At 68.9% G+C, this 447,770-nt stretch carries 457 protein-coding genes, 3 tRNA genes and 1 pseudogene (2 of these 461 only partly in view); 245 read left to right on the plus strand and 216 right to left on the minus strand.

What is annotated here, in order from left to right:
* Nucleotides 1-468: the 3' portion of a DUF664 domain-containing protein gene (locus tag AB0M51_RS16010; protein WP_344188730.1), read on the plus strand. It extends 99 nt beyond the left edge of the window; the window shows 468 of its 567 coding nt (coding positions 100-567); its start codon lies off the left edge, out of view; its stop codon occupies nt 466-468.
* A gap of 1 nt (nt 469) precedes the next feature.
* On the opposite strand, the gene AB0M51_RS16015 is transcribed toward AB0M51_RS16010, so the two are convergent.
* Entirely contained in the window at nt 470-817 is a 348-nt protein-coding gene (locus AB0M51_RS16015) for a nucleoside triphosphate pyrophosphohydrolase family protein (protein ID WP_344188729.1), read from the minus strand.
* 46 nt (nt 818-863) lie between these two features.
* Here AB0M51_RS16015 and AB0M51_RS16020 point away from each other — a divergent pair, with 46 nt between their 5' ends.
* Nucleotides 864-1,517, plus strand: a complete 654-nt coding sequence (locus AB0M51_RS16020; RefSeq protein WP_344188728.1) for an alpha/beta hydrolase-fold protein — start codon at nt 864-866, stop codon at nt 1,515-1,517.
* A gap of 106 nt (nt 1,518-1,623) precedes the next feature.
* Nucleotides 1,624-1,875, plus strand: a complete 252-nt coding sequence (locus AB0M51_RS16025; RefSeq protein ID WP_344188727.1) for a hypothetical protein — start codon at nt 1,624-1,626, stop codon at nt 1,873-1,875.
* A gap of 9 nt (nt 1,876-1,884) precedes the next feature.
* Here the strand turns inward: AB0M51_RS16025 and AB0M51_RS16030 are convergent, their stop codons facing one another.
* Genes AB0M51_RS16030 through AB0M51_RS16040 form a run of 3 tightly spaced genes read right to left on the minus strand, consistent with a single transcriptional unit; the run spans nt 1,885 to nt 3,293 of the window.
* Nucleotides 1,885-2,226: a cupin domain-containing protein gene (locus AB0M51_RS16030; RefSeq protein WP_344188726.1), complete on the minus strand. Its 342-nt coding sequence runs from the start codon at nt 2,224-2,226 to the stop codon at nt 1,885-1,887.
* A gap of 52 nt (nt 2,227-2,278) precedes the next feature.
* A complete protein-coding gene (locus tag AB0M51_RS16035; RefSeq protein ID WP_344188725.1) occupies nt 2,279-2,779 on the minus strand; it encodes a DinB family protein in 501 nt (166 codons plus the stop codon).
* A 13-nt stretch (nt 2,780-2,792) separates the two neighbouring features.
* Entirely contained in the window at nt 2,793-3,293 is a 501-nt protein-coding gene (locus AB0M51_RS16040) for a DinB family protein (protein WP_344188724.1), read from the minus strand.
* A gap of 68 nt (nt 3,294-3,361) precedes the next feature.
* On the opposite strand from AB0M51_RS16040, the gene AB0M51_RS16045 reads away from it, so the two are divergent.
* Nucleotides 3,362-3,766: a DUF4279 domain-containing protein gene (locus AB0M51_RS16045; protein WP_344188723.1), complete on the plus strand. Its 405-nt coding sequence runs from the start codon at nt 3,362-3,364 to the stop codon at nt 3,764-3,766.
* Between the two features lie 9 nt (nt 3,767-3,775).
* Here the strand turns inward: AB0M51_RS16045 and AB0M51_RS16050 are convergent, their stop codons facing one another.
* Nucleotides 3,776-4,498 carry a tyrosine-protein phosphatase gene (locus AB0M51_RS16050; RefSeq protein WP_344188722.1) on the minus strand — a complete coding sequence of 241 codons (723 nt, stop codon included), beginning with the start codon at nt 4,496-4,498 and terminating at the stop codon, nt 3,776-3,778.
* A gap of 461 nt (nt 4,499-4,959) precedes the next feature.
* Between AB0M51_RS16050 and AB0M51_RS16055 the strand changes: the two genes are divergently transcribed.
* Together AB0M51_RS16055 and AB0M51_RS16060 are read left to right on the plus strand one after the other, a co-directional pair.
* A complete protein-coding gene (locus tag AB0M51_RS16055) occupies nt 4,960-5,433 on the plus strand; it encodes a hypothetical protein (protein ID WP_344188721.1) in 474 nt (157 codons plus the stop codon).
* A gap of 367 nt (nt 5,434-5,800) precedes the next feature.
* Complete coding sequence (locus AB0M51_RS16060; protein WP_363749507.1) at nt 5,801-6,277, plus strand: hypothetical protein; 477 nt, start codon at nt 5,801-5,803, stop codon at nt 6,275-6,277.
* Nucleotides 6,278-6,700: 423 nt separating this feature from the next.
* On the opposite strand, the gene AB0M51_RS16065 is transcribed toward AB0M51_RS16060, so the two are convergent.
* From AB0M51_RS16065 to gyrB, 6 genes are all read right to left on the minus strand, one after another.
* Nucleotides 6,701-6,776: transfer RNA gene (locus AB0M51_RS16065), tRNA-Ala, on the minus strand.
* Nucleotides 6,777-6,785: 9 nt separating this feature from the next.
* Nucleotides 6,786-6,917 carry a DLW-39 family protein gene (locus tag AB0M51_RS16070; protein WP_209696738.1) on the minus strand — a complete coding sequence of 44 codons (132 nt, stop codon included), beginning with the start codon at nt 6,915-6,917 and terminating at the stop codon, nt 6,786-6,788.
* Nucleotides 6,918-6,952: 35 nt separating this feature from the next.
* Nucleotides 6,953-7,029: transfer RNA gene (locus AB0M51_RS16075), tRNA-Ile, on the minus strand.
* Nucleotides 7,030-7,126: 97 nt separating this feature from the next.
* On the minus strand, nt 7,127-8,032 hold the full coding sequence (locus AB0M51_RS16080) for a DUF3566 domain-containing protein (RefSeq protein ID WP_344188719.1): 906 nt from the start codon (nt 8,030-8,032) through the stop codon (nt 7,127-7,129).
* Nucleotides 8,032-10,689, minus strand: a complete 2,658-nt coding sequence (gyrA, locus tag AB0M51_RS16085; protein ID WP_363749508.1) for a DNA gyrase subunit A — start codon at nt 10,687-10,689, stop codon at nt 8,032-8,034. Before gyrA ends, AB0M51_RS16080 begins: the two co-directional genes overlap by 1 nt.
* Nucleotides 10,690-10,734: 45 nt before the next feature.
* Nucleotides 10,735-12,711, minus strand: a complete 1,977-nt coding sequence (gene gyrB / locus AB0M51_RS16090; RefSeq protein ID WP_344189588.1) for a DNA topoisomerase (ATP-hydrolyzing) subunit B — start codon at nt 12,709-12,711, stop codon at nt 10,735-10,737.
* A gap of 448 nt (nt 12,712-13,159) precedes the next feature.
* Here gyrB and AB0M51_RS16095 point away from each other — a divergent pair, with 448 nt between their 5' ends.
* Genes AB0M51_RS16095 through AB0M51_RS16105 form a run of 3 tightly spaced genes read left to right on the plus strand, consistent with a single transcriptional unit; the run spans nt 13,160 to nt 14,957 of the window.
* Entirely contained in the window at nt 13,160-13,798 is a 639-nt protein-coding gene (locus AB0M51_RS16095; RefSeq protein ID WP_344188717.1) for a hypothetical protein, read from the plus strand.
* Nucleotides 13,795-14,403 carry a hypothetical protein gene (locus tag AB0M51_RS16100; RefSeq protein WP_344188716.1) on the plus strand — a complete coding sequence of 203 codons (609 nt, stop codon included), beginning with the start codon at nt 13,795-13,797 and terminating at the stop codon, nt 14,401-14,403. Before AB0M51_RS16095 ends, AB0M51_RS16100 begins: the two co-directional genes overlap by 4 nt.
* Nucleotides 14,400-14,957, plus strand: coding sequence for a hypothetical protein (locus AB0M51_RS16105; protein ID WP_344188715.1), 558 nt, complete (start codon nt 14,400-14,402; stop codon nt 14,955-14,957). The genes AB0M51_RS16100 and AB0M51_RS16105 overlap by 4 nt, the downstream gene beginning before the upstream one ends.
* A 14-nt stretch (nt 14,958-14,971) precedes the next feature.
* On the opposite strand, the gene AB0M51_RS16110 is transcribed toward AB0M51_RS16105, so the two are convergent.
* The 6 genes from AB0M51_RS16110 to dnaA all read right to left on the minus strand — a co-directional run bounded on the left by AB0M51_RS16110 (nt 14,972) and on the right by dnaA (nt 22,284).
* The gene (locus tag AB0M51_RS16110) at nt 14,972-16,312 is read right to left on the minus strand and encodes a hypothetical protein (RefSeq protein WP_344188714.1); all 1,341 of its coding nucleotides are present in this window, start codon (nt 16,310-16,312) and stop codon (nt 14,972-14,974) included.
* A 48-nt stretch (nt 16,313-16,360) separates the two neighbouring features.
* Nucleotides 16,361-16,912 carry a DciA family protein gene (locus AB0M51_RS16115; RefSeq protein WP_344188713.1) on the minus strand — a complete coding sequence of 184 codons (552 nt, stop codon included), beginning with the start codon at nt 16,910-16,912 and terminating at the stop codon, nt 16,361-16,363.
* A complete protein-coding gene (gene recF / locus AB0M51_RS16120) occupies nt 16,905-18,044 on the minus strand; it encodes a DNA replication/repair protein RecF (RefSeq protein ID WP_344188712.1) in 1,140 nt (379 codons plus the stop codon). Before recF ends, AB0M51_RS16115 begins: the two co-directional genes overlap by 8 nt.
* A 1-nt stretch (nt 18,045) precedes the next feature.
* Nucleotides 18,046-18,966, minus strand: coding sequence for a phosphogluconate dehydrogenase (NAD(+)-dependent, decarboxylating) (gene gnd / locus AB0M51_RS16125; RefSeq protein WP_344188710.1), 921 nt, complete (start codon nt 18,964-18,966; stop codon nt 18,046-18,048).
* A gap of 26 nt (nt 18,967-18,992) precedes the next feature.
* On the minus strand, nt 18,993-20,138 hold the full coding sequence (gene dnaN, locus AB0M51_RS16130) for a DNA polymerase III subunit beta (protein WP_344188709.1): 1,146 nt from the start codon (nt 20,136-20,138) through the stop codon (nt 18,993-18,995).
* Nucleotides 20,139-20,583: 445 nt separating this feature from the next.
* The gene (gene dnaA / locus AB0M51_RS16135; RefSeq protein ID WP_344189586.1) at nt 20,584-22,284 is read right to left on the minus strand and encodes a chromosomal replication initiator protein DnaA; all 1,701 of its coding nucleotides are present in this window, start codon (nt 22,282-22,284) and stop codon (nt 20,584-20,586) included.
* Nucleotides 22,285-22,290: 6 nt separating this feature from the next.
* Here dnaA and AB0M51_RS16140 point away from each other — a divergent pair, with 6 nt between their 5' ends.
* The 9 genes and pseudogenes from AB0M51_RS16140 (at nt 22,291) to AB0M51_RS16180 (ending at nt 31,369) form a co-directional block, all read left to right on the plus strand.
* Entirely contained in the window at nt 22,291-23,082 is a 792-nt protein-coding gene (locus tag AB0M51_RS16140; protein ID WP_363749509.1) for a hypothetical protein, read from the plus strand.
* 1,209 nt (nt 23,083-24,291) lie between these two features.
* Nucleotides 24,292-24,429 (plus strand): 50S ribosomal protein L34, encoded by a 138-nt coding sequence (gene rpmH, locus AB0M51_RS16145; RefSeq protein WP_130386492.1) that lies wholly within the window; start codon nt 24,292-24,294, stop codon nt 24,427-24,429.
* Nucleotides 24,430-24,455: 26 nt separating this feature from the next.
* Nucleotides 24,456-24,797 (plus strand): ribonuclease P protein component, encoded by a 342-nt coding sequence (gene rnpA, locus AB0M51_RS16150; protein ID WP_344188707.1) that lies wholly within the window; start codon nt 24,456-24,458, stop codon nt 24,795-24,797.
* A complete protein-coding gene (gene yidD / locus AB0M51_RS16155; RefSeq protein WP_344189582.1) occupies nt 24,797-25,108 on the plus strand; it encodes a membrane protein insertion efficiency factor YidD in 312 nt (103 codons plus the stop codon). Before rnpA ends, yidD begins: the two co-directional genes overlap by 1 nt.
* A 9-nt stretch (nt 25,109-25,117) precedes the next feature.
* Nucleotides 25,118-26,098, plus strand: a pseudogene (gene yidC, locus AB0M51_RS16160) (membrane protein insertase YidC); the annotation flags it as partial.
* Between the two features lie 317 nt (nt 26,099-26,415).
* Nucleotides 26,416-26,928: a R3H domain-containing nucleic acid-binding protein gene (locus AB0M51_RS16165; protein WP_344189580.1), complete on the plus strand. Its 513-nt coding sequence runs from the start codon at nt 26,416-26,418 to the stop codon at nt 26,926-26,928.
* Nucleotides 26,929-27,120: 192 nt separating this feature from the next.
* Nucleotides 27,121-27,792 carry a 16S rRNA (guanine(527)-N(7))-methyltransferase RsmG gene (rsmG, locus tag AB0M51_RS16170; protein ID WP_344188706.1) on the plus strand — a complete coding sequence of 224 codons (672 nt, stop codon included), beginning with the start codon at nt 27,121-27,123 and terminating at the stop codon, nt 27,790-27,792.
* Nucleotides 27,793-29,267: 1,475 nt separating this feature from the next.
* A complete protein-coding gene (locus AB0M51_RS16175; RefSeq protein WP_363749510.1) occupies nt 29,268-30,203 on the plus strand; it encodes an AAA family ATPase in 936 nt (311 codons plus the stop codon).
* A gap of 188 nt (nt 30,204-30,391) precedes the next feature.
* The gene (locus AB0M51_RS16180) at nt 30,392-31,369 is read left to right on the plus strand and encodes a ParB/RepB/Spo0J family partition protein (protein ID WP_344193540.1); all 978 of its coding nucleotides are present in this window, start codon (nt 30,392-30,394) and stop codon (nt 31,367-31,369) included.
* A gap of 161 nt (nt 31,370-31,530) precedes the next feature.
* Here AB0M51_RS16180 and AB0M51_RS16185 read toward each other — a convergent pair whose 3' ends face one another.
* From AB0M51_RS16185 to AB0M51_RS16205, 5 genes are all read right to left on the minus strand, one after another.
* Entirely contained in the window at nt 31,531-32,328 is a 798-nt protein-coding gene (locus tag AB0M51_RS16185) for a class I SAM-dependent methyltransferase (protein WP_344193542.1), read from the minus strand.
* A 43-nt stretch (nt 32,329-32,371) separates the two neighbouring features.
* Nucleotides 32,372-32,722 (minus strand): DUF3817 domain-containing protein, encoded by a 351-nt coding sequence (locus AB0M51_RS16190; RefSeq protein WP_344193544.1) that lies wholly within the window; start codon nt 32,720-32,722, stop codon nt 32,372-32,374.
* Complete coding sequence (locus AB0M51_RS16195; protein WP_344193546.1) at nt 32,719-33,477, minus strand: SURF1 family protein; 759 nt, start codon at nt 33,475-33,477, stop codon at nt 32,719-32,721. Before AB0M51_RS16195 ends, AB0M51_RS16190 begins: the two co-directional genes overlap by 4 nt.
* A 66-nt stretch (nt 33,478-33,543) precedes the next feature.
* Nucleotides 33,544-34,491: a D-alanine--D-alanine ligase gene (locus tag AB0M51_RS16200; protein WP_344193548.1), complete on the minus strand. Its 948-nt coding sequence runs from the start codon at nt 34,489-34,491 to the stop codon at nt 33,544-33,546.
* A 297-nt stretch (nt 34,492-34,788) separates the two neighbouring features.
* The gene (locus AB0M51_RS16205) at nt 34,789-36,099 is read right to left on the minus strand and encodes a PLP-dependent aminotransferase family protein (protein ID WP_344193550.1); all 1,311 of its coding nucleotides are present in this window, start codon (nt 36,097-36,099) and stop codon (nt 34,789-34,791) included.
* A 179-nt stretch (nt 36,100-36,278) separates the two neighbouring features.
* On the opposite strand from AB0M51_RS16205, the gene AB0M51_RS16210 reads away from it, so the two are divergent.
* Genes AB0M51_RS16210 through AB0M51_RS16225 form a run of 4 tightly spaced genes read left to right on the plus strand, consistent with a single transcriptional unit; the run spans nt 36,279 to nt 38,256 of the window.
* Nucleotides 36,279-36,476 carry a hypothetical protein gene (locus AB0M51_RS16210; RefSeq protein WP_344193552.1) on the plus strand — a complete coding sequence of 66 codons (198 nt, stop codon included), beginning with the start codon at nt 36,279-36,281 and terminating at the stop codon, nt 36,474-36,476.
* 47 nt (nt 36,477-36,523) lie between these two features.
* Nucleotides 36,524-37,177, plus strand: coding sequence for a GNAT family N-acetyltransferase (locus AB0M51_RS16215; RefSeq protein WP_344193554.1), 654 nt, complete (start codon nt 36,524-36,526; stop codon nt 37,175-37,177).
* A gap of 3 nt (nt 37,178-37,180) precedes the next feature.
* A complete protein-coding gene (locus tag AB0M51_RS16220) occupies nt 37,181-37,573 on the plus strand; it encodes a DUF2784 domain-containing protein (RefSeq protein WP_344193556.1) in 393 nt (130 codons plus the stop codon).
* Between the two features lie 29 nt (nt 37,574-37,602).
* Complete coding sequence (locus AB0M51_RS16225) at nt 37,603-38,256, plus strand: permease prefix domain 1-containing protein (RefSeq protein ID WP_344193558.1); 654 nt, start codon at nt 37,603-37,605, stop codon at nt 38,254-38,256.
* Here AB0M51_RS16225 and AB0M51_RS16230 read toward each other — a convergent pair.
* Complete coding sequence (locus tag AB0M51_RS16230) at nt 38,236-38,562, minus strand: helix-turn-helix transcriptional regulator (RefSeq protein WP_344193560.1); 327 nt, start codon at nt 38,560-38,562, stop codon at nt 38,236-38,238. The genes AB0M51_RS16225 and AB0M51_RS16230 overlap by 21 nt on opposite strands.
* Before the next feature lie 73 nt (nt 38,563-38,635).
* Here AB0M51_RS16230 and AB0M51_RS16235 point away from each other — a divergent pair, with 73 nt between their 5' ends.
* A complete protein-coding gene (locus AB0M51_RS16235) occupies nt 38,636-40,744 on the plus strand; it encodes an MMPL family transporter (protein ID WP_363749511.1) in 2,109 nt (702 codons plus the stop codon).
* Between the two features lie 11 nt (nt 40,745-40,755).
* Here AB0M51_RS16235 and AB0M51_RS16240 read toward each other — a convergent pair whose 3' ends face one another.
* From AB0M51_RS16240 to AB0M51_RS16275, 8 genes are all read right to left on the minus strand, one after another.
* Nucleotides 40,756-41,880: an N-acetylmuramoyl-L-alanine amidase gene (locus AB0M51_RS16240; RefSeq protein WP_325036867.1), complete on the minus strand. Its 1,125-nt coding sequence runs from the start codon at nt 41,878-41,880 to the stop codon at nt 40,756-40,758.
* Nucleotides 41,881-41,916: 36 nt separating this feature from the next.
* Complete coding sequence (gene trxA / locus AB0M51_RS16245; RefSeq protein WP_363749853.1) at nt 41,917-42,234, minus strand: thioredoxin; 318 nt, start codon at nt 42,232-42,234, stop codon at nt 41,917-41,919.
* Between the two features lie 44 nt (nt 42,235-42,278).
* Nucleotides 42,279-43,268, minus strand: a complete 990-nt coding sequence (trxB, locus tag AB0M51_RS16250) for a thioredoxin-disulfide reductase (protein WP_344193572.1) — start codon at nt 43,266-43,268, stop codon at nt 42,279-42,281.
* A 108-nt stretch (nt 43,269-43,376) separates the two neighbouring features.
* Nucleotides 43,377-44,138, minus strand: coding sequence for a hypothetical protein (locus AB0M51_RS16255; RefSeq protein ID WP_344193574.1), 762 nt, complete (start codon nt 44,136-44,138; stop codon nt 43,377-43,379).
* A gap of 115 nt (nt 44,139-44,253) precedes the next feature.
* Nucleotides 44,254-44,970: an RNA polymerase sigma factor SigM gene (gene sigM, locus AB0M51_RS16260; protein WP_344193576.1), complete on the minus strand. Its 717-nt coding sequence runs from the start codon at nt 44,968-44,970 to the stop codon at nt 44,254-44,256.
* Nucleotides 44,967-46,619, minus strand: a complete 1,653-nt coding sequence (locus tag AB0M51_RS16265) for a protein kinase family protein (protein WP_344193579.1) — start codon at nt 46,617-46,619, stop codon at nt 44,967-44,969. The genes sigM and AB0M51_RS16265 overlap by 4 nt, the downstream gene beginning before the upstream one ends.
* 103 nt (nt 46,620-46,722) lie before the next feature.
* Nucleotides 46,723-48,369, minus strand: a complete 1,647-nt coding sequence (gene murJ / locus AB0M51_RS16270) for a murein biosynthesis integral membrane protein MurJ (RefSeq protein WP_344193581.1) — start codon at nt 48,367-48,369, stop codon at nt 46,723-46,725.
* Nucleotides 48,362-50,659, minus strand: a complete 2,298-nt coding sequence (locus AB0M51_RS16275; RefSeq protein ID WP_344193583.1) for a hypothetical protein — start codon at nt 50,657-50,659, stop codon at nt 48,362-48,364. Before AB0M51_RS16275 ends, murJ begins: the two co-directional genes overlap by 8 nt.
* Nucleotides 50,660-50,722: 63 nt before the next feature.
* Here AB0M51_RS16275 and AB0M51_RS16280 point away from each other — a divergent pair, with 63 nt between their 5' ends.
* Nucleotides 50,723-52,144 carry a CCA tRNA nucleotidyltransferase gene (locus AB0M51_RS16280; RefSeq protein WP_344194567.1) on the plus strand — a complete coding sequence of 474 codons (1,422 nt, stop codon included), beginning with the start codon at nt 50,723-50,725 and terminating at the stop codon, nt 52,142-52,144.
* On the opposite strand, the gene AB0M51_RS16285 is transcribed toward AB0M51_RS16280, so the two are convergent.
* Entirely contained in the window at nt 52,141-52,902 is a 762-nt protein-coding gene (locus tag AB0M51_RS16285) for an aminotransferase class IV (RefSeq protein ID WP_344193585.1), read from the minus strand. The genes AB0M51_RS16280 and AB0M51_RS16285 overlap by 4 nt on opposite strands.
* 18 nt (nt 52,903-52,920) lie before the next feature.
* On the opposite strand from AB0M51_RS16285, the gene AB0M51_RS16290 reads away from it, so the two are divergent.
* Complete coding sequence (locus AB0M51_RS16290) at nt 52,921-53,532, plus strand: hypothetical protein (RefSeq protein WP_344193587.1); 612 nt, start codon at nt 52,921-52,923, stop codon at nt 53,530-53,532.
* On the opposite strand, the gene AB0M51_RS16295 is transcribed toward AB0M51_RS16290, so the two are convergent.
* Both AB0M51_RS16295 and AB0M51_RS16300 read right to left on the minus strand, forming a co-directional pair.
* Nucleotides 53,529-53,978 (minus strand): GNAT family N-acetyltransferase, encoded by a 450-nt coding sequence (locus tag AB0M51_RS16295; protein ID WP_344193589.1) that lies wholly within the window; start codon nt 53,976-53,978, stop codon nt 53,529-53,531. The genes AB0M51_RS16290 and AB0M51_RS16295 overlap by 4 nt on opposite strands.
* A 75-nt stretch (nt 53,979-54,053) precedes the next feature.
* Nucleotides 54,054-54,737, minus strand: a complete 684-nt coding sequence (locus AB0M51_RS16300) for a Type 1 glutamine amidotransferase-like domain-containing protein (protein ID WP_344193591.1) — start codon at nt 54,735-54,737, stop codon at nt 54,054-54,056.
* Nucleotides 54,738-54,799: 62 nt separating this feature from the next.
* Here AB0M51_RS16300 and AB0M51_RS16305 point away from each other — a divergent pair, with 62 nt between their 5' ends.
* A complete protein-coding gene (locus AB0M51_RS16305) occupies nt 54,800-56,035 on the plus strand; it encodes an amidase (protein ID WP_344193593.1) in 1,236 nt (411 codons plus the stop codon).
* On the opposite strand, the gene AB0M51_RS16310 is transcribed toward AB0M51_RS16305, so the two are convergent.
* The gene (locus AB0M51_RS16310) at nt 56,026-57,921 is read right to left on the minus strand and encodes a discoidin domain-containing protein (protein ID WP_344193595.1); all 1,896 of its coding nucleotides are present in this window, start codon (nt 57,919-57,921) and stop codon (nt 56,026-56,028) included. The two genes, AB0M51_RS16305 and AB0M51_RS16310, sit on opposite strands and share 10 nt — an antisense overlap.
* 114 nt (nt 57,922-58,035) lie before the next feature.
* On the opposite strand from AB0M51_RS16310, the gene AB0M51_RS16315 reads away from it, so the two are divergent.
* The 3 genes from AB0M51_RS16315 to AB0M51_RS16325 all read left to right on the plus strand — a co-directional run bounded on the left by AB0M51_RS16315 (nt 58,036) and on the right by AB0M51_RS16325 (nt 63,036).
* Nucleotides 58,036-59,058 (plus strand): substrate-binding domain-containing protein, encoded by a 1,023-nt coding sequence (locus AB0M51_RS16315; RefSeq protein WP_344193597.1) that lies wholly within the window; start codon nt 58,036-58,038, stop codon nt 59,056-59,058.
* Between the two features lie 42 nt (nt 59,059-59,100).
* Nucleotides 59,101-60,558: a M81 family metallopeptidase gene (locus AB0M51_RS16320; protein WP_344193599.1), complete on the plus strand. Its 1,458-nt coding sequence runs from the start codon at nt 59,101-59,103 to the stop codon at nt 60,556-60,558.
* A gap of 357 nt (nt 60,559-60,915) precedes the next feature.
* On the plus strand, nt 60,916-63,036 hold the full coding sequence (locus AB0M51_RS16325) for a hypothetical protein (protein ID WP_363749512.1): 2,121 nt from the start codon (nt 60,916-60,918) through the stop codon (nt 63,034-63,036).
* A 39-nt stretch (nt 63,037-63,075) separates the two neighbouring features.
* Here the strand turns inward: AB0M51_RS16325 and AB0M51_RS16330 are convergent, their stop codons facing one another.
* Nucleotides 63,076-63,663, minus strand: coding sequence for a TetR/AcrR family transcriptional regulator (locus AB0M51_RS16330; protein ID WP_363749513.1), 588 nt, complete (start codon nt 63,661-63,663; stop codon nt 63,076-63,078).
* A gap of 56 nt (nt 63,664-63,719) precedes the next feature.
* On the opposite strand from AB0M51_RS16330, the gene AB0M51_RS16335 reads away from it, so the two are divergent.
* From AB0M51_RS16335 to AB0M51_RS16360, 6 genes are read left to right on the plus strand one after another with little or no spacing between them, the layout of a single operon-like run.
* Nucleotides 63,720-64,961, plus strand: coding sequence for an acyl-CoA dehydrogenase family protein (locus tag AB0M51_RS16335; RefSeq protein WP_344193605.1), 1,242 nt, complete (start codon nt 63,720-63,722; stop codon nt 64,959-64,961).
* Nucleotides 64,958-65,731: an SDR family NAD(P)-dependent oxidoreductase gene (locus AB0M51_RS16340; RefSeq protein WP_344193607.1), complete on the plus strand. Its 774-nt coding sequence runs from the start codon at nt 64,958-64,960 to the stop codon at nt 65,729-65,731. Before AB0M51_RS16335 ends, AB0M51_RS16340 begins: the two co-directional genes overlap by 4 nt.
* Nucleotides 65,728-66,786: a phosphotransferase family protein gene (locus AB0M51_RS16345; protein ID WP_344193609.1), complete on the plus strand. Its 1,059-nt coding sequence runs from the start codon at nt 65,728-65,730 to the stop codon at nt 66,784-66,786. Before AB0M51_RS16340 ends, AB0M51_RS16345 begins: the two co-directional genes overlap by 4 nt.
* Before the next feature lie 3 nt (nt 66,787-66,789).
* Entirely contained in the window at nt 66,790-67,443 is a 654-nt protein-coding gene (locus AB0M51_RS16350; RefSeq protein WP_344193611.1) for a histidine phosphatase family protein, read from the plus strand.
* An 11-nt stretch (nt 67,444-67,454) separates the two neighbouring features.
* Nucleotides 67,455-68,198, plus strand: coding sequence for an SDR family oxidoreductase (locus AB0M51_RS16355; RefSeq protein ID WP_344193613.1), 744 nt, complete (start codon nt 67,455-67,457; stop codon nt 68,196-68,198).
* On the plus strand, nt 68,199-69,155 hold the full coding sequence (locus AB0M51_RS16360) for an LLM class F420-dependent oxidoreductase (RefSeq protein WP_344193615.1): 957 nt from the start codon (nt 68,199-68,201) through the stop codon (nt 69,153-69,155). It abuts the gene before it with no gap.
* A 70-nt stretch (nt 69,156-69,225) separates the two neighbouring features.
* On the opposite strand, the gene AB0M51_RS16365 is transcribed toward AB0M51_RS16360, so the two are convergent.
* The 4 genes from AB0M51_RS16365 to AB0M51_RS16380 are packed head-to-tail and all read right to left on the minus strand — an operon-like array spanning nt 69,226 to nt 72,968.
* A complete protein-coding gene (locus tag AB0M51_RS16365; RefSeq protein ID WP_344193617.1) occupies nt 69,226-69,654 on the minus strand; it encodes an MmcQ/YjbR family DNA-binding protein in 429 nt (142 codons plus the stop codon).
* 11 nt (nt 69,655-69,665) lie between these two features.
* Nucleotides 69,666-70,415, minus strand: coding sequence for a hypothetical protein (locus AB0M51_RS16370; RefSeq protein WP_344193619.1), 750 nt, complete (start codon nt 70,413-70,415; stop codon nt 69,666-69,668).
* Entirely contained in the window at nt 70,412-72,274 is a 1,863-nt protein-coding gene (locus AB0M51_RS16375) for a HAMP domain-containing sensor histidine kinase (protein WP_344193622.1), read from the minus strand. Before AB0M51_RS16375 ends, AB0M51_RS16370 begins: the two co-directional genes overlap by 4 nt.
* Complete coding sequence (locus AB0M51_RS16380; protein WP_344193624.1) at nt 72,264-72,968, minus strand: response regulator transcription factor; 705 nt, start codon at nt 72,966-72,968, stop codon at nt 72,264-72,266. Before AB0M51_RS16380 ends, AB0M51_RS16375 begins: the two co-directional genes overlap by 11 nt.
* Before the next feature lie 277 nt (nt 72,969-73,245).
* Between AB0M51_RS16380 and AB0M51_RS16385 the strand changes: the two genes are divergently transcribed.
* The 4 genes from AB0M51_RS16385 (at nt 73,246) to AB0M51_RS16400 (ending at nt 77,664) form a co-directional block, all read left to right on the plus strand.
* Nucleotides 73,246-74,298 (plus strand): hypothetical protein, encoded by a 1,053-nt coding sequence (locus tag AB0M51_RS16385; protein WP_344193626.1) that lies wholly within the window; start codon nt 73,246-73,248, stop codon nt 74,296-74,298.
* Nucleotides 74,295-75,590: a peptidoglycan-binding protein gene (locus tag AB0M51_RS16390; RefSeq protein ID WP_344193628.1), complete on the plus strand. Its 1,296-nt coding sequence runs from the start codon at nt 74,295-74,297 to the stop codon at nt 75,588-75,590. The genes AB0M51_RS16385 and AB0M51_RS16390 overlap by 4 nt, the downstream gene beginning before the upstream one ends.
* A 35-nt stretch (nt 75,591-75,625) precedes the next feature.
* Complete coding sequence (locus AB0M51_RS16395) at nt 75,626-76,276, plus strand: ABC transporter ATP-binding protein (RefSeq protein WP_344194569.1); 651 nt, start codon at nt 75,626-75,628, stop codon at nt 76,274-76,276.
* A gap of 200 nt (nt 76,277-76,476) precedes the next feature.
* Nucleotides 76,477-77,664 (plus strand): ABC transporter permease, encoded by a 1,188-nt coding sequence (locus tag AB0M51_RS16400; RefSeq protein WP_344193630.1) that lies wholly within the window; start codon nt 76,477-76,479, stop codon nt 77,662-77,664.
* On the opposite strand, the gene AB0M51_RS16405 is transcribed toward AB0M51_RS16400, so the two are convergent.
* Nucleotides 77,566-78,903, minus strand: coding sequence for an MFS transporter (locus AB0M51_RS16405; RefSeq protein ID WP_344193632.1), 1,338 nt, complete (start codon nt 78,901-78,903; stop codon nt 77,566-77,568). The genes AB0M51_RS16400 and AB0M51_RS16405 overlap by 99 nt on opposite strands.
* 195 nt (nt 78,904-79,098) lie before the next feature.
* Between AB0M51_RS16405 and AB0M51_RS16410 the strand changes: the two genes are divergently transcribed.
* Genes AB0M51_RS16410 through AB0M51_RS16420 form a run of 3 tightly spaced genes read left to right on the plus strand, consistent with a single transcriptional unit; the run spans nt 79,099 to nt 81,486 of the window.
* Nucleotides 79,099-79,947, plus strand: a complete 849-nt coding sequence (locus tag AB0M51_RS16410) for an SAM-dependent methyltransferase (RefSeq protein ID WP_344193634.1) — start codon at nt 79,099-79,101, stop codon at nt 79,945-79,947.
* Between the two features lie 7 nt (nt 79,948-79,954).
* Nucleotides 79,955-80,371, plus strand: a complete 417-nt coding sequence (locus AB0M51_RS16415; protein ID WP_344193636.1) for a thioesterase family protein — start codon at nt 79,955-79,957, stop codon at nt 80,369-80,371.
* Nucleotides 80,368-81,486, plus strand: coding sequence for a zinc-dependent alcohol dehydrogenase family protein (locus tag AB0M51_RS16420; protein ID WP_363749514.1), 1,119 nt, complete (start codon nt 80,368-80,370; stop codon nt 81,484-81,486). Before AB0M51_RS16415 ends, AB0M51_RS16420 begins: the two co-directional genes overlap by 4 nt.
* Here AB0M51_RS16420 and AB0M51_RS16425 read toward each other — a convergent pair.
* Nucleotides 81,468-81,929, minus strand: a complete 462-nt coding sequence (locus AB0M51_RS16425; RefSeq protein ID WP_344193642.1) for a YciI family protein — start codon at nt 81,927-81,929, stop codon at nt 81,468-81,470. The two genes, AB0M51_RS16420 and AB0M51_RS16425, sit on opposite strands and share 19 nt — an antisense overlap.
* 149 nt (nt 81,930-82,078) lie before the next feature.
* Here AB0M51_RS16425 and AB0M51_RS16430 point away from each other — a divergent pair, with 149 nt between their 5' ends.
* Together AB0M51_RS16430 and AB0M51_RS16435 are read left to right on the plus strand one after the other, a co-directional pair.
* Entirely contained in the window at nt 82,079-83,557 is a 1,479-nt protein-coding gene (locus AB0M51_RS16430) for a M12 family metallo-peptidase (RefSeq protein WP_344193644.1), read from the plus strand.
* Nucleotides 83,558-83,650: 93 nt separating this feature from the next.
* Nucleotides 83,651-85,081 (plus strand): M12 family metallo-peptidase, encoded by a 1,431-nt coding sequence (locus AB0M51_RS16435; protein ID WP_344193646.1) that lies wholly within the window; start codon nt 83,651-83,653, stop codon nt 85,079-85,081.
* Between the two features lie 68 nt (nt 85,082-85,149).
* Here the strand turns inward: AB0M51_RS16435 and AB0M51_RS16440 are convergent, their stop codons facing one another.
* Entirely contained in the window at nt 85,150-85,572 is a 423-nt protein-coding gene (locus AB0M51_RS16440) for a nuclear transport factor 2 family protein (RefSeq protein ID WP_363749515.1), read from the minus strand.
* A gap of 95 nt (nt 85,573-85,667) precedes the next feature.
* On the opposite strand from AB0M51_RS16440, the gene AB0M51_RS16445 reads away from it, so the two are divergent.
* The gene (locus tag AB0M51_RS16445) at nt 85,668-86,144 is read left to right on the plus strand and encodes a MarR family winged helix-turn-helix transcriptional regulator (RefSeq protein WP_344193651.1); all 477 of its coding nucleotides are present in this window, start codon (nt 85,668-85,670) and stop codon (nt 86,142-86,144) included.
* A 10-nt stretch (nt 86,145-86,154) separates the two neighbouring features.
* Here the strand turns inward: AB0M51_RS16445 and AB0M51_RS16450 are convergent, their stop codons facing one another.
* The 9 genes from AB0M51_RS16450 to AB0M51_RS16490 form a co-directional block, all read right to left on the minus strand.
* Nucleotides 86,155-87,342 carry a M20 family metallopeptidase gene (locus tag AB0M51_RS16450; RefSeq protein WP_363749516.1) on the minus strand — a complete coding sequence of 396 codons (1,188 nt, stop codon included), beginning with the start codon at nt 87,340-87,342 and terminating at the stop codon, nt 86,155-86,157.
* Nucleotides 87,326-87,679, minus strand: a complete 354-nt coding sequence (locus AB0M51_RS16455) for a hypothetical protein (RefSeq protein WP_363749517.1) — start codon at nt 87,677-87,679, stop codon at nt 87,326-87,328. Before AB0M51_RS16455 ends, AB0M51_RS16450 begins: the two co-directional genes overlap by 17 nt.
* Before the next feature lie 40 nt (nt 87,680-87,719).
* On the minus strand, nt 87,720-88,139 hold the full coding sequence (locus AB0M51_RS16460; protein WP_363749518.1) for a hypothetical protein: 420 nt from the start codon (nt 88,137-88,139) through the stop codon (nt 87,720-87,722).
* An 83-nt stretch (nt 88,140-88,222) separates the two neighbouring features.
* Entirely contained in the window at nt 88,223-89,152 is a 930-nt protein-coding gene (locus tag AB0M51_RS16465; RefSeq protein WP_363749519.1) for a hypothetical protein, read from the minus strand.
* A complete protein-coding gene (locus tag AB0M51_RS16470) occupies nt 89,149-89,331 on the minus strand; it encodes a hypothetical protein (protein WP_344193661.1) in 183 nt (60 codons plus the stop codon). The genes AB0M51_RS16465 and AB0M51_RS16470 overlap by 4 nt, the downstream gene beginning before the upstream one ends.
* Nucleotides 89,332-89,416: 85 nt before the next feature.
* The gene (locus AB0M51_RS16475) at nt 89,417-90,247 is read right to left on the minus strand and encodes a DUF72 domain-containing protein (protein WP_363749520.1); all 831 of its coding nucleotides are present in this window, start codon (nt 90,245-90,247) and stop codon (nt 89,417-89,419) included.
* 2 nt (nt 90,248-90,249) lie between these two features.
* Complete coding sequence (locus AB0M51_RS16480) at nt 90,250-90,786, minus strand: N-acetyltransferase (protein WP_344193665.1); 537 nt, start codon at nt 90,784-90,786, stop codon at nt 90,250-90,252.
* Nucleotides 90,787-90,844: 58 nt separating this feature from the next.
* Nucleotides 90,845-91,924 carry an inositol-3-phosphate synthase gene (locus AB0M51_RS16485; RefSeq protein ID WP_363749521.1) on the minus strand — a complete coding sequence of 360 codons (1,080 nt, stop codon included), beginning with the start codon at nt 91,922-91,924 and terminating at the stop codon, nt 90,845-90,847.
* The gene (locus tag AB0M51_RS16490) at nt 91,921-92,505 is read right to left on the minus strand and encodes a PadR family transcriptional regulator (RefSeq protein ID WP_131284360.1); all 585 of its coding nucleotides are present in this window, start codon (nt 92,503-92,505) and stop codon (nt 91,921-91,923) included. Before AB0M51_RS16490 ends, AB0M51_RS16485 begins: the two co-directional genes overlap by 4 nt.
* Before the next feature lie 214 nt (nt 92,506-92,719).
* On the opposite strand from AB0M51_RS16490, the gene AB0M51_RS16495 reads away from it, so the two are divergent.
* Nucleotides 92,720-94,201, plus strand: coding sequence for a TIGR00366 family protein (locus tag AB0M51_RS16495; protein WP_344193671.1), 1,482 nt, complete (start codon nt 92,720-92,722; stop codon nt 94,199-94,201).
* On the opposite strand, the gene AB0M51_RS16500 is transcribed toward AB0M51_RS16495, so the two are convergent.
* Nucleotides 94,191-96,275, minus strand: coding sequence for a family 43 glycosylhydrolase (locus AB0M51_RS16500; RefSeq protein ID WP_344193673.1), 2,085 nt, complete (start codon nt 96,273-96,275; stop codon nt 94,191-94,193). The genes AB0M51_RS16495 and AB0M51_RS16500 overlap by 11 nt on opposite strands.
* A 176-nt stretch (nt 96,276-96,451) precedes the next feature.
* Between AB0M51_RS16500 and AB0M51_RS16505 the strand changes: the two genes are divergently transcribed.
* Entirely contained in the window at nt 96,452-98,701 is a 2,250-nt protein-coding gene (locus AB0M51_RS16505) for a transglycosylase domain-containing protein (protein ID WP_363749522.1), read from the plus strand.
* A gap of 87 nt (nt 98,702-98,788) precedes the next feature.
* Nucleotides 98,789-99,982 (plus strand): mannosyltransferase family protein, encoded by a 1,194-nt coding sequence (locus tag AB0M51_RS16510; protein ID WP_344193678.1) that lies wholly within the window; start codon nt 98,789-98,791, stop codon nt 99,980-99,982.
* Nucleotides 99,983-100,185: 203 nt separating this feature from the next.
* Here AB0M51_RS16510 and AB0M51_RS16515 read toward each other — a convergent pair whose 3' ends face one another.
* Nucleotides 100,186-104,130 carry a GH92 family glycosyl hydrolase gene (locus AB0M51_RS16515; RefSeq protein WP_344193680.1) on the minus strand — a complete coding sequence of 1,315 codons (3,945 nt, stop codon included), beginning with the start codon at nt 104,128-104,130 and terminating at the stop codon, nt 100,186-100,188.
* A 333-nt stretch (nt 104,131-104,463) separates the two neighbouring features.
* Between AB0M51_RS16515 and AB0M51_RS16520 the strand changes: the two genes are divergently transcribed.
* The 9 genes from AB0M51_RS16520 to AB0M51_RS16560 all read left to right on the plus strand — a co-directional run bounded on the left by AB0M51_RS16520 (nt 104,464) and on the right by AB0M51_RS16560 (nt 115,996).
* Nucleotides 104,464-105,078 carry a hypothetical protein gene (locus tag AB0M51_RS16520; RefSeq protein ID WP_344193682.1) on the plus strand — a complete coding sequence of 205 codons (615 nt, stop codon included), beginning with the start codon at nt 104,464-104,466 and terminating at the stop codon, nt 105,076-105,078.
* A complete protein-coding gene (locus tag AB0M51_RS16525; RefSeq protein WP_344193684.1) occupies nt 105,071-106,885 on the plus strand; it encodes a hypothetical protein in 1,815 nt (604 codons plus the stop codon). Before AB0M51_RS16520 ends, AB0M51_RS16525 begins: the two co-directional genes overlap by 8 nt.
* Nucleotides 106,882-109,557: an ATP-binding protein gene (locus AB0M51_RS16530; protein WP_363749523.1), complete on the plus strand. Its 2,676-nt coding sequence runs from the start codon at nt 106,882-106,884 to the stop codon at nt 109,555-109,557. The genes AB0M51_RS16525 and AB0M51_RS16530 overlap by 4 nt, the downstream gene beginning before the upstream one ends.
* 530 nt (nt 109,558-110,087) lie before the next feature.
* Nucleotides 110,088-111,041 carry a hypothetical protein gene (locus AB0M51_RS16535; protein ID WP_363749524.1) on the plus strand — a complete coding sequence of 318 codons (954 nt, stop codon included), beginning with the start codon at nt 110,088-110,090 and terminating at the stop codon, nt 111,039-111,041.
* 14 nt (nt 111,042-111,055) lie between these two features.
* Nucleotides 111,056-111,388 carry a hypothetical protein gene (locus AB0M51_RS16540; protein WP_363749525.1) on the plus strand — a complete coding sequence of 111 codons (333 nt, stop codon included), beginning with the start codon at nt 111,056-111,058 and terminating at the stop codon, nt 111,386-111,388.
* Nucleotides 111,389-111,461: 73 nt separating this feature from the next.
* Nucleotides 111,462-111,791, plus strand: coding sequence for a hypothetical protein (locus AB0M51_RS16545; protein WP_363749526.1), 330 nt, complete (start codon nt 111,462-111,464; stop codon nt 111,789-111,791).
* Nucleotides 111,739-112,800: an HD domain-containing protein gene (locus AB0M51_RS16550; RefSeq protein ID WP_363749527.1), complete on the plus strand. Its 1,062-nt coding sequence runs from the start codon at nt 111,739-111,741 to the stop codon at nt 112,798-112,800. The genes AB0M51_RS16545 and AB0M51_RS16550 overlap by 53 nt, the downstream gene beginning before the upstream one ends.
* Nucleotides 112,801-112,853: 53 nt before the next feature.
* On the plus strand, nt 112,854-113,753 hold the full coding sequence (locus tag AB0M51_RS16555) for an NAD-dependent epimerase/dehydratase family protein (RefSeq protein WP_344193696.1): 900 nt from the start codon (nt 112,854-112,856) through the stop codon (nt 113,751-113,753).
* Nucleotides 113,750-115,996, plus strand: a complete 2,247-nt coding sequence (locus tag AB0M51_RS16560; RefSeq protein WP_344193698.1) for a glycosyltransferase family 2 protein — start codon at nt 113,750-113,752, stop codon at nt 115,994-115,996. Before AB0M51_RS16555 ends, AB0M51_RS16560 begins: the two co-directional genes overlap by 4 nt.
* Here AB0M51_RS16560 and AB0M51_RS16565 read toward each other — a convergent pair.
* On the minus strand, nt 115,908-116,369 hold the full coding sequence (locus AB0M51_RS16565; RefSeq protein ID WP_344193700.1) for a GtrA family protein: 462 nt from the start codon (nt 116,367-116,369) through the stop codon (nt 115,908-115,910). The two genes, AB0M51_RS16560 and AB0M51_RS16565, sit on opposite strands and share 89 nt — an antisense overlap.
* Nucleotides 116,370-116,481: 112 nt before the next feature.
* On the opposite strand from AB0M51_RS16565, the gene AB0M51_RS16570 reads away from it, so the two are divergent.
* The gene (locus tag AB0M51_RS16570) at nt 116,482-117,681 is read left to right on the plus strand and encodes an NAD-dependent epimerase/dehydratase family protein (RefSeq protein WP_363749528.1); all 1,200 of its coding nucleotides are present in this window, start codon (nt 116,482-116,484) and stop codon (nt 117,679-117,681) included.
* Between the two features lie 23 nt (nt 117,682-117,704).
* On the opposite strand, the gene AB0M51_RS16575 is transcribed toward AB0M51_RS16570, so the two are convergent.
* Genes AB0M51_RS16575 through AB0M51_RS16595 form a run of 5 tightly spaced genes read right to left on the minus strand, consistent with a single transcriptional unit; the run spans nt 117,705 to nt 121,946 of the window.
* Nucleotides 117,705-118,076: a VOC family protein gene (locus AB0M51_RS16575; protein ID WP_344193704.1), complete on the minus strand. Its 372-nt coding sequence runs from the start codon at nt 118,074-118,076 to the stop codon at nt 117,705-117,707.
* 10 nt (nt 118,077-118,086) lie between these two features.
* Complete coding sequence (locus AB0M51_RS16580; RefSeq protein ID WP_344193706.1) at nt 118,087-118,809, minus strand: methyltransferase domain-containing protein; 723 nt, start codon at nt 118,807-118,809, stop codon at nt 118,087-118,089.
* Nucleotides 118,810-118,843: 34 nt separating this feature from the next.
* The gene (locus AB0M51_RS16585) at nt 118,844-119,845 is read right to left on the minus strand and encodes an alanine racemase (protein WP_344193708.1); all 1,002 of its coding nucleotides are present in this window, start codon (nt 119,843-119,845) and stop codon (nt 118,844-118,846) included.
* A gap of 4 nt (nt 119,846-119,849) precedes the next feature.
* Entirely contained in the window at nt 119,850-120,980 is a 1,131-nt protein-coding gene (locus AB0M51_RS16590) for a peptidoglycan bridge formation glycyltransferase FemA/FemB family protein (protein WP_344193710.1), read from the minus strand.
* A 54-nt stretch (nt 120,981-121,034) separates the two neighbouring features.
* The gene (locus AB0M51_RS16595; RefSeq protein ID WP_363749529.1) at nt 121,035-121,946 is read right to left on the minus strand and encodes an SDR family NAD(P)-dependent oxidoreductase; all 912 of its coding nucleotides are present in this window, start codon (nt 121,944-121,946) and stop codon (nt 121,035-121,037) included.
* Nucleotides 121,947-122,057: 111 nt separating this feature from the next.
* On the opposite strand from AB0M51_RS16595, the gene AB0M51_RS16600 reads away from it, so the two are divergent.
* From AB0M51_RS16600 to AB0M51_RS16610, 3 genes are read left to right on the plus strand one after another with little or no spacing between them, the layout of a single operon-like run.
* On the plus strand, nt 122,058-122,624 hold the full coding sequence (locus AB0M51_RS16600; protein ID WP_344193714.1) for a TetR/AcrR family transcriptional regulator: 567 nt from the start codon (nt 122,058-122,060) through the stop codon (nt 122,622-122,624).
* Nucleotides 122,621-123,334, plus strand: coding sequence for an SDR family oxidoreductase (locus AB0M51_RS16605; RefSeq protein WP_363749530.1), 714 nt, complete (start codon nt 122,621-122,623; stop codon nt 123,332-123,334). Before AB0M51_RS16600 ends, AB0M51_RS16605 begins: the two co-directional genes overlap by 4 nt.
* 31 nt (nt 123,335-123,365) lie before the next feature.
* Entirely contained in the window at nt 123,366-124,574 is a 1,209-nt protein-coding gene (locus tag AB0M51_RS16610; RefSeq protein WP_344193718.1) for an MFS transporter, read from the plus strand.
* Here AB0M51_RS16610 and AB0M51_RS16615 read toward each other — a convergent pair.
* Nucleotides 124,543-125,073 (minus strand): NUDIX domain-containing protein, encoded by a 531-nt coding sequence (locus tag AB0M51_RS16615; RefSeq protein ID WP_363749531.1) that lies wholly within the window; start codon nt 125,071-125,073, stop codon nt 124,543-124,545. The two genes, AB0M51_RS16610 and AB0M51_RS16615, sit on opposite strands and share 32 nt — an antisense overlap.
* A 28-nt stretch (nt 125,074-125,101) precedes the next feature.
* Here AB0M51_RS16615 and AB0M51_RS16620 point away from each other — a divergent pair, with 28 nt between their 5' ends.
* On the plus strand, nt 125,102-125,668 hold the full coding sequence (locus AB0M51_RS16620; RefSeq protein WP_363749532.1) for a hypothetical protein: 567 nt from the start codon (nt 125,102-125,104) through the stop codon (nt 125,666-125,668).
* On the opposite strand, the gene AB0M51_RS16625 is transcribed toward AB0M51_RS16620, so the two are convergent.
* Nucleotides 125,661-126,464, minus strand: coding sequence for a deoxyribonuclease IV (locus AB0M51_RS16625; RefSeq protein WP_344193724.1), 804 nt, complete (start codon nt 126,462-126,464; stop codon nt 125,661-125,663). The genes AB0M51_RS16620 and AB0M51_RS16625 overlap by 8 nt on opposite strands.
* A gap of 30 nt (nt 126,465-126,494) precedes the next feature.
* On the minus strand, nt 126,495-126,995 hold the full coding sequence (locus AB0M51_RS16630; RefSeq protein WP_344193726.1) for an Lrp/AsnC family transcriptional regulator: 501 nt from the start codon (nt 126,993-126,995) through the stop codon (nt 126,495-126,497).
* Between the two features lie 94 nt (nt 126,996-127,089).
* Between AB0M51_RS16630 and AB0M51_RS16635 the strand changes: the two genes are divergently transcribed.
* Nucleotides 127,090-128,208 (plus strand): MFS transporter, encoded by a 1,119-nt coding sequence (locus tag AB0M51_RS16635; protein WP_363749533.1) that lies wholly within the window; start codon nt 127,090-127,092, stop codon nt 128,206-128,208.
* Here the strand turns inward: AB0M51_RS16635 and AB0M51_RS16640 are convergent, their stop codons facing one another.
* The gene (locus AB0M51_RS16640; protein ID WP_363749534.1) at nt 128,209-128,865 is read right to left on the minus strand and encodes a hypothetical protein; all 657 of its coding nucleotides are present in this window, start codon (nt 128,863-128,865) and stop codon (nt 128,209-128,211) included.
* Nucleotides 128,866-129,126: 261 nt separating this feature from the next.
* On the opposite strand from AB0M51_RS16640, the gene rpsF reads away from it, so the two are divergent.
* The 4 genes from rpsF to rplI all read left to right on the plus strand — a co-directional run bounded on the left by rpsF (nt 129,127) and on the right by rplI (nt 130,871).
* Entirely contained in the window at nt 129,127-129,417 is a 291-nt protein-coding gene (gene rpsF / locus AB0M51_RS16645) for a 30S ribosomal protein S6 (RefSeq protein ID WP_130386399.1), read from the plus strand.
* Nucleotides 129,418-129,509: 92 nt separating this feature from the next.
* On the plus strand, nt 129,510-130,100 hold the full coding sequence (locus AB0M51_RS16650) for a single-stranded DNA-binding protein (RefSeq protein ID WP_363749535.1): 591 nt from the start codon (nt 129,510-129,512) through the stop codon (nt 130,098-130,100).
* Between the two features lie 76 nt (nt 130,101-130,176).
* Nucleotides 130,177-130,410, plus strand: a complete 234-nt coding sequence (gene rpsR / locus AB0M51_RS16655; protein WP_132320771.1) for a 30S ribosomal protein S18 — start codon at nt 130,177-130,179, stop codon at nt 130,408-130,410.
* Nucleotides 130,411-130,424: 14 nt separating this feature from the next.
* Entirely contained in the window at nt 130,425-130,871 is a 447-nt protein-coding gene (gene rplI / locus AB0M51_RS16660; RefSeq protein WP_344193736.1) for a 50S ribosomal protein L9, read from the plus strand.
* A 59-nt stretch (nt 130,872-130,930) separates the two neighbouring features.
* On the opposite strand, the gene AB0M51_RS16665 is transcribed toward rplI, so the two are convergent.
* A complete protein-coding gene (locus AB0M51_RS16665; protein ID WP_344193738.1) occupies nt 130,931-131,131 on the minus strand; it encodes a hypothetical protein in 201 nt (66 codons plus the stop codon).
* On the minus strand, nt 131,128-132,543 hold the full coding sequence (locus AB0M51_RS16670) for a hypothetical protein (RefSeq protein WP_344193740.1): 1,416 nt from the start codon (nt 132,541-132,543) through the stop codon (nt 131,128-131,130). The genes AB0M51_RS16665 and AB0M51_RS16670 overlap by 4 nt, the downstream gene beginning before the upstream one ends.
* Before the next feature lie 392 nt (nt 132,544-132,935).
* Between AB0M51_RS16670 and AB0M51_RS16675 the strand changes: the two genes are divergently transcribed.
* The 10 genes from AB0M51_RS16675 to AB0M51_RS16720 are packed head-to-tail and all read left to right on the plus strand — an operon-like array spanning nt 132,936 to nt 142,854.
* Nucleotides 132,936-133,415 carry a DUF6668 family protein gene (locus tag AB0M51_RS16675; RefSeq protein ID WP_325042293.1) on the plus strand — a complete coding sequence of 160 codons (480 nt, stop codon included), beginning with the start codon at nt 132,936-132,938 and terminating at the stop codon, nt 133,413-133,415.
* Nucleotides 133,416-133,432: 17 nt separating this feature from the next.
* A complete protein-coding gene (locus tag AB0M51_RS16680) occupies nt 133,433-133,708 on the plus strand; it encodes a TrbC/VirB2 family protein (protein WP_344193744.1) in 276 nt (91 codons plus the stop codon).
* Between the two features lie 38 nt (nt 133,709-133,746).
* Nucleotides 133,747-134,625 carry a hypothetical protein gene (locus AB0M51_RS16685; RefSeq protein ID WP_344193746.1) on the plus strand — a complete coding sequence of 293 codons (879 nt, stop codon included), beginning with the start codon at nt 133,747-133,749 and terminating at the stop codon, nt 134,623-134,625.
* Nucleotides 134,622-135,551 (plus strand): hypothetical protein, encoded by a 930-nt coding sequence (locus AB0M51_RS16690; RefSeq protein WP_363749536.1) that lies wholly within the window; start codon nt 134,622-134,624, stop codon nt 135,549-135,551. The genes AB0M51_RS16685 and AB0M51_RS16690 overlap by 4 nt, the downstream gene beginning before the upstream one ends.
* 1 nt (nt 135,552) lies before the next feature.
* The gene (locus AB0M51_RS16695) at nt 135,553-137,172 is read left to right on the plus strand and encodes a hypothetical protein (RefSeq protein WP_363749537.1); all 1,620 of its coding nucleotides are present in this window, start codon (nt 135,553-135,555) and stop codon (nt 137,170-137,172) included.
* Entirely contained in the window at nt 137,159-138,667 is a 1,509-nt protein-coding gene (locus AB0M51_RS16700; RefSeq protein WP_344193752.1) for an SCO6880 family protein, read from the plus strand. Before AB0M51_RS16695 ends, AB0M51_RS16700 begins: the two co-directional genes overlap by 14 nt.
* Before the next feature lie 34 nt (nt 138,668-138,701).
* The gene (locus AB0M51_RS16705; protein WP_344193754.1) at nt 138,702-140,321 is read left to right on the plus strand and encodes an ATP/GTP-binding protein; all 1,620 of its coding nucleotides are present in this window, start codon (nt 138,702-138,704) and stop codon (nt 140,319-140,321) included.
* Nucleotides 140,321-142,153, plus strand: a complete 1,833-nt coding sequence (locus AB0M51_RS16710; RefSeq protein ID WP_363749538.1) for a TraM recognition domain-containing protein — start codon at nt 140,321-140,323, stop codon at nt 142,151-142,153. The genes AB0M51_RS16705 and AB0M51_RS16710 overlap by 1 nt, the downstream gene beginning before the upstream one ends.
* Nucleotides 142,143-142,520, plus strand: a complete 378-nt coding sequence (locus AB0M51_RS16715) for a DUF4913 domain-containing protein (RefSeq protein WP_141856453.1) — start codon at nt 142,143-142,145, stop codon at nt 142,518-142,520. Before AB0M51_RS16710 ends, AB0M51_RS16715 begins: the two co-directional genes overlap by 11 nt.
* A gap of 1 nt (nt 142,521) precedes the next feature.
* The gene (locus AB0M51_RS16720; RefSeq protein ID WP_363749539.1) at nt 142,522-142,854 is read left to right on the plus strand and encodes a YrdB family protein; all 333 of its coding nucleotides are present in this window, start codon (nt 142,522-142,524) and stop codon (nt 142,852-142,854) included.
* On the opposite strand, the gene AB0M51_RS16725 is transcribed toward AB0M51_RS16720, so the two are convergent.
* Both AB0M51_RS16725 and AB0M51_RS16730 read right to left on the minus strand, forming a co-directional pair.
* On the minus strand, nt 142,851-143,633 hold the full coding sequence (locus tag AB0M51_RS16725) for a hypothetical protein (RefSeq protein WP_344193761.1): 783 nt from the start codon (nt 143,631-143,633) through the stop codon (nt 142,851-142,853). The two genes, AB0M51_RS16720 and AB0M51_RS16725, sit on opposite strands and share 4 nt — an antisense overlap.
* 41 nt (nt 143,634-143,674) lie before the next feature.
* Nucleotides 143,675-144,994: an MATE family efflux transporter gene (locus AB0M51_RS16730; protein ID WP_363749540.1), complete on the minus strand. Its 1,320-nt coding sequence runs from the start codon at nt 144,992-144,994 to the stop codon at nt 143,675-143,677.
* Nucleotides 144,995-145,451: 457 nt separating this feature from the next.
* On the opposite strand from AB0M51_RS16730, the gene AB0M51_RS16735 reads away from it, so the two are divergent.
* Nucleotides 145,452-148,526 (plus strand): replicative DNA helicase, encoded by a 3,075-nt coding sequence (locus AB0M51_RS16735; protein ID WP_344194571.1) that lies wholly within the window; start codon nt 145,452-145,454, stop codon nt 148,524-148,526.
* Here AB0M51_RS16735 and AB0M51_RS16740 read toward each other — a convergent pair.
* From AB0M51_RS16740 to AB0M51_RS16755, 4 genes are read right to left on the minus strand one after another with little or no spacing between them, the layout of a single operon-like run.
* On the minus strand, nt 148,523-148,900 hold the full coding sequence (locus AB0M51_RS16740) for a VOC family protein (protein WP_363749541.1): 378 nt from the start codon (nt 148,898-148,900) through the stop codon (nt 148,523-148,525). The genes AB0M51_RS16735 and AB0M51_RS16740 overlap by 4 nt on opposite strands.
* Nucleotides 148,900-149,424 (minus strand): SRPBCC domain-containing protein, encoded by a 525-nt coding sequence (locus AB0M51_RS16745; RefSeq protein ID WP_344193767.1) that lies wholly within the window; start codon nt 149,422-149,424, stop codon nt 148,900-148,902. The genes AB0M51_RS16740 and AB0M51_RS16745 overlap by 1 nt, the downstream gene beginning before the upstream one ends.
* Nucleotides 149,421-149,738, minus strand: a complete 318-nt coding sequence (locus AB0M51_RS16750; protein WP_344193769.1) for a metalloregulator ArsR/SmtB family transcription factor — start codon at nt 149,736-149,738, stop codon at nt 149,421-149,423. Before AB0M51_RS16750 ends, AB0M51_RS16745 begins: the two co-directional genes overlap by 4 nt.
* Before the next feature lie 57 nt (nt 149,739-149,795).
* Nucleotides 149,796-150,428 carry a MerR family transcriptional regulator gene (locus AB0M51_RS16755; protein ID WP_363749542.1) on the minus strand — a complete coding sequence of 211 codons (633 nt, stop codon included), beginning with the start codon at nt 150,426-150,428 and terminating at the stop codon, nt 149,796-149,798.
* 81 nt (nt 150,429-150,509) lie between these two features.
* Between AB0M51_RS16755 and AB0M51_RS16760 the strand changes: the two genes are divergently transcribed.
* Both AB0M51_RS16760 and AB0M51_RS16765 read left to right on the plus strand, forming a co-directional pair.
* Nucleotides 150,510-151,007, plus strand: coding sequence for a hypothetical protein (locus AB0M51_RS16760; RefSeq protein WP_344193774.1), 498 nt, complete (start codon nt 150,510-150,512; stop codon nt 151,005-151,007).
* Nucleotides 151,004-151,405: a hypothetical protein gene (locus AB0M51_RS16765; RefSeq protein ID WP_363749543.1), complete on the plus strand. Its 402-nt coding sequence runs from the start codon at nt 151,004-151,006 to the stop codon at nt 151,403-151,405. Before AB0M51_RS16760 ends, AB0M51_RS16765 begins: the two co-directional genes overlap by 4 nt.
* Here the strand turns inward: AB0M51_RS16765 and AB0M51_RS16770 are convergent.
* Nucleotides 151,355-152,362, minus strand: coding sequence for a WYL domain-containing protein (locus tag AB0M51_RS16770; RefSeq protein ID WP_363749544.1), 1,008 nt, complete (start codon nt 152,360-152,362; stop codon nt 151,355-151,357). The genes AB0M51_RS16765 and AB0M51_RS16770 overlap by 51 nt on opposite strands.
* Nucleotides 152,363-152,419: 57 nt before the next feature.
* On the opposite strand from AB0M51_RS16770, the gene AB0M51_RS16775 reads away from it, so the two are divergent.
* Entirely contained in the window at nt 152,420-153,676 is a 1,257-nt protein-coding gene (locus AB0M51_RS16775; RefSeq protein WP_363749545.1) for an FAD-binding oxidoreductase, read from the plus strand.
* On the opposite strand, the gene AB0M51_RS16780 is transcribed toward AB0M51_RS16775, so the two are convergent.
* From AB0M51_RS16780 to AB0M51_RS16800, 5 genes are all read right to left on the minus strand, one after another.
* Nucleotides 153,624-154,166 carry a GrpB family protein gene (locus AB0M51_RS16780; RefSeq protein WP_344193782.1) on the minus strand — a complete coding sequence of 181 codons (543 nt, stop codon included), beginning with the start codon at nt 154,164-154,166 and terminating at the stop codon, nt 153,624-153,626. The genes AB0M51_RS16775 and AB0M51_RS16780 overlap by 53 nt on opposite strands.
* A complete protein-coding gene (locus AB0M51_RS16785; protein ID WP_344193785.1) occupies nt 154,163-154,558 on the minus strand; it encodes a RidA family protein in 396 nt (131 codons plus the stop codon). The genes AB0M51_RS16780 and AB0M51_RS16785 overlap by 4 nt, the downstream gene beginning before the upstream one ends.
* A 21-nt stretch (nt 154,559-154,579) precedes the next feature.
* The gene (locus tag AB0M51_RS16790; protein WP_344193787.1) at nt 154,580-155,014 is read right to left on the minus strand and encodes a protein-tyrosine phosphatase family protein; all 435 of its coding nucleotides are present in this window, start codon (nt 155,012-155,014) and stop codon (nt 154,580-154,582) included.
* 40 nt (nt 155,015-155,054) lie between these two features.
* Entirely contained in the window at nt 155,055-156,131 is a 1,077-nt protein-coding gene (ugpC, locus tag AB0M51_RS16795; RefSeq protein WP_344193789.1) for a sn-glycerol-3-phosphate ABC transporter ATP-binding protein UgpC, read from the minus strand.
* Between the two features lie 122 nt (nt 156,132-156,253).
* The gene (locus AB0M51_RS16800) at nt 156,254-157,144 is read right to left on the minus strand and encodes a LysR family transcriptional regulator (protein ID WP_363749546.1); all 891 of its coding nucleotides are present in this window, start codon (nt 157,142-157,144) and stop codon (nt 156,254-156,256) included.
* A 91-nt stretch (nt 157,145-157,235) separates the two neighbouring features.
* Between AB0M51_RS16800 and AB0M51_RS16805 the strand changes: the two genes are divergently transcribed.
* On the plus strand, nt 157,236-158,450 hold the full coding sequence (locus AB0M51_RS16805) for an MFS transporter (protein ID WP_344193795.1): 1,215 nt from the start codon (nt 157,236-157,238) through the stop codon (nt 158,448-158,450).
* Between the two features lie 12 nt (nt 158,451-158,462).
* Nucleotides 158,463-159,287: a phosphotransferase gene (locus AB0M51_RS16810; RefSeq protein ID WP_363749547.1), complete on the plus strand. Its 825-nt coding sequence runs from the start codon at nt 158,463-158,465 to the stop codon at nt 159,285-159,287.
* Here AB0M51_RS16810 and AB0M51_RS16815 read toward each other — a convergent pair.
* Nucleotides 159,268-159,729, minus strand: a complete 462-nt coding sequence (locus AB0M51_RS16815; RefSeq protein WP_344193799.1) for a helix-turn-helix domain-containing protein — start codon at nt 159,727-159,729, stop codon at nt 159,268-159,270. The genes AB0M51_RS16810 and AB0M51_RS16815 overlap by 20 nt on opposite strands.
* A gap of 86 nt (nt 159,730-159,815) precedes the next feature.
* Between AB0M51_RS16815 and AB0M51_RS16820 the strand changes: the two genes are divergently transcribed.
* From AB0M51_RS16820 to AB0M51_RS16835, 4 genes are all read left to right on the plus strand, one after another.
* Nucleotides 159,816-160,406 carry a dihydrofolate reductase family protein gene (locus tag AB0M51_RS16820; protein ID WP_363749548.1) on the plus strand — a complete coding sequence of 197 codons (591 nt, stop codon included), beginning with the start codon at nt 159,816-159,818 and terminating at the stop codon, nt 160,404-160,406.
* Between the two features lie 11 nt (nt 160,407-160,417).
* Entirely contained in the window at nt 160,418-160,798 is a 381-nt protein-coding gene (locus AB0M51_RS16825; RefSeq protein ID WP_363749549.1) for a TIGR03618 family F420-dependent PPOX class oxidoreductase, read from the plus strand.
* 109 nt (nt 160,799-160,907) lie between these two features.
* Nucleotides 160,908-162,851 (plus strand): hypothetical protein, encoded by a 1,944-nt coding sequence (locus tag AB0M51_RS16830; RefSeq protein ID WP_363749550.1) that lies wholly within the window; start codon nt 160,908-160,910, stop codon nt 162,849-162,851.
* A 15-nt stretch (nt 162,852-162,866) separates the two neighbouring features.
* A complete protein-coding gene (locus AB0M51_RS16835) occupies nt 162,867-163,556 on the plus strand; it encodes a dienelactone hydrolase family protein (protein ID WP_363749551.1) in 690 nt (229 codons plus the stop codon).
* Nucleotides 163,557-163,613: 57 nt separating this feature from the next.
* Here AB0M51_RS16835 and AB0M51_RS16840 read toward each other — a convergent pair whose 3' ends face one another.
* From AB0M51_RS16840 to AB0M51_RS16850, 3 genes are all read right to left on the minus strand, one after another.
* Nucleotides 163,614-164,546, minus strand: coding sequence for an AraC family transcriptional regulator (locus AB0M51_RS16840; protein WP_363749552.1), 933 nt, complete (start codon nt 164,544-164,546; stop codon nt 163,614-163,616).
* Nucleotides 164,547-164,555: 9 nt separating this feature from the next.
* Nucleotides 164,556-164,852: a hypothetical protein gene (locus AB0M51_RS16845; protein ID WP_363749553.1), complete on the minus strand. Its 297-nt coding sequence runs from the start codon at nt 164,850-164,852 to the stop codon at nt 164,556-164,558.
* Nucleotides 164,853-165,088: 236 nt separating this feature from the next.
* The gene (locus tag AB0M51_RS16850) at nt 165,089-166,228 is read right to left on the minus strand and encodes a zinc-dependent metalloprotease family protein (RefSeq protein ID WP_363749554.1); all 1,140 of its coding nucleotides are present in this window, start codon (nt 166,226-166,228) and stop codon (nt 165,089-165,091) included.
* 146 nt (nt 166,229-166,374) lie between these two features.
* Between AB0M51_RS16850 and AB0M51_RS16855 the strand changes: the two genes are divergently transcribed.
* Together AB0M51_RS16855 and AB0M51_RS16860 are read left to right on the plus strand one after the other, a co-directional pair.
* On the plus strand, nt 166,375-167,340 hold the full coding sequence (locus AB0M51_RS16855) for a WYL domain-containing protein (RefSeq protein ID WP_344193814.1): 966 nt from the start codon (nt 166,375-166,377) through the stop codon (nt 167,338-167,340).
* A complete protein-coding gene (locus AB0M51_RS16860; protein WP_344193817.1) occupies nt 167,337-167,921 on the plus strand; it encodes a YdeI/OmpD-associated family protein in 585 nt (194 codons plus the stop codon). Before AB0M51_RS16855 ends, AB0M51_RS16860 begins: the two co-directional genes overlap by 4 nt.
* Here AB0M51_RS16860 and AB0M51_RS16865 read toward each other — a convergent pair.
* The 6 genes from AB0M51_RS16865 to AB0M51_RS16890 all read right to left on the minus strand — a co-directional run bounded on the left by AB0M51_RS16865 (nt 167,918) and on the right by AB0M51_RS16890 (nt 173,487).
* Nucleotides 167,918-168,253, minus strand: a complete 336-nt coding sequence (locus tag AB0M51_RS16865; protein ID WP_363749555.1) for a cupin domain-containing protein — start codon at nt 168,251-168,253, stop codon at nt 167,918-167,920. The two genes, AB0M51_RS16860 and AB0M51_RS16865, sit on opposite strands and share 4 nt — an antisense overlap.
* Before the next feature lie 26 nt (nt 168,254-168,279).
* On the minus strand, nt 168,280-169,089 hold the full coding sequence (locus AB0M51_RS16870) for a phytanoyl-CoA dioxygenase family protein (protein WP_363749556.1): 810 nt from the start codon (nt 169,087-169,089) through the stop codon (nt 168,280-168,282).
* An 87-nt stretch (nt 169,090-169,176) separates the two neighbouring features.
* Entirely contained in the window at nt 169,177-170,130 is a 954-nt protein-coding gene (gene pip / locus AB0M51_RS16875; RefSeq protein ID WP_363749557.1) for a prolyl aminopeptidase, read from the minus strand.
* 2 nt (nt 170,131-170,132) lie between these two features.
* The gene (locus AB0M51_RS16880; protein ID WP_344193825.1) at nt 170,133-171,035 is read right to left on the minus strand and encodes a UbiA family prenyltransferase; all 903 of its coding nucleotides are present in this window, start codon (nt 171,033-171,035) and stop codon (nt 170,133-170,135) included.
* A 57-nt stretch (nt 171,036-171,092) separates the two neighbouring features.
* Entirely contained in the window at nt 171,093-171,926 is an 834-nt protein-coding gene (locus tag AB0M51_RS16885; protein WP_363749558.1) for a virginiamycin B lyase, read from the minus strand.
* Nucleotides 171,913-173,487, minus strand: coding sequence for an ABC-F family ATP-binding cassette domain-containing protein (locus AB0M51_RS16890; protein ID WP_363749559.1), 1,575 nt, complete (start codon nt 173,485-173,487; stop codon nt 171,913-171,915). Before AB0M51_RS16890 ends, AB0M51_RS16885 begins: the two co-directional genes overlap by 14 nt.
* 103 nt (nt 173,488-173,590) lie before the next feature.
* Between AB0M51_RS16890 and AB0M51_RS16895 the strand changes: the two genes are divergently transcribed.
* The 3 genes from AB0M51_RS16895 to AB0M51_RS16905 are packed head-to-tail and all read left to right on the plus strand — an operon-like array spanning nt 173,591 to nt 175,724.
* On the plus strand, nt 173,591-174,193 hold the full coding sequence (locus AB0M51_RS16895; protein ID WP_344193831.1) for a TetR/AcrR family transcriptional regulator: 603 nt from the start codon (nt 173,591-173,593) through the stop codon (nt 174,191-174,193).
* A 4-nt stretch (nt 174,194-174,197) separates the two neighbouring features.
* Entirely contained in the window at nt 174,198-174,905 is a 708-nt protein-coding gene (locus AB0M51_RS16900; RefSeq protein ID WP_363749560.1) for a VOC family protein, read from the plus strand.
* Nucleotides 174,906-174,956: 51 nt separating this feature from the next.
* Nucleotides 174,957-175,724, plus strand: a complete 768-nt coding sequence (locus AB0M51_RS16905; RefSeq protein ID WP_344193835.1) for a glucose 1-dehydrogenase — start codon at nt 174,957-174,959, stop codon at nt 175,722-175,724.
* A gap of 10 nt (nt 175,725-175,734) precedes the next feature.
* Here the strand turns inward: AB0M51_RS16905 and AB0M51_RS16910 are convergent, their stop codons facing one another.
* Nucleotides 175,735-177,249, minus strand: coding sequence for an LCP family protein (locus AB0M51_RS16910; RefSeq protein ID WP_344193837.1), 1,515 nt, complete (start codon nt 177,247-177,249; stop codon nt 175,735-175,737).
* 48 nt (nt 177,250-177,297) lie between these two features.
* Between AB0M51_RS16910 and AB0M51_RS16915 the strand changes: the two genes are divergently transcribed.
* Complete coding sequence (locus AB0M51_RS16915) at nt 177,298-177,798, plus strand: GNAT family N-acetyltransferase (protein WP_344193839.1); 501 nt, start codon at nt 177,298-177,300, stop codon at nt 177,796-177,798.
* Here AB0M51_RS16915 and AB0M51_RS16920 read toward each other — a convergent pair.
* The 3 genes from AB0M51_RS16920 to AB0M51_RS16930 all read right to left on the minus strand — a co-directional run bounded on the left by AB0M51_RS16920 (nt 177,749) and on the right by AB0M51_RS16930 (nt 180,691).
* A complete protein-coding gene (locus AB0M51_RS16920) occupies nt 177,749-179,533 on the minus strand; it encodes a protein-arginine deiminase family protein (RefSeq protein ID WP_344193841.1) in 1,785 nt (594 codons plus the stop codon). The two genes, AB0M51_RS16915 and AB0M51_RS16920, sit on opposite strands and share 50 nt — an antisense overlap.
* Before the next feature lie 107 nt (nt 179,534-179,640).
* Complete coding sequence (locus AB0M51_RS16925) at nt 179,641-180,009, minus strand: VOC family protein (RefSeq protein ID WP_344193843.1); 369 nt, start codon at nt 180,007-180,009, stop codon at nt 179,641-179,643.
* A 64-nt stretch (nt 180,010-180,073) separates the two neighbouring features.
* Nucleotides 180,074-180,691: a MarR family transcriptional regulator gene (locus AB0M51_RS16930; RefSeq protein WP_344193845.1), complete on the minus strand. Its 618-nt coding sequence runs from the start codon at nt 180,689-180,691 to the stop codon at nt 180,074-180,076.
* A 94-nt stretch (nt 180,692-180,785) separates the two neighbouring features.
* Between AB0M51_RS16930 and AB0M51_RS16935 the strand changes: the two genes are divergently transcribed.
* On the plus strand, nt 180,786-181,550 hold the full coding sequence (locus AB0M51_RS16935; protein WP_344193847.1) for an SDR family oxidoreductase: 765 nt from the start codon (nt 180,786-180,788) through the stop codon (nt 181,548-181,550).
* A 24-nt stretch (nt 181,551-181,574) separates the two neighbouring features.
* On the opposite strand, the gene AB0M51_RS16940 is transcribed toward AB0M51_RS16935, so the two are convergent.
* On the minus strand, nt 181,575-182,162 hold the full coding sequence (locus AB0M51_RS16940) for a TetR/AcrR family transcriptional regulator (RefSeq protein ID WP_344193849.1): 588 nt from the start codon (nt 182,160-182,162) through the stop codon (nt 181,575-181,577).
* A gap of 114 nt (nt 182,163-182,276) precedes the next feature.
* On the opposite strand from AB0M51_RS16940, the gene AB0M51_RS16945 reads away from it, so the two are divergent.
* Entirely contained in the window at nt 182,277-183,011 is a 735-nt protein-coding gene (locus tag AB0M51_RS16945) for an SDR family oxidoreductase (protein ID WP_344193851.1), read from the plus strand.
* A 167-nt stretch (nt 183,012-183,178) separates the two neighbouring features.
* Entirely contained in the window at nt 183,179-183,409 is a 231-nt protein-coding gene (locus AB0M51_RS16950; RefSeq protein ID WP_141856379.1) for a hypothetical protein, read from the plus strand.
* 222 nt (nt 183,410-183,631) lie between these two features.
* Here AB0M51_RS16950 and AB0M51_RS16955 read toward each other — a convergent pair whose 3' ends face one another.
* Nucleotides 183,632-183,988 (minus strand): VOC family protein, encoded by a 357-nt coding sequence (locus AB0M51_RS16955; protein ID WP_344193853.1) that lies wholly within the window; start codon nt 183,986-183,988, stop codon nt 183,632-183,634.
* Nucleotides 183,989-184,075: 87 nt separating this feature from the next.
* Here AB0M51_RS16955 and AB0M51_RS16960 point away from each other — a divergent pair, with 87 nt between their 5' ends.
* The 5 genes from AB0M51_RS16960 (at nt 184,076) to AB0M51_RS16980 (ending at nt 187,110) form a co-directional block, all read left to right on the plus strand.
* A complete protein-coding gene (locus AB0M51_RS16960) occupies nt 184,076-184,525 on the plus strand; it encodes a YdeI/OmpD-associated family protein (RefSeq protein ID WP_344193855.1) in 450 nt (149 codons plus the stop codon).
* Nucleotides 184,526-184,632: 107 nt separating this feature from the next.
* Nucleotides 184,633-186,369: a PHP domain-containing protein gene (locus AB0M51_RS16965; RefSeq protein ID WP_344193857.1), complete on the plus strand. Its 1,737-nt coding sequence runs from the start codon at nt 184,633-184,635 to the stop codon at nt 186,367-186,369.
* A 13-nt stretch (nt 186,370-186,382) separates the two neighbouring features.
* Entirely contained in the window at nt 186,383-186,766 is a 384-nt protein-coding gene (locus AB0M51_RS16970; RefSeq protein ID WP_363749561.1) for a hypothetical protein, read from the plus strand.
* On the plus strand, nt 186,742-186,897 hold the full coding sequence (locus tag AB0M51_RS16975; protein WP_363749562.1) for a hypothetical protein: 156 nt from the start codon (nt 186,742-186,744) through the stop codon (nt 186,895-186,897). The genes AB0M51_RS16970 and AB0M51_RS16975 overlap by 25 nt, the downstream gene beginning before the upstream one ends.
* A gap of 18 nt (nt 186,898-186,915) precedes the next feature.
* Complete coding sequence (locus AB0M51_RS16980) at nt 186,916-187,110, plus strand: DUF5808 domain-containing protein (protein WP_344193861.1); 195 nt, start codon at nt 186,916-186,918, stop codon at nt 187,108-187,110.
* On the opposite strand, the gene AB0M51_RS16985 is transcribed toward AB0M51_RS16980, so the two are convergent.
* Nucleotides 187,093-189,330: a helicase gene (locus AB0M51_RS16985; protein WP_344193863.1), complete on the minus strand. Its 2,238-nt coding sequence runs from the start codon at nt 189,328-189,330 to the stop codon at nt 187,093-187,095. The genes AB0M51_RS16980 and AB0M51_RS16985 overlap by 18 nt on opposite strands.
* Before the next feature lie 115 nt (nt 189,331-189,445).
* On the opposite strand from AB0M51_RS16985, the gene AB0M51_RS16990 reads away from it, so the two are divergent.
* From AB0M51_RS16990 to AB0M51_RS17000, 3 genes are read left to right on the plus strand one after another with little or no spacing between them, the layout of a single operon-like run.
* Nucleotides 189,446-190,552: a M4 family metallopeptidase gene (locus tag AB0M51_RS16990; protein WP_363749563.1), complete on the plus strand. Its 1,107-nt coding sequence runs from the start codon at nt 189,446-189,448 to the stop codon at nt 190,550-190,552.
* A 44-nt stretch (nt 190,553-190,596) separates the two neighbouring features.
* Nucleotides 190,597-191,121 carry an NAD(P)H-dependent oxidoreductase gene (locus AB0M51_RS16995; RefSeq protein WP_344193867.1) on the plus strand — a complete coding sequence of 175 codons (525 nt, stop codon included), beginning with the start codon at nt 190,597-190,599 and terminating at the stop codon, nt 191,119-191,121.
* 60 nt (nt 191,122-191,181) lie between these two features.
* Nucleotides 191,182-192,201, plus strand: a complete 1,020-nt coding sequence (locus AB0M51_RS17000; RefSeq protein ID WP_363749564.1) for an LLM class flavin-dependent oxidoreductase — start codon at nt 191,182-191,184, stop codon at nt 192,199-192,201.
* A gap of 61 nt (nt 192,202-192,262) precedes the next feature.
* Here AB0M51_RS17000 and AB0M51_RS17005 read toward each other — a convergent pair whose 3' ends face one another.
* Nucleotides 192,263-192,808, minus strand: coding sequence for an Lrp/AsnC family transcriptional regulator (locus tag AB0M51_RS17005; RefSeq protein WP_344193871.1), 546 nt, complete (start codon nt 192,806-192,808; stop codon nt 192,263-192,265).
* 137 nt (nt 192,809-192,945) lie between these two features.
* On the opposite strand from AB0M51_RS17005, the gene AB0M51_RS17010 reads away from it, so the two are divergent.
* The 4 genes from AB0M51_RS17010 to AB0M51_RS17025 all read left to right on the plus strand — a co-directional run bounded on the left by AB0M51_RS17010 (nt 192,946) and on the right by AB0M51_RS17025 (nt 195,823).
* Nucleotides 192,946-194,100, plus strand: coding sequence for a PLP-dependent aspartate aminotransferase family protein (locus tag AB0M51_RS17010; RefSeq protein ID WP_363749565.1), 1,155 nt, complete (start codon nt 192,946-192,948; stop codon nt 194,098-194,100).
* Nucleotides 194,101-194,272: 172 nt separating this feature from the next.
* Nucleotides 194,273-194,626, plus strand: a complete 354-nt coding sequence (locus tag AB0M51_RS17015; RefSeq protein WP_344193875.1) for a helix-turn-helix transcriptional regulator — start codon at nt 194,273-194,275, stop codon at nt 194,624-194,626.
* Nucleotides 194,627-194,684: 58 nt separating this feature from the next.
* On the plus strand, nt 194,685-195,434 hold the full coding sequence (locus AB0M51_RS17020; RefSeq protein ID WP_344193877.1) for a phosphotransferase: 750 nt from the start codon (nt 194,685-194,687) through the stop codon (nt 195,432-195,434).
* Nucleotides 195,431-195,823: a GNAT family N-acetyltransferase gene (locus AB0M51_RS17025; RefSeq protein ID WP_363749566.1), complete on the plus strand. Its 393-nt coding sequence runs from the start codon at nt 195,431-195,433 to the stop codon at nt 195,821-195,823. The genes AB0M51_RS17020 and AB0M51_RS17025 overlap by 4 nt, the downstream gene beginning before the upstream one ends.
* Here AB0M51_RS17025 and AB0M51_RS17030 read toward each other — a convergent pair.
* On the minus strand, nt 195,810-196,685 hold the full coding sequence (locus tag AB0M51_RS17030; protein ID WP_344193881.1) for a hypothetical protein: 876 nt from the start codon (nt 196,683-196,685) through the stop codon (nt 195,810-195,812). The two genes, AB0M51_RS17025 and AB0M51_RS17030, sit on opposite strands and share 14 nt — an antisense overlap.
* 153 nt (nt 196,686-196,838) lie before the next feature.
* Between AB0M51_RS17030 and AB0M51_RS17035 the strand changes: the two genes are divergently transcribed.
* Nucleotides 196,839-197,954, plus strand: a complete 1,116-nt coding sequence (locus AB0M51_RS17035) for an MFS transporter (protein ID WP_363749856.1) — start codon at nt 196,839-196,841, stop codon at nt 197,952-197,954.
* A gap of 36 nt (nt 197,955-197,990) precedes the next feature.
* Nucleotides 197,991-198,896 carry a DMT family transporter gene (locus AB0M51_RS17040; protein ID WP_363749567.1) on the plus strand — a complete coding sequence of 302 codons (906 nt, stop codon included), beginning with the start codon at nt 197,991-197,993 and terminating at the stop codon, nt 198,894-198,896.
* On the opposite strand, the gene AB0M51_RS17045 is transcribed toward AB0M51_RS17040, so the two are convergent.
* The gene (locus tag AB0M51_RS17045) at nt 198,833-199,510 is read right to left on the minus strand and encodes a TetR/AcrR family transcriptional regulator C-terminal domain-containing protein (RefSeq protein WP_344193885.1); all 678 of its coding nucleotides are present in this window, start codon (nt 199,508-199,510) and stop codon (nt 198,833-198,835) included. The two genes, AB0M51_RS17040 and AB0M51_RS17045, sit on opposite strands and share 64 nt — an antisense overlap.
* A gap of 46 nt (nt 199,511-199,556) precedes the next feature.
* Here AB0M51_RS17045 and AB0M51_RS17050 point away from each other — a divergent pair, with 46 nt between their 5' ends.
* Complete coding sequence (locus tag AB0M51_RS17050; RefSeq protein WP_363749568.1) at nt 199,557-200,510, plus strand: SDR family oxidoreductase; 954 nt, start codon at nt 199,557-199,559, stop codon at nt 200,508-200,510.
* Here AB0M51_RS17050 and AB0M51_RS17055 read toward each other — a convergent pair.
* The 3 genes from AB0M51_RS17055 to AB0M51_RS17065 all read right to left on the minus strand — a co-directional run bounded on the left by AB0M51_RS17055 (nt 200,507) and on the right by AB0M51_RS17065 (nt 202,944).
* The gene (locus AB0M51_RS17055) at nt 200,507-201,259 is read right to left on the minus strand and encodes an MBL fold metallo-hydrolase (RefSeq protein ID WP_363749569.1); all 753 of its coding nucleotides are present in this window, start codon (nt 201,257-201,259) and stop codon (nt 200,507-200,509) included. The genes AB0M51_RS17050 and AB0M51_RS17055 overlap by 4 nt on opposite strands.
* Entirely contained in the window at nt 201,259-202,227 is a 969-nt protein-coding gene (locus AB0M51_RS17060) for an Abi family protein (RefSeq protein WP_344193891.1), read from the minus strand. Before AB0M51_RS17060 ends, AB0M51_RS17055 begins: the two co-directional genes overlap by 1 nt.
* Nucleotides 202,228-202,347: 120 nt before the next feature.
* Nucleotides 202,348-202,944 carry a LysE/ArgO family amino acid transporter gene (locus AB0M51_RS17065; RefSeq protein ID WP_344193893.1) on the minus strand — a complete coding sequence of 199 codons (597 nt, stop codon included), beginning with the start codon at nt 202,942-202,944 and terminating at the stop codon, nt 202,348-202,350.
* 73 nt (nt 202,945-203,017) lie between these two features.
* Between AB0M51_RS17065 and AB0M51_RS17070 the strand changes: the two genes are divergently transcribed.
* The gene (locus AB0M51_RS17070; protein ID WP_363749570.1) at nt 203,018-203,929 is read left to right on the plus strand and encodes a LysR family transcriptional regulator ArgP; all 912 of its coding nucleotides are present in this window, start codon (nt 203,018-203,020) and stop codon (nt 203,927-203,929) included.
* On the opposite strand, the gene AB0M51_RS17075 is transcribed toward AB0M51_RS17070, so the two are convergent.
* Entirely contained in the window at nt 203,856-205,061 is a 1,206-nt protein-coding gene (locus AB0M51_RS17075; RefSeq protein ID WP_363749571.1) for an FAD-dependent monooxygenase, read from the minus strand. The genes AB0M51_RS17070 and AB0M51_RS17075 overlap by 74 nt on opposite strands.
* A gap of 101 nt (nt 205,062-205,162) precedes the next feature.
* Between AB0M51_RS17075 and AB0M51_RS17080 the strand changes: the two genes are divergently transcribed.
* Nucleotides 205,163-205,774 carry a helix-turn-helix domain-containing protein gene (locus AB0M51_RS17080; protein ID WP_363749572.1) on the plus strand — a complete coding sequence of 204 codons (612 nt, stop codon included), beginning with the start codon at nt 205,163-205,165 and terminating at the stop codon, nt 205,772-205,774.
* Here the strand turns inward: AB0M51_RS17080 and AB0M51_RS17085 are convergent.
* Both AB0M51_RS17085 and AB0M51_RS17090 read right to left on the minus strand, forming a co-directional pair.
* Entirely contained in the window at nt 205,758-206,597 is an 840-nt protein-coding gene (locus AB0M51_RS17085; RefSeq protein WP_363749573.1) for a hypothetical protein, read from the minus strand. The genes AB0M51_RS17080 and AB0M51_RS17085 overlap by 17 nt on opposite strands.
* Nucleotides 206,598-206,694: 97 nt before the next feature.
* Nucleotides 206,695-207,201 carry a GNAT family N-acetyltransferase gene (locus AB0M51_RS17090; RefSeq protein ID WP_363749574.1) on the minus strand — a complete coding sequence of 169 codons (507 nt, stop codon included), beginning with the start codon at nt 207,199-207,201 and terminating at the stop codon, nt 206,695-206,697.
* A gap of 64 nt (nt 207,202-207,265) precedes the next feature.
* Between AB0M51_RS17090 and AB0M51_RS17095 the strand changes: the two genes are divergently transcribed.
* A complete protein-coding gene (locus tag AB0M51_RS17095) occupies nt 207,266-208,369 on the plus strand; it encodes an ionic transporter y4hA (RefSeq protein ID WP_363749575.1) in 1,104 nt (367 codons plus the stop codon).
* Here AB0M51_RS17095 and AB0M51_RS17100 read toward each other — a convergent pair.
* From AB0M51_RS17100 to AB0M51_RS17110, 3 genes are all read right to left on the minus strand, one after another.
* On the minus strand, nt 208,335-209,768 hold the full coding sequence (locus tag AB0M51_RS17100) for an ankyrin repeat domain-containing protein (RefSeq protein ID WP_363749576.1): 1,434 nt from the start codon (nt 209,766-209,768) through the stop codon (nt 208,335-208,337). The genes AB0M51_RS17095 and AB0M51_RS17100 overlap by 35 nt on opposite strands.
* A 141-nt stretch (nt 209,769-209,909) precedes the next feature.
* Nucleotides 209,910-210,269, minus strand: a complete 360-nt coding sequence (locus AB0M51_RS17105) for a nuclear transport factor 2 family protein (RefSeq protein ID WP_363749577.1) — start codon at nt 210,267-210,269, stop codon at nt 209,910-209,912.
* Nucleotides 210,266-211,321 (minus strand): amidohydrolase family protein, encoded by a 1,056-nt coding sequence (locus tag AB0M51_RS17110; protein WP_363749858.1) that lies wholly within the window; start codon nt 211,319-211,321, stop codon nt 210,266-210,268. Before AB0M51_RS17110 ends, AB0M51_RS17105 begins: the two co-directional genes overlap by 4 nt.
* A gap of 98 nt (nt 211,322-211,419) precedes the next feature.
* On the opposite strand from AB0M51_RS17110, the gene AB0M51_RS17115 reads away from it, so the two are divergent.
* The 3 genes from AB0M51_RS17115 to AB0M51_RS17125 are packed head-to-tail and all read left to right on the plus strand — an operon-like array spanning nt 211,420 to nt 212,909.
* Complete coding sequence (locus AB0M51_RS17115; RefSeq protein WP_344193913.1) at nt 211,420-211,845, plus strand: hypothetical protein; 426 nt, start codon at nt 211,420-211,422, stop codon at nt 211,843-211,845.
* Nucleotides 211,846-211,858: 13 nt separating this feature from the next.
* Nucleotides 211,859-212,281: a DCC1-like thiol-disulfide oxidoreductase family protein gene (locus AB0M51_RS17120; protein ID WP_363749578.1), complete on the plus strand. Its 423-nt coding sequence runs from the start codon at nt 211,859-211,861 to the stop codon at nt 212,279-212,281.
* Nucleotides 212,241-212,909, plus strand: a complete 669-nt coding sequence (locus tag AB0M51_RS17125) for a TetR family transcriptional regulator (RefSeq protein ID WP_344193918.1) — start codon at nt 212,241-212,243, stop codon at nt 212,907-212,909. The genes AB0M51_RS17120 and AB0M51_RS17125 overlap by 41 nt, the downstream gene beginning before the upstream one ends.
* A gap of 2 nt (nt 212,910-212,911) precedes the next feature.
* Here the strand turns inward: AB0M51_RS17125 and AB0M51_RS17130 are convergent, their stop codons facing one another.
* Nucleotides 212,912-213,418: a DinB family protein gene (locus AB0M51_RS17130; protein WP_363749579.1), complete on the minus strand. Its 507-nt coding sequence runs from the start codon at nt 213,416-213,418 to the stop codon at nt 212,912-212,914.
* Between the two features lie 192 nt (nt 213,419-213,610).
* Between AB0M51_RS17130 and AB0M51_RS17135 the strand changes: the two genes are divergently transcribed.
* The 4 genes from AB0M51_RS17135 to AB0M51_RS17150 are packed head-to-tail and all read left to right on the plus strand — an operon-like array spanning nt 213,611 to nt 217,970.
* Nucleotides 213,611-215,251: a DEAD/DEAH box helicase gene (locus AB0M51_RS17135; RefSeq protein ID WP_363749580.1), complete on the plus strand. Its 1,641-nt coding sequence runs from the start codon at nt 213,611-213,613 to the stop codon at nt 215,249-215,251.
* Between the two features lie 26 nt (nt 215,252-215,277).
* Nucleotides 215,278-216,195 carry a hypothetical protein gene (locus AB0M51_RS17140; protein WP_344193924.1) on the plus strand — a complete coding sequence of 306 codons (918 nt, stop codon included), beginning with the start codon at nt 215,278-215,280 and terminating at the stop codon, nt 216,193-216,195.
* A gap of 15 nt (nt 216,196-216,210) precedes the next feature.
* Nucleotides 216,211-216,576 (plus strand): DUF1304 domain-containing protein, encoded by a 366-nt coding sequence (locus AB0M51_RS17145; RefSeq protein ID WP_363749581.1) that lies wholly within the window; start codon nt 216,211-216,213, stop codon nt 216,574-216,576.
* 38 nt (nt 216,577-216,614) lie between these two features.
* Nucleotides 216,615-217,970: an MFS transporter gene (locus AB0M51_RS17150; RefSeq protein ID WP_344193928.1), complete on the plus strand. Its 1,356-nt coding sequence runs from the start codon at nt 216,615-216,617 to the stop codon at nt 217,968-217,970.
* On the opposite strand, the gene AB0M51_RS17155 is transcribed toward AB0M51_RS17150, so the two are convergent.
* A complete protein-coding gene (locus AB0M51_RS17155) occupies nt 217,967-218,608 on the minus strand; it encodes a LysE family translocator (protein WP_344193930.1) in 642 nt (213 codons plus the stop codon). The genes AB0M51_RS17150 and AB0M51_RS17155 overlap by 4 nt on opposite strands.
* Before the next feature lie 137 nt (nt 218,609-218,745).
* Between AB0M51_RS17155 and AB0M51_RS17160 the strand changes: the two genes are divergently transcribed.
* Both AB0M51_RS17160 and AB0M51_RS17165 read left to right on the plus strand, forming a co-directional pair.
* Nucleotides 218,746-219,945, plus strand: coding sequence for an alpha/beta hydrolase (locus tag AB0M51_RS17160; RefSeq protein WP_344193932.1), 1,200 nt, complete (start codon nt 218,746-218,748; stop codon nt 219,943-219,945).
* The gene (locus AB0M51_RS17165) at nt 219,942-220,319 is read left to right on the plus strand and encodes a hypothetical protein (protein ID WP_344193934.1); all 378 of its coding nucleotides are present in this window, start codon (nt 219,942-219,944) and stop codon (nt 220,317-220,319) included. Before AB0M51_RS17160 ends, AB0M51_RS17165 begins: the two co-directional genes overlap by 4 nt.
* A gap of 15 nt (nt 220,320-220,334) precedes the next feature.
* Here AB0M51_RS17165 and AB0M51_RS17170 read toward each other — a convergent pair whose 3' ends face one another.
* From AB0M51_RS17170 to AB0M51_RS17185, 4 genes are read right to left on the minus strand one after another with little or no spacing between them, the layout of a single operon-like run.
* Nucleotides 220,335-220,712, minus strand: a complete 378-nt coding sequence (locus AB0M51_RS17170) for a VOC family protein (protein WP_344193936.1) — start codon at nt 220,710-220,712, stop codon at nt 220,335-220,337.
* 9 nt (nt 220,713-220,721) lie between these two features.
* Nucleotides 220,722-221,321, minus strand: a complete 600-nt coding sequence (locus AB0M51_RS17175; protein WP_344193938.1) for a class I SAM-dependent methyltransferase — start codon at nt 221,319-221,321, stop codon at nt 220,722-220,724.
* Nucleotides 221,322-221,357: 36 nt separating this feature from the next.
* Nucleotides 221,358-222,209, minus strand: a complete 852-nt coding sequence (locus tag AB0M51_RS17180) for a fumarylacetoacetate hydrolase family protein (RefSeq protein ID WP_344193940.1) — start codon at nt 222,207-222,209, stop codon at nt 221,358-221,360.
* Between the two features lie 25 nt (nt 222,210-222,234).
* Nucleotides 222,235-222,930, minus strand: coding sequence for a GntR family transcriptional regulator (locus AB0M51_RS17185; RefSeq protein ID WP_344193943.1), 696 nt, complete (start codon nt 222,928-222,930; stop codon nt 222,235-222,237).
* A 99-nt stretch (nt 222,931-223,029) separates the two neighbouring features.
* Between AB0M51_RS17185 and AB0M51_RS17190 the strand changes: the two genes are divergently transcribed.
* From AB0M51_RS17190 to AB0M51_RS17200, 3 genes are read left to right on the plus strand one after another with little or no spacing between them, the layout of a single operon-like run.
* On the plus strand, nt 223,030-224,121 hold the full coding sequence (locus AB0M51_RS17190) for a mandelate racemase/muconate lactonizing enzyme family protein (RefSeq protein ID WP_344193945.1): 1,092 nt from the start codon (nt 223,030-223,032) through the stop codon (nt 224,119-224,121).
* Between the two features lie 13 nt (nt 224,122-224,134).
* Nucleotides 224,135-224,977: an amidohydrolase family protein gene (locus AB0M51_RS17195; protein WP_344193947.1), complete on the plus strand. Its 843-nt coding sequence runs from the start codon at nt 224,135-224,137 to the stop codon at nt 224,975-224,977.
* 4 nt (nt 224,978-224,981) lie between these two features.
* Nucleotides 224,982-226,001, plus strand: a complete 1,020-nt coding sequence (locus AB0M51_RS17200; protein ID WP_344193949.1) for an aminoglycoside phosphotransferase family protein — start codon at nt 224,982-224,984, stop codon at nt 225,999-226,001.
* Here the strand turns inward: AB0M51_RS17200 and AB0M51_RS17205 are convergent.
* The 6 genes from AB0M51_RS17205 to AB0M51_RS17230 all read right to left on the minus strand — a co-directional run bounded on the left by AB0M51_RS17205 (nt 225,955) and on the right by AB0M51_RS17230 (nt 231,950).
* On the minus strand, nt 225,955-227,145 hold the full coding sequence (locus tag AB0M51_RS17205) for a Fic family protein (RefSeq protein WP_344193952.1): 1,191 nt from the start codon (nt 227,143-227,145) through the stop codon (nt 225,955-225,957). The two genes, AB0M51_RS17200 and AB0M51_RS17205, sit on opposite strands and share 47 nt — an antisense overlap.
* Before the next feature lie 43 nt (nt 227,146-227,188).
* Complete coding sequence (locus tag AB0M51_RS17210) at nt 227,189-228,232, minus strand: DNA polymerase IV (RefSeq protein WP_344193954.1); 1,044 nt, start codon at nt 228,230-228,232, stop codon at nt 227,189-227,191.
* A gap of 18 nt (nt 228,233-228,250) precedes the next feature.
* Complete coding sequence (locus tag AB0M51_RS17215) at nt 228,251-229,045, minus strand: ABC-2 family transporter protein (RefSeq protein WP_344193956.1); 795 nt, start codon at nt 229,043-229,045, stop codon at nt 228,251-228,253.
* On the minus strand, nt 229,042-229,854 hold the full coding sequence (locus tag AB0M51_RS17220; protein ID WP_344193958.1) for an ABC-2 family transporter protein: 813 nt from the start codon (nt 229,852-229,854) through the stop codon (nt 229,042-229,044). Before AB0M51_RS17220 ends, AB0M51_RS17215 begins: the two co-directional genes overlap by 4 nt.
* Nucleotides 229,851-230,840 (minus strand): ATP-binding cassette domain-containing protein, encoded by a 990-nt coding sequence (locus AB0M51_RS17225; protein ID WP_344193960.1) that lies wholly within the window; start codon nt 230,838-230,840, stop codon nt 229,851-229,853. The genes AB0M51_RS17220 and AB0M51_RS17225 overlap by 4 nt, the downstream gene beginning before the upstream one ends.
* Nucleotides 230,841-231,107: 267 nt before the next feature.
* Complete coding sequence (locus AB0M51_RS17230) at nt 231,108-231,950, minus strand: NAD(P)H-binding protein (protein ID WP_363749582.1); 843 nt, start codon at nt 231,948-231,950, stop codon at nt 231,108-231,110.
* A gap of 61 nt (nt 231,951-232,011) precedes the next feature.
* On the opposite strand from AB0M51_RS17230, the gene AB0M51_RS17235 reads away from it, so the two are divergent.
* Nucleotides 232,012-232,833, plus strand: coding sequence for an alpha/beta hydrolase (locus tag AB0M51_RS17235; protein WP_344193964.1), 822 nt, complete (start codon nt 232,012-232,014; stop codon nt 232,831-232,833).
* On the opposite strand, the gene AB0M51_RS17240 is transcribed toward AB0M51_RS17235, so the two are convergent.
* Nucleotides 232,830-233,294 carry a GNAT family N-acetyltransferase gene (locus AB0M51_RS17240; protein WP_344193966.1) on the minus strand — a complete coding sequence of 155 codons (465 nt, stop codon included), beginning with the start codon at nt 233,292-233,294 and terminating at the stop codon, nt 232,830-232,832. The two genes, AB0M51_RS17235 and AB0M51_RS17240, sit on opposite strands and share 4 nt — an antisense overlap.
* Before the next feature lie 23 nt (nt 233,295-233,317).
* Here AB0M51_RS17240 and AB0M51_RS17245 point away from each other — a divergent pair, with 23 nt between their 5' ends.
* Nucleotides 233,318-233,728 (plus strand): PaaI family thioesterase, encoded by a 411-nt coding sequence (locus AB0M51_RS17245; RefSeq protein ID WP_344193968.1) that lies wholly within the window; start codon nt 233,318-233,320, stop codon nt 233,726-233,728.
* A 3-nt stretch (nt 233,729-233,731) separates the two neighbouring features.
* On the opposite strand, the gene AB0M51_RS17250 is transcribed toward AB0M51_RS17245, so the two are convergent.
* Nucleotides 233,732-233,998, minus strand: a complete 267-nt coding sequence (locus tag AB0M51_RS17250; protein ID WP_344193970.1) for a zf-TFIIB domain-containing protein — start codon at nt 233,996-233,998, stop codon at nt 233,732-233,734.
* Nucleotides 233,999-234,061: 63 nt separating this feature from the next.
* Complete coding sequence (locus AB0M51_RS17255) at nt 234,062-235,963, minus strand: penicillin-binding transpeptidase domain-containing protein (protein ID WP_344193972.1); 1,902 nt, start codon at nt 235,961-235,963, stop codon at nt 234,062-234,064.
* A gap of 221 nt (nt 235,964-236,184) precedes the next feature.
* Between AB0M51_RS17255 and AB0M51_RS17260 the strand changes: the two genes are divergently transcribed.
* The 3 genes from AB0M51_RS17260 (at nt 236,185) to AB0M51_RS17270 (ending at nt 238,691) form a co-directional block, all read left to right on the plus strand.
* Complete coding sequence (locus tag AB0M51_RS17260; RefSeq protein WP_344193974.1) at nt 236,185-236,514, plus strand: L-rhamnose mutarotase; 330 nt, start codon at nt 236,185-236,187, stop codon at nt 236,512-236,514.
* A 105-nt stretch (nt 236,515-236,619) separates the two neighbouring features.
* Complete coding sequence (locus AB0M51_RS17265; protein ID WP_363749583.1) at nt 236,620-237,177, plus strand: hypothetical protein; 558 nt, start codon at nt 236,620-236,622, stop codon at nt 237,175-237,177.
* Nucleotides 237,075-238,691, plus strand: a complete 1,617-nt coding sequence (locus tag AB0M51_RS17270; protein WP_363749860.1) for an FAD-dependent monooxygenase — start codon at nt 237,075-237,077, stop codon at nt 238,689-238,691. Before AB0M51_RS17265 ends, AB0M51_RS17270 begins: the two co-directional genes overlap by 103 nt.
* A 109-nt stretch (nt 238,692-238,800) precedes the next feature.
* On the opposite strand, the gene AB0M51_RS17275 is transcribed toward AB0M51_RS17270, so the two are convergent.
* From AB0M51_RS17275 to AB0M51_RS17300, 6 genes are all read right to left on the minus strand, one after another.
* Nucleotides 238,801-239,502 carry a pirin family protein gene (locus AB0M51_RS17275; protein ID WP_363749584.1) on the minus strand — a complete coding sequence of 234 codons (702 nt, stop codon included), beginning with the start codon at nt 239,500-239,502 and terminating at the stop codon, nt 238,801-238,803.
* 5 nt (nt 239,503-239,507) lie between these two features.
* A complete protein-coding gene (locus AB0M51_RS17280) occupies nt 239,508-240,014 on the minus strand; it encodes a DinB family protein (protein WP_363749585.1) in 507 nt (168 codons plus the stop codon).
* Nucleotides 240,015-240,044: 30 nt separating this feature from the next.
* Nucleotides 240,045-240,914 carry a hypothetical protein gene (locus AB0M51_RS17285; protein ID WP_363749586.1) on the minus strand — a complete coding sequence of 290 codons (870 nt, stop codon included), beginning with the start codon at nt 240,912-240,914 and terminating at the stop codon, nt 240,045-240,047.
* Between the two features lie 79 nt (nt 240,915-240,993).
* Entirely contained in the window at nt 240,994-242,394 is a 1,401-nt protein-coding gene (locus AB0M51_RS17290) for a trypsin-like peptidase domain-containing protein (protein WP_344193984.1), read from the minus strand.
* A 101-nt stretch (nt 242,395-242,495) separates the two neighbouring features.
* A complete protein-coding gene (locus AB0M51_RS17295; RefSeq protein WP_344193986.1) occupies nt 242,496-244,124 on the minus strand; it encodes a HAMP domain-containing sensor histidine kinase in 1,629 nt (542 codons plus the stop codon).
* Nucleotides 244,121-244,813, minus strand: coding sequence for a response regulator transcription factor (locus tag AB0M51_RS17300; protein WP_344193988.1), 693 nt, complete (start codon nt 244,811-244,813; stop codon nt 244,121-244,123). Before AB0M51_RS17300 ends, AB0M51_RS17295 begins: the two co-directional genes overlap by 4 nt.
* A gap of 105 nt (nt 244,814-244,918) precedes the next feature.
* Here AB0M51_RS17300 and AB0M51_RS17305 point away from each other — a divergent pair, with 105 nt between their 5' ends.
* Both AB0M51_RS17305 and AB0M51_RS17310 read left to right on the plus strand, forming a co-directional pair.
* Nucleotides 244,919-245,914 (plus strand): acetamidase/formamidase family protein, encoded by a 996-nt coding sequence (locus AB0M51_RS17305; protein ID WP_344193990.1) that lies wholly within the window; start codon nt 244,919-244,921, stop codon nt 245,912-245,914.
* 99 nt (nt 245,915-246,013) lie between these two features.
* Nucleotides 246,014-247,213: a pyrophosphate--fructose-6-phosphate 1-phosphotransferase gene (locus AB0M51_RS17310; protein WP_344193992.1), complete on the plus strand. Its 1,200-nt coding sequence runs from the start codon at nt 246,014-246,016 to the stop codon at nt 247,211-247,213.
* Here the strand turns inward: AB0M51_RS17310 and AB0M51_RS17315 are convergent.
* Nucleotides 247,204-247,629: a low molecular weight protein-tyrosine-phosphatase gene (locus tag AB0M51_RS17315; RefSeq protein WP_344193994.1), complete on the minus strand. Its 426-nt coding sequence runs from the start codon at nt 247,627-247,629 to the stop codon at nt 247,204-247,206. The genes AB0M51_RS17310 and AB0M51_RS17315 overlap by 10 nt on opposite strands.
* Before the next feature lie 2 nt (nt 247,630-247,631).
* Nucleotides 247,632-248,018, minus strand: a complete 387-nt coding sequence (locus AB0M51_RS17320) for a phage holin family protein (RefSeq protein WP_344193996.1) — start codon at nt 248,016-248,018, stop codon at nt 247,632-247,634.
* A gap of 103 nt (nt 248,019-248,121) precedes the next feature.
* Between AB0M51_RS17320 and AB0M51_RS17325 the strand changes: the two genes are divergently transcribed.
* Genes AB0M51_RS17325 through AB0M51_RS17360 form a run of 8 tightly spaced genes read left to right on the plus strand, consistent with a single transcriptional unit; the run spans nt 248,122 to nt 256,943 of the window.
* The gene (locus AB0M51_RS17325; RefSeq protein ID WP_344193998.1) at nt 248,122-249,228 is read left to right on the plus strand and encodes a DUF4185 domain-containing protein; all 1,107 of its coding nucleotides are present in this window, start codon (nt 248,122-248,124) and stop codon (nt 249,226-249,228) included.
* On the plus strand, nt 249,225-249,932 hold the full coding sequence (locus tag AB0M51_RS17330; RefSeq protein ID WP_344194000.1) for an FCD domain-containing protein: 708 nt from the start codon (nt 249,225-249,227) through the stop codon (nt 249,930-249,932). The genes AB0M51_RS17325 and AB0M51_RS17330 overlap by 4 nt, the downstream gene beginning before the upstream one ends.
* 16 nt (nt 249,933-249,948) lie before the next feature.
* On the plus strand, nt 249,949-251,226 hold the full coding sequence (locus AB0M51_RS17335; RefSeq protein WP_344194002.1) for an extracellular solute-binding protein: 1,278 nt from the start codon (nt 249,949-249,951) through the stop codon (nt 251,224-251,226).
* Nucleotides 251,223-252,098, plus strand: a complete 876-nt coding sequence (locus tag AB0M51_RS17340) for a sugar ABC transporter permease (protein WP_344194005.1) — start codon at nt 251,223-251,225, stop codon at nt 252,096-252,098. The genes AB0M51_RS17335 and AB0M51_RS17340 overlap by 4 nt, the downstream gene beginning before the upstream one ends.
* Nucleotides 252,085-252,894, plus strand: coding sequence for a carbohydrate ABC transporter permease (locus AB0M51_RS17345; RefSeq protein ID WP_344194007.1), 810 nt, complete (start codon nt 252,085-252,087; stop codon nt 252,892-252,894). Before AB0M51_RS17340 ends, AB0M51_RS17345 begins: the two co-directional genes overlap by 14 nt.
* 13 nt (nt 252,895-252,907) lie before the next feature.
* Nucleotides 252,908-253,702 carry an SDR family oxidoreductase gene (locus AB0M51_RS17350; RefSeq protein ID WP_344194009.1) on the plus strand — a complete coding sequence of 265 codons (795 nt, stop codon included), beginning with the start codon at nt 252,908-252,910 and terminating at the stop codon, nt 253,700-253,702.
* Nucleotides 253,699-254,913 carry an enolase C-terminal domain-like protein gene (locus tag AB0M51_RS17355; RefSeq protein ID WP_344194011.1) on the plus strand — a complete coding sequence of 405 codons (1,215 nt, stop codon included), beginning with the start codon at nt 253,699-253,701 and terminating at the stop codon, nt 254,911-254,913. Before AB0M51_RS17350 ends, AB0M51_RS17355 begins: the two co-directional genes overlap by 4 nt.
* A complete protein-coding gene (locus tag AB0M51_RS17360) occupies nt 254,910-256,943 on the plus strand; it encodes a hypothetical protein (RefSeq protein WP_344194013.1) in 2,034 nt (677 codons plus the stop codon). The genes AB0M51_RS17355 and AB0M51_RS17360 overlap by 4 nt, the downstream gene beginning before the upstream one ends.
* A gap of 9 nt (nt 256,944-256,952) precedes the next feature.
* Here AB0M51_RS17360 and AB0M51_RS17365 read toward each other — a convergent pair whose 3' ends face one another.
* Complete coding sequence (locus AB0M51_RS17365; protein WP_344194015.1) at nt 256,953-257,621, minus strand: GntR family transcriptional regulator; 669 nt, start codon at nt 257,619-257,621, stop codon at nt 256,953-256,955.
* A gap of 172 nt (nt 257,622-257,793) precedes the next feature.
* On the opposite strand from AB0M51_RS17365, the gene AB0M51_RS17370 reads away from it, so the two are divergent.
* Nucleotides 257,794-259,419, plus strand: coding sequence for a phage tail tip lysozyme (locus AB0M51_RS17370; RefSeq protein WP_363749587.1), 1,626 nt, complete (start codon nt 257,794-257,796; stop codon nt 259,417-259,419).
* Between the two features lie 5 nt (nt 259,420-259,424).
* Nucleotides 259,425-260,027 carry a PEGA domain-containing protein gene (locus AB0M51_RS17375; RefSeq protein WP_363749588.1) on the plus strand — a complete coding sequence of 201 codons (603 nt, stop codon included), beginning with the start codon at nt 259,425-259,427 and terminating at the stop codon, nt 260,025-260,027.
* 9 nt (nt 260,028-260,036) lie between these two features.
* Here the strand turns inward: AB0M51_RS17375 and AB0M51_RS17380 are convergent, their stop codons facing one another.
* The gene (locus AB0M51_RS17380; protein WP_344194021.1) at nt 260,037-260,909 is read right to left on the minus strand and encodes an arginine deiminase-related protein; all 873 of its coding nucleotides are present in this window, start codon (nt 260,907-260,909) and stop codon (nt 260,037-260,039) included.
* A gap of 144 nt (nt 260,910-261,053) precedes the next feature.
* Between AB0M51_RS17380 and hisC the strand changes: the two genes are divergently transcribed.
* The gene (gene hisC, locus AB0M51_RS17385; RefSeq protein ID WP_344194023.1) at nt 261,054-262,133 is read left to right on the plus strand and encodes a histidinol-phosphate transaminase; all 1,080 of its coding nucleotides are present in this window, start codon (nt 261,054-261,056) and stop codon (nt 262,131-262,133) included.
* Nucleotides 262,130-262,888 carry an SDR family NAD(P)-dependent oxidoreductase gene (locus tag AB0M51_RS17390; protein WP_344194025.1) on the plus strand — a complete coding sequence of 253 codons (759 nt, stop codon included), beginning with the start codon at nt 262,130-262,132 and terminating at the stop codon, nt 262,886-262,888. The genes hisC and AB0M51_RS17390 overlap by 4 nt, the downstream gene beginning before the upstream one ends.
* A 198-nt stretch (nt 262,889-263,086) precedes the next feature.
* Here the strand turns inward: AB0M51_RS17390 and AB0M51_RS17395 are convergent, their stop codons facing one another.
* Entirely contained in the window at nt 263,087-263,689 is a 603-nt protein-coding gene (locus tag AB0M51_RS17395; RefSeq protein WP_344194028.1) for a hypothetical protein, read from the minus strand.
* Between the two features lie 391 nt (nt 263,690-264,080).
* Nucleotides 264,081-265,016, minus strand: a complete 936-nt coding sequence (locus tag AB0M51_RS17400) for an EamA family transporter (RefSeq protein WP_344194030.1) — start codon at nt 265,014-265,016, stop codon at nt 264,081-264,083.
* Nucleotides 265,017-265,578: 562 nt separating this feature from the next.
* Here AB0M51_RS17400 and pdhA point away from each other — a divergent pair.
* The 6 genes from pdhA to AB0M51_RS17430 all read left to right on the plus strand — a co-directional run bounded on the left by pdhA (nt 265,579) and on the right by AB0M51_RS17430 (nt 271,462).
* Nucleotides 265,579-266,640 carry a pyruvate dehydrogenase (acetyl-transferring) E1 component subunit alpha gene (pdhA, locus tag AB0M51_RS17405; RefSeq protein ID WP_344194577.1) on the plus strand — a complete coding sequence of 354 codons (1,062 nt, stop codon included), beginning with the start codon at nt 265,579-265,581 and terminating at the stop codon, nt 266,638-266,640.
* A 3-nt stretch (nt 266,641-266,643) separates the two neighbouring features.
* Nucleotides 266,644-267,621, plus strand: a complete 978-nt coding sequence (locus AB0M51_RS17410; RefSeq protein WP_344194032.1) for an alpha-ketoacid dehydrogenase subunit beta — start codon at nt 266,644-266,646, stop codon at nt 267,619-267,621.
* Nucleotides 267,621-269,129, plus strand: a complete 1,509-nt coding sequence (locus AB0M51_RS17415; protein ID WP_344194034.1) for a dihydrolipoamide acetyltransferase family protein — start codon at nt 267,621-267,623, stop codon at nt 269,127-269,129. Before AB0M51_RS17410 ends, AB0M51_RS17415 begins: the two co-directional genes overlap by 1 nt.
* Nucleotides 269,130-269,205: 76 nt before the next feature.
* Complete coding sequence (locus AB0M51_RS17420; RefSeq protein ID WP_344194036.1) at nt 269,206-269,643, plus strand: MerR family transcriptional regulator; 438 nt, start codon at nt 269,206-269,208, stop codon at nt 269,641-269,643.
* On the plus strand, nt 269,640-270,590 hold the full coding sequence (locus AB0M51_RS17425) for an NAD-dependent epimerase/dehydratase family protein (protein ID WP_344194038.1): 951 nt from the start codon (nt 269,640-269,642) through the stop codon (nt 270,588-270,590). The genes AB0M51_RS17420 and AB0M51_RS17425 overlap by 4 nt, the downstream gene beginning before the upstream one ends.
* Nucleotides 270,591-270,637: 47 nt before the next feature.
* Nucleotides 270,638-271,462 carry a DMT family transporter gene (locus AB0M51_RS17430; protein ID WP_344194040.1) on the plus strand — a complete coding sequence of 275 codons (825 nt, stop codon included), beginning with the start codon at nt 270,638-270,640 and terminating at the stop codon, nt 271,460-271,462.
* A gap of 44 nt (nt 271,463-271,506) precedes the next feature.
* Here AB0M51_RS17430 and AB0M51_RS17435 read toward each other — a convergent pair whose 3' ends face one another.
* Complete coding sequence (locus tag AB0M51_RS17435) at nt 271,507-272,256, minus strand: MBL fold metallo-hydrolase (RefSeq protein WP_344194042.1); 750 nt, start codon at nt 272,254-272,256, stop codon at nt 271,507-271,509.
* Between the two features lie 87 nt (nt 272,257-272,343).
* Here AB0M51_RS17435 and AB0M51_RS17440 point away from each other — a divergent pair, with 87 nt between their 5' ends.
* On the plus strand, nt 272,344-272,883 hold the full coding sequence (locus AB0M51_RS17440) for a hypothetical protein (RefSeq protein WP_344194044.1): 540 nt from the start codon (nt 272,344-272,346) through the stop codon (nt 272,881-272,883).
* Between the two features lie 57 nt (nt 272,884-272,940).
* A complete protein-coding gene (locus AB0M51_RS17445; protein ID WP_344194046.1) occupies nt 272,941-273,609 on the plus strand; it encodes a hypothetical protein in 669 nt (222 codons plus the stop codon).
* A 23-nt stretch (nt 273,610-273,632) separates the two neighbouring features.
* On the opposite strand, the gene AB0M51_RS17450 is transcribed toward AB0M51_RS17445, so the two are convergent.
* Together AB0M51_RS17450 and AB0M51_RS17455 are read right to left on the minus strand one after the other, a co-directional pair.
* On the minus strand, nt 273,633-273,794 hold the full coding sequence (locus AB0M51_RS17450) for a hypothetical protein (protein WP_344194048.1): 162 nt from the start codon (nt 273,792-273,794) through the stop codon (nt 273,633-273,635).
* 63 nt (nt 273,795-273,857) lie between these two features.
* Nucleotides 273,858-275,249 carry a S8 family serine peptidase gene (locus AB0M51_RS17455; protein ID WP_344194050.1) on the minus strand — a complete coding sequence of 464 codons (1,392 nt, stop codon included), beginning with the start codon at nt 275,247-275,249 and terminating at the stop codon, nt 273,858-273,860.
* 236 nt (nt 275,250-275,485) lie between these two features.
* Here AB0M51_RS17455 and AB0M51_RS17460 point away from each other — a divergent pair, with 236 nt between their 5' ends.
* The 5 genes from AB0M51_RS17460 to AB0M51_RS17480 all read left to right on the plus strand — a co-directional run bounded on the left by AB0M51_RS17460 (nt 275,486) and on the right by AB0M51_RS17480 (nt 279,849).
* Entirely contained in the window at nt 275,486-276,211 is a 726-nt protein-coding gene (locus AB0M51_RS17460) for a GntR family transcriptional regulator (RefSeq protein WP_344194053.1), read from the plus strand.
* Nucleotides 276,208-277,524, plus strand: coding sequence for an MFS transporter (locus AB0M51_RS17465; protein ID WP_344194055.1), 1,317 nt, complete (start codon nt 276,208-276,210; stop codon nt 277,522-277,524). Before AB0M51_RS17460 ends, AB0M51_RS17465 begins: the two co-directional genes overlap by 4 nt.
* 75 nt (nt 277,525-277,599) lie before the next feature.
* Complete coding sequence (locus AB0M51_RS17470) at nt 277,600-278,580, plus strand: ATP-binding cassette domain-containing protein (RefSeq protein ID WP_344194057.1); 981 nt, start codon at nt 277,600-277,602, stop codon at nt 278,578-278,580.
* A complete protein-coding gene (locus AB0M51_RS17475) occupies nt 278,577-279,377 on the plus strand; it encodes an ABC transporter permease (RefSeq protein WP_344194059.1) in 801 nt (266 codons plus the stop codon). Before AB0M51_RS17470 ends, AB0M51_RS17475 begins: the two co-directional genes overlap by 4 nt.
* A 34-nt stretch (nt 279,378-279,411) precedes the next feature.
* Nucleotides 279,412-279,849, plus strand: coding sequence for a VOC family protein (locus AB0M51_RS17480; RefSeq protein ID WP_325041202.1), 438 nt, complete (start codon nt 279,412-279,414; stop codon nt 279,847-279,849).
* Here the strand turns inward: AB0M51_RS17480 and AB0M51_RS17485 are convergent.
* On the minus strand, nt 279,846-281,198 hold the full coding sequence (locus AB0M51_RS17485) for a serine hydrolase domain-containing protein (protein WP_344194063.1): 1,353 nt from the start codon (nt 281,196-281,198) through the stop codon (nt 279,846-279,848). The two genes, AB0M51_RS17480 and AB0M51_RS17485, sit on opposite strands and share 4 nt — an antisense overlap.
* A 74-nt stretch (nt 281,199-281,272) precedes the next feature.
* On the opposite strand from AB0M51_RS17485, the gene AB0M51_RS17490 reads away from it, so the two are divergent.
* Nucleotides 281,273-284,518 carry a BTAD domain-containing putative transcriptional regulator gene (locus AB0M51_RS17490; protein ID WP_344194066.1) on the plus strand — a complete coding sequence of 1,082 codons (3,246 nt, stop codon included), beginning with the start codon at nt 281,273-281,275 and terminating at the stop codon, nt 284,516-284,518.
* A gap of 161 nt (nt 284,519-284,679) precedes the next feature.
* Here AB0M51_RS17490 and AB0M51_RS17495 read toward each other — a convergent pair whose 3' ends face one another.
* Nucleotides 284,680-285,306 (minus strand): TetR/AcrR family transcriptional regulator, encoded by a 627-nt coding sequence (locus AB0M51_RS17495; RefSeq protein WP_363749589.1) that lies wholly within the window; start codon nt 285,304-285,306, stop codon nt 284,680-284,682.
* Nucleotides 285,307-285,377: 71 nt separating this feature from the next.
* Nucleotides 285,378-285,899, minus strand: coding sequence for a DinB family protein (locus AB0M51_RS17500; protein WP_363749590.1), 522 nt, complete (start codon nt 285,897-285,899; stop codon nt 285,378-285,380).
* Between the two features lie 217 nt (nt 285,900-286,116).
* Between AB0M51_RS17500 and AB0M51_RS17505 the strand changes: the two genes are divergently transcribed.
* Nucleotides 286,117-286,491, plus strand: a complete 375-nt coding sequence (locus tag AB0M51_RS17505; RefSeq protein WP_363749591.1) for a hypothetical protein — start codon at nt 286,117-286,119, stop codon at nt 286,489-286,491.
* On the plus strand, nt 286,479-286,646 hold the full coding sequence (locus tag AB0M51_RS17510; protein ID WP_363749592.1) for a hypothetical protein: 168 nt from the start codon (nt 286,479-286,481) through the stop codon (nt 286,644-286,646). The genes AB0M51_RS17505 and AB0M51_RS17510 overlap by 13 nt, the downstream gene beginning before the upstream one ends.
* 133 nt (nt 286,647-286,779) lie before the next feature.
* Here AB0M51_RS17510 and paaK read toward each other — a convergent pair whose 3' ends face one another.
* Genes paaK through paaI form a run of 3 tightly spaced genes read right to left on the minus strand, consistent with a single transcriptional unit; the run spans nt 286,780 to nt 289,709 of the window.
* The gene (paaK, locus tag AB0M51_RS17515) at nt 286,780-288,081 is read right to left on the minus strand and encodes a phenylacetate--CoA ligase PaaK (RefSeq protein WP_363749593.1); all 1,302 of its coding nucleotides are present in this window, start codon (nt 288,079-288,081) and stop codon (nt 286,780-286,782) included.
* Nucleotides 288,082-288,090: 9 nt separating this feature from the next.
* Nucleotides 288,091-289,290: a 3-oxoadipyl-CoA thiolase gene (pcaF, locus tag AB0M51_RS17520; RefSeq protein ID WP_344194077.1), complete on the minus strand. Its 1,200-nt coding sequence runs from the start codon at nt 289,288-289,290 to the stop codon at nt 288,091-288,093.
* Nucleotides 289,287-289,709 (minus strand): hydroxyphenylacetyl-CoA thioesterase PaaI, encoded by a 423-nt coding sequence (gene paaI, locus AB0M51_RS17525; protein ID WP_344194080.1) that lies wholly within the window; start codon nt 289,707-289,709, stop codon nt 289,287-289,289. The genes pcaF and paaI overlap by 4 nt, the downstream gene beginning before the upstream one ends.
* Before the next feature lie 70 nt (nt 289,710-289,779).
* On the opposite strand from paaI, the gene paaN reads away from it, so the two are divergent.
* The 3 genes from paaN (at nt 289,780) to AB0M51_RS17540 (ending at nt 293,462) form a co-directional block, all read left to right on the plus strand.
* Entirely contained in the window at nt 289,780-291,450 is a 1,671-nt protein-coding gene (gene paaN, locus AB0M51_RS17530; RefSeq protein WP_344194083.1) for a phenylacetic acid degradation protein PaaN, read from the plus strand.
* Nucleotides 291,443-292,828, plus strand: coding sequence for a serine hydrolase domain-containing protein (locus tag AB0M51_RS17535; protein WP_344194086.1), 1,386 nt, complete (start codon nt 291,443-291,445; stop codon nt 292,826-292,828). The genes paaN and AB0M51_RS17535 overlap by 8 nt, the downstream gene beginning before the upstream one ends.
* A 115-nt stretch (nt 292,829-292,943) precedes the next feature.
* Nucleotides 292,944-293,462 (plus strand): flavin reductase family protein, encoded by a 519-nt coding sequence (locus AB0M51_RS17540; RefSeq protein WP_344194089.1) that lies wholly within the window; start codon nt 292,944-292,946, stop codon nt 293,460-293,462.
* Here AB0M51_RS17540 and AB0M51_RS17545 read toward each other — a convergent pair.
* Nucleotides 293,455-293,916, minus strand: a complete 462-nt coding sequence (locus AB0M51_RS17545) for a MarR family transcriptional regulator (protein ID WP_344194092.1) — start codon at nt 293,914-293,916, stop codon at nt 293,455-293,457. The genes AB0M51_RS17540 and AB0M51_RS17545 overlap by 8 nt on opposite strands.
* Before the next feature lie 57 nt (nt 293,917-293,973).
* Between AB0M51_RS17545 and AB0M51_RS17550 the strand changes: the two genes are divergently transcribed.
* The 8 genes from AB0M51_RS17550 (at nt 293,974) to AB0M51_RS17585 (ending at nt 302,667) form a co-directional block, all read left to right on the plus strand.
* Entirely contained in the window at nt 293,974-294,417 is a 444-nt protein-coding gene (locus AB0M51_RS17550; protein ID WP_344194095.1) for a deazaflavin-dependent nitroreductase, read from the plus strand.
* 15 nt (nt 294,418-294,432) lie between these two features.
* Nucleotides 294,433-295,464, plus strand: coding sequence for a zinc-dependent alcohol dehydrogenase family protein (locus AB0M51_RS17555; RefSeq protein WP_344194098.1), 1,032 nt, complete (start codon nt 294,433-294,435; stop codon nt 295,462-295,464).
* A gap of 189 nt (nt 295,465-295,653) precedes the next feature.
* Entirely contained in the window at nt 295,654-296,934 is a 1,281-nt protein-coding gene (locus tag AB0M51_RS17560; RefSeq protein ID WP_344194101.1) for an extracellular solute-binding protein, read from the plus strand.
* Nucleotides 296,935-296,974: 40 nt separating this feature from the next.
* Entirely contained in the window at nt 296,975-297,874 is a 900-nt protein-coding gene (locus AB0M51_RS17565; protein ID WP_344194104.1) for a sugar ABC transporter permease, read from the plus strand.
* A complete protein-coding gene (locus tag AB0M51_RS17570) occupies nt 297,871-298,785 on the plus strand; it encodes a carbohydrate ABC transporter permease (RefSeq protein WP_344194107.1) in 915 nt (304 codons plus the stop codon). Before AB0M51_RS17565 ends, AB0M51_RS17570 begins: the two co-directional genes overlap by 4 nt.
* Before the next feature lie 119 nt (nt 298,786-298,904).
* Entirely contained in the window at nt 298,905-300,539 is a 1,635-nt protein-coding gene (locus AB0M51_RS17575; protein WP_363749594.1) for a hypothetical protein, read from the plus strand.
* A gap of 34 nt (nt 300,540-300,573) precedes the next feature.
* Nucleotides 300,574-302,352: an NHL domain-containing thioredoxin family protein gene (locus tag AB0M51_RS17580; protein WP_363749595.1), complete on the plus strand. Its 1,779-nt coding sequence runs from the start codon at nt 300,574-300,576 to the stop codon at nt 302,350-302,352.
* Between the two features lie 66 nt (nt 302,353-302,418).
* Nucleotides 302,419-302,667, plus strand: a complete 249-nt coding sequence (locus tag AB0M51_RS17585) for a DUF6458 family protein (RefSeq protein ID WP_344194119.1) — start codon at nt 302,419-302,421, stop codon at nt 302,665-302,667.
* Nucleotides 302,668-302,671: 4 nt separating this feature from the next.
* Here the strand turns inward: AB0M51_RS17585 and AB0M51_RS17590 are convergent, their stop codons facing one another.
* The 5 genes from AB0M51_RS17590 to AB0M51_RS17610 all read right to left on the minus strand — a co-directional run bounded on the left by AB0M51_RS17590 (nt 302,672) and on the right by AB0M51_RS17610 (nt 308,802).
* A complete protein-coding gene (locus AB0M51_RS17590) occupies nt 302,672-303,442 on the minus strand; it encodes a DUF4097 family beta strand repeat-containing protein (protein ID WP_344194121.1) in 771 nt (256 codons plus the stop codon).
* A gap of 111 nt (nt 303,443-303,553) precedes the next feature.
* On the minus strand, nt 303,554-304,795 hold the full coding sequence (locus tag AB0M51_RS17595) for a hypothetical protein (protein WP_344194124.1): 1,242 nt from the start codon (nt 304,793-304,795) through the stop codon (nt 303,554-303,556).
* Nucleotides 304,792-305,445, minus strand: coding sequence for a hypothetical protein (locus AB0M51_RS17600; protein WP_344194127.1), 654 nt, complete (start codon nt 305,443-305,445; stop codon nt 304,792-304,794). Before AB0M51_RS17600 ends, AB0M51_RS17595 begins: the two co-directional genes overlap by 4 nt.
* Nucleotides 305,442-306,680 carry a hypothetical protein gene (locus AB0M51_RS17605; protein WP_344194130.1) on the minus strand — a complete coding sequence of 413 codons (1,239 nt, stop codon included), beginning with the start codon at nt 306,678-306,680 and terminating at the stop codon, nt 305,442-305,444. Before AB0M51_RS17605 ends, AB0M51_RS17600 begins: the two co-directional genes overlap by 4 nt.
* Before the next feature lie 262 nt (nt 306,681-306,942).
* The gene (locus tag AB0M51_RS17610; RefSeq protein ID WP_344194132.1) at nt 306,943-308,802 is read right to left on the minus strand and encodes an acyl-CoA dehydrogenase; all 1,860 of its coding nucleotides are present in this window, start codon (nt 308,800-308,802) and stop codon (nt 306,943-306,945) included.
* 194 nt (nt 308,803-308,996) lie between these two features.
* Between AB0M51_RS17610 and AB0M51_RS17615 the strand changes: the two genes are divergently transcribed.
* On the plus strand, nt 308,997-309,515 hold the full coding sequence (locus AB0M51_RS17615; protein WP_363749596.1) for a histidine phosphatase family protein: 519 nt from the start codon (nt 308,997-308,999) through the stop codon (nt 309,513-309,515).
* Here the strand turns inward: AB0M51_RS17615 and AB0M51_RS17620 are convergent.
* Nucleotides 309,503-310,402 (minus strand): endo-beta-N-acetylglucosaminidase H, encoded by a 900-nt coding sequence (locus AB0M51_RS17620; protein ID WP_344194139.1) that lies wholly within the window; start codon nt 310,400-310,402, stop codon nt 309,503-309,505. The genes AB0M51_RS17615 and AB0M51_RS17620 overlap by 13 nt on opposite strands.
* Nucleotides 310,403-310,602: 200 nt before the next feature.
* Between AB0M51_RS17620 and AB0M51_RS17625 the strand changes: the two genes are divergently transcribed.
* The 6 genes from AB0M51_RS17625 to AB0M51_RS17650 are packed head-to-tail and all read left to right on the plus strand — an operon-like array spanning nt 310,603 to nt 315,634.
* Nucleotides 310,603-311,754: an anhydro-N-acetylmuramic acid kinase gene (locus AB0M51_RS17625; RefSeq protein ID WP_344194141.1), complete on the plus strand. Its 1,152-nt coding sequence runs from the start codon at nt 310,603-310,605 to the stop codon at nt 311,752-311,754.
* A gap of 15 nt (nt 311,755-311,769) precedes the next feature.
* Complete coding sequence (locus AB0M51_RS17630) at nt 311,770-312,288, plus strand: AAA family ATPase (protein ID WP_344194144.1); 519 nt, start codon at nt 311,770-311,772, stop codon at nt 312,286-312,288.
* Between the two features lie 34 nt (nt 312,289-312,322).
* The gene (locus AB0M51_RS17635; RefSeq protein ID WP_344194147.1) at nt 312,323-313,348 is read left to right on the plus strand and encodes a MerR family transcriptional regulator; all 1,026 of its coding nucleotides are present in this window, start codon (nt 312,323-312,325) and stop codon (nt 313,346-313,348) included.
* Entirely contained in the window at nt 313,345-314,490 is a 1,146-nt protein-coding gene (locus AB0M51_RS17640; RefSeq protein ID WP_363749597.1) for an MFS transporter, read from the plus strand. Before AB0M51_RS17635 ends, AB0M51_RS17640 begins: the two co-directional genes overlap by 4 nt.
* 59 nt (nt 314,491-314,549) lie before the next feature.
* Nucleotides 314,550-315,149, plus strand: coding sequence for a DJ-1/PfpI family protein (locus AB0M51_RS17645; RefSeq protein WP_344194156.1), 600 nt, complete (start codon nt 314,550-314,552; stop codon nt 315,147-315,149).
* Complete coding sequence (locus tag AB0M51_RS17650; protein WP_344194158.1) at nt 315,146-315,634, plus strand: MarR family transcriptional regulator; 489 nt, start codon at nt 315,146-315,148, stop codon at nt 315,632-315,634. Before AB0M51_RS17645 ends, AB0M51_RS17650 begins: the two co-directional genes overlap by 4 nt.
* Here the strand turns inward: AB0M51_RS17650 and AB0M51_RS17655 are convergent.
* The 3 genes from AB0M51_RS17655 to AB0M51_RS17665 form a co-directional block, all read right to left on the minus strand.
* Nucleotides 315,612-318,053, minus strand: a complete 2,442-nt coding sequence (locus AB0M51_RS17655) for a polysaccharide lyase family 8 super-sandwich domain-containing protein (RefSeq protein ID WP_344194160.1) — start codon at nt 318,051-318,053, stop codon at nt 315,612-315,614. The two genes, AB0M51_RS17650 and AB0M51_RS17655, sit on opposite strands and share 23 nt — an antisense overlap.
* Nucleotides 318,054-318,140: 87 nt before the next feature.
* Nucleotides 318,141-320,606, minus strand: a complete 2,466-nt coding sequence (locus AB0M51_RS17660; RefSeq protein WP_344194162.1) for a hypothetical protein — start codon at nt 320,604-320,606, stop codon at nt 318,141-318,143.
* Nucleotides 320,607-320,779: 173 nt separating this feature from the next.
* Nucleotides 320,780-321,574: an SDR family oxidoreductase gene (locus AB0M51_RS17665; RefSeq protein WP_344194164.1), complete on the minus strand. Its 795-nt coding sequence runs from the start codon at nt 321,572-321,574 to the stop codon at nt 320,780-320,782.
* A gap of 88 nt (nt 321,575-321,662) precedes the next feature.
* Between AB0M51_RS17665 and AB0M51_RS17670 the strand changes: the two genes are divergently transcribed.
* From AB0M51_RS17670 to AB0M51_RS17690, 5 genes are all read left to right on the plus strand, one after another.
* Nucleotides 321,663-322,430 (plus strand): hypothetical protein, encoded by a 768-nt coding sequence (locus AB0M51_RS17670; protein WP_344194166.1) that lies wholly within the window; start codon nt 321,663-321,665, stop codon nt 322,428-322,430.
* Entirely contained in the window at nt 322,427-323,263 is an 837-nt protein-coding gene (locus AB0M51_RS17675; protein ID WP_344194168.1) for a DUF4097 family beta strand repeat-containing protein, read from the plus strand. Before AB0M51_RS17670 ends, AB0M51_RS17675 begins: the two co-directional genes overlap by 4 nt.
* Before the next feature lie 99 nt (nt 323,264-323,362).
* Nucleotides 323,363-323,608, plus strand: coding sequence for a hypothetical protein (locus tag AB0M51_RS17680; RefSeq protein WP_344194170.1), 246 nt, complete (start codon nt 323,363-323,365; stop codon nt 323,606-323,608).
* Entirely contained in the window at nt 323,605-323,793 is a 189-nt protein-coding gene (locus AB0M51_RS17685; protein WP_344194172.1) for a hypothetical protein, read from the plus strand. Before AB0M51_RS17680 ends, AB0M51_RS17685 begins: the two co-directional genes overlap by 4 nt.
* A gap of 125 nt (nt 323,794-323,918) precedes the next feature.
* Complete coding sequence (locus AB0M51_RS17690) at nt 323,919-325,388, plus strand: hypothetical protein (protein WP_344194173.1); 1,470 nt, start codon at nt 323,919-323,921, stop codon at nt 325,386-325,388.
* Between the two features lie 48 nt (nt 325,389-325,436).
* On the opposite strand, the gene dcd is transcribed toward AB0M51_RS17690, so the two are convergent.
* Complete coding sequence (gene dcd, locus AB0M51_RS17695; RefSeq protein WP_344194175.1) at nt 325,437-326,012, minus strand: dCTP deaminase; 576 nt, start codon at nt 326,010-326,012, stop codon at nt 325,437-325,439.
* Between the two features lie 126 nt (nt 326,013-326,138).
* Complete coding sequence (locus AB0M51_RS17700; protein WP_344194177.1) at nt 326,139-326,579, minus strand: MarR family transcriptional regulator; 441 nt, start codon at nt 326,577-326,579, stop codon at nt 326,139-326,141.
* Between the two features lie 374 nt (nt 326,580-326,953).
* Between AB0M51_RS17700 and AB0M51_RS17705 the strand changes: the two genes are divergently transcribed.
* Nucleotides 326,954-327,027, plus strand: a tRNA-Gly gene (locus AB0M51_RS17705).
* A 79-nt stretch (nt 327,028-327,106) separates the two neighbouring features.
* Here AB0M51_RS17705 and AB0M51_RS17710 read toward each other — a convergent pair.
* The 12 genes from AB0M51_RS17710 to AB0M51_RS17765 all read right to left on the minus strand — a co-directional run bounded on the left by AB0M51_RS17710 (nt 327,107) and on the right by AB0M51_RS17765 (nt 336,176).
* Nucleotides 327,107-328,273: a site-specific integrase gene (locus tag AB0M51_RS17710; protein WP_363749598.1), complete on the minus strand. Its 1,167-nt coding sequence runs from the start codon at nt 328,271-328,273 to the stop codon at nt 327,107-327,109.
* Nucleotides 328,273-328,539: a helix-turn-helix domain-containing protein gene (locus AB0M51_RS17715; protein WP_363749599.1), complete on the minus strand. Its 267-nt coding sequence runs from the start codon at nt 328,537-328,539 to the stop codon at nt 328,273-328,275. Before AB0M51_RS17715 ends, AB0M51_RS17710 begins: the two co-directional genes overlap by 1 nt.
* On the minus strand, nt 328,536-329,858 hold the full coding sequence (locus AB0M51_RS17720) for a DUF3631 domain-containing protein (protein ID WP_363749600.1): 1,323 nt from the start codon (nt 329,856-329,858) through the stop codon (nt 328,536-328,538). Before AB0M51_RS17720 ends, AB0M51_RS17715 begins: the two co-directional genes overlap by 4 nt.
* On the minus strand, nt 329,855-330,736 hold the full coding sequence (locus AB0M51_RS17725; protein WP_363749601.1) for a bifunctional DNA primase/polymerase: 882 nt from the start codon (nt 330,734-330,736) through the stop codon (nt 329,855-329,857). The genes AB0M51_RS17720 and AB0M51_RS17725 overlap by 4 nt, the downstream gene beginning before the upstream one ends.
* A 23-nt stretch (nt 330,737-330,759) precedes the next feature.
* Nucleotides 330,760-331,182 (minus strand): RRQRL motif-containing zinc-binding protein, encoded by a 423-nt coding sequence (locus tag AB0M51_RS17730; RefSeq protein WP_363749602.1) that lies wholly within the window; start codon nt 331,180-331,182, stop codon nt 330,760-330,762.
* Entirely contained in the window at nt 331,182-331,538 is a 357-nt protein-coding gene (locus AB0M51_RS17735; RefSeq protein ID WP_363749603.1) for a hypothetical protein, read from the minus strand. The genes AB0M51_RS17730 and AB0M51_RS17735 overlap by 1 nt, the downstream gene beginning before the upstream one ends.
* Before the next feature lie 185 nt (nt 331,539-331,723).
* Nucleotides 331,724-333,955 (minus strand): cell division protein FtsK, encoded by a 2,232-nt coding sequence (locus tag AB0M51_RS17740; RefSeq protein ID WP_363749604.1) that lies wholly within the window; start codon nt 333,953-333,955, stop codon nt 331,724-331,726.
* Nucleotides 333,956-333,957: 2 nt separating this feature from the next.
* A complete protein-coding gene (locus tag AB0M51_RS17745; protein ID WP_363749605.1) occupies nt 333,958-334,839 on the minus strand; it encodes an ABC transporter permease in 882 nt (293 codons plus the stop codon).
* A complete protein-coding gene (locus AB0M51_RS17750) occupies nt 334,839-335,207 on the minus strand; it encodes a hypothetical protein (protein ID WP_363749606.1) in 369 nt (122 codons plus the stop codon). The genes AB0M51_RS17745 and AB0M51_RS17750 overlap by 1 nt, the downstream gene beginning before the upstream one ends.
* Nucleotides 335,204-335,452: a hypothetical protein gene (locus tag AB0M51_RS17755; RefSeq protein WP_363749607.1), complete on the minus strand. Its 249-nt coding sequence runs from the start codon at nt 335,450-335,452 to the stop codon at nt 335,204-335,206. Before AB0M51_RS17755 ends, AB0M51_RS17750 begins: the two co-directional genes overlap by 4 nt.
* Nucleotides 335,449-335,931 (minus strand): DUF3307 domain-containing protein, encoded by a 483-nt coding sequence (locus AB0M51_RS17760; protein WP_363749608.1) that lies wholly within the window; start codon nt 335,929-335,931, stop codon nt 335,449-335,451. The genes AB0M51_RS17755 and AB0M51_RS17760 overlap by 4 nt, the downstream gene beginning before the upstream one ends.
* Nucleotides 335,928-336,176 carry a DUF6284 family protein gene (locus tag AB0M51_RS17765; RefSeq protein WP_363749609.1) on the minus strand — a complete coding sequence of 83 codons (249 nt, stop codon included), beginning with the start codon at nt 336,174-336,176 and terminating at the stop codon, nt 335,928-335,930. Before AB0M51_RS17765 ends, AB0M51_RS17760 begins: the two co-directional genes overlap by 4 nt.
* A gap of 552 nt (nt 336,177-336,728) precedes the next feature.
* Between AB0M51_RS17765 and AB0M51_RS17770 the strand changes: the two genes are divergently transcribed.
* From AB0M51_RS17770 to AB0M51_RS17780, 3 genes are all read left to right on the plus strand, one after another.
* Nucleotides 336,729-337,610 carry a DUF5919 domain-containing protein gene (locus tag AB0M51_RS17770; RefSeq protein ID WP_363749610.1) on the plus strand — a complete coding sequence of 294 codons (882 nt, stop codon included), beginning with the start codon at nt 336,729-336,731 and terminating at the stop codon, nt 337,608-337,610.
* Nucleotides 337,607-338,398, plus strand: coding sequence for an inositol monophosphatase family protein (locus tag AB0M51_RS17775; protein WP_363749611.1), 792 nt, complete (start codon nt 337,607-337,609; stop codon nt 338,396-338,398). Before AB0M51_RS17770 ends, AB0M51_RS17775 begins: the two co-directional genes overlap by 4 nt.
* Before the next feature lie 301 nt (nt 338,399-338,699).
* Complete coding sequence (locus AB0M51_RS17780; RefSeq protein ID WP_344194183.1) at nt 338,700-339,140, plus strand: hypothetical protein; 441 nt, start codon at nt 338,700-338,702, stop codon at nt 339,138-339,140.
* A 42-nt stretch (nt 339,141-339,182) separates the two neighbouring features.
* Here the strand turns inward: AB0M51_RS17780 and AB0M51_RS17785 are convergent, their stop codons facing one another.
* The 4 genes from AB0M51_RS17785 to AB0M51_RS17800 form a co-directional block, all read right to left on the minus strand.
* The gene (locus tag AB0M51_RS17785; protein ID WP_344194185.1) at nt 339,183-339,602 is read right to left on the minus strand and encodes a DUF3224 domain-containing protein; all 420 of its coding nucleotides are present in this window, start codon (nt 339,600-339,602) and stop codon (nt 339,183-339,185) included.
* A 36-nt stretch (nt 339,603-339,638) separates the two neighbouring features.
* Nucleotides 339,639-340,490: a hypothetical protein gene (locus tag AB0M51_RS17790; RefSeq protein ID WP_344194187.1), complete on the minus strand. Its 852-nt coding sequence runs from the start codon at nt 340,488-340,490 to the stop codon at nt 339,639-339,641.
* Nucleotides 340,487-342,058: an alkaline phosphatase D family protein gene (locus AB0M51_RS17795; RefSeq protein WP_363749612.1), complete on the minus strand. Its 1,572-nt coding sequence runs from the start codon at nt 342,056-342,058 to the stop codon at nt 340,487-340,489. The genes AB0M51_RS17790 and AB0M51_RS17795 overlap by 4 nt, the downstream gene beginning before the upstream one ends.
* Before the next feature lie 322 nt (nt 342,059-342,380).
* The gene (locus AB0M51_RS17800; RefSeq protein ID WP_363749613.1) at nt 342,381-344,537 is read right to left on the minus strand and encodes a (Fe-S)-binding protein; all 2,157 of its coding nucleotides are present in this window, start codon (nt 344,535-344,537) and stop codon (nt 342,381-342,383) included.
* Between the two features lie 388 nt (nt 344,538-344,925).
* On the opposite strand from AB0M51_RS17800, the gene AB0M51_RS17805 reads away from it, so the two are divergent.
* Nucleotides 344,926-345,279, plus strand: a complete 354-nt coding sequence (locus tag AB0M51_RS17805; RefSeq protein WP_344194195.1) for a hypothetical protein — start codon at nt 344,926-344,928, stop codon at nt 345,277-345,279.
* A 1-nt stretch (nt 345,280) separates the two neighbouring features.
* Here the strand turns inward: AB0M51_RS17805 and AB0M51_RS17810 are convergent, their stop codons facing one another.
* Nucleotides 345,281-346,732 carry a GAF domain-containing protein gene (locus AB0M51_RS17810; protein WP_344194197.1) on the minus strand — a complete coding sequence of 484 codons (1,452 nt, stop codon included), beginning with the start codon at nt 346,730-346,732 and terminating at the stop codon, nt 345,281-345,283.
* Between the two features lie 246 nt (nt 346,733-346,978).
* Between AB0M51_RS17810 and adh the strand changes: the two genes are divergently transcribed.
* Nucleotides 346,979-348,502 carry an aldehyde dehydrogenase gene (gene adh, locus AB0M51_RS17815; RefSeq protein WP_344194199.1) on the plus strand — a complete coding sequence of 508 codons (1,524 nt, stop codon included), beginning with the start codon at nt 346,979-346,981 and terminating at the stop codon, nt 348,500-348,502.
* Entirely contained in the window at nt 348,503-348,880 is a 378-nt protein-coding gene (locus AB0M51_RS17820; protein WP_344194201.1) for a DUF779 domain-containing protein, read from the plus strand.
* A 58-nt stretch (nt 348,881-348,938) separates the two neighbouring features.
* Here AB0M51_RS17820 and AB0M51_RS17825 read toward each other — a convergent pair whose 3' ends face one another.
* Nucleotides 348,939-349,346 carry a MerR family transcriptional regulator gene (locus AB0M51_RS17825; protein WP_344194203.1) on the minus strand — a complete coding sequence of 136 codons (408 nt, stop codon included), beginning with the start codon at nt 349,344-349,346 and terminating at the stop codon, nt 348,939-348,941.
* 124 nt (nt 349,347-349,470) lie between these two features.
* On the opposite strand from AB0M51_RS17825, the gene AB0M51_RS17830 reads away from it, so the two are divergent.
* Both AB0M51_RS17830 and AB0M51_RS17835 read left to right on the plus strand, forming a co-directional pair.
* Nucleotides 349,471-351,000, plus strand: a complete 1,530-nt coding sequence (locus AB0M51_RS17830; protein ID WP_344194205.1) for a SulP family inorganic anion transporter — start codon at nt 349,471-349,473, stop codon at nt 350,998-351,000.
* Between the two features lie 78 nt (nt 351,001-351,078).
* Complete coding sequence (locus AB0M51_RS17835) at nt 351,079-354,483, plus strand: alpha-N-acetylglucosaminidase TIM-barrel domain-containing protein (protein WP_344194207.1); 3,405 nt, start codon at nt 351,079-351,081, stop codon at nt 354,481-354,483.
* On the opposite strand, the gene AB0M51_RS17840 is transcribed toward AB0M51_RS17835, so the two are convergent.
* The 5 genes from AB0M51_RS17840 to AB0M51_RS17860 form a co-directional block, all read right to left on the minus strand.
* Nucleotides 354,472-356,934, minus strand: coding sequence for a GH116 family glycosyl-hydrolase (locus AB0M51_RS17840; RefSeq protein ID WP_344194209.1), 2,463 nt, complete (start codon nt 356,932-356,934; stop codon nt 354,472-354,474). The genes AB0M51_RS17835 and AB0M51_RS17840 overlap by 12 nt on opposite strands.
* Entirely contained in the window at nt 356,918-357,547 is a 630-nt protein-coding gene (locus AB0M51_RS17845; RefSeq protein ID WP_363749614.1) for a hypothetical protein, read from the minus strand. The genes AB0M51_RS17840 and AB0M51_RS17845 overlap by 17 nt, the downstream gene beginning before the upstream one ends.
* Nucleotides 357,544-358,356 carry a carbohydrate ABC transporter permease gene (locus AB0M51_RS17850; protein ID WP_344194213.1) on the minus strand — a complete coding sequence of 271 codons (813 nt, stop codon included), beginning with the start codon at nt 358,354-358,356 and terminating at the stop codon, nt 357,544-357,546. The genes AB0M51_RS17845 and AB0M51_RS17850 overlap by 4 nt, the downstream gene beginning before the upstream one ends.
* Entirely contained in the window at nt 358,353-359,018 is a 666-nt protein-coding gene (locus tag AB0M51_RS17855; protein WP_363749615.1) for a sugar ABC transporter permease, read from the minus strand. Before AB0M51_RS17855 ends, AB0M51_RS17850 begins: the two co-directional genes overlap by 4 nt.
* A 197-nt stretch (nt 359,019-359,215) precedes the next feature.
* Entirely contained in the window at nt 359,216-360,511 is a 1,296-nt protein-coding gene (locus AB0M51_RS17860) for a sugar ABC transporter substrate-binding protein (protein WP_344194217.1), read from the minus strand.
* Between the two features lie 323 nt (nt 360,512-360,834).
* On the opposite strand from AB0M51_RS17860, the gene AB0M51_RS17865 reads away from it, so the two are divergent.
* Both AB0M51_RS17865 and AB0M51_RS17870 read left to right on the plus strand, forming a co-directional pair.
* On the plus strand, nt 360,835-362,049 hold the full coding sequence (locus AB0M51_RS17865; RefSeq protein ID WP_344194219.1) for a hypothetical protein: 1,215 nt from the start codon (nt 360,835-360,837) through the stop codon (nt 362,047-362,049).
* Nucleotides 362,050-362,261: 212 nt separating this feature from the next.
* Complete coding sequence (locus tag AB0M51_RS17870; protein WP_344194221.1) at nt 362,262-365,192, plus strand: M36 family metallopeptidase; 2,931 nt, start codon at nt 362,262-362,264, stop codon at nt 365,190-365,192.
* A gap of 106 nt (nt 365,193-365,298) precedes the next feature.
* Here the strand turns inward: AB0M51_RS17870 and AB0M51_RS17875 are convergent, their stop codons facing one another.
* The gene (locus tag AB0M51_RS17875) at nt 365,299-365,850 is read right to left on the minus strand and encodes a PadR family transcriptional regulator (protein WP_344194223.1); all 552 of its coding nucleotides are present in this window, start codon (nt 365,848-365,850) and stop codon (nt 365,299-365,301) included.
* 109 nt (nt 365,851-365,959) lie between these two features.
* On the opposite strand from AB0M51_RS17875, the gene AB0M51_RS17880 reads away from it, so the two are divergent.
* Nucleotides 365,960-366,805, plus strand: coding sequence for an SDR family NAD(P)-dependent oxidoreductase (locus AB0M51_RS17880; RefSeq protein ID WP_344194225.1), 846 nt, complete (start codon nt 365,960-365,962; stop codon nt 366,803-366,805).
* A gap of 85 nt (nt 366,806-366,890) precedes the next feature.
* The gene (locus tag AB0M51_RS17885; protein ID WP_344194227.1) at nt 366,891-367,706 is read left to right on the plus strand and encodes an SDR family NAD(P)-dependent oxidoreductase; all 816 of its coding nucleotides are present in this window, start codon (nt 366,891-366,893) and stop codon (nt 367,704-367,706) included.
* Between the two features lie 49 nt (nt 367,707-367,755).
* On the opposite strand, the gene AB0M51_RS17890 is transcribed toward AB0M51_RS17885, so the two are convergent.
* On the minus strand, nt 367,756-368,763 hold the full coding sequence (locus AB0M51_RS17890; protein WP_363749616.1) for a LacI family DNA-binding transcriptional regulator: 1,008 nt from the start codon (nt 368,761-368,763) through the stop codon (nt 367,756-367,758).
* Nucleotides 368,764-368,876: 113 nt separating this feature from the next.
* Between AB0M51_RS17890 and AB0M51_RS17895 the strand changes: the two genes are divergently transcribed.
* Nucleotides 368,877-369,776, plus strand: a complete 900-nt coding sequence (locus tag AB0M51_RS17895) for an amidohydrolase (protein WP_344194231.1) — start codon at nt 368,877-368,879, stop codon at nt 369,774-369,776.
* Nucleotides 369,773-370,333, plus strand: coding sequence for a cysteine dioxygenase family protein (locus AB0M51_RS17900; RefSeq protein ID WP_344194233.1), 561 nt, complete (start codon nt 369,773-369,775; stop codon nt 370,331-370,333). Before AB0M51_RS17895 ends, AB0M51_RS17900 begins: the two co-directional genes overlap by 4 nt.
* Before the next feature lie 38 nt (nt 370,334-370,371).
* On the opposite strand, the gene AB0M51_RS17905 is transcribed toward AB0M51_RS17900, so the two are convergent.
* A complete protein-coding gene (locus AB0M51_RS17905; RefSeq protein ID WP_344194235.1) occupies nt 370,372-370,983 on the minus strand; it encodes a TetR/AcrR family transcriptional regulator in 612 nt (203 codons plus the stop codon).
* A 78-nt stretch (nt 370,984-371,061) separates the two neighbouring features.
* Between AB0M51_RS17905 and AB0M51_RS17910 the strand changes: the two genes are divergently transcribed.
* The gene (locus AB0M51_RS17910; protein ID WP_344194237.1) at nt 371,062-371,856 is read left to right on the plus strand and encodes a hypothetical protein; all 795 of its coding nucleotides are present in this window, start codon (nt 371,062-371,064) and stop codon (nt 371,854-371,856) included.
* Nucleotides 371,853-372,638, plus strand: a complete 786-nt coding sequence (locus AB0M51_RS17915; protein WP_344194238.1) for a class I SAM-dependent methyltransferase — start codon at nt 371,853-371,855, stop codon at nt 372,636-372,638. Before AB0M51_RS17910 ends, AB0M51_RS17915 begins: the two co-directional genes overlap by 4 nt.
* A gap of 17 nt (nt 372,639-372,655) precedes the next feature.
* On the opposite strand, the gene AB0M51_RS17920 is transcribed toward AB0M51_RS17915, so the two are convergent.
* A complete protein-coding gene (locus AB0M51_RS17920; protein WP_344194239.1) occupies nt 372,656-373,732 on the minus strand; it encodes a TIGR03118 family protein in 1,077 nt (358 codons plus the stop codon).
* Between the two features lie 123 nt (nt 373,733-373,855).
* On the opposite strand from AB0M51_RS17920, the gene AB0M51_RS17925 reads away from it, so the two are divergent.
* The gene (locus tag AB0M51_RS17925) at nt 373,856-374,662 is read left to right on the plus strand and encodes a PhzF family phenazine biosynthesis protein (protein WP_344194240.1); all 807 of its coding nucleotides are present in this window, start codon (nt 373,856-373,858) and stop codon (nt 374,660-374,662) included.
* A gap of 736 nt (nt 374,663-375,398) precedes the next feature.
* Here the strand turns inward: AB0M51_RS17925 and AB0M51_RS17930 are convergent.
* Nucleotides 375,399-376,022 (minus strand): hypothetical protein, encoded by a 624-nt coding sequence (locus AB0M51_RS17930; protein WP_344194242.1) that lies wholly within the window; start codon nt 376,020-376,022, stop codon nt 375,399-375,401.
* Nucleotides 376,023-376,237: 215 nt separating this feature from the next.
* On the opposite strand from AB0M51_RS17930, the gene AB0M51_RS17935 reads away from it, so the two are divergent.
* The 3 genes from AB0M51_RS17935 to AB0M51_RS17945 are packed head-to-tail and all read left to right on the plus strand — an operon-like array spanning nt 376,238 to nt 380,363.
* Nucleotides 376,238-378,796 carry a DUF4118 domain-containing protein gene (locus AB0M51_RS17935; protein WP_344194244.1) on the plus strand — a complete coding sequence of 853 codons (2,559 nt, stop codon included), beginning with the start codon at nt 376,238-376,240 and terminating at the stop codon, nt 378,794-378,796.
* Entirely contained in the window at nt 378,793-379,470 is a 678-nt protein-coding gene (locus tag AB0M51_RS17940) for a response regulator (RefSeq protein ID WP_344194247.1), read from the plus strand. Before AB0M51_RS17935 ends, AB0M51_RS17940 begins: the two co-directional genes overlap by 4 nt.
* A gap of 50 nt (nt 379,471-379,520) precedes the next feature.
* The gene (locus tag AB0M51_RS17945; RefSeq protein WP_344194249.1) at nt 379,521-380,363 is read left to right on the plus strand and encodes a hypothetical protein; all 843 of its coding nucleotides are present in this window, start codon (nt 379,521-379,523) and stop codon (nt 380,361-380,363) included.
* 4 nt (nt 380,364-380,367) lie between these two features.
* Here the strand turns inward: AB0M51_RS17945 and AB0M51_RS17950 are convergent, their stop codons facing one another.
* The 3 genes from AB0M51_RS17950 to AB0M51_RS17960 all read right to left on the minus strand — a co-directional run bounded on the left by AB0M51_RS17950 (nt 380,368) and on the right by AB0M51_RS17960 (nt 383,244).
* On the minus strand, nt 380,368-381,789 hold the full coding sequence (locus AB0M51_RS17950) for an aromatic amino acid lyase (protein ID WP_344194251.1): 1,422 nt from the start codon (nt 381,787-381,789) through the stop codon (nt 380,368-380,370).
* Nucleotides 381,790-381,928: 139 nt separating this feature from the next.
* On the minus strand, nt 381,929-382,174 hold the full coding sequence (locus AB0M51_RS17955) for a type B 50S ribosomal protein L31 (protein ID WP_344194253.1): 246 nt from the start codon (nt 382,172-382,174) through the stop codon (nt 381,929-381,931).
* Complete coding sequence (locus AB0M51_RS17960; RefSeq protein ID WP_344194255.1) at nt 382,171-383,244, minus strand: GTP-binding protein; 1,074 nt, start codon at nt 383,242-383,244, stop codon at nt 382,171-382,173. The genes AB0M51_RS17955 and AB0M51_RS17960 overlap by 4 nt, the downstream gene beginning before the upstream one ends.
* Nucleotides 383,245-383,298: 54 nt before the next feature.
* Between AB0M51_RS17960 and rpmG the strand changes: the two genes are divergently transcribed.
* The gene (gene rpmG, locus AB0M51_RS17965) at nt 383,299-383,466 is read left to right on the plus strand and encodes a 50S ribosomal protein L33 (protein WP_344194257.1); all 168 of its coding nucleotides are present in this window, start codon (nt 383,299-383,301) and stop codon (nt 383,464-383,466) included.
* Nucleotides 383,467-383,528: 62 nt separating this feature from the next.
* On the opposite strand, the gene AB0M51_RS17970 is transcribed toward rpmG, so the two are convergent.
* Genes AB0M51_RS17970 through AB0M51_RS17980 form a run of 3 tightly spaced genes read right to left on the minus strand, consistent with a single transcriptional unit; the run spans nt 383,529 to nt 385,383 of the window.
* A complete protein-coding gene (locus AB0M51_RS17970; RefSeq protein ID WP_344194259.1) occupies nt 383,529-384,287 on the minus strand; it encodes an IclR family transcriptional regulator in 759 nt (252 codons plus the stop codon).
* Nucleotides 384,288-384,304: 17 nt separating this feature from the next.
* Nucleotides 384,305-384,496 (minus strand): hypothetical protein, encoded by a 192-nt coding sequence (locus tag AB0M51_RS17975; protein WP_344194261.1) that lies wholly within the window; start codon nt 384,494-384,496, stop codon nt 384,305-384,307.
* Nucleotides 384,493-385,383 (minus strand): GNAT family N-acetyltransferase, encoded by an 891-nt coding sequence (locus AB0M51_RS17980; protein ID WP_344194263.1) that lies wholly within the window; start codon nt 385,381-385,383, stop codon nt 384,493-384,495. The genes AB0M51_RS17975 and AB0M51_RS17980 overlap by 4 nt, the downstream gene beginning before the upstream one ends.
* A gap of 107 nt (nt 385,384-385,490) precedes the next feature.
* Here AB0M51_RS17980 and hutH point away from each other — a divergent pair, with 107 nt between their 5' ends.
* From hutH to hutI, 9 genes are all read left to right on the plus strand, one after another.
* Nucleotides 385,491-387,032, plus strand: a complete 1,542-nt coding sequence (hutH, locus tag AB0M51_RS17985) for a histidine ammonia-lyase (protein ID WP_344194265.1) — start codon at nt 385,491-385,493, stop codon at nt 387,030-387,032.
* Between the two features lie 16 nt (nt 387,033-387,048).
* The gene (hutU, locus tag AB0M51_RS17990) at nt 387,049-388,704 is read left to right on the plus strand and encodes a urocanate hydratase (protein WP_344194267.1); all 1,656 of its coding nucleotides are present in this window, start codon (nt 387,049-387,051) and stop codon (nt 388,702-388,704) included.
* 136 nt (nt 388,705-388,840) lie between these two features.
* The gene (locus AB0M51_RS17995; RefSeq protein WP_344194269.1) at nt 388,841-389,839 is read left to right on the plus strand and encodes an ABC transporter ATP-binding protein; all 999 of its coding nucleotides are present in this window, start codon (nt 388,841-388,843) and stop codon (nt 389,837-389,839) included.
* The gene (locus tag AB0M51_RS18000) at nt 389,836-390,492 is read left to right on the plus strand and encodes an ABC transporter permease (protein WP_344194271.1); all 657 of its coding nucleotides are present in this window, start codon (nt 389,836-389,838) and stop codon (nt 390,490-390,492) included. The genes AB0M51_RS17995 and AB0M51_RS18000 overlap by 4 nt, the downstream gene beginning before the upstream one ends.
* 1 nt (nt 390,493) lies before the next feature.
* Nucleotides 390,494-391,144, plus strand: a complete 651-nt coding sequence (locus AB0M51_RS18005) for an ABC transporter permease (protein ID WP_344194273.1) — start codon at nt 390,494-390,496, stop codon at nt 391,142-391,144.
* A 79-nt stretch (nt 391,145-391,223) separates the two neighbouring features.
* Complete coding sequence (locus tag AB0M51_RS18010; RefSeq protein WP_344194275.1) at nt 391,224-392,147, plus strand: ABC transporter substrate-binding protein; 924 nt, start codon at nt 391,224-391,226, stop codon at nt 392,145-392,147.
* A complete protein-coding gene (locus tag AB0M51_RS18015) occupies nt 392,144-393,343 on the plus strand; it encodes an allantoate amidohydrolase (protein WP_344194277.1) in 1,200 nt (399 codons plus the stop codon). Before AB0M51_RS18010 ends, AB0M51_RS18015 begins: the two co-directional genes overlap by 4 nt.
* Nucleotides 393,340-394,650: a formimidoylglutamate deiminase gene (locus tag AB0M51_RS18020; RefSeq protein ID WP_344194279.1), complete on the plus strand. Its 1,311-nt coding sequence runs from the start codon at nt 393,340-393,342 to the stop codon at nt 394,648-394,650. The genes AB0M51_RS18015 and AB0M51_RS18020 overlap by 4 nt, the downstream gene beginning before the upstream one ends.
* Entirely contained in the window at nt 394,647-395,804 is a 1,158-nt protein-coding gene (gene hutI, locus AB0M51_RS18025; protein ID WP_344194281.1) for an imidazolonepropionase, read from the plus strand. The genes AB0M51_RS18020 and hutI overlap by 4 nt, the downstream gene beginning before the upstream one ends.
* Before the next feature lie 60 nt (nt 395,805-395,864).
* Here the strand turns inward: hutI and AB0M51_RS18030 are convergent, their stop codons facing one another.
* Nucleotides 395,865-396,740, minus strand: a complete 876-nt coding sequence (locus AB0M51_RS18030; RefSeq protein WP_344194283.1) for a type IV toxin-antitoxin system AbiEi family antitoxin domain-containing protein — start codon at nt 396,738-396,740, stop codon at nt 395,865-395,867.
* Between the two features lie 334 nt (nt 396,741-397,074).
* Between AB0M51_RS18030 and AB0M51_RS18035 the strand changes: the two genes are divergently transcribed.
* Nucleotides 397,075-397,476, plus strand: a complete 402-nt coding sequence (locus AB0M51_RS18035) for a phosphoribosyltransferase family protein (protein ID WP_344194581.1) — start codon at nt 397,075-397,077, stop codon at nt 397,474-397,476.
* Nucleotides 397,477-397,501: 25 nt separating this feature from the next.
* On the opposite strand, the gene AB0M51_RS18040 is transcribed toward AB0M51_RS18035, so the two are convergent.
* From AB0M51_RS18040 to AB0M51_RS18050, 3 genes are read right to left on the minus strand one after another with little or no spacing between them, the layout of a single operon-like run.
* Nucleotides 397,502-397,897, minus strand: a complete 396-nt coding sequence (locus AB0M51_RS18040) for a hypothetical protein (protein ID WP_344194285.1) — start codon at nt 397,895-397,897, stop codon at nt 397,502-397,504.
* Nucleotides 397,861-398,043 carry a hypothetical protein gene (locus AB0M51_RS18045; RefSeq protein ID WP_344194287.1) on the minus strand — a complete coding sequence of 61 codons (183 nt, stop codon included), beginning with the start codon at nt 398,041-398,043 and terminating at the stop codon, nt 397,861-397,863. The genes AB0M51_RS18040 and AB0M51_RS18045 overlap by 37 nt, the downstream gene beginning before the upstream one ends.
* 18 nt (nt 398,044-398,061) lie before the next feature.
* Entirely contained in the window at nt 398,062-398,523 is a 462-nt protein-coding gene (locus AB0M51_RS18050) for a GNAT family N-acetyltransferase (RefSeq protein ID WP_344194289.1), read from the minus strand.
* Nucleotides 398,524-398,756: 233 nt separating this feature from the next.
* Between AB0M51_RS18050 and dnaK the strand changes: the two genes are divergently transcribed.
* The 6 genes from dnaK to clpB all read left to right on the plus strand — a co-directional run bounded on the left by dnaK (nt 398,757) and on the right by clpB (nt 406,422).
* Nucleotides 398,757-400,622, plus strand: a complete 1,866-nt coding sequence (gene dnaK, locus AB0M51_RS18055; RefSeq protein WP_363749617.1) for a molecular chaperone DnaK — start codon at nt 398,757-398,759, stop codon at nt 400,620-400,622.
* Nucleotides 400,619-401,305 carry a nucleotide exchange factor GrpE gene (grpE, locus tag AB0M51_RS18060; RefSeq protein WP_344194293.1) on the plus strand — a complete coding sequence of 229 codons (687 nt, stop codon included), beginning with the start codon at nt 400,619-400,621 and terminating at the stop codon, nt 401,303-401,305. The genes dnaK and grpE overlap by 4 nt, the downstream gene beginning before the upstream one ends.
* Nucleotides 401,306-401,335: 30 nt before the next feature.
* The gene (gene dnaJ, locus AB0M51_RS18065; protein WP_344194295.1) at nt 401,336-402,508 is read left to right on the plus strand and encodes a molecular chaperone DnaJ; all 1,173 of its coding nucleotides are present in this window, start codon (nt 401,336-401,338) and stop codon (nt 402,506-402,508) included.
* The gene (locus tag AB0M51_RS18070; RefSeq protein WP_325035598.1) at nt 402,508-402,963 is read left to right on the plus strand and encodes a helix-turn-helix transcriptional regulator; all 456 of its coding nucleotides are present in this window, start codon (nt 402,508-402,510) and stop codon (nt 402,961-402,963) included. Before dnaJ ends, AB0M51_RS18070 begins: the two co-directional genes overlap by 1 nt.
* A gap of 235 nt (nt 402,964-403,198) precedes the next feature.
* Nucleotides 403,199-403,726, plus strand: coding sequence for a GNAT family N-acetyltransferase (locus tag AB0M51_RS18075; RefSeq protein ID WP_344194583.1), 528 nt, complete (start codon nt 403,199-403,201; stop codon nt 403,724-403,726).
* A 110-nt stretch (nt 403,727-403,836) separates the two neighbouring features.
* Nucleotides 403,837-406,422: an ATP-dependent chaperone ClpB gene (gene clpB, locus AB0M51_RS18080; protein WP_344194298.1), complete on the plus strand. Its 2,586-nt coding sequence runs from the start codon at nt 403,837-403,839 to the stop codon at nt 406,420-406,422.
* A 33-nt stretch (nt 406,423-406,455) separates the two neighbouring features.
* Here the strand turns inward: clpB and AB0M51_RS18085 are convergent, their stop codons facing one another.
* Nucleotides 406,456-407,007 carry a dihydrofolate reductase family protein gene (locus tag AB0M51_RS18085; protein WP_344194300.1) on the minus strand — a complete coding sequence of 184 codons (552 nt, stop codon included), beginning with the start codon at nt 407,005-407,007 and terminating at the stop codon, nt 406,456-406,458.
* 65 nt (nt 407,008-407,072) lie between these two features.
* Between AB0M51_RS18085 and AB0M51_RS18090 the strand changes: the two genes are divergently transcribed.
* Genes AB0M51_RS18090 through AB0M51_RS18100 form a run of 3 tightly spaced genes read left to right on the plus strand, consistent with a single transcriptional unit; the run spans nt 407,073 to nt 408,522 of the window.
* Nucleotides 407,073-407,657 (plus strand): hypothetical protein, encoded by a 585-nt coding sequence (locus tag AB0M51_RS18090; protein ID WP_344194302.1) that lies wholly within the window; start codon nt 407,073-407,075, stop codon nt 407,655-407,657.
* Nucleotides 407,658-407,701: 44 nt separating this feature from the next.
* A complete protein-coding gene (locus AB0M51_RS18095; protein ID WP_344194304.1) occupies nt 407,702-408,154 on the plus strand; it encodes a hypothetical protein in 453 nt (150 codons plus the stop codon).
* Between the two features lie 17 nt (nt 408,155-408,171).
* Nucleotides 408,172-408,522, plus strand: a complete 351-nt coding sequence (locus tag AB0M51_RS18100) for an ArsC/Spx/MgsR family protein (protein WP_344194306.1) — start codon at nt 408,172-408,174, stop codon at nt 408,520-408,522.
* On the opposite strand, the gene AB0M51_RS18105 is transcribed toward AB0M51_RS18100, so the two are convergent.
* Both AB0M51_RS18105 and AB0M51_RS18110 read right to left on the minus strand, forming a co-directional pair.
* Nucleotides 408,519-409,667 (minus strand): pyridoxal phosphate-dependent aminotransferase, encoded by a 1,149-nt coding sequence (locus AB0M51_RS18105; RefSeq protein WP_344194308.1) that lies wholly within the window; start codon nt 409,665-409,667, stop codon nt 408,519-408,521. The genes AB0M51_RS18100 and AB0M51_RS18105 overlap by 4 nt on opposite strands.
* 3 nt (nt 409,668-409,670) lie before the next feature.
* Nucleotides 409,671-410,102 carry a MarR family transcriptional regulator gene (locus AB0M51_RS18110; protein ID WP_344194310.1) on the minus strand — a complete coding sequence of 144 codons (432 nt, stop codon included), beginning with the start codon at nt 410,100-410,102 and terminating at the stop codon, nt 409,671-409,673.
* 94 nt (nt 410,103-410,196) lie between these two features.
* Between AB0M51_RS18110 and AB0M51_RS18115 the strand changes: the two genes are divergently transcribed.
* Entirely contained in the window at nt 410,197-411,756 is a 1,560-nt protein-coding gene (locus AB0M51_RS18115; protein ID WP_344194312.1) for an MFS transporter, read from the plus strand.
* Here AB0M51_RS18115 and AB0M51_RS18120 read toward each other — a convergent pair.
* The 3 genes from AB0M51_RS18120 to AB0M51_RS18130 form a co-directional block, all read right to left on the minus strand.
* Nucleotides 411,703-412,191 (minus strand): GNAT family N-acetyltransferase, encoded by a 489-nt coding sequence (locus AB0M51_RS18120; RefSeq protein ID WP_344194314.1) that lies wholly within the window; start codon nt 412,189-412,191, stop codon nt 411,703-411,705. The two genes, AB0M51_RS18115 and AB0M51_RS18120, sit on opposite strands and share 54 nt — an antisense overlap.
* A 31-nt stretch (nt 412,192-412,222) precedes the next feature.
* Nucleotides 412,223-412,915: an FCD domain-containing protein gene (locus tag AB0M51_RS18125; RefSeq protein WP_344194316.1), complete on the minus strand. Its 693-nt coding sequence runs from the start codon at nt 412,913-412,915 to the stop codon at nt 412,223-412,225.
* Nucleotides 412,916-413,009: 94 nt separating this feature from the next.
* The gene (locus tag AB0M51_RS18130; RefSeq protein WP_344194318.1) at nt 413,010-413,648 is read right to left on the minus strand and encodes a pyrimidine 5'-nucleotidase; all 639 of its coding nucleotides are present in this window, start codon (nt 413,646-413,648) and stop codon (nt 413,010-413,012) included.
* Between the two features lie 51 nt (nt 413,649-413,699).
* Between AB0M51_RS18130 and AB0M51_RS18135 the strand changes: the two genes are divergently transcribed.
* Entirely contained in the window at nt 413,700-414,467 is a 768-nt protein-coding gene (locus AB0M51_RS18135) for an SDR family oxidoreductase (protein ID WP_344194320.1), read from the plus strand.
* On the opposite strand, the gene AB0M51_RS18140 is transcribed toward AB0M51_RS18135, so the two are convergent.
* A complete protein-coding gene (locus AB0M51_RS18140; protein WP_344194322.1) occupies nt 414,432-415,046 on the minus strand; it encodes a TetR/AcrR family transcriptional regulator in 615 nt (204 codons plus the stop codon). The genes AB0M51_RS18135 and AB0M51_RS18140 overlap by 36 nt on opposite strands.
* 79 nt (nt 415,047-415,125) lie before the next feature.
* On the opposite strand from AB0M51_RS18140, the gene AB0M51_RS18145 reads away from it, so the two are divergent.
* Together AB0M51_RS18145 and AB0M51_RS18150 are read left to right on the plus strand one after the other, a co-directional pair.
* Complete coding sequence (locus tag AB0M51_RS18145) at nt 415,126-415,797, plus strand: NAD(P)H-binding protein (protein ID WP_363749863.1); 672 nt, start codon at nt 415,126-415,128, stop codon at nt 415,795-415,797.
* A gap of 156 nt (nt 415,798-415,953) precedes the next feature.
* Complete coding sequence (locus tag AB0M51_RS18150) at nt 415,954-418,242, plus strand: N,N-dimethylformamidase beta subunit family domain-containing protein (RefSeq protein WP_363749618.1); 2,289 nt, start codon at nt 415,954-415,956, stop codon at nt 418,240-418,242.
* Between the two features lie 16 nt (nt 418,243-418,258).
* On the opposite strand, the gene AB0M51_RS18155 is transcribed toward AB0M51_RS18150, so the two are convergent.
* The gene (locus AB0M51_RS18155) at nt 418,259-419,179 is read right to left on the minus strand and encodes a LysR family transcriptional regulator (RefSeq protein ID WP_363749619.1); all 921 of its coding nucleotides are present in this window, start codon (nt 419,177-419,179) and stop codon (nt 418,259-418,261) included.
* Nucleotides 419,136-419,369: a hypothetical protein gene (locus tag AB0M51_RS18160; RefSeq protein ID WP_344194328.1), complete on the minus strand. Its 234-nt coding sequence runs from the start codon at nt 419,367-419,369 to the stop codon at nt 419,136-419,138. Before AB0M51_RS18160 ends, AB0M51_RS18155 begins: the two co-directional genes overlap by 44 nt.
* Before the next feature lie 84 nt (nt 419,370-419,453).
* Between AB0M51_RS18160 and AB0M51_RS18165 the strand changes: the two genes are divergently transcribed.
* Entirely contained in the window at nt 419,454-420,347 is an 894-nt protein-coding gene (locus tag AB0M51_RS18165) for a LysR substrate-binding domain-containing protein (protein ID WP_363749620.1), read from the plus strand.
* Here the strand turns inward: AB0M51_RS18165 and AB0M51_RS18170 are convergent.
* Together AB0M51_RS18170 and AB0M51_RS18175 are read right to left on the minus strand one after the other, a co-directional pair.
* Complete coding sequence (locus AB0M51_RS18170; protein ID WP_344194332.1) at nt 420,344-421,168, minus strand: aldo/keto reductase; 825 nt, start codon at nt 421,166-421,168, stop codon at nt 420,344-420,346. The genes AB0M51_RS18165 and AB0M51_RS18170 overlap by 4 nt on opposite strands.
* A gap of 62 nt (nt 421,169-421,230) precedes the next feature.
* Nucleotides 421,231-422,316: a winged helix DNA-binding domain-containing protein gene (locus tag AB0M51_RS18175; protein WP_363749621.1), complete on the minus strand. Its 1,086-nt coding sequence runs from the start codon at nt 422,314-422,316 to the stop codon at nt 421,231-421,233.
* Between the two features lie 70 nt (nt 422,317-422,386).
* Here AB0M51_RS18175 and AB0M51_RS18180 point away from each other — a divergent pair, with 70 nt between their 5' ends.
* The gene (locus AB0M51_RS18180; protein WP_344194336.1) at nt 422,387-423,334 is read left to right on the plus strand and encodes a hypothetical protein; all 948 of its coding nucleotides are present in this window, start codon (nt 422,387-422,389) and stop codon (nt 423,332-423,334) included.
* 234 nt (nt 423,335-423,568) lie between these two features.
* Here AB0M51_RS18180 and AB0M51_RS18185 read toward each other — a convergent pair whose 3' ends face one another.
* Genes AB0M51_RS18185 through tdh form a run of 3 tightly spaced genes read right to left on the minus strand, consistent with a single transcriptional unit; the run spans nt 423,569 to nt 426,420 of the window.
* Nucleotides 423,569-424,147: a hypothetical protein gene (locus tag AB0M51_RS18185; protein WP_363749622.1), complete on the minus strand. Its 579-nt coding sequence runs from the start codon at nt 424,145-424,147 to the stop codon at nt 423,569-423,571.
* Nucleotides 424,148-424,180: 33 nt separating this feature from the next.
* The gene (locus tag AB0M51_RS18190; RefSeq protein ID WP_363749623.1) at nt 424,181-425,371 is read right to left on the minus strand and encodes a glycine C-acetyltransferase; all 1,191 of its coding nucleotides are present in this window, start codon (nt 425,369-425,371) and stop codon (nt 424,181-424,183) included.
* Complete coding sequence (tdh, locus tag AB0M51_RS18195) at nt 425,371-426,420, minus strand: L-threonine 3-dehydrogenase (RefSeq protein WP_363749624.1); 1,050 nt, start codon at nt 426,418-426,420, stop codon at nt 425,371-425,373. Before tdh ends, AB0M51_RS18190 begins: the two co-directional genes overlap by 1 nt.
* 109 nt (nt 426,421-426,529) lie before the next feature.
* On the opposite strand from tdh, the gene pyrE reads away from it, so the two are divergent.
* From pyrE to AB0M51_RS18220, 5 genes are all read left to right on the plus strand, one after another.
* Nucleotides 426,530-427,075, plus strand: a complete 546-nt coding sequence (gene pyrE / locus AB0M51_RS18200; RefSeq protein WP_344194343.1) for an orotate phosphoribosyltransferase — start codon at nt 426,530-426,532, stop codon at nt 427,073-427,075.
* Nucleotides 427,075-427,788: a hypothetical protein gene (locus tag AB0M51_RS18205; RefSeq protein ID WP_344194344.1), complete on the plus strand. Its 714-nt coding sequence runs from the start codon at nt 427,075-427,077 to the stop codon at nt 427,786-427,788. The genes pyrE and AB0M51_RS18205 overlap by 1 nt, the downstream gene beginning before the upstream one ends.
* Nucleotides 427,789-427,844: 56 nt before the next feature.
* Nucleotides 427,845-428,726, plus strand: a complete 882-nt coding sequence (locus tag AB0M51_RS18210; RefSeq protein ID WP_363749625.1) for a LemA family protein — start codon at nt 427,845-427,847, stop codon at nt 428,724-428,726.
* 216 nt (nt 428,727-428,942) lie between these two features.
* Nucleotides 428,943-431,924 (plus strand): BTAD domain-containing putative transcriptional regulator, encoded by a 2,982-nt coding sequence (locus tag AB0M51_RS18215; protein WP_363749626.1) that lies wholly within the window; start codon nt 428,943-428,945, stop codon nt 431,922-431,924.
* Between the two features lie 87 nt (nt 431,925-432,011).
* Complete coding sequence (locus AB0M51_RS18220) at nt 432,012-432,422, plus strand: hypothetical protein (RefSeq protein ID WP_344194350.1); 411 nt, start codon at nt 432,012-432,014, stop codon at nt 432,420-432,422.
* Between the two features lie 20 nt (nt 432,423-432,442).
* On the opposite strand, the gene AB0M51_RS18225 is transcribed toward AB0M51_RS18220, so the two are convergent.
* A complete protein-coding gene (locus AB0M51_RS18225; protein WP_363749627.1) occupies nt 432,443-433,126 on the minus strand; it encodes a DedA family protein in 684 nt (227 codons plus the stop codon).
* A 60-nt stretch (nt 433,127-433,186) separates the two neighbouring features.
* Here AB0M51_RS18225 and AB0M51_RS18230 point away from each other — a divergent pair, with 60 nt between their 5' ends.
* From AB0M51_RS18230 to AB0M51_RS18240, 3 genes are all read left to right on the plus strand, one after another.
* Nucleotides 433,187-433,816, plus strand: a complete 630-nt coding sequence (locus AB0M51_RS18230) for a TrmH family RNA methyltransferase (RefSeq protein ID WP_344194354.1) — start codon at nt 433,187-433,189, stop codon at nt 433,814-433,816.
* 15 nt (nt 433,817-433,831) lie between these two features.
* Nucleotides 433,832-435,001, plus strand: coding sequence for an alpha-amylase family protein (locus AB0M51_RS18235; RefSeq protein WP_363749628.1), 1,170 nt, complete (start codon nt 433,832-433,834; stop codon nt 434,999-435,001).
* A 92-nt stretch (nt 435,002-435,093) separates the two neighbouring features.
* Nucleotides 435,094-435,282, plus strand: coding sequence for a hypothetical protein (locus AB0M51_RS18240; RefSeq protein WP_344194358.1), 189 nt, complete (start codon nt 435,094-435,096; stop codon nt 435,280-435,282).
* A 147-nt stretch (nt 435,283-435,429) separates the two neighbouring features.
* On the opposite strand, the gene AB0M51_RS18245 is transcribed toward AB0M51_RS18240, so the two are convergent.
* Genes AB0M51_RS18245 through AB0M51_RS18255 form a run of 3 tightly spaced genes read right to left on the minus strand, consistent with a single transcriptional unit; the run spans nt 435,430 to nt 439,088 of the window.
* Complete coding sequence (locus AB0M51_RS18245) at nt 435,430-437,166, minus strand: FAD-dependent monooxygenase (RefSeq protein ID WP_363749629.1); 1,737 nt, start codon at nt 437,164-437,166, stop codon at nt 435,430-435,432.
* Nucleotides 437,163-438,008 carry an intradiol ring-cleavage dioxygenase gene (locus AB0M51_RS18250; protein WP_344194362.1) on the minus strand — a complete coding sequence of 282 codons (846 nt, stop codon included), beginning with the start codon at nt 438,006-438,008 and terminating at the stop codon, nt 437,163-437,165. Before AB0M51_RS18250 ends, AB0M51_RS18245 begins: the two co-directional genes overlap by 4 nt.
* A gap of 9 nt (nt 438,009-438,017) precedes the next feature.
* A complete protein-coding gene (locus tag AB0M51_RS18255; RefSeq protein WP_363749630.1) occupies nt 438,018-439,088 on the minus strand; it encodes a maleylacetate reductase in 1,071 nt (356 codons plus the stop codon).
* A 64-nt stretch (nt 439,089-439,152) separates the two neighbouring features.
* On the opposite strand from AB0M51_RS18255, the gene AB0M51_RS18260 reads away from it, so the two are divergent.
* Together AB0M51_RS18260 and AB0M51_RS18265 are read left to right on the plus strand one after the other, a co-directional pair.
* Nucleotides 439,153-439,935 (plus strand): IclR family transcriptional regulator C-terminal domain-containing protein, encoded by a 783-nt coding sequence (locus tag AB0M51_RS18260; protein WP_363749631.1) that lies wholly within the window; start codon nt 439,153-439,155, stop codon nt 439,933-439,935.
* Between the two features lie 47 nt (nt 439,936-439,982).
* On the plus strand, nt 439,983-441,122 hold the full coding sequence (locus AB0M51_RS18265) for a DUF1905 domain-containing protein (RefSeq protein ID WP_363749632.1): 1,140 nt from the start codon (nt 439,983-439,985) through the stop codon (nt 441,120-441,122).
* Here AB0M51_RS18265 and AB0M51_RS18270 read toward each other — a convergent pair.
* Together AB0M51_RS18270 and AB0M51_RS18275 are read right to left on the minus strand one after the other, a co-directional pair.
* Nucleotides 441,103-441,528 (minus strand): VOC family protein, encoded by a 426-nt coding sequence (locus tag AB0M51_RS18270; RefSeq protein WP_363749633.1) that lies wholly within the window; start codon nt 441,526-441,528, stop codon nt 441,103-441,105. The genes AB0M51_RS18265 and AB0M51_RS18270 overlap by 20 nt on opposite strands.
* Before the next feature lie 80 nt (nt 441,529-441,608).
* Complete coding sequence (locus tag AB0M51_RS18275) at nt 441,609-442,628, minus strand: SIS domain-containing protein (protein ID WP_344194372.1); 1,020 nt, start codon at nt 442,626-442,628, stop codon at nt 441,609-441,611.
* 139 nt (nt 442,629-442,767) lie between these two features.
* On the opposite strand from AB0M51_RS18275, the gene AB0M51_RS18280 reads away from it, so the two are divergent.
* Together AB0M51_RS18280 and fbaA are read left to right on the plus strand one after the other, a co-directional pair.
* Nucleotides 442,768-443,487, plus strand: a complete 720-nt coding sequence (locus tag AB0M51_RS18280) for a GntR family transcriptional regulator (RefSeq protein WP_130388014.1) — start codon at nt 442,768-442,770, stop codon at nt 443,485-443,487.
* Between the two features lie 207 nt (nt 443,488-443,694).
* Entirely contained in the window at nt 443,695-444,720 is a 1,026-nt protein-coding gene (gene fbaA / locus AB0M51_RS18285) for a class II fructose-bisphosphate aldolase (protein WP_344194374.1), read from the plus strand.
* Between the two features lie 117 nt (nt 444,721-444,837).
* On the opposite strand, the gene AB0M51_RS18290 is transcribed toward fbaA, so the two are convergent.
* From AB0M51_RS18290 to AB0M51_RS18300, 3 genes are read right to left on the minus strand one after another with little or no spacing between them, the layout of a single operon-like run.
* On the minus strand, nt 444,838-445,800 hold the full coding sequence (locus AB0M51_RS18290) for a type IV toxin-antitoxin system AbiEi family antitoxin domain-containing protein (protein ID WP_363749634.1): 963 nt from the start codon (nt 445,798-445,800) through the stop codon (nt 444,838-444,840).
* Nucleotides 445,801-445,845: 45 nt separating this feature from the next.
* The gene (locus AB0M51_RS18295; protein ID WP_363749635.1) at nt 445,846-446,610 is read right to left on the minus strand and encodes a GNAT family N-acetyltransferase; all 765 of its coding nucleotides are present in this window, start codon (nt 446,608-446,610) and stop codon (nt 445,846-445,848) included.
* Nucleotides 446,611-446,622: 12 nt separating this feature from the next.
* Nucleotides 446,623-447,072 carry an HNH endonuclease gene (locus tag AB0M51_RS18300; RefSeq protein WP_344194380.1) on the minus strand — a complete coding sequence of 150 codons (450 nt, stop codon included), beginning with the start codon at nt 447,070-447,072 and terminating at the stop codon, nt 446,623-446,625.
* 145 nt (nt 447,073-447,217) lie between these two features.
* Here AB0M51_RS18300 and AB0M51_RS18305 point away from each other — a divergent pair, with 145 nt between their 5' ends.
* Together AB0M51_RS18305 and AB0M51_RS18310 are read left to right on the plus strand one after the other, a co-directional pair.
* On the plus strand, nt 447,218-447,625 hold the full coding sequence (locus AB0M51_RS18305; RefSeq protein WP_363749636.1) for a DUF3151 domain-containing protein: 408 nt from the start codon (nt 447,218-447,220) through the stop codon (nt 447,623-447,625).
* A gap of 43 nt (nt 447,626-447,668) precedes the next feature.
* Nucleotides 447,669-447,770, plus strand: the 5' end (the start) of a protein-coding gene (locus AB0M51_RS18310; RefSeq protein ID WP_363749637.1) for a 2-phosphosulfolactate phosphatase. The gene runs 651 nt beyond the window's last position; 102 of the gene's 753 nt are visible here — the first part of the coding sequence; it begins with the start codon at nt 447,669-447,671; its stop codon lies off the right edge, out of view.

Consider the following 447,770-nt stretch of genomic DNA (forward strand, 5'->3'; position numbering starts at 1 on the left):
CTGGTGCCGACCGGGACCAATCTGCTCGGGTTGGTGAAGCACCTGGCGGGATTGGAGCACGGGTATCTCGGTGAGGCCGTCGGGCGAGTGCCTGTGGTGCGGCCGTCGTGGTTTCGGGAGGACGTGTCGACCGAGATCGACATGTGGGCGACGCCCGACGAGTCGAGTGAGTACGTCGTCGGCATGTACCGCCGGCTCGCGGCGCACTCCGACCGGAGCGTCGCGGACCTCGAGCTCGACAGTCCGGCGTACGTCGCGCACTGGTCGGACGGGCACCGCGACACGACCCTGGGCGTACTGCTGATCCGGATGCTCGCCGAGACCAGCCAGCACACCGGCCATGCCGACATCCTCCGCGAACAACTCGACGGCGGTCTCGGCGGCGGCACCACGGTCGCCGACGACGAGGCGTTCTGGAGCGACCGGCGGGCACAGGTGCAGGCTGCCGCCGACCACTTCCGCCCGTGAGTCAGCGGTGGTCGCCGTCGCCCTGGAGAACGCCGCGCGACGCCCGGTCCGCGAGCTTCGCAAGGTTGCGCTTGGCAACGTCCTCGAGCCGGATGCCGAGTCTTGTGGACAACTCGGACAGGTACCAGAGCACGTCGCCCAGCTCCAGCGTCAGCGCCTCCCGATCCGCGTCGGTGATCACGCCCGCCCGGTCCCGGAAGATCTTCTTCACCTTGCCGGCGACCTCGCCCGCCTCGTTCACGAGACCCAGAGTCGGGTACACAATCGGGTGATCGGTCGCGACCAGACCGCCGGTCCGCGCCGCTGCCTCCTGGTAACCACTGAAGTCGAACGCCCTCTGCTCGGTCATCGCGCAAGTCTGCCAGCCCGAACCGACTACCTCGACGGAGAGATCGATGGACAGCACCGGTGAGTTCGTCACCGAGACCTTCGCGTACGACGGCGCCCGCCAGGTCACCGTCTACGTACCACCGGCCGCACCGGAGGCGGTCGTGTACGCCGGCGACGGCCAGCTGATCTCGAGGTGGGGCCCGGACCTCGTCCGTGCCGACGTACCTCCGACGCTGGTGGTCGGCGTACACCGGACGGACGATCCGGACGAGATGGTGCGGATCCGCGAGTACTCGCCCTCCATCGAGCCGGACCAGTTCGCGGCGCACGAGACCTTCTTCGTCGACGAGGTGCGCGAGTGGGTGCGTCAGCGATTCGGCGTCGCGCTCCCGGCCGAACGGACCGCGGTTTTCGGCGTCTCGGCCAGTGCGGAACTCGCACTGGCGATGGGCGTCCGGCACCCCGACATCTACGGCTCGGTCTTCGCCGCATCGCCCGGCGGCGGCTATCACCCGCCCGAGGTGCTACCGGAGCGGCTGCCGCGGACGTACCTCGTCGCCGGCACCGAGGAGCCCTGGTTCCTCGAGAACGCTGCCCGCTGGTACGACGCGCTGCGCGCCGCCGACGCGGAAGTGATCATGACCGAACGCCCCGGAAACCACGGCGATCCGTTCTGGCAAGCCGAGTTCCCGCTGATGGCGAGCTGGGCGTTCGGCTAGTCCGACTCGACGGCGTAGGACCGTTCAACAGCGCTCGAAAGGGTGGCCTGCGTACGGGCGGTTGGGTTTGCTGATGCAACCAGACAGCCGAGAGACAGGTACCTATATGAAGAACCGAAGACTGTTCACCGCCGCAGCCGTGCTGCTCGCCACCGCCGGCACCTCGATCGGGGTCACGACCTCGGCGTACGCCGCCGGCCCTCCCCAATCCGGCGGCTACTACTCGACGCTCGAGCACTGCCTTGGCCAGGGCAGATGGCAACTCGCAACCCGCCCCAACGACTGGTCCGACTACTACTGCAAGGGCACGGGCCCCGGCGCGAACGACCCGTGGCAGCTGTGGCTCGTCCCCAGGTAGCTCCTTGAGCTAGTCCGCCGACTCGACGACGTCGACGGAGATCTCCACCGCGGGCACCGTGCCCCGGTTCTCCAGCCAGTGCACGGTGTTCCGGTCCTCGGGCCAGCCGAGCCCCGGGCCGTACTCCGTCGTCGTACCGTCGCGGTGGTCGGTGATCGTGCCCTCGAGGACGTACACCGTCCCGGGCCGGCCGACGTGATCGTGCACCGGGCCGAAGACCCCGCCCGGCTCGATCGTCACCATCCGCATCCGCAGCCGGCGCCCGTCCATCCCCGGGATCTCGGCGCCGAGATCGATCGATGCCAGCAACTCCACGGAGACCCCTCGGGGCTCCGCCTGTTCAGCGCTCATGTCTGTTCCTCCCCGCTAAGGGGATTGTGCACGCGTTGGACGGGAACGGCTACTACTCGCCGGTGACACCGTCGATGCACTCACGAAGAAGATCCGCGTGGCCGTTGTGCCGGGCGTACTCCTCGATCATGTGCAGGTAGATCCACCGGAGCGTGTAGTCCTCACCCGGACTGCGCTCGTCCAGGTCGACCCCGGCGACAGCAGCCCGCGACCGGGCGACGCTGGCCTGGTAGCTGGCCAGGTCGTCGGCGGCCCGGGCGGGGTCGAGGTCCTCGAACCCGGTGGTTGTGCCGTAGTTCCAGAAGTACAGGTGATCCGGCTGCCCGTCGTACTCGTGGAACCAGGCCTCGACGGCGGACAGATGCCGCACCAGCCCCAACAGCGACAACCTCGACGGCGGCACGGCCCGCAGTACCAACTGCTCTGGCGCCAGCCCACCGCATTTCATCAACAAGGTGGTCCGCTGGAACTCCAGCCGTCCCACCAACGCAGCCAACTCGTCCACCGGATCAACCGGTGGCTCGACCCGCTCAGGCACCTCCCAGACCGACATCCCCGAAACCTACTCACTGCCCGGTGGTGCCGTCGATGCTCTCCCGAATGATGTCCGCATGCCCGTTGTGCCGCGCCGTCTCCTGCACCATGTGGATCAGAATCGCCCGCAGATTGGCCTCCGCTCCCGACGGAGTCGTCACCAGGTCGTCCAACTCGCCGGCCGCCACCACCTCGCGAGCCCGCTCACAGACCCGCAGATACTGCCCGACCAGAACCTCGGCCGTCTCACCGTCCCCGACCCGAAAGTCGTCGTCCGCCGGCCACAGCTCCGGCTCGTCCACACCCGCATAGATCTTGAGGAACCACCCGTGCTCGGTCGCCGTCAGGTGCTTCACCAACCCCAGCAAACTCACCCCCGAAGCCGTCATCGGCCGCCGCAACGCCTCATCCTCAAGCCCGTCCAACTTCCCCACCAACGTAGCCCGCTGAAACTCCAACTGCTGCCCCAACGCCTCCCGCTCCCCAACCACCCGCCCCGGCAAAACCCTCTCCACCCGCGCCCTGAACCCCATCCCCCGACCATACGACCAAAGCACTTATGCCGATGCGCATCGGCGAAACGGCTGTCAGCCTGTGTGCTGTGGCAGTAGAGACAACCTATGCAGGCCTCAGGATCTTCAAGTTCGACGACGGCCCGGCGAGTGACGTCACCGCTCGACTCGGAATCCTGCCCACCAGCTCACACGACGCCGGCGACCTCATCACCCACACTTCGCCGCACCGCTGGCGACATTCCCTGTGGTCACTCTCCACCAAGAACGTGAGCACCGGCTCCCTCCAGGAGCACCTGGTATGGCTCCTCGACCGGGTCGAGCCCAAAGACCAGGTGCTCCACGCCCTGTCCGCGGAGGGTTGCGACCTCGACTGGTTCTGCTTCGTGTCGCTCGACGAGACCGGCCAAGGTGGTGTCGCGCTCGACCCCGGCATCCTCCGCCGCCTTGCCGTACTACCAATTCACCTGACGTTGGACCTCTACGGCAACTGACCGCACATGTCAGGTCCGTGGATCGATGAGGCGGGTTCTCAGCGCGGTGACCTGGTTGTCGGTCAGACCTCCGTGACGGAGGTACGGCTCGACTCCGCCGTACCTGTCTTCGAGGTGCCTCAGTGCCGCGAGCATCGTCTCCGGCCGGGCGGTAAAGGACTCAGCCAGCTGGCTCCGCTCGGTGGGGTCGTCGATGAGGAGGAGCTGTTCGTCGAGGTGTTCGCGCATGCGGTCGTCCAGGACGGCGTAGTCGGCGGCGACGCTTTCAGCCGGCACGCCGGCGAGGCTCAGGGCCAATGCGACCACCGTCCCAGAACGGTCCTTTCCGGCATGGCAATGGACGACCACTCCGCCGGTCGGCGCATCCGCGATCGCCCCGACCGCGGCGGCGAACAGCTCGGGGTGGAGGTCGAGCATCGCCACGTACTGCTGGTCGATGGTCTGCGTCGGATCGTAAGGATCGTCGTCGTTGTAGAGCGGCATGTTGCGGTAGACAGGATCGGATGCGAACGGCGACGGGTCGCCTTCGCACTCCGGGGCAGTCCGTACGTCGATGATGCGACTCACCGAAGCCTCCCGTACCGCTTCCACGCCGGCCTCGGTCAACCGCGAAAGGTTGTCGGAACGAATCAACACGCCAGCGCCGATCTCACGACCATCACTCGTAGGCAGACCACCAAGGTCGCGGACATTGAGACAGTTGGGCCATGTCAGACGCATGAGTTCGGCCACAGGATTTGAACCTCTTCCTCCCGCCAGCCGATCGCGGAGTTGTCGGCTGCGCGGACACGAGTCTGCGTCACTCGCCGCCAAAACATAAGCCTTGAAGTTGCGGCCCAAAGCTGCGAAAAATGGATTGGGAAGAAGCCCGCCGTTTCTGCTTGCTCACCACAGGACCGGCACCTCGACACCAGGTGTTGGCGTGCCGCACTGAACCGCCTCCTCGACGCAGTGGCCCAGTTCCGCTGAGACCTCGGCGGATGCGCTCAGGACTTCGTGCGAACTGGTGATCGCCAGAGCGCGCAGTCCCGGCTACGAAAGGCTCGACCCCAGGCCGAAGGCGGTTGTGCCGCTCCCGCTGGCCTGCGCGTCGGATCGCTGAGCGTGGGCCTGGCCAGTTCAACCCAAGAGGTGACCGGTAGGGCCCTTTGGCGCACTCCCGTTAGGGCACGTGATCCCGGTACGGTTGGAGCGTGGACATCCGGCTCCGGATCGACGTGAGCCCTCTGTATGCACAGGTCGCCATCCTCGATGCCACCTGGCAGGACTATCCGGAGTGGGACGACGGGCAGGAGTGGGTCGCGTTCCGCGCGGAATCACTGATCGACCCCGACAACCCTCCATATCCGGGCATCGCCGTGGCCACTCGAGGCGACATCGGCACCGATGGACCGTGCCAGGTACGGGTGGAGGTGTGGTCTGGAGGCACACCGGATGGGTTGCGACGCATCCACAAAACCGTCTTGAGCATCGGCATCCATGGAGTACTGGTTGGCAACGACCAGAGCAATGACATGACCGAGCTGGTACTCCCGGAGGGCAACTACCCACTTGAGATCTGGGTCGACGCCGAAACCCCAGATCTCGTGTCGAGGGTCGTCTTTCTCCTGGGCTCGCCTAGCAGCAGATCCTCCGGCACGACATCCACACCTGCCCCGTCCCCCTGATTGCTGCCAACCAACGTCAGCGTGGCGCGGGTCAAGAGCCGGCTTGCCGATCCCGTAGGGACGCCGTAGGCGCTCTAATGGGTCGGTGGGCGCGGTTCGCGCGCCGGTTTGGGTGATCACTGTGGCGCTGCTTGAGCCGCCGGCGGGATGACCACACCATCCGGATAGCCGCCAAGCCACGGGGCGCAGCGGCAGTGTCAAGGGCTGCCGCCAGGCAGACGCGCAGCGTCGCGAAGCGCCCCCGACGCTCCCGCGAAGACCCGCACAATCACCGGCGTCGGAAGGTGGCGCCACTCCACACGCGCTGACCAAGCGAAGCGGTCGTTGTCACCGCTACGCTTATCGATCCATGAGACGAGTTCGGGCTGTGACCGGCTGGCTCATCATCGGCGGGGTCGGGGCACTCGTTGTCTGCATTATCGCCCTCACGCTGGCTTCCCCATTTCCCGAGCGAGCACCCAACGTCGCTGATAGGCGCGCTTGCCCAGACAGCAACGTCGAACTCCAAGACATCACCGCAGCCTTCGACGTCGAACCGCCGCCCGATGCGGCAGAACTACGCTTCAGCTCGGATGCGCACCCGATGTTCGACGAGCACACGCTGCGAATCTCGTTCCGGACCACGCCCAAAGGCCTGCGAACGTTCCTTGCCGCAAGCCGATTCGCCACGCCACGAACCGTCGCCCAGCAGGAACTACCAGCGGCGGATACATGCCCAGGGCCCGAGTCGTTCCGACGGCCACTGATGACCGAGGACCAGACACCGGCCGGCAGCAGCCGAACCCTGGTCGTGGACACGTTCGATCCCGCTCATCCCCTCGTCTACATCCACGCAGTCGACTGATAAGCAGCCGAACCTGCACACTGCCACGAACCGACCAGATTGCTCGGCCGTCGCAACTTGCGATCCGACCACCGTGGGGTGTCTTGATACGTGACGTGCTGGCCGTACGATGCGCGAACTCCAATTGGCGGATCTCCCCGGCGATCACCTTTGTGTCGCCAAGCTCCTACCTACGGTTCCGGGCCGAACAACCCAACGCCGCGCGACACCGGCCACCGCCTACCAAGCCCGCCCAAAGCACAACCCGGCACCGACCGCACCACCGACACCCACTACCGCGTGCTCGACGACATCGCCCGACCCAGCCGGCAAACTCACCCTCGACTACCAGCCCCTCGGCCGACCCTCAGGTCCAACCCCAAATACAGAAAACCGGACCCCACTCAGGGGTCCGGTCCGTCCGGGATCTCTTGAGAGATCACATGGTGGAGACGAGGGGACTTGAACCCCTAACCCCTGCCTTGCAAAGGCAGTGCTCTGCCAGTTGAGCTACGCCCCCGTGGGGTGGTCAGTGGCCCGGGGTTACCGGGTCGGCGACCTCGGCCCAGAGGTCCTTTTCGGCGCGGGACTGCTGGGTCTTCTTGTAGACGAAGTATCCACCGACGCCGGCCAGCAGCACCAGCAGGAACTTTCTGAGCACTGGGACTCCTCGGATCAGGACTTCGAACTACGTGATGGTGGGCCTAACTGGACTTGAACCAGTGACCTCTGCCTTATCAGGGCAGCGCTCTAACCGTCTGAGCTATAGGCCCGCGTACTGCGGTGTCGAACCCGGGAGAGATTACCGCACCAAGGGCCGTACTCCCAAACCGGTTACGGCCGGGCCTCGACGGGCCCGGCCGGGACCTGTCAGTCCTCCGACGCCAGCGTGACTTCGAGGCCGCCGAGGAGTGCGGCGGCGATGTTGTAGAGGAAGGATCCGAGGGTCGCGAGCGCGGTGATGATCAGCACATCGGCGCAGGCGAGCAGGGTGGTGAAGCCCATCACCTTGCCTGTGTTGATGTAGTTCTCCACCCGGAACGGCTCGCCCGTCGGCGTGCCCAGGACCTCGCGGACCGTCGAGTTGATGTTGTCGAACACGCCGGCCGCGCCAATCGCGGACCAGATGATGAAAACCGCCACCCAGGTGACGATGCCAAATGCGATCGCCAGCAGGAACGCCGTCTTCATCACCGACCACGGGTCGATCCGGGACATCCGCAGCCGGGCCTTCCGGGTCTGCGGGCGACCCGACGCCTTGGTCTCCTTCTCGGCGCGGCGGGTCTGCTTGGCCTCGGCCCGGTCGGCGCGCTCCGCCGACTTGTCCGGCTTCGCGGCCTTCACCGCGGCGGCCTTGTCCAGGACGGCCTGCCGCGCCGCGCTCATCCGGTCACCGAACGACTCGGTCTTGGCGTCCGGCTGCTCGCCGTACGCCGCCCCGTTCGCCGCGGCACCGTTCGACGCGGCGTCGCCCGCCGCCGGGCCGGGTGCCCAGGGCTCCGGGCGGCCCGGCGTACTCGGGGCCGGCTGCTGTGGACGCACCGGCGCCGGTCCGGCACTCGGCGTACCCGGGCGGGGTTGCGGACGGTACTCCGACGGCCGCTGACCGTTCGGAGCGGTTGCTCGCTGGCCGTTGGCGCCAGGGACGCCGTTGGAACGACCGTTGGAGGCCGGATTGCCCGGGGCGGCGGTCGGCTGCCCACCCGGCGCGGCGCGCTGGGACTTGGAGCCGTCGGCCGCACCCTCAGGCCAGTTCGGCCTCGCGCGGTTGGTCATCAGTCACCCTCCTGGCCGGCTTCGTCGCTTTCGACGGTAGCCGCGCCGTCAACCTCCGTCGAACGCTCGTCACCATTCTGGACGCTCTCAGAGGGGGATTCGGTTGTCGATCCGTCCACATTTTGAGCACCTTCAGCGACAGTACCCGCGTCGGACTCCTCTGATTCGTCCCCGATGACCGTGAGATCGGTGTTCCGCGCGATCGCGACCACGGCGTCGGACTCGCCGACCCCGGCGAACCGGACGCCCATCGTGTCCCGGCCCTTGACCGGCACGCTGTCCACCCGGCTGCGGACGACCTGGCCGCTGGCCTTGATCGCCAGCACCTGGTCCTCCGCGACCACGATGATCGCGCCGACCAGCGAGCCGCGCTCGTCGTTCAGCTTGACCGCCTTGATGCCGAGGCCGCCACGACCCTGCTGGCGGTACTCCGCGACCTTGGACCGCTTGGCGTACCCGGCGTCGGTCACGGTGAACACGAACTGCGTGTCCTCGTCGGCGCCGGCCCGGATCACCGACATCGACAGCAGTTCGTCGCCGGACCGGAACTTCATGCCGGTCACACCGGACGTCGCCCGGCCCATCGGTCGCAACTGGTCGTCACTCGCGGTGAAGCGGATCGACTGGCCCTTGCGGGACACCAGCAGCAGGTCGTCCTCCGCGCTGGCCAGGTCGGCACCGATCAGCTCGTCGTCCTCCTCGCGGAAGTTCACCGCGATGATGCCGCTCTGCCGCGCGGAGTCGTAGTCCCGCAGCGCCGTCTTCTTGACCAGGCCCTTCTTGGTCGCGAGCAGCAGGTAGTCCGCCTGCTCGTAGTCACGCAGTGTCAGCACCTGCGCGATCTCCTCGTCCGGCTGGAAGGACAGCAGGCCGGCGACGTGCGAGCCCTTGGCGTCGCGGGCGGATTCCGGCAGCTGCCACACCTTCGCCCGGTAGACCCGGCCCTTGGTGGTGAAGAACAGCATCCAGTGATGGTTCGTGGTGGCGAAGAAGTGGCTGACCTCGTCCTCGGCCCGCAACTGCGCACCCCGGACGCCCTTGCCGCCGCGGTTCTGCGTCCGGTACAGGTCGGTCTTGGTGCGCTTCGCGTAGCCGCCGCGGGTGATCGTGACGACCACCTCCTCGTCCGGCACCAGGTCCTGCACCGACAGGTCGCCGTCGGCGGCGATGATCTCGGTACGGCGCTCGTCGCCGTACTTCTCCACGATCTCGCCGAGCTCGTCCTTGACGATCGTGCGCTGCCGCACAGGGCTCGCGAGGATGTCCTCGAGGTCGGCGATGATCGCCTCGAGCTCCTGCAACCTGGCGACCGTCTTCTGCCGCTCCAGTGCGGCGAGCCGGCGCAGCTGCATCTCGAGGATCGCGTTCGCCTGGATCTCGTCGATGTCCAGCAACTCCATCAGGCCGGTACGCGCCTCTTCGACGTCCGGGCTGCGCCGGATCAGCGCGATCACCTCGTCGAGAGCGTCCAGCGCCTTCACGTAACCGCGGAAGATGTGAGCGTTCCGCTCGGCCTCACGCAGCCGGTACCGCGTCCGCCGCTGGATGACCTCGATCTGGTGATCGATCCAGTGGCTGATGAACAGATCCACGCTGAGCGTGCGCGGTACGCCGTCGACCAGGGCCAGCATGTTGCAGCCGAAGGTGTCCTGCAGCGGCGTGTGCTTGTAGAGGTTGTTCAGTACGACGCGGGGCTGGGCGTCGCGCTTCAGCACGATCACGAGGCGCTGACCGGTCCGGGACGAGCTGTCGTCGCGAATGTCGGCGATCCCGCTGATCTTGCCGGTGTTGACGAGCTCGGCGATCTTCAGCGCCAGGTTGTCCGGGTTCACCATGTACGGCAGCTCGGTGATGACCAGGCTGGTCCGCCCCTTGGCGTCCTCTTCGATGTCGACCACCGCGCGCATCGTGACCGAACCACGACCGGTGCGGTACGCGTCGTCGATGCCCTTGTAGCCGACGATCAGCGCGCCGTTCGGGAAGTCGGGGCCCTTGATGTGCTGCAGGCAGGCCTCGAGCAGCTCTTCCCGGCTCGCGTCCGGGTGCTCCAGCGCCCAGTCGACCGCGGCCGCGACCTCGCGCAGGTTGTGCGGCGGAATCTGGGTCGCCATCCCGACCGCGATCCCGGACGAGCCGTTCACCAGCAGGTTCGGGAAGCGGGCCGGCAGGATCACCGGCTCCTGCGACTTGCCGTCGTAGTTCGGCCGGAAGTCGACCGTCTCCTGGTCGATGTCGCGGACCATCTCCATCGCCAGCGGCGCCATCCGGCACTCGGTGTACCGCATCGCGGCCGCCGGGTCGTTACCGGGCGATCCGAAGTTGCCCTGGCCCTGGATCAGCGGCGCGCGCATCACCCACGGCTGCGCCAGCCGGACCAGGGTGTCGTAGATCGCCGAGTCACCGTGCGGGTGGTACTGACCCATGACGTCACCGACGACGCGGGAGCACTTGTTGAAACCGCGGTCCGGCCGGTAACCGCCGTCGTACATCGCGTAGAGGATGCGTCGGTGCACGGGCTTGAGGCCGTCGCGGACCTCGGGCAGCGCGCGGCCGACGATGACGGCCATCGCGTAGTCGAGGTACGACTGCTGCATCTCGGTCTGCAGGTCGAGCGGCTCGACCCGGTCGTGGCCCGGAGAGGTGGGGGTCTCGGTCATGAAAAAGTCCCGTTCAGATCAGTACGTCGGTGAGCAGCAGCGCGATCAGATGTCGAGGAAGCGGACGTCCTTGGCGTTGCGCTGGATGAAGTTGCGCCGCGCCTCGATGTCGTCGCCCATCAGGGTCTGGAACGTCTCGTCGGCGCGGATCGCGTCGTCCAGCGTGATCTGCAGCAGCACCCGGTTGGCCGGGTCCATCGTGGTGTCCCACAGCTCGTTCGCGTTCATCTCGCCCAGACCCTTGTAGCGCTGGATCGGGTTCTCCTTGGGCAGCTTCTTGCCGGCCTCGGCGCCGGCCTCGAGCAGCCCGTCGCGCTCGCGGTCGGTGTAGGCCAGCTCGTGCGGCTGGTTGCTCCAGCGGATCTTGTACAGCGGCGGCTGCGCGGCGTACACGTGACCGCGCTCGATCAGCGGGCGCATGAACCGGAACAGCAGCGTCAGCAGCAGCGTCCGGATGTGCTGGCCGTCGACGTCGGCGTCGGCCATGATCACGATCTTGTGGTACCGGAGCTTGTCCTCGTCGAAGTCCTCGTGGATGCCGGTGCCGAGCGCCGAGATGATCGCCTGGACCTCGTTGTTCTGCAGGACCTTGTCGATCCGGGCCTTCTCGACGTTCAGGATCTTGCCGCGGATCGGCAGGATGGCCTGGAACTTCGGGTCCCGGCCGCCCTTCGCGGAGCCGCCCGCCGAGTCACCCTCGACGATGTAGACCTCGCACTCCTCCGGGTTCGTCGACTGGCAGTCGGCGAGCTTGCCGGGGAGACCGCCGCCGCCGAGCAGGCCCTTGCGGTTCCGGGCCAGGTCGCGGGCCTTGCGGGCCGCGATCCGGGCGCTCGCCGCGGCGCTCGCCTTGCGGATGATCTCGCGGCCCTCGGCCGGGTTCTGCTCGAACCAGGCGCCGAGCTTGTCGTTCACGACCCGCTGGACGAAGCCCTTGACCTCGGTGTTGCCGAGCTTGGTCTTGGTCTGGCCCTCGAACTGCGGCTCGGCCAGCTTGACCGAGATGATCGCGGTCAGGCCCTCGCGGATGTCGTCACCGGTGAGCCTGTCCTCCTTCTTCTTGATCATCCCCTGGTCCTCGCCGAAGCCGTTGACCAGCGAGGTGAGCGCGGCCCGGAAGCCCTCTTCGTGGGTGCCGCCCTCGTGGGTGTTGATCGCGTTCGCGAAGGTGTGCACGGACTCCTGGAAGGAGCCGCTCCACTGCAGCGCGACCTCCAGGCTCATCGTGTCGTCGGCGGCCGCCGCCTCGAACGAGATCACGTCGCGGTGCACGGTCTCGCGGATCCCGGTCAGGTACTTCACGTAGTCGACCAGGCCGTCGTCGTAGCGGAACGACTGCTCGAGCGGCTTGCCGTCCTCGTCGAGGTGGTCGGGCCGCTCGTCGCGGATCACCAACTCGAGGCCCTTGTTCAGGAACGCGTACTCGCGGAAGCGGGTCGCCAGCGTCTCGTACGAGTACGTCGTGGTCTCGAAGACGTCCGGGCTGGCCCAGAAGGTGATCGTCGTACCGTTCGCGTCCGAGGTACCGATCTCGGCGAGGTCCGCGTCCGGGACACCGTTCGTGAAGGACTGCGTGTACAGCTTGCCGTTCTTCTTCACGTCGACCTGGAGCCGGGTGGACAGCGCGTTCACCACGGAGACACCGACGCCGTGCAGACCGCCGGAGACCTTGTAACCGCCGCCGCCGAACTTGCCGCCGGCGTGCAGCACGGTCAGCACGACCGTGACGGCCGGCTTGCCCTCGGACTCGACGATGTCGACCGGGATGCCGCGGCCGTTGTCGTCGACCCGCACACCGCCGTCGGCGAGCAGCGTCACGACGATGCGATCGCCGTACCCCGCCATCGCCTCGTCGACCGCGTTGTCGACAACCTCGGTGACCAGGTGGTGCAGACCGCGCTCACCGGTGGACCCGATGTACATACCGGGGCGCTTGCGGACCGCGTCCAGACCTTCCAGGACCTGGATCGCGCTGGCGTCGTACTCCCGCTCGACGACGTTCGACGGGATCGCGTCGAGCATCTCGGGGAGCTGACTGGCGTCGGGTACCGCGCTGTCACTGGGGCCGATGGGGTCGGCGGACTGGTTGGCGTCGATCTCGATCGGCTCGTCGGTCACCGGTGGTTGTCCTCCTCGGACCCCGCGTTCGCGAGGCATCGCGGCACAGTAGAGCCGCCCTCTACGGTGATGGCAAAGGCGCGGCTCGCTCTACGCCGCCCATTCTACCCGTCGACCGAAGCAGAACCTGCCATCAGGCGCCTGAAACTCACCTCAGGGCGTCTTTTCTCCCTCGTCACCATGTCCCCTCTCGCGGGTGGGGGGCCAGAAAGCGCTCACGGGCACTCAGTGGCCTTCGGGTGTTCGGCGCCCGACGATTCGGGGGATCACCGGTCCAGACCACTCGCCGGTCCTGGGCGGCTGTGGACGACAGGTGCCCGGCGCGCACCCACCGCCCCTTAGGATCGCAGCCGTGGAGAGTCTCGACGAGGTCATCGATGCGATGATCGCCGACCGGGTGATTCACCGGCACCGCCGAGTCTGGCTGCTGGTGATCGCCCTCCTTGTCGCGGCGATCCTGGTGGTCCTGGCGACCGGCGGCTGGAAAGAGAAGAAGGGCCGCACGGTCCCGACCCTCGACGCCCCGGCCACGGTCACGGCCGGCCGGTTCGAGTACACGTTCACCAAGGCGGAGATCGTCCGGAAACCGAAGACCGAGTACAGCAAGGCCGAGGCCAGCCTGAGGGTCTACTTCACCGCGAAGAACATCGACACCGAAGAACAGAAGAGCGAGTCCATCAGCGGAGAGCTGCTGCGGTTCGTTCCACCCGGCCACGCGGATCTTGTCGAGTCGAACGGCGACTCGTGCAAGGGCGACAACCTGAACTGGGTGCTGGTCTACGGTCTCCCGCCGGAGGAGTGCAGCACCAAGTTCGACGTCGGCCCGAACTTCACCGCCGACGTCGTCGAGATCGGCGTACTCCAGGAGCACTACGAGGGTGACAACTCCGCGCTCGGCGCGAACCCGAAGCCGTACTGGCACAACCCCGACGCGGCCGCGGTCGTCCGGCTGAAGCCGACCGTTCGCATCGACGACGGGAAGTCCGAATGAAGCTGTACCGCCCTGCGACCGTCCTGGTCGGTCTGCTCTTCGTGCTGCTCGGCGGCGTGATCCGGCTGGCCGGGTCGGACAACGTGTACCACGACACCCCGAACCTGGCGATCGTCAGCGGCCAGATCGGTCAGCCGCTCGAGTACGCCGGCACCGGGACGATGTTCAAGGTGACCCGGATGAAGTTCGCGCAGAAGATCATCAACGCCAAGGCGAGCGACGACGACAAGCCGATCGAGACCAACGGCGTCTTCGTCGCGGTCGAGTGGGACGCGGTCCGCGGCGTCGAGAAGCCCGACGCGTTCACCCCGACCCTCACCACGGACGGTGGCAGCGTGTACCAGGAGGTCAGTGACCCGTCCAGCAGCGGGATCGACCTCCCGGACGCCGGCTTCGCGCGGACCGGGGCGATCGTCTTCGAGGCCAACCCAGCCGACCTGAAGGGCCTCACGCTGCGGCTGAAGCCCAACTTGTTCTTCAACGTGAACAGCAGTGAGATCCGGGTCGACCTCGGGGTCCCGACCGAGGCGATCGCCCAGCAGTTGGTCGACAGCGCGGAGGAACAGTACGTCGTGAACGACGCCGTCACCCGGGTGGCATCGTGAAGGTCGGTGGCCGGGCGACCCGGCTGGCCGCGCAAGGCCTGGCACTGATCTCCCTGTTGTCCGTCGGGACGTTCGCCACGCTCCGCCCGTACCTCAACAGCGACGAGGACGCCTACAAGGAAGGCCGGATCGACCAGGTCGTCAGCCAGGGGCCGGTGACCGTCGCGGACGTCGAGTGGAAGCTGGACTCGCTGAAGGTCTACACCCAACTCCTCAACGAGGACGGCGAGCCGATCGAGCTCGACGGTCCGGCCGGCACCGTGGTCGTGCTCGCCAGCATCACCGTGACCCCGAAGCCCGGCCTCTACCTCAAGGACCACCAGTTCACCTGCGACGCGGTACTGCGGGACAGCAAGGGCAACACCTGGGACGACCAGCAGGCGTACGGCTACCCCTTGCCGACGTACTGCGGTGACGACGACCACCCGTTCACGATGGGCAAGCCGGCCAAGATCGCCAAGGTCTTCGTGGTGCCGAAGAACGCCGTACCGGACCTGGTCGGCATCACCACCGAGGACTTCTACCTGCACAAGCGCGTCCTGATCACTCCCTGATCAGGACGGAGCCGTCAGGCGCCGGCCGGAGCGGGCTGAGCCGCCTTCGGCGCCTTGACCTCGGCGATCGCCTTCGCCTCGACCCGGCGCTCGCTGCCGACCGAGATACACAGGTCGAACGCGGCTGCCAGCAAGGCGATCCGCAGCGGCTCGAAGATCAGGTCCTGGATCATGCCGGCGATCTCCATGTCCATCAGGCCCCAGTGCTGCCCGTGGATCCCGATCAGCCGCTCCAGCAGGACGAACGCCCAGTCGTCGGCAAGCACCCAGAACGTGTAGACGAGGCACACGACACCGAGGAAGACCGGCCCGACCCGGACCAGCAGCCGGAACGCGTTGATCGCCGGATAGAACTTCTCCCGCAGACCGCCGAGCACCAGGTCCGGAGCCTTGTAGGTCAGACTCACCAGCCGGCCTCGCTGCGACTCTTCCTGCTGCGCGCCCTGGGCTCCGAGCCGGCGCTCGATCCGCGTCCCCCGGAAGACCCCGCCGCTCGAAAGCACCCGGTGACCGAAGACCACTGTGGTGATCGCCAGCCAGGTCAGCGGCTCGGCGACGCCGTCCTTGAACAGCGGCCAGAGCGAGTCCCAGAAGAAGCCCCACAGGAACTCGATACCCGCAGGGATCGGGATGTGGATCTTCTCGAAGATGTTCTTGAAGCCGTCCCACCAGTCCAGTGACCAGTACCAGAAGCTCCGGTCCTTGAACCACTCCTTGCCCTCGGCGACCGCGAACGGCGTGATCACGAAGGTGAGCAGCACGAAGAACGACTCCGCCCAGACCTGGGCGAACTTCACCGGCCGGCTCGGCCAGCGGTCGTCGACGCTCTGCAGCACCCGGCGGAGGACCAGCAGGATGATCAGGGCCGGCAGGTAGTTGTGCCAGCTGTGGATCCCGACCTTGAAGAATCCCTGGTCCTGGGTGCCGATCTGGACCAGGAACGACGCGCTCAGCTGGCTGACCTGCTTGTCGAAGAAGCCCCAGGCGGACCACACCGCGACCAGCGGCAGCAGTGTCACGGCCAGCAACTCGAGCAACCCGCGCTGTGTCGGGTCCGCGGTCTCCTCGGCTTCGCTGCTCGCCGCGTCCCGCCAGCGGTACAGCGACATCGCGCAGGTGCGGATCATGCCGACGGTCGCGGCGATCTGCAGCAGGACACCGACAGCGAACAAGCCGGTGCCCAGACTCGAGTGCAGGTGCTTGGCCAGCCAGATCGCACCTTGCGAGCAGATCGTGAAGCCGAGATACCCGGCCGCCCACCAGGTGCTCATGGGCAGCAGGTTCTTCCACCAGAGCCGGAACGTATCCCCGATCAGGTGGACCATCTCGCGAAAGCCGTCGACGAGCGTGCGCATCGCGCCTGATCCTAGGGGAGGCGTGGGTCCTCCCGGCAACCCAGCCCGTTATCCGTAGGTGTCACGCGGGCCGCGGCCGCCGCGGACCGTGCGGGTGCCCTTGCGCCAGGTGTAGGTGTTGGGGCCCAGGACCTTGACCTGGGTGACGGTGCCTTCGCCCAGTTCGGCGTTCAGGCGGAAGAGGAGTTGGGGGACGAGGAGGTCGAGTTGGACCTTCCAGGCGGTGGACGACGTACGGACCGTGAGCACGGTGTCGTCGTACGACTCCGGTTTGCAGTGTTCGGCCATCTCGGGGCCGACGATCGTCTGCCAGCGGGCCATCACGCCGTGGACGGCGACGTCCACCTCCCAGCCCTGGTCACGCATCAGGCGGCCGAGAGTGTTGGTCAGTTTCTGAGGGTCGCGGTCGTCGGGGCGGGCGCTGCTGATCTGGGCGCCGTCGATCCGTGGGCGACGGCGGCGTTTGACCGGCTTGAAGCCGCCCTTGGCCGCCTGTTGCTTGAGGCGGCCGGCGAGCGACTTCGCCAGGTCGAGGCCCTGCTTGTCGTGCTCTTCTTCGTTCTCAGGGACGCTCTCGGAGGAATCCGGGGGCTCAGCCACGCCGAACCACCCCCTCACCCACCTCGAAGCGCGCTCCGCTGAGCTCAGCGGGCACGTCAGCGCCGACCGCCGCGGTCACCAGCACCTGCTCGGCCGGGGCGACCAGCTCGGCCAGCCGGTCCCGGCGCTGCGAGTCCAGCTCGGCGAACACATCGTCCAGGATCAGCACCGGTTCACCCCCGTCCGCGCGCAGCAGTTCGTACGACGCCAGCCGCAGCGCGAGCGCGAACGACCAGGACTCACCGTGACTCGCGTACCCCTTCGCAGGCAAGTCGCCGAGCCCGAGTACGACGTCGTCGCGGTGCGGGCCGACCAGCGACACCCCGCGCTCCAGCTCGGCCTGACGCTTCTCCCGGACCGCCGCGAGCAGGACCTCCTCGAGCTGTTCGCGGGAGGCCACCCCGGGCTCGAGCAGCACCGACGACTTGTACTCCAGCCGCGCATCACCCTTGCCGCGGGCAACGGCGTCGTACGCGCTGGAGACCAGCGGGCGCAGTGCCTCCAGTAGTTCGAGCCGGGTCGCGAGCAGCTCGGCGCCGGTGCGGGCGAGGTTCGAATCCCAGACCTCGAGTGTGCGCAGCTGGCCCTCGGCGGCACTCGAACGGTTCTGCCGGCGGGCCTGTGAGGCGCTCCGCAGTAACGAGTTCCGTTGCTTGAGCACCCGTTCGTAGTCCTGCCGTACGCCGGCCATCCGCGGCGCGCGCAACGTCAGCAGCTCGTCGAGGAACCGGCGCCGTTCGGACGGGTCGCCCTTCACCAGGGCGAGGTCCTCGGGCGCGAACAGCACGGTCCGCAGCAGGCCGAGTACCTCGCGCGGCCGCGGCACCGGCGAACGGTTGATCCGGGCCCGGTTCGCCTTGCCCGGGTTGATCTCGATCTCGACGACCACGTCCCGGTCGTACTGGCTGCGGATCTCGGTGCGCACGATCGCCCGGGTGGCACCGGCCCGCACCAGCGGTGCGTCGTTGGCCACCCGGTGCGAGCCGAGTGTCGCGGTGTAGTGGATCGCCTCGACCAGGTTGGTCTTGCCGTGGCCGTTCGGACCGACGAAGGCCGTCACACCCTGCGTGAGCTGGACCTCCGCCTGCTGGTAGGACCGGAAGTCGAGCAGACCCAGGGCGGTGACGTACACCTCAGTGCGTGGGCGGGGTGGCGTACGACGGGTCGGCGGCCTCGGCGCCCTTCACCGCGTGACCACCGAACTGGTTGCGCATCGCCGCGATCGCCTTCATCGCCGGCGAGTCCTCCTGCCGGGACGCGAACCGGGCGAACAGCGCCGCCGAGATGGCCGGGACCGGTACGGCGAGGTCGATCGCGGCCTCGACGGTCCAGCGGCCCTCACCGGAGTCGTCGGCGTACCCGCGGATCTTCTCCAGGTGGTTGTCCTCGTCGAGCGCGTTCACGAGCAGGTCCAGCAGCCAGGACCGGATCACGGTGCCCTCGCGCCAGGACTGGAACGCTTCCGGCACGTTCTCCACGATGTCGGAGGCCTCGAGCAGCTCGTAGCCCTCGGCGTACGCCTGCATGATGCCGTACTCGATGCCGTTGTGGACCATCTTCGAGAAGTGCCCGGCGCCGACCTTGCCGGCGTGCACGAAGCCGAACTCACCCTCGGGCTTCAGCGCCTCGAAGATCGGCATCACGACGTCGACGGTGGCCTTGTCGCCGCCGCACATCAGCGCGTAGCCGTTCTCCAGGCCCCAGACGCCGCCGGAGACGCCGCAGTCGACGAAGCGGATGTCCTTCTCGGCCAGCTGGGCGGCGCGGCGGGTGTCGTCGGTCCAGCGGCTGTTGCCGCCGTCGATCACGATGTCACCGGGGGAGAGCAGCTCGGCCAGCTCGGTGACGACCGGGTCGATGGCCTGCACCGGCACCATCACCCAGACCACCTTCGGCTGGCCGGTGGCGGTCAGCTTGCCGACCATGTCGGCAAGGTCGGTGGAGTCGGAGATGTCCTGGTTGTTGTCGAATCCGACCACGGTGTGGCCCGCGTTGCGGATCCGCTGGCGCATGTTGCCGCCCATCTTGCCGAGACCGACAAGGCCGAGCTCCATCTGAATCCCCTTGTTCTGTTGGCTTTTCAGCTGTTCAGGCGGACCGGCATCAGCACGTACCGGAACTCACTGATCGGTTCGCCGTCGAAGTCCCGCACGCCGGTCAGTTCGGCCGGCTTCGTCGCCTGCGTGAAGGCCAGGTGCGCGACCGGTGTACCGATCGCACCGAGACCGTCGAGCAGGTACGTCGGATTGAAGCCTACGGTCACCGGGTCGCCGACCACGCGCGCCTCCAGCGACTCCGACGCCTGCGCCTCGTCGCCGCTGCCGGCGTCCAGCGTGACGCTGTCCTCGTCGAAGGTCAGCCGGACCGGGGCGTTCCGCTCCGCGACCAGCGCGACCCGCTTGACCGCTTCGACCAGGGTCGCGGTGTCGATCCGGACCCGGGTCGCGATCGACGCGTCGTTCGGGATGATGCCGCGGACCTTCGGGAACTCGCCGTCCAGCAGCCGCGTGGTGGCGCGGCGGTTGCCACCGGACACCTGGCCCTCGAAGCCGACGATGCCGTCACCGGTGCCAGGCGCGGCCAGCGAGACGGTCACGTCCGAGCCGGTCATCGCCTTCGCGGTCTCGGACAGCACGCGCGCCGGGACCAACGCGGCCGCCGACGCGTCGGGGGACTCCGGGTTCCACTCGAGCTCGCGGATTGCCAGCCGGTAACGGTCGGTGGCCAGCAGGGAGATCGTGGAGCCCTCGATCTCGACCCGGACACCGGTCAGCACCGGCAGCGTGTCCTCGCGCCCGGCGGCGGTGACGACCTGTGAGACGGCCTGGGCGAAGACGTCGGCCTTCACCGTGCCGCTGGCCGCCGGAAGCGACGGGAGGGCCGGGTATTCCTCGGTGGGAAGCGTCTGGAGCGTGAAGCGCGAACTGCCACAGGTGACCTGTGCCTTCGCGCCGTCGACCGCGACGTCCACGGGCTGGTTCGGAAGACTCTTGGAGATGTCGGCGACCAGCCGGCCGGAGATCAGGCACTTGCCGGCATCCGCGACCTGCGCGGGCACGGTGACCCGGACCGAGGTCTCGTAGTCGAAACCGGACAGGGTGATCTGCCCGTCCTCGGCCTCGACCAGAAGGCCGGCAAGGATCGGGACGCTGGGTCGACTGGGCAAACTGCGCGCGGCCCAGGCCACCGACTCGGCCAGTACGTCGCGCTCGACGCGAAACTTCACCGCTGGGTGCCTCCTGTTTCGGCTGTGTGCCAGGCAGATCCTGCCACGGACAAGTGTGCTGTGCGCCATTCGGGCCGGACGTGGCGCTTCGGGCGGGTCGCGTCGGCGTCGTACCGATCGTGCTTCTGCTGCCTTCGGGAACAGCCTGACAGGTCCCGCAAGCCGGCGCGAGATCGGGGTTTTCCCCAGATCGGGCCGCTCGATCGTTTTGTGGCCTTCGAGCTCTCTATAGATTCCATAGTGTTCTTAGCACCGGTGGATAGTGTGGAAAAGCCGCGACTTCGCAGGTCAGACCACGAATTGCCATGTGGACGGCGTGTGGACAGTCTCCGCTTCGGTTGAGGACGGCCGTGGACGGAGATTTCTGTCCCCACAGCGAATCCACAACCACAACGAGGGTTTCCCACAGTTTTCCACAGCTGCGTCCCCAACCTGTGCGTCCTGACTACTGCTGCTTCGCCTGGTGCTTGATGCGGTTCGTCAGCTCGGTCACCTGGTTGAAAACACTGCGTCGCTCGGACATCAACTGCCGGATCTTCCGCTCCGCGTGCATCACCGTCGTGTGGTCGCGGCCGCCGAACTGCTGGCCGATCTTCGGCAGCGAGAGATCGGTCAGCTCGCGGCACAGGTACATGGCGATCTGCCGGGCAGTCACGAGGACCCGGCTGCGGCTCGATCCGCACAGGTCGTCGATCGAGAGCCCGAAGTACGACGCGGTCTGGCCCATGATCATGCTGGCCGTCACCTCGGGCTTGCTGCCTTCGGGGATGAGGTCCTTGAGCACGATCTCGGCGAGGCTCAGGTCGACCGGCTGCCGGTTGAGGCTGGCGAACGCGGTGACGCGGATCAGCGCGCCCTCGAGCTCCCGGATGTTCGTCTGCACCTTGGACGCGATGAACTCCAGCACCTCCGGCGGCGCGGTCAGCCGCTCGGTGGCCGCCTTCTTCCGGAGGATCGCGATCCGGGTCTCCAGGTCGGGCGGCTGGATGTCGGTGATCAGACCCCACTCGAAGCGGTTCCGCAGCCGGTCCTCCAACGCCTCCAGGCGCTTCGGCGCCCGGTCGGAGCTGATCACGATCTGCTTGTTCGCGTTGTGCAGCGTGTTGAAGGTGTGGAAGAACTCTTCCTGGGTCTGGATCTTGCCTTCCAGGAACTGGATGTCGTCGATCAGCAGTACGTCGACGTCGCGGTACCGGCGCTGGAACTGGGACGCCTTGTCGTCGCGGATCGCGTTGATGAAGTCGTTGGTGAACTCTTCACTGGAGACGTACCGGACCCGCGCGCCGGTGTAGAGGCTGCGCACGTAGTGGCCGATCGCGTGCAGCAGGTGGGTCTTGCCCAGACCGGAGTCGCCGTAGATGAGCTGTGGGTTGTACGCCTTACCCGGTGCCTCGGCGACCGCGACGGCCGCAGCGTGCGCGAACCGGTTCGAGCTGCCGATGACGAAGGTCTCGAAGGTGTACTTCGGGTTCAGCCGCGCCTCCCCCTGCGCCTCCGTCGCCGGCTGGCTGGAACCGTTCGGCGGCGGGGCGACCGAGCCGAGCGGCTGGCCGAACGGGGAGTGCTGCTGCTGGGATTGTTGCTCGTACTGCGGCTGCGCGGGCGGTTGGTTGTACTGCGGGCCGTTGTCCGGGTCGGTCAGCGCGGACTGGATGGTCGGCTGATACGCGCCGTCGGTGCGGAGCGGCTCGCGGATGGCGGGGGGCTGTTGCGCGGGCCGCTGGACCGGCTGTTGCTGGTACTGCTGCTGCGGTGCTTGTGGCTGTTGTAGGGGGTTCTGTTGCAGGGGGTTCTGCTGCAGCGGGTGCTGTTGTTGCTGAGGCTGCTGGCGTTGCGGCTGTTGGTGCTGGGGGGCCTGCTGCTGCTCGGGATCGAGCGACGGATCGACGGTGACGGCGATCCGGATGTCGCGGCCGAAGCTCTCGGTGAGGATGCGCTCGAGGTCGGGACGCAGGCGAGTCTCCAGTTGGCCGCGGGTGAAGTCGTCGGGAACCGCGACGATCGCCGTGCTCTCGTGGAGGGTGACAGGGCGCGAGTTGGTCAGCCAGGCGCGCTGGTTCGGCGGCAGGCCGGCGAGCACACGCGCCCAGGCTTCCCCCAGGTCCGTCGCCGCTGGAGCCACCTCGGTGACGCGCGCCTGCTGCATGTGCGGTTGCTGCTGCATCTGCGGCTGCTGCGGAGCCGGCTGGTGCTGGCCCACTTGCTGCTGGGCGGGCTGGTGCTGGGCGGGCTGGTGCTGGGCGGGCTGGTGCTGGGCGGGCTGGTGCTGGGCCGCCTGCTGTTCAGCCGCTTGCTGCTGGGCCATCTGCTGCTGGACCGTTTGGTGCTCGGCCATCTGGTGCTGGACCGGAGGCTGCTGCGCGTGCTGTTGCGTGCTGGGCTGTTGCGCCTGCTGGTGATTGCCGGGCTGCTCCGCGTGTTGCTGGCCCGCGTGTTGCTGGCCCGCGTGTTGCTGGCCCCCGTGTTGCTGGCCCCCGTGTTGCTGGGCAGGGGGCTGCTGGGCGTGCTGTTGCATGCTGGGTTGCTGCGCCTGCTGCTGATTGCCGGGCAGGAATTGCTGCTGAGGAGCCTGCTGCTGTGGCGTGGGCTGCTGTTGGCGCTCCTGCTCGTGGCGCTCCTGCTCGTGGCGCTCCTGCTCGTGGTGCTGCTGCTGGTGGTGCGCGGTTTGTTGCGGCTGTTGGTGCAGCTGTTGTGCGACGTGCTGCTGCTCTGGAGCCTGCTGCTGCGCGACCTGGTGCTCTGGGGCTTGCTGCAGAGGCTGGTACTGCTCGGGTGTGGTCGGCTGTTGCTGGGCGTGCGACTCCGGTGCGGTGTGCTCCTGCGGCGCCTGCTGGTGCGGCTCGCTGTGCACCTCATCCCGCGGCTCGGTCGCTCGCTCCGCCTGGTCCGGAGTGCCGGTCTGATCGGCCGCGGGCGGGTGCTGCGTGGGGTTGTCGTCAGGTGACCACTGGTTGGTGGATGCGTTGTCCACACGTGCCTCGCCCTCGTTGGGTACCGAGCCAGCTGCGTTGACGCTGCCGGTACCCCAATCCGCCGTTCCCCAGGCAGTGCCGGTATCGGGGTGGCGGTAGTTGCCGACGGCTGGGGCCGCACCGAAATACGTCGTACCTGCGGTGGGCATGGGTGGGCCGGCCGGGAGATCGGTGGCCGCGCGTTCGAGCTCGGAGCGATAGCCGTACGGCGCCGGCGGCGGCGCGGGACGGTACCCGAAGGCCGACGGCTCGGGCATCGGGATCGGGAGTGACGGGCTCAGGTAGTCACCCGGGTCCATCCGCGGTGCGGCCTCCGGCATCGGGATCGGGAGCGTCTCCGCCTGCGGTGCCGGCTCGGGACGACGCCGCGGTTCAACCCGACCTACCGGCCCCGAACCGGCCGCAGGCTCCACTCGCGGCTCGGGCTCCGGAGCGGGTGGGAGCTCGGTGCGGAAGTTGGCTTCGGGTTCGGGGCGAATGTCCGCGTCGGGCTCGGGCCGCAGATCCTGCCGGCCGTTGGCGCCGAAGTCCGTCCGGTACTCGCTTCCGGTGAATTCCGCCGGTGTGAATTCCGCACTGGCGGAATGGTCCTCGACCACGCGTTGCTCCCCGAATCCATCGCTGCGGTGGCCGGCGCGATCCGGAGGAATCCGGGCTGCGCGACCGTTCGACCCGACACCGTGCTGCCGCACTGTCCACACGGTTGTCCACAGTTGTGAACGACCGCCGGGACGGGTTGGTTACCGATTGCGGGGTGTGGGACCTCTGGTGTGAAGGAGTGACGCTAACAAGTCCGGCCAGCCACCTTCAAGCCGTCATCCACAGGCTATGAACAGGAAATTGGGGGCAACCTGCGGCGTGTCGGGTAGACGCCGGAGCGTAGTCGTGGTTGGCGATTGCTCTCTGTCGTCGCCCGGTCCGGACAGTGACGACCGGTCCGGCACCCAGTTACCCACTACGCTGTCCACAAGGCTGTGGAAAACTCTGGGGATACCTGGTTTGACCTGTCCACAGCGAGGCACGTACCGTGGATCGGTCGGTGTTGAGCCGGCCCTTTCGTGCTGCGCTCCCTGCGGGACCCTCCTCTGGTTCTCCGACGGCGTGCAGGACAAGCACCCGGGCAGATCCAATCAGTGGATTTGTCGACAAATTTGTGATCTCGAGTAACCGGAGTCATTCCAGTGAGCAAGCGGACGTTCCAGCCGAACAACCGTCGCCGGCACAAGAAGCACGGCTTCCGTCTTCGGATGCGCACCCGTGCGGGTCGCGCGATCATCGCCGCCCGTCGTGGCAAGGGTCGTCAGCGCCTCGCGGCCTGAGCGACCCGTCTGACGGTGACCACCTCGTGTTGCCCGCGTCGAACCGGTTGGTCCGGTCCGACGACTTCCGTCGCGCCGTCCGGTCCGGTCGGCGTGCGGCGCGACGCGCGGTGGTCCTGCATGTGTTGTCGGAGGCCGGTCACACCGGCCCCCCGCGCGTCGGATTCGTTGTGAACAAGGCGGTGGGCAACGCGGTTCTGCGGAACCGGGTCCACCGCCGTCTGCGTGCTGTCCTGGCAGCGCGGATCGCGGACCTGCCGGACGGCAGCCTGACTGTCGTCCGCGCGCTGCCGTCGTCCGCGGCGGCGTCGTACGACGAGCTCGTCGCGGACGTCGACGGTGCGTTCCGCCGATTGTCGAAGTCATGATGCGGTTCAATCCCGTGCGCAGCGGGATCATCGGTTTCCTGAAGCTGTACCGCCTGCTGATCAGCCCGCTGTACGGGCAGGTCTGCAGGTTCTACCCGAGTTGTTCGGCGTACGCCCTGGAGGCGGTCGAGCGCCACGGTGCGGTGCGCGGTAGCTGGCTGGCGGTGAGGCGACTTCTCCGCTGCCACCCGTGGAACCCCGGAGGCTACGACCCCGTTCCACCCAAAGATGTCGACCAGCGCGGAGAGTCTGTCTCCGCCAACCAGCCCGGGCCGTCAGCCGACGCCGGGCCTGTGCAGCGAGGTGTGTGAGTGACTCTTCTGGCCATCCCCGGGCTCGCGGTGTGGGACGGGATCGTAGACCTGTTCAACACGGTCATGACGCCGCTGTACTGGGCCGTATCGGCGCTGCTGGTCGGGTGGCACTGGCTCCTCAGCCAGGCGCTCGACCCGAACAGCGGCTGGGCGTGGGCGCTGTCCATCGTCGGTCTGACCATCACCATCCGGACCCTGCTGATCCCGCTGTTCGTGCGGCAGATCCGCTCCAGCCGGAACATGCAGTTGCTGCAGCCGAAGATGAAGGAGCTGCAGAAGAAGTACGGCCATGACCGGGAGAAGCTCGGTCAGGAAATGATGAAGCTGTACAAGGAGACCGGGACCAATCCGTTCTCCTCGTGCCTGCCGCTGCTGCTCCAGTCGCCGATCTTCCTGGCGCTGTTCCGGGTGCTCGACTACGCGGCCAAGGGCCAGTGGCACAGCGAGATCATGAAGCCGTACGTCAACTCGCTGCAGCACGCCAAGATCTTCGGTGCGGAGATCTCGCAGACCTTCCTGAAGGCCAACGGCAGCGGCGCCGGCAACGTCAAGGTCGTCGCGATCGTCCTGATCATCCTGATGACGGCGACCATGTTCACCACGCAGCTGCAGCTGATGCGGAAGAACATGCCGAAGGAGGCCCTCGAGGGCCAGGCCGCCCAGATGCAGAAGATCATGCTGTACGTCTTCCCGATCTTCTTCCTGATCGGTGGCTTCAACTTCCCGATCGGTGTGCTGGTCTACTGGTTCATCTCGAACCTGTGGACGATGGGCCAGCAGTTCTACGTGATCCGCCGCAACCCGGCTCCGGGCACCGCGGCGTACGACGCGATGCAGGCCCGCAAGCGCGAGCACAACCTGCGCCATGGCCGCCCGGCCGACGAGAACGTCCCGGGGACCGCCGGTGCCGTGACCGACACCGAGACGACCGACCGGCGTCCGGCGCAGCGGCAGCAGCCGAAGCGGCAGTCGCGCAGTGACCGGAAGAGCGGTCCGGCCGCCAACGCGTCGAGCAACGGTCAGACGTCCGCAGAGGCGGATGCTGCGGCGGCACAGGACGCGACGCCGAAGCAGGACGCGCCCAAGAAGACTCAGGCCGGTGCTGCCAAGAAGCAGCCGGCCGGCAAGAAGGGGTCCGGAGCCAAGCGCCAGCCCGCGGCGAAGTCGGCCGCGCAGAAGAAGGCGGCGCAGAAGCGCTCCGGCGGATCGCGCTGACGCTGCGCACCGCAATCCCTTTCTTTGACGATCCCGGGTCCCCGTGGGGCGGATCTTGACACTATGAAGGAGTGGCCGTGACCGACGGCATGCAGAACATCGAGGCGGCGGACGAGTCCACCGGCCCGAAGAGCTCCGCATCGGAGCGACTGAAGGCACTCGAGGCGGAGAGCGACATCGCGGCCGACTACCTCGAGGAGCTTCTCGACATCGCCGATCTGGACGGCGACATCGATATGGACATCGACGGTGACCGGGCCGCGGTCTCGATCGTCGGCGCCGAGCTGAACAACCTGGTCGGCGAGAACGGCAAGGTTCTGGAGGCGCTCCAGGAGCTGACCCGGCTGGCCGTGTACCGGGAGACCGGCGAGCGTTCGCGCCTGATGCTGGACGTCTCGAACTACCGCGCCAACCGGAAGGCCGAGCTCGAAGAGGTCGGCCGCAAGGCTGTCGAGGAGGCCAAGGCCACCGGTACGCCGGTGCGTCTGGACCCGATGACGCCGTTCGAGCGCAAGGTCGTCCACGACGTCGTTGCGGCGGCCGGCCTGTCGTCGGAGTCCGAGGGCGAGGAGCCGCGCCGGCGCGTGGTGGTCCAGCCGTGACGACCGCATGACCCTGCACAGGTCGAGCCTCGTGCGCTGCGGGTTGTCGGGCTGTTGTTCCCGACCTTCCCTCGACGCCCAGGTCGCTGTGCTGAACGCCGCGACTCCGTCCTGGCAGATCGAAGGGCTCGACTTTCCGGCCTTCGGTCGTCGCTCCGCCGCCGGCTTCCTGCGTCAGTGCCGGGAGGGCGCATGACCGAGGACGTTTCACGTGAAACCCCGCCGCTCGTGGACAAGCTGTTCCCACGGGCGGCGGTCCGGCTTTCGGAGTACGCCGAGTTGCTGGCCACCGAAGGCACGCTGCGAGGACTGATCGGACCGCGGGAGGTACCGCGACTCTGGGACCGGCACCTGCTCAACTGCGCGGTCGTCGAACGACTGATCCCGGAGGAGTCGTCGGTCGCCGATGTCGGCACTGGCGCGGGACTTCCGGGGATCGTGCTCGCGATCGTCCGGCCGGATCTCCAGGTCGACCTGGTGGAGCCGCTGCTGCGTCGGACGACGTTCCTCCAGGAGGCCGTCGACGTACTGGCGCTCGACAACGCGCGCGTGGTCCGGGCACGGGCCGAGGATCTGCCGCCGGCGTCGTACGACGTGGTCACCTCGCGGGCGGTCGCTCCGCTGGCCAAACTGGCGCGTTGGTGTCTGCCGCTCTGTGTCGAGGGCGGACTGATGCTGGCGATGAAAGGGGCGTCCGCGGAGGAGGAACTGGACGGCTCAGAACGCGAATTGATGAAGCTTGGTGCAGAGGTTTGTCATATTCACCAACTCGGCGGCGATGAACTGGCCCTCCCCACGACTGTGGTGAGTATTGTGGCCGGACGTGCTGCAGGGGGATCCCGGCACGGACGACACGGGAGGTGAGCGGGTTGGTGAGTCGTGCCCTCGGATGGCCCGAGAAGAGCACCGGTGAGCCGAGGTCATCACAGGGCATCGGCTGGCCGACCGAGGTGGACCCCGCCGTCCGCGTGGTGACTCCGGAACCCGCTCCCGACACGTCCCCAGCACCCGCGCCACCCATCACCACAGCCCAGCCCCCCACAGCCCAGCCCGCCACTGGACAGCGACCCACGACGCCTCCCGCCGCCGCCTCACCCGCACCAGCCACGACCGCATCGCCGTCAACCGAGCCCACCGCTGCTGCCGGGACCACCGCTGCTGCCGGGACCACCGAAGCAGCCGAACCTATCGAGGCCGCCCAGCCAGCCGGGGCGACCACGTCCGCCGGGGGCACCGCTTCCGCAGGAGCCACCGAGCCTGCCGGGGTGGCCGCCCCCGCAGAGGCCGCGGGGGCCACCGAGCCTGACGAGGTCGCCGAACCTACTACCGAGGCTGCAGGGATCACCGCACCGACCGAGGTTGCACCGACCGAGGCTGCGGAGACCGAGGCTGCGGAGACCGCCGAACCTACGGAGTCCGGCCCGTTCGCCGAGTACGGCGTGGTCGGCGAACCTGCCGAGCCTGTGGGACCGGCCGAGGCCGGCGATGCTACCGCGCCCACCGCGCCCACCGCGCCCACCGCGCCCACCGCGCCCACCGGGCCTGGCGGAGCCACCGCGCCAGCGGAGGCCGCCGCGCCAGCGGCAGGCCCCGGAGCGGACGGGCCCCCGATGCCGGCCCGGCCTGCTGAGGGCGTCGGGCTTGCGGAGGGCACCGGGCCTGAGGAGGGCACCGGGTCTGCCGAGGGCACCGGGTCTGCCGAGGCCGCGGCGTTGGCGGAGAGCCCCGGAGCGGCTGGACTCCCGACGCCCGCCGGACCTGGCGAGGCTGCGGGAGCTGCTGGGGTCGCGGGCGCTGGCGAGGCCCCGGGAGCTGCTGAGGTCGCCGGAGCCGCTGAGGCCGCCGGACATGCTGAGGCCGCGCGAGTTGCTGAGGCCGCGGGCGCTGCCGGAGCATCCGGAGCGGCCGGAGGCGTGGGAACTGCCGGGGGCGTGGGAGCTGCCGGGGGCGTGGGAGCTGCCGGGGCTGCGGGAACTGCTGGGGGTGGCAGTGGGGTGGGCGTTGAGCGGTCGGTGGTGGTGCCTCCGGTTGATACTTCGGGGCTGCGGGCTGCCGCTGCGGCGGGTTTGGGTGGGCCAACTGGTGATGACACCCGCGCTGTTTCACGTGAAACGCCGGAGATGCGAGATGATGGTTCAGGGTCTGATTCGGTGCCACTGGTGGACGCCGAGGCGGACCTTTCGGAGTCTCCACCGCCTGTGGATGACGACCGCATGAAACTGCCTCTGCACACGGGAATTCGTCCACAGAAGCCTGTGGACGGAGCTGGGGGTAGACCTGCCCCGACCCCTACAGACATCCTCTTCGGGCCGAGTCCCGCACCTATTGGAATGGGCGCTATGACTGCCGCACAGATCGCCGCGCGGGCCACGACGGACGAGCTTCAGCGACGACTCCTCGAGACTCCGATCGCCGCCGCGACCGAACGGACCCTGCTGGTGAATGAAGGACGCACAATGGGCCGCGAGTTCCCGCTGCCCGCCCAGACCCGAGTGTTCGTCGTCGCCAACCAGAAGGGCGGCGTCGGCAAGACCACCACGACGGTGAACGTGGCGGCCGGCCTCGCGCTGTACGGCGCGAAGATCCTCGTCATCGACCTCGACCCGCAGGGCAACGCGTCGACGGCGCTCGGCATCGAGCACGCCGAAGGTACGCCGGGCGTGTACGAGGCGATCATCGAGGGCGAGCCGCTGAGCAAGCTGATCCAGCCCTGCGCCGAGCATCCCGGTATCCAGGTCATCCCGGCGACGATCGACCTGGCCGGTGCCGAGATCGAGCTCGTGAGCCTGGTCGCCCGGGAGAGCCGGCTGAAGAGTGTGCTGGAGGCCTTCCTCGCCGAGACCGAGGCCGCGGGGGAGAAGTACGACTACGTCTTCATCGACTGCCCGCCGTCGCTCGGGCTGCTGACCGTGAACGCGCTGACTGCCGCGCGTGAGGTCCTGGTCCCGATCCAGAGCGAGTACTACGCGCTCGAGGGTCTCTCGCAGCTGCTCCGCCACATCGACATGGTGAAGTCCCACCTGAACCCCGGGCTCGACGTGTCGACGATCCTGCTGACTATGTACGACGCTCGGACGAAGCTGGCCGGTGAGGTCGCTGCCGAAGTACGGGGTCACTTCAAGGACGCCGTACTGCGGACCGCCGTGCCGCGCTCGGTTCGTATCTCGGAGGCCCCGAGCCACGGGCAGACCGTGCTCGCGTACGACCCGGCCTCGGCCGGCGCACTGTCGTACCTGGAGGCGTCCCGCGAGATCGCCATGCGGAACAACGCGTGAGATCAAACCCTCGGACGCCCTCTGAGGATCAGCCGTGACACGCGGCCGTTCCACGTGAAACGGTTGCGTCGTGTGGTCCCGTTCCACGTGAAACGGGATACGGGGGCCGGTGTAGGAATTGCGGCACCCGTTCGGCGTTGTGATAGTCCAGCAGTAGCTCAGCAGGATGTCGAACTCGAGGGAGCGCGATGAACACCCGACTCGGACGCGGACTTGGTGCGCTGATCCCCAGCTCGCCGGCCCCTGGTACCACGACCACCCTCGGCAGCAAGTCGAACTCGATCCCGGGCGCGCCCCCGGTGGCGACACCGACGGAGTCGGAGGCGTCGAAGGAGCCGGAGCTCGCCGCGGTCCCCGGTGCGTCGTTCGCCGAGATCGAGGTCGAGAAGATCACGCCGAACCCGAAGCAGCCGCGATCGGTCTTCGACGAGGACGCGATGGACGAGCTGATCCACTCGGTCAAGGAGATCGGGCTGCTGCAGCCGATCGTCGTTCGGCGGCTCGAGGACGACAAGTTCGAGCTGGTGATGGGCGAGCGCCGGTGGCGCGCCACCCAGGCCGCCGGGCTGACCACGATCCCCGCGATCGTCCGCGAGACGTCCGACGACGCGATGCTGCGCGACGCGTTGCTGGAGAATCTGCACCGGAGCCAGCTGAACCCGCTCGAAGAGGCGGCGGCGTACCAACAGATGCTGGACGACTTCGGGTGCACCCAGGAAGTGCTGGCGAACCGGATCGGCCGGTCCCGGCCGCAGATCTCGAACACGCTGCGCCTGCTGAAGCTGCCGGCTTCGGTCCAACGTCGCGTTGCGGCCGGCGTGCTGTCGGCCGGTCACGCGCGGGCGCTGCTCGGTCTCCCGAGCGGTGACGCTATCGAGCGGCTGGCACAGCGCATCGTCGCCGAGGGGTTGTCGGTCCGTACGGTCGAGGAGATCGTGGCGCTCGGCGACATGAACGCCGACGACAACACCGCGCCGCGGCGACGCAACAAGCCGGTCGCGCCGCGACTCGTCGATCTCGCCGACCGGCTGTCGGACCGGTTCGAGACCCGGGTGAAGGTCGACCTCGGCAAGACCAAGGGCAAGATCACCGTCGAGTTCGCGTCCTTGGACGACCTGGAGCGGATCGTCACGCTGATGGATCCGAACAAGCAGAACGAGTCCTGACAAGTCGACACGCCGGAGCAGATCCGGTGATTCTGCGGCGAGTAGGCCAGGAATCACAGGGATGTAAGTCAGCTGAGGCGGCTTACGATCCCGCTCAGCGAGGTAGTTCGAAGTACGAAGTACAGGGTTATCTCGGCATGGAGATTTGTCGACAAAGTCACCTACAGACTTCCGGGCAATGTTTCATGTGAAACATTGCGCGTCGCCCGGATCAGGTAGGTGGCGGGGAGTGCGGAAGCAGTCGTCCCGAGACCGGGGTAGCTCTCGGGGTCCGGAGCTTCCTCGAACCTGGTGAGGGTGAGGCCGGCCTTCAGGAGAGCGGTGATGACATCGCTCGGTGGCCAGATGAAGGCCTGGAACGTGGGGGCGTCCGGATTGTCCCGGGCGCCGGTCGGCCGCTTCGAGTTCTCGACCGCGGCCAGCGGTACGGTCCGGCCGAAGTAGTCGGCGGTGACTTCGAGTCGGTGTGGTCCGCGAACGGCCAAGGTCTCCCAGACGGGATGATGCTCGGCGATCAGGACCGACCCGCCGGGGACGAGTCGGGTGGCGACCGAGGTGGCGAAGACATCGAGGTCCGGCAGCCAGCAGACGGCGCCCCAGCTCAGATAGATGAGGTCGAAGCCGGTCAGTGGTGAAGCGGGCAGCGCCAGCATGTCGGCGCGGACGAAGTCGGCCGGGATCCCGGCCGCCGCGGACTTCTCGATCGCCATCTCGAGGGCGACTTCGGAGATGTCGACACCGGTGGCCGAGGCACCGAGCTGGGCCCAGGAGAGGACCTCGTCCCCGCACGAGCAGGCCAGGTGGAGAACCCGGCGGTCACGAACATCGCCCGCCGCGGCGAGCTCCGCTGCGGTGAGAGTGGAGCCGCCCGCGACGAAGAACGACGCTGGCTCGCCGGGGCGGGCGTGGTGGATCTGGTTCCAGCTGGCGCGGTTCGACGCCGTGATGTCGTGCAGCATGCGCGCGACGCTAGGGCCGCGCGTAGGACCCGCACAACGGGATTTAGCGACGACCCAGGAGTTCGTGCGACGTCTTGCGCTCGGCGTAGAACGAGAGGAACGGGATCGTGCCGGCCAGCGCCATCAGGACCAGCCGCGGGAACGACCAACGCACCCGGCGGAACAGGTCGAAGGTCAGCAGCAGGTACACGACGTACAGGAAGCCGTGCAGCGGGCCGATGACGTTCATGGCGCCGGGGTTGTCGCCGAAGTACTTCAGCGGCATCGCGAGGAACACCAGCAGGAGCAGCATCACGCCGACCACGTACGCGATCACGCGGTACCGGGTCAGCGCGCCGCGCACGGCCGGGGAGATCGGCTTCGCGGAAGTGGCGGGGTCGGCAGAGGAAGTCACGCTGAAACGGTACCGCTTGACTCCACAGGCTCCCCGACCTGGTCGCCCTGCTCCGCATCCGGAGCCTGATCGTCGTCGGGGGAGCGGTGCGCGTCCAGCACCATCCGGCCCCACATCCACAGCGTGAAGGCCGCGAAGATCCACCACTGGAAGGCGTACGCCACGTTCCGCAGACCGGCGTGATCGGTCGGCGGCGGAGGCGGTACGACGGCAGCCGGCGCGGGCGACGTACCGGCCGGCGAGGTCTGTACGACGAACGCGTCGTACACCCGGTACTTCACCAGGTGCACGATCGTCGGGATCCGCAGCGTCGACAGCACCCGTCCCTTCGCGGCATCGGCCGACGAGTCCTCGGCCTCCGACGCAACGACCGCCCCGGTCAACGACACCGGCCCACTCAGAGCTTTCGCTGCCGGATCCGTCACCGACGCGACCCAGCCGCGCACGACCATCACCGCGTCGGTGCCGGACAGCTTCAGCGGCGACACCACCCAGTACCCGCGGCGCCCGTCCTGCTGCCGATCCGCGATGAACACCTGGTCCGCCGTGGGACCCCAGGTGCCGGAGATCGTCACCTGCCGCCCGACCGCCTTGGCGGGCAGACCCTCGTCGATCGAGAACAGCGACTGCAGCGGAACCGGCGCAGCCGCCGCGTGTTCTGCTGTCGCCTTGGCTGTCTTCGACTTGTAGACGCCGAGTTGCCAGACTCCCATCGCCGTCATCACCGCAGCGATCGCGAGCGCGAGAGTCAGCATCCCCAGCCAGCGTGGCTGAACAGCAGTCCGCCAGATCGGTCGGGGCGAGGCGTCGGACATGATGTGTCAGCGGGCGGCGGCAGTAGCGAGCAGATCGCGGCAGAGCACACCGAGCTCGATCCCGGCGGCCTCCGCGGCGAGCGGGACGAGCGACGTCTCCGTCATCCCCGGCGCCACGTTGACCTCCAGGAACCACGGAACGCCCGCTGCGTCGACGACGAGGTCGGTCCGCGACAAGTCCCGCAGCCCCAGCGCCTGATGCGCCTGGACGGCCGCTGCAGCGCACGCGCCAGCAGCCTCGGGCTCCAGCCGGGCGGGTACGACGAACTGCGTCGCGCCGGCCGTGTACCGCGCCTCGTAGTCGTAGAACCCGGAGTCCGGGCGGATCTCCACCGCAGGCAGCGCCCGCGGTCCGTCGCCCGTGTCGACGACCGTCACGGCCACCTCGGTGCCGTCGACGTACTGCTCGATCAACGCGACCGGACCGTACGAGTAGGAGTTCACCATCGCCGCGGGCAGTTCGTCCGCGGACCGCACGATCGACGCGCCCAGCGCCGAACCACCGCGGGCCGGCTTCACCACGAGCGGCAGCCCGATCTGGGACACCACGGCCTCCATCAGCGCGGCGGCGCCCAGCTCGCGGAACGTGTCGTGCCCGAGCACGACCGACGCCGGCGTGTGCAGCCCCGCGTTGCCGACGACCGTCGACGCCACAGGCTTGTCGAACGCCGTACGGCACGCGGCCGCGTCGGCTCCGACGTACGGGACGCCATACAGGTCGAGGACCTGGCGGAGTGCGCCGTCCTCGCCGGTGACGCCGTGCAGGACGGGGAAGACCGCGTCCGGTGGATCCTCGCGCAATCGATCGACGAGGGAGGCATCGACGTCCCGCTGCTCGACCTCGACACCGACGCTGCGCAGAGCGTCCGCCACGCGGCGGCCGGATCGCAGCGAGACGTCACGCTCGTGCGACAGACCACCGGCCAGAACCAGCACTCGACCCAGATCACTCATCACAAATATCCCGATCACTCGTGGGCGTCTCCGGCGCGGTCGCCGGCCCCGAGGCCCACTGGAACGGTACCCCTACCGCAACATGGACCCCCGGCCACCCGTTGGTCCCTTGCGCAACCTTTGCAAGCGGACCTGGGGCGCGGCTCCCAATCCCACGCCTACTGCGGGGCACTCGGCACGGCACCTCGCCGCACGGGTGCAAAGGGAACGATGCTCCGCATCGACCCCTTCGCCCCCGCGCGCCGATGCACCGCACCGAGCACCTCCTCGCTACGACGTGGGATTGGGAGACGCGCCCTAGCTGAGCTCCGGTCCTGGAGCGTCGTAGTCCCGGCCGGGGCCGGGTGGCAGCGGGCCGAAGGTCTGCCGGAGCTCGAGTTCCTCGTTGATCACCGCGGCCAGCCTGCCGACACCGTCGGTGATCCGCTCCGGCGTCGGATGACAGTACGACAACCGCATGCACTGGGAGCCGAAACCGTCGGCGAAGAAGGCGGTTCCGGGCACGTACGCGACGCGTGCCGTGACCGCCCGCGGGAGCATCGCCTTCGCGTCCAGCCCTTCCGGCAGGGTCAACCAGACGTAGAAGCCGCCCCGCGGCCGCGTCCAGGTCGTTGCCGCCGGCATCTTCTCTGTCAACGCCGCGAGCATCGCGTCCCGGCGCTCGCGGTACATCTCACGGAACTGCTTCACCTGCCCCATCCAGTCGTGCCGGATCAGGTACGACGAGATCGCGAGCTGGCTGAACGTCGGCGGGCAGAGGGTCGCGGACTCCTGCGCCAGCACGAGCTTCTCCCGGACCGCGTGCGGCGCGACCGCCCACCCGACCCGGAACCCCGGTGCGAACGTCTTCGAGAACGAGCCGAGGTAGATGACGCCTTCGCGATCGTCCGCACGCAGCGCGCGCTGCGGCTCACCCTCGAAGCCGAGCAAGCCGTACGGGTTGTCCTCCAGGATCAGCAGCTCGGCGCGCTGGCAGATCTCCAGCACCCGCGCGCGCCGCTCGTCGGACAGCGAGACCCCGGCCGGGTTGTGGAAGTTCGGGATCGTGTAGAAGAACTTGATCCGCTTGCCGGCCGCCCGCACCGAGGCGATCGCCTGCTCGAGCGCTTCCGGTACGACGCCGTCGTCATCCATCGCGACGTGTACGACCTCGCACTGGTACGCCCGGAAGACGCCCAGCGCACCGACGTACGACGGCGCCTCGCAGATCACCACGTCACCCGGGTCGCAGAACACCCGGGTCACCAGGTCGACGGCCTGCTGGCTGCCGACCGTGACCACGACGTCGTCGGGGTGCGCCTCGATGCCCTCGAGCCGCATGATGTCGCAGATCTGGTCGCGCAGCGTCGGATCGCCCTGGCCGGAGCCGTACTGCATCGCGACCGCGCCGTTGTCGATCACCAGGTCGCGGACCGCGCCGCCCACCACGTCCAGCGGCAGGCCGCCGATGTTCGGCATCCCGCCGGCCAGCGAGACCACCTCGGGCCGGCTCGCGACCGAGAACAGCGCGCGGATCTCAGATGCGGTCATGCCCTTCGTCCGGGCTGCGTACGCCTCGACATAGTTGTCGAGACGGGTCTGCCGGACATCGGGCACGTCAGCACTCACGAGGGCCACTCCAACGGTGATCGAGGGGGAAGTCACCAGGTTACGTCGAGACACCTCAGTGCGGGCTGGGGATCGGCGTGACCTCTCACTACCATGCCTTATAGGGGCAGGTTCGACCATGCCGGAATCTGGCTGTTGAGACAGCCGGTGGTCCGGTGCGGCCTGAGAGGTGGAACGGAATGAGCGTGGGCAAGACAGCCGGGTGGACGCTCGGTGGCCTGTTGCTGGGTGTGCTGGCGGGGTTCGCCGCGGAGTTGTTCCGGCGGCAACCGGTCAAGGTGCAGCAGCGGTACGTCGCTCCGCAGGCGACCCGTACTCCGGACGTGCGGCCGCCGGCCGACGTCCCGCGGCCGGTGGCCGAACCGGCCGCCCGATGACAGATCGTGACGAACCTAACAGCCTGTATCGCTGATCGGATGCGCTGATGGCCCGCCGGCTCGAACCGCTGACCCTCGACAACCTCGACGGGCTACCGGTGCCGTGCCGGGACTGCGTGTTCTGGGAGCTCGACCCGGTCGCCGCACGGCATGCGATCCGGAACGGTGACACCGCGCTCGAGAAGGAGGCGTGGTTGTCCCAGTTGCTGCTCGACTGGGGGACCGCCGGGATCGTGCTGTACGTCGACGACGAGCCGGCCGGGTTCGCCGTGTACGCGCCGGCGAAGTACCTGCCCCGGATCCAGGCGTTCCCGACCGCGCCCGTCAGCCCGGACGCCGTCGTACTGGCGACCGGGCGGATTCTGCCCCGCTACCTGGGGCTCGGGCTCGGGAAGGTCCTGGTGCAGGCGGTCGCGAAGGACGTCATGAAGCGGGGATTCCGGGCCGTGGAGGCGTTCGGGGACTCGCGCTGGGACGGGCCGAGCTGTGTGTGGCCGACCGAGTTCCTCCGGGCGGTCGGGTTCGGTGTGGTGCGGGAGCATCCGCGCAATCCGCGGCTGCGGCTGGACCTGCGCTCCACGATCACCTGGCGCAGCGAGATGGAGGCAGCGGTGGAGCGGCTGATGGGCGCGATCCGGCCGGAGCAGTCGCCGGCCGCGCCGGTGACCGTTCGGGATGCGCTGCGATCAGGCCCGGAGTAGACAGTGGTCTGGCGTGCGCTGGCCGACCTGGTGGCGGTCGTGCACGGCGCGCTGCTGGTGTTCTTCCTCGTGGGTGGCTTCCTCGCCTGGCGGTGGCCGCGGGTGATCTGGTTCCACCTCGCCATCGTCGTGTGGAACGTCGTCATCACGCTGGTGAGCTTCACCTGCCCGGTGACGTGGACCGAGCAGTACTTCCGGAGCCGGGTCGGCGAGCCCCGGTACCGAGGCGGCTTCATCCGCCACTACTTCGAAGGCCGCCTGTGGCCGGTGGGCGACACTCCCGTGGTCACCTGGGTCGGTTTCGTCATCGTCGTGATCGCCTACGTCGGGTTCTTCGTCGTACTGGTCCGGCGAAGGTCGAAGACCAGGGGCGACTCAGTGGGACCCCGGACGTGAGCCGGAAGCGGGCCTCCCATACTGGAGGGGTGTCCAGAACCAGTACTCCGGTCGACGACTACCTGGCCGCCTTGCGCCGGGAGTTACGAGGGCCGCGGCGCCGGAAGGCGGATCTGCTGGCGGAGGCCCGGGACCACCTGACCGACGCGACCGAGGCGTTCGAGGCGGACGGACACGAGCGGTACGACGCGGAGCGCGAGGCGGTTGCCGACTTCGGTGAGCTGTCGGACGTGGTGCCGGGGTACCGCGCCGAGCTGGCGATCAGCCAGAGCCGGCGGACCGCGATGATGCTGCTGTTCGCGCTGATGATCCAGCCGATCGTGTGGCAGAGCGGCGCCTGGATCTGGACGCAGCAGCCGGAGTCGGCGAGCGCCTTCAACGACATGCTGCAGACGGTTGTCCGCGCGATCGGCAGTGTGGTGATCGCCGGCGCGGTGCTCGCCGTACTGGCGACCGGGATCGGCGTCCGCTATCCCGTGGTGCGGGAGCACCTGAGCCGGGTGACAGCGCTCTTCGCGCTGGTCGGATCCGCGCTGGTCGCCGGGATCGGCCTCCTGATGGCGGCAACCAGCCACCATGCCCCGGGCCTGCCGGCGTTCGGCGTGGTCGGGACGTTCGTGGTGCTGCCGCTGGCGCTGGTCAGCGTGCAGGCCGCGCGCGGTCTACGCCTGGCTCGGGCGTAGCACCCCTTCCACCACGGCCCGGAACGTCAACCAGTCCTGCTTCCCGGACGCGAGCATCTTCGCGCCGGAACTGGTCAGCTGGTACGTACGCCGCTTCCGCCCGCTGACCGTACTCCACTCGCTGGCCAGGTAACCCGCCCGCTCCAGGCGCCGCAGCGCCGGGTAGAGCGTGCCGGTCGGCAGGTCCAGCTCGCCGCCGCTGCGCTCCAGTAGCGCCTCCATGATCGCGTAGCCGTGCAGCGGTTCGGCCTCGACGACCGCCAGGATCATCGGGTCCAGGTGTCCACGCAACGCATCCGCCTTCACGTAGCCAGTCTACTCATATACCTGCTAATGTCGAGAGGCAACATGTAGCTGACCTACTTATCAAGGACTTCCGATGACCGTGGACACCCCGATCCGACAAGCGACCCGACCCGGCGTGCTGCACCGGGTGTCGGGCTGGGCGATGCGACATGCGGGCCTGGCGCTCGTCTTGTGGGTCGCGGTCCTGGCCGCCGTCATCGGTACCGCGACGGCGGTCGGTGCCGACTACCGGAGCGACAACTCGCTGCCCGGCACCGACTCCCAGCGGGTGACTGACATCTTCACGGCGCACCAGCCGAAGGGTGACACCGCGTCCGTGCAGATCGTCGTCCGCGCCGACGGCGGCCTGGATGCGGAGAAGCCCCGGGTCGAGTCGATGCTGGCCGCGGTCCGGGTGCTCCCGCACGTCTCCGCGGTCGCCGACCCGTTCGGTGGACAGGGCGATTTGTCGACAGATCGACGTACGGCGTACGCGACCGTGAGCCTCGACGCCGCGACCGCGGACATGCCGGTGGACGGAGTCCGGACGATCATCCACCGGGCGCAGGACTTCGCCCGGCCGGGATTCCAGGTGGAGGTCGGGGGAGACCTGGCGCGGAAGGCGGCCGACAGTTCGGGCGGTGCCGCCGAGGGCGCCGGAATCCTTGCCGCGCTGGTGATTCTGGTGTTCCTCTTCGGATCGTTGCTCGCGGCAACACTCCCGCTGTTGACCGCGGTCTTCGCGGTCGGCAGTACGGTCGGCCTGCTGATGCTCGCGTCGCACCTGTTCAAGGTTCCGGAGTACACGACGCCGGTGATGATGCTCGTCGGGCTCGGTGTCGGCATCGACTACGCGTTGCTGATCTTCTCCCGGTACCGCCACGAGCTGGTGAACGGCACGGCCGACCCGAAGATCGTTGCCCTGGACACCGCGGGGCGGTCGGTGATGTTCGCCGGTTGCACGGTGGTGATCGCGCTGCTCGGTCTGCTGGCGTTGGGACTCGGCTCGTTGCAGGGCATCGCACTCGGCGTGACGATGACGGTACTGATGACGATGCTCGCAGCGGTGACGTTGCTGCCGTCGTTGCTGACCCTGTTCGGCCAACGGATCGAGCGCAGTGTCCGGAAGCATGCCGCGAAGCAGCGACGTACCCCTGGCGACGGGTGGCGGCGACTGGCCGGCGCCGTCCAGCGTGGGCCGTGGGTGCCGCTCGTACTCGGTGTCGTCGCACTGGCGGCGTTGTCGTTGCCGGCGTTGGGGATGCGGCTCGGGTTCGCGGATGCGGGAACCGACGATCCGGCGAAGACGAGCCGGAAGGCGTACGACCTGTTGGCGGAAGGCTTCGGGCCAGGGTTCAACGGTCCGCTCGTCGTGGTGTCGGAGGGTGACGCGCAGCTCCTCGGGCAGACGCTCGCGAAGGACCCCGACATCGCCGCGGTGACCCCGCCGCAGGTGACGCCGGACGGGAAGATCACGACGGTACTGGCGTTCCCGAAGTCGGCGCCGCAGGACGCGGCCACGAGCGACCTCGTCCAGCGGCTTCGTAAGGACACGCTGCCGAAGCTGGAAGGGACCTACCTGGTCGGCGGATCGACGGCCGCCGCGGACGACTTCGCGGCGGCCGTGAGCAACCGGCTGCCGATCTTCGTGCTCGTGGTGGTCGGGCTGTCGGCGGTGTTGCTGATGGCGGTGTTCCGCTCGGTACTGATTCCGTTGAAGGCCGCCGTTCTCAACCTGCTCAGCATCGGCGCCTCGCTCGGCGTGATCACGCTGGTGTTCCAGCACGGCTGGTTCGGTGCGCAGGCGGGGCCGATCGAGGCGTTCGTCCCGGTGATGATCTTCGCGATCGTCTTCGGGTTGTCGATGGACTACGAGGTGTTCCTGGTGTCCCGCATCCACGAGGAGTGGCGGCGTACGAAGGACGCGACGGCCGCCGTCCGGGAAGGGCTCGCGACCACCGGCAGTGTGATCACCGCGGCCGCAGCGATCATGATCGTGGTGTTCGGTGCGTTCCTGCTCAGCCCGGACCGGATGCTGAAGCAGTTCGGACTGGGGCTCGCCACCGCGGTACTGCTGGACGCGCTGCTGATCCGGTGCGTCATCGTGCCGGCGGTACTGCGGCTGTTCGGCGAGCGGGCGTGGTGGCTACCGCGCGCCCTGGACCGGATCTTGCCGAAGATCAAGCTCGAGGATCACTCGTAGCTCGGGATCAGCTACACCGTCAGTTGGCCGAGGCGGAGCATGCCGGTGGCGGCGTCCTGCTCCGGCGGCAGGTACACGCGCTGGATCGCGACCACGATCGACTCCGCGATCACGTCCCGGAACGCCGGGTCCGCGAGCCGTGCCGAGTCGTGCGGATTCGTCACGTACCCGATCTCAAGGCGGACCGCCGGCATCTTCGTGCGGCGCAGCAGGTCCCAGGTCTTCGCGTGCGTACGGCAGTCGAGCAGATCGGTCCGGGCAACGATCTCGCGCTGCACCAGACCGGCGAACTGCTCCCCGACGCTCGACGAGGCGCCGTGCAGGTCATTGCCGTAGTAGTACGTCGCGACGCCCTGCGCATCCGGGTTCATCGAACCGTCCGTGTGCAGCGAGACGCACAGGTTCGCGTCGGTCTCGTTCGCGAACGCGGCCCGGGCCAGCTCGTCCGGACCCTGGTCGCGACCACGCGAGAGGTACGCCCGAACACCGGTGGCGCCGAGCCGGCCCTCGATCCGGGAGGCCAGGTCGTACGCGATGTCTGACTCGCGCAGCCCGTAGCCCTCCCAGCCGTAGTCGAAGCCGCCGTGGCCCGCGTCGATCACGACCGTCTTGCCGGACAGCCGCGGCCCGGCGGCGCGGACGGCTTCCCGCGCGCGCAGCGCGTCCGGCCGGCCGCCGGTCGCCATCGGACGGATCCGCTGCAGCGCCTTGAACGTCGACGGTCCGCAGGTCCCGTCCGCCGGGAGGCCCATGTTCCGCTGGAACTCGGTCACCGCGCGCTGCGTGTCGGCACCGAAGATCCCGTCGATCCGGGCGACCGCGAACCCGAGCTCCTGCAGCTTCGCCTGCAGGCTCAGTACGTCGTCACCGCTCAGCGGATGCGTCGGGACGAACGTCAGCAGCCGGTCGCCCAGCCGCCAGCGGGCGTCGTCGATCGCGCGGTAAGTCTGCGGGCCGACGATCCCGTCGATCATCAGCCCGCGTTGCTGCTGGAACCCCCGGACAGCGTGCGCGGTCGCTTCGTCGTAGACGTCGTGACCGCCGGTCAGCAGCCCGAGTCTCTGCAGCTTGCCGACGATCTCGGCGACCGCCTCACCGCTGTCGCCGATCCGGTACACGCCGTGCGGGGATTCCATCAGGGTCCAACTCCTTGCCGGTGTGGCGGGGGTAACTCAGGCGGTGAAGTCGGACAGCTCCTTCAGCAGCGCCGCCTTCGGCTTGGCGCCGACGATGGACTTCGCCAGCTCACCGTTCACGTAGACGTTGATAGTAGGGATACCGGTGACCTTGTAGTTGCTCGGGGTGACCGGGTTCTCGTCGACGTTCATCTTCAGGAACGTGATCTTGTCGCCGTGGTCCTGGTTCAGCTCCTCCAGGATCGGCGATACCTGCCGGCACGGGCCACACCACTCGGCCCAGAAGTCCACCAGCACCGGCTTGTCGCTCTTCAGCACGGTCTGGTCGAACTCGGCGTCGGTGACGGCGTTCATCTTCTCGCCCACGGGCGTATCTCCTTCAGAGTGATGTGTGAGGTTCAGACAGAGACGGGCTGGGTCTTGGCTGCCGCGGTGGTCGCCGCGGAGGCGTCCTCCAGCGCGGCCAGGTAGCGCTCGGCGTCCAGGGCGGCAGCACAGCCAGTGCCGGCCGCCGTGATCGCCTGCCGGTAGGTGTGGTCCACCAGGTCGCCGGCCGCGAACACCCCGGGCAGGTTGGTCGCCGTGCTGTCCGGCTTGACCAGCACGTACCCCTCCGCGTCCAGGTCGACCTGGCCCTTGACCAGCTCCGATCGCGGGTCGTGGCCGATCGCGATGAACAGTCCGGTGGCGGGCAGCTCACGCGTCTCGCCGGTGACGGTGTCCTTCAGCGTCAGGTGGGTGAGCTTGTCCTCGCCGTGGATCTTGTCGACCGCGGAGTTCCACTGGAACTCGAGCTTGTCGTTGGCGAACGCGCGGTCGGCCATGATCTTCGAGGCACGCAGCTCGTCGCGGCGGTGCACCAGGTGCACCTTCTTCGCGAACTTGGTCAGGAACGTGGCCTCCTCGACGGCGGAGTCGCCACCGCCGACGACCGCGATCTCCTGGTCGCGGAAGAAGAAGCCGTCACAGGTCGCACACCAGGAGACGCCGTGCCCGGACATCCGGTCCTCGTCGGCCAGGCCGAGCTTGCGGTAGCCGGAGCCCATCGCCAGGATGACGGCCTTCGCGCGGTGCTCGGTGCCGGCCGAGTCGGTGACGACCTTGATGTCGCCGGTCAGGTCGACCTTGATCACGTCGTCCGGCACCAGTTCGGCGCCGAACCGCTCGGCCTGGGTGCGCATCTCGTCCATCAGCGCCGGGCCCATGATGCCTTGCGAGAAGCCGGGGAAGTTCTCCACCTCGGTGGTGTTCATCAGCGCGCCGCCGGCGGTGACGGAGCCCTCGAACACCAGCGGCTCCAGCGCCGCGCGGGCGGCGTACACGGCGGCGGTGTATCCGGCCGGGCCGGAGCCGACGATGATGACGTTGCGGACCATGGACTCGCTCATGCAGGCGTTCCTCGTGTCGTCGAGACAGTGACGTCGTACTCAACGGATCCTAGAGGCCGACCATTCCCACGGTACCCACCGACAGTCCGCTGTGCCGCATCGGACGATTCAGCGGTTGCGGAGCGTCACTGTCGTGTCGTAGAACGACGTACCCTCGCCCCCCGGGGAGCTACATCCGGTGACCGCGAAGATCTGGATCTGGCTCACCGACGCGCCCTGCAACCCGATGATCGTGGCTCGCTTGCCGTCCACCTTGGCGGGCTGGACGAGCCGGACGTTCGGGTTCGAGCGCCCGGCCGCGAACGCACGCGCACAGGCCTGCTCGTCGTTCGAACCGTGCAGGATCGGGTTCGGCGTGTGATCCAGCCAGCGCTGGGTCGCGGAGCTGAGGTCCTTGCTGGCAATCGTCACGGTGTCGGCCGGCGGCGTGTTCGCATCGGTGGCGGCGGCGCCCTCGTTCGCCTGGTCCTTGGTGGCGAACACGACCCCGACGCCGAGCGCGGCGATCAGCACCACACCGGCGGCGGCACCGACCAGCTTCGGCAGGTGCCGGCGCGGCTCCTCGCGGATCTGGGCCAGCGAGTGCACCCCGACGGTGGACGCGCGCAGCACCGACTCGGACACGATCACCGCGTCCAGGTGCTCGGCGACGTCGGCCGGCATCGGGATGTCGCTGCGGCCCTCCTCGGCGAGGTCCTCGGTCAGCTGCAGCAGGGCGTCGTACGTCTGCTGGCACTCCGGGCATGCCTTCACATGCTCACGAGCGCTGTGTGCCTCGGGGGCAGGCAGCAGGTTCTCGATCAGGTCGGCGATCGTGTCCGTGTCCAGGTGCTCGAGGTGCTCACTGGTCGGCAGACCGGGATCGGTCATCGGGGGCTCGCCTCCTCACGGGAGGTGCGCGGCGTGTTCATCAAAAGACTCCGGTCGAAGGCGTCAGGCTTTCGGTCGCCAGAGGCAGGCGACTTCGCTTCGACGGTGTACCCGCTCATTCGGTTCCCACTGCTTCCGCGGCGGACTTTTCTTTCGAGGTCTGCCAGTGCCGGAGCAACGGGAGCAGCTTCGCGCGACCGCGGGCGCACCGGGACTTGACCGTTCCGGGCGCGCAGTCCAGGATCGCCGCCGCCTCCTCGATCGAGTACCCCTCCATGTCGACCAGGACCAGCGCCGCGCGCTGGTCCTCGTTGATCTGCTTCAGGGCGTTGAGTACGTCGAGCCGGCGCTCCCGGACCTCGGCCGGGTCGTCCTCGGCCGGGCCGGCCAGCTCGGCCGCACGGTCCTCGTCCTCCGGCAGCGGGTCCGCGGCCCGCACCTGGCGACGGCGGATCCGGTCCAGACAGGCGTTCACCACGATCCGGTGCAGCCAGGTGGTCACCTTCGCGTCGCCGCGGAACGAGTCCGCCCGGCGGAACGCCGAGATGAACGCCTCCTGGAGTGCGTCGGCGGCCTCCTCGGGCTCGCCGAGGGTACGGATCGCCACCGCCCACATCCGGTCCCGGTGCCGCTTGACCAGGAACCCGAACGAGTCCGGGTTGCCGGCCACGTGCATCCGGAGCAGCTCGTGGTCGTCCAGCTCGTCGTAGCTGGTCGGCCCGCTCGGCCGGGCAGGCTGCGCCACACCCTGGGCGACCGGGTCGTCCGCGCCGATGCGCGGGACCTCCGGACGACGGGGCGGCGGATTGCCCGAGTCGACATGCGCGGTCATTTCTGGATCGTGACCTCCGAGATGGTGCCCTGGTAACCGTCCGACACCTTCGGCAGCTTGGTCAGCCAGACCAGTACGTACCGCGTCTCGGTCGACGCCGAGGGGGTCAGGGTCACCGTACCTTCGGGCTGGTCCTCCTTGGTCGCGACCGGCGTCCAACCGCTGATCGACGTCGGCGACGTGCTGGTGTCGCCCTTCGGGACCATCAGCTGGATGCTCGTGCCGTCACCCTGCAGGGCGACCGCGACGCTCGACACCGGGGTCTTCGTGCCGAGGTCGTAGATGATGCCGACGCCGCTCTTGATGCCGCCGAGGTTCGGCTTGTTCTTGTACGACTGCGTCTTCCAGGTCGTGCTCGGGTCGGCGTCGTACGTGTTCGGGACGTCCTTGTGGTGCTCCTCGCCGTTGCCCGGCGGCGGGTCGAAGTCCTGGGCGCCGGCGATCGTCGCCTTCCCGCCGGTCGTCGACGGGGTGGTGCTGGTCTTCGGCGGGGCACTGGTCGTGGTGCCGCCGGTGCCGCCGTTGGCGCTGCCGTTGTCCTTGTTCATCGCGCCCTTGAGCAGGAACTGCGCGAGCAGGATCACCGACAGCAGGGCGAGGATCGCGAGCAGGATCAGGATCCGGCCGCCCCACGAGCCCTTCTGCTTCGGCTCGTCCCGGCGGCGGCCGTTCCCGTTCGGCGGCGCGGGCTGACGGCGGACCGGGCGGGTGTCGGTCGAGGGCTCGTACGCCGGTTGCGGCGGACGGTACCCGTTCGGCTCCGAGGTGTACGCCGGGTCGAGCGCCGGCGGCGGGGCCTGCGGCACCACCTGGGTGGCGTCGTCGACGCTGCCGTTCTGGCTCGCGACCTGGACGGTCTCGTCCATCTGGTTCGGCGGCTCGTGCGAGCTGCCGACGACACCGGACAACGCGGCGGACAGACCGGCCGCGCTGGTGATCGGCGGAGCGTGGTGCCGCGGCGGGTCGCCGAGCAGCCGGTCGCTGATGTCGTCCAGCGATCGCGGTACGCCGGCCCGCACCTGGCGCGGGCTCAGCAGCCGGCCGTGCTCGACCGGAGCAGGCTGGAGACCCCAGGCGGGCGCCGGGCCGGGCCAGCGGCCGGTCAGCGACGCGAAGAGCAGTTGGCCGAGCGAGTGCACGTCCTCCTCGGGCGAACCCGCGCCGGACGACCGCAGCGCCGCCTCGGTGGCGACGCCGACGACCTTGATCGCGCCGGCGTCCGTGACCACCACCGTCGCCGGGCTGATCGCGCCGTGCGCGTAGCCGGTGCGGTGCAGGTTCTCGAGGGCCTCGGACACCTCACGGGCCAGCCAGCCCGCCTGCTGCCCGGTGAGCGGGCCGCTGCCGAGCATCCGCTCCAGGGTCCGGCCGCCGGCCCATTCGCGGACGCAGTACGTCACGCCGTCGTGCATGTCGCAGTCGAGCACCCGGAGGAACCGCGGGTCGTTCGCCGCGGCGGCCCGGCGGGCGGCGTCGAAGAGCAGGTTGGTCCGCGGGTCCCCGACCGGCAGCACGTCGACCACGACCGCGCGGCTGAGGACCTCGTCGACGGCGCGCCACACCCGGGCACCGTCGATCTCCGCGAGCAATTCGGCGATCCGGTACCGCCCGGCCAGCAGAGCACCAGGACTCACGGTCTGGTTCGACACGGTGTCTCTCGCCCTCCTAGAAGCGCCAGCGGCCTGATCGCAGGCCCCATGTTAGTGCCCCACTGACCCGACAGGTGGTGCACTAATGCACAAGCGGTTCGGATCAACGCCCGATCGGCAGCTTCGATGTGACCATGGACACCACATCATTCACCTCGTGGATACGCAGTACCCGGGACACTCCGGCGTACACCGGCAGCATCACGACGGCCGCCACCGCGAGCTCGAGGATCGCGCCGAGCGGCCCGGACCAGTCGATCGCCAGGCTCAGCACCCACAGCACGATCTTGCCCGCGCCGGCGCCGGCCACCGCCGCGATCACCATCGCGAGCAGCGGAAGCCCGATCCCGGCGCCCGGCACCCGCGGCACCTTCCGCCGCAGGACCGGCCGGGAGAGCAGTACGGCGACCAGGTACGCGAGCGCGTACGCCGCGCCGAGCACCACGCCGCTGAACCGCAGGTGTGCCTCATCGAGCAGCACCCGGACGCCGATCAGCGCGGCCGCGATGTTCGTCGCCGCGATCACGCACTGCAGGAAGAACGGCGTACGGGTGTCCTCGAAGGCGTAGAAGGTGCGCAGCTGGAAGTACTGGATGGTGAACGGGACGACGCCGAGCGCGAGCGTCATCAGCGTGTACGACATCAGCGTCAGGTTGTTCCGGCCGGAGCCGTAGCCGGCGATCAGCGTCACGATCGGGTACGCGAAGGCGATCATCGCGGCCGCCGCCGGGACCACGATCGCCAGCGTCTGCCGGATCGAGCGGGACGACATCCGGGCCACCTCGGCGGTGTCTCCGTCGGCCGCCAGCGCGGACATCTGCGGCAGCGCCGCGGTGGCGAGCGAGACCGTGACGATGCCGTGCGGCACCAGGATGATCAGCATCGCGGTGCTGTACGCGAACAGACCGGCCTTCGCCCCCGGGTCGTCGGAGGCGCTACCGGCGATCGCCAGCTGGGTGACGACAACCAGCGTCACCTGGTTGACCGCCACGAACAGAACGGTCCAGGTGCCCAGTCGGGCGGTGTGTCCCAGACCGGTACCGCGGAGACCGAACTTCGGTTTGTAGATGTGACCGCTGGCTCTCAGATACGGCAGCAGAACCAGCAGCTGTACCGCGATCCCGATTGTGTGCCCGAGCCCGAGCAGCAGCTCCTCGCCGTGGCTGTACGTCGGCGGGTTGTCGCCGACCCGGTAGATCAGCAGGAACACGATGATCGACGCGCAGGCGACGATGTTGTTCGCGATCGGCGCCCACATCATCGGGCCGAACCGGCGGCGCGCGTTCAGCACCTGGCCGACCAGGACGAACGCGCCGTAGAAGAAGATCTGCGGTAGGCAGAGCCGGACGAACATCACCATCGACGCCCGCTCGGACGCCCGCTCCGCCTCGTGCAGCTCCGGCGGCAGGTACAGCTCAGCGATCGCCGGTGCCAGCAGGACACAGCCCACCGTGACGATCGCCAGTACGACGAAGCCGAAGGTCAGCACCCGGTTGGTGAAGTCCTGGCCGCCGTCGTCGTGGTTCTTGATCGCGCGCACCAACTGCGGGACCAGCACGGTGTTGAACACACCGCCGGCCAGCAGGATGTAGAGGCTGTTCGGGATGGTGTTCGCGGCCGTGAAGATGTCGCCGCGCAGGGCGGTGCCGATGGCCGCCGCGAGCAGGGCGATCCGGATGAATCCGAGCAGGCGGGACAGCACGGTTCCGGCTGCCATCACCCCCGCGGATCGCAGGGTGCGGTCAGCCATCCTTCGAACCGACTCCTTCTTTCAGGGACGCTCCCGGGGTCTGGTCGGGAACGCCGTTCGCCGCATGGCGGCCGTGGGCGGGGTCAGGGGTTTCGTCGCCGGGTTCCTCGGACTCGGCGGACTCGGCCGGGTCGGTGGTCGTGGTGACCGCGGCCGGGTTGCGGCGCTCGATCCGGACCCGTCGATAGATCCGGACGAACGACGTACCGAACAGCAGGGCGCAGGCCGCGCCGACCAGGATCCAGCCGACGCTGCCGTACTGGCTGGCCTGGATCAGCAGCTCCTGGGACTTGCCGACCGGCTCCCCGGCCGCGTTCGTGACCTGGGCGTTCGCGCGGATCAGGCCGTTCTGCTCGGCGCTCGCGTTGATCCGCGGGGTCCACTTCTGGCCCGGTCCGAGAACGACGGTCTGCGGGGTCTTGATCTTCAGGTCGGTCCGGTTCACCGGGGTGACGACGATGCCGACCCGGACCGACCAGTCGGTCTCGTTGGTGATCGTCAGCGGGAACGTGCCCTTGCTGCCGGCCAGGTTGACCTTGATCTCCTTGCGCAGACCGCGGTCCACGCTCGCGTTCACCAGGTGCACCTTGCCGAGTTGCTGCTTCGCGGAGCCGAGCTCGATCGAGGTGAAGTACTGCGCCTCCTCCGGGTACCCCTTCCAGCCGGACGAGGTGGACCGCAGCAGCGCCTGCGTCATCACCTCGGGCAGCTGGCTCCCGTCGACGAGCAGGTTCTGCATCGTGGTGGTCGCGGCGTCGAGCTGCGAGACGCTCTGCAGCTGGGCCTCGGACAGTACGCCGTTGGTCCGCGGTGCGGTCGGCGCCTTGGTGGGCTGTGGCTTCGGGGTGGTCGCCACGATCGTGCTGAGGTCAGCGGTCTTGATCCAGGGCAGCGACAGGCTGCCCGCGAGCGCCGCGGTCGCGGTGCCGTTCGGGTCCCAGCCGCGGGGCGGTACGGCGACTACCGATGCGGTGCTGCTTCCGGCGGCCGCGATCAGTGCGGTCACCGCAGCGAACCGCTGCCGTACCTGGAGCGGATCGTCGGTGGTCTCCGGGTCGGGGCCGCCCTCGGTCAGTGCGGAGTCCGCGATCACGGTCCGGACCGCGTGGTCGGGGCTTTCCGGGGTGAGCACGTCGTACACCGGAGTGCTGGTCAGGACCGGGCGGGTGGCAGCCGTCCAGGACGAACTGTTGACCAGGTTCAGGTCGTCGGAGGTGGAGCCGGCGAAGCCGCCGGACGCCGTGCCCAGGTACCGGCTCGCGGCCGCGCCGCCCTCGAGCCAGAGGCCGTTGGTGAAGGTACGGGTCAGCTCGCCGCCGGAGTGCTCGGTCTTCGTCCGGGCCTGCCCGACGAGGTCCTTCAGCGGGGCACCGGAGTCCAGCAGCCCCGCGACGTCCGGATCGCCGTACGGCAGCAGGACGACCTGATTGCCCCTCGCGGCCGACGCCTCGAACTCTTTCAGCCACCCGGCCGCGGTGGCCTGGCCGGTGCCGAGAGTGGTCTGGCCGTTCTGGCCGAGGATCACGTACCCCTTCGACATCTGCTTGATCTCGTCGAGCATCGCCGGGTCGGCCAGCCAGGTGACCTTGCGCTGGTTGCCCAGCGCCAGCAGCCGGCCGAGCGAGCCGGTCGGGGCGAGGGCCTTGGCGAGGGAGTCGTTCGCGAAGTTGCGGCCGCCGAGCTGCGTCGGGCGGAAGCGCAGCGGTACGACGAGGGCGGTGTTCACGGTGCGCCGGAGCGGCTGCTTGCCGATCACCGGCATCAGCAGCCGTGCCCGGCCGGCCATCACCCGGCCGCCGTCCGGCGTCTCACCGCGGAACGTGACGCCGACGACGTACACGCCGGTGTCGCCGTCGATCCGCCATTCCTTCCACGGCACCGTCAAGGAGAAGTTGACAGTCTGCTTCGGCGCCAGCGGCTGGTCGAACCTCTGGAAGGTCAGGCTGTCGTTGGTCAGGTTGCTGCAGCTGTCCCGTTTGTCCATCGGGACGTTCTGCTCGGTCGGGATCGCCTCCAGCGCGGACGTGCTGGCCAGCCGGGTGCGGTCGATACAGGCGAGCGCCTGCGGGGCGTCGAAGGTCACCGAGCTGGTGTTGGTCACCCGGCCCTTGATCACGACCTGCTGACCGGCCTTCGGCGCGACCGGGCCGAACGTGTCGATACTGACCTGGACGACCGGGTCGTCGTCGGCCGGGTGCGCATCGGCCGGAGCACTGAGAGTCGCTGCCGAAGCAGCAACCAACAGGCAGGCACCCAGCACCGCGGGGAGCCTCAGTCGCCGTCTGAACACGCCGTCACCGTAACCTAGTTCCCCGTGTCACCCTTTGCCGACCAGTCAGCCTCCGCCGGATCGTTGTCCGGCGTCCAGCGGCGCGCCGTCCAGGCGCTGCTGGAACTCGCTCCCGTCGTCGACGAACTGGGCTCCCGGTTCGCGGACGCCGGCCACGAGATCGCCCTGGTCGGCGGTCCTGTCAGGGACATTCTCCTCGGTCGGGGGAGCAAGGATCTCGACTTCACCACGTCAGCACACCCCGATGTGATCGAGCGGTTGCTGTCCGGCTGGGCGGACCACGTGTGGGACATCGGCAAGGCGTTCGGCACCATCGGCTGTCGCAAGGGGGATTGGGTCCTCGAGGTCACGACGTACAGGTCGGAGACCTACGATCCCACCTCGCGCAAACCGGAGGTGGCCTACGGCGACAGCCTGGAGGGCGACCTGGCCCGCCGGGACTTCGCGATGAACGCGATGGCGGTGCGGCTGCCGTCGCGGCAGTTCGTCGACCCGTACGGCGGGATCGAGGACGTCGCGCACCAGCGGATCCGGACTCCCGGTAGGCCGGAGGACTCGTTCAGTGACGACCCGCTGCGGATGATGCGGGCGGCCCGGTTCGCGGCCCAGCTCGGTTTCACGCCGGACCCGGCCGTCGTGACCGCGATGCGGGCGATGGCCGACCGGATCACGATCGTGTCCGCGGAGCGGGTCCGCGACGAGTTGGAGAAGCTGATCTGCGCCGACCACCCGCGGATCGGGCTCGACCTGCTGGTCTCCAGCGGGCTGGCCAAGCACGTGCTGCCCGAGCTGCCGGCGCTGCTGGAGACGGCCGACGAGCACCAGCGGCACAAGGATGTCTACCAGCATTCGCTCACCGTCCTCGATCAGGCCATCGATCTGGAGCCCCGCCTATCTGTTCCGACGCCGGATTTCGTCGTTCGGTTCGCCGCGTTGATCCACGACATCGGGAAACCGAAGACCCGGCGCTTCGAGGACGGCGGAAAGGTGACGTTCCACCACCACGACGTCAAGGGCGCGAAGATGGCCCGGAAGCGGATGAAGGCGCTGCGGTTCAGCAACGAGCAGATCGACCAGGTCAGCAAGCTGATCGAGCTGCACCTGCGTTTCCACGGGTACGGCGAGGGCGAGTGGACCGACTCCGCCGTCCGCCGGTACGTCCGCGACGCCGGTGACCAGCTCGAGCGCCTGCACGTGCTGACCCGCGCCGACTGCACCACCCGCAACCGCCGGAAGGCCGAGTCCCTGCGGGCCGCGTACGACGACCTCGAGGCGCGGATCGACCGTCTCAAGGAGCAGGAGGAGCTCGACGCGCTCCGCCCGGACCTCGACGGCAACCAGATCATGCAGATCCTCGGCATCCCCCCGGGCCGCGAGGTCGGCGAGGCGTACAAGTTCCTGATGGACCTGCGCCTCGACGAGGGCCCGCTCGGCGAGGACCGCGCTCGCGAAGAACTCCTCCGCTGGTGGTCCGGGCGCTCCTAGATCACCTGCGACGGCTGGGTGGCGTAGGCCTTGGTGATGACGTCCGCCGACGTTGGGTGGGGCTCGAACGTCACGTCGTCGATCGAGGCGACCGGTAGGGCCGGGTCGACGGAGTTCGTGAGGTAGGCCGCGTCGTAGGTGGCGAGGTCGTCGAGCGGGATCGGCTCGGTGGCGTAGGTCGGCAGGACTCGTTGGAGCGTTTGCTGGCGGATGCCGGCCAGGAGCGGGGCTGCCGGGAAGGTCAGGTGCGGGCCGCGGGCGAAGCAGATGTTCCAGATGGACGCTTCGGAGACGTGGCCGGCGGGATCGTGGAAGAGCGCGTCGTCGTAGCCCTCGGTCCTTGCCTTGCGGGCGTAGTAGGTGAGGTCGAAGCTGCCGGTGTGCTTGAGGTGCGGGACGGCGCGCTGGTGCTGGTAGGTGCGGAGGCGGACCGGCTGCGTCGCCGGCTCGACGGGTGGGCCGACCCGAGTCAGCAGGTGGACGTCGTCGACGGCGAAGACATTGACGCGGATCGAGAGGTCGCCGGCACCGGCCGCGTCGAGAGCCGCGCGGAGGTCGTCGCGGACGCGGCCGGCGGGGAGCGGCCGGTCGAAGATTTCGCGGGTACTGCGGTCCAGCCGTTCGAAGTGCAGGTCGAGGCCGTCGACCTGGCCGTCGCGGACCTGCATCGAGGTGAAGTGCCCGTAACTCGTTGCGCGCAGCAACATCGGGTCGACCGTCGGCAACCGGGCGCCGTCCAGCAGCAGGAACTCGTTCACGCGCACTAGTCTCGCGCTGTGGATACGTGGAGTGTCATCGGGTGGGGCGGGTCGGCGCTCGTCGTGCTGTCGTTGGTGCAGACCCGGATCCTGCGGCTGCGGGTGCTGAACCTGATCGGCTGCGTGATCCTGGTCGCGTTCAACGCGGTGGTCGGCGTGTGGCCGATGGTCGGGATGAACGCCGTTCTCGCGATCATCAACGTCGTGCACCTGTGGCGGCTGCTGCGGCACCGGCACGACGAGGCGGCGTACCAGGTGCTGCAGGTGAACGAGGGAGACGCCTATCTCGGGTTCGTCCTCGAGCGGCACCAGAAGGACATCAGCCGGTTCAACCCGGGATTCACCGTCGGGTCGAGCCCGTACGCGTTCCTGGTGCAGCACGGCGACCGGACCGTCGGCGTGGTCCTCGCGCACGACGCCGGCGCCGGGCGCGCGCAGATCGACCTCGACTACGTGGTGCCGAAGTACCGCGACTTCACACCGGGCGAGTTCGTGTACCGGCGCAGCGACGTGTTCACCGAGCACGGGTTCCGCCAGGTGATCGCACCCCCGCGGATGCGCGACTCCACGACGTACCTGAAGAACCTCGGCTTCCGCCGCGACGGCGACGACCTCGTGCTGAATCTCTAGAGATCCTTCGCGAAGCAGGCGGACGCGACGGAGTTCTCGAAGGGCGGGTACGGCGGCGTCGGGCGGTACCCGTGGTTCGTGTAGAGCGCGATCGCCTCGACCTGCAGGTGCCCGGTCTCCAGGCGCAGCGTGGTGAGACCGCCGGACCTGGCTTCCGACTCGACCGCGTCCAGCAGCACCCGCGACAGTCGCAACCCGCGGGCGGCCGGGGCGACGTACATGCGTTTGATCGCCCCGAGTCCCGCTGCGACCGGTTGCAGGCCGACGCAGCCGGCCGCGGTCCCGTCCAGCGTCAGCACGGTGAAGCTGATGTCAGGGTGCAGTCCGACCGGCGGCTGGTCCTCGCCGTACAGGCCGGCCAACTCGGCCTGCTGGGCGGCGGTGAGCGCCAGTACGTCGGGATCCGTCGGCGCGGCCGCGCGCAGTTCCACTCCCTCGATCACCATGCCGCTGGACGGTAGCAACCTGGCATGACGCTGCTGTTTCCGTTTTCTCTCCGGTCTGCCGGACAGGCGTGAGCCTCAGGCGCCGAAGAGTTTCCAGTCGCCTTCGCTGATCACCTCGACCGCACCGTCGACGACCTTGATCGCGGTGTCGTCGTCGATCGCGTACGTCGGGACCGGGATGCCGGACGCCCACTTCCCGATGTTCTCCGGGGTGGTGTCCTCCATGTCCGGGTGCCCGAGGTGCGGATACAGCGTGAAGTCGACCAGCCCGAGCGCCCGTTCGGCGTCCTTCCCCAGGTCGCTGCCGGGCGGCACGAACTCCTGGTCGAACTCGGCGTCGCAGTTGTACGGCGTGACGGCGATGCTCCCCGCGCTGACCCCGACGTACACGGAATCCAGCGTCGGCAGCAGGTCCGCGAGGCCGGACTGCCGCATCCAGTACGTCAGGTACAGGACGTCGCCGCCCCACACGAGCAGTGCGTCGGCCTCCCGCACGGCGGGGACCCAGCTGTCTTCGCGGATGGTCGGCAGGGCAGTGAGCTCCAGCACGCCCAAGGACTTCCAGCCCAGTTCGCACATCGGACCCCGAGCGTTGCCGGAGATCGCCTTCCAGGCCTGGGTGCCGCCGCCGGGGAACGGGTAGAGCGCGGTCGGGACGAAGAGGGCACTGGACTCCGAGATCGGCTTGCCCAGCAGTTCGACGAGTGCGTCGGAGATACTCCGGTTGCGGATGCCGGAAGAGGTGAGCAGGAACTTCATGGCGACCGACGGTATCCCCAGAACCGGTGATAGCAACAGGCCTGCTGTGGTCTGATGCCGGTGTGAGGACTCTGGAGGAAATGGCCGCCGGGGTACGGGCGGGATCCGTCGACCCGGTGGACCTGGTCGACGAGGCGTTGGCGCGGGCCACCGAAGTCGCCGCCCTGAACGCCGTCGTACACCTGGACGTCGACGGCGCACGGAAGGCCGCGGCCGGGCACGACCGGCGCGGGGCGCTGGCGGGTGTGCCGGTGCTCGTGAAGGAGATCATCGAGGTCGAGGGCCTGCCGTACCGCTGCGGCTCGGCGTCGATGGAGGAGCTCGGCCGGCAGGACGCGGACGTCGTACGGCGGTTGCGCGCGGCCGGGGCGATCGTGATCGGGCTGTCGCACACGCACGAGTTCGCGTACGGCTGCACGGGTACGTCGAACCGCGTCGGCCCGTGCCGGAACCCGCACGACCCGGCGCGGATGACGGGCGGATCGAGTTCGGGTTCGGCGGCGGCGGTCGCGGCCGGGGTCGTACCGCTGGCGATCGGCACGGACACGGCCGGCTCGGTCCGTATCCCTGCGGCGCTGTGCGGTGTCGTCGGCTTCAAACCGGCGTACGGCACACTTCCGACGGACCGCGTCTTCCCGCTTTCCCAATCCCTCGACCACGTAGGTGTCCTCACCCGGACCGCAGCCGACGCAACCTATGCCTTGGCGGCCTTGGGGATGCAGACCGCTTCGTTCACCCCTCGATTGGGTGTGGTCACGAACTCCGAGTACCTCCAACTCAGCCCCGCGGCGAGTAGCGCATGGTCAGCCGCACTACGGACCATCGACGCCGTTGAAGTGTGGTTACCGGACTGGGAGCACAGCTTCACCACAGCGGCCAACCTGCAAGGGCCCGAAGCCACCGCGAACCACGCCGGCCGCTCGCACGTCCTCTATCAACCCGACGTGCAGCAACGGCTCCGCGAAGCTGCGCAGGTACGGGCAGCGGACCACGAACGGGCCAAAGCAGAGGCGGTTGCCATCACCGCGGAGTTGGACGCCGTCCTCCAGCAGGTCGACGCCGTGCTCACTCCGACCGTCCTCACCACGGCACCCCTGATCACCGAAGCCGACACCGCGGACGGTGGCCTGACCGTACGCAAGCAGCTCCTCAACAACACCCGTCTGGCGAACCTCACCCGGCACGCGGCCGTCAGCCTCCCACTGCCGACTGACGGCCTCCCCGTCGGACTTCAGGTAATTGCGTCAAGCAACGAAAAGGCAGCCGCGGCCGCCCGCTGGCTCGAGGCTCAGCTGTAGACCCGCAGATCCGCCAGACTCCACCAGTTGCCCGCGCTCCCGGTCTGCGTGACCCGGATGTACCGCGCATGCGTCGCCCGGAACGTCACGGTCGTCAGCTGACCGCTCGACGCTCCACTCGAGACCACCCGCCACCCGACTCCATCGTTGCTCACGGCAACGTCGTACCCATGTGTGTAGTCGCCGGTGTTCCCGCCACTGTCCAACGCGACCTGACGGAACGTCTGCGCCTTGCCGAGATCCACCTGCACCCACTGCCCGGGCGTCTGCGCGCTCTTGCTCTGCCAGACCGTCGATCCGTCATGATCGACCAGCCGCCCCGCATCGGCAGCGTTGTCGCTCGCCGTGGCACCCGCCGCCGTCAACTCCCGCGGCAATTCCGTCGCCGGCTGACCCCACGTGTACGTCGCGACCGCCCCGCCGGGCAGCTCGTACTCGAACGACTGACCACCCACCGCGACCGCGAACGCCCGCGGATCGTCGTTCTCGTTGTGCACGACGAGCGCCGTCGTACCGTCCGGGTTGCGGAACGCCGCGGACATCAGCTGCCCGTTCCACCCCGTCGTCCCGTACGACGTGCTCCCGATCCGTACCGCGCCCGGCCGCACGAACTTCGACAGGTGACCGATCGTGTAGTACTCCGCGTCGGTCGTGACCGTCCCGTCCGGCTGCAACGTGACCAGTCCGGTGCAGGTGTCGCAGCCGCCGAGGTGCGGGCCGCCGGTCGAGTCGAGCGCGATGTTCCAGTTGACGACCGACTTCGCCCAGTTGCGTGTGGTCCCGAGCATCAGCGTCCGGGCGTGCCAGGTGAGGGTGCCGCGGAAGATCTGTGGCGGTGTGTCGTTCGGCCCGTGCGACCCGGAGCACTCGGTGAACCAGATCCCCTTCGCCGGGAACGCGTTGTGCAGGTCGGTCTGCTTCGACGGATCGCCGGAGTAGCAGTGGTACGCCGTACCCGCGATCCACTTGGCCGCCGGCGTCTCCAGCAGCTTGTACGGGTAGTCGGTCTCCGGGTCCTCGCCTGGCGGAGTGGAGGCGATGTCACCCGGGTGGGTCGTCCAGTTGTGGTCGTAGCCGAGGATCTTGGTCCGCGGGCTGACCTTCTGCAGCATCGGCCCGAGCGCGCTGATCACCGCGGCCTCCTGGCGGACCGGCATGTCGGTGCCGGGGTAGCCGCTGGGCTTGCGGTTCTGCGGCTCGTTCTGGATCGAGAGGAAGTCGACCGGTATGCCGGCCTTCGCGTACGCCTGCACGAACTTCACCAGGTAGCGCGCGTACGCGTCGTACACCTTCGGGTCGTCCTGCAGCCGGCCGCCGACGAGCGAGTCGCCGGCCTTCATCCAGGCCGGCGGGCTCCACGGCGTCGCCATCACCTTGAGCTGTGGATTGAGCTGCTTGGCGCGCCGGAGCAGCGGCAGCACCTGCTGCTCGTCGTGCGCGACGCTGAAGTGCCGCAGCGGGAAGTCGGTCTGCCCGGCCGGTACGTCGTCGTACGTGTAGTGCTCGCTCGCGGCCGTGAAGTCGGACGAGCCGACGGGCTGCCGCAGGAAGCTGACGCCGATGCCCTGCTGAGGGTCGAACAGCTTCCGCATCGTCTGCTCGCGGTCGGCCGGGCTCAGCCGGTACAACACGGCCGCGGCCGAGTCGGTCAGCGCGGCGCCGAAGCCGTCCATGGTCTGGTAGGTCGTCCGCGGGTCGACCGTGATCGTGGTCCGGTCGCTCGCGCCGTCGTGGAACGCGACCGGCGCGCGCTGGTGGAGCAGCTCGGCGCGGTCCGGGGTGGTGACCCAGACGCTGACCTGGGTCGTCGGGGGATGGGCCTGGGCAGGAACGGCGAGTGACGCCACCGCGAGAGCAAGGGCGACGCCGAAGGCGGATGTTCTCATCGCACTCCTCGGGGAATGTAACAAACGGCCTCAGGAAACGACTGCAGCTGACCACTGTCAACCTGTGGGAGCGGTGCTCTACAGTGCTGAGCGTGAAACAAGGGGATGTAACAAATGCCTCGCGCTAGAGCGACGATGCGCGACGTCGCGGCGGCGGCGGGTGTGTCGCTCGCGACCGTGTCCCGGGTGGTCAACCAGATCGGTGGCGTGACCCCGGAGACCCGGCGGTTGGTCGAGCGGGCGATCGAGGAGCTCGGGCTGCCCGCACCTGTGCCTCGAGGCGGTACGCCGAAACCGGTCGAGGGCGCCGTCTACGTGCGGTGCCCGTACGTGCTCACCGACTACTTCGGCCTGATCGTGTCGTCGATCGCCGAGACGCTCGAGCAACACGGCCGCCAGGTGGTCCTCAACGCGGGCGAGTCCGTCGCGCACGATCCCGTCCTGACCCGGCTCGCCTCCCGCCGGGACGTCGGCGGAGCCATCCTGATCCTCCCGCCCGAGCCGAGCGAGGACTTGGTCCGGCTGAGCTCTCGCCGCTTCCCGTTCGTGGTGGTCGACCCGCGCACGGCGCTCCCGCGCGACATCCCGTCCGTCTCCGCCGCGCACCACTCCGGCGCCCGCCAACTGACGGCTCACCTGACCGCCCTCGGCCACACCCGCATCGGTGTCATCGCCGGCCCTCGCGAATGGCTGGCCGCCGACGCCCGCCTGAGCGGCCACTCCGCCGCGCTGGCCGACGCCGGCATCCTCCCCGACCCGGCACTCGTCCGGCACGACCAACCCACCACGCTCCACGGCTACCGAGCTGCCCGCGAACTCCTGGCTCTCGACCCGCGCCCGACTGCACTCGTCGCCTTCAACGACAAGGCCGCCGTCGGCGCCCTGCAGGCCGCCGCCGAACTGAGCCTCTCCGTCCCCGGCGATCTGTCCGTCACCGGCTTCGACGACCTGGACCTGAGCCGGGCGACCACGCCCGCGCTGACCACCGTCCGCCAGCCGCTGCAGGAAATGGGCCGGATGGCGGTCAGCCTGCTCACCCGCCTGCTCGACCGCCACGAACTGGAGGCCCGGCACGTGGAGCTGGCCGTCGATCTGGTCGTCCGAGGCTCCACGGGTCCTTTGTCCAGATTTGACTGAGCCGGAGTGCGCGAAACGGCTCGGTTGTGGCAAGTTTTGGGCATGAACCTTCGGATCGGCATTGCCGGGATCGCCATCGAATCCAGCACGTTCTCGCCGCACCGGGCCGGGCTCGCGGACTTCGACGTACGGCGCGGAGACCACCTGCTCGAGCGGTACACCGACTTCCTCGGGAAGGACTGGGCGCAGGGGATCGAGTGGGTGCCGCTGGTGCACGCACGCTCACTGCCGGGCGGCGCGGTGCTGCCGGAGGTGTACGACGACCTGTCGGCGGAGATCATCACCCGGCTGAAGGACGCCGGCCGGCTGGACGGGTTCTTCTTCGACATCCACGGCGCGATGAGCGTCGTCGGACGGCAGGACGCGGAGGCCGACCTCGCCACCCGGATCCGCGACGTGCTCGGTCCCGACGTACTCGTCTCGGCCTCGATGGACCTGCACGGCAACGTCTCGCGCGAACTCGGTACGGCAGTCGATCTGATCACCTGCTACCGGATGGCGCCGCACGAGGACGCGATGGAGAGTCGCGAGCGCGCACTGCGGAACCTCGTCGAGCGGCTGCGTTCCGGCGGTGGCAAGCCGGGGAAGGCGTGGATCCAGGTTCCGGTCCTGCTGCCGGGCGAGAAGACGTCCACGCGGCTCGAGCCCGCGAAGTCGATCTACCACCGGGTCGCCGAGATCGCGGACGAGCCCGGCGTACTGGATGCGGCCGTCTGGGTCGGGTACGCCTGGGCGGACGAGCCGCGTTGCCGGGCCGCCGTCGTGGTCACCGGCGACGACACCGAGCTGATCACCGCGCGGGCGACCGAGTTGGCGAAGGCCTACTGGGACGCCCGGGACGGGTTCGCGTTCGTGGCGCCGACCGGAACTCTCGACGAATGCGTCACGGCCGGCCTCGCCAGCAGCGCACGCCCGTTCCTGATCAGCGACTCCGGCGACAACCCGACCGCGGGCGGCGCGGGTGACGTCTCCTGGACGCTCGGCGAACTGCTCGAGGTCGAGGACCTGACGTCCGGCAAGGCAACCGCCATCCACGCCAGCATCACCGACCCGGACGCGGTCGCGGCCTGTGTGGCGGCCGGTGTTGGCAACCCGGTCGAGGTCACCGCGGGCGGCAAGGTCGACCCCGGCCCGTCCGGACCGGTCGCGCTCTCCGGGACCGTGTTCTCGATCTCGGAGGACCCGGTCGGCGGCACCGTCGCGGTCGTCAAGGCCGGCGGCCTGCACTCGATCCTCACGAGCCGCCGCAAGCCGTACCACCACCTCGCGGACTTCACCCTGCTCGGCCTGGACCCGGCGACCACCGATCTGGTCATCGTCAAGATCGGCTACCTGGAGCCGGAGCTCTACAACCTCGCGGCCGACTGGCTGCTCGCGCTCACCCCGGGCGGCGTCGACCAGGACCTCCTCCGCCTCGGCCACCACGGCGTACTGCGCCCGCTGTTCCCCTTCGACCCGGAGATGGCCGACCCCGACCTGACGCCGGAGTTGTTGCCCTGAGCACTGGCTGGAACCGCAGCGCGGGTGTAGCTTCGTAACGCCTCGTGGTCGTGGTGCTGGGGGATGCGCTTACGTGGGCGACGTAGATCGTGACGGAGCGTCGCCGGGGGTGGGGACCCGATGCCGGCGGCGTTCCAGGCGGGGGGACCCCATGGCTCGTCGACGGCTGCACGTGGTGGCGCGTGGTCCGCCGGGTGACGGCGTACCACCGGCGATCCCGGCCCTCGGGCCTGCCCAGGATTCGCCTGCCGACGTCCTCGATGACCTCAGGACGATGCCGCGTCCCACGCTGGTGGGGCAGCCCTTGGACACGGCCGCATCACGCATCTTCGTGCTCCACAGCGGAAGGGCACAACCGTGACTTCGCGAAGCAAGTCGCAGACGCTCCGGCGTCTCCGGCGACCCCTGATATTCGCGTCCACTGCGGCGTTGCTGCTGGCTATGACGCCGGCGGCCGACGCCAACCTGGCGGGCAGCACCTTCGAAGGAAACGACGGCAACATGGTCGTCAACACGTCCGGGAACACCGACTGGATCAACGCCCCGAACCGGGTCCGCGGCGACGACCTGGCCAGCGGCTCGACCGACAACGCGTTCGGCCAGGGCACCAAGGAGGACGACCCGAACGTCTCGGTCGTCACCGGGTCGATCCCGCCGCAGAAGAGCGACCTGACCCGGTTCTACGTCGGCAGCGAGACGGCCGGCGGCAACGTCTACCTGTATCTGGCCTGGGAGCGGTCGAACGTTCTCGGTTCGGCCAACATGGACTTCGAGATCAACCAGAAGGCCCAGCCGAACCTGACCACCACGGGCGCGAAGACGCTCAACCGGACCGCGGGCGACATCCTGATCACGTTCGACTTCACCAACGGCGGCGGCAACCCGGTACTCGGTCTGCTCCGCTGGGTGACCACGGGTTCGAGCAGCCAGTGCTTCTCCGCGAGCTCCGTACCGTGCTGGGGTAACCGGAAGGACCTCAGCGCCGCCGGCTTCGCAGAGGGCGCTGTCAACACCGGAACGATCTCCGAGCCGATTGCCGGCGGCACGCTCGCCGGGCTGGAGTTCGGCGAGGCCGCGATCAACATGACCGGTGCGGGCATCTTCTCGTCCAACGTCTGCACCGCGTTCGGCAGTGCGTTCCTGAAGAGCCGTTCGTCGGCGTCGTTCCCGGCCGAGGTGAAGGACTTCGTCGCACCGCAGCCGGTCAACATCGCGAACTGCGGCAAGATCGTCATCCACAAGGTCACCGAGAACGGTGACGCCACGTTCGGTTACACGACGACCGGTGGCCTCACGCCGTCGACGTTCAACCTGTCCAACGGCGGTACGCAGACGTACAGCGACACGACACAGGTCCAAGCGGGCAACTACAGCGTCACCGAGGCGACCGTGCCGGCCGGCTGGACCTTGAAGAGTCTCGTCTGTACGGCGACCGGCAGCGGGACGAGCTACTCGGTCAGTGGTCCCACCACGAGCATCACGATGGCACCTGAAGGTGTGGTCGACTGCACGTACACCAACCACATCAACGCACATCCGTCGATAGCCACGACGCTGTCCGCAAGCACCATCGTCGTCGGCGGGTCCGTCCATGACTCGGCGACCTTGTCGAACGCGACGGCGACCGCCGGTGGAACGGTGACCTACACCGTGTACACCAACTCCGCGTGCTCGCTCGGTGCCCAGAGCGCGGGAACCGTGACAGTGACGAACGGCGTCGTTCCGGACTCGAACGCGATCACCTTCAACTCGGCTGGTGACTTCTACTGGCAGGCTTCGTACAGCGGTGACGCCAACAACAACTCGGCGCTGAGCACCTGCACGGACGAGCACCTGGTCGTGGCGAAGAAGTCGCCGACGATCGCGACCACCCTGTCCGACACGACGGTCGGGGTCGGCGGGACCGTGCACGACTCGGCGACCTTGTCGAACGCAACCGCCAACGCCGGCGGAACGGTGACCTACACCGTCTACACCGACACGGCATGCTCGGCCGGTGCGCAGGATGCCGGGACGGTCAGCGTGACGAACGGGGCCGTACCTGATTCCAACCCGATCGTGTTCAACACGGCGGGCGACTTCTACTGGCAGGCCGTGTACAGCGGTGACGCCAACAACAACGGGGCGACGAGCCTGTGCACGAGTGAGCACCTCGTCGTCGCCAAGGCCAACCCGGCGATCGCGACCGCTCCCAACGTGATCCCGAACGACGACGCCACGATCAGTGCCGCATCCAGCCCGACCGGCACCGTCACGTTCAAGCTGTTCGCTCCTGCCGACACCACGTGCTCTGGTTCGGCCGCGTTCTCGCAGACCGTGGCCGTGAACGGCAACGGTACGTACAGCACGTCCAACACGTCGTTCGTCGCCGGCACGCTCGGTACCTGGCGCTGGCTCGTCACCTACTCCGGTGACGCGAACAACAACTCCACCACGTCCGCCTGCGGCGTCGAGCGGTTCACGCTCGCCAACGGCTGACCCGAGGGATCGGGGCCGGCCAGGAGGACCGGCCCCGGTCTACAGCTTCCGCAGTAGGTGCAGGGCCTCGATCGCGTGGTCGATCAGGCGTCCGGCGCCGTACGGCCGTTCGGGCTCCGCGAGGCCGGACCACTCGATGGCCAGGTCCTCGGTGTACGACAGCCAGGCGTGGATGCGGAGGTAGTCCGCGGACGCGGGGTCGTCGGCGATCTCCGGCGTACCCAGGTACGTGAGGATCCGCTTGGTCAGGCTCGCCCGTGTCGCGTCGTACACCTCAACGGCGAAGTCGTCACCGCCCGCGGCGCCGCGGACGAACGAGATGTAGGCCGCCCGGCGGCGCTCGATGAACGCGACGAACTGGGTCAGCATCTCGCGGAGCTGCTGCTCCGGGGCGAGGGAGTCGTCGGGCTTGGTGACCCGGAGCAGCCGCCGGCCGGCCGCGGAGATGACCGCGACGTAGTAGTCGCGCTTGCTCGGGAAGTAGTGGAACAGCAGCCCGCGGGAGATCCCCGCGGCGCTCGCGATCTCGTCGATCGACAGCTCGTGGATCGGCTTGGTGCGAAGCATCATCAGGCCGATCTTGACCAGTTGCTTCTTGCGGTCGTCCGCTGTCAGACGGTGCTCCATCTATTGAGCATTGCTTAGACGCTGAGCTACGGTCAAGCTGAGGGAGAGGAGTCTTGATGGGGTTCGAACCTTCGGACCGGGCTCAGGACCTGATCGGGCGCGTGGAGTCCTTCCTGCGCACCGAGATCGAGCCGGCCGAGGCAGAGCTGCACAGCGCGATCCGCGCCGCCGGAGACCCCTGGCAGCCGCAGCCGATCATGAAGGAGCTCCAGACGAAGGCCCGCGCGGCCGGCCTCTGGAACCTGTTCCTGCCGCCCGCCGAGCCTGGCAACGAGAAGTACGGCGAGGGTCTGAGCAACCTCGACTACGCCCCGATCGCGGAGCTCACCGGCCGTTCGTTCATCGCGCCGTACGTCTTCAACTGCAACGCGCCGGACACCGGCAACATGGAAGTGCTCCTCCGGTACGGCGACGCCGAACAGCGGAAGCGCTGGCTGGAACCGTTGCTGGACGGCGCGATCCGGTCCGCGTTCTGCATGACCGAGCCGGACGTAGCCTCCTCCGACGCCACCAACATGGAGGCGACCGCGGTCGTCGACGGCGACGAGGTCGTGCTGAACGGCCGCAAGTGGTGGAGCACCGGTGTCGGTCACCCCGACTGCCAACTGCTGATCTTCATGGGCCTTACCGACCCGGAGGCGCACCGGTACGCGCGGCACACCATGGTGCTCGTCCCGCGGGACACGCCGGGGGTGAAGGTCGAGCGCCTGCTGCCGACGATGAGCAGGTACGACGAACCGTACGGCCACGGCGAGGTCTCGTTCAGCGAGGTGCGGGTGCCGGCCGCGAACATCCTGGTCGGCCCGGGCAAGGCGTTCGAGATCGCCCAGGGCCGCCTCGGTCCGGGACGGGTGCACCACTGCATGCGGCTGATCGGCCTGGCGGAGAAGGCACTCGAGCTGGCCTTGCAGCGCGGCACCAGCAGGACCGCGTTCGGCAAGCCGCTCGTCAACCTGGGCGGCAACCGCGAGCGGATCGCCGAGGCCCGGATCGCGATCAACCAGGCGCGGCTGTTGGTGCTGCAGACGGCGTACCTGCTGGACACCCAGGGCTTGGCCGGGGCGTTGAGCGAGGTCAGTCAGATCAAGGTCGCGGTGCCGCGGATGGCCCAGGAGGTCGTCGACATGGCGATCCAGTTGCACGGCGGCGGCGGGCTGTCCGACGACTTCCCGCTCGCGGCCGCGTGGACGAGTGCCCGCGCGTTGCGGCTGGCCGACGGGCCGGACGAGGTGCATCGTGGGGTGATCGCCAGGATCGAACTGGCGTCGTACCTCTCGGCCGTTCAGGAGGCCAAGTGAGTCGTGTCCTCGTCACCGGCGCCGCGAGCGGCCTCGGCGCGGCGCTGGTCGCCCGTTTTGTTGCTGACGGCCACCAAGTCCTCAGCACCGACGTCGGCGCGGACGGCTCTGCGCCGTACCTGAAGCTCGACGTGCGGAACCCGGCGGACTGGGACGCCGCGGTCGCCTGGTGCCAGGACAACTGGGGCGGCCTGGACCTCCTGGTGAACAACGCCGGGATCGCGACCGGCGGCCGGATCGAGGTCGAGACGCTCGACGAGTGGGACCGGGTCGTCGACATCAACCTGATGGGTGTGGTCCGCGGGTGCCGGGCGTTCGTCCCGCTGTTCAAGCGGCAGCGGTCCGGATACATCGTGAACACCGCGTCCGCGGCCGGGCTCGTGCATCCGCCGATGATGAGCTCGTACAACACCGTGAAGGCGGGCGTGGTCGCGCTGTCCGAGACGCTGTCGCACGAGCTGCGTCCGTATGGCATCGACGTGTCGGTCGTGTGCCCGTCGTTCTTCCGGACCAATCTCGCGGACTCGATCCGCGGTGCGGACAGTGCGATGGCCGCGACCGCGCGGCAGCTGATCGAGAAGTCGCCCCGGTCGGCGGACGACATCGCGTCCGTCGTGGCGGCCGGGATCAAGAAGAAGCAGCACCTGATCATCCCGGACCAGCCGGCTCGGATCGCGTTCTGGACGAAGCGCCTCGCCCGACCGCTGTACGACCGGCAGATGCGCAAGATCGCGGCTCGCGCCCACCAGCGCGCAACGGACGGGCGGTGACCGGAGTGCCGGAAGGCGCCCGGGCGGTGCGGGACGAGGACGCGTTCGACGTACCGGCGGTCGACGCCTGGCTCCGGAAGCAGACCGCGGTACCGGACGGTCTGCCCGAGGTGAAGCAGTTCTCGGGTGGGGCGTCGAACCTGACCTATCTGCTGAGCTATCCCGGGCACGACCTGATCCTGCGGCGACCGCCGGCCGGTACGAAGGCCAGGGGCGCGCACGACATGGGCCGCGAGTTCCGGATCCAGAAAGGGCTCAAGCCGGTCTACCGGTACGTCCCGGAGATGATTGCCCACTGCAACGACGAGTCGGTGATCGGCTCCGAGTTCTACGTGATGGAGCGGGTCGCCGGCACGATCCCCGGGCATCACCGGCTGGGCGTCGACCTGACGCCTGCACAGACGCGTCAGCTCGGATTCACGTTGATCGACACGCTGGTCGAGCTGCATGCCGTCGATCCGGAAGCTGCCGGTCTGGCGGATCTCGGCCGCGGCGCCGGGTACGTCGAGCGACAGGTCAGCGGCTGGACCGAGCGCTACCGCAAGGCCAAGACGTGGAACGTGCCGAGTTACGAACGCGTGATGGCCTGGCTCGCGGAGAACCAGCCTGTGGATATCCGGACCTGCGTTATCCACAACGACTTCCGGCTGGACAACGTCGTCCTGGCGCCGGACGACCCGCTGCGGGTGGCCGGCGTACTGGACTGGGAACTCGCCACACTCGGCGATCCGTTGATGGATCTCGGCAGCGCGCTCGCGTACTGGGTCCAGGCCGACGACGACTGGGCTTTCCGCCGGTTCAGGCTGCAGCCGTCGGACGTGCCCGGGATGCTGACCCGCGCCGAGATCGTGGACTACTACGTGGAGCGGTCGGGGTTGCCTGTGGACAACTGGGCGTTCTACGAGGTGTTCGGCCTGTTCCGGCTGGCGGTGATCGCGCAGCAGATCTACTACCGCTACCACCACAAGCAGACCCGGAACCCGCGGTTCAAGAACTTCTGGCTGCCGGTCAACCTGCTCGAGCGGCGCTGCCGCCGGATCATCCGGCAGGCCTAGGCCATGGCGGTCGTCTACCTGATCCGGCATGCGCAGGCGTCGTTCGGCGCCCGCGACTACGACAAGCTGTCGCCGCTCGGCGAGCAACAGGCTGTGCGGCTGGGCGAGGTCCTGGCGGACGTGCGGCCGGACGTGGTGATGTCGGGTTCGATGCGCCGGCACCAGCAGACGGCGACGCTCGCCGGGTTCACCGCGGAGGTCGACCCGGGGTACGACGAGTTCGATCATCAGGAGCTGATCGTCGCCCACAAGCCGGCGTACAAGCGGCACACCGTGATGGTGGCCGACCTGGCACGCAGCGGGCACCCGAAGCGGGCGTTCCAGGAGATGTTCACGGCCGCCACCCAGCGCTGGATCGACGGCGGCGACGGGTACTCCGAGTCGTTCCACGCCTTCTGCGAGCGGTCGGAGGCGGCGGTACGGCGTACTGCCGGGCGGCTCGGCAAGGGCGGGACGGCGCTCGTCTTCACGTCGGGCGGGCCGATCGCGGCCGTGGTCAGCCGGCTGCTGTCCGGCGGTGACGGGCTGTGGACAAAGCTGAACCCGGTGACGATCAACACCGCGATCACGAAGGTCGTGTCCGGGCGCGGCGGGCTGACCGTGGTGAGCTACAACGAGCATGTCCACCTCGGTGCGGACCTGCTCACCTACAGATAGGACCTTCCTCGATGCGACGGAACATCCTGATCACCGGCGCCAGTTCCGGCCTCGGTGCGGAGATGGCGCGGCAGTTCGCCGCGAAGGGCCACGACCTGGCGCTGACCGCCCGGCGTACCGAGCGGCTGGAAGCGCTCCGGGACGAGTTGACCACAAGTTATCCACAGGTAAAGGTGGTTATCCACAGCTTGGATGTGACTGACCACGCGCAGGTGTTCGAGGTGTTCCGCGCGGTCGACGCCGAGCTGCCGCTGGACCGAATCGTGGTGAACGCCGGCCTCGGCAAGGGCGCGCCGCTCGGCACCGGGCGGTTCGACGCGAACCGGGAGACCGCGCTCACCAACTTCGTCGGCGCCCTCGCCCAGGCGGAGGCGGCGCTCGAGCTGTTCCGGGCGCGGAACGCCGGGCACCTGGTCCTGATCGCCTCGATCTCCGCGCTGCGCGGCTTCCCGAAGACGGTCACGACGTACGCCGCGACGAAGGCCGGGCTCGCCTCGCTGGGGGAAGGGTTGCGGCTGGAGCTGCTCGGCAAGCCGATCAAGGTCAGCACGATCTACCCCGGGTACATCCGGTCCGAGATGAACGACCGGGTCAAACACACGCCGTTCATCGTGGACACCGAGCCGGGCGTACGGGCGATGGTGGCCGCGATCGAGGCGGAGAAGGCGAAGGCTTACGTACCGGCGCGGCCGTGGTGGCCGCTGGCCCAGGTGATGCGGGTGGCGCCGCTGCCGTTGCTGAAGAGGCTGATCTGAATGCGGTGGGGACTGACCGTTCCGCTGACCGGCGTACCGCTGCGGGAACATCGTTCGTTGATCTCCGAGTTGTCCTCGGTGGGGTACACCGATCTCTGGTCGGCGGAGGTGGCGGGCGCGGACGCGTTCACGCCGCTGGTGCTCGCGTCCGAGTGGGACTCGTCGCTGCGGCTGGGAACGGCCGTCGTACCGGTGCACACGCGCGGACCGGCGGCGCTCGCGATGAGCGCCGCGGCGCTGGCAGACCTCGCGCCCGGGCGGTTCGTGCTCGGGATCGGGGCGTCGTCGGAGACGATCGTGACCGGGTGGAACGGGATCGCCTACGACCCGCCGCTGGCGCGTACCCGCGACGTACTGCGGTTCCTGCGGCAGGCGTTCGCCGGAGGTCGCGTGGACGGGAAGTTCGACAGCTTCACCATCGAGCGCTTCCGGCTGGAGAAGGCGCCCGACGTGCCGCCGGCGATCATGCTCGCCGCGCTCCGTCCGCAGATGCTCCGGCTCGCGGCCCGGGAAGCCGACGGCGCGATCACCAACTGGCTGTCGGCGGACGACGTACGCCGGGTCCGCGCGGAACTCGGCCCGGACAAGGAACTCGCCGCGCGGATCTTCGTCTGCGTCACCGAGGACGCCGACATGGCCCGCAACATCGGTCGCTACCTGATCGCGACCTACCTCACCGTCCCCGGCTACGCCGCCTTCCACGACTGGCTCGGCCGCGCCGACGTCATGCGGCCGATGCGCGAAGCCTGGTCCGCCGGCGACCGCAACGCCGCCATGGCCGCCATCCCCGAATCCCTCGTCGACGCCCTGATAGTCCACGGCACCCCCGCCGAATGCCGCACCCACATCAACCGCTACCTCGAGAACGGCCTGGACACCCCCATCATCGCCACCCTCCCCACCGGCACCAGCCTCCTCGAAACCGCCCGCTCCCTGGCCCCGACCACGCAAGCCTGAGGCCGCGTCTTTGTGCACCAGATCCGTACGCCGGGCGCCGCGCGGTACGGATCTCGTGCACAAGGTCGGATCAGGGAGTATCCAGGCGGTGGGCTTCGAGCCAGGTTCTGGCTCTGCGGGGGGAGGCTCGGGAGAGCCAGGCGTCCTGGATGACCTCGGTGAGTTCTTGTTTGGTGAGGGCGCCCAGGTCGCGGGCCCGGACGAGGACCGACGGGTGGCCGTCGAAGTGCGGGGTGGTGAAGAACGGGTTGGTGTCGTCGGAGAGCAGCGCGAGCTTCTCGGACTCGGATTCGACCCAGATCATGATCACGTCGTCGTACTTCTCGCCGGTGAGCGGGTCGACTGCGTCGGGGCGGGGTGTGCGGAAGAAGACGAAGGACTTGCCGCCGACCTGGTAGACCGGGCGGTCGGTGCCGTCGCCGCGTTCCCATTTGGTGACGTGCGGCATCCCGGACGCGATCTCGTGGACGTCGGCCAGGCGGGCCTTTCGCGATGCCACCGGCGGGCCGATCAGCGGAACGTCGTGAGCCGCACGCAGAGCGGCGCCGACGGTTGGTCCATGATGTCGACGGTACCGGTTCGCGGGACCGGGCCCTTGGTGGTGCCGGAGTACGGGACCGAGATCTTGCGGTAGTAGGTCACCGTCGCGACGGGCGGCCCGTTGACGGTGAGCTTGGTCGGCGGATCGATCATGAAGACCAGCAGACCGGCGAGGATCTGCCTGCTGTCCGCGCAACCGAGAGCCAGCGCGTGCTTCCGGTCACTGGCGTTGACGTAGGCGAGGAACTTGGTCGCGAGAGCTGTGGCCTCGGTGAGGCGCGGTGCGGACGTCGACGGTGTGGTCGACGATGTCGGCTCGGAACTCGGCTCTGAACCGGGCTCCGAGGAGGTGGCCGCAGGGGGCGGGGCAGTGGCCGGTTGGGTCGGGCCGCTGCTGTCGTCGTCACGCCCGGTGAGCGTCACGACGAGCGCGCCGACGCCACCGAGCAGCAGTACGACGACCACCGCGATCAGAACGTACAACGACGTCCGCCGCGGCCGCCCACCACCGTACCCCGGCCCGCCGGGTCCGTATCCCGGTCCACCTGCTCCGTACCCCAGTCCGCCGTACGGCGGTTGGCCCGGGCCTGGGCCGTACGGACCCGGGCCGCCTGGTCCTGGGCCGCCTGGTCCCGGGCCGAAAGCCGGGCCGCCGGGCTGTTGCTGCCGGCCACCGTTCTGGTGGCCGTAGGGCGCGGGCGAGTTCGGTGGCTGGCTCACTCGGTCAGTGTGGCATTCGAGGGGAGCCAGATGATGAACGTCGACCCGGCCCCCAGCCGACTCGTGACCTCGATCTTGCCCTGATGTGCCTCCGTCAGGTGTTTCGCGATCGCCAGTCCGAGGCCGCTGCCGCCGGTGGTGCGGGTGCGGGAGACGTCGGCACGGTAGAAGCGGTCGAAGAGGTGCGGGAGATGTTCGGCGGCGATCCCTGTCCCGTTGTCCGTCACGCTGAGGTTGTATCCGTTGTCCACAGGCCGTACGCCGACCACCACGTGGCCTCCGGACGGGGTGTACCTGATCGCGTTCGACACCAGGTTGCCGAGCGCCTGACGAATGCGGGCACCGTCGACGACAGCTGGTGCGGGCTCAGAGGCCGTGCACGAGAGGCTGACCGAAGCGGCTTCGGCGGCCGGCCGGTGGGCTGACACGACCTGTTGCGCGAGTTCGGTCAGGTCGCGCGCAGTGGGGTGCAGTCGGAGCATGCCGGCGTCGGCGAGGGCCAGGTCCTGGAGGTCGGCGACCAGGTGTTCGAGGAGTGCGGTCTCCTCGAGGAGGGACGTGACGAGCGCGCCGTCGAGCGGTACGACGCCGTCCTCGGACGCGACCAGGTAACCCTTGATGTTCGCGAGCGGTGTCCGCAGTTCGTGGGCGACGTCGCTGACCATCGCCTTGCGCTGGAAGTCGTGCCGCTGGATCGCCTCGGCCATGTCGTTGAACGCGTGACCCAGCCGCGCCACCTCGTCCTTGCCGCTGACCGGGACCCGCGCCGCGTGGTCGCCGTTCCGCATCCGCTGCGTCGCGCCGGTCAGCGCGACGATGGGGCGCACCAACCGTCGGCCCGCGAACAGCATCACCAGCGCCGCGACCAGCAGTACACCGAGCGCCGTCGTCCCGGTCCGCAGCAGGCCCTCGGCGGAGAACACGTTGAACGTGCTCTTCGCGCCGAGGTACAGCTTCGCCGGTGGAGCGACGTACGGCGTCAACGCCTGCACGCGGGCCTGGGTGACGCAGTTCGCGAACGTCGCGTCGACCGCGTCGTCCAGGACCGGATCGACGGATCGCAGGCCGTCGTAGTCGTTGATCTTGTACTTGATGCCGGCCGCGTCCAGGCACGCCGTGGACCGTCGCACCTCGTCGTCGTTGACGATTTTCGCCTTCGCGCTGGGCGCGTACAGGCCAGGCGGCAGGCACTCGTCCTTGCTGGTGGTGGTGGAGTTCACCGGGACGCCGGCGACCGACTGCTTCGACTGGATCATCACCTGCGGCACGGATCCGTCGCTGCGCGCGACGCTCGCCGACTTTCCCTTCGTGCCGAGGCAGTTCACGGCCTGCTTCGCGAGCTGGTTCCGCTGCTTGAGTTCCTCGTCCGTCAGGCCCCAGTCCGAGGCGGGCATGAACCCGGGACCGAACGCCGCGGTCGCCGCGAACCCGCTCGCGACTGCTACCGGCTTGCGCATCTGGTACACGGTCATCGTCGCGCCGAGCTTGCCCATCCCGCCGCCACGCGCGTCGATGGTTGCCGCTGGCACCGAAGGAAGCTCGGGCGCGGCGCCGAGCATCCGGGCCGAGTCCGCGATCACCGACCCGTCCTCGGTGGTGACCGCGACCCGCCGTCCGAGCCGGCCGGCCAGGTCGTGCACGACCTTGTCCACACCCGACCAGGTCGGATGGTCGGAGGCGTACTTCGACAGCTCGGCGTAGACCTCGCCGTCGACCTGCAACTGGCCGGTGTTCGCGGCGATCTCGCCCTGGAGCTTCTCCGAGGTGCTGTACGTCGCGATCAGCGCGGTGGCGATCACCGCCCCGAGCGCGACGGCGAGCGACAGTCCGAGGAATCGGACCAGCACGCTACGACGCATCGGAGGCCTCCGCGAGTTTGTAGCCCACGCCGTACACGGTGCGCAGGTACGTCGGAGCGCCCGGCGACGGCTCGATCTTCTTCCGCAGGTTCATCACGTGGACGTCGACAGTGCGGTCGAACACGTAGTGGTCGAAGCCGAACGCGTGCTCGAGCAGTTGCTGCCGGGAGAACGCCCGCCCTGGGGAGGCGGCCAGGCAGGCGAGAATCTTGAACTCCGCCGGCGTCAGCTCGATCAGCTTGCCGGCCAGCCGGACCTCGTGCCGGGACGGATCGATCTCCAGGTCGCCGACCCGGTACACCTCGCCCTCGGAGCGGATCCGGGTACGCCGCAGCACCGTCCGGACCCGGGCGACCAGCTCGCGCGGGTTGTACGGCTTGGTCAGGTAGTCGTCCGCGCCCAGGTCGAGACCCAGCAGCAGGTCGTCGTCGGTGGAACGCGCCGTCAGCATGATGATCGGCACCCCTGAGTTGCCTGGGCCGTCGGCCCGCAGCACCCGGCAGACGTCCAGGCCGTCGACCTTCGGCATCATCACGTCGAGCACCAGCAGGTCCGGGCTGCGCCGGCGGGCCTCGTCGATGGCTTCCCGTCCGTCGTGCACGACAACGGTCAGATGCCCCTCGCGTTCGAGGTACCGCCGGATCAGCTCGGCCTGCTTGAGGTCGTCTTCAGCGACCAGGATCCGCGCTGGCATTTAGTGCCCCGAGCCGGGTGATGGTCGGCACTGGAGGCGCCCAGGCGAGCACCTCGCCGCGTTGGAAGAGCGGACACGATAGAACCACATCGAGTCAGCTCTTCCGCCTTGCGATGCACTCACCTGGACACCTCCAGCACTCGACCATCACCCGGCTCGGGGCACTAGCTCAATGTCCCTGAACATGATGAGAATCCGATGAAGATCGGCTGAGAGCATCGGGTGCAAACCGGTCCTTCACAGGTTCTTCACGACCCGGGCGGCACGCTCGACCGCCATGAAGAGCAAAACAGCACTCGCCCTGGTGGCGGTCCTCGCGTTGGCTGCCTGCGGCAACGACAAGGCGCCGGTCGCGTCCGATCAGAAGAGCGACAAGAGTCCGCTCGCGGAGTACATGGGCGACGGCTTCGTGAGCTCGTCCGGTGGCAGCGGCTCGTTCCGGATCGCGACCCGGGCCGGCGGTGCGCAGCAGCCGAGCGACGAGGATCTCGCCAAGCAGCGGAAGGTCGAGGACGCCACCGTCGCGTGCATGAAGGACGCCGGCTTCGAGTACGTCGCCGTACCGCCGGAGCAGCAGGCGAAGGGGAAGTTCAGCGACGCGTTCAACCTGCCGCCGGACAAGTTCGCCCAGCAGTACGGGTACGGGATCAGCACGATCGACTGGTCGAAGGCCGCGGACGACGACAGCAATCCGAACACGAAGATTCGCAAAGGCCTCTCACCGACCGCGCAGAAGGCGTACGACAAGGCGCTGAACGGACCGAACGCCAGCGGGAACGGCGCGGTCGTGATCCAGGGCGGCGGCGACGGGCCGAACTCGAGCGGCGAGCAGGACCTCGGCTGCCGCGGCAAGGCGGTGAAACAGGTGTACGGCGAGAACAAGGGCGCCATCGACTTCAAGAAGTTCGACAGCCTGTTCAAGGACATCCAGGCGCTGCAGAAGCGGATCGACTCCGATCAGCGCGTCGTGGACGCGACCACCGCATGGTCGGACTGCATGGCCGACGCCGGGCACTCCGGGTACAAGAAGGTCTCGGATCCGCGGGACGAGGTACAGCACAAGCTCGACGCGCTGACCGGCAACCAGCCGCCGGCGAAGGGCGGGCCGGCGAAGACGATCACCGGTCCGCCGTCGTTCGACAAGGTCGACTCGGCGAAGCTGTCCGACCTCCGCAAGCTGGAGATCGAGCTCGCGGTCGCGGACCAGAAGTGCAAAGCCAAGGGGTACGACGACGCCTACAAGAAGGTCCAGTACGAGCAGGAGAAGGAGTTCGTCGACCAGCACAAGTCCGAACTCGAGGCGTACCGCGACGAGACGGCGAACCGGTGACCGCTACGCCCAAGTCCCGCCGCCGGGTCCTGGTCGGGGTGGCCGGTGTGGCCGTGGTCTCGCTCGGGATCGGGGTGGCGGCGGGCAGCCGGATCAGCTCGCCGGAGGACGCGGCCGCGAAGACCGCACCACCGGCCGCGTCCCAGATCACCGTGCCGGTGGCGCGGAAACTGCTGTCGAGCAAGGTGGTCGGGCGGGGTGACGCGTCGTTCGACGGCGCGGTGAACATCCGGGTGGAGACCGCCGGCCTGACCACGCCGCCGATCGTGACGGGCAAGGTCCCGACGGTCGGGTCGACGATCACCGAGGGCAAGGCGCTGCTGGAGATCACCGGACGGCCGGTGATCGGGCTGGCCGGCGTACTGCCGATGTACCGGACGCTGTCGCCGGGGAGCAAGGGGCCGGACGTGCTGCAACTGGAGCAGACGCTGGACCGGCTCGGGTACGACCCGGGGACGGTCGACGACGAGTACACGCTGTCCACGTCGGCCGCGGTGGAGAAGCTGTACGAGAACGCCGGGTACGACGCTCCCGCGCCGGAGGAGCGCCTCACGCAGGCGGTCGACCAGGCGAAGAAGCAGGTCGACGCTGCGAAGAAGCAGCTCCGGCAGGCACAGTCACAGCTGAAGGCGGCGAAGGATGCCAAGGCGAAAGACCTATCCGTACAACAAGGTGCGGTCGACGACGCCCAGCAGAACCTGTCGGACGCCGAGCAGGCGCGCACCGATGCCGAGTTCAAGGCCGGTACGCCGTTGCCGGTGTCGGAGGTGGTCTACGTGAAGACGCTGCCGCGCCGGGTCGACGACGTGAAGGTGGAGCGCGGCGGGACCGTCAACGGCGTGGTGATGTCGGCGAGCGGTGCGTCGCTGGTCGTCACGCTCAAGGTCGACGCGGAGACCGCGCAGCGGCTGAAGGCGGGGATGGCGGCGGCGCTCGAGCTCAGCGACGGTACGTCGGTGGCGTCGAAGGTCCGGCGCGTGACGAAGAACGGGAGCCAGTACGACGTGGTGGTCGCGCCGAACGCGCTGACCGGCAGCCAGCTTGCGCTGCTCCGGGACGCGAACGTGCGGGTGACGATCCCGGTGAAGAGCACGAGCGGCAAGGTGCTCGCCGTACCGGTGGCCGCGTTGTCGTCCGGGTCCGACGGGGCGTCGCGCGTCGAGGTACTGCGGAACGGGCAGGTCGAGCTGGTTCCGGTCACGGTCGGACTGTCCGCGGACGGGTTCGCCCAGGTGACACCGAAGGGCGACGCGAAACTGAGTGAGGGCGATCAAGTGGTGGTGGGGAAGTGAGCACTGCGGTGGCGCTGCCGGCGCCGGTGGTGGAGATGATCGGGGTACGGCGGTTCTTCCCGGGGCCGCCCGAGGTCCGCGCGATCGAGGGGATCGACCTGACCGTCAGGGAGGGGGAGTACCTGTCGATCGTAGGGCCGTCCGGGTCAGGGAAGTCGACGTTGCTGCATCTGCTCGGGTTGTTGGACAACCCAACGGATGGGGTGTACCGGCTGGACGGGGTGGACACGATGAGCCTGCGTGAACGGCGGCGGGCGGTGTTGCGCGGGCAGCGGATCGGGTTCGTCTTCCAGTCGTTCCATCTGCTCGATCATCGGACCGTGCTGGAGAACGTCGCGCTCTCGATGGTGTACGTCGGGGTCCCCCGGCGGGAGCGGCTCGCGCGCGCCCGGGTCGCGCTGGAACGGGTGGGGCTGGCGCACCGGATGGAGTTCGCGCCGACGACGCTCTCGGGCGGTGAACGGCAACGGGTGGCGATCGCCCGGGCGCTGGTCGCGGAGCCGAGCCTGCTGCTGGCGGACGAGCCGACCGGAAACCTGGACAGCAAGAACGCGGAGGCGATCCTGCAGGTGTTCGACGAACTGCATTCCGAGGGCATGACGCTGGCCGTCATCACCCACGACGACCACGTCAGCCGCCGCGCCCAACGCCAGGTCCGCATCGTCGACGGAACCCTCCAGTGGTAACCCAAGCAGGCCCCCCGGACCCGACCGGCGGGCCGTCCACTTCACCGGTCCCCGGCGGGCCGGGCGGGGGAGCGGCCGCGGGGCGGCGGCGGGCGCGACCGCGGGTAGCGCTCGCGCGGCTCATCCGGCGGACGTCCGGCGCCGACGCCCATCCGCCACGGCCTGGCGCCCTCCGTCCGCGGCGCAGGTCTCGTCCCGCGGTGCGGGACCTCCTGGACGAAGCGCTGGCCGGTGTTGCCGCCCGACCTACGCGGTTGATCCTCACGACCCTCGGCACCGTGCTTGGGGTTGCGGCGTTGGTGGGGACGGTCGGGCTGGGACAGACGGCGGCGGGGCAGATCACCCAGCGGTTCGATCTGGCGGCGGCTACACGAGTGGTGGTGTCTCCGGACGACAAGGGCGGACAGCAGGGGGAGGCCGCGACGCAGCTTCCGTGGGACGCGCCCGAGCGGATCCAACGGTTGAACGGCGTCGACGCGGTCGGCACGGTCTCCAACCTGGAGATCGGCGACGACCTCGTACAGAACGTCACCGGCCTCGACAGCGGTGCCGGCAAGGCGCTCCCGGTGATGGCCGGATCCGCCGGCCTCTGGGACGCCGTACGCGCGGTGCTCAGGACCGGCAGGTTCTTCGACGACGGCCACGACCAGCGCGCCGACAAGGTAGTTGTCCTCGGCAAACATGCCGCCGAACGCCTCGGCATCAACCGGGTCGACGCGCAACCGGCCGTGTTCATCGGCGACGAGCCGTACACCGTGATCGGCATCCTCGAGTCGGTCACCGGTCGCGCCGAACTGAACGACGCGGTGATCATGCCGAACGGCACCGCCCGCGAGGCCTACAACCTGGAGTCACCCGACGCGGTGGAGATCCGCACCGCCGTCGGCGCCGCCCAGTTGATCGCGGAACAGGCCCCGATCGCGATCCAGCCGAACGACCCGAGCACCTTGACCGTCGACGCCCCGCCCAAACAGGGCGCCGTACGGAAAGGCGTCGAGTCCGACCTGAACGCCCTGTTCCTGCTGCTCGGCGCAGTAGCGCTCCTCGTCGGCGGGCTGGGCATCGCGAACGTCACGCTGCTGTCCGTGCTGGAACGCATCTCCGAGATCGGACTGCGCAGGGCTCTTGGAGCGGCGCGAAGACACATCGCCGTGCAGTTCCTGGTGGAGAGCGTGATCGTCGGCTTCCTCGGTGGACTGCTCGGTACGGCGGTCGGGGTGATCCTGACCGTCAGCGTGTCCTGGATCCGCGACTGGACACCGATCCTCGACAACCGGCTGGCGTTCGGTTCACCCCTGCTGGGTGCGTTCATCGGTCTGGTCGCCGGTACCTACCCCGCCTGGAAGGCCTCCGCCATCCAGCCGATCACCGCGCTGCGAGGCACGTGAGTACAGCAGGGCGGTGATGGCATACCCGGCCACGACGAGCGCGAGTACTGGGTACGACTTGCCGCTGGCGGGCAGGATCGCCGCGCCGAGTGCGGCCGCGGAGACCTGCCCGACGTTGTAGATCATGTCGTACAGCGCGAACACCCGCCCGCGGTACACATCGTCGACACCCGTCTGGACGAGGGTGTCGACGCTGATCTTCACGCCCTGCGAGCAGAACCCGGTGAGGAACCCGCCGATCACCAGGGCGGGCTGCGTGTAGAACCCGATCGGTACGGCGCTCACGACCGCGGCGCCGACGAACAGCCAGCTGATCCACCGGCGCAGCGACAGCACCCGGGTGCCCCACGGCGTGATCAGCGCGGCCACGAACACCCCGGCGCCGACCGCGCCGGTCGCGATCGCCAACCCGCCGAACGCCCGGTCGAGTTGCCCGGGTCCATAGAAGTAGTTGCGGTACAGCAGGATCATCGCGACCGTCATCAGCCCGAAGAAGAACCGCAGCGAGCCGATCGCGGCGAGCCCGAGCGCGGCCTGCCGGCGTTCGCGGAGGTGCCGGCCGCCGTCGACCAGACCGGCCGCGATCGTCCGGAGCGCTTCCAGGATGCCGGGCTCGTCGCCGTTCAGGTCCGGGCCGAGCTGGTCGCGGCGCAGCCGGAGGGCGAGCAGCGCGGCGGCGGTGTAGACGACCACGGTCAGCCCGAGGACGGTGAGGTCGGAGTCGGCGAGCAGTTTCACCCCGGCGCCGATCCCGCCGCCGACCAGGAAGGCCGCCGTACCGGAGGTAGGGGTGACCGCGTTGGCCATCACCAGTTCGTCGCGTTCGACGACGTGCGGGAGGCCGGCGGAGAGGCCGGAGAGCAGGAAGCGGTTGACGCCGAGCGTCAGGAGTACGGCGAGGTAGAACGGAACGCCCGCATTGCCGACCGCGACGAGCGCGCCGACGCCGATCACGAGCACCGCGCGGGTCAGGTTCGCGCCGAACAGGATCTGGCGGCGCGACCAGCGGTCCAGCAGTACGCCGGTGAACGGCCCGAGGATCGAGTACGGCAGCAGCGACACCGCGAACAGTCCCGCGATCGCGGCCGCGTCCGGCGCTCGCTCCGGCGAGAACAGTACGTATGACGCCAGCGCGACCTGGAACACCCCGTCCCCGCACTGCGACGTCAGCCGAACCGCGAACAACCGCCGGAAATCCCGCCGTTGCAGCAACGTCCACAGATCCCGGATGAACCGCACGCCTGCACTGTAACCGTCGGCCATGCCGACAACGCCCGCCCCGGATCAAGCCTCCGTTAAGGACTTGGCCGGACGCGCCGCGAGCTGATGGCAGTGACGCCCTACGGGAGTAGTGTTTTTGTGCCGGTGTCACGGTCAGTTGCCTACCGGTTACGATGGCTGTCAGTTCTGAGCCGCAGCGCGGATGGGATGTTCATGGCTGAATCGCAGGACGCCGAAGTCGACCCAGGGGTCTTTGAGCAGCTGCGGCTCGACCGCCCGCACGCGGCGCGGGTCTACGACTATTTCCTCGGTGGCAAGGACAACTTCGCCATCGACCGGCAGGCTGCCGAGCACCTGCTGAAGGCGTTCCCGGGCTGCCGCGTCACCGCCCAGTCGAACCGGATGTGGATGCACCGCGCCGCGCGGTACGCGGCCGAGCAGGGCATCACGCAGTTCCTCGACGTCGGCACCGGCATCCCGACCAGCCCGAACCTGCACGAGATCGTCCAGAAGGTCGTCCCCGAGGCACACGTCGTGTACGTCGACAACGACCCGATCGTGCTCACCCACGCGCGCGCGCTGCTCGCCAGCGGGCCGCTGGGCAGGACGGCGTACCTCGACGCGGACATCACCGAGCCGGGATCGGTGCTGCGGGCCAAGGAGTTCACGGACCTGATCGACCTCGGCAAGCCGGTCGCGCTCAGCCTGGTCGGCGTGCTGCACTCGCTCGCGGACGACCTGAAGCCGTACGACATCGTCCGCGACCTGCTCGAGCCGCTGGCGCCAGGATCGCTGCTGATCATCTCGCACGCGACGCAGGACTTCGCGCCGGAGATGTGGGACCGCGCGGTGCAGGGGTACAAGTCCGACGGCGGCGGCAACGCGCAGGTGCGCAACAAGGCGGACGTCACCCGCTTCTTCGCGGGCACCGAGCTGATCGAGCCGGGGGTGGTGTCGCCGATCAAGTGGTTCCCGGACGACGAGACCACCCGGCGGGTCGACTCGGGGGAGTTCACCGAGATCATGTGCAGCCTGTACTGCGGAGTCGGACGCAAGCCGTAGCCGGCCGATGGAACGCGCCGCGTATCCGCACCACCTGGCGATCACGCTGCGGTGGAAGGACAACGACGTCTACGGGCACGTCAACAACGTCGAGTACTACAGCTTCTTCGACACCGTCATCAACGATTTCCTGATCCGCTCGGGCGGACTCGACATCCACGGCGGCGACGTGATCGGGCTGTGCGTGGACTCGCAGTGCACGTTCAAGCAGCCGCTCGAGTTCCCCGGGGTGGTCGACGCCGGGCTGCGCTGCGCCCAGCTCGGCAACTCGAGTGTGCGGTACGAGATCGGGCTGTTCCGCGAGGACTCCACCCACCCCGCCGCCACCGGCCGCTTCGTCCACGTCTTCGTCGACCGTACGAACCGCCGCCCGGTCCCCGTGCCCGCACTCATCCGCACCGCCCTCGAGGGAATCGCCCCATGATCGTGCGCGGCGCGGTGTTGCGGGAGATGGGGCTGGCGGCGCCGTACGCCGAATCGCGGCCGCTGCGGGTGGAAGAGGTCGAGCTCGCGCCGCCGGGACCGGGGGAGTTGCTGGTCCGGATCCGGGCCGCCGGCCTGTGCCACTCGGACCTCTCGGTGATCGACGGTTCGCGCCCGCGGGTGATGCCGATGCTGCTCGGCCACGAGGCCACGGGCGAGGTCGTCGAATCCTCGGCCGCGGGTTTCGCGCCGGGCGACGTCGTCGCCTGCGCCTTCGTCCCCGCCTGCGGCACCTGCGGCCCGTGCGCTTCCGGTCGCCCCGCCCTCTGCGAACCAGGTGCTGCCGCCAACACCACCGGCGCACTCCTCACCGGCGCGCACCGCTTGAGTGCCGGCTCCAGCATCGTCCACCATCACCTGGGCATCTCCGGTTTCGCCGACCACGCGGTGATCTCAGCGCACTCGGCCGTGAAGATCGACCCGGCCCTTCCACCGCAGATCGCCGCACTCTTCGGCTGTGCGGTCCTCACCGGCGTCGGCGCGGTGGTGAACACAGCTCGACTCCGCGCGGGCCGCAGTACCGCGATCTTCGGCCTCGGCGGCGTCGGCCTCTCCGCCCTCCTCGGCGCGGTGCTCGTCGGCGCCCACCCGATCGTCGCCGTCGACGTCGTACCCGCCAAACTCCGGCTCGCCCTCGACCTCGGCGCAACCGCAGCGGTCGACGCCCGCGCCCCCGATGCCGTCGACCAGGTCCGGGAAGCGACCGCCGGCGGCGCGGAGTACGCCTTCGAGACGGTCGGCAGTGCCAAGGTCCTCGAGCAGGCGTACGCCGCGACCCGCCGCGGCGGCACCACGATCACCGTCGGCCTCCCGCACCCGTCGCAGTCGTTCACGGTGCCGGCGGTCTCCCTCGTCGCCGAGGAACGCACCGTGAAAGGCTCGTACCTCGGCTCGTCGGTCCCGTCCCGCGACATCCCGCGGTACGTCGCGCTCTACCGTGCCGGTCGGCTACCCGTCGACCGGCTGCTCACCGCCACCGTCGGGCTCGACGACCTCAACGAGGCGTTCGACGACCTCGCCGCCGGTACGTCGATCCGTCAGGTGCTGCTGTTCTGAAGGTTCTCCGCCGCCTTCTGGAAGGTCACCTCGTTCCGGTGCTGCGCCTCCTCGGTGTAGTTGTCGCCAAAGAAGTCGGCGGTGGGGACCGGCCGGATCTCCAGCAGCCCGGAGGTCTGCGGGTCGCCGGCGCCCAGGGCGTCCGCCGCGATACACCGCCAGCCCCATTCCTCCGCCTCCGCCCGGGACGCCACCTCGATCAGGCAGAACCCGGCGATCAGTTCCTTGGTCTCGGTGAACGGACCGTCGACCACCCGGCGGTTCCCCTCGTCGAGCTGCAACCGGAAGCCCTGCGAACTCGGCAGCAGCCCGTCGCCCGCCAGCAGCACACCCTTTTCGGCCATCTCGGCCATCACCAGGCCCATCGCGGTCAAGGCGGCCTCGCTCGGCGGCTGCCCGGCCTCGAACTCCTCGCTGCCCTTGAAGATCATCATGAATCGCATCGGGACCCCTCCCAAGTCGGCGTTAAATCCCGAGACGAATCTATACAGCGATAGGGCGCTTCGGGCAGGCTACGCACAGTGCGTTCGCATACACCGTTCGTGAAGATGTCAAGTGAGGCACGCCGGAGAACCTGAGGAGTCCCCGCCCCATGCCAACCCGCCCCCTGAATCGACGCCTGAATCGACGCCTGAATCGACGCCGGATCAGCGCGCTCGCCGTTGCCGGTGCTCTGGCCTGCGGAACCCTGGCCGTCGCGCTGGGCAACCAGGCCGACGCCAAGGAGCCCGCGCCGCTCGCCCTCGACCAACTGCTCGGACAGGAACTCCCGGGCCGGGCCGCTCTCGGCCGCGTCCAGTCCCGCCTCGACGAGGTCGCCGCGCAGAACAAGCTGACTACCGACCACCTCCGGCAGATCCTGACCAGCGACAAGACCGCGTGGCTGGACCACAGCGGCCGGCTGTTCTACCGCGAGCCGACCGCCACGACCATCGAGCGGGCCGCTGACTCCGCCGTGTCCCCGCGGTGGGCAAAGACCGCGGTCGCAGCCGCTACGGGTCCGGCGTTCGAGCTGCACAGCAAACCCGGCTCGAACCGGGTCATCTACCTGGACTTCACCGGCCACACGATCACCGGTACGGCGTGGAACACGAACGGCAAGCCCGCGACGGTCAACATCACGCCGTACGACACCGACGGTGATCCTTCGAGTTTCAGCACGGCCGAGCAGGACGTCGTCCATGACGTCTGGGCCCGGGTGGCCGAGGACTACGCGCCGTTCGACGTTGACGTGACGACGCAGGAGCCGGCCGCGGCGGCGATCGACCGGTCGGGCGCGTCGGACACGCAGTACGGCACGCGGGTCGTGATCGACCCGACGACCTGGTACCAGTCGAGCTGCGGTTGCGGCGGGGTCGCGTACGTCGGCGTGTACGACAGCTCCTCCCAGCACGCGTACTACCAGCCGGCGCTCGTCTTCACGAAGGGCGTCGGCACCGGCGCCAAGAACATCGCCGAGGCCGCTGCGCACGAGGCGGGCCACAACGTCGGGCTGTCGCACGACGGCACATCGTCTGTCGGGTACTACGCCGGCCATGGCGCGTGGGCGCCGATCATGGGCGTCGGCTACTCCAAGGCGATCAGCCAGTGGAGCAAGGGCGAGTACGCGGGCGCGAACAACAAGGAAGACGACTACGCGGTGATCGGCCAGAACGGGCTGACGCTGCGGGCCGACGATCACGGGAACACCACGGCGACCGCCGACGCGCTCACCCTCGGCACGAGCGTGCAGGGGATCTACGAGAAGGACACCGACGTCGACCTGTTCCGGATCGACCTCAAGGCCGGGACGTTCAAGTTCGCCGCGAACGCGGCCGCATCGGGTGCGGACCTGGACATAAAGCTCCAGTTGCTGGACTCGTCGGGCACCGTCGTCGCCTCCGCCAACCCGGCGTCCGGGCAGTCCAACGCGAGTACTCCGACCGGCCTGAGCGCGAGCATCAGCCGCCAGGTCGCCGCCGGCCGGTACTACCTGCGGATCGAGAACTCCGGGTACGGCGATCCGCTGAACACCGGCTACTCGACGTACGGCAGTCGCGGCGCCTACACCGTCCGCGTCACCGCCGCCTGAGCCACCCGGGGCCGTCGATCCCACCGAGATCGACGGCCCCGGGTCTGCTGTCTGGGGGGAGCCGCCCACGGGGGGACGTGAGGAGGAACCCATATGAACAGAATCCGCCGCACTGGTGCACTCGCGTGTGCCGGTGCTGTCGCTCTCGGAGGCTTGGCCGTCGCGCTCGGCAGCCAGGCTGATGCGCAACAGACACCGATCGACCAGTTACTGTCCCAGCCGGTGGCCGGCAGCCAGGCACTCGGCAAGGTGCAGTCCCGGCTTGCCGAAGTTGCCGCGCACAACGGACTGCCGACGGACCAGTTGCGACAGATCCTGGCCACCGACAAGACCGCCTGGCTCGATGCCGACAGCAAGTTGTTCTACCGCGAGCCCGGGCTGACCGCGCCGCAGAAGGCAGCCGAGGCGTCACCGCGGTGGGCGTCTACCGCGGTTGCCGGCGCGACCGGTCCGGCGTTCGAGCTGCACAGCAAACCCGGCTCGAACCGGGTCATCTACCTGGACTTCGACGGTCACACGATCACCGGTACGGCGTGGAACGCGTCGAAGGGGATCGACCCGGTCAACGTGTCGGCGTATGACACCGACGGTGATCCTTCGAGTTTCAGCACGGCTGAGCAGGACGTCGTCCACGAGGTGTGGGCCCGGGTGGCCGAGGACTACGCGCCGTTCGACGTTGACGTGACGACGCAGGAGCCGGCCGCGGCGGCGATCGATCGCTCGGGGACGTCGGACACGCAGTACGGCACGCGGGTGCTGATCGACCCGGACACCTGGTATCAGTCCGGCTGCGGATGTGGCGGTGTCGCGTACGTCGGTGTGTACGACAACTCGTCGCAGCATGCTTACTACCAGCCGGCGCTGGTGTTCACCAAGGGCGTCGGCACCGGTGCGAAGAATCTGGCCGAGGCAGCGTCGCACGAGGCCGGGCACAACGTCGGGCTGTCGCACGACGGCACGTCGTCCGTCGGGTACTACGCCGGCCACGGCGCCTGGGCTCCGATCATGGGAGTCGGCTACTACCGCGGCATCAGCCAGTGGAGCAAAGGTGAGTACGCCGACGCGAACAACAAGGAAGACGATTTCGCGGTTGTCGGTACGCACGGGCTCGCGCCGCGCTCCGACGAGGCGGGAGACACGACCGCTGACGCCGCCGCACTGACCATCGGTACTCCGACGTCCGGGATCATCGCGGCCGAGAACGACACCGACGTGTACCGCGTCGATGTGAGTGCTGCGGGCGACTACACCGCGACGGCGAGCCCGGCCGCCGTCGGTGGCAACCTCGACATCAAACTTGACCTGCTGGACAGCTCCGGCGCGGTCGTCGCGTCGAACGACCCGGCCTCCGGCCAGAGCGACGCCGGGACGCCGACGGGCCTCGGCGCGAGTGTTACCGGCACTCTCCAGCCGGGTAGGTACTACCTGCGGATCGACAACGTCGGGTACGGCGATCCGCTGAACACGGGGTACTCCACCTACGGCAGCCGCGGCGCGTACACGCTCGGCATCTCGCCGTCCTGATTCCCTGTGGCTGGTCGATCTCTGGCGGATCGACCAGCCACAGGTCTCTAGGGCATGTCTGACAATCCCTAGATCGCGCGTTCCAGCGGGGCAGTGAGTGACTGCGGGGCGACTTCGAGCCGGTCGAACCGCCAGCCGTCCGGCGTGCGCCGTGCTCCGTAGTAGTGGATCGCGGCAGCGATCTCCTCGGTCATGTCGTGGCGGACGAGCACCGCGAGGTCGTTCGCTCGCACGGTCGCGGTGTCGCCGTCGATCTCGATCACCAGGTTGGACTTGTTGTGCAGGGTGCGGACGTAGGCGTCGTGGCCCTTACGTGCGAGTTGGACCAGCGCCTCGATGCCGGCGGCCTCGCCGCGGAGCGACTTCACCACCACGTCGCCGGTGAACAGCTGGTCGCTCTCGTCGTACCGCAGTTCGTCGATCCACAGGCTGTGCCGGGCGACCAGCTCGGCGAGCTCGCTGCGGTCGATGAGTTCGCGGAGGTCGGTCATGGTCGGACTCCTTAATAGTTAGGCGTACTAACATTGGTGCCGCCAATGAATATAGATCGTTAGTCCGACTAACGCAACAGGCGTACGCTGTGCCCATGGACGACCTGCGCTTCGATCACGGCGACCAGACGCCCGAGCGGCTGAGGGCGCAGCTGTCCCGCCTGGTCGGGATGACCGCGGCCCAGACACAGCGCGTCTCCAGCGAGGCGCTTCGCGCCATCGGCGCCCACAAGGACCACTTCGTCGTACTCGCGGCCCTCGCCGAGTTCGGGCCGGCCAGCCAGGCGGCGGTCGCGGGGCGGGCGCGCGTCTACAAGAGCGACCTGGTCGCCGTCCTCAACGAACTGGAGGACGGCGGCTGGATCCGGCGGGCCCCGGACCCGACGGACAAGCGCCGCAACGTCATCACGATCACCGCCGCCGGCGACGCCCGGCTGGCGGAGCTCGACGGCGTACTGTCCGCGGTCAACAACCACATCACGGCGCCGCTGACCGCGAACGAAAGAGCTCAGCTCTTCAGCCTTCTGACCCGAGTCAACGACCATCTCTCGGGTTCACCCGACCTGCCGTGAACAGCGGCTCTCAGGAACGCACCAAGTGCCTGGCCGCCAGCTCGGCGAGGGCCGCTGCGTTGTCGCCGAGGACGGCGTCGTCGAACCGCACGACACTGGAGTGATTGGACGGAGCCTCACCCGCCGCCACATCGTCCGGCCGCGCTCCGACCATCGCGAACGTCCCCGGCACCTCCTGCAGCACCATCGAGAAGTCCTCCGCACCCATCAACGGATCAGGCAGCCGCTCCACCCGCTCCTCCCCGAACAGCCCGGTCAGCACCTCGGTCGTCTCCGCCGTACGCCCGGCATCGTTCACCGTCACCGGGTACTGCGGGTTCAGCCGCGCGTCGACGGTGCAGCCGTGCGCGGCTGCGATCCGCTCCGCGAGCGCGGGGAGGTCGTGGGTCAACTGCTCGAGCATCGCCTCGGACAGTGTGCGTACCGTCGCGCCGAGGCGGGCCGAGTTCGGGATGACGTTGATCGCGACACCGGCCTCGAGTTGCGTCACGGTGACCACCACCGGGTCGAACACGTCGACCCGCCGCGTCACGTACACCTGCAACGCCAGGACGATCTCCGCCACGACCGGCACCGGATCCACCGTCGTCGCCGGCATCGACCCATGCCCGCCCTTGCCGTACACGGTGATGTGCAGCTGGTTCGAACTCGCCATCATCGTCCCGGGCCGCAACTGGAAGACGCCTTTCGCGGCTTGCGCCCAGACATGCAACGCGTACGCCGCGATCGGCTTGTCGCCCGTCGCGTCCAGCAGCCCTTCGCGCAGCATGTACCCGGCACCGCCGAGCCCTTCCTCGCCGGGCTGGAACATGAAGATCACGTTCCCGTGCAGCTCCTCCCGATGCGCACTCAACAGCCGGGCAGCACCGACCAGTCCCGCCGTGTGCAGATCGTGGCCGCAGGCATGCATGTTTCCGTTCTCCGCGGCGTACTCGAGTCCTGTCTCCTCGACCACGGGGAGCGCATCCATGTCCCCGCGCAACAGCACCGTCGGTCCCGGCGCCCCGCCCCGCAACACTCCGACCACGGACGTCACCTCACGCCCGGTACTGACCTCCAACGGCAACCCCGCCAACGCGTCCATCACCACCTGCTGAGTCCGCGGCAACACCAGCCCCACTTCAGGCTCCCGATGCAACACCCGCCGCAACTCCACCAACCCACCCAAAACCTCCGCGCCCTCAGCAACAAACCCCACGACCGACCTCCATTCCAACCAACCCAACCTGCCCGCCACCGTACCCACACCCGAACCGACCAGACCCGTTCTCGTGAAAGACGACCCGCATCGCCTCTCGGTAGCGTTCCAGAGTTTCGGAGTCGTGTTCCTGACCTGCGGTGGCGAACATCTTCCGCAGATCGTCGAGCACCGACGCGTGGTAGTTGATCGAGTGGTCCCATCTCACCTTGCCCCTCGATGAATCTCCCGCGGCGAGGAGCCCGGTCTGGTGGTTCCACGACGAGTGGTGTGCGTCCATGACCCGGACAGCCGCCTGTGCTTGCTGTTGGATCAGCTCGTCGTAGGTACTGACCACGGCCGTCTGCTCCCGTCGTTCTGGTGCTGCGCGTCCTCAGCTACTCGTCTGCTGAGGATGCGCTGATCTCCAGTGATTCGGCGAGCATGCTGAGGGATTCGGCCAGTTGCCGGATTCCGCTCTGTTCCTTCGGAGGTGCGGTGTCCGCGATGGCGCCGATCTCCGCGATGCCTGCGCGGATCGAGGTGATGCGTTCCTGCAGGCCGCCCTGGGCGTTGCGTGCGCGCCGATGGGCCCGAACGGCTGCGGTGACTGCCTCCGACACCGGTTCTGGTCGGTTCGCAAGGACCTTGTCGAGCTTCGCAACAAGGCCGTGAGCCTTCTCCTGGCTTGCGGCCGGCTCGACCTGATCGGCCAGCCCGTGGAGTCGTTCGACTTCGACTGCGAAGTCGGCACGCTGCATCGACATCCCGCGGTTGAGGACAGCACCGTACTCGGCGTCGAAGCGTGTGAAGTCCATGAAGTGCACTATCTCATTCGGGTCCTCGAAACCTCGGAGGTTGGTTGCAGATACTCAGCCTGGAAGGCTTTGTAGTCCATTGGTTATCTCGTCAGTTCTGGGGTGGGGGTGGGTGGGCGGAGGGGAGTGGTGGGGGTGTGGATGACTGGGCTTGGGCGTGGGGTGGCCAGGCCTGAGAGGGCTGTGTGGACGGGGGAGCGGGTGCAGGCGTAGGTGGACTCGGCGGCGTGGATTTCCTGGTTGAGGTGGGCCAGGAGGTTGTCGGCGATGAAATGGGACTTGGCCGTGGCCTCGTCGGGTGACTTGAGTTCGTAGATGTCCAGGCGGGAGAGGCCGGTGCGGAGGATGGATTCGAGGTGGGAACGGGTGGCGGCGCCCGGAGGCTCCAGGGCGGGGAGGCGAGTGGAGTCGTAGAGGTTGTCGACCAGGAGGGGGACCTGGCCGGCGGCAGTTTGACGGTTGAGGGTGGCGAGGGTGTGGCCGGGTGTGTGGCCGTAGCGAGCGTCGAGGTCTGTGGTCAGGTCGCGGACGGCGGGGACGAAGGCGGGGTAGTAGCCGCCAGAGCGGACAGAGTTGATGCCGGGGGCAACCTTGTCGATGCCCAGGCGACGGATGTAGTCGTCGAGGTGGTCCTGGGCCCAGGCCTCTGTGACGCCCTCCTCCAGTTCGCGGCTGCCGGGTTTGAGGAAGCCTTCGCGGGCGGCGTCCTGGTTCGCGCCGGACGGGCCGAGGAAGTGAGCGTGTTCGTGGAGGATGGTCGCCAGCGATTCCTTGTAGGCGAGCAGGATCGGCGGCGCGTGGTACTCGCCGGCGTGCTCGTACAGATGCTGGAGGGGCTCGAGGATCGCCGCGCGGTCGAGGTACAGCGTGCCGTCCCAGTGGGCGAGGCCGAGCATCGCGCTCGACGTCGCGACGACGCCTCCGTTCCACGCGGACTGGTCGGCGCCGGCGAGTTCGCGCGCGGTTTCGCCGCTGACAGTGAGCAGGTCGCCGAGCGATTCCGGCGTACTCACGGGCGCATCGCGAGCGCGAGCCGGGCGAGGGAGTCGGCGGCGCGGCGGTATCTGAGCTGTTCGTGCGGATCGTCGACGGTGGCCGCTAGCCGGCTGAGCTCGGTGATCAGCCAGTCGTTGCGGGCCTGCCGCTCAGCGCGGGGGTCGGTGCTGGTGGTCGGTTCGGTCGAGTGCTCCATGGGTGTCCTCCCGAGTCGTGAAGTCGGCGGAGAACATACGGAGATCGACGCCGTTTCTACGGGGGACTTTTGGAGCTGTGGATAACTAGAACAGCGTGGGTGGCTCGGTTTCGGCGGGTTGCGGGAGCGGGGCCAGAGTGGGAACGGATGCGGCGACGGTGGCGTGGAAGCGGCGGGCGAGGTTGAGGGCCTCGGCGTTGTCGGGGGTGTGCAGGAAGATCGTCGGCGAGCGGCCTTCGGAGAGCCAGTGCACGACGAGTTCGACGAGGTACGCCCAGCCGTCGACGGTCTCCTCGACGGAGTCGCGGCCGATGTAGCGGACGATCGGGTGCCCGGTGAGCGCGCGGGTCCGGCGGGCGACCCGCGGCTTCTTCATCCACGCGTCGCGCTCGGCGAAGCTGGTCGGGCGGCGGGAGAACAGGGTTCCGGTGTCGAACGGGATCCACTCGGCGCGAGCGCGTGCCAGCACCCGTTCGAGGTTGGCAGCGGCACCGGCGTCCTCGAAGAAGGCGCGATGCCGGACCTCCACGGCGTACCGATGAGCGGCAGGCGCCTTGTGCAGGAACGCGGCCAGCGTGCCGAGGTCGGTAGGGGAGAACGCGGCGGGCAGTTGGATCCAGACCGCGTGGTTGCGCGGGCCGAGCGGCTCGATCGCGCTCAGGAACGTGCGGAGTTCGGAGTCGATGTTGGCGAGCCGGCGCTCGTGCGTGATGACCTGCGGCAGCTTCACCACGAACCTGAAGTCGGGCGGCGTCTGCGCGGCCCAGTTCTCGACCGCGGCGCGGGACGGTGTCGCGTAGAACGTCGTGTTGCTCTCGACCGCGTTGCACCAGGAGGCGTACGACCGCAGCTTGTCCCGCGACGGCTGCGGCCAGGCGGCGTGCGTCCACTGCGCGCATCCGACGTGCAACAGCATGGCTACAACTTTCGCACGTACTGCCGACACACATGCACCCGACCGAACCGCTCCCGCATCGCCGCCTCGGCCGAGATCGGCGCATGCATGAAGGCCGTCACCACCCGGTCGACACCTTCCGGCGGCACGACGCCCTCGTCCTGCCAGGTCTTGTAGACATGGAGATACCGGAACTCCTCGGCGAACCCCGACCGCCGGTACCAGTCGTTCGCGGCCGCGTCACCGCGAGTCCACGCGTCCAGTACGTCGACCGACAGACGTGGAAGCACCGCGTCGAGGAGTCGCGTCGCCAGGCCGCGACGCTGGTGATCGGGATGGATCGCGAGGACGGCAATCGTCGCGCGGTCCGGGAAGATCTCGACGTCCATCAACCCGACGACGATGTCGCCGTCGACGGCCACCAGCCGATGCGCGGGGTTCTCGAACGCGGGACGCTCGACGACCACGTCGTCGAAGTACTCGGTGCTGAAGAAGCTCAGCAGGCGGCAGCGCAGCCAACTGCCGGCGTCGGAGTCGCGGTACTCACGGATCTCGGTCATCCGGCGCCATGATGGCACGCCGCCCCGCTCAGCGAGGCGGCGTGCCGGGACGAGCAGGTCAGCGCTCGACCTCGCCGCGGATGAACTTCTCGACGAGCTCGCGGCAGACGTCGTCGGCGTACTGCTCCGGCGGCGACTTCATGAAGTACGACGACGCCGACAGGATCGGGCCACCGATGCCGCGGTCCTTGGCGATCTTCGCGGCCCGGATCGCGTCGATGATGATGCCGGCCGAGTTCGGCGAGTCCCAGACCTCGAGCTTGTACTCCAGCGACAGCGGTACGTCGCCGAAGTTGCGGCCCTCGAGCCGGATGAAGGCCCACTTCCGGTCGTCCAGCCAGGCCACGTAGTCCGACGGGCCGATGTGGACGTTGCGGTCCTCGATCTCCTCGCGCAGCTGCGACGTGACCGACTGGGTCTTGCTGATCTTCTTGGACTCCAGGCGCTCGCGCTCGAGCATGTTCTTGAAGTCCATGTTGCCGCCGACGTTCAGCTGGTACGTGCGGTCCACGGTGACGCCGCGGTCCTCGAACAGCTTGGTCAGCACGCGGTGCGTGATGGTGGCGCCGATCTGCGACTTGATGTCGTCGCCGACGATCGGCAGGCCGGCCGCGGTGAACTTGTCCGCCCACTCCTTGGTGCCGGCGATGAACACCGGCAGCGCGTTCACGAACGCGACACCCGCGTCGATCGCGCACTGCGCGTAGAACTTCGCCGCCTGCTCCGAACCGACCGGCAGGTAGCAGACCAGCACGTCGACCTGCGCCTCGCGCAGCGCCGCGACCACGTCGACCGGGTCGGCGTCGGACTCGGTGATGGTCTCCCGGTAGTACTTGCCGAGGCCGTCGAGGGTGTGACCGCGCTGCACCGTCACGCCGGTCGGCGGTACGTCGCAGATCTTGATCGTGTTGTTCTCGCTGGCGCCGATCGCGTCGGCGAGGTCCAGGCCGACCTTCTTGCCGTCCACGTCGAACGCCGCGACGAACTCGACGTCGCGCACGTGGTACTCGCCGAACACGACGTGCATCAGACCCGGGACACGCTCCTCGGGCTTGGCGTCGCGGTAGTAGTGCACGCCCTGGACGAGCGAGCTTGCGCAGTTGCCGACGCCGACGATCGCCACTCGGATCGAGGTCATCTGGAATCTCCTTGGGTAGGCGGATGGTGCTGGTCAGGGGGCCGCTGTTGGCGCCGCTCGCCGTCGATCAACTCGTTCAGCCAGCGGACCTCGCGCTCGGCCGACTCCAGGCCGTGCCGTTGCAGCTCGAGGGTGTAGGCGTCGACCCGCTCCGCCGTCCGGCTCATCGCCGCCCGGAAGTTGGCCAGCCGCTCCTCCATCCGGGCCCTGCGGCCCTCGAGGATGCGTAACCGGGTGGCCGGATCGGTCCGGCCGAAGAACGAGAAGCGGACGCCGAAGGTGTCGTCCTCCCAGGCCGACGGACCGGCTTCGTGCATCGCGTGCGCGAAGTAGTCCTTCCCGTCGGCGGTGATCGTGTACACGATCTTGGGCCGGCGACCCGACTCCGGCGTCCCGGGGTCGGCCGTGATCAGCCCGTTGCGGAGCATCGCCTTCAGGCACGGGTAGAGCGAACCGAACGACAGCACGCGTCCCCAGCCGAACTGGGCGTTGACGCGTTTGCGGAGCTCGTAACCGTGCATCGGCGCTTCGTGCAGCAGACCGAGTACGGCGAGCTCCAGGACCCCACTGCGGTTTCCCATGACTCACCTCCCACGGTCTAGTTTGTCATGACCTGATGTATCGGTTCGATACATCGCTCCGCCACTGTAAGCAGACCCGCTGCCTGTGGACAACTCTTGACAAACACGACCTTTGTCACCCCTCTCTCCCGCCGCGCCGCGAAAGCTGTTACGTCAGGCGCCGAACTGCGTTAATCGAGTGACACCCAGCGTCGTAGCCCGGGAGCGGAGGGTAATGACCGACAGTCATGGGAAGCACGCCCGATCCGAGGTCGAGGCCGAGGGCGTGCTCGCCCGGCTGGCCCTGCGGTTCACCGCGTTCACCGAGAAGTGGCTCCCGGACGCGTTCGGGTTCGTCCTGGTCGGCACCTTCGTGGTGCTGCTGTTCGGCCTGGTCACCGGCGAGCCGCTGCTGAAACGTCCCGACGACCCGGCTGCGACCAAGGGCTTCGGGATGGTCGATGCCTGGGGTATCGGGTTCTGGTCGCTGATCACGTTCACCCTGCAGATGGCGATGATCATCATCGGCGGGTACGCCGTCGCCACCAGCGGACCGGTCGCCCGGTTGATCACCCGGCTCGCGCGGATCCCGAAGAGCCCGCGGAGCGCTGTCGCGTTCGTCGCCGCGGTCGCGATGCTCGCGTCGTACCTGAACTGGGCCTTCAGTCTGATCTTCGCCGCGATCCTGGCCCGCGAGGTCGCCCGGAACGTGCCGAAGGCGGACTATCGAGCGCTCGGCGCGATGGCGTTCCTCGGCCTCGGAACCGTGTGGGCGCAGGGCTTGTCGGGTTCGGCCGCGCTGCAGGTCGCGAGCGCGAGCAGCAGTCCGCCTCCGGTGCAGGAGGTGATCAAGGCGGCCGGTCATGCCGACGGCCTGATCCCGCTCAGCGACACGATCTTCACCTGGCAGGCCGTCGTCGCGACGTTGATCGTGTACGTCGTCGGTGTCGCGATGGCATGGTTCATCGCGCCTGGCGAAGGAAGTGCGCGGACCGCGGAAGACATCGGCATCGAGCTGAAACCGCTGATCGGACGCGGGTCGCCGTACAACGGTCAACGGCAGGACGCGCGTAGGCCCGGAGACTGGCTCGAGCACTCGCCACTGTTCAGCCTGCTGATCGTGTTGCTGGGCGCGGTCTACCTGGTGCGCTACTTCAGCGGCAAGAACTTCTTCAACGCGCTCGATCTGAACACGGTCAACCTCGTGCTGTTCCTGCTCGCGTTGCTGCTGCACTGGCGCCCGTGGCGGATGGCCCGCGCGGTCCGCGACGGCGCACCGGCGGCGGCCGGCGTACTGCTCCAGTTTCCCTTGTACGGCGGGATCTTCGGGATGATCGCGTACACCGGCATCTCGGCGCGGCTGGCCGATTGGCTGGTGCACGCGAGCAACCAGTTCCTGTTCCCGCCGTTGGTCGCGATCTACTCGTGCGTCCTCGGCATCTTCGTACCCAGCGGCGGCAGCAAGTGGGTGATCGAGGCGCCGTACGTCCTGCAGGCCGCCAACACGCTGCATGTAGATGCCGGCTGGATGGTCGTCGTGTACGACCTCGGGGAGGCGAGCGCCAACCTGCTGCAACCGTTCTGGATGCTGCCGACGCTCGCCATCCTCGGACTCAAGGCCCGCGACATCATGGGCTACACGTTCACGATGTTCCTGGCCTGCTTCCCTGCGGCACTGATCGCGGTGACACTACTGGCACCGCACGTCACCTCGTGACACGGAAATACTCGAACTGTGCGGTCGCCTTGCCGTACTGCGCTTCCGTCTGCGCCGACGAGCCCTGTGACACCAGGCCGATCCGCGGCGTCGTACCGGCAGGCAGTGTCCACGCCGCGCCCCACACCCAGTGCTTCCCGTCGGTGCTGGATGCCGCGCGGTACCGGTGCTCGCCGGTCTGCGGTACGACGTCGTGCGCCAGCCGCAACCAGGTCGTTTCGGCCGGCGGGCCGATCATCGCGCCGCCGAACGTGACGACGGACGGAGCTCCGACCGGGGTGAACCGCATCCGCTTGCCGAACTCGATGAACCGGCCGGTGCCTCCGGCAACATGATCGAGCCGCATCCAGTTCTCGTCGTCGAGGTAGACCAGCAGACCTGCCTGCTGGTAGTTCCGGACCGTGTCGGTGCCGACGTCCAGGTGCAGCTTGGTCTCCACCACGAAGTTGCCGGTCGGCTGGTCGCGGAGCAGCAGAGAGGCCTTCGCCGCGGTGTTGTTGTCGGTGAGGTCGTTCGCCTCGGTCTTCCACTGCAGTTCGCCGTTGGTGACGGTCGCGTCCGGGCTGACGTTGCGCCAGGTCCAGCCGGCACCCAGTCCGTTGGTGAACTCGTCGGAGTAGCGTCCGTCGACGCTGCCGATGCGCGGCGTCGGTGCTGCGCGGGTGACGGGCTTGTAGAGAGGTGCGACGGAGAAGTTGCCGGCGCCGCCCATGGGTGCCGCCGTTCCGCCACCGAGTGCAGGCAGTTGCACTGTCGCCAGCGGATCGCCCAGGCGGTCCTCACTGAACACTGCGGTCGCCTGGTTACCACGGACCTCCAGTGCGATGTTCCCTGGCGCGTCGAGCGGTACCGGAACGCTCCGGGTGAAGCCGACGCTGTTGGTCACCTTCAGGTGGCCCTGGCTGAGTACAGCCGTCACACCGCGGGCGGAGACGCCCTGACCGGAGCCTGTGACGTCTGCTTCGGCCCGCACGTTGCCCGCAGTTGCCGAAGACGTGGTGACGGGCGAGACCTTGCTGGACTCGCTCGGGCCGGCGCCCGCGTTGACCTCTGGCCAGCCGTCGATCCAGTCAAGTCGGTCGAGCAGCATCGGCCGGAGCAGCCAGCCGTTGCTGTTGGTCACGAAGGGGTCAGTGCGGTCGACGGCGTGGTACGCGAGCCACTGCTGGCCGCTGAGGTCCGTGACGACCGACGAATGACCGGTGCCGACCCAACGGTTCCCGTTTGACGCCACTACCGGTGTGCCGCCGGTGCGGGACGCGTTCAGGTCGTTTCCGAAGCGGTCGAGGAACGGACCGAGCGGACTGCGCGACCGTCCGGCGAATACGGCGTACCCGGTGGTCGGGCCGGCGCAGCAGTTCGAGGACGAGCCGAAGAGGTAGTAGTACCCGTCGTGCTTCACGACGTACGGGCCCTCGAAGCGGTCGCGGGCGACGTCGGTGACCGCTCCGACCGTGCGCAGGCCGTCAGGCGTCAGCCGTACGGCGTGAATGCCGCCGTTGTAGCTGCCCCAGTACAGGTACCGCGTACCGTCCGAGTCGGTGAACTCGGCCGGGTCGATGGTCCACTGGAATCCACCGCCCGCGGCCGGACGTGGCGCGACCACCGGTGCGCCGGAGTCGGTCCACGGGCCGGCCGGCGTCGGTGCGGTGGCGGCGCCGATCGCGTAGTCCCAGTCGCCCGGGGTCGTGGTGGTGTTCGGGACGGTGAAGTACAGGACGTACTTCCCGTCGAGGTAGCGGATGTCCGGTGCCCAGAACCCGCTGTTCGGGTCCGCCCAGGTCGGGCGGTTGGTCGCGTTGAAGACCGAGCCGACCTTCTCCCAGTGGGTGAGGTCGCGCGAACGGGCGATCTTGTACGAGTCGCCGTCGTGGCCGTCCTTGGCGTACGGGCCGCCGGTCGAGTACGCGTACCACCAGCCGTCGCGGCCCTTGATCATCGAAGGGTCCGGGAAGTCGGCGGAGTACCCGGCGGTGACGGGATTCGAGTAGCCCACGGCCGGCGGGGCCGCGGCATGACTGACCGAGGAGACGAGCAGCGTCAGGCCCGCTGCGAGCAGTGAGAGGCGGATCACATCACCAGGGAACCCGACGCTTCCAACGTTGTAAAGGCTCTGGCTGAGAGTTTCCGTGGACCACTTTCGCCAGGTCGACCGGGGATTGCTAGCATCCGGAGCGGATTCGGGCCTGTTACCACACCCACCGTAGTCTGTGGGGCAATGACTCCAGCGAGATCGTCGAGGATTGCACAGTGAGTGAAGCTCGTAGAAAGGCCAGCCCGCCGCGTCGGCGCAAGAAGCATTGGGCGCTGCGGGTCCTGGGCTGGCTCGCCGCGCTCATGTTCCTCGGGGTCATCGGAGCGGTCGCGGCCTTCTTCATCATTTACCAGACGACGAAGATCCCGGACCCGAACAAGGAGTTCGCCACCAACACGACCACGGTCACGTACTCCAGCGACTCGCAGCCGCTCGGTAGGTTCTTCGAGCAGAACCGGCATTCGGTGCCGCTCACGCAGATCCCGAAGCACGTCCAGGACGCGGTGATCGCGGCCGAGGACCGGACGTTCTGGACCAACCCCGGCATCTCACCGCAAGGCATGGTGCGAGCCGCCTGGAACATCGCGCGTGGTCAGCAGTTGCAGGGCGGCTCGACGATCACCCAGCAGTACGTCAAGGTCATGTACCTGACCCAGGAGCGGACGGTCACTCGCAAGCTCCAGGAACTGTTCATCGCCACCAAGCTGGGCCGGACGCACGACAAGAGTTCGACGCTCGAGGGCTACCTGAACACGATCTACTTCGGCAAGGGCGCCTACGGCATCTCGGCCGCAGGGGACGCCTACTTCAAGCAGCCCAATCCGAAGCTGTTGACGGTCCAGCAGGCAGCGCTGCTGGCAACGGTGCTGAACAACCCGACGCTCTACGACGTAGAGGACCCGGATCCGCGGACCAAGAAGCGGATCATCGAGCGGTACCACTATGTGCTCGACGGCATGCAGCAGATGGGCACGATCAGCGCGACCCAAGAGGCGAAGTACGCCAAGAGTCTGCCGTCGCTGAACATGAAGGAGAACAAGAGCCGCTACGCGGGCCCCAATGGTTTCCTGCTCGACATGGCCCGCAAGGAGCTGTTGCAGCGAGGATTCACCGAGGACCAGATCAGCGGCGGCGGCCTCAAGGTCACGACCACCTTCAGCTACAGCCAACAGAAGACGATGATCAAGGCGGCTCTGAACAAGTTGCCGGACAAGCGGGACAACCTCCACGTCGGGATGGCAACGGTCGAGCCGGGCACCGGAAGACTGCTCGCGATGTACGGCGGTCCGGACTATCTGAAGAGCCAGCTGAACTGGGCGACCGCGAAGGCCCGGCCGGGCTCCGGGTTCAAGCCGTTCGCGCTGGCCGCGGCGCTGGAGGACGGCAAGAGCCTCTACGACATCTTCCAGGGCGACAGCCCGATCAAGGTCCAGGGCCAGAAGCTCGGCAACGAGTTCAACCGCGACTACGGTGACGTGACGCTGCTGAAGGCTACCGAGCAGTCCATCAACACCGCCTTCTACGACCTGGTCGACAACCAGATGGACGACGGGCCCAACAAGGTCGTCAACGCTGCGGAGGCGGCAGGTATCCCGCAGACCAAGGCCCTCGAAGACGGGCGGCACAACCCGTCGACCGTCCTCGGTCCGGACCCGTACGCGTCCGCGGTCGACATGGCCGAGGCCTACGCGACGTTCGCGGCGGACGGGATGTACGCGCCGCTGCACGTGATCAGCGAGGTCAAGGGGCCGGACGGCAAGGTCCTGTTCACCGACAAGAGCCTCGACAAGTACAAGAAGCAGACCATTCGGCAGGACGTCGCGCGGCAGGTCAACTTCGCTCTGCAGGACGTCGTGACCGACGGCACCGGTACCGGCGCCAAGGCGCTGGGTCGCCCGGTGGCCGGCAAGACCGGTACGGCGGGTGGCGTGGCCGTCGAGGACCGCGCCAAGGACAAGGCCTGCGGTGGTTGCATGCAGGGGTCCGCGACGCTGACCTCGTGGTGGACCGGCTACACGCCCCAGATGTCGACCTCGGTCGTCTACCGGGCTGGTAAGACCGGTGAGAGCAACCTCGACCCGTACTCCAGCGACAAGGCGTTCTTCGGCGGCAACTGGCCGCTGCAGACCTGGCTGGCCTTCATGAAGCCGGCCCTCGAGGGCGCTCCGGAGGAAGCCTTCCCGGAGGCGAACCCGGACCAGGTCACGGACACCACCACGCCTTCGTACACGCCGCCGACGAATACGCCGACGAACACCCCGTCGAGCACCCCGCCGCCGAGTACTCCGCCCCCCAGCACGCCTCCGCCGAGCACTCCGCCGCCGAACACTCCGACCAACACCCCGACGAAGACCAGGCCCACCAAGACCAAGCCGACGCAACCGACGAACACCCCGGTCATCCCGTTGCCGACCGGCGGCGCGACGACCAAGCCGACCAGCACACCCGGCACCGGCGGCCAGTAGTCCTCGAGGTCGTCCGGACGGCTGGAACCCGGATGGGGGACGATAGAGGGGTGACTCGGGCGGACTGCGGTGTGCGGTGGTGGCGGCGTGTTTGAGCGCGCGGCCGCCGGCGAGCCTCGGCCGGGGCGGGCGCGGCGCGCCCGGGTGGACGGAGTCTGGTGGCAGCGGTGGATGCCGTCGGCGCTCGGGCGGGAGGTGCTCGGGTGGTGGCTGGTGTCCCGGATCGGGCTGTTCGTGCTTTCGGTGTCGGCGCCGCTGCTGTTCAACCGCGGTTCCGACTACCCGAACGTCTGGCGGGCCTGGCTGCAGTGGGACGTCTGGCATCTGAACGCGGTCGCCCAGTACGGGTACAACCACGGTGAGCCGTCCGGCGCGCCGTTGGCGGCGTTCTTTCCGGGTTTCCCGTTGCTCGTGCACATCGTCGCGTACAGCGGCATCGGATACGTTGCCTCGGGCATTGTGGTCTCGGCCGTCGCCAGTGCGGTCGCGGGCGTGTACCTGGCGCGGCTGGCGGAGTACGAGTTCCCGGAGTTGAAGGGGATCGGGCCGAACGCGGCCATGGTCTGGTACGGCGCCCCGGTGGGAGTGTTCCTCGCCGCCGGGTACACGGAGTCGCTGTTCTGTGCGTTCGCGTTCCCCGCCTGGCTGGCGGCGCGGCAGGGGCGTTGGGCCCGCGCGGCGATCTTCGTCGCGCTGGCGTCGACCGTACGAGTCTCCGGGTTGTTCCTGATCTTCGCGCTCGGTGTCGAGTTCCTGACCTCGAAGAAGCGGGACTGGTTGTCGCTGCCGTGGCTGGCTCTTCCCCTGGTACCGGTGCTGGGCTTCATGGCGTACCTGAAGCAGATCCACGGTTCCTGGTTCGCCTGGCACGAGGCGCAGGAGAAGGGGTGGCCCCGCAAGTTCACCTGGCCGTGGACGTCGCTTCAGCACACGGTGGAGGCCGCAACCAAGGGCCGGTTCCCGGCGGACCGTACCGACTGGACGTGGATGTTCCGGGCCGAGCTGGTCGCGCTGTTGGTCTGCCTGCTGCTCCTGGTCTGGCTGCTCTGGCGCCGCTCCTGGGGCGAGTCCGCGTGGGTCGCCGCGACGCTGGGCGCCTTCTGTACGTCGTACTGGGTCTTCTCGCTCACTCGGGCCACCCTGCTCATGTGGCCGCTGTGGATCGGCCTGGCGGTCCTGATCAGGCGAAAACCGTGGCTCGGGCGGCTCTACCTGGGTCTGGCGATACCACTGGCCGCCGTGTGGGCTGCGGCGTTCTTCACCGGCCGCTGGTCCGGCTAGCTCCTCTTGCGATGTCCGGCATGTGGACAGTTTTGCGAAGAGGCAACCCCTGACGAGCTTCGAGCGTCGTTAGGGATGAAGGGGTGGCAGTCCGGGCGGGGACCGCCACCCCTCCTTAAGTTCCGGCGGAACCTCTCAGGGGCAGGCTCCGCCGGGTAACCCGTACCGAGGGCGACGGCAACTGCCGTCGCCCTCGTGTTCGATCAGCCCCAGTTGCGGTCGATCGACTGGGACGGGGTCGGGCTCGGCTTCGTCTCGGCGACGCGCTTGTCGCTCGGGTGGGTGCCGGGCTCGACGCCCTTCAGGGTGCCGAGGAGTTCGATCTCGGCGAGGGTGACGCCGTCGGTCGCCGGGGCGAACACCAGGCGGTACTGCGTGTAGGCCTTCGGCGAGGCGACGCTGAAGGACCTCGTGTACGACGCCCACGCCCAAGACTCGTTCGTACGCCGGTCCACGGTCGTCCACGTCGTACCGTCGTTCGAGCCCTCCAGCGTCCATGCGGACGGCGCCGTACCGGTGGCGCCGCTGGTCAGCGTGTACATGCCGACCGGGCGGCCCTGCGGGAGGGCGACCGTGACGGTCGGCCGGTCACCGGTCAGCGTGACCTGCGTCTTCGCGTCGTTGTCGATCAGCGTCGAGACGTCGGTACCGCCCGCACCGATCACCGCGCCGGTGTCCGAGGTGGAGTCCCGCCAGGTCATCGGGTCCTCGCCCGGCTTGGTGATCGACGGCGGGGCGTCGTTGCGGCCGGTGCCCCACTTGGTCGGCTGGTCGGTCATCTCGAACTCGATCTTGCCGCCGTTCGCGATCAGGTCGTGCGGCAACGACGTGGACGTCCACTGCTTACCGTTCACGCGGACGCTCTTCACGTAGATGTTCTTCGAGCTGTTGCCGGGCGCGGACACCACGAGCTTCTTACCGCCGGCGAGCCTGATGGTCGCCTTCGTGAACAGCGGCGAACCGATCGCGTACGACGGTGAGCCGACCTGCAGCGGGTAGAAGCCGAGCGAGCTGAACAGGTACCACGACGACATCTCGCCGTTGTCCTCGTCGCCCGGGTACCCCTGCCCGATCTCGGAGCCGGTGTACAGCCGGGACAGCACCTCGCGCACCTTCTCCTGCGTCTTCCACGGCTGCCCGGCCACGTCGTACATGTAGGTGATGTGGTGCGACGGCTGGTTGCTGTGGCCGTACTGGCCCATCCGGACGTCGCGGGCCTCGAGCATCTCGTGGATCGTGCCGCCGTACCCGCCGGTGTGCAGGGCGTCCTCGGGCGTGCTGAAGAACTCGTCCAGCTTCTTCGCGAGCCCGTCCCGGCCGCCGTAGATCGCGGCCAGTCCGGCCCCGTCCTGCGGTGTCGAGAACGCCATGTTCCACGCGTTCGTCTCGGTGTAGTCGTGACCCCAGTCGCGCGGGTCGAACGTACTGGGCGAGTTACCCCAGACCCCGTTCGGGTCCTTGCCCTGGAAGAACCCGACCGCCGGGTCGAACAGCGTCACGTAGTTCCGGGCCCGGTTCAGGAAGTACTTGTAGTTGTCCAGGTACTCCTGCTTGCGCGGGTCGTTCTTCCTCGCCTTGTCGTACAACGCCTTCGACAGGTTCGCGATCCCGAAGTCGTTGATGTAGCCGTCCATCGACCAGCTGAAGCCCTCACCGGTGGTGTTGGCCGTGTAGCCGTTGAACGTGGACAGGTCCATGCCCTTGCGGCCGACGTTCTGCGACGGCGGTACGACGGACGCGTTCTTCACGGCCGCGTCGTACATGTCCTGGACGTCGATGCCCTTGATCCCCTTGAGGTACGCGTCCGCGAAGGCCACGTCGGACGACGTACCGACCATCAGGTTCGCGTAGCCGGGGGAGGACCAGCGGGAGATCCACCCGCCGTCCTTGTACTGCTGCACGAAGCCGTTGACCAGCGCGGCCGCGTCGTCCTGGGAGAACAGCGAGTACGCCGGCCACACCGTGCGGTAGGTGTCCCAGAAGCCGTTGTTGACGTACGTCTGACCGGCCACGATCTTCGAACCGGTCTCGGTCGGCGTGTCGGTACCCACCTTGGGGGAGGTCGGCGACGCGTAGCTGATCACGGGCTTGGCAGCGGTGCCGGTGTTCTCGGAACCGTTGTTCGGGTAGAGGAACAGCCGGTAGAGGTTCGAGTACAGCGAGGTCAGCTGGTCGGCGGTGGCGCCTTCGACCTCGATCGTGCTCAGCTTGGCGTCCCACGCGGCCTGGGCGGCGTCCTTGACCTCGTTGAACTTGGAGCCGGCCGGGAGCTCCATCTCGAGGTTCTTGCGAGCCTGCTCGGTGCCGATCAGTGAGGTCGCGATCCGGAGCTGCACCTGGGTGGTCTTCGCGCCGAACATGAAGTAGCCGCCGACGTTCGCGCCGCCGCCGTTCGACAGCTTGCCCGAGGCAAGGACCTTCTGGTCGACCACGCCGTACACGAACAACCGGCCGGCGCCTGTGGACAACCCGCTCTTGATGTCGGAGTACCCGGTGACCACGCCCGTCGTCGGGTCGAGGGTGAGACCACCGCTGTTGTTGACGTTGTCGAAGACCAGCGACGCCTTGCCGGCCGGGAAGCTGAAGCGCAGCATCGCGGCGTGGTCGGTCGGCGCGATCTCGGCCGCGTTGCCGTTGTCGAACGTGACGCCGTAGTAGTACGGACGGGCGATCTCGTTGTCGTGACTGAACGACCAGGCGCGCGCCTTGCGGTCCGCGGTCGGCGTGTCCGCCGTCGACGGCATCACCTGGAACGTCTGCCGATCACCCATCCACGGACTCGGCTCGTGGCTGATCGACAGCGCCTGCATGGTCGGCCGGTTGGCCTCGTTGTTGCCCTTGGCGTAGTCGTACAGCCAGGACGTGGAGCCGGCGTTCGTGACCGGCGTCCAGAAGTTGAAACCGTGCGGTACGGCGGTCGCCGGGAAGTTGTTGCCCCGCGAGAAGCCGCCGGTCGCGTTCGTACCGCGGGTGGTGAGCGCCAGGTCCGACGGGTGCTTGGCCGCGGTCTTCTGCGCCGCGCGGTCCGGGTTGATCGCGGCGGCGATCCGGATGTCGTCCACCCAGCCGCGGAAGTCCGCAGGCCCGGACGGCTTGTCGTAGCCGATCAGGATCCGCTTGATCGTCTTGCCGGCGGCCACCGTGCCGAGGTCGGCCTCGACGTTGTTCCACTGGTTCGTGTACAGCGCCTTCGAGTCGCCCTGACCGCGCGGGCTCAGCTCGAACCCGTGATGGTCCTTCGCCTTCAGGTCGCTCAGGTACGTCCCGTCGTCGAAGGCCAGGTCCAGCGCGGCGTACGTACTGGGATAGCTGAGGTCGCCCTCGACGTGCTCAGGGAAGATCTTGTACGACAGCCGGGTGTCCTTGCCGACCTTGAGGTCGACGTCGGAGATCTTGTTCCACGTGTACCCGCGGCCCGTCGCGTCCTGGTGACCGGCGTACCGGAAGGACTTCACACCGGTGAAGCCGACCCGGGCGCGGGCGTTGTACGCGCTGGTCGGGCCGGAGTCGAGCCGCGATTCCGCGACCGGTCCGGGTGGCGGCAGCGGGTCGCCGTTCGAGAGGTACCAGTCGGCGAGCTGGACGATGTTCTCGCCGTGGTTCAGCGTGATGTCGAGCTTGAAGTACGTGTACGCCGTGTCGTTGGCGAAGCTGTACTCCTTGGTCTGGAACCGGTTCGCGAAGTCCTGGTTCGACTGGGTGTCCAGCGTGGTCCAGGTGGTGCCGTCGTTCGAGCCGGACACCGTCCAGTTCTTCGGGTCGCGGCCGTCGGCGTCGTTCGCCGAGGTCAGCGCGTACTTCTTGATGACGACCGGCGTCGAGGTCTGGTAGACCAGCCAGCCGGTCGGCTCGAACACCAGCCACTTGGTGAACTTGTCGCCGTCGGCGGCGTTGGTGGCGATCTCGCCGCCACCGGTGTTCTCGCCGTTCGCGGTCACCTTCGTGACCTTGTCCATCTGGCTGCCGCCGATCCCGGTCGGCGTGGGGCCGCGGACACCGTCGGTGCGCGGCTTCCCGTCCGCGCCGGTCTCCACGGCGTCGGTATAGCCGGGCTGCGGCTGCCCGGACTCGAACGAGGTGAAGTACGACGAGCCGCTCACCACGGGCTGCTCGGAGGCAGCCGGTGACGCGGCATGCGCTGGCGTCATGGCAACAGACATTGTCACAACCAACGTGAGAGACGCGACGAGCCCCAGTGGGCGGCGGCGGAGATCCATCTACGCTCCTAGCACGGCCGGACCGACGCGACCCCCGTCCGCCGGTGTGGGTACGCGGCCCCGATGACAAGGTTGTCAGCCCGCGCCCGGCCGGAATCGTCTCCCGCCGATCACTCGCGGTCAAGACCTCGTCGCAGTCAGTCCGCCTTGGCGCGTGAGTTTTCCACAAGTGGCAACGTGATCGTGCTGCGACAGGCACAGTCGGTAACTACAGTTACCTTGCGCGGTCCGGCAGAGACCGCACGTTCTCACGGGGAGGCCGAGGTGGCGGTGCAGGTCGTGCGTCGGCAGTACACGCACCTGCTGCTGCCGCACGCCTCGTTGGACGATCCGCAGCGGGCGCTGTTCGAGGTGGCGCTGCGCCCGGCCGGCTGGATCAGGGACCCGGACGAGAACTCCACGATGTCGCTGCGCTGGACGAAGGGCCATGCGGCGCTTCGCGTGCAGACACTCGGGTGGTTCCCGCTGCTGGTGACGGTCGGGCCGATCGGCAGGCCGTCCGCGGTGCACCGGGACGCGGCGGCGCGGCTGACTGCTGCCGTGCTGGCAAGTGGTGGCAAGAGCTTCACCGACCGGCAGTTGGTCGAGTACCTGCCGCAGGCGCAGCTCCGTTGGCAGCGGGCGCTCCTGGAGCGTCAACGGTTGTCCACAGCCGAGCGCATGCTCCAGGCGCGCCGTTGCTCGTACTGCGGGTCCTGGTCGGAGACGTCCGCGACGCACTGTGCTGGTTGCCGGCGCCGCTTCACGACGGCCGATGACCGGGAGCGGGACACCACGGTCAGCCGGGCCACGGCGACGGTCAAAGAAGCAGAGGCGATGCTCGCAGAGCTGGCGCGCGGTGTGGTGCTGGAGCGGTTGGGCGGTGTCAGGCATGGCTGAGGCTGTTGCAACCCGTGAAGCCGAGCAGTGGGGCTGGGAGTACCGCGGGCGTGAGGTCGTGGTTGTCGAGCAGCATGACCCTCCCGTTCCCGCCGTACCGCCGCCGACGGCTCTGGCCGCGTTGGAGAGCAAGCGTGCTGCTGCTGACCGGCTGCGCCCGGTGCTGGTGTGGGTTGCGGCTGGTGCCGCGGTAGCGACCGTCGTGGTCGCGGTTGTCGTGCAGCCGTTGCTGGCATTGATACCTGCTGTGGTGGCGTTGGGTGTCGTGTGGCTGTGCTGGGGGCGACCGGAGCTGTTGCGACGGGCAACGGTGAAGGAACACCAGCTCTGGCTGGCGGACTGCGTCAGCACGATGGCCGGGTTCGAGCGGGACGTACAGGCATGGCAGCAGGACCTGAGCGAGCGGGAGCGCACCAGGTCACTCGAGGTCGACGCAGTACGACCGTGGGTTCCTGTCGGCCCAGTCACGAAGGAACGTGTCGACCTGTACGGCGGCACCGCTGCAGGCTGGCGCGCTGCGTTGCTGGCGATGGGTACGTCCCTGATGAGTGCGGGCGGCCGGCTGGTCGTTCTTGACCTCACACAGGACACCGTGGTCCAGCCGTTGCGGGACCTGGCCGAGGAACATGGTGCGCCGATCCGTGCGTCCGTCGTACCGGAGCACTCACTGAACCCGTTGGCTGAGTTGAGCGCTGACGAGATCGGTGTGGTCGTGGCTGAGGGGCTGCGGGCGGCAGAGCCCGAGCAGGGCGAGTCTCGCGGTGTTGACGCGACCCTGGTGCAGCAGGTGGCCGAGTGCCTTCAAGATGCGCCTGTCACGTTCAAGAGGCTGCACTTGGCGTTTCAGGTGCTGCTACGGCAGCTGACGCCGGATCAGCGCGGCCTGCTGACCCGGTCCGAGTACGCGAAGTTGACTGACCTGCTGAGCGAATCCGCCCGGCGTTCGGCTGAGGCGCGGCTGTTCCGGCTGGCGGCGGGGGTGCAGCGGCTGGCTGCTGTCACCGGAGACGCGGCGATGGACGGGTGGGACGGCGAGGAGATCTCGCTGCGGATCTTCGAGCTGTCGCATCGGGAGTCCGAGCTGACCGCGTCGTTGCTCAGGCACCTCCTGTTCCAGATCACCATGGTCCGGATCCAGCGCGGCGAGCTGTCCGGGCGCGGCGAGCGGATCGTCGTGATCGCGGGGGCGGACGCGTTCGCACGGCCGGAGCTGGAGCGGTTCGACAGCATCTGCCGGCGCAACGGGCTCCGGCTGGTTCTGCTGTTCGCGCATCTGCGGGACAGCGCGGTGGAGGTCCTGGGCGGCGGGGACGCCGTACTGTTCATGCGGCTCGGCAACGCGAAGGAGGCCGAGCAGGCGGCGACCTTCATCGGGCGGCAGCACCGGTTGGTGGCGAGCCAGTTCACGTATTCGCACGGGACGAATACCTCTGTGTCCACCTCGGACAGCACCACGCGCGGCAACAGCGCGTCGACGAGCGAATCGAGCGGCGTACAGACGTCGGACAGCCGGCAGGCGACGTTCGGGTTGCTGTTCAGCCGCCGGCACCGGGCTGGGTCCAAGACGAGCGGGGAGCAGTACTCCGAGTCGACTACTGGTGGTACGTCGTGGTCGGAGTCGACGTCGACGTCGGAGTCGAGCGGGACGACCGAGAGCACGTCGATCGGGTACCAGCGTACGTACCAGTACGCGATGGAGCCGACCGTCCTGCAGGGGTTGTCGCCGACCGCGTTCGTGATGGTCGACCCGCTCGACCCGGCAAGCCCGCGGCTGGGCGACTGCGATCCGCGGCTGGGATCGCTGTGACTCCGCAGCTGATTCCGCGGTCGCGGGTTGTCGAGGTGCCGCTGGCGGGCGGGCCGGAGGCGGATGCGGCCCAGCGACTGACCGCGTTGCGGCGCGGGCTGTTGCCGGCGCTGACGTTGCAGGCCGCGGCCGGGCGGCCCTTCAGCTTCTGTTGGACCCGTACTGCGGCCGGTGGCCCGCTCGAGGTGCGGACCGCCGTCGACGACTACCCGGTCGGGGCGCGGATCGTCGAGGCGGAGCCGGTCGAGTTCCCGTACTGGGTGGAGGTCGGTGGCGTGCACGACGTACTCACCGCCTTGCCCGAGGCCGAGGTCGAGCCGGCCGGGTTGCTCGAGGACCTCGCGGAGGCGCTGCCGCCGTTCGCGTGGCTGGTCGAGGCTGTGCCGATCACGGACCGGGCCGAACTGCTCGACGACCTGCATCTGCGGATGACGATCGGCCTGGACCGGGAGAAGATCTCCGGGCGCGACGCGCTCGACCTGGAGCGGAACCGGGCACGCTTCCGCGACTTCTCCGCCGCTCCGGGCGGTCTGTGGACGGTGCGCATCCGCGCCGGCGCCGCGGACGAACGGACCGCCCGGACGATCGCGCACACCTTGAGCGCTACCGCTGACTTGCACGAAACGCCGTACACGCTCACGGTCCAGGACTCGGCCGGGTTCGAGGCGACTGGGTTCGAGGCGGCCGGGTTCGAGGCGACCGGGGAGTTGCTGGCGGCGATCGCGCGACCGCCGGTGCGGGAGATCGCCGGTGTGCGGGCGGTCGAGCAGGTGCGCTTCGACCTGACCCCGGAGACGCCCGCGGACGGCATCCCGCTGGGCGACGTTATCGACACCGCGGGTCGGGCGGTCGCGCCGATGACGGTCTCGCGGGACACGCTCAACCGGCACGCGTTCGTCGCGGGAGCCACTGGTTCGGGCAAGTCACAGACGATCCGGCACCTGCTCGAAGGGCTCAGCGCGGCCTCTGTCCCCTGGCTGGTGATCGAGCCGGCGAAGGCGGAGTACGCCGGGATGGCCGGCCGGCTCGGCGCCGACTCCTCGGTCGCAGTGATCCGGCTCGGTGACCCCGACGCCGTACCGCTGAGCCTCAACCCGCTCGAACCCGAAGCGGGTTTCCCCCTCCAGACGCACCTCGACCTCGTCCGCGCGCTGTTCCTCGCCGCGTTCGAAGCGCACGAACCTTTTCCACAGGTCCTGAGTCAGGCCTTGACCCGGTGCTACACGTCGTACGGTTGGGACCTGGCCCTCAGCAGCGGCGCCACGCAGTACCCGACCCTCGCGGACCTGCAGACCACAGCACGCGCGGTCGTCGACGACATCGGGTACGGCGCCGAACTCGCCGCCGACGTCCGCGGCTTCGTCGACGTCCGGCTGACCTCGCTCCTCCTCGGCACCCCCGGCCGCTTCCTCGGCGGCGGCCATCCCCTCGACGTCGCGGACCTCCTGCGGCGGAACGTCGTACTCGAACTCGAAGACGTCGGCGACGACCAGGACAAGGCGTTCTGCATGGGCGTCGTCCTGATCCGCCTGATCGAACACCTCCGCGTGCACCGCACGTCCGCCACCGGGCTGCAGCACGTGACGGTCGTGGAAGAAGCCCATCGCTTGCTCAAGGCAACCACCGAACCCAATCACGCGGTCGAACTGTTCGCGGGCCTGCTCGCCGAGATCCGCGCGTACGGCGAAGGGCTCGTGATCGCCGAACAGATCCCCAGCAAGGTCATCCCCGACGTCGTCAAGAACTCCGCCCTCAAAATCCTGCACCGCCTCCCCGCCGCCGACGACCGCGAAACCGTCGGCGCCACCATGAACCTCACCACCCCCCAATCCCGAGCCGTAGTCTCCCTCCCACCCGGCCAAGCCACCACCTTCACCGACGGCATGGACCGCCCCATCCTGCTCCGCATCCCCCACGGCGAACCCCGCGAACACCGCGCTCTCCACCCACCCACCGTCGCCACGGCCTCGCGTCGCACCGCCGCGTGCGGAACCTCCTGCTCGCAGACACCTTGCACCGTCCGAGATATCGCGACCGCCGCTCGGATCCTCCGCGAGAACCCGACCGTGACCGTGTGGATCGAACTCCTGACGGTCGCCCACCTCGCGAACCTCGCCCGACCCGCGCCACCCGAACTCGCCGGCGCCTGGTCGGACCGAGAGTTGCAATGCGCGCTCGCCGAAGCCATAACCACCGCAGTAGCAGGCCGAGCCGCCGCGATCACCGCCGACGTCGACCCCGAGGCCCTCTCGAAACACCTGTCAGACACCGCGGCTGCCCTCCTGACGCACCGCGAACCACCCTGCCAACGACGAGAGACCGAGTGGCAGGCAGGCTTCTATCGGTACGCCGACATCGCCGACGACCTCCGCGACTACGACGGCCGACAAGACGCACCGCATCCGGCAACCGACCTGTGGCGTCGCCGCGGCCTGAACCTCACAGGCACCTCGATCAACGACCAGATAGACAGCATCCTCGAGGCGTCGGCCGGTCGGCCCTCAGAGTCTCTGCTCTTCGGGGACGGCCGCCTGACCAGCGCCGCATCCAAGCTGTCCAGTGCCTCGGACCGAGCCTTCCAGATCATCGAGGCCGCCAAGTCCCTGAAAGTCCCGGACGACTGGCACCACCACATCTTCCGCTCGGTCGACCCGATGGACAGGCGGCCCTGATGGACTCCCGCGCTCACCGCCGCCTCGAGCCCACCGACCCAACCGCCCCAGAAACCCCAACTCGCGAGCCAGCCCCGTCGTCGGAGACTCGAACCTCCGAGCCAGCGCCTTCGGACGCCCCAACAGCCGAGCCACCCATGGATCGGGCCTCCGCGTCAGCTCCGGAGTCTCGTTGCGCATCCGACGCGAAGCCAACCAACCGTCTTGTCGACGAACCCGCCGACAGGCCTACGAGGGACGCCGAGCCCCGACCTTCCGTCGACAAACATGACGAACCAGACGTCCCACCCACCGACACCTCCGACACCTCCGACACCCAGCCACCGCCCGCCCGCCGCCAGCGCATGGCCAACCATCTCCTCTTCAACCGCGACGGCTGGGGCCAGGCCAGACCCGAGGTCGACAATCCTCGGGAACAGAACCAGCCTGCGGAGCCCGACAGCGCGGACGAGACACCAGCCCCCCATTCCACGGAACACGAGCCCACACCCCCGACCCCGCAGACCTCGCTGGACGCAGTCGAAGAACGAGTGAGCGATCCGAAGGACCGCGAAGAACCGGCTGCATCTCCCGAACCAGCCACAACGCCCGAGGCTGCTGATATCGGTGAACGGAAAGACACCGACACCTCGAGTCCGCCCGACGAAACGCGGAGCTACCAGAGAGGATTCACCGTCGACCTCGAGGTTGACGGTGAGCCTGTCAGGGCTCGCTTCGACCGTTGGGATCCAGAGCGGCTGACGATGCCTCGACCTGCCAGACCTGACGTGTCCGACGCTCAGGCCGACGAACGTACCGAAGCAAGCGATCGAACATCACGCGACGTGCGGACCGGCGTCGCCTACATCGCGGCCAACAAGGACACTCGGCCATGGCTTGCTCCGGCGGCACGCTGCGAGCCGATCGTCCAAAGCGTGTACGCCTCGATCGATCTGTCGGAAGGGCACGGCCACATCCGGCACGGGGCGATGGGCTCGGATGACCTGCAGGCGCGCAGGGTGGCGTTCAACGAAGACCCCGCGCAAACGGATCCGGTGAAACGCGAGTTGGGAATCGACGGCCTCGATCCGACCAAGCAGCACTACTGCGGTAAAGACTCAACAAGGGTCCACGACGCGACCGCTCTCGCTGCGGTCTACGTGATGGCAGCCGAGCACCCTAAGGTACGTGCCATTCTCGACGCTCCGTTCGACGAGAACGTGCAGCCTCGTGACCTCGTCGTGCCGATCACGGAATTGTTGGGCGAGGACGGTTATGAGTTCTGTTCAGGCTTCAGGCTCAAGAACTGGCCAGAGTCCAAGGCCGCGCGGAAAGAATGGTTGCAGGCGAAGCGGACCGGGTCAGATCTCTCCGGCCTCCGCGAGCCCGAGGTTGAACCCATCCCGACCTTCGAGGGGGGCGACATCAAGATCGTCTTCAAGCGGAACCTCGAGGCCAAAAAGTACGGGATCTACACCCTCTTCCCGCGTCCCTTCGAAGAATGACTGAGGAGATTCACGTGAGTTACTCCGGTGAGTACTGGCTGAAGCATCCGGATGCGCCGTTTGCCACCTTCCTGGGGGTAGTGCAGACCCATCTGCACTCCGAGGCCGATCCGGACAACTTCTCCGCGCTGAAGCGGCGAGTACGCAACGATCGCGCTGACGACGTCGAACTGCAGACGTTCAAGGCAGAATTCTCCCGGCTACTGAAGGGCGATCGGGAAGGTCTGCCGAGCGACGCGATCAGTCTCGCGGCCGACGGTGACAGTTGGACCACAGACGACGAGTTTCTCCTGTGGTTGCAGGCGGAGCTGTATCCGCAGGAACCGGCGCCGGGTGAAGCTGTGTGAGGAAGCGGTAGTTGGTCGTGGGTCGAACAGTGGGCGGGATCCACTGATATCCTGAGGTTCGAAAGGAATAATTGTGTCCAGGTCGTATTGGCTTGACGATAAATCGGTCCCATTCGCGACTTTCCTGGCAGTAATTCAGGCTCATTATCATCCCGAAGCGTATTATGACAACTTCCCCGACCTTGTCGAGATGGCGAGGACCGGACGCGGTGGGGAGCGGATGGCCACGTTCAAGGCCGAACTGTCCCGCTTGGTGAGCGGCGACCGCGAAGGTTTGCGGCCAGGTGCGATCAGTGATGCCGCGGAGTACGACTGTGCATCCGACGATGAATTCCTGCAGTGGCTATGGCATGAGCTCTATCCCTCCGAGCCGGTGGCGGTGTCAGGGGGGATGCGTGGTTGAGGTGCGGGTGTTTGCGGGGTGGAGTGGGTGGGGTGCTGCGGAAGAGGCGTTGAGTGGCGTGCTGCCGTCGGCCTTGGTTCGGGAGTTGGGGGTGGCGTTCGAGGGGGCGGTTGGGTGGCATGGCGGGCAGGTGCGGCCGGCGGGGGAGGCGTATTGGGAGCACTTGTTGCAGGTGGTGGATGTGTTGGTGGGTGGGGTTGGCGTGACGGATGTGGATCTGTTGCGGGCGGGGCTGTTGCATGACGTGGTGGAGGACACCGACGGGACGATCGAGGAGCTGAGGGATCGGTTCGGGGAGCGTACGGCGGGGTTTGTGGGGGCGGTGACGATCGGGCCGGAGGGGCGTGCGGCGTACCTCGACAAGTTGGCGACGGCGCCGCGGGACGTGTTGTTGTTGAAGTTGTCGGATCGGTACAGCAACGTGCAGCGGTTGCACACGCATCCGCGGGTGGGGAAGCAGCGGTCGTATTACGCGGAGACCGTGGAGCGGTTTGTTCCGTTGGCGGTTGTGGATAAGCGGCTGGAGGAGTTGTACACAGCCTGGGCGGCGGCGTACTCGTATCTCGAGGGTCCTGTGGACAACCTGCAAGCGGCGGACAAGTTGGCGGCCGCGGTGCATCGGGAGCAGGTCGACAAGAGCGGTGAGCCGTACGTGCTGCACGTGCGCGGGGCGGCGGAGATCGCGCGGCGGGACGGAGCGGACGAGTACCAGCAGATGGCGGCGCTGTTGCACGACTCGGTCGAGGACACGAGCTGCACGCTCGACCAGTTGACGGAGTTGGGCGTCCCGCCGCGGGTGGTCGAGATGGTCGACGCGCTGACCCGGCGGCCGGACGAGACGCACGACGATTACCTGACCCGGCTGGTTCGGACGCCGGCAGCTGTGCCGGTGAAGCGGGCCGATATCGAGCACAACAGCAGCCCTGCGCGGCGGAGCCGGCTCGACCCGGAGACCCAGGAGCGGCTGCGGAAGAAGTACGCCCATGCGCTCGAAGTACTTGATCGGTGACGACGGGTGACGAGCATGGTCGGGGGTGGACCGGCGCAGGTAGGTTGAGCGGTATGGATGAGCGTGTGCTGGTGACCGGGGCCTCTGGATTCATCGGGCGGGCTGTGGTGGCGGCTCTGCGGGAGCGGGATGTGCCGGTGACTGCGGTGGATCGGGAGCCGGCGGATGCCTCGTGGGACGACGGTGTGCACGTGGTGACCGGGGATCTTGCGGAGCAGGAGACCTGTGTTGCGGCGTTCGAGACGCGGCCGACGGCGGTGGTGCACCTGGCGGCGTTGACGTCGGTGTTGCGGTCGGTGGACGCGCCGATGCAGACGTTCGCGCAGAACGTGACCATCACGCAGGTCCTGCTGGAGCTGGCGCGGGGCAGTGGTGTGGACCGGTTCGTGCTCGCGTCCACCAACGCGGTGGTCGGTGACGTCGGTACGGCGACCATCAACGCGAACCTCCCGCTCCGGCCGCTGACGCCGTACGGCGCGACCAAGGCCGCGTGCGAGATGCTGCTCTCGGCGTACTCGGGGAGCTACGGGATGGCGACCGCCGCGCTCCGGTTCACGAACGTGTACGGGCCGGGCATGTCGCACAAGGACAGCTTCGTGCCGCGGATGATGCGGGCCGCGCTGAGCGACGGCGGCGTGCGGGTGTACGGCGACGGCAAGCAGCGGCGGGACCTGGTCTTCATCGACGACGTGGTGAGCGGCATCCTGCTGGCGCTGGACAGCAAGTACGACGGTCGCGCGATCATCGGTTCCGGGCGGTCGGTGTCGGTGCTGGAGATGATCGAGACGGTGCGCGCGGTGACCGGGTGCGCGGTGCCGGCCGAGCACATCGCGGCGCCGGCGGGCGAGATGCCGGCCGTGGTCGTGGACATCGCCAACGATCTCGGGTACCAGCCGACGGTGTCGCTGGAAGACGGTCTGGCCCGCACGTGGCAGTACTTCAAGAACCAGTGAGGGAGCCGGTAACCCTCGCCTCACTGAGGAAAGCGTTGCGGAAGGCGCTGCGGACGCACTGGTTGCTCGCCGTCTTCCTGACCTTGGGTCTCGTACTGCGGATCCTCGCGACCGTCGCCTACACGCCGGCGATCGTCTACGTGGACTCGGTGCAGTACCTGACCAACATGGGCAAGCTCAGCCCGGACCAGCTGAACCCGATCGGGTACGACTTCGTCCTCGGCCCACTGGTCTGGCTCGGCGGGCTGAAGCTGGTCGTGATCGTCCAGCACCTCGTCGGCCTGCTGCTGGGCGTCGTGATCTACGTGCTCGCCCGCAAGCTGACGGTCTACCGCTGGCTGTCCGCGGTCGCCGCCGCGCCGATCCTGCTCGACGCGTACCAGGTGCAGATCGAGCAGAACATCATGGCCGAGACCACGTTCGACGTGATCCTGGTGGCGATCCTCTGGCTGCTGCTCGCGAAGGGCGTGCCGGGCTGGCGCCGCGCCGCGGTGGTCGGCGTACTCGTCGGTGCCGCGTTCACGGTCCGCGCGATCGGCATGGTGCTGCTGATCGCGGTGGTGCTCTACCTGGTCGTGGTCGGGAACGCCTGGCGCAAACGGCGGACGGACGTGGTACTGCGTACCGCTGCCGCCGTCGCGGGGTTCGCCCTGGTCTTCGTCGCGTACGGCGCGTACTTCCGGATCGACACCGGTCGCTGGGGCTTCACCGGGGCCGAGAACGAGATCCTGTACGGACGGACCGCCACGGTCGCGAATTGCGACAAGCTGCCGCTCGATGACGGCACGCGGTTGTTCTGCCCGAAGGAGCCGCTCGGCCAGCGCCTGGGCGTCGACAAGTACGCCCACGACCGGTACGGCGACAAGAACTGGCCGGGGGCGTTGCCGCCCGGTACGACGAAGCGGCAGCTGGCCACGGAGTTCGCGCATCTCGTCATCAAGCACCAGCCGTTGGACGTGACGTGGGCGGCGTTGAAGGACTTCGCGAAGGGTTTCGCGCCGACGCGGACCACCTCGCCTGACGACGTACCACTGGACCGCTGGCAGTTCCAGCTGGTCTATCCGAACCTCAAGGACCCCAACACCGCCAAAGCGGCAGTGAAGTGGGGAGGGGCCGAACCGCACGTCTCTCACGTGCCTGCGGTCATCCTTCGCGCCTACCAGCTGAACGGTGGCTACGCGTCCGGCACACTGCTCGGGTTGTGCGTTTTGATCGCTCTCGCGGCGGCAGCGGGGTTGGGGCGCGCCAAGACGTCAGGGCTTCGCTCTGCCGCTCTACTGCCAGCTGCAGCCGGTGTGGTGCTGCTACTCGGCTCAGCCGCGTTCGAGTTCTCCTGGCGCTACCAGTTGCCAGGGCTCGTCTTCTTCCCGCTGGCAGGTGCCATCGGCCTGCGGGCGATTCTGGGCAAGGACCAGGCACGCCCCGCGATGGCCGACTACCCCGACGCCGTCGACTCCCAGGCAGCAGCGGCACTCGCCGCCGCGACCTTCGCCCCGGTGGTCGTTGTGATTGCGGCGTACAACGAGGCAGCCGGGATCGGGCCGGTGCTGACGAACATGCCCAAGACGTGCGCGGGCATGCCCGTCGACGTCCTGGTCGTCGTCGACGGCGCGACCGACGACACCGCCGACGTCGCGAAGGACCACGGCGCGTACGTCTGCGTCGCCCCCGCGAACCGCGGCCAGGGCGCCGCCCTCCGGCTCGGGTACCACCTGGCGGCCGCGGGCGGAGCGCAGTACGTCGTCACCACCGACGCGGACGGGCAGTACGACAACGACGAGCTGGAGGTCCTGCTCGAGCCGATCCTGCTCGACCGGGCCGATTTCGTCACCGGATCCCGCCGGCTCGGGGCCGAGGACGCGGACAGCCGGCTGCGCTGGGTCGGCGTCCGGGTGTTCGCCGTACTGGCGTCGGTCCTGACCCGGAAGAAGCTGACCGACACGTCGTTCGGGTTCCGCGCGATGCGGGCCGATCTGGCGACGGCGGTGACGCTGCGTGAGCCGCAGTACCAGTCGTCGGAGCTGCTGCTCGGGGCGCTCGCGCTCGGTGCGCGGGTGGTCGAGCTCCCGATGACGATGCGTCGCCGCGGCGACGGGAGCAGCAAGAAGGGCCCGGGGATCGTGTACGGCGCGAACTACGGGCGGGTGATGACGACTACGTGGCTACGGGAGTACGTGCTTCGGCGGGGGCGGCGACGGGCTTGGCGAACACCAGCCGATCGAACAGTACGAACTTCACGATGAACAGCACCGCATAGGTCCCGAAGTACGAACCGGTCACCAAGAGTGTCTTCCAGGCGTGCGACTCGATGCCTCGCACCAGGTGGTCGGTCAGTGAGGTGACCAGCGCCGCGGAGACGGCGGAGCCGATCACGATCAGCGTGTACGGCAGCTTCTGACCGCTGCGGCCCCACGTGTAGCGGCGGTTCAGCACGTAGTTCGGAACGGCCCCTGCGAACCAGGCGACCAGGGTCGCGACGATGGCCGGCGAACCGAACCAGTAACAGAGAGCGAACGCGAGCTGGCTCACCACGGTGGCGACCACGGAGGACGCCGAGTACTTCGCCCACAGCAACAATCTGCCGCGGCGGGACCGGAGCTTGGTGAGAGCGCGCATCGGGGCCTATTCTGCACCCCCGCACCAGCGTCCGGCAGTCCGGCGGCCATTCTCAGCCGATTGCCAGCGAATAAATGACCCCTGTCACGTTACGGGAGCGGGTACTCAGGATATGAAGGACCTGACGACGTTTCTGACGGAAGGCGGCCGAACCGTGCGCGTACTCGTCCTGGGCGGTGACGGCTACCTAGGGTGGCCGACTGCTCTGCACCTTTCCGACCGCGGCCATGACACGGCTGTGCTCGACAACATGGCCCGCCGCGGGTACGACCGCGAGCTGGGCGTCCAGAGCCTGGTCCCGATCGAGGATCTCGAGTCCCGGGTGCAGGCCTGGAAGGAGGTCTCCGGCAAGACGATCCCGGCGTACGTCGGTGACCTGCTCGACGCGGACTTCGTCTATCGGGTCCTGCAGGAGTTCAACCCGGACGCGATCGTGCACTTCGCCGAGCAGCGGGCCGCGCCGTACTCGATGATCGACCGCGAACACGCTGTGTACACGCAGCACAACAACGTGGTCGGCACGCTGAACCTGATGTACGCGATCGCCGAGGTCAACCCGGACATCCACCTGGTGAAGCTCGGCACGATGGGCGAGTACGGGACGCCGAACATCGACATCGAGGAAGGCTGGCTGGAGGTCGAGCACAACGGCCGCAAGGACCGGATGCTCTACCCGAAGAAGCCGGGCTCGTTCTACCACCTGAGCAAGGTGCACGACTCGCACAACCTCGAGTTCGGGTGCCGGATCTGGGGGATGCGGGTCACCGACCTAAACCAGGGTGTCGTGTACGGCCAGCAGACCGAGCAGACCGTGCGGGACGCGCGGCTGGCGACCCGGTTCGACTACGACGCCGTGTTCGGAACCGTGCTCAACCGGTTCGCCATCCAGGCGGTCCTCGGCGAGCCGCTCACGGTGTACGGCGCCGGCAGCCAGACGCGGGGCTTCCTGGACATCCGGGACACCGTCGAGTGCATCCGGCTCGCGGTGGAGAACCCCGCGGACAAGGGCGAGTTCCGGGTCTTCAACCAGATGACCGAGAGCTACTCGGTGACGCAGCTCGCCGAGCTGGTCGCGGAGTGCTTCCCCGGCCCGGTCCAGGTCGAGCACCTGGAGAACCCGCGGGTCGAGCAGGCGGAGCACTACTACAACGTCAAGCACACAGGCCTGGTAGGCCTCGGCCTCCAGCCGCACCTGCTGTCCGAGACGCTGATCGAGTCGATGTTCGACATCGTCTCGGCCAACAAGGACCGCGTGGACCCGGCAGCTCTGCTGCCGACCGTCCGCTGGCAGGGTCCTTTGAAGCAGGGCTGAACCCGCCTGGTTCGCCGGGAGGCTCAGTCGGTGAACAAGCAAAAGATGTGACCGACAGGGTCGGCGTACACGCGGACGTCGGGCTGCGGCTGGAACTCCATCAGCCGCGCCCCGGCCGCGATCGCGCGTTCGTGCGCCGCCTTCAGATCGTCCACCTTGATGTCCAGATGGAGCTGCATCTGCTGGATGTTCTGTCGGCTCGGCCAGCTCGGTGGCTGGTAGTCGGGCTCCAGCTGGAACGACAGGCCAGTGGTGCCGTCGGGATCCGTCGCCGTCACCCAGGTTTCCTCGTCGGCGTGCAACTCCCACCCCAGGAGCCGGCTGTAGAACTCGCCGAGCTCACGCGGGTCGGGTGCGTCCAGTACTACGCCCTTCAGCGAATATTTCTCGGTCATCTTCCGCACGTTAGCGGCGGGCACCGACAAGAATCGTCGGCGCGGCCGCCAGGAAGCGGTCCCGCCGCCCTCTGCGTGTCTGCTCGGCCAGCCAGCCGGATGCGTCCTCCTCAGTGATCAAGGCTTTCGCGACCGCTGCCTCGGCGGCGCTCTTGAGCTGTGGAGCCATCAGGCGGTGGTCGGTGACGACGTCGGTGTGTACGGCGACCTCGACATCGTGGAACCCGGCGTCGAGCAGTACGTCGCGCAACGTCCGGGTGGCGCGCGGGGAGACCGTGCGGGACTCCAGGCCGAGGCGGATGACGTCGGTCAGGTCCTGGTCGGAGCTGTCGATCAGGAAGAAGCCGTAGTCCTGCCCGCCGACCACGATCCGTCCGCCGGGACGCAGTACCCGGCGGGCCTCGGCGATCGTCGGGCGTGGATCCTCGAGCAGGTGGAACAGCCGGAGCGCCCGGTACCCGTCCATCGACGCGTCCTCGAGCGGCAGGGCGGCGGAATGTGCCACGTGAAACATCGCCCCGGGCGCACGCTCCCGGGCCGCTGCGATCGCGTCCGGGTCCGCGTCGACGCCGGTCACCTTGAGACCCTTCCGGGTCAGCTCGGCGACCGCGTGACCGGCTCCGCACGCGACGTCGACGCAGGTCGCCCCGCGTTTCAGCGCCAGCATCCGGTACGACGCCGCGCGTACCTCGGCCGCCCCCGGCCGCTCCTCGATCCGCTCCAGATAACTCATACGGTCCACGCTGCAACTTCAGGTGGACCTGAAGTCAATCCATCGACACCTTGTCGAACGTCGTCGTGGTGTACCGGACGTCCAGGTCGACCTCGTCGCCGACGGCCGGCGGCGCCACCGCCGACGGCAGGAACAGCATGCTGGCCTGCATGTGCGGCGGCTCCGCGAACCAGCGCTGCTTGCCCTCGATGCTGAACGGCGACAGCGCCATCCCGGCCGCGTCCAGGCCGCCCTTGGCCATCGCGATCGCCCGCTGCCGGACGGTCGCCGCGCCGGTCGGCGCCTCCAGCCCGACGCCGTGCGCCGTACCGCCGGAGACGACCAGGATGTGCCCGTCGCCGCTCACCCGCCGCTGCCGGTACCCGACGCGCTCGCCCCGGCGTACCGAATGCACGTCGAGCACCGTCGCCTTCACCGACAGCGCGCCGCGGTCACCGAGCCACAGCCCGGTACCCATCCGGAGCTTCACGTCCTCGCCGATGTCGCCGAGCTTCTGCGCTGGTACGTGCGACACCCAGAGCGTGTTCTTCCGTACGTCGAGAGCCGCCTTGGCGAGCTGCTGCGCCTCGCGGAGGTTCGCCGACGTGCCGCCGGCGCCCATCGGGAAGTGCAGCGACCAGCCCTCGAAGCGGATCCGGTCGAGCGCGTTCAGCAGCATCGTGTGCCGTAGTTCGCGGGCGCCGATGCCGTGCCGGCGCATCGATGTCATCACCTCGATCAGCACCCGGCTGCCGGCCGGGATCGAGACCAGGTCGGCCAGCCGGCTGACCGTGTGGATCACGTTCTGGCTCTTCGGCATGTCCAGGAACGGCCGCCACGGCGACAGCACCACGACGTCCTCGCGCGGCTCCGCGGGGACCTCGAAGTACGTGCCGACCGCGACCGTCCGGGCGCCGAGCGCGCGTGCCTCGGCGAACAGCCGGGGGTTCCCGAACCCGTACCCGTTGCCCTTGGCGACCGGGACGATGTCGGGGTTCCACGTGGAACGCAGGTGATCACGCCATCGATCGGAATCGACGTGCAGGACTAGGGGCATGGTGTCAACGCCGTCTCATGTAGAGGTCGAATGCGGTGTAGAGCGCCTTGTTCAACGGCAGGTCCCACTCACCGACGTACTCGACGGCCTCGCCGCCGGTACCGGTCTTGAACTGGATCAGCCCGACGTGCGGGTCGTTCGGGTCCAAGGTGTCGGTGATGCCCCGTAGGTCGTACACGGACGCGCCCGCCGCGAGTGCGTCCGTCATCATGCGCCACTGGATCGCGTTCGATCCGCGCACGTCCCGCTTGGCGGTCGAGCTGGCACCGTAGGAGTACCAGGAGTGACCGCCGACCCGGACCCAGATCGTCGACGCGACCAGGTCGCCCTCGTGGTGGGCGTTGTAGATCCGGAAGTCACAGCAATCGGCCGGCTGGTTGGCCATCGCGGCGTACATCTTCTCGAAGTACGGCAGCGGGCGCGGCGTGAAGTGGTCGCGCTCGGCGGTCTCGACGTACAGCCCGTGGAACGCCTTGATGTCCTCGGGCCCGCCCTGCGTCACCTCGACGCCGGCCTTCGCGGCCTTCTTGATGTTCCGCCGCCAGAGCTGGTTCATGCCCTTCAGCAGGTCGTCCTCGGTGCGGCCGGCCAGCGGCACCTGGAAGACGTACTGCGGCTGACCGGCCGCGAAGCCCTCCGCGATCCGCGGCGGCTTCCAGCCGAGCTTGCGGAGCTTGTCGCCGACCGTCGCGCCGGAGGGCTCGATCACGTCCGGGCGGACGTCGCCGAGCCGCGGCTGCTGCCCGCCGGCGATCGCGTCCTTGATGGTCTGCGCGCCCCACCGCCGGGTCGCCACCGGCGGACCCATCCGGATCCCGAACGCGCCACGCTCGGCCAGGTGCGCGGCCAGCGGGCGCAGGTAGCTGCCGAGGTCGATCGCGTCCCAGTCGATGACCGGGCCCTCCGGGAGGTATGCGAGGTACCGCTTGACCTTCGGCATCTGCCGGTAGAGCACCAGGCCGACGCCGACCAGCTCGCCGGGCGTGCCCGGCTCGTACCAGCCGAGTGACTCCGCTTTCCACTCGCTCTTCACCGCGGCCCAGCCGGGCGTCTGCAGGAAGCTCGCCGCCGGCTGCGCCGCGATGTACGCGGCGTGCTCGTCGGACGAGATGGTCCGGATGCTCAAGTCACTCACGGTGGGTCAGGCTACCGGCCCAGCCGCGTTAACCGTAGCTGAGCCGGTTTCTGATCAAATCAGCTTCTCGGAGAGGTCCCACAAGCGAGTGGCGGACTCCGGATCGAGGGCGTACGGCGCGACGCCGGTGTTTTCTCCCGCGACGTTGGGCAGCGCCTCGTTGTTGTCCTCGAAGTACTTGCCCGTCACGCCCTGCACGAGCGGCGACGCTGCCAGCAGCACCGACGTGGCCGCGCCCTGTTCGACGCTCTTCCAGCGGTACTGATCCCAGTCCTGCTGCACCTCCGCCGGGACGTGCCGCTGCAGGGCGGTCCGGATGCCGCCGGGCATCAACGCGTTGACCGCGATCCCGTCCGCGGCCCACCGCTTGGCGCCCTCGACGGCGAACAGGATGTTCGCGGTCTTCGACTGCCCGTACGCCGCCCACGGTTCGTACGGACGGTTCTCGAAGTGCAGGTCGTCGAGGTGTACGTCGGAGCGCAGGTGGGCGCTCGAGCTCACCGACACGACCCGCGCGTCCCCGGCCGCCGCGAGCGCGTCGTGCAGACCGAGGGCGAGACCGAAGTGCCCGAGGTGGTTGGTGGCGAACTGGTGCTCCCAGCCTTCCGGGGTCCGGTTGAGCGGCTCGGCCATCACGCCGGCGTTGTTGACCAGGATGTGCAGCGGCCCGGTCCAGCTCTCTGCGAACGCCCGGACCGAGGCGCGATCGGCGAGCTCGATCGGTGCGACGAAGACGTGGTTGTTGCCCGTGTCCTCGATGATCTGCCCGGCGACCTGCTCGCCGGCGGCGGTGTTCCGGACCGCGAGGGTCACCTCGGCGCCGGCCGCGGCGAGCGCCCGGACGGTCTCGACCCCGATCCCGGACGCGCCGCCGGTGACGACCGCACGCCGACCGGTCAGGTCGACTCCGGCGATCACCTCGGCCGCGGTCGACTCATACCCGAAAAGTGTGGTGATTCTGCTCATTGGAGTCCGTCCTATGCTATTAACCGGAGGTGCCTCCGGTACTTCGAGTTAACCGGAGGCGCCTCCGGATATCAAGTTCCGCTAGGTTGTGGAGTTCCGGAGGGGAGGGACATGGGCAGTACGAGCGAGCGCCCGCTGCGAGCGGACGCCCAGCGCAACCGGGGGCAGATCCTGACCGCCGCGTCGCAGGCGTTCACGAAATGCGGTCTGGAGGCGACCCTCGAGGGGATCGCGAAGGACGCCGGCGTCGGGATCGGAACGCTGTACCGGCACTTCCCGACCCGGGAGGCGCTGATCGAGGCCGCGTACCGCAGCGAGCTGGCGGCCGTCTGCGAAGCCGCTCCGGAGCTCCTCGCCAAGCTGCCGCCCGCGGAGGCCCTGCGCGCCTGGATGGATCGCTTCATCGACTACATGGCGCGCAAGCTCGGCATGGCCGACGCGCTGCGCGCCGTGATCGCCTCGGGCGCCGACCCGTACGCGCAGAGCCGCGACCTGCTGGTCGGTGCGATCACACCGCTGCTCGACGCGGGCGCGGCCTCCGGTGAGTTGCGGTCCGACGTGACCGCCGACGACGTACTGCTGAGCCTGAGCGGTGTCGGACTGGCCGCGGGCGGGCGTCGCGAACAGGCCGACCGCCTGCTCAACCTGCTCCTCGACGGTCTCCGGTACGGCGCGTGAAGGTCGCGCTCGTCACCGGGTCGACCTCCGGAATCGGCGAGGCGACCGTACGGCGACTGGCCGCGGACGGGATGACCGTCGCGGTGCACTCGCGGTCGACCCGGTCCGCCGGAGAGAAGCTGGCCGCGGAGCTCGGCGGGACGTACCACCAGGCCGATCTCTCCGACGACACGGCCGCCGCGGCGCTCGTACCGGACGTGCTGGCCGCGCACGGGCGGCTCGACGTACTGGTGAACAACGCCGGCATCAGCTGGCCGGTCCCGCACGCGGACCTCGACGCACTCACCGCCTCCGACTGGCGGCAGCTGCTCGACGTGAACCTGATCGCGCCATGGCTCCTGTGTACGGCGGCCCTGCCTGCGTTGCGCTCGTCGGGCGGGTGCATCCTCAACGTCACGAGCCATGCCGGCATCCGGCCGAAGGGCAGCTCGATCGCGTACGCCGCGTCGAAGGCGGCGCTGAACCACGTGACCAAGTTGCTCGCCGCCGCGCTCGGCCCCGACGTCCGGGTGAACGCGGTCGCGCCGGGCCTCGTCGACACGCCGCTCACCGAGTCGTGGACCGAAGCCCAGGACCTGTGGAAAACCTCGAGCCCGATGCGGCGCGCGGCGCAACCCGCGGACGTCGCGGACCTGATCTCGGCAGTTGTCCACAACTCCTACCTGACCGGGGAAGTCATCCTGCTCGACGGCGGCCTGAACCTGCGCTGATTCTGTCCGTGCCGACCCCTACGATCGCGGGGTGTCTTTGGGTCGAGACTTCCGGCGGTTGTGGGTCGCGTTCACGGTCAGTGCGTTCGGATCGGCGGTCGGACTCGGCGCGTTGCCGTTGGTCGCCGTACTCGCCCTGGACTCCACGACCTTTCAGGTCTCGTTGCTCGCCGCGTTGTCGGCGCTGGCCGGCGCGGCGCTCGCGTTGCCGATGGGCGACTTCATCGAGCAGCGGCACAAGCGGCCGGTGATGATCGCGTCGGACCTCGTGCGGTTCGTGGCCTTGGCGTCGGTGCCGGTCGCGGCGGCGTTCGGCGTACTGACGTATGCGCACCTGTGCGTGGCGGGTGTGCTGCAGGCGGCCGGGACGATCGCGTTCCAGGCGGCGAGCGGGGCGCACCTGAAGGCGCTGGTCCCGGCGGCGGGGCGGGCCGAGGCGAACAGCCGGTTCGAGCAGACCAACTGGGTCTCGCTGAGCGTCGGCCCGGCGCTCGGCGGCGCGCTCGTCAGTCTGGTCGGCGCGACCATGACCCTCGCGGTCGACGCGGTGTCGTTCCTCGGGTCGGCGCTCGGCATCCGGCGGATCCAGCAGCCCGAGCCGGAGCCGGTGAAGCGCGAGGGCAAGCGCGACATCACGGCCGGCTGGCGGTACATCCTGGGACATCGCGGCCTGCGTGCGCTGTTCTGGAACGCGCAACTGTTCGGCGGCGCGGTGATGATGACGTCGCCGTTGCTGACGGTGTTCATGCTGCGCGACCTGGGCCTGGCTCCGTGGAGCTACGGCGTCATGCTCGGGGTCTCCTGCATCGGCGGGGTGATCGGTGCGCGGTTGGCGCCACGGTTGACGAAACGCTACGGCCTGCACTGGATGCTGCTCGTCTTCGGCGTACTGCGGGCCCCTTGGCTGTTGCTGTTCCCGCTGGCGCCGCACGGGTGGGGCGGGTTCGTCGTGCTCACCCTTGGGGAGACGGCGCTGCTCGTCGGAGCGGGGGCGTTCAACCCGTCGTTCACGACGTACCGGATGGAGGTCACCGAAGACGGGTTCATGGCGCGCGTGGTCGGGTCGTGGTCGATCAGCTCGCGATGTGTGCAGCCCGCGTTCATGGCGCTCGGCGGAGTGCTAGCGACGCTGGTCGGCATGCGCGGCGCGCTCTGGGTCGCTGGCATCTGCTGCACGCTGAGCGCCGTACTGCTGCCGTGGAAGGCGGCTAAACCAGCTGCATTGCCTGAGCCAGCCTGACGACCGAGCCGACCTCCTCGACCTGGCCGTCGAGATACTTGGCCGCCTCGTCCGGCGGCAGCACCAGGACGTCGGTGACCTGCTCGCCGTCGGGCGGATTCGTCGGCGGCTGCTCGATCACGACGTCCGCGACGTAGTTCGCCCAGTACGACACCGGGTGCGGCAGATGCGGACGGTACGGCGCCGGGCGGCGATGGTCGGCACGGTGCGCACCGAGCCAGGTGAGCGGGCCGGTGAGCCGCGCACCCGCCTCCTCGAGCAGCTCACGCTCGACGAGCTGCTGGATCGTCTCGCCCGGTTCACGGGTCCCGCCAGGCAGGAAGCGCCAGCCGAGATCGTTGGTGCAGACAACCACTCCGTCGGCCGTCCGGCAGACCACGTGCACGTTGCTGATCAGCTCGTCCGGCGGTTGCTCCACGGTGTACCGAACGTCCAGCTCGCCCCACTCCCAGTGCCCCGGTGCGAACAGGTCGGGGAACTGCTCCGCCCAGGGCTGCATAACCTCATTCTGCGCTACCGTCGCTGCCATGGCCCAGTCAGATCCCGAGCCCGCCCCGGCCGCCGATTCCGGCGACACCTCCAAAGCGGAGCTGAACGGGAAGGCCGAGCTGGACGGCACAGCGCCGGACCAGCCGCCGGCCGAGTCGACTGACACTGCGGCCGCTGCCGAGGCTGAGCCGGAGGAGACTCCGGAGGAGAAAGCCCGCCGGATGGTGCGCACGTTCCTGTGGACGTGCGGCTGGCTGACAGTCCTCGCGGGCGCGTTCCTGCTCTCCGACATCGCGCAGTCCCAGAAGCCCTTCGGAGTCGTCGGCTGGCTCAGCGTGGTGCTGACCTACCTGTGCCTGGCCGCACTCGTAGCCGGGTACTTCCTCTGCGCGCTCGACAAGGCCACGCTGCGAACCCGGCTGCTCGGCCGGTTCGACCTCTTCCAGCTGAGCACCGTGGTCGTCGTGGTTGCGGTGGTCTTCGGCCTGCTCATCCCGACCAGCCACAAGGCAGCCCTGGCGCTTGCGCTGCCGTGGGCCTTGACCTATTGGATGTACGGCACCGACCGGACGAAGCCGCCGACGGACGCGGACCCGGCTACGTGAGGTGCGCCCGGAGATAGTCGAGGTCGGTCTTCTGGCCGTTGTCCGCGTTCGGCGTCTCGACGACGACCGGGGCACCCGCCGCCTGGACGACCGCGACGATGTCGGCCGGGTCGATGTGCCCGTCCTCGAAGTTGCTGTGCCGGTCCGCGCCCGAGCCGAACTCGTCGCGTGACCCGTTCGCGTGCACCAGGTCGATCCGCCCGGTGATGGCCAGCACCCGCTCGACGATCGTCGGAAGCTCCTCGCCGGCCGCGTGGAAGTGGCACGTGTCCAGGCAGAAGCCGACGTTCTCCAACCGGTCGTTGCCGGACGCCTGCACCGCCTCCCACAGCCGCTCGATCCGCTCCAGCTGCCGGGCCATCGCGTTCTCCCCGCCGGCTGTGTTCTCGATCAGCAGCGGCACCGGCAGCTCGGCCCGCTCGATGCACTTGCGCCAGTTGTCGAACCCGGCCTCCGGATCGTCCTCGTCCCCGACGTGCCCGCCGTGCACGATCACGCCCTTGACGTCGATCTCGGCGGCCTTGTCCAGCGTCTGCTGCAGCAGCTTCCGGCTCGGGATCCGGATCCGGTTGTTCGTGTTCGCGACGTTCAACCGGTACGGCGCGTGCACGTACAGGTCCACGCCCGCCGCGGCGGCCCGCTCCTTCAGCGCGTCCTCACCGTCGGCGTACGCGAGCTTGGGCGCCTTGTAGTCCTGCGGATCCCCCAGGAAGAACTGCACCAGGTCGGCACCCCGATCGGCGGCCTCCGCCAACGGGTCCTCCTGGTCCACATGCGCACCGAGCTTCACAGTCATGCCTCCACCCTAGAACCGCCGACCGACAGTTCACGAACCCCAGCCGGGCGAGCGGGTGACCTGGCGTTGGCTGGGGGCGGGCGGCTGGACCGGGCGGCCTTCGAACTCTGTGGAGAGGACGATGTGGGTGTTCATCTCGCCGTGTTCGCCGAGGCGCTCGAAGAGGCCTTCGAGGTGTTGCATCGACGTGACCCGGACCCGGAGCATCGAGCAGGAGTTGCCACTGAGTTTGTGGATCTCGAGTACTTCGGGGAAGTCCTCGGCGCGGGTGGTCTTGAGCAGGCAGCGGCCGGTCGTGCAGCGCATCTGGACGAAGGCCGAGAGCGGCTGGCCGGCGCGGGCCGGGTCCACCTCGGCGTGGTAGCCGGTGATCACGCCCGCCTCTTCCAGTCGCCGTACCCGGTCGGCGACCGCAGGCGGGGAGAGGTTGACGCGCTTGCCGAGCTGGTTGAACGACAGGCGGCCGTCGGACTGCAGGGCGGCGAGGATCTGCCAGTCGGTGGCGTCCAGTTCACGCTCCTGAAAGGTCATCTCCTCAGAACACCTTCGATATCGGCAGTGCGCAAGCCCGAATGCCTTGTTTCGAGCATTCATCCCGAGGCGCGGCCTTTCTAGCGTTGTCGACATGTTGATCCCTGTCGTTCTCGCCGCCGCCCTGATGCAGGCCGCGATGGCCGCTGCGAGTGCGGTCAGCGCGATTCTCATCGCCGACGACCTCGGCCCGGCACTGGCCGGTTTGCCCAACACCGCCGGCGTCCTGGGTACAGCGGTTGGCGCCATGCTGCTCGGCCGGTGGACAGCGCGGCTCAGTCGCGCCCAGGCCCTCCGGATCGGGTACGGCGTCGGCGTGGCAGGCGGGGCGTGCACCGTACTCGCGGCTGCGGGCGCACCGGTCGTGCTGCTCTTCGTGGGCATGCTCCTGCTCGGTGTGGGCAACTCCGCGAGCCTCTTGTCCCGGTACGCCGCCGCAGATGCCGTATCGCCTGCTCGCAGAGCACGTGCGATGAGCACCGTGGTCTGGGGCAGCACGCTCGGTGCGGCGGGCGAACCGTTCCTCATGGCACCGTCCCAGTCCGCTGCATCCAGCGTTGGCCTCCCGGCGATCACAGGGCCGTTCTTGCTAGCACTGGCCGCAGTCTTCTCGGCCCTGGTCGCAGCCACGTACATCCGCCGTACCAAGCCAACTGACGCACCACAGGTCCACGCAGCAGCCAGCGGGCGCTCCGTGCTGCTGGCTGCCGGAGTGATGGTTGTGGGGCAGGTGGTGATGGTCTCGGTCATGACAGCCGTTCCCGTCCACACCCACCTGCACCACGACGGCCTGGGCGTGCTCGGGGTGATGTTGTCTGTCCACACCCTGGGGATGTTCGCGCTGTCGCCGCTGACGGGCTGGTGCATCGACCGCTTCGGACCGCGGGTCGTGACGCTCGCTGGACTCATGGGCCTGCTGGCAGCCGCCGTACTGGTCACACGGACCGGTATGGCCTTCACACCGTCGCTGTTCTTACTGGGGTACGCCTGGAACCTCTGCTACCTCGGCGGCAGCGCCCAGCTCGGATCGGCCGCGCTGGAGAGTCGCGTGGAGTCGTCGATCTGGACCGTGTCGGCGCTGGCCACAGCCGCATCCCCGTGGCTGTTCACGCTCGGCGGGTTCCCTGTCCTGGCCGCAGTCTCACTCACGATCGCCGTGCCGCTGCTGGTCCTCGTACTGCGTCAGCGTGTGACTCTTGTTGACGCAGGGTGATCAGTCCCCGCGCCCGCCGCGTCCTCTCTCGCGTCCACCCAGCTCCCGCGCGTCCCGCACCCGCGACCGCGTGCGTTCCTCGTGCTCCCGGACCTGCTCCGGCGTGAGCTTCCCGAAGGTCGAGGCATCCCCGTACGTCACGCTCATCAGGTGCTGTATCTGCGCGATGTTCCGCTCGCGCGCCTCTCGATCCCGCTGCTCACGTTCCCGCTGCGCCCGCTCCAGCTCCTGTGCCCGGTTCTCCTTCACCGGCTGCGGCGGCGTGTAGCTCCCGAACGCCTTCCACGTCTCTTCCAGTTGCTTGCCGTACGAGATCATCGACTGCGCCAGGTCGACGGCGGTCCGGCCGTCTCCGAACATCCGGTTCCCCAGGCCGACGAGGCGCTGCACGCTGCCCTTGCCCAGCTGGTTCGGGCCGTTCTTGATGCGGTCCTCGAGCGCCCGGTGCAGCTCCCTGCCGATCCGGCCTTCCCGTTCCTCGATCCGCCGCCGGGCCTCCGCGAGATGCTGGTGCTGCTCGGGATCAGTGCGGTCCCGCGCGATGCTCTCGGCCCGGTCGAGCGCCTGTCGCTCCCGCGCCCGTTGCTTCTCGTGCGCCTTCTTCCTCGCCGCGCGTTCCAGCCTGGCCTTGCGCTGGTAGTCGCTCTCTGGACTCATGCTCACCACCGTGGCGCCACCGGACCCCTCGGCAGCCGGGGGTGGCCCCGTCCGGCCAGGCGTTGGCCGGTTGGGGCAACAGGCCTGTGGATATGTTCAAGGGCCAGTCCGAACGCTGGTACTCTTTTCGGTGTGGCCCGGTCCATCGACCGGGCTCGTTGCTTGGCGCCGGTGGCAATTGCCGGCGCGGAGCGCAACCGCATCGCCCTCCTGCCACGGAGAGACCGTGGCCGCCAAGTCCGAAGGAGGTGGAGTTCGCGCATGCGTCGTTACGAAGTCATGGTGATCCTCGACCCGGAGCTCGATGAGCGCACCGTGGAGCCGTCCATCGACCAGTACCTGAACATCGTCCGCAAGGAAGGTGGCACGGTCGAGAAGCTCGACATCTGGGGTCGTCGCAAGCTCGCTTATGACGTCAAGAAGAAGTCCGAAGGCATCTATGCCGTCGTCGACCTGACCGCTGAGCCGGCGGTCGTGAAGGAGCTCGACCGTCAGCTCACGCTGAACGAGTCGATCCTGCGCACCAAGGTCATCCGGCCGGACCAGCACTGAACCTGGGGTCGTCAGCAGCCATCGGTACTGTCGGCTCCAGCCGATACCAATAGCTGTAGACACAGCCACACCCGATAGCAGGAGGAACGGCAATGGCAGGCGAACCACCCATCACCCTGATCGGAAACCTCACGGGTGACCCGGAGCTGCGATTCACGCCCTCAGGGGCCGCGGTGGCGAATTTCACCATCGCGTCCACCCCGCGGACGCTGGATCGGCAGAGCAACGAGTGGAAGGACGGGGAAACCCTCTTCATCTCGTGTTCGGTGTGGCGGCAGGTCGCCGAGAACGTTGCCGAGTCGCTCACCCGCGGTTCCCGGGTCGTCGTGCACGGGCGTCTGAAGGCGCGCAGCTACGACGACCGCGACGGGAACAAGCGCACCGTGTTCGAGTGTGACGTCGAGGAGATCGGCGCCAGCATGCGGTACGCGACGCTGAAGATCTCCAAGACCTCCCGTTCCGACGGTGGCGGTGGCGGTGGCTTCGGCGGTGGCGGCAACCAGGGTGGCGGCTACCAAGGGGGCGGTGGCAACCAAGGCGGCGGCTACGGCGGCGGTCAGGGCGGCAGCGCTCCTCAGAACGACCCCTGGGCAACCCCGCAGGGCGGCGGCGGTCAGTCCGCCCAGCAGAACGACCCCTGGGCCAGCCAGGGCGGCGGCTCGATGGAGGAGCCTCCGTTCTGACCGGCCCGCAACACCACTAGTCAGCGACCATTCCGGCAGTCCTGCCGGGCTCTGGAAATAGGAAGAGAGCACCACAATGGCCAAGATCGTTCGGAAGCCGAAGAAGAAGGTCTGCGGCTTCTGCAAGGACAAGGCGACGTACGTCGATTACAAGGACACCGCGCTGCTGCGGAAGTTCATCTCGGACCGCGGCAAGATCCGCGCCCGCCGGGTGACCGGGAACTGCGTGCAGCACCAGCGCGACGTGGCCACCGCTATCAAGAACGCTCGTGAGGTGGCCCTGCTGCCGTACACGAGCACGGCTCGCTGAGGGAGGCGCGGACCATGAAGCTCATCCTGTCTCAGGAGGTCGAGGGCCTCGGAGCCCCCGGCGACATCGTCGAGGTCAAGGACGGCTACGGCCGGAACTACCTCGTCCCGCGCGGCCTGGCCATCGGCTGGACCCGCGGTGCGGAGAAGCAGATCCAGACGATCAAGCGGGCGCGTGACGCCCGGGCGATCCAGGGCAAGGAGCACGCGAGCGAGGTCAAGAACCAGCTCGAGCAGCTTGCCGTGAAGCTGGCGGTCAAGGCGGGTGACACCGGCCGGCTGTTCGGCTCGGTCACCCCGGCCGACATCGCCGGTGCGATCAAGGCCGCCGGCGGCCCGCTGGTCGAGAAGCGGGCGATCGCGATCGGCTCGCCGATCAAGACCACCGGCAAGCACCAGGTCGCCGTCCAGCTGCACCCGGAGGTGGCCGCCACGGTCCGCCTCGAGGTCGCAGCCGGCTGACGTCCTCGCCGTACCAACAAGGCCCGCGTCCCCTCTGGGGGCGCGGGCCTTCTGCGGTATCAGCCTTCGATCTGCTTCGGGGCGGGCCAGTCGACCGGCTGCGGTTGCAACGGCTGACCGCTCTGGTCCGGCTGCGGGACCGTCGGCCAGTCGAGCGGCTGCGGCTGGCTGTTGTCCGCCAGCGCCTGCGTCGACGGGATCAGCAGAACCACGGCCGCGGCGAGGGTCGCCACCAGCCGCGGCGTACGGTGTGCGCTCATGACCGGTCCAATGCGTAGAGGACGGAGTTGTAGACGACGATCGCGTGCGAGCCGGCGATCCCCCACGGCCGCGTGATGTCCTGCAACTTGTGCTGGCTCCAGTTCGACGATACAGCGTAGAGCTGGCTGTGGATCGTGCCGTAGATGAAGCCGCCGGCCAGCGACAGGGGCTGGAAGTCGGGGACGATCGTGCTCTTGCCGGTGGACAGGTTGATTACGCAGGGACCCCAGGCGGCGGCTCTGCGCATCGGGTCCGGAACCCAGTCCCAGCCTTCGGTGTCCCCGTTCTGCTGCGGCTTGCAGACCGCGACGAACTTGCCGCTGGCGGTCGAGTGCACCACAGGGATCACCATGTCCGGGCTCTTGACGCTGGTCCACAGCACCAAGGCGTAGTCCGGGCTGGCCGCCACCACCTGCTTGACCGCGCCGGCGCCTCCCGGCTTCTGCAGATCCAGCTGTTGCGTCTTCTTGTCCGGCTGGGTCCAGTAGATCGGGCCGCCGTACAGCGCGTACAGCGCCCGGTCTCCCTCGGCGAGCAGGATGGTGGACAACCGCGGCCCGGCCGGCGCCTCCTTGAGAACACCGCCGGAGACCACCATGGCGCCGGCGTTGTCGCCCGACAGCACGATCAACGGCGACTTGCCGAAGAACTGAACGGTGGCGCTGTCCGGGAGCTCGATCTCCTTGGGGAAGGCGCCGTCGCCCTCCCAGTAGTACAGCGTGTCCTCGGTGGTGACCGCGAGCACCACCTTGGAGTCGATGGTGGTGTAAACCGGGTTGCTGGCGTCCTTCGGCACCTTGTCCTGCCAGAGCACCTTGCCTTCGCTGTTGAACACGACGACCTTGCGGTTCGAATCAGCGTCCTCGCTCAGAATCGCCACCTCGGTGCCGTCTGGCCGGATCGCAGGCGTGCTGTCCTTGGCGATATCTACGCTCCAGGACGCGTGCGACGTGTAGCCCGGAGGCTGCGTTTTGGGAGAGAACTCGTACGGCTCGACGCTCGGCTCGGGCAGCGACGGCAGCTTCGGCGAGGCGGTCGCCACCGGCTTGTGGTCGCCGAGCTTGCTGAACACGGTCACATACAGCGTCGTACCGGCGATCAGTACGACGGCCACGACCAGAGCCACGACGATCGGCCAGATCGGCTTCTTCTTCCGGGCACCGGTGTCGATCGCGTCGACCTGGCCGTCGGGATGCACGACCAACGGCCAGGAGGCACCGTCCGCCTCGACCGCGGTGACCTTCATCGGCCGTCCGAGCTGGGCCGCGCGCTCGGCCACCAGCTGGATCGCAGCCGCCCGGGGGTCGGAGTTGTTGAGCGGATGACTACGGCCGGCGATCTTCACTTCGGCGTTGTGGTCGTCGTAGAGCCGAATCGTGACCTTCGGCCAGGAAGGGATCTTCTCAGCCACGATGGCCTCTCATTCCCGCCACAGGTCTCCCTCGTTCATCCGGTTCCGACGTCCTCGTTCTAGCATGTCCCCCGCACGAGGCATGCCAGGGATTCCGGGCACGCAGAAACCACGCGGGCCCGGCGGCTCGACTGACCCCGACAAGGGGGTAGAAACATCCTCGCCTGTGGATGGGTCATGAAAGTACACCCGGAAAGCGAGAGAATACGGTGGGCGACTGCCTGTGACGGAACGCGAGAGGAGGGGCCATGACGCAGAACCCGTGGACACGAGAGCAGTCTCCGGGTCCACAACAGCAGGCGTCAGTGGCTCCGGGACCTCGGCCGGACATCACCCCGCGGGGGCCGTCCGCCCCGCAGCACGGGGTGCCGGCGCCCGCGGAGGATCAGCGCTTGCCCAAGTTCGCGATTCCGGCGGCGGACACGTTGTGGTGGGTCGGAGTGCACGGTGGCGCCGGCGAGACCACGATGTCCGTGCTGCTTCCGGGGACCCGGGCGGCCAACCACCGTTGGCCGATCCCGCCACCGCCGGTGCCCACACCGGTGATCCTGGTCGCCCGGACCCACGGGTCCGGTCTGCGCGCCGCGCAGCGAGCCGCGATCGAGTGGGCCTCGGGAGTCGTGCAGGGCGTCGCCGTACTCGGCCTGGTGCTGATCGCGGACGCTCCGGGCCGGCTGCCCCGGGTGCTCGACGACTTCGCCGACATCGTCGGCGGAGGGGTCCCGAGGGTCTGGGACATTCCGTGGATCGAGGAGTGGCGTCGAGGGGAGGCTCCCACGCCTGACAACACCCCCGACGAGGTTTTCGAAGTACTTGAATCCATCTACGCACTTCGCGCGTCAAACCCAGCGGACTACCCCGCCCCGTACTGAAAGGCATTGTCACCATGATGTTGCTTCACCATCTGGCCACCGAGCTGCCGAACATGCTCCCGGCCGACGCACCTCCGACGGAGGTCACGAGCGGGCTGAACAAGGTGCTCGGCTGGGTCAAGTGGATCGCGTACCTGATCTGCAGCCTCGGCATCATCATCGCCGGCGCCATGATGGCCATCGGCCAGCGCCGCGGTGAGGGTGGCGAGCACGCCGCCCGCCTGGGCTGGGTGCTGGCGGCCTGCATCGTGATCGGTGCGGCGACGGCACTCGTCGACGCCCTGAGCCACTGACCGGGCCTCGCGTGAACGTGCTCGGAGGCTGATAGACGGTGGGACTGTTCAGTAGCAACCAGGACTCGGGAGACGACTCCGACGACGACGGAACCGGCATGCTCCAGCAGCCGGCCTTCGTCGGGTCGGCGATCGTCGTCGTGGCCCTGGTGCTGTGCCTGGTGGTGTACCTGCTGCTGCGCGGCGGCTCGGGTACGCCGGCAGCCGGTCCCACCCAGACTCCGAGCACAGTGCAGCCGACCGGACAGCCCACCGACGAACCGACCGACGAGCCGAGCGTGCAACCCACGACGCCGGAGGAGCCGACGTCGGGTCCGACGAGTCCGCGGGTGACTCCGCCGCCGGCGAACAACACGGTCGGAGGCTGTCACGTCGCCAAACCGAGCCAGGTGATCCCGCGGTCCTCCGCTCCGGCCGCGGTCACCTGGCAGTTCGAGGGCGCGATGCTGATCCCGCTGCAGGTTGCAGGCGGCCCCGCGGCAACCAAGGCGAACGGGGTCAGGTACTGCTTCGCCCACTCTCCGACCGGCGCTGTGCTCGCGGCGATGGTTCTGCTCGGCCAGGTGCAGAACCGGTCCGTAGCGCTCGACGTGCTGCGCGAGCGGGTGGTGCCCGGGCCGGGACAGCAGCGGGCGATCGCCGAGGCGAAGGCGGAGATGGCAACGCCCAGCGACGGAACCAACGTGCAGTTCGTCGGCTTCAAGGTGATCTACTACGCGCCCGACGGCTCGCAGGCGATCATCCAGATCGCCTCCCAGTTGGGCGACCAAGGCGTCGGTGCGCTGCCCGTCACGATGCAGTGGTCGAAAGGTGACTGGCGCGCGGTCCTGCAGCCTGACGGCAGCTTCAACGGATCGGTCGAGCCGGACATCCTGTCCTCCCTCAACGGCTACGTAAGGTTCAGTGGTTCCTCATGATTGCCCTGGGTTGCTCGTGGTGGCCGTGGGACTGGGCGGACTGCGTCAAGAAGTACGTCGGCGACGTCCTCGGCTGGTTCTTCGGCGAAATCTTCAAGCACATCTTCGAGGCAGTCGCGAAGGTCGTGCTGGACGCGGTCACCGCCGTCATCGATGCGGTGGCGTTCCTCTGGGTCAACCTCGACACCCCGGACGTCTCGCAACCCGGTGCGGCCACCTGGATGCAGGACCACCTCAATTTCTTGGTCATCGTTGTCGGCGGGATCGCTGTGATCGTCGGTGCGATGCAGATGGCGTTCATGCAGCGCGGTGAACCGCTGCGCGACATCTTGAAGTCGCTGCTCACGCTGGCGGTGGTGTCCTCGGCCGGGGCGATGTTCGCGGCCACGCTGATCAAGGCCGCGGACGCCTTCTCGCAGTGGATCATCATCTCTGCGCTCAAACTGCCGACGGACCCGAAGACCCACGCGATCAAGGGACCGGCCATCGCCACCATGTTCACCAAGGCGCTGGTGGACCCGCTGAAGACCCCGCAGGAGGCTTTCGGCTTCATGCTGGTGATCTGCGTCGGAATCCTGATGGTGATCACGTCGATCGTCCAGTTGGCGCTCATGGTCGTCCGTTACGGAATGCTCGTGCTGCTGGTCGGGGTGCTGCCGCTGACGGCGGCCGCGACGAACACAGAGATGGGGATGATGTGGTTCAAACGCGCGATCGGCTGGCTGGCCGGATTCATCATCTACAAACCTGTCGCGGCACTGATATACGCCACCGCCCTGGCGCTGATGGGCAACTCTCCGGAGGTCCAGGGCGCGGCGGACGGGACCTCCGACGCAATGAAGATGGCAATGGGCATCACGCTGATGATCGTCGCGGTCGTCGCGCTGCCGGCCATCCTCCGGTTCGTCGCACCGAAGCCGTCCTGACATGATCTCGCTCGGCTGGGTAGACATCCTCAAGCATGCGTTCGAGGCGTTCCTCAACGGTGCTGAGACGCTCCTGGAGAAGTTGATCACGATGATTTTTCAACCGGTGCTCGACGCTCTGATGCAGGCCGTGGGCATCATCATGGGCGCGATCGGCACGTTCTGGATCTACGTCAAGACGCCGACCATCGGCAACATCGTGACCGGCGAGCCAACCAACGGCACGGTGGGCTGGGTCTGGCAGCACACGTCGTACCTCAGCGCCACGATCGCGGCCATCGGGATCGTCGTCGGCTGCATCCAGATGGCCTGGTCGCAGCGCGGTGAATCCGCTCGCGAGTTGCTGAAGGCGCTCATCACCCTCGCTGTCGCCACCGCGTTCGTGATCGCGGTGGCCCAGGTGCTGATCACGTTCGGGGACGACTTCTCGAACTGCCTGGTCACGACGGCGCTCGGGGATCCCGCCGACCACCACAACCCGTTGGTGCACTCCGCCACAGGCGGCTTCATCTGTCACGACTGGGGCAAGGTTTCCGGCGGCGACTATCGGGAATTCGGCAAGGCGATGACCGAGTTGCTCGGGTTCACCGCGGCAACCACCGGTCCGATCGGCTTCGGCCTGGCGATCTGCATCGGCATCCTGTCGATCATCGCCGGCCTGATCCAGATCGTGTTGATGATCGTCCGGACCGCGATGCTGATCCTGCTGCTCGGGGTGCTGCCGATCGCGGCCGCCGCGACCAACACGGAGATGGGCCGGAACTGGTTCAAGAAGATCTTGGCCTGGATCTTCGCCTTCGTCCTCTACAAGCCGGTGGCAGCGATCGTGTACGCCACCGCGATCCGGCTGACCACGAACAACGGGCAAGGCCTGTCCTTCTCGGACGGGGACGTCGCCGGCAAGGTGATGAACATGGTCACCGGTGCCACGTTGCTGGTGCTCGCGTTGTTCGCGCTGCCCGCGCTGATGCGGTTCGTCGTACCGATGGTCGCGGCGACCGCGGGCTCGGCCGGGGCCGGCATGATCGCGGCCCGGATGGTCGGGATGGACAAGCTCGCCGACATGGCGAACAAGGGCGCCGAACAGGGGTCGGAGGGCGGCGGCGAAGGCGACGGACCGAGCGGCGCACAGAACGTTCCTTCGCAACAGACTCCGAGTACCAGCGGTCCAAGCGGTGGTGGCGAAGGCGCGGCCGGTGGCGGTGAAGGTGCCGCGGCCGCGGGTGGTGAAGGCGGAGCTGCGGCAGGCGCTGCTGGTGGTGCCGGTGGCGGAGCTGCTGCGGGTGGCGCTGCGGCCGGCGGTGGTGCCGCGGCTGGAGGTGGCGCTGCCGCAGGAGGTGCGGCTGCGGGCGGTGCTGGTGCTGCCGCCGCGGCGGGACCGGCAGCTGCAGTAGCCGCGCCGATCATCGCCGTCAAGATGGGTATGGACGCCACCAAGGCCTTCGGAAACATGGCCGCGTCCGAGTCGACAGGCGAAGGCGGCGGTGGTGGTGGCGGTGGCGGCGGTGGCGGCGGTGGCCCGTCCGGCAGCACCCGCAATACTGCGCAGGGCTCAAACGACAGCGGTGGCGACAACCAGCCACCACCTCCAGCACCGGACGGACCAAGTGGCAGCGGCTGAGAACGTACGACGCGCACCTCGCACCTACGGCAACTGGCGGCAGCCCGCCTCGGCGGGTATCGCCGGGCTGGGCATGCTCGGTACCGCGCTGATGATGGGCGGCCTGCTGCTGGTCGTCATCGCGACGATGTCCGGCGGTATCAAGGCCGCCCTGGTCACCCTGGTGATCGTGGGCGCGGCGCTCGGGCTCCTGGTCACCAAGGACAAGCACGGGCACTCCACGCTGCAGCGGCTCTCGACCTACATTGGATGGCAAAGAGCAAAGATGGCTAAGCACAACCATTACCGCTCCGGCCCGCTCGGCCGGACCGCCTGGGGCAAGTTCCAGCTTCCCGGTCTCGCCGCGGCCTCCCAGTTGAGTGAGTACCAGGACTCGTACGGCCGCCCGTTCGCGCTGCTGTTCTACCCGAGCACCCGGCACTTCACGGTCGTCATCAATGCCGAGCCCGACGGTGCCTCACTCGTCGACGAGGAGCAGGTCGACGTCTGGGTGGCGCACTGGGGTCAGTGGCTGGCGTCCCTCGGCCATGAGCCGGGCATCGTCGCCGCCTCGGTGACGGTGGAGAGCGCGCCCGACACCGGTATCCGGCTGCGCCGCGAGGTCGGCGGCAACATGATGGACAACACGCCGCCGATCGCCCGGGCGATGCTCACCGAGGTCGTGCAGACGTATCCCGAGGGTTCCGCGCTGGTGTCGGCCCGGGTCGCGCTGACCTTCAAGGGCACCGACCGGAGCGGCAAGCGGCGCAAGGAAGACGACATGGGTCGCGAGCTGGCGGCCCGGCTGCCCGCGCTCACCCAGAGCCTGAACGCCACCGGTGCGGGCGCCGCCCGGCCGGTCAGCGCCCAGGAGCTGTGCGAGGCGATCCGGATCGCGTACGACCCGGCGTCCGCGTCGCTGATCGACGAGGCCCGCAGCCAGGGCATGCCGCCCGAGCTGCAGTGGACCGACGTCGGCCCGGCAGCCGCCCAGGCGTTCTGGGACAAGTACCGGCACGACTCAGCCTGGTCCATGACCTGGCAGATGTCGCAGGCCCCCCGCGGTGAGGTGTTCTCGTCGGTGCTGTCGCAGCTGGTCGCGCCGCATCCGGACATCGACCGCAAGCGCGTCACGCTGCTCTACCGCCCGCTGGACGCCGGTACGGCGGCCCGGATGGTGGAGGCCGACAAGCGCAACGCGTCGTTCCGCGCCACCACGTCCGCGCGGCCGTCTGCGCGCAGCCTGGCCGAGGCCAGGGCGGCCGACCGGTCCGCGCAGGAAGAGGCACGTGGCGCGGGTCTGGTCAACTTCGGCATGGTGGTGACGGGAACTGTGATGTCGGCGGAGCAGCTGCCGGACATGGTCGCCGCGGTCGACAACCTCGGTGCCACGGCGCGGGTGCTGCTGCGGCCGGCGTACGGCTCGCAGGACTCGGCGTTCGTCGCCGCGCTGCCGCTCGGTGTCGTGGTCTCGAGCCACCTTTCGGTGCCCGCCGGACTGCGGGAATCCCTATGATTGAGCTGAGCGCAGTGACATCTGGGGAGTCACAGTGAGCGACAAGAAGAAGCAGAAGAAGCCCGTCGATCCCACCCGCCGTGGCCGGCGGCCGATGCCGCGTGGCTGGCCGGGGCCGGGCGGGGGCTACTCGACGTACCTGCAGGCTCCGCAGGAATGGCGCGGTACGACGGTGCAGGTCTGCGGGATGTGGCCGTTCTCGGCCGGTACCGGCAGCCCGATGGTCGGCGTACCGATCGGCCGGAACATTCTGTCCGGCGCGACCATGTGCTGCGACCCGATCAGCTGGTTCATGCGGGCGAAGCTGATCTCGAACCCGTCGATGTTCGTGCTCGGCAAGCCCGGTCTGGGCAAGTCGACGATCACCCGGCGGATGGCCCTCGGTCTCGCCGGGTACGGCGTACAGCCGCTGGTGCTCGGCGACCTGAAGCCGGACTACAAGGACCTGATCGAGGCCCTCGGCGGCCAGGTCATCCAGCTCGGCCGTGGCCGCGGCCACCTGAACGTGCTGGACCCGGGCGAGTCCCGGCAGGCCGCGCTCCGGCTGACCGGCAAGGCCCGGGAGGCGATCCAGGCCGACGCGCACGGCCGCCGCCAGACGATGGTGTCGGCGCTGATCGCGATCATGCGTAACCAGAACCCGAACGACCGCGAGGAAACCATCCTCGACGAGGCGCTCAAGGTCCTGGACGAGCGGTTCCAAGGTACGCCGGTGCTCCGCGACCTGCTGCAGGTCATCCAGGACGCCCCGGACCGGGTCCGCAACGTGGCCCTGGACCGCGGCAGCCTGGACCGCTACCGGCAGATCACCGAAGGCCTCGAGGCGTCGCTGATCGGCCTGGTCGGCGGTGGCCGGCTGGGGGAGATCTTCTCCGAGCAGACCGACAACCCGATGCAGATGGACCGTCCGGTGGTGTTCGACGTGTCGAACGTCGACGACTCCGAGACCAGCCTGCAGGCCGCCGTACTGCTGGCCTGCTGGTCGTACGGGTTCGGCGCGGTCGCGGTCTCGCAGGCGCTCGCGGACGCCGGGCTGGAGCCGCGGCGGCACTACTTCGTCATCCTCGACGAGCTCTGGCGGGTACTGCGGGCCGGGAGCGGCCTGGTCGACCGGGTCGACGCCCTGACCCGGCTGAACCGGCAGCGCGGTGTCGGCATGGCGATGATCTCGCACACGATGTCCGACCTGCTGGCGCTGCCGAATCCCGAGGACCGGATGAAGGCGAAGGGTTTCGTCGAGCGTTCCGGCATGGTGATCTGCGGCGGTCTGCCGCGCGCCGAGATGGACAACCTGACCGAGGTCGTGTCGATGTCCATGGAGGAGCAGAACATGCTGGTCGGCTGGCAGGACCCGCCGGCCTGGGACCCGTCCACCGGCAAGGAGGCCGCGCCTCCGGGCCGAGGAAACTTCCTGATCAAGGTCGGCGGCCGCCCGGGGATCCCGGTGCACGTCGGCCTGACCTCGGTCGAACGCGAGATCAACGACACCAACAAGCTGTGGACGACGGGCGAGAACGGCAAGCCGCAGATGGTGGAGATCGCACCGGACGGCACCGAGGCGGTCGTCGGCGAGTACAGCCTGGACGACCCGGCCCTGTTGCCGCCGCCCGACCCGACGACCCGGGTCACCGCCCGGACGGGAGTTGACGAGTAATGGCCGACGGCAAGCGGAGTACCGGACCGGGCGGAGTATCGCCCGAGGCCATCTTCATCTTCGTCATCGTCGGTGTGGTCGCGCTGGTGGCGGGCGTCGTCTGGGGCGCGCTGAAGATCGCCTCCGCGATCAACGGCTCTCGCTCGGTCGGCAACCCGTTCGGGGCGATCGTCGACCTGGCGAAGGGCACTCTGCACTGGTCCGGCGCGGCCACCGGCGTCCTGGTCATCGAACTCGTCGTACTGCTCGGCCTGGCCGGTGGTAGCTGGTGGTACCTGCGGAACCGGAAGCAGTCGGTCGGCCGGGTCGACCGGCAGGCGTCGCTGATGGCGAAGCGGTCGGAGATCTACAAGCTCACCCGCGAAGGCGCGCAGGAGAAGGCGAACCAGCTCGGCATCGCGGACTCCGGCCCGGGCATCCTGATCGGCCGGACGGTGCAGGGCAACCTCGAGGTCTTCGGCAACTGGGAAGACATGCACGTCGACATCTGGGGTCCTCGTACCGGTAAGACCACGTCGCGTGCGGTGCCGGCCATCCTCGACGCGCCCGGCTGTGTGATCGCCACCTCCAACAAGCGCGACATCGTCGACGCCACCCGCGGCCCGCGGTCGGCGAAGGGCCCGCTGTGGGTGTTCGACCCGCAGGAGGTCTGTGAGGAGCCGCCGAACTGGTGGTGGAACCCGCTGACCTACATCACCGACGAGACCAAGGCCCGCGAGCTCGCAGAGCACTTCGTCGCCTCGCAGCGCACGGTCGGCGCGCAGACCGACGCCTTCTTCGACGCCGCCGGTACCGACCTGCTGGCCGGCCTGCTGCTCGCCGCCGCGGTGGCGAAGCGGCCGATCACCCAGGTGTACAGCTGGCTCGCCGACCAGCGGAACGACGAGCCCGAGCGGATCCTGCGCAACACCCCGGGCCTGCAGCTGTCCGCGGACGCCCTGGCCGGTGTCATCAACGCACCCGACAAGCAGCGCGCCGGTGTCTACGGTACGGCGCAGCAGAGCGCGCAGTTCCTGGTCAACCGCAAGGTCACCCGCTGGGTGGTCCCGAACGGGCCGAACGACAACCGTCCGCAGTTCAACCCGCACGAGTTCGTCCGCAAGGGCGGCACGCTGTACAGCCTCTCCAAGGAAGGCGCCGGTACGGCGGGCCCGCTGGTCACCGCGCTGACCGTCGCCGTCGCCGAGGCCGCCGAGCAGTACGCCCGCGGCTGCCCGCTCGGCCGGATGCCGAGGCCGCTGGTCGGCGTACTGGACGAGGCCGCGAACGTCTGCCGCTGGAAGAACCTCCCGGACCTGTACTCGCACTTCGGCTCCCGCGGCATCGTGCTGATGACGATCCTGCAGTCCTGGGCACAGGGCCAGGAGTGCTGGGGCGACCACGGCATGGAGAAGCTCTGGGGCTCGGCCAACATCCGCGTGTACGGCGGTGGCGGCGCGGACCCGAACTTCCTCGAGCGGCTCAGCAAGATGGTCGGCGAGTACGACATCCAGTCCAACTCGGTGTCCTACAACGAGGGCAAGCGCGGTACCAGCCAGCAGACCCAGCGGCACAACATCTTCGACGTGTCCGCGCTCGCCGCACTGCCGGCCGGGCGCGCCGTCGTCCTGTCGTCGGGTCAGCCGGCCACGCTGGTGAAGACCGTCCCGTGGTTCACCCGGCCGGACGCCGGTGCGGTGAAGGCGTCGCTGGCGAAGTACGATCCCGGTGCGGCGACGAACATCCCGGTGAGCAACAACCCGTGGGTAGCGTCGCAGCAGCCGGCGCTCCAGCAGCGCGGCCCGGAGCGCCCGGTCTGGGAGCAGAACGAGGGGAACACCGGTGGATGGTGAGCAGGAGCTCTTCTACCCGCACGTCGCGGAGTTCGTCGAAGACCGGCTGATCTACCTGTACACGCGGCGCCTCGGGCAGCAGTTCGTCTGGTGCCCGGAGTGGTACCGGCACGCCGAGGCGCTGAGCCGGCTGGACTCGATCTGGCGGGCCTGGGAACACCTGCGGCTGGACCCGGCGACCGGTATGTCGGTCTGGTGGCGGGACCACGCGGACCCGCACATGATGGCGCTGCTCGACCCGGACGGCCCGTTCGCCGCCTGCCGGAACAACCAGCACACCGACTACCCGATCCCGCCGCTACCGGTGCAGGAGCCGCCGGCCGGCCTGTTCTTCGACCAGCGCCAGCCGAACATCCGCGGCGTCTGAGATGTGGAAGGCGGCGAACCTGCTGCTCGCCTTCCTCGCCGAAATCCTCGCCCTGGGCGTTCTCGCGCGCTGGGGCTGGGATCTCGGAGGTACGACGGCGACCCGGCTGCTGCTGGCGGTCGGGCTGCCGCTCGTGGCGGCCGTCCTGTGGGGACTGTTCGCGGCACCGACGGCCACCCGCGGGCAGGTCCCGCGATGGATCGTGAAGGTGCTGGTCTTCGGCCTCGCGGCCGCCGCCCTGTGGAGCATGGGCCACCCGCTCCTCGGCATCGTCTTCGTGGTGGTGATCGCCGCCAACCTCGCGATCATCCACACCCAGAAGCTCCAGCCCTAGCTGCGCTCCCGGCGGCGGTCGATGCTCAGGTCGGGAGTTCCGGCGCGGCTCGGGTTGGGCTTCAGGGCCTTGCCCTGCTTGTCCCGGACCTGGCCGTGGCCCCGCACGTGCAGGCGGTCCTGGGGGAGCTGTGCCTCGGGTGCTTCCTCGGGCGGGTTGCGAACGGCGCCGGACGCGTGCGGCTGTGCCTCACGGGCCTCTTCGCGGTGCTCGCGGGCAGAGGCGTCGTAGTTGTCGGCGATCTGGTCCTCGGCGGTGGACCGGCGCTCCTCGATAGTGGCCAGGTTCTGGAACCGCCGGCCTTCCGCGGCCAGCCCCGGCGACCCGAGGTCGTCGGGCCGGGCGGCCGCCTCGTCGAGTTCGTGCCGTCCGTGGGCGCGGTCGCCGATCCCGCGCTGCTTGTCGTTGGCGGCGTACTGCCGGTGGACGTCGCGGGCCTGCTCGTCGGCGTAGGCGAGCTGCATCGCCCGGGTGGTCTCCGCGGTCGCGTCGAGTACTTCGTCGCGGAGGCGGTGCTCCTCGAGCGCCTGCTGGTCCTTGGCGGCGAGCTCGATCTCCTCGTTGCGGGCGGCAGCGTCCTCCTCGTCCAGGCGGGCCTGCTCGTCCGCCTCGTCGAGCTGCTTGCGGGCCTCGTCGTCGAGGTCGTGCGTCGGGGACTTGTCGGCCTGGGCCCGAGCCGTGGCGGCACGCCGCTCGCGGGCGGCCTCGGTGTCGTCGTCGCCCTGCTCCCGCTGAACGGGGTCGAGCTCGACAGACTGTTCGTCGTCGGTGTCGGGCATGCCGCTCCTTTCCTTCTGCTCAACGATGCCGTACCGCAGGGTCAGCGGGTAGCTCCCGTGACCAGCCAGCTCTCCCGGCGCTCCCGCATCGTCAGCGTGAGGAATCGGAGCAACATGTACCCGCCGAACGCCCACCACAGAGCGACGATCCCGCCGCCCGCCCAGAGCACCGCCAGAGCCAGCGGTACGTACAGCACCAGCGCGACCACGCCCGCCATGGCCAGGTAGCGCCCGTCCCCGGCGCCGATCAGCACGCCGTCCAGCACGAACACGACCCCGTTGACCGGCTGCCACAGCGCCGCCACGATCAGGACGGCCGCCAACGTCCGGCGTACGTCGGGATCCGAGGTGAACCACGGGACGTAGACGGCCCGCAGGCCCCAGAGCGCGAGGCCGCCGATCAGCCCCGAGAACAGGCCCCACCACATCATCCGGCGGGTGACCGCCCGGGTCCCGGCGACGTCGCCGGCACCGAGTGCGCGGCCGGTGAGCGCCTGCGCGGCGATCGCGATCGCGTCCAGGGCGAGCGCGAGGAACGACCAGAGCGTGAAGGCCACCTGATGCGCCGCGACGGACGTCGTACCGAGCGCCGTCGCGACGAAGGTGAGCAGGATGATCGCCGCCCGCAGCGTCAGCGTCCGGACGATCAGCGGTACGCCCATCTGCGCCGAGGCGAGGATGCCGGGCCGGTCCGGGCGGAGCTTGGCGCCGTCCCGCCGGGCACCGCGGACCACGACGACGGCGAGCGCGACCCCGGCCCCGGTCTGCGCCAGCGCCGTACCGAGGGCCGAGCCGGCGATGTCCAGGTGTACGCCGTACACGAGGAGGACGTTCAGCCCGATGTTCGCGAGGTTGGCCGTGATCGCGACGACCATCGGGGTCCTGGTGTCCTGCAGGCCGCGCAGTACGCCGGTGGCCGCGAGCAGGAGCAACATCGACGGGATCCCGAAGCAGGAGATCCGCAGGTACGTCACCGCGTAGTGGACGACCTCGGGCGACGGGTCGAACGCGCCGATGGCCTGCGGCGCGAGGGCCAGCCCGAGCACCGCGAGTACGACGCCGAGCAGCAGCGCCAGCCACAGTCCGTCGATGCCCTGGGCGAGCGCGCCCTTGTGGTCGCCGGCGCCGATCCGCCGGGCGACCGCGGACGTGGTGCCGTACGCGAGGAAGACGCAGATCCCGACCAGGGTCTGCAGGATCGTCCCGGCGACCCCGAGCGCGGCCAGTTGCGGCGTACCGAGGTGACCGACGATCGCCGAGTCGGCGAGCAGCATCAGCGGCTCGGACACCAGCGCGAAGAACGCCGGGACCGCGAGGCGCAGGATCTCCCGGTCCTGGTCGCCGAACAGCCGCCGCCTCACCGGGGGAGCACAAATGTCAGGGGCATGGCCGCTATTGTGCCTGACGCAGCCTGTGGAAAACCTGCCGTGTCCCGGACTCCGGAAGAACCTTCGGAAGTTTTTCTCCTCCACAGTTGTGTACCGGAGAATCCGCAGGTCAGGGCGCATTTGTGGATTCCCTGTCCCCAGATATCCACAGCCTTGTGCTCAACCTGTGCACACGACTTCGGCAAGTTACCCACAGCTCTTCCCCACCCCCTGTGGACGACCGGGTGGCTTTGGGTGACGAGACCGGCGTACGGTCGCGAGGCCGATGCCGTCCGGCGAGCAGAAACTGTCCGCGGGGCTGGCTATGGTTCGATCAGGTGTTCGAATCCGGCACCGATGATCGGCAGGGCTGGCGAGGAGGTCGGGCGAAGTGAGCGTGGCGGAGTTCCGCGGGGGCCAGGACGACGGCCACGAAGAGCGCAGTCCGGCGATGGGCTTCGACCGGACCCCACCCCAGGATCTGGCCGCGGAGCAGTGCGTGCTCGGCGCGATGATGCTGAGCAAGGACGCGATCGCGGACGTGATCGAGAACCTGCGCAGCACCGACTTCTACCGGCCTGCGCACGAGCTGGTCTTCGACGCGATCACCGACCTGTATGCGCGGGGCGAGCCGGCCGACGCGATCACCGTCGCCGCCGAGCTCAACAAGCGCGGCGAGATGACCCGGATCGGCGGCGCGCCGTATGTGCACACGCTGGTCGCCTCGGTCCCGCTCGCGGCGAACGCGTCGTACTACGCGCACATCGTCCGGGAGAAGGCGATCCTCCGTCGCCTGGTCGAGGCCGGTACGAAGATCGTCCAGCTCGGCTACGCGGGTGAGGGCGAGGTCGACGACGTCGTCGACGAGGCCCAGGCGGAGATCTACTCGGTCACCGAGAAGCGCACCGCCGAGGACTACGCCCCGCTGAAGGACATCATGGAGGGCACCCTCGACGAGATCGAGGCGATCGACTCCCGCGGCGACGCGATGGTCGGCGTACCCACCGGGTTCACCGACCTGGACGAGCTGACCAACGGGCTGCACCCCGGCCAGATGATCATCGTCGCCGCCCGGCCCGCGATGGGTAAGGCGCTCGCCCTCGACACCCCGCTGCCGACGCCGACCGGCTGGACCACGATGGCCGAGGTCGCGGTCGGCGACCAGTTGCTGGACGCCGACGGGCGGCCGACCACGGTGGTCGCGGCGACCGAGGTGATGGTGGACCGGCCGTGCTACCGGCTGTCGTTCTCCGACGGCAGCACGATCGTCGCCGACGCCGAGCACCAGTGGCGGGTCGAGGACGGCGGCCGCCCGGTGATCTGCACGACCGAGGACCTCTACACGGCGATGTCGGCGAGTCCCGGACTGACACCGTCGATCCCGGGGTCCGCGCCGCGGCAGATCACCGGGCACGGCTACCCGGCCGCGCTGACCGGCGAGGGGGAGCGGCGACTCGAGTGGGTGGACCCGGTGGTCAGCGTCCCGGTGCGCTGCGTCGAGGTCGACAACGCCGACCATCTGTACCTGGCCGGCAAGACCATGATCCCGACCCACAACTCCACGCTGGGCCTGGACTTCGCCCGTTCCTGCTCGATCAAGCACGGCCTGACCTCGTGCATCTTCTCGCTGGAGATGAGCCGCAACGAGATCACCATGCGACTGCTCTCCGCCGAGGCGAAGGTGCCGCTGCACCACATGCGCAACGGCAAGATGACCGACGAGGACTGGGCCCGGCTGGCCCGCAAGATGGGCGAGGTCTCCGAGGCCCCACTCTTCATCGACGACTCGCCGAACCTGACGATGATGGAGATCCGCGCCAAGGCCCGCCGCCTGAAACAGCGCCACGACCTCAAACTGATCATCATCGACTACCTGCAGCTGATGACGTCCGGCAAGAAGGTCGAGTCCCGCCAGCTCGAAGTCTCCGAGTTCTCCCGCTCCATCAAGCTCCTCGCGAAAGAGCTCGAGCTCCCGGTAGTCGCCATCTGCCAGCTGAACCGAGGCTCCGAACAACGCTCCGACAAACGCCCCATGGCCTCCGACCTCCGCGAATCTGGTTGCCTTACGGCGGACACGCGACTGATGCGGGCGGACACCGGCGCGGAGATCACCCTCGGCGAACTGCTTGCCGAGGACGTGCGTGACATCCCGGTCTGGTCGCTCGACGACCGGCTGAAGCTGGTGCCGCGTACTCTCACGCATGCCTTCCCGAGCGGTGTGAAGGAAGTCTTCCGGGTGAAGCTCGCCTCCGGCCGCGAGGTCAAAGCCACCGCGAACCATCCGTTCCTGACGTACAACGGGTGGAAGCCCCTGGGGGAGCTGGCGCCGGGTGCCCGGTTGGGTTCGCTCCGCCACGTGCCGCCGCCGCTCGACGTCACGCCGTGGGACGAGGACGAGCTCACCTTGCTCGCCCACCTGCTCGGTGACGGCTCGTTCGTGAAGCGTCAGCCGATCCGTTACGCGAGCATCGACGAGGCCAACCTGACCGCGGTGTCCGAGGCGGCTCAGCGGCGCTTCGGCATCACCGCGGTCCGCGACGAGTACGCCGCGGCGCGCGTCACCACCTTGCGCCTGCCCGCGCCGTACCGCCTGGCCCGCGGCAAGCGCAACCCGATCGCCGCGTGGCTGGACGATCTCGGACTGTTCGGCCTCCGCAGTCACGAGAAGTTCCTCCCGGACGGTGTGTTCGGCCTGCCGAAGGATCAGGTGGCGCACTTCATCCGCCACCTCTGGGCGACCGACGGCTCGGTCCGCTGGGACGACAAGGCCGGCCAGGCACGTATCTACTACGCGACCACCAGCCGCCGCCTCGTCGACGACCTGGCCCGCCTCCTCCTCCGCCACAACATCTTCAGCCGGATCAAGACGGTGAAGAAGACCGGGTACCGCGACGCCTATCACCTGCACATCTACGGCGCAGAGAACCAGTTGCGGTTCTGTGACGGAATCGGCGTACACGGTCTCCGCGGTCTGAAGGTGCTGGAGGCCGCTGCTGCCCTGCGGGACGTCAAGGGGAACACCAACCTGGACACGGTTCCGCAGGAGGTCTGGTCCCAGGTCCGTCAGGTGCTTGCCGAGCGCAACGTCACGCACCGCGAATTCGCGGCGGCAATGGGCACCCAGTTCTCCGGTTCGACGATGTGGAAGCACGCTCCGAGCCGTCAGCGTCTGGCCAAGGTCGCCGACATCCTCGACGACGCCGACCTCGAGGTGCTCGCTACCAACGACATCTTCTGGGACACGATCACCTCCGTCGAAAGCCTCGGTGAGCAAGAGGTGTACGACGCAACGGTCCTAGGAACCCACAACTTCGTTGCCAACGGCATCGCGCTCCATAACAGCCTCGAACAGGATGCTGACGTTGTCATCCTGCTGCATCGGGAGGATGCGTACGAGCGGGAGTCGACCCGGCCCGGTGAGGCGGACTTCATTGTCGCCAAGCACCGGAACGGGCCGACTGCGGATGTGGTGGTGGCGTTCCAGGGGCACTACTCACGTTTCGTGGACATGGCCCACGACGGTTAAGCGAGCTCGGGGGCGTCCCAGGTGGAGAGGCAGAAGGGGTGGCCGGCCGGGTCGGCGTAGACGAAGCAGTGGTCGGAGTTCGGTTGGTAGGTGAAGCGGGTGGCGCCGGCTGCCAGGACGCGGCGTTCGGTGGCTTCGAGGTCGTCGACGTAGAAGTCGAGGTGCATCTGCATCGGGATCTCGCCGTCCGGCCAGTCGGGCGGGCGGAAGTCGGCGACCTGCTGGAAGCCGATGCTTCCGCCGTCGCCGGTCGAGATCGCCCAGTGTTCGTCGCCTTTCGCGACGCCTCGGGTGATCTCGGCGTAGAAGTTCGCGAGGGCGAGGGCGTCGGGAGCGTTCACGGTGACGCCGCTGAACTTGATCCGGTCCGACATCAGCCGACCTTCGCGTCTTCGTACGCCGCGGCCAGCTCGGTCCAGCGTTCGTGCCAGGCCGTGGCGGGTCGTTCGCTCGACCAGCCGCCTTCGTGAGCAGAGCCGCCCAGGGCAAGCGATCGGCCGAGGTCCTCGAGGTGGGCCTGCCAGCCCGCGCCGTAATGGTGGAGTACGCCGACCGGCAGCCCTCGCTCCTCGACGACCAGTCTGGTCCGCGAGCCCTCCGCGGTGAGCCAGGCCTCGAGTTGTCCCTCGTCGTCCGCGCCCGGCTCCGTCCTGAGCAGCAGATGGTGAGGCCGCTCGCAGATCTCGATCTGCGCCGGTCCCGTCCATGTGCTGGTGAAGACGACCTGGACCGTGCCGCCCACCTGGAGATCGCCCGACACCTCGGCGATCCAGCGCGCGAGCCGCTCCGGGGTCGTGCACGATTCCCAGAGGTCGTCGATGTCTGTGTCGTACACGTCCTCGACGCGCACTGCTCCACGGGTCTCGTCGAGTGCCCGCATGGTCCCGATCAGCTTCACTTTCGCTCCTTCTTTCCCCGCGCGATCTCGGTGTGCAACGCGTCCAGCCGGTGCCGCCACAGCGCGCGATAGCCGTCCAGCCATTCGTCCACCTCGACGAGCGCCTCGGGGCGCAGGCTGTAGATCCGCCGCTGCGCCTCCTGACGTACGTCGACCAGCCCGGCCTCGCGCAGCACCCGCAGGTGTCGGGAGACACCGGGCCGGGCGATCGGAAGCGCGTCCGCCAGCTCGCCTGCCGTCGCCTGATGGTCCCGAAGGATCTCCAGCATCGTCCGTCGGCTCTCGTCGGCCAACGCGTGCAGCACCGCGTCCATGGCGTTCAATGTACCCAATTGGTTACGTACCTACAAGGGTACATAAATGCCCGGCAGCTAGCGGTTCCTCCAGCGGTCGGCCGAGATCGACTCCTGCGCGAGTAGTCGGAGGGAGGCGATCAGCGTCTCGCCGAGGATGGTGCCGATGACCACCGATTCGGCGAGCTGATCGCGGGTCGGGTTCGCGGTCACGGCGTCGATCTCGAAGCGGGTGAAGCGCTCGACGGAGTCGGCGTAGGCGTCCAGGTGGGCGATCAGGTTCTCCTGTCCGAGGGCGCGGAACGCTGCGACGGTGTCGATCAAGGTCGCCAGTGCGGGTGCCGAAGGTTCGACGGTCCAGCCGCGGTCGTGGATCAGCTTGGTGACCTGGGCGGTCGCGGCGTCGCGGGCCTCGTCGGTCGCGGACAGTCGGCGGGTCGGGGTGAGTGCGCGGTGCGCGCGCCCGATCTGTTCGTGCAGCGGCTCGGTGTCCGCGTCGAGTGACTCGAGGATCTCCTTCACGGTGGCCACTGGTACCCCTGCCAGTTCGACCAGAGCGCGGATCAGGCGCAGCCGCCGGACGTGCGTGTCGCCGTACGACGCCTGGTTCGGGCTGCTGAGTTCTCCGGCCGGCAGCAGGCCTTCGCGCAGGTAGTACTTGATCGTCGGCACCGGGACGTCGGTCGCCTTGCTGAGTTCCCCGATTCGCATCGCTTGCCTTCCTCGTGACTGTCATGGATAGTATCAGTATCCATAAGCGGATACCTGGACTATCCATAAGGAGTGAGGCGGATGATCCCGCTCGTACTGATCCTGGGTGCCGTCGGCTTCCGGGCGCTGGGTGCGCTCGGCGTCCGCCGGTTCGCGACCTGGCCGGCCGCGGCCGCGCACGCAATGGCCGTGATGCTGGTGCTCACCGCAAGCGCGCACTTCGTTCCGGCGAGCGTGACGGTGATGCCCAATCACGCCGACATGGTCCGGATGGTCCCGCCGTTCCTCCCGTACGCCGGCGCGCTCGTCTACCTCACCGGCGTACTCGAACTGCTCGGCGCCGCCGGACTGGTGGTCACCGCAACCCGCAAGCCGGCCGGTTACGCCCTGGCTGCGTTGTTCGTCGCGCTGCTGCCGGCCAACATCCACGCCGCGGTGGCGCACGTACCGTTCGCGGGCGGCGCGGCGACACCGCTGTGGCAGCGCATCCCCGAACAGCTTCTCTACCTCGCCGTCGCGCTCTGGGTTGCGCGGTCGGCCACCACGACCACACCAGTCAAGGAGCGCGTGTTCGCATGACCGACGTATCCCGCACCATCGCCGGCGCCGTCCTGCTCACGATCGTCACGATCCAGTTCGGGGGCTACTTCATGACCCGGATCGTCCGCGGCCAGGTGCCGATGACCGATTTCCAGAAGTCCTTCGCTCGCGCGGGCCATGCGCACGCCGGCGTGCTCGTGATCCTCAGCCTGGTCGGCCTGCTGTACGTCGACCAGACCGGGCTGAGCGGGTTCTGGTTGTGGATCGCGCGGCTCGCAGTCCCGGTCGCGGCGATCCTGATGTCCGGCGGATTCTTCGCCTCGTCGGCCGGCAAGGACCGGACCGCGCCGAACCAGTTCCTCTGGATCCTCTGGCTCGGCGCGGCATCACTCGCGCTCGGCGTCGTCACCCTCGGAGTCGGCCTGATCGTTGCCTAGCGCAAAGGCTCGCGCCAGGCGTTCGCCGACTCCACTGATCAGTGCGGCGGTCTCCGGGGTCGCGTGCTCGACGGTGAGCGGGCCGAGCGCGGCCAGGGCGGCCACCTGGGTGAGGAGCATGCCGGGGGTGTCGGCGCTGAAGCGGACCTTGCAGGACGAGTCGCCGACCGGTGTCACGATGCCGCGGACCACGCCTTCGAACGTCGAGGTGACCTCGGCGGCCGCTGCCTCGACGGTCACCTCGACGCTGTACTGGTACTGCGCCGACGTCAACGACTCCACCAGGTACGTCGGCCCGTCCACCACCCGCGGCGTGAACCGGTGCAGGACCGAAGCCGCCGAGGAGATCCGGTCGACGCGGAACGTCCGCCAGTCGTCCCGATCCGGGTCGAACGCGAGCAGGTACCATCGCCAGGCCAACGTCAGCAACTGATGCGGCTCCACCCGCCGGCGCGTCGGCTCCCGGCTGCGCCCGGCGTAGTCGAAGGCAACGATCTCGTGGTTCCGGCAGCAGCGGGCGAGGACGGCGAGCACGCCCGGATCGACCTGCGGGAGACCGGGCCGCGGGATCGCCTCCGCGGCCGACCCGACCGCCGCGAGCTGTGGGCGCAGCCGCGCGGGCAGCACCTGTTCCAGCTTGGCGAGCGCGCTCATCGAACTGTCCGCCATCCCGCTCACCCCGCCGCCGGCCGCGCCGACCAGACTCACCGCGACCGCGATGGCCTCGTCGTCGTCCAGTTGCAGCGGCGGGAGGTGCGTCCCGGAGCCGAGGCGGTAGCCGCCCGCGGTCCCGGTCGTGCCGGCCACCGGGTAGTCGAGGGCGCGCAGCCGCTCGACGTCGCGCCGTACGGTGCGTTCGGTGACGCCGAGACGGTCGGCCAGCTCCCGGCCGGACCATTCGCGCCGACTCTGCAGCAGCGACAACAGCCGAAGGAGACGGCCGGGCAGGTCTCTCATGAGCCCATGATCCCTTGCGGACAAGATGTGTCCGCAAGGGCTTCTAGCGTGATCTTCATGATGCTGACGACGACAAGCACCGGGTACGACGAGGCGCGGCTCGGGTTCCAGCGGCGGGACCCGCACCGCCCGGCGGTCATCTTCCCGGTCACGAGTACGGACGAGGTGCAGGAAGCGGTCCGGTACGCGATCGGCAACGACTTGCGGATCGCCGTGCAGGCGGCGGGGCACGGGGTGATCGAGGGGATCGACGGCGGCGTGCTGATCGCGACCGCCGGCTTCCACGGCGTGACCGTCGACGCCGGGAACAGGACCGCCTGGATCGAAGCGGGCGCGACCTGGCGGGACGTGCTGGCAGCGACCGCGCCGTACGGGCTGGCGCCGCTGTCCGGCAGCGCGCCCGGCGTCGGCGCGATCTCGTACACGCTCGGCGGGGGACTGGGCCTTATGGCCCGGCGGTTCGGGTACGCCGCGGACCACGTCCGGCGGATCGAGGTGGTGACCACGGACGGCGTACGGCGGAACGCGGAGGACGACCCGGATCTGTTCTGGGCGCTCCGGGGCGGCGGCGGGAACTTCGGGGTCGTGACCGGGATCGAGGTCGACCTGTTCGAGGTGCCGACGATCTTCGGCGGCAGTCTGTACTTCGACCTCGTCGAGTACCCGGAGGTGCCCGAGGTGTGGCGGGAGTGGACCCGGACGGTGCCGGAGGAGGTGACGTCGGCGATCGCGATCCTGCCGATCCCGGACATCCCGCAGGTGCCGGCGCCGCTGCGCGGGAAGTACATCGGCCAGATCCAGCTCGCGATCCTCGGCGACCGCGGCGCGGAGCTGATCGCACCGCTCAAAGCGATCGGGACGCCCGTGCTGGACACGGTCGGTGAGCTGCCGTACGTCGATTCCGGGCAGGTCTTCGCCGAGCCGGAGCGCCCCGACGCCTACACCTCGCTCAACGCCTTGCTGACCGATCTCGACGCCCTGAAGACGCTGCCGGGACCGGACGCGCCGCGGATGCACGTGATCGGCATCCGGCACCTCGGTGGTGCGCTCGCCCGCCGACCCGAGATCCCGAACTCCGTCGGGCACCGCGAGGCGGCCTATTCACTGACAGTGCTCACCCCGGGCACCGGCGAAGCCGCGAGCGACGTACTCGAGCCGTGGCGGGAGGCCACTATTGGCCGCGCCCTCAACTTCACCTTTGCCAAGCTAACGCCCGAAGAGGTCGCCGAGGCGTACGACGACTACGCCCGGCTCGTCGAGCTCAGGCGCCGGTACGACCCGGATCGCCGCCTGTGGGCGAACCACCAGCTCTAGCGATCATCTCCTCGACCAAGGCGCCCTTGCCGGTGACATAAGCACTGCGGTCGGTGGTGAGCAGGTGCGCCAGCTCGCGTTTGCGGGCGGCGTACCGCTCCCGGTCGGCGGCGTCCGCGCGCAGATGATCGCGGAGCAGCACGTGGTCCCGGTGTGCCTTGTTGCCGCCGACAACGACGTACAGATGATGGTAATGCACCGCATCGGGCGGCAGCGCGAAGGCCTCGCGACCGGCGATCCCCTGGTCGCCCTCGTGGACGTACCCGGCCGCGGCCAGTCGCGCGATCGCGGTCGGGACCAGGTCGGCGGACGGAACGACGACGTCCACGTCGATGATCGGTTTCGCCGCCAGCCCCGGTACGGCGGTACTGCCGACGTGTTCGATCCGGTGCGGGACCTCGGCCAGGTACGGCGTCAGCCGCCCGCGGATCTCCGCGAACCACAACGGCCAGCGCGGGTCGTAGTCCACGACCTCGGCGGGGACGATCACAGAGCCGCGGTGACGTCGACCTCGACGAGCTGCCCCGGGAACCCGAGCTGGGCGACGCCGAGCAGCGTGCTCGCGGTCGTGAATGCCGGCCCGAGGGCCGACTCGTTCAGCTGGGTCCACACCGTGCTCAGGTCGTCCCGCTCGGAGCTGGCGACGTAGATCACCGTACGGACGATCTGGTCAGGCGTCGCGCCGACGGCCTTCAACGCGGTCAGGATGTTCGTGATCACCTGCGCGGTCTGCCCTTCGAGACCGCCCGGAGCCAGCTCGCCGGACGGCTGCAACGGGCACTGACCGGCCAGGAACACCATGGTGTCCGCCTGGACCCGCGTCACGTGGTGATACCCAGGCGTCGCATGCAGCCCCTCGGGGTTGCTTCGCTCGATCGTCACACCTCGACCCAACGCGATCCCTCACGCCCCGGTCAACAGATTTTGCACGTACCGCTTCTGCCACGGCGTCTCCACCGCGTGCTTGTCGTAGTGCTGCCGCACGTAGTCCACCGCCTGATCAGCCGGCACACCGTCCAGTACGGCGAGGCACGCAAGCGCCGTGCCGGTCCGGCCGCGGCCGCCGCTGCAGACCATCTCGACCCGCCCGGTCGCGGTCCGTTCCAAGGCCTCGCGGAACGCGGCCAACGCCTGTGGACGATCGACGGGCAGCCGGAAGTCGGGCCACTGCACCCAGTGCGCCTCCCAGGGCACGTCCGGCGGTTCCTTGCCGAGCAGATACACGCCGTACGTCGGGAACGGCGCTGCCGCCGGGCCGTGCCGCAAACCGCGTCCGCGGACGAGCCGACCCGACGGCAGCTCCATCACTCCTGGTGCCTGCTTCTCCCAAAGGCCCACAGGACCAAAATACAAAAGCAGGAAGGCGGGTGGGGATCGATCAGACTACGAGGCGCTCCTCGGTCGAGGTGGAGAACAGGTGCAACTTCTCCGGGTCCGGGGCCAGGTAGACCTCGGTGCCCGTGTCGTTGTGGAGCCGGGTGCCGATCCGGGCGATGATCTGCTGGTTCTCGGCGTGGTCGGCGGAACCGTACAGGAACGCGTCCGAGCCGAGCTCCTCGATCACCGAGACCCTCACCGGCAGGCCCTTGTCAGCCAGGTGCAGCGCCTCCGGGCGGACGCCGATCGTCAGGGTCTTGTCGTCACCGGCCTTCGCCAGCAGCTCCCGGGAGATCGGGACCAGGAAGTCGCCGATCAGCGCGCCGCCGTCGGTGATCTCCGCGGTGATCAGGTTCATCGCCGGCGAACCGATGAAGCCCGCGACGAACTTGTTCCGCGGCCGGTCGTACAGGTTCAGCGGGGTGTCCACCTGCTGCAGTACGCCGTCCTTCAGCACGGCCACGCGGTCGCCCATGGTCATGGCCTCGACCTGGTCGTGGGTGACGTAGACGGTGGTGACGCCGAGCCGGTGCTGCAGCTCGGCGATCTGCGTGCGGGTCTGAACCCGCAGCTTGGCGTCCAGGTTCGACAGCGGCTCGTCCATCAGGAAGACCTGCGGGTCACGGACGATCGCCCGTCCCATCGCGACGCGCTGACGCTGACCGCCGGACAGCGCCTTCGGCTTGCGGTCGAGGTACTCCTCCAGACCGAGCAGCTTGGCCGCTTCCTGCACGCGCTTGGCGCGCTCGTCCTTGTGGATGCCCTGCATCTTCAGGGCGAAACCCATGTTGTCGGCCACCGACATGTGCGGATACAGCGCATAGTTCTGGAACACCATCGCGATGTCCCGTTCCTTCGGCGGGGCGTTGGTCACGTCCCGGTCGCCGATGAAGATCGCTCCCTCGTTCACTTCTTCGAGCCCGGCCAGCATCCGCAGCGCCGTCGACTTGCCGGAACCCGACGGGCCGACGAGCACCATGAACTCGCCGTCCTCGATGTCCAGGTCCAGCTTGTCCACCGCGGGGATGTCGGTGCCCGGGTACACCCGGGTGGCTCCCTTGAACGACACAGTTGCCATGTCGCTTCCTCTCCTTCGCCGGCAGGAACGTGCCGGACGATCCGTAGCAAAGGCCCCCAGGTCTGGGTGTCTGTTTGCTGCAACCGTCGTTCGCCGACTTACATTCCCAGGTGAAGCAAGGTCTAGAAGTATCGGCCGTCCGGGCCGACGAGCTCGAGCAGGGCTGTCACCGCGCGGCTGGGCGGACGTCCGGCGAGGGTGGCGACGGACAACGTCCAGGTCAGGTCGACGCCCATCAGCGGGATCTTCGCGACGCCGGGCTCCCCGGTCAGCTCCGGCTCGGGCACGACCGCGACCCCGAGCCCGGCCCGGACGTAGTCCGGAATCGCGGTCAGTTCGGGGACCTCGACCTGGATCCGCCGCGGGTGCCCGATCGCCTCGAACGCCCGGTCGACCATTTTCCGGTTCCCGAAGCCGCCCGGCATGTCGACGAACCGCTCGACCGCGAGGTCCTCGAGCCGCAGTGCCTCCCGCCGCGCGAGGGGGTGCCCGGCGGGCAGCAGTGCGACGAAGTCGACGGTCGCGATCTCGCGGACGTCGAGCCCGCTGAGTTCCGGCTTCGGCAGGCCGAGCAGCGCGACGTCGAGCCGGCCGTGCCGTACGTCGTCCGCGAGACCGGTGGACCCGGTCGGCGAGGTGGCGACCTGCACCTCGACCAGCGGGTACGTGCGGTGGAAGGCGCCGAGCAGCTCCGCCATGTTCACCAGGCTGAGCCGGGCGAGCGTGCCGATCCGGAGGTTGCCGCGCAGGCCGGTGGAGGCTTCCTCGACCACGGCGCGGGCCCGGTCCAGTGCCTCCAGCGCGGCCTTCGCCTCGGGCAGCAACGCCTGCCCGGTGGTCGACAGCACCACCCGGCGCGTGGAGCGGTCGAAGAGCGTGGTCTTCAGATCGGTCTCCAGTGCCCGGACGGCGGCCGACACCGTGGACTGGACGGTGAACATCCGCTGTGCGGCGCGGGTGAAGCTCAGTTCCTCGGCGACCGCGACGAAGTACTCCAACTGCCGGCTGTCCACACGCAGAATTATCGGCGACGCCGATAAGAGCGTGCAAGAACTTTCGTTGGACTCGATAGATTCGGCGCGGCAGCCTGGAAACATGTCCACCATGACGACTTCGCGGGCCGGCGTACGGATCCGGCTCGCTCATGCTCCGGGGTTCTGGGTGATCGCGGCGGCCTTCCTCACCACGATGGCCTTCTCGACGATCCCGACTCCGCTCTATGCGATCTACCAGCACCGCGACGGGTTCCCGACGTACGTGATCACGGTGATCTTCGCCAGCTACGCGGTCGGCGTGATGGCCTCGCTGTACCTGGCGGGTCATGTCAGCGACTGGCTCGGGCGGCGCCGGGTCGCGCTGCTCGCCGTCCTCGCGGAGGCGCTGTCCGCGGCGATCTTCCTGAGCTGGCCGGCCGTCCCGGGGCTCCTGGTCGCGCGGTTCATCTGCGGCGTCGGCGTCGGCGTACTGACCGCGACCGCCACCGCGCACCTGTCCGAGCTGCGGCAGATCGCTCGGCCGGGGGAGGACCCGAGCCGGTCCGCGCTGATCTCGAGCACGGTGAACCTCGGCGGCCTGGCGCTCGGTCCGCTCGTGGGCGGTCTGCTGGCGGAGTACGTCGACGCGCCGCTGCAGCGCCCGTACGAGATCTTCCTGGTGTTGCTGCTGCTCAGTGCGGTCGGGATCGCGTTGGTCCCGGAGACCGTGGAGCGACTGGAGGAGCGTCCGGCGTACCGGCCGCAGCGGGTCGCGTTGCCGTCGTCGGCACGCGCCTTGTTCTTCGCGTCCGCGATCGGGGCGTTCGGGGCGTTCGCGATCTTCGGCCTGTTCACGTCGCTGGCTCCGACGTTCCTGGCCGGGGTCCTGCATCACACGTCGCGGTTGCTGGCCGGGGTGGTCACGTTCGCGGTCTTCATCGCGGGTGCGGGCAGCCAGGTCGTGTTCGTGCGGATGTCGCGGCCGCGACAGTTGCGGCTCGGGCTGGTTGCGATGAGCGTCGGCCTGGTCGGCGTCGCGGTCGGTGGACTGGTGCCGAACCTCTGGCTCTTCGTCGTCGGCGGGGTCGTCGCGGGCGCCGGCGTCGGCCTGGTGTTCCGCGGGGCGGTCGCCACCGCCGCCGCGCTCGCGGACCCGTCGTCGCGCGGCGAGGTGCTCGCGGCACTGTTCCTGATCGCGTACGCCGGACTCGCGATCCCGGTGCTCGCGATCGGCCTCGGTATCGCACTGCTCCCGGCCCAGGTCGCGCTGCTGCTGTTCTCCGCGCTGATCCTGGTGCTGGTCAACGCCGCCGTATTACGGATGCTTGCCGCGCAGAAGAAGTGATCTGATGCGGGAATGGATCTGCTACGCGACTACAGGCTGACCGTCGCCGACCTCGTGCCGCACTCCGGCGGGTTCGCCACCGAGGGCTGGGTGGCGGACCGTCGCTGGTTCGTGAAGCGGTGGAAGGACGGCGCGGAGCCGCTCGGCCTGACGCAGTTGGAGGAGTTGCACGGGCTCGGACTTCCGGTCGTCGAGCCGCTGCGGACCGTCGACGGCGAGCTGTCCGCGCGGAGCGGTTCCCGCGCGTACGCCGTTTTCCCTTATGTAGCGGGGCGTACGGCGACGTGGGAGGACTGGCGGGCGGTGGCGCGGGCGTTGCGCCAGGTACACGAGGCGCCGCGGCAGGTCACGCTTCCGCCCGCGGACGTGAGTGAGCCGCACATCCACAACCTGGTGCGGTACCTGCGGCACCCGTGGATCGCGGATCGCGCCGACCTGGTGCGGGCGGCGATCGCGCGGCTGGACGACGTACGGACGCGGCTGAAGCCGGTGCCGGAGGTCGTGTGCCATACCGACTTCCACGGGCTGAACGTGCTGATCGGCGCCGACGGCGAGGTGGCGGCGATCCTCGACTGGGAGAGCGCGGTGATCGGGCCCCGCGAGTACGACCTGTGGGTCGCGGCCGACGGCGAACCGCTCGTGGAGTTCCTGGACGCGTACGGCGCCGACGGCCTGGACCCCGACCACCTGGAGTTCGCGCTGCTCGCCCGTGGGCTGCGAGATCTCGCGGCGCGAGTGATGACCGAGGTGGACCGGCCCGGCGTCGACACCTGGGGCTTCGACCGGATCGCCCGGGTGGACAGCAACCTGGAGATTTTCAGGCGGTACTGCGCGTAGCGCCGGGGCCCGGGAGCACCTCGACGTCGTCCGCGTGCATCGGCTTGCCGCAGTGGGCGCAAGCCAGGTCGACATGGCTGATCTCGCCGCACGCGTGGTGCCGGTACAGCACCGGCGGGCCCGCCGTACCGGCCAGCCATTTGTCGCCCCAGGCAACCATCACCATCAGTACGTCGACCAGTTCGCGGCCGCGGTCCGTCAGGACGTACTCGTAGCGCGGGCGTGCGTCGTACGGCCGGCGCTCGATCACCTCGCGGTCGACCAGGTGGTTCAGTCGCTCGGTGAGTACCTTGCGGGAGATCCCGAGGTCCGCCTGGAGTTGCTCGAACCGCGCGAGGCCGACCCAGATGTCGCGCAGGATCAGCGGCGACCAGGGCTCGCCGATCACGTCCAGCGTGCGCGCGATCGAGCACGCCATCTCACTGAAGTCCGTTCGCTGCATGGCATCAGTCTAGCGCTTGGGGTTCCCTTAGGGAACTCCGACGTGTTAGCGTTCCTTCAAGGAACCCCGAACGGAAGGGCACCACGATGAGCAAGGTCTTCGCCGCACTGGCGGTCTCGGTCGACGGATACATCAGCGGCCGCGGCTCCGGCCCGGACCACGGCCTCGGCGACGCGCCGATGCTGTTCGACTGGTACTTCGACGGCGACACCCCGAGCCAGGCCTTCGACGGCTTCAAGCTCAGCGCGCCCAGCGCCCGGGTGTTCGACACGGCCGCCACCAGGGTCGGAGCGGTGATCGCCGGGCACAAGACGTACGACGACTCCGGCCACTTCGGCGGCAACAGCCCGCACCCGAACGCGTCGCTGGTCGTGCTGAGCCACGGGCCGGTCGCGGAGATCAGCGAGCGGCAGACCCTCGCGCACACCGTCGAGGACGCGGTCGCCGCCGCGCGTGAGCTGGCCGGCGGGAAGGGCGTCGGCCTGATGGGCGGCGGCGTGGTGACCCCCGCGTTGCGGGCCGGGCTGGTCGACGAGCTGATCCTGCACCAGGTCCCGGTCCTGCTCGGCGGCGGCCGCCCGTTCTTCCAGGAACTGCCCGACCACATCCGCCTGAACCTCGTCGAGGCAGTCCCCGCGCCCGGCGTCACCCACCTGCACTACGAGATCGTTCGCTGAAGGAGCCCGACATGTTGAAGCCCGCCGTACGTGCCGCCGTCGAGAGCAACTCGATCGCCCACCTGGCCACCGTTCTGCCGGACGGCTCGCCGCACTCGATCCCGCTCTGGGTCAGCACCCTCGACGACAAGATCATCTTCCTCACCGGCCCGGACTCCCAGAAGGCCCGCAACCTTCGGCGCGACCCGCGCGTCGCGCTCTCGCTCGCCCCGGTCGACAACCCGTACGAGCCGGTCATCGTCCGCGGCCGCGTCGTCCAGTGGATCGACGGCGACGAGGGCTGGGCACTGGTCGATCAGATCGCGATGAAGTACCTCGGCCAGCCGTACTCCCGCGACCTGGACCGAGTCATCGGCGTCATCGAGGCGGAACACGAGACCGTTGGCATTTGAGCGTTGACGCGCGCCAAGGAAGATCGGCGTAACGTCCGGGCTCCGGGGACGATATCCAGGCGAACCGCGAGTCGTCCGGAACTCGCTGTCGGAGTTCTGGGGAGATCGCATGCGTGTGGTCAGGCGTTTCATCGCGGCCGTGGCGGTGGCGGCTCTGGCGAGCGGTGGAGCGTTGTCGGCGTACGCCGCGGACGGTACGCCGTCGGTCACGGTCGACAGCCCGGTGATCGGAAGCACCATCCCGCTCGGTGACGTGCCCGTGCAGATGTCGGTCGATCTGGGCGGTGAGCCATCCGGCCGGGTGGACGTATCGATCGGGTACGACGTCACCGGCTCGGTGGACATCCCCGCGGGGACCTGTGACGCCGGCTGTCAGGTGACGGTGCCGTTGCATGTCGGCGACTGGGCCCACCCGGGGCCGGTGTTCGGGGATTACATGGTGTCGGCGAAGCTGACAACGGGGTCCGGTGTCCAGACGTACGGCGGCGGTGACGTCCACTTCGACACCCCGGAGAAGATCTCCGACCTGCAGCACGTACGCGACGGCCAACTGTTCAGTGAGGCTGTCGTCGACACCACCGGAGCGTTCCGGGTGACGTCGGACTACCCGAGCGACGACGTCGCGGAGGTGCGGCTGATCGACATCGCGTCCGGAGACGCGGTGCTGACCGCGTCGGCGCCGTTCGACGTCGCGCGAGGCATCGAGCACGACGCGATGATCGACCTGGACTTCGCGTCGGTCCCCGACGGCCCGTACGAACTGCAGGCGAAGGCCCGGAACGCGGCCGGCTTCTACGGCTCCGGTCAGCACCTGTTCGTCCGGGTGAACCACAAGGACCCGGTGCTGTTCGACACCGGCACCGGTTCGCTGGTCAGTCCGGCGCACGTCAGCGGCAACCTCAAGATCACCGGTCCGCTGGTCAGTGGGAGCAAGCCGGGAACGGTGCGGCTGACTGTTGACGGTGTCGACCGGGCGGTGTCCGTGACGCCGACGTGGAAGACGGTGAACTGGCAGGACCCGGCCACGTCGTGGCAGAACGTTCAGTTCGTCATGGGCGAGCCGCAGCTCACCCTCGGCACCCACCAGATCTCGCTGAGCCTGCTCGACACCGCCGGCCGGCTGATCGGCAAGCCGGCCGCGACGACGATCACCGTGACGGACTTCAGCGCCGGCGTGACCGCGCCGACGTTGGTGGTCGGTCGTACGTCGACCGTTGCCTTCCGCGCCGATCCGCCGACGAGCGCGCCGTTCGACAGTTGCGTGGTCGGCCTCGCAGGGCCAGGCGCCACCGGTGTCACCGTCGGCGACTGGTGCTCGACCGTGCACGTCCTGCCCAACCTCCGGACGTCCGCGGCCGTGACGCCTCGGTCGGCGGGCGCGAACACGTTCACCTTCTACCTGCACACGTCCGACGGCTATGTCAGGAACATCCCGGTCCCCGCGACGGTGTACGCCGCTCGTCGTGCCACGGTCTCCGCACCTGCCGTGCCGTACGGCGGACGCAGTGCCGCGAAGGTCGTCGTACAGGACATGCGCAGTCTGAACACCTGGTCCGCCGCTCCGGCCGGTGTCACCGTCTACCTGCAGCGGCAGGCGGTCGGGACCACGCGCTGGGTGACGCTCGGCTCGGCGAAGACCGTGACCGGCGGCGTCGCGTCGATCCCGTTCGTCAGCGCCGTCAACGGCGCGTGCCGGGCCGTGCTGGCCTCGAGCGTTCCGGGCGAGACGCTGATCACCCGCCCGATCGGTGCGGTCTCGAGCGCGGTCGTCAGTTGGCGGGTCGCACCTCGGACGGCTGTCCACGGACGTGCGGTCGCGTACGAGGCTTTGGCAAATCCGTACGACGCCGGAGCGTCCGCGATTCTCCAGGTTCGCAAGGTGGGGGCGACCAAGTGGACCTCGGCGAAGACCGTTGCCGTCCCTACCACCCGCATCACCCGTTTCGGCTACGCCTTCCCGAGCGCCGGCACCTGGTACGTCCGGGTCTACCGTCCCGCGACCAAGCAGCACGCCGCCGGGCTGTCGAGCATCCTCACGGTGAAGGTCAGCTGATCTAGGATCTGCCGCATGGGTGTGACTGTGGCGGTTGGGGAGCAGGACGCGTATCTGGCGCGGGTCGGGCGGGCCGGGATGCTGATGCTGCCGATGATCACAGGGATCGGCGAGCAGATCCGGGAGTGGGCCGACGAGCTGGCCGGTGAGGGGATCACGGCGTTGTCATGGGATCCGTTCAAGGGGCGGAGCACGGACAACGCCACCCGCGAGGAGCTCAGCGGGATGTTGCGGGAGATGGACGACGACGCCGCGCTGGCGGAGCAGTCCGCCTTGCTGGACTACATGTTCGGCGAGCTGGGGTGCGACAAGGTCGGCGTGATCGGGTGGTGCCTGGGTGGGCGGTTCGCGTTCCTGCTCGGGGCGCGGGACCAGCGGGTGGCGAACGTCGTCGCGTTCCACCCGACCGTGCCGTCGGACCGGCCGCCGCACCACACGTACGACGCGATCGCCGAGGCGGCCGGGATCACCGCGCCGGTGCTGGTGAGCTACCCGAGCGCGGACGCCGCCGTACCGAACGCGGACTTCGAGACGTTGCAGACCGTGCTCCAGGCACGGACCGCCGGTGCGACGTTCGCGCAGTACTTCCCGGGCGCGGACCACGGGTTCTCGGACAAGTCGCGGCACGGCAAGGACGTGAACGCGGACGCGTTCCGCCTGGCGTGGCCGCAGGCGCTCGCGTTCATGAAGTCGACGCTCGCCTGAGCGCAGTTTCAACCTCCCGACCCAGCTCACCCAGCCGACCGCAGCTGCCGGAGACCTTCACGCCGCTCGGCGATGATCGGTCGGGGTGATGCCGCGAACGCGTTTGAAGGCGACGCTCAACGCGAACGCGTTCGCGTAGCCGACGCGGCGGGCGATCGTCTCGACGGTGTCGCGGGTAGAACGCAGTTGGTCGGCGGCAAGCGTGATGCGCCAGCCGGTCAGATAGCTCATCGGGGCCTCCCCGACGACGGCGGTGAAGCGCCGGGCGAGCGACGCGCGCGACACCCCGACCCGGTCGGCGAGCTCGGTCACGGTCCACGGATGCGCCGGATCCTCGTGCAGCACGTGCAACGCCGCACCCGCCACCGGATCCGTCTGCGCCTGGTACCACCCGGGCGCCTGCGACTCCGGCCGCGCGAACCAGGCCCGCAACGTGGTGATCAACGCCAGGTCGAGCCACCGGTCGAGCACCGTCTGCTGACCCGGCACATCGCGCTGGATCTCGGTGGTGATCATGTCCATCACCGCCCCCGCCACTTCCGCCGCCGGTACGACGAGCACCGGCGGCAGCGCGGTCACGAGTCGCCGGCTGACGTCGCCCGCGACCGAATAGGTGCCGCTGGCAACCATGATCTCGCCGGACTTGCGCCCGCCGAACGTCCGTACCCCGAGCTGCGCCGAGTAGTCGATCGGTGCCCCAGGCAACCGTTCGCAGACGCCGCCGGGGTGGATCCGGAGCACCGGCGTGGCCGAGATGGTGTCGCCGACGACGTACGGCTCCGGGCCGGTGACGATCGCGACGTCACCCTGCTCCATCCGCTGCGGCTCGATCCCGGCGCGGGTCAGCCAGCCCGAGCCGCGGACGATCGTCGCGAGCGCCAGCGGTGCCTCGTCGCGGATCTCCAGCGCCCACGGCAGATCCAGGATGGTCAGGTTGAACACCCCGTCCTGCGCCCGCGTCCCGGTGAGCAGTTCGTCGAGCACGTCCATAAGCTGAGCCTAGAACAGGGGCCGGCCGTCGCGGCCCGGCTCGACGCGCGCGGCGAGCGATCTGGAGTGGACGATCGCGCAGCCGGCCTGGTTCGCGCAGGGGTTCAGCGAGGACTTCCTGCGGTACGACGTACTCGCCGGGCAGATCCGGTTGTCCGCGGGGAACGGCGGCGAGACGTGGATCGACACCGACGTCGGCGACGTGATGACCACTGCGCTGCTCGACGAGTCGTACGCCGGGCAGGTGGTCTGCCACCGGAGGACGCCGAGGCGATCCGCGACCTGTTCACGGTGATCCGCAACCACCGCTCGGAGTACGTGTCGGACGGCGTCGAACGCGTCCTCGGTCGCCCGGCCCGCGACTTCACCGCCTGGGCACGGGAGACCGCCAAGACCGGAGTGTGGTGATTCGCGGACGCCCAGCACTCAATAACCGCAGCGTTCCGGGCCCCGCACGCTCACGCCTACCGTGCACCGGCCAGTTGTGTAGTGCTGGCGGTCCGCCTCCCCGCCCACCTGAAGTGCGGGGAGGCGGATCGTGTTCAGCGGAGGGCGAGTGCCTCTTCGTGGGTGAGTTCGCGCAGCTCGGACGCAGGGGTCTTCGTCCGCGGTTCGGTGCCGCCGCCGACCGCGCCGCCGCCGAAGACGAGGTTCGCCCAGTTGTTCTGCGCGATCAGCACCGACGTGGTCTTGTCGCCGTTGATGTCCGCGGCCGTTGTGGTGTCGGAGGTGTCGCCGTCGCAGTTCCAGTCGATCGGCTGGTTCGCGGCGCCGGTCGTGGTCCGGGTCTTGCCGTCGGGGCACTTCCAGCTCGTTCGGTACCCGGCGCCGAGGCTGCCGAGGCCGGCCGTCTCGTCGGGGCGCGCCTCGTTGATCGACGTCGGCTGGACGTTCGAATAGCCCCAGTACTTGGTGCCGTCGGACTTGAGTACGCCGCCGAGCTGGAAGGAGTAGTTCATCACGCTCAGGTAGTTCGGCTTGTAGTTCAGCCCGTCGGCGCCGCCGTGCTGCAGCCCGAGGTTGTGCCCGAGTTCGTGGACGAACGTGCCGACGTTGGTGTCGTCGGTCGCGTTCCAGTTGCACTTCTGTCCGACCGTGACGATGAACGTGTCGTTCGGGATGTTGAAGGCCTGCCCGCTGCTGCAGCCGCCGTCGTAGCTGTCGCCCCAGAGCATGTAATGGAAGACGGCTTTCCGTGCGGTCGCGAAGTTCGCCGCCTTGAGCGCGTTCGTCTGGGTGGCCGACGGGTTCAGGTCGTCGTCGTACGCGACCTCGTTGCCGCCGCCCAGGTCGTACTTCGTCCCGCGCGCGGCGCCCGCGTCGAGGTGGATCGTGATGCCGGTGCTGCCGTCCGGGTTGCTCACCGGAGCGGTCGAGAAGACCTGCACGATCCGGTCCAGGGCTGCCGTACTGGCGAGCCGGCCGGACATGTAGTCCATCTCGACGAACAGGTCCTTCTTCTTCGGGTTCGCGCCCATCGCGGGCAGGTCGACGTCCACGACACCGTCGCCGTTCGCGTCGTACCCGTTGGTCTCCCAGGCGTCGGGCAGCGAGTCGCCGTCGGTGTCGGTCGCGGCCACCACGGTGGTGTCGGTGACCGGTGCCGCGGCGGCGTGTGAACCGGCGAGGGCAGCGACCGCGAGCGAGGTCAGCACGGCGAACAAGGCGGGGCGGGGCCTCATCAGATCTCCTTCGGGGCGGTGGGTGATCTCTGCGCTACCGTAGGTGATATCCCTTGATGAGAACGGCGCAGCGACGACAGTGGCTCATTTGGGTCAGCTGCCGGAAGCGGACAGGATCTGACCGCTACCCGTGGCAGTCTGACTGCATGGCCGAAACCTCCGCCCGCCTCCTCGCGCTGCTGTCGCTGCTGCAGGCGCGGCGTGACTGGCCGGGTGCCCTGCTCGCCTCGCGGCTCGAAGTGAGCCCGCGGACGGTACGCCGGGACGTCGATCGGCTGCGCGACCTCGGCTACCCGGTCCGGGCGATCAAGGGCCCCGACGGCGGGTACCGCCTGGACGCCGGCGCCGAGCTGCCGCCGCTGCTGTTCGACGACGACCAGGCGATCGCGGTCGCGGTCGCGTTGCAGACGGCAACGACCACGGTCACCGGGATCGAGGAGGGCGCGCTGCGGGCACTGGCTACGGTTCGTCAGGTGATGCCTGCGCGGTTGCGGCAGCGCGTCGATGCCCTCCAGGTCACCACCGTCGACCGGTACGCACACCGCCGTACGACGGTGGACTCGGACCAGCTGATCGCGATCGGGACGGCGGTCCGCGCGCGCGAGGTACTGCGGTTCGACTACGCCGCGCCCGGTGTGCCGGAGGGGGAGTGGGCGCCGCCGCGGAAGGTGGAACCGCACCACCTGGTCACGTGGGGCGGGCGCTGGTACCTGGTCGGCTGGGACCTGGACCGCCGGGACTGGCGGACGTTCCGGGTCGACCGGATGACGCCGAAGACGCCGACCGGTCCGCGGTTCACGCCGCGCGAGCTGCCCGCGCCGGACGTCGCGACGTTCATCTCCAGCCGGTTCCGCGGGCAGGACAAGAATCCGTGCCGGGGCGAGGCGATCCTGCAGGCGAAGGCGTCGGACATCGCACAGTGGGCCGGGTACGGCGCGATGGTCGAGGAGCTCTCGCCGACGAGTTGCCGGCTCGCGCTGACCGGTTGGTCGTGGACCGGGCTGGCCGCGACGTTCGGGATGTTCGAGTGCGAGCTGGAGTTCGTCGGCCCGCAGGAGTTGAAGGACGCCGCGATCCAGCTCGCGGCTCGTTACCGGGAGGCATCGTCGTGAGTACGGAACTGATCGTCGCGGACGCAACGGCCTGGCGCGACTGGCTGCGGAAGAATCATCGAGAGCCGGACGGCGTCTGGCTCGTGCTGGCGAAGAAGAACGTGACGACGCCGACGAGCCTGACGTACGACGAGGCGCTCGAAGAGGCGTTGTGTCATGGGTGGATCGACGGGCAACGCCGCGGTCGCGATGAGCAGACGTTCATCCAGCTGTACACGCCGCGCCGCACCCGCAGCATGTGGTCGAAGCGGAACGTCGATCTGATCGCGCGGCTCGAACAGGAAGGGCGGATGCACACCGCCGGTCGGGCCGAGGTCGAGCGCGCCAAGGCCGACGGCCGGTGGGACAAGGCGTACGACGGCGCGAGTGCCCGCCAGGTCCCCGACGACCTCGCGGCGGCGCTGGCCGCGGAACCGCGGGCCCTGGCGATGTTCGAGATCCTCACCAGCGCCAACCGGTTCGCGGTGATCTATCGCGTGAACGATGCGAAACGCCCCGAGACCAGGGCGAAACGCATCGCGCAGTACGTCGGGCAACTCGCCCGCGGTGAGACCGTCTACCCGCAGAAGCGCACTCTCTAGACCGGGTCGAGCCTCGCCTCCTGGCCCTCGACGAGCGGGAAGTACGCGATGAACGTGACGCCCTCGTCCGCGGTGTCGAATCGCGTGATCCGGTCGACGGCCGGCTCGTAGAACACGTCGCCGGCGTGCAGGACCTGCGGCTCGTCGCCGTCGCCCTGCTGGTAGATCGCCGACCCGGACACGATGTTCCCGAACACGGGCCCGTTGTGGACGTGCGCGCCGACCGCGGTGTGCGGCTCGATGGTGATTCGCCGTACCTCGACGCGCTGCACCGGGAGTGCTGCCGGCAGCTGCTGGTCCAGGACGACGACACGGCTGATCGCTTCGGTCATGCCGTACATACTAATAGGTACAGAGCTCAGTAGAGAACCGGGTTCAGCGGGGACGAGATGGTCTCGCCGGGCTGGTTGCCGGGCATCCAGGTGGCCAGGTCGGCGACCTGGTTCGCGTTCACCGGTTCGGCGATCTCCATCGCGGCATCGACGTAGATGACCGTCATCACCCGGCGCGGGATGTCGGTGGTGTTCGGCGGCGCGTGATGGAAGGTCCAGCCGAGGTGGTAGCTGACCTCGCCGAGTTCGTACGGCTCCGAGACCTCGGTGAAGTTCTGTTCGGCGAGCGCCTGCTGCAGGACACGCTCGGACTCGTCGCTGATCGGCAGGTCGCGCCCGAACTCGAACGTCTGGCTGCCGGCCGCGAAGGACAGCGGCCCCATCTCCATCGGGGTGTCCTGCAGCGGTGCCCAGATCGTCACGCACCGGTCGGTCGTGAACGGCCAGTAGTACTGGTCCGCGTGCCACGGGGTGACGCCGCCGCCGGACTCCTTGTAGAGCGCCTGGTCGTGGTACAGCCGCACCGACTGAACCCCGAGCAGCTGCGCCGCGATCCGGGCGAGCCGCGGCGATGAGACGAACTCCAGCACCCGCTCACTGTCCTGCCAGAGGTTCGACACCTGCAGGAACGCCTTCCCGTAGGTGTCCCGCTCCTCGAGCGGCAGGTGCTGGGTGTTCAGCTCGATCACCTTGCCGGTGATCTCCGGCTCGTACTCGGCGATCGTCTCGGCGCTGAGCACATTCTTCAGCTTCACGAATCCGTGCTCGGCGAAGTGTCTGATGTCGGACCGGCTGAGGATGTAGTCGGTCTCCAGCTCCGGGCGGGTCAGAGTCATGGGAGTCAAGAGTTCCCGGACCTTTGACGCCTGTAAAGATCAGTGATCAAATCTTTGCCCTACGTGCAGGTGCACGTGCAAAACCGGTCAGGACCGTAAAGCGAAACGCTCCAGCGCCTCGAGGATCAACTCCTGCGTGGATCGTCCACCCGCACCGTGTCCCTCCTGCTCGACCAGGTGCAACTCCGCGCCCGGCCACGCCTGCGCCATCCGCCACGCGATGTCCGCCGGGCTGCTGATGTCGAGCCGCCCGTGGATCAGTACGCCCGGAATCCCCGCGAGCTTGCCGGCGTCGCGCACCAGCACGCCCTCGTCCAGCCAGGCCGCATGGCCCCAGTAGTGCGTCACCAGACGCGCAAATCGCAGCCGCAGTACCGGATCGTCGTACCTCGGGTCCGGTCGCCAGCCAGGGTGGGTACGCACGTGGGTGTCCTCCCAGGCGCACCAGTCCTTGGCGGCCTGCTCCCGGACGGCCGGGTCCGGATCGTGCAGCAGGCGGCTGTACGCGAGTGCGAGATTCCCGTCCCGATCCTCCTCCGGTACGCCGTCCCGGAACCGGGCCCATTCCTCGGGAAAGATCCGGCCCATCTCGCGGGTGATCCACTCCACCTCACGCCGGGTGGTGTTCGTGACGCTGAACAGCACGACCTCCGAGATCGCCTCCGGGTGCTGCTCGGCGTACGCGAGCCCGAGCGTCGCGCCCCAGGACGCCCCCAGCAGCAACCACCGCTCGATCCCGAGCATCCTCCGCAGTTGCTCGAAGTCCGCGATCAGGTACGCGGTGGTGTTCGTCCGCAGATCCACCTCGGGCTCGGCCGCGTCCGGCGTACTGCGTCCGCAGTTGCGCTGGTCGACGAGTACAACCCGGTATTTCGCGGGATCGAAGTACCGCCGCCACCAGGCACCGGCCCCGGAGCCCGGTCCGCCGTGCACGACGAGCGCCGGTTTGCCGTGCGGGTTGCCGCAGACCTCCCAGTACACGCGATGTCCGTCGCCGACATCGAGCAGGCCGCGGTCGTAGGGCTCGATCTCGGGATACATGCTCAGAGGACTCCGGTGTAAGTGAGGGCGAAGGCGGCGCAGGGGAGCAGGAAGAGGGCGGCCAGGACGATGATGCCTTTGAAGGACTGGTGCGGGCCAATGAGTTTGGGGTACGCCGCGACCAGGACCGGGACCATCACCAGCTCGAGGGGGAGCATGCTGCGGGGGATGATCGTGCCGGTGGCGGCGAGGACGACCGAGAGCGTGGCGGCGGCGATCCAGGCGGCGTAGCCGAAGCGGTACGTCGTGCGGGCGCCGAAGCGGACCGCGATCGTGTGGTAGCCGGCGGCGCGGTCCGCGTCGAGGTCGGCCAGGGTCGTGGGGAGGTAGAGGCCGACGGCGGCGAGGGTGCCCTGCAGGCCCATCAGCCACGGGAAGTCGCTCAGATCCGGGTTGATCGCGGCCCAGCCGGCGAGGGGTCCGAAGGCGCCGAGGGCAAGGGCGTTCACGGCGACGTCGAAGCCGGCCCGCGTCTTCAACCGGACGGGCGGGACGGAGTACGCGTACCCGAGCAGTACGGCGAGCAGCACGCCCAGCGCGAACACGACCCCGACCAGCAGGCTCAGCCCGACCGCCGCGACCGCCGCCGCGAAGGCCAGTCGCAACGCCGCCCGGAGCGTGACCCGCCCGTCGAGCAGCGGCGACCTGGCCTTCCGCGGATTGAGCCGATCACTCGGCAGGTCGTACGCGTCGTTCACCGCCAGTACGGCGAGCCACACCAGCGGACCCATCACGACCGCGCCGACGATCAGCCGCGGCCACTCCTCGACCGGCGGGATCAGCCGGTGCGTGGCGAGCAGGATCCCTGTGTAGTAAGGGACGATCGACACCATCCAGAACGCCGGCCGGCCGACCGCGACCACGTCACGGACCCGCGGGCCTCGTACCTGCACGTCCGTGCGCACCTCACCACTGTCCACCCCCGCGGTGCGTCCCGTCCTCCCTCCACAGGGTGAACCTCCTCACCCGCGCGGCTCGATGTGAGCCACGGAACCCTTCTCCAGTGCGACCCACACCGAGCCGTCGGCGCACAGCCCGTGCGGCTCGGCGCCCGCATCGAACTGCACCCGCTCGGTGATGTTGCCCTTGGCATCGAGATGTGCCAGTGCCGACGCCGCCCACAGGGTGACCCAGCACCCGTCCGCTGTCGCCGCCACCGCGTGCGGCTTCGACCCGGCCGGCAGCGCGAACTCCTCGATCGTCCCGTCGGCGCCGATCCGGCCCACCCGGTCCGCGAGCAGTTCGGTGAACCAGACGCCTGCCGGTCCCGCGCTGATCCCGACCGGCCCGGCGCCGCCGGTCGGCAGGGGATAGGTGGTCACCTCCCCGGCCACGGTCATCCGCCCGATCGCGTTCGCCTGGTTGAGCGTGAACCAGAGGTCCCCGGCGTACGTCGTGATCATCGCCGGGAACGCCCCCGTCGTGCCGATCGGGTACGTCGTGACCTCGCCGTCCGCGGTGATCCGGCCGATCGCCTCGCTGCTCATCAACGTGCACCACAACGCGCCGTCCGGGCCGACACACAGCCCGTACGGAGCACCCGCGACCTGCACCGACGACACCGCGCCGTCGTAGCCGATCCGCCCGACCCGGTCGTCGCCGTTGCGCGTGAACCAGACCGCGTCGTCCGGCCCGTCGACGATCACACTCGGCCGCGACCCGGGCGCCTCCAGGTCGAAGACCCGGCCGGACACGGTGGCGATCTGCCCGGTGTCGACGAGCGTCGTCCACACCTCACCACCTGCCGAGACCACGCCGTACGGCGCTCCGTCGACCGCGTGTTCACTGAGTGGCATAAGTCTTCTCCTCCAGATCGATCAAGGTTCCGCGCCAACGGGACACGAAGCGGCGGTCGTGGCTGACGACCACGAGCGTGCCGGGGTAGCGGTCCAGCGCTGCCTCCAGTTCTTCCACCAGCACGAGCGACAAGTGGTTCGTCGGCTCGTCCAGCAGCAGGACGTCGTACGGCGTGGTGAGTACGCGGGCCAGGGCAAGACGTCGTCGCTGGCCTGTGGACAACGCGCCGACCCGGGTCTGCAGCTGCTCCTGCCGGAACAGCCCGAGCCCGGCCGCGCCCGGATGCCGGGCCAGGGCCTGACGCAACGTGTCGCCGGGCCGCGGCTCCTCCGCGTCCTGCTGGAGATACCCGATCCGCCCGCGGCGCTCGACGTACCCGGAGTCCGGCTGGAGCACGCCCGCGAGCACGTCGAGGAACGTCGACTTGCCCGCACCGTTCGGCCCGGTGATCAGCGCCCGGCCACCTGCCGGTACGTCGAGTGACAGCGGCCGCAGCCGTCCGGAGACCGCGACGCCCACCGCATCCAGGCCGGCTGCGGCGCCCGTCGTACGGATCGAGCCGTTGAACCGGAGCGGCTTCGCCGGGACCGGCGCCGGGTCCTCCTCCAACCGGCGCAGGCGCTCCTTCGCGTTCCGGATCTTGCTCCGCTCGGCCTCGTTGACGCGGCCCGTCGCGCGGTCGTACGCGACCTTGTTGTTGTCCTTCATCGGTCGCCCGTACGCGACCCGGTCGGCGGTGGTCCGGACGAGCACCCGCAGCTCCGCGACGTCGTCCTCCCACTGCTGACGGGCCTGTTCGAGCCGCGCCCGTTCGGCCGCCTTCTCCTGCAGGTAGCCCTGGAAGCCGTTGCCGTACCGCGTCATCCGGTGTGTGTCGCCGTCCACCTCGAACAGCGTCGACGCGACCCGCTCCAGGAAGGCGCGATCGTGTGAGACGACCACCGTCGTACCGCGCCGGGACCGGAGGTGATCCTCCAGCCAGGCGGCGGCCGAGACGTCCAGATGGTTGGTCGGCTCGTCGAGCAGCAGGATCTCCGGGGACGACGCGAGTACGGCGGCGAGGTTCAGCCGGGCGAGCTCGCCGCCGGACAGCTCGGACAGCCGGCGATCACCGGGCACCGTGGACAGCCCCAGCCCGTACGTCGCGCGGGCGAACCGGGCGTCCGCGTCGTACCCTTCGCGGAGCTCGAAGGCCGTCTGCAGTTCGCCGTACTCGACCAGAATATCGTGTCCCTGAGCCAACTGGTCCTCGAGCTCGCGGAGACGGGCCTCGATCCGGCGCAGGTCGGCGAGGGCGTGGTCGGCCAGCGCCCGTACGTCGAGATCGAGCGGCAGCGGGTTGTCCTGGGCGAGGAAGCCGATGCTGCCGGCAACGGTCGCCGTACCGTCGGTGGCCGGCTCGAGACCGGCCAGGATCCGCAGCAGCGTCGACTTGCCGGAGCCGTTCTCGCCGATCAGGCCGCTGACCTGTCCCGGTGGGAAGGCGCAACTGATCCGATCGAGCACCAGGTGGTGGTCGTAGGACTTGGTGATGTCGTGCAGGGACAGCTGGGTAGACATGAGGATCCTCCTGACCTCTCGCGGGTTCGTGGTTGGCGAACGGCGGGTCAGAAGATCACTGGCTACTCCCTAAATGCGACGACTGTTGCGTTAAGATGATTGCATGACCGATGGTGTTCGCGCAAGCAGGCCGGGTGGACGGACCGCCCGGGTGCGCTCCGAGGTACTCGCAGCGGTGGAGGCCGAGCTGGCCGAGCACGGGTACGACGGGCTCACGATCGACGCGGTCGCCGTACGCTCCGGCGTCCATCGCACGACGCTCTACCGGCGCTGGAAGAGCGTGTCCGGCCTGCTCGTCGACCTGCTCGAAGCCGGCGCCGACGACGCCTGGGAGCCGGCCGACACCGGCTCGCTGGAGGGTGACCTGATCGCCGTCAACCGCGAGGTCCAGGCCGCGCTGACCGCCCGCCCGTCGGTCACCCAGGCAGTGATCGCGGCCTCGTTCCGTACGCCGGAAGCCGCCGAGGCGCTCACCCGCTTCTGGGACGACCGCTACCGGCGCACCGCCGTTCTGGTCGCCCGGGCGGTCGACCGCGGCGAACTCCCGGCCGGCGTGGACGCCCACCAACTGCTGCTCACCGCGACCGGTCCGGTCTACCACCAACTGGTCCTGCTCCGGCAGCCGATGTCCCGCGCGCAGGCGGACCACCACGCCCGGATCGCCGCAAAAGCCTTTGCGGCCGCGCGTGCCGCCGACCTACCGTGACGGCATGGCTACCTCCCTTTATGCGCTGTCGATCGACGCGAAGGATCCGGCCGGGCTCGCGCGGTTCTGGGCCGGCGTATTGGGATGGGAGCAGGCCGACGGGAACGAACTCCTGCCCGATGAGAAGACCAGTTTCCGGCTGCGGTTCCTGCCGAGTGACGTCGCGAAGGATCGCCCGAACCAGATCCACCTCCACCTGACCAGCGAGACGCCCGAACAGCAGCAGGAGACGGTAGCGCGGGCGCTCGAGCTCGGCGGCCGGCACCTCGACGTCGGGCAGAAGCCGGAAGAAGGACATATCGTCCTGGCGGATCCGGAAGGCAACGAGTTCTGCGTGATCGAGGCCGGGAACAACTTCCTCAAGGACACCGCGTTCCTCGGCGAGCTGGCGGGGGACGGCAGCCGTGCGGTCGGGTACTTCTGGAGCAAGGTCCTCGACTGGCCGCTGGTCTGGGACCAGGACGACGAGACCGCGGTCCAGGCGCCGACCGGCGGACCGAAGGTCGCCTGGGGCGGAGGGCCCGTCGCCCCGAAGGCACCGAAGAACCGACTGCACCTGGACCTGGTCGCGGACGGCGATGCCGAGGCGGAGGTCGAGCGGCTGCTGGCCCTCGGCGCGACCCGGCTCGACAGCGGTCAGGAGCCCGGCGCGATCCCGATGGCCGACCTCGACGGCAACGAGTTCTGCATCCTGACCAGCACCCGAGCCTGACGACGCGCCCGACTAAGGTCGTTCCCGACGCCTAGGTTGAGGGAGACGTTTGTGACTGGTCGGTTGGCGAACGAGGTTGTACTGGTGACGGGGGCCGCGCGCGGGATCGGCCGGGCGGTTGCGGCGAAGGCCGCGGCGGAAGGGGCGGCGGTCGGGCTGGTCGACATCCTCGCGGACGAACTGACCGCGACCACCGCGGAGCTGGGCGAGACCGGTGCGAAGGTGGCCGCCGCGGTCGGCGACATCACCGACGAGGTGTCGGTCCGGCAGTCGGTCGCCAAGCTCACCGACGACCTCGGCGGCCCGGTCACCGTGCTGGTCAACAACGCCGGCAAGAACTCGTACGCCGACCCGGCCCGGATGTCGGTGTCCGAATGGGACGACGTGTTCGACGTCGACCTGAAGGGCGCGTTCCTGATGTCCCGCCAGGTGCTGCAGCCGATGATCGACGCCAAGCGCGGCTCGATCGTGAACATCGCCTCGATCCACTCGAAGCTCACCCAGGCCGGCATGTTCCCGTACGCCGCCGCGAAGTCCGGGCTGGTCGGGATGACCCGCTCGCTCGCGCTCGACGTCGCGCCGCACAACGTCCGGGTGAACGCGGTCAGCCCCGGCTACATCGCCACCGACCTGCTCGAGGAGTTCTTCGACACGATCCCCGGCGAACGCGAGAAGGCCCTCGGCGTGCACCCGCTCGGCCGGATCGGCACCCCCGAGGACGTCGCCGAGGTGGTCTGCTTCCTCGCCTCCGACGCCGCCGCCTTCGTCACCGGCGCCAACTGGGCGGTCGACGGCGGCCTCGGCATCCGCTACGCCTAGGGCATGTCTCCTAACCGGTCGCGCCCGGGTTGTAGGCACACGCCGACGTCAGGTCGCCGCTGTCGGGTTTCGTGGTGACCTTCGGCTGGGTCGGCGGGACGGTGGTGGTGCGGCGCGGTACCGGCTTGGTACTGCGGACCGGGTTGATCGCCTGCGCCACGATCGCGCGCATCGCCGCGTAGTTCGGGTTCCGGCCGTTCGGGAAGTTCTTCTTCTTGTCCAGGTCGACGTTCGTGATCTTCGCGGTCTTCACCCGCTGCCCGACGTCGACCAGCGGCTTCAGCAGGCTTCCCGGGATGTCGGTGCGGATCAGCTGCTCGCCGGCATGGGCGATCTCCTGGTAGTTGGTGAGCACGTTCTGCGGCGTGGCTCGCTCCACGATCGCCTTGACCGTGCAGCGCTGCCGGGCCTGGCGGGCCAGGTCGGCGGTCGCCAGCCCGTACCGGCCGCGCGCGAACCACAGCGCGTCGGATCCGTTCAGGTGGACGTCCCGCCCAGGCTTCAGGTACCGGCTCGGCGGGATCTTCTTGTCGTCGTTCCCGCCGACCGGGACCGGGTAGTTGATGTTCACGGTGATCCCGCCGAGCGCATCCACCAGCTTCGCGAACCCGGCCAGGTTGACCTGCACGTAGTAGTGGATCTGCAGCCCGAGCGCCGCGCCGACCGACATCTTCAGCACGTCCGCGCCGGGGTTGTCCGACGGGCCGATCAGCTCCGGGTACAGCTTCGGGATGTTCCGGTACATGGCGTCCAGGTAGAACTCGGGCTGTTCCTGGCCGGGCGGGAGCTTCGGGTCCCAGAACCCGGTCGGGAACTTCTCATGGAGCGGAGTGCCGGCCGGGAACGGCATCCGCATGAAGTTCCGGGTCAGCGAGATCAGCGAGGTGTTGCCGGTCTTGGTGTCGATGCTCGCGACCATCACCGAGTCGGTCCGGACGCCCTGCCGGTCGGCGCCGTCGTCCGCGCCGAGCAGCAGGACGTTGAGTCGCGGGAGCTGCTCCCAGATGTCCTTCTTCGGGACGATCGTCGGCCGCGTCTGGCTCTTCGTCTCCGAGCCCGCGAAGACCTTCGTGACCAGCTCGCGCTGCGCCGCCAGCGTCTGCGCGCCGCTCGCCGTACCGACCGCCAGTGCGAAACACAGCACGCCGATCACCAGCGAGCCGAGCGTCCGGGAGGCCGGCCCGGCGGTCAGCGGGCGGAGCATCTTGTACGACGTGACCAGCACGACGACCCACGCGAGCGCGACCGCGACCAGGCCGGCGATCATCCACAGCAGCACGGCCGGATCCAGCGCCCACCCGATCACCGCATCCCGCTGCCGGAGCACGAGGTACGCCGCCGCGCCGTACAGCCCGAGGCTCACCAGCGTCACCGCCGTACCGAGCCTGGGCCGGCGGGCCACCAGATAGGCGGTGCCGGGGACCAGGATGCCGACGACGGCGATCGCCAGTGCCCCGATCCCGGTCGGTCGGCGTGGTCCGGCGCGTCGAGCGCGGGCGGCACGCGGGGCTCTGGTCTGCGCCATATCCCCTACGATTCAGCGCTTCGGCAAAAAGTTGGCATGATCGGAAAAGTGAACGAAAGTCAGACACAACAGCCGGCGGTCCGGCGGGCCGGGACGGCCGATGCGGAGTCGCTGGTCCAGTTGCGCGCGCTGATGCTCTCCGCGATGGGCGCCGACGTCGGCGGCCCGGACGCGCCGTGGCGGATCGGTGCCCGCAAGTGGTTCGCCGAGCAGCTCGCGTCACCGGACACCTTCGCGGCGTACGTCGTCGAGGACCCGGATGCCGGAGTGGTCGCCGGTGCTGCGGGCAACGTGTACGCGCATCCGCCGGGCCCGCGGGACGTGTCGACCGTTCGCGGGCACCTGTACAACGTCAGCACACACCCGGACTTCCGGCGCCGCGGTCTGGCCAAGGCGTGTGTGGTGGCGCTGGTGGACTGGTTCCGGGACGAGACCGCCGTCGGTCAGGTCGAGCTGCATGCGACCGACGACGGCATCGACCTCTACCGGGGTCTCGGGTTCATCGAGTCGACATACCCGACCCTGCGGTTCCGGACCACGACGGCGTAGCCCGGCTGGTGTCGCGGAGCGCGTTCGTCGAGCAGTGCACCTCGCCGCCGCCGAGGTGTGCCCAGAAGAAGTCCTCGACCCAGCGGACCCGGACGCCAGTGCCGGCCAGTGCGCGCCCCGTAACCAGCTTGAACACGTCCTGACCGTGCAGGCGCGGCCCGTGCGGATCGGGTGCGGCGTACTCACGGGCGGTGATCGACAGCCCGTTCGCCGGGCCTGGAGTCATTGCCTTGAGCAATCCGTAGCCGGGCACCCGGTTGAAGATCTCGGGCAGCCGGACCAGCTCGTCCTGCTGCAGCCCCGTGGCCTTCAACAGGACTTTCAGCTGGCCGTCGATGTGCTTCGCCGCGTCCTCGTTGTCGGCCAGGCCGGTGCGGAGTACGTCGTCGACCGTCGGCTTGTGCGGCGACTTCGTGTCCGCGAACAGGTGCTGCTTGCCGCCGCCTTGCCGTTGCACCTCGCGCAACAGTTGGGCGCCGAGCCGCGGATCGGCGACCGCGAGCGTCCAGCCGCGGGCGTTGTCCGCGCGGACGACGTGCACCGTCTCGTCCACGTGCCCGACCATCAGCCAGGACGTGTCGATCACCAGTGGCGGCTGGTACCCCTGGCCGGTCAGCATCGTGAGGAACCCGGCGTCGGGGTGCCGCTCGGCGGTGGCGCCGTACAACAGCCGCCCGTGCGGATAGCCGGCGTACGGCGGAAGCGATTCGATGTTGCCGCCCAGGTTCAGCAGGTCGTTCAGCCCGGAGGATGCCTGGTCGGCGAGTTCCTGGACGACGCCGACGTCCGGGCCGCGCAGGTCGCGGTACAGCAGCCTCCCCGCCGGGCGCGGGGTGTTGTCGGCCGGCATGTCCCACACGCCGCCGGAGCGGATCAGGATCCGCATCGTGTGTGGGCCGCCGATGCCCGGCATGCTCGCGGTGGCAGGCTCGAACCAGTCCTGCGCCCACATGTCCTTCCAGCCTTCGTGCGTACCCTGGACGAACCGGACTTTGGTTGCCTTACGCAACGTCGACGAGAACTGCGGCCAGTCACCCGGAGCACCCTGCTCGTACGGCGGCGTCCGGCCCCAGAAGCCCTGCCCGGTGTTCGGTGTGCTCGCGAGTACGGTCTGCGCAGGCTGCAGGTCGTTCTGCAGCATCAGCGGCGCGACCCGCATCCGTACGGCGTCCGTGACGGTCTGACCGCGGTCCGTGACGGACAGCGTGACAGTGATCTGGCCGTCCCACTTCTTCGGGTCGCGGACGATGTCGCGGCCCTCGAGCAGCAGGTGTACGCCGTGCCGCAGGTCCTGGGCGGTCAGCGTACCGACCGGGCGGCCGTTCGCGAAGGCACGCGCCTTGCCCGCCGGGGTGATCGTGACGGTGCCGGTGGCACCGCCGGAAAGGTTGCGCTCGGCCTTGATCGCCAGCGGCGCGAGGTCCGCGGCGTCACGCGGCCCGTTGATCCGGTCGTCGGCCGCGTCGTTGCAGGCGGCAAGCCTGTCGTCGACCGCCCGCCCCGGTGCGTCGAGGTCGGCCGGGTCGACCGTGCAGCGGTGTTCGTCGTCGTCCAGGTTCGGCAGGAAGATCGCGCCGCGGGCGTCGGTCCAGCTGTTCCTCCCGGCGTCGTCGGCGGACGTCAGTACGCCGTCCCGGTTGACGTCGGCGGTCAGCCGTGGCGTCGGCGCCGTACCTGTCGTTCCCCAGGCGGTGGCCGCGAGCAGGCTGGTGACGCCTGCGATCCAGCGGTTCATCGAAGGCTCCTTATTTGATACAGGTGTGCTTCTTCGATGAAACTATCCAGCGGCGCACCGCCCCCGGGAGATGGAAATCCTTTCTCCACCCGTGGGCGGAGAAGGGGTCAGTCCTGTTGGAGGACCGAGAGGATGTTGCCCGCAGGGTCCTTGAACCAGGCGATCAACGGGCCCCCGCCGCGGTTGATCCCGAGCTCGTCCTGGGCCTCGTGGTACCGCTCGAACGTGACGCCGAGCGCGGTCAGCCCCCGCACCGTCTCCTCGATGTCCGTGACCGGGAAGTTGAGCACGGTGAACTCCGCCGGCACGTGGTTGTCCTTCGGGTACACGAGCACCGAGTTGCCGCCGCCGGTACGCAACTGCAACATCCCGTGCACTTCACCGACGTCGAGACCCAACGTCTTCGCGTAGAACTCCTTGGCTCGCGGAATGTCGTCCACCGAGAACCCACTGAACGCCTTGCTGTCCTGAAGCATCTGATGCCCTCCTAGTCACTAGACATCAGCTACGTCGTTGCCACCAGGCCGATTTCGACACGCCCTAGTTGTGCGAGACCACCTGATGTTGTGGATTGACGGCGGCCGCGACCGAGGCGGACTCGAGACCGTCGGCGACCGTGTGCAGCAGGCGGACCAGGTGGGCCGCGTCGGTCGGGCCGAGGATGCCGGTGATGACGTCGAGGACGCGGACGGTGAGGCCGTCGAGCTGGGACAGCCGGGCCTGGCCCATCCCGGTGACGGTCAGCGTCGGCGTGGTCCGGACCATGCCGAGCGCTTCCAGGTCGGCGATCGCCAGCTCCGCCTCGCCGGGCGTGATGCCGACCTGTTTCGCGACCTGGTGGGCGGATGTCCGGCCGTTCGCGATCGCGCTCAGCACGAGCGCGGCCGGCATCTTGATCCCGACCGCTTCCTGCAGGCCGAGGATCAGCGGATGCGCGTGCCCGCGGACGCGCTCGACCGCGTCCAGCAGCCGGAGCGCGTCGCCGACGTCACTGATCAGATGCTCCGTCTGGACGGCCGCGATCCCCGCCGGACCGGGCCGGACGGGCGACGGGACGACGCCGCCGATCACCCGCTCGGGAACGACGAGAGCGTTCTCCACGACCGGTTCCTCGACAGCGTCCGTCAACGGCCTGATGCCAGCGTCTTCGATGGTCACGCCTCCAGCGTACGGAGCGGTTCCGACAGCTTCGGCGTGTCTTTCCTGAGGAAACACTGTGAATCTCGTGACGTTGCCGTCATATTCTCCGCCCATGCAGCTCAGTGGAAAGCGAACCCTGGTGATCGGCGGCGGAGGCGGCGGCATCGGCCGCGCGACGACGGACCTGTTCGGCCGGGAGGGTGCCGCGGTGATGGTCGCGGACCTCGACCCGGAACGGGCCGCCGAGGCTGCGGACGCGGTCCGCGCGGCCGGCGGTACGGCGTACCCGATATCCGGCGACGTTCGGTCGGCGGCGGACGTCGAGGCGATGGTCGCGGGCGCGGTGCGGCAGCTCGGCGGGCTCGACGTACTGGTTACGGTCGTCGGCGGCCAGGTCGCGTTCGTGCCGGCGGTGAAGCTGCACGAGATGGCCGACGCGGACTGGGACACGATCTACGAGGTCAACCTCCGGTACGTCGCCCGCGCGGTCCGGGCCGCGCTCCGCGTGTTCCTGGACCAGGGCACCGGCGGCGCGATCGTCAGTGTCGGATCGGTAACGGGTTTCATGGCCGCGCCCGAGCAGGCGGCGTACGGCGTGATGAAGGCCGGCATCCTCAGCCTGGCCCGGACGGTCGCCGCCGAGTACGCCCGGGACGGCATCCGGATGAACGTCGCCGCGGCCGGTGCGATCGCCACCGCGGTCGCGAACGCGAACGTCGGCGAGGAGGTCGTCGAGGAGATCCCGGCGGGGCGGTTCGGGCGGTCGGCGGAGGTGGCCCGGGCGGTCGGCTACCTGGCGTCCGACGAGGCGTCGTACATCACCGGTCAGCAGATCGTGCTGGACGGCGGGGTGTCCGTCCGCGGGCCGTTCGCGTAAGCGGGCGTCGGGCAACTCCAGAGGTCAACGAGGGATCGCGGCGTCGACCAGGACGGCGGCGATCGCAGCGGCGGTGCGGAAGGCGTCGGCGTTGAGGACCCGGGTGCGGGCCGCGGCGCCGTCGAGGAGCAGCGCGAGTTGTTCGCCGAGCTGCTCGGGATCGGCAGCGCCGGCCTCGCGGGCGGTGTCCGCGAGCCGTGCCGCGATCGCCCGCTTGTAGTCGTGCGCCTGCCGGCGAGCAGGGTGTTGCGGGTCGTTGAGCTCGACGGCCGCCGCGATGTACGGGCAGAGCGGCGTGAGGTCGTCCGGCCCGGTCGTCGGTACGTCGAACACGGCGAGGAGCCGCTCGCGCGGCGTGAGCTCGCTGTTGTCGAACACTCCGGGCAGTACGTCGGGATCGAAGCGCCGCAGATACTCGGTGACCAGCTCGTCCTTCGTACTGAAGTGCTGGTAAGCCGTCCGCTTCGACACCTGGGCCACCGCGCAGAGCTGATCCATCCCGGTATGGCCGATGCCTTGCTCGCGGAACAGCTGCTGTGAGGCGCTGAGGATGCGCTCGCGTGCGCCCCGCCCGCGGCGCCGGCCCTGCGGGCCCTTCTCCAACTCCGTCATACGACCCAGCCTACCCGTCATGGGTAATGGTCGGTGTACTTAGCTTGCGCCGGACTGGTTCGATCGCTTAGGTTAAGCACACTGATTGGTGTACATAACGCGACGGAGTGGATCATGGGAAAGCTCGACGGCAAGGTCGCAGTGATCACGGGTGGAACGACCGGTCTGGCGCTGGCCGGTGCCAAGCTGTTCGTCGACGAGGGGGCGTACGTCTTCGTCACGGGCCGGCGGCAGGACGCGCTCGACGAAGCCGTGAAGGCGATCGGCCGGAACGTGACCGGCGTGCGGGGAGATGCGGCGGATCTGGATGACCTGGACCGCCTGTTCGCGACGGTCGAACGCGAGCAGGGAGCGATCGACATCCTGTGGGCGAGTGCCGGGACGGGCGCGCAGGGCCGGCTCGGTGAGATCACGGAGCAGCACTTCGACACCACCTTCGGCCTGAACGCGCGCGGCACGCTGTTCACGGTGCAGAAGGCGCTGCCGCTGTTCAACGACGGCGGTTCGATCTTCATGACCGGCTCGAACGCGTCGGTCAAGGGCTATCCGGAATGGAGCGTGTACGCGGCGAGCAAGGCCGTGCTGCAGGCGTACGCGCGCGTCTGGTTGTCCGAGTTGAAGGACCGGCGGATCCGGGTGAACGTGCTGATGCCCGGTCAGGTCGCGACCGCGAAGCAGGAGGAACTGTTCGACGAGGAGACCAAGCGGCAGTTCGAGTCGCTGATCCCGCGCGGAAAGATGGGCAGCCCCGAGGAGATCGCAGCCGTCGCGTTGTTCCTGGCATCGGACGATTCGACGTACGTGAACGGCGTGGAGCTGGCTGTCGACGGTGGCGTGTCGGTGGTCTGAGCGAAGAGTTCTGGCAATTGTCCAGAATTTCCGGAATCGGGCGTGACCTCGACTCTCGGTCCTCCGTTGGAAGTGACGTGACGGTGAACACAACACGGCGCACCGGCACCGCGCTCGCCCGCGTTTTCCAGGCCGACCCACCCTCGAAGTAACAGCCAGGAGGACCCGTGACAACCGCCACCGCCACTCAGACCGTTCAGCGCCGACGCGTGCGTGTCTGGTTCGGTGAGCACGTCATCGCCGACTACAACGCCGAGCCGGCGTTGGCCGAGCGGTACGCAGACGCCATGAGCCGCCGATTCGCCGGTCTCCGGGTCACGAACGACCCGATGCCGATGATCGACAAGCTCCCCGACCCCCTGCCCGGCGAGCGCATGTGGGACGTAGCGCCCCGCTGAGAAGAATCCCCGGTACCTTTCGCGTTCCGTATCTCACCAGACAACCCACCCGGAACGACGCCAGGTCGAGCGCCTCACCTCGATCATCAAAGGACCGGTGTCGGGCGGCAGGCGAGCGTCGGCGTTCTGCCCCTCGCTTGCCGCCCCTTTTCTCCCCTGTGAAATGCGCCTGAACCACTACCGCGTTCGCACCGGATCCCCCAGGTCCGGTGCGAACGTTTTTCACTTCTGCGTGTAGTACTCGGGTTTCATCTGGATCAACTGGACGTAATTCCCGTCCGGGTCGATCACGGTCGCGAACCAGCCGATCCCGCGGTCCTCCGGGTGCACCAGCCATTCGACGTCCAGCGTCCGCAGGTGCCCGGCCGCCCCCTCGATGTCGTCGACCGCGAAGTTCACGATGTGCCGCCCCGGCTCCGGGTTCTTGCCCGCGATGTCGTCCCGCTGCTCGATCACCAGCCCGAAGCCGCCGAGGTCCAGGTTCCCGTAGCCGTCGACCTCCGCCCGGAACCCGTCCCGGTACCACGCCTTCAACCGCTCGGCGTTCGTACTCCCGAGCAACATGCTGTTCAGAATCACGCTCACTCCTTCCACCGACCTGACCTCGGTACGTCGGAGCCACCGCCGGCCTCTCGACATGACCTGCCGAACTCGCATGATGGAGCGATGAAGTTCACCGCTGAACTCCTGTCCACCGGCAAGAACACGGCCGGCTTCGAGGTCCCTGACGAGGTCGTCGAGCGGCTCGGCGGGGGCGGCCGCCCGAAGGTCAGCGTGACCGTCAACGGCTTCACCTTCCGTACGTCGATCGCGCGGATGGGCGGGCGGTATCTGCTCGGCGTCAGCGCGGAGCGTCGTACCGAAGCCGGTGTCGCACCCGGTGAGGTGCTCGACGTCGAGGTCGAGCTGGACACCGCGCCGCGCGAGCTGGACGTACCCGAGCCGCTGGCCGCCGCGCTGGCGGCCGACCCGGACGCGAAGGCGTTCTGGGACACGTTGAGCTACAGCAACCGGCAGTGGCACGTGCTGCAGGTGACGTCGGCGAAGACCGACGCGACCCGCGACCGCCGGATCGAGAAGTCGGTCGGCATGCTCCGGGACCGCCGCGCCCGCTGAGCTCTCGCGACCTGGTCGCAGGAGCGGGGAACGGTTCATTTCGCGCACATCTCGTGGTCACGGACACCGGCGATGATCCCGCCGATTCCGCCACGAGAGGACAGTCGATGGGGCACTCGCACGACCACCCGCACACCCATGACCACGATCACGGTCATGGGCACGACCACCATCACCCGAACACGGAGCTGGACCAGGCCACCCTGGCCGCGCTGGACACCTCCGTACCGGACAGCGAGCTGTCCCCCGCCGAGGTGAGCCGGCGCAGTCTGCTCCGGTCGGCCGGCATCCTCGGCGGTACGGCGGCGCTCGCGGTCACCGGTGCGCAGTTCGCGGCGGCGGCCGCGCCGAAGGACGGGTGGGTCTTCCGGCCCGGCAGCCGCCCCAAGGTCTGGCTGGCCGGCGACCACCACATCCACACCCAGCTCAGCTCGGACGGCATGTACCGCGTCATCGACCAGGCCCGGCACGCCGCGGCGTACGGCCTGGACTGGCTGGTGATCACCGACCACGGCGGCGCGACGCACGCGCGGATCGGCGTCGACCTGGTCAACCCGCAGATCAAGGCGGCCCGCGCCGAACTGCGCGACACGCTGATCTTCCAGGGCCTGGAGTGGAACATCCCGGCCGCCGAGCACGGCACGATCTTCGTCGCACCGGGCAGCCGCGAGGTCGACGTACTGAAGCAGTTCGAGAACAGCTACGACGGCAGCGTGAAGAACGCGAGCTCGAACTCGCCGGCCAACGAGGCGCTCGCGGTGTCCGGCATCCAGTGGCTCGGCCGGCAGGTCGACAAGCGCCGGGTCGCGGACGCGCTGTTCCTCGCCAACCACCCGGCCCGGAACGGCATCGACAGCCCGCACGAGATCCGCAACTGGCGCGACGCCGACCCGCGGATCGCCGTCGGCTTCGAGGGCGCACCCGGTCACCAGGCCGGCGGCCTGCCGAAGGGCATCGGCGCCGGCAGCGCCCGCGGCCTGTACGGCAACGCCCCGAACCCCAACTCGTTCCCCGGCTACCCGGCCGAGAGCTACCGGACCTGGGGCGGCTTCGACTGGATGACCGCGACCGTCGGTGGCCTCTGGGACAGCCTGCTCGCCGAGGGCAAGCCGTGGTGGATCTCCGCGAACTCCGACTCGCACGTGAACTGGAACGAGACGTCCCGCCGGCCGGACGGCTCGTCGCAGGCGCAGTTCGACCGCGATGGCCGGTACATGGACCCGGTCTACGGCAACGCTGTCAACTCGACGGCGAGCGACTTCTGGCCTGGCTACTACAGCCGTACGCACGTCGGCGCCAACCGCCGCGACTACCTCGCGGTGATGGAGGGCCTGCGCAACGGCCGCGTCTGGGTCGACCACGGCGGACTGGTCAAGGGTGTCGAGGTCGAGGTCCGCGAGGTCGGCAAACTGTACGGCGAACCGCTCGGCGGCGCGCTGCTGGTGAAGAAGGGCCGCGCGATCGAGCTGGTCGTCCGGATCACCGCGCAGACGATGCCGAACTGGTCGAACTTCGTCCCGGCGCTGAACCGGGTCGACGTGATCCAGGGCTCGGTCACCGGCCCGGTCGCCGACAGGGACACGATGACCGCGCCGAACACCAAGGTCGTCAGGCAGTGGGACACCTCGGGCCGGCGCGGCACCTTCGAGCTGATCCACCCGCTCGGCCGCGCCGAGGAGGCGCAGTACGTCCGGGTCCGCGGTACCGACGGGAACCGCAGCCAGCCGGGGTACCTCGGTGCGGCGGTAGACCCGGTCGGGCCGAAGCTGGACGTGGTCGGCGACGCGGACCCGTGGGTCGACCTGTGGTTCTACACCAACCCGATCTGGGTGCTCCCCAAGTAAAGGACACGCGTTCGTGATCATCGCGATCGATGCCGGCAGCAAGGACACGGCGGCCGCCGACCACCTGTTGTACGAGGTGATCGACGGCCTCGAGCAGCCCGTTCTCGCCCTCACCCACACGGTGTCCGGCGACGACCGGCCGCACGTCGCGGTCTCGTTGACCAGTGCCGCCGACCTCGCCGACCCGGTCCGCGCGATGGTTGCCGAACGCAACGTCGGGCTGGCGGTCACCCGGCCCGGCGCGTCCGAGCCGGAGCTCGCCGGACCGAGCCGGCTGGTCCGCGGCGCGTACGTCGCGGCGGTCGAGGCGGCCCTCGGGACGACGGGGCGCGTGGTGCGCTGGGCATCGATCACCTGGAGGGCATCGGCGGTGTGCCGATCGAGGACGACACGTTGATCGACACCCTCGACTTCCTCCGCCCGCTCCGTCGCGACGGCCGGCTGGTCCTCCAGGTCCAGCCGGCCGCCGGTGACGTGCTGATCCCGTTCGAACTCCAGCACCAGCAGAAGTGCTGCGCGGATCACTGACCGAGCTACTGTCCAGGTATGGGCGGTAAGACCGGCAAGTTCCTCGGCATCCCGTACGACTGGCGGCCCCTGACCGGGGACCGGCTCAAGTCCCGTTGGTGGAATCCCGACGACCCGCGGCTGTTCACGCCGAAGGCGCTCGGCTGGGGGTTCGACGTGAACTTCGCCCGGCTGCTCGGTCGAAAGGGCAACGAATCACCCCCAGGCAGCTGACTCCCGCAGTACGTCGGGGAGGTCGCCGACGACGCCGAGGCGTTGGGTGCAGCGGGTGAGTGCGACGTACAGGTCGCGCAGGCCGCGGGGGGACTCGATCACGATGCCGTCCGGGTCGACGACCAGCACCGAGTCGAACTCGAGGCCTTTCGCCTCCCGGGCGGTCAGGACGGTGACACCGCTCAGCCCGTCCACCGCCTCCTGGATCAGCTCGAGCCGGCTGCGGGAGGTGATCACGCCGACCTCGCCGTACGCCGTCTCCTCGGCCGCCATCTTGTACACGTACAACGCCTGCTCGGCCGCCGGTACGTCGACATGCCACGGCCGGACGCCGGTCGAGCGGACCGACTGCGGCGCCTGTGCCGACGGGTCGACCTCCCGCAGTACGGCGTTCGCGAGCTCCATCACCTCGGCAGGCGTCCGGTAGTTCAACGTCAGCTCGGCCAGCCGCCACCGGTCGCCGAACGTCTCGCCGAGCGCGCTCGACCACGACGTACCGCCGCCGACCGAACTCGTCTGCGCCACGTCGCCGACCACCGTCATCGATCGCAGCGGGCAGCGCCGCGCGATCGCCCGCCACGCCATCGGCGACAGCTCTTGGGCCTCGTCGACGATCACGTGCCCGTACGTCCACCGCCGGTCCGCGGCGGCCCGGTCCGCGAGCGTCCGGTCGTCGTCGGCCTCGTACCGCTCGGCGAACGCCTCCGCGTCCAGGATGTCCTTCGCGGTCAGGATCTCCGCCTCGTCGTCCTCGTCGAAGTCCGTCGACCCGGAACCCGCGAGTACGTCGAGAGCCCCTTGGGCGTAGGCGATCGCCCGCGCCCGGGCGGCCCGCTCCCGCGCCGCTTCCGACCCGTCGTCGCCCAGCAGTTCCGCGGCCTCGTCCAGCAGCGGTACGTCGCCCGGGCTCCAGTCGGCGCCGTACCGCAGGAGGTGTTCGCGATCCAACGCGGACAGCTGCGGCGCGGCGGTCGCCAGGCGGTCCTCGTCGCCGTACAGGTCCTCCAGAAGCTTCTGCGGACTGAGTAGCGGCCAGAGTTGCTCGAGCAGGGCCTGCACGGCGGGCTCCGCGAGCACCTCGTTGCGCAGCTCGGCCAGGTCGTACTCGTCGAGCAGTTGTTCGCCGTCGAGCGGATCGGTGCCGATCAGCTCGGCGTACTGGTTGGTCAGGTGGTCGGTGATCTCGTTCAGCACGAACGGGCGCGCCTGGTTGTGGGTGAGGTTGCGGTTCCGGACCCGTGCGTGGGTGGCGCCAACGACCTCCGGGTCGAGCGTCAGTTCGGTGCGCTCGACGGTCACGTGCACCGGGCGGTCCGGGACCCATTGCCGGTCGGTGACCGCCTTGGCGATCACGTCGGCCATCACGGTCCGGCCCTTCACCTCGGCGCTCTCCGGCGACTCCGGGCGGGTGGCGCTGACGCCCGGGTACAGCTCGGCGATCGTGACCAGCCGGACGCCGTCCTCACCGAGCGACGGCAGCACCTGGCCGATGAACCGCAGGAACGCCGCATTCGGCCCGACGACGAGAATTCCGCGCTTTTCCAGCTGTTCCCGATAGGTGTACAGCAGAAATGCCGCGCGGTGCAGCGCGATCGCGGTCTTACCGGTCCCCGGACCACCCTGGACGACCAGGATTCCGGGCAGTTCCGAGCGGATGATCCGGTCCTGGTCGGCCTGGATCGTCTGCACGATCGACTCCATCCGGCCGGTCCGCCGGGCGTCCAGCGCCTTCATCAGCACCGCTTCGCCGATCACCCCGGTCCCGGGTTTCGACGGGTCGGCGGCTTCCCGGCCGAGGTCGAGCTGCTCGTCCTGGACGTCGATCACCCGGCGCAACCGGGTCTGCACGTGCCGGCGGCGGACGATCCCGTGGTTCGCCACCGCGGTCGCGACGTAGAACGGGCGCGCCGCGGGCGCCCGCCAGTCGACCAGCAGCGGTTCGTACTCGTCGTCGTGCAGCCCGAGCCGGCCGATGTGCAGCACCTCGCCGTCGGCGGTGTCCAGCCGGCCGAAGTACAGCCCTTCCTCGGCGGCGTTCAGCCGGGCCTGGCGGAGCTTGAGATCCCGGATCCGCCCGTCCCGCTGGTGCAGCGCCTGGGCGTTGCGGGTGTGCACCAACTGCTCGTCGTCGGACCGCGCGTCGGCCCGCTCCCGCTCGGTGTCGAGCGCAGCGTAGAACCTGACCAGGTTGTCCTGCTCGGCGTCAACAGGATTCGGCAATTCGCTATCCCTTGTGTTAAAATGCGCGCGTTGATTTCGGGCTGCATTTCTGGAATTCGCTTCGACGCAGCCACAAATCCTTGAGTTTATCTCGGTGCCGGGTTTTCCTGTAGTGGTGTTCCACTCCATCGTCCCGCCGTATCTGCTCGAGCAGCTCGAACAGTCCGCGGGTGACCCCAGCGTCCGTGCCCGGATCCGGCAGTCGTTGCAGCACGACGCCGTACTGCGAACCCGGCCCGCGGCAGGCCGTGAGACCGCGGCCGCGGAGGGTGGCCGGCAGCGCAAGGTGTACGACGCACAGAACGGCACCGACCTACCCGGCACACTGGTCCGCTCCGAAGGACAGGACGCGGTCCAGGACCAGCCGGTCAACCAGGCGTACGACGGCACCGGTGCGACGTGGACGCTGTACAAGGAGTGCTACGGGCGGGACTCGATCGACGGGAGCGGGCTCGTCCTGGTGTCGACGGTGCACTACGACCGCGGGTACGCGAACGCGTTCTGGGACGGCTCGCAGATGGTGTTCGGCGACGGGGACGGGACGATCTTCGGCAACTTCACGTCGTCGATCGACGTCACCGGGCACGAGCTGACACACGGCGTCACCCAGTACACGGCGAACCTCGACTACCAGGGTCAGTCCGGTGCGCTGAACGAGAGCATCTCCGACGTGTTCGGCTCGCTCGCGAAGCAGTACTCGCTGAAGCAGAGCGCGGCGGACGCCGACTGGCTGATCGGTGCCGGGTTGTTCCTCCCGGGTGTGCAGGGCGTCGCGCTGCGGTCGATGAAGGCGCCGGGGACGGCGTACGACGATCCGCGGTTGGGCAAGGACCCGCAGCCGGCCGACATGTCCGGGTACGTCGACACGCAGGACGACAACGGCGGCGTCCACATCAACTCCGGCATCCCGAACCATGCGTTCTACCTGGTCGCCACGGCCGTCGGCGGCAACGCGTACGACGACGCCGGCAAGATCTGGTACGAGACCCTGACCGGCGGCAGCCTCGCGTCGTCCGCCACCTTCAAGGACTTCGCCGAAGCCACCCAGGCCACCGCACGCACCCTCTTCGGCGACAACTCGACCCAACTGGCCGCCGTTACCGACGCCTGGCAAGCGGTCGGTGTGCTCGGCGACCAAACCACCCTCATGCACGCCGCCCAGACCGACCTCCACACCACGACCCCGCCGTCGGCACCCCCAGACTCACCGGCCCGGCAGTGAGACGGTTTGACCTCAAGTCTTGTTGAGGTATTAGCGTCGTCGGTGTGACAGTTCATCCGCTCCGGCTCGTCGTGATGACGCGCAATGTCGAGGCGGGGCGGTTCGGGACCGTGGTGACTCGGTGGTTCGTGCGGGAGGTTGAGCGGGCGGGTGAGTTCAAGCTCGACCTGGTCGACCTCAGCCGGACGGCGCTCGAGGAGTTGCCGGCGCGGATCGAGGACGCGGACGCGGTGATGATCGTCACGGCGGAGTACAACCACGCGTACCCGGGTGACGTGAAGACGGCGATCGACGCCGTACGACGACCCTGGTACGCGAAGCCGGTCGGCTTCGTCGTGTACGGCGGCCGCTCCGGCGGTCTCCGCGCCGCCGAACAACTCCGGCTCGTTTTCGGTGAACTGCACGCGGTGACGATCCGCGACACCCTCGGCTTCCACGAGGAGGACTTCGCCGACGGCGAACCGGTCGACCCCACCACATCCACCGCCGCCGAGGCCCTCCTCACCCAACTCGCCTGGTGGTCCCGAGCCCTCCGCGACGCCCGCACCACCACCCCCTACCCCACCTGAGTCGACCCTCGCCCGCGCGATCCGGAATACCTACCAACCAACCCGCGTTGACACCCATCCGTGAGCGCCGAAGCGATGCCCTTGTCCGTGCTGGACCTCTCCCCGGTGCCGTCGGGCACCCGACCGTCAGAGGCATTGCACGAGACGCTCGAACTCGCCCGCACCGCCGAGGCGGCCGGCTATCACCGGTTCTGGCTCGCCGAGCATCACAACATCCCGAGCGTGGCGAGCTCCACCCCCGAGGTGATGATCGCGGCAGTCGCCTCGGCGACCTCGGCGATCCGCGTCGGCTCCGGCGGCATCATGCTGCCGAACCACTCCCCACTCAAGGTCGCCGAGACGTTCCGCGTCCTCGGCGGGCTCTACCCGGACCGCATCGACCTCGGCCTCGGCCGCGCCCCGGGCACGGACCAGCGCACCGCGCTCGCGTTGCGCCGCAGCCGTGAGGCGCTCGGTGCGGACGACTTCACCGAGCAGTACGCCGAGCTCCGCGCGTACGTCGACGGCTTCCCCGCGGGTCACCCGTTCGAGCCGATCACCGCGCAGCCGTCCGACGTACCGCTGCCGCCGATCTGGATCCTCGGTTCCAGCACGTACGGCGGTCAGGCGGCCGCGGCGCTCGGCACCGGCTTCGCGTACGCCGGGCACTTCGGGACGCTCGACCCGGCCGGCGTGATCTCGGCGTACAAGACGAACTACCGGCGGTTCGAGCACGACGGCGAACCGCGGGCGATCCTCGCGCTGGCCGCGATCGTCGCGGAGACCGAGGAGCGAGCGCAGCAGCTCGCTCGAGCGAACGCGCTCTCCATGCTCCGGCTCCGCTCCGGCCGCCCGGGCCCGCTCCCGTCGCCCGAGGAGGCTGCGGAGTACCCGTGGTCCGAGGCGGAGGAAGCCGCTGTCGAGGAATGGGCCGGCCTGGTGTCCGTCGGCACGCCTGACCAGGTGGCCGCCGACCTGCGCCGCCGCGCCAACTCGGCCGGCGCCGACGAGCTGATCATCACCACGAACATCCACAACCCGGCCGAACGCCGCCACTCCTTCCAGCTCCTCGCCGAGGCCTGGAGCCTCAAGCCCCGCTGACCGCGGACCTCCGTCACTCACTAACCCCCGCAAGTAGGCCGGTGCGCCGCTCCCTCGAGCGTCAACTGCCCGACCCGCGCGAGGTTGGTGAGTGCTGCACGTCCGGCATCGCCCGGACGTGTTCGAAGATCAGGCTCGTCTCGGCGTGGGTGACCGCGGGGTCCGCGGTCAGGTGGTCGAGGACGAACTCGCGGAGTGCGTCCGGCGTGCTCGCCGACACGTGCAGTAGATAGTCGTTCGCGCCGCTGACGTGGAACAGCGACAACACCCCGGGGAGCCGGGGAACCTTGGTGCGGAACCGGTCGATCTCGTCGCGGGAGTGCGCGCCGATCCGGATCGCGATCAGCGCCTGCAGCGGCCGGCCGAGCGCGGCCAGGTCCACGTCGGCGTGGAACCCGCGGATCACCCCGCGTTCGCGTAACGAGCGGACCCGGGTCAGGCAGGTCGACGGCGCGATGCCGACGGCCTCGGCGAGTGCGTTGTTCGGCATCCGGCCGTCGGCCGTGAGCAGCTGGACCAGCTTCCGGTCCACCTCGTCGAGCCTGTCCGACGGTGCACCCGGTTGGGGCCGCGGAGCCGGTCCCGGGCTCCGACGATCCTTCGGCATGCCACCTACTGTAGAGCCATCCACAGAATCCACAGCGTGTGGATGAGCCTGTGGACGAATTTTCTTCGGAGCTCTTGCCTCTACATCGCAGAAGATTCCACAGTCACCTCAGTTATCCACAGGCGGAGGAGGCTCTCATGCTGGACACCCGGGCGGTACACGCCGGCCGCGACGACCTGACCGCGCGCGGCGTCCATGTCCCTCCGATCGACCTGTCCACGACCTACCCGCTGCCCGACGTCGACACCGGCGGCGCGTCGTACGACGAACTCACGCAGGGCCGCGGCCCGGACGGCGGGAGCCTCGTCTACCAGCGCCTGTGGAACCCGAACGTCGCCCGCTTCGAGGACGCGCTCGCCGAACTCGAGCACACCGACGGCGCGGTCGCGTTCGGCTCGGGCATGGCTGCGCTGACCGCCTGTCTGCTCGCCACCGTCGCTGCCGGCCGCCCCCACGTGGTCGCCGTCCGCCCGCTGTACGGCGGCACCGACCACCTGTTGTCCACAGGCCTCCTGGGGACAACCGTCAGCTATGCACAACCCGACGAGCTCAGGGCGGCGATCCGCCCGGACACGGGACTGGTGATCGTCGAGACGCCGGCCAACCCGACCGTGGACCTCGTCGACCTCCGGTACGTCGCGGCCGCGGCAGGCGACGTACCACTGCTGGTGGACAACACCTTCGCGACGCCGGTCCTGCAGCAGCCGGCCCGGCACGGGGCGAGCCTGGTGTTGCACTCGGCAACCAAGTACCTCGGCGGCCACGGTGACGTCATGGGAGGCGTCGTCGCGGCCGGCGTGGAGTGGGTCGGCCGGCTCCGGCAGATCCGCGCTGTGACCGGTGGCCTGCTGCACCCGCTGGCGGCGTACGAACTGCACCGGGGACTGCAGACGCTGCCGGTGCGAGTACGGGCGCAGCAGGCGACCGCGATCAAGGTCGCGGACTGGCTGTCCGCGCAGCCCGCTGTCGAGCGGGTCTACTACCCCGGCCTGAGCGACCCGAACGGCCTGATCGGTCGCCAGCAGTCCGGGCCCGGCGCCGTACTCGCGTTCACTGTCAGTGGCGGATATGAGGCGGCGGCGCGGGTGGCGAGCGGGCTGAAGCTCATCACCCACGCGGTCTCGCTGGGCGGCGTGGACACGCTCATCCAGCACCCGGCCGCCCTGACGCACCGCCTGGTCACTCCCGAGGCGAAGCCGTCCGACGCCCTCCTCCGCCTCAGCCTCGGCCTGGAAGACCCCGAGGACCTCACCACCGACCTCGCCAAAGCCCTCGCCGCGACCCACTCCTGACCCACTTTGTGCACCCGATCCGCGCCCGCCGGCCGCCGAACTGCTGATCTGGTGCACAAAGTCTGCCGATTCTGCGCAGAGCAGAAAGTCTGCTGAGGGCAGATCCGGCGCGGGCGGCCCGTGGCGGATGGCACACTCGGTACAGGAGATCCGGAGGCGAGGAGGGCCCGTCGTGTTGCTACGCCAGGTGATCGGAAACGTTTTCCGCCGACTGCGGCGCGAGCGGGGCATCACCCTGCGTGAGCTCGCCGAGCAGGCCCAGGTATCGGTGCCGTACCTCTCCGAGATCGAGCGCGGCCGCAAGGAGCCGTCCTCGGAGATCCTCGCCGCGATCTGCCGGGCGCTCGAACTCGAGCTCACCGACCTGCTGGCCGAGGTGCAGTTCGACCTGACCACCGCGGTCCGGTCCACCCTGCCCGTCCACCTCCAGACCGCCGCCATCCGCGTCGAGGACCGCTCCCACCGGATCCCGTCCGGCCCGCGCGCCTACTCCTCGATCCCGACGGCGTACACACTCGTCGCCTAGAACTCGTCGCCTAGAAAAATCGGTCACGCCAGCCGGCTGGTGTCTCTAGCCTGACCTGGTGACGCATCTGAAGCGCCGGGCGCCCGCGGTACCGGGCTCGATCCCGGACGTCCTGAACATGTTCGAGTCCGAGGTCCGCTTCTACCGCGAGATCGCGCCGTACGTCGGTGTGCGCGTGCCCGAGTGCTACCAGGCGGAGTCCGGCCCGGACGGGACGCTGCTCGTCCTCGAGGACCTGTCCGCGTGGACGCCGGGCGTCGACCCGGTCGCCGGGGCGCGGGCGTTGCGCGACCTCCACGACCGCTGGACCGGCCAGGCCCACGAACGTTGGCCGTGGCTGCGACCGCTCGGCGCCGCCGAGGACTTGGTGGCACAGCTGTACGACCGCACCTGGCCGACACTCGCCACCAGACGGGACCTCAGTACGCCGGTCCGTGAGTTCGGCGAACGCCTCGTCGGGAAGGTCGTCGAGGCCGAGCGCGCCGTGTCGAGGGCCGGTGCGCTGACCCTCGTCCACGGGGACGCCTCTGCGCAGAACCTGCGGACGTCACCGGACGGTGAGGTGGCCTTCCTGGACTGGGAAGACGTATCAGCAGCACCCGGCGTCCTCGACCTGGCCTGGTTCCTGGTCTCGTCGGTCGACTCCGCCGACTGGCCCGACGCGCTCGACGCCTACGGGGAAGCCGACGGGCTGACCGCGGTCCTGCCGTCCGTTGCGGTCCAGGGATATCTGAGCATGTCCGATCTGCCGGAGGGTTCGGCCGACGGATGGATCGCCCGGCTGGAAGCGGCGGTGGGGATGCTGTGAAGTACGTCGTGCGGTTCGAGGTGGACGACCGCGAACTGTCGGAGTTGCACGCGGCTGCTTTCGAAGGTGAGCCAGAGGTCGAGCCTTGGGCGGAGCGGCTGCAGCGATGGGCGCTCACCTGGGTAGGGGCCTTTAGCAACGATCAGCTGCTCGGGTTCGTGCAGGTGTGCTGGGACGGCGGTGCGCACGCGTTCGTGCTGGATACCGCCGTACATCCGGACCACGGCCGACGCGGTATCGGCAAGCAGCTCGTACTGATCGCCGCTGAGGAGGCGCGCAAGGCCGGCTGTGAATGGTTGCACGTCGACTTCGAACCGCATCTGACCGCGTTCTACCTCGACGCGTGCGGTTTCCGCCCGACCGACGCCGGTCTGCTCAGGTTGGGATAGCGGTCAGGAACTCGGTTGCGATGCAGGACGTCAGGCAGCGTTCCTTCGCGTCGCCGAGCAGGTCCGCGGTCCAGGTGGTGAACCCGCCGTCGCCGATCTCGTGGTCCGGCACGCCGACGGCCAGCGCAGTACCGGCGTAGTAGCTCGCGCTCTTGGTCCGTTCGGCGTCCTCGGTCAACGGCACCGCGAGCGCCGGGCGGACGGTGTCCTCGATCCGGTCCCGCAGCCCGGATTCCTTGAACAGGGTGAACCTCAGATCGGCCTTCTCGCCCAGGACGGCGTGCCAGAAGCTCAGGTGGTCGATCAGCAGCTCCGCCTCGGTCCGGAACGACCCGCTGTCCCGTGCGCTCGACACCAGCACGAACAGCTCGAAATGCGCCGCGAACCCGGGGGTGTCGAACGGTTGCGCGCGCACCACCCGCTGACAGGCGGCCAGGTGTACCCGCTCCTCCCCGGCGCGCCGACGTACGGCGGCCTCGATCGCCAGCTCGTTGGTGGGATCGCTGGCCACCTCGGTACCGCGGATCGTGCTGACGATCTGGTGCTGGTTGATCGTCGCGACCGCCGAACAGGTCCCGAGCGGCGCGAGCGGCGACAGCTGTACGCCGGCGAACTTCTCCGGCAGCAGCTCCCACAGCCGCTGCTGCGTCTTCACCAGCGCGCGCGGATCCACGGCCGACGGCCTGACGAACCGGTCCTGCGTCCAACGCTGCAGCAACCGCGCCGGCTTGACCTTGGCGGCCCGCTCGCGGGTCACGTCCAGGAGGACGGACTGCAGCTCGGACTGACTCAACCCGTCCACCAAGGCGTCCCGGCTGCCGTCCGGCAGCTTCGCCCAGAACCGTTCGCTGACGTCTCCCATCGCTCTACTCTGACGGATATTCCCCGGGTGGCGCGCGGCATTTACCGGTATCGTCGAGGCATGAGCCCTCCACATCATTGACGTACCGAGCGAGCGCTGTCGGCCCGGATCGTCGCGGTCAACGCGCTGCACGACTTCATCCCGCTGTATCCGCTGTACCAGCTGCTCTTCAAGGATCACGGGCTGTCGCCTGCCCAGATCTCGCTGCTGTTCGTGATCTGGTCCGCGACCGGATTCGTGCTCGAGGTCCCGTCGGGTGCCTGGGCGGACTCGTACTCGCGGCGCAAGCTGCTGATGCTCGGCGCGTTGATCAGTGGGCTCGGATACGCGGTCTGGATCGCGCTGCCCTCGTTCGCCGGTTTCGCGGCGGGATTCGTCCTCTGGGGCGCGTCGTCGGCGCTGATCTCCGGCACCTACGAAGCGTTCGTGTACGACGAACTCGCCGCGCGCGGCCGTACCGGGTTCTACCCGACGCTGCTGGGCCGTGCCCGCTCCGCCGCCTTCGTGGCGAACCTGGCGGCGACCGTGATCGCCGCACCGCTGTTCGACCTCGGCGGTTACGTCCTCGCGGGCGCGGTGAGCGTGCTGAGTTGCCTGGTCGAGGCGGCGGTCGCGTGGTCGTTGCCCGAAGCCCGTGCCGTCGACAGCGCTCGCACTGAGGGCTACCTCCGGATGCTGCGGACGGGTATGTCCGAGGTGCTGACGAGTCACGTCGTACGGCGGGCTGTTCTGCTGGTTGCGCTGCTGGGCGGATTCCTGGCGTTCGACGAGTACTTCCCGTTGTTCGCCCGCGAGACCGGTGCGGCGAACGGCGTGATCCCGTTGCTGATCGCCGGCACCGTCGCGGCACAGGCGATCGGCGGCGCCCTCGCGGGACCGGCGTACAAGTTGCCTGTAGCAACCTTCACCGTCGGTCTGGCGGCGTCCGCGGTACTGATCGCGACCGGTGCGCTCGGCCGCTCCGCCTGGGGATTCCTGCCGATCGCGATCGGGTACGGCGTACTCCAGCTGGTGATCGTGGTGTCCGAAGCGCGGCTGCAGGACGCGATCAGCGGCCCGGCGCGGGCAACCGTGACCTCGGTGTCCGGCCTGTTCGCCGAGGTGTCGGCGATCGCCGTGTACGGCGGGTTCGCGCTCGGGTCGATCTGGTTCCCGATGTCCGTGCTGATCGCGGCGTTGACGGTGCCGGTGTTGCTGACCGCGTTCGTCGTACCGCTCGCACTGCCGGCGCCGAATAGTTCGGCGGAGGCCGAAGCGAGCGAGACCTAATCTCACGGGTATGGGCGGCGAAAACGTTGTACGAACATGAGGAAACAGGGCGTACGCGCGGCTGGGGCCGCCGTGGTGACGGTTGTGTTGTGGGCGTCGGCGTTCGTCGCGATCCGGCATGTCGGCGCGGACATGTCGGCGGGTGCGCTGTCGCTCGGGCGGTTGCTGGTGGGCAGCGTGGTGCTCGGGATCTTCGTGTTCACGCGGCCGCGGCGCTGGCCGGCGCGGGCGGACTGGAAGTTGCTGCTGGCATGCGGGTTGCTGTGGTTCGGGATCTACAACCTCGCGCTGAACGAGGCTGAGCGCCATCTCGACGCTGGGACGACCGCGATGCTCGTAAACATCGGGCCACTGCTGATCGCCCTGCTGGCCGGGCTGTTCCTGCACGAAGGGTTCCCGCGGCGGTTGGTGATCGGGAGCCTGATCGCGTTCGGCGGCGTGGTGTTGATCGGTGTTTCGTCGTCGCACGGGAGGGCCGGGACGTGGGGCGTGGTGCTGTGCCTGATCGCGGCGGCGGCGTACGCGATCGGTGTCGTGTCGCAGAAGCCGCTGCTCGCTCGCCTGCCCGCGCTGGAGGTCACGTGGTTGTCGTGCGTGATCGGCGCGGTCGCGTGTCTGCCGTTCGGGCCCGCGTTGGTCCGGGAGGTCGGGCCGTCGACGGTGTGGTGGGTGGTGTTCCTCGGCGCGTTCCCGACCGCGATCGCCTTCACCACCTGGGCTTATGCGCTGGCGCGGACGACCGCGGGCCGGATGGGCGCGACGACGTACCTGGTGCCGCCGCTCACGATCGTCCTCGGATGGCTGCTGCTCGGTGAGAGCCCGGCGCTGCTCGCGTACGCCGGCGGTGGGCTCTGCCTGGTCGGCGTCGCGATCTCGCGTTACCGCGCGAGGCCGGCGATCACGGTGCAGAGGCCCGACTCGAAGCCGCTGTCGAAGTCGTAGGCGAGTCCCTGCGGGCCGAGCTCGGCGACGATGCGGGTCAGCGTCGGGGCCTTCTCAGGTGGCAGATCGCGGATGCGGGCGAGCAGATCGGGGGCGAGCTCGAACGTGTCCGCCTGGACGGACGTCTCGCCGAGCGTGAAGCCGTGGATGAAGTCGACCAGCGTGTTCGCGGCCTCGAAGATCTGCCGCGGCGCGAGGCCGGCGCGGTCGAGTGCCCGGTAGAACGGCTCCATCGTCACCACCACCACGCTCGAGACGGCGGAGGTGTCGGACAGCACCTGGAGCGCGAGGTTCGGGTGGGCGCGCAGCCCGTTCCGATACGCCCTCGCCGCGTCCTTGAGCTGCTCGTCCCAGGGCACCGCGGGACCCGGATCGGGCAGCTCCAGCTCGGCGAAGACCAGTTCCGCGAGTCCGGCCAGTACGGCGGCCTTGTTCGGCAGGTGATGGTAGAGCGACATCGGGTTGACCTGCAGTGTCGCGGCGAGCCGGCGCATGGTCAGCGCGTCGATGCCCTCGTCGTCGACGATCCGCAGGGCCGCGGTCAGGATCGCGGCCCGGCTCAGCCGCTCCTCCCCCGCCCGCGGCCGTCCGGAGCGCTTGCCGACATTAACCATACGCCGTAGGGTACATAATCATACGTTGTATGGATAAGGAGGACGGATGCAGCCGAACAACGCTCGATCCGCTGCGACTCCGGCGTACGCGCCGGACCTGGCGGGCAAGGTGGCACTGGTCGCCGGCGCGACCCGAGCTGCCGGACGGGGGATCGCGGTCGAGCTCGGCGCCGCCGGCGCGACCGTCTACGTGACGGGGCGCAGTACGCGAGCCGGGCGGTCGGAGATGAACCGGCCGGAGACCATCGAGGAGACCGCGGAGCTCGTCGACAAGGCCGGCGGGCACGGGATCGCCGTACCGGTGGATCATCTGGATCCGGAGCAGGTCCGGGCGCTGGTCGAGCGGATCGAGCGGGAACAAGGCGCGCTGCACATCCTGGTGAACGACATCTGGGGGCAGCACGGCGAGCCCGAGTGGGACAAGACCGTGTGGGAGAGCGATCTCGCCGGCGGGCTGCGGTTGCTGGAGCTGGGCGTCAACACGCACGTGATCACCGCGCATTACGCGTTGCCGCTGCTGATCAAGTCGCCCGGCGGGTTGGTGATCGAGATGACGGACGGCACCGCCGAGTACAACGCGGAGACCTATCGGGTGTCGTTCTTCTACGACCTGGCGAAGGGTGCGGTCGGGCGGATCGCGTTCGCGTTGGCGCACGAGCTGGACAAGTACGACGCGACCGCCGTACTGCTGACGCCCGGGTGGTTGCGGTCGGAGGCGATGCTCGACGGGTTCGGCGTCCGCGAGGACAACTGGCAGGACGCGACGGCGGAGGTCCAGCACTTCGCGATCTCGGAAAGCCCGTCGTACGTCGGCCGCGCGGTGGCGGCGCTGGCGGCCGACCCCGACGTACGCCGGTGGAACGGCAGGTCCACGTCGAGCGGTGAACTCGCGCAGGTCTACGGCTTCACCGACGTCGACGGCAGCCGCCCCGACGCCTGGCGCTACATTGTCGAGGTCGAACACGCCGGCAAACCCGCCGACACGACGGGCTATCGCTAGAGCTTGTACGGCGGACAGACGTCCTCGGCCGTGCCCGCGGAGGCGACTGGATCGCCCGTCGACGACAACGCCGCCGGCGGATGCGCGGCCGCGATCGGAACCCCGAGCGTGGCCGCCAGCGCCAGCACCTCCCGCCGCGAGGTGACCGCTCGCGCCGGATCGCGCTCGTACACATACGTCAACTCAGGCCGCCGCGCCTGCGCAGCATGCACGAACACGTCCCCACCGAGAATCGCCCGCTCCGTGACCACCGACTGGTGTCCGGGCGTATGTCCCGGCGTCGGCAACAGCCGAGCCCCGCGCACCATCGCCGTACTGTCCACCACCCGCAACTGCCCAGCCTCCTCGATAGGCCGGATCCGCTGGTCATAGGTCACCCCACCACGCACATGCTCCAACTCTTCCCGCTGTACGACGTACTCCGCCCGCGGAAACCCCACCCGCACCCCGTCCGAGGCCCATCCCACGTGATCCAGATGCACATGCGTCAACACCACCGCGTCCACGTCCTCAACCCCCACCCCCACCTGCCCCAGCAACCCCGGCAACCGCCCCGAAACCCCCAACCACTCCGCAGCCTCCCCACCCGCCGGCCCGATCCCCGCATCCACCAGCACCGCCCCCGACTCCCCCACCACCAGATAACTGTGAAAGTGCAGCAACCACCCCTCCTCCCCCACCCCCGGCAAAGCCACCCCAACCTCTTCCGGAAACACCGCCACCGCATCACACAACACAGTCACGTCCATCACAGGTCTCCCGTCCACGGGTGCTCGGCTCTCCATCCGGACGGAAATCCGAGCTCGTGAAGACCCCGTCCGCAGGATGGAATCTTCGTACTGAGCAGGTCCCGAGCTTGCAAGGTCCATTGCGGTCCGTGGCCGGTACGGGACAGTAGGAACGCAACGATGCACAGCGTCGAGTAGATCCGGGAGTGCGAGACCTCGCGGCGAGCTAGGGCGTGCAGGTCCGGGACCGACCGCAGATGACGCGGTGCCAGCTGGTCGACCAGGTTCCGGTTCCACAGCCGTGAGTGGTGGGCGCAGACATTTCGGACGTAGTTGAGCACGCGCAGCCAGTTCGCGAGCGCGGTACCGTTGCCGCCGCCCGACTGGTCGACGACGCCGAGCCGAGCGGCGATCTCGTTCCGGTCCGTGCTCTTCAGCCCCTGGAACAGGTAGCTCATCGAGCCGAAGTCCAGGATCTCCGTGACCACCCACACCGGCAGTCGCCCGTCGTACTTGCTCTGGAAATGCTGGACAAAGTCCTCCGAAGACCTGCCCTGTGCAGCGAGAACCTTGCGCAGCCACCGGTCGTGGGTGCTCGGCTGTCCACTCCTCGACTGCGTGAATCGCCCGTCGAGGTTGCCGGCCGCGAGATGGGCGTAGGCACCACGGCGGCCGAGCGTGAAGCCGATCATCACCCGGACGGCGATCTCGATCCGTTCGAGCGAGTCGAGCAGGTGCAGCTTCAGTCGTCTGTCCGTGTCGTAGAGCTGCACCACCTGCCGAAACGTGGTCCCGTCGACGAAAGTGTCGGCACGCCGACTGCCGTCGAGTCGGCGCCGGTAGACGTACCAGTAGCCGCTCAAGCGGTAATAGCCGATGCTGCTCAGCAGATGCTCCGCCTCGGCGTCGTCGTCGATCACCAGGCCCCTGCTCTTCAGCAGTTGGACCTGGTCGGCGAAGGCGAGGTGGGGCTTGGCGTAGGTTGCCACGAAGTCCCCCAGGTAAAAGAAAACCAGCCCGTGCCTGCGAGGCAGAGGGGCTGGCCGTGTTGCACACAATCATACATGGAGTGATGCCGTCATCCGCGGACGATCTTCGGGCTGTGGATATCAGGCGAGGAGCATCCAGGTGGCGAGGGTGGTCATGAGGAGGGCTATGGCGGTGTCGAGGAGTTGCCAGGCTCGGGGGCGGGTGAAGAAGGGGGTTAGTTTGCGGGAGAAGAAGCCCAGGGAGAAGAACCAGAGGAAGCTGGCGGTGACGGCGCCCAGGCCGTAGAACCAGCGGCCGTTGGTGCCTCGTTGGTTGGCCAGGGAGCCCAGGAGTACGACGGTGTCGAGGTAGACGTGCGGGTTCAGGTACGTGAAACCCAGGCAGGCCAGTACGACGCTGCGGAGGGCGGCGGGGGCGTGGTCGGTAAGGGTGATGGCGCCCGGGTGGAAGGCTCGTTTCGCGGCCAGGAAAGCGTACGTGTAGAGGAACGCGGCGCCGCCGAACTTCGCGACGTCGAGGGCGAGTTGGCTGCGGGTGAGGAGAGCGCCGAGGCCGAGGATGCCGCCGGAGATCAACAGGGCGTCGGAGAGTGCGCAGGTCAGCACGACCGGCAGGACGTGTTCGCGGCGCAGGCCCTGGCGGAGGACGAAGGCGTTCTGGGCGCCGATCGCCACGATCAGTGTCAGCGACGTGGCGAGACCGGCGAAATATGGCATGTCTCAGACGCTAGGCATCAGGAGTCCTTCAAACCAGCTAAAGATTCTGAAGTGCCATTAGGATTGCTTCATCATGCAGTTCGACTCGGTGCAACTCGAGACGTTCGTCGCGGTCCTCGACGAGGGCAGCTTCGACGCGGCCGCGCGGCGCCTGAGCGTGACACCGTCGGCGATCAGTCAACGGATCAAGGCGTTGGAGAGCCGGCTCGGCCAGGTGGTGGTGATGCGCGGCAAGCCGGCCCGGGCGACCGCGGCGGGGGAGGCGCTGCTCCGGCTCGCGCGGCAGGTCGCGCTGCTCGAGGTCGAGGCGATCGCCGCCGTCCGCGGGACGGTCGACGCGCAGCGGATCCCGATCGCGGTGAACGCGGACTCGCTGAACAACTGGTTCCTGCCCGCGATGCTCGACCTGTCCCGCACGCACGACGCCCGGTTCCTGGTGCACCAGGAGGACGAGGAACACTCGGCGGAGTACCTGCGCAACGGCACGGTCCTCGCCGCGGTCACCGCGGACCCGCGCCCGGTGCAGGGCTGCCGCGTCGTACCGCTGGGAAAGATGCGGTACCTCCCGCTCGCCACCCCGGAGTACGCCGAACGCTGGCTGGCCGGCAAACCGTTGCCTGAGGCCCTTTCCGAGGCGCCGATAGTGATCTTCAACGAGAAGGACGTCCTGCAGCACCGGCTGCTCCGCAAGGTCACCCGCCGGAAGCTGGACCCGCCGGCGCACGCGATCCCGGCGTCCGCGCCGTTCCACGAGGCGGTCCGGATCGGGCTCGGCTGGGGGATGATCGAGGATCAGCTGGCCGGACCCGAGCTGGCCGCGGGGCGGATGGTCAGCGTTGCCCCGGGCAAGTACATCGACGTACCGCTGTACTGGCAGCACTGGAAGCTCGAGTCCGGCATCCTCGACGCGCTCACGGCCGCCGTACTGCGGGCCGCGGACGCGGGTCTTCGTACGTCGGCAGGTCGATCGCGTTCCCGACCTTGAGCGACATGTCCCGGATCAGGTTCCGCCACGGCAGGTACGGCATCAGCCGGTAGGACAGGTTCCGGACCCGGGTGAACCACTTCGTCGCCGGCACGAACCAGCGCGCCCCGTCCACCGCTTGCTGCTGACACGCGTCCACAAAACCCTTCATCCGTACGTCGTACTCCGCGAACGCCCGGGTGTGGTCACCGCCGGCCGCGTGCAGCTCGCCCGCGAGTACGTAGGCGCCGACGATCGCGAGGCTCGTCCCCATCCCGGACAGCGGCGAGGCGCAGTACCCGGCGTCACCGCACAGCGCGATCCGGCCGCGCGAACAGCTGTCGAGCTTGATCTGGCTGATCGAGTCGAAGTAGAAGTCCGGCGCGGTCCGTAGCCCGTCGAGCAGCGTCGGCACCTCCCACCCGAGGTCCTTGAACTGCTCCTCGACGATCGCCTTCTGCTCCGGCACGTTCCGCCTGTCGTAGGTCAGGTCCGAGGACGCGAAGTAGAACAGGGCCTTCGCCTCGGTGTTGTTCCGCGCGCTGTACATGCCGACGGTCTTGCCCGGGACGTTCAGGATCTGCCCGGTGTGGTCGAGCCCGAGGTGGTTCTCGACCGTGCAGACCGATGCGTAGTAGCCGAGATCGTGGACGTACGACGACTCCGGGCCGAACGCGATCCGTCGTACGTTCGAGTGCAGCCCGTCCGCGCCGACGACCAGGTCGAAGCGGCGCGTCGTACCGCTCTCGAACACCACCTCCACACCTTCGTCGTCCTGGGTGAGCGCGGTGATCGAGTCGTCGAACAGGTACTCCGTGGTGTCGCGGGTCAGGTCGTACAGGATCTCGACGAGGTCGCCGCGGAGGATCTCGAGCTCACCGCTGAACGCCTCGGGGGAGGTGGTCGCGACGACCTTGCCGGACTCGTCGACGTACGACATCGCGCCCATCTCGGTCGCGCGTTCCCGGATCGCCGGTAGGACGCCCATCCGCTCGAGCACGGTCATCGACGCGCCGCGGAAGTCGACCGCGTACCCGCCGGGGCGTGGGGCAGGAGCGCGCTCGACCACCGTCGGCTCGTACCCGTACCGCTGCAGCCAGTAGGCCAGCGCCGGGCCGGCCACGCTCGCACCTGAGATCAGCACCGTCGTCATCGTGAACCCCTCCGAAGGTTTGGTTGGTGCGATGACTGTACGGCGGTCTTAGACATTTGTGCAAGACGATTGTTTGAGACGTATGTGTTAGAGTTGTGGGTATGGGAAACCGCGAGGCGTTGGTCGAAGGTGCGAAGACGTGCCTGCTGGAGAAGGGCTACAGCAGGACGACGGCGCGCGACATCGCGACCGCCGCCGGAGTGAGCCTGGCGGCGATCGGCTACCACTTCGGCTCGAAGGACACCCTGCTGAACGAAGCGCTCCGCGCCCTACTGATCGACGAATGGGCACCCCAGGTCGCCACCGGAGACGCCACCGGAGACGCCGCGGGAGGCGCCGCGGCCGGGAGAGCGGGGGCTCACGGGCAGTTCGTGGGGACGTGGGCGCGGATCGTCGACGGGCTGCAGGAGCCTCGGATGCGGGCGTTGTGGGCTGCGCAGTTCGAGGTGCTCAGCTTGGGGGAGAGCATGCCCGAGCTTGTCGCGGACCTCGTGAAGATGCAGGGGGAAGCCCGGGAAGGGCTGGCGGAGATGTTCGGGGGAGTGGACTCCGGCGCAGCGCCGGAGGAGGTGCAGGCGATCGGGAGACTGCTGCAGGCGATGCTGCTCGGAGTCGTCGCGCAGAGCATGTTCGACCCGGCCAGCGCGCCGACCGGTGAGCAGTTGGCGCAGGCGTTGCGGAAGCTCGCCGATCGGGTCAGTCCCAGCGCATAGCCATCGGGTTGTCGGCGGGGATCAGGCCGTCGGCCATCAGTACGGCGCTCAACGGGTACATCAGGTCGTGCAACTCGGTGGTCGACTCGTCTCCGAGTGCCCGCCACCCCTGATCCGCCAGCGCGTCCGTCGTCTCCTCGACCTGCTCCCGTAGCGCCCGCCCATCGGAAGTCAAGACACCCGATGCATCCAGCAGCCCGCGATCGCGAAGGTCGTTGGACGCCTCGGCCCACTCCTCGTCGCTCCACCGGCGGTTGAGCTGGAAAACCTCCTTGGCCGGGCCGCCGGCCGCGGAGATCGTCACGAGGGCCTGGCACGGACTGAGCCCGGCCGCCACCAGCGCCGCGACATGCCCGTCACCTCGCGACTCCCGCAGGATCGTGGTCGCCTGCCACAGCGCCAACGCCGGGTCCGTTGGCCATTCCAACGATGCATTCGCCGCGGCGAGCGGACGCCCCGCGATCGGCGCCAGCTCCGCCGCCCGCCGCGCGAGTTCGGCGGCCCGGTCGAAGGACGCGTCCGGGAACAATCGCCGTACGGCGATGTCCACAGCGGTCAGCCGCGCCGCGAGGAGCTGCTCCGGCGGCGCGTAGGTCCACGCGTCCGGGAGCGACCGCGCGACCATCGCCGGGTGGAAGTTGTAGAACACCGCCGCCACGAACTCGGGCCCAACCGCCCCGAGCGGCGCCGCACGGCAACCGAAGTAGCTCATCCACCCGCCCTTGAGCCCGAGCGCGTCGGTCGCCTGCCGAGTCTCCGGCGCGAAGTACGTGATCGCATGGAACGGCTCGAGCGCCTTCCACATCCGGCGAGCCCTTGTCATGGGGCCTCCTGGTCTGGACTGAGGAGCGAAGCGACGAGGGAAGACCAGGAGCTCGAGCCCCATGACCCGCCGCGACGGAGTCGCGGCATCGGCACCGTCATGGCAACGGACGGTACATCACGTGCAAACCTACGTAGCCGAGCTTGGGGTGGTCGAAGGCCTCGGGGACGGTGCCGGCGATGCGGAAGCCGAGGGACTGCCAGAGGTGTACGGCGGGTCCGTTGGTCTCGACCACCGCGTTGAACTGGATCGAGCGGAACCCGGTCCGCCCGGCCCACGCGATCATGTCCTCGCAGAGCGCCCGCCCGACACCGCGGCCACGGGCCTTTCCGTCGACCATGAAGCTCGCGCTCGCCACGTGCGCGCCGGGACCGGGCCGGTTCGGGTACATGTTGGCGCTGCCGAGGACGGTGCCGTCGGCATCGACCGCGACCGTCGTCCGCGCCAGCGGCGAGCTGGACGGCGACATCCACAACGCCCGCGCCTGTTCCTCGGTGAGCTCCGGGTCGTAGGTGTAGGTCTCCCGCGCGGCGACGATCTCGTGGAAGAACGGCCAGATGGCCGCCCAGTCGTCGGCGGTCGCGTTCCTGATGTTGACAGCCATAATGGGAGAAGCATCACCCGTCGTTCACCGGAAGCCAAGCGGATTGCCGATAGGCTTGCTGGGGATGAAGAGATCCGTGACCCAGGGGCTGCCGCGGTGGACCCTTGTCGTGCCCGCACTCGCCTTCCTGGATCTCGTCGGGTCCTGGCACCGGGACCTGGGCACGGTGCTCCTGCTGCTGGTCTGCCTCGGCCTCGGCGCCGCGGTGTTCGCGGCCGTCCATCATGCCGAGGTCGTCGCGCACAAGGTCGGTGAGCCGTTCGGCACGCTGATCCTGGCGCTCGCGGTGACGGTGATCGAGGTCGCGCTGATCGTGACGCTGATGGCGTCCGGCGGTGACAAGGCCGCGTCGCTGGCCCGCGACACCGTGTTCGCCGCGGTGATGATCACCTGCAACGGCATCCTCGGCCTGGCGCTGGTCGTCGGTTCGGTGCGGCACCGGGTGCAGGTGTTCCGGGTGCAGGCGTCGTACTCCGCCTTGACCGTGATGACCGCGCTGGTGACCTTGAGTCTCGTGCTGCCGACGTTCACCACGAGCGCGGAGGGCCCGCGGTTCAGTCCGGCGCAGCTCGCGTTCGCCGGTGTCACGTCGCTGGTGATGTACGGCGTGTTCGTGTTCATCCAGACGATCCGGCACCGCGATTACTTCCTCCCGGTCAGCGCGGACGGCGACGTCGACACGGACGAGGACCACCACGCCGAGGCGCCGCGGACCGCGACCGCGCTGCTCAGCCTCGGGCTGCTGCTCGTCTGTCTGGTGTCGGTGGTCGGCCTCGCGAAGACCGTCTCGCCGAACCTCGAGCACGCCGTCCAGTCGGCCGGCCTGCCGTTGTCCGTCGTCGGCGTCGTGATCGCGATGCTGGTGCTGCTGCCGGAGACGATCGCGGCAGTGCGCGCGGCACTGCGCAACCGCCTCCAGACCAGCGTCAACCTGGCGCTCGGCTCAGCGCTGGCCAGTATCGGCCTGACCATCCCCGCGATCGCGCTCGCCTCGATCTGGCTGAGCGGCCCGCTCGTCCTCGGGCTCGGCGGCAAGGAGATGGTGCTGTTCGCGCTGACCGTGGTGACCGGCATCATCACGCTGTCGACCGGTCGCGCCACGCTGTTGCAGGGCGCCGTTCATCTCTCGGTGTTCAGCGCGTTCCTGTTCCTTGCGGTAAGCCCCTGAGGAAGGCGGCCACCGCATCTTGGTGGTTGTGTTCGGCCCAGCTCAGCGCGTTCCCGTGGTAGTTGGGGTCGCGTACTTCGGGATCGGCGCCGAGCTCGATCAGCTTCCGGACCGTCTCCAGGTGGCCGTTGATCGCGGCCCGGTGGATCGGTGCGGCGCCCTGCGTGACCCGGGTGAGGTCGTACCCGAGTCGCTGCAGCGGCTCCATCGCCTCGGTCCGCCCGACCTCGGCCGCGCGGACCGGTAGCCGGCGGTAGCGAGCCACCGCACGGGCCGCCAGTGCGGGGTCGACCTCGCCCAGTTCCCCGCGCATCGCGGCGGCGTACACCTCGTGAACCTCGTCCAACGGCCTGGCGCCTCGTGCGCGGAGCAGTTCGGCGATCTCCGTGTGGCCCTGGACGGCGGCGAGCTCGTACGGGCGTTCGCCGTTGAACGCCGGGTGCTGCGTACCAGTGCCTTCCGGATCGGTGCCCTGGGCAAGGACCAGTTCGACCCGATGGAGCAGACCGGCCGACGACGCGAACACCAGCTCGTCCTCGAGCAGTTGCCGCGGGGTCGGATGGGCCGTCGTCATCCGCTCGTGCCACGGCCCGCCGTCACCGCGGCCGAGCCCGTACTCCAGCAGCAGCTCCAGGTGTACGTCGTCGTGCGGCGGCGGACAACCGGGCCCGCAGTTGTACATGGTCTGGCTGTCGTTGGGGTCGGCACCCGCGTCGAGCAGGAGTCGCGCCAGCTCCACGCGATCGCGGTGCGGCGGTTGATCGCCCTCGCCGCGACCGAAGACCCCGGTGAGCGCGGTGAACGGCGACGGCATGCCCTGCCACAGGTAGCCGGCGTTCGGATCGGCGCCGTGCTCCAGGAGCCGGCGAGCGATCTCGACCTGATGCGGCGCGTCGAGGCGGCTGTAGGTCAGGTAGAGCAGTGGTTCCCAGCGGTACGGTCCACCTTCGACGCTCGCCTGGGTGAGGTCGATGTCCGGGTCGCCGCAGACGACCTGTGTGTAGATGTTGCTCTGGGCAATGTCCGGGAAGCGTTCCAGCAGGTCGCGCGCTGACCGCTGCCGGGCCGGATCGTCCTCCCCGTAGTGCAGCGTCGCGAGCCGCAGGAACTCGTCGGCGCGCTGCTCCGGTGTGTCCAGCGGCCCGCCGATCGACTGGCGGTGCGGCGAACGGCTGTAGTGGTCGACGAGTTCCAGGTGCCGCACGATCCGCGGCCAGCTGGGGAACCCGTAGCTGCGGGCGATCACCAGCTGCGCGTCTGCCAGCGTCTGCACGGGATGGAACTCGGCCGCCAGCGCGACGGCATCGTCGTCCTGAGCGCGCACACCCTTGAGCAGGGCTTTGGCCTGACCGCGCAGGTGATCGAGGTTCGGGTCGTCCGGAAGGTGTCGGGTCGGCATCGCCGACCTCCTCTCTACAAGCCTGCTGTCCGCGTCGTCAGGCGAGAAAGGAGGTCAATCCGTACTCGAAAAAGCATCTCAGGTGGGCTGAGCCCTTCCCGCGGACCGGTGGCACCCTGAGCGCCTACGCACGAGAGTAGCTCACCGCGGCTTCTCCATCCACCACTCGACGAACTCGTACGCGCGCTCCTTCTCCAGCCGGATCACCCACAGGTTGCTGAACTCGCCGGGCGGATTGGTGAGGTACGTCGTCCAGCCGCGGACGAAGGCCACGCCGTCGCCGAACCCCAGCACCTCGTACTCGAACGTCGTCTCGCCCGGTGCGTCCGCGAGGTCGAGCCAGGCCTCGACGATCGCCTCCTGCCCGACCACGGGCGGCTCGTCGGGACGCCGGTACCAGGCTGCGTCCGCGCTCCAGAGCGCCGCGATGTCCTTGGGGTCGTTGCTCTCCCACGCCTTCCTGTACTTCTGCACCCAGCGGTCGAGGTCCTTCTCCTTCATCGGATCCGCCGGCCGTTGAGGACGACCGCGGCCGGTCGGGCCAGGACGTCGGGGTGCTCGCGCGGGTCCGCGTCGTACGTGACGAGGTTGCCGGCGCCGCTCAGTCCGAGGAAGGCCTGCGCACCGGTCGACGCCGCGGTGATCGCCTGCTCGACGGTCAGCCCGTGCTTGACCAGCATGTCGATCTCGCCGGCCACCGTGCCGACCACGTCGGACCCGGCCAGCACGTGCACGCCGTACCGCTCGGCCAGTGGGAGGACCGACGCGAGGTACGCCGACCGCTCCTCGCGGCGGGTCTTCCGCTCGGGGGTCTCGTCGGGGCCGGGGCTGACCGAGGCGCTCAGTGTGGGCGTCCACGCGCCGCCGCGGGCGCCGAGCACCTCCAGGTCCTGCTCGGTCAGCGCCGTACCGTGTTCGACCGAGTCGATGCCCGCCCGGATCAGGCCGGCCACGTGGTCGGTGTTGACGTGCGCCGCGACCCGGGCGTTCCGGGAGTGGGCCAGCTCGACCATCGCGGCGACCAGCTCGAGGTCGTACGTCGGGCTGATCTTGCTGCCCCTGATCGGGCCGTCCGGGCCGACCTCCGGGAAGTCGCCGACGAGCTTCAGCCAGGTCGCGCCGTCGGCGATCTCGGCCTCGACCGCGGCCAGCAGCTCTTCCGGGGCGACCGGCTCGTACGCCTTCGGGAAGTACGCGCCGGCCGGTGCGAGGAACCGGCCGGCGGCGAGGACGAGTGGACGGCCGTCGTCCGCATCCCGCGCGAGTCGGAGCGTGACGTCGCGGTTGCCGCCGACGTCGCGGAGCGCGCTCACCCCGGCGCCGGCCAGCTCGGCCAGCCGCGCGGCGGCGAAGTCCTCGCCGCGCAGCACCGGCCCGTCCGGGGTCGCGTCGAAGGTCAGATGGCAGTGCGAGTCGACCAGCCCGGGAACGGCGAACCGGCCGGGCAGCTGGTCTCCGTCACGGCCCTGGCCGAACGTCGAACGGGTGGTGTCGCCGGTGGGAAGAACGGTTCCTTCGAAGACCCAGGTCGTCCATCCCCCATCGTGCCCCAGATCACGTCCGGCTCGACTTGAACATGTTCAAAACATCGGCGTACTGTCAGGGTCACGAAGAATTTGAACGTGTTCAAGACGTGGGGTGGATGATGGACATGACAGTCACGACGTACCTGCTCTACCTGCTGATCGCGGTGCCGCTGACGGTCTGGGTGGCCCGGACGCTGAGCCGGTACGGGCGGATCTTCCTGGTCGACGTGTTCCACGGCAACGAGGACATCGCGGACGCGGTGAACAAGCTGCTCGTGGTCGGGTTCTACCTGCTCAACCTCGGCTTCGTGACGCTGTTCCTGCGCAGCGGGAACCCGGTCGTGAACGCCAGCGGGATCTTCGAGCAGCTGAGCGTGAAGCTCGGGATCGTGATGCTGGTGCTGGGAGTGGTGCACCTGACGAACGTGTGGATCTTCAACAAGATCCGCAACCGCAGCAAGCTCGACACGATGACCCGCCCGCCGGTGCCGCCGAACGAGACCGTCACTCCGGTGACGATGACCGAGCAGGCCGCGCGGTACGGGTATTGAAGGCCGCCGGGCCGTGCGTGAACTGACAGTGCTGTACGACGCCGGGTGTCCGCTCTGCCGCCGGTTCGCGCAGTGGCTGGCCGGACAGCGGCCGGCGCCGGACGGGTACGGCGGGGTGGTGCGGTTGCGGTTCGTCGCGGCGGGGTCGGCGAACGCGCGGGCGCTCTACCCCGCGCTCGACCATGCGGCGACGTTGCGGGACATCACCGTGGTCGCGGACGACGGGTCCGTGTACGTCGGCGACCGGGCGTGGATCGTCTGCCTGTGGGTCACGGGGGAGCACAGGCACACCGCGGTACGGCTGGCGAGTCCGGCGATGCGGCCGGTGGCGCGGGCGATGGTGCAGGCAGCGGCTGGGCTGCGGAGGTTCACGGGAGGTGATTACGCTGACCGGTGTGACGGACGGTGCGACCGCGAAGGGCGAGCAGACGCGTGAGCTGATCCTGACGACGGCGCTGCGGTTGTTCCGCGAGCAGGGGTACGGCAGGACGACGATGCGGGCGATCGCCAACGAGGCGGGCGTCTCGGTCGGGAACGCGTACTACTACTACGGTTCCAAGGACCATCTGATGCAGGCGTACTACGACCTGCTCCAGGACCAGCACCGCGCCGCGGTCGAGCCGGTGCTCGCGGCCGGGCAGGCGTTCGTACCGCGGATGACCGGCGTACTGCTGGCGTGGCTCGAGGTGGCGGCGCCGTACCACGAGTTCGCCGGCACGTTCTTCAAGACGGCGGCCGATCCGCAGAGCCCGCTGTCGCCGTTCAGCGACGAGTCACGCCCGGCCCGGGACGCGAGCGTGGAGATCTTCCGCCAGGTCGTCGACGGCTCGGACCTGAAGCTCCCGGCCGACCTGAGGTCGGAGTTGCCCGAGCTGCTGTGGCTCTTCCAGATGGGGATCGTGCTGTTCTGGGTGCACGACCGGTCCGACGACGTACGACGTACGCGCGCGCTGATCACGCGCTCCGTCCCGTTGCTGGATCGGCTGCTGCGGCTCACCCGCATCCCCGGCGTCCGCGGCGTCACGAACGACGTCGTTGCCCTGATCCACTCGATCAAGCCGTAGGGCTACTCCCCGGTGGCGCCGTCCAGGCGTTCGCGGAGGAGGTCGGCGTGGCCGTTGTGGCGGGAGTACTCCTCGATCATGTGGATGTAGAGGTAGCGGAGCGAGTACGACCCGTCGTGGCCGGGACGGACGAAGGTGTCGTCGAGGGAGTAGTTCGCGGCGAGTTCGTCGGAGCGGCGGACGATGGCCCGGTGCTCGGCGAGGTCCTGCTCGGCCTGCTCGGGCGTGACCAGGTCGAAGTCACCGTAAGGGTGCTCGTCGGTCCAGTACTTCGGCGGCGAGTCCTGACCGGCGAGTGCGCGGTGGAACCAGTACTTCTCGACCTCGCTCAGATGCCGGACCAGACCGATCAGCGACAGGCTCGACGGCTCGGCGGTACGACGTACCAGCTGGTCGCCGGTCAGGCCGGAGACCTTCCACCAGAGAGTGCCTCGGTGGTAGTCGAGGAAACCCTGCAGAAGGGTACGTTCGTCGGCGGCGGTGGGCGGATCCACGCGGAAGTCGGTCACGAGCAGAAGGTACCCGTGTGACGTGCGTCCTCCCGGTCGCACCCACCCGTGCCGTAGACTGTCGGTGACGGCCCGCCCAGTTCTGCCTCGGGCCGGTGAGCGCAATCACTTTGCGCCAGCAGTCGACCACCACGCGCCGCGGCCCACCGGCCGCGCCGGGCAGGACGACCCCCGAACTTTTGGAGTACTTCTATGGCGGCCCGCCGCCCCACGTCTACACCCACGCACACCCAATCCGCCTCCCAGAACCGCAAGCCGGCCGGCTCCGCCGGTGAGTCGCGCGGTGAATCCGGGCGACCGCGCCGTCGGCGCCGCTCGGGCACCGGACGCACCCAGCCCGCGGACGTACGTCTTGAGGTTGCTGAAAGCAACGACCTCGAGACGCTCGGCGACGACGTCGTCGAGACCGTTGCCGCTGACAACCGTACGTTCGCGGACCTCGGCGTCCCCGCGTCGCTGGTCACCGCGCTGGCCGCGTCCGGAGTGACCGAGCCGTTCCCGATCCAGGCGGCGACGCTGCCGGATTCGCTGGCCGGCAAGGATGTTCTCGGCCGCGGCCGGACCGGATCCGGCAAGACCTACGCGTTCGTGCTGCCGGTGCTGGCACGGCTCGCCGCGAGCGGTACGAAGCGCCGGCCGAACCAGCCGCGCGCGCTCATCCTCGCGCCGACCCGCGAGCTCGCGACCCAGATCCAGGCGTCGATCACGCCGCTCGCCGACAAGCTCGGGCTGCGCTCGATGACGATCTTCGGCGGCGTCGGCCACGGCCCGCAGATCAACGGCCTGCGGAAGGGTGCCGACATCGTCGTCGCCTGCCCCGGCCGGCTGGAGGACCACGTCCAGGCCGGGCACGCGAAGCTCGGCGCGGTGGAGATCACCGTGCTCGACGAGGCCGACCACATGGCGGACCTCGGCTTCCTGCCCGCCGTACGGCGGATCCTCGACCAGACCCCTGCCACCGCCCAGCGGTTGCTGTTCTCGGCGACGCTGGACGCCGGGGTCGACGTTCTCGTCCGGCGCTTCATGACCGACCCGGTGACGCACAGCGTCGACTCGGCGCGCTCGCCGGTCGCGAAGATGACCCACCACGTGCTGCACGTGCGGCCGGATTCGCGGCTGCCGGTGCTGGTCGATCTGACGGCCGCGCCCGGTCGTTCGCTCGTGTTCACGCGGACGAAGTACGGCGCGAAGGCGCTGACGAAGAAGCTGATCGCCCAGGGGGTGCCGGCCGTCGAGCTGCACGGGAACCTGTCGCAGGGGGCGCGCACGCGGAACCTTGAGGCATTCTCGGACGGTACGGCGCGGACGCTGGTCGCGACGGACATCGCGGCGCGCGGGATCCATGTCGACGGCGTCACGCTGGTCATCCACGCCGACCCGCCGGTCGAGCACAAGGCCTACCTGCACCGCTCCGGCCGCACCGCTCGCGCGGGCGCCGAGGGGACGGTCGTCACGCTGATGACCGACGACCAGGTCCGCGACGTCCGCGACCTGACCCGCAAGGCCGGCATCACGCCCACCACCACGAAACTCGACCCCGGCCACCCTCTGCTGACGGAGCTGGCACCCGGCGACCGCACGTACGTCGCCCCCGCCCCCAAGGAAACCGCCGCCAAGCCGTCGACCGGCAGTTCCACCGGCCGCTCGTCCTCCAGGCGCTCCCGCCGCTCCCCAGCCAACCGCACCGGAGCCACCCAAGCAGGAACAACCACGCCCACCCACCCGAACACCCGCGGCAAGGAAACCACCCGCACGGAGAACAACCGCCCGGGCAGCTCCAACCGCCGCCGCGGCGGTCGACGCCGCGGTTCGACCGGCCGGCAGGCCGCCTGAACCACGGTGGGCTGAGGAAGAGGGTGATGATGCGGGTTCGTACGGTGCTGAACGATCTGGTGCCTGGAGCGCTGGGGATCACCGACTCGCATGATCACCTGTTCTTCCGATCGGCTGTTCTGCCGACGGAGCAGGTGCTCGACGACGGGCAGGCCGCGGCCGCCGAGGTGCGGGCGTTTGCGGATGCGGGTGGGCAGGCCGTCGTGCAGTGGACGCCGCACGGGTTGAACCGGCGGGCTGACCTGCTGCCCGGGATCTCCACCAGCACCGGCGTCGCGATCGTCGCGGCGACCGGTCTGCACCGCGGCGAGCACTACCCGGACGGGTATGTCGACAAGGTCTACGACCAGCTCGCCGACATCTTCGTCCGGGAGTTGACGACCGGCATCGGCGACACCCAGGTCCGCGCCGGTCTGATCAAGGTCGCCGGCGGGTTCCACGTCCTCGACGCGCACGCCGAGCACGTGATGCGCGCCGCCGCCGAAGCCCACCACGCCACGAACGCCCCGATCGCCGTCCACCACGAGCACGGCTCCGCCGCGGACGCCGTACTCGATCTGCTCGTCGACGAACTCGACGTCCACCCCGCCGCCGTGATCCTCGGCCATCTGAACCGCTTCCCCGACCATCGTGCGCACCTCGACCTCGCGCGCCGCGGTGCCTGGCTCGCCTTCGACGGACCGTCCCGCGCCAACAACGCGACCGACCCGCACCTGCTGGACTGCCTCGGCGCGTTGATCGACGCCGGGTACGCCGACCGCCTGCTGCTCGGCGGCGACACCACCACGGCCCGCGCTCGCGGCGCCACCGGCGAAGGCCCGGGGATGCCGTACCTGCTCACCCACCTCCGTCCGCGGATCACGCGGTACTTCGGTGCGGACGTCGCCGACGCCGTGTTCCGGAACAACCCAGCGCGTGCCTTCGCCACGGATTGGCGCGGGTAGCGGTACGTTCCCCGCATGAGCGTGGTCGCGCAGGTCTTCGTTGTCGTCGCGGGGCTGTTCCATCTGGTCGTGTTCGCCATGGAGAGCCTGCTCTTCCGCAAGCCGAGTACGTACGGCCGGTTCCTGGTGAAGGAGAACGAGGTCGAGGTCGCGCGCCCGTGGGCGTTCAACCAGGGGTTCTACAACCTGTTCCTGGCGATCGGCGCGCTCGGCGGGCTGGTCTGGGGCGGCGACAAGGGCCATGCGATCGCGCTCTTCGCGTGTGCCTGCATGGCCGGCGCCGGCGTCGTACTGATCGCCTCCGACCGCCGGATGGCCCGGGCTGCCGCCACCCAGGCAGTTCCGCCGATCATCGCACTGGTACTCGCCGCCGTTCTCTAGTTGACTTAAAGTGCACTTGAGGCCGGACAGTTCTCGGCATGACCACCGTTGCCGAACCGGCCACCGAGACCGGAGGCGTCCTCTCCCCGCAGTACCGTGCGTTGACCATCGGGATGGTCGCGCTGATCACGCTCACCGCGTTCGAGTCGCTGGCGGTGGCGACCGCGATGCCGACCGTGGCGCAGGCGCTCGACGGGCTCAACTTGTACGCGCTCGCGTTCGGCGGACCGCTCGCGTCCGGGGTCGTCGCGATGGTTGTCTCCGGCACCTGGTGTGACCTGAAGGGCCCGACCCGGCCGCTGTGGCACGGTACGGCGTGGTTCCTGGCCGGGCTGATCATCGCGGGCCTGGCGCCGTCGATGGAGGTCCTGGTCGTCGGCAGAGTGATCCAGGGGTTCGGCTCCGGGCTGCTGATGGTCGCGCTGTACGTCGTCGTCGGGCACCTGTACCCGGCCGGTCTGCGCCCGCGGATCTTCGCCGCGTTCGCGACCGGCTGGGTAGTGCCGTCGCTGGTCGGACCAACGATCGCGGGCCTGATCGTCGAACACGCCAGTTGGCGGCTGGTGTTCCTCGCGGTCCCGGCGATCGCGATTCCCGCGGTGCTCGTGATGCGCCCGGGGCTGGCCCGGCGGAGCGGGTACGACGTACGTCCGGGCAAGCTGTGGGACAAGCGGGCGTTGTGGGCGGTCGCGGCGGCGGTCGGTGTCGGGCTGCTGCATTACGGCGGCCAGCAGCGCGGCGTACTGCAGATCGTGCTGCTGGCGATCGGTCTCGCCGGGGTAGTCGTGTTCGGTCCGCGGTTGCTGCCGTCGGGAACGTTCGCGTTCGGGCGGGGGCTGCCGTCGGTGATCGCGCTGCGCGGGCTCGTCGCGGCGTCCGGGTTCGGCGCGGAGGTGTTCCTGCCGCTGATGCTGACCCGGCAGCGCGGCCTGTCCCCGGCGCTTGCGGGCCTCGTACTGACGATCAGCGCGCTCAGTTGGTCGGCGGCGTCCTGGTACCGCGGGCGGCCGAAGCAGCCGTTCTCGCACGCGGTCTTCCTGCAGGCTGGAATGGTCGCGGTCGTGCTGGGGATCGTCACGGCAGCGTTGACGCTCAGCCCACAGGTGCCGATCCTGGTGGGCATCCTCGGCTGGAGCCTGACCGGGTTCGGCATGGGGACGGTTTTCCCGACGCTGTCGGTGCTGGTGCTGGAGTACTCCGAGCGCGACGAGCAGGGCGCCAACAGCTCTGCGGCGCAGCTCAGCGACTCGTTGTCAACAGCAACGATCCTGGCGATCGGCGGCTCGCTGTTCGCGGCCATGGAGCCACACTCCGCCGTCCTGGCGTACCTGGTCGCCTTCGGACTCCCCGCAGTACTAGCCCTGCTCGGCGTACCGGCAGGCCGCCGCACCTAGTCTTTGGTGCCGGAGACCGCGATGCCGGCGCCGAGGCCGATGATCATCAGGCCGCCGGTGCCGCCGACCAGTTCGAGGCGGCGCGGGGAGCGGGCGAACCACTCCCGCGCGGTCCCGGCGACGACCGCCCAGACGCTGTCCGAGCAGAGCGCGATCACGATGAAGATCAGGCCGAGGATCAGGATCTGCGCCCAGGCCGGGCTGCTCGCGCCCTTGTCCACGAACTGCGGCAGCGCCGCGGCGAAGAACACCGCGGTCTTGGCGTTGGTCACCCCCACGAGGAAGCCCTGCCGCACGGTCTTCCGCCCGCTGCTCGGCTTGACGCCGGTCGAGAGCGCCTCGGCCAGCGACTTGCGGGACCGGAACGCGTGCACGCCGAGATAGATCAGGTACGCCGCGCCGCCGAGCTTCACCACGGTCAGCGCGACGGCGCTCGCGGCGACCAACGTCCCGAGCCCGGCGGAGATCAGTACCAGCATGACCGCGGCGCCGAGGGTGTTGCCGACCATCGTCAGCACGGCTTCCCGGCGCCCGACCGCGAGCGCCCGCCCGACGATGAACAACACGCTCGGCCCGGGCACGACGATGATGATGAACGCGGTGATCGCGAACGCGACCAGATGATGAGCGGACGGCATCTCCCCAGCGTAAGTGCGACGTGGTCGCGGCGCACGGGGGTATCCGGCAGGTGGTCCCTGGTCATCCGGGCCTCCGGCTGGAAGACTGCGGTAACCCGGTCCCGCGCCCAGAGGACCGGTCGTCACGGGGAGTCACGATGGCGGTGTCCGAGCAGCTGGCCGAGCGGTTCCGCGCGAATCACGAGCTGCTCGTCGGCGCTCGCGACCGCCTGCAGGCGATGGTCGATGCCGGTACGGCGAGTGCCGACCAGCGGAAGCGGCTGGACACCGTCAAGGAGCTGCTCGTCCCGGTCAAGGAGACAGCTGTCGATGCCGCCGGCAACGTGGTCGAGGTCGAGCGCGAGCGGCAGTTCCTGAAGGTCGACCCGGAAGGCAAGGGCCGCGCGATCGAGGTGCTCGGCGATCTCGAGCACGCGAAGCACCTGGCGGTCGTGGTCCCGGGGATGGGGAACAGCCTGGAGACGTTCCGCGGGCAGGCGGACCGCGGCGAGCTGATCCGGCAGGAGGCCGGGCCGGGCACCGCCGCGGTGGTGTGGTTCGACTACGACTCGCCGCAGGGGCTGCTGGAGGCGGCGAGCAAGGAAGCGGCGATCGACGGCGGACCGCGGCTGGCGGAGTGCCTGGACGAGCTGGACGAGCTGAAGGAGGACGAGGCCGACGTCACGGTCGTCGCCCACTCCTACGGCACCGACGTGGCGGCCCAGGCGGTGATGGAGAGCGGCGCCCGGCCGACACGGCTGGTGATGACGGGGTCGCCGGGGATCGAGAAGTATGTCGACGAGGCCGCGGACTTCGTCCAGCCGCCGACCCGGCTGTTCACCGAGCGGGCGCCCGGGGACTACGTGTCGTACTCCGAGTGGCACGGGCCGGATCCGGCGACGTTCCCGGACGCGATCCGGATGGCGACGGCCGACCCGCGCGGCGAGGATCCGGTGTCGGTGCACTGGCACAACGAGTACTACCGGCAGAACAGCGAAGCGTTGCGCAACGTCGGGCGGGTGGTCCGCGGTGATCTGGGTGCGATCACGACGACGGACACCGACCGCGGCGAGGAGACCCGGCTCGCCTGGGGCGTGCCGCTGAACAAGGCTTCCCACGTGGTCTCATCCCTCTACAACGGAGTCACCCACAACCACCACCCACCGGCCCCGGACGGCGTTACGGGGCACGACGGCGATGATCGGGCGGCGGTGCTGGACGGGGTTGCGGCGGCGTACGGCGGGGTCGCGGCGCCGTCCGGTCCGTCGCGCGCTTCCGCGGCGTCGGCCGTCGCGCAGGTCAAGGCGAGCGTCGCGGCCCGGCCGGGGAACGAACAGTCGAAGGGGCCGAGGCGATGACAGGAGAGCGGGAGTTCCTGCGGAGCGAGCTGGTGGCGGTCGCGGAGGCCGTCGTACCCGGTCAGCGTCCGGTCGTCACGGGTGACCCGGGGCCGGTGAATCCCGGCGTACTGTTCGACGGCCGCGGGCCGGCCACCGTGTGCCGGGTGACCGTGCAGACCGGCAACCCGAAGGCACCGGACCCGGCGGCCGAGACGGAGGCCGCCGCGGCGGCGTTGCGCGCTCGCGGGTGGAACGCAGCCGTCGTACCGCCGGAGAGCGGGCACTACCGGGTCACCGCCGAGCGCGACGGGTACGACGTCGCCGTGCACGCGTGGACGACCGACTGGCGGATCACGTTCACGGGTGAGACGCCGTACACCGAAGACCGCTGAGGCGACTTCGCGCGGTCAGCTGTCGGTGGTGCGCTCGGCTTCGCCGCGGAGGATGCAGAACTCGTTGCCTTCCGGGTCCTGCATGACGACCCAGCCCTTGCCGTCGGCGTCCCGGCGGTCGTGGGCGACCGTGGCGCCGAGCGTGAGCAGCCAGGCGACCTCCTCGTCGCGGGTGGTCTCGGGGACCAGGTCGAGGTGGGCGCGGTTCTTCACGACCTTCTCGTCGTTGTTCTGCTCGAACAGGACCGTGACGCCGTCGGCGGGAACCGAGGCGTACGGGTCGCCCGGGTGGTCGTCGTCGGGGCGCTCGGCCTTCAGGACCTGGAGCCAGAAGCCGGCGAGTTCGTAGGGGTTGTGGGCATCGAACGTCACGGTTCGCACGCGAGAAGTCATGCGCAGAGGCTACTTCTGCAGGAGCAAACGGTCTTCAGGAATTTCGCTCACCTGGTACGGCGTGAGCCCGGCGGCGCCCGCGAGCTCCGTCAGGGCCGGCCCGGTCCAGCGGTGGACGTCGATGTTCATCGGGTGGCCGCCGTACCCGGAGGTCTTGTGCGTGCTGTGCTCGCCGACGTGGAAACCCAGCAGCAGGAACCCGCCCGGCGCGAGCACCCGGTGGAACTCGGCGAAGGCCTGCGGCACGACGTCGCGCGGCAGGTGGATGATCGACCACCAGGCGACGACGGCGGCGACCGAGCTGTCCGGAAGGTCCAGCGCAGTCATCGAGCCGACCCGGAAGTCGAGACCCGGGTGGTCGCGGCGGGCGATCTCGATCATCCCCGGCGAGAGGTCGATCCCGATCACCGACAGGTCGCGCCCGGCCAGCAGGCCGGTCGTCCGGCCCGGTCCGCAGCCGACGTCGAGCACGGGCCGCCCGCTCCCGGCGACGAGCTTGCCGAGCAGGTCGAACGCCTCGACCTCCCAGTCGGCGCCGTCCACGATCATTGCGGCGTACGAGGCCGCGACGTTGTCGTACGAGCTGCTGATGTCGTCCAGGAAGTCCACCCGGCCGACCCTAGAGCCGGCCGGGGACAGTTTTGGTCAGGCCTTGCCGAGCGCCTGCTTCTGCCGGCCGAGGCCTTCGATCTCGAGCTCCATCGTGTCGCCCGGCGACAGGTACGGGAACCGGCCGGACAGCGCGACGCCCTCCGGCGTACCGGTGTTCACGATGTCGCCCGGACTCAGCACCATGTACTGCGAGAGGTCGCGGATCAGCGCCGCCACCGAGAAGATCATGTCTGCGGTGTTCGAGTCCTGCCGCGGCTCGCCGTTCACCCACGACCTGAGCTGCAGGTTCTGCACGTCCGCGACCTCGTCGGCGGGCACCAGCGAGGGCCCGAGCGGGTTGAACGTCTCGCAGCACTTGCCCTTCGACCACTGCCCGCCGGAGACCTCGATCTGGAACGCGCGCTCGGAGACGTCGTTCGAGACCGTGTACGCCGCGACGCAGGCGAGCGCCTCTTCGTCGGTCTCGACGTACCGCGCCTGCTTGCCGATCACGACCGCGAGCTCGACCTCCCAGTCGGTCTTCGCGGAGCCGCGGGGGACCAGGACGTCGTCGTTCGGGCCGACGACGGTGTTCGGGTGCTTGAAGAACACGATCGGCTGCTTCGGCGGCTCGGCGCCGCCCTCGGCCGCGTGCGCCGCGTAGTTCATCCCGATGCAGACCACCGCGCCCGGCCGGGCGATCGGCGCGCCGATCCGCAGCCCGTCGACGTCGGCCGCGGGCAGCTCACCGGCTTCGAGCGCGGCACGCGTCCGGGCGATGCCGTCGGCGGCCAGGAAGGCTCCGTCGATGTCTGCGGTCAGCGGGGTCAGATCGTGAACGGTGCCGTCGGCGGCGCGCACGTACGGGCGCTCCTCGCCGACCGCCCCGAGGCGGAGCAGTTCCACAGGTGTCTCCCTAGGACTGGTCGAACTACGACTGGTCGAACATGGGCCGCAGCCGGGCGCGGGAGGCCTCGATGTGCGACCGCATCGCCGCGGCCGCCTCCTCCGCGTTGCCCTTGCGGACGGCGGTCACCACTGCCTTGTGCTCTCGCAACGCCTTCGTCGCGATGCCGCCACCGTAGTACAGCCGGAACAGGTGCAGGTGGCAGTGTGTCCGCTGGAAGGACAGCCGGGCCGTCTCGTTGCCGGACAGCTCCAGCACCAGGTCGTGGAACCGCTGGTCGTGCGCCGCCATCGCCCGGTAGCTCTCGTACGACGGACGATCCGGTACGTCGGTGTAACTGAGCATCTCGGCCTTGAGCCGGGCGAGGTCGTCGTCACCCGCCCGCTCCGCGGCCCGTGCGGCCCCCCACGGTTCGATGTGCAGCCGGTACTCGAAGAGGTCCTCGAACTCGTCCCGGGTCAGCCGCGACGACACGCGGTACCCGCGCAGCGGCTCCTTGATCACCAGGCCGTCGGACTCCAGGCGGGCCAGCGACTCGCGGATCGGAGTCTGGGAAATGCCCAGCTCACGGGTCAGCGCGTCGATGTTGAGCCGGGTGCCCGGCTCGACGACGCTGTCCATGATCAGGCCCTTGACCGTCTCGTACACATCGTCGCTCAGCACCTGGCGCTGCGGCAGCCGGGTGAGCTGCCCGGCCAGACCTGCGTGCGCATCAGTCACCTGTCGCTCCTCCCGGAGTCCTCGGAATCCGTCTTGACGCACCCAGTGTGAGGCGGCAGCATCAGAATGCGCAATATCCTATAGGATCTTGGAGGCAATGTGAGTACGGCGATCGTCCGGGCCGAGGCATTCCTGGTCGACCTCGAGGTCGAAACCGTCCGGACCGACGCCGTCCAGGCGTTCCTCAAACAGGAAACCGTTTTCGTCCGGCTGACGACGGCGGATGGGCTGAGTGGCCTCGGATACTCGTACACGATCGGCACCGGCGGCACCGCCGTACTCGCGCTGCTCCGCGACCACCTGCTGCCGCGGCTGGTCGGCGCGGACGCGCGCAACGTCGAGGCCCTGTGGTCGGATCTCTTCTGGTCCACGCATGCCACGACTGTAGGCGCGATCACCTCGCTCGCGCTCGCTTCGGTCGACACGGCTCTGTGGGATCTGCGCTGCCTGCGCGCGGGCGAGCCGCTGTGGCGGCTGGCCGGCGGGTACCGGCAGCAGGTTCCGCTGTACGACACCGAAGGCGGCTGGTTGCACCTCACAACGGACGAGTTGGTCGCCGGCGCGCTCGCGTCGCGGAAGGCCGGCTGGCCGGGCGTGAAGCTCAAGGTCGGGAAGCCGCGCGTCCACGAGGATCTGGAGCGGCTCCGCGCGGTCCGGGACGCGGTCGGGCCGGCGATGGACATCATGGTCGACGCGAACCAGTCGATGACCTATCCGGAGGCGAGACGCCGGGCGGCGGCGTTCGAGGCCGTTGACCTGACCTGGTTCGAGGAGCCGCTGCCGGCCGACGACGTGACCGGTCACGTCCGGCTCGCCTCAGGGACCTCGATTCCGATCGCGGTCGGCGAGTCGCTGTACTCCGTCTCGCAGTTCCGCGAGTACGCCGCGGCCGGCGGCGCGGGCATCATCCAGGTGGACGTGGCCCGGATCGGCGGTATCACGCCGTGGCTGAAGGTCGCGCACCTCGCCGAGACCTTCAACCTCGAGGTCTGCCCGCACTTCCTGATGGAGTTGCACGTCAGCCTCACGGCCGCCGTACCGAACGGACGGTACGTCGAGCACATCCCGCAGCTGCGGGCGATCACGTCGTCCGAGATGGAGATCGTCGACGGGCACGCGGTCGCCCCCGACGTACCGGGCCTCGGCATCGACTGGAACCAGGACGCCATCGACGACCGCCGGGTCCGATGAAAGGGTACGTCGCATGAGCAGAGTCGACGCGCACCATCACGTCTGGGACCTGAGCGTCCGTGAGCAGACCTGGATGACCGGGCCGGAGATGGACCCGATCCGGAAGAGCTTCTCGATCGCCGACCTGGCCCCGCTCGCCGCGGCCGCCGACGTCACCGCGACGGTCCTGGTCCAGACGGTCGGCCTGCTCGACGAGACGGTCGAGTTCCTGGAGATTGCCGGCGGCAACGATCTGGTGGCCGGCGTGGTCGGCTGGGTCGACCTCACCGCCCCCGATGTGGCCGACACGTTGGCGTCCCTGCTGGCGCGGCCCGACGGCTCGTACCTGAAGGCGATCCGCCACCAGGTCCACGACGAACCGGACGTCGAGTGGCTGCTGCGGCCCGACGTACAACGCGGCCTCGCAGCCGTCGCGGACGCCGGGCTGGCCTACGACCTGCTGACCAAGACCCCGCATCTCCCCGCCGCGATCCAGACCGCCCGCAACCTGCCTCAGCTGTCCTTCGTCGTCGACCACATCTCCAAGCCGGTCATCGGCGATCCGTTGACCCCCTGGTCCACCCAGCTCCAGGCGCTGGCCGCCCTTCCCAACGTGACCTGCAAACTCTCCGGCATGGTCACCGAGGCACCTTGGGACACCTGGAAACCCGCCGACCTCCAGCCGTACGCCGACGTGGTCCTCAACGCCTTCGGCCCCGACCGCGTCATGTTCGGCTCCGACTGGCCCGTCTGCCTCCTCGCCGCGTCGTACGCCGACGTCGTGTCCACCGCCGAAACCCTCACCGCCACACTGTCCGCCTCGGACCAGCACGCCGTCTTCAACACCACGGCCACTCGCGTCTACCAGCTGTCCTGACCCGGTGGAACTGCAAGCGATCGAGCGCGACCCGGATGCGTTCCAGCGCGGTCTGACCACCACACAGATCCAGGCGATCTGCCGCCGTGCGTTCGGCGCCGATGCGGATCCGGTGTCCGCGGTGGAGTTGGGGTACGGCGGTTACAACAGCGTCTACCGGATCGAGTTGCCCGAGCCGGTGATCCTCCGGATCGCGCCTGAGGAACCGAAGCAGTTCCGGTCAGAGCTGCATCTGATGCGGAACGAATACGCGAGTGTCCCGTGGCTGGCTCCGATCGCTCCGCTGATGCCGCGGGTGCTGGCGGTCGACTGGTCGCACGATGTCGTCGACCGCGACTGGATGATCCAGACCTGCCTGCCAGGCCGGCCCGCTCCGGAACATCTCGGCCACTACCCACGCTCCGGCCGTACGACGTTCTTCCGCCAGCTCGGAGCCATCACCCGCACCGTTCACGACGTACGCGGGCCGTCCTTCGGCCGTGTGGACAAGCCGTCGTACGCGCGCTGGAGCGACGCCGTCATCGCCAGCTTCCTCCAGATCGCCGACGACCTGGAGCGGGCCGGCCTCGACGCCACCGACGTACGAACAGCCGCCGACCTGTCCGAGCGCGGCCGCGCGACCCTGGACGAAGTACGCGAACCACGCCTGCTGACCGGCGACCTGTGGACCGTGAACTGCCTCCTCGACGCCACCGCGCCCGAACCGCTGATCACCGGCGTCCTGGACTTCGACCGCACCGAGTTCGGCGACCCGGCCGCAGACTGGACCATCCACATGGCCCAGGCAAAACCGGACGAACGCGAGGCCTTCTGGGACAGTTACGGCCCCCTGGACTCCTCCCCGTCCGCGACCTGGCGTGCGGCCGTCTACGAAGCGCGCCATATCGCCGCGATCCGCCTCGAACGCCACCGCCTGAACAACCGCGCTGCCGTCCAGCAAAGCTTTGACGACCTGTCAAAGATCCTCACCGACCTGCTCAGCTACGGCGACCCGTCCGCGCTGCGAAGTCGTCGAGCGCGGTGATCACTTCGCGGGCGATCCAGACACGGTCGCGCTTTCCGGTCGAGATCTGCTTCAGGATCTCCGCGCCGACGAGCTGATCGACGGCGCGCTGGGCGGCCGGCTGTGACACACCGAGGTGCTGCTGGACGTGCGCAACGGTGACTGCCGGCTGACTCAGCAGATGTGGCAGCAGGCGGCGGGCCGCCGAGCCCTTCCGGGAGGGGAGGATCTGTTGCCACTCGTCGTAGATGCCGATCAGGTCGGTGACCAACCAGCGGCCGTTGCCGACGGCAGCGAACGCCGCACGGCTGAACTGCGTGATGATCGGCGCCGGATCACCCTCACGATAGGAACCGAGCGCCGCGAAGTACGCCGGGGTGTCAGTCAGCAGGCCCGCCGAAAGCGGAACGGTCAGGCGCCGAGTCACCCCCGATCGGCGGAGCATCGCGTGCACCAAGGTGCGACCGGTCCGGCCGTTCCCGTCGTTGAACGGGTGGATCGTCTCGAACTGGGCGTGTGCGATCGAGAGCTGAGTGAGGACGGGGATGTCGGTACGTCGGCAGAACGCGACGAGGTCCTCGAGCAGCGCCGGGACGCGCTCCTGCCGAGGTGGGACGAACGTCGCGGTGTGCGAAGTCGGACCGCCGCCGATCCACACCTGCCCGTCCCGGACCAGTCCCGGGCGGGCATAGGACTGATCGTGCATGAGAGCGCGGTGTGCGGCGAGGATCGAGTCGACGCTGAGCTCGTCGGCGAGTGCGATCGCCTTCTGCATGGCGTCGACGTTCGCGGCGACCAGGCGGGCGTTCTGTCCGGAGGACTCGTTCAGAGTGGCGATCGCCAACGCCTTCGCGCCGGCCGTGACGCCTTCGATCTGCGACGACGACGCCGACTCGGTGCGCAGCAGGACGACGGCCAGTGGCGCGAGTTCGCCGTCGGCCGCCGGGAGTGACGCGGCCAGTTCGGCGTCGAACCGGGAGACCTCGATCAGCGCGTCCTCGGCCGCTGCGGCAACGTCGGACGGGACGTCGAACTGCAAGCCGGCGATGTCAGGCGGAACGGATGCCAGGTACGAGCCCCGCGACTCCGCTCGCTCGCGCCGCGACATCGGCTGCCCGCTCGCGTCCCACTCGCAACGCTCCCAGCCGACGGATAGTTGGTTCACGCTCGCCACTATATAACTTTCTGACAATAAAGTTATATAGTGGTCAGGCCGGTGGGACGAATTCGACGCGGACGCCGAGGAGGCGGATGGGGCGGCGGAGGTCGAACTTTTCCAGGAGGGTGAGGGCTGTGGTGGCGATGACTTCGGGGTCCTGGGTAGGGGCGGGGAGTTTGCGGCTCTTGATCGGGGTGTAGAAGTTCACGAAGCGGAGTTTGACCCAGACGCGTTGGATCGTGCGGCCTTCGGCGACGACCTCCTGGGTGACTTCGACGGCGATCCGGTGGAGTTCGCGGGCGACGGCCTCGTGGTCGGGGAGGTCGGTGGCGAAGGTTTCCTCGTGGCTGCGGGACACCGGTTCGCGGGGGACGTCGGTGAGCTGGGTGTCGCCGAGGCCGCGGCCGAGGGCGGCGTACCAGGTGCCCATCTTCGGGCCGAAGCGCTTCTTCAGCGTGTCGACGTCGGCGGCGGCCAGGTCGGCGACCGTGGTGAGGCCGAGTTCGTTGAGGTTGCGTTCCATCCGGGCGCCGATGCCCCAGAGTTCGCGGACCGGGCGGTGGTCCATCACTTCCCGCCAGTTGGCGGCGGTGAGGCGGTAGATGCCGGTGCGTTCCCCGGCGGACTTCGCGAAGTTCGTGGCGAGCTTGGCGCGGGTCTTGTTGTCGCCGATGCCGACGCAGCAGGTCAGCCCGGTCCGCTCCAGCACCGCGGCCCGCAAGGAAGCGGCCAACGTTTCCGGGTCGTCGGTCTCCGCGCCGACGAAGCACTCGTCCCAGCCCCAGACCTCAACTACCACCGGGAACGTCCGCAGCGTGTCCATCACCTCGGCCGACGCCGCGTCGTACGCCTTCGGGTCCGACGGCAGGAAGACGGCGTCCGGGCACTTCTTGTAGGCCGCCCGGATCGGCATCCCGGAATGTACGCCGAACGCGCGGGCCTCGTACGACGCGGTGGCGACCACCTGTCGCGGCAGGGTCGGATCGCCCGAACCACCCACCACGACAGGCAGCCCGCGAAGCTCAGGCCGGCGCCGGATCTCGACGGCAGCGATGAACTGATCCATGTCCACGTGCAGGACCCACCAGCTCATACCTCACAGGTAACCACATCAGCTGGACGCACTGGAGTACGTCAGCACCCCGCGCCGCCACACCAGCCGTACCAGCAGCAACGCCAGCACGGACAGCCCGACGCCCAGCGCCACCGGTGACCACCCGAGGTCGCCGGCCAGCGCCCGTACCGGGAACGTCGTCGCGAACGCCACCGGGAACGCGAACGTCAGGAACGTCCGTACCGCCACCGGGAAGAACACCAACGGGTACCGCCCGGCCTCCACCATGCTCAGGAACACGATCCCAATGGAGTTCACCGACTGCAGCCAGAACGCCAGGAACGCGAGCGCCGACCACACGCAGGTCAGCAGCACCAGTCCGCAGCACATCAGCACGAAGGCCTGGACGACCTGCCCCGGCCCGAAGCTGATCCCGGCCTGCACCAGCCCGATCACGAGTACGACGATGCCGCTGGCAACGTTCGTCAGCTCCGCGACGTTGATCCACCGCAACGTCAGGTAGAACTGGCTCGACACCGGCCGCAGCAGTACGCCGTCCAGCTCGCCCTCGGTGAGGTACGTCGTCATCCGGTTCAGGTTCGGCGCGACGAACGTGGCGATCAGCCCGGTGACGATCTGGAACACGCCGACCAGCGCGATCACCTCCGCGCGCGACCACCCGTGCACCTCGGACGTGAACCCGAACAGCAGCAGCGTCGGCACGATGCCCAGCCCGAGCTGCACCAGCCCGACCAGCAACGTGGTCAGGAAGTGCGCCCGGTAGTGCGTCTCGCGGACGACAGCCTGCAGGAAGAACCGCCGCCACAGCTTCACGTGCAGCCAGATCCTCATGCGCCCACCGCCGAGTAAGCGCGGATCCCCGCCGCCCACACGAGGCGGGCCAGCACTCCGAGGACGACGACGTACCCGAGCTGGAAACCGAACCCGGTCAGCAGCTCCCGCCCGGTCAGCTGACCCGCGACGATCTCCACCGGGAACGACACCGTGTACCGGAACGGCTGGTGGTCGACGAACCCGCGCGACCACGACGGCATCAGCGCCAGCGGTACGACGGCACCGGACAGCACGCTCGACACGATCACGCGGGCCTGCACCAGCGCGCTCACGTCGTCCATCCAGAACGCCAGCGACGCGATCAGGATGTCGATCGTGAACGTCAGCGCCGCGCCGAAAACGATGCTGACCGCGAACAGGACCCACCGTCCCGGACCGGCCGCGATATTCATCGAGTCCCGGAAGATCCACCACACGATCCCGATCATCGGCACCAGCGCGATCAGCTTCAGGAACTTCTCCGACAGGTTGTTCGCGACGAACCCGACCAGCAGCGACGCCGGCCGGATCATCCAGCTGGACAGCTTCCCGAGCCGGATGTCCTGCGCGAGGAACCCGGCCATCCACGACGAGGTCGCCATCGTGACGAACCCGAGCAACACGAAGTACGTCGTCACGTACCGCTCGTCGACCGGCAACCGCGCCCCGCTCGCGAGCGCCGTCCGCCAGATCAGCAGCGAGATGATCGGGACGCAGATGTTCGCGAGCATGAAGATCACCCACGCCGCGCGGTACACGGACTGCTGTGCGATCTCCGCCGCGGTCATCCGCCGAACGACGCGGAGGTTCCGTGCGACCGTGCTCATGAGGCATCGCCGAGCGTGCTGCGGTGCAGGAACAGGTCCCGCATGATCTCCTCGATGTCGGCGTCCGCGACATCCAGGTCGACGAGCGGGCCGAGCTTGATCAGCTGCTCCAGTACCGCACCGGCGCGCTCCCGGTCCGCCTCCAGCTCGACGGTTGTGCCGGAGACCGCGGTCACCCCGTCGAGCTGACCGGCGTCGACCGGGGTCGCGTACGTCGCCCGCACCAGCTTGCGCGGGCGCGCCGTACGGACCAGATCGTCCAGGCCGCCGTCGAACTGCAGCCGGCCGTGGTCGATGATCATCACCCGCGAGCAGAGCGCCTCGATGTCGTCCATGTCGTGGCTGGTGATCAGGATCGTGGTCCCGCGGAGCCGGTTGACATCGGCCAGGAACGAGCGGACGCGGGCCTTCGCGACCACGTCCAGCCCGATCGTCGGCTCGTCCAGGAACAGGATCTCCGGGCCGTGGACGAGCGCCGCCATCAGTTCGAGCTTCATCCGCTCACCGAGCGAGGTCTTCCGGACCTGCACGTTCAGCAGGTGCCCGACCTCGAGCAGTTCCGCGAGCTCGGCCACGTTCCGGTCGAACTCCGCGGTGGACAGCCCGTACATGTCCTTGTGCAGCAGCAGGCTCTCCATCGCCGGCACGTCCCACCACAGCATGGTCTTCTGGCCCATCACCAGCGCGATCCGGCGCAGGTAGTCGGGTTTGCGGTCGGACGGGGTGTGGCCGAGGACCTCCAGGTCGCCGGAGGTCGTGTAGAGCAGACCGGACAGCATCTTCAGCGTGGTCGTCTTGCCGGCGCCGTTCGGGCCGAGCAGGCCGACGACCTCGCCGCTGCCGATCGTGAACGAGATCTTGTCGACGGCGAGCCGGGTCTCGTACTTACGTCGTACCAGGCTCTTCAGCGCACCGCCGAGTCCGGCGCGCTGCTGATGGAACGTGTAGGTCTTGGTCAGGTCTTGCGCCGCGATAACAGGCGTCACGAAATGCACCGCTTTCGAGAGAATGTCAGGACCGGGCAGCGTCAACGCGCAAACGCGCAGAGCGCAGGCCGCTCACTTCGCCGAGCGAGATCGGCCGGGGCGGACACGACGGTCCGTCCCGGCTACGCGGTCCGGTCCGACCGCGAGCGCTGGGTTCGAATCAACCCTTGTCTCGGCGAGGTGTCGACATCGCTCCCTGTGGGTCCTTTCGACGTGCGGCTGCCACCCCCACGGTATTCCGATCCGGAAAGCGTCGTCCAGCAGGTTTCAGCGCCGGAAGGCGTCCCGATGCGCTCCGACCCAGTCCGCGAACGACCGCGCAGGCCTGCCGAGAACCTTCTCGACGGTGTCTGTGGGCGCCGGCGCTACGACCTTCGCGTAGCGGTCCATCAGCGCGTGGGCGAATGCTTCCGGCAGCCCGTTCGCGACCATTCCACGTACGGCGGCCTCCGCCGGGACCTCCTGGAACTGCAACGGCAGACCGAGGACCGCGCCGATGACGTCCACCAGTTGCCGCTGGGTCAACGACTCCGGCCCGGTGACCGCGAGCCGCTGCCCGTCCCACCGGTCGTCGAGCAGTACCTCGGCCAGTACGGCGGACACGTCCGACTCGTCGATCAGCGCCTCGCCGAAGTCGCCGTACGGCGCTCGCACGACATCGCCGCCCCGGACCTGCGCCCCGAACAGACCGACCGCGTTGGCCGCGAACGACGCCGGCCGTACGGCGACCCACGGCAGCCCGCCCGCGACGACCGCGGCCTCGACCTCCCGGTTGCGGTCGCCGTTCCACCGCGACGGCTGCAGCGCCGGGTCGTCGTCGACGTTGATCGCCGACATCACGACCACCCGCCGTACGCCGTGCTCCGCCGCCAGCGCGACCAGCCCGGCTGCCTGCTCACCGACCGCCCGCGGGTGCACGAACAGTACTTCGACGTCCTTCAACGCGGGCGCCACGCTGCCCAGGTCGCCGAGGTCCGCCGCGAACCGCTCGACGCCCGCCGGTACGTCCGCCACGGAACGCCCGACTGTCCGAACCGCCGCGCCGCGCTCGACCAGCGACGAAACCAACGGCCGCCCAACGGTTCCTGTCCCGCCAGTGATCAGAATCATCCTCAGCTCCCAGATATGAGTCTCATATATTATGAGTTCCATACTAACCAGAAGGAGAGCGATGAACGAGCTCGAACTGTCCGCCGGCACCCTCCAATACGTCGACCGCGGCACCGGCCCGGTCGTCGTCCTGCTGCACGGACTCCTGATGGACGCGTCACTGTGGGACGACGTCATCGCGGACCTGTCGGCGGATCACCGCTGTATCGCTCCGACCCTGCCGTTCGGTGCGCACCGGATGCCGATGAACGCCGACCTCTCGCTCCCGGGGATCGCCCGCCTGGTCGGGGAGTTCCTCGACCGGCTCGACCTCGAGGACGTCGTCCTCGTCGGCAACGACACCGGGGGAGCCGTCGTCCAGCTGGTACTCCGGGAGGATCCGAAGCGGATCGGCCGAGCGGTGCTGGCGTCGTGCGAGGCGTTCGACAACCTCCCGCCCGGGCTGACGGGGAGGTCGCTGGCGCTGTCCGGCAAGCTGCCGCCCGCACTGTTCGGGGCGTTCCTGCAGCAGTTGCGGGTGAAGGCGATCCGGCGGTCGCCGCTCGCGTTCGGGACGTTGACCAAGCGCGGCGACGCCACGACGGCACGCTGGATCCGCCCGGTCCTCGAGCAGCCCGAGATCCGCGCGGAGACGGTGCGAATGCTGCGTGCGGTGTTCGCGGACCGCCGTGTGCTGGAGGAAGCCGCGCCGGATCTCGCGCACTTCGACCGGCCCGCGCTCGTGGTGTGGGCGGCCGACGACCGGGTGATGCCGCTCGACCACGGCCGCCGCCTCGCCGAGCTGCTGCCGCAGGCCGAGCTCGAACTGGTCGAGGACAGCTACACACTGATCCCGCTCGACCAGCCCGCGCTGTTCGCCGAACTCATCAGGCGGTTCGCCTAGAAGGTCTTCCGCATCTGCTGCGAGGTGACGGTATAGCCGAGGGAGTTGTACAGCGCGATCGCCGACGCGTTGTCGCCGAAGACGTTCAGCTCGAGCGCATCGTACCCGCGCTGCCGGCACTCCTCCTCGGCTGCGAGCATGATCGCCCGGCCGTATCCCTTGCCGCGCTGTGCGGCCGACACCTCGATGCTGTACACGAACGGCATCCGAGCCCGAGTACTGATCCACAGGCTCCCGACCGGTTCGCCGTCCGCGACCGCGACCCAGATGAGCTGGTTCTCGCTGTCCGGCCCGTCGGGCAGCAACTTGCCGGTCTCCGCGTAGGAAACCTTCAAGGCCTCGTCCGGATCCAGACCCCGCGCCGGCCCGATCGCAGCCGCGAACCCGGTCGCGAGTTGCTCCTTCCACTCCGGATACTCGCCCGCGGAGATCGGACGCAGTTCCACCCTCGGCGTACTCACACGACGACTTTAGGCTGAGCGGCATGGAGTTGACGCTCGAGGTAGCTCAGAAACTGCTGGCGACGCAGCCGTTCAGTGTGTTGGTCGGGGCGCGGGTGACCGCGTTCGGCGACGGCGCGGCGACGCTGGAGCTCGACATTCGCGAGGATCTCCAGCAGCAGAACGGGTTCCTGCACGGCGGGGTGCTGAGTTACGCGGCTGACAACGCGCTCACCTTCGCCGGCGGTACGGCGCTCGGGCCGGAGGTACTGACGGGCGGCTTCACCATCAACTACCTCCGCCCGGCGCGGGGCGACGTACTGCGGGCCGTCGCCAGAGTCGCGCACTCGACCAGCCGTCAGGCCACCTGCACCTGCGAGCTGCGCACCGTCGACGGCGACACCGAAACCCTGTGCGCACTGGCCCAGGGCACGGTGATCGCGGTCCGGCGGTAACGGTCAGTCGAAGAGGTCTTCGAGGAACGACTTCTTTTTCTTCTTGTGCTGGTACTGGTTCCCGTAGCGGCGGTCGTCGTCGTACCGCTTCTCCTCGTAGCGAGGCTGCTGCTGCGGTGAGTTGTAGCGCGTCTCGGCGTCCACGAGGCGTTCCAGTTCGCCCCGGTCGAGGAAGATCCCGCGGCACTCGCCGCACTGGTCGACGGCGATTCCACTGCGTTCGTACGCCCGCATCCCGCCGCGGCACTTAGGGCAGACCAAGCTCTCCATCCGGTTACCCTAAGTGCCGATTTCCCGATCTCGGCGGGCTCTCAGCCAAGTCTCAGCAAGTTCCTACTTGAAGCTGGAGAGGAACGTCTTCAGGATCGGGCCCGCGGTGTGCGAGCCGGACTCGCCGCCCTCGACGATGACCGCGAACGCGACGTCGCCGCGGTAGCCGGCCATCCAGGCGTTGGTGGTGACCTTGCCGTTCACCACGACCTCCGCGGTACCGGTCTTCGCCGCGACCGCGCCGTTCCCGGCGAGCACCTTCGCGGTACCGCCGGTGACCGTCGTCCGCATGAACGTCCGCAGCGCCGCCACCGTCGCCGCGGGCAGCGGTGACGCCGCCGCGCCGGCCGCATCCTTGCCCGGCACCAGCACCGGCTTCATCGCCGTACCGTGGTCGACCGCCGCGGCGACCAGCGAGATCGCCAGCGGGCTGGCGGTGACCGTGCCCTGGCCGATCATCGACGCGGCCTCCTCGACGTCGTCCTTCGGCGCCGGGACCTGACCGCCGTACGCGCCGATCGACAGGCCCAGGTCGCGGCCGATGCCGAACATCGCGGCGGTCTTCGTCATCGCGTCCTTCGGCAGCTTCGCGTGCTGCGAGATGAACGCGGTGTTGCAGGACTCGTTGAACGCCTTCTGCATGGTGCCCGCGCCGTACGCGGTCAGGCCGTCGTAGTTCTTGAAGGTCTTGCCGAAGACGTTGATCGTCGGCGTACACGGCAGCGGCGTCGTCGTGGTCTCGCCGGCACCGAGCAGCGCGGCCGAGGTGACGATCTTGAACGTCGAACCCGGCGCGTACCGGCCCTGGAAGGCGCGGTTGTAGTTGGTCGGCTGCGGACCGTTCGCCGCGGCCAGGATCTGCCCGGTCGACGCCTGCACCGCCACCAGCGAGGCCGGCAGCTTGCTGGTCGCGAGCGCGGCCTCCGCGGTCTTCTGCATGTTCGTGTCGAGGGTCGTCTTCACCGGCTTGCCGGCGGTGCCCTTCTGGCTGAAGACCGTCTTGATCGTCATCTTGGTCTTGCCGTCCCGCAGCGTCACCGTGCCACCCGGGGTACCGGCGAGCTGCTGCTGGAACGCGTACTGCAGGCCCGTCGTACCGACCTGGTCCTGCGCCGACGCCGTCGGGCCGGCGTTCTTCAGCGTGTCCGCGGTCGCGGTCTTCATGGTGCCGAGGATCGACTTCGCGAACGTCGCGGTCGGCGGCAGCGACTGGGTGCCGCCCATCGTCAGTACGCCGGGCAGCGCCTGCATCTTCGGCCGCAGCGTCTCCCAGTCCTCGGCGCGGATCGTGATCGCGTCGACGAACTGCCCGGCCGGGGCCGCCTTCGCCCGCGCGGCCAGCTTCGTACCGTCGACCTGCAGGTACTTCGTGAACGCCGCGTACGTCGCCGCGGTCGCCTTGTTGCCGGACGCGACGCCGACGATCACGACCTGCCGGTTCGCGGTCAGCGCGACGCCGTTGCGGTCCAGGATCGACGCCCGGGCCGGCAGCGCCCGGACCCGCTTCAGGTAGTTGTTGTCGCCGAGCCCCGGGTAGATGGTGTCGCCGGAGGCCTTGACCTTCCAGGTGTCACCGGTCTTCACGGCGGTCGCCGTACTGGTCCACTTCATCGTGCCGATGCCGCGCAGTTGCGCCTCGACGGCCAGGTCCTGCGTGCAGTTGTTGCCGTCCGAGCACTTCGGGTTGTCCTGCGGGGTGACCGTCACGGTGTTCGCCACCAGCGCGCTGTCGACGTCGTCGAGGCGCTTGGCGAACACGGTCGGGTTGTCGGTGAGCGCGCCGGCCGCGTCCGGCTTCCCGTTCGGCGCCCAGGCCTGCACCCAGGCGTCGGCGAACTGCTTGATGACCGCTCCGGACGCCTTCTGCTCGTCGTTCCCGGAGCCTCCGCCGCCGGACTTGCTGTCCGAACAACCAGCGGTGATCAGCAGACTACTCAGGCAGACGATCGCAGTGGTTCGCTTCACGTTCCCAACTCTCGCACGACGACGGATGGACACCGGGACACGGCCTTCGGCGTGTGGCTACCTCGGAAACCTACTCAATCCCCCCAAGTACGACGCCGGTCCAGGCTCCGGAGTTGGCCGCAGAGCCGGTGTGAATCGGGACCAAGACGATCGGCGAATTGGTCTGCCGGAATCTGGAACCGCGTTCCACGGCCGCCTCGCGCGGCGTATTCTGCTCGTTTGTGACCCGCCTTGCGCTGCACAGCCGCCTGATCCCCGGAACCGAAGAGGCCTACGAGACCGAGCACGCCCGTGTCTGGCCCGAACTGATCACGGTGATGCACGCCGCCGGGATCAAGGACTGGTCGATCTGGCGCAGCGGCCGGGACCTGTTTCACCTGGTCGAGTCCGACGACTACGAGTCCGCGGTCGCGTACCTGCGGGACAACTCCACCGACCAGCGCTGGCAGCAGCACATGAGCCAGTTCGTCGAGGGCTTCGCGGAGAACCCCGAGGGCGTCGCCGGCCAGTCCCTGCGGCACGTCTGGACGATGAGCGAGCAGACCGACTAGCACCTGCAGCGGATCCTCCCTCAGCACAAGGTCCCGGGTGTCTCAGGACCTTCTGTCGTTGTCCACGGCGCCGGCCTGGACAACGGTGTTGGGAGGAGGGTCGCCATGGATGGTCAGGTGGAGCATCTCCGGCTGACGACCGCGTTGCCGCGGCTGGCGGCGTGCGCGGGCCGGACCGGGGCAGGGCTGTTCCGAAGTCGCATCCGGATGCCGCGGGATCACGTCGGGATGCGGGTGCGGTTCGGCGACGGGTCCACTTCGTGGGTCTACCGGGAGACCGTGCTCGACAGACCTGCACCGCTGGATCCGTGCGCATTGATCGTGCAGTTCCGGTTGCGACTGGTCAGTGGACGCGGGCACCGGCTGTTCCGGGACGAGAGCCTGCTCAACACACCGTTGTTCGCCGGCTTCCCGGGCTTCGTGTCGAAGCTCTGGTTCGCTGCCGACGAGTTCGGCGTCTACCGCGGGTGCTACGACTGGGACGGGCCTGACCAGGCGGATGCCTACGTCCGGGCGCTCTGGTGGCCGTTGGCTCTGGTCTCCGACACCGGGTCTATCCGATACCACGTGGTGCCCGGCCTGCGTCGGGACGATCTGTTCGCCGACCCGACCAGGATCGGAGGGCCGGTGGACCAGTGGTGGCGACCGCTGGAGTCCTGGTGACGCGCGTACTGGTGGTGGGCGCCGGGCCAACGGGCCTCGCTCTCGCGCTGCAGGCCCAGGCATCCGGGGCCACCGTCCGGGTGATCGACCGGCGTCCCGACGCGGCACGGCCGTCGCGGGCGATGATGACGCACGCACGAACGCTCGAGGTGCTCCGGCCGCTCGGCGTCGTCGAGGCCCTGCTCGAGTACGCCGACCGCTCGCCGACGGTGCAGCTCCACCTGCACGGGCGCGCCGTCCGGGTGAAGATCGCCGACCTCGCCGTACCCGACACGGCGTACCCGCATCTGACGTTGCTGCCGCAGGCGCACGTCGAGGCGGTACTGGCGACCGCGTTGGAGAGCCGGGGCGTCCCGGTCGAGCGTGGGGTCGAGCTTGTCGGTCTCACGTCCGCGCCGAGGACCGCCGTACGCGCACAGCTCCGCGGAGCCGGCGAGACGACCGCTACGTGCGACTACCTGGTCGGCTGCGACGGCGCTGGCAGCACGGTTCGCCAGGCTGTCGGCATCGGGACGACGGGTGCGGACTACGACCGGGAGATTGTGCAGGCCGACGTCGAGCTGGAAGGCGGCCTCGGGACGGACACCGCGCACGTAGCGACCACTCGTGCCGGTCTGGTCTTCCTGTTCCCGCACGGTGACCAGGCGACCTGGCGGCTGATGGCGACCCGGGCCGTGAGTGGTGGTTCTGCCGGCGACACCCTGTCGCCGAGGGAGGTGCGGGAGCTGCTGGAGGCCGCGCGGTTGGGCACACGTGTCAGTCGGCTCGCCTGGTCGGAGGTCGTGCCGATGCGGTACCGGTTGGCCGACCGTTACCGGGACCACCGGGTGTTCCTGGCCGGTGACGCCGCACATGTGCACTCGCCGGCCGGTGGGCAGGGCATGAACACCGGCATCCAGGACGCGATCAACCTCGGCTGGAAGCTCGCCCGCGCCGCCAATGCTTCAGATCCGGAGACTCTGCTCGACTCGTACGAGCTGGAGCGGCGGCCTGTCGCGCGGAGCACAACGGCCTGGACGAACCTCGTCTTCTGGGGAGAATCGGGCCTCGACCCGCTGGCTTCACTGATCCGGACCGTGCTGCTCCCGGTGGGCGCGCCCCTGCTGCTGCCGGCGGTACTGCGTCGGCGCCGGCTGCTGGCCGCAGGGTTCCGCATTCTCGCCCAGCTCCGCATCAGCTACCCGAACAGCCCCCTGTCGATCGACGACGGCCGGCCCGAATCGCTTCCGATCCGCGTCGGTGACCGGCTCCCCGACCTGCCGGTCACCGTCGCCGACGCTGGCACACGACTCCAGAGCCTCACTGCGAGCCCGGGCACCCACCTTCTGCTGCTCCGGGATGCGCCGACCCCGGATCCCGTCGCCTCCGACGGATGGACTCGGGTGCACCGTCTCCAGGACCGACCCGGTCGCGGACTGATCGCCGTACGCCCCGACGGCTACGTCGGCTTCCGAACCACCGAGTCGACCTCCCCACACCTCCACCGCTGGCTCAACCTCACCGGCGCCCACTGACCGCCCACCCACTCCAGCCGACCGATCGTCTCTGCTGCACCTTGTGCACCAGTTCCGTACGGCGCCTGCCGGAGAACACGGATGTGGTGCACAAAGTTGGGGGTGGTGGTCAGGCGTGCATTTCCCAGAGGAGGAGTTCGGCACCGGCGGGGCCTGCTGTGACGCGCTCGCCGTCCGAGTTGGTCAGCCGTACGGCGTCCGCCGTACCGAGGTCGCCCGCGTCCTCGAGCATCGCCGTACCGGTCGCGACGAACAGGTGGAGGTACGGCGCGGTGGGCAGCTCGACCGTGCCGCCTGGGCTCAGCCGGGCCACGGACATCCCGGCGGCCGGCTGGTTGATGCGGATCGCCGTCGACGACGTGTGCTTCGCGAGACCCGACGCGACCGGAACCAGCTCGCCGGTGGACAGGTCGAGCTCGGCCTGCTCGTACGACGGCGGCAGGTCGAGCCGGTCCGGACGGACCCACATCTGCACGTAGTGCACGGGGCCGGGGCCGTCGTTCCACTCGGAGTGCTGGATACCGGAGCCCGCGGTCATCCGCTGCGCGAGCCCGGGATACACCACGCCGTTGTTCCCCTGCGAGTCCCGGTGCGCCAGCGAGCCCCGCAGTACCCAGGTGACGATCTCCAGATCCTGATGCGGATGCGTGCCGAACCCGGAGCCGGGGGCAACCGTCTCGTCGTTGTGCGCGAGCAGGAACCCGAACCCCACGTTCGCCGGATCGTAATGCGCCCCGAACGAGAACGAATGCCGCGACTCCAGCCACTCACTCGCAGTCCGAAACCGCGCGTCCGCCCGATGGATCTCCACAGGTTCTAGTAATACCCGGTCTCGCCGTCCAGCAGCTCGCGCATGGCGTCGAGGTGGCCGACATGCCGGGCGGTCTCCTCGACCATGTGGATCAGGATCCACCGCAGCGACGGCTGGTATTCCGGGTCCTTCCCGACGTCGTCGAGCGAGTGGGCGGCGGTGATCCGGTTTGACTCTGCGTACTGCGCCTCGAACTCGTCCAGCAGTTGGGCCAGCGGTACGCCGGCCACCCGCATGTCGGCACTGTCCGCTTCTTTCCGGAACTGCGGGTTGGTGGCTTCCGGCTCGCCGAGGAAGATCACGTTGAACCAGCAGTGCTCGGTCCACCGCATGTGCGACACCAGCCCGGCCGGCGTCATCAACGGCGACTTCGGCAACACCGCACGGTGCTCGTCCTCGGGCCGCAGCCGCTCGAGCTTCCGCCGCACCAGCATCCGCTGCAGATCCAGCCAGCCGACCAGCTGGGTCCGCTCGTCGGCCACGATCGGCGGCCGCCTGTCACGAAGGTTCATACCGGGCATCTAACCCGAGACCGGGTCTGACTACTCCGTCACCCAGTGACGTCCCGGCTCAAACCACCCACGGCCCGGGAACCACGCAAGACACCTTCCGATCGGATGATTCCAGATCCAGACGTGGTTGATCTCCGGCGGCAGCCGCGGCGTGAACTCCGGCAGGTTCGAGTACGAGGAGCTGAGTGCGTGATAGGCACCCCACGCCGTGCTGAAGGACATTCCGATGAAGGCATGACGTGCTTGAGACCTGGTGGCGGCCAACTTCTTCCGTACGTCGGCACGCTGGGGGTCATGCAGATACGCGTAGAGCCAATCGTCAAGCTGGGCCCAGTCCTGTCCAGTCCTGCCTCCGGTGCCTTCGGCGTAGATCCAAACCTTCCCCTCCTGGTTCTCCGTGGCCGGCGCGGAGGCGAGTTCGATAACGCCTTCAGTAGCCAACCGACGAACCTCTGGGTCCTGGTTCTGTGAGAACGACGCTTGAGCCTGAGCCGTGTCGAACAGCTGACCAGCAGACTGTAGGGCCTCCAATCTGCTCACCAGGCTCCGTACCAGTCGATGCACGTTCGCCGAGGCCCCCAGGGTCACGTACCAGACTCGACCCAATCTGGGCGCTGGCAAGGTCTGGTGCTGACGAACGCCACTGACCATCTGCGAATACCGCTCGTCGATGTCCGTGACGACTTCGACGTATGCCGGCAGGCGATCGTCGGACTCGATTCGAAGATCCACCATTCCTGGACGGCTGTTGTCGTCCTGAATGACAACCCGTTCGCCACTGAACCTCGCGATCACCCGGCCAGCTGCCCACTCGAAGTCGCCGAGGTGGCTCTTTTCCTGGCGTGAGCGCTGTTCTGGTGTCCGCTCGTCGACCGGGTAACCGGGTCGGTAGTCCTCCACCGGCACAGCCTACGGACAGCCGAACGGACTGCGCCGCTCGGTGGGCGGCGCAGTCCGGTCTAGTGGGTGTGACGCTCGATCAGCCCGTCGGGTTCCCGTTGTCGGAGCCGAGTGTTGCGGTGATCGTCTGGGTCTTGCCGTTCCGGGTGACGGTGAGCTTCACCTGATCGCCCGGGCGGTGCGAGCGGACCGCGGCGACCAACGCGTCCCCTGACGCGATCGCCTTGCCGTCCACAGCGGTGACCACATCACCTGACTGCAGACCGGCCTTGTCCGCCGCACCGCCGGACGTGACCTCGCCGAGGCGTGCTCCGTTCGTGAGCCCGTCGGAGGACTGCGCGTCGCCGACCGTCACTCCGAGCCGCGCATGCGTGGCCTTGCCCTTGGCCACCAGCTCGTCGATGATCGGCTTGGCCTGGTCGATCGGGATTGCGAAGCCCAGGCCGATGCTCCCGCCCTCGGATTGTCCCGATCCGCCGGCGGTTTTGATCGCGCTGTTGATACCGACCACCTGGCCGGCGAGGTCGATCAGGGCGCCGCCGGAGTTCCCCGGATTGATCGCGGCGTCCGTCTGGATTGCTGGGAAGACCGTCGTACTGTCCTGCTGCTGGTCACCGGACGTCACCGGGCGGTTCAGCGCCGAGACGATACCGCTGGTCACGGTCGCCTCCAGGCCGTACGGCGAACCGATCGCGACCACGCCCTGCCCGACCGCGAGCTTCCCGCTCTGGCCGAGGGTGGCCGGGGTCAGATCGGTCGCGTTCGCGTGGATGACGGCGAGGTCGGTCAGCGGGTCGGTGCCCTTGACCGTGGCCGGTACTGTGCGGCCGTCGTTCAGGATCACCGTGATCGTCGCGCCCTGCCCGGCGCCGGCGACCACGTGGTTGTTGGTGACGATCAGGCCGTCCTTGCTGACCACGATGCCCGATCCGGTCGCCTCGCCTTGCTGGCTGGCGACCGCGATCTTCACCACGCTCGGCAGGACCTTCGCGGCCGCGCTCTGCACGGTGCCGTCGGGTGCCGACGCGGGAGCGGCCTGGTTGCCGTTCAGCGGGGCGGTCACGGACGGGACGTTCGTCGAGTGGTCGTTGCTGGCCGAGTACACGGCCGCGCCGCCGACACCGCCCGCCGTACCGACCAGGAGCGCGGTGAGCGCTACAGCGGCCAGCCCGAGACGACGTTTCGGCTTGGGTGCCGCCTGCTGGGTCTGTTGCGGGCCGAGGGGCCAGTTCGGGCCCGGAGACGTCCCCTGATGCGTCCCCGGCCCGAACTGCGGGTAAGAACCCCCACCTGCGGGGTACTGGCCCTGCCGCTGCCCCTGCGGCCCCGAGTCCAGCCGCGGCTGCCCGCCTTGCGGCGCGTAGTGCTGCTGCTGATGCTGCCCGTACATCGGCAGCTGCTGCGTCCGCTCCGGCCCTTGCTGTCCCTGTGCGTTCTGGCCGGGTTGCGGCTGCGGCTGCTGCGGCTGGTTCTCGGTCATGGCACGTACTTTGTCGGCCGGACCTGAAAACCGCCTGAAGATCCCCTCGGAGTGACCGAAGAACTCCATGAAGATCCTCTGAAGGACCGATGAGGTAACTGTCAGCGAGTCTGAGTAGCGGCGTGCGGCAGCCAGAGCGTGAACTGGGCGCCGGCGCCGGGAGCGTTGCGGGCGTAGATCATCCCGCCGTGCTGCTCCGCCGCGTGCTTGACGATCGCCAGGCCGAGGCCGGAGCCGGGGCGGCTGCGGGCCTCGCTGGAGCGGTAGAACCGGTCGAAGACGTGCGGCAGGTCCGCCTCGGCGATTCCGGGGCCGGAGTCCGTCACGGTCAGAACACCGTCGAGCAGCCGCACCGTCACCTGTCCGACGGGCGGCCCGTCGGTGCGCTGCTCGGCGCCGTCCGGGACGCTGTACTTCGCGGCGTTGTCGAGCAGGTTCGTCACCGCGCGGCCGAGCAGCCGCTCGTCACCCCAGACCGGGAACGGCGTCAGCTGCACGTCCCACTCCAGCCCGGGCGCGCGTCGACGTACCTTGATCACCGCGTCCTGGACCACGTTGGAGAGCTCGATCAGCTCCGCGTTCCGGACCTGCGGGGTGTCGCGGGCCAGCTCGGTCAGGTCGCCGATCAGCTGGGTCAGCTCGTCCATCTGCGCGCGTACGTCGTCCAGCAGTTGCTGCCGGTCCTCCGGGCGGAGGCCGCCGCGCTTGTCGGCCTGGGCGAGCAGGTCGAGGTTGGTGCGGACGCTGGTCAACGGCGTACGCAACTCGTGCCCGGCGTCGCCGACGAGCCGCCGCTGCCGGTCGCGGGACTGCGCGAGCGCGCCGAGCATCGCGTTGAACGCCATCGCCAGGCGGGAGATCTCGTCGGTACCGGTGACCGGGATCGGTTTCAGGTCCTCGGTCGCCGCGACGTGCTCGGCCGCCCCGGTCAGCCGCGCCAACGGCCGCAGCCCGGACCGCGCCACCGCGTTCCCGGCGAGCGCCGCCCCGATCACACCGATCAACCCGAACGCCCACAGGACGATCCCGAGGTTGTGCAACGTCTGGTCGATAGGCCCCAGCGACTGCGCGACGACCAAAGCTCCGGGCTGGAGGTAGTTCTCGGGTTCTGCCTGGCAGGCCCGGCTCAGGTCTGGCGGACAGTAACTCGCGGGGACGGCGACCACGCGGAAGTGCGAGCCGGCGTTGCGGATACCGACGGTCCGCAGGCTGGCCGTGTTGCCCTGGTCTCTCGCGACCTGGAGCTCGTCTTGGCCCATCGGCGGCAGCAGGCTGTTCGGCGGCCCGAACTGCTGTCCGGTGGCGCTGATCACGCCGACGCGGATATCGCTCAGACCGAGTGCGTCGGAGGGGACGCTCTGCAAGATCGTGAGGTCCGTCAGGACGCCCTTCTTCGCAGCCTGGGCGGCACGCTCGGTCAGGCTGTTGTCGAGGTTCTGGTACATCTGCTGGCGTACGGTGATGTACGCCGCGACGCTGACGATGGCCACCGCCAGGCCGACGGCTACCGCGGCGAGCAGTGTGACGCGGGCGTGCAGGCTCAGCTTGTGGAGGGTCTCGTTCCACCAGGTCTGGGTGCGGGCCGCGGTCGCCGCCACCCGGTTGCCGTTGCCGTTTCCATTGCCGTTGGCAACAGGTTGCTCCGGAGCCGGCGGCTGCTGCGGCGGTGGTGCCGGTTGCTGCGGACCGTCGGCGTACGACGGGAAGTCCTGGGGGTGTTGCTGGCTCACGGTGGGGTGTCCCTCAGCACGTAGCCGATGCCGCGGACGGTGTGGATCAGCCGCGGCAGACCGTTCACCTCGGTCTTGCGGCGCAGGTACCCGATGTAGACCTCGAGCGAGTTCGCGGTGGTCGGGAAGTCGTAGCCCCAGACCGCGTCCAGGATGACGGCCCGCTCCAGGACGCGGCGCGGGTTCCGGATCAGCAGCTCGAGCAGCGAGAACTCGGTGCGGGTGAGCTGGATCGGTACGTCGCCGCGGTGCACCTCGTGCGCGTCGACGTCGACCACCAGGTCGCCGTACTGCAGCACCTCGCCGCGCTGGCCGCCCTCGCCGGGCGCGGTGCTCCGGCGCAGCAGCGCGCGTAGCCGGGCCAGCAGTTCCTCGAGCGCGAACGGCTTCGTCAGGTAGTCGTCGCCACCTGCGTCCAGCCCGTCCACCCGGTCCGCGACCGCGTCCCGCGCGGTCAGCACCAGGATCGGCACATTGTTGCCCGCGGCCCGCAACGCCTTGGTGGTCTCCAGCCCGTCCAGCCGCGGCATCATCACGTCCATCACCACGACGTCGGGCTCGACGTTGCCGATCACCGCGAGCGCCTCGGCGCCGTCGGCCGCGGTCACCACCTCGAAGTCGTTGAACTCCAGCGAACGGCGCAGCGAGTCCCGGACCGCCCGGTCGTCGTCCACCACCAGTACCCGCATGCTCTGCCCCGCTCCGCTCGAAGTTCCGCCACCGAGACTAAGTCGCTTCTGTGAGAATCGCCTGAGAACCCGCTGATGGCTCACACAACACCTTAGATTCCTGTTATGGACGTCCTGGAATTCACGCCTGAGCCCGCCGACTTCGCCTGGACCTTCGGGGGCGTCCCGCCGGTCCGCCGGGTCAAGCCCGGTACCGCGCTGCGCCTGTGGACGGAGGACGCCTTCGCCGGCAGCCTCCGCAGTACGTCGGATCTCGCGAGCGCCTCGCTGAACATGCCGTTCGTGAACCCGCAGACCGGCCCGTTCCACGTCGAGGGCGCCGAGCCGGGGGACACCCTGGTGCTGCACTTCGTCGAGCTGACGCCCGCCCGGAGCTGGGGCGCGTCGGCGACCATCCCGTTCTTCGGCGGGCTGACCAGCACCGACCGGACCGCCACGCTGCAGGACCCGCTCCCGGAGCGGACCTGGATCTACGAGGTGGACAGCGCCCGGCGGACGGTCGGGTTCCAGGCACAAGGGAGCGACCTGGAGGTCGCGCTGCCGCTGGAGCCGATGCTCGGCACGGTCGGTGTGGCGCCCGCGGGCGGCGAGGTCCGCTCGGCGCTGGTGCCGGACATGTTCGGCGGCAACATGGACACACCTGAGATGCGGGCCGGGACCACCTGCTACCTGAGGGTGAACGTCGAGGGCGCGCTGTTCTCGGTCGGCGACGGCCATTACCGCCAGGGCGAGGGGGAGTCCTGCGGGACCGCGGTCGAGGGCGCGATGAACGTCGTACTGATCGTGGACCTGCTGAAGACGCCCGGGCCGGTGTGGCCGCGGCTGGAGAGTGACGAGTACCTGTCGGTGATCGGGTCGAGCCGGCCGCTCGAGGACGCGTGGCGGGCCGGTCAGGTAGACATGGTGCATTGGCTCGGCGAGCTGTACGGCCTGGACAAGCTGGACGCGTACCAGCTCCTCAGCCAGGTCAGCGAGGTCCCGTTGGCGAACGTTGTCGACGCCAACTACAGCGTGGTCACCAAGCTCCCGAAACGCCTGCTCCCACAGGTGACGGCGTACGACGGGATCCACCAGCAGCTCAGGCAGGTCTCCCTGGGATAGCGACGACCCGTCCGCAGAGCGAACCCGACCACCACCCGGAGTGGTCCACATCACTAGTCTGGGGACGACTTCAGAGACACTCCGGAAGGACCGAGGACCATGGCTGTCCGCAGAGTTGCCCTGCTCACCGCCGGCGGGCTTGCGCCCTGCCTGTCGTCCGCTGTCGGCGGACTGATCGAGCGCTACACCGAGGTGGCGCCCGACGTGGAGATCATCGCCTACCTGAACGGGTACCACGGCCTGCTCAGCGGCCGGTTCCTCGAGGTCACGCCGGAGGTGCGGGAGAAGGCGTCGTTGCTGCACAAGTTCGGCGGCAGCCCGATCGGCAACAGCCGGGTGAAGCTCACGAACACCGCGGACCTGGTCAAGCGCGGCCTGATCGAGGACGGCCAGAACGCCCTCCAGGTCGCGGCCGAGCGGCTGGTCGCGGACGGTGTCGACGTCCTGCACACGATCGGCGGCGACGACACCAACACCACCGCGGCCGACCTGGCGGCGTACCTGCACGAGCACGACTACGACCTGACCGTGGTCGGCCTGCCGAAGACAATCGACAACGACGTGATCCCGATCCGGCAGAGCCTCGGTGCCTGGACCGCGGCCGAGCAGGGTGCGCTGTTCGCCCGCAACATCATCGCGGAGCACTCCTCGAACCCGCGGATGCTGATCGTCCACGAGGTGATGGGCCGGAACTGCGGCTGGCTCACCGCGGCCACCGCACAGGCGTACCAGCAGTGGGTCGACCAGCAGGAGTGGAACCCGGGCATCGGCCTGACGAAGGGCGGCTGGTCCGTGCACGCCGTGTACGTGCCGGAGGCCTCGATCGACCTGGACGCCGAGGCGGAGCGGCTGCGCAAGGTGATGGACGAGGAGGACTGCGTGAACATCTTCCTGTCCGAGGGCGCCGGCGTACCGTCGATCGTCGCCGAGATGGAGGCCCGCGGCGAGGAGGTCGGCCGGGACCCGTTCGGGCACGTCAAGCTGGACACCATCAACCCGGGCGCGTGGTTCGCGAAGCAGTTCGCGGAGCGGATCGGCGCCGAGAAGACGATGGTGCAGAAGAGCGGCTACTTCAGCCGGTCGGCCGCGGCCAACGACCGCGACCTCGCGCTGATCAAGGAGTGCACCGACTACGCCGTCGACGCGGCGCTGCGCGGTGAGTCCGGCGTGGTCGGCCACGACGAGGAGCGCGGCGACGAACTGCGCGCGATCGAGTTCCCGCGGATCGCCGGCGGCAAGGAGTTCGACCCGGGCGTGGAGTGGTTCGTCTCGCTCAAGTCGGAGCTCGGTCAGGCCTGACCGTCGCGGAGGCGGTCGACCCACGCGTCGGCCGCCTTCTCGATCTGGGCGAGGACCTCGTCGAAGCCGTCGTCCTCGCCGTAGTACGGATCCGGTACGTCGTCGCGCGCGAACAGTTGCGCGGCGACGCCGTACCGGGTGAGCGTGTCCAGGTGGCCCGCGTCCATCGCGAGCACCAGGTCCCGGTCCCAGGACCGTTGGTACTGCTGGGCGCGATGCGAGCTGCCGTCGTACCCGCGGCGTCGGAGCGCGGCCGCCGCGCGCGGGTCCATCCGGTCGCCGACGTGCCAGCCGCCGGTCCCTGAGCTCGAGACGAGTACGCCGTCGACGCCCGCCTCGGCGAGCTTGTGGCGCAGCACCACCTCGCCCATCGGCGACCGGCAGATGTTCCCGGTGCAGACGATCTCGACGCGCATGCTCAGTGGATCTCGGCCTTCTCCGGCAGGACGGCGTTGATGATCATGCCGACGACGCTGATGATCAGGGCGCCCCAGAGTGCCGACCAGAAGCCGGCCACGTGGAACTGGACGTCGAGCTTGCCGGTGATCCAGGACGTCAGCAGCAGCATGACGGCGTTGATCACGAACGTCAGCAGGCCCAGCGTGAGGATCAGCAGCGGGAAGGACAGCACCTTCACCACCGGCTTCACGATCGCGTTCACGACCCCGAAGATCGCGGCGACGATCAGCAGCGTGAGCACCCGCTTGCCGGTGGTCGCTCCCTCCAGCGTGATTCCGCCGACGAGCCAGGCCGCGATGCCAAGCGCGACGGCGTTCGCCAGCAACCTGATGATCAAGTTCTTCATACCGTCGATCCTCCCACTCGGGCGGTAGCACCACTCTCCGTACACACCCTGGTCGAACCCTGGGTCTTGACACCGAAAATGACCAAGTGATCTGATCATTTTCATGAAACGGCCCCTGGTTGCGGTTGTCGCGTTGTCCCTCACGGCAGCAGGCCTCGCTGTCCCCGCCGCGTCCGCGGCCCCTTCGACGTGCAGCGCCGTCCAGACGAACTGGACCGCGAGGACGACCCCGCATGCCGCGCCCGAGGCATTGCTGAACGCGTACAGCAACACCGGCAAGGGCTGGACCGGCGCGGACAGCACGTACTCCGTGCCGCTGTCCGGCGGTCGTACGGCGTGGATCTTCTCCGACACGTTCCTCGGACCGGTGAACGCGGACGGCAGCCGGCCGACGACGACGCCGTTCATCAACAACTCGTTCGTGATCCAGCACGGCACGGAGGTGAAGACGGTCACCGGCGGTACGGCGGACAGCCCGACGGCGCTCGTGCCGCCGCCGTCGGACGGCTGGTACTGGTTCGGTGCCGCGCAGACCAGCCACGCCGGCCAGGATCTCGACGTGGTCGCGCTGCGGTTCCAGCGGACCGGTACGGGTCAGTGGGACTGGAAGTGGTCCAGCAACTACCTGGCGCGGTTCGACAGCAAGACGTACAAGCTGAAGTCCCTGACGCCGATCCCGTCCGCCGCGAACGTGCAGTGGTCCGGCTGGCTGCTCCGCGACAACGGGTACACCTACGTCTACGGAGTCGAGGACCTGGGCGCCTCGAAGTACCAGCATGTCGCCCGGGTCCGCGGCGACGACCTGACCGCCAAGCAGTGGGAGTACTGGACCGGCTCCGGCTGGTCCGCTGACGAGACCGCGTCGGCCCGCGTGCTCGAAGGTGTTGCGAACGAGCACAGTGTGACCCGTTGGGGCGACGGCTACCTGCTGGTCACGCACAACACCAAGGAGCTCTTCAGCAAGAGCGTCCTCGGGTACTTCTCCTGCTCGCCGACCGGCCCGTGGGTGAAGCCGGTCGAGCTGTACCAGACCCCCGAGACCGGCGGGAACATCATCACGTACAACTCCCACGAGCACCCGGACCTGCGGCAAGGGTCCTCGCTGCTGGTGAGCTACAACGTGAACAGCCTGGTCAGCGACGACCTGTACGGCGACGTGAGCATCTACCGGCCACGCTTCCTCTCGGTCACCCTGGCGGCGGCCGAGTGAGCGCGTCCGGCGGCGTCGTACGGCGCAGTCTCCTCGACGACCTGGCGACGTCGATGCTCACGCTGATCGCGGAGCGGAAGCTGGCGCCGGGGGATCAGTTCGAGGCGGTGCGGTCGCTGGCGGAGCGGTTCAAGGTCGCCGTACCGACGGTCCGGGAGGCGCTGCGCCGGCTGGAGGCGACCGGGGCCGTGGAGCTCCGGCACGGCTCCGGTGTGTACGTCGGCCCCAACGTCGGCCGGCTGGTTCTGGCGAACCCCCTCGCGCTGGAGCCGAGCCCGGACCGGCTGGTGGAGCTGCTGCAGGCCCGTGCCCTGATCGAGCCGCCTGTCGCCGCGCTGGCCGCGAAAACCCGCGCCGAGGCGCCGCTCGAACAGATGGCCAAGGACCTCGACGCGGCGGCGGAGCTGATCGCGTCCGGGGACCACGCGCAGCTGGCCGAGGTCAACATGGACTTCCACCGCTCCCTGGCGCTGGCGTCCGGCAACGCGACCCTGGCCGAGGTGGTCGAGTCCGTCACGGTCGTGAACGCCCGCGAACAGCTGGAGATCCTGCACATCCACGGTGACCGCCAGGCCGACCTGGACGAGCACCGCGCGATCTACGACGCGATCCGGTCCGGCGATCCCGACCTGGCCGAACTGCTCACCCGCGAGCACCTGGACGGCGTCCTGGCCGTCATCAACGAACGACTTCAGCACCCCTGAGCTGGAAGGACGCAACATGCAACGCAACAACCGCAAGGCGCTGGCTGCCCTGGTGATCGCCGGCACGCTCGCGCTGTCCGCCTGTGGCGGCGGTGCCAAACCCGGCAAGGCCGCCGAGGACAAGCCGGTCGACTCGCTGAAGTTCTACAACGACAAGGGCGGCTGGAAGGACGCGTTCACCCAGGTCGGCGCGGCCAGTAAGAAGGACATCGGCGTCGGCATGGAGCCGGTCGGGTACTCCGACTCGAACACCTACACGGCGTTCATCCGGTCCTCGTTCCGGACCAAGGAGAAGGCCGACCTGTTCACCTGGCACACCGGCAAGGAGCTTCAGGATCTGGTGGACCAGAAGCTCGTCGCCGAGACCACCGACCAGTGGACCAAGGCGGTTGCCGACGGCAACGTGCCCGAGCAGCTGAAGCAGTACTTCACCTTCGACAACAAGCAGTACTGCGTCCCGCTGAACGCCGGGTACTGGGTGATGTACTACAACAAGGCGGTCTTCAAGAAGGCCGGGATCACTGCGGCGCCGACCACCTGGGCCGAGCTGATGCAGGCGGCGGACAAGGTGAAGGCGATCGGCGTGAAGCCGTTCTACCAGACCAACATCCTGTTCTCGTTCGTCTGGTTCGAGACGCTGCTGGCCGGCAAGGACCCGGACCTGTACGACAAGCTCGCGACCGGCAAGGCGAAGTACACCGACCAGGGTGTCGTCGACGTGATGAACGAGTGGAAGAAGATGATCGACGCCGGCGACTTCAGCGACCCGGGCGCGAAGACCGAGCCGCAGGCGCAGTTGAAGAACGGCGACGTCGCGATGATCAACTTCGGCACCTGGTTCAGCGGCAACCTGAACACGCTGAAGATGAAGGCCGGCACCGACTACGACTTCTTCGTGATCCCGAACGTGAACCCGTCGCTGCCGAAGACCTCGATGATCTTCGAGACCGGTCCGGTCTGCTCGGCCGCCGCGAGTGACCACGCGTCGACCGTGAAGAAGTGGACCGACTGGTGGCTCACCCCGAAGGCGCAGACCGACTGGGCGAACTCGCGCGGCGACCTGTCGTTCAACCCGAAGGCCGAGGTCAAGGACCCGGGCCTGTCGAAGCTGAACAAGGACGTCGGCGGTGACGGGTACCGGCTGATCAACCGGTGGTTCGAGGCGACGCCGGTACCGGTCGCGAACAAGGCGCTCGAGGTGTTCGGCGCGTTCGTGACGAAGCCGGGCGACCCGATGCCGGGCCTGCAGAAGATCCAGGCCGAGGCGGACGCGTACTGGGCCAAGCAGAAGTGAGGGATCGAACCGGAGCGCGGGCGGCGCCACTGTTCGGGCTGCCCGCGGTAGCCGTCGTCGCGCTGCTCCTGTACGTGCCGTTCCTGTGGACGACGTACGTCAGCTTCACGTCGTACGACGGACTGGCGTCACCGGTGTGGTCCGGGCTGGCCAACTACAAGGCGATGTTCAGCGACCCCGACCTGGTCGGGGCGCTGGTCAACACGCTGCTGTGGGTGGTCGGCATGATCACGCTGCCGGTGGCGCTCGGCCTGCTGGTCGCCGTACTGACGTATGGCCACCGGTGGGGGACGTGGCTGCGGCTGCCGTTCCTGCTGCCGTACGCGATCTCCGGTGTCGCCGTCGGTGTCATCTGGGGGTTCGTGCTGCAGCCGGACGGCGCACTCGGCCAGGCACTTGGGTTCTTCGGGCTCCCGGGTGCCCACACCGGGTGGCTGCAGTCAGGGCCCGGCAACACGATCATGATGATCGTCGCCACCACCTGGCAGGCCGCCGGCGTCAACGCGCTGTTGTTCGTCGTCGGCCTCCAGTCCATCCCCGGGGAGCCTCTGGAAGCCGCCCGCCTCGATGGCGCCGACGGCTTCAAACTCTTCCGCTACCACCTCTGGCCGCAGCTGCGTGCCATCACCACCGTCGTCATCGGCCTCTCGCTCGTCGGCAGCCTGAAGACGTTCGACGTCGTCTGGGTGATGACCCAGGGCGGACCGGGCACCTCCTCGGAGACCCTCGCGCTCTCCATGTACAAGGAGACCTTCGTCCTGAACGACTACGGCCAAGGCGCCGCGATCGCGTTGTTCCTGAGCCTGGTGACCTTCGCGGCCTCGATCCTGTACCTGCGCTACCAGCTGGGAGACGCCCGTGAGCAAGGTTAAGACGGGGGTTCTGATCGTCCTGGGGCTGTTGTGGCTCGCACCGGTCTATCTGCTGGTCGTCAACGCGTCCAAGTCCGTCGACGGGTACGACGCCAAGACCGTGTGGAAGCCCGCCGGGTTCGACCTGTTCGCGAACTTCGGCGACGCGTGGAGCAAGGCCTCGCTCGGCGACACGTTGGTGTCGACAACGATGTACAGCGTGATCGCGCCGGTGCTCGCGGTGCTGGTCGGTGCGGCCGCCGGGTACGCGATCGTCGTACTCAAGTTGAAGCGCGGGTTCCTGTGGTTCGTGTTCGTCTTCGGTGGGACGATCTTCCCGTTGCAGATGATCCTGATGCCGCTGTTCTCCGGGTACGCGAACTCCGGGCTGTACGACACCCGGGTCGGGATGATCATCGTGTACACGGCGATCAGCGTGCCGTTCTCGGCGTTCGTGATGCGGAACTTCTTCACCGGGATCGCCCGCAGCGTGTTCGAGGCCGCGATCGTCGACGGCGGCGGGTTGTTCCGGATCTTCCGCAGCATCTACCTGCCGATGGCGGGGTCGGCGCTGGCCGCGATCTTCATCCTGCAGGCGACGTTCGTCTGGAACGACCTGCTGCTCGGCCTGACCCTCAGCCAGTCCGACTCGGTCCGCCCGATCATGCCGGCGCTGACCGGCCTGCAGAGCACGTACGGCGGCGCCGCCCTCCCGACGGTCCTCGCCGGCGGTCTGCTCGTCTCGCTCCCCACCGTGATCCTGTTCCTCGCCGCCCAACGCTTCTTCTCCCGGGGCCTCGCCCTGGGTCAGTTCTGAGAAAGGGACACATATGCCGCAGCAGTCCGACACCGCCTCCGGCGGAGAAACGCGGGAGGTCGGGGGTGGCCGCACAGTCGTCGTCACGGGTGGTGCGGCCGGCATCGGCCGGGGCGCCGTGGAGCGGTTCCTCGCCGCCGGCGACCGCGTCGTGGTGCTCGACCGCAGCATCGACGGTCTGGACGATCGGGTGACCGGCCTCCAGGTGGATGTGTCGGACCGGGCCGCGCTCGCGGCGGCCGCGGAAGAGATCGGCGCCGTGGACGCACTCGTGTGTGCGGCGGGCATCCAACGCTACGGAACCGTTGTCGATACGCCCTGGAACGTCTACGACGAAGTGATGGCCGTGAACGTCGGCGGGGTGTTCTTCGCCTGCCAGGCGTTCGTGCCGAAGCTCCCGCGGGGCGGCAGTGTCGTGGTGGTCGCCTCCGTCCAGGCGTACGCCGCGCAGACCGGCGTCGCGGCGTACTCGATGGGCAAAGGCGCCCTGCTCAGCCTGGTCCGTGCGATGGCGGTCGACCACGCCGCGGACGGGATCCGCGTGAACGCCGTCTGCCCGGGCTCCGTCGACACCCCGATGCTCCGTACGTCGGCCGCGCAGTTCGGAGCCGGCCGTACGACGGACGAGGTGGTCGCGGAGTGGGGTCGCTCGCATCCGCTCGGCCGGGTCGCGAACCCGGAAGAAGTTGCCGAAGTCATCTATTTCCTGTCCTCACCGGCCGCGTCGTTCGTGACCGGTGCGGACGTGAAGGTCGACGGCGGGCTGACCGCCGGACTGCCCGTAGTACTGCCGGAGGACGACAAGTGAAGATCGTCGACGTACGCGCCACCACGGTGACCATGCCGCTGGAGGCGCCGCTGCGACACAGCAACGGGGCGCACTGGGGACGTTTCGTACGGACTGTCGTGGAGGTCGAGGCCGACAACGGGCTGATCGGCCTGGGCGAGATGGGCGGCGGTGGCCAGAGCGCCGAGGCCGCGGTCGCCGGGCTGAAGGAGTACCTGGTCGGCCACGACCCGGCTCGCACCGAGGCACTGCGCTGGATGCTCGCCAACCCGACCGCGAGCCTGTACAACAACCGCACCCAGTTGCTCGCGGCCATCGAGTTCGCCTGCCTGGACCTGCAGGGCCGCGAGCTCGGCGTACCCGTGCACGCTCTGCTCGGCGGCAAGGTGCGAGACCGCGTGCCGTTCGCCAGCTACCTGTTCTTCCGGCACCCCGCAGCCGACGGGACCGGGGAGATCCGCACCGCCGAGCAGTTGGTGGCCCATGCTCGATCATTGGTCGACGAGCATGGATTCAGCGTGCACAAGCTGAAGGGCGGCGTCTTCCCGCCGGACTACGAGCGCGAGTGCTTCCGCGCGCTGGCGGAGGCGTTCCCGGGGCATCGCGTCCGGTTCGACCCGAACGGCGCGTTCAGTGTCGAGGAGGCGATCCGGTTCGCGCGCGGGATCGAGGACCTCGACAACGACTACCTCGAGGACCCGACCTGGGGCCTGAACGGGATGCGCCGGGTCCGCGAGAACACCCCGATCCCGCTCGCCACCAACACGGTCGTGGTGAACTTCGAGCAGCTCGCCGCGAACGTCCTGAACCCGGCCGTCGACGTGATCCTGCTGGACACCACGTTCTGGGGCGGCATCCGCCCGTGCCTCAAGGCGGCCGGCGTCTGCGAGACGTTCCAGCTCGGCGTCGCCGTGCACTCCTCGGGCGAGCTCGGCATCCAGCTCGCGACGATGCTGCACCTCGGCGCCGTCGTACCGAACCTGTCGTTCGCCGCGGACGCGCACTACCACCACCTGCGCGACGACATCATTGCCGGCGGCAAGCTTCCGTACGTCGACGGCGCGATCGCGGTCCCGGACGCGCCGGGCCTCGGCGTCGAACTGGACCGCGACAAGCTGGCCGAGTACGCCGAACTGTTCCGCGAGCTCGGCACCTACCCGTACGACCGCGATCCGGCCCGCCCGGACTGGTACCCCCTGCTACCGAACACCGATTGGGCAGACCCGTCATGACGATCCCGCGTTCCGCCGACCTGGCGAGCGACGTCCTCACGCACACGTACGACGACATGTTCAACCCGCCGGGGCTGACGAACTTCCTCGGCACCGCCCAGGTCGACCTCGACGTGGTCGGGATCCGCAGCGTGAACTTCCCGCCGTACTCGCACGGCGACACGATCACCGCCCAGCTGTACGTCGACGGCCGGCTGGCCCGCTCGTACGGCGGCACCGTCGAGGTCGTGTGGCGCCCGGACCGCGTCGTCCGCTCCACCACGGTCGACGGCCTGCACATCCGCACGACCACTGCCTGCGCCCCGGGCCGACCGGCTGTCGTCGTACAACTGGAGATTGCCGGGCAGCCGGGGCGGTCGGTTCGACTGGGGCTTTCGTTGGCAAGTACCGCGACGCGCTCGTCGGCCGGGTGGTTGCGGCCGGAGCCACCGTCCGAGCCCAACACGCTGACTGTTGTCGACAATCGGGTTGTCGGCACCGGGGAGTCCGGATCAGCCGTGAGCCTGCAAGGCGTCGACATTCCCAGCACTGTGGACCGGGGGATGCTCGAGGCGACTGTTGACCTGGACGCCGACGGGCACGCGCGGCTGTCGTACGTTCATGCGCTGGCGGGGACGTTGGAGGAGGCTGCGGAGCACTTCGACGTGTGCGTGGCCGACGTACCGGCCGTCATCGCTGTCGCGGAGAGCGTGTGGGATGTCGCGATCGCGGACGCGTTCGATCCGTCCAGCGAAGGCTTCAGCGGATCCCTGCCGGTGCTGGAGACCTCCAACGAGGCCCTGCGGAAGCTGTACTGGTGGGGTGTGCTCGGTGTGATCTGGTTCCGCCGTGACAACCCGGCGAGCGTGCTCGGGCGGACGTACGACACCTTGATGCCGCGGTACTGGCAGACGACGACGTTCATCTGGGACTACAGCCTGTCCTCGTTGACGCATGCCCTGCTCGACCCGGAGCCGATGCGCAAGCACATCGAGCACTGGATCGACCTGGACATCCACAAGCACTTCGGCACCGAGTGGCTGACCGGCGGGCCGGTCGGTTACTGGTACTCCGTCAATGACTTCGCCATGACCCGCCTGGTGCGCGACTACGTACGTTTCACCGGCGACGACGCGTTCCTGGACGCTGTTGTCGGTCCGAAGGCGGTAGGGGAGCACGTCCACGACTGGGCGACCGCCTGGCGCGGGCTGCGCGGTGAGCACGCGCTGGCCGACTACGGCGGCATCGACAACCTGCTGGAGTGCGTGAGCAGCTACGTGCACGAGGTGGCCAGCTTCAACGCAGCCAACGTCTGGTGCATGCGGGTGGCCGCTGAGATCGCGGACCGCTCGGGTGACACGGACCGTGCCGCTCTACTCCGCAAGGAGGCGTCTGCGCAGGCGGGGCACGTCAATGAGCTGTACGTCGAGGGCAGGGGCTTCTGGCACGCCCGCCAACCCGACGGCACGCTGGTACCGGTACGGCACTGCTACGACTTCAACATCATCGGTACGACGATCCCGGACGACCTGTCCGAGTCGCAGTGCGCGGAGATGGTGTCGTTCTTCCAGAACGAGCTGCAGACGCCCACCTGGATGCGCGCGTTGTCGCCGTACGACGCCGACGCGGCGTTCAGCGTCCGCCCGGACCACCAGTGGAACGGGGCCTACCCGGCGTGGCCGGCCGACGCGGGGCGCGCCCTGTTCGCCCTCGGGCGTGGCGACGTACTGCTGGACTGGCTGCCGGGACTCGCGAAGACCGCGAACCAGGGCCCGTGCGGGCAGGCGCACTTCGTCGAGGAGGCCCAGCCCGCGATGGCCGGCGGCGCGCGGAAGTCGCCGCCCCAGTTCCCGTACCTGATCGACTGGTCCTGCTCCTCCTCCGGCGCCTGGGTCAGCCTGGTCCTGGAGGGCATCTTCGGCATCGAGGTAGCCCTCGACGGCACGGTCACCGCGAACCCACAGGTCGCGGGCCTCGACCCCAACGCCCGCCTGACCGGCCTCCGGGTCGGTTCTCGGACGTACGACGTGATCGCGGACGGGCTGGTCTGACCCGAGCTGTCAGGCCGGCGGCATTGCGATGGCCTCGAGGAGTGACTCCTCGGCACCGGCCAGGTGGCGCCGGAGCTCGTCGACGCACTCTTCGAGCTCACCGCGCTCCAGCAGCCGGATCAGCTTGCGGTGCGACGCGACCTGCTGGCGGGCGTCCTGACGCAGCGCATCCACCCGCGCCAGCGCCAACCGCGCCTCACCGGTCACCGAGTCCGCCGTCGCGATCAGCCGCTCACTCCCCGTGAGTGCGACCAGACTCCGGTGGATCGCCAGATGCGTCTCGGTGAGCGCCTCCGGATCGGCCCCGTCCTTGGCGGTCGCGGCGAACACCCGCATCGCCTCCCGGACCCGCTCCCGGGCCGCCTCGTCGGCGTCGAACCACGCCCGGATCCCGGCCGACTCCAGCACGAACCGCGCCCGGCAGATGTCCGCCACCGCGGCCGGGTGCAGGATCGCGACGCTGACCCCCTTGTTCGGCTCCCGCACCGCGAGCCCCTCGGTGACCAGCATCGTCATCGCCTCCCGGATCGTGCTCCGGGCCACCCCCAATGCCTCCGCCAGCGGCTGCTCGCGCAGCGGCGTACCAGGCTGCAGGTCACCGGCGAACATGGCCGCACGCAGCGCGTCGACCACCCGGTCCACCGTGGTCGAGCGGTCCACCCGCAGCCGTTCGTACATGGGAAGATTCTCGTCCAGACCCGCCCCGTTGTCGCGCCCGCCCCGCCCCCGGCCACCCACCCTGTGGATAACTTCCACACGATGACCCGCTTTTCAGGCACCATTTTCCACTAGTGGCCGCCCCTTCCGCCGACCCGCGCGGAAGCCCACTCGAGCCAGCGAGGAGCAGACCGTGGAAGGTGCCAAGAAACTGGTGCCGCTCGTCGGCGGCCTGCTCTTGCTGCCGTTCGCGCTGGGCGTCGTCATCGTGATGCTGCTGAGCTCGCTGATGGGCATGGACACCCAGGCCGCCGCCTGCGCGATGTCGCCCGCGAACAGCGGTGCCGACCAGGCCACGTTCGCCTGGCCGACGGACAAGCACGAGATCTCCCAGGACTGGGGTGTCGACCCGAACGCCGGTACCAGCCACTCCGGTATGGACTTCGACGTCTCCGAGGGCAGCAAGGTCTACGCCGCTGCCAACGGCACGGTGGTCTCCACCTCGAACAACGAGATCGTGATCAAGCACGAGCAGGAGGTCCAGACCCACTACCGGTACATCAAGGACTTCCTGGTCCACGCCGGTGACACCGTCAAGCGTGGCCAGCAGATCGCCACCTCGGGTTCCGGCAACGAGGATCCGCCCGGCCTGTCCGGCGAGCACCTGCACTTCGAGGTCTGGATCGACAAGGAATCCAACGGCCACCTCGTGAACACGCAGATGAAGGACAACCCGTTCGTCGTCCAGGACTCCGGGGATTCCGGGGGCAGCTGCTCCTGCCCGACTTCGTCGCTGACCGGCAACAACAACGTCCAGATGGTCTTCAACTACTTCGTCGCGAACGGCTACTCCAAGGAGCAGGCGGCCGGGGTCATCGGCAACATGCAGACGGAGTCGTACGTCGAACCGACGATGCTTCAGGGTGGTAAGCCCGGCGACGTCACCCATGTGGCCGATGCGTTGAAGCAGTCGAACCTCGGCTGGGGAATCGTGCAATGGACCCCGTCGACGAAGATGATCAACCCGTCCAGGGCCTCAGGTGCTGACGACAAGACCATCGAGTCGCTCCAGTTCCAGCTCGACTTCCTCAGGGACCAACTCCTCGGCAAGGGGCCGGACCCGCGCAAGGACGGCGGCGACCGGCTCAAGGCGGCGAAGACGGTCAAGGACGCCACGATCGCGTTCGGCCAGGGCTTCGAGGGGTTCGGAGGCAACGAGAACCTCGACTCCGACAACTGGCGGAAGCGGATCGCGGACGCGCAGAGCGCCTTCGACCAGTACGCCGGGATCGCGCCCGCCCAGGGTGCTGCCGACGACACCGGCGGTGGCGGCTGCGGGGCGGCGGCCGGCAACGGGGACATCGTCAAGACCGCCTTGTCGCTTGCCTGGGACACTCCGGGACACGGGTTCGATGCGAAACCTGCCTACCCGCCGGCTGAGAAGAAGTACAACGGATCGACGGGAGAGGACGAGCTGACCGACTGCGGTGTGTTCGTGGCCACGGTGATGGTGATGAGCGGTGCCGACCCGGACTACGCTCGCCGCGGAACGTCGATTCAGATCCCGTACGTGCGCAACTCGCCGAAGTACGAGGTCTTCGACAACCTGACCAACGAGGGGCAGCTGAAACCGGGCGACATCTTCCTCATCGACGGGCACACCTACCTGTACACCGGCCCCTACAAGGGTGGTGACGGGAAGACGTACAACGCGGCCTCGGCCTCGCTGCACGGTCACACCCCGGAAGCGTCGCACGTGTACTTCGACGACTACCGTGGCCACTACATGGTGGCTCGCCTCAAGAAATCGGGAGCGTAGGTTCGATGGAAGAGAACCGGCGGCTGTACGTGGCCGGGGCGGCGATCTTGGTGGCCGTCGTACTGCTCGTGGCGTTCTTGGTCTTCAGGGGAGGCCCGGAGCACAAAGTGCAGGTCAGCTCGGTGCCGAACGACCTGACCCTGACCGTCGACGGCAAGCAGGTCGCGGCGAACGGCGAGATCAAGGTCAAGGAAGGCCAGCACACGTTCGTCGGTCAGCGGAAGGGCTTCGAGACCTACACCGAGACCGTGGACATCCGTCAGGACTACGCCTTGAAGATGTACCTGTTCTCGAACAATGCCGAGGGGCGGGCCTGGGAGCGTTCGCACCCCGAGCAGGAGCTGCAGATCGAGGCGGAGACCGGTCGACGCTTCGACGAGCTCAACAAGCGGCTGGAGGCCAAGTACCCGATCCTCCAGCAGTTGCCGTACATCGGCCGCGGCTTCACGATCAACCAGGGCGTCTCGAAGGCGCACCCGGGCGACCCGGAGTACCTCGCGTTCTACATCAAACTGGTGTACCCCGAGGGTCGCAAGTACGCCCTCGAGTGGCTCAAGGGCAATGGGTACGATCCGGACAATCTCGAGCTGATCTTCACCACCAGCTGAGCACCCTGATCAGGCAGGGAGGTGCAGTTCCCCGCCTGGGGTGGTGGCGGAGGTCAGGGGGAAGTCCAGGGGGTTGGTGAGGCAGCGGGCCGAGCCGCCGCCCTTGTGGAACTCGGAGAGGTCGAGGACGACCACCCGGAGGCCGAGGGCGGTGAGGATGTCGCGGAGGCGCTCGGAGCAGGCCGGCATGATGATGGTTTGGTCGACGACGATCGAGTTCGCGGAGAACGCGAACGCCTCCTCGTCGGTGAGGACGATCGGGTCCGGGACGATGGCGGACAGTTCGCCCTGGCTCGCGGTGTCGAAGGCCGGCGGATAGACCATCGCGTGCGTGCTGTCCACCGGGCAGAACGGCAGGTCGAGGTGATACATCCCCTCGTGTGCGATCCGCAGGCCGCGGACCCGGACGTTCCACTCGGTTGCCAGGTGCTTGAGCGCCTCCGCGTCGGTGCGCGGCCCGTACCCGACGACCAGGCTGTCGCCGAACACGAACGCGTCGCCGGACTCGAAGTGCGGCCCGACGCCCTCGGCGCCGACCCGGTCGAGCCGGAAGCCGTGCCCGGTGAACCAGTCCGCAGCGCTCAGCGACTCTGCCCGGCGGGGCTCGAACCGCATGTGCGAGAGCATCGCCCGGCCGTCCGCGGCGGCCAGCCCGAGGTTCATCGCGTACACCATGTCGGGGGAGTCGGCGCGCTGCTCGAGGACCTCGACCTCGCCGCCGGCGTCCAGGATCGCCTGCCGCAGCGCGTCCCACTGCTTCAGCGTCAGTGCCGGGTCCGGCTGGTCGTGCGTCGACATGTACGGGTTGATCACGTAGTCGATCCGGAAGTGGTCCGGCCGGACCATCAGATAGCGACGACCCCACTCCAGCGGCTGTCCCACGAGTACCTCCCTGACCGTTGAGATCCCGGTGCAGGATCCCCTGATTGTCCGACAATCAGTCAGTTTGAGGCTCGCTGTTCCCGGAGTCAAACGGTCGCCCCGGGCAGGGTGGTTCCGGGGTGCGGTAAGGATTAACCTGCGGGCATGACCCCTGACAATGAGGTTCGCTTCCGCGCCTGTCTGGACGACGTACCGGCTTACAAGCCGGGCCGTCCGCCGGAGCGCACCGACGGCCGGCCGACGTACAAGTTGTCCAGCAACGAGAACCCGTACCCGCCGCTTCCGGGTGTCCTCGCCGCCGCCACCGAGGCCGCCGCGCAGATGAACCGCTACCCGGACATGGGCGCGGTCGACCTGCTCGAGGCGCTGTCGAAGCGGTTCGGCGTACCGGTCAGCGATCTCGCGGTCGGCACCGGGTCGGTCGCGCTGCTCTACCACTTGCTGCAGGCGACGGTCGCGGACGGTGACGAGGTCGTGTACGCCTGGCGCTCGTTCGAGGCGTACCCGATCGCGGTGCAGCTGACCGGCGCGACCTCGGTCCAGGTACCGCTGACCGCCGACGCGCGGCACGATTTCAAGGCGATGGAGGCGGCGATCACCGACCGGACGAAGGTCGTGCTGGTCTGTACGCCGAACAACCCGACCGGCCCGGTGGTCCGCCGGGACGAGCTGGTCGCGTTCCTGGACGCCGTACCGTCGAGCGTGCTGGTCGTGGTGGACGAGGCGTACCGCGAGTTCGTCCGGGCGACCGACGTCGTGGACGGGGTCGAGCTGTACCGCGACCGGCCGAACGTGCTGGTGCTGCGGACGTTCTCGAAGGCGTACGGGCTGGCCGGCTTCCGCGTCGGGTACGCGATCGGGCATCCGTCGGTGGTCGGCGCGATCCGTAAGTGCGCGCTGCCGTTCGGGGTCAGCTACGTGGCGCAGGCGGCCGCGATCGCGTCGCTCGCCGTCGAGGACGAGCTGCTCGAACGCGTCGACGCGCTGGTCGAGGAACGCGGCCGGGTGATCGCCGAACTGCAGGCCGCGGGCTGGAACGTTCCGGAGTCGGAGACGAACTTCGTCTGGCTCGAGCTCGGCGACGACACCGTGAAGTTCGCCCAGGCGGTCCAGGCCGAGGGAGTCTCGGTCCGCCCGTTCCCCGGCGACGGCGTCCGCGTCACGATCGGCGAACGCGAGGCCAACGACCTGTTCCTCGCCGTCGCCCGCACCTGGCGCCAGTGAGTTCGCTCGTCTGGATCTCCGGAGCCTCCAGCGGGATCGGCGCCACCCTGGCCGCGTCGGTCCCGTTCCCGGACGCCCGCGTCATCGACATCTCCCGTACTGGCGGCCGGGCGGGGTACCTGCGACAGCGCCTCGGGCAACGCGACCACGACGGGACGGCGGAACACCTCAGGGCGGACCTCTCGGACCCGGACGGCTGGTCCCGCGTCGCGATGCAGTTCACCGCCGAGCTGTCGGCGTACGCCGGAGATCGCGTGGTCTTCATCCACAACGCCGGCACGATCACCCCCATCGGGCCGGCGTCCGACGCCGACCCGGAGTCGTACAACCGAGCTGTCCTGCTGAACTCCGCCGCCCCGCAGATCCTCGGCGCCGCGTTCCTCCGCGCGTCGGCCCACCTGACCTGCGAGCGCCACCTGATCATCCTCTCCTCGGGCGCCGCGAAGACCGCCTACGCCGGCTGGTCCTCGTACAACGCCGGCAAGGCCGCCGTCGAGCACTGGGTCCGCACCGTAGGTCAGGAACAACCCGCCGACGGCTGCCGCGTCATCGCCGTAGCCCCCGGCGTGGTCGATACCGACATGCAGTCCGAGATCCGCGCCACGGACGAGACCGTGTTCCCGTCGGTCGGCCGCTTCCACACCCTGAAGCAGACCGGCGCCCTGAGTACGCCGGAGTCGGCCGCCGCGGGCATCTGGTCCCTCCTGACCCGAGACCTGTCCAACGGTGCGTGTGTAGACCTTCGCGACCTCTGAGCCCGCACACGGAACACCCCGCGGGGTCGTGCGACACGCAATAGCTTGTCGTATGACCCCGCGGGGTGTCGTGAGTTGCGGGCACAAAGAAGCGGCGCCGGGAGGAGTGAGGCTTGCTCCCGGCGCCGCGGTGTTGCTCCGAATCAGTCAACCCACCGAGGTGGCTGGTTCGGGTCCTGCATCACTGACCAGGGAGGGTCAGTTGTTCTGCTCGTTGCTCTGCTCGCAGGTCTTCAGCGAGTCGATCGAGTTGCCGTTGTTGTCCAGACCGAGGATGCCGGTCGGGTTCGTCAGCGGAACGGTGCCGCCGATGCCGGTGGCGTCGATCTCGTTGTGGCAAACCTGCCACGGGCCGACCTTGTTGTCGCTGACCGAGACAACGCCGTTGCCGTCAGCCTTGTACCACTTGCGGTTCTGCTGGTTGTCCTGCTCGCAGGTCTTGACGGCGGTGATGCTGTTGCCGTTGTTGCCCCAGCCGATGATGCCGGTGATGTCCTCGGCCGGAACCGTGCCGCCGATGCCGGTGCCGGCACCGAAGTTGTGGCAGGCCTGAACGGCGCCGAGGTCGTTGCGGTCGATGGCGACCAGCGAACCGTCCTTGCGCATGCCCCACCAGCGAGCGTGGGAGCCGTCGTAGTTGCCGGCGCCCTGGGACAGAGCCGACACCTGGTCGGACAGACCCTCGACCTGGGCCTTCTTCTGCGCGTCGTCGAGCATGTTGGCGCCCGCGAAGCTCGCGACACCAAGGGTGGCAACGGTCGCCGCCGCGGCTGCGATGACGATCTTGCGAGTTACCTGCATTTTGCCAGGTTTCCTTTCGGGTTTGACGGATTCGTCTTAGTGGTAACGACCCCTGGCGCGGCCGGTTACAAACTTTTTCGTCAACTATTTTCCCTGATGCGGCAGTGATATTGGTGAGCGGAAGTTGAGACAGAGGGGCCCGTAACCAGGGCAGAGGTGCGTCGTTGAGTCAGCGCGGGTGACGGATGGCCCGGTGAATCGGAGATTGTTTCGGTGGGCTCGGTGGCTGCCGAATTGGCAATAGCACGATTCGTCGGAACAATTTGGAACCATTGCCGGAGTTTCGTGCCGTGTTTTTTCGGGGCAGGGCGCGACCGGCAGCCAGACCCGCTGCCGCGCGCATCGGCAGCGGTGGGAGACCCGGGTCCTTAGGGGCCCGGGTCTTTCCTTTTCAGGCCCGGCGGCGTTCCGCGGTGACGACCAGTGCTACCCCGACGATGATCACCGCGCCGCCGAGCAGGATCTGCCAGGTCAGCCGCTCGCTCAGGATCAGCCAGCCGAGGAACACCGCGACCGCCGGGTTCACGTACGCGTACGTGCCGACCAGCGAGATCGGGGCGTTCGCGAGCAGATACGAGTACGCCGTGTACGCGAGCAGCGACCCGAACACCACCAGGTACGCCAGCCCGACCCACCCGCTGCCGTGGATCCGGTCGAAGTGCAGCCGCCCCGGCTCGCCCCGCAGTACGCCGAACAGCACCATCGCCGTACCGCCGAAGACCATCTCGTAGAGCGCTGTCACCAGCGGGTCTCGCGGCAGGCCGAGGCGCGGCGCGTACCGCGAACCGGTCGCCCAGCAGATCGTGCCGGCGACCAGGATCGCCACCGACAACGGCTTCGCGCTCGTGTTGCCACCCGACAACGCGAGCAGCGCCGCCCCGCCGAACCCGATCAGTACGCCGACCCACGTCATCGCGCGAGGTCGTTCGCCGCCGCCGACCCGCAGCAGCATCAGCCACAGTGGGATCGCCGCGACCAGCAGCGCCGCCAGCCCCGACGGCACCGTCTGCTCCGCGATCGCCACCGCGCCGTTGCCGAGGGCAAGTAGCAGGACACCGACGGTGGCCGCGCCGATCGCCTCGCGCCGGGTGATCCGGAGTCGCTGCCACCCCGATTTGAGGGCCAGTCCGGTCGCCATCAGCACCGACGCGGTGAGGAACCGGGTGGCCATCCCGAGCATCGGAGGGATCTCCGCCTCGACCACCACCCGGATCGCCAGGTACGTCGAACCCCAGACGACGTACACCACCGCGAGCGCGGTCCAGATCATCGCGCCGGAGGCCGGCCGTGAACCGGTCTCGACCACGTCGGCGGGAGCTGTGGCCATCACGACCCTCCTCGAAGGGATGTCAGGGGTGTCTTGTGCGAACGATGCTTACGCTAGGCCTCGCGTGCACGCGCACGCAAGGAGATTTCCGGCCACCGGGCGGCCGATTCCCGCCAATCGCCGGCTGTCGAGACGAACTTGTGACACTTCCCCTTCGCGGTGCCCGCACGCTGTAAGACGAGGCTGCGGATAGGACCAGTGGGTGGACTGGTGTCTCATCCCAGGACCGATTCCGGTACCGCCGTACCCGCTGGAGTCCAGGAAGTTAGCGGATCAGGCACCTGGTCTGTACGGTGTCCGGCAAGATGGGAGTGAGACCAGTGAGGAGGTCCACTGCCAGCAGTGCATCAACCCCTGGAATCACGCGGACCAGCCTGCGAAAGCCTCATCCGGCACATCGGGCCGGCCCCCGTGCAACGTGCGGTCGCGGCGATCCCGCGCTCGAACCCGAGGAGTGCATGTGAGTGAGTCGGTGCCGGGCCCTGCCCCGGAAGTGTTCGCGCCCCACAAGGCGCCGGTCAGTCCGCCCCAGGCCTCCGAAGAGGTCGAGTTCGTCCAGCTCCTGACGCCCGAAGGCGAGCGCGTCGAGCACCCGGACTACTCGTTCGACCTCGACGACGAGGCGATCAAGGGCTTCTACCGGGACATGGTCCTGGTCCGCCGGATCGACACCGAGGCGACCGCCCTGCAGCGTCAGGGTGAGCTCGGCCTGTGGGCGTCGCTGCTCGGCCAGGAGGCCGCGCAGATCGGTTCCGGCCGTGCCCTGAACAAGAAGGACATGGTCTTCCCGACGTACCGGGAGCACGGCGTCGCCTGGTGCCAGGGGGTCAACCCGCTGAACCTGCTCGGCCTGTTCCGCGGCGTCGACCAGGGCGCCTGGGACCCGAAGGACAACAACTTCCACCTGTACACGATCGTGATCGGCGCCCAGACGCTGCACGCGACCGGGTACGCGATGGGCCAGCAGCGCGACCACGCGATCGGCGACGCCGACAACGGCGAGGCGACGATCGCGTACTTCGGTGACGGCGCCAGCAGCCAGGGTGACGTCAACGAGGCATTCATCTGGGCCTCGGTGTTCAACGCCCCGGTCGTCTTCTTCTGCCAGAACAACCAATGGGCGATCTCGGAGCCGATCGACCGGCAGACCCGGATCCCGCTGTACCAGCGCGCCGCCGGCTTCGGCTTCCCGGGCGTCCGCGTCGACGGCAACGACGTACTCGCGACGTACGCCGTCACCCAGCAGGCCCTGAAGCGCGCCCGCGAGGGCAGCGGCCCGTCGCTGATCGAGGCGTACACGTACCGGATGGGCGCGCACACCACCTCCGACGACCCGACGAAGTACCGGCTGAACGAGGACCTCGAGCACTGGAAGCTCAAGGACCCGATCGAGCGCGTGCACGCGTACCTGGCCCGGCACGCGAGCGTCGACCACGACTTCTTCGACGAGGTCGACGCCGAGGGCGACAAGGTCGCCGCCGAGTTGCGGGCCGGCTGTCTCGCCCTGCCGGACCCGGTGCTCACCGACTTCTTCCAGAACGTGTACGTCGACGAGACGCCGCAACTGGCCGAGCAGCGTGACCAGTACGTCGCGTACGCCGCTTCGTTCGAAGGTGAGGGCTGAGCGATGAGCAAGATCACTCTCGGCAAGGCCATCAACGCCGGACTCCGGGCCGCGATGGAGAAGGACCCGAAGGTCCTCGTGATGGGCGAGGACATCGGCAAGCTCGGCGGCGTCTTCCGGGTCACCGAAGGGCTGCAGAAGGACTTCGGCGAGGACCGGGTGATCGACACTCCGCTGGCCGAGTCCGGGATCATCGGTACGGCGGTCGGGCTCGCGCTGCGCGGGTACCGCCCGGTGTGCGAGATCCAGTTCGACGGGTTCGTGTTCCCGGCGTACGACCAGATCGTCAGCCAGGTCGCGAAGATGCACTACCGGTCGATGGGCAAGATCAAGATGCCGGTCGTCATCCGGATCCCGTACGGCGGCGGCATCGGCGCGGTCGAGCACCACTCGGAGTCGCCGGAGACGCTGTTCGCGCACGTACCGGGGCTGAAGGTGATCTCCTGCGGCGACCCGGTCGACGCGTACTGGATGATCCAGCAGGCGATCGCGTCCGACGACCCGGTGGTGTTCTTCGAGCCGAAGCGGAGGTACCACGAGAAGGCCGAGCTGGACGAGTCCGCGGGGCCGGCGCTGCCGCTGCACAAGGCGAAGGTCGTGCGTGAGGGTACGGACGCGACGCTGCTCTGTTACGGGCCGATGGTGAAGACGTGTCTGCAGGCGGCCGAGGCCGCGGTCGAGGACGGGCGCAACCTGGAGGTCGTGGACCTGCGGACGATCGCGCCGTTCGACCTGGCGACGATCTTCTCCTCGGTGAAGAAGACGCGGCGCGCGGTCGTCGTGCACGAGGCGCCGTACTCGTTCGGTCCCGGGTCGGAGATCGCGGCCCGGGTGACCGAGGAGTGCTTCTACCACCTGGAGGCGCCGGTGCTGCGCGTCACCGGGTACGACACTCCGTACCCGCCGTCGCGGATGGAGGACGAGTACCTGCCGGACCTGGACCGGGTCCTGGACGGCGTCGACCGGGTGATGGGGTACTGATGGGCATCCAGCAGTTCCGCCTCCCCGACGTCGGTGAGGGGCTGGTCGAGGCCGAGATCGTCAGCTGGAAGGTGAAGCCCGGCGACACCGTCAAGCTGAACGACACTGTCGTCGAGATCGAGACCGCGAAGTCGCTCGTGGAGCTCCCGGTCCCGTTCGCCGGTGTCATCACCGAGTTGTTGGTCCCCGAGGGCGAGACGGTCCCGGTCGGTACGCCGATCATCTCGGTGCAGACCGAGTCCGCCGGCGACGAGCCGCTCGCGGACGACATGGTCCCGTCCGTCCCGGAGCCGGAGGAGTCCGGCGGTCGTACGGCGGTCCTGGTCGGCTACGGCCCCAAGACCACCGAAGCCAAGCGCCGCCAACGCAAACCCGCGAACGGTGGTCCAGGAGCCGGCGTTCCCACGGCCGCACCAACAGGTTCCCCAGCCGCACCGCCGACCGCACCCGCCGCGCCTCAGGCCGCACCCGCCGCGTCTCAGGCCGTACCGGCCGGACCTCAGGCCGTACCGGCCGCACCCCAGGCCGCAGCTGCGGCGTCGGCCGTCCCAGCCGCGCCTCCGGCGTCCGCGTCGGCCGCTGTCGCACCTCCCACCCCGGCGCCGCAGGCGCCGGTTGCCAGGGGTCATGTACTGGCGAAGCCGCCCGTGCGGAAGCTTGCCAAGGATCTGGGGATTGATCTGGCGGCGGTGACCGCGACCGGCGCGGGTGGTGTGATCACCCGGGCGGACGTGGAAGCGCACGCCGCGGCTCCGGCCGCCGACGTACCGGCGGCTGCGACGTACGAACCCGCCCCGGTGGTGAGTGGCCGCGAGGACACCCGCGTTCCGGTGAAGGGTGTACAGAAGGTGATGGCGCAGGCGATGGTCGCCAGCGCGTTCACCGCACCGCACGTGACCGAGTGGATCACGGTCGACGTCAGCGCCACGATGGAACTCGTCGAGCGGCTGAAGTCGGACAAGGCGTTCCGCGACCTCCGCGTCTCCCCGCTGCTGATCGTCGCGAAGGCCGTTACCCTCGCCGCCCGCCGTACGCCGATCGTGAACGCGGCCTGGGACGAGCAGGCCCAGGAGATCGTCTACAAGGGCGCGGTCAACCTCGGGATCGCCGCGGCCACCCCGCGCGGGCTGATCGTCCCGAACATCAAGGGCGCCGACTCGCTCACCCTGCCCGACCTCTGCCGGGCGCTGAACGACCTGGTCGCCACCGCCCGCGAGGGCAAGACCCAGCCCGCGGACCAGGCGGGCGGTTCGTTCACGATCACCAATGTCGGCGTGTTCGGGGTCGACGCCGGTACGCCGATCATCAACCCGGGCGAGGCCGCGATCCTCGCGTTCGGCGCGGTCCGGAAGCAGCCGTGGGTGGTGGACGACGAGATCGTCCCGCGCTGGATCACCACGCTCGCGCTGTCCTTCGACCACCGCCTGATCGACGGCGAGAAGGGCTCCATCTTCCTCGCCGACGTGGCGAGCATCCTCGAGGATCCCGCCCGCGCACTGATGTTCTGAGCTCGAAGGCCCGGGTGAATTCATCCGGGCCCTTCTTGTTTGACCTCAAGCGCTTTAAGTATGTGACCGTGGCGGCATGACGGTTTTCACCATTCAGGAGGTCGCGCGGCGGAGCGGGCTGAGCGAGCCGACGCTGCGGTACTACGAGGACGTCGGGCTGGTCGGCCCGATCGGCCGGGACGCGCAGAGCGGCCACCGCCGGTACCAGAGCGCGGACGTCGACGTACTCGAAGCGCTGGCCTGCCTGCGCGCGGTCGGCGTCGGCATCGGAGACATGCGCACGTACCTGGCGAACCGCGCCCGCGGGCGTGCGGCGGCCGGCGAGCAGCGCGACCTGCTGCTCCGGCACGCCGAACGCATCGAGTCCGAGATCGCCGCCCAGCAAACCCGCCTCCGCTACCTCCGCGAGAAGGCGGCGCTGTGGGACGCCCGCGACCGCGGTGACGAAGCAGCCGAGGCCGCAACCATCGAACGCCTGGTAGACGTCGTCGACGGCCTGGGAGCCCTCCGATGAGCCCGGTGCTCGTCACCGGGGGTTCCGGTTACCTCGCGACTCACCTGATCGCGCGACTCCTCCGCGACGGACGCGACGTCCGTACGACGGTCCGCTCGAGGTCTCGCGCCGACTCGGTCCGGGCCGCCGTACGCCGGGGTGGCGCCGACGACACCCGCCTGGAATTCGTCGAGGCGGATCTGATGTCCGACGACGGCTGGAAGACCGCCGTCGACGGCTGCGCCGAGATCCACCACGTAGCGTCCCCGATCCCCGCCGTACAGCCCGAAGACCCGGACGAACTGATCGTCCCCGCCCGCGAGGGAACCCTCCGGGTACTACGAGCCGCCCGCGACGCCGGCGCCCGCCGCGTCGTCCTGACCTCGTCCTTCGCCGCGATCGGGTACACCCCGAAACCCGACGCCGACTACACCGAGGACGACTGGACCGACCCGGACACCCCCGGCCTCGCGCCGTACCCCCGCTCGAAGGCGATCGCCGAACGCGCCGCCTGGGACCTGATGCGCGACGCCGCCACCGAACTGGTCGTCGTCAACCCGACCGCCATCTTCGGTCCGACCCTCACCACCGACCTCCGGTCCTCCACCCAACTGATCAAGTCGATCCTCGACGGCAGCATCGACGTGCTCCCGCGTGCCCGCTTCGGCGTGGTCGACGTCCGTGACGTCGCCGACCTGCACGTCCGCGCGATGACCAACCGGACCGCCGCCGGCCACCGCTTCCTTGCCGTAAGCAACGACCCGGCCACGAGCTTCCTCGAACTCTCCCACCTCCTGCACGAGCATCTCTCCGTCCCCACCCCCACCGAAGAGGCCCCCGGCCCCGACCTCCCCCGCCCCACGATCCACAACACCCGCGCTCGCACCATGCTCGGCTGGAACCCGCGCCCCCTGGAAACCACCATTCTCGAAACCGCTCGAAGCCTCCGCGACCTCGACCTCCTCTAATCCACCTGACCCGCGCCGTGAGCGGGTGAGAGGGTGGTGGAGTGGTCGTGATTCTGGTGGTCCTCGGGGCGGCGGTCCTGCACGCAACGTGGAATGCGATGGCGCACGGGGCGCCGGATCGGTTTGCCGGGTTGGCGTTGTTCGAGTTGGCGGCCGGGGTGATCGGACTGGTGGCGGTGCTGGTGATGGGGCTGCCGCCGGCGGGGACGTGGGGGTACATCATCGCGTCGGCGTTGCTGCACCTCGCGTACCTCGGCGGGCTGCTGGCGTCGTACCAGCTGGGACAGTTCAGCCAGATGTATCCGTTGGCCCGCGGTACGTCGCCGTGGGTGGTGGCCGTGGTGTCGATCGTCGTACTGCATCAGCAGCTGGCCCTGCTCGAGCTGGCCGGTGTCCTGCTCGTCTCGGCGGGCCTCATCGCACTTGTGTTCATCGGGCGGCCCGGGCGCAACCAACTGCCGGCCATCTTCGCCGCGACCGGTACCGGCCTGATGATCGCGTCGTACACCGTCGTCGACGGGGTCGCGGTCCACAAGATGCCGGTGGCAACGTACATGGGCTGGGTCTTCATGTTGCAGGGATTCGCGATGCCGATCGCCGTGCTGTTGTGGCGTGGCCCGCGGATCTTCGACCTGCCCCGCCCGGCGATCCTGTCAGGTCTCGCGGGCGGCGTCGTGTCGATGGCGGCGTACGGCCTGGTGCTCTGGGCCCAGACCCGCGGCACCCTCGCCGCCATCGCCGCGCTCCGCGAGACCAGCATCATCTTCGGCGCGATCATCGGCGCTCTCTTCTTCCACGAACGCTTCGGCCCGAAACGAGCGACCGCGGCCGCCGTCGTCGTGGCCGGGATCGTGCTGATCACCACGGGCTAGATACAGGTACGGTCGGCACTCCGCGGATCGTCGACCTTCCGGCGTCAATCCAGCAGGGCCTGCAGATTGCGTTGATGCGGACCCATCATCCAGTCCTGCTCCATGCGTACGTCGACCGGCTCCTCCCGCCGCCGCAACGCCTCGAGGTATGCCCGATCCGCCGTCAACCGCGCGGCCACCTCAGCCCTCTCGGCCACGGCCCCGTGCCCCGGGACCACGACGTCGACCCGCCGCACAGCCTCCTCGAGCCGGCCGAGCGCCGCCTCGTAGGCATCCAACTGACCAGGCCGACCTACGTCGAGCATCGGAATCAGTACGTCAGACAGCATGTCGCCAACCAGCAGGACCCCGTGATCTGCCAGCAGTACTGCGGCGTGCCCGACAGCGTGCCCGTCATGCTCGATGATCTCGCCCGGCACAGGTCCACCGCCCGCCGGCAACGGACTGACAAGCGCCACCAATTCGACCGGTACATCCTCCGCGGTCTCCACCGCCATAACCTGCGCCTGCTCCCGACCCTCAGTCGCAACCCGCGCACACCCAGCAGTCGCATACCGAGGAACATCCCCGAACCGCGAATGCCACAACAAGTGATCAAAATGCGGATGCGTCGAGAACCCCGCCACCACCGGCACTCCCAGCCGATCCACCTCATCAGCAAGTGCACCGAGCTCAGCCCCACTGATCCCCGGATCAACAAGAACCAACCCGTCGTCCGTCCGCACGACAGTCGAGTTACTCCAAACCCACCCACTCTGCCGCACCCAAACCCCATCGCCCACCTGCTTCAACATCCCCACACTCTGACACCTTTCCCGTCCGGAGTCAGAAATCGAGTTGCCAACTGATTGGATGGCGCCGATCGTCCTTGCATGGTGGCTGTGCTTCTCGCCGGTGGTCCGGGCTCAGGCAAGTCCACGGTTGCTGCTGCTCTGCAAGAGCAGGGCCGGTACGCCGTCGACCTGGACTACGGGTATGCGCGCCATGAGGACTCGTCCGGCAGCCCGGTGTCCTTCCCGCCGGCGCCTGATCTGGCCTGGCTGACCGCACATCATTGGCAGTGGATCGACGGCCGGCTGACAGAACTTCTCGCACACTGCCGATCCCGCAACGCGGTGCTCTGCGGAACTGCGTTCAACATGTTCGACTACCTCGACCGGTTCGGACTTGTGATCCTGCTCCGCTGTGACGACCGGACGATGGACGCCCGCCTGCGAGACCCGAAGCGTGCCAACATCTTCGGCAAGGTGGGTGACACCGCCGTCTGGTCGCGCTGGTGGCGCACCAGAGTCGAAGAAGAGCTGGGTAAGCGCCAAGCGCGCATCGTAGACGCCCACCAACCTCTACCCCAGGTCGTCAGCACAGTTCTCGACCTTTGCGCCGCCGCGGGCCACCCCATCTCCGGTGACACGACGGTCTAGCACGGCGGGTGTGGCAAGAGGTTCCGCTGCAAGGTATGTGCCTGCCATGATTCTTCAGTGAGCACAGACCGTCGCGCGGGCGACCGATTGCCCGGCGAGGCGGTCAGCCGCTGTTGGAGGGTGAGCCCGGTCGTCCAGGTCGGGATTGGAGTAGGGATCCTTGCTACCGCCCCGATCGCCCTGATCTCTACCGCGAGGCAGGTCGACCATCCGATCAGCGATCCGCTGACGGCGATCGCGATGTACGTGGTGCTCTGGTGGTTCGGCATCGTGCGGCCCGCGGTGTGGCTCTCACCTGATGAGCTGGTTGTGCGCAATCCGCTGTGGACTCACCGGATCGCCAGACACGACGTCGTATCGGCGACGTCCGGAGCATTCGGAGCCGTCATCAGGCGGCGAGGTGGTCGCCGTTGCGTCGCCTTGGCCTTGCACAAGCCATGGATCGCCGTCGGGGATCCCGCGGTCCACCTGATCAACTACTGGGCGCAGACCCCGCGCTCGAGCGATCTCTACGCGCCGACCCCGGAAGAACGCAGCGGGTGGCGACTCGGTGACGTCGTCGCGGCAGCCGGGATCGCTGTCGCCTTCACCGTTCCGGCCGTGCTCCTGGCTTGGCCGAGACACCCTTCCTGGTTCTCCCCGGTGGCCTGCCTCGCCATGGTCGTCGCTGTGGTGCCGTACGGGATGACCCGACGATCAAGGGGCGCCGTCCGCGCGCACAACTGAGTGCTGCGCTCGTGCGAACTTGGTCAGCTCTTGTCGGCATGGAGGTCGGCCGCCGCCTGGACCCTGGCGACGTACGCTTCCCACCTGTCCGGGGCGCCGAAGTCGCCGTAGTCGGAGCCTGCCCGGCCGTCGACCAGTTCCCGGACGACATCGATGTGACCGCCATGGCGGAGTTCCTCACCCACAGGCTTCGTGGGTTTGGGGGTGAGTGGGGGTCCCGGGCGGTGGACCCCCACTCGGATCGGGGGTTAGCGGGTTACGGCGTCGAGGGCGTCGGCGGTGCCTTCGCCGTAGAAGGAGTTGTTGGCGGTGGTGCCGGTGCAGCGGGCGTCGGGGGTGGTGGGGCAGGCGGTGTCGTCGGCCTCGGTTCGGAGGGCTCGTTCGATGTCGCGGGGGCCCCACCAGGGGTGGGTGGACTTGATCAGGGCGGCGATGCCGGTGACGTGCGGGGAGGCCATGGAGGTGCCGCTCATCAGGCCGTAGCCGCCGCCGGGAAGGGTGGAGAGGATGGAGCTACCGGGGGCGGCGACGTCGATCTTGTCGAGGCCGAAGTTGGAGAAGCTGCTGCGGGCGCCGGTGCGGGTGGTGCTGGCGACGGTGATGACGCCGGGGAGTTCGGTCGGCATGTCGAGGCAGTCGTTGTTGATCGTGCGCGGAACCGCGGGCCCGTCGTCGGGGCTGCCGTTGTCGGTGGTCTTGTTGGCGAGGTCGTAGTTCGAGTTGCCGGCCGCCGCGACGGAGAGCGTGCCCTGGTCGGTGGCCCAGGCGTACGCCCGGCGTACTGCTTCCTGGACCGCGCCCTGGTCGCCGTTGTCCTTGCACCAGAACTCGAACGGGTCGATGAAGTAGCTGTGGTTCGTGACGGCCATGTGGTGCTCGGCGGCCCAGACGATGCCGCAGATCGAGTACTCCGGGTAGATGAAGCCGGCGTCGTTCACCACCTTCACCGACGCGATCCGGACGCCCGGGGCGACGCCGACGATGCCGATGCCGTTCCGCGCGGCGGCGACGGTGCCGGCGACGTGGGTGCCGTGCGAGCTCGTGGTCGGCCGCCAGGCGCCGGCGGTTCGGTCCGGTACGCCGTTCGTCACGCAGCTGACCGAGTCCGCGGCGTCGAAGTTCGGCGCGAGGTCCGGGTGGGTGTCGTCGACGCCGCTGTCGTTGATGCCGACGAGGACGCTGCGCGAGCCGTCGGTGACCGCGTGCGCCTGGTCGGCCTTGATCTGCTGCATGTCCCACTGCTCGCCCTCGCGCGGGTCCGCGACCGGGGTGGCGGTGGCTTCGTCGAGGGCGTTCATGCCGCCTTCGCTGACCGCGGCGGTGCGGGTGGCGCCGACCGACTCGACCTCGCGGCCGTTGTGGGTCGCGCGGATGTCGGTACGGAAGTCCGGGTTGGTCGACTGCGCGACCACCACACCGAACTGCCGGTACGAGACCAGGACCTTGCCGCCGGCGTCCTTGATCGCGTCCTCGGCCTTGCGGACGTGACCGGGCGTGGCCTTCGTGTTGACCACGTAGTTCATCAGAGGCCCGGCAGCGGTGGCGGCGTGCGCGCCGGTCGCGGCGCCCAGCGAAACGCAGACGAGCGCGGCAGCGGACAGACCGGCGGCCAGCCGGTGGGGACGGGGCGTTCGGGACACGAGGCCTCCTCAGGGGCAGGGGCCGGACGGACGGGTCCGGACCGGTAACCCGAGACTCTAGGCCGGATCGCGGAGAAGCGGAGTTCTTCGTCCACAACGCAGGGGAAACCCTGCAAGCTGTGCACATCGTGTGGATACGCCTGTGGATAACCTGGGGAATACCCGGCTTCGCCAGTGGATTGTTTGTGTGTGTAAGATAGATACAACAAAGATACGAGTCGTATGGGTGGGGTGCAGTGGCAGGCGGGGACGCGGCGAGTGACGCGTTGACATTGGGTGACGAGACCGCGGAGATCGCGCGGGTGGTGGTCGAGGCGGCGCCGGGGGTGGAGAAGATCCCCGCGGCGGAGCGCGTGTACGCGTACGTGAAGGCCGCGATCCTCGACCGGGCCTACCCGGGTGGCGAACTCCTCACCGAGGGTGAGCTGGCCACTGCGGTCGGTGTCTCCCGTACGCCGGTCCGTGAGGCCCTGCTCCGCCTCGAGGAGTCCGGCCTGGTCAAGCTCTACCCGAAGAAGGGTGCGCTGGTCCTGCCGGTGCTCCCGCAGGAGATCGACGACGTACTCGAGGCCCGTGAGCTGATCGAGACGCATGCCGCCGCCAAGGTCTGGCCACGCCGCAAGCAGCTGATCGAGGCTCTGACCGAGCGCGTCGACGAGATGCGCGCGCACCGCAAGGACGGCGACGCGAAGAAGTTCCTGGAGGCCGACCGCGCCTTCCACGAGGCGATCGTCGATGCCGCCGGCAACCAGATCCTGGCCAAGCTCTACAACAGCCTCCGCGACCGCCAGGTCCGGATGGGCGTGCCCGGGATCGAGGTCCAGCCGGCCCGGATGGACAAGTCGATCACCGCGCACCAGGAGATGATCGACGCGCTCGGCGGCAACAGCGTGAAGCGCTTCCGCGAGCTCGTGATCGACCACATCGAGACCGCCGCGACGGATCTGCGGGGCACGCGGTGAACGAACTTCGCTACCCCCTGGGCGGACGGCGTGCCTGGGCGGTGTGGGCCACTGCTGTCCTCACGTACCTCGTCACCGTGCTGCACCGCGGCTCCATGAGCGTGGCCGGTCTGCAGGCCGCGGAGCGCTTCCATATCTCCGCGTCCGCGCTGGCCAGCTTCACCGTCGTCCAGCTGACCGTGTACGCCGCTATGCAGGTGCCCGTCGGCGTTCTGCTCGACCGTTACGGCTCCAAGCGCCTCCTGATCGCTGCGTCCGGGCTGCTGTTCGTCGCGCAGTCCGCGTTCAGCATGGTCAACTCGTACCCTGCTGCCCTCGCCGCACGCGCAGTGCTGGGTGTTGGCGACGCACTGGTGTTCATCAGTGTGCTGCGGGTGGTCATGTCCTGGTTCCCTGCGCTGCGCCAGCCCGTGATGTCACAGGCGACAGGAATGCTCGGCGGTCTCGGAGCGATCATGTCGACCGTTCCGATGGCTGCTGCCTTCCACGCCTTCGGCTGGACGCCTACGTTCGCCGCTGCATCAGTACTGAGCCTGGTAACAGGCGTACTGGTACTACTGCTCGTCAGGAACACCCCGTACGACGAACAGCTCCGCCGCGCGAAGCCCCCGCTCGCAGAGGTCAAGAAGAACCTCCGCCGCGCCTGGCAGGAACCGGGCACACGGCTGGGCCTGTGGACGCACTTCACGACCAGCTTCTCCGGCAGCACGTTCGGACTGCTCTGGGGCTACCCGTTCCTCGTCCAGGGTGAGGGGGTCGCCCCAACGACCGCCGCGGCCATGCTGATCATCCCGGTGCTGGCCGGCCTCTGCTACGGACCCCTGGTCGGACGGTACGCCGCCAAGTTCCCGTTCTACCGGTCCTGGATCGTGCTGGCGGTGATCGCGGGCTCGGTGGTGATGTGGACCGCCGTATTGCTGTGGCCGGGACGTGCGCCGATGCCTGTGCTGCTCGCGTTGATCGTCGTGCAGGCGGCCGGTGGACCTGGCTCGATGCTGGGGCTGGACTACGCCCGTACGTTCAACCCGACCACACGCTTCGGCGCCGCGAACGGGATGGTCAACACCGGCGGCTTCATCGCGACGCTGCTCTGCATCGGGATGGTCGGCGTACTGCTGGACGCGTCGTCCGGGGGTGCGCCGCAGGCGATCGGTGACTTCAAGGTCGCGCTGGCGTTCCAGTACGTGCTGTGGGCGATCGGGACGCGGCAGATCCTCAAGTACCGGCGGAAGGCGCGAGGCAATCTCGCGCGGTACAACCCCGAGGCGTACCAAGCGCTGCTGGCGAACCAGATCGTCCCGCTGAAGGGCTGAGACAGCGCTGTGCCAGGTCCGTGCCAGCACGTCAGGAGACGGTAGTCCCAGTAGGTAACCACTGGGAGGAACCCGATGACCACAACGAACCAGGTCGCCATCGAGGCGGTCGGTCTGGTCAAGAAATATGGCAGTACCACGGCGCTTGCCGGCGTCGACCTGAGCGTGCCCACCGGCACGGTCCTCGGGGTCCTCGGCCCGAACGGCGCCGGCAAGACGACCGCGGTCCGCATCCTCGGCACGCTGCTCCGCCCGGACGCCGGGCACGCCACGGTCGGCGGGTACGACGTCGTCCGCGAAGCCGGGAAGGTCCGCGGCATCATCGGGCTGACCGGGCAGTACGCGTCGGTCGACGAGGACATGTCCGGCCGCCGGAACCTGATCATGATCGGCCGGCTGCTGGGGTACTCGCGCCCGCAGGCCCGTACCAAGGCGGACGAACTGCTCGAACGGTTCGAGCTGACCGACGCCGGCGACCGGATCGCGAAGACGTACTCGGGCGGTATGCGCCGCCGCCTGGACCTGGCCGCGAGCCTGGTCGGCAACCCGAGCATCCTGTACCTGGACGAGCCCACCACGGGCCTCGACCCGCACGCCCGCAACGGGGTCTGGGAGACGGTCCGGAACCTGGTCCTCGACGGTACGACCGTCCTGCTCACGACGCAGTACCTCGAAGAGGCCGACGCGCTCGCCGACTCGATCGTGGTGTTCGACAAGGGCGCCGTGGTCGCGAACGGGCGGCCCGCCGAACTGAAGGCGCAGGCCGGCAAACAATCGCTCGACGTACGCCCGGCGGAGCCCTCGCACATCGAGCGGGTGGCCGCGATCGTGGCCGAATCGGTCGGCACCCGACCGACCGTCGACGTGGTGAACGCACTGGTCAGCGTGCCCGTGACGGACGGCTCGTCGATGCCGGTCGTCGTACGGCGACTGGACGAGGCCGGGATCGCGGTGACTGAGCTGTCGCTGCGGCTGCCCAGCCTGGACGAGGTCTTCCTGGCCCTGACCGGTCACACCACCGAGGAGCCGAAGGTCCTGGAAGGAGCCGGCCGATGACCACGATCGCAATCGAAACAAGGCGGGCCAACCCGTTCGCGTGGGCACAGCAGAGCCTGACGCTGGCCTGGCGGAACATCGTCCGGATCCGGCAGAACCCGGAAGCCCTGGCGGACGTGACCTTCCAGCCGATCATCTTCCTGGTGCTGTTCCTGTTCGTGTTCGGCGGTGCGATCGCGCAGGGCGCCGGCTGGCGCGACTACCTGCCGTTCCTGCTGCCCGGTCTGCTGGTGCAGACCGTCGTGTTCTCCACGATGGGCACCGGTGTCGCGCTGAACGACGACTTCGCGAAGGGCGTGTTCGACCGGTTCCGGTCGCTGCCGATCGCCCGGATCGCGCCGCTGGTCGGCGCGGTGCTCGGCGACGCGGTCCGCTACACGCTGTCGATCGTGATCCTGATGGGCACCGGGTTCGCGCTCGGGTTCCGGTTCCAGAACGGCGTCGGGTACGGCCTACTAGCGCTCGTGATCGTGCTGGCGTTCGCGCTGTCGATGTGCTGGATCTGGGTCTGGCTGGGCCTGTCGCTGAAGACCGCGCAGGGCGTGCAGGGTGTGGCGTTCCTGGTGATGTTCCCGCTGACGTTCGGCAGCAACGTGTTCGTGAAGACCGACACGCTGCCGGGCTTCCTGCAGGCGTTCGTGAAGGTCAACCCGGTCAAGTATCTGGTGGACACGATGCGCGGACTGATGCTCGGCGGCCCGATCGAGAAGCCGCTGCTGATCACGCTCGCCTGGATGGTCGGCCTGGTCGGGGTCTTCGCCCCGCTCGCGATCCGAGCGTACCGCCGGCGGACATAGAAAATCTGTCGGTGGTGAGCGTCAGAGTGGTCGCATGACGACCAAGTGGACGCTCACCATCGACTGCGCCGATCCCGCGCTGGTCGCACGCTTCTGGTGTACGGCGCTCGGCTACACGGAGTCGGCTCCGCCGCAGGGCTGGGACACCTGGGAGGCGTGGTTCACGGACCTGAACGTCCCCGAGGACGAGTGGAACGACGGCGCCTCGATCTCCGACCCGGACGGCGTTCTCCCGTCGATCTCCTTCCTCAAGGTCCCCGAGCGGCGCACCGTCAAGAACCGCCTGCACCTGGACCTCCAGGTCGCAGGCGGCCGCGCGCAGCCCCAGCATCTCCGCGAGCAACGCATCCGCAGCACCGGCGACAAGCTCCAGGCCGCCGGCGCCACGCTGGTCGAGGAGTTCGGCACCGACAACGTCCTCGACCACCTGTGGATGCAGGACCCCGAGGGCAACGACTTCTGCGTCGTCTAGCCCGGGTTGATCTCACCGAAGGACAGCGGCTCCCGGGTGCACAGGTAGGTTGCCCAATGCAACTTTGTGGGGTGGCCGGCCGGGTCGCGGGTGATCTGCAGGAGCTCGCCCGTCTCGCGGCCGGAGACCGTCCGGTAGACGTCGTCGGAGACACGTTCGAAGACGGCGGGGGACTGGTATTCGGCCGCCGCCGGCGACTTCGCCTCCAGCGTGCCGTTCCTGACCGAGAACACGAACGGCGAGCCCTCGGTGAACCAGGTTCCGAGGACGCCGGACAACTCGGACGGTACGGCGGTGCCGGGGACCCAGGTCTCCGGCGGCAGCGGGTCGTCCTCGAGGACCTTGATGATCAGGTCGGTCGCCAGCGCGCTCGGTGCCGGCGACGAGGTGGCGCCGAACAGCGCGATCCCCGCCGTACCCGAGGAGCGGTCGACGAACGTCGACGTGATGTGGCCGGGCATGCCGCCGTCGTGGCCGACGAACAGCCGGTCGCCGCGGCGCAGCAGCATGAACCCGAGGCCGAAGGCCAGCTGCCAACGGTCCACGTCCGCCATGATCTGCACCTGGCACATCTCGTCCAGGGTGTCCTTCGACAGCACCTCGTCGACCGGGTTCGCGACGAACATCGCCCACTTGGCCAGGTCCTCCGCGGTCGACGCCAGCCCGCCGCAGGCGTCCATCGCGCCGATGTCGAGCAGCGGCTCCTTCACGGGGACGTCGGAGAACGGCGGTACGTAGTACCCGGTCTGGGCCGGGCCGCCGTCCATGCCGACCGTGGTCCGGCGCATCTCCAGCGGGTCGAGGATCCGCGCCTTCACGGCGTCGTACCAGGACCGGCCGTCGAGCCGGGCGACGATCTCGCCGAGCAGCGAGAACACCAGGTTCGAGTAGTGGAACCGGTGGTGCGGCTTGCCGATCCGCTCGGCCGCGTTCCAGCCCGGGACCAGCTCGTCGCGGGACGGGAACTTCATCAGGTCCCAGACGTCGCCGACCGGTTCGCGCTGCATGCCGCTGGCGTGGCTGAGCATCTGCCGGACCGTGATGCCCTCGTGGGTGCTGTCCGGGATCAGCGTCTCGATCGTGTCGTCCAGGCTGAGCTTGCCCTCGTCGCGGAGCGCCATGATCGTGACCGCGGTCAGCGTCTTGCTCTGCGACGCGATCAGGAACTGCGAGTCGGCGGTCGGCGGTACGCCGGGATTGTCCAGGTCGGCCGATCCGACGCCCTGCGACCAGGCCAGTGACCCGGCCCGGGCGACGGCGCCCACCACACCGGGCACCCGGCCCTTGGCTTGACGTTCGGCGACGATACGAGTGAGCGCGGATTGTGTCTGCGCGGCAATTTCTGTCACGACTCCCGACCTTAAGGGAGCGAAGTGACAAAAGGCAGGGGTGTTTGGTCGGGAGGATGTGCAAGGCTGGTGGAGTGCGCATAGCGGTGCTCGGTCCACTCGCGATGTGGGCGGCCGACGGGACTCCGCTCGACATCCGGGGTGTTCGCCTGCGCGGACTGCTCGCGCGGCTGGCGCTGAGCGCGGGGCGGCCGGTCAGCGTCGAGACGCTGGTCGACGGGCTGTGGGGCAGCGAGGCCCCGAGCGCGAACGCTCTGCAGTCGCTGGTCTCGCGGCTGCGCGGCAGCCTGCCCACGACCGAGTCGAGCATCTCGGTCCAGTCGGGTCCGGCCGGCTACACGCTGACGATCGGCCCGGACTGCGTCGACACCCTCCAGTTCGAGGAGCTGGTACGGCGTGGTCGCGCGGTCCTCACGTCCGACCCGGAGCAGGCGCACCTGCTGCTCACCCAGGCCGACAAGCTGTGGCGCGGCGAGGCGCTGACCGACCTGCGGGACCTCCCGTTCGCCGCGGTCGAAGCGGACCGGCTGGCCGAGCTACGGCTGGCTGCCGCGGAGGACCTTGCCGAGGCGGCCGTCAGCTGCGGTCACGCCCGCGACCTGATCGCGAACCTCGAACACCTCGCCGTCACACATCCGCTCCGGGAACGCGTCCACGAGCTGCTCATCCGCGCCCTGTACGCCGACGGCCGCCAGGCGGAGGCCCTGACGGCGTACGAACGTGTCCGCACCACCCTGGCCGACGAGCTGGGCGCTGACCCCGGTGCACGCCTCCGGGACCTGCATGTGTCGGTGCTGCGGGGCGACGTGGTCGATCCGGCTGCCCGGGGTTCCGCCGTACCGGTTCCTGCGCCGGCCGCGCCGCGTAACAACCTGCGGGCTCCGTTGACGAGTTTCGTCGGTCGCCGGGAGGACGTGTTCGAGCTGACCCGTCTGCTGAGCAATGGGACCCGGCTGGTCACCATGGTCGGCCCAGGTGGTGCCGGCAAGACCAGGCTGGCCACTGAGACCGGTAGGTCGCTCGTGGACCAGTCCGGCGACGGCATCTGGTTCGTAGAACTGGCACCGTTGGGAGACGCGGCCGACGTCGCACCCGCCGTACTGTCCACACTTGGCGCCAGTGAGTACGTCGACGTCACACAGGCACGGTTCGCGCCGCAGCACATCCCTACCAGCCGCGCAGCGACCCAACGGCTCGTCGAGGTCATCGGGGACCGCCGCGTCCTGCTGGTGTTCGACAACTGCGAGCACCTGGTCCAGGAGGTCGCGGGACTCGTCGACTCGCTGCTGGCGGCGTGCCCGCGGCTCCGGGTGCTGACCACGAGTCGTGAGCCGTTGAGCATCCCCGGCGAGCACCTGCACCCGGTCGGTCCGCTGGACCTGCCGCCGGAGGACGCGGCCACCGACGAGTACCCGTCGATGCAGCTGTTCGTCGACCGCGCCCGCGCCGTACGCCCGGACTTCCAGCTGACCGACGCGAACAGGGAAGCCGTCGCGGAGATCTGCCGGCGTCTGGACGGCATGCCGCTGGCGATCGAGCTGGCCGCGGCGCGTCTGCGGGCACTCAACCCGCCGCAGATCGTCGACCGGCTGGCGGACAGGTTCCGGCTGCTGACCAGCGGTTCCCGTACGGCGCTGCCGCGCCACCAGACCCTGCGCGCCGTCGTGGAGTGGAGTTGGGACCTGCTGGACCCCGACGAGCAGGCGGTCGCCCGGCGGCTCTCGCTCTTCTCCGGCGGTGCCACGCTGGACGCGGCCGAGCAGATCTGCAGCGACGAACACCTCCCCGCCGAGTCTGTGCTCGGCGTGCTCGCCTCCCTCGTCGACAAGTCACTCGTCGAGGCCGCCGCCGACGAGCGGTCCGTGCGCTACCGGATGCTGGAGACGGTCCGCGCGTACGGCGCCGAGCAACTGAAGGCCTCGGGGGAGTACGACCGCTTCCGCTGGGCGCACACCGTGTACTTCAGCCGCCTGCTCCGTGCGGCGCGGCCGAAGCTGCGGACCGGCGAACAGATCGAGTGGATCGCCCGTCTGACCGCCGACCAGGAGAACCTGATCGACGCGCTCCGGACCGCGATCGACACCGGCTCCGCGCGGGTCGCCGTACAGATGGTCGCGGTGCTCGGGGAGTACTGGACGATGAGCGGCCGCCCGGCCGAGGCGGTGACCTGGATGCAGGCCGCGCTCGCCGTACCGGGGCCGACCGTACCGGTGGACAAGGCCGAGGCGCTGTACCTGCTCGCGCTCGGCCGGATGTCGACCGCGCAGGACGCTGGGAAGGCGTTCCGGCAGGCGGCCCGCGGGCTGGCCACGGTTCGGTGGATGACGCGCAAGCACCCGATCCTGGTCGACTCCGGGATCGGGCTGTTCACCAACGCGGTCTGGGCCGCCGTACGCCGGGACAAGGCGACCTGCTTCGCCGAACTGGAGGCCGCGGGGCGGCACCCCGACCCGTGGATCCGGAACATGGGCGTGATGACCAGCGCGATGTTCCGGGAGAACGAGGGCGAGGTCAGTGAGATGGCGGCCGACCTCACCGTCGCGCTGGACGGGTTCCGCGAGATCGGCGACCGGTTCGGTACGTCGATGGCGCTGCGCGGACTCGCCGGGTACCAGGCCAGCACCGGGGATCACGCGGCCGCGCTGGAATCGCTGGTCGAGGCGCTCCGGCTGATCGAAGAGCTCGGTACCACCGAAGGCGTCGGGCAGTTGCTCGGCAGCTGCGCGATGAGCCGGGTCGAGCTGGGCGACTACGACGGTGCCCGCGCCGACCTGCAGCGGGCGTTGCAGCTGTCCGAGCAGACGGGGTCGCGCGGCGGCGAGGCGATGGCGTACATGGGGCTCGCCAAGGTGCAGTTCCGGCTCGGGCGGATCGACGAGGCGCGCGAGCTGGCGGAACGCGCGTACGCGACGCTGGACCTGGAGGCCGAGCGGATGGCGCCGCACGGGCAGGCGGTGATGCTCGGGCAGCTGAGCCGGATCTACGCGTCCACCCGCGACGTCGAGAAGGCTCAGCAGTGCGCCCGGGAGGCGATCGGGCTGGCGCTCGGGACCGAGGACATGCCGGTCGCGGCCGCGGTCGTCGAGATCGGGCTGCACGCCGACCTGCTGACGAGCGAGCCCGCGGAGGTGGCCCGGGTGTTCGGGCTCGCCGCCACGATGAAGGGCCTCCGCACGATCCCGGACGCCGACGTACAGCAACTCGTCGACGAACTCCGCGATGCCCTGGGCAACGAAACCTATGAGGCCACCTACGCCGCCGGCGCCGCCGTACCGCGCGAGGAAGCCCTCGCCGAGTTGCGCAAGCGGTACCTCGACTAGGACCTGTCTGGTAATCCAGCGCCTACTGCGGGGCACTCGGCACGGCATCTCGGCGCACGGGTGCAAAGGGAACGATGCTCCGCATCGACCCCTTCGCCCCCGCGCGCCGAGCTACCGCACCGAGCACCTCCTCGCGACGGCGCTGGATTACCAGACAGGTCCTAAGCCGTGATCAGCTGGACGGCCAGGTCGCGGAGGGAGTTCTGGATGTTGTGCTCCGGCGGGCGGGGGTCGGCGAGCATCCAGTCGTGGACGACCGCGTTCACCGCGCCGAGGAACGCCAGCGCGAGGAAGCGGAAGTCCTTGCGCTTGATCTCGCCGCGTTCCACCGCGGTGTCGCCGAGGTCGCGGACCTTGCCGATCAGCAGCTCCCGGAACGCGTTCCGCTGCTCCTCGACCGCCGGGCTGGCGCCGACCACCTCGACGAACGAGATCCGGGCTCGCCGGAGGTCCGCCATGATGGCCCGCAGGTACGAGTCGACGGCCGCGGTGATCCGCTCCCGCACCGGCTGGTCGGCGGTCCGGCGGAGGGCGTCCCCCGTACTCCAGACCGCCAACTCGATCACCTGCGCGTGCACCGCGAGCAGCACGGCTTCCTTGTTCTGGAACTCGTGGTAGAAGTGCCGGGTGGACACTTTCGCCTGTGTGCACAGGCGTTCCACGGATGTCGCCGGATATCCTTCGGTCCCGAAGAGCTCGAGCGCGGCAGCCAGCAGCCGTTCCCGGCGCGCGGCCTTCCACTCTTCGACTGACCGCCCGGAATAACGGCGTACGGAGGGTTCCCTCATCACACCTCTTGTCGCTACCCCGTGCCAGATGCCGGACATCCTATCCACCCCTCGGCGCAGGCGTAACCGGGTTACTCCACCTTCGTGTAACCCTTCGTGCCGTCGAGGAGTTCGCGGATGATGTCGAGGTGGCCGACGTGGCGGGCGGTCTCCTCGATCATGTGACACAGCACGTACCGCAAGGATGCTGCCTTGTCAGCGGGTTGGCCCGCCTCGACGACGTCCAGCGGCAGGTCCGCGATCGCGGCGTTCGAACGCCGGCACTCCTCGTCGTACTCGTCGAGCAGCTGGCCGATCGGTACGTCGTCGACGAACATCTCGGCGTCCACGTGCCCGCCCTCGGTCCACGGCGTCTGGCCGGTGTCGGGCACGCCGCGGATTCCTTGCTGGAACCACGAGTACTCGACCCAGCGCAGGTGCGCGACCAGCCCCGCCGGGGTCATCAACGGCGAGGTCGGAACAACCGTGCGGTGGGCATCTTCCTCGCTCAGCCCGGCACACTTCATCCGGACGAACGAACGCTGCAGGTCGAGCCATCCGATCAACTGCTCCCGCTCCCCGGCGGTCAGCGACGGACGTTGTACTTCGTTCATACGACATCTCCTAGGTGGTACGACGCCACCCGGTCAGCCGTGGACACGGCAGCGGGGCGGCACGACAGTCGGACTCGACATCGCGCTCACCTCCTCTCCACCGCCGGGGTGTCGAAGCCTCCGGCCCTCGCACCGTAGCGGACCGACGCCGGGGAGGAAACCCCATTTCTGACACTCTGTTGACGACAAGCGCCCGCACCGGGATTCGAGGTGAGACGTGGATCCACGGTTCGACCTGCCGCTGTACACCCGCGCCGAGGTGGCCCTGCATCTCGGGCTGCCGGCCACCACGCTCGGCGACTGGCTGCGCTCCGGAGCGCTGGAGGCGGGCCGCGGAGGTCGCGGCGAGCCGACGATCACGTTCGCCGGCCTGGTGGAGACGCACATGCTCCGGCAGCTGCGCCGTACCGGACTGTCCCTGCACGCGATCGGCGAGGCCGCGATCGCGCTCCGCCGGCGGGCCGGCCGCCGGTACCCGCTGGCCTGGTCCGGGCTCGCGCACGACGGCCGCGACCTGCTCATCGAGATCGCCGCCGAGGGCCCGCGTCCACGGGCCGTCCGCTGGTCGACGACATCCCGGTGGAGGATGTGATCGACGAGGTCCGCACCGGCGCCTCCTATCGGGACGTCGCCGCCAAGTTCAACCTCGAGGACTTCGAACTGGAGGCCGTGATCCGCCCCCACCTCCGCCCACCCGCCTTCCGCAAGGCGCAACCCGCCGACCCCCAACGCGAATCGCTCATCTGACGGGGCCGTGCACCCCAAGCCGAGGCGTTGAACAAGCAATAACCTGGCCAAAGCCCCCAGATGGGGTGCAAGGCCCCCAGAGCCGGCCGGGGCCCGCAGTGCACCAGGCCGGTGCGGCAGGCCGAGGTAGGTGTCAGTGCGTGCGTAGGTCCTTGATGCGTTTGGCCTTGCCCAGGGAGCGTTCCAGGGCATGCGGGTCGACGACCTCCACGGCCGCGGTGACGCCGACGCGGACTTTGATGCGGTGCGCGAGGGTGGACGCCGCGGTCGCGCGGTCCGTCAGGTCAGGGGACGCCTCGACCTGGACGGTGAGTTCGTCGAGGCGGCCGGGGCGGGTGAGGACGCACAGGTAGTGCGGGGTGAGGCCGGGGACCAGCAGGATCTGTTCCTCGATCTGGGTGGGGAAGACGTTCACGCCGCGGACGATCATCATGTCGTCGGTGCGGCCGGTGATCTTCTCCATCCGGCGCATCCCGGGACGGGCGGTGCCGGGGAGCAGGCGGGTCAGGTCGCGGGTGCGGTACCGCAGTACCGGGAAGGCTTCCTTGGTGAGCGTCGTGAACACCAGCTCGCCCTCGGAACCGTCCGGCAGCACCTCGCCGGTCACCGGGTCGATGATCTCCGGGTAGAAGTGGTCCTCCCAGATGTGCAGGCCGTCCTTGGTCTCCACGCATTCCTGCGCGACGCCCGGCCCCATCACCTCGGACAGGCCGTAGATGTCGACGGCGTGGATCCCGGTGCGTTCCTCGACCTCGGTCCGCATCGCCTCGGTCCACGGTTCGGCGCCGAAGATCCCGATCCGCAGCGAGGTGTCCCGCGGATCCAGTCCGCGGCGTTCCAGTTCGTCGACGATCGACAGGAAGTACGACGGCGTGACCATGATGATCCGGGCGCCGAAGTCGCGGAGCAGATCCACCTGGCGCTCGGTCATCCCGCCCGAGATCGGTACGACGGTGCATCCGAGCCGCTCGGCCCCGTAGTGCGCTCCGAGCCCGCCGGTGAACAGCCCGTACCCGTACGCCACGTGGCAGACGTCCCCGGCCCGCCCACCGGCCGCGCGGATCGAGCGCGCCATCAGGTCGGCCCAGTTGTCGAGATCCTGCCGCGTGTACCCGACCACCGTCGGCCGCCCCGTCGTACCCGAGGACGCATGCACGCGCACAACTTCAGTTCTGGGCACCGCGAACATCCCGAACGGGTAGTTGTCGCGCAGGTCCTTCTTGGCAGTGAACGGCAGGCGACTCAAATCGCTGAGCGACTGCAGGTCGTCGGGTTTGAACCCGACCGCGTCCAACGCGGAACGGTAGTGCGGCACGTTCTGGTACGCCCGCCGTACCGTTGCCTGCAGCAATGACAGCTGTCGCGACCGGAGCTCGTCGACGGACAGCTTCTCGCCGGGGTCCCGCAATTCGGAGGGGCAAGCCTCACCGAGCATGAACGACTCCTAAGGACGGGTGAGCAGGGTCGCGACGCCTTGGCCGACGCCGATACACATGGTGGCCAGTGCGTACCGGGCGTCGCGACGGCGAAGTTCGAGGGCGGCGGTGAGGGCGAGGCGGGCGCCGGACATCCCCAGCGGGTGGCCGAGGGCGATGGCGCCGCCGTTCGGGTTCACGTGCTCCGCGTCGTCGGGCAGGCCGAGTTCCCGCAGTACGGCGAGCGACTGCGACGCGAACGCCTCGTTCAGTTCGATCACCTCGATGTCCGGCAACGCGACCCCGGTCCGGTCGAGCAACTTGCGGGTCGCCGGCGCCGGCCCGATCCCCATGATCCGCGGCGGCACTCCCGCGGCAGCGGTCCCCACGACCCGGGCCAACGGTGTGACGCCGTACCGTTCCACAGCTTCCCCACTCATCACCAGCAGAGCGGCCGCACCGTCGTTCACCCCCGAAGCGTTTCCCGCGGTAACAGTTCCAGGCGATCGGAAAGGAGTCTTCAAGGCCGCCAGAGCTTCGAGAGACGTTTCACGCGGGTGCTCGTCGACATCCACCGTCACAGAACCACGTTTCCCCGGCACGTCGACGGAGACGATCTCCTCCGCCAACCGCCCGTTCGCCTGTGCCTTCGCCGCTCGCTGCTGCGACCGCAGCGCGAACAGGTCCTGGTCTTCGCGCGACACGTCGAACTCTGCGGCCACGTTCTCCGCCGTCTCCGGCATCGAGTCGATCCCGTACTGCGCCTTCAGTACGGGGTTCACGAACCGCCATCCGATCGTGGTGTCGAACACCTCCGCCTGCCGCGCGAACGCTGTCGTCGCCTTCGGCATCACGAACGGCGCCCGCGACATCGACTCCACCCCGCCGGCCACCACGATGTCGTTGTCCCCGGCAATGATCGACCGGGCCGCGTACGCGACCGCGTCCAGCCCGGACCCGCACAGCCGGTTGATCGTCGTACCGGGCACCGAGTCCGGCAGCCCGGCGAGCAGCACCGCCATCCGGGCGACGTTGCGGTTGTCCTCGCCGGCCTGGTTCGCGCAGCCGAGGACCACGTCGTCGATCCGCGCCGGGTCGAGCGCGGTCCGGTTCAGCAGCGACGAGACGACGTGCGCGGCCAGGTCGTCGGCGCGGACCGCCGACAGCGCCCCGGCGTACCGCCCGATCGGCGTCCGCACGCCGTCCACCAAGAACGCCTCGCGACTCATTCTTCCTCCGGGATGATCGTGCCTGACAGCTGGCGGCTGCGGCCGCGGAACTCGGCGATCACGTCGTCGCCGCGGGTGACCGTGATGTCGTAGATCGCGTTCCGGCCGAAGGTGGTCCGTTCCCGCGCCTCCGCGACCAGCACGTCGCCGCGGTGCGCCGGTGCCACGAACACGATGTCGCAGGCCTGCGCGACCGTGACCCGGTTGCGCGAGTTGCACGCGAACGCGAACGCCGAGTCGGCCAGACTGAACACGAATCCACCATGCGCGATTCCGTGCCCGTTGACCATGTCCTCGCGAACGGTCATCTCGAGTCGCGCGGTGCCCTCGCCGACCTCGACCAGCTTCATCCCGAGCCCGGCGCTGGCGGTGTCCTCCGCCCACATCGCCGCCGCCACCCGCGCCGCCAAGTCGTCCATAAGCGCCCCATCAGAAGTAGGCTTGTGACACCCTAGTGCCGGTTGCGCCATTGACTGTAACATCGCAGACATGACCACGGACCTGCTCTCCTCCCACCGTGAGCGCCTCGACGGCGCACTGAAGGCGATCCACGACCGCGGCTACCACTCCGCGTTCCCCGAGTCGCCGAGCCCCCGGGTGTACGGCGAGACGGCGGCGGCGGACGGCAAGGCCGCCTTCGAGGCCCACCTGGGTACGGCGTACGCGCTGGACATCCCCGGTGCGCGCGGCACGATCGTGACCGAGCAGTCGCCGTACGGGATCGCGATGGACGTCGCGTACCCGCGGGTGGTCGAGGAAGGCCTGGACGAGCTGCTCGCGGCCGCCCAGCACGGGCTGGCGGACTGGCGGCGGGCCGGGGTCGACGGGCGGACCGGGGTCACGCTGGAGATCCTCGATCGGCTGCACCGGCGGATCTTCGAGCTGGCGAACGCGGTCCAGCACACCAGCGGGCAGGCGTTCGTGATGGCGTTCCAGGCCGGCGGCGCGCACGCGCTGGACCGGGCGCTGGAGGCGGTCGCGTACGCGTACGAGGAGATGAACCGCTACCCGGCGACCGCGACCTGGGAGAAGCCCGCCAAGGGTGACCCGATCCGGATGGAGAAGACGTTCACGGTCACCGGTCGCGGCGTCGCGCTGGTGATCGGCTGCAACACGTTCCCGACCTGGAACTCCTGGCCCGGCCTGTTCGCCTCGCTCGTCACCGGCAACGCCGTCGTCGTGAAGCCGCACCCACTGGCCGTACTGCCGCTGGCGATCACCGTCGAGGTCTGCCGTGAGGTGCTCGCGGAGGCCGGCTTCGACCCGAACCTGGTCACGCTCGCCACCGAACGCGCCGGCGACGGCCTGGCCAAGCCGCTGGCCCAGCGCCCCGAGGTGAAGCTGATCGACTTCACCGGCGGCAGCGAGTTCGGCGAATGGCTCGAGCAGAACGCCACCCAGGCCACCGTGTTCACCGAGAAGGCCGGCGTCAACGCGGTGATCGTCGACTCCACGGACTCCTTCAAGGCGCTCTGCAACAACCTCGCCTTCACGCTGAGCCTGTACTCCGGCCAGATGTGCACCACCACCCAGAACCTGTTCGTCCCGGCCGGCGGCATCGAGACCGACGAAGGCCACAAGTCCTTCGAGGAGGTCGGTGCCGGAATCGCCGCCGCGATCGGCAAGCTGCTCGGCGACGACGCCCGCGCGGTCGAGATCCTCGGCGGCATCGTCAACCAGGCCGTGATCAGCCGCCTGGAGCTGGCCGGCGAGTACGGCGACGTGGTGCTCGAGTCCCGCGCGATCCAGCACCCGGCGTTCCCGGAGGCGGTCGTCCGGACCCCGCTGCTGGTCGCGATCGACGCCGCGGACGCCGACGTCTACGGACGCGAGTGCTTCGGGCCGGTGTCGTTCCTGGTCAGGACGGCCGACACCGCGCAGGCGATCGAGCTGTTCCGGTCGACCGTGACCGAGGACGGCGCGATGACGGCCGGGATCTACTCGACCGACCCGAAGGTCCTCGACGAGGCCCGGGACGCGGCCCTCGACGCGGGTGTCGCGCTGTCCGAGAACCTGACCGGCCAGGTGTTCGTCAACCAGTCCGCCGCGTTCAGCGATTTCCACGGCACCGGGGCCAATCCGGCGGCCAACGCGACATACACCGACGGCGCTTACGTTGCGAGTCGCTTCCGCGTCATTCAATCTAGGCGTCATGTGTGAGGCCCTGAATCCTGAGAACCTGCGCGAAGCGCTCGCCTATTACGACAGCTGGCTGAAGTACAACCAGCACTACCAGCGGATCCCCGGGGTCCAGGTCGCGGTGTACGCCGACGACCGCGTGGTGTTCTCCGCCGCGTACGGCCACGCCGACGTGGAGAACGACGTACCGCTGACCGACCAGCACCTGTTCCGGATCGCGTCGCACTCGAAGACCTTCACCGGGACCGCGGTCCTGCAGCTGGTCGAGCAGGGTCGGGTGCGGCTGGACGACAAGGCGTCGCAGCACGTCACCGAGCTCGTCGGTACGCCGATCGGGGAGCGGACCGTCCGCGAACTGCTCGCGCACGCCGGCGGCGTCACCCGGGACAGCCAGGACGCCGACTGGTGGCAGCTGGCCACGTCGTTCCCGGACCGCGACCAGCTCCTCGACGTACTGCGGGACGCGACGTCGGAGGTGATCCCGGAGAACGAGCGCTTCAAGTACTCGAACATCGGGTTCGGGCTGCTTGGGCTGATCGTCGAGGCGGCGAGCGGGACGTCGTACAACGCGTTCGCGCAGACCTCGATCGTCGACAAGCTCGGGCTCGCCCACCTCGGTCCGGAGCTGGATCCGGCGCGGCTGACGGAGTACGCGGTCGGCTACAGCGCGCTGTCGTACGCCGACACGCGGGTGCCGATCGAGCACGTCGACACCCGGGCACTGGCCGCGGCGACCGGGTTCTTCGGCAACGCGCACGACCTGGTGACGTACTTCTCCGCGCACCTGCCCGGCGACGACCGGCTGCTGGTGGAGAAGTCGAAGCGTGAGATGCAGCACCCGCTGTGGACGACCGGGAGCGACGAGAAGGCGCGGTACGGCCTCGGGCTGGCGGTGTCGAAGGTCGGCGACCGGGAGATGTTCGGCCACGGCGGCGGGTACCCGGGGCACATCACCCGGACGCTGGTCGACCCCGCGAAGCGCCTGGTCGTGGCCGTGCTGACGAACGCGATCGACGGCCCGGCGTCCCAGCTCACGGAGGGCTTCTTCCGGCTGCTGGACCTGGCCGAGTCGAAGGACCGCGGCGACGCCGCCGGCCTGGAGCGCTTCACCGGACGCTTCGCGAACTTGTGGGGCATCACGGATGTGATGCTGCTCGGTGGCCGGCTGTACATCACGGACCCGTCCGGCCCGAACCCGGCCGAGGAGCCGATGCCGCTCGAGGTCGACGGCGACGCGCTGCGGGTCACCGGCGGCAACGGGTACAGCTCGTACGGCGAGTACTACCGGTTCACGTTCGGCGCGGACGGATCCGTGGAGTCGGTGCGCGGCTCCAGCGGTCTCAGCCTGCACCCGCTCGACAAGTTCACCCTCCCACCCCGCGTTACCGTGGCGGGGTGACTGTGCACATGCCACGCCTCCGGCGCGGCGGGTCCTGGGGCTGTAACTCCCGTCCTTCCCTCGTCGCTCCAGTCGCTTCGCTCCCTCCGCTCCTCAGTCCAGGACGGGAGGCCCCATGACCATTCACGGCGACCACCCGTTCCTGCCGCCCGAGTCCGAGCGGAGTCCGGTACGGCGGTTCCGCGGGCGGCTGGCGTCGCCGGTGGGGCTGTGGACGACGGCGTACGAGGGAAAACGGGCCGGGCTCACGGTGTCGTCGATGCTGGTCGCGGACGGGGAGCCCGGGTACGTGATCGGGCTGCTCGACCCGGACTCGGACCTCTGGGAGACGTTGCGTGAGGCAAGGGCCGCGGTGGTGTCCCTGCTCGGCGAACCGCACCGCCAGTTGGCCGACGCCTTCGGGTACGTCGCACCGGCGCCGGGCGGCCCGTTCAAGCTGATCGACTGGACGGACACCGAGTGGGGCCCGGCACCGCTCGGCGTCAGCACGTGGGCCGGCTGTACCCTCGTCGACCAGGATCCACCGGAGATCGGCTGGGGCCTGCAGGTGCAGCTGGAAATCGCCCACGTCGAGTTCGGCGCGGACGACGTACCGGCCCTGGTGCACCGCCGGGGCCGGTACTCGACTATTTAGCCAGCCCGCGGATGCGCTCCGCCTGCTGGTTCTGGAGCTCGATGCCCTGACCGAGGAAGTCACGGATCGTTTCCAGTTCGGCGACCGTGTACTTCGCCAGCCGCGCCGAGCCGAGCTTCTCCAGCGGCGCGTAGATCTCGGTGACCCGCTGTTCCGCGAGCGGAGTCGCCGCGACCAGCACCCGCCGCCGATCCGCCTCGTCCCGGGTGCGACCGGCGTACCCGGCCTTCTCCAGCCGCTCGATCCCGGCCGTCATCGCCGCCGGGCTCAACCCCGCCTCGGTCGCGAGCTGCCCGGCCGTCAACGGCCCGCCGCGCACCAGCACCCCGAGGCAGAGCAGATCGGTGCGGTTCAGCCCGAGGACGCCGGCCGCCGCCGCGTCCACCCGGTCGGTCGCGTCCTGGGACCTGGCGATCGTCCCGGTGATCTCCGCGATCAGGGATTGCTTCGACACTCGAAAGATTCTACCATCGAAGCAGATATTTCGATCATCGAAACAAATGGAGCTGTTATGGCGGTCCAGGGTCTGCCCGGCTGGCTGAAGCCGGTGAATCGGCTGGTCAAGGTGCTGCACAAGTTGGGGATGCGGCCGGGGACGATCCACCTGCTGTCGGTGCCCGGGCGGTCGACGGGGCGGCTGCGGACCACGCCGGTGTCGCCGTTGACCGTCGACGGGCGGCGGTACGTGCTCAGTCCGGCGCCGGAGTCGGACTGGGTCCGGAACGCGTCCGCCGCGGGCTGGGGCGTGCTGATCCAAGGACGGAATCGGCAGAAGGTGCGGCTCGAACCGCTCGAGGACGTACGGGACCGGGAGAAGGTGCTGCGCGCGTTCCCTGCCGAGGTGCCGCACGGCGTGCCGTTCTTCCTCCGGATCGGTGCGGTCACCGGCGCGACTCCGGACGAGTTCGCGGCCGCCGCGCCGCGGTCGGTGGTTTTCGAGGTGGTTGCAATCTGAACTACGCTGGCCGGTATGCGAGCCACGGTGATCCACGGAGCGTTCGACGTACGGCTGGAAGAGCGCCCGGATCCGAGGATCGACGGGCCGGGGGACGCGGTGGTGAAGGTCGTTGCCTCGTGCATCTGTGGCTCGGACCTCTGGCCGTACCGGGGGGAGAACCCGGTCAAGCAGCCGCGGCCGATCGGGCACGAGTTCGTCGGGATCGTCGAGGACATCGGCTCCGAGGTACGCACCGTCAAGCCGGGCGACTTCGTGATCGCGCCGTTCGTGGTCAGCGACGGGACCTGCCCGCACTGCCTCGCCGGTTACCAGACGGCGTGCCAGAACATGGTCGGCTACGGCAGCGCGAAGGCGGACGGCGGCCAGGGCGAGTACGTGAAGCTCCCGTACGCCGACGGCACGCTGGTCGCGACGCCCGGGATGCCGGACGACTCGCTCGTCCCGTCGCTGCTCACACTCTCCGACGTGATGGGCACCGGCTGGCACGCGGCGCGATCGGCGCGGGTGAAGGCCGGTGACACGGTCGTCGTGGTCGGCGACGGCGCGGTCGGGCTGTGCGGCGTACTGGCGGCGTCCCGGATGGGCGCGGAGCGGGTCGTTGCCCTGTCGCGGCATGAGCCCCGGCAGAAGTTGGCGACGGACTTCGGTGCCACGGACATCATTGCCGAACGCGGCGACGCGGCCCGGGACGCCGTACTGGAGTTGACGAACGGGGTCGGTGCGGACGCGGTCCTGGAGTGCGTCGGCACGGAGCAGTCGATGACGACCGCGTTCGAGGTCGCGCGGGCCGGCGCCACGGTCGGGTTCGTCGGCGTACCGCACGGGGTCGAGGTTCCGATCAAGACCATGTTCAGCCGGAACGTCGGGCTGAACGGCGGGGCCGCGCCGTGCCGTGCGTACCTGCCGGAGCTGATGGCCGACGTGCTGGCGGGCGCCATCGATCCGGGGCGGGTGTTCGACGCGGAGTTGCCGCTCGCGGAGGTCGCCGACGGGTACACCGCGATGCATGAGCGGCGAGCGATCAAGGTGCTGCTCCGACCCTGACGTTGTGCGCAATCGTTCTGTTCGCACAAGGAATGTGCGCGCTCTCACACTGGCGGCCCACGCGGGGTCACGGCTGCGCAACGCGCCTGCGCGGAACGTTGACACTCGCCAGTAGCAGTTCCAGAGTGGGGGCGGTCAAGGGGGCATCGTTGTCAGGCGGCTCCATCAACAATGATCGGAGAATGAATCATGCGTGGTGGTCTGAGCAAGACCCTGGCGCTGGTGGGTGCGGCGGGTCTTCTCGCGGTGAGCGCCTGCGGGAACAGCGACAACAGCAGCGGTGGCGGCAATTCGTCGGCGAGCAAGGACGTCACTGTCTTCACCTGGTGGGCCGACGGTGGTGAGAAGGCCGGTCTGGACGGCCTGGTGTCGGTGTTCGGCACCGAGTGCAAGGACTACAAGTTCGTGAACTCGGCCGTTGCCGGCGGCGCGGGCTCGAACGCCAAGCAGGTGCTGGCGAACGACCTGCAGGCGGGTAAACCGCCGTCGACGTTCCAGGCGCACGCCGGCGCCGAGCTGAAGGACTACATCAACGCCGGCCAGGTCGACGACGTCAGCCAGTTGTACAAGGACTACGGGCTGGACAAGGCCTTCCCGCAGAACCTGCTCGACAACCTGACCGTCGACGGCAAGATCTACTCGATCCCGGCGAACATCCACCGGGCGAACGTGGTCTGGGCGAACCCGACCGTCCTGAAGAAGGCGAGCATCGACGCCACCAAGGCGCCGGCCTCCGTGGACGCGTGGATCGCCGACCTGACCAAGCTGAAGGCCGCCGGTGTGGCCGCGCCGCTGGCGATCTCCAAGGGCTTCGCGCAGGAGATGCTGGTCGAGGCCGTACTGCTGGCCGAGCTCGGTCCGGACAAGTTCAAGGGTCTGTGGGACGGCAAGACCGACTGGGCCGGCGGCGACGTGACCGCGGCGCTGAACAAGTACAAGACGCTGCTTACCTTCACCAACACCGACCGCGAGGCGATCGACTGGCCGGACGCGCTGGGCTACGTGAACAGCGGCAAGGCCGGCTACACGCTGATGGGTGACTGGGTCGCGGCGCAGCAGCTCGCGGACAAGGTCCCGGACACGGCGTACACCTACTGGCCGGCGCCGGGCACTTCCGAGGACTTCCAGTTCCTGGCCGACTCGTTCACGCTGCCGACCAACGGTGCGGACCCCGACGGTGCGAAGTGCTGGCTGAAGGTCGTCGGCTCGGCCGAGGGCCAGAAGGCGTTCAACACCAAGAAGGGCTCGATCCCGGCCCGTTCGGACGCCAACCCGGCGGACTACCCGAAGTACCAGCAGACCGCGATGGCGGACTGGAAGAAGGACAAGATCGTCCCGTCCTGCGCCCACGGTGCGGCCTGCACGCTGGGGCAGAACAACGACATCCTGTCCGCGCTGAGCCAGTTCAGCGGCAGCCCGGACGTCGCGAAACTGCAGTCCGCGCTCGGTACCGCGATGAAGACGAGCTGATGTGTCGCGAGTTGCGAGCTGACGAGTTGGAGGACTGAGCGTGCACGGAAGAATCCGCACCTGGGGACCCGGTGCCCTGGTGCTGCTGCCGACCGTGCTCCTGCTCGGGTACTTCGTCTACGGGTTGATCGCGTGGTCCTTCAACACCTCGCTGACGAACCGGCACACGGCGCGTAAGGGCCCGGCCGACTACGTCGGGTTCGAGAACTACGGGCATCTGTTCGGTGAGGACCGGTTCCTCAACTCGCTGAAGAACCTCGGCGTGCTCACGGTGGCGTTCATCGTGGGCACGCTGATCTTCGGTCTGCTCTGGGCGCTGCTGCTGGAGAAGGGCGTGCCCGGCGAGTCGATCTTCCGGTCGATCTACCTGTTCCCGATGGCGATCTCGATGATCGCGTCCGGCGTCGTCTGGGGCTGGCTGCTGAACCCGTCCCAGGGTGCCGACGCCCGCGGCCTGAACCGGCTCTTCGAGATCCTCCATCTGAATTTCCTGGAGAATCCGTGGTGGACCGCCGGGAGCAGATGGACGACGATGGCGTCCATCGCGTTACCGGCGGTCTGGCAGCTGTCGGGGTACATCATGGCGCTGTTCCTGGCCGGCTTCCGCGGGATCCCGCCGGAGCTGCGCGAGGCGGCCCGGGTGGACGGAGCATCCGAGTTCAAGCTGTACCGGCACGTGCTGTTCCCCCAGCTGTCGCCGATCGCGCTGTCCGCGCTGATCATCCTCGGGCACATGTCGCTGAAGCTGTTCGACCTGATCTACGCGATCACCGGGCCGAACCAGTTCCGTACCGAGGTGCCCGCGATCTACATGTGGAACACCTTGCTGCGCAGTGACCAGGCGAAGTCGGCCGCGATCGCGATCGTGCTGCTGGCGGTCGTCGCCGTCCTGGTCATCCCGTACATCGCGTACACCGTCCGGCAGGAGAACGAGGAATGAGCGCCGCCGACACCGCCACCGCCGCGACCGGTACCGCCGCGGCGGCGGTCAACCGGAAGCCGCCGAAGAGTCGGGGCGTCATCGCGGACGGCTCGACCCGGCGCAGCCGGACGGTTCGCTACGTCCTGCTGCTGCTGTTCCTGCTGTTCGTCCTGATCCCGGTGTACGTCGTACTGATCACCAGCTTCAAGACCTCCGGCGACACCACCGCGGCCTCGCAGTGGAACCTGCCGAAGACCTGGACGCTGGACCCCTGGCGCAAGGCCTGGGAGGTGCTGCAGCCGTACATGATCCGGTCGCTGTCGCTGGCGATCCCGGCCGCGATCATCTCCTCGCTGATCGGTTCCGTGAACGGGTTCGTGCTGGCCCGCTGGCGGTTCCCGGGGGCGAACATCGTGTTCGCGTTCATCCTGTTCGGGATGTTCATCCCGTACCAGGCGGTGATGCTGCCGCTGCGTACGACGTTCACCGAGCTGGACGTCACCCGCGGGGTGCCGACGCTGATCGTGGCGCACTGCATCTACGGCATCCCGATCTGCACGCTGATCTTCCGGAACTACTACGCCACCGTCGTACCGAACGAGATCATCGAGTCGGCCCGGGTGGACGGCGCCGGGCTGATCCAGACCTACCTCCGGATCATCCTGCCGATCTCGATCTCCGGGTTCGTGGTGACGCTGATCTGGCAGTTCACCTCGGTCTGGAACGACTTCCTGTTCGCGCTGTTCCTGACCCAGCAGAACAACGGGCCGGTGACGCTCGGCCTGGCGGCGCTGGCAGGCGGTCAGAAGGTCGACTACGCGGCCTCGATGGCGGGTGCGTTGATCACTTCGCTGCCGACGCTGATCGTCTACATCGTGCTCGGCCGCTGGTTCATCGGCGGCCTGATGGCGGGCGCGCTGAAGGGCTGAACCTCTCGGTATCAGCGACGGCCCGTGCGCACCCGCGCACGGGCCGTCGTCCTTGAGTTGTCCACAGGGCGCGCGCAGGGGCCTGCGGGGGAGTGGCTCCGGACGGTAATCTCACGGAGGTGACCAAGTCTCCGAGTGGACGGGACGGACGGCGCAGCCACCTGCGGCTCGTCGGCTCCGATCCCGGCGAACCGTACGCGCCGCCGGCGGGTGTCGATGTCGACACCACGCCGAGCGTCGCTGTGCTGGAGACCCTGCTGGAAACGCTTTCCCTCGATCTGGCCGCCGTGCCGGCCGCGCTGCACCCGGTGATCGCCGAGGCGTCCGTGGCCCGTTCGGCGGCGATGCTCGCCGACCAGCTGTGGCCGGCCGGGCGTCCGGACGAGATCGGTGAGGTGGAGCGCTTCTTCTGGGCCGACGCAGCCCGGGTGCTCGGTGAGCGCCGTGACCTGGAGTCCTTCGTACTGCTGACCAGCCTGGCCCGGACCGTCGGCCCGGCCGGTCGGCTGCCGTTGCAGCGGGCGCACGTGTCGCGCCTGCGGACGCAGGACGAAGTGCCCGAGTGGGTGACCCGGATCGCCGGGTTCCGGCTGACCAGCGCGATCGTGTCCGAGGACATCACGGGGGACGGGCTGAGCGTCGTGCTGGACTACGACGACGAGCAGCATCCGCACACCGTGGTGGTGTTCATCGACAACAACCTCGGCGCGATCATCAAGGATGTGTTCGTCGGCCCGCCGGTGGACCGCGTCCTGGAGGCGTACCAGCGCGGCGGCCGGGTGACCATCCGGACCGTGCGGCCGCCGATCGCCGCCGGGATCATCCTGCAGGCGCTCGGCGAGACCCGGGACTTCGACGATCCGCCGGTCAGCGAGGACTTCGAGTTCTTCACCGGCCTGCTGGTGAATCGGCTGACCCAGATGCCGGAGCGCCCGGTCCGCCCGCCGATGCGGCCGTTGCTGGCCCCGCGGCAGCGCGAGCAACTGGTCGAGGAGTTCCTCGAGTCGCGGTTCGCCGGCGGCCTGCCCGACGACGCGCCGGACATCGTGCGGCTGTGGATCGACCACGCGGTCGACCACACCGTCGGCGGTCCGCTGCGGGTCAGCGGCGTGCTGGTCGAGCTGTTCCTGGCGCACTGGCTGCCACGGAAAGTGCTTGCCGACAGCACCTACTTCGATGCGGTCCCGGCCGTGGTGAAGGCCTGGCTCGAGTTCGCCGGCGACCGGGGCGGCCTGCCGCTGGACACCGTCGACGAGGCGGTCGACGCGGTCGACGTCTGGCAGCCCGCGCTGGAGGCGGCCGCGATGATCGACCCGGTCGGCTCGAAGCCCGGCGAGCGCGTCTTCCTCGACGACACCACCAACGACCTCGAGGACGCCTACCGCGCCCTGGCCGGCCTCGGCACGCCGCCGCAGCCCGATCTCCAGGGCCTGGACAACCACCAGGCCGCCACCCTCTCGGTGCTGGCCCCGCACGCCTGGCTGATGGCCGGCGAGACCTTGGGTACGGCGTACGCCCCCGACGCGTTCGACATCGCCGAACGCCTGGTCCGCGAAGCCCCCGACCTCCTCGCCAAGGCCCGCCTCTCGACCTGGCCCCGCGCCATCGTCTGGCTGATCGCCCACCGTCACCGCCTGGTCGGCCCCGGCGAGTCCCTCACCCCCTACACCCTCGCCACCGACCTCTCATCCTCCCCGGCCACCCTCCGCAAAACCGCCAAACTCCTCACCGACACCCTGATCCTGCCTCGCTGATCCGCGCGGTTGGGCGGTCACGGACAATGGACGCATGCATGTGCGTGCGCCGGAGTTGCGAGGTCGTGGGTGGTTGAACACGGGCGGCCGGGAGTTGGCGTTGGCAGACTTCCGGGGGCGGTTTTTAATGCTCGATTTTTGGACGTTTTGCTGCATCAACTGCTTGCATGTGCTGGACGAGTTGCGGCCGTTGGAGGAGAAGTACGGCGATGCGCTGGTGATCGTCGGGGTGCATTCGCCGAAGTTCGCGCATGAGGGCGAGGAGGCGGCGGTTCGGGCCGCTGTCGAGCGGTACGAGGTGGGGCATCCGGTGCTGGACGACCCGGAGCTCGTCACCTGGCAGAACTACACCGCCCGCGCCTGGCCGACCCTCGTCCTGGTGGATCCGAACGGCTACATCGTCGCGCAGTACTCGGGCGAGGGGCATCTGCATGCCCTGGACGCGCTGTTGTCCGAGCTGGTCGCCGAGCACGAGGCCGCCGGCACGCTGACCCGGGGCAAGTCGCCGTACGTCGCGCCCGCGGCGGAGCCGACCGACCTGCGGTTCCCGGCGAAGGTGGTTGCGCTGGACAACGGGTTCCTGGTCGCGGATGCCGGTAACCACAGCCTCGTGGAGCTCGCGGCGGACGCGACGACCGTCGTACGGCGGATCGGGACCGGCGAGCGCGGTTTCGTGGACGGCGGCGACTCCGAGGCGCGCTTCTCCGAGCCGAACGGGCTGGTACTGCTCCCGGACGAGGTCGCGGCGCGGACCGGGTACGACGTGGTCGTGGCGGACACGGTCAACCACGCCCTGCGCGGGGTCCACCTGCAGAGCGGCGAAGTGACGACGCTGGCCGGGACCGGCAAGCAGTGGATGGACGGCGACGGGACCGACGTACTGAGTTCGCCGTGGGACGTCGCGTGGTGGCGCGGCAAGGTGTGGATCGCGATGGCCGGCGTCCACCAGCTGTGGACGTTCGACCCGTTCAGCGGGGTGACCGAGGTCGCCGCGGGGACGACCAACGAAGGACTGAAGGACGGGCCGCTCGAGGAGGCGTGGTTCGCCCAGACCAGCGGGCTCGCGGCGGACGGGGAGCGGTTGTGGCTCGCGGACTCCGAGATCTCCGCGCTGCGCTGGATCGACACGGCGGTACACACCGCGGTCGGCACCGGGCTGTTCGACTTCGGGCTGCGCGACGGCAAGGCGAGCGAGGCGCTACTGCAGCACCCGCTCGGCGTCACGGTGCTGCCCGACGGCTCGGTCGCGATCGCCGATACGTACAACGGCGCCGTACGGCGCTACGACCCGGCCACCGCGACGGTCGAGACGATGGCCACCGGGCTGGCCGAGCCCAGCGGTTCCGTTGTCGTAGGCAACGAACTGCTGGTGGTCGAGTCCGCCGCGCACCGGCTGACCCGGATCCCGCTCGGCGCGTCGGCGGTGGCGGACGAGTTCAGCACCCGGACCCAGCGCCCGCCGATGGACCTGGCGTCCGGCGAGGTCACCCTCGAGGTCGTCTTCACGCCGCCGCCCGGCCAGAAGCTCGACGACCGCTACGGTCCGTCGACCCGCCTGCTGGTCTCGTCCACCCCGGACAGCCTGCTCCGCGAAGGCGCCGGCGACTCGACGGATCTCGTACGCCGGTTGGTCGTCGATCCGCACGCGGGTTCCGGCGTACTGCACGTAGCCGTCCAGGCCGCCTCCTGTGACGACTCCGCCGCGGTGGAGTTCCCGGCCTGCCACATGCACCGTCAGGACTGGGGTGTGCCGGTCACCATCACCCCGGGCGGTCCGGACCGGCTGGAACTGGTGCTGTCCGGCGGCAAGTAGGAGTTTGCCGATCGGGTACAGGGAGGGCGTCAGACAGCCGCGGCCCGGAGGGAAGCGAGGACGTCGATGAGTATCGGTGTGGGGATCTTTCTGATGGTGGTGGGCGCTGTCCTGGCGTTCGCGGTCCGGGACAGCTGGGACGCCGTCAATCTGCAGGTGGTGGGCTACATCCTGATGCTGGCCGGCCTGGCCGGGATCCTGCTGTCGTTCTACATCACCAACCGCCGCCGCCGGGTGGAGACCAACGCCATCGACCCGGCCGTCGAAGAGGAATACCGGGTGGTCGAGGAACACCACCACGACGTGAAGGAATAGCCGCTCAGCTGGTCCGGAGCTCGATGTCGCCCGACGTCGTGCGCACCGAGACGGAGTGCGAACCGGTGTCGGTGTTGCCGAGTTTGTTCTCGACGTCGCCGTTCTTCGAGTCGGTGCTGACCTTGTAGTCGGTGCCGGGGGCGGTGATCTCGACGTCGCCGCTGGTGTCCTTGGCGTTCACGTCGTTCGCCTCGGCGAGCCTCAGTTCGATGTCGCCGGAGGTCGTCTCGACGTCGACCGGGCCGCCCTTCAGGTCCTTGCCCTCGATGTCGCCGGAGTTCGCCTTCACGTCGAGCTTGCCGTTCAGGCCGTGTACCGACACGTCGCCGGAGGTCAGGTCGAGGTTGACGTCGCCGTCGATGTCGCGGAGCTCGAGCTTGCCCGAGGTGGACTTCGCGTCGACGCCGCCGACGCCGGTCAGCTGTACGTCGCCGCTGCCGTTCTCACCGGTCACCTTCGTGCCGCGCGGGACGGTCACCTCGTAGTCGGCGGTGCATTGCCAGCCGCAGTCGCCGTCCAGCTTGAGTACGCCGTCGTGCACCGAGTACGCGTCGCCGTGCTTGAAGAACCAGTACTTGCGCTTCTCCCGCACCGTCGTCTGACTGTCGTCGGAGACCCTGATCGTGATGTCGGAGTGGCCGGCGGCCAGCTGGACGGTGCTGATCTTGTCGTCGACCTTGTGTGTGTCGTCGGAGTTCCGGCCCCCGAACTGCCAGAACGCCAGCCCGGCTGCCGCTACCAGCAGGACCACTCCGAGCTGCTTGTTCTCCGCCATCGTCCGCCTCTTCTCGAGCCCACCCGCGTTGTCGCAACGACAGTAGGCTCCGAGGGCCGCCCGGAGGATCCGGCAGATCCCCCGAGCCCACCCTGACTGCTGCTCAGGGTGCTACCGATGGAGCTCGCCCCGGGACACCGCGGAGGCCAGGTCGTCGCCGGTGGTGCCGAAGAAGGTCCGTGCCCAGAGCGAGTCCTCGTACCAGTACGGGCCGTCCTTACCGGGCAGCGACGCCGGCGCCGAGCCGCGCCGCAGCGCCTGCCGGCACTCGTTGCACAGCGGCAGCGTCAGCGTGGTCCCGTTCGACTCGACCTTCGTCGGCCGCCCGGTGGACCGCCCGTGCAGCGGGTTGAACGCACACAGCTCCGGTACGTCGGCCGCGCGCCGGCCGGCCGCGGTCGCGACGGCGGCGTCGTACTCGCGACGGCCCTTGTCCAGCAGCACCATCGCGCCGACCAGGTCGACGAGGTCAGGCGACGTGGCGTCGAGGATCTTCGAGGCAGCCGCGTGGTCGTCGAGCGCCGCCTGCTGGTGCACCAGCCCGGCACCTTCGGTGGTCGGCAGGGCCGCGAGTTGCGAGCCCAGGGTGGTGAGCTCGGCGGTCGTGTCCCGGGTCAGCTTCCGGCGCCGCTCGGCCGCCACGGTCGCGGCCACGTGCGGCGGGATCCGGAACGTCTTCTGCCGGCCCGGCGCCGAACCCGATCCGCGCATCCGCCCGATCACCAGCCCGAGCGCGACCAGGATGAGCAGGCCGCCGACGATGCCGAGCGTGATGACGGTCCCGTGGCCACCCGACCCTGAGTCCTCGCGGTGCGTCGGCGTGCCCCGGTCCGGCCGCTGGGAGGTCTTCGGGATCCCCGGCTGGGCGAGCAGCTCATACATCCGGGCGACCACCTCGGTCGGACCCGCGTCGTACCCGGTGTCGTCCAAGGCGCGCTGCCGGGACGCGTTGAGCTTCTCGTCGCTGACCTGCGGCAGGTCCTTGGTCTCGTACCACGGGAAGCGGCTGCCGCCGTCGACCACGACGTACAGTCCGGGCTTGCGGAGCGCGTCCATCACCAGCGTGAGGACGTTCTCCTCCTTGCCCTCGAACTCGTCGCTCGGGGTCAGCGGCAGGATGATCGTGTACGTCGGGTACCCGAGCGCGGACGCCTTCTTCTTCACGTCGGCGCGCAGGTTCGCCGGCAGCGCGGTCTTGTACGCCGGGTCGATGTACAACGAGTCCTTCAGCAAGGCGGTCGCGATCTCGTGCGCCCGCTCCGCCGGTGTCCCGGCCGGTGCGGCCTGCGCCGGCGCCGCGACCATCGTGGTCAGTGCGGCAACCAGACAAGCGAGAAGAATCCGGGCCTTCACGAGCGTCCCTTCCGTCGTCGTGGGGTGGCGATCGCCGCCACGATCAGTACGAGTCCGCCGAGGACGCCGCCGCCCATCATCCCGAGCACGGTGCCGCCGGCGCCGTTCGCGAGGGCCTTGCCGACGGTGAACTTGTCCTCGGTCGACGACGACGAGGCCTCGGGGGCCGGTGTCGGCGTCGGTGTCGTCCGGGCGGGCTCCGGCGTGGTCCGGTCCTGCTCGATCCCGTGCACGTAGTCGGCGAGCTGACTGCTCATCGACTGGTCCCGGGTCCCGAAGGTCCAGTCCGGTGCGTAGGCGGCGATCTCGTGCGCGACGCCGTACGTCCGGTCGCCGTCCATCACGACGTACACGCCGGGCTTGCCGTTCGCGGCCGCGAGCCGGCCGGCCAGCAGTTCGGTGTCGCCGCGCTCCGGGAACCACTCGCCGGTCGGTACGACGGCGACGTACACCGGCACCTTCGCCTCGGCGACCACCTTGTCGATCTCGTTCGTGTCGGCGATCGAGGTGTAGTCCGGGTCGACGTACAGCGGCCCGGTTGCCCAGGCCGCGACCGCGCCGGTGATCCGCGGATCGGCCGGCGTGGCGGCCCAGGCGGTCCCGGTCAGCAGGAGGACCGTCGCCGTGAGCACCAGGAGGAACCGCCTCATCGGACCTCGTCCTTCCAGGCCTCGACCCGCTCCGGCAGGTCGTCCGAGAGCGCGCCGAAGCCGCTCGCGACCATCGGGTTGTCCGGCTCGAGCGTCCAGTACGGCACCTGCTTGCGGTCGTGGCCGAGCAGCCCCGACTTGCTCCAGACCCGCAGCCCGCGCGGCGTCTTCCCGCGCCGTACGACGCTCGCACACTGCTGGCACGCCGGCACTTCGACGTCGTCCGACCAGTCCACCGTCGCCGTCCCGGGGTTGTGCGTCGGGTCGAAGAAGCACGGCGGCTGCAAGGCCGCTCCGGACGCGACCCGCTCGGCCTGCCGGGCGAGGATGAGCGCACCGGCCGAGGCGAGCAGGTCCTCCGGGTGATCGGCACGCAGGGTCCGCGCGGCATCCAGCCTGCGGTACGCGTCGTCGCGCCGGTCCAGCTGCGCCGTCGTCCGGTTGCGCCGCCTGTCGAGCCGGGCGACGGCGCGCTCCGCGGCCTTGATCCTGTCGTCGGCCTTGAGTTGCACGTCCCACGTGTCGATCGGCGGGTCGTCCTTGGCCGGCGGCTTGATGCGCTTGGGGGTCGTCTTCCGGCGCCGCCGCAGCCCGAGCAACAGCGTCAGCACGAACCCGAGGAACCCGCCGATCCCCATCCCGATGTACGCCGACCGGTCCTCCTTGTCGGTCGTCGACAGGCCGTGGTCGCTGTACTCGTGCGGAGGCTCGAGGTCACCCGCCGGGACCGCCGGGAGCGGCCGGCCGTCGAGTGCTGTCGACGCCTCCTGGATGGTCCGCACGATCGGCGGCGCCGGGCGGTCCGTGACCACGTCGAGGCGCTGCTTGTCGTCGTTCTGGACGCTGACCAGCTCGCGGCCCCGCAGCCCGCCCGCCCGGTACAGCTCCGCGCTGATCGACCAGTAGGTGCCGTTCACCACCGCGAGCAGGTACAGGCCCGGCGTACCGATCCGGGCGTGCAGCAGCGTCGGCATGTTGTACGACACCTCCCGGAGCGGCGGCGTCGACGGCACGATCGCGACGTACACCGGTGTGCCCGCGGTCCGCATCGCGGCGCGGATCCGGGTCAGCTCGGTGGCGGGAATTCCGCCGGCCAACCGAGGGTCGACGGACAGATGGTCGGTCCGCCAGGCGGCGGCGATTCGGTCCGGCAACTCCGGCGTGTCCGCCCGCGCCGGAACGGCCGGGAAGAGGACGAGGGCCGCGAGCAGGGCGGTGAGAAGACGGGCGCGCATCGCGGACAGCGTACGACGACCAGACCTGAGCACATGCATACGGACGCAAGCACGCATCAGACGGTTCCAGTCGCCGAAGTTGGCGCGACCCTGGCTCGGACAGGGGAAACCAAGCCAGGGTCACGGTGTTTCAGGGCAGGAACGTTGCCGCATGATCACGCTCCGCAACAGGGCAGATCGTGGGGCAACCTGGGGCAGATCGGCGAAATCATGCCCCGAATCCTCCGGCTCGACCCGCGCAAGTGGCCGAGCCGGAGGAGCTTCAGAACGCGGACTCGGGGAGGTCCATCACGTCCAGATCGGTGAGCTCGGCCTTGATCCGCTCGGCCCGCACCGACGGCATCGTCGACCGCACGAACCACTGCGCGGCGGCCACCTTGCCGGTGTAAAAGTCCTGGTCAGCGGCCGAAAGCTCGCCACCGAGCCGCTCCAGCGCGACCTCCGCCTGACGCAGCATCAGCCACGAGCAGACCACGTCGCCGAGGACGAACAGCAGTCGCGAGGTGTTCAGCCCGACCTTGTAGACGTTGCGGGGATCACCGTTCTCCGCCTGGGGATTGCTGGCCATGAGGGCCTGCCCCATGATGCCCAGGATCTTCTGCGTGTCCTCGAGGCCCTTGGCGAGCAGTCCACGCTCCTCCTTGAGGCGGCCGTTGCCCGCCTCGGAGGCGACGAACGCCTGCACCTGCTCGGCGAGATGGCCGAGTGCCTTGCCCTGGTCCTTGATGATCTTCCGGAAGAACAGGTCCTGGCCCTGGATCGCGGTCGTGCCCTCGTACAGGGTGTCGATCTTCGCGTCCCGGACGTACTGCTCGATCGGGTAGTCCTGCAGGAAGCCGGAGCCGCCGAACGTCTGCAGCGACTCGGTGCCGAGCAGCGTCCACGACTTCTCCGAGCCGTACCCCTTCACCAGCGGCAGCAGCAGGTCGTTGACCCGCTCCGCGAGGTCGTCGTGCTCCCCGGCGTACCGGGCCTGCTCGGCGCGGTCCTGGTACGTCGCCGTGAACAGCACGAGCGCCCGGAGCGCCTCGGCGTACGACTTCTGCGTCATCAGCGAACGCCGTACGTCGGGGTGATGGGTGATCGTGACGCGCGGGGCGTCCTTGGCCGGCTGGGTGAGGTCCGCGCCCTGCACCCGCTCCTTCGCGTACTCGAGCGCGTTCAGGTAGCCGGTGGAGAGGGTGGCGATCGCCTTGGTGCCGACCATCATCCGGGCGTACTCGATCACCTGGAACATCTGCGCGATGCCGTCGTGCACCTCGCCGAGCAGCCAGCCCTTCGCGGGGATGCCGTCGCCGAAGGTCACCTCGCAGGTCGTGGAGACCTTGATGCCCATCTTCTTCTCGACGTTCGTGACGAAGGCGCCGTTGCGCTCGCCGGTCAGCTCACCGGTCTCGAGGTCGAAGTCGTACTTCGGAACCACGAACAGGCTCAGGCCCTTCGTGCCCGGGCCGCCGACCCCCTCGACGCCCTGCGGGCGGGCCAGCACCAGGTGGATGATGTTCTCGGTCATGTCGTGCTCGCCCGAGGTGATGAACCGCTTGACGCCCTCGATGTGCCAGGAGCCGTCGTCCTGCAGCGTGGCCTTCGTCCGGCCGGCGCCGACGTCGGAGCCGGCGTCCGGCTCGGTCAGCACCATGGTGGCGCCCCAGCCGCGCTCGATGATGTGGTGCGCGATCTTCTTGTCCCGCTCGGTGCCGTTGCGCCAGAGCACGTGCGCGAAGTTCGGGCCGGCGGCGTACATGTGCACCGGCGGGTTCGCGCCCAGCACCAGTTCGGCGGCGGCCCAGCGCAGCGACGGCGGGGTCGGCTGACCGCCGAGCTCGGCCGGCAGCTCGAGCTTGAACCACTCGGCGTCCATGTAGGCGTGGTAGCTCTTCTTGAACGCCTCCGGCATCCGGACCTCGTGGGCCTCCGGGTCGAAGACCGGCGGGTTCCGGTCGGCCTCCGCGAACGACTCGGCCAGCTCGTGCTTGGCCAGCCGGTCCACCTCCGCGAGCACCTCGCGGGCGGTGTCGACGTCCATCTCGGCGTACGGGCCCTGTCCGAGCACGTCACCCCGGCCCAGAACCTCGAGCAGGTTGAACTCGATGTCGCGAAGATTCGACTTGTAGTGGCTCACAGATGCTCCCTTACTCACGAGTAACTTAAGTATATACCCGTCGGTAATGAGGGCAAAGGGGATTAGCTGTGACCTGTGACAGTATTGATGCCGCGACTCCGTCGCGGCGGGTCATGGGGCTCGGTCTCCCGGTCTTCCCTCGTCGCTCTGGTCGCTTCGCTCCCGCCGCTCCTCAGTCCAGACCGGGAGGCCCCATGACCAGGCTGATATACGAAACCCACTCGATCACTCTCGACAATGAGAGCGGAATCGCGACCGGATGGTTGCCGGGGGAGCTGTCGCCGGAGGGTGTGCACCTGGCGAAGGAGTTGGGCGAGCGCCGCACGGACGTCGACGTGGTGTTCAGCTCGGATCTGTTGCGCGCTGTGCAGACAGTGGAGGTGGCCGGCTTCGTGGTTCCGCATCTCCAGGACTGGCGGCTGCGCGAGTGCAACTACGGCGAGCTCAACGGAGCGCCGGTGGACGCGCTCGCCCCCAGGGCCGAGCGCGTCCGGGACCCGTTTCCGGGTGGCCAGTCGTACGCCGACGTCGTCGAACTGACCCGTTCGTTCCTTGCTGATGTGAAGCAGTGGTACGACGCGGCAACCGTGCTCGTGGTTGCCCACTCCGCGAACAGGTGGGCGCTGGAGCACCTGCTGGGGAGCGGGCGACCGATGGAGGAGCTGATCGAGGCGCCGTTCGACTGGCAGCCCGGCTGGACCTACGCGTTGTAGACGGTGTTGCTGCCGTAGAGCTTCTGGGTGAAGGCGGACATGTACGACGACGTGTCGGCCTCGGTGAGGTTGTACGTGAGGAAGACGCCGTACCCCTCGTTCACCGTCCGCTGGGCGAGGCTGGCGGCGGTGGACGAACTGGTGGCGGTGTACGAGACGGCGGCCGGTGAGACCCGGGACTTCTCGCTCGGCGCGCTCGGCACCGACCACGTGCCGTAGTACGGGTTCCAGCCGTAGTCGAAGGTCTCGACGATGCTCTGGCCGTTGTAGGTGAGGCGGTCCGCGGCCGGGCCGATGTCGTACAGCGTGATGAGCTTGTTCGGAAGCTTCGCCCGCAGCGCCTGGACCAGGTACACGAACGAGAAGTCGTTCGGCTGACCGGTGCCGTTGTTGCCGTACTCCGCGTACTCGTCGTCGAAGTCGATGCCGTCCAGTCCGTACTGGTTGACCGCGTCGGCGAGCTGCTGCGCGAACGCGTCGGCCGACGCCTGGTCCGGGAAGTTCGCGAAGCCGGCGCCCTGGTGGTTGCCGAGGATCGACAGCAGGACCTTGATGCCCTTCTGCTGCAGCGGCCTGACCTGGGTTGCGACGTTGTCGAGCACGCTCTGGACCTGCTGGTTGAACGACAGGTACGCCTTGGTGCCGTCGTAGTTGATGTTCGCGGCGAAGATCACCGCGATGTCGATCACCTGCGAGCCGTCCTTCGCCAGCGTGTACTTGCCGGCGTTCAGCATGCTGTGGTCGTTGACCTCGATGTACGCGACGGTCACCGCTCCGGTCGTCGCGCGCGGGCGGCGCTTGCCGGCGGCATCGGCCGGGAGCGCGGCACCGGTGGCGGCCGCCGCGGTACCGGCGGCCAGGGCTGACAACAGGGTCCTTCGCTTCATGAGCTGATCGACTCCTCGTCAAAGATGGGCGGGCTCGCTATATCGGTTAAGTAGCTCCCACCACCTGCCGGAACGGCTGTGCGGCCAGTGGAGATAAACCGGTATAGCGTCACTGATCATCAATCCGTGATCACCGGCTGTCAAGACCCGAGGCTGATGACCCAGACTGGAGACTGCGACCGGCCACCGACGGGAGTGATATGCGAGTGATCGGACTGATGTCCGGGACGTCGTACGACGCGATCGACGCCGCTGCCGCGGATCTGCGGCTGGACGGGGACCAGCTGGTGCTGACACCGCTGGGGATGCTGAGCCAGCCGTACCCGGACGAGCTGCGCGCGGCGGTCGCGGCCGCGTTGCCGCCGGCGCCGACCACCATGGAGCAGGTCTGCAAGCTCGACACCGGGATCGGCCAGGCGTTCGCGACGGTGGCGCGGCAGGCGGTCGAGCAGCTCTGCGGCGGGTACGCGGACCTGATCGTGTCGCACGGGCAGACGATGTACCACTGGGTCGACGGCGGCGTGGTGCACGGGACGTTGCAGCTCGGGCAGCCCGCCTGGATCGCGGAGGCCACCGGCGTACCGGTCGTGTCGGACCTGCGGGCGCGGGACGTCGCCGCGGGCGGTCAGGGGGCGCCGCTGGTGAGCATCATCGACGTACTGTGGCTGCGCGGGCGTCCCGGCGTACCGGTGGCGTTGAACCTGGGCGGGATCGCGAACATCACGGTCGTGCACGGCGACCCGGTGGCGTTCGACACCGGTCCGGCGAACGCGCTGATCGACGCGGTGGTGACCGAGCTGACCGGGCAGGCGTTCGACGCGGACGGGGTGATGGCCGCGCGCGGGCAGGTCCATCTCGAGCTGCTCGACCGGTTGCTGGCCGAGCCGTACTACCGACGCCCGGCGCCGAAGTCGACCGGCAAGGAGCTGTTCAACCTCGCGTACGTCGCCCGGGCGATGGAGGGTCTTCCGGTGATCCCGGCCGAGGACCTGGTCGCGACGGTGACCACGTTGACCGCGCGGACGGTGGCCGACGCGGTACGCCGGTACGGCGGGACCGAGGTGGTGGCGTCCGGCGGCGGGATCCGGAACCCGGTGCTGATGCATCTGCTCGCGGACGAGCTGGAGATTCCGGTCCGGACCACCGACGAGCTGGGCATGCCGTCGGCGGCGAAGGAGGCGTACGCGTTCGCCGTCCTCGGCTTCCTGACCGTGCACGGCCTGGGCGCGACGGTGCCGAGTTGTACCGGCGCGCGGCACTCGAGCGTGCTCGGATCGGTGACTCCGGGACCGAGCGGACTGCCGACGATGCCCGGCGAGGCACGACCACCCCTGCGCCTTCTGGTGCAATGACCGCACACTAGAGCTGTGACAAGGTTGTTCGTGGTGACCGGGGCGCCCGGTTCGGGGAAGTCGACGGTTGTGCCGGAGCTGGTCCGGCTCAACCCGGGCAATCTGGTCGTGATGGACATGGACGAGCTGCTGGACGACAACGGCCGGCTGCTCGGCATCTCGATCGCGAGTCCGACGGCGGCCCCGATCTGGCCGGCGTACAACGCGCTGTGGCTGCGGATCACGGAGTTGATCCGGCGGTCCGGGATCCCGGTGCTGCTGCTCACGCCGGGCCTGCCGTCCGAGCTGCCGGAGGGGCGTTGGCTGCACCTGGACTGTCCGGACGCCGTACGCCGGAAACGGCTGGCTGCGCGCGGGTGGCCGGCGGGGCAGATCGAGGAGGCGGTCGCGGATGCGGCCGAGCTGCGGAAGTACGTGCCGCGGTCGGTGCTTTCGGACGTGAATCCGGAGCGGTGTGCGAAGGGGATCCTCGACTGGATCCGCGGCGAGCGCTTCGGCAAGACCCTCAGCCTGTGGGGTCGGCTCCGGAGTTGACCTTCGAGTTGGTGCAGGGATGAAGGTCGTCCGCATGACGATCAGTGAGTTCGCGCGGCTGGTGGGGTTGGCGCCGAGCGCGTTGCGGTTCTACGACGACTGCGGCCTGCTCCCGCCCGCCGAGGTCGACGCGACGAACGGCTACCGGTACTACGACCCGTCCCAGGCCGACCGCGCCCGGCTGCTCCGCGACCTCCGCGAGATCGACCTCCCGCTGCCGGACGTCCGCCTCGCCCTGGACGCGCCGCCGGCCGAGGTCGCCGAACTCGTACGGGCGCACCTCCGCACGCTGGAGGCCAAGTCGACGGCAACCCGGGAGGCTGCCACCCGTCTGCTCACCCAACTCCTCTCCCAGCGGACAACAGCGGTCCTGGGCGGCCCCGAACTGGCCAGCGCCATCCGCCAGGTAGCTCCCACCGCAGGCTCGGGTGACGCGGTGGGGGATGAGGACCTGGCGCTGGTGTTGAGCTGTGTGCTGATCGAACTGTCGCCGGACGAAGTCGTGTTCGTGGCGACCGACCGGTATCGGCTGGCGGTGCGGACCGTCCGGCCGGTGGAGTTCGGGGGGACGACGGGGCGGGTGCTGGTGCCAGCGGCGGAGCTGGCCGCGGTGAGCCGGTGGGCCGCGGCGGGAGACGTCGTGCGGGTGGAGGTGGACGGCGGGCTGACGTTCGTCCGGGGGGACGAGTCGCGCGAGCTGACAACAGTTGACGCGGACTACCCGGCGTACCAGCAGATCCTCGAAGGGTTGGCCCCACCGGTCTGTCGCGTGGTGGTGGACCGTGTCCGACTGCTCGAGGCGCTGCTCGGGCGCGAGATTGTTGCCTTCGACATCGACGACGAGGCGCTGCGGATCGGTGACGAGGTAAAGCTCGACGTGATCGGCACCGGTGCCGCGCGGATCGCGTTCACCGCGACGCTGCTGGCCGCGGCCCTGGAGGCGAGCGTCGGGCCCGACGTACTGCTGGAGATCTGCGATCCCTCCCGCCCGGTCGTCGTACGGTCGGCGGACCAGGGCACGTTCACCACGCTGGTGATGCCCGTCCGGCTGGACGGGTGAACCGGGCCTATTACGGCTGGCTGGCAGGCTCCACTCTCTCGGTACTCGGCGACGCCGCGCTGTTCTTCGCGCTCGGCTGGGCGGCGACCGGCATCGGCCCGCGCGTCGCCGCGCTCGTCCTGACCGGGTTCACGCTGCCGCGCGCCGTACTGCTCCTGCTCGGCGGCGTCCTCGGCGACCGCATCGGACCACGCCGCCTGCTGCTGATCTGCACCGCGATCGTCGGCACGTGCTGCTTCCTCCTTGCTCTTGTCGTTGGAGTGCGCGGCGTATCAACCGGGGTGCTGCTGGGGACGTCGATCACGGTCGGGACCGTCGATGCCTTCGCCCTCCCGGCGTCGGGTGTGCTGCCGCGGCTGTTCGTCCCGGACGATCAGTTGCCTCGGGCAATGGCATTGCGTACGTCGGCCTCTCAGGTGATCACTCTCGCCGGCGGACCACTCAGCGGGATGCTCGTCGCGACGGTCGGACTGGTCGGTGCGCTGGTAGTCGACGGCGCGACGTTCGCGGTGCAGTTCCTGGTATTGCTGGCACTGCGACCGCCGTACGACGTACCTCCGCAGCCCGATCGGCCGTCCGTCGTACGGGCCGCGCTGGACGGGTTGCGCGTGGCGATGGCGGATCCGGTGCTGCGGATGATCCTCGGCGTGGTCGGGCTGGTCGCGGCGTTCGTACTGCCGGTCACGTCGCTCTGCGTCCCGCTGCTCGCCCGCGCCCACGGCTGGACCGCGGGTCAAGCCGGTTTCGTTGTTGCAGGCAACGTTTGCGGCAGCCTGCTGGTCACCGTCCTGGTGGCGCGCTTCGGCTCGTTCACACGCGCGGGCCTGGTCGGCGGCTCCGGCTGCCTACTCGCCGCCGCAGGCATCTCGGGCCTGGCGCTCGCACCGTCGGTCCCACTCGCCGTGAGCGCAACTCTCCTGCAAGGCCTCGGCGTGGGCCTCTTCACGTCCCACCTCGCGCCCGTCTTCGTCCGCAGTACGCCGAAATCCCACCTGACCCGCCTGCAATCCCTGCTGTCCCTGGTGCAGACCCTGCCGCTGATCGCGTCCACCAACCTCCTCGCCACCCTCGACGTACACCACGCCCTCCCCCTCGCCGCCGCCGCGACCGCCCTGGCCGGCCTGATGTTGCTCAGGCTTTGAAGTCGCATCGAGGTGGCAAGCTATTGACAACATGCTGTCGTGATGACAGCATGTTGTCTATGAAGACGGCATATGTGGCGGTGTACGAGACGTTGGCGGACTGGGAGATCGGGTATCTCGCGGTTGAGTTGCGGACCGGGCGGTTTACCGGGGATGCGTGGCGGGTGGTGACGGTCGGGGAGTCGCTCGAGCCGGTGGTGACCATGGGTGGGCTGCGGATCGTGCCGGATGTGACGATCGCGGACGTGGAACCGGACGCGGGGGATCTGCTGGTGCTTGCGGGGTCGGCGCAGTGGGATCACGGCGGCGGGGAGGAGTTCGCGAAGCTGGCGGGGCGGTTCCTGGACGACGGCGTACCGGTGGCGGCGATCTGTGGCGCCACGGCGGGGCTGGCGCGGGCCGGGCTGCTGGACGGGCGGAAGCACACGAGTGCGGCCAAGGAGTACCTGCAGGCGACCGGATACCAGGGCGCGGACGGGTACGTCGATGCGCGCGCGGTGATCGGCGGGGACCTGATCACGGCCGGGCCGGACTCGCCGGTGCAGTTCGCGCGGGCGGTGCTGGAGCGGCTCGGGCTGGCGGACGAGCGGAAGCGGGAGGCGTACGAGGGCGTGTTCCACCGTGCGGACCCGGCCGCCTACGCGACGCTGGTGGGATGACGCGCAAGGACGAGACGCCGCCGCGAGACGAGTGGCCGACGCCGGGACCGCAGTCGGAAGGTGGCGCGGCGTTCACGGACGTCGTACTCGCCACCTTCCGGCTGAACGCGCGGCTGATGGAGGCCGCCCAGGGCCTGGCGGGTCACGGCGGGCTGACGGCGGCGTGGTGGCAGGTGCTCGGCGGCGTACTGCGGGAACCGCATTCGGTCGCCGATGTCGGACGGATCATGGGAGTGAGCCGGCAGGCCGTGCAACGGATCGCGGACCTGCTGGTGGAGCGCGGGCTCGCGGAGTACCGGCCGAACCCGGCGCATCGCCGGGCGAAGCTGCTCGCCTGTACCGAGGCCGGGCACTACGCGATCCGGCAGATCGCGGTCGCGCAGCATCCGTGGACGTCGGAGGTGGCGGAGACCGTCGACCTCGACGATCTCCGGACGACGTTGCGGACGATGCAGGCCCTGATCACCAAGCTGGAAGGAGCCTGACGGCGAGGCTCCTTCCGTAGGTGTGCCGGGTGGTGAACGTCAACCGGGTCCCAGTGGCAGTTCGCGTCACCTGGACTCCGGCGACCGGCGCCGCGGGCTTCAGGTACTGCGTCGGCAGGTTGACCGCGACGGTGTCGCGCTGCGTGGTGGGATCGGAGACGGCGACGTTCACGGTGGCGCCCTCACGGCGGAGGAGCAGCGAAGCGGGTCCGTCGACGGTGCATCCCGGCAGGTGGTGCAGACCGGGGCTGAACGTGTTGGCGGCCGTCAGGCGCAGGCCGTTGTGCTGGATCGCCTGGAGCCTGGTCGTGTTGGCGATCAGGGTGAGACGTCCGTGCTGATACGCGTTCAGCGCGGATTCTGTTGCGTTGGGCACCAATGCGTAGGCGAGCGTGTGTTTGCGGCCGGGCGGCTGGGCGTGGGTGAGCGCGAAGACCTGCTTGGTGATCGCGGTGTCCGGGTTCGACGTGCGCACCACCCGCCGGCTCCGTGTCACCGTCTGCACCTGCGCCGAGACGTCCGCGGCCTCCAGTAAGTAGTAGCCGACGGCAACTGTTCCGTCGGTGTACCGGAACCATCGCGGCGATCGGGACACGTTCACCGGAGCGGTGGCGGACGCGATGCGGGTGTCGAGCGTCGTCGTGACCGCCCGGGTGTCGTCGCCGACGCCGGCGGCCAGTACGACGATCTCGTCGTCGAGGAGGAACCACGACTTGGTCGCCGACGCGTTCTGGTAGACCACGAAGTCCGCGGGCAGCGTCTCCCGGGACGCGTACGCGAAGTCGTCGGACTGCACCCACCCGGCCGCGCCGTACGCGTCGAGCGTCGCGCCGCCCGAGTACGTGTTCGTCCCGACCGGGAAGTACACGTAGGTGTTCTGCGACTCCGACGACGCCGTGAAACCCGCCGCCGCGTTGTCGTAGTACGCCGTCCCGTACAGCTCCGGGATCGACTTGCGCGTCTCGACCGGAGCAGTCACGCCGCCCAGCGCGTACGGCGACACCGTGGTGAAGTAGTCGATGCCGAACGCCTGAGTCTGGTCCTGCCCGGACAGGTACAGGTAGTGCGCGCCGTCGCCTTGGAACCAGGGCAGCAGGTTCTCGCCGCTCATGTACTCGTACTTGCTGATCCGCTCCGAGTTTCGCGCCAGCGCGAACGCGTACCCTGGGCGCCGGTGCACCGTCCGGTCCATCGCGTTGAACGCGGTACTGAGAGCGGCCGGGTTGAGGTCGGCCGGCACGATCGACGCGTCCGCCTTGAGGTCCGCGAAGCGCCCGACGCTGACCGGCGACACGAAGCTGTTCACGTTGATCGTCGGTCGCGCGGTGAACTTCGCGAACGCCTTCAGTCGCCGGGAATCCTCAGGGGTGGCGTAGTCCGCGAGATCCACGATCGCCTCCACGACGACCGCGACGTCGTCGTACCCGGTGGCCGTCCGGGAGACCGCCCGGCCCTTGACGATCTCCATCATCCAGCCCTCGAAGATCAGCGGCGCGAACCCGTGCTCGACCCAGCCCTGCACCACGCCGACCAGGTCGTCGCCCTGCGCGTACTCGGTCCCCGCGAGCACCTTGATCGTCTGCACGACCCGGCTGAGCAGGCCCTTCCCGTACGAACCCGTGTACGCGACCGACGCGTGCTGGATGAACGAGCCGTCCGCGTAGTAGCCGTCCGTGACGCCGTGCTGCAGGTTGTACGGGTCGACGGTCGCGAACACCGTGAACTGGTCCTGCAGCGCCTTCCGGATCCGCGCGTCGTCGTTCAGCAGCGCGCCCTGGAGCACCCGGTTCGCGGTGATGTCGACGAGGTTCGCGCCGGTGTGGAAGCGCGAGTCGAGGTCGACGTCGCCGTTCTTCCCGTTCCGCAGGTACGCGTCCATCGAGGCGACGTACGTCGTGATCAGGTCGGCCGGGGCGTCGATCAGCGCGAGCGTCTTCGACACGAACGTGGAGATCCCGATCTCCCAGGTGAACCAGTTGCCGTAGTACCCCTTGGACTGGTCGCCGTAGTAGTTGTCGTGCAGCCAGACCAGGCCGTTCACGATCTGGTCGCGGACGGCCGGCGCCTGCAGGTCGGTGGCGGCGCCCGGGCGGCGGTAGGCGAGCGCGATCTCGTAGAGGTGCTGGTACGACGAGCTCAGGTTCGGGTCGCTCGTACCGAGCGGGAGGCCCGCGAACAGCTCGCCGGCACCGGCCCCGCCGAGAGCGGACAGCCAGGTGCGGGCCGTTTTGTCGATCGCGGCGACCTTCGCGGCGACCTCGGGGCGCGCGTTCGACTCCGCCGTACCGGCGTAGATCGCGATCATGTTCGCCAGCAGCACGTTCGGCTCGGCGGCCCGCGCTGTGGACGCGGGTCGTACGGCGGTCAGCAGGGCGGTGGCGGGGACGAAGGACAGCAGGCGGCGACGGGTGAGCTCCACTGGTACTCCCGGGCGGATGGGAAAACCTGACCCCGGGAGTCAATCAGTAGAAACTATCTTTCGGCAATCGCTTACCGGTCAGACTTTTCAGAGACCGCCGGCGCCGACCAGCTGCGGGTCGATCGACAGCACCCGGACAGGCTTGCCGGACGCCTTGGTCGGGATCACCAGCGCGACCTGGTGGAGGTAGTCCTGGTGCAGGCTCTGCGTGTACTTGACCATGCTGCTGAACGCGGTGGCCTCGCCGCTGGTCCAGTACGCGTTCGAGCCCGGCTCGACGCGCTGCAGGTACTGCTCGGTGAGCGACAGGAACACCAGGGCGTCGCCGTTCGAGGTGATGAAGGACAGCGGCGTACCGGACGTCAAGAACGCGTCGGTGACGCTCGCGATGTACGGCTCGGCGGTGTCAGAGGCCTTCGTCTTCGCGCGCAGGTCGAGCAGGCCCTGCAGGCTCGGCGAGGCCGCGAAGGACTTCGCCTGCTGGGCCTTCGCGCCGCCGGACAGGTACGCCGCGAGGTCCTTCGCGACGGCGTCCGGCTGCGCCCGGAGGAGGTTGAGGTCGGCGGTGTCCGGCGTACGCAGACCGTCGAGGGACGGGACCGGGGCCGTCTTGGCCGGGTAGACCGAGTGCGTGAGCAGCCACGGGGCGCCCGCGCTCTGCCGCTGCCAGACGCCGAGCTGGCGGCTGTCCGGGGCGTTCGAGACGCCCGAGCTGACGACGAACCGCATCGGGTACGACGCGAACTGCGGGGCGCCGATCTCCGGGTTCGTGTAGGTGAACGGCTTCGACACGTCCTTGCCGGCCGCGTCCAGCTTCCGGCCGATCTCGAAACCCGCCTGGGTCTGCGCGAGCGTCGGGTTTCCCTCGATCGTCGCCGAGATCTTGGCGTCGCGGGTCCGGTTCGCCTGGTTGTTGAGCTGGTTGTAGCGCTGGACGACGGCCTGGGCGTCGGCGAGCGTGACCGCCGGGCGGGTGTCCGGCACGGTCAGGCTGTTCTTCGGGGGCAACAACCCACAACTCGTTGTCGTCAGCAACAACGCGCCACTGGCGAGCAGGGCCGCGGTCCGCCGGACGGCCTCGTCACTCTTCACGAACTCAGGCGACGCCGCCAACGGCACCGTCTCCTCGCCCTTTCCCGCCGCCGAACCCGACCCCTCCGCCGCCGAACCCGATCCCGCCGCCGAAACCGATCCCGCCGCCGAACCCGATCCCGCGGTCGGCGTCGAACCCGACCGCGTGGTCGGTCGTCCGTCGGCCGGTTCGCGGTGGACGGGCGCCTCGTACCGCGCCCCGGCGCCGATCAGCACGGGCGCCTTCGCCCGCTGGACCGCGGCGGCCGACATGAACATCGGCGCCGCCGGAACCGCCGGCGCGTTTCGCGCCGCAACAGGCTGCATCCGCGCGGCAGCAGCCGCCGGAGCGGCTGCGGGGACCCCGGCGCGGGGCCCGGCCGGAGCGGCGGCGGGAGTGGAGGTGGTTGCGGCGGTCGCGGGAGCGGCGGTCGAGGCTGAGTCAGCAGTCGCGGCAGCGGCAGCAGCCACGGGAGCGGCGGACGCAGCGGAAGCAGCAGTCGCGGCAGCGGCGGCGGGAGCGGCAGATGCAGCGGCGGAGCCGGCGGTCGTGGGAGTGGCGGTCGGGGTGGAGATGGCGCGGGCGGCGGCCGGGGTGGATGTGGCGGGGGTGGGTGTGGGTGTGGGTGTGGTGGGCAGTGCGGTCGGTGCTGTCTCGGTGGCCGCGGGTCGGACCTTGGCGGGCTGTTCGGTCGGCTCGGCGGATTCTGGGAGCGGGGCGAAGGGGCTGACGCGGTCGGGGTGGAAGGGGGACACGCGGTACGCCGGCTCGTCGTGCTCCTCGGCGGCGATCGGCAGCTCGGCGGGGGCGGTCGGGACCAGAACCGGGATGCGGGTGTTGATGACCGGGATCTCCCGGGTGTCGGTGAGCTCATCGCGGGCCGGGCGGCGCCGACGCATCAGCGCCACACCGAAGGCCAGCACCAACACGCCGGCTCCCAGCACCAGCAGGCAGATGCCGAACAGCCGGTGCACCTGGAGGCCGAACGTGACCTGCGCGGCGACCGCCGGCGTACCGTCCGCGTTCATCACGACGACGTCGTACCGCCCGTCCTGGACCGGCCAGCTCAGAGACTGCCCGCCGGCCGCCGACTGCGCGACCCACCAGTCCAGGTCGCCCGGCGGCGTCAGCTTGTTGGTGCGGCCACGCACCTCCTCGGTGCCGAACGCGGCCGGCAGACCGAACCGGGTCACCTGCGTGTGCGAGACGCCGGCGAGGTAGTCGCGGACGTCGAGATCCTGGGCGACGCCAACGAACAGCGGCTTGTCGCCGGACGCGCTGACGTGCAGCGTCGGACCGTGGCGGTCGAGCAGCTGCGGTGCGCTGACGACGGCGAGACCCTTGCTCGCGAGCTCGCGGTGCGGGGTCGTGATCGTGTTGTCCGGGCCGACCAGCCAGAAGGCCGCGACGGCCCCGGCGACGGTGGCCACCAGGCCTGACAGTGCCAGCAGCAGGCCCAGGGTGATGCGGGCGAAACGCATGAAGAGGCTCCCGTTGGTACGACGAGCCCGGCCACGGACGGGTGCAGCCGGACGGCGGGATCGCGGTCCGGACCGCCTTCGGCAGCCCGAAAGCAGTATCCGTAACCTCACCCGTTGTCACTGACTAACTGATCCAACAAGAATCTGTTACGGACTCGTCTCCACCGATGGTGCTAGTGCAGGTACGACGCCCCGTTGAAGTCGAGGACCGCGCCGCTCGCCCAGTTCGCTTCGGCGGAGGCGAGCCAGTAGATCGCGTTCCCGACCTCCTCGGCGGTGGCTACCCGGTTGAACGGGCTCTGCGCGCGGATCGCGTCGCCACCCGGACCGGCCAGGAAGGACTCGGTCATGTCGGTGGCGATGAACCCGGGCGCGATTGACGTCACGGTGATGTCATGCGGCGCCAACGACGCCGCCAGGGACTGCCCGAGCGCGTGCAGTCCCGCCTTGGATGCGCCGTACGCCGGGACGTCGGGCTCCCCGCGGTACGCGCCGCGGGAGCCGACGTTCACGATCGCGCCCCGTCGTACACCGTCCGCCGGGTCTACCTCGAGCATCTGCCGCGCGACGCACCAGGTGACGTGCGCGGCCCCCTCCAGGTTGACGGCGAGGGTACGGCGCCAGGTCGCGACCCACTCGTCGTACGACGTCTCGGCCAGCGGATGACCGACCCGCCGGGAACCTGCGACCGGCTCGTCGACGAACATCGCGGCGTTGTTCACGAGTACGTCGATCCGCCCGAGCGCGGCGGCCGAATCCGCAACCAGGGCAGGGATTGCGGCCGGATCGCCGAGGTCCGCGGCGACCACCGCGTGGCCGTCGCCGGGCAGTGCTTCGCGGATCTCGTGCGCCCGGTCGACGGCGCCGCGGCAGTGCAGCACGACGCGATCGCCGGCTGTCGCGAACGCCCGCGCGGCGGCCGCGCCGACACCTCTGGATGCACCCGTGATCAGTACGCCTCTGCCCATGGGGTCATTCTGCCTTGACGCCAGTTCGACGGCGTCATGACATCACGAGGGTTGACAGTGACGTCATCATGACGTCATGATTGCTGTCATGGAACTTGACCACTACCTCGAGTCGGTCCGGCGGAGCGTCGAGAACGCGACCGCCCTGGCCGACGAGCAGACTCGCTCCGTGGCGCAGCGCCTCGGGGCCACGCTGGATGACGCGGGCCGCCTGGCCCTCATCTCAGCCCTGTCCGACGCCGCCGGGGAGATCAGCCGCGAGCTGTCCCCTGGGTCGGTCGAGCTCCGGATGGCCGGCGGCCGCCCGGAGTTCGTGGTCACGCCGGCGCCCAGCCAGCTGACCGGTCCGGACGAGATCGACGACGACCTCGAGGACGACGTCCAGGACGCGACTGCCGAGCAGATCGTGCCGGACGCCGACGAGCCGAATGCGCGGATCACGCTGCGGCTGCCGATGTCGATCAAGAACAAGGTGGACGAAGCCGCCGACGCCGAGGGCATCTCCTCGAACGCGTGGCTGATGCGCACCGTGATGACCGAGCTCAGCGCCGGCCGCCGCGGTGGCCCACGCCCGCCCCGGCCGCCGCGCCCGCCCCGTGGCCCGGTGTTCGGCCCCGAGGGCCCGCTGGGTCCGAACGGACCGCTCGGCCCCGATGGGGTCTTCGGCCCGAACGGCGTCTTCGGTCCGAACGGGCCGTTCGGTGACGAGGGCGTGTTCGGCCCGGAGCGCGGCCGGGACCGCCGCCGGGACGACCGGGAGCGGCGCCGCGAGGACAAGGACCGGCGACGTGAGGACAAGGACCGGCGCCGTGGCGGACACGGCCCGGGTCAGCGAGTGACGGGATGGGCGGAATGAGCGAGTACAGCGCGACCCAGCTGAACGACGACGAGAACGACCGGATCGATCGGATCCGGATCGAGATCGGCTCCGGACTGGTCGAGGTCGGACCCAACCCGGACGGCGAGGGCACCGCGCTCTCGATGAAGGTCGAAGGTGACGACGACGGCGTGGTCTGCGAGGTCCGCGACGGCGAACTGGTCATCGAGAGCCCGCGGAACGTCCGGCGCGGACCGGACATCACCGTCCGGATCGCCACCTCCGCGGTGCTCGACGCCCGGGTGAAGACCGGGTCCGGCGACATCGTCGCCGACGTACCGCTCGGCTCGGCACGGCTCGCGACCGGCTCCGGCGACGTCCGGCTGGCCCGGGTCGAGAGCGAGGTCGGCGTCAACACCGGCTCCGGCGACGTCCGGATCGGGTCCGCCGCCGGAGCGGTCCGGGCCAGTACCGGCTCCGGCTCGATCGACATCGAGGAAGCCGGCGACGCGCTCGGCCTGAGCACCGGCTCCGGTGACGTCACGATCGGCGACGCCGCCGGCCCCACCTCCGTCAAGGTCGGCTCGGGAGACATCACCATCGAGCGGATCCGCGACCACTCGGTCGCCACCTCCGGTTCCGGCGACGTCAAGGTCGAGATCGCCGACGCACCGAGCGTCCAGGCCGAGACGGCCCGGGGCGACGTACAGATCGGGGTCCCGGACGGGCTCCCGACGTACCTGGACCTGAAGACCGTCACCGGACGGATCCGCTGCGACCTCCAGCCCGGCGACAAGCCGGCCGAGGGCGACCGCGCCCTGATGTTGCGCGCCCGCACAGTCTCCGGCGACATCACCGTCGTCAAGGTCTGACCTTCACCACCACGGCACAAGGTCCCGCCACTGGGGGCGGGACCTGGGTCGAGCACTGCCAAAAACACAGCACGGGGACAACGCGAGGGGAGAACCACCATGATCACCGAACACGCCGAAGTTGCCCGCTACCGCGTCGCCGAGCAGTTGCGCGCGGCCGAGGTCAGGGCGCAGCGCCGCGAGCGGAAGCCGCGCACCGGCGCACGCGAAAGCCTGGCCGTCGCGCTGCGCCGCCTGGCCGACAAGCTGGAGCCCACCTCCCGGCGCCTGACCGAGCCGGCCACCCGCCCGCTGACCGACGCCAACCCCCACCGCCGCGGCACCGGCCTCTCCATCGTCCGATGACCGAGTCCCTCACCCTCCACCCCGAGCCGCTCGCGCCCGGCGTACTGCTCGCGCCCCGCCGGCCGACCACAGGCGAGCTGGAGGCGCGGACCCCGGCGGCCGCGCCCGCGAGTGGCGCCGTGGGGGCGCTCTACACGCTGCTGGAACGGATGGGCCTGCTGGGATCCGGACCACAGGGGCGCTGACAGCAGGAAATTGCAGGTTGATGCAACGCCTGTGGATAACTCCCGGGACCGACCCACGAACACTGCTAGCGTTCAGTCGATCATTCTCGGTCGACCTGGGAGAGAAACCAACGATGTTGCGTCCGATGGTGGCAACTACAGCTGTCACCGCAGCCCTGATCCTGCTCGCGGGTTGCGGCGGCGACAAGAAGTCCGACTCGGGCTCAGACAACAACAGCGGCGACAAGTCCAACTCCTCCGCCTCGCCCACCGCCCCGAGCGTCCCCACCTTCGACCCCCCGAAGTCCTTCGCCATCGGCCGGGCGTACCCGGTCCTCAAGGACCCGGCCGAGTCCACGCTCAGCCACGCGGGCGTGGCGCTGGTCGGCAAGGTAGCGGTCGCCGGTAACAAGAAGGTCCTCAACGGCCACGACGTCACCGATCCCAGCAAGACCTGGTCGATGCAGGTGCCTCCGGCCACGACCACGACGGTCAGCATGGCGCTCCCGCCGAAGGCGGTGAAGGTCGACGGCAAGGACGTCGCGGTCGTCGCTTACGCCGAGACGGACAAGGGCAACGGCACCCAGAAGCCGCAGGGCCTCGTGGTCGTTCGCTGGGTGGACGTCTCGACCGGCGAGAAGATCGCCGAGACCTCCACCAAGACCGGTGAAGAGCAGCCAGGCCTCGGGACCGTGGCGTACGACGTCGAAAGCGGTCAGATCGCGGTTCAGGCCGGCTCCTGGACGGTGTTCGCCGACCCGGCAACGAAGAAGGCGACGCTTGTCCCGGGTCTCGAGCCGGCCGCGGTGCACAACGGTGTGATCGTGGGTCAGAAGGAGGCAACGGGCCCCCAGGTCGTCGACGCCACGATGGTGCTTGCCGATGGTGCGAGCGGGAAGATCACCAAGAAGGTCGGACCCCCGATGGGCGACTTCAACGTGCTCGCGGGGACCAGCAAGCACGCTTACTTCTACGGCATGAAGTACATCGACTACGACGCCGGGACGGAGGCCGAGGCGCTCTACTCGGTCGACCTGTCGACCGGTGCCGTGGTGACGACCGCGCTGCCCAAGGCCTCGGCAGAGTCCGGCTCGTGGACCTGCTACTCGGACGAAGCGGCGTCGGTCGCGTGCGTCCAGCAGGCGACCGCCGACAAGGGGGAGACGATGATCGGGTTCGACGACGAGACCGGCAAGAAGACCTGGGGCTTCTCGAGCGACTCCGGCAACCGCAACGTTCCCGAGGTGACCGCCGCTTACCACGGCGTCATCTATGCGAAGACGGAGGCCCAGCCCGTGCTGCTGGACGCGAAGACCGGTGCGGACCTGCCGAGTGCGACTCCGTCAGGAAGCCCGAGTTCGAGTGACAGCCCGTCGACGGGCAGCACGCCGAGCGACGGCGACAGCCCGACGTCGGGGGACACTCCGTCCGAGGGATCGACGCCGGGTTCCGATTCGAGTTCCGGGAACGGCGACCTTTCGCTCTTCGACGGCACGCTCCAGTCGCCGACGTCGGTCTCGCCGTACGGTGGCGTCTACAGTCAGCAGCCGCACGGTGACTACACCGTCACCAACGAGCTCGACTCGGTCGTCGTGTTCATGAAGGCGACCGCCTGATCCATCGAAAAGGGCCCCGGGAGGTTTCCCGGGGCCCTTTTTCGTTGGTCAGATGTCGGTGCGGTGGAAGTTTTTGTAGGAGCGCGACGGGGTCGGGCCGCGTTGACCCTGGTAGCGGGAGCCGTACTTGCTGGAGCCGTACGGGTGTTCGGCGGGGGACGAGAGGCGGAAGAAGCACAGCTGACCGATCTTCATCCCTGGCCAGAGTTTGATCGGGAGGGTGGCGACGTTCGAGAGTTCGAGGGTCACGTGGCCGGAGAAGCCGGGGTCGATGAAGCCGGCGGTGGAGTGTGTGAGCAGGCCGAGCCGGCCGAGCGAGGACTTGCCCTCGAGGCGGGCGGCGACGTCGTCGGGGAGGGTGACGAGCTCGTACGTCGATCCCAGGACGAACTCACCGGGATGCAGGATGAACGGTTCCTCACCGTCGGGCTCGACCAGCCGGGTCAGGTCCGGCTGTTCCTCGGACGGGTCGATATGCGGGTACCGGTGGTTCTCGAAGACCCGGAAGAACCGGTCCAGCCGTACGTCGACGCTCGACGGTTGCACCATCGTCGCGTCGAACGGGTCCAGCTGGACCCGTTTCGCGTCGAGCTCGGACAGGATGTCACGGTCGGAGAGCAGCACGCTCGCACGTTAGCAGCGTGCTGCCCATCCGCACAGCTCGAGGAGGCCGTTCCGGTGCTGGAGCGTCCGGAGCCCTCAGCTCTCCGGCGGGCCGCATCACCAGACCTGGGCCTCAGGCAACTATCGTCAGTTTGCCAGTTTGTTGAACTTCGACACCTGGGTGGCGAAGGTCTTCACCTGCGTCGGGGACCAGTCCTTGAGCAGGTCCTCGATCACCTTGTGCCGCTTCTTCCGGGCCGCCGTCAGCTTGCGCTTGCCGGCCGCGGTCAGCGTCAGCAGGGTCGCACGCGCGTCCGACTTGTCGGCCGCCCGCTTCAGCAGGCCCTCTTCCTCCAGTCGCGCGCAGGCCCGGCTGACCGGTCCCTTGTCCACCTCGAGTGCTGCCACCAGGTCGGCCATCCGCACCGGCGCCAGTTCCTCCACGTGGTTCAGCAACGCGTACTGTGCCGGCTCCAGGTCCGGGTGCGCCTCGTCGGACAGCGTCCGCTGCAGACCGCGCAGCCGGCGTGCCAACGTGACGAGCTCCTTCTCCAGGTTGTCCACCGCGTCACTTGTGTCTGTTGCCACCGTTCACCCCTTCATCCAGTTGCCCCGCAACCAGCTCGCCCGGTCCAGGACTCGCGTCCTCACGTTGCGTCAAATGTTGCCCCCGGCAACGCGTTCTAATCTGCCAGAAGATGACGAACCTGCCCAGTCCTGAACGTGCCCTTTGTGAAAAACTGCCCAAGAACCCCGGGTGCAAACCGCCCGATCGGCTCTTTTCGATGCGTCCGGCACCTTCTCGGGGTGTATCCCGCTGACGCCGCAGCAAACCGGGTTCCGGGTGCCCGGAACCCGGCTCGCTGCCCGGAAGTAGGCAGTTGCTTCCGGCGCGCGGACCCGGCGTGGTTGCGAGCCCCGACATCGGCTATGCTCTTCACCGCTGCCGGGAGACCGGCCAGGCGGGTGTAGTTCAATGGCAGAACATCAGCTTCCCAAGCTGACAGTGCGGGTTCGATTCCCGTCACCCGCTCCACAGCTCAGCCCCAGGTCAGAGGCACATTCCTGACCTGGGGCTGAGTCATCTCAGGGGCCTGGGAGTGGCGGCGTGCCCGTTACGTGCCCGATGCGACCGGCAACGCGCCGTCTTCGTCGTCTCCGTCCTGGTCGGTGCCGTCGTCGGCCCGCAGTCCGTCCAGGTGGTCTGACATGGCTTGAGCGAGGAACCGTTGCCGACTGTCCCGTGTGTGGATGTACCGCACGGCGGCCCGGGTGCTGGCATGTCCCATCCGCTGCATCAGGTCGGCCAGGGTCGCGCCGGACTCGGCGGCCCAGTTGTTCCCGGTGTGGCGTAGGTCGTGGAAGTGGATCACGCCGGTCACCTCGGCGGCCGTCAACGCCTTCCGCCAGGCTCGCTGGAAGTTCGACCGGCGAAGCAGTGCACCCTTCGACCCTGTGAACACGTGCGACTCCGCACCCGGCTTCACGTAGATCTCGAAGTGCAACCGAAGGTCCTCGATCACCAACTCCGGGAGATGAATGTCCCGCACGCCGGCATCCGATTTCGGCGGACCGATCCGGAGTTCCCCGGTCGGGAGTTCGACAGCCGCCCGCCGTACCTTGACGACGCCACGACTCAGGCTCACGTCCCGCCTTTGGAGTCCGGCCAGCTCACCCCATCGGAGACTGCCCATAGCCGCCAACAAAACAAGCGCTCGATAGCGAGGTGCAATCCCGCTGGCGATTCGGTAGACCTCGGCAAGGGTCAGCGTCGGCCGTTCGGGACTCTTCTCCGTTGCCGCACCTTTGATGTAGCAGGGGTTGAACTCAATCATTCGGTCCTCCACAGCGGTCGTCAGAATCGATCGCAGCAGCCGATATGCCTTTGCGGTGGTGACTGGTCCTAGGCCGCCGTCCAGGAGCGATTTCCTCCAGGTTCGGAGCATCGGCGCCGTGAGTTCGTTCAGCGGTTCGGTGCCGAGCGACGGCGCAATGTGATTGCGAAGCAGCCCGTTGTAGAGAACCAGCGTCTTCGGGCGGAGCCCGGGTCGTTCGTCAATCCACTTCCGTGCATACGCTCCGAGTGGTGTACCAGCGAGAGCCGGATTAATCCACTGCTTGCTCAGCAGCTCGGCTTCCTTGTTGGTCAGCCAACGTCCCGCGTCCGTCTTGTTGGCGAATGTGTGCGGTGCGGGCCGGTCAACACCGTCCGGTCCGGGGTACCGCGCCTGCCAGCGGCCGGACGGCAATTTGCGGACACGTCCAAATCGACGCTTCGTCATCAGGCAGCGGTCCTTTCCAGAGCCGGGCGCATGGGTTCGACGGTGTTCTGTTCGATCAGTTCGCGGATCGCGGATTCGGGGATGCGCACCATGCGACCGATGCGCACGAACCGGATGCGACGTTCGGAGATGAGGCGACGCGGGAACCTCACACCGCTGGTGTTGAAGGTGCCGAGCATGACCGCCGCCTCCTCCACGTCGAGCAGCCGGTCACTGTCACTTGTCGGGGTCGTCAACGTCGTCCTTCCTTGGGGCTGTCTGCTCATGCGCAGTCCGTCTGGTTGTTGTCGTCGGCAAGGTCCGGAACCGCCCTCAGTCCCCAAGCCGTCCCAGCCGTCCCAGGCGTCCCTTCGCAGGTCAGGTGCGGGACGGCTTGGGTCGGTGGGACGGCTTGAGCCGTCCCGGGGGTGGAAGCCGTCCCCGGCGTGACCTGCGGTGGGACGGCTGGGACGGCTGGGACGGCTTGCCCCGTACCGGCGTCGTCGGTGGTCGTTTCGGGTTCGGGGCAGTAGCGGTTCCACGCGTCGGTGAAGGCGTGGCGGTGGTAGCCCTTGGCCTGTCCGGTCGGGAACCGGATGTTGCCGCTGCGGATCTCGAAGTCGCGCAGCAGCATGCCGAGCTTCATCGGTGACAGTCCGCCCGATCCGAGCGTCGCCCACGGCGCTTCGTCGTCGGCCAGGAGCCGTTGCAGCAGGTCAGCGGTGGGCAGCGCGTCGGCGTCGCGGAACGCGGTCCGGCAGTCGGCTAGCAGCCGCACCGACAGCGGCAGTTCGGCGGAGTCTTCCTGTTCGGCGAGCAGGGTCAGTGCGGCTTGCCGGGCGTCGGCGGCCCAGTGACCTCCGGCGAGGTCGGCAACCGCAATGAGCGGTTCCCAGGTGTCGGCGGCGCGGTCTTCTAGCGGCATCGCGGGCATGGCGTCGGTCAGCTCGTCCACGTGCGCCGTGAGCCACTCGTGCAGCCGGTTGCGGACCACAGTCAGCGCCGGGCCGTCCCGTCGCACCCGGTAGGGCTGGACGGTCTCACCGGCAGCGCGGCGGCGCATCCGGATCACGGCAGCGCGGTCCTCGATCGTGTCCGGCATCGCGCCAATCCCTGCCAGGGCAGCCATAGCGAACGTCTCGTGACTCTCGACGCGGTTCAGCCCAGCGTTGTACCGCTTGGTCGGCCGCCCACGCTGGTGACCCGCGTTGAGCAGCCCGCGCAGGTCTTCGTGGTCGCCCGCCTTCGGGCCAAAGATCGTGTCGGCCTCATCGATCAGTAGCGTCGGCGGGTCGCTCGGAGTGAGACCGATCGACCGGTAGACCGCTGACGGGGAGGCGTTCGCGGTCATCATCGGCTGGTGGCACATGGCCTCCACCAGGTCCAGCAGCCGCGATTTCCCGCACCGGCGCTGCGGTGCCCGGATCACCAGCCGTGCGGCACAGTTCCACGCCGGTACAGCGTGCGTCGCGGCGATCCACAACACGACGGCGATCAGCGCGGCCGGGCTGGGCAGGATCACGTACCGGGTGATGGTGGCGGCCACGTCGTCCAGCAGCTCGGCACCGTTGACCCGCTCGGGTGTGGTGTCGGTCGGGGTAGTCATGCTGCGATCCCTTCGTCATGGAAGCCACCGGAGATAGCGGCTCGAATGTCGCGGGCGGTCTGTTCGACTTGCTGCCCCACGTCGGTCAGTGCGGCGATCGCGTCGTCTCGGCTGATCGCACCGGCCGCGACCATCCGCGCAACCCCACGTGCGGCGCCGTAGAGCGTGGTCCGGCGCTTGCCCTCAGGTGCGTTGCGTACGGCGTTGAGCGTGGACGTCAGGAGGCTGTGAGGGTTCGAGATGCCCCCCGCTCGGGTGGTGCGGATCGGTCCGGCCGGGCGGGTCGTGGATTCGGCCGGCGTGGGAGGCAGGCAGGATTCGATCAGCGGCGGGGGCATCTCGCTCGGTTCGCACAAGCCGTCGCCCCACTGGTACGGCTGGTGGGTGCGGTGGTGGATCGACGGGGGAAGCACGACGTACCCGCCGTCGGCCTTCACGTCGATCCCGGCCCGCCCCGGCATCGGCCGTGAGCCGATCTCGCGGCCGGGGTGGCGGTAGTACAGGTGCACGCCACCCGAGCCGGTGCGGACCCACAGGGTGCGGGGAACCAGCTCGTGCGCCACCAGCTCCGCGAGACTCACGCCTCCGCCATGCGCCGGATCCACATCCACGACCACCAGCCCGGAGACAGCTCCGGTACGTACCGCGAGCTGTCCGGCTGGGACGGCGGCGACGATCTGTGCGACACGGTCGGGGTCGGTGGTAGCGGCGTAGAACCCGTGGCAGGTCAGGTGCCCGCAGGTCGCCGGGTCGTGGGCGTCCGCAGGCTGGTTGCGGCAGTCGTTGCAGTTGGCAACAGGCCGTTTGGAGCGACCGAGCATGAACACCGGCCAGCCACGCTTGGCGGCAGCGACGGCGGCGGTCAGCAGGTCGTTCATCGGAGATCTCCTCTCGAGGTCGGCTAGGCGGCGGTGACGTGTTCGTACGCGTACATGCAGGTGTCACAGAGCGGGTCGTGCGTCGGCACGCAATAGGTCTCGACGCGCCCGCACTTGCGGCAGGTACGGCGGGCCTGCATCGCCTTGTCCAGCGCGTTGAGCTGCAACGGCGACGGCGTACGGGACGGCTTGGCGAGATCGAGCCGGTACAGCCACGCCCAGCGCTTGCCGTTGCGCCACACGAGCAGCGCGTACGGCTCCTGACCGCCCGGTGACATGCGCATCGCCCGGAGCTGGCGGCGCGTGGCGAGCCCTGCCGGCGCCCACCGGAACTTGAACACCGGAGTGCCGTAGTAGTCCCAGCCGAGCGCCTGTTGCCCGTTCCACAGCTCCACCCACTGCGACCGCGACGGGTGCAGGCTGAGACCTGCCAGCACGGCGCACATCACTTGTCGCCCTTGCTGGTGGAGTTCTGGCCAGCGCCCCGGACGGCGCGCATGTGGTTGATGACGTGGCGTCCGAGCCGGACCCGCAGCCCGGACCCCTCGCACTTCCCGCAGTGCCGGAACGCCTTCCCGAACGGTGACTTGAACTTGCCGACGCCCTTGCAGCGGCGGCACTTGCCGAACGGCCAAATCAGGCAGGTGAGCAGGTAGAACGCGACGACGGCGGTCACGATCAGTGCGATCGTGGCGACCTGTCCGGCCGTGTGGACGGTGGCGGCGAGGGTAGCGCCAGCGTCGGAGCTGTCGCTACCGTGGGTAGCGGTCGTGAAGGTAGAGGTAGCGGCGCGGGACAGCATGGGAAGCCTCCAGGGGCCGGTTTTTGGGCGTGAGGGACCGTGGCCGCGACCCGCTACCTGCGGAGATACGGCCTGGTCAGCTACGAGATTCGAGGTAGCGGGGTGGGGTAGCGGTGCCGCTACCGGTAGCGGTGAGCCCGCTACCGGAGCCGTCCCACCACCCCACCTCGATTGGTCACCGAGTGTTACCGGGTGTTGCCGCCGTTCCTGCGGTCGATGGCGGCGCGGATATCGTCGGCGCGGCAGCCCTTGCGGTTCACGCCGTCGCGCTTCACGTCCCGGCTGGGCACCTTCAGTGCCCGGGCCTGAGCCGAGATCGCATCGGGCGTCGTGCCGTCGTACTGCTCGGGCATCTCCTCTGCGAGCCGTCCGGCGATCGCCTCCCAGTGCGCGGCGGTGTCCGCACCGAGCACGGTCAGGATGTCGGCCAGCACGTCGCGGGTCTCCCGCTCGATCTGCTCCCCGGCCGCCTGCCCGGTGAGGGTGCCGAGCCGTTCGCGGTGCTTGCGGGCGGCATCGAGGATCTTGTCCGCGTCCTTGCCGTCAGCCAGGAACGACCGCACCGTAGGCGTGGCGTCGGCCGCGCCGTACAGGTAGCCGATGCCCCGGAACTTGTCACCGACCGGCAGCGAGGACGCGTCGTAGCCTTCCTGGTAGGCGTCACCGCCGAGCACGGCCATGGACACGTCCCGGTTACCGCAGCGCAGCGCATAGCGAATGGTGTGGTTGTCCCGGAACCGGTTGAACAGCCGCTCCACGTCGCCCGCGCCGACCCGTGACGGCTTCTGCGACGCCGACACCAAGATCACACCAGCGGACGGGCCGATGGCCAGGATCTTGGACAGCTTGTCCGCGATCTGCTTGTTGACGTTCTGGTCTGCGGTCTCGAAGTACACCTGAAACTCTTCCATCACCAGCACCAGCACCCGCAGCTCCGGGTAGCGCCGATCCCGCGCCAGTTGCGGGGTGAGCTTGCCGTCGGGGCACTCGTCGACCGGCAGGGAGGTGAGCCGGGCGTTGACCTTGTCGATGTGGTCGAGGATCTCGTCCAGGATCGCCAGCAGGTGCCCGATCGGGTCGTCATCGAGCGGGTTCGGCAGTTCCCCGAACACCATCCGGTGCGCGACCTTGCGGAAGCTCAGCCAGTCCGGCGACTTCTTGCCGTCGACAACGATCAGCTTCACCCACGGGTCCAGCGCGGCATGCAGGGCGATCAGCCGAGCAAAGAACGTCTTGCCCTTGCGTGGCTGGGCACCGATCAGCAGCGAGAACCACATCAGCGACAGCTCGACCAGCCGGTCCCGCTCATCGCGGCCGAGCTTCATCGGCTCCCAGATCGAGCGCTGCTTGCCGTCCAGCAGGTCCGTGCGACCGGCCGGGATCGCCAGCGGGTCAGTGTCCGCCACGAACAGCATGTGACGGCGGCTGGACGTGTCGTCCTCGGACAGGAACACCTGCCGCACGTGCACATCCAGGCCGGAAGCGATCTTCTCCCGCGCCTTCAGCACATCGCTCCAAGACTTGCCCCAGGGCAGATCGATGACCACCTGCGTGCCCTGGTCGGCCGCGTCCCGCGACATGATCGACCCGAACGTGACCTGCTGATCGGTCTTGTCCGGGTTGCCCAAACCCGCAGCGTAATAGGCACGCAGAACCACATCCGAGGTGAGCTTGCGGTACCGGGGCGCGACCACGGCCGTGCCGATCAGCGTCTGCCCTTCCGGGCGGCCGAAGTGCGCCAACGCAGCCGTGGCGATCGCACCGGCCGCGACCAGGGCAGCACCGGGCGCGGCGCTGTAGGCGATCGGCGCGCCGATCAGCAGACCCAGGTTCTGCAACGCCAGCACACCACCGCGCCACATGCGGGTTGCCTTTAGCTGGCGGTGGATCTTCTCCCACTCCTTCAGCTCGCCCGCGTCGGCGGCCTTCTGCTCCAGCGCGTACGAGTTCGGCACCCACCACCAGTTGAGCTGGTTGCGCACCAGGCGCGTGAACCCGCGCCCGGCGAACCAGCCGAGCTTGACGCCGTACCAGGGCGAGCGGACCGCGTGGAACGCGGCCACATGCCCACTGCGAACGAGGGCGCGGCGGATCGTGCCGCGCAGGTTCCCCGGCCGCAGATGCACCGGGATGATCGGGATCCGGGCACCCTCCTGCACCGGCAACGCCAGCCCCGGCGTGTCCACCGGCACCAGCACGTTCCCGGTCGCCGGGTCCTCGTCCGCGTCCCCGTCGAGGGCGACTTCGTAAGCGGTGTCCATCCGCTGCACCTCACCCGGCGCGAGCGGAACCAGCACGCCGGCCGTTTCCTCCGAGGTCGGGGCGGTCATCGGTACGGCGTCCTGTACGTCCTCGCGGCGGGCGCGGCGCGCGTCCAGGTCGATCGGGTCGGGCAGGTTGTTCATCGGCTCAGTCATGGTCAGTGGCTCCCGTTCTCGCGGGTGTGGATCAGGTGGGCCAGCGCGGCGCCCATGCCGAGCACGGCAACGGGCAGGCAGGCAACAGCGGTGGTGATCAGCCACGGGGCACGGGACACGCCAGCGGCCTCTAGCAGGTGGTAGGCGACCTGCCCCAGCGCGCCCAGTGCGAGGGCGGCCAGAGCGGACCGCTTGGCGAACCGGCGCGCCTTGGCCGGGACGCGGCCGGACAGCCACACCCGCAGCGCGAACGCGGCATAGGTCTCGACACCAATCGGAAGCGTGATCGCAGAGTTGATCGTGAAGCCGTCCGCGATACCGGGCAGCGGGTGCACGACACCGAACCCGGTCAGCTCACCGAGCCCGACCCAGCCGGACCAGACCGCGACGAACGCGGGCAGCGCCAGCAGCAGCACCGGCCAGGACCGAACCGGGCGCATCTCGTCGGGGTCCTCAGAACCGGTCTCAGCATCGGTGTCCGGGGTCGGCTCGGAAGCCGGGGAGATGCCCCCCGCGCTGTCCGGGTAGGCAGCCGCGGGGACCAGCTCGGCCGGGAACACCTCAGCGTCGGAGACCGGGTCCGCCTGCTGTGTGACCTGCACAGACTCCTCCGGAGCGTCGTTGGCGGCCGTGTCGGCGGTCGCAGTCTCGGCGGTGGTCTCGTCCGGGTCCGGCACCGAGTGCAGCCGAGTTTCCGGGCGGTCCTCGGTGCGCTCCTCGGTGAGTGCGGCGTGGACGGCTTTGGCCTTGTCCTTGCCAACCCGCAGGTGCTTCATGAGCCGGTTCTGCGACGGGATCTCGCCCAGCTCGACGGCGAGACGGCGGCCAGCCGGGATCAGGTCCTCCACCGGGACCGGGTACGACGTACGAAGCGGCGTGCTCATCACTCGTCCTCCTTGTCCAGGTAGAAGCCCTGCAGGGCGATGGCGGCCTGAGCGGTGCTCGTGCTCTCGGCGGCCCGGGTGGCGTGAATCGCGGTCGCGGTCAACGCGGCGGTTGCCTCGATCAGGCTCTCGCCGGGGTCGCGGGCGTCGTCGTACACCTCGAACTCGGTCAGCGACCGCTCAAGGCCGGCCGCGATCTGCCGAGCGAGCTGGGCAACGGCGTCCTGCATCTGGCTGAGCGAGCCCAGCAGTACGTAGGCGACCGGGGCCGGGATCGTGGCCATGGTGGTGGCGTGCTTCAGCGTCTGGATCGCCTGATGGGCGTCGTTTGCGGTCTTGAACATGGCGTCGGTGCGTTCGGGGTTCATCGCGCCGGACCTCCCGTCAGGTGGTTAGCGACCCAGCCGCCCGCGTGGGGCAGCGTGTCGGTGGTGTGCATGAGGTGATCGCCGTGCCAGACGACCCATGCCGTCCCCAGCGCGGTACGGGGCGAGACGACCTGAACGAGGTCGTAGCCCGCGAGCTTCCACCAGCCCAGATCCACCTGAACGAGCTCCGACACCGGCAGCTCGGCAACCTGACCAGCGGTCGCGTTGGTCATCAGCGCGGTCATCGGACACCCCCGGACAGCAGCACCGTGAGCAGAGCAGCCGCGAACAGGCACAGGTGGTGGAACGACTGGTCCAGTGCGTATCCGGCAGTACCGAGCGACGGATTGTCGTCGTAGGCGTTGCCGTTGCGGTCAGTGCCGGCACGGGGTACGCCGAGCCGCAGGAAGTCCGTCTTTCCGATCCAGCGGGCGAACCGCTCCAGGTGGATCCGGCGATCGGCCAGGTAGTGCGTCGCGGCGGACAGCGCCTGACCGGCAACGAAACCGAGCCAGGACAGGTGCAGGTCAAGGACCTGCCAGACCAGCAGTCCGAGCAGGGCCGTGGTCGCGGTGTAGCTGGCGACGTGGCGCAGGCAGGCCAGCCGACCGGCCCACCCGGGCTTGCCCTTGCAGGTGGCCTGCGTGTGCGTCTGAATCCAGTGATCCCCAACGGTGTGGGCGGTCAGTAGAGCCAGCATGTAGGCGGCGAATGCGGCGGTCATGCGACGATCTCCGTTCCCGTGGCGCGGTCGGCCAGGTCACGGCCGATCTCCAGCACCCGGCGCTCGGCGCGCCGCACGCGGCGCGTCTCCAGCTCCGACGCGTACGGACCGGCGTTGATGAACGCGATCTCCGCGTCCAGTAGGTCCAGCCCGGCCGCGATCAACGGCCACTCCTGCTCAATCGCGGTCAGCTCAGCGGCGGACGGTCCCTCGCTACTGACGGCGGACAGGTGGATGATGCTCATGGGTTGCGCTCCTCTTAAGACGACTAGTGCGACCTAGACACCTCGGCGGTTGCACCCGCCGGGGTGTCGCTTCTCGAAATCGCTTTCGAGCTGCGATTTACAGTAGCGCCAACTGCCCTTTGATCGCAACAGGGGCGCGATATTCTGTGTGACGTGACTGATCCACGGAGTGCTCTAGAGGCCGCGACCGCCCGATACCGAGAGACTGAGGCGACCCACGAGCAAGCTCGGCAGGAGCTGCTAGATGCCGTGGTTGACGCGCTGCGTGCTGGCGTTTCACCGACCGAAGTCGAGCGGCTGTCGCCGTTGTCGGCCGCGTACATCCGGAAGACGGCGCGAGAGCGGGGCGTACCGCCCGCAGAGCGCGGCCGGAAGCCGTCCTCTGCTGCGGGATAGCGCGTGTTCTGGGGCATGCCAGAAGTCTTGGTGACTCGGAGTCTCGCCCTAACTCCGCGTGTATCTCATCTCGACCATCCGTGAACCGTCTGGTCTCATCTCTGTCTCATGAGACTGATAGCGTGACGAGACCGAATCCCGCCGCTGGGGAGCAGCATGCAGGCTGAAACGGCACTGAAGGCGCTACTGCGAGAGCGCCACTTACAGGAACACCGGGCGTTCTGCCGGGAGTACGACAAGGTTGCGCGGGTCGTAGATCGTGAGCAGGTCAGCGGCTACCCAAGCAAGGCGACGTTCTACCGCTGGCTGTCTGGCTCGCTCACGGGCCTACCGCACCCCGGGCACTGCCGAATCCTGGAACACATGTTCCCGGGCTGGAAGGCGGAAGCGCTGTTCCTCCCGTGGCCGGATGAACCTCCCACCGATCCGACAGCCGCATCCGTACCGGCCGCCGCGCCAGCTCCCCAGCCGGTGAGTTCGCCCACTGCGACAACCCCAGCCGAATATGCCGGCGTGACCGCGATCTACACGAGCCGTACGGAGTTCTCCCATGAGATCCCCACGCCCAAACTGTTCGACAACGCCTCGGAGGTGTCGGCGGCCGGGCTGTCGCTCAACCTGATCTGCCAGCAGTACCCGGACCTCAAGTTGCGTGCGCTTCTGCGTCGGGCGTCCGTTCGGTTGTTGTTCCTTGATCCGGACGGCGAGTCCATCCGACGCCGAAACCGCGAGGAAGGCCACGAGGAGGGGCACCTCTCGGCTTGGTCGCGAGGAAACATCAACATCATGAGCAGGCTCCGAGACGAGCTTGGGGGAGCGGCCGACAAGCTCGAACTGCGAATGTATGACGAAACGATCCGCTTCAACCTGATGTTCATCGATCAGAAGCTCTGCGTTATGCAGACCTACTTGCCAGCGCTCCGAGGGCTAGATTCACCAACATTTGTCATGGAGCGGACTGGTAGCGATTCGTCGGATCTGTACTCTGTCTACGACCAAATATTCGCCTCACTCTGGGAGACGGGTAAGACCATATGACGGACCTGTCAAGACTCCTCAAAATCGCGAACGAAGCGGTAGATATCGGGCGCGAGGCCGCGACAACGAGCGAGTTGGGAACGGTCACCTCTAAGGGTGATCGGGATATGGCATCCGAGGTTGACTTTGCCGTCGAGCAGGCGATTAGGTCACACCTGGCGAAGATTACGCCGGACATTGAGTTTCTCGGCGAGGAGGAAGGTCGGTCCGGCGATTCGGGAGATCTCCTGTGGGTTCTTGATCCGATCGACGGTACGGCGAACTTCGTTCACGGGATTCCGTTGGTCGCGATATCTCTGGGCCTGGTTTCCGGAGATGAATCACTAGCTGGCGTTATTGATATGCCCTTCCTCAGTCGGCGCTATTCCGGAAGCCGTGGCGGTGGATCTTATTGCAATGAGCGGAGAATTCACGGCGGAAAATGCGATCGGTTGAATGATGCGATTGTGGCAATTGGGGACTACGCCGTAGGTGATGGGTCCGGCGAGCGAAACCGACCCCGACTCGCTCTCACCGCGTTGCTGGCAGCAAAGGTGCAAAGGGTGCGCATGCTCGGTACAGCAGCCACCGACCTTGCATGGGTTGCTGACGGCAGTCTCGACGCCTCCGTCATGTTCAACAACAAGCCGTGGGACACGAGCGCAGGTGTCCTGATTGCGCGTGAGGCAGGAGTTGCCGTGCTCGACACGGACGGCACTCAACACACCTTCAACTCGCGTGGGACTGTCGCCGTTGCTGAACAACTCGCACCGGAGCTGCTTGCTCTCATCGCAGAAGCCTCGGGGTGACGTGCCCGATTCGTGCCCGATCGGACGGCACACCGGGCGTAGTTGCGGTCAACAACGGTCACTCAGCCCCGAGGACAGGGCCGTGCAGCGCTGAGCGTGAGCCGGGCGGGGATGACAATTCTGTTCCCAAGCTGACAGTGCGGGTTCGATTCCCGTCACCCGCTCCACAGCACAGCCCCGGGTTCGAAGTAGGTTTCTGACCCGGGGCTGAGTCGTCTCAGGAAGCTGAAACCGGTCGAGGCCCGTGGCGAGCGTGGGACCGGGGCTGGCCGGTGGGCCGGTGGGGCCTATCGTTTGGCGGATGAGCTACCAGCAGCAGCCGCCGCAGTTCCAGCCGCAGCAGCCATATCAGCAGTATCAGCCGCAGGGTCCGATGGGGATGCTGCAGTTGACCATCCAGGGCAGTGCGATGACGTCCAACCTGGTCCCGCCGACGGTGCACCTGAACGGCTACCCGGTGCCGGTCAAGTACGGCCGGAACGACATCCCGGTACCTGCCGGACCGCTGCACGTCGACGTCCACTCGCAGTGGATCCTCACCTACGGCAAGGCCGCGCTCGACTGCACGGTGCAGCCGAACGAGGCCGTGCCGGTGTTCTACGCGTCGCCGTACCACCAGTTCACGTCCGGGAGCATCGGCCACAGCAAGGTGAAGCGGAAGGGGCTCGGCCTGCTCCTGGTCTTGATCGGCGTGATTCTCGCGGTGGTCGTTCTGGCGGGCGTGCTCGGAGCGTTCGGCTGAGCACACTCGTTCAAACGGTTGACCTAGAGGCTGTTGCCTCGGTCAACCGTGTTGGGGGGTGAGGCCGGGCAGGCGGTAGGTGAGGGTCAGAACGCCCTGGGCCGCCTCGGTGGCCTCGCCGGTGAGACCCGCGAGGGCGCCGGTGCCGGAGCCGGGTACGACCGATCCGTAGGTGGACTGCTGGTCGCCCTCCGCGAGGCCGCCGTGCTGGATGACGAAGGTGCCGGCGCGGCCGTCGAGGGTCCCGCTGACGCGTTCGGATGCCACGAACCCGGCCCCGGCTGCGCCCTGGGCGGTCAGTACGTCGGCCACGCCCTTCCCCTCGAGGATGCCGCGGTAGGTCTTGGTGATGGTGACGCGGGTCAGCTTCGGCCCGTCGGCCGGTTCGTCGTACGCGGCCTCGTCCCAGGAATCGATGTCGAACTCGATGTCAGCGGTGGTGGCGGTCTGTTCTGTACTCACGGCCCCGATCCTCGCATTGCGGAGGTCCTGCTTCGGTCAGCCGTAGACCTCGAGTTCGACGATCCGGGAGTAGGTGTGGTCGTTGCCGTCGAGGCAGAGGATGCGGACGGCCTCGGCTCGGACCGGGGTGAACTCCGACGTGACGTGGCCGGCGGTGTTGCCGCGGACCTGGGCGGCGGTCTGCCAGGTGCCGTCCACCTTGACCTGGACGTCCCAGTCGCGGAGGCCGTTCGTGCGGGCCGGGTACTTCGCGGAGTCCAGCGTGTAGAGCTCGACCCGGCTGACGGTGGCGGCCGCCGACAGTGCGACGTCGTACGTGTCGGGGAACACGGCGCGGGTGCCGTCGTTCCAGCCGGTGAGGGTGTCCCAGTGTTCGGAGTCCTTGTCGCCGTCGACGGCGCCGCAGAGGGTGAAGTTGCCGTGGGTGGAGGAGGCGGTGGCCTGTTCGCCGAGGGCGAGGTTGTCGCCGGCGCCCTTCGGGGGCAGCGGCTCGACGGTGACCGGGACGTTCACCTGGGTACGGTCGACCTGTACGCCGATCCGGTACGACCCGGGCTTCGCGTCCCGCGGGACCCGGACCTCGACCGGTGCGGTCACCGGCTGATCCGGGTCGACTGCCGGCAGCCACGACGAGAAGAGCGTCCGGGACAGCTGCAGCGGTCCGGTCGGCGCGAGCGTCAGATCGGCGTACCGGTCCTCGGCGCCGGTGTTCGTCATCGTGAGGTTGAGCGTGCCGGGCAGGCAGGGGAGGCCGACGACACTCAGCTGTTCCGGGGCGACGCTCACCGCGACCGGGGAGGAAGTTGCCGCAGGCATCGAACTGGAGCCGAGCAGGGCGGCGGTCACGAGCGTGCCGGCCGCGATCACGGTCTGCCGGGTGAGCCTCATTCCTGTACCTCCGCGATACCGGGCCGGCCGTCCTCGACGAGGAGCTTGGCGCGGGTGCTGACGGTGCCGCCCTGGACGGACACCTTGTCGACGACGCGGTAGTCCGAGACCCACCGCTGAGGTGTGATCGTGCAGCTGACGTAGCCGCGCTGGAAGTTGCCGAACTTCATGTGCGGGTTCTCCCGGAGCAACGTCGCACCCCCCGGGTCCAGATCCTGCCCGTCGATACCCGACGTGATCGACGTACCGACGAACTCGGCGCCGACCGTCGCGGACGAGGGATCGGTGAAGTCCAGCTTCAGGTCCGACGCCACGCTGCGGTGCAGGTCGCCGGCGATCGACACGAGGTTGCGGACCTTGCGCTGCGCGGCACCGCCGAGGACGCGGTTCCGGGACGCCTCGTACCCGTCCCAGGTGTCCATCGGGACCAGCACCTCGGGTCCGTCCTTGGTGTCCAGCCGGGCGATCGCGGTCTGGTGCGCGAGCACGTTCCACCGGGTCTGCGACGCTGCCCAGCCGTCGAGCAACCACTTCTCCTGCGCGTCCCCGGTGATCGTCCGCGCCGGATCCGCGGTCTCCGGGCCGGGCGCCTTGGTGCCGTCGCCGTACGCCTGGTCGGACCGGTACTGGCGGGTGTCGAGCACGCTGAACTCGGCGAGCCGCCCGTACCGGATCCGCCGGTACAGCTGCATGTCCGGGCCCTTCGGGAGTTGCGCGAGCCGCAGCGGCATGTGTTCCCAGTACGCGCGGAACGCGTTGGCCCGCCGGACCAGGAACTGCGCCGGCGGTGCGCTCGGGTGCGCCTCGTCGGCCCAGTTGTCGACCACCTCGTGGTCGTCGAGGGTGACGACCCACGGCGCGACCGCGTGCGCGTGCTGCAGGTCAGGATCCAGCTTGTACGCCGCATAACGCTGCCGGTACTCGTCGAGCGTCACGGTCTGCTGGGTGATGTACGGCTCGTTCGAGTGCGGCCGGATCCCGCGGTCGATGCCGAACTCGTAGATGTAGTCGCCGAGGAAGAACACGACGTCGTGGTCCCGCTGTGCCAGGTCGGCGTACGCCGTGTACCAGCCCTCCCACCATGCCTGGCAGGACGCGAACGCCAGGGACAAGGACGGCAGTACGGCGTCGTACGCCGGCGCCGTCTTGGTCCGGCCGACCGGGCTGAGTTGCCCGTTCACGCGGAAGCGGTACCAGTAGTGCCGCCACGGCCGCAGTCCGCGGACGTCGACGTGTACCGAATGGCTCGACTCCGGCTGGGCCTTCGCCGTACCGCTCCGGACGACCCGGCGGAACTGCTCGTCCTCCGCGACCTGCCACTGGACCTCGACGGGCCGCCGGTCCATCCCGCCGAACGGCGCCAGTGGATCGGGGGCCAGCCGGGTCCAGATCACCACCGCGTCCGGCAACGGGTCGCCGGACGCGACGCCGAGCGTGAACGGGTCGCGCCGGTCCGGCGTGCCGGTCCAGCCGGCCGCCGCGGACCGGATCTCCGGAAGGCTGCCGGTCAGCGCGAGCGCCGCCGCTGCTCCGCTGACGGTGAGGAAGGTACGTCGTGTGCTCCGCATCGGCATCCACCCACCCGATCATCCCGAGGTGATCACATCCGTAACGCGAGATTACGAGAAGTTCACGTGATCGGGTGAGAAGATGACCGATACCGGCCTACTTTGCGGGCGTGGCCGTATTCGTGGCGCCGGCTGGCGCGGACGGTCGGTAGCCGGTGGGTTTGTGGTCGCAGGCGGCGAGCCCGAGGACGAGTGATGCGGCGGCGACGGTGGCGATCGCGGCGCGGAGCTTCATGGCGGCTGTTCCTCCCCAGATGATGCAGCCGCAGGAGTTTACGGTCCAGACCAGCTGAGGAGGAAGGAGTGCTGCAGCTAGTTGCAGTTACTCCCCGCGCTTGACGGAGGCGAGCAGTAGTTGGGCGACGTCTTGGACCTCGACCTCTTCGCGGGCCGAGCCGTCGGCCTGCTTGGCGGTGAGGCCGTCGGACAGCATCACCCGGCAGAACGGGCAGCCGGTGGCGATCTTGTCCGCACCGGTCTCGACCGCCTCGGTGGTCCGGTTCAGGTTGATCCGGGTGCCGAGCTTCTCCTCCATCCACATCCGTGCGCCGCCCGCGCCGCAGCAGAACGACTTCGTCTGGTTCCGCGGCATCTCGGCGTACTCCGCGCCCGGGATGATGTCGAGCAACTCGCGCGGGGCGTCGTACACCTGGTTGTGGCGGCCGAGGTAGCACGGGTCGTGGTAGGTGATCTTCTGGCCGTTGAGTGAGCTGTCGGCCGGCGCGACCGGGGTCAGCTTGCCGTCGCGGACGAGCCGGTTCAGCAGTTGCGTGTGGTGGATGACGTCGAGCTCGACGCCGAGCTGGGAGTACTCGTTCTTCAGCGTGTTGAAGCAGTGCGCGCAGGTCGAGACGACCTTGCGGACTCCTGCCTCCTTGAAGACCTCGGCGTTCTGCATCGCGAGCTGCTGGAACACGAACTCGTTCCCGGAGCGGCGCGCCGGGTCGCCGGTGCAGGTCTCGCCGTCACCCAGTACGGCGAAGCTGACACCCGCGATGTTCAGCAGTTCGGCGACCGCCTGCGTGGTCTTCTTCGCCCGGTCCTCGAACGCGCCCGCGCAGCCGACCCAGAACAGGTAGTCGACCTCGTCCAGCGACTCGACGTCGGCGCCGACCTGCTTGACCTCGAACGGCAGGTCCTTGGCCCAGTCCATCCGGCCGGACGGGTTCATGTTCCACGGGTTGCCCTTGTTCTCCAGGCCCTTGAACAGCCCGTTGAGCTCGGACGGGAACGACGACTCGATCAGTACCTGGTACCGGCGCATGTCCATGATCGCGTCGACGTGCTCGATGTCGACCGGGCACTGCTGCACGCACGCGCCGCACGACGTACACGCCCAGAGTGCGTCCTCGTCGATGACCGCGACGTCGGCAGGCCCGACCAGCGGCTTCTCCTGCTCCGCCAGCACCAACTCGGGCAGCGACTTACGCGCGTCGTCATCAGCAGCCAGCAGGTACGGCGCCTTCGCGTACGCGTGCTCGCGCAGATTCATCATGATCAGCTTCGGCGACAGCGGCTTGTCGGTGTTCCACGCCGGGCACTGCGACTGGCAGCGGCCGCACTCGGTGCACGTGGTGAAGTCGAGCAGGCCCTTCCAGGTGAAGTCCTCGACCTTGCCGACACCGAGCGCCGCGTCCTCGTCGAGCTCGTCGATGTTCTCGAAGTCGATCGGTGCGCCGTTCACCATGATCGGCTGCAGCGCGCCCAATGCCAGACCGCCGCCCTCACTGCCCGGCTTGCGCTTGAACCAGATGTTCGGCCAAGCCGTGAACCGGTGCCACGCGACACCCATCGTCGCGTTCAGCGAGATCGTGATCATCCAGGCGAACGAGATCAGGATCTTGATCATCGCGACCAGGTAGACCGCGTTCTCCAGACCGCCCTGGCTCAGACCGCCGAACAGTCCGCCGAGGAAGAACGTGCCGGGATAGTGGAACTTGCTGCCCTCGCCGAGCTGATACTCCAGACCGCGGAGCAGCAGGATGCAGATCAGTACGCCGAGGATCGTGTACTCGACGTAGTACGCCTGCCACGACGTCGAGCCGTAGAACCGGGACGAGCGCGGCTTGTCGCCCGTCGGCAGGTGCATCAGCCGGTAGACGATCAGCCCGACGATCGACACCAGGCCGGTCCAGGTGAGGGCCTCACTGACCCACTCGAACACGAACCAGTGCCCGATGACCGGCAGCGCCCAGTGCGGGTCGAAGAGCTGGCCGAACGCGGTCACCAGGGTCAGGAACAACCCGATGAACCCGAACGCGACGAACCAGTGCATCACCCCGATGTGGCTCCACTGCAGCATCCGGGTGTGGCCGAGGGACTCCTTGGCCAGGGTGACGGTCCGCTTGCCCGGGTCGTTCGTCCGGCCGGCCGGCTGCCCGAGCTTGATCACGGACACGATGTGCCCGATCGTCTTGCCGAACAACGCGACGGCGACCAGGGTCACCGCGAGCGAGACGACGATGGCGAGGATCTGCATACCAGCGATGTTATTGGTTGGTTACTCATGAGTCATGTCCTTGCGGTCCTCGTCACGCCCGCGTGTTCCGGCTCACGTACCGCACGGTGAGATCTCGTCGAGAACCGATCGACACACAGCGTTACGGAAGACTCCTTGCTATCGGTGTAGACCAATCCGTAGCTTTCCAACCACTGCGACCGCAGTAATGTCAATCGGTTTCGATGGGAGAGTCATGCGTCTTCGTCGGGGAATCGCTGCTGGGGTACTGATCGCGACCGGGCTGGTGGTTCCGGGGGTCGCGGCCGCGGCGCCGGCCGCGGGTAAGAAGTGCGACACGAAGACCGTCTAATGGTACACCCGGGGCGGCCACGAGGTGTACGTCGGGACGAATCTGCACAGCGACTGGATGGAGGGTCCGGGGCGGATCACGTACCAGAAGACCGCTACCTCTGAGTCGAACTCGTCCTGGTCCGGTGATCTCGGGGTGAGCATCCCGCTGGTGATCGCGGAGATTCAGAGCAAGTACGCCAAGACGGTCGGGAAGTCGCAGTCGGTCACCGACAGCTGGTCGTACACGGCCGAGGTGCCGAAGGGCAAGGTCCGCCGGCTGCAGCAGCTCAAGCAGTCCTGGCGGGTCCAGGTGGTGCGCTGGAAGTACACCACCAGGGACTGCAAGAAGACCAAGGAGGTCAGCAACAAGACCGCGACGTTCCCGACCAAGAACCGCGACTACATGTGGATCCTGGTCGGCCGCGAGTAGGTCAGTCGAGCAGCCGATGGAGGCGGGCGGCGACTGCGGCGTGCCGCGGGTCGTCCGTCGGCAGGGCGGCCGCCAGGGATTCGAAGATCTCCAGGTCCTCGGCGCCGGTCGAGGTACTGGCGAACCGCCACAGCAGGTCGGGATCGCCGGCGTCGAGGGCGGCGCGGCGGACGGTCGCGTCGAGCTCGTCGCGTTCGGCCCGCAACGCGGGCGCGTCGGAGCGGGCGAGCAGCGGGCCGGCGTACAGATCGAGGGCCTTCGTCAGATCGCCGGCGCGGAGGGCCTGCTGTACTTCGGTGACGTCGCCGGTGACGTCCGCGACGATCCGGTACGGCTTGGTGTCGAGGACGCCGCCGCCCAGCAGGGTCCGCAGCCGGTGCATCTCGGCGCGGACCGTCGTCGGGTTGCCCTCGTCGCCGTACAGCTGGAGCATCAGCTGCTCCGCGGTCAGGCCGGTCGGCTGGAGTAACAACAGCGCGAGTACTTCGGCCCGCCGCAACGTCAGCGCGATCTCGCGACCGCCGACGACCGCGAGCGGCTGCCCGGAGCCGAGGAGCTTCAGTCGGAGGGACGGACGCGCACGGCGTACCGGCGTACCGGGCATCCGGAGCAGGTAGCCCTCGTCCAGGCGTTCGACGATTCCTTCGCGGCCGTCGCCGAGGTCGATCCGGTCGGCGCCGTCCGGTACGACGAGGCGGTTCGGGAGCCATTCGAGTGGTTGCACCGCGAGCACCCGGCCGGTGGGGGTGAGCAACGCGCCGGGCGCGTCGCCGAGCGCCATCAGGTGCCGCATGTTCCGGGCGCGGAGCATCTCGTCGGCGGCGGCCATCCGGACCTTCAGCTGACCTTCGGCGAGCTGGGCCGCGGCGGTGACCAGCGCGACCATCGCGGGATGGACGGTACGCAACGGGCCGGAGACGTCGACCGCGCCGAGCAGCTTGCCGGTGTCGGGGTCGTGAACGGGCGCGGCCGCACACGTCCACTCGTGGATCCGGCGGACCAGGTGTTCCGCGGAGTGGATCTGCACCGGCTCGCCGACCGCGAGCGCCGTACCCATGCCGTTGGTACCGATCTTGTCCTCGGACCACACCGCGCCTTCGGACAGCGCGATCCGGTCCGCGGTGCGTTTCACGTCGGCGGAACCCTCGCGCCACAGGATCATGCCCTGCGCGTCGGTGACGATCATGATGTGCGACGCCTCGTCGGCGATCGTCGTCAGCGTCTGCCGGAGCACCGGGAGGACGGCGCTCAGCGGGTGGTTCGCGCGCAGCTCCTCGACCATCCGTTGCTCGAGGATCATCGGCGGCAGGTCGAGGTCCGGGTCGACCGCGGCGGCAAGAGAGCGTTCCCAGGAGGCCGCCACCAGCGGGCGCGGGTCGGCGGCGGGCCGGCTCCCGCCGAGCACGTCGTCGTACAGCCCGCTCAACCGGCGAGCCTGCTCCGGTGCGTCCATCCGCCCTCACCTAGGTCCGGTCTGGTAGTCCATCGCCTACTGCGGGGCACTCGGCACGGCATCTCGCCGCACGGGTGCAAAGGGAACGATGCTCCGCATCGACCCCTTCGCCCCCGCGCGCCGAGCTACCGCACCGAGCACCTCCTCGCTACGGCCCTGGACTACCAGACCGGACCTAGCGTTGCAACGTCCGTGCAACGTCATGCTCCCTAGGTTCGGTCCCACGCCATAACCGTTGGAGGACCTATGACGATCTTCGCAGCTCCCGGGCAGGATGGCAGCCCGGTCGCGTACAAATCGCGCTACGACCACTACATCGGCGGCGAGTGGGTCCCGCCGGTCAAGGGCCAGTACTTCGAGAACCCGACCCCGGTCACCGGTCAGACCTTCACCGAGATCGCCCGCGGTACGGCGGAGGACGTCGAGGCCGCGCTGGACGCCGCGCACGGCGCCGCGCCGGGCTGGGGCCGGACCTCGCCGGCCGAGCGGGCGAACATCCTGAACAAGATCGCCGACCGGATCGAGGCCAACCTCGAACTGCTCGCGGTCGCCGAGACCTGGGACAACGGCAAGGCCGTCCGGGAGACGCTGGCCGCCGACCTGCCGCTGGCGGTCGACCACTTCCGGTACTTCGCCGGCGCGCTCCGGGCCCAGGAGGGCTCGGTGTCGGTGATCGACGACGACACGATCGCCTACCACTTCCACGAGCCGCTCGGCGTGGTCGCGCAGATCATCCCGTGGAACTTCCCGATCCTGATGGCGGTCTGGAAGCTGGCGCCCGCGCTGGCGGCCGGTAACGCCGTCGTCCTGAAGCCCGCCGAGCAGACCCCGGCCTCGATCCACGTGCTGATGGAGCTGATCGCGGACCTGCTGCCGCCGGGCGTGGTGAACATCGTCAACGGGTTCGGCGTCGAGGCCGGCAAACCGCTTGCCTCCAGCAACAGAGTTGCGAAGGTCGCGTTCACCGGTGAGACCACGACCGGCCGGCTGATCATGCAGTACGCGTCCGAGAACATCATCCCGGTCACGCTCGAGCTCGGCGGCAAGAGCCCGAACGTGTTCTTCGCCGACGTCGCGTCCTCGAAGGACGACTTCTACGACAAGGCGCTCGAGGGCTTCACGATGTTCGCGCTGAACCAGGGCGAGGTCTGCACCTGCCCGTCGCGGGCGCTGATCCAGTCCTCGATCTACGACTCCTTCCTGGCCGACGCGACGGCGCGGACGCGGGCGGTCAAGCTCGGCAACCCGCTGGACACCGACACGATGATGGGCGCCCAGGCGAGCAACGACCAGTACGAGAAGATCCTGGCCTACATCGGGATCGGCAAGGAGGAAGGCGCCCGGGTGGTCACCGGCGGCGCCCCGGCCGAGCTCGGCGGCGACCTGGCCGGCGGGTACTACATCCAGCCGACGATCTTCGAGGGCGACAACAAGATGCGGATCTTCCAGGAGGAGATCTTCGGCCCGGTCGTCTCGGTCACCCGCTTCGACGACTACGCGGACGCGATGAAGATCGCCAACGACACGCTGTACGGCCTCGGCGCGGGGGTGTGGTCGCGCGACATCAACACGGCGTACCGGGCCGGCCGCGAGATCCAGGCCGGCCGGGTGTGGACGAACAACTACCACGCGTACCCCGCGCACGCGGCGTTCGGCGGGTACAAGAACTCCGGCATCGGCCGGGAGAACCACAAGATGATGCTCGACCACTACCAGCAGACCAAGAACCTGTTGGTCAGCTACAGCCCTTCCAAGCTCGGGTTCTTCTAAGTGGTCGAGAAGGTGTTGCTCACCGACGAGGCGGCGGAGTGGTTGCGCCGCCTCACCGGGATGCACGGTCCGCTGATGTTCCACCAGTCCGGCGGGTGCTGCGACGGCAGCTCGCCGATGTGCTACCCGGACGGTGAGTTCCGAACGGGGGCCGCGGACGTGCATCTCGGTGATCTGGTCGTCGAGGGCGTGCAGAAGCCGATCGGCTTCTGGATGTCCGCGAACCAGTACGAGTACTGGAAGCACACCCAGCTCACCGTCGACGTGGTGAAAGGCCGCGGCAGCGGATTTTCCGTGGAGGCCCCCGAGGGCATCCGCTTCCTGATCCGCTCCCGCCTCTTCACCGACCAAGAGTCCGCCGAACTGGGACTCCTCTGAACGAGTGCCGCCCGTCCGGTGGCGTTGCCGGACGGCCGGCACTCTCTTGTGCCGTCAGCTACGGGGTGCGGGCGCGGCGCGTGTGTACGTCGAGCTGCTGCTGGAGGTGGTCGGCGAACGCGACCGCGACGTCGAGCTGCTCGCGGAGCGCGGTGATGCGCTGGTCGGCGGCCTCGCGGTACATCGTCAACCTGTCCAGCAGAACCGTCCGAGGGTCGTCCGGGTCCTCGGTGGCGAGGTGGTCGAGCAGGCCGAGCAGGTCGGCCATTTCCTCGAGTGTGAAGCCCAGAGGCTTCATCTTCCGGATCAACAGCAGCCGCTGCACGTCGGACTCGGAGTACAGCCGGAAGCCGCCCTTGCTGCGAGCGGACGGCGGAACCAGGCCGACTTCTTCGTAATGGCGGATGGTGCGCAGGCTGAGCCTGGTCCGCTCGGCGACCTCGCCGATCTGCATGTGCTCGCCCATCTCACTCCCGCCGGCTGTTGAACCCTCGCGACAACCCTACTCTCACGTCAGGGTAGAGTTGTCGTGGTGAGTCGTTCTGGTGTTGCTCACCCGCCTCACTGTTCTTGACTGCCCTGGAGATCGCATGTCCTCGCTGACGCCTGAGTCAGCCACGCCCACTCCTGCCCACGTCCCGGCTCCCGAGGCCGACATCATCTCCGTCCGCGCGGCTCTCCGCTCGCCGCGCCGCCTGCGCGTCGAAGTACTGGCCGGTCTGGTGGTCGGGCTCGCGCTGATTCCGGAGGCGATCAGCTTCTCGATCATCGCCGGGGTCGACCCGCGCGTCGGCCTCTTCGCCTCGTTCACCATGGCGGTCTCGATCGCGTTCCTCGGCGGCCGCCCGGCGATGATCTCCGCGGCGACCGGCGCGGTCGCGCTGGTGATCGCGCCGGTGATGCGTGAGCACGGCTTCCAGTACTTCGTCGCCACCGTGATCCTCGCCGGGATCCTGCAGATCGTCCTCGGGCTGCTCGGCGTCGCCCGGCTGATGCGGTTCATCCCGCGCTCGGTGATGGTCGGCTTCGTCAACTCCCTGGCGATCCTCATCTTCCTCGCCCAGCTGCCGCACCTGACCCACGTGCCCTGGCTCGTCTACCCGCTGGTCGCGGGCGGCATCGCGGTGATGGTGTTCCTGCCGAAGGTGACCAAGGTCGTGCCCGCGCCGCTCGTCGCGATCCTGGCCGTCACGCTCCTCGTCGCCCTGACCGGGGTCACGGTGCCGACCGTCGGCGACGAGGGCAGGCTGCCCGACAGTCTCCCGTCGCTGTTCTTCCCCGACGTGCCGCTGAACGTCGAGACGTTGCGGATCATCGGGCCGTACGCCGTCGCGATGGCGCTGGTCGGCCTGCTCGAGTCGCTGATGACCGCGAAGCTCGTCGACGACATCACCGACACGCACTCGGTCAAGACCCGCGAGGCCTGGGGGCAGGGCGCGGCCAACATCATCACCGGCTTCTTCGGCGGCATGGGCGGCTGCGCGATGATCGGCCAGACGATGATCAACGTGAAGGCCTCCGGTGCCCGCACCCGGATCTCCACCTTCCTCGCCGGAACCTTCCTGCTGATCCTGGTCGTCGGGCTCGGCGACCTGGTCGGCGACATCCCGATGGCCGCCCTCGTCGCGGTCATGATCATGGTCTCGGTCGGCACCTTCGACTGGCACAGCCTGCGCAGCCTGCCCAAGATGCCGCGCAGCGAGTCGATCGTCATGGTCGCCACGGTCGTCGTGGTGGTGATCACCCACAACCTCGCCATCGGCGTCGTGGTCGGCGTCATCGTGGCCATGATCGCCTTCGCCCGCCGCGTCGCGCACTTCACCACCGTCCAGGACGTCGCCCGTCCCGACCAGGACACCAAGGTGTACGCCGTCACCGGCGAACTGTTCTTTGCCTCCAGCAACGACCTCGTCTACCAGTTCGACTACCGCGGCGACCCGGCCAACGTCGTCATCGACCTGTCCGAGTCCCACATCTGGGACGCCTCCACCGTCGCCGCTCTCGACGCGGTCACGACCAAGTACGCCCGCTACGGCAAGACCGTCCGGATCACCGGCCTCAACGAAGCCAGCGCCGAACGGCACGAACGGCTGGCCGGAAAGCTCGGCAGCAGCGGTTGACAGATCCTCACCAACCGGGAAGGCTGATTCGGAAAGATCTTTCGGAAATGTGTTGCCCCTTCGCCCGAGGTGACTCTTATGAGATCTGTCCGTGTGGTCGTGGCCGGTGTGGTTGCGGCGGTTTCTTTCCTGATCGCGCCGGCGGCGCCTGCCGCGGTGGTGGGGCCCGCGCGGGATGCGTTGGTGCGGTTGGTGGGGCAGCGGTACGCCGATCAGGTGGTGCTGCAGACGCTCGATCGCGGGGCCGGGAAGGACGTCTTCCGGGTGGGCTCGGTCGACGGGAAGGTACTGATCGCGGGCACCACGCCGGCCGTGCAGCTGACCGGGTTCGGCTGGTACCTGCGGCACGTCGCGCACGCGGACATCGAGCTGGAGGGCGCGCAGCTGAACCTGCCCGCGCGGCTCCCGTTGCCTGCGCAGCCGACGGAGCAGCGTGCGGCGGTCGACAACCGGTTCGCGTTGAACGACACCAACGAGGGGTACGCCGGCCCGTACCTGAGCTGGTCGCAGTGGCAGCGGCGGATCGACGTACTGGCGCTGCACGGCATCAACCAGGTGCTCGTGTACGAAGGCCAGGAGGCCGTCTACGAGCAGGCGTTCCAGAAGTTCGGGTACCGCGCTGACGAGCTGCGCGCGTGGATCCCGCAGCCGGCTCACCAGGCGTGGTGGCTGCTGCAGAACGAATGCTGCCTCGGCAGTCCGATCTCGCAGCAGCTGATCGACCGGCGGACCGTGCTCGGCCGGCAGATGGCCGACCACCTACGCGAGCTCGGCATGGTCCCGGTGCTGCCGGGGTACTTCGGCACCGTTCCGCCGGACTTCGCCGCCAAGAATCCGGGCGCCAAGACCGTCCCGCAAGGCAAGTGGGACGGCCTCGCCCGACCGGACTGGCTGGACCCGACGAACCCGCTGTTCGCACAGGTCGCGGCGGAGTTCTACCGCGTGCAGACGGACCTGTTCGGGCCGAGCACGATGTACAAGATGGACCTGCTGCACGAGGGCGGCACCCCGGGCGACGTCAGCGTTCCGGACGCCTCCCGCGCCGTACAGAATGCTCTGGAGGCGGCGCACCCCGGCGCGATCTGGGCGATCCTCGGCTGGCAGAAGAACCCGCTGCCGGCCACGCTGCAGTCGATCGACCGGTCGAAGATGCTCGTCGTCGACGGCATCTCCGAGGCGTCCAACATCACCGACCGGGACAAGGACTTCCTCGGTACGCCGTACGCTTTCGGTACGATCTGGAACTTCGGCGGCCACTCGAACCTCGGCGCCTCCCTGGCCGCGTGGAACGAGAAGTTCCACGCCTGGCTGGCCAAACCCGGTACGGCGCTGAACGGGATCGCGCTGATGCCAGAGGCGATCGACAACAACCCGGCCGCGGTCGCGTTCTTCACCGACCTGGCCTGGCAGAGTGAACCGGTGAACCTGCAGCAGTGGTTCACCGACTACGCCACCAGCAGGTATGGCGTGGCCGACCCGCAGGCGATCGCGGCCTGGCAGACCCTCGGCAGCACCGTGTACAGCTGGCCGGCTGCTGCGGACAGCAAACACCCGACAGGGCTCTTCGACTACGAGCCCAGCCTCGGTGTGAGCGGTACGGCGATCCCGTACGACCCGGAGGCGTTCCGTAAGGCGCTCGGCGAGCTGCTGGCGGTGTCACCCGCAGCACGCCGCAGTACGGCGTACCGCTATGACCTGGTCGACGTGGCGCGACAGGTGGTGGCCAACGACAGTCGTACGTTGCTTCCACGGATCTCGGCCGCCTACCAGGCGAAGGACTTGCAACAGTTCCGAAAGCTGACGGCGGACTGGTTGCAGCGGCTCAAGCTGCTCGATGACCTGCTGGGCACCGACAACAACTTCCTGCTCGGCTCCTGGCTCGCTGGGGCGACCGCACAGGCCGCCAACCCGGAAGAGGCAGCAGCGTTGCGGTACGACGTACGCACGCTGATCACGGACTGGACTGCCACCGCGACCCTGCAGGACTACGCACGCCGGGAGTGGAACGGACTGGTCGGCGACTACTACGCGGGTCGTTGGCGAACGTACTTCGCTGCGCTCGACAAGGCCCTGTCCACAGGTCAGCCGGTAGCGCCGATCGACTGGAAGGCCTACGCGGAGCAGTGGGCGCACACAGATACGCAGTACCCGGTCAAGGCACAAGGGGACGCGTATCAGCTGGCCTCTCGGGTTGCTGCTGTCCCAAGTGGTTCTTTGAGCGTCGAGCCGGCTGCGCGCGGTGTACGGCCAGGTGAGACGGTGCGGGTCACGGCGACCTACTCCAACGGCAACACGTTGCGCGCCGCCCAGGCGGTGCGGGTCTCGCTGACGGCGCCGGCGTCGTACGGGGTGAAGGCGGTCGGGCCGACCGTAGCCGCGCAAGTGCCGGCGGGCGGCACGTTCAAGGCTGTGTATGACGTGACTGTGCCGGCCGGCGCACATGCGTTGGACCTGCCGGTGCTGGCTGCCACTGTCAACTGGGAGGGCACATCTGAGGCTGCTAGCACTCGGCTGTTGGTTACTGGTGATGTTGGGGCGCCTTGGAAGACCGTGTCGACCAATGACGCGTCCTTTGCGGTGTCCGGTGACCGTGTGGGCATTGCTGGTGGCGGCAGCGACATGTGGAAGGACACTGACGAGCACGGCGCGGTCTACCAGCAGCAAGTGCTCTCGGAGGGGCAGTCGGTGACCACCCGGGTCACTTCACAGGACAGGACTGCGCCTTATGCGCGGGCTGGATTGTTGGTCGACGACGCCAACATTGCGGTCACGCCGGACCACGGGTGCATGTTCAGCTGGGACTCCAACGGTGACGGGATGCTCGACAGCTACACGGCCGCGGACGGCTTCAAGGCGCCCGTGTACGTGCGGATCGCCCGTACCGACGGGAAGCTCAGCGGGGCCTGCAGTGAGGACGGGGAGAACTGGACGACGGCTGGGTCGGCTGTAGTGCCGGGCGAGGCCGCAGTACAGGACGTCGGGGTGTTCATGAGCGCCGTGAACACGCACACCGGGACTACCGGTGTCGCAACCTTCGAGGGGTTCGACGTTGCTCCGTACACGCCGCGGGACAGCTCGGGCGACACGGTGCTGAGCGTGCGTAAGCCGGTCACGGCTCTTGGTGAAGAGGCAGGCCATCCGGCGACGGCTGCGAACGACGGCAGCAGGTCCAACAACCCGTACTGGGGCGGACCGTTGGGCCCGACGTGGTGGCAGGTGGACCTGGGTGCGGCCTCCGCGGTGTCGACGGTCAACGTCCGGAACTACGTGGACGGGACGCGGTACTACAACTACCGACTGCTCGGCAGTGTGGACGGCACCCACTGGTTCCTGCTGGGCGGCCGGTTCGGTACGGCGCCTGTCGTCGACGCCGGCGACACCTTCCGGACCGAGGCGACGGCGCGGTACGTGCGGGTGGAAGGGTTGAGCAATTCGGCGAACAACACCTTCCACCTCACGGAGGTGACGGTTTCAGGTCGTTGAGATCACCAACGGAGTCCCGGGATCGTCGACGGCGTAAGTGGTGCCGTCGACGATCACCGCTCGCAGGTCGAGGTGACCCGCTTCGCAGGTCAGCGTGAGCCTGCCTGAGGAGTAGGTGGCGGTTCCCCAGCCGGTGTTGGTGGTGAAGGGGAAGCTCCAAGCATCGTTCGAGCGGGCCAGATCCAGCGGGGCGAAGGTGATGGTCCTGGTGACGGCGTTGTGGCGGTAGCCGGTCAGGGCTTCCAGGACGGACCAGCCGGCGGCGTTGCGAATGTAGTGGTCACCGCACTCGATCGGGTTGAACGGGTTGCGCCTGGTGCCGTCGTACCGCGCCCACATCCCCTGCAGGATCGACATGCCCTCGCTGGTGAGGCCTTCGTACAGGCAATGGGCGGCGACCTGGTACTCAGAGCCGGTCCACACCTCGTCGCAGTAGCGGGTGGGTACGTCGGGGCGACCGCCGTGCGGCCAGGTACACATCAGCAGGCCGGTGTCGTCGCCGTCCGCGAAAACGCGGTACGGGTGCTCGAAGTCGTGGAAGTCGGTGCGGAGGTTGTGCCGGACTACGTTGCGCAGCGCCGTACGCACGTGCTCCTCCGGGAGCAGGTAGCCGAGGTCCAGCTGGTGTGCCCACCACTGGCCGATCAGCTGGTCGGCCAGGCAGCCGTCGCCCCACTGGAAGTCACGGGTCTCGTCCGGGTCGAGGATCTGCCGGTAGTACTCGCCCGTGAACAGGAGCTCGTCGTACGCCGTGCTGCCGGTCTCGAAGAGTGCGCGGTACTCCTTGGAGTCCTCGCCCAGCAGGAGCGCCATTTCCTCGGCCGCACGCAGCGCGGCCAGCCAAAGGGTGCCCATGAACGAGTTGACGCCGCAGAGGTCGATGTCGTGGGTGCTGGGCTGGATCCCACGCAGTACCCCGTCGCGCAGCCACTTGCCGTGGACGTGGTCCAGGAGACGTACGACGTTCGGCCAGCGGTGGCGGAGCCAGTCGAGTCCGGCGCCCTGCCGCACCTCTCGGTACGTCTTGAGGACGTTGCCGAGCATGCCGTCGAGCGCGGGTTCCTCCGGTCCGCCGATGATCACGTCCCAGAGCTGCTTCACGTACAGCGGCGCGCGGACGCGGTGCGGGATATAGCCCTCCGGGGCCTGCATGACGTCGTACTCGGTGTCCCGCATGTTCTGCTCGAGCGCCGGGAAGAGGCGGGAGAGCGTCTGCTCGTAGTTCCACACGTGGGTGCAGTTGAGCGGGCAGGACCCGCCGTACCGCTCGCCCCACATCACGGTGGAGGCACCGAGCACACCTTCGAAGCCGAGTACGTCGCCTTGGGCGGTCCGGAAGACGGTTGGGCTGCGCACGTCGGCCGCGAGGGCCGCGAGTCGTGCGCCGGCCTCGCCGGGGAGGGTGCTGTTCTCGAAGGCCGCGGTCCAGCTGGTGGTGAGGTCGCGCTGCTCGTCCCAGTGTTCGACGAAGTGCTCAGCGGCGGCGACGGCGTCGGGGATACGGCGGGTGTAGGCGTTGCCGAGCCAGAAGCGGCTGTGGCCGTACTCCGGATGCGGGCCGAACTGGTTGAAGTCGACATATCGGTTCGGGAAATGCCAGGCGATCACGAACCTGAACCGCTTGGTGTCACCGGGCTCCAGGTGGAACGGGACAGCCAGACCGCCGTTCCAGGTGCTGCCCGGCGCGCTGGCGCCGCTCGCCGGGGTGACCGGACCGTTGAGAAAGGCAACGAACTCTTCGGGCCTGGTCCACTGCGGATGAACGAACGCCTCACCGTCGGCCGCGAGCACCAGCTGCCCAGCACCGGGATGGTCGACGGGCAGGCTGCCGTTCTCGAGGACCAACGAGGTCCAGCCGCCGGACGTGCGCGGGCGGTTGGTGTTGCCGCCGTACAGGCTGCAGCTGGTGCCGTCGATGGGGGTGATGCCGTCCCAGCCGACTGTGTTCTGCAGGGCGGCGGCAAGCTTGCCGTGCAGGGCGATGGGGCCCGGATTGTGCAGCGTGAACGTGAACCCGACCACCGGCTGGGAGCTGGCGTCGGCATCACCAGGCACCAGCGGATTGAAGACGTCGAGGCTCAGCTCGATCGGGAGATCGGTCTGGTAATCCACATGCGCCTGTGGATAAGTGGCAGTCACCGCGGTCGGACCGATCGGCCGGATGACCTCGTGCAGATGTTGCTCACCGCGCGGTACGACGTCGTCCGTGACCAGCGGGGTGTTGGACGGCGTAGCAGGCGGTCCTTGGAGCAGCCGTACCTCGTCCAGCGGCGGTTCTACGCGCGACAGGCGCAGCGCGAAGAAGCTGTTCGGTACGTGGCCCTCATGGTTGCCGACGTTGTGCAGTTGCCACTGACGGAGCGCACCGTTGCCGGCCAGCGCGACGGTGCCGGTGCCGAGGCCTCCCAGCGGCAGAGCGAAGTGTCGAAGGGCGTCACCGGTGTAGTGCATGTTTCTCCGTCCATGTACCAGCAGAGGCGAACAACGCAACAGGTCCTGGGGCGAGTAGTAATAGTGAAGCGGTAACAGACGTGCCGAGCAGCAGCGCGACAAGAGCGAGCGCCAGTACGCCGAGAGGCACCAGAGGGGCACGAGCTACCAGGTAGAGCGCGGTGAACCACAGCTGCTTACCCCGCAGTCCGGCGGTCACCCGCAAGCTGAAGGCGTAACACGAGGCAAGAACCAGCAGCACACTCGCACACCCGCTGAGCGCCAGAGGGACCGCATAGACCGGCCCTGAGTACAGCTGCCAGTTGAACAGCCCCACAGCAACCACAACCCCCGGAACCAGCCCGACTGCCAACCCGGCGAGAGCATGCTTCCGCAAGTTCCGCACCAGCTCCGGGACACCGCCACGGTCGTCCCGCACGACCGCGTCCGTGGTCGCGACAACAGCAGCCCAGACCGGAGCGACGACGATTGCGCCCAGTAGAGCAGTAACTGGCGACATCCCAGGACTGAGGAACAGAACCAGTGCAGAGGCTGTGCAGACGAGCACACCGGAGGTTGCCAGCAGCGGGAGCTGATGCCAGAGCGCTTTGAAGGCAGCGGGCAGGTATGTCATGCGCGCAGCCCTGTGGTCGCGATCGACGCGATGAACGAGCGCTGGAAGATCAGGAACAGGATCAGGATCGGCAGCACCACCAACGTGATCGCCGCGAACAGGACGACGGCAGGCCCACCGCCGACAGCACCCTGGAGCGACACCAGCCCCACCGGCAACGTCATCTTCTCCGGGGTCGACAGGAAGATGTACGGCCAGAAGAAGTTGTTCCACGACGCCTCGAAGACGAAGATCCCGAGCGCGGTCAGCCCGGGCCGGGCCAGCGGGAGGATCACCCGGAACAGGATCCAGAAGTGCCCGGCGCCGTCCATGATCGCCGCCTCGTCCAGCTCCCGCGGGATCGACGAGATGTACTGCCGCAGGAAGAAGATCCCGAACACGTTGACCAGCGCCGGCAACCAGATCGCCACCGTGGTGTCCACCAGGTGCAGCCAGCGCATCATGATGAAGATCGGTACGACGGTCAGCTGCACCGGCACCACCAGCGCCGCGAGCAGCACCGAGAAGATCTGGTCCCGCCCCGGGAACCGCAGCCGGTTGAACGCGTACGCCGCCATCGCGCTCGTGAACAAGGCTCCGGCCGTCGTGAGCACCGCGATCTGCAGGCTGTTCCACGCCATCCGGGCGAACGGGATCAGCCCCGGCACCTGCTGGAAGTTCTGCAACGTCGGCGGGTTCGGGATCCACCGCGGCGGCAGCTGGAACGCGTTGATCGGCTCCGACAGCGCGTTCACGACCAGCCACACCAGCGGTGCGATCATCACCAGCCCGCCGAGCACCAGCACCAGGTCGAGCAGCTTGCCCTTCATTGGTGCACCCACCGTCGGCTCAGCCGGAACTGCAGGCCGGTGACGATCATGATCACCACGAACAGCACCAGCGACAGCGCCGCGGCGTACCCGACCTCGAACGACTGGAAGCCCTTCTCGTACGTGTACTGCACGATGCTCCGGGTCGCGCCGTCCGGGCCGCCCTGGGTCATGATCACCATCGGGTCGAAGATCTGGAACGCGCCGATGAACGTGATCACGGTGGCGAAGAAGATCGTCGGCGACATCACCGGCAGCGTCACGCTCCAGAACCGCCACCACGCGTTCGCGCCGTCCACCCGCGCGGCCTCGTGCAGCTGCGCCGGCACTGTCTGCAGCCCGGCCAGCAGGATGATGAACGTGTACCCGATCGTGTGCCACCAGTCGACCACGATCAGGGTCGGCAAGGCCCAGGTCGGCGATGCCAGCCAGTTGGTCGTGGTGTGCAGGTAGTACGCCGCGATCCCGAACGTCGGATCCAGCACGTACTTCCAGATCAGCGCGACCGCCGCCCACGACACCAGGAACGGGAAGAAGTACGCCGTCCGGACGAAGTACTTCGTGCCGCGGGTCATCGTCCGGTGCACCCCGAGCGCGAGCAGCATCCCGAGGCCGATGTGCGTGATCACCGACGACAGCGCGAACACGAACGTGTTGATCACCGCGCGGATCGTCGCACCATCGGTGACCAGTTGCTTGAAGTTGTCCAGACCGGCGAACTCCGGCGTGCTCAGCAGGTCCCAGTGGAACAGGCTCAGCCCGAAGGCGGCGACCAGCGGCAGTGCGACGAAGACGACGAAGAGCAGAACGGCCGGGCTGATGAACAGGTAGCCGGGGAGCCAGTCCCTGCGCTGCGGTTTCAGACCAACCCCTCCAGCGTGGTCTGGGCCTTGCCGAGCGCGTCGGCCGGCGCGGCGTTGCCGGTCAGGACCTGCTTCCAGCCGTCCTCGATCGCCTTCTGGATGGCGGCGCCCTTGTCCGGCGAGGGGATCGGCGTCGCGTAGCTGAGCGCCTGGTACAGGTACTGCGTTCCGGAAGGTGCGTCCTCGAGGAACGACTGGCTGTTCGCGATCGACTTCCGGGCCGGGACGATGGTGCCGCCGAGCTGGGCGAACGTCGACGACCCTTCCTTCGAGATCAGGAACTTGATGAACGTCCAGGCGTCGTCCTTCTTCTTCGACGCCTTCAGGATCGGGTACCCGTTCCAGCCCACCGGCGAGCCCTGCTGCACCTTCGTCGGCCACGGCACGATGCCCATCTTCTGGGTGGCCTTCAGGTTCCGGATGCTGATGATCGGCCAGCGCCCGCCGCCGAACATCGCCAGCTTGCCCTGCGCGGCGGCGGTGAACGCGTCGAACGTTCCGCCCGGCGGCGGGGACAGCTTGTCGGCGACGAGCTTCCGGTTGAACTCGGCCGCCTCGATCGCCTTGGGATCGTCGTACGTCGGCTTCGACCAGTCCTCGGTGAAACTGCTGGTGCCGTTCGTGAGCAGCCACGGCATGATCGCGGCGAAGTACGCGGAGTCGGCGGCGTACCCGAACGCGCCGGTCTTGGCCTTGATCTGCTCGCACGCGTGCCGGAAGTCGTCCCACGTCCACTTCGGCGTCGGCTCCGGTACGCCGGCTTTCGCGAACAGGTCCTTCGAGTACCACATGCACATCGTGTTGAACTCGCCCGGCAGGTAGTACGTCTTGCCGTCGGTGGAGGCGTACTTCTTGTCCCACTCGATCAGGTTCGGGTCCATGTCCGCGTAGTACTCGTCGATCGTCGACTGGTCCTTCTTGATGTAGTCGTCGAGCGGTGCGAGCAGGCCCTTGGACGCGAACAGCCGCTGGCCCTCGGTGGCGATCTGGATGACGTCCGGGACCTGGCCGCCGGCGATCCGGGTGGACAGCTTGTTGAAGAAGTCGCCCCAGTTCGACAACGGGATGCCCTCGGCCTTGAGCTTGATCTCCGGGTGCTGCGCGGTGAACTTCGCGAACAGCTTGTTCCAGGTCGCCTGCTGCTCCGCCGTACCCATGTAGACGAACGACAGCTCCTTGGACGACGACCCGCCGCCGCTCCCGCCACCGCCGCATCCGGCCAGCGCGGCGGCCAGCGCCGTACCGCCGGTGGTCTGCAGAAACCGTCGACGGCTGAGCGATCGCTGATCCATCGGTGGACCTCTCTGGACGGGAAATCGATTTCTCGGCAGCATAGTCCCGACCGCCGAAACGGTGTCAAGACTCGGGCGACGGAAACTCAGGGGGAATCCTTCACCGCTCCAAGAACTGGTGGTGACCGCGTGATCACGCGGCAATTCCGGTCTGGCCGGGACATCTGTCACGGCTCGACCCATGACAGATGTCAGTGGTGCAACCGCTGGCTTCCGGCGCTGCCCCGGACGGACGATGCGAACACCCCAAATCAAGCCGGCCTCCGCCCACTGGCCGATCGGGACCGTACGCGCGGAGGCCTGCCCAACCTCGAGGAGTCCAGTTGAGGCAACGGATTCTCGTCTCCGCCCTGAGTGCCGGCGCGCTGGCCGTGGTCGGAGCGACCGCGGCGATGGCCAGCGCGTCAGCACAGACCGGAGCGGCGCCAACGCCCTACACCGCCGGGAAGCACGCCGCAAAGGTCTGCTCGGCAACCACGTCGGCCCACACCGCGGTCTGCGACGCGGTGAAACTCGTCGACGCGAAGGGCGCCGCGCCCCGCTCCACCACCCCTCCGTCGACCGGTCTGACCCCGAGCGGCCTGCAGGACGCCTACAAACTGACGGGCCTGCACGCCAACGGCCGCACGGTCGCGATCGTCGATGCCTACGGCTACCCGAACCTGGAACGCGACCTCGGCGTCTACCGTTCCCAGTTCGGCCTGTCGGCCTGTACGACGGCCAACGGCTGCCTGAAGATCATCGACCAGAACGGCGGTACGGCGCTGCCGCGCTTCAACGCCGGCTGGGCCGGTGAGCAGGCGCTCGACGTCGACGCGATCTCGGCCGCGGCGCCGGACGCCAAGATCATCATGGTCCAGGCCAAGTCCGCCAGCTTCGCCGACCTCGGCGCCGCCGTACAGACCGCGGCCAAGCAGCCCGGTGTCGTTGCCATCTCCAACAGTTACGGCGGCGGCGACGCGGACGACGCGACGTACGGCGCCTACTACAACCACCCCGGGATCGCGGTCACCGCGTCCACCGGCGACAACGGTTACCAGGGCGGCAGCTACCCGGCGTCCTCGTCGTACACCACAGCCGTCGGCGGTACGTCGTTGGTTGCCGCGAGCAACACGCGGGGCTGGAGCGAGTCCGTGTGGAGCGGCGCCGGCTCCGGGTGCTCGACGTACAACACGGCCCTGAGCGCCGCGTCGTCGTTCGACACCGGTTGCTCGAAGCGGGCGATGGCAGACGTGTCCGCGGCGGCCGACCCGAGCAAGGGCGGGATGGCGATCTACTACCCGACCAGCAAGACCGCGTCCACCTGGGCGCAGTTCGGCGGGACGAGTGAGGCGGCGCCGATCATCGCCGCGGTCTACGCGCTGTCCGGCAACACCACCGGCTACGCGAACGCCTTGCCGTACGGCCACGCGAGCTCGCTGTTCGACGTGACCAGCGGCAGCAACGGTACGTGCCCGACGACCCAGTGGTGCAACGCGCGCACCGGCTGGGACGGCCCGACCGGCCTCGGTACGCCGAACGGCGCCGGCGCCTTCTGATCCAGCGCCACAGCAACACAAGGAGCGACCGGGCGATTGCTACGTGCAATTGCCCGGTCGCTCCCAGTACTGTTCCGTGCACGAAGGACAACCCTCAACTCCGCGGCAATCCGGTGAATTCTCTTCCCCGGATGTCTCCACAGGCTTAAGGTCAGCCCCCGGGACGGGTCGTGGAGGGCGACCCGCTGATTCGAACTCCATGGAGATTTGCTGTGACCACATCACGCAGAGGGCGGGGGCTCCTGGCAGTCTCAGCCGTCTCCGCGGCCGCCGTCGCGCTGGCCATGACCGCCGGTGGCGCGGACGCCGCGCAGACCGCCGGCCCGGACAAGGGCAAGGCCGCCCAGGCCGAGAACTTCACCGGCAAGGAGCAGAAGGGCTTCTACGACGCCCGGACGCCCGACGCCAAGACGACGCACGCGCGGGCCGCGAAGGTGGCCGGCAAGGAGAGCGCGGCGTCGGAGAAGTTCCGGAGCTCGCTCGGCACCCAGGGTGTCGTCGAACTCGACCCGAACACCGGCACGCCGGCCCAGGTGACCAAGCTGAACGGCTTCCTCACCGGCAGGAGCGCCAAGAAGGCCGACGTCATCGTCCTCGACTACGTGAAGGCGCACCCCGAGGTCTTCAAGCTGTCCGACGCCGACCTGAAGACGCTGAAGCTGCGCAAGGACTACGTCGACGACCTCGGCACCCACCACATCTTCTGGTCCCAGGTCGTCGACGGCGTCGAGGTCTTCGGCAACGGCCTGAAGGCGAACGTCACCAAGCACGGCCAGATCGTCTCGATCATGGGTGCGCCGGTCGCCGGCCTCACCTCCGCGGCGCAGACCCGTTCGGCCGCCGCCGCGCCGAAGATCAGCGCCGCCGGGGCCCGCAGCGCGGCGATCGAGGACGTCGGCGGGAGCACGAAGTCCGCGACCGCGAAGACCTCTGGCGTGAAGACCACTTTCAGCAACGGTGACACCGCGAAGCAGGTCTGGTTCCACACCGCTGACGGGCTCCGCAAGGGCTGGCTGACCTACGTCAACGCCGGTGGCACCAAGGTCTACACCCACGTCCTCGACGCCCAGTCGGGCGCGCTGCTGTACCGGCAGAACCTGTCGAGCTCGGCCAACGGTGACGCGCTCGTTCAGGACTACTACCCGGGCGCGGCCAAGGGCGGCACCCAGCGGGTCGAGAACCTGATCTACAACAAGTGGCTGCCGAAGAACGCGAAGACCCTCCTCGACGGTACGTCGGTCGCGGCCTGGGCGGACGTCAACGACGACAACCAGCCGAACGCCGGTGAGACGGTCAAGGTGCCCGGCACGGCGGGGCCCAGCGGGACCGGCGCACAGTACAAGCTGACCACCTTCCAGAACGCGTCGTCGTTCTGCTCGGCCTCGTTCATCTGCACCTGGGACCCGGCGAAGCCGGACTCCTGGAAGACGAACATGAACCAGGACGTCACGAACGCGTTCTACCTGGCGAGCAACTACCACGACTGGCTGGCCAAGCCGCCGATCAGCTTCACCCCGGCGGCGGGTTCCTTCGACGCCGCGGGCGGCGACCCGGTCCACCTGAACGCGCTGGACGGCGCGGCGACCGCCGCGAACGGCGGACCGGACGCAGACCACATCGACAACGCGAACATGTCGACCCCGCCGGACGGCACCTCGCCGACGATGCAGATGTACCTGTGGCACACGCCGGGCGCGACCGACGCGCAGGACGGCTTCACGCCTGCCAGCGGCGCGAACGACGCGAGCGTCCTGTACCACGAGTACACCCACGGCCTGTCGTACCGCCTGGTCACGGATCCGCAGGGCAACGCCACCCTGAACAGCATCCAGGCCGGTTCGATGGGTGAGGCGTGGAGCGACTTCTACGCGATGGACTACCTGGTCTCGCACGGTCTGGAGAAGGACACGACCGCGCCGGGTGAGGTCCTCGAGGGCCGCTACGTCGCGCACGGCGACCTGTTCCGTACCCAGGCGATCGACTGCCGCGTGCACGCGGTCAGCCCGAACTGCATCCAGCCGGACGGTTCGAAGGGCGGCTACACCTACGCCGACTTCCCGACCATCGGCGGTGCGCCCGAGGTGCACGCCTCCGGTGAGGTCTGGGCACAGACGCTGTGGGACCTGCGCGAGCGCTTCGGCCGTACCTACGCGCTGAGCCTGATCACCCGCGCGATGGAGTTGTCGCCGGAGGACCCGACGATGCTCGACATGCGCAACGCGATCGTCCAGGCCGACCTGATCGCCAGCGGCGGCCTGCACGCCGACACCATCTGGACCGTCTTCGCCAACCGCGGCATGGGCTGGTACGCCGGTGTCGTCGACGGCGGCGACGCGTACCCGGCCGAGGACTTCCACAAGCCGCCGACAGGTGCGACCACCTCGCTCAGCGGCACCGTGAAGGACAAGGACACCGGGGCTCCGGTCGCCGGCGCGCTGGTCTACGTCGGTGGTCACTCGTCCGGCTACGCCGGCGACTACGCCGCGTCGACCGATGCTCAGGGCAACTACACGATCACCGGCGTTGCCCCGGGCACGTACCCGAAGGTGGTCGTCTCGGCCCCGGGCTACGAGCTCATCGTCCAGTCGGTCAAGGTCAGCAAGGGTGCCAAGACCGACTTCACGCCGCGCCGCAACTGGGCCGCCGCGTCCGGTGGCGGAACGGTGACCGGCTTCAACGGTCCGGACTTCAGCCCGCAGTGCGGCCCGGCGTTCGCCATCGACAACGCGCAGGGCACCGGCTGGGGCAGCACCACCGGTGACGACAACGGCACGGCGACCAACCAGATGATCGCCAAGCACGTCGACATCAAGCTGCCGGCGAAGGTCGACATCAGCAACTTCAACGTCGACCCGTCGAACACCTGCGGCGACCCGGGCAGCTCGTCCACCGGCCAGTACAAGATCGAGACCTCGGCCGACGGCAGCACCTGGGCCACGGCGGCGTCCGGCACCTTCGACGCCTCCAACCGCGGCAAGTACAACCTGGTCGCCCCGACCGGCAACGCGACCGGCGTCCAGTACGTCCGCTTCTGGATGCTCAGCCCGCAGGTCCCGGACTTCCAGACCAACTGCCCGAACGGCGCGTTCGGCGGCTGCAAGTTCACCGACATGACCGAGCTCCAGGTCTTCGGCACCAAGTAACCCAACACCCGCAAAGGCCGGCCGAGCACCCCGCTCGGCCGGCCTTTGGCTTGCCCACCGAACCGGAGGGTTGCCCACTGGGATTTTCGATGGGCAACCCTCCAGTTCAGTGGATGCCCGTCGAGCTGGAGGGTTTGGCCGGGGGGACGGTCTGGGCCCAGTCGGCCCAGTCGGCGAGGGCTGTGTAGACGCGGATGCCTGCCTCGATGGTGACCCGCATCGACTGGGTCTGCTCGCTGTAGCCGAACTCGCCTCGGTCCTTGCGGGCGGCGTACTCGGAGTACTGCTCGGCGAGGTCGCGGTAGTACCGGGCCTCCGCCTCCAGGTGCTGCCGGAGTTCGTCGCGGTCCATCATCCAGAAGAACAGCGACCGCAGTAGCGGCTGCAGGCGCATCGTATGGTCGACGTCGACCTCGGTCAGCCAGCGTTTCACCTCGGCGACGCCGGCGTCGGTGATCCGGTACGCCTTCCGGCGCCGCGGGCCTTCGCTCTCGACCTCGAGCAGCCCCTCGGCGGCCAGCTTGTTGAGCTCGGCGTAGATCTTCGGGTGCTGCGCCGGCCAGATCGATCCGAGCACCTCGGTGAACCGCCGTGCCAGGTCGTACCCGCTGGCCGGCCCTTCCGCCAGCAGTCCGAGCAGCCCGTGCCGCAATGACATGTCCCCGCCTTCCTTCGCTGGGAGACATCTTGACATGTCCCCACGGACATGTGCATGCTCTCATATGTCCCTAGGGACATGTCCTAGAGAACATCTCAGAGGAGTGGCTATGAAGGCTGTTCTGGTCACGGGTTCGACCGGCGGCATCGGTACGGCGACGGTCGGACTGCTGCGGCGCCGTGGGTTCACCGTGTACGCCGGGGCGCGCGGGCCGGCCGACTTCGGCCCGGAGGTCCGCGTGGTGCCGTTGGACGTGACCGACCCGGAGAGCGTGGCCGCGGCGGCGAAACGGATCGAGGGCGAGGTCGACGGGCTCGCCGCGGTCGTCAACAACGCCGGCGTGATCGTGCAAGGTCCGATCGAACTGGTTCCGGCCGACGAATGGCGGCGGCAGTTGGAGGTGAACACCCTCGGGCCGGCATCGGTGATCCGCGAGTTCCTGCCGCTGCTGCGCTCCGGGACGGCGCCCCGCACACCGGGGCGGATCGTGAACGTGAGTGCCGCAACCGGTCGGGTCGCGATGCCGCTGCTCGGCGCGCTGTCGGCAAGCAAGGCTGGCCTCGAAGCGCTGTCGAACGCCCTCCGCCTGGAGCTCGCGCCGTGGAAGATCCCGGTCGTCGTCATCGAGCCCGGTACCACCGAAACCGAGATCTTCGCCCGAGCGGGCATCGCCGCGGATGCCGCCCTGCGGCGCGCCGACCGCTCACGGGTCGACCTCTACCGCGCACACCTGGCGGCGTACGAAAAGGCAATGACCCGCTTCAAGCCTGGTCCGGTCGACAAGGTCGCCGAGGTCATCGTCCGCGCCGTCGAGTCCCGCAGCCCCCGCCGCCGGTACGCCGTCGCGGAGGCTCGCACCTTCGGCGCCGTCCTCCCCAACCTCCCCGCCCCACTCCGCGACCGCCTCCTCGCCACCGCCACCGGCCTGAGCGGGGTAAGGGCCGCCGGGTCGTGAGTAGCGGTTGCGAAATCCGACCACGATCCACGACTCGACAGACAGGGTGTCAGCCACCTGCCACGACTCGGCGGGAGGTGAGCGTGTGAGGACGGTTGTGGTGGTCGGGGCGACGTCCGGGATCGGGCGGCGGGTGGCCGAGCGACTCTCGGTCGACGGGTGTCGATTGGTGCTGGTCGGACGGGACCCGGCGCGGGCCGCCGAGCTGGCGAGGAAGTTGCCGGATGCAACGGTCGTCGTCGCGGACGTGTCGGTGAGGGCGGGCGTCGACCGGGTCGCGGCCGCGGTGGCCGGGCGGATCGACGTACTGATCAACAACGCCGGCGTGATGACGCCGACGTACCAGCAGAGCGACGAAGGGGTCGAGCTGAACCTGGCGATCCATCACCTTGCGCCGTGGCGGACGGTCGCCGCGCTCGGGGCGATGATGCCGGCCGGTGGGCGGATCGTGAACGTGAACTCCGAGGGGCATCGATCGCCGATGCGCGGCGGGACGGTGCGGATCGATCCGGAGCGGCTGATGGACGGGCCGGGGGAGTTCGACCCGTTCCTGACCTACAGCCGGAGCAAGCTCGCCAATCTGCTGTTCACGTACGAGCTGCAGCGTCGGCGGCCCGACTGGAACGTGGTCGCCGTCCACCCCGGTGTCGTGCGTACAGACCTCGGCCGGCAGTTCCCGCGCTTGCAGGTCGCGGCGGTCTCCGCGTTCGCCCTGCCCGCGCGCAAGGGCGCCGAGCCGATCGTCGAACTGGCCGTCGGCGCCGAGCCGCCGACCGGGTACTACGACCGCTTCACCAGGACCCGCTCGTCGCCGAGCTCGTACGACACCGAACTGGCGGGCCGGGTGTGGACCGCGACCGAGAGGCTCGGCGGCGTCCGGATCCTGGACAAGGGGCAGTAAGTCTACTGACCTGATTTAGTTTCGAGCGATGGAACCCGTCGCGCGCCGGTCAGTTGGGTGGTCCGGCGACCGAGCCGCGTTCGATCAGGGTCGGTGTCAGCGTCGTGCGGCGGACCCGCCGGTTGGTGTCGACGGCGGACGTGACGCGGGAGACGACGTGGGTGACCAGGTCGTCGAGGGGCCAGTGGAACGTGGACAGCGGCGGTGTCAGCAGCTGCGACATCGGCTGGTCGTCGTACCCGAGCAGCGACAGGTCGTCCGGGATGCGCAGCTCGAGCTCGCGACTCGCGGCGTACACCCCGAAGGCCATCGAGTCCGCGAGCGCGAGGATGCCGGTCGGACGGTCGGGGCCGGTGAGCAGTGTGCGGGCGACCTCGGTCGCGCCGGCCAGGTCGTGCGGGCACTGCAGCAGCCGGATCCGCAGGCCGAGGTCCTTCGCCACCCGCTGTGCGATCTCCTCGGCGGGGCGCTCCACCTCGAGGCGCCGGGTCGGGCTCAGTACGGCGATGTCGCGGTGGCCGGCGCCCGCGAGCCGGCGCAGCGCCGTACTGACGCCGGTCTCGTTGTCGAGGATCACCTCGGACTTCGCCTTCGCGGCGGGCAGTGCGTCGCCGATCGCGATCACCGGCACCTGCCGGGCGATCTCCGCCCAGGCTTTCGCGGCCGGGTCGATCGGCACCACGACGATCGCGTCCGCGCGGTGGTCGACCAGGTGCTGGGCGAGCTCGAGCTGCCGGTCGGCGTCCCCGGCCGAGTCGATGATCCAGGCGTTCCGATCCGGGGCCAGGAGCTCGCGGCCGAGGGCGGCGGCGACGCGTTGCTGCCAGAGGTCCTCGAGCGACGCGCAGAGGACGCCGATCGAGCCGCTGCGGCCCGACGCGAGCGCGCGGGCCACCGGGTCGGCCTGGTAACCGAGCCGCTCGGCGGCGTCCTGGACCCGCTGCCGGGTCTCCGGAGTGCCGTGCAGGCCGCGCAGCGCGTACGACACGGCGGCCATCGAGAGCCCGGTCTCGGCGGCGATGTCCTTGAGGGTCGGCCTCCGGCTCGTTCCGGACATGTCCACGACCCTAGCCGGAGTCGTGGACGGAAACTTGACAGACCACCCTTTGAAGCGCTTCACTCTATTCGTCCTGAAGCGCTTCAATCTGATCAAACCGGCGAGAGGAGACGATGGTGATCGACGTCCACCAGCACCTCTGGCCGGAGGCTTTCGTGGACCGGCTGCGGGCCCGGCGGGAGCCGCCGTACCTGGACGGCTGGACGCTGCACACCGCGACCGAGGCGCCGTACGACGTGGACCCGGCGGCGCACGAGGTCGGCAAGCGGGTCGCGCTCGAGCAGGACGCCGGTACGACGCTGGCCGCCGTCTCGCTGTCGAGCCCGCTGGGGGTGGAGGAGCTCGAGGACGCCGAGCTGCTCGCCGCATGGCACGACGGGGCTGCCGAGTTCCCGGCACCGTTTCGCGCCTGGGCTTCCGTGGACGTGCGACAACCTGACATCACCGGTCTGGAAGGCCTTCTGCGCAAGGGTTTCCTGGGCGTCCAGCTGCCGGCGCACGTGCTCGGTACGCCGTCCGCGTGGGAGGCGCAGGCTGACCTGTTGCGAGCAGCCGAGCAGCTGGGGAAGCCGATCCTCGTCCACCCCGGCACCGCGAGCCGGGCCGAGACCGCCTGCTGGTGGGCGCCGGTCGTCGATTACACGACGCAGCTCCAGGCAGCATGGTGGGCGTGGCACGCGTTCGGCGGACGGCATACGTTCCCCGCTCTCCGGCTCTGCTTCGTCGCCGCCGCCGGCCTCGCCCCGGTGCACCACGAGCGGCTGACCGCCCGCGGCGGCCGGCTCGGCACCATCGACCCCAACCTGTACGTCGATACCTCGAGCTACGGCCCGCAGGGGATCGACGCGGTCGCGCGGGTGCTCGGTATCGACCAGGTCGTGCACGGCACGGACCGGCCGTACGCGGGTATCACCGACCTCCGCCAGGGCGCCGCCGCAACCGCGGTGATCCGCCACGACAACCCGCACCGTTTGTTGTTCGGTGCCGCTACTCCTGAGAGGGGAGTGCAGTGACTGCCCAGCCCATCGACGTACCCGACGTTCCGGCGCGCCAGGCCACCCGGCTCGTGGAGCTCAACAACTGTCTGTCGCTGGACGACCTCCCGGGGCGCGACCTGACGCCCGCGGAGTTGTCCGAGCTCGCCGCGTCGATCGCCGCACAGCCGCACCTGTGGGAGGACCAGGTCGCGTACAGCGACGAGGAGCGGGTCTTCGCGTCGTTGCACCGGGACGCCAACGTCGACGTCTGGCTGATCTGCTGGACGCCGGTCAACGACACCGGCTGGCACGACCACGACGTCTCCTCCGGTGCGGTGGCCGTTGCCCGGGGCAAGCTCGTCGAGCACAACCTGGCGATCGGCACCGACGCGATCGAGACCGAGGTGGAGGCGGGCGACGTGTACGGCTTCGGCCCCGACCACATCCACCGCCTGACCGGCCTCGACAAGGGCAGCGTCACCGTCCACGCCTACAGCCCGCCACTGTGGCGGATGGGCCAGTACTCGGTGAAAGACGGCGTACTCCGCCGCGTCTCGGTCTCGTACGCCGACGAGCTCCGCCCGATCGACTGACCACCGGACCGCGGCCCATCCACCGGACGGGCCTGCGGTCACGTCAGCCCGTTGCCGATGAAGGCCGACGTCAGCGCCTCGATCCTGCGGACCTGAGGGTCGTCCCGGAGCGGGCCCTGCGTCGTCAGGACCGCCGTACCGTGCACGATCGACCAGATCGGGTACTCGATGCCCTCGCGCCGTTGCGGATCGAGGACCCCGGCCTCCACCAGTTCGTCGAGCGCGTCCCGGAGCAGCCCCAGCGGCGTGCGGGCTGCCGCGTAGGTGTGCTGCTGCGGTACGGCGAACGCAGTCGCGAACAACCCGGGCTCCTGATGCGCGAACTCCAGGTACGCCGCCCCGATCGCCGCCAGCCGCCGCTGCGCGGCCTCCGGGTTCCCGCGCTTCCCGCGGACCCGGCCGATCCCCGCGACCATCCGCTCGGCCAGCTCGTTCATCGCCGCCGCGCAGACCTCGGCGAGCAGCTCGTCGCGGTCGGCGAAGTGCCGGTACGCCGCGTTGGGTACGACGCCGACGCTCCGGGTCGCCTCCCGCAGTACGACGGCCTCCGGACCGCCGGCCCGCGCCAACTCGACTCCGGCGGCGACCAGCCCAGCCCGTACGTCGCCCCGCGCCCGCCGTCGCCGCGGTGCTTCCGCCGGTTCGCTCACCGGCTCAGGATAACAAGGTGGACACTGTCCACATTTGCGACGTAATGTGGACACTGTCCACTAAATCGGGAGGGTTCGATGGGAACGGTGTGGGTCACCGCCGACGAGTGGTTCGCCGGCGGCCGACGGATCGGGTACGACCCGGAGCACGCGCGGACGGACGACGCCGGCGTACTGAAGGTCTTCGAACGGGCGACGCCTACGGCCGACGCCGACGCGGTGTGGCTGACGATGCTGCCTGGCTTCCCGGACGGCTCGTACGGCTGGGCGCAGGTGGATCACCTGCTTCCGGACAGCCTGCGGCCGCGGCTCTACGTCGAGCCGATCGGGCAGGGCGATTCGGACAAGCCGCGGCGCTATCCGCATTCGACGGCCGGGCGTGCCGACCTCGTCGAGGCGTTGTGGCGGCACCACGGCGTACGTCGTACCGTCGTCGTCACGTTCGACTACAGCTCGCTCGCGCTGCTGGAACTCCTGCGACGCGACCTGGAGCCGACGATCGAGGCGGTCTTCATCATGAACGGGGGCCTGTTCGCCGACGCGCACACGCATCCGTGGCGGGGCACGCCGATCCTGCGGTCACCGCTCGGTGCGCTCGGCGCGCGGGGCATCCAGCGCTCGGTGGTGCCGTTCGTCAAGGGCTGGCAGCAGGCGCGAATGTACTCCCGTGACTACCACCCCGGCGAAGCCGAGCTTGGGGAACTGTGGTCCGCGCTGACCCGCCGGGACGGAGCGAGGTTCCTCCACGACGGCGCCGGCTTCGTGCAGGAGCACCGCCGGAACGCGGATCGCTGGGACTTCGCGGCGATCGCCCGTTCGCTGAATGGATCGATCCCGTTGTACGTCGGAATGCTCACCGAGGAGGCGGCATGACAATCCCCTACCTGACCGGAACGGTCCACGCCGATGTCGAGAAGGCATTGGTTGCTGCAGGCAAGAACCTTCACAGCATCGAGCCCGCGGAGCTGGCGATGCTGGAGGACTACCACACCGGCGGACGCCTCGCGACGGCCCAGCTCGTGAACCTGGTCGGGCTGAACCAGGACAGCACAGTCCTCGACGCGGGCGCCGGCATCGGTGGTACGTCGCGGTACGTCGCCGACCGTTTCGGGTGTGTCGTCACCGCCGTCGACCTGTCGGACGAGTACTGCGAGACCGCGCAATGGCTCAACGACCTCGTCGGCCTGGGCGACCGGATCGTCGTACGCCGGGCCGACGTGACCGCGCTGCCGTTCGACGACGCGTCGTACGACGTCGTGTTCAGTCAGCACGTCCAGATGAATGTCGCGGACAAGGACGCGCTCTACCGGGAGGCGGCGCGGGTGCTGAAGCCCAGCGGTCGGCTCGCGCTGTGGGACCTGACCGCCGGTGACGGGCGTGACCTCGACTACCCACTGCCATGGGCTGACACCGCCGCCGACAGCCATCTCAGTACGCCGAAGGAGCTGCGCGCGACGATCGAGGCCGCCGGCTTCACCGTCGAGCACTGGGAGGACCTGAGCGAGTCGGTCGGCGCGATCATGCGGTCGATGCCGCCCAGCCCGCTCGGTCTCCAGGTGTTCGTCCCGGACTTCCGCTTGCGCGTCAAGCACCTCACCGAGGCGCTCGCCGACGGCCGCGTCCGGGCCGTCCAGGCGGTCGGCCGGATTCGCTGACCGCCTGGACAGACTGATCAGGGCTTCTGCAGTTGACCGAGGAGCCCGTGGGATTCGTCGTCGGGGCCGGCGGAGAACCACAGGACATCGGTGCCGCCGGTGGTCTGGGTGCCCTGGAGCAAGGCCCACAGGCCGTCGATCGTCAGCGTCTTGCCGTTCGTGTCGCGGACCTGGCCGGCGGGCTCGAAGCGGTGCCGGGACCTGGGCACCAGGATGTTGATCCGGCCGTCGCCGAAGTTGCCGACCAGCAGCGTTCCGGCCGGAGCACCCCAGCTCGCCGGTGCCATCGCCATACCCCACGGCGCGTTCAGCAACCCGCGGGTCGCGACGCGGGTGATCAGCCGGCCGCCGGTGCTGTACTCGTCGACGAACCCGAGGCCGCGGCCGTCGATCTCGTCGCCGGTCTTCGCGTTGACCTTCGCGTACGAGACGAAGATCCGGCCGTCCAGCGCCTGCACGTTGAACGGGCCGTACGACGCCGGCACGTGCCGGTCGCGGAACGCCCACGCCGGCAGCTTCACCGGCATGAACGAGCTGTCGAACACGTCGATCCGGTGCTGCGTGAAGTTTGCGGCGTACAACTGGTCACCGGCCAGCGCGAGGCCCTTGTACTCCGCGCCGGGCGTCGTCACCTTGATCTCGGCCGCACCCATCGGCGGGTCGACCAGCCGGCTCCAGGCCGCGATCTGGCCGGTCTCGGTGGCGAAGATGAAGTTGGCGGGTGCGCTGGTGGTGCCGTTGCTGAGGACGAACCCGGTGCCCGGGTTGTTGACCTGCCCGGTGGGCGACGGCATCGTCGGCCGGATCGGCGCCACCTTCGAGATGGTGCCCGAGCCCGGCGCGGACGAGTACAGCGTCGACGACGACGTACCGTTGTTCGACACCCACAGCGGGGTGGTGGCGCCGAGGGACAGACCCCATGGATTCACCAGGTCGGGGTCCTGGAGTACGGCCTTGCCGGCCTGGTCGGAGACCAGGTTGACCTGCCGTACGGCGAGATGGTGCGACGGACCGGTTGCGTCGGCGGTCGCGGGCGCGGCCAGTGCGAGGCTGCCGGCGAACGCGGTCGCGACTGCGAGTGCGCGCAAAGACATGACACTCCCCCTGAGTCGGGATGTGGACGCTCTCGATACGTCCCGCGGCGGCGCACGGTTCAAGGCCACTCGCACCGGAACTGGATATGGCCGGTGCCGGGTGCCGGTGGTTAGCGTCTGGGCATGAGGATTCGCGTGGTCGACGCCTTTGCCGAACGAGCGTTCACCGGAAATCCGGCGGCGGTCTGCGTACTCGAGGACGGGCCCTGGCCGGACGAGAGCTGGATGCAGAGCGTCGCGGCCGAGATGAATCACGCCGAGACCGCGTTCGTCCGGCCGTCGGAGCGGGCCGACGCCGACTGGGACCTGCGCTGGTTCACGCCGACGCTCGAGGAACGGCTCTGCGGTCACGCAACGCTCGCGACCACGCACGCGCTGGCCGCGGACGGCAAGGTGTCGGGGAAGACCTCGTTCGCAACGCTCAGCGGCATCCTGACCGCGACGGTCGCGGAGGACGGGATCACTCTCGACTTCCCGGTCAATCTGCCTGTTGCCACACCCGTGCCGGACGGCCTCGCGGCGGCGATCCAGACCGAGCCGCTCGAGACCTACGTGACCGGGGAGCTGCGCGACCTACTCGTCGTCGTCCAGGACGAGGCGACTGTGCGGGCGGTGGTCCCGGACTACGACGTACTGGCCGGAATCATCGAGCGCGGACGGCTGCGCGGGGTGATCGTGACGGCTTCGAGTTCGGAGTACGACTTCGTGTCGCGGTTCTTCGCGCCGGGGAGCGGGATTCCGGAGGACCCGGTGACGGGGAGCGCCCACACGAGTCTCGCGCCGTACTGGGCCTCACGCCTGGGCCGGGACGAACTCGTCGGCTACCAGGCCTCCGCCCGCGGCGGTGTCGTCCGCGTCGTCCCGGCCGGCGACCGCGTCTACCTCAAGGGCCGCGCGATCACCGTCCTCGACGGGGAGCTGTACGTCTAGGCCTCTCCCGCGTGCTCCGCAGCTGCTCCGGCCGCTGCGCTCCCACCCACCCGCCGGCTTTTGCGAGCTGCCGCTCGCGGCGACTGCCTAGGCGGAGGTGGTGCGTGAGGCTGGATGTGGTCAGCGGCGGCTGGAGACGTGGGACAGGCGGGCGCGTTGACGGGCCGGGTAGCTGGTCCCGAGCTGCGCAGCCGACTGCCGGCGGTGCGTTGTGAGCGACAAGCCCTGGGTCGGGGAACAACCCGTGGTGTCGGGGAACAAGCCATAGCCTGTCGCCCGACACCGGGAGGTATGCACGGTCACCCCACAGAGAGCACCGGCCGCCCCGCACCGGCCGGTCACTCGCGGCACCACCCGCCGAACCACTCGCAGCCTTCCACTCGCCACCCCACGCCCTCCAGCTCTCAATTGCCCACCTCCACCGCTCGCCACCCACCACCTGCGGTTTCGCGGAGCACGTACGCGGGGGTTGATCACACTCGCCCGGCACCACTCCGCTTCCCACCCCTCACGTTCACGACTCGCATCACCCGCCACCCACCACGAGCGGCTTCGCGGAGTACGCCGGCGAAGTAGTCAGCCACGAGCGGCAGCTCGCAAGATGCCGGTGGGTGGGAGCGCACGGAGTGGGTGCGGGAGGGAGCGGAGCGACCGAGAACGCGGGGGTGACCACGTCCGCTCGCTCCCTCACGCGGGGGGGTGACCACGTCCGCCCGTTCGCTCCCTCGCGCGGGGGCTAGGCCCAGGACTCGGCGTGGGTGGCGACGCCGTTCGGGGCGATCAGTTCGGTGATGACGTCCTCGGCGTCCGGGTCCAGCGGCTCGAAGGGTGCCTCCGGTACGACGTATGCCCGGGCGCCGGCGATGAGCTCGGTGCCGGGTAGTTCGAACCACGCCTCGCCGACCTCGCGGCTGATCTCGTAGATGGCCTGCTCGGCGCTGTCGACCGGCTCGCGGTCGCCGGACTCGTCCAGCTCGGCCGGGTGCCGCTCCTGCGCGGCGCGGCCGGCCTCGAGGAGTTCGTCCAGGTCGACGACCCGGAGGTCGAAGCGTGACACCACGCTGATCAGCTGGTCCGGCTCGGCCGCCTCGTCGTCCTCGTCCTCGGCGGCGTCGTCGAGCAGCAGCGCCGTCGTACCGGTGTGTTCGAAGACGGCGTCGTTCCAGTCCTCGACCACGCCCTCGAGGGCCGCGTTGTGCTCGAACAGGGTGGTGTGGTCCTCGTCGCCGGTCATCGCGAGCAGCGCGTCGGTGTGCGCCTGGAGCCGTTCGGCGAGCTTGCGGCTGGCCTCGGCCAGCGCGGCCCGGGTCTCCGCGGAGAAGAACTGGTCGGTGGGGGCGGGGATGTCGATCTCGGTCACGTGCGTGTTCTTCCCTGTCTGTCGGCTGGGTTTGCCAGCCGTAAGTATGTGAGAAGCCTGTGAGAGGTCCGGCAGCGGGTGTGAGAGACCTGCGAGAACCCTTCTGGCCGGGCAGCCGGCGATGTGCAGTGGAGTCATGAACACAAGGCCGCGTGCTGGGCTTCCGGGGGAGCCATATGTCGTCGCGTTCAACGCGGCGCTGGCATGATCGCAGTATGAAGCGCGGGCATCTGCGGGTGTATCTGGGTGCCGCGCCCGGTGTCGGCAAGACGTACAAGATGCTGGGCGAGGCCCGGCGCCGGCGTGCCCGGGGGACCGACGTAGTGGTCGGGTTCGTCGAGAACCACGGGCGGGTGCACACCGCGGAGATGCTGGAAGGGCTTGAGGTGATGCCGCGGCGGATCCTCGACTACCGCGGCGCGAGCTTCACCGAGCTCGATCTGGACGCGGTGCTGGCCCGGCGGCCCGAGGTCGCGCTGGTCGACGAGCTGGCGCACACGAACATCCCGGGCAGCCGGAACGAGAAGCGCTGGCAGGACATCGAGGAGCTGCTGGCTGCCGGGATCGACGTGATCTCGGCGGTGAACATCCAGCATCTGGAGTCGATCAACGACGTGGTCGAGAAGATCACGGGTGTTCCGCAGCAGGAGACGGTCCCGGACCGGGTGGTCCGGGCGGCGGACCAGATCGAGCTGGTCGACATGACGCCGGAGGCGCTGCGGCGGCGGATGGCGCACGGCAACATCTACGCCGCCGACAAGGTGGATGCTGCCCTGGGCAACTACTTCCGGGTCGGCAACCTGTCGGCGCTGCGGGAGCTCGCGCTGTTGTGGCTGGCGGACCGGGTGGACGCGGGTCTGCAGCAGTACCGGGCCGAGCACGACATCGACTCCACCTGGGAGGCCCGGGAGCGGGTCGTGGTCGCGCTCACCGGCGGCCCGGAGGGTGAGACCCTGATCCGCCGCGCCGCCCGGATCGTCGCCCGCTCGTCGGGTGGGGACCTGCTGGCGGTGCACGTGGCCCGCTCCGACGGTCTGACCGGCGCGAACCCGAGCAAACTCGCCGAGCAGCGGAACCTCGTCGAGCAGCTCGGCGGCACCTATCACCAGGTGGTCGGCGACGACGTTCCGGCCGCGCTGCTGACCTTCGCGAGGGCGGAGAACGCGACCCAACTGGTCCTCGGCGGGTCCCGGCGCAGCGGGTTGTCCACGGTGCTCACCGGACCCGGGATCGGCTCGACGACGATCCGCGACTCGGGCGACATCGACGTACACATCGTCACCCATTCGCTGATGGGTCGCGGCCGGCTGCCCAGGATGCGCGGCAGCCTGTCCCGGAAGCGCAAGATCCAGGGATTCGTTCTCGCGGTCGTGTTGCAGCCCGTGCTCGCGCTGGTGCTCGGGCTCGGCGGCGACACACTCAACCTGACCAGCAACGTGCTGGTGTTCCTGCTCGCGGTCGTCGTGGTGGCGCTGGTCGGCGGGATGTGGCCGGCGATGCTGACCGCTGTCGGCGGGTCGCTGGTCCTCAACTACTTCTTCACCCCGCCGAAGCGGACGTTCACGATCGCCGAAGTGAACAACGCGCTCGCGCTGCTGATCTTCATCCTGGTCGCGGCGATGGTCAGCTCGGTCGTCGACCGGGCGGCGCGCCGGACCAGACAAGCGGCCCGGGCGGCCGCGGAATCGGAGACGCTGGCGACCTTGGCCGGTTCGGTACTGCGTGGCGAGACCGCGCTGCCCGCCCTGCTGGAGCGGGTGCGCGAGGCGTTCGGGATGACCGGCGCGTGCCTGATGGAGCGGGTCGACGACGACGAACTCACCGAGGTCTGGCGGCCCCTCGCCTCCACCGGGGTGCTCACCTGCACCCGGCCGGAGGAGGCCGACGCCGAGATCCCGGCGCGCGACGACCTGGTGCTGGTGCTGCAGGGCCATCAACTGGAGGCGGACGAACGCCGGCTGGTCGGCGCGTTCGCGGCCCACGCGGCGGCGCTCGTCGATCGGGCCCGGCTGAGCGAGGCGGCCGCGGAGGCGAAGCCGCTGGCCGAGGCCGACAAGCTGCGTACGGCGTTGCTCCGGGCGGTCGGGCACGACCTGCGCTCCCCGTTGGCGTCGGCGAAGGCCTCTGTCACCTCGCTGCGCAGCGACGACGTGGAGTGGAGTGACTCCGAGCGGGCCGAGCTGCTGGAGACCGCGGACGAGTCGCTGGACCGGTTGTCGCGGCTGGTGGACAACCTGTTGGACCTGAGCCGCCTACAGGCCGGCGTACTCCCGGTCTTCACACGGCCGATGGCGCTCGACGAGGTCCTCCCCGGCGTACTGTCCGAGGTCGGGGACGACGCGGACCGGGTAACCGTCGACATCCCGCACACGCTGCCGCTGGTCGAGGCGGATCCGGCACTGCTGGAGCGCGTGGTCGCGAACCTGCTGGCGAACGCGATCCGCTACTCGCCGCCCGGACGGCCGCCGCTGGTCACCGGCAGCGCGCTCGGCGCCACCGTCGAGATCCGGGTGATCGACCGCGGTCCGGGGATCCCGCAGCGCGACCGGGACCGGGTGTTCGCGCCGTTCCAGCGGCTCGGCGACACCGACAACACGGTCGGTGTCGGGCTCGGGCTGGCGTTGGCCCGCGGGCTCGCCGAGGCGATGCACGGCACGGTGCAGCCCGAGGACACGCCGGGTGGTGGACTCACCATGGTGGTCTCGATTCCCGCGGCGCAGGCTTCGGAGGCCCCGGTTCCGGGCGCACGTGAGAGGTCAGGAGAGACGGAGTGACCAGGGTTCTGGTGGTTGACGACGAGCCCCAGATCGTGCGGGCGCTGCAGATCAACCTGAAGGCGCGAGGGTACGAGGTGCACCTGGCCGGCACCGGTACGGCGGCGTTGAAGGTGGCCGCGCAGCACCCGCCGGAGCTGGTGATCCTGGACCTCGGCCTGCCGGACCTGGACGGCGTCGACGTGATCCGTGGGCTGCGCGGCTGGACCGACGCGCCGATTCTGGTGCTGTCCGGGCGGACCGACCAGACCGACAAGGTGGAGGCACTGGACGCCGGCGCCGACGACTACGTGACGAAGCCGTTCGGGATCGACGAACTGCTCGCCCGGATGCGCGCCGTACTGCGCCGCAGCAACCTCGCGCAGGACCAGCCGATGGTCACCGTCGGCGGCATCAACGTCGACCTGGCCGCGAAACGCGTGACGCTGGAGACCGGCGAGGACGTCCGCCTCACCCCGACCGAGTGGCACCTGCTCGAGGTGCTCGTCCGCAACCCCGGCAAGCTGATGTCGCAACGGCAGTTGCTCACCGAGGTCTGGGGCCCCGGCTACGAGACGGCGAGCGGCAACCTGCGGTTCTACATGGGCCAGCTGCGCCGCAAACTCGAATCCGACCCCGCCCGCCCGAAGCACCTGCTCACCGAGCCTGGGATGGGTTACCGCTTCGAGCCGTGACGTCCGTTTCGTTCAAGACGCCGTGGACGGATCTGGGGGAGGGTGAATCCATGGACATCTTCACGGCAGCACGGGACTTCGTACGGCGGGACGCTCGGGTGCTCGAGCGGCGGCTCTTCGCGACGGTTTTCGAGGGGGCGGATGCGCACGGCGTGGTGGACGCGCTGCGCGGGTTCCAGAACGCCGACGGGGGATTCGGCTGGGGGCTGGAGCCGGACAAGCGCTGCCCGGACAGCCTGCCGCTCGACGTCGAGGTCGCGTTCGACACGCTGCTCGCGGCCGGCGCCCGCGACCAGGAGATGGTGCGCCGGGCGGTCGACTGGCTGAGCGGCCTCGCGAACGCGGATGGTGCTGTCCCCCTGTGCGGTCCGGCCGTCGAGCAGTATCCGCGGGCGGCGCACATGACCGAATGGACGTACCAGCCGGACATGAACCCCACCGCGGGACTCGTCGCTGCGCTGTACGAGCTCGGCTTCGAGCATCCGTGGCGGGACAAGGCCGAGGCATGGTGCGCGTCCGAGGTGGCGAAGGGCTTCCCCGAGGACGCCCACGGGATGCTGACGACACTGAAGTTCCTGGAACACACCGAGGATGCCGACCTCGACAGCATCCGCGACTGGTTGCCGAAGCTGACCAACTACCGCGCCGACGCGAAGTCTCCGGAGTATGGCGTCACCCCGCTGCAGTTCGCGCCGTCCCCCGACAGCATCTGGCGGCCGCTGTTCACCGACGAACAACTCGACGCCCACCTCGACCGCCTGATCGCCGACCAGCAGTCCGACGGCGGCTGGGCCCTCACCTGGGAACCCCCGGGCCCCGCCGCCACCCTCGAGTACCGCGGCATCGTCACCGTCGGCGCCCTCCGCACCTTGAAGGCCTACAACCGCCTCTGACCGCCTACCCCGACTCCGCGGGGTGTTCGACCTGGCGGTCGCCCCATTGGGTGAGCAGGCCGCGGGCGATTTCCAGGTCCTCGCGGAGCGAGCGGTCGGTCAGGTCGCCGGGTAGGGCGGCGAGGGCGTCGGCCAGCCACGGGCCGACGGGCGCGGGGGACAGGTCCTCCGGGGTCAGCTCGGCGAGCCGGATCGCGCGGACCGCGGTGACGAGTTCGCTGGCGAGGACCTCGCGGAGTGCGTCCAGGAGCTGCTTGGTCAGTACGGCGGCCTGCGGGGCGAAGCTCGCGTGGAGTTCGGCGCCGCGGGACAACGTCGCCGTACCGAGGGTCGCGGGCTGGGCGGCGGAGCGGACCGCGGCGAGCGCGTCGTGGGCGACGTACTCGATCATCATCACGCCCGAGCTCGCCTCGGCGCCGCTGGCCAGGAACCGGCTGAGGCCGGTGTAGTCCGGGTCGACCAGGTTCGCGACCCGGGTGGTGGAGAGGGTCGCGACGCTGTGCAGGCTGAGCCGGAGCGAGTCCAGCGCGAGCGCGATCGGCATCGCGTGCCAGTTGCCGTTGTGCAGTACGGCGTCGCCGGCCACCAGCGGGTTCTCCGCGGCGGCGTTGATGTCGATCCGCACACTGTTGCCCAGGGCATCGGAATGGTCGACGGCCGGTCCGAGTACCTGCGCGAAAGCCCTGAGCCCGAAGGGATCCTGGACCCGGGCGGGTTCGAGCGGCAGGCCGTCGAGCAGCTCGCGCATCCTCCGGGCGACCCGCAGCTGTCCCGGTTGCGGACGGGCCTCGTGGACGCGGGCGTCGTACACCTCGGCGTTGCCGCGGAGCGCGACGTGCGTCAGGGCGCCGACCAGCGGTACGACGTTGATCAGCGTGGACGCTTCGACGTAGGCGAGGCAGCATTCGGCCAGCGTGAAAGCGTTGCTGGACAGCAGCGGGAGCGCACTGGTGCCGTCGACGACGTCTCCGAGCGCGAGCCCGAGCTCGGCGAGCGGGCCGAGGTCGCCGGTGCCGATCGCGCCGCCGCGGTGCAGGTCCGGCAGGTCGTCGTCGTTGAGCAGGCCAACGATCGCGTCGGCGACCGCCGGGTCGAGCCCCGATCCGCCGGCCGCGAGCTGGTTCACCCGGATCAGCAGCCCGAGCCGGACCGCGTCCTTCGGGTACGACGTCGTACCGGTCGTGGAGTGCGACGCGAGCAGCCGCGCCCCGTGCTCGGGGTCGGACGTCAGGACGTCGCGGTTCGCGCCGACGCCGGTGGTCCGCCCGTACACGGCACGCCGCGCCGAGACCTCGGCGACCACGCGGGCCGACTCGTGCATCCGTTTGCGTGCGTCGTCACTCAGGCGTACCGCCGTACGCCGCTGGCCCAATGCCACGGCCTCCAACGGCGCCAACCCAGCCCCGCTGAGCTCGACCGGTTCCATCCCGTCATTGTGAAACCGCCGGCCACCCCCGGGTAACCGGCGCGCGGTGCTCCCCGTCTCGAATCCGAGACGAAGAGGGCTGGGGCGAAGAACGGCCCGTCATCCTCGGTGGGGATGACGGGCCGGTTGTTGTTGCGGGTTACTTCTGGCCGTAGCGCCTCTTGAACTTCTCCACGCGGCCCTGGGTGTCCATCACGCGCTGCTGGCCCGTGTAGAACGGGTGGCTCGCGGACGAGATCTCGACGTCGACGACGGGGTACGTGTTCCCGTCCGTCCAGACGACCGTCTCGTTGCTCTCGCGGGTCGAACCGGTGAGGAAGCTGAAGTTGCCGGACTTGTCCCGGAAGACGACCCGGCGGTAGTCGGGGTGGATGTCCTTCTTCATGCTGCAGTACTTCCTTCCAAGTAGGGAGCGAACGGATCGGTCAGGGGGTGGACCGCTTCGTTCGCACGTAGGACACAACCGTCGAGGAGCCGCTGTAATTCCCGGACGTCCGGCGCGGGGCCGGTCAGCGACAGGTACGACGCGCGGTCGCCGTACTCGGGATGCCACTCGAGCGCCGACCGGGCCTGGTGCTGCTGCCCGACGGACGGCCAGCGGTCCGCCGGGAGGTCGGCCAGCCACGGACCGAGGACGCCGAACACGACGTTCGTCCCGAAGCTGTCCCAGCTGATCCGGTGCCGGTGCTGGGTCGCGATCCAGAGCGTGCCGCGCCCGCGGACCGTCCCGGCGACCAGGTCCTCGAGGGCGTCGTACAGTCTCTCCGGATGGAACGGCCGTGCCGCCTGCCAGACGAACGTCAGCCCCTCCACAGGCGCAGCGACCGAGCCGGGCTCGACGGTTCGGGGGAGTTGCGGGCGTACGTCGAGCAGCCCGGCCGGGCTGGTGCGGGTCGACAGGCGCGGGTTGATCGCCTGTAGAAGCTTCTCGGTGGGGTCGTCGGAGGTGCTGAGGACGGCGGCGTCGGCGTACTCGAGCTGCCGTACGACGACCTCCGCGGTCGCGCGCCCGTCCTCGGCCGCGGTCGGGATGCCACGCTCGCGGAGCAGGTCCTCGCCCTGCAGGTCGGCGAGGACGGCCGGGGTGACGACGCTGGTGACGACCAGGCCGACGCGGACGTCCGGGCGCTGGTCGATCTCGGTCGTGATCGCATGTGTGTCGCCGGCGGCCGGGACGTCGACGATCGCCACGGCGTACCGCTCGACGGCCGCGATGCTCGCGAGCAGCTGGACGAGGGAGCCGCGCATCGCGCACGAGACGCACGGGTGCTCCATCGTGATCACCTCACGGTCGATCACACCGGCGGCGGTCCGGGCGGTACGGACGACGGCGCTCAGATCGCGTACGTCGTACTCCACCAGGACGCCGGCCGCCCCGGCCTCGGCCAGCAGGTTTCCCGCGACGGCCCCGCGGAACCCGTCGTCGAGCCCCGTCAGCAAGGTCACCGGCAGCATCGGCTCTCCTGGTCTTATTGAAAACGATAACCACTGCACTGTATCCTGTGGGGCATGGCAAAGCGCAACGACCTCCGCCCGATCGTCAAACTCCGCAGCACGGCAGGCACCGGGTACACCTATGTAACGCGGAAGAACCGCCGGAACAATCCCGACCGCCTGGTGATCCGCAAGTACGACCCCACCCTCCGCACCCACGTCGACTTCCGCGAAGAGCGGTAACGGCGACCGCGGCGAGGCCCAGCGCCGGCTCCACCGAGTCGTCCTGGTAGACCTCCCGTCTTCTACCCGTGCAGGCGACGGGTCAGGGCCTTGGCTGCTTGGCGGATCTTGTGGGCGAGCTGAGGGCGGTCCGTCGGCGGGACTGTGTCTGTCCGGAAGGTGACCGAGATAGCAGCCACTGGATGCCCCGCATGGTCCACGGCGGCGCTGGCCACCGATGCCATGCCGGGGGTGATGAAGGAGTCCTCCACCGCGAAACCTTGGCGTTTCTCGTCGGCGAGGATGCGGCGGAGCTGGCTGAGGGTCTGCGGGCCGTGGTCGGTGCGGCGTACGAACGACTCCGGCGCGGGGAACAGCGCGCGGACCTGCGCGGGCGGCAGTTCGGCGAGCAGCGCCCGGCCGGAGGCGGTGAGCGTGGCGGGCAGGCGTACGCCGACGTCGGTCACCAGCGTGACGGGACGCGGCGGCTGTTCCTTCAGCAGGTACACCAGTTCCCGGCCGTGCAGTACGCCGAGATGCGCCGTCTGCCCGACCTCGTGCACCAGTTGGACGAGCAGCGGTCGCGCGAGCCGCTCCAGCGGGTCGTGCCGCAGGTACGCGGACCCGATCTCGAACGCCGCCACCCCGAGCCCGTACCGCTTCTCCTCCGGCAGATGGACGACGTACCCCTCGTCGATCATTGCCCGCAGCAAGTGGTACGTCGACGAGCGTGGCAGTCCGACCGCGGAGGCGATGCGCTCCATCGGCACCGGACCGGGCTGGGTGGCCAGGAACGTCAGCACCCGCAGCGTGCGGGTCGAGGCGGGAACGTTGCCGCTCACAACCGCAGCGTAACCCCTCAAACCCCCGAGGAATCGCGCTTCTTGGCCCGGCTGCGTTGCAGCCAGAAACGAAAGCCCTCGCCGGCGATCGCGATCGCGAACAGGCCGACCGCGACGCCCCAGTCGACGAAGTCGGGCCCCGAGACCGCCATCCCGACGCCGAACGACAGCACCAGGAAGGCCAAGAGCGAGACGACGAACCGCTTCACAGCGGCTTCTCCGCGGTCCACGCGCCCGAGGTCTCCCGGTAGCCGAGCCACCGGTTGACCGCCAGCATCGGCTCGTTCGCCGCGTCGTTCCCGGTGGAGGCGACGGTGAACCCGGCGTCCCGGGACCGCGCCAGCGCCGCCGACTTCGCCACCTTCGCGAGGCCCCGTCCGCGCGCGGACGGGATCGTCCCGGTCAGGTTCGACCAGATCACCCGGCGGTCCGGGTCCGCGGTCGTGGTCACGAACGACAGCACCCGGTCCCCGTCGAGGACGGCGACGCTGAGGTCGTACCGGTTGTCCGGGTTCTGCCACGACGTACGGACCCATTCGTCGTACGTCGGCCCGCCGGACAGCCCGCTCGGGTCGTCGTCGCGCACCTGGACCTCGGCGTCGTACAGCTGCCGCGGTTCGAGTTCGTCGTACGTCGCCAGCCGCAGCCCGTCCGGCACCGGCAGCGGATCCCGTACGGCGGTCAGGTCGGCCGCGGAGTGTGTCATCCGCCGCGCCACCGTGAATCCGTGCTTCTCCGCGAACCCGGTCGAGTCCTCGGCCACCGCCACCAGCAAGCGGCCGGCTCCGAGCTCCCGCGCCCGCCCTGTGATCGCATCCAGCAGCGCGGTGCCGATGCCGTGACCGCGGTACTCCGACGGCACCTGAAGCGTGATCCGCACCCGCGGCACCTCGGCGTCCGCCGGCGGCCGGTACAGATTCGCGTAACCGACCACGTCGGGCCCGTCGACGGCGATCAGCACCTCTTGCGAGCGACCGTGCCGCAGTTGCAGCTCGACCGCCCGTGCCGTCTTCACCAGGTACGGCATCGTGGCGGCCCAGACCCGGGCGATCCCTACCGCATCTTCCGGCCGCGCCGTCCGGATCTCGAACACCATGCCAGAACCCTACGACTACTGAGGGTCGCTAGCTTCGTCTCGGATCCGAGACGAATTGTGGCCCCGCGCTGCTGGAAGGTGCCGGTCCGGCGCGGTGCAATGGGCGGGTGGAACACACGGTGATTGTCGGCGTCGGCCCGCTGACCCCGGCCCAGGTGGTCGCGGTGGCGCGGTACGGCGCGCAGGTACGGATCGACGACCAGGCCCTCGAAGAGATCGCGAAGTCGCGCGCCGCGATCGAGGCGCTGGCCCATGCGGACACCCCGCACTACGGCGTCTCGACCGGGTTCGGCGCGCTCGCCACCCGGCACATCGCGCCGGAACTGCGGGCGCAGCTGCAGCGCAGCCTGATCCGGTCGCACGCGGCCGGCTCGGGCCCCGAGGTGGAGCCGGAGGTCGTCCGCGCGCTCGCCCTGCTCCGGCTCTCCACCCTCGCCACCGGCCGCACCGGGGTGAAGGTCGAGACCGCCCAGGCGTACGCCGGACTGCTGAACGCGCAGCTGACGCCGGTCGTCCACGAGTACGGCAGCCTCGGTTGCTCCGGGGACCTCGCGCCGCTGTCCCACGTGGCGCTGGCGATCCTCGGCGAGGGCAAGGTCCGCGATGCCGACGGCAACCTTCTCGACGCCGGCCAAGCCCTGGAGGCCAACGGTCTCCAGCCGGTCGTCCTGGCCGAGAAGGAGGGCCTCGCGCTGATCAACGGGACCGACGGCATGCTCGGCATGCTGGTCCTGGCGCTCGCCGACCTCGACCGGCTGTTCAAGACCGCCGACCTGGCCGCCGCGATGAGCGTCGAGGCCCAGCTCGGCACCGACCGCGTCTTCGCCGAGGACCTGCAGGCCCTGCGCCCGCACCCCGGTCAGGCAACGGCCGCCGCGAACCTGCGAGCGATCCTCAAGGACAGCGCGATCGTCGCGAGCCACCGCGGCCCGGACTGCAACCGCGTCCAGGACGCCTACTCGCTCCGCTGCTCGCCCCAGGTCCACGGCGCCGCCCGCGACACGGCGGCCCACGCGGCGACCGTCGCCGAGCGGGAGCTGGCCGCGGCCATCGACAACCCCGTCGTACTCCCGGACGGCCGCGTCGAGTCCAACGGCAACTTCCACGGTGCCCCGATCGGGTACGTGCTCGACTTCCTCGCGATCGCCGTCGCGGACCTCGCGAGCATCAGCGAACGCCGTACCGACCGCTTCCTCGACGTCGCCCGCAACCACGGGCTGAACGCGTTCCTGGCCGACGACCCGGGCGTCGACAGCGGCCACATGATCGCGCAGTACACCCAGGCCGCGATCGTCTCCGAGCTGAAGCGGCTCGCCGTACCGGCCAGTGTCGACTCGATCCCGAGCAGCGCGATGCAGGAGGACCACGTCTCGATGGGCTGGTCCGCGGCCCGCAAGCTGCGCAAGGCCGTCGACGGTCTGCAGCGGGTGCTCGCGATCGAGATCCTCACCGCCGCGCGGGCGCTCGACCTGCGCGCGCCGCTGACGCCCGCCCCCGCTACGGCAGCGGTCAGAGCCGCCCTGCGGGAGTACGTCGAGGGGCCGGCCACCGACCGTTTCCTCGCGCCCGAGCTCGAGCACTCCGTCCGGCTTGTTGCTGACGGCACCTATGTCACCGCCGCCGAGGCCGTCACCGGCCCGCTCTCCTAGAAAGGCTGGATCACCCATGTCCGGACCACGACCCGTCCGCGCACCCCGCGGTACCACGCTGACCGCCCGCGGCTGGCAGCAGGAAGCCGCGCTGCGGATGCTGCAGAACAACCTCGATCCGGAGGTCGCCGAGCATCCTGACGAACTCGTCGTGTACGGCGGTTCCGGCAAGGCCGCGCGCGACTGGAACTCGTTCGACGCGATGGTCCGCACGCTGACCACGCTGAAGGACGACGAGACCATGCTCGTCCAGTCCGGCCGTCCGGTCGGCGTCATGCAGACGCACGAGTGGGCGCCGCGGGTGCTGATCGCGAACTCGAACCTGGTCGGCGACTGGGCCACCTGGGAGGAGTTCCGCAAGCTGGAGGCGATGGGGCTCACGATGTACGGCCAGATGACGGCCGGGTCGTGGATCTACATCGGTACCCAGGGCATCCTGCAGGGGACCTACGAGACGTTCGGCGCGGTCGCGGAGAAGAAGTTCGGCGGCTCGCTGGCCGGCACGATCACGCTGACCGCGGGCCTCGGCGGGATGGGTGGCGCGCAGCCGCTCGCCGTCACGATGAACGACGGTGTCGCGATCTGCGTCGACGTCGACGAGTCGCGGATCCAGCGCCGCATCGAGCACCGGTACCTCGACGTCCGGGCGTCGTCCGTCGACGAGGCGCTGCGGCTGGCCGAAGAGGCCAAGAAGGCGCGGAAGCCGTTGTCGATCGGTGTCCTCGGCAACGCCGCCACGATCGTTCCGGACCTGCTTCGCCGTGGCGCTCCCATCGACGTGGTCACCGACCAGACCTCGGCGCACGACCCGTTGATGTACCTGCCGATCGGGATCGAGTTCGAGGACTGGACGACGGCGCGGGAGAAGGACCCGGCCGGATTCACCGAGCGCGCGCAGGAGTCGATGGCCAAGCACGTGCAGGCGATGGTCGAGTTCCAGGACGCGGGCGCCGAGGTGTTCGACTACGGGAACTCGATCCGGGACGAGGCGCGCAAGGCCGGGTACGCCCGGGCGTTCGAGTTCCCCGGCTTCGTCCCGGCGTACATCCGGCCGTTGTTCTGCGAGGGGAAGGGCCCGTTCCGGTGGGCGGCGCTGTCCGGCAACCCGGCCGACATCGCGAAGACCGACCAGGCGATCCTGGATCTCTTCCCGGACAACGAGCACCTCGCGCGCTGGATCAAGCTGGCCGGTGAGCGGGTCGCGTTCCAGGGGCTGCCGGCGCGGATCTGCTGGCTCGGCCAGGGCGAGCGGGACAAGGCCGGCGTCCGGTTCAACGACATGGTGGCCTCCGGTGAACTCGAAGCCCCGATCGTGATCGGCCGCGACCACCTGGACACCGGCAGCGTCGCGTCGCCGTACCGGGAGACCGAAGGCATGCTCGACGGCTCGGACGCGATCGCGGACTGGCCGTTGCTGAACGCGATGGTGAACGTGGCCAGCGGCGCGTCCTGGGTGTCGATCCACCACGGCGGCGGCGTCGGCATCGGCCGGTCCATCCACGCCGGCCAGGTGTCCGTTGCCGACGGCACCGACCTGGCGCGGCAGAAGCTGCAGCGGGTACTGACCAACGATCCGGCGATGGGTGTGATCCGTCACGTCGACGCCGGCTACGACACGGCGGTCGAGGTCGCGGACGAGCGCGGGGTGCGCGTCCCGATGCGCGAAAGCTGACTGTCTGCGACGGTAGCAATCTGTAGCGCTACGGTACAGATTCCCGAGAAGCGAGAAACCGTGCGACGGCGTGGTTTCGGTCTGCGGTTCCGCTAGGGTCTTTCGGGCGACCGGACGACGAGCGCGAAGGGGCGCCATGATCGAGTTCGAGGACGTCACCAAGCAGTATCCGGACGGCACCGTCGCCGTCGACAAGCTGTCCCTGCAGATCCCGAGCAACCAGATCACCGTGTTCGTCGGTCCGTCCGGCTGTGGCAAGACCACCTCGCTGCGGATGATCAACCGGACGATCGAGCGCACCTCCGGGACGATTTCGATTGACGGTACCGACATCAACTCGCAGGACGCGGTGACGCTGCGGCGCGGGATCGGGTACGTGATCCAGAACGCCGGGCTGTTCCCGCACAGGACCGTGGTGGACAACATCGCGACCGTGCCGAAGCTGCTCGGCTGGGACAAGCGCAAGGCCCGCGACACGGCGATGGAGCTGATCGAGCGCGTCGGGCTGGACCCGAAGATGGCCGAGCGGTACCCGGCCCAGCTGTCCGGTGGCCAGCAGCAACGAGTCGGCGTCGCACGGGCGCTGGCGGCCGATCCGGCGATCATGCTGATGGACGAGCCGTTCAGCGCGGTCGACCCGATCGTCCGGCACCAGCTGCAGGAGGAACTGCTCCGGCTGCAGCGCGACATCGGCAAGACCATCGTCTTCGTCACTCACGACATCGACGAGGCGATCAAGCTCGGCGACAACGTCGCAGTACTGCAGGTGGGCGGCAAGCTGGCCCAGTTCGCGCCGCCGGCCGAGCTGCTCGCGAATCCGGCCGACGACTTCGTCCGCGGGTTCGTCGGGCAGGACCGCGGTTACCGGGCGCTGACGTTCGTCTACACGGACCAGCTCACGGTGCAGCCGCTGCCGGCCGACCTCGCGCTGACGGACGGCGTACCGGTCGGCTGGAAGAACGGCTCCGAGAAGCTGGAGCCCGTCGGCGCGGTCTTCAAGCGCGGCGACTCGCTGCGCGCGGCGCTGGACGCCGTACTGACGTCCCCGAACGGCCTGGGCGTCGTCGTCGACGACGAAGGCCGCGCAGTCGGCGTCGTCGACCAGGGCGCAGTAGCGGAAGCGCTCCGCTCATGAGTTGGATCGGCGACAACCTGGGCCTGATCTGGGAGCAGTTGCGCGAGCACCTCTATCTGGCGATCATCCCGGTGATCCTCGGACTGATCATCTCGGTGCCCCTCGGGTACGTCGCGACCCGGTACTCGTGGCTGGCGAACCCGCTGATCGCGTTCGGTGGCCTGCTGTACTCGCTGCCGTCGATCGCGCTGTTCATCGTGCTGCCCGCGATCCTCGGGACCAAGGTGCTGTCCACGGTCAACATCATCGTGGCGCTGACCATCTACACGGTGTCGCTGTTGATCCGGAACGTGATCGACGGACTCCGCTCCGTACCGCCGGACGTCCGGCAGTCCGCGATCGCCGTCGGGTACGGCGCCCTGCACCGGCTGGTCGCGGTGGACCTGCCGATCGCCGTACCGGTGATCTTCACCGGCCTGCGGGTGGTCACGGTCGCGAACATCTCGATGGTGAGTGTCGGCGCCGTGATCGGCATCGGCGGTCTCGGTGAACTCTTCACGCTCGGCTTCCAGAAGGCGTTCCTGACGCCGGTGGTCGTCGGCGTGGTGCTGTCGCTGGCGCTCGCGCTGCTCGCGGACTTCGTGCTGGTGACCCTGCAGCGGTTGCTCACTCCTTGGGCGCGCGTCGCGGCGCCGGTGGCGGAGGTGGCCTGACATGTGGCAGTACCTGACCGACTCGTACAACTGGTCCGGCAACGAGGGCATCTGGGCACGGATCCTCGAACACCTCTGGTACACGTTTGCCGCGCTCGGCCTGTCGGTCGTGATCGGGTTGCCGATCGGCCTGCGGATCGGGCACACCAGGCGCGGCGCGTTCCTCGCGATCAACACCGGCAACGCGGCCCGGGCGCTGCCGAGCCTCGGGTTGCTGATGCTCGCCGTACTGCTGACCGACCAGATCGGCTTCCTGCCGGTGCTGATCGCGCTGGTCGCGCTGGGCATCCCGCCGATCCTCGCCTCGACGTACGCCGGGATCTCGGGTGTCGATCCGGCCACGATCGACGCCGCGCGGGGGATGGGGATGACCGGCCGCGAGATCCTGACCAAGGTGGAGATCCCGATCGCGATGCCGTTGATCATCTCCGGCGTCCGGAGCGCGACGCTGCAGATCGTGTCGACCGCGACGATCGCCGCGCTGGTGTCGCTCGGCGGGCTCGGGCGGTACGTGATCGACGGGCTGAAGCTGCGGGACTTCCCGCAGATGTTCACCGGCGCGCTGCTGGTCGCCCTGCTGGCGTTGCTGCTCGACGCGCTGTTCGCGCTGATCGGACGGCTCACCGTCTCACCGGGCCTGAAAATCGGCTGAACTGTCCGGGGCACCTGATGAACTTGAGACACATCCATCGGCACCGGCCGGTGGCTGAACGAGAACACTGGAGGCTCTCGTGTTGAGATCCACGCTCATCCGTACTGCGATCGCCGGGGCGGCGGTCCTCGGCCTGGCCGGCTGTGGGGGTGGCGGCAACCAGCTCGGCAACGACAACGCGGGGTCCTCGCCCGCACCGTCCAAGGTGACGAGCATCACCGTCGGGTCCGCCGACTTCTCCGAGAGCCAGCTGCTGGCGGAGATCTACGGCCAGGCGCTCGCCGCCAAGGGCATCGACGTGAAGAAGAAGCCCAACATCGGCAACCGCGAGACGTACATGGCCGCGATCAAGGACGGCTCCGTCGACCTGGTGCCGGAGTACACCGGCGCCTCGCTGGCGTACTTCGACAAGAACTCCACCGAGACCGACCCGGAGAAGGCGTACGACGCGCTGAAGAAGGCGCTGCCGTCCGGGCTCGAGATCCTGGAGAAGTCGCCGGCCGCCGACGAGGACACCATCGTGGTGACCAAGCAGACCGCGGACAAGTACAACCTGAAGTCGATCGGTGACCTGAAGGGCAAGAACCTGGTCGCCGGCGGTAGCTCCGAGTTCAAGGTCCGGACCGCCGGGCTGAAGGGCATGAAGGAGAAGTACGACGTCGACTTCAAGGACTACAAGACGCTGGACGCGGGCGGTCCGCTGAGCATCAAGGCGCTGGAGGACAACACCATCCAGGTGACCGACCTGTTCACCACGCAGGCCGTGATCAAGGACAAGGGCTGGGTCCAGCTCGAGGACCCGGAGCACATCCTGCCGCCGAACAACATCGTTCCGCTGATCCGGACCGACCACAAGTCCGACGACGTCGCCGCCACGCTGAACGCGGTCGACGCCAAGCTCACCACCGACGACCTGACCGCGCTGGTCAAGCGGATCGACGTCGGCAAGGAGAGCGCGGACGCGGTCGCCAAGGACTGGCTGTCGAAGAACCCGCTGTCTTGAGTTTCGAATCCCTGTGGGCGGACCAGTCCGCCATCGGCCGTGACCCGGAAACAGGCGGGTACACCCGAGGCGGCTGGTCCCCGACCGAACGCGAAGCGACGCACTGGTTCCTCGACCAGTGCGTCACCCGCGGTTTGCCCGTCGAGTCCGACGCCATCGGCAACCTCATCGCCTGGTGGGAACCGCGCGGGGAGCCGGCTGGAGGGCCGGGAATCGTGACCGGGAGTCATTTGGACTCGGTGATCGATGGTGGGGCGTTTGACGGTCCCCTGGGGGTGGTTTCTGCTCTGGCGGCTGTGGACAAGTTGCGGGCCGAGGGATTCGAGCCGGGGGTGCCGATCGGGATCGGCGCGTTCGTGGAAGAGGAAGGGTCGCGGTTCGGGATGCCCTGTCTGGGGTCCCGGGTCGCGGCTGGGGTTCTGTCCGCGGAGAAGGCTCTGCAGTTGAAGGATCGTGCAGGTGTGGGGCTCGCGGAGGCGCTGGAGAAGGCCGGGCTCGACCCGGCCGGCCTGGGCCCTTCGCCGCTCCTGAAGCGGATGGGGACATTCGTCGAACTGCACGTGGAACAGGGCCGCGGACTGACCGCTCCCGTGGGTGTGGCGAGCTCGATCTGGCCGCACGGACGGTACCGGTTCACGTTCGGTGGTGAGGCCAACCACGCGGGTACGACGCTGATGGAGGACCGTCACGACCCGATGCTCACCTACGCGATGACGGCCCTCGCCGCGAACAAACAGGCCCGCCTGACCGGCGCCCGCGCCACCTTCGGCCGGGTGTCCGTCGAGCCGAACGGGACCAACGCCGTACCGTCCCAGGTCACCGCCTGGCTGGACGCCCGCGCCGCCGACACCGGCACGCTCGAATCGTTGCTCGCAGCAATCACCAGGCAAGCTACCGAACGTGCCGAACGCGACGGCACCACCCTCGAGGTCACCCCCGAGTCGGTCTCGCCGATCGTCGACTTCCCGGCCGGCCTCCGCGACCGCCTGGCCGCCGTACTCGACGGCGCCCCGGTGCTGCCGACCGGCGCCGGCCACGACGCGGGCGTGTTCTCCGACGCCGGCATCCCGACCGCGATGCTCTTCGTCCGGAACCCGACCGGCGTCTCGCACTCACCGGCCGAGTACGCCGAGCCGGACGACTGCCTCGCCGGCGTCGACGCGCTGGCCGCCGTACTGAAGGATCTCGCGCAGTGACGACATACTGGTGCGAGACCGCCCTGCTCCCTGGCGGTATCGCCTCCCGGGTCCTGGTCACCGTCGAGGACGGCCGCTTCACCGCGGTCGAGTCCGACGCCGACCCCGGCGACGCGACGGTCCTGCACGGCCTCGTCGTACCCGGACTCGCGAACTGCCACAGCCACGCGTTCCACCGCGCGCTCCGCGGCCGTACGCAGACCGAGCGCGGCACGTTCTGGACCTGGCGCGAGCAGATGTACGCCGTCGCCGCCGCACTCACGCCCGACACGTACTACGACCTCGCGAAGGCCGTGTACGGCGAGATGCTGCTTGCCGGGATCACCGCGGTCGGCGAGTTCCACTACCTGCACCACGCTCCCGGCGGCCACCGGTACGACGACCCGAACGCGATGGGTGCCGCGCTGATCACGGCCGCCCGCGACGCCGGGATCCGGATCGCGCTGCTCGACACCTGCTACGTTGCCGGCGGCATCGACCAGCCGGTCAACGAGGTGCAGCGGCGTTTCAGCGACGGCGACGCCAGTGCCTGGGCGTCCCGGGTCGCCGGGCTGAGTGGTTGCGACGACGTGGTGATCGGCGCGGCGGCGCATTCGGTCCGGGGCGTCCCGCAGGACCAGCTCGGCGCGGTCGCCTCGGCGTTTCCCGACGTACCGCTGCACATCCACCTGTCCGAACAGGTCGCCGAGAACGAGGCGTGCCTCGCGGCGTACGGACGTACGCCGGCCCAGGTCCTCGACGAGGCGGGCTTCCTCAGCGGCCGGACGAGCGCCGTCCATGCGACCCACCTGACCTCGGTCGACATCGGCCTGCTCGGGAGCTCCGCGACGTACTCCTGCTTCTGCCCGACCACCGAGCGCGACCTGGCCGACGGCATCGGCCCGTCCGTGCAACTCCGCGACGCCGGATCGCCGTTGACGCTGGGCTCCGACAGCCATGCCGGGATCGACCTCTTCGAGGAAATGCGCGCCGTCGAGCTCGACGAACGCCTCGCCACCCAGGAACGCGGGCATTGGTCTGCCCCCGAGCTCCTGAAAGCGGCCACCACCGACGGCCACCGCTCCATCGGCTTCGAAGACGCCGGAGCACTCGAGGTCGGCTCCCGAGCCGACCTGGTAGCCCTCCGCGGGAACACCGTCCGCACCGCCGGCACCGGCGGAACTGCAGAAACCGCGGTCTTCGCGGCAACCGCCGCGGACGTATCCGACGTCGTCGTCTCAGGAAATCATCTGGTTGCCGACGGCAAGCACACCCGGATGGATGTCGCGGCCGAGCTGTCAGCGTCGATCGCGGCGGTGACCCGATGACCTCGCTCCTGCTCACCGGCATCAACTCCCTGGTGACGAACGATCCCGCGCACGGTGGTGTGCTCGGCGAACTCCACGACGCCGCCCTGGTCATCGACGGCAGCAAGATCGCCTGGGCAGGCCAACGCCAGAACGCACCGGCCGCCGACGCTGCCACCGATCTCGGCGGTCGTGCGGTGATCCCCGGCTTCGTCGACTCGCACTCGCACCTCGTCTTCGCCGGCGACCGCGCCGAGGAGTTCGCCGCCCGGATGACCGGTACGCCGTACTCCGCCGGAGGCATCCGGACCACCGTCGCGGCGACCCGCGCCGCCACCGACGAGCAGCTGACCGCGAACGTCTCGCGCCTCGTCACCGAGATGCGTCGCCAGGGCACCACCACCGTCGAGATCAAGTCCGGCTACGGCCTGACGGTCACCGACGAGGCGCGGGCGTTGCGGATCGCGGGCCAGTTCACCGACGAGACGACCTACCTGGGCGCCCACGTGGTCCCGGCCGACCAGGACCCGGCCGCCTACGTCGACCTGGTCACCGGCCCGATGCTCGACGCCGCCGCGCCGTACTCGAAGTGGATCGACGTCTTCGTCGAACGCGGCGCCTTCGACGCCGACCAGGCCCGGGCGATCCTGCAGGCAGGCATCGCCCGCGGCCTCCAGCCCCGGGTCCACGCCAACCAGCTCGGCGAAGGTCCCGGCGTACAACTGGCCGCCGAACTCGGTGCCGCCTCCGCCGACCACTGCACCTACCTGACCGACGCCGACGTCGACGCGCTCGCCTCCAGCGGAGTGGTGGCCGGGCTGCTCCCCGCGATCGAGTTCTCCACCAGGTCGCCGTACCCCGACGCCCGCCGCCTGCTCGACGCCGGAGTCACCGTGGCCCTCGCGACCGACTGCAACCCAGGCTCCGGCTACTCGTCGTCGATGCCGTTCTGCATCGCCCTCGCGGTCCGCGAAATGCACATGACCCCCGCCGAAGCCCTCTGGTCCGCCACCGCCGGCGGCGCCGCCTCCCTCCGCCGCCCCGACCTGGGCCACCTGACCCCCGGCACCCCGGCCAACCTGACCGTCCTCGACGCCCCCACCTACCTCCACCTCGCCTACCGCCCCGCCGTCCCGCTGGTCACCCAGACCTTCCTCAACGGCCGACCCGTGTAAGCGGACCCCCAACACTCACCAACCTCCCTCCGAGCGACCGCCGCAGGCTCGTCCCGGCGGTCAGGCCGCATGGAGCAGAGGCTTACTGAGTGGGGGAAGTCCGGCGGCTCGCTCGATCGCCGCGACCACCCAGTCGGGGTCGTACATGATGTCCTCCCAGCTGAAGCGGAGCACCCGCCAGCCGCGGATCGCGAGGTTCACGTGCCGACGGCAGTCCTTGACCAGCGCCCGGCGGCTTCCGTGGTAGGCGAACCCGTCTGCCTCGAGGCCGAGGCAGAGCAGAGGATTCCCCAGATCAAGACGAGCCGAGAACTCCGAGTCCTGCACCAGCAGTTGAGGAACGAAGCCTTCGACTCCCCGCTCGATCAACAACGCTCGCAGGGCGGACTCCAGCACTGATTCGGCCCGGCCGTCCGCGAATCCAGCAACGCGCCGAATGCGTCCGCGATGTGGTCCCCGAAGTCGCCGCGCCGCCTCGAGAAGCTCGTCCTGCTGGACGCAGCCTGCCCGGAGGGCCGAATCCGCCAGCGCGAGCGCATCGGTGAAAGGCAGAATGCGAAGGCAGTCCAGGACCGTCCGGAGCGGAGTGGTGACGTCGTCCAGCACGGGAACGTCCGCCCAGTGCAAGATGCAGGGGAGTCCCGTACGTCTTCGGACCCGGCCAGGCGGCAACGTGACATGCGGCTGGGTCGGCACGTTGATCAGCTCCAGACCCCAGTGCTGCGCAGCGCTCAGGTGCGAGACGACACCTCCGTGGCTGCGCGCCGCGGTCAACGCGTGCGGTGCCTCCGGAAGTGCGTAGACGCCCTTGGCCACCCGGCGGATTTCGCCCGCCGCGAGAGCTTTCCGGACAGCCCGCGCCGAGACGAGAGCGCGGAGGTCAGCGAAGGTCGACGACCCTCCACGCCTGCTGATCGCCTCGGCCACATCTGTCACCCGAAAATGATGACGAGAATCGCGGACCTGCGGCGGGCGTTGTCCACAGGCGGACCGCCAACACTCAGTATCGCCGCCGTGCCGCGCCATGTCGGCCGTTGCTGAGCGTGGGTTACGTCGCGGCTGGCGACTTGGTGAGTGGCGGGGGTCCGCCCAAAACCACCTGCGCTCAAGCCTCACATGGGGGGACCATCTACCCATGCACACAAAAGCGCGGCTTCGGAGTGGGTTTCGGTGGCGGACGGATCGTGGGGTGTGAAGTGGTTACGCCGACCTGACCGGGTGGTGGCGGGACGGTGAGCTGCTGCGTGAGCTCGGGTCGGCGCTGGCGGGGCTGTACGACGAGGTGCCGACGGTGGTGGTCGGGCCGGTGTCGCGGGGGTCGTTGCTCGGGGCGTTGACTGCGGCGGCGCTGGGGATCGGTTTCGTCGAGATGCGGAAGCAGAGGGGGTCGTCGGTCGACAGCGATCGGTGGGTGTGGCGGACGACGGCGCCTGACTACCGGGACCGGCAGCAGGTGTTCGGGTTTCCGCGGCGCTTGGTGCGGGCCGGGGATCGGGTGCTGATGGTCGACGACTGGGCCGAGACCGGGGCGACGGCGGTGGTGGGCCGGGGTTTGGTCGAGGACTGCGGGGCGCGCTGGATCGGGGCGGCCTGCATCGTTGACGGGTTGACCCAGCCCCGGTTACGGCACGAGCTCCCGCTGCGGGCGCTGCTCGACGTACGGCAGCTCTAAGGCATGGCTCCTGACCGGCCGCCGGTCAGCGGGTGCCCTGGTACAGGCTGGGCGCGTACGTGCGGGCGGCCTGGTCCAGGGCGGGGACGAGCTCCTGGTTGGGCCCGAGCGGGACGATGAGCTGCCCGCTCGGGTCCTGGTACGGCAAGAGCTCCGGGTGGCGGGTCAGGAAGTCGGGTGCGGCCGGGGTCAGCAGGAGGCGGACGTACGGGCCGTAGACCTGCGCGACGTTGGTCTGCCCGTTCCGGACGGGGTGGCTGGACGTCAGTACGGCGAGACCGGCCAGCTCGCCCCAATAGCAGCCCCACGATCCAGCGGGGTCCTCGTACCGCAGGCCGTTCGGGTCGAACCAGAAACGCCGCGTCCGGGTCAGCGTGCGCAGTTTCAACGCCGGGATGCCGCCCACGAGCAGCAGGACCACCGCCAGCACCACGAACGTGACGCGCGCACGCTGCCGCTCGCCAGCACGCCCAGGACCAGGCAGACCGCGGCGGCGACGCCGAGTCCGACGATGCCCTTCACGATGGTGCGGCTGTTGCCTGCCGAGACGTCGATCGCGATGCTCATCGCTCCGACGCTAACGCCTCAGGTGGTCAGCTCCTTGGACACCAGCGTGGTGACGGTGCCGTCGGGGAGTCGTTGCTTGCCGACCTCCTCGTAGCCGCGCCCGGCGTGGAAGGTGAAGGCGGGGCTGTCGGTGGGGACGGCGGCCACGGTGCGGTCGAAGGGGTGGGCGGAGCGTTCGACGGCTCGGTAGACCTTGGAGGCGAGGCCCTGGCGGCGGTTGTCGGGGGCGATGACGATGCGCTCGATGTAGAGGAAGCGGTCCGCGTACGTGCGGGTGAAGGACGCGAAGGCGAGACCGTCGTACGCCGAGCCGGGGGTGAAGGTGAGGACGAAGCCGGCGGGACGGCCGTCGAGGTCGACGACGGCGGCGTGGGCGGCGATCAGCCGGAGCCAGTCCAGGCGGTCGGCGGTGAGGGGCTCGACCAGGCCCTCGGCAGTGGCGTTCAGCGCGACGACCGCGGCGGCGTCGGCGGCGGTCATCGGGCGGAGTTTCACAGTGATCAGGATCGCACGGTAAACGTTTGCTCCGGGAGGGGTCACCCTGGCCGCACCCTGGCGTGGACCCCGAAAATCGGGACCTCCCTTGGGAATGACCGGGGCGATGTGCAATGTTGAGTCCAGTGAACTCAAGTTTGTTCGGTCACGGATTTGAAACCGAGGCGGACGAACGGCAACATTGAGTCTGCATCACTCAACTTCGTGGAGGTAACAGCATGGCCCGCGCGGTCGGAATCGATCTCGGTACGACGAACTCCGTCATCGCCGTACTGGAAGGTGGCGAGCCCACCGTCATCCCCAACGCCGAGGGAGCGCGTACGACGCCCTCGGTGGTGGCCTTCGCCAAGAACGGCGAGGTCCTGGTCGGCGAGGTGGCGAAGCGCCAGGCCACCACGAACGTCGACCGTACTATCCGCTCGGTGAAGCGGCACATGGGCGAGAACTGGTCCGTCGACATCGACGGCAAGAAGTTCACCCCGCAGCAGATCAGCGCCTTCGTGCTGCAGAAGCTGAAGCGGGACGCCGAGGCGTACCTCGGGGAGCAGGTCACGGACGCGGTCATCACCGTGCCGGCCTACTTCTCCGACGCGCAGCGCCAGGCGACCAAGGAGGCCGGCGAGATCGCGGGCCTGAAGGTGCACCGGATCGTCAACGAGCCGACCGCGGCCGCGCTCGCGTACGGCCTGGACAAGGGCACCGAGCAGACCATCCTGGTCTTCGACCTCGGTGGCGGTACGTTCGACGTCTCGCTGCTGGAGATCGGCGACGGTGTCTTCGAGGTGAAGGCGACCAGCGGTGACAACCACCTCGGTGGTGACGACTGGGACAACCGGATCGTCCAGTGGCTGGTGACCCAGTTCAAGAACAAGAACGGCACCGACCTGTCCGGCGACAAGATGGCCATGCAGCGGCTGAACGAGGCCGCCGAGAAGGCCAAGATCGAGCTGTCCAGCGCCGCCGAGACCACCATCCACCTGCCGTACCTGAGCCTCACCGACTCGGGCCCGCTGCACCTGGAGGAGAAGCTCTCCCGCGCCGAGTTCCAGAAGATGACGAACGACCTGCTGGAGCGCGCCCGCGCCCCGTTCAAGGCCGTCATCAAGGACGCCGGCATCGACGTCAGCAAGATCGACCACGTGATTCTGGTCGGCGGCTCGACCCGGATGCCCGCGGTGGCCGACCTGGTCAAGGAGCTGACCGGTGGCAAGGACCCGAACAAGGGCGTGAACCCGGACGAGGTCGTCGCGGTCGGCGCCTCCCTCCAGGCCGGTGTGCTGAAGGGTGAGGTCAAGGACGTCCTGCTGCTCGACGTGACCCCGCTGAGCCTCGGTATCGAGACCAAGGGCGGTGTGTTCACCAAGATCATCGAGCGCAACACCACGATCCCGACGAAGGGCTCGGAGATCTTCACCACGGCCGAGGACAACCAGCCGTCGGTGATGATCCAGGTGTACCAGGGCGAGCGCGAGATGGCCCGCGACAACAAGTCGCTCGGCAACTTCGAGCTGACCGGCCTGCCGCCGGCGCCGCGGAACGTGCCGCAGATCGAGGTCACCTTCGACATCGACGCGAACGGCATCGTGCACGTGAACGCCAAGGACCTGGCCACCGGCAAGGAGCAGCGGATGACGGTGACCGGTGGCTCCGCGCTGCCGAAGACCCACATCGACCAGATGGTCCGCGACGCCGAGCAGTACGCCGAGGAGGACCGCAAGCGCCGCGAGGCGGTGGAGAACCGCAACCAGGCGGAGTCGCTGGTCTACCAGACCGAGAAGTTCCTGCAGGAGAACGAGGACAAGGTTCCGGACGACGTCAAGACCGAGGTCAAGGACGGCGTCGCCGAGCTGAAGAAGGCCCTCGAGGGTGACGACGCCGACGCGATCAAGGCCGCGTCGGAGAAGCTCGCCCAGTCCAGCCAGAAGATGGGTGCCGCGATGTACGCGAACGCCCAGGCCGCCGGCGGCCAGCCCGGCGACGGCGCCACCTCCGACGACACGAGCTCGAGCAGCAACGACGACGACGTCGTGGACGCCGAGATCGTGGACGAGGACCGGCCGCAGGACAAGACGGAGGACAAGTGACGGATCGACCGACAGGCAGCGAGTTCGGTGACGGTGAGCCCGTCGTCCGCGACAAGCGCCGGATCGACCCGGAAACCGGCAAGCTGCGGGAGCCCTCGGAAGGGGGCCCCGCGGCCGGCGGGCCCGGTGCCCAGCAGCCGCCGCGGGACCCGTCGGACCTGGTCGGTCCGTCCGCACAGGAGGCCCTGCTGACCGAGGCGCTCGCGGAGCGTACGGCGGACCTGCAGCGACTGCAGGCCGAGTACGTGAACTACAAGCGCCGGGTCGACCGGGACCGCGAGGCGGCCCGCGAGATGGTGGTCGGCACGGTGCTCACCGAGCTGCTCGGGATCCTGGACGACATCGGCCGGGCCCGCGAGGCGGGCGAACTCGAGGGCGCGTTCAAGGCGGTCTCCGAGTCGCTGGAGCGGGTCACCGAGAAGCTCGGCCTGGTGAAGTTCGGCGAGAAGGGCGATGCCTTCGACCCGCGGATCCACGAGGCCCTGCTGCACAACTATTCCGACGACGTCGACGGCCCGACCGCGACGATGATCATGCAACCGGGCTACCGGCTCGGCGAGCGGATCCTGCGGGCGGCCCGGGTGGCCGTTTCGGAGCCGACCGAGCAACTGCCGGCCGACGCCGCGAAGGCCGACGTACCGGTGGAGAGCACAGATGAAGACGCGGACGGTTCCGCGGAGTAACAGCGGCCACGACGGGAGGGGAGGCGCCAGATGAGTACGAAGGACTGGATCGAGAAGGACTTCTACAAGGTTCTCGGCGTCTCCAAGACCGCCGAGCCCGACGAGATCAAGAAGGCCTACCGCAAGCTGGCGCGGCAGTACCACCCGGACTCGAACGCCGGGGACACCAAGGCGGAGGCCAAGTTCAAGGAGGTCTCCGAGGCGTACGACGTGGTCGGGGACGCGAAGAAGCGTAAGGAGTACGACGAGGCGCGGCGGCTGTTCGGCAGCGGCGGCTTCCGGATGCCGGGCGGCAGCGGCGGCCAGGGCGGCGGCGGGTTCAACTTCGACGTCGGCGACCTGTTCAACCGCGGTGGCGGTCAGGGGACCGGCGGCGGACTCGGCGACATCCTGGGCGGCATGTTCGGCGGCGGTGGCCGGACCACGACCACCACGACGGCCCGTCCGCGGCGCGGCCAGGACATCGAGACCGAGGCGACGATCGAGTTCGCCGAGGCCGTGAACGGTGTCACGGTCGGGCTCCGGATGACCAGCGACGAGCCGTGCCCGACCTGCCGGGGGACCGGCGCGAAGTACGGCACGGTGCCGAAGGTCTGCCTGAAGTGCGAGGGCACGGGCATGCAGACCTCGGTGCAGGGCGGTGTGTTCGCGATGACCGAGCCGTGCACCGAGTGCAAGGGCCGCGGTCTGGTCGTCGACCAGCCGTGCGAGACCTGCCACGGCTCCGGCCGCGGCCAGTCGAGCAAGACCATGCAGGTCCGCATCCCGGCGGGCGTGCAGGACGGTCAGCGGATCCGGTTGAAGGGCAAGGGCGCGGCCGGCGAGCGTGGCGGACCTGCAGGCGACCTGTACGTCACCGTGCACGTCAAGTCGCACCGGATCTTCGGCCGGCAGGGTGAGCACCTGACCCTGAACGTCCCGGTGAGTTTCACCGAGGCGGCGCTGGGCGCGGAGATCAAGGTCCCGACGCTGGACGGTCTCCCGGTCACGGTCCGGATCCCGGCCGGTACGGCGAACGGCAGCAAGCTGCGCGTCCGCGGTAAGGGTTCGGTGCGCCGGGACGGGACGAAGGGCGACCTGCTGCTCACCCTCGAGGTGCAGGTGCCGCACGAGTTGACCGACGAGCAGAAGGAAAAGCTGCAGGAGTTCAACTCGGCGTCCGACCATCCTGATCTGCGGGCCGGGTTGTTCGGGAGTTCCTGATGGGCATCCCGTTCAGCCAGGTGCCGACCTGGGACGACCGCACCCCGATCTACGTGATCTCGGTGGCGGCCCAGCTGGCCGGCATGCATCCGCAGACGTTGCGCCAGTACGACCGGCTCGGCCTGGTGGTGCCGAGCCGGGCGTCCGGCCGCGGCCGGCGGTATTCGGCGTACGACGTGGCGAAGCTGAGGTATGTGCAACATCTCAGTCAGGAAGAAGGCGTCAACCTGGCGGGAATTCGGCACATTCTCGCGCTACAGTCCGAAGTGGAGGACCTGCGGAAGCGGGTCAACCAGCTACTGGCAGAGGTCCAGCGCGGTGTCGGCGTCTCGCGACGTCCCGCCGCCAGCCGGGTCTTCTCCGCCGGTCCCGCGGGCGACGTGATCGCCATGGGCCGGCAGCAGACGACCACCCGGTGGATCCGCACCCAGCCTCTGGAACTCGGCTCGCGCTGATCCCCCGCCACAACAGAGCCACCGGAGACGTTCCGAACCCACCCCTCGGAGTCTCCGGCCTGGTGGAGGTCGTCGTTCCCCCTCGACGCCTCCGCAAGTCGAAGGTGCGTCACCCCCCGACGCCCTTCGGCCACCGCAGGGTGGTCCCTTCCAGGACCGCCCTGCGGTTCTCTCGTTCACGCCCTGTTCCTGTTGCCCAGGGCGACCGACCGCCTACCCTGGCCAGGTGACGCTGATGCTGGAGACGGACCGGCTCGTGATCCGGGACTGGGAGGAAGACGACGCCGACGCCGCGCTGGAGATCTACGGCTCCGCCGACGTGGCGCCCTGGCTGTCACCCGCCATCGACAAGGTGCCGGATGCCGCGACCATGCGTTTGATCCTGCAGTCCTGGATCGAGGCCCAGCCGAACTTCGTGGTTCCGGCCGGGCGCTGGGCGGTCGCCCGCAAGGACGACGGCGAGGTCGTCGGCGCACTGCTGATCCGGTTGCTCCCGCCGTACGAGGAGGATCTGGAGATCGGCTGGCAGTTGCGGCCGAGCGCCTGGGGTCACGGGTACGCGACCGAGGCGAGCCGTGCGCTGATGCACTGGGCGTTCAGCGGCGGCGAGGTCGACGAGCTGTTCGCGGTCGCCCGGCCGAACAACAAGCGCGCGATCGCGACCGCCAAACGCCTCGGCATGGAGTGGGTCGGCGAGACCGACAAGTACTACGACCTCAGCCTCCAGGTGTACCGCATCCGCGCGTCCGAGTTCAGCGCCTGACGGACCCTGGTTCAGCCCTGACATTCTCCAGAGTTGAGTGGAATGGACTCAACTTTGGATAAGTTGTATCTAGTGACTGTTTGTTGCTGGGAACGAAAGGCTGGAACCAGATGGACGTTCAGCGGTTGACGACGCTGGCCCGGGAAACCCTGTCGGTCGCGATCCGTCAGACCTCCGCGGCGGGCAACCCGACCGTGGAACCGATTCACTTGCTGTCCGCGCTGCTCGCGCAGCCCGAAGGTACGACGATCGGCCTGCTCGAGGCGGCCGGCGGCGACGTCGACGCGGTCCGCCGGAAGACTGCCGAGCAGCTGAGCCGGCTGCCGAAGGCGAGCGGGGGCAGTGTGCAGGCACCGAGCCTGTCGCCGAAGACCTCCGACGTACTGAATCAGGCGGAGCAGCGCGCGCTCGGACTGGGTGATGAATACGTATCCACCGAGCACCTGCTGATCGCGCTCGCCACCGTCGAGGGGGCGGCGCAGAGTGCGCTCGGCGTGACGGCGGACGCGCTGCTGAAGGCGTTCGACGAGATGCGCGGCAACCGGCGGATCACCTCCCCGGAGGCCGAAGGCACCACCAAGACTCTGGAGAAGTACGGCGTCGACCTGACGCAGCGCGCCAAGGACGGCAAGCTCGACCCGGTGATCGGCCGGGACTCCGAGATCCGGCGTGTGGTCCAGGTGCTGTCGCGTCGTACCAAGAACAACCCGGTGCTGATCGGCGAGCCCGGCGTCGGCAAGACCGCCGTCGTCGAGGGGCTGGCCCAGCGGATCATCGCGGGCGACGTCCCCGAGTCGCTGCGCGGCCGCCGGCTGATCAGCCTGGACCTCGGCGCGATGGTCGCGGGCGCGAAGTACCGCGGTGAGTTCGAGGAGCGGCTGAAGGCGGTGCTGACCGAGATCAAGGAGTCGGACGGCCAGATCATCACGTTCATCGACGAGCTGCACACGGTCGTCGGCGCCGGCGCGTCCGGTGAGGGCGCGATGGATGCCGGCAACATGCTCAAGCCGATGCTGGCCCGCGGCGAGCTGCGGATGATCGGCGCCACCACGCTGGACGAGTACCGGACCCGGATCGAGAAGGACCCGGCGCTGGAGCGCCGGTTCCAGCAGGTGTTCGTCGGTGAGCCGTCGGTCGAGGACTCGATCGCGATCCTGCGCGGCCTGAAGGAGCGCTACGAGGCGCACCACAAGGTCGCGATCTCCGACTCGGCGCTGGTTGCCGCGGCGACGCTGTCGAACCGGTACATCACCGGCCGGCAGTTGCCCGACAAGGCGATCGACCTGGTCGACGAGGCCGCGTCCCGGCTGCGGATGGAGATCGACTCGTCCCCGGTCGAGATCGACTCGCTGCGGCGGACCGTCGACCGGTTGAAGATGGAGGAGCTGGCGCTGTCCCGCGAGGACGACGCCTCGTCGCAGGAGCGGCTGGAGCGGCTGCGTGCCGACCTCGCCGACCGCGAGGAGGAGCTGCGCGCGCTGGAGGCCCGCTGGGAGCGGGAGAAGTCCGGACTGAACCGGGTCGGCGAGATCAAGGAGCGGATCGACGAGCTCCGCGGCCAGGCCGAGCGCGCCCAGCGTGACGGTGACCTGGAGACGGCGTCCCGGCTGCTGTACGGCGAGATCCCGCAGCTCACCAAGGAGCTCGAGGTGGCCGACGCCGAGGAAGAGGTTGCCGAAGGCCCCGAAGCGATGGTGAACGAGGAGGTCGGCCCGACCGAGATCGCCGAGGTGATCGCGATGTGGACCGGGATCCCGACCGGCCGGCTGCTCGAGGGCGAGACCGGCAAGCTGCTCCGGATGGAGGACGAGCTCGGGCACCGGCTGATCGGTCAGCGCGAGGCGGTCAAGGCCGTCAGCGACGCCGTACGCCGGGCGCGGGCCGGCATCTCCGACCCCGACCGGCCGACCGGAAGCTTCCTGTTCCTCGGTCCGACCGGTGTCGGCAAGACCGAGCTGGCGAAGGCGCTCGCGGACTTCCTGTTCGACGACGAGCGGGCGATGGTCCGCATCGACATGTCGGAGTACGGCGAGAAGCACAGCGTCGCGCGGCTGGTCGGCGCGCCGCCCGGGTACGTCGGGTACGAGGAGGGCGGCCAGCTGACCGAGGCGGTCCGGCGGCGTCCGTACTCGGTGATCCTGCTCGACGAGGTGGAGAAGGCGCACCCCGAGGTCTTCGACATCCTGCTGCAGGTGCTCGACGACGGGCGGCTGACCGACGGCCAGGGCCGGACGGTCGACTTCCGGAACGTGATCCTGATCCTGACCAGCAACCTGGGGTCGGCGTACCTGGCCGACGTCACGCTCGACGACAAGATCAAGCGCGACCAGGTGATGGCGACCGTGCGGCAGTCGTTCAAGCCGGAGTTCATCAACCGGCTGGACGAGATCGTGCTGTTCGACGCGCTCGGCAGCGAGGAGCTGACGCAGATCGTCGGGCTGCAGATCAACGCGCTGCAGCGCCGGCTGGCCGACCGCCGGATCACGCTGGAGGTCGACGAGGGCGCGATGGAGTGGCTGGCGTTGACCGGGTACGACCCGGTGTACGGCGCCCGTCCGCTGCGCCGGCTGGTGCAGTCCGCGATCGGCGACGAGCTCGCCCGCGGTCTGCTGGACGGTTCGATCCGCGACGGCGAGACCGTCCGGGTGATGCTCAACGAATCCAAGGACGCGCTGGAAGTCTCCGCCGCACGCTGAGAACTGGGGCCCGGTTGTTTGCCGGGCCCCTTTCTATGCGGTCTGGTAGCTCAGCGCGATGACACCCGACGGCAGGGTGTCCTGCTGGACCAGCTTCAGCTCGGTGCGTGGACCCGACAGCTTGGTCCCGGTGCCGAGCACGATCGGGTGCAGCAGGATGTCGAGTTGGTCGACCATGCCGTTCTCCAGCAGCGTGTGCAGCAGTGCAGGGTTGCCGTACATCATGATGTCGCCGCCGTCCTGCTTCTTGATCCGCTCGAGCGCCGCGATCGCGTCGCCCTCGAGGAGGGTCGCGTTCCAGGTCAGCTCGCCGGTCAAGGTGCTGGAGGCAACAAGTTTCGGCAGTTCGCGCAGGCGGTCCGCGTACGGTCCCTCCGCGTCACCCCAGGCGGCAGAGAACATCTCATAGGTACGGCGCCCGCACAGGAAGTAGTCGCACGACGCCAGCTTCTCGACGGATCGCCGTACCGCCTCCTCCCCGAAGTACGGCTGCGCCCAGCCGCCGAACGGCGTACCGCCGAAGCCGCCCGGGTCTTCCACCACACCGTCGAGTGTCATCAGGGTCGAAGCGATGATCTTGCGCATGATTCTCCTCTCGTCAGGTGTGTAGACCGGCGGCCCGGCCGAAAGGAATCGGGGAGAATGGGACCGTGACTTCGCGGGCCGACTGGACGAACACCACCCACGACTGGGCGGCCTCGGTCGACCAGGCGCACCTGGAGGCGATCCGCGCGGATCCGGCGCGGTACGCGCCCGGCGGCGTCCGGCATCTGCTGCTCGAGGTGCTCGCCTACCCGGACGACGAGGCGGAGTCGACCGGCGCGCGCGGGCGCTGCGAGGTCGAGCTGTACGGCGACGGGTCGATCGCGGTCACCGACTACGGGCGCGGGACCGACACCCGGGTCGACGAGCGCGGGAACGTCGTGAAGAAGCCGATCATGGCGACCAAGGACCTGCGGTTCTTCGACGACCCGGCCGCGCCGTCGCTGCCGGACGGGCACCCGCGGCGCGGGATGTCCGTGGTCGCCGCGCTGAGCGAGTGGCTCGTGCACACGAACCGGCGGGCGAACGGCGCCTGGACCCAGCGGTACGAGTACGGCGTACCGGTCGGTGGGCTGGAGCCGATCGCGCCGGACGGGACCACCGGGACCACCGTGCACTTCCGCCCGATCGCGGGCCTCGCGCCGCTGGATGGGTTCCCGCACCTCGACATCTCCGTCGTCCGGCTTGGGTGATCTGGGAGGATCGAGGGACACGGGGGGTCGTGGAAGGAAGATCGATGACAGGGCAGCACGGCGACGAACCGGGGCCGTACAGCGGGCTGTTCGGTAGCGTTCCGGATTCGTACAGCTACCGTCCGGCCGTCCGGCCGAAGCAGGTGACGATCGCCGCGGTCATCTCCGCCGGGCTGGGCGCGATGTGCCTGCTGCTCGCCGTCCTCACGCTGACGTCCGCGGGCGACCAGATCTCCGAAGTTCTCACCGGTTCCCGCGGCAACACCCCGGTCGCGGTCGCGGCCGCCCTGGTCTGCGCGTTCATCTACCTGGTCCCGGCGGTCTACGTCCGCAAGCGGTACGCGTGGGCGCGGTACGTCCTGATCGGCGTCGCCGCGATGGGCATCGCCGGCGGCCTGATGGCGCTGCCCGCGAGCCTGCTCGGGCTGGCCATCCATGTGGCCCTGCTGATCCTGATGCTGCAGCGTCCCACCAAACTGTGGTTCCAGCACCGCTGACCTCCCGGGAGACCCGCATGGAGATCTGGATCAACCCCGCCTGCTCGAAATGCCGCGCCGCCACCAAGGCGTTCGACGAGGCCGGTATCGACTACACCGTACGCCGCTACCTCGACGATCCGCCGACCACCGAGGAACTGACCGCCGTCCTCGCACGCCTCAACCTCGAGCCGTGGGACATCGTCCGCACCAACGAACCCGAGGCCGCGCCGCTCCGCGACCTCCCGCGCGACGAGGCGAACCGCGCCGCCTGGATCCAGGCTCTCGCCGACACCCCGATCCTGATCCAGCGCCCGATCATCACCGCGGACGACGACACCACCGCCGTCGCCCGCGACCCGGAAACCCTCGCTCAGTTCCTGCCTTAGAGCTTCTGCAGCCGGGTGAGGGCTTCCTGGAGGACCTCGGGTCGCTTGCAGAACGCCCAGCGGACCAGGGGTTTCCCGGCCTCGACGTTGTCGTAGAAGACCTGGTGGGGGATCGCCACCACGCCGGCCTTCTCCGGGAGCTGACGGCAGAAGTCGATGCCGTCGGTGTACCCGAGCGGGCGGATGTCGGTGGTGATGAAGTACGTCGCCGCCGGGCGGTGGACCTCGAAGCCGAGCTCGCCGAGGCCGTCGGCGAGCAGGTCGCGGCGGGCCCGGAGATCGGCGCGCAGCCGGTCGTAGTAGTCGTTGCCGAGGGCAAGTGCATCCGCGACGGCGGGCTGGAACGGGGCGCCCGATGTATAGGTCAGGAACTGTTTCGCGGTGTTCACCGCGGTCACCACCTCCGGCGACCCGGTGACCCAGCCGATCTTCCACCCGGTGACCGCGAACGTCTTCCCGGCGCTGCTGATCGACACGGTCCGCTCGGCCATCCCGTCGTACGACGCCAGCGGCCGGTGCGTGCCGTCGTACACCAGGTGCTCGTAGACCTCGTCGGTGATCACGACCAGGTCGTGTTCGAGGGCGATCGCGCAGATGCCGCGCAGTTCCTCGTCGGTGAGGACGGTGCCGGTCGGGTTGTGCGGTGAGTTGATCAGCAGCACCTTCGTCCGCGGCGTGACCGCGGCGCGCAGCTCGTCGAGATCCAGCCGGTACGACGGAGCGCGCAGCGTGACCGGGATCCGGCGGCCGCCGGCGAAGGCGATGCCGGCCGCGTACGAGTCGTAGTACGGCTCGAGGGCGATCACCTCGTCGCCGGGTTCGACGTACGCGAGCAGGGCGGCGGCGATCGCCTCGGTGGCGCCGGTGGTGACCAGGACCTGGGTGTCGGGGTCGTACGTGAGCCCGTAGAACCGCTGCTGGTGGTCGACGATCGCCTGCCGGAGCGCGGGGATGCCGCGACCCGGCGGGTACTGGTTCGCGCCGGCGCGGATCGCCGCGATCGCGCCTTCCAGCAACGAGTCCGGCCCGTCCTGGTCCGGGAATCCCTGGCCGAGGTTCACCGACCCGGTCGCCACCGCCAGCGCGGACATCTCCGCGAAGATCGTCGTACCGAGGCCGTCCAACCGCTCAGCGTGTGCGCGCATCCCTCAACCCTCGACTGCGGTGACCATGTGCGCAAGCCAGGCGCGCGCGGTGACGCGGTCGGGCTTGCTGAAGGCGGCCTCGAGGTCGTTCTCGACCTTGCGGATCGCGGGTGCGGCCTCGGCCAGCCGGCGTTCGCCGCCCGCGGTGAGGTGCACCTGCTGGGTACGGCGGTCCTTCGGGTTCGGGCGCCGCTCGACGAGGCCGGCCCGCTCCATCCCGGTGATCAGCTCGTTCGCGGACTGCCGCGTCGTACCGACCACCCGTCCCACCTCGGCGACGGTGAGGCCGGGGTCCTTCTGCACACACAGCAGCGTCCCGTACTGCTGCACGGACAGCTCGTGCTCGGCGAGCGCGGCCGCCAACGCCGACCGCATGCTCAGCCAGGCGTGCCGCACCAAGAAGGTCACACACCCGGTCTCGTCGTTGGGCTCCATGCACCACATTCTGCCGAAAAGGAGATTGACAGGTTCCTGTCAATCGAGGATGATCGGAAACCTCGTCAGGGTCCTGTCAATTATAGGAGACTTCGTGTCCACCATCGACCCGTCCCAGAGTCCAAGCCAACAACGCCGCATCCTCGCCGTCCTGGTCGTCTCGGCCGTCCTGATCTGGATCGACTCGACCGTCCTCGGAATCGCCCTCGAACGCCTCGCCGACCCGGTCAACGGGCTCGGCGCCACGCCCGGCCAGCTCCAGTGGGCGGTCGGGATCTACTCGCTGCTGTTCGCCACCGCGCTCTTCCTGGCCGGCGCCCTCGGCGACCGGTACGGGCATCGCACCGTGCTGATGACCGGCCTGCTGGTCTTCGGTGCCGCCTCCGCCTGGGCCGCCTGGGCGACCGGCCCGGTCGGCCTGATCCTGGCCCGTGCCACGATGGGCCTCGGTGGCGCGCTGATCATGCCGACGTCGATGGCGATCATCGGCTGGACCTTTCCACCGGAACGCCGGGCCGGCGCCATCGCGATCTGGTCGTCCTCCGCGGGTGTCGGCGTCGCCGTCGGCCCGGTGCTCGGCGGCCTGCTGATCGACCACTTCTGGTGGGGCTCGGTCTTCACCATCAACCTGCCGATCGTCGTCCTCGGCCTGATCGGCGCGGCCGTCGTACTGCCGAACCCGCGCAGCCCGCGGCGCCGCCGGCTCGACCCGCTCGGCCTCGGCCTGTCCACGCTCGGACTGCTCGGCCTGTCGTACGGCCTGATCGAAGGCGGCCACCAGGGCGGCTGGGACCGCTGGCAGGTGTGGGCGAGTATCGGTGCCGGTCTCGTTCTGCTCGCCGGGTTTCTGTTCTCCGAATGGCGTGAGCGCGAACCGAGCTTCGACCCGCGGCTGTTCGGCAACCGCCGGTTCGCGGCCGGGAACTTCGCGCTCGCCGCGGTTTTCCTGACCATCACCGGGCAGAGCTTCTACCTCGCGTTCTACCTCCAGGGCGCCCGCGGGATGACGGCGCTGGAGGCCGGGCTGATGTCGCTGCCCGGTGCGGTCGGCGTGATCGTCGGCGCCCCGCTCGGCGCTCGCCTGGCCGCCGGCCTCGGTGTCGCGAAGGTCTCCGGTACGGCGATCCTCACGCTCGCGTTGTGCTTCACCGCCAACCTGCTGTACGACGTGAACACCTCGCTGATCGTCATCGGGATCGTCGGCGGCCTGGCCGGACTCGCGATCGGGATGACCGTGGCGCCGACCACCGCGGCCGTGATGGCGACGCTGCCGATGGACCGGATCGGTGCCGGGTCCGCGGTCAACAACGCCCTCCGTCAGGTGGGCAGCGTGCTCGGCGTCGCCGTACTCGGGACCGTCGTGTCCTCGACGTACCAGCACCGGATCGCCCCGTCGCTGACCGGTCTGCCGAACGGTGACGCCATCGGTGCGTCGGCCGAGGCGACCCGGCACGCGGCCGCGCTCCTGCACCGTCCGGACCTGGTGCGGACCGCGAACGACACGTTCGTGCACGCGATGCACCTCGCGGCCGGGGTGGCCGCCGGGTTCGTGCTTACCGGCGCGATCGTGCTGGGGCTCGCGTTCCGGGTCCCCAGGCCATCACAATCGGGCGTCGCGGACAGCGCTGAGCGGGAGAGCGCCGGGATCGGCTGATTGTGATGGCCCGGGGATCCGCCTGCGCACCATGAAGACGTCGACCGGGTCCTCGCTGTCCAGCACGAACCCGTGCCGCTCGTAGAGCTTCCGCGCCGGGCTGCCTTGCAGGACGTTCAGCCAGACGTCGTCGTCGCGGTCCAGCACCGACCGCAGTACGCCGGAGCCGATGCCGCGGCCCTGGTACTGCGGGGCCAGGTAGAAGTGCTCCAGCCAGAGGCGGTCGGCGGGGCGCAGGGTGACGGATCCGGCGAAGTCGCCGGCGACCTCGATGATCCGGGTGTGCTCCGGGGCGTACGCGTCCCGGAGGCGCTGCCGGACGCGGTGCTCGTCGTACCGGCCGAGGCGTTCCAGGTCGGGGCGCATGACGACGGCGCGGAGCTCGGCGAGCCGCTCGAGGTCGTCGGCGGTCGCGGGGCGCAGACTCCAGGTCATGGCTGAGCACTTTCGGCAGTCGGGTCGTGGGTCATGCGGGGCGTGGCTCCGGGCGGAGGGCGCGGAGCCAGAGTTCGGTCTGCGCGATGTGGGCGGAGGCGGCGGTCGCGGCGGCGGCCGGGTCGCGGGTCTCGATCGCGGCCAGGATCGCGCGGTGACCACGGTCGCTGGTCCGCTTGATCGCGTCGAAGTCGGCGCCCGGCTCGAAGATCCGGTAGTGCCCGCCGCGGCCGCGGATCACGTCGGTGAGCGCCGTGACGGTCGGGTTCCCGCCGGCGCTGCAGATCAGGCCGTGGAACTCCGCGTCCAGGTGCTGGATCTCGGTCGCGTCGGTGGTCGCCTCCAGCCGGTCGAGGACCTGGCCGAGCTTCGCGGCCAGCCCCGGGTCCTGGCGGGCGGCCGCGGCGGCGGTGGCGTGCGACTCGAGCACCCGGCGTACCTCGAGCAGTTCGAGGACGCCCTCGAGCGGGATCAGCTCGACCGAGAGCGAGAACCGGCTGATGATCGCCGCCGGGTCGAGCGCCGAGACGTACGTCCCCGAGCCGTGCCGGGACTCGATCACGCCCAGCGCGCCGAGCGACCGGACCGCCTCCCGCAGCGAGCTCCTGGACACCCCCAGGTGGTCGCACAACTCCGGCTCCGGCGGGAACTTCGCCCCCGGCCCGAGCTCCCCGGACGCGATCATCTGCCGCAACCCGGCCAGCGCCTTGTCCGTAGCAGCCATCCCCTCACCTCCCCCCGAAGCGTAAGTCCTCAGACCACTCCTGGTCACGTCAGCCTGCTTTCCGCGTGACGACACGCCGCTTCCGTGTGATTCATCAGATGTTTACTCGGAGGAAGCCGGGCACGTCCGCCGCCCGCCAGCGACGTTCGGCGAGCTGCTCGGACGCCGCGCCGGGAGTCACCCAGACGGTCGTCATCCCGCGCTCGTGCGGCAGCGCGAGGTTCACCTCGAGGTCGTCGAACATCACCGCCCGCGCCGGGTCGATCCCGAACCGGGCGAGAAACGCGTCCAGGCTCCCGGCGTACGGCTTCGGGACCAGTTCGCCCGCGAGGATGTCGAACACGCCGTCGATGTGCTCGCCCAGCCCGAGCCGGGCGAGCACCTGCTCCGCGTGGTACGCCGACCCGTTCGTGTACACGTACCGCCGACCCGGCAACTCTCCCAGTACGCCGGTCAGCGCCGGGTCCGGCCCGATCACCGAGTAGTCGATGGTGTGTTCCCAGGCCAGGTAGTCGTGCGGGTCGACGGACCGGGTGTTCATCAGACCGCGCAGGGTTGTCCCATGCTCCGCGACGAGCTCGGTCTGCAGGCGTCGGGTCTCGGCCTCGTCGGCGTCGAACAACTCGGCCAGGTAGGCACGGATGCGGACGTTCATCTGATCCGCGAGCCCGGTGTCCGGCGGGTACAAAGTGTTGTCGAGATCGAGAACCCAGGTGTCGATGTCCGCCAGCACCCTGCCAATGTAGGTGACAGACTGGGAGCGTCATCGACGGAGGGTTGGAAGATGCCGACTGCGCTCGTGACCGGGCCGGCGACCGGGATCGGTCGGGCGTTCGCGGAGAAGCTGGCGAGCGAGGGGTACGACCTCGTGCTGGTTTCCCGGGACGAGGCGCGGCTGAAGGAGGTCGGGGCCGAGATCGCGCGGCGGCACGGCGTCGAGTGCGAGGTGCTGGCCGCGGACCTGACCGACCGGGACGAGCTGGCCCGGGTCGAGGAACGCTTCCGGACCGGGCCGATCGAGGTACTGGTGAACAACGCCGGCTTCGGGCAGAAGAAGCCCTTCTGGGAGAACCCGGTCGACGTCGAGGAGAAGCAGCTCGACCTGCTGGTTCGCGTCGTACTGCGGCTCACGCACGCCGCCGTTCTCCCGATGATCGAGCGCGGCTCGGGTGCGGTGATCAACGTGTCCTCGGTCGCGGGGTTCCTGCAGCGGAACATCTACAGCGCGCACAAGTCCTGGGTGACGACCTTCTCCGCCGGGCTGGCGACCGGGCTGCACGCCACCGACGTGAAGGTAATGGCGTTGTGCCCCGGATTCGTGCACACCGAGTTCCACGAGCGGATGCAGATGGACAAGTCGGTCATCCCGTCGTTCATGTGGCTGGACGCGACCGAGCTGGTGGACGCGGCCTGGAAGGACCTGATGCGCGGCAAGGCGATCTCGATCCCGAGCCGCCGCTACAAGCTGATCGCGGCCGCCGCGCGGTTCACCCCGCGGGCGCTGATCGCCCGGGTGTCAACCGTCGGACTGGACGGCCGCCGCCGGTCGTAGTGCTTCGTAGAGCGTCTTGCCGAGCGCCGCGGCGTACTTGTCGGTCTCCGTGGCCGTCGGCGTCTCCCCGGTGAAGTTCACCTCGAACCCGCGCTGGAAACACGCTCCGAACAGCAACGCTGCCGCTGCCGGGACGTCGGCGGTACGCCGGATCCGTCCGAGCTTCTGCTCCTCGCGCAGGTAGCGGATCAGGCCCTCCTGCGCCCGATGCGGGCCGGCGTTCAGCTCCTGCAACCGGAGCCGGTGCGCGGCCAGCAGTTCGCGGGACGAGAACAGCGACACCAGGATCGGGAAACCCTCGACGTAGAAGTCGATCGCGATCCGCGCCAGCCGGGCCAGGTTGCCGCGCACGGTTCCGCTGCCGGGGTTGCCGATCAGCTCCTTCAGCGAGCCGGGCAGCTCGGGCATCCGTTCGTGCAGGACCGCGAGCAGGATCGCGGACTTGTCCGCGAAGTGCTTGTAGAGCGCGGCCTCGGAGTACCCGGCGACCTGTGCGATCGACCGGGTGGTGGCCCGCGCGTACCCCTGGGTGCGCAGCACGTCCGCGGCCGCGTCCAGGATCTCCTCCCGTGTCCCCACGCCCGCACCTTACCTTGACAGGTTGGTGAGTGTTCACTAACCATGGTGAGTGAGTGTTTACTAACCTGGAGGGGTGACGATGAAGCTGGTGGTTCTCGGGGCGTCCGGGCGGATCGGGACCGAGGTGGTGCGCCAGGCGGTGGCGGCGGGCCATGCGGTGACGGCCGTCGTACGCGAAGGCTCGACCCTGCAGGTGCCGCTCCCGGAGCTCCGCCTGGTCGCGGCCCGCGCCGGCGTCGCCGGCGGCCTGACCGAGGTGGTGACCGCGGACGTGATGGACCCGGCCTCGATCGGCCCGGTCCTGGAGGGTCACGACGCCGTACTGTCCGCGCTCGGGCCGCGTCCGAAGGGGCCGAGCGACATCCTGACGTCGAGTGCCCGGAGCACCCTGCGGGCATTGGAGGACAGCGGCGTACGCCGGTACGTCGTGGTCAGCGTCGCCGGCATCCACACGGGCAACGACGGCCCGGTCACGAAGTACGTCGTGAAACCGCTCATCCAGCGGCTGCTGCGCGAGTCGTTCGCGGACGCGCGCCGGATGGAGGAACTGATCGCCGCGAGTCAGCTCGACTGGACGATCGTGTGCCCGCCGCGGCTGACGAACGGAACCGCGAAGGGCACGATGCGCAGCAACACCGAAGGCACGGTGCGCGGCGGCTTCACGATCACCCGCGCGGACGTTGCTGCCTACATGCTCGACGCCGTCGACAACGCAGCCCTGAACCGTAAGACCGCGCTGATCGCCAACTGACCTCTCGGAAAGGCCACGAACGGAGTACAGGTCTTTCGACCCTGTTGCCGGGCGACGACGAGTCGTCATCGTGCTACTTAGTGCGCTCGTGGGGGCCGCCAAGACCGGCGGAGCGAGCGAGAAGGGGCCGGCCTCGGCTGCCCCGGGGGAGGCACGATGAACATCGCAGATCTCGCGCGCCGACGGGGCGGAGCGCAGCTGACTCGGCGGCTTGTCGCCGCGGCCCTTGCCGTTCTGGTCGTTCCGGCGGCGTTCACCGTCACGCTCGAACCCGCGGCGCTGGCCGCGGCCGGGCCGACGGCGGCGGCGGTGACGGCCGCCAACGGGACCACGACCTTGACCTACCGTGCCGCCGCGACGCGGGCGGGCAGGCTGCGCTACATCGTGGTGTCGATCCCGCCGGGTTCAGCGGGCAGCATCACCACGATCAACGGATCGATTCGCGCGGTCGCGCGGGGCGTACTGCTGTGGCGGCCTCGTACCGCGACGACCGTTGCTGCAGGCACCCGTCTCACCGTTCCGTTGTACGGCGTACGCCTGCCGGCCGACGGCCCGTGGCGACTGAGCTTCAGGGCCACGAGTACGACGGGCTCGGTGCTGTCCTCGGGGCGGCCGGTCCTCGTCCGTCCGGCGAACGTCCGGGTGACGGCGACCAACCCGGTCCCGGGGCGGAGGACGACACTCACCTACGCCGGCACGATCGGCCGCGCCGGCACCGTCTCGTCGGTCCGGATGAAGCTGCCGACCGGGGCGAAGGGGACGATGCGCAGCGTCAACGGAGCGCTCCGGGTCTCGGGCGGATACGCGACCTGGACACCGCGCCGGCGGCTCACGGTCCGCGGCGGCACCCGACTGGCAATCCCGGTCTACGGAGTCGCCCTGTCCAGGACCGCCGGCATCATGAGGCTGGCGATGGCGGTCCGCGGTTCGTCCGGGGCCGTCCTGATGGCGGGTACGGCGAGCCTGGCGGTCGTCACACCACCTGCGGCGATGCCCACGATCCCCGCCGGCTCCTTTCCTGCGATTCCGGCGGGTTGCCCGTCGGCCTGGCCGACGACGAGCGCGGAGAACGCGAAACCGGGGACGGCGGACTGGGTCATCCCGGCCAGGATGAACGGCCGGCTGGCGGCCTACCTGACCAAGGTCTCGGTGAGCTGCGGCGGCACCGTCGACCTCAAGGTGACCTCCGGGCGCCCGGTCAGCGTCGTCGCCTATCGGATGGGGTACTACCGGGGGCTCGGCGGCCGGGAGATCTGGCGTCGCGACCGGGTCCGGACGGTCGTACAGCCTGCTCCGACAATCGGTGGCACGGCCAACGGTCATCCGCTGCGGATGGCGTCCGCCGCGAACTGGTCGAAGACGCTAACCCTCCGGGTCGACCGGAACTGGGTGCCGGGCACCTATCTGATCAAGATCAGCGACGGCCGATACGCGTCGTACGCGCCGCTGACGGTTCGCGACGACACCCGCCACAAGCACGCACTGCTCATCCAGCAGGCGTCCACCACCTGGGAGGCATACAACTGGTATGGCGGCCGCAGCTTCTACAGCAGCGCGAAGACCGGCTCCGGCAGGCTGACCTTCGACCGTCCGTACGCCGAGGGGCAAGGGTCGGGGGAGTTCTTGCCGTTGGAGCAAGGATTGATCGTGTGGGCGGAGTCGAGAGGGCTGGACGTCACCTACTGGACCGACAACGACTTGGACGTGTACGGCGGCCAATTGGCAGCTCGGGCGCGGACCGTCTTCCTGCCGGGGCACGACGAGTACTACTCGTTGCGGATGCGGGCCTCGCTCAGCCAAGCAATCAAGCGCGGCGTCAACGTGGCCAGCTTCGGGGCGAATGCGGTGTACCGGCGAATCACCTTCACCAGCAGCACCCGCCGGGCCTGGGACGTCGACCGCTACACCGCCGGTGGGAACTCGACGCTCTGGCGCCATCTGGGTGACGGCTACGCGTCACAGCCGCTGCTGGGTGCCGAGTACTCGTGCGGCGTCTCCGCCGGGAATCTCCGCACCGGACGCAGTTGGCTGTTCCACGGGATTCCGGCCGGTACCGTCGTACCGGGCTTCCTCGCGGGCGAGGTCGATCGTCTCTGGCCGGACTTGTACCGGCCGCGTCACTTGGGCGTTCTCGCGAGCGGCAGCGCGATCTGTCGCTCGACCCACAGGTCGACACCGATGAACGTCACCGCCTTCGTGGCCCCGTCTGGTGCCCGGGTGTTCAACGGCTCCACGTTCACCTATGGCTGCTTCCTGGTGCGCCGTTGCCCGTCGAACCTCCGAGTACCTGTCCCGTCGGTGGCGTCGCGGCGGGTGGTCACCACAATGGTCACCAATGTCGCCAACTGGGTCAGCAGAGGGGCTTTGGCGACGTCCGCCAGCGCTTCTGCGCCTGCGTTGACGGTCACTGTCCCTGATGCCCAACTGCCCACGGACGGTGACTGATTCACCCGCTCGGTGGTCAGAGCTTCTCGGCGACCTCGGTGAGGACGGTGAGGGTTGCGGTGATCAGGGGGTGGTCGGCGCGGCTGGTGCGGACGGCGGCGTAGACGCGGCGGGTGGGCGCCGGTTCGGGGAGCGGGCGGATCAGGGCGAGGGTCGGCTCGGGTACGGCGAGACGGGGGACGAGCGAGACGCCGCCGCCGGCCGCGACCAGGGCGGCAACCGCGCGGAAGTCATCGGACTGGTGGACGACGCGGGGCTGGAAACCTGCTTGTTCGCAGGCGAGCAGGACGACGTCGCGGATCGGGTTGCCGGGCGCCGGCATCACCCAGTCGTCGTTCGCGAGCGCCTCGAGCTCGATCGCGGCGGGAGCGGGCGGCCCATCAGGAAGACCGGCGGCGGGGTGGGCCGGGGGGAGGACGGCGACGAAAGGCTCGGCGTACAGCGGGATGCGGGTCAGCCGGCGGTCGTCGGGGCGGGGCGAGCCGCGGTGCTCGACGGCGATCGCCAGGTCGGCGTCGCCGTCGAAGAGTTGGGTGATGCCCTGGTGGCCTTCGGCGTCCCGGACAACGAGGCTGAGGCCCGGGCTGGTCTCGCGCAGGCGGGTCAACGCCGGCGCGACCAGCAAGGTGATCGCGGTGGCGAAAGCCGTCACCCGGACCTCGCCGTTCGCGCCGTTCGCGTGCAGCCGCATCGCGTCCTCGGCGCGCTCGACCTCGGCGAGGATGGTGTCCGCGTGGGCCAGCAGCAGCCGGCCGGCGGACGTGATCGACACCCGTCGGCCGCGGCGTTCGAGCAGTTCCTGGCCGACCTCGGTCTCCAGGGCCGCCAGTTGCTGGGAGACCGCCGAGGGTGTCAGGTGCAGTACCTCGGCGGCCGCGGTCACGGTGCCGTGGTCAGCAAGCGCGCGCAACACCTTCAGGCGTCGTACCTCGATCACGGTCCTCAGCTTGGCACACCAGCGTGAGCTCGACCTCCGGCGGCGGCGCCGTACGGCGTTGACGCCAGCGGGCGACGGCGTCGCGGATCGGGCGGCGTTTCGGGACGTGCGGGTGCTGCGGGGCGTTCGGCATCGCGGAGTGGGTCTGTTCGTGGATCGACTTGATGACGGTGAACGGAACGTAGTGCATGTCTTCGACAGTAGGAATCGGACTATTGATACGTCCAATGAAAGTTATGCGCAGAATTGATGCAGCTGGTGCATGATTGGTCTTATGGAACTACGGCAGCTCAGGTCGTTCGTGACGGTGGCCGAGGAGATGAACGTCGGGCGCGCCGCCGTCCGGCTGCACCTGACCCAGCCGTCCCTCAGCCGGCAGATCGCCGCGCTGGAACGCGATCTGGGAGTCGAGCTGTTCGCGCGGGTGAAGCGCCGGTTCGTCCTGACGGCCGCGGGCGAGACCTTCCTCGCGGAGGCGCGCGACCTGTTGCGCCGGTCGGACGAGGCGGTGCGGGCGGCGCAGCGGACGCAGCGCGGTGAGCTCGGGACGTTGCGGCTGCGGTTCGTGCAGTCGGCGACGTTCGAAGTACTGCCCCGGCTGCTCGGCGCGTTCCGCCTGGCGTATCCCGAGGTCGTGCTGGACCTGGAGGCGTGGACGACGCTCCGGCAGACGGAGGCGTTGCGTGACGGGCGGATCGACGTCGGGCTGATGCGGCCGAGTGCGCCGGCCGGCGGGAGTGCCGTCGTACAGCTTGCGCCGACGCTGACGTCGCGGGTCGTCGCCGAGGACCCTGTCGTGGTGACGTTGCCGGCCCGGCACCGGCTGGCGCGGCGGAAACGGCTACGGCTGGCGGATCTCGCGGACGAGCCGTTCGTCTTCTACACGCGGTCGAGCGGGCCGGTCGTGTACGACACGATCGTCGGGTTCTGCCGCGCCGCCGGGTTCACGCCGCGGATCGAGCAGGAGGCGGCCGACGTCCAGACGATCGTGTCGCTGGTCGCGGCCGGGCTCGGCGTCTCGCTGCTGATTGGGCCGACACCGCCGTCGAACCCGGACGCGGTGGTGTACCGCGAGTTGTCCGACGACCTGCCGCCGTGGCGACTCTCCGTAGCCTGGTCGCCGGACAACCGTTCGCCCGTACTGGCGCGCTTCCTGGAGATCTTTTAGCCGAAGACGTCCGGGTCGCCGCCCGTGCGGACGCCGGTCTCGAGGTCCGCGATCGCGGCCATGTCGTCGTTGTCCAGCGCGAAGTCGAAGACCTCGAAGTTCTCCTTCATCCGGCTCGGCGTGACGGTCTTCGGGATCACCACGTTGCCGAGCTGCAGGTGCCAGCGGATCATCACCTGCGCCGACGACTTGCCGTACTTCGCACCGATCGAGTCCAGTGCCGCGTTGCCGAGCAACTGGCCGGACGCCAGCGGGCTCCACGCCTCGGTGACGATGTCGTTCTCGGCGTTGAACGCACGCAGCTCGTCCTGCGGCAGCGCCGGGTGCAACTCGATCTGGTTCACCGCCGGACGGATCGTGGTCTCCTCGAAGATCCGCCGAAGCGCGGGCTCGTGGAAGTTCGAGACGCCGATCGCACGGACGCGCTTGTCGGCGTACAGCTGCTCGAGCGCCTTCCAGGTGTCGACGTACAGGTCCCGCTGCAGCGACTGCCAGTGGATCAGGTACAGGTCGACGGTCTCCAGGCCGAGCTTGGCCAGGCTGCTGTCGAACGCCTTCAGCGTGCTGTCGTAGCCCTGGTCGGAGTTCCGCACCTTGGTGGTGATGAACAGCTCGTCACGCGGGAGACCGGACGCGGCGATCGCCCGGCCGACGCCGGCCTCGTTGCCGTACATGGCGGCGGTGTCGATGTGCCGGTAGCCGGTCTCGAAGGCCGTCGTCACCACGTCGGTGACGATCGCGTCCTCGACCTGCCAGACCCCCAGGCCCAGCTGCGGGATCTCGACGCCGTTGTCCAGAGTGATGGAGGGGACTGTACTCATCTGCCCATTCCACCCGGCAAAAGGTTTCCGGCCCAGTCATCTGACGTGTGACAACAACCTCATTAACCGGTAGTAACCACCGCGTAGGTCTTGGCGTTGGGCTCCAGGAAGCGGAGCAGCGCGCTGCCTTCCCGCTCCAGCTCCGCCTGCGTCTTCTTGAGCGTCTTGCCGAACGGCGTCAGGGTGAGAGTGGCCACACCACGCTTCAGGTCGCTCGTCCACAGCCCGGCGACGAAGCCGTCGACGGTGTACGTCGCCTTGACCCGGAGGTTCTTCGTGAACACGGCCGGCTTGTGCTCGTCGGCGATGATCCGCTCCCGCTTCGCGTGCGACAGCAGCACGTTGTCGAACTCCGGCAGGAACCGCACCGGCGCGGGCGTGTCCGCGTCCGGCCGGGGCGCGTCCGGTACGTCGTACAGCGTCTTGCCGTTCTCGTCCTGGAACGTCTCGAGCTCGACTTGGTCGAACAGCGGCTTGGCCTTCTGCAGACCGGACCACGTCTGGAAGTCCGCCGGAGTCGCCGGGCCGAACGCGGCGAGGTACCGCGTGACGAGCTCCCCGGGCTCGGCCGTCTTGTGGAGCTTCTTGCCGATCCACTCCTCGGCCGGGGTGAACTTCGAGTTCGCCGTCCAGGACCAGCGGACGTCGGCCGGGTGCATCACCAGCGGCACCATCATCCGCGTGCAGAAGCCGAGGGTGCGCTCGTTCACCTCCGGGAACTGCTGCTGCAGCGCGTCCCGCACTTCGGTGAAGGTCAACGGCTCCTTCGCCAGCAGCTTCTCTGCCGCCGCGACAACCTTGTCCGGCTCCAGCCCCGCGGCGCGCTCCCCGAGCACCTTCAACCCCGCCTCGAGCACCGGCGCCAAGGTCACCCGGAACCGCAGGTAGTCCGCCGCCGTCACCAGGTGCAGCGTCCCGCGCAGATACGTCGCCCGCACGACGTCCCGCCCGGCCACCGCCCGATCGAGCTCGGCCTCCTCAAACCCCTGGATCCGCGACCACAACCCGACGTACGGATGCTTGGCCTCCTGCCCCTGCAGCCCCCCGAGCCGCGCCACCATCTCGACCGCCGGCACGGCTTTCCGCTCCAGCAACAACTGCCGCGCCGACGTCGCCCGGTTGACCGCCCGCCCACTCATCACCACCATGCAGGCATCCTGCCAACCCCCACCGACAAATCACATGCTGCACACACCACCCGCCTGCCACCCTGGGGGCATGCCGTTCCTCCGCAGGCGGACCCGACTCTCCCTGACCCACGTCGCCGACCTCGAACCACCGTTGCCGGGTGACGAGCTCGTGAGCGTGTCTGTCGGTCCGCTCGGGGAGGCAGTCGCTCTGTGGGCAGCCGCCGACGCAGCCGCACTGCTGACGAGCGACTTCGGCCTCGGGCCACTCGCCCGGCCGGTCGCAGTACGCGCAGCCCTCTATGCGCCAGGCCTGAGCCACATGGTCGGGATTCCTGACTGCCGGTTCCGTTTCCCGACCGTCCAGCCGATGCCTGGCGGCGGATTCCTCCTCGTCGGGACCCGCGTCCCGTGGCGGGCGGACGGCGTACCGTCCAACGCGACCGTGTACGACGCGCCGGGGCAGCCGATCGCCGAAGGACTGCTCGGCGACGGCATCGAGCAGGTGCAGACGACCGCGTCGGGACAGGTATGGGTCGGCTACTCCGACGAGGGCGTCTACGGCAACCTCGGCTGGGGCGACGGTCCGGGCACCGAACCGATCGGAGCCCCCGGACTCATCAGGTACACGCGCGACCTGACCAGCGACTGGGAGTTCTCCTGCACCAGCCACGGGTTGCCACCGGTCGACGACTGCTACGCACTGAACGTGATCGGTGAGACGGCCTGGAGCTGCTACTACGCCGACTTTCCACTGGTGAAGGTAGGCGGTGAGACAGTGCGGGCCTGGCGCAACGAAGTCCAGAGAGTCACAGCGATCGCAGTCCATCAGGACCGCGTCGGTCTCTACGACGGACAGCGGCTCGTCGTTGCCCGTCTCGGGAGCGAGCAGCTGGCGATCGAGGACAAGTACGACGTGGTCCTACCGGACGGCGAGGCCCCTCCGCCGACCTCGAAGGTCGTCAGCCGAGGCTCGGTCATCCACGTCTTCGTGGGACGCAGTTGGTACCGCGCGGATCTGGCCGAACTGCCCAACTGAGAGCGTCACGGTCGGCCCGGTGACGTGGCTATCAGTGCGTCGGACTCCGGCTCGGCGACGACCCGCTTGATCAGGGCGCTGCTGTCGCAGTACATCCGCATCGGATGCGGTCGTCCCGATCGAGCAGGTCGAGGCTCGTGGTGTCTTTCGGCAGCCGAAGGCGTGGCCGCACCTTGCGGTAGGGCACCCGGGCGGGCTGCACCGTGCGGGATCTCCAGGCGCGTTGGCGCTCGGTCAGCTGTAGTCCTTCTCGTTGTACTTCGGGAGGTGGAGGAGCTGGCGGATCTGGGCGGACGGGGCCTTGTTGCCGGCGGCTGTCGCTTCTTTCAGGTGGTCGGCCATCTCGGACTTGGTGTCGGCGGCGGCGATCTTCAGCCAGTGCGGGCGGGCGGCGGCGTCGGCGTTCGCGAGGGCGCGGATCTGCTTCGAGACCGAGGTCGGCCAGGTGACCTTCAGCAGGGCGCGGGACTCGGCGAGGTTCGCGGCGGCGACCGCCTTCGCGCGGTTCTGCAGCGTCGTGACCGACATGTTCTCGTTCGCCGCCTTCTCGAAGCTCTCCAGCGCGACGTTGTACGGCCGGGTGATCTGCAGGTACTTCGCTCCCGCGGCGGCGAGGGTAGGTGCCGTCGGGGTCGTCCGTACGACCGGAGCAGACGTCGGCGGCTGGTACCGCGCCTCGTCGGGCGGCCGGGTCGTCGGTGCGCTGCTCGGCGAGGCGGGCGACGGCGCCGTGGTGGCCGGCCCCTCGTCGGCGCCGCATCCCGCGACGAACACTGCACTCACAACTCCGACAACGGCCACCAACTGGCGCATGAGGCTCCTCACCCGGGGACGGACCGGGTAACTCTAGCCCTCTTCGGCCAACGCGTTCCGGGCCTCGACGAACGCCGCGATCGCGCGCTCGACGTCCTCGGTGGAGTGCGCCGCGGACAGCTGCACCCGGATGCGCGCCTTGCCCTGCGGTACGACGGGGTACGAGAAGCCGATCACGTAGATCCCGAGGTCGAGCAGCTTGTCCGCGAGCCGTCCGGCGGCCGCGGCGTCGCCGATCATCACCGGGGAGATCGGGTGGTCGCCGGGGAGGACGTCGAAGCCGGCTTCGGTCATCTTGGTGCGGAAGAGCGCGGTGTTGGCGGCGAGCTTGTCGCGGAGGGCGCTGGAGGTGCCGATCAGTTCCAGGGCCTTCAGTGACGCGGCGGTGACGGCCGGGGCGAGCGAGTTCGAGAACAGGTACGGGCGGGAACGCTGGCGGAGCAGCTCGACGATCTCGCGGCGGGCGGAGACGTAGCCGCCGGACGCGCCGCCGAGGGCCTTGCCGAGGGTGCCGGTGACGATGTCGACGCGGTCCTTCACCCCGAACAGCGACGGCGTACCGGCGCCGTCCGGGCCGACGAAGCCGACCGCGTGCGAGTCGTCCACCATCACCAGCGCGTCGTACCGCTCGGCCAGGTCGCAGATCTCGTCCAGCGGGGCGACGTACCCGTCCATCGAGAACACGCCGTCGGTGGCGATCAGCCGGTAGCGCGCGTCGGCGGCGTCCTTGAGCTGCGCCTCCAGATCGGCCATGTCGCGGTTCTTGTACCGGTAGCGCCGGGCCTTCGACAGCCGGACACCGTCGATGATGCTGGCGTGGTTCAGCTCGTCGGAGATGATCGCGTCCTCGGCGCCGAGCAGTGTCTCGAACAGGCCGCCGTTCGCGTCGAAGCAGGAGCTGTAGAGGATCGTGTCCTCGGTGCCGAGGAAGTTGCTCAGGGCACCTTCCAGGTCCTTGTGGATCTGCTGCGTACCGCAGATGAAGCGCACCGAGGAGAGCCCGAAGCCCCACCGGTCCAGGGCTTCCTTCGCCGCCGCGACGACCTCCGGGTGGTCGGACAGCCCGAGGTAGTTGTTCGCGCAGAAGTTCAGCACCTCGTTGCCGCTGGCAACCGAGATCAGCGACTGCTGCGGTGACGTGATCACCCGCTCGGACTTGTACAGCCCGGCGTCCCGGATCTCGCCGATGGTCGCCTTCAGGTCGTCCCGCATCCGCCCGAACATCAGTGCTTCTCCTCCAGCGTTTCCCGAGTCCAGTCCATGATCACCTTGCCGCACTGCCCCTGCCGCGCGACGTCGAACGCGCGCTCGAAGTCGCCGTACCCGAATCGATGGGTGATCACCGGCGTCAGGTCCAGGCCGCGCTCCAGCATCACCGACATCGAGTACCAGGTCTCGAACATCTCCCGGCCGTAGATGCCCTTGATGGTCAGCATGTTGAGCACCACCGTGCCCCAGTCGATCGCGATCTCGTCGGCCGGCAGCCCGAGCATCGCGACCTTGCCGCCGTGCGTCATGTTCGCGAGCAGCTCGCGGAGCGCGGCCGGCTGCCCGGACATCTCCATGCCGACGTCGAAGCCCTCGCGCATCCCGAGGCTCTGCTGGGCCTGTGCGATCGTTTCCTCGGCAACGTTCACCGCGCGGGTGACGCCGATCTTCCGGGCCAGGTCCAGCCGGTACTCCGACAGGTCGGTGATCACCACGTTCCGCGCACCGGCGTGCAGCGCGACGGCGGCGGCCATCACGCCGATCGGGCCGGCGCCGGTGATCAGCACGTCCTCGCCGACCAGCGGGAACGACAGTGCGGTGTGTACGGCGTTCCCGAACGGGTCGAAGATCGCGGCGACGTCGAGGTCGACCGGGTCCTTGTGGACCCAGGCGTTGGTGGCCGGCAGCGCGACGTACTCCGCGAACGCGCCCGGTACGTGGACGCCGAGGCCGCGGGTCTTGATGCACAGGTGGCGGCGGCCGGCGCGGCAGTTGCGGCAGCGGCCGCAGACCAAGTGGCCCTCGCCGCTGACCAGGTCACCGACCGCGACGTCGCGGACACCGACGCCGACCTCGACCACCTCGCCGCAGAACTCGTGCCCGGTCACCATCGGCACCGGGACGTTCTTCTGTGCCCACGGGTCCCAGTTCTGGATGTGCAGGTCGGTGCCGCACAACCCGGTCCGGAGGACCTTGATCAGTACCTCGTCGGCCTCGATCTTCGGCTCGGGAACGTCCTGCAGCCACAGGCCCGGCTTCGCCTCGGCCTTCACCAGCGCCTTCATGCCCACATCGTCGTCCGGGGCAACCACCGCCGTCCATCGACACGTCGTACACAGCCTTTGCAGTTCCTCTGCACACTCGTGGAACCGAGGTCATCTAAGCTCAAGGCTCATGAGCTACGACCGGGACGGACTGCTGGAGCAGGTCAAGACCAAGGCGATCGTGCACGGGAAGGTGACGCTGGCTTCCGGTAAGGAGGCCGACTACTACGTCGACCTCCGGCGGATCACGCTCGACGCGGCCGCCGCGCCGCTGATCGGCCCGGCGATGCTCGAGCTGACCAAGGACCTGGAGTACGACGCGGTCGGCGGCCTGACGCTCGGCGCGGACCCGGTCGCGATGTCGATGCTGCACGCTGCCGCCCAGCAGGGCCGGACGCTCGACGCGTTCGTGGTCCGGAAGGCCGAGAAGACGCACGGCCTGCAGCGCCGGATCGAGGGGCCGGACGTGAAGGGCCGCCGGGTGCTCGCGGTCGAGGACACGTCGACGACCGGCGGATCGGTGCTGACCGCGGTCGAGGCGCTCCGCGAGGCCGGCGCCGAGGTGGTCGCGGTCGCGGTGATCGTGGACCGCTCGACCGGCGCCCAGGAACGGGTCGAAGCAGAAGGGCTGGAATATCGGTCCGTGTTCGGCCTCGAGGACCTGGGGCTGAGCTGATGCAGTCCAGCACGATCGTGATCTTCCTGGTGGCACTCCTGGTCGCCGGGGGCATCTTCTATTTCAACTACTACCGGGCGAAGAAACGCCGTGAGCTGTTCGCCGGGTTCGCCCGCCAGCAGGGCTGGTCGTACCTGGAGTCCAACAACTCGCTGGCGGGTCAGTGGTCCGGTACGCCGTTCGACTCCGGCGACCACCGGCGGGTGCAGAACGTGCTGTCCGGCCCGTTCAACGGTCACCAAATGGTTGCCTTCGACTACAGCTACCAGACGCATTCGACCGACTCGAAGGGCCGCCGTACGACGACCACGCACAAGTTCGGCGTCGTCGTGCTGCAGCTGCCGGGGGCGTTGCCGCACCTGGAGGTCACGCACGAGGGCATCTTCGGCGGCGCGGTGGCGAACGCGCTCGGGTTCCGGGACCTGCAGTTCGAGAGCGACCAGTTCAACCGGGCGTTCCGGGTGAAGGCCGACGACGAGCGGTTCGGGCACGCGGTGGTGACGCCGCGGATGATGGAGCTGCTGCTGGCCCGCGGCGAGATCGGCTGGCGGATCGAGGGCAACTCGCTGGTCGGCTGGGACAAGGGCGCGCACGACCCGAACGAGGTGATGAACCGGCTCTCGCTGCTGGAACAGGTGGTCCAGCAGGTCCCGCCGTACGTCTGGCGCGACTACGCGGGAGTCGACCCGCGTCAGCAGTACCCCCAGCAGTAGACACTCTCTACCCGTAGAGTCGCGTACAGCACTGCCAACTCTCGGGAGCTCTTGTCATGCTTTGGGTCATCATCGCGATCGTCGCGGTCGTCGTCATCGTGGCGATCATGCTGATCACGTCGTACAACAGGTTCGTCAAGCAGCGGAACCTGATCCAGGAGTCGTGGCGGCAGATCGACGTCGAGCTGCACCGCCGGTACGACCTGATCCCGAACCTGGTCGAGACCGTCCGGGCGTACGCGGCGCACGAGCGGCACGTGTTCGAGGAGGTCGCGCGGCTGCGCACCCAGGCGGTGAACACGCAGGGCGCGAACCCGGAGCAGCGGGCGGCCGCGGAGGGTGAGCTGTCCGGTGCGCTGCGGCAGATGATGATCTCGGTCGAGCAGTACCCGCAGCTGCAGTCGAACCAGAACTTCCTCGGTCTGCAGCGCGAGCTGACCGACACCGAGGACCGGATCGCGGCCGGCCGCCGGTTCTACAACGCGAACGTCGGCGACTACAACACCCGGATCGAGGCGTTCCCGTCGAACCTGATCGCGAACGGCTTCAAGTTCGAGAAGGCCGGGTACTTCGAGGTCAAGGACGAGCAGGTCCGTGCGGTCCCGCAGGTCTCGTTCGGCACGATCGGCTCGGTCGCCGGTGAGCAGGCGCCGCCGCAGATGCAGCAGGGCGCCCCGTCGTCCGGCCAGATCCACCCGCAGATGCCGGGGGAGCAGGGCAACTACCCACAGCAGCAGATCCCGGGCGGTTACCAGCAGCAGCCGGCCCAGCAGCCGCCGTACCAGGGGCAGGCGTACCAGGGCCAGCAGGGGCAGGGCGGCTACCCGGCGCCGCAGCAGTCGCAGCAGGGCTACCAGGGAGAGCCACCGGTGGGCGGGCCGCCTGCGGGTTCCCCCGCGCCACAGGACGGACAGCCGCCATTCACCGGTGGCCAGTAGCACCGGTTCCCCGTGATCCAGGTCCCCCGAACCCGGACTCACTCCCAGTGCCAGGCCCGGTGTGACGGCGGTCAAGTCGCCACTTCCGGGCCTGCCCTCCCCCCGGTACCGGTGACAACCCTGTCCCAGTGACATACATCCGGCGTACATCGGCCTTCACGCCGGGCAGCACGGGATGCCACGATAGGTCGGTTCAAGAGTGGAGAGGTCGGGCGAGTGGACAGTCTGAGGTACGGGATCCTCGGACCTCTGCGGCTCGTCCACGCGCAGGGGCAGCCGCTGAAGGCCGCGAAACCCCGGCAACTGCTGGCCACGCTGCTGCTGCACCCGAACCGGTTCGTCTCCACCGATCTGATCGCGGACGCGCTCTGGGAGAACACCCCGCCGCGGTCCGCCACCGCCAACATCAGGACGTACGTCCGGGCGCTCCGCGGCGTGCTGCAGGACGCCGGGCTGCCCGCGCCGATCGATACCTCGGCGGCGGGCTACAGCATCGAGGTGGGCGTCGACGAGCTCGACGCCAGCCTGTTCGAGTCGCTGCTCGCCGAGGGCGGGCACCTTCGGGACGCCGGTGACGGCCGTCAGGCGATGCAGGTGCTGTCCCGGGCGTACTCGCTCTGGCGGGGCCGTCCGCTCGAGGACCTGCCGATGCCTGCGGCCTGGGAGGGGTCCATCGCCCGGTTGGAGGCGCAGCACCGAGGCCTGGTCGACAGTCTGCTGGACCTGCGTCTGGAGTACGGCGACGCGAGCGGTGCCGCCGTACTGCTGAGTGCACGGCTGACCGAGGACCCGTACGACGAGCAGCTGTGGCGGCGGCTGGTCGACGCGCTGGTGGCCGCGGGCCGGGTGGGCGAGGCGCGGGCGGCGTACGCGAAGGCCGTCCAGACGCTTGCCGACGAGCTGGACATCAAGCCGGGCCCTGAGCTGGAGGCCGCCGGTGCCCGCGCCGAGAACGGCCGCTCGGCCAACTGGCCCAACCCTGGCATCCCCGCCGACCGTACGGCGGACCGCCCGAGCCCGGTGGTGCAGCCGGGGCCCATGGCCGCTCCTGAGCTCAAAGACCCGGTAAGACCGCCCAGCCAGCTGCCCCTGGACCTGGCTGACTTCAGCGGACGCCAGGAGCTCGTGGAGCAGCTGCGGGATCTGGTCTGCGGCCGTGACCCGGTACGGCCGCCCGTGGCAGTCATTTCCGGTGCACCTGGCACCGGCAAGACCTCGCTGGCCGTGCGGCTCGGGCACCTGGTTCGGGAGTACTTCCCGGACGGCCAGATCTACCTGGACATGCACGGCGCGACCCACCCGCGCGACCCGGCCGGTGCGCTCACCGACCTGCTGCTGAGCCTGAATCTGCCGGACTTCGCGATCCCGACGGACCCGGAGCGGCGCTCCGCGATGCTGCGGTCCGAGCTGGCCAGCCGCCGGGTGCTGATCATCCTGGACGACGTGGCCACCGCCGGCCAGGTCACTCCGCTGATGCCCGGTACCGGTGCGTCGGCCGTGGTCGTGACGAGCCGCAACCGGCTGATGGACCTGGCCGGTGCGGACAGTACGCCGCTCGACACGTTCGACGACCGCGAGGCAGCCCGGCTGCTGGCGTCGGTCGCCGGCCCCGGCCGGATCGACCCGTCGTCGCCGGAGGCCGAGGAGATCCTCGCCGCCTGCGCGAACCTGCCGCTGGCGATCCGGATCGTCGGCAGCCGCCTGGCGCAACGGCCCGACCTCAGCGCGCGGGAACTGGCGCGGCGGCTGCGGGACGAGACGTCGCGGCTGGACGAGCTCAGCATCGGCGAACTCGCCGTACGGACCAGCGCGGACCTGAGCTACGACGCGCTAAGCCCTGGGGAAGCCCGGTTGTACCGGTTGATCGGGCATTTCGCGGTCGGTGTCTTCTCGGCGCGGGCGCTGGAGGCCGTGGCGTCGCCGGCCGCCGTACGGCGCAGTCTGGACCGGCTGATCGAGGTCAACCTGGTCCGGATCAGCTCGGTCGACCACCGCGGTACGGCGCGCTACCGGGTGCACGACCTGCTGCGGCTGCACGCGCTCGGCGTCGGTACGGACGAGGAGCGCGCACAGGCGGTCCGGGACGTGGAGACGGTCGTCGACGCGATCCTGAACAAGATCCGCCGCGCCAACAACGCGTTGTCGTTCGAGTACTTCGGCGTCCTCGAGCACACCGGTCCGCTGACAGCGCCGGACCCGTCGCCGTTCACCGAGACGGACGCGATCGCATGGTTCGACAGCGAGCGCAGTACGTTCGTGCCGGCCATCCGGGCCGCGGCGCAGAACGGGCTGCACGAGTACGCCTGGCGGATCGCCGCCGCCTGGGGGCCGTACCTGGACCTGCGGGCCGGCTTCGACGACTGGAACGGCTCGCACCAGCAGGGTCTGCGGAGCGCGATCGCGTGCGGCGACCGGCACGGCGAGGCGATCATGCACCGGAACCTCGGTCAGCTCGCGGTCTACCAGGACGACTGGGACACCGCTCGCCGGCACTTCGACGCCGCAGCGCAGGCGTTCGCCGAGGTCGGTGACCGGCTGGGTGAGGGCGTCGCTGCGGTCGGGCTCGGCACCTGGCTGCGGGAACGCGGCGAGCGGGACGCCGGGCTGGCGCAGTACGAGAAGGCGATCGAGGCGTTCGTCGAGGACGGCAACGCGAACGCCGAGGCACTGGCGCGGACCGCGGCCGCGAACGTGTACCTGGTCCGCGGCGACCTGGACACCGCCCGGCAGTACCTCGCACAGGCGTTCCTGATCGCCGTACGGCGGGCGGACGCGCACCGGGAGGCCAAGGTACGGCGGCGGATCGCGGCGCTCCGGGTGCACCAGGGTCGGCACGACGAGGCGGTCCGGCAGTTGCGCAAGGCGCTGGCGATCTTCGACGGGATGGGCGACGACCACTGCGCGGCGTACACCCGGGCGCTGCTCGGACGGGCGCTGATGGAGCGCGGTGAGGTGGCCGCGTCCCGGAGGACGCTGCTGGACGCGATCGACGTCGGCCACCGGCTGGGTGATCGCAGCGTGGAAGGCCAGGCCGCGCAGTACCTCGGTGAGCTCTATCTGTCGACCGGCAGCGTGGACAATGCCCGCCGTACCCTCGAACGCGCCGCGCGCGTGTGGCACCAGGCCGGCAACGACTCGGCCGCCGCCGACTGCCGCCGGCTGCTGGTCGGATCAGAAGCCGGCGCCGCGGCCGGCTGAATGTACGGCGCGTGTATCCGCGCGCGGCAGGATTCCGACCATGCCACGGCACGACCGGCCGAGGACGGGGGATCGGGGAGGACACCTATGGCCTGGGGGGAGGTTGCCGTGGAGCGCCGGAACGTCCCGCGGGTGGCTAACCCGCGGGACACCGAGGCGGCGCTGAACTGGCAGCTCGAACGTGTCGGTTCGGCGGCGTGGCTGGACTGGACGCTGAAGTTCCAGCGGATGGCCTTCGGCTACGCGCACGACAGCGGTTGGCACGACGCGGCCGATGCGGTGAGTTGGCTCGACCACCACGCCCTGCTCCGCGAAGGGGCCGCGCCACGGGGGGCGCTGGTCTGGTACCAGGCGGCTGACCGGATCCGGGTGGCCTGTTCGCTCGGCTCCGGCCAGGTGGTCGGCCCGCTACCGACCGGCCCTGTCGAGGTCGTCGACCTGCGGCAACTCAGCACCGACTGGGTCTGGTCGGAGCCGCACTTCCCGTTCGGCCATTAGGAGACTTGCCCTGGGGCACGTCAGCGAGGTGCGGCGTGCCGCGGTGCGTCGCCGCTGCTGTCGGGGGACCTGCGGTTGCGCCGCTTGGCCAGGAAGTACTCGACGACCATCGGGATCAGCGAGATCAGCACCAGCAGGACGAGCGCGGCCTCGAGGTTCTTGTGGATGAACTCGACGTTGCCGAGCGCGTGCCCGAGCAGCGTGATGCCCGGCGCCCAGATCACCGCGCCGACCCCGGTCCACAGGAAGAACTTCTTCGGGTCCATCCGCCCGGCGCCGGCGACGATCGTGATGAACGTCCGGACGATCGGCACGAACCGGGCCAGCACCAGCGCGCGCGGACCGTACCGCTCGAAGAACTCGTGCGTCTGCTCGATGTACTTCGGCTTCAGGATCCGCGCGTCCGGGTTCTTGAACAGCGACGTACCGAGGAACCGGCCGATGTAATAGCCGGACACGTTGCCGAGGAACGCGGCCACCGTGAGCATCACGCAGGCCAGCCAGAGCGGCACGTGGATCGTGCCCTGTGCGATGAACAGGCCCACCGCGAACAGCAGCGAGTCACCGGGCAGGATCGGGAACAGCACCCCGCACTCGATGAACACCACGATCAGCGTGCCCCAGAGGGCCCAGTCACCCAGCCAGTGCAGCAGGTACTCCGGGTTCATCCAGGAGGGCATCAGCATCGCGACAAGAGGAAGCACGCGGACAGGGTAGCGTCCCCACCTGTGCATGACCTGAGCAATGACGTACGGGGAGCTGACATGGTGGGGCCGAACGAGGTCGGCGTCGGGCCCTGGACGGGCGACCTGCCGGACGACCCGCGGTTCGATCCCGAGCTGCTCGCGCACGGTGACCGGCGGAACGTGGTCGACAAGTACCGCTACTGGAAGCTGGAGGCGATCGTCGCCGACCTGGACCGGCAGCGGAACCCGTTCCACGTCGCGATCGAGAACTGGCAGCACGACCTGAACATCGGCTCGGTGGTCCGGACCGCGAACGCCTTCCTGGCCGCCGAGGTCCACATCGTCGGCAACCGCAAGTGGAACCGCCGCGGCGCGATGGTCACCGACCGCTACCAGCACGTCCGCCATCACCCGACGCTCGCCGACCTGGCTGCTCACGCCGCGTCGCTGGAGCTGCCGATCATCGGCATTGACAACCTGCCGGGCTCGGTGCCCCTGGAGACGTACGACCTGCCGCGCGCATGCGTACTGCTCTTCGGTCAGGAGGGCCCCGGGCTGACGGACGAGGCCCACCAGGTGTGCACCTCCGTCCTCTCGATCGCCCAGTTCGGGTCCACCCGCTCTATCAATGCCAGCGCCGCCGCCGCGATCGCCATGCACGCCTGGATCCGCCGCCACACGTTCGGTCAGCCATCATCCCTACGCTGATGCTGAGGAGGCGTCATGTGGACTGACCACGCGATCTGGTGGCACCTGTACCCGCTCGGCTTCACCGGGGCCGAGTCCGCCGCCACGCCCGGTGTCGTACATCGCCTGCCGCAGGTGGAGAACTGGCTCGACTACGCGATCGACCTCGGTTGCTCGGGGTTGCTCCTCGGGCCGATCTTCGCCTCGGAGACCCACGGGTACGACACGGTCGACCACTTCCGCGTCGACCCGCGGCTCGGCGACGACGCCGACTTCGACCGGCTGATCGCCGCCGCGCACGCTCGGGGTCTGCGGGTCGCGCTCGACGGCGTCTTCAACCATGCCGCGCGGTCGTTCACGCATCCGGAGTGGTTCAGCGACGGCGTTTTCGAGGGACATGACCATCTGCCGGCCTTGGACCACAGCAACCCGGCGGTCGCTCAGTACGTCGGCGACGTCCTCCGGTACTGGAACGAGCGCGGCGTCGACGCGTGGCGCCTGGACGCGGCGTACGCCGTACCGCCCGGATTCTGGCGCTCCGTGCTGCCGCGGGACAAGGATGTCTGGTACTTCGGTGAGGTCATCCACGGCGACTACACGGCGTACGTGGAGAAGAGCGGGCTCGATTCCGTCACGCAGTACGAGCTGTGGAAGGCGATCTGGAGTTCGCTCAACGACCGCAACTTCTTCGAGCTGTCGTACGCCCTCGGGCGGCACAACGCGCTGTTGGACACGTTCGTGCCGCAGACGTTCGTCGGCAATCACGATGTGACCCGGCTTGCTTCCCGGCTCGAGGACGAGCGCCACCTGGGGCATGCGTTGGCGATCCTGTTCACCGTCGGCGGCGTACCGAGTGTGTATGCGGGGGACGAGCAGGCGTTCCGGGGGCTGAAGGAGGAGCGGGCCGGCGGGGACGACGCGATCCGGCCGGCGTTCCCGAGCGACCCGGACGAGCTGGCGCCGCACGGGTGGGCGACGTACCGCCTGCACCAGGAGCTGATCAGCGTACGGCGGCGTCATCCGTGGCTGGTGCGGGCCCGGACGAGCGTGGAGCATCTGACCAACACGGCGATCGCCTTGCGGAGCACGCACGGTGACGAGTGGGTCCTGTTGCTGCTCAACGTGTCGGACGAGGATCAGCAGTTTCCGCTCGCCGACACGCCGGTCGTCCCGGCGAACGGATGGAGATTCTTGACGAGTTCGTAACCTTCGGCCGGGCCGTCCCGTTGTTACTGACGACAGAAGTGAGGCCTTCTCGTCGCCCTGCGTTGGCGGCCGGGAACATGGGGGTTTTGTCGATGAACGCACTGTGGGACGAACTGATACACGAGCTGGGCACCGTGCGCGCGCTGAGCGCGGCGGCCCTGGAAGCGCGCTCGGAGACGTCGCGGGTCGCGCTGATCACGCTCCTGGACGCCGAGACCGCGGAGATCTCGGCGATCCTGGACAAGATCCTCCGCTCGTCGCAGGCGACGTCAGCGGCCTAGGACACGTCTCCCAATCCCACGTCTACTGCGGGGCACTCGGCACGGCATCTCGCCGCACGGGTGCAAAGGGAACGATGCTCCGCATCGACCCCTTCGCCCCCGCGCGCCGAGCTACCGCACCGAGCACCTCCTCGCGACGACGTGGGATTAGGAGACGTGCCCTAGAAGTGCCCTGACCGTTTGATTGAGCGTTTCGGTCGGGTCGTCCGGCTGGTCGAACGCGCGGTAGGCGATGTGCGCGTCCGGGCGGACGAGCAGGCAGCCCGCGTCCGGGATCTCACGCACGCGGGCCCAGTCGCCGTACAGGTCTTCCAGTTCGCGGCCCGGTCCGATCACGAGCGGTTCGATCGGTACGCCGAGGTGCTCGGACACGGACCTGGCCGCCTTCACCCAGGCGTCGCCGCCGATCCCGGTGAGCAACGTGAAGCGGCCCTTGCCGACCACGTCCAGCGTGCTGACGGTCTCTGACCCGCGGGTCAGCCAGCAGTGCGGGACGCGCGCACCCGGCCAGGTCGTCGGGTGGTAGTACAGCTCCGGGTCCTGCGCGTAGGACGGCTCCGGCGTACCGTCCGGGACGACCGCCGACGACATGTAGCGCTGGCCGAGCTCGACGCCGTGCGCGTTGAACTCGTAGTCCTTGAGCTCGATCGCCTTGCGTAGCTCCTCGCGCTGCGCGGCTCCGGCCGCTGTGTCGTCCTTGCGGGACTCGATCGTCCACCCGTCCGGCGCGTCCGGCGTCATCCCGAGGGCGCGGAAGATCTGGCCGAACTGGGTGCGGCTCTTGTTGGCGCGGTCAACGATCTGCCGGGCGATCGGGACGCGCTCGGCGTCGTAGGTCGCGAGCAGCTTCGGCGAGGCCTGTTCGTTGAGGACCAGGGCAAGCTTCCACGCCAGGTTGTACGCGTCCTGGATGGAGGTGTTCGAGCCGAGACCGTTGCTCGGCGGGTGCCGGTGGATCGCGTCGCCCATACAGAACACCCGGCCGTTCGAGGCCTTCTCGGCGTACATGTGGTTCACGCTCCACACCGACGTACCCTTCAGCTTCACGTCGATGGTGTCGTCGCCGACCAGATTGTGGACGATCTCGGTCGCCATCGCCTCGTCGACGACCGGAGCCGGCTGGGTGATGTCGTAGCCCCAGACGATCAGCCACTCGTTCCACGGCCGGACCATGCGGACCAGGCCGGCGCCGATGCCGCCGATCTGCGCGCCGGGCTGCAGGACCCAGTACAGGACGCTCGGGCGATGCGCGACGTACCGGCTGAGATCGGCCTCGAACACGATGTTCATCGAACCCTCGAGGTCCATCGCGCCGGCCATCGGGAGCCCGATGTCCTGCGCCACCTTGCTCCGCCCGCCGTCCGCGCCGATCAGGTACTTCGCCCGGATCTGGTACGTCGTACCGCTCAGCCGGTCGCGTACCGTCGCGGTGACGCCGTCCGCGTCCTGCTCGAGCTTCTCGTACTCCGTGTTGAAGCGGAGCCGCGCGCCGCGGGCGGCCGCCGTACTGACGAGGATCGGCTCGAAGAGGGTCTGCGGGAGGTCCATCGGCAGGCACGGACTCGCCTCGGTGTAGTCGGCGAGCCGGCGCGGATGCGTACCCCACGTGCGGATCCGGCCGATCTCCTCGCCCGCGAGACTGGTGCAGAACGCGGTCTGTCCCATCAGGTGGTGAGCGGTCCCCTTGCCGACGACCTCGTCCTCGATGCCCATGTCGCGCATCAGCTCGACCGTTCGCTGGTTGGTGATGTGGGCACGGGGCGTGTTGGCGGTCCAGCCGTACCGGGTGAGGACGATGTTGTCGACGCCGTACGTCGAGAGGAAGAGCGAGGCTGCACCGCCGGCCGGGCCGCTGCCGACGATCAGCACATCGGTCGTGATCATTGCCGGGTCTCCTCGGTGGTCGCCAGTACGAGGTCGTAATCGACCCTGTAGAAGGTCTTGCCGTCTTCCTCGTGCTCTGTGAAGTCGGCGATCAGGGACTGCTTCACGCCGAACACCGCATCGGTGTCGAGGTACTCGTCGCCGCTGGCGAACACGTGCGTGATGAGACGTGCGTATCCGGGTGCCGTGACCATGAAGTGGATATGTGCCGGGCGCATCGGACCGCGGCCTGCGGCGCGTAGCAGCTCGCCCACCGGGCCGTCGTCCGGAATCGGGTACGCGACCGGCTTCACCGCCCAGAACCGGTAGTTGCCCTCGGCATCGGTCGTCAGGTGAGCGCGGTTCTGCGGGCGGTCGAGGTCCTTCTGTACGTCGTAGAACCCGTCCTCGTCGGCCTGCCACGTCTCGACCAGCGCGCCGGCGATCGGCTCGCCCTTGGTGTTCAGGACCCGCCCGCTCACCAGGCACGGCTGTCCCGGGGCGCCGTTCGAGATGTCGTCGCCGAGCTCTACCTCAGGTGAACCCTCGACGAAGAACGGCCCGAACACGGTTGACTGGGTGGCTTCCACGGGCTTGCGGTTGCCCAGACCGACGGTGAGCATCGACAGGCCGAGTACGTCCGCCAGCAGCACGAACTCTTGCCGCGTGCCGGTCGAGATCTGGCCTGTCCTGGTCAGGAAGTCGATCGCCGTGAAGTACTCGTCCTCGGTGAGATCCACCTCCCGCGCAAACGCATGCAGGTGCCGGACGAGCGCGCTCATCACTTCCTTGTAGCGCTCGCTCCCGCTACTCGCAAAGCTGGCAACGACCGCGTCGGTCAGCTCATCGTCCCGCAGATCCATCCATCCTCCTCAAGGCCGCACACCGTCCCAAGCCCGCACCAAGATCTCCTGCACTACCTCCGCCGACTCGCCGAATCGGTCGGTTGCCTCATCGACCTGCTCGCGCCGCAGTCCCAGCTCCCGCAAACTCACGGCCAGCCCTGCCCTCTGAAAAAGCTGGAACAACTCCCGCGCCAGTCCGCCGTCCGCCTCGTCTTCGCCCAACGCAGCTGCCAGGCGTGCGGCGCTCTGGGGGACTGTGGGAGCCTTGACGCGGGCAACCTGTGGAAGTACAGCTGCGTGTGTCTCCGCATGCGGCAAGTTGTAGGTCCCACCAAGCAAGTGGCACAGCTTGTGGTGCAGCCCGGTCCCGGCTGTCGCCAACGCGGAGCCCGCGAGGCACGCGCCGTACAAGAGAGTGCCCCGAGCCTCCAAGTCCTCAGGCTCCACCAACACCGCCCGCAGACCGGCGCTCAACGCCCGCAGGCCCTCGACCGCGATCACCTCGGTGATCGGATCGGCCTTCGGCGTCCAGACGGCCTCCACGCAGTGCGCCATCGCATTCGCCACGCTCGCGGCAGTCACCTTCACCGGCAACCCTTGGCTCAACATCGAGTCATAAACCACCACCCGCGGCAGAACACGCGCATCTACCCCCGTCGTCTTGCTCCCACCCGACGTCTCTCCCCACACCGGCGTCATCTCCGACCCGGCATAGGTAGTAGGCACCGCAACGACCACGACCTCAGCGGCGCTGGTGAGGGCGACTGCTTTTGCGAGGCCGATTGCCGAGCCGCCTCCGATGGCGACGATTGCGTCTGCGTTCGCTTCTCGTGCTGTGGTGCGGGCTGCGTCCGCGAGTCCGGTCGGGACGTGTTGGGTGACCCCGTCGATCCGGCCGGCGAAGCGCTCGCTCAGCTGCTGTTCGACCGCGTCGGCGGCCGCTCGGGCGGACCTGGTCGCCACGACGAGCACCCGGCGTACGCCGAGGGCCGCGACCTCGTCACCCACCTGGGCCAGCGTGCCCGCCCCGAACACCACCCGCCCCGGCCAGAACGTGTGCACGAACGACCCCGGTGCGCCCTCAACTGGACGAGGCATCAGCAGCTCCGCTATGATTTCGCTCTGCGAATAGTTCTTCTTTCAACGAAAAGCAGGCTAGCCGATGGCGAGTGACGCGTCTACAGGCACGTTCCTCCAGGGCCTCGACCGCGGCCTCGCGGTGATCCGGGCGTTCTCGGCCTCCACCCCCTCACTGACTCTCAGCGAAGTCGCGCGCGCGGTCGGCATCACGCCCGCGACCGCCCGGCGGATCCTGCTCACGCTGGAAGAGCTCGGCTACGTCCGCAGTGACAACCGCCGCTTCTCCCTCACCCCGCGCGTCCTCGCTCTCGGCTGGGCCTACCTGTCCTCACTGGACCTGGGCGAACTCGCCGGCCCGTTCATGGAGGAGCTCACCGCCAAGACCCGGGAGTCGTGCTCGATCGCGACCCTCGACCTCCCCGACATCGTGTACGTCGCCCGCGTGCCGACCAGCCGGATCATGACAGTCGCCCTCGGTGTCGGCGCCCGCCTCCCGGCCTACCCGACCTCGATGGGCCGCGTACTGCTCGCCGGCTTGCCTGACGCCGAGGTCACGTCGTACGTCGACTCCCTCCAGGCCGAGCCGCTCACCGACCGCACGCTCACCGCCGCCGCCGACCTCCGCGCGACGATCACCAAGGCGCGCACTGACGGCTATGCCCTGGTCGACCAGGAACTCGAGCTCGGCCTCCGCTCGATCGCGGTCCCGATCCGTAACGCTCGCGGCCGGGTCATCGCCGCCCTGAACGTCTCGGCGCATGCCTCCCGCTCGACCCCGACCTCACTCTGCGAAGACTTCCTGCCCCATCTCCGGGCAGCCGCCGACCAGATCACCACCGCGCTGACCCATCGCGGCCAGCTCTGAGCTTTCCGGAAGCCACCCTTCCGGAATCTGGTCTAGCGTTCGAACCTATGGACCACACGTTCGTGGGCGAGATCATCGAATGGCGCGGCCCGGCGCCGTACTACTTCGTGACCGTGCCGCCCGAAACCGGCGACGCCCTGCGAGCCGCTGCCGCGGAGTCGGGTCCCGCGTGGGGCGCGGTCCCGGTCCGTGCCTCGCTCCTCGGAGTCGAGTGGACGACCTCGCTCTGGTCGCGGGACGGTGGTCATCTCCTTCCGCTGAAGGACGCGGTACGCAAGCCCGCCGGTCTCGGCGCCGGCGACACGGTGGAGCTCCACGTCAGCTTCGACCCCCGCAAACACCGGCAGCCGCGACCGCGCCAGGCCCCGAGGCGGATGTCCCCGGTGTCCGCAGTGCCCGCGGTGGGCTCGCGTGAGCTTGTCCGGCCCGAGCAGCTCACCGTCGTCCCGGCCAACCAGGCGACGTGGAGCGATCTGCAGGCGATCTTCGGGGAGACCGGCGACACGGCCCGCTGCTGGTGCCAGCGCTTCCGGATGCTCCCCAAGGAGTCGTGGGCCTCGGAGGGCCCCGAAGAACTCGCCGCCCGCCTCCGAGACCAGACCGCCTGCGACCAACCGAACACCCCAAGAACCACAGGCCTCATCGCCTACCTCAACGCCACGCCCCCGGCTGGCGCGACCCCGGCCGGCGCGAACCGGGCCGGCGCGAACCCGGATCGCATGGGCTCGGATCGCGTGGACTCGGGTGGCGCGAGCTTCGGAGGCGTGGATGCGGGTGCCGTAGACCCGGGTGGCGTCGGCTTGGGGCGTGTGGACCCGGGTGGTGGGGGAGTGGGGCGTGGGGTGGCGGTGGGGTGGTGTGCGGTGGCGCCGCGGGCGGGGTATGCGCGGTTGGTCCGGGACTTTCGGGTGCCGTGGTTGGGGCGGGACGAGGACAAGGCGGATGGCTCCGTGTGGGCGGTGACCTGTTTCGTCACTCGGCTCGGGTACCGGCGGCGGGGGATCAGCCGGCTGCTGGCAGCGGCCGCGGTCGGGTTCGCCCGCGAGGGCGGGGCCCGCGCGATCGAGGGGTATCCGGATCTGGTCGACGGCGGATTCGTCGGGAGTCTCGCGACCTTCGCCGACGCCGGATTCGCCGAGGTGAGCCGGCCCGGCAACCGTCGTGCCGTTATGCGGATCGACTTCTGAGGTCTTCGAGGATCTCCACGTAGTGTGGGTTGGTCATGATGCCGAGCAGGTTGCCGAACGGGTCCACCACCGACGCCGTCCGGAACCCGGTGTTGCTGCCTCGCTCGACGACGTCCTCGTTGACGGTCGCACCCAGCTCGACCAGCCGGGCCAGCGTGCCCTCGAGGTCGTCGACGTGCCAGTACATGATCGCGCCGGCCGCCGTCCCGACCTGCTGCGTCGCGTACTTGGCGTCGATGATCCCCAACTCCGCCTGCAGATCCCCGAGCCGGAACTCCACGTACGCCGGCGCCTCCGCGCTGGGCACGGCGTAGTACGCCTCGACGCCCAGCAGCTTCTCGTACCAGTCCCGCGCCGCCTTCACGTCGGCGGCGTAGAAGCTGACGGTCGCAAGTCCTCGCAACATCGTGGTGGTCCTCTCGCAGGTCTTCCTGGTTGACGACCACCACGATTCCAGCCAAAGTGCTCACCCAGTGAGCACTTTGTTCAGTCGGTCTGGGTGACCTTGCGCAGGCCGCGGGGGGCGTCCGGGTCCAGGCCGAGCTTGCGGGCCAGGAGCTCGATCGCGCGCTGGGCCGGGATGACCAGGGCGAGCGGTGCGAGGGTCTCGGGGAGGTCCGGGCCTGTCAGGTTCACGTCGCAGCGGGCCGCGAACGTCGGGTCGCCGCCGATGCCGAGGATCTTGCTGCCCTTCTCGCGGACCAGACCGGCCAGCTCGGTCATGCCGGGCAGCGCCGGGCCTTCGCCGGCCGCGACCAGGATGGTCACCAGGTCGGAGTCGACGACCGCGATCGGGCCGTGCTTGAGGTCGGCGTACGAGAGTCCGCGGACCGGCTGCAGGCAGGTCTCCTCGAGCTTCAGCGCCACCTCGAGCGTCGTACCGAAGGTCAGCCCACGCCCGCTCGCGAGCACGTCGTGCGCGCCCGCCAGCAACTCCGCGGCCGCCTCGACCGAACCCGACAGCATCTTGGTCGCCGCGTCCGGAACCCGGGCGATGTCCGCGTCCAGCGTCCCCGGCCGCGGTGCCAGCGCGTCCACAGCCACCGTGATCGCGGCCAGCTGGGTCGTGTACGTCTTGGTCGCCGGTACCGCGAGCTCCTTGCCGGCCTGAGTGATCAGCGCGACGTCGGCCGTCGACGCCAGCGGGCTGTTCCCGTCGTTCGTGATCCCGACGATCGCGGCTCCGTTGCGCTTCGCCCACTCGGCCGTGTCGACGATCTCCTGGGTGGCGCCGGACTGGCTGACCGCGACGACCAGCGAGTTCGAGAGGTCGAGGTTCGCCCCGTACAGCGTCGCTACCGACGGAGCGGCCAGCGACGCCTGCCGGCCGGCGTGGATCTCGGTCAGGTAGCGCCCGTACACGCCCGCGTTGTCCGAGGAGCCGCGGGCGACGAAGATCACGTTCCGGCGCCCGGCGGCCAGCCGGGTGATGTCGTGCCGCAGCGGCAGAACATGCTCGAACGTCGCCGCGAGCGCGGCCGGCTGCTCGGCGATCTCGGCCGCCATCCGGGTTTCCTGGGAGGGGACAGACACCACTGCGATCACTGGTCCTATCTGGTCTTAACAGGTATGCTGCGCACGATAGCAGTGAGCGGCGCCCCGGGGCACCCCCGAGGTCCGCCCAGGTCTGGAGGATCGAGATTCCATGGTGGCGACCAAGCGGGCCCAGGTCCGATCGGTGCTGGAACGGCTGATCGATGTCGAGCTGCATCCCGGGGACCCGATCCCCTCCGAGCGCGCCCTGGTGGACAAGCTGAACGTCTCCCGGGTGACCGTCCGGCAGGCGATCAGCGACCTGGTCGAGTCCGGCGCACTCGAACGGGTGCACGGCAAGGGGACCTTCGTCACCGGCCCCCAGGTCGACTCCCAGCTGCACCTCACCTCGTTCTCCCGGGAGATGCGGGCCCGCGGGCTCGAGCCCGGGACCGTGGTGCTGTCGGCGAGCGAGATCGAGGCGTCCGACGAGACCGCCAAGGGCCTGCGGGTGGCCAAGGGCACGAAGGTGATCCGGGTCGAGCGGCTCCGGACCGCCGACGCGTCGCCGATGGCGTACGAGGTCGGCTACTACCCGTCCGCGCTCTTCCCCGGCCTGCTCGGCCGCGAGCTCGGCACCCTGTACGACGTCTTCGCGAGTGAGTACGACGTCGTCGTCACCTCCGGCGAGCAGACCGTTCGGGCGGACAACGCCGACGGTCATGTCGCCCGGGTGCTCGGCGTGGCCCGGCGGGCACCCCTGCTGGTCCTCGAGCGCACCACGTTCGCCGGCCGCAAGGTGGTCGAACTGTCCTGGTCGGCGTACCGCGCCGATCGCTACCGGCTGCACATGGCCCTGACTCCGCGTGGCCCGCGAACCGGGTCCGCCTGACCGGCGCCGGAGCGCCCTCCGTCGCCGGAGGATACCCGGACGCCACGAACTGGATAAATCCTGTTCACCAACTGGTCTGCATCCCTGTCGATCGCTCCCCGGCCACCGGGCCGGTTCGTCAGGTGGGCCGCCGGATCCGACGAAGTGCCCGGCGGCGATACTGGAGCCGAACCCACAAGAACTGTGTTGTGAGGAGTACCGCGAGACATGCCTATTGCAACCCCTGAGGTCTACGCCGAGATGCTGGACAAGGCCAAGCAGAACCGCTTCGCCTACCCGGCCATCAATGTCAGCTCCTCGCAGACGCTGAACGCCGCGATCCGCGGTTTCGCCGAGGCGGGCTCGGACGGCATCATCCAGGTCTCCACCGGCGGTGCGGAGTACCTGTCCGGTCCGACCATCAAGAACATGGTCTCCGGCGCCGTCGCGCTGGCCGCCTACGCGCACGAGGTCGCCAAGAACTACCCGGTGAACATCGCGCTGCACACCGACCACTGCCCGAAGGACAAGCTGGACGGCTTCGTCCGCCCGCTGCTGGAGATCTCCGCCGAGCGCGTCGCCCGCGGTGAGAACCCGCTGTTCCAGTCGCACATGTGGGACGGCTCGGCGGTGCCGCTGACCGAGAACCTGGAGATCGCCAAGGAGCTGCTGGCCAAGGCCGCCGCGGCGAAGATCGTCCTGGAGATCGAGGTCGGCGTCGTCGGTGGCGAGGAGGACGGTGTCGCCAACGAGATCAACGAGAAGCTGTACACCACCGTCGAGGACGGCTTGGCCACGGTCGAGGCGCTCGGCACCGGCGAGAACGGTCGCTACCTGACCGCGCTGACCTTCGGCAACGTGCACGGCGTCTACAAGCCGGGTGCGGTCAAGCTGCGCCCGGAGATCCTGGCCGAGATCCAGGACCAGGTCGGCGCCAAGCTCGGCAAGGAGCGCCCGTTCGACCTGGTGTTCCACGGTGGCTCCGGCTCGACGCTCGAGGAGATCCGTGCCGCGGTCGACAACGGCGTCATCAAGATGAACGTCGACACCGACACGCAGTACGCGTTCACCCGGCCGGCGGCCGCGCACATGTTCCTCAACTACGACGGTGTGCTGAAGGTCGACGGCGAGGTCGGTAACAAGAAGGCCTACGACCCGCGGGCGTGGGGCAAGGCGGCCGAAGAGGGCATGGGGAAGCGCGTCGGCGAGGCGTGCGAGAACCTGCGCTCCACCGGCACGTCGCTGAACGCCTGACCTACCGGCAATTCTTGTTGCGATCAGGCCCGTCCTGGAGACTTTCCCGGGGCGGGCCTGTCCCATCTGCTGAGCGACTGCGTGGATGAAGTTGGCAAGCAAGGGTGACTCCTCTCGTCATCGCACCCGGGCCAGGTCGAAATGCCGGATGCCGGTACGGCGGGCTGCCCGGGTGAACGTGGTTCGGATGCGGTCGGCCACGGTCGCGGGGTCGTCGAGATCGGTCCAGGAGATCCAGCAGTGCTCGACGGGTCGCGGCCCGTCGTCGCTCGCCGGCTCGGTCGGTGCGTCTTCGGGGTCGGAATCCTCGCTGTAGAAGGGAAAGCGCGGCTCGAACTCGACGACGGTGCGTTCGTCGGGGAACCACAGGCCTTCGACGGCGGGATCATCGGCGTCCGGTTGCTCGGCGTCGGGTGGTGGTATCGGGCTGGGGGCGGGGAGCCCGGCGTCGGCGAGGATGTAGCGCAGGCGTGACTCGGCGATCGAGGCGGCGCCGGTGAGCTGGTCCAGGACCTTGAGAGCGCGCTTGTTGCCGTGGTCAAGGAACGTGATCGCCTGACGGAGCGCGCGGCGATCGACCGTGCCTGTGTAGACGGCGGCGTCGGCGAGCACGATCGCGGGCAGGGCCGGTGCGGTCGCCGCGACCTCGACGATCGCGCGGGCCGGCGAGACCATCCGCAGTGTGTTCCACAGCTGGAGGCCGGGACCTACCGGATCGCGGATGTGGCGGTGGACGCCGCGGACCCGTCCGGAGCGGCCGTCAGGCGCTGTGATGTGCACGCGAGTCAGGTCGAGACCCCAGACAGGTAAGGCATGGAGGGCCGCGGCCGACTGGTGACTCGCGAAAACGTCGGGACCGCTCGCACGGAGCACGCGGTAGGCGCGGCGGAGGTGCAGGATCTCGTCGGTGACGAGCATCAGGGATCTTCGGGCGGCATACGTCCCGCGGCGGATCCGCCGCCACTGGCCCGATCTCAGCAGGGCGTCGATGTCACTGTCGGCATATCCGCAGGCACGCGCGTCGGCCCGGGTGAAGACACCGCCCCGGATCGACGCCATCACGGCGAGTTGAGGATTCATGCCCTAGAACTTGCCGCGATTCACCCCCGCGCCGACGGCCGACTTTCAATCTGTGGAGAACTCGTGCCGGACCCACACGTTCGGCTCGACGTACACGGCGCGGTCGGCGCGCACATCACACTCCACCGGCACCAGCGCACCGTCTACCTCGACCGGTCCGGTGCTGTCGAACGGCAGACCGGTCCGGCGACGCCATTCGCCCAACGACCCGGCGATCACCCAGGACGCGGGCGCGACACCGGCGATCCGGCCACCGGCGCGGACGTGGGTGCGGAGCCAAGGATCAGTGGGCAGACCGTCAGGTCGCGTCCGGGCGGCGTACTCCTGCATCGGGACGACGGGCTCGAGATGCTTGCGGGTCGGGCGGACCGGGGCGTCCAGCGCGAAGAGTCCGAGGGAGGCAGCCGCTTCGCGCAGGGCGGAGAGGAGCAGCGCGGCGACACCTTCACCCTGGAAGTCGCGGGCAACGCTGATGTTCAGCGCACAGGCGACGTCCGGGCGGACGTTGTTGCGGGCATCAGCAAACGCCCGGACGACGACCTGCTCCCAGCCGCCGGCCGGAAACGGATCACGGCCGGCGGACGAGAGCTGGACCGCGTGCGCGTCACCGACCGGACGGCCGTCGGACGTCGCGATCAGGCAGGTTGACGGGAACGTGGTGACCGTCTGCCGGAAGTACGCCTCGGACACCCGGTTGTGGCGCATGAACGCGGGCCAGGGGCCCGCGTCGAAGTCGGCGTGGGCCAGGTCCGGGCGAGCGGCGACCGTGGAGATGTCGAGGCGACGGCCCGAGGGGAGCGAAAAGGGCATAAAAAATGCCCGTCATGTGTCTATGACGAGCTCCGCGCGGGTTGGTACCCAGGGTTGCCAGAGGAGCGGCATGTTGGCCTCGGACGGGGTGCGGTTGCCTTTGCGCTCGTTGCACGAGGCATGGGCGGCGACCGCGTTCAGCCACTCGGTGCGGCCGCCCCTGGACCTGGGTTGGACATGGTCCATGGTGTCGGCGTTCTCCAGGCCGCAGTAGGCGCAGCGGAACTTGTCGCGCCGGAGGACGCCGTGCTTGCTGTACTTCATCCGGCCGGCCGCGTAGCGCCAGTGCGTCACGACGTACCGGACCAGCCGGAGGACGCGTGGGACCGGAAAAGGGCCGATAGTTCGCTCTCCGTGCGCCTCTTCGACCACTGCGACCTCGCGGACCAGCATCCGGATGGCGTGCTGGATCGAGACGGTGTGCAGCGGTTCGTACGACGCGTTCAGGACTATGACGCTCATCCGGTGCCTCCTTCCGGCCGTAGCTGGGAACCACGGCGGTTTGACGCGAGGGTCTCAAGCATCCGTGGCCGCCGGGTGAACGGTCAACGGATTTCGCCAGACGGTCACGTGCCGGTACGGCTGCGTGATCGGCGAAGATGTGTCTATGGAATTGAACAATCTGCTCTCCGGCCCACCCGAGACACTACTACCGGTCGACCCGGCCGCGGCGGAACTCGCCGACGGGGCCGCTCCGGCGGACGTCGCCGCCAAGTACCCGACGTCCTCGCTGGCCTGGGCGGTGCTCGCCGAGGGGGCGCTCGCGGACGGCCGGACCGTCGAGGGGTACGCGTACGCGCGGACCGGCTACCACCGGGCGCTGGACCTGCTCCGGCGGAACGGCTGGAAGGGTCACGGCCCGGTCCCGTGGGAGCACGAGCCGAACCGCGGCTTCCTGCGCGCGCTGGCGGCGCTGGGCAAGGCCGCGGCGCTGATCGACGAGAAGGACGAGGCCGAGCGCTGCGCCACCTTCTTGCGCGACTCGTCGCCGACGGCTGCCGACGCGCTGAGCTGAAACCTGCTTGTGGGGTTGGTTTCCCGGCGGGATGATCTGCCGGGTGACCAGCCCTTACGCGCAGGACGGATTCGCCGCCGGGTTCGACTGGGGGCCGGTCGGCGCCGAGGTGGTTGCCGGGGACATCGTCGCGGTCGTCGACGTG

It is taken from the genome of Kribbella sp. NPDC051137, assembly GCF_040682535.1.
Lineage (GTDB): Bacteria > Actinomycetota > Actinomycetes > Propionibacteriales > Kribbellaceae > Kribbella > Kribbella karoonensis.

Coding starts and splice junctions, on each gene's coding strand:
- AB0M51_RS17555 (WP_344194098.1), top strand. CDS start 294,433: ATGCGAGCCACGGTGATCCACGGAGCGTTCGACGTACGGCTGGAAGAG.
- AB0M51_RS17280 (WP_363749585.1), bottom strand. CDS start 240,014: ATGAACCTTCGTGACAGGCGGCCGCCGATCGTGGCCGACGAGCGGACC.
- AB0M51_RS16025 (WP_344188727.1), top strand. CDS start 1,624: ATGAAGAACCGAAGACTGTTCACCGCCGCAGCCGTGCTGCTCGCCACC.
- AB0M51_RS17420 (WP_344194036.1), top strand. CDS start 269,206: ATGACGGTTTTCACCATTCAGGAGGTCGCGCGGCGGAGCGGGCTGAGC.
- AB0M51_RS17090 (WP_363749574.1), bottom strand. CDS start 207,201: ATGGCTGTCAACATCAGGAACGCGACCGCCGACGACTGGGCGGCCATC.
- AB0M51_RS16360 (WP_344193615.1), top strand. CDS start 68,199: ATGCGGTGGGGACTGACCGTTCCGCTGACCGGCGTACCGCTGCGGGAA.
- AB0M51_RS17480 (WP_325041202.1), top strand. CDS start 279,412: ATGACGACCAAGTGGACGCTCACCATCGACTGCGCCGATCCCGCGCTG.
- AB0M51_RS16625 (WP_344193724.1), bottom strand. CDS start 126,464: ATGACTGTGAAGCTCGGTGCGCATGTGGACCAGGAGGACCCGTTGGCG.
- AB0M51_RS17650 (WP_344194158.1), top strand. CDS start 315,146: ATGACGCGCAAGGACGAGACGCCGCCGCGAGACGAGTGGCCGACGCCG.
- AB0M51_RS17615 (WP_363749596.1), top strand. CDS start 308,997: ATGACCAGGCTGATATACGAAACCCACTCGATCACTCTCGACAATGAG.
- ugpC (WP_344193789.1), bottom strand. CDS start 156,131: ATGGCAACTGTGTCGTTCAAGGGAGCCACCCGGGTGTACCCGGGCACC.
- AB0M51_RS17830 (WP_344194205.1), top strand. CDS start 349,471: ATGTCCTCGCTGACGCCTGAGTCAGCCACGCCCACTCCTGCCCACGTC.
- AB0M51_RS18165 (WP_363749620.1), top strand. CDS start 419,454: ATGGAACTACGGCAGCTCAGGTCGTTCGTGACGGTGGCCGAGGAGATG.
- AB0M51_RS17085 (WP_363749573.1), bottom strand. CDS start 206,597: ATGACAAGGGCTCGCCGGATGTGGAAGGCGCTCGAGCCGTTCCATGCG.
- AB0M51_RS16440 (WP_363749515.1), bottom strand. CDS start 85,572: ATGACCGACCTCCGCGAACTCATCGACCGCAGCGAGCTCGCCGAGCTG.
- AB0M51_RS17245 (WP_344193968.1), top strand. CDS start 233,318: ATGGAGTTGACGCTCGAGGTAGCTCAGAAACTGCTGGCGACGCAGCCG.
- AB0M51_RS17040 (WP_363749567.1), top strand. CDS start 197,991: ATGAGGAAACAGGGCGTACGCGCGGCTGGGGCCGCCGTGGTGACGGTT.
- AB0M51_RS18095 (WP_344194304.1), top strand. CDS start 407,702: ATGACAGGGCAGCACGGCGACGAACCGGGGCCGTACAGCGGGCTGTTC.
- AB0M51_RS17580 (WP_363749595.1), top strand. CDS start 300,574: ATGCATGTGCGTGCGCCGGAGTTGCGAGGTCGTGGGTGGTTGAACACG.
- AB0M51_RS16595 (WP_363749529.1), bottom strand. CDS start 121,946: ATGAGCAGAATCACCACACTTTTCGGGTATGAGTCGACCGCGGCCGAG.
- AB0M51_RS17765 (WP_363749609.1), bottom strand. CDS start 336,176: ATGAGCATCATCCACCTGTCCGCCGTCAGTAGCGAGGGACCGTCCGCC.
- AB0M51_RS17840 (WP_344194209.1), bottom strand. CDS start 356,934: ATGCACTACACCGGTGACGCCCTTCGACACTTCGCTCTGCCGCTGGGA.
- AB0M51_RS17065 (WP_344193893.1), bottom strand. CDS start 202,944: ATGCCATATTTCGCCGGTCTCGCCACGTCGCTGACACTGATCGTGGCG.
- AB0M51_RS18000 (WP_344194271.1), top strand. CDS start 389,836: ATGAGTTGGATCGGCGACAACCTGGGCCTGATCTGGGAGCAGTTGCGC.
- AB0M51_RS16320 (WP_344193599.1), top strand. CDS start 59,101: ATGAACCTTCGGATCGGCATTGCCGGGATCGCCATCGAATCCAGCACG.
- AB0M51_RS16495 (WP_344193671.1), top strand. CDS start 92,720: ATGACCGACAGTCATGGGAAGCACGCCCGATCCGAGGTCGAGGCCGAG.
- AB0M51_RS16355 (WP_344193613.1), top strand. CDS start 67,455: ATGCGACGGAACATCCTGATCACCGGCGCCAGTTCCGGCCTCGGTGCG.
- AB0M51_RS16165 (WP_344189580.1), top strand. CDS start 26,416: ATGCAGAACATCGAGGCGGCGGACGAGTCCACCGGCCCGAAGAGCTCC.
- AB0M51_RS17860 (WP_344194217.1), bottom strand. CDS start 360,511: ATGGATCAGCGATCGCTCAGCCGTCGACGGTTTCTGCAGACCACCGGC.
- AB0M51_RS16695 (WP_363749537.1), top strand. CDS start 135,553: ATGATCTCGCTCGGCTGGGTAGACATCCTCAAGCATGCGTTCGAGGCG.
- AB0M51_RS18295 (WP_363749635.1), bottom strand. CDS start 446,610: ATGCCCTTTTCGCTCCCCTCGGGCCGTCGCCTCGACATCTCCACGGTC.
- AB0M51_RS18245 (WP_363749629.1), bottom strand. CDS start 437,166: ATGATCACGACCGATGTGCTGATCGTCGGCAGCGGCCCGGCCGGCGGT.
- AB0M51_RS17685 (WP_344194172.1), top strand. CDS start 323,605: ATGACCGAGTCCCTCACCCTCCACCCCGAGCCGCTCGCGCCCGGCGTA.
- AB0M51_RS17845 (WP_363749614.1), bottom strand. CDS start 357,547: ATGACATACCTGCCCGCTGCCTTCAAAGCGCTCTGGCATCAGCTCCCG.
- AB0M51_RS17960 (WP_344194255.1), bottom strand. CDS start 383,244: ATGCTGCCGGTGACCTTGCTGACGGGGCTCGACGACGGGTTCCGCGGG.
- AB0M51_RS18235 (WP_363749628.1), top strand. CDS start 433,832: ATGTGGACTGACCACGCGATCTGGTGGCACCTGTACCCGCTCGGCTTC.
- rpsF (WP_130386399.1), top strand. CDS start 129,127: ATGCGTCGTTACGAAGTCATGGTGATCCTCGACCCGGAGCTCGATGAG.
- AB0M51_RS17160 (WP_344193932.1), top strand. CDS start 218,746: ATGGCGGTGTCCGAGCAGCTGGCCGAGCGGTTCCGCGCGAATCACGAG.
- AB0M51_RS16335 (WP_344193605.1), top strand. CDS start 63,720: ATGGGGTTCGAACCTTCGGACCGGGCTCAGGACCTGATCGGGCGCGTG.
- AB0M51_RS18190 (WP_363749623.1), bottom strand. CDS start 425,371: ATGTTCGGGCGGATGCGGGACGACCTGAAGGCGACCATCGGCGAGATC.
- AB0M51_RS18120 (WP_344194314.1), bottom strand. CDS start 412,191: ATGACCTGGAGTCTGCGCCCCGCGACCGCCGACGACCTCGAGCGGCTC.
- AB0M51_RS17950 (WP_344194251.1), bottom strand. CDS start 381,789: ATGGAACCGGTCGAGCTCAGCGGGGCTGGGTTGGCGCCGTTGGAGGCC.
- AB0M51_RS17050 (WP_363749568.1), top strand. CDS start 199,557: ATGCAGCCGAACAACGCTCGATCCGCTGCGACTCCGGCGTACGCGCCG.
- AB0M51_RS17235 (WP_344193964.1), top strand. CDS start 232,012: ATGAACGAGCTCGAACTGTCCGCCGGCACCCTCCAATACGTCGACCGC.
- AB0M51_RS16195 (WP_344193546.1), bottom strand. CDS start 33,477: ATGCTGACTCTCGCGCTCGCGATCGCTGCGGTGATGACGGCGATGGGA.
- AB0M51_RS16585 (WP_344193708.1), bottom strand. CDS start 119,845: ATGCCCCTAGTCCTGCACGTCGATTCCGATCGATGGCGTGATCACCTG.
- AB0M51_RS18150 (WP_363749618.1), top strand. CDS start 415,954: ATGAACATCGCAGATCTCGCGCGCCGACGGGGCGGAGCGCAGCTGACT.
- AB0M51_RS17005 (WP_344193871.1), bottom strand. CDS start 192,808: ATGCCGAAGGATCGTCGGAGCCCGGGACCGGCTCCGCGGCCCCAACCG.
- yidD (WP_344189582.1), top strand. CDS start 24,797: ATGCGGTTCAATCCCGTGCGCAGCGGGATCATCGGTTTCCTGAAGCTG.
- AB0M51_RS17395 (WP_344194028.1), bottom strand. CDS start 263,689: ATGCAGGTAACTCGCAAGATCGTCATCGCAGCCGCGGCGGCGACCGTT.
- AB0M51_RS16550 (WP_363749527.1), top strand. CDS start 111,739: ATGAGCTCTATCCCTCCGAGCCGGTGGCGGTGTCAGGGGGGATGCGTG.
- AB0M51_RS17750 (WP_363749606.1), bottom strand. CDS start 335,207: ATGAACCCCGAACGCACCGACGCCATGTTCAAGACCGCAAACGACGCC.
- AB0M51_RS17710 (WP_363749598.1), bottom strand. CDS start 328,273: ATGACGAAGCGTCGATTTGGACGTGTCCGCAAATTGCCGTCCGGCCGC.
- hutI (WP_344194281.1), top strand. CDS start 394,647: ATGACCTCGCTCCTGCTCACCGGCATCAACTCCCTGGTGACGAACGAT.
- AB0M51_RS17755 (WP_363749607.1), bottom strand. CDS start 335,452: ATGACCGCGCTGATGACCAACGCGACCGCTGGTCAGGTTGCCGAGCTG.
- AB0M51_RS18110 (WP_344194310.1), bottom strand. CDS start 410,102: ATGGAGCCCAACGACGAGACCGGGTGTGTGACCTTCTTGGTGCGGCAC.
- AB0M51_RS16570 (WP_363749528.1), top strand. CDS start 116,482: ATGAAGGACCTGACGACGTTTCTGACGGAAGGCGGCCGAACCGTGCGC.
- AB0M51_RS18050 (WP_344194289.1), bottom strand. CDS start 398,523: ATGACCGCCGCCGACGCCGCCGCGGTCGTCGCGCTGAACGCCACTGCC.
- trxB (WP_344193572.1), bottom strand. CDS start 43,268: ATGAGCGAGTCCATGGTCCGCAACGTCATCATCGTCGGCTCCGGCCCG.
- AB0M51_RS18125 (WP_344194316.1), bottom strand. CDS start 412,915: ATGGCTGCTACGGACAAGGCGCTGGCCGGGTTGCGGCAGATGATCGCG.
- AB0M51_RS16810 (WP_363749547.1), top strand. CDS start 158,463: ATGGATCTGCTACGCGACTACAGGCTGACCGTCGCCGACCTCGTGCCG.
- AB0M51_RS18145 (WP_363749863.1), top strand. CDS start 415,126: ATGAAGCTGGTGGTTCTCGGGGCGTCCGGGCGGATCGGGACCGAGGTG.
- AB0M51_RS18255 (WP_363749630.1), bottom strand. CDS start 439,088: ATGCCTCGTCCAGTTGAGGGCGCACCGGGGTCGTTCGTGCACACGTTC.
- AB0M51_RS16035 (WP_344188725.1), bottom strand. CDS start 2,779: ATGTCGGTCTGGGAGGTGCCTGAGCGGGTCGAGCCACCGGTTGATCCG.
- AB0M51_RS17365 (WP_344194015.1), bottom strand. CDS start 257,621: ATGTACGAACGGCTGCGGGTGGACCGCTCGACCACGGTGGACCGGGTG.
- AB0M51_RS16300 (WP_344193591.1), bottom strand. CDS start 54,737: ATGAAGTTCCTGCTCACCTCTTCCGGCATCCGCAACCGGAGTATCTCC.
- AB0M51_RS18240 (WP_344194358.1), top strand. CDS start 435,094: ATGAACGCACTGTGGGACGAACTGATACACGAGCTGGGCACCGTGCGC.
- AB0M51_RS18070 (WP_325035598.1), top strand. CDS start 402,508: ATGGGCATCCCGTTCAGCCAGGTGCCGACCTGGGACGACCGCACCCCG.
- AB0M51_RS16030 (WP_344188726.1), bottom strand. CDS start 2,226: ATGAGCGCTGAACAGGCGGAGCCCCGAGGGGTCTCCGTGGAGTTGCTG.
- trxA (WP_363749853.1), bottom strand. CDS start 42,234: ATGAACGCCGTCACCGACGCCGAGTTCGACCAGACCGTGCTGAAGAGC.
- AB0M51_RS16425 (WP_344193642.1), bottom strand. CDS start 81,929: ATGCGATTCATGATGATCTTCAAGGGCAGCGAGGAGTTCGAGGCCGGG.
- AB0M51_RS17135 (WP_363749580.1), top strand. CDS start 213,611: ATGGCGGCCCGCCGCCCCACGTCTACACCCACGCACACCCAATCCGCC.
- dnaA (WP_344189586.1), bottom strand. CDS start 22,284: ATGCAGCAGGCGCGCGTCACCGAGGTGGCTCCAGCGGCGACGGACCTG.
- AB0M51_RS16900 (WP_363749560.1), top strand. CDS start 174,198: ATGGCTACCTCCCTTTATGCGCTGTCGATCGACGCGAAGGATCCGGCC.
- AB0M51_RS16775 (WP_363749545.1), top strand. CDS start 152,420: ATGATGCTGACGACGACAAGCACCGGGTACGACGAGGCGCGGCTCGGG.
- AB0M51_RS17570 (WP_344194107.1), top strand. CDS start 297,871: ATGAGCGCCGCCGACACCGCCACCGCCGCGACCGGTACCGCCGCGGCG.
- AB0M51_RS17620 (WP_344194139.1), bottom strand. CDS start 310,402: ATGAAGCGAAGGACCCTGTTGTCAGCCCTGGCCGCCGGTACCGCGGCG.
- AB0M51_RS16680 (WP_344193744.1), top strand. CDS start 133,433: ATGTTGCTTCACCATCTGGCCACCGAGCTGCCGAACATGCTCCCGGCC.
- AB0M51_RS16240 (WP_325036867.1), bottom strand. CDS start 41,880: ATGGAATCCCCGCACGGCGTGTACCGGATCGGCGACAGCGGTGAGGCG.
- fbaA (WP_344194374.1), top strand. CDS start 443,695: ATGCCTATTGCAACCCCTGAGGTCTACGCCGAGATGCTGGACAAGGCC.
- AB0M51_RS16665 (WP_344193738.1), bottom strand. CDS start 131,131: ATGAGCGCACACCGTACGCCGCGGCTGGTGGCGACCCTCGCCGCGGCC.
- AB0M51_RS16640 (WP_363749534.1), bottom strand. CDS start 128,865: ATGAGTCCAGAGAGCGACTACCAGCGCAAGGCCAGGCTGGAACGCGCG.
- AB0M51_RS16980 (WP_344193861.1), top strand. CDS start 186,916: ATGGGCGGTAAGACCGGCAAGTTCCTCGGCATCCCGTACGACTGGCGG.
- AB0M51_RS17010 (WP_363749565.1), top strand. CDS start 192,946: ATGCTGGACACCCGGGCGGTACACGCCGGCCGCGACGACCTGACCGCG.
- AB0M51_RS18005 (WP_344194273.1), top strand. CDS start 390,494: ATGTGGCAGTACCTGACCGACTCGTACAACTGGTCCGGCAACGAGGGC.
- AB0M51_RS16735 (WP_344194571.1), top strand. CDS start 145,452: ATGGGCTTCGACCGGACCCCACCCCAGGATCTGGCCGCGGAGCAGTGC.
- pip (WP_363749557.1), bottom strand. CDS start 170,130: ATGTATCCCGAGATCGAGCCCTACGACCGCGGCCTGCTCGATGTCGGC.
- AB0M51_RS16600 (WP_344193714.1), top strand. CDS start 122,058: ATGGGCAGTACGAGCGAGCGCCCGCTGCGAGCGGACGCCCAGCGCAAC.
- AB0M51_RS17435 (WP_344194042.1), bottom strand. CDS start 272,256: ATGTTGAAGCAGGTGGGCGATGGGGTTTGGGTGCGGCAGAGTGGGTGG.
- AB0M51_RS17145 (WP_363749581.1), top strand. CDS start 216,211: ATGAGCGTGGTCGCGCAGGTCTTCGTTGTCGTCGCGGGGCTGTTCCAT.
- AB0M51_RS17195 (WP_344193947.1), top strand. CDS start 224,135: ATGAGCAGAGTCGACGCGCACCATCACGTCTGGGACCTGAGCGTCCGT.
- AB0M51_RS16620 (WP_363749532.1), top strand. CDS start 125,102: ATGGCCCAGTCAGATCCCGAGCCCGCCCCGGCCGCCGATTCCGGCGAC.
- AB0M51_RS17535 (WP_344194086.1), top strand. CDS start 291,443: ATGTGTGAGGCCCTGAATCCTGAGAACCTGCGCGAAGCGCTCGCCTAT.
- AB0M51_RS16940 (WP_344193849.1), bottom strand. CDS start 182,162: ATGACGGAGTTGGAGAAGGGCCCGCAGGGCCGGCGCCGCGGGCGGGGC.
- clpB (WP_344194298.1), top strand. CDS start 403,837: ATGGACGTTCAGCGGTTGACGACGCTGGCCCGGGAAACCCTGTCGGTC.
- hisC (WP_344194023.1), top strand. CDS start 261,054: ATGACCCCTGACAATGAGGTTCGCTTCCGCGCCTGTCTGGACGACGTA.
- AB0M51_RS17605 (WP_344194130.1), bottom strand. CDS start 306,680: ATGCGCGCCCGTCTTCTCACCGCCCTGCTCGCGGCCCTCGTCCTCTTC.
- AB0M51_RS17880 (WP_344194225.1), top strand. CDS start 365,960: ATGAAGGCTGTTCTGGTCACGGGTTCGACCGGCGGCATCGGTACGGCG.
- AB0M51_RS17590 (WP_344194121.1), bottom strand. CDS start 303,442: ATGGCGGAGAACAAGCAGCTCGGAGTGGTCCTGCTGGTAGCGGCAGCC.
- AB0M51_RS16710 (WP_363749538.1), top strand. CDS start 140,321: ATGGCCGACGGCAAGCGGAGTACCGGACCGGGCGGAGTATCGCCCGAG.
- AB0M51_RS18160 (WP_344194328.1), bottom strand. CDS start 419,369: ATGCACTACGTTCCGTTCACCGTCATCAAGTCGATCCACGAACAGACC.
- AB0M51_RS16630 (WP_344193726.1), bottom strand. CDS start 126,995: ATGACCTTTCAGGAGCGTGAACTGGACGCCACCGACTGGCAGATCCTC.
- AB0M51_RS16420 (WP_363749514.1), top strand. CDS start 80,368: ATGATCGTGCGCGGCGCGGTGTTGCGGGAGATGGGGCTGGCGGCGCCG.
- AB0M51_RS17585 (WP_344194119.1), top strand. CDS start 302,419: ATGAGTATCGGTGTGGGGATCTTTCTGATGGTGGTGGGCGCTGTCCTG.
- AB0M51_RS17100 (WP_363749576.1), bottom strand. CDS start 209,768: ATGCCGACCCGACACCTTCCGGACGACCCGAACCTCGATCACCTGCGC.
- AB0M51_RS17415 (WP_344194034.1), top strand. CDS start 267,621: ATGGGCATCCAGCAGTTCCGCCTCCCCGACGTCGGTGAGGGGCTGGTC.
- AB0M51_RS16210 (WP_344193552.1), top strand. CDS start 36,279: ATGAGCGTGGGCAAGACAGCCGGGTGGACGCTCGGTGGCCTGTTGCTG.
- gyrB (WP_344189588.1), bottom strand. CDS start 12,711: ATGCTCGACGCGATCCCGTCGAACGTCGTCGAGCGGGAGTACGACGCC.
- AB0M51_RS16515 (WP_344193680.1), bottom strand. CDS start 104,130: ATGACGCCAGCGCATGCCGCGTCACCGGCTGCCTCCGAGCAGCCCGTG.
- AB0M51_RS16615 (WP_363749531.1), bottom strand. CDS start 125,073: ATGCAGCCCTGGGCGGAGCAGTTCCCCGACCTGTTCGCACCGGGGCAC.
- AB0M51_RS16750 (WP_344193769.1), bottom strand. CDS start 149,738: ATGGACGCGGTGCTGCACGCGTTGGCCGACGAGAGCCGACGGACGATG.
- AB0M51_RS17410 (WP_344194032.1), top strand. CDS start 266,644: ATGAGCAAGATCACTCTCGGCAAGGCCATCAACGCCGGACTCCGGGCC.
- paaN (WP_344194083.1), top strand. CDS start 289,780: ATGACCACGGACCTGCTCTCCTCCCACCGTGAGCGCCTCGACGGCGCA.
- tdh (WP_363749624.1), bottom strand. CDS start 426,420: ATGAAGGCGCTGGTGAAGGCCGAGGCGAAGCCGGGCCTGTGGCTGCAG.
- AB0M51_RS17105 (WP_363749577.1), bottom strand. CDS start 210,269: ATGAAGGAGAAGGACCTCGACCGCTGGGTGCAGAAGTACAGGAAGGCG.
- AB0M51_RS17795 (WP_363749612.1), bottom strand. CDS start 342,058: ATGCGGAGCACACGACGTACCTTCCTCACCGTCAGCGGAGCAGCGGCG.
- AB0M51_RS16435 (WP_344193646.1), top strand. CDS start 83,651: ATGAACAGAATCCGCCGCACTGGTGCACTCGCGTGTGCCGGTGCTGTC.
- AB0M51_RS18300 (WP_344194380.1), bottom strand. CDS start 447,072: ATGAGCGTCATAGTCCTGAACGCGTCGTACGAACCGCTGCACACCGTC.
- AB0M51_RS16395 (WP_344194569.1), top strand. CDS start 75,626: ATGATCGGGGTACGGCGGTTCTTCCCGGGGCCGCCCGAGGTCCGCGCG.
- rplI (WP_344193736.1), top strand. CDS start 130,425: ATGAAGCTCATCCTGTCTCAGGAGGTCGAGGGCCTCGGAGCCCCCGGC.
- AB0M51_RS16965 (WP_344193857.1), top strand. CDS start 184,633: ATGGGGCACTCGCACGACCACCCGCACACCCATGACCACGATCACGGT.
- AB0M51_RS17730 (WP_363749602.1), bottom strand. CDS start 331,182: ATGTGCGCCGTGCTGGCAGGTCTCAGCCTGCACCCGTCGCGGTCGCAG.
- AB0M51_RS16255 (WP_344193574.1), bottom strand. CDS start 44,138: ATGACCGATCCCGGTCTGCCGACCAGTGAGCACCTCGAGCACCTGGAC.
- AB0M51_RS17560 (WP_344194101.1), top strand. CDS start 295,654: ATGCGTGGTGGTCTGAGCAAGACCCTGGCGCTGGTGGGTGCGGCGGGT.
- AB0M51_RS17220 (WP_344193958.1), bottom strand. CDS start 229,854: ATGAGCACGGTCGCACGGAACCTCCGCGTCGTTCGGCGGATGACCGCG.
- AB0M51_RS17310 (WP_344193992.1), top strand. CDS start 246,014: ATGGCTGTCCGCAGAGTTGCCCTGCTCACCGCCGGCGGGCTTGCGCCC.
- AB0M51_RS17720 (WP_363749600.1), bottom strand. CDS start 329,858: ATGACTACCCCGACCGACACCACACCCGAGCGGGTCAACGGTGCCGAG.
- AB0M51_RS16470 (WP_344193661.1), bottom strand. CDS start 89,331: ATGGAGCACTCGACCGAACCGACCACCAGCACCGACCCCCGCGCTGAG.
- AB0M51_RS16920 (WP_344193841.1), bottom strand. CDS start 179,533: ATGAACCGCTGGATCGCAGGCGTCACCAGCCTGCTCGCGGCCACCGCC.
- pyrE (WP_344194343.1), top strand. CDS start 426,530: ATGAGCTACGACCGGGACGGACTGCTGGAGCAGGTCAAGACCAAGGCG.
- AB0M51_RS17600 (WP_344194127.1), bottom strand. CDS start 305,445: ATGAGGCGGTTCCTCCTGGTGCTCACGGCGACGGTCCTCCTGCTGACC.
- paaK (WP_363749593.1), bottom strand. CDS start 288,081: ATGCTCGGTGAGGCTTGCCCCTCCGAATTGCGGGACCCCGGCGAGAAG.
- AB0M51_RS16925 (WP_344193843.1), bottom strand. CDS start 180,009: ATGCTTCAGGACAGCAAGGCGTTCAGTGGGTTCTCGGTGGACGACATT.
- AB0M51_RS17760 (WP_363749608.1), bottom strand. CDS start 335,931: ATGACCGCCGCATTCGCCGCCTACATGCTGGCTCTACTGACCGCCCAC.
- AB0M51_RS16945 (WP_344193851.1), top strand. CDS start 182,277: ATGGGAAAGCTCGACGGCAAGGTCGCAGTGATCACGGGTGGAACGACC.
- AB0M51_RS17150 (WP_344193928.1), top strand. CDS start 216,615: ATGACCACCGTTGCCGAACCGGCCACCGAGACCGGAGGCGTCCTCTCC.
- AB0M51_RS17115 (WP_344193913.1), top strand. CDS start 211,420: ATGACAGTCACGACGTACCTGCTCTACCTGCTGATCGCGGTGCCGCTG.
- AB0M51_RS16175 (WP_363749510.1), top strand. CDS start 29,268: ATGACTGCCGCACAGATCGCCGCGCGGGCCACGACGGACGAGCTTCAG.
- AB0M51_RS16215 (WP_344193554.1), top strand. CDS start 36,524: ATGGCCCGCCGGCTCGAACCGCTGACCCTCGACAACCTCGACGGGCTA.
- AB0M51_RS17825 (WP_344194203.1), bottom strand. CDS start 349,346: ATGGGCGAGCACATGCAGATCGGCGAGGTCGCCGAGCGGACCAGGCTC.
- AB0M51_RS16015 (WP_344188729.1), bottom strand. CDS start 817: ATGACCGAGCAGAGGGCGTTCGACTTCAGTGGTTACCAGGAGGCAGCG.
- AB0M51_RS17170 (WP_344193936.1), bottom strand. CDS start 220,712: ATGACTTCTCGCGTGCGAACCGTGACGTTCGATGCCCACAACCCCTAC.
- AB0M51_RS17400 (WP_344194030.1), bottom strand. CDS start 265,016: ATGGCCACAGCTCCCGCCGACGTGGTCGAGACCGGTTCACGGCCGGCC.
- AB0M51_RS16825 (WP_363749549.1), top strand. CDS start 160,418: ATGTTGAAGCCCGCCGTACGTGCCGCCGTCGAGAGCAACTCGATCGCC.
- AB0M51_RS18100 (WP_344194306.1), top strand. CDS start 408,172: ATGGAGATCTGGATCAACCCCGCCTGCTCGAAATGCCGCGCCGCCACC.
- AB0M51_RS16755 (WP_363749542.1), bottom strand. CDS start 150,428: ATGCGAATCGGGGAACTCAGCAAGGCGACCGACGTCCCGGTGCCGACG.
- AB0M51_RS16835 (WP_363749551.1), top strand. CDS start 162,867: ATGGGTGTGACTGTGGCGGTTGGGGAGCAGGACGCGTATCTGGCGCGG.
- AB0M51_RS16960 (WP_344193855.1), top strand. CDS start 184,076: ATGAAGTTCACCGCTGAACTCCTGTCCACCGGCAAGAACACGGCCGGC.
- AB0M51_RS17495 (WP_363749589.1), bottom strand. CDS start 285,306: ATGAGGGAACCCTCCGTACGCCGTTATTCCGGGCGGTCAGTCGAAGAG.
- AB0M51_RS18210 (WP_363749625.1), top strand. CDS start 427,845: ATGCTTTGGGTCATCATCGCGATCGTCGCGGTCGTCGTCATCGTGGCG.
- AB0M51_RS16565 (WP_344193700.1), bottom strand. CDS start 116,369: ATGCGCGCTCTCACCAAGCTCCGGTCCCGCCGCGGCAGATTGTTGCTG.
- AB0M51_RS18175 (WP_363749621.1), bottom strand. CDS start 422,316: ATGGTGGTGATGAGTGGGCGGGCGGTCAACCGGGCGACGTCGGCGCGG.
- AB0M51_RS16295 (WP_344193589.1), bottom strand. CDS start 53,978: ATGGTGATCGAGGGAGTGGAACTGCGCGCGGCCGCGCCGACGGATCCC.
- AB0M51_RS16635 (WP_363749533.1), top strand. CDS start 127,090: ATGTTGATCCCTGTCGTTCTCGCCGCCGCCCTGATGCAGGCCGCGATG.
- AB0M51_RS16690 (WP_363749536.1), top strand. CDS start 134,622: ATGATTGCCCTGGGTTGCTCGTGGTGGCCGTGGGACTGGGCGGACTGC.
- AB0M51_RS16350 (WP_344193611.1), top strand. CDS start 66,790: ATGGCGGTCGTCTACCTGATCCGGCATGCGCAGGCGTCGTTCGGCGCC.
- hutU (WP_344194267.1), top strand. CDS start 387,049: ATGTCCGGACCACGACCCGTCCGCGCACCCCGCGGTACCACGCTGACC.
- AB0M51_RS16480 (WP_344193665.1), bottom strand. CDS start 90,786: ATGACCGAGATCCGTGAGTACCGCGACTCCGACGCCGGCAGTTGGCTG.
- AB0M51_RS16870 (WP_363749556.1), bottom strand. CDS start 169,089: ATGACTCTGACCCGCCCGGAGCTGGAGACCGACTACATCCTCAGCCGG.
- AB0M51_RS18075 (WP_344194583.1), top strand. CDS start 403,199: ATGCTGGAGACGGACCGGCTCGTGATCCGGGACTGGGAGGAAGACGAC.
- AB0M51_RS17475 (WP_344194059.1), top strand. CDS start 278,577: ATGACCACGATCGCAATCGAAACAAGGCGGGCCAACCCGTTCGCGTGG.
- AB0M51_RS16040 (WP_344188724.1), bottom strand. CDS start 3,293: ATGGGGTTCAGGGCGCGGGTGGAGAGGGTTTTGCCGGGGCGGGTGGTT.
- AB0M51_RS17945 (WP_344194249.1), top strand. CDS start 379,521: ATGGACATCTTCACGGCAGCACGGGACTTCGTACGGCGGGACGCTCGG.
- AB0M51_RS17095 (WP_363749575.1), top strand. CDS start 207,266: ATGAAGAGATCCGTGACCCAGGGGCTGCCGCGGTGGACCCTTGTCGTG.
- AB0M51_RS16580 (WP_344193706.1), bottom strand. CDS start 118,809: ATGAGTTATCTGGAGCGGATCGAGGAGCGGCCGGGGGCGGCCGAGGTA.
- AB0M51_RS16180 (WP_344193540.1), top strand. CDS start 30,392: ATGAACACCCGACTCGGACGCGGACTTGGTGCGCTGATCCCCAGCTCG.
- AB0M51_RS17325 (WP_344193998.1), top strand. CDS start 248,122: ATGAAACGGCCCCTGGTTGCGGTTGTCGCGTTGTCCCTCACGGCAGCA.
- AB0M51_RS17780 (WP_344194183.1), top strand. CDS start 338,700: ATGAGCTACCAGCAGCAGCCGCCGCAGTTCCAGCCGCAGCAGCCATAT.
- AB0M51_RS17935 (WP_344194244.1), top strand. CDS start 376,238: ATGAAGCGCGGGCATCTGCGGGTGTATCTGGGTGCCGCGCCCGGTGTC.
- AB0M51_RS16100 (WP_344188716.1), top strand. CDS start 13,795: ATGAAGCTGTACCGCCCTGCGACCGTCCTGGTCGGTCTGCTCTTCGTG.
- AB0M51_RS17045 (WP_344193885.1), bottom strand. CDS start 199,510: ATGGTTAATGTCGGCAAGCGCTCCGGACGGCCGCGGGCGGGGGAGGAG.
- AB0M51_RS17925 (WP_344194240.1), top strand. CDS start 373,856: ATGAGGATTCGCGTGGTCGACGCCTTTGCCGAACGAGCGTTCACCGGA.
- AB0M51_RS17155 (WP_344193930.1), bottom strand. CDS start 218,608: ATGCCGTCCGCTCATCATCTGGTCGCGTTCGCGATCACCGCGTTCATC.
- AB0M51_RS17715 (WP_363749599.1), bottom strand. CDS start 328,539: ATGAGCAGACAGCCCCAAGGAAGGACGACGTTGACGACCCCGACAAGT.
- AB0M51_RS17980 (WP_344194263.1), bottom strand. CDS start 385,383: ATGGTGTTCGAGATCCGGACGGCGCGGCCGGAAGATGCGGTAGGGATC.
- AB0M51_RS17680 (WP_344194170.1), top strand. CDS start 323,363: ATGATCACCGAACACGCCGAAGTTGCCCGCTACCGCGTCGCCGAGCAG.
- AB0M51_RS17645 (WP_344194156.1), top strand. CDS start 314,550: ATGAAGACGGCATATGTGGCGGTGTACGAGACGTTGGCGGACTGGGAG.
- AB0M51_RS17375 (WP_363749588.1), top strand. CDS start 259,425: ATGGAAGAGAACCGGCGGCTGTACGTGGCCGGGGCGGCGATCTTGGTG.
- AB0M51_RS17895 (WP_344194231.1), top strand. CDS start 368,877: ATGGTGATCGACGTCCACCAGCACCTCTGGCCGGAGGCTTTCGTGGAC.
- AB0M51_RS17500 (WP_363749590.1), bottom strand. CDS start 285,899: ATGAACGAAGTACAACGTCCGTCGCTGACCGCCGGGGAGCGGGAGCAG.
- AB0M51_RS17770 (WP_363749610.1), top strand. CDS start 336,729: ATGCAGGCTGAAACGGCACTGAAGGCGCTACTGCGAGAGCGCCACTTA.
- AB0M51_RS18105 (WP_344194308.1), bottom strand. CDS start 409,667: ATGCGCGCACACGCTGAGCGGTTGGACGGCCTCGGTACGACGATCTTC.
- AB0M51_RS17305 (WP_344193990.1), top strand. CDS start 244,919: ATGGACGTCCTGGAATTCACGCCTGAGCCCGCCGACTTCGCCTGGACC.
- AB0M51_RS16525 (WP_344193684.1), top strand. CDS start 105,071: ATGGCTGAGGCTGTTGCAACCCGTGAAGCCGAGCAGTGGGGCTGGGAG.
- AB0M51_RS16865 (WP_363749555.1), bottom strand. CDS start 168,253: ATGACCGAAGCGATCAGCCGTGTCGTCGTCCTGGACCAGCAGCTGCCG.
- AB0M51_RS16815 (WP_344193799.1), bottom strand. CDS start 159,729: ATGCAGCGAACGGACTTCAGTGAGATGGCGTGCTCGATCGCGCGCACG.
- AB0M51_RS16200 (WP_344193548.1), bottom strand. CDS start 34,491: ATGAGTGATCTGGGTCGAGTGCTGGTTCTGGCCGGTGGTCTGTCGCAC.
- AB0M51_RS16080 (WP_344188719.1), bottom strand. CDS start 8,032: ATGACCAACCGCGCGAGGCCGAACTGGCCTGAGGGTGCGGCCGACGGC.
- AB0M51_RS17300 (WP_344193988.1), bottom strand. CDS start 244,813: ATGCGGGTACTGGTGGTGGACGACGACCGGGCGGTCCGGGACTCGCTG.
- AB0M51_RS18290 (WP_363749634.1), bottom strand. CDS start 445,800: ATGAATCCTCAACTCGCCGTGATGGCGTCGATCCGGGGCGGTGTCTTC.
- AB0M51_RS17850 (WP_344194213.1), bottom strand. CDS start 358,356: ATGAAGGGCAAGCTGCTCGACCTGGTGCTGGTGCTCGGCGGGCTGGTG.
- AB0M51_RS16910 (WP_344193837.1), bottom strand. CDS start 177,249: ATGGCGCAGACCAGAGCCCCGCGTGCCGCCCGCGCTCGACGCGCCGGA.
- AB0M51_RS16485 (WP_363749521.1), bottom strand. CDS start 91,924: ATGACCTCGATCCGAGTGGCGATCGTCGGCGTCGGCAACTGCGCAAGC.
- AB0M51_RS17210 (WP_344193954.1), bottom strand. CDS start 228,232: ATGAGCTGGTGGGTCCTGCACGTGGACATGGATCAGTTCATCGCTGCC.
- AB0M51_RS17920 (WP_344194239.1), bottom strand. CDS start 373,732: ATGTCTTTGCGCGCACTCGCAGTCGCGACCGCGTTCGCCGGCAGCCTC.
- AB0M51_RS17910 (WP_344194237.1), top strand. CDS start 371,062: ATGGGAACGGTGTGGGTCACCGCCGACGAGTGGTTCGCCGGCGGCCGA.
- AB0M51_RS16430 (WP_344193644.1), top strand. CDS start 82,079: ATGCCAACCCGCCCCCTGAATCGACGCCTGAATCGACGCCTGAATCGA.
- AB0M51_RS16445 (WP_344193651.1), top strand. CDS start 85,668: ATGGACGACCTGCGCTTCGATCACGGCGACCAGACGCCCGAGCGGCTG.
- pcaF (WP_344194077.1), bottom strand. CDS start 289,290: ATGAGTCGCGAGGCGTTCTTGGTGGACGGCGTGCGGACGCCGATCGGG.
- AB0M51_RS17265 (WP_363749583.1), top strand. CDS start 236,620: ATGGATGGTCAGGTGGAGCATCTCCGGCTGACGACCGCGTTGCCGCGG.
- AB0M51_RS18260 (WP_363749631.1), top strand. CDS start 439,153: ATGGCGAGTGACGCGTCTACAGGCACGTTCCTCCAGGGCCTCGACCGC.
- AB0M51_RS17660 (WP_344194162.1), bottom strand. CDS start 320,606: ATGCGTTTCGCCCGCATCACCCTGGGCCTGCTGCTGGCACTGTCAGGC.
- AB0M51_RS17725 (WP_363749601.1), bottom strand. CDS start 330,736: ATGAACGACCTGCTGACCGCCGCCGTCGCTGCCGCCAAGCGTGGCTGG.
- AB0M51_RS17230 (WP_363749582.1), bottom strand. CDS start 231,950: ATGATTCTGATCACTGGCGGGACAGGAACCGTTGGGCGGCCGTTGGTT.
- AB0M51_RS16720 (WP_363749539.1), top strand. CDS start 142,522: ATGTGGAAGGCGGCGAACCTGCTGCTCGCCTTCCTCGCCGAAATCCTC.
- AB0M51_RS16765 (WP_363749543.1), top strand. CDS start 151,004: ATGACCGACGTATCCCGCACCATCGCCGGCGCCGTCCTGCTCACGATC.
- AB0M51_RS18045 (WP_344194287.1), bottom strand. CDS start 398,043: ATGAGCATCGCGATCGACGTCTCGGCAGGCAACAGCCGCACCATCGTG.
- AB0M51_RS17635 (WP_344194147.1), top strand. CDS start 312,323: ATGACGATCAGTGAGTTCGCGCGGCTGGTGGGGTTGGCGCCGAGCGCG.
- AB0M51_RS17735 (WP_363749603.1), bottom strand. CDS start 331,538: ATGCTGTCCCGCGCCGCTACCTCTACCTTCACGACCGCTACCCACGGT.
- AB0M51_RS16375 (WP_344193622.1), bottom strand. CDS start 72,274: ATGCGTCGTAGCGTGCTGGTCCGATTCCTCGGACTGTCGCTCGCCGTC.
- AB0M51_RS17315 (WP_344193994.1), bottom strand. CDS start 247,629: ATGCGCGTCGAGATCGTCTGCACCGGGAACATCTGCCGGTCGCCGATG.
- AB0M51_RS17140 (WP_344193924.1), top strand. CDS start 215,278: ATGATGCGGGTTCGTACGGTGCTGAACGATCTGGTGCCTGGAGCGCTG.
- AB0M51_RS16410 (WP_344193634.1), top strand. CDS start 79,099: ATGGCTGAATCGCAGGACGCCGAAGTCGACCCAGGGGTCTTTGAGCAG.
- AB0M51_RS17670 (WP_344194166.1), top strand. CDS start 321,663: ATGGAACTTGACCACTACCTCGAGTCGGTCCGGCGGAGCGTCGAGAAC.
- AB0M51_RS17915 (WP_344194238.1), top strand. CDS start 371,853: ATGACAATCCCCTACCTGACCGGAACGGTCCACGCCGATGTCGAGAAG.
- AB0M51_RS17800 (WP_363749613.1), bottom strand. CDS start 344,537: ATGCAGATCCTCGCCATCGTCGTCTCGCTCGCGGTGACCCTGGTCGCC.
- AB0M51_RS16805 (WP_344193795.1), top strand. CDS start 157,236: ATGACGACTTCGCGGGCCGGCGTACGGATCCGGCTCGCTCATGCTCCG.
- AB0M51_RS16110 (WP_344188714.1), bottom strand. CDS start 16,312: ATGCGCACGCTCGTCGACGGCTTTCGCGAGATGGTCCACCTGATCGGG.
- AB0M51_RS16895 (WP_344193831.1), top strand. CDS start 173,591: ATGACCGATGGTGTTCGCGCAAGCAGGCCGGGTGGACGGACCGCCCGG.
- AB0M51_RS16740 (WP_363749541.1), bottom strand. CDS start 148,900: ATGTCGGACCGGATCAAGTTCAGCGGCGTCACCGTGAACGCTCCCGAC.
- AB0M51_RS16820 (WP_363749548.1), top strand. CDS start 159,816: ATGAGCAAGGTCTTCGCCGCACTGGCGGTCTCGGTCGACGGATACATC.
- AB0M51_RS17350 (WP_344194009.1), top strand. CDS start 252,908: ATGCCGCAGCAGTCCGACACCGCCTCCGGCGGAGAAACGCGGGAGGTC.
- AB0M51_RS16475 (WP_363749520.1), bottom strand. CDS start 90,247: ATGCTGTTGCACGTCGGATGCGCGCAGTGGACGCACGCCGCCTGGCCG.
- AB0M51_RS18220 (WP_344194350.1), top strand. CDS start 432,012: ATGGCCTGGGGGGAGGTTGCCGTGGAGCGCCGGAACGTCCCGCGGGTG.
- AB0M51_RS16380 (WP_344193624.1), bottom strand. CDS start 72,968: ATGCCAGCGCGGATCCTGGTCGCTGAAGACGACCTCAAGCAGGCCGAG.
- AB0M51_RS16330 (WP_363749513.1), bottom strand. CDS start 63,663: ATGGAGCACCGTCTGACAGCGGACGACCGCAAGAAGCAACTGGTCAAG.
- rsmG (WP_344188706.1), top strand. CDS start 27,121: ATGACCGAGGACGTTTCACGTGAAACCCCGCCGCTCGTGGACAAGCTG.
- AB0M51_RS17070 (WP_363749570.1), top strand. CDS start 203,018: ATGCAGTTCGACTCGGTGCAACTCGAGACGTTCGTCGCGGTCCTCGAC.
- AB0M51_RS16855 (WP_344193814.1), top strand. CDS start 166,375: ATGGCCGAAACCTCCGCCCGCCTCCTCGCGCTGCTGTCGCTGCTGCAG.
- rpsR (WP_132320771.1), top strand. CDS start 130,177: ATGGCCAAGATCGTTCGGAAGCCGAAGAAGAAGGTCTGCGGCTTCTGC.
- AB0M51_RS18250 (WP_344194362.1), bottom strand. CDS start 438,008: ATGGATCTGCGGGACGATGAGCTGACCGACGCGGTCGTTGCCAGCTTT.
- AB0M51_RS17890 (WP_363749616.1), bottom strand. CDS start 368,763: ATGTCCGGAACGAGCCGGAGGCCGACCCTCAAGGACATCGCCGCCGAG.
- AB0M51_RS16935 (WP_344193847.1), top strand. CDS start 180,786: ATGCAGCTCAGTGGAAAGCGAACCCTGGTGATCGGCGGCGGAGGCGGC.
- AB0M51_RS16555 (WP_344193696.1), top strand. CDS start 112,854: ATGGATGAGCGTGTGCTGGTGACCGGGGCCTCTGGATTCATCGGGCGG.
- AB0M51_RS17835 (WP_344194207.1), top strand. CDS start 351,079: ATGAGATCTGTCCGTGTGGTCGTGGCCGGTGTGGTTGCGGCGGTTTCT.
- AB0M51_RS17775 (WP_363749611.1), top strand. CDS start 337,607: ATGACGGACCTGTCAAGACTCCTCAAAATCGCGAACGAAGCGGTAGAT.
- AB0M51_RS16315 (WP_344193597.1), top strand. CDS start 58,036: ATGCCTCGCGCTAGAGCGACGATGCGCGACGTCGCGGCGGCGGCGGGT.
- AB0M51_RS16760 (WP_344193774.1), top strand. CDS start 150,510: ATGATCCCGCTCGTACTGATCCTGGGTGCCGTCGGCTTCCGGGCGCTG.
- sigM (WP_344193576.1), bottom strand. CDS start 44,970: ATGACCGCGCATGTCGACTCGGGCAATCCGCCGCCCCGTCGTCCGGAG.
- AB0M51_RS16725 (WP_344193761.1), bottom strand. CDS start 143,633: ATGCCCGACACCGACGACGAACAGTCTGTCGAGCTCGACCCCGTTCAG.
- AB0M51_RS17215 (WP_344193956.1), bottom strand. CDS start 229,045: ATGAGGATCTGGCTGCACGTGAAGCTGTGGCGGCGGTTCTTCCTGCAG.
- adh (WP_344194199.1), top strand. CDS start 346,979: ATGACGATCTTCGCAGCTCCCGGGCAGGATGGCAGCCCGGTCGCGTAC.
- AB0M51_RS17290 (WP_344193984.1), bottom strand. CDS start 242,394: ATGACCGAGAACCAGCCGCAGCAGCCGCAGCCGCAACCCGGCCAGAAC.
- AB0M51_RS16310 (WP_344193595.1), bottom strand. CDS start 57,921: ATGAGAACATCCGCCTTCGGCGTCGCCCTTGCTCTCGCGGTGGCGTCA.
- AB0M51_RS17055 (WP_363749569.1), bottom strand. CDS start 201,259: ATGGACGTGACTGTGTTGTGTGATGCGGTGGCGGTGTTTCCGGAAGAG.
- AB0M51_RS16770 (WP_363749544.1), bottom strand. CDS start 152,362: ATGAGAGACCTGCCCGGCCGTCTCCTTCGGCTGTTGTCGCTGCTGCAG.
- AB0M51_RS16235 (WP_363749511.1), top strand. CDS start 38,636: ATGACCGTGGACACCCCGATCCGACAAGCGACCCGACCCGGCGTGCTG.
- AB0M51_RS17425 (WP_344194038.1), top strand. CDS start 269,640: ATGAGCCCGGTGCTCGTCACCGGGGGTTCCGGTTACCTCGCGACTCAC.
- AB0M51_RS18185 (WP_363749622.1), bottom strand. CDS start 424,147: ATGCGCCAGTTGGTGGCCGTTGTCGGAGTTGTGAGTGCAGTGTTCGTC.
- gnd (WP_344188710.1), bottom strand. CDS start 18,966: ATGGAGCTCGGCCTTGTCGGTCTCGGCAAGATGGGCGGCAACATGCGC.
- AB0M51_RS18305 (WP_363749636.1), top strand. CDS start 447,218: ATGGAATTGAACAATCTGCTCTCCGGCCCACCCGAGACACTACTACCG.
- AB0M51_RS16885 (WP_363749558.1), bottom strand. CDS start 171,926: ATGCCACTCAGTGAACACGCGGTCGACGGAGCGCCGTACGGCGTGGTC.
- AB0M51_RS17030 (WP_344193881.1), bottom strand. CDS start 196,685: ATGGGAGACGTCAGCGAACGGTTCTGGGCGAAGCTGCCGGACGGCAGC.
- AB0M51_RS16650 (WP_363749535.1), top strand. CDS start 129,510: ATGGCAGGCGAACCACCCATCACCCTGATCGGAAACCTCACGGGTGAC.
- AB0M51_RS17790 (WP_344194187.1), bottom strand. CDS start 340,490: ATGAGGCTCACCCGGCAGACCGTGATCGCGGCCGGCACGCTCGTGACC.
- AB0M51_RS17165 (WP_344193934.1), top strand. CDS start 219,942: ATGACAGGAGAGCGGGAGTTCCTGCGGAGCGAGCTGGTGGCGGTCGCG.
- AB0M51_RS17995 (WP_344194269.1), top strand. CDS start 388,841: ATGATCGAGTTCGAGGACGTCACCAAGCAGTATCCGGACGGCACCGTC.
- AB0M51_RS18180 (WP_344194336.1), top strand. CDS start 422,387: ATGCCGTTCCTCCGCAGGCGGACCCGACTCTCCCTGACCCACGTCGCC.
- AB0M51_RS17805 (WP_344194195.1), top strand. CDS start 344,926: ATGGAGGGTCCGGGGCGGATCACGTACCAGAAGACCGCTACCTCTGAG.
- AB0M51_RS18135 (WP_344194320.1), top strand. CDS start 413,700: ATGCCGACTGCGCTCGTGACCGGGCCGGCGACCGGGATCGGTCGGGCG.
- AB0M51_RS17080 (WP_363749572.1), top strand. CDS start 205,163: ATGGGAAACCGCGAGGCGTTGGTCGAAGGTGCGAAGACGTGCCTGCTG.
- AB0M51_RS16850 (WP_363749554.1), bottom strand. CDS start 166,228: ATGAGGCCCCGCCCCGCCTTGTTCGCCGTGCTGACCTCGCTCGCGGTC.
- AB0M51_RS17075 (WP_363749571.1), bottom strand. CDS start 205,061: ATGACGACGGTGCTGATCTCAGGTGCGAGCGTGGCCGGCCCGGCGCTG.
- AB0M51_RS17810 (WP_344194197.1), bottom strand. CDS start 346,732: ATGGACGCACCGGAGCAGGCTCGCCGGTTGAGCGGGCTGTACGACGAC.
- dnaJ (WP_344194295.1), top strand. CDS start 401,336: ATGAGTACGAAGGACTGGATCGAGAAGGACTTCTACAAGGTTCTCGGC.
- AB0M51_RS17675 (WP_344194168.1), top strand. CDS start 322,427: ATGAGCGAGTACAGCGCGACCCAGCTGAACGACGACGAGAACGACCGG.
- AB0M51_RS17745 (WP_363749605.1), bottom strand. CDS start 334,839: ATGAGCACGCCGCTTCGTACGTCGTACCCGGTCCCGGTGGAGGACCTG.
- AB0M51_RS17470 (WP_344194057.1), top strand. CDS start 277,600: ATGACCACAACGAACCAGGTCGCCATCGAGGCGGTCGGTCTGGTCAAG.
- AB0M51_RS18230 (WP_344194354.1), top strand. CDS start 433,187: ATGGTGGGGCCGAACGAGGTCGGCGTCGGGCCCTGGACGGGCGACCTG.
- AB0M51_RS18205 (WP_344194344.1), top strand. CDS start 427,075: ATGCAGTCCAGCACGATCGTGATCTTCCTGGTGGCACTCCTGGTCGCC.
- dnaK (WP_363749617.1), top strand. CDS start 398,757: ATGGCCCGCGCGGTCGGAATCGATCTCGGTACGACGAACTCCGTCATC.
- AB0M51_RS17690 (WP_344194173.1), top strand. CDS start 323,919: ATGGTGGCAACTACAGCTGTCACCGCAGCCCTGATCCTGCTCGCGGGT.
- AB0M51_RS17360 (WP_344194013.1), top strand. CDS start 254,910: ATGACGATCCCGCGTTCCGCCGACCTGGCGAGCGACGTCCTCACGCAC.
- AB0M51_RS18275 (WP_344194372.1), bottom strand. CDS start 442,628: ATGGCGGCCGAGATCGCCGAGCAGCCGGCCGCGCTCGCGGCGACGTTC.
- AB0M51_RS17540 (WP_344194089.1), top strand. CDS start 292,944: ATGACCATTCACGGCGACCACCCGTTCCTGCCGCCCGAGTCCGAGCGG.
- murJ (WP_344193581.1), bottom strand. CDS start 48,369: ATGGCTGACCGCACCCTGCGATCCGCGGGGGTGATGGCAGCCGGAACC.
- AB0M51_RS16185 (WP_344193542.1), bottom strand. CDS start 32,328: ATGCTGCACGACATCACGGCGTCGAACCGCGCCAGCTGGAACCAGATC.
- AB0M51_RS18280 (WP_130388014.1), top strand. CDS start 442,768: ATGGTGGCGACCAAGCGGGCCCAGGTCCGATCGGTGCTGGAACGGCTG.
- AB0M51_RS17875 (WP_344194223.1), bottom strand. CDS start 365,850: ATGTCATTGCGGCACGGGCTGCTCGGACTGCTGGCGGAAGGGCCGGCC.
- AB0M51_RS18270 (WP_363749633.1), bottom strand. CDS start 441,528: ATGTTGCGAGGACTTGCGACCGTCAGCTTCTACGCCGCCGACGTGAAG.
- AB0M51_RS17335 (WP_344194002.1), top strand. CDS start 249,949: ATGCAACGCAACAACCGCAAGGCGCTGGCTGCCCTGGTGATCGCCGGC.
- AB0M51_RS16385 (WP_344193626.1), top strand. CDS start 73,246: ATGAAGAGCAAAACAGCACTCGCCCTGGTGGCGGTCCTCGCGTTGGCT.
- AB0M51_RS16490 (WP_131284360.1), bottom strand. CDS start 92,505: ATGGGAAACCGCAGTGGGGTCCTGGAGCTCGCCGTACTCGGTCTGCTG.
- AB0M51_RS18265 (WP_363749632.1), top strand. CDS start 439,983: ATGGACCACACGTTCGTGGGCGAGATCATCGAATGGCGCGGCCCGGCG.
- AB0M51_RS16460 (WP_363749518.1), bottom strand. CDS start 88,139: ATGGACTTCACACGCTTCGACGCCGAGTACGGTGCTGTCCTCAACCGC.
- paaI (WP_344194080.1), bottom strand. CDS start 289,709: ATGGACGACTTGGCGGCGCGGGTGGCGGCGGCGATGTGGGCGGAGGAC.
- AB0M51_RS18085 (WP_344194300.1), bottom strand. CDS start 407,007: ATGCGCAAGATCATCGCTTCGACCCTGATGACACTCGACGGTGTGGTG.
- rpmG (WP_344194257.1), top strand. CDS start 383,299: ATGGCAAAGCGCAACGACCTCCGCCCGATCGTCAAACTCCGCAGCACG.
- AB0M51_RS17955 (WP_344194253.1), bottom strand. CDS start 382,174: ATGAAGAAGGACATCCACCCCGACTACCGCCGGGTCGTCTTCCGGGAC.
- AB0M51_RS17320 (WP_344193996.1), bottom strand. CDS start 248,018: ATGAAGAACTTGATCATCAGGTTGCTGGCGAACGCCGTCGCGCTTGGC.
- AB0M51_RS16840 (WP_363749552.1), bottom strand. CDS start 164,546: ATGGACGTGCTCGACGAACTGCTCACCGGGACGCGGGCGCAGGACGGG.
- AB0M51_RS16575 (WP_344193704.1), bottom strand. CDS start 118,076: ATGACCGAGAAATATTCGCTGAAGGGCGTAGTACTGGACGCACCCGAC.
- AB0M51_RS17625 (WP_344194141.1), top strand. CDS start 310,603: ATGCGAGTGATCGGACTGATGTCCGGGACGTCGTACGACGCGATCGAC.
- AB0M51_RS16830 (WP_363749550.1), top strand. CDS start 160,908: ATGCGTGTGGTCAGGCGTTTCATCGCGGCCGTGGCGGTGGCGGCTCTG.
- AB0M51_RS16020 (WP_344188728.1), top strand. CDS start 864: ATGGACAGCACCGGTGAGTTCGTCACCGAGACCTTCGCGTACGACGGC.
- AB0M51_RS18170 (WP_344194332.1), bottom strand. CDS start 421,168: ATGAGTACAGTCCCCTCCATCACTCTGGACAACGGCGTCGAGATCCCG.
- AB0M51_RS16890 (WP_363749559.1), bottom strand. CDS start 173,487: ATGTCTACCCAGCTGTCCCTGCACGACATCACCAAGTCCTACGACCAC.
- AB0M51_RS17550 (WP_344194095.1), top strand. CDS start 293,974: ATGGCGGTCCAGGGTCTGCCCGGCTGGCTGAAGCCGGTGAATCGGCTG.
- AB0M51_RS16415 (WP_344193636.1), top strand. CDS start 79,955: ATGGAACGCGCCGCGTATCCGCACCACCTGGCGATCACGCTGCGGTGG.
- gyrA (WP_363749508.1), bottom strand. CDS start 10,689: ATGACCGAGACCCCCACCTCTCCGGGCCACGACCGGGTCGAGCCGCTC.
- AB0M51_RS17250 (WP_344193970.1), bottom strand. CDS start 233,998: ATGGAGAGCTTGGTCTGCCCTAAGTGCCGCGGCGGGATGCGGGCGTAC.
- AB0M51_RS17665 (WP_344194164.1), bottom strand. CDS start 321,574: ATGGGCAGAGGCGTACTGATCACGGGTGCATCCAGAGGTGTCGGCGCG.
- AB0M51_RS17740 (WP_363749604.1), bottom strand. CDS start 333,955: ATGACTGAGCCGATGAACAACCTGCCCGACCCGATCGACCTGGACGCG.